We start from the raw sequence: 394,918 nt of genomic DNA, 5'->3' as shown, positions 1-394,918 counted from the left end.
GGCGCCCGCGGGTGCGGCGGCCGGCGGGTAGCCGTAGCCACCCGGGGCGCCGCCGGGCCGCCCGGCCGGGGCGGCGGGGGCGGGAGCCTGCCGGCCGCCGCCCTGCTGGTCGGTGGAGCCGGCGAGCGTACGGCTGCGCACGCGGTACAGGCCGGTGTCGAGGTCGTCGGCCTTCTCCAGGTTGACCTTGATCGGGCCCATGAAGGTGTAGCGCTGCTGCTTGGCGTAGTCGCGGACCATGCCGGCGAGCTCGTCGCCGAGCTGGCCGGAGTAGGGGCTCAGCCGCTCGTGGTCCGGCGCGCTCAGCTCCACGATGAAGTCGTTGGGGACGACCGTACGGTCGCGGTTCCAGATGGTCGCGTTGTTGTCGCACTCGCGCTGGAGCGCTCCCGCGATCTCCACGGGCTGGACCTCTGACTTGAACACCTTGGCGAAGGTGCCGTTGACCAGACCTTCGAGACGCTGCTCGAACTTCTTCAGGACTCCCATGGGGCACCTCCTCCGTCGCCTGCTTCGTCCTGCATCCCGCCGGGCGGGCACTGCTTCACCTGGTACTGCTTACTGATCGTATCCACGCGCCGGTAAATCGGCTGGTTCCCCCTGTCGGCCCGGTCGACGGGTGTCGACGCCCTCGAAGTTCCCTGCGGAGCTCTGCTTCGAACTCCTCAGGCCCATAGTCCTGCCATGGATCGTAGAGGCGGCCGCAAACCAGTGTCCCGCACCTGACTGTGGACCCCGACCGGCTCCTGGACAGATGCGCGGTACCGGTACGAGGTTGATACGTGAACAGGTACTCGTTGATACGGAACGGATGGCGTCGCGGGTTGGTTCGCTGTTGCCGGTGGGAGTTCGGTGGGAGTACCGACGGTGCTGGTGGGCGGCTGCGGGGCGGCTGTCCAGGGGTAAGGGATGTGAACCCACCCTGGCCGGCGTGCTAATGTTCTGCGTGTCGGAAGGCGCCGGACCGCAAGGACAGACGCCCGAGGACACACCCAATGCGCGGGTGGCGGAATAGGCAGACGCGCTGGATTCAGGTTCCAGTGCCCGCAAGGGCGTGGGGGTTCAACTCCCCCCTCGCGCACGCTGAGAAACCGACGAAACGGGTCTCTGCAGGTGACGGAAGTCACCGCAGGGGCCCGTTTCTCGTTTCCATGATCGTTGTGAGGCATCACACAACCTGGTCAGGGCATACGAGAGGCCCCGCCGCGTGAGCTATCTCACGGGTGGGGCCTGTCTCAGTCTGTGGTGCAGCGCCGGGTCGGAGTGATCTATGCCGCTGGTGCCAGGTGGCCTGTCGGGGTCCAGCTCCTCGGCTCTTTCTTCGGGCGGCGGTGGTGGGTGCGTCGACGGGGGCGCTCGCCGCCGAGCGACAGTGTGTCCAGCCATTTCTTGATCTTGCGGCGGTTCGCGTGGGCCAGCTGGAAGGCGAGCAGGATCGTTTGTGCCGCGATGCCGCGGATACGGCGGGACCCCGCGGATTCGATGCCCTCGGCGAGGGGGTTCTTGGCGTAGCCGTTGTAGCCCTCGACGCTGTTGCGGAGCCGGAAGTAGACCTTCTGCCATTCCGGGCTGCCGTAGTCCAGAGCCTGCCACTGCTTGGCGCCGGCTTCGGGGCTGACGGTGATCGTGTGCTGGCGGCAGACTTTGAGCGGGCCGGTGGGGCTGGGCTCTGGGTCGATGAGGGGCAGGTGGATGCCGCGACCCATGCTGTAGGGCTTGTTGGGGCACTGGGCCTTGCTTGCCGCGGCGGGGCACATCATCCGCTGGTAGCCGTCCGCGTCGGCGTTCTCTTTCGGCATGATGCGGTAGCCGCGGCGAGCGGCGATCAGCTTGATCCACGTCTCCCGGTCGATGCGGTCGGCGTGCAGGTCGATGGTGGCGTTGATGAGGGGCTCGGGCATGGAGGGGCAGTACCAGCGGCCTTCGACGAGGATTGCGCCGTGCGTTCCGGCCTGCTTGCCGAGCTGGTCCGCGCGGTAGTCGTAGACCGGCTTGTAGCCCATGGCTCGGACGGGGAGCTGCCACTCCTCGGGCTCGGAGTTGTTGTAGGCGCGGTCGCCGGCGAGGAAGCCGTGGAGTCGGAGACCGGCGCGTCGGGGTCCCTGTGGTCGCCTTCACGTACGTACCAGCCGGCATCCGGGTCCGTGGCGAGCTCCGGTCCGTTTGTGCGGCGGCCGCGGGAGAACGTTCGGACGGGTGTGGCGTCCACGCCCAGGGAGACTTCCGCCAGCTCTGTCAGCAGGCTGGACTTCTGCCAACTGAGTACGAGCCACGCTGGCGCCGATTCCATCCGCTGGTACCAACCGCACCGCAACGCGTCCGATGTGACCGCGAGCAGGTCCGCGGCGACGCGGACGTCCGCGACGCTGGTGCTGGCGGAGAGGTCGGTGCGGTTGGTGTGGCCGATGAAGACATCGCTGATGCCAGCCTAGTTACGTATCAGGCCGACTTGCTGTGCGGTGACGAAGACGTCGGACCCGTTGTCCATGCCGTTCGCGATGCGGTTGGCGATGGGGCGGAACCGGGAGGCCTCGGTGATGGCGATGATGTAGCGCAGCATGCCGCGCGCCTGGGCGGTGCGGTCGGTGCCGCGGATGCCGAGGTCCCTGAGGCTGTTCTCAAGGCTGAACTCGTTCAGGTTGACGGCGGTCAGCGACTGGTTAGCGACGCGGGCGAGGGCGTCGTAGCCCTCCTTGCCGAGGAACCAGTTGTCGTCGGCGTCCTCATGGTTGGGGACGTCGGAGGCGAGGTTCAGGGCGAAGTTGTGCGGGGTGTCGCTGGAGAAGAACCGCACGACGCAGAAGTCGCTGAGCCGTACGATCGCATGCACCGCGGGGGTGTGGTTGCCGCTGCTGATCACGATGTCGGCGAAACTCCGGCTCTCCGTGTTGCCGGTGATGGCGACGTTCACCTCGGCGTCGAAGTCAGGCATGACGCGGCCGTTGGCCGAGGTCTCGGCGAGGTTACGCAGCTGGTCGAGCATTGTCAGATAGGCGCCCGAGCCGCGGTTGATGTTCCAGCGGACCTGTGGGAAGTCGACGTGTTTTTTGCCGGCGACGGTCTCGGCGTTGATCGTCACATGGTCCGCCGCCGTCGAGGCGGATGTCTCGGTGTCCCTGGGCACCGTGAAGAACACCAGGATCCCGAGAAGGACGGACAAGGCGACCGCGATCAGGACGCTGGTGGGCATGGTGTGCTCCGGTTGTTCGACGTGCAGCGATGTCACGACCGACGCTCACAGCCGGGAGGTTGTTTGGCATGCCCCTTTTGCCGCCGCAGACAATTCCGGGGGATCGAATGCCACATTGCTTGTCCGGACGTAAGGCAGTGCGCGGGAACGACGGGTCGCGGAGCCCCGGCGTACGGCGGCTGCCCGGCAACCTGCTCGCCCCGCCCGCCTCTTCGCGCCGGGGGCTGAAGCCCTCGCCCGCGCGCTCGCCCCGCGCACGTTTCCCGGAGTGATGGCGGCGACGGCCAGGCCACGGCAGTGTGAAAAAGGCTGCAGGAGTCGTTCGTGCAGCAGCCGATGTCAGCGACCGGCGGAAGCGGCCATCCCCTGCGTCTTTGTCCAACTCGATGCCGGCTCGCCTTGTGGCGACTCGGGAGCCGCCGGCGCTGCAGTGGACCTCGGGGGCCGTATCGCCCTGCCGGCTCTGAGGCGCGCAGTCGGCCGAACATCCGGTGATCAGGGCCGCGGAGGCCGGCAGCCCTCCGGTGACTATGGCCCTGCGCTGCGGGTGCGGGGTACTGACCATGGTCGTTTGCTCTTCTCCGGGTGACTCAGGGTGCCGGGATCCGGCCTTGCTGCACCGACGCTCGCAACCGGAATGTTGTTTGGCACGTCCCTTTTGCCAGGTCGGCCAATCCTGTGGGCGGTTGCGGACTGGCCGGCGTCAGACGCTTCTGCCGCCTTGGCAATGAGGACTCCTGGTGGCATGGCTGGAGGGACAACTCGCGGGCCCTTGACGATCGACCCGTTGCTGCCCCGGTCCGCCCTCTTCACGGCATGGCGCAGACCGAGAAGTGGGAGGCGGTCAGGACCGCCAGCGCCACCGCCACGCTCAGTGGAAGCATCAATTGCCCCGGCCACTTTCGTGATCCACAGAGACGGTCAGGGACAGACCCGCCTGTACGGCCGGTCCGGAACGTAGGTGCGCCACTGCGCACGAGTCAGCTCGGCCTTCCCGGCACGGGCGCAGACAAGGGACACCGCTCGGTCCGGATCCACCACGTACCGCTGGAGCGGGACGTGCACGCCGCCCGCGTACAGCATGGTGCTGTCCGGGCTGAAGGCGAGCGTGTCGATGCTTCCACCCGGGGTGGGCAGAGAAGGACCGAGAGGTTGCTGGGTTGCGATGTCCCAGAGTTGGACGGTGCCCGAGTTGCCGCCCACGGCGAGCGTGCTGCCGTCCGGACTGAACGCGAGGGCCCTGATCGCTTCGGCTGAGTCGGAGGACGGATCGACGGGCGCCAGAAAGACGTTCCTCAGGATGCCCGCCCGGTGCCGGAGGTCGCCGTCCCAGATGGCCACCCGCCCTGTCCAGTCGCCCGCCGCGAGGCCGGAGCCGTCGGGAGCGAAGGCGATGGCTCCGATGCCGTCGTGCTGGACGAGGTCATGGGTGTGGGACCGGCCCGCTCGGACGACGCGGTTGTCGGTCACGAGGAGCCCGCCGTCCCGGCTGACGGCCAGATGATCGCCGCCCGGGCCGGGGAGGAGCGCCGTCCTCCGCTGCCGCGTGGTGTCCCATATCTCGTTGACGAAGCCGCCTTCGGTCGAATGTGCGGTGAGGAGCGAACGACCGCCCGGTCCCAGGGCGATCGCGTCCGTAGGCGTCGCGGACGCCGTCGCCACGTCCACAGTGGTCTTCACGTGTCCGGCGGCCACGTCCCACACCGTCAGACGCTGAGGCGTCGTGTCCCCGAGAGGGACGGAGACTCCGTACGCGAACGTGCCGCCGTCGGGGCTGAAGGACAGCAAAGGCTCGGTGACCTCTGCGGGGACCGTCGCTGTGCCGGTGCGGAAGGCGGGAAGTGACGGGGTCGGCAGGGTGCGCAGCAGACGGCCGTCGCGCGTGTTCCGCAGCTGGACGACGTAGCGTTCACCGATACGTTCGGCGGTGGCGAGCGTCCTGCCGTCGGGGCTGAGCCGGACCCCGGCGAGCGGACTCTTGCGCCAGGCGCGGGTGAGCGTCGTGGTGAGGTCGAGGGTGTGGACCGTGCCCCCTTCGAGGTATCGCAGCAGCGGCCGCGAGGAGTCCCAGGCGAGACCGGAGAGCGACTCGTTGTCCAAGGAGTGCCGGAAAACGGGGGCGCCGCGGTTGGGCATACGCCACGCTCTGATCTCCTGGCCGCCGCCGGTCGCCAGAAACGAGCCGTCCGCGCTCACGGCAGCGGTAACGACACCCGGGTGGACGACGTCGGCGAGCTTTCGTCCCGACGCGGGGTCCCATACACGCACCCGGTCCCCGGCGAGAGCGAGGAGCCGGCCGCCGGTGAGGCGGAGGAGGGTGCGGTCACCACCACAGAGGCCGCGAGCGCTCGTCCAGGCCCCGGGCCGGACGGTGCGCGCGGAGGTGTCCCAGACCTGCGGGGCCCGGCCGCGCGGGCAGACGGCCAGCAGCCCGTCGTCGGCCGCTGCGTCGGCGACGTCCTCGCCGGTCGACGGGGTCCGGAAGGTCAGATGGCCGTCGGCGACGGAGTACAGCCCAACCCGGTTGTCGTCCGGGCTCCTCACCAGGTAATTGCGGCCACTCGCCCCGAATCTCACGGTGTCCCTGAACGGCAGGGTACCCCCGATCCAGCGCCTCGTTCGGGTGTCCCACAGCCGCTGGGTCTGCTGGGCGGTCCGGATGACGAGCACCCGGCCGCCCGGACCCGCGCCGAGTATCGCCCCGTGCGGTACCGGCCCCGAGGCGATACGGCGGTGGGTGCCCACATCCCACGTCCGCCAGGTGTTGTCGCCGATGCTGAGCAGAGTGCGCCCGGAGCTGTCGAGGAGGCGCGTCGGTTCGTCACCGGGCGCCGGGTCGGTGAAGTTGCCCAGTTCGCGCTGGGCCAGCGCGCCCAGCAGGGCTCGGCGGGACTCCGGCAGCTCAGAGATGCGCCATGCGGCGACGCCGAGCAGCATCGCGGTGCGCGGGTCCGTGGTACGCAGCGCGTCGGCGACCGCGGCCACCCGGCGGGCCGCCGTGTCGGTGGTCTGCTTCTCGCTGTCCTGACGCAGTCGCACGGCGGTCAGGCCGACGACCAGGGCCACCGCCAGCACGGCGCAGAGCGAGGCCGTGAGCGTGCGGCTGCGGCGCCGGGCCCGGGTGGCGGCCCGCTCCTCCGTCGCTCGTTGCTCCGCCGCGGCGACCAGGAAGGCCGTCTCCTCGGACGTCAGGCCGTCGTAGCCGCGGTCGTCGCCCGCGAACAGTTCCTCGGCCCGCGCCAGGCGGGTGCCCCGGTAGAGCGTGCCCGGGTCGTGGTCGTGCTCCAGCCAGGTGCGGGCGGCGTCGGTCAGCTGCCGGTGGTGGCGCAGCCGCTCCCGGTCCGCCTCGATCCACTCGCGCAGCCGCGGCCAGCACGTGATGAGCGCCTCGTGGGCGAGCTGCACTCCGTCGTCGTCGGTGGTCAGCAGCCGGGCCCGGGCCAGCCGCCCGACGACCGCTCGCACTTCGGGGTCCTCCCACCCGGCCATCTCCTCCCAGCTCAGCGGGCGGCGCGTGTCGGCGTTGCCCTGGCCGGGCTCCACCATCCGCAGGAGCAGGTGCCGGGCAGCGTGCGCCTGCGCCGGTGAGAGTTCCGCGTACGCCTCCTCGGCGCTGGCCGCGATCGCGCCGCGTACCCCGCCGGCCGCTTCGTACGCGTCCAGCGTCAGCATCCGTCCCTTGCGCCGCCGCCACGTCTCCAACAGGGCATGGGAAAGCATCGGCAGTCCGCCGGGCTCGTCCAGCACGTCTTCGACGATCCGCGCGGTCAGGGTCCGCTCCACGATGAGCCCGGCCGCCTGCGCGGGACCGATCACCGCCTCGCGCAGCTCGTCGGCGGTCATGGACCTGACCAGAAGCCCGCTTCCGTGCAGCGCCTCCGCCAGTCGCGGGTGCTCGGCGCACCGCGCATAGAAGTCGGACCGTACGGCTATGAGCACGCGCAGTCGGCTTCCCGGGTCGCGCGCGGCGAGCAGAAGGTCGAGGAAGCGGTCCCGCTCGGCGCGCTCGCGGCAGAGGGTGAAGACCTCCTCGAACTGATCCACCACCACCCAGCTCTCCGGATCGTCGGCCTCCGGCGTCAGCAGATGTCCGTAGGTGGTCGCGGGCCGGGCTCCTGGTGTGAGGATCCGAAGGACCGCCGTACGCCCCTGCTCCGCGATCTTCTCCCGCAGCACGGGAATCAGACCGGCCCGCAGCAGGGAGGACTTGCCGCTGCCGGAAGCCCCGAACACCACGGCGAACGGGGACCCGCACCCCAGCTCGCTCAGCTCGTCGATCAGCCGGTCCCGGCCGAAGAACAGCTCACGGTCGTCCGGCTCGAAACGCGCGAGGCCACGGTAGGGCGGTGCGGCGTCGGCATCCTCCTGCCTCTCCTCCCCGGCCAGCGCCTCGGCCTCCGCCCACCGTGCCTCCCACGGAACGGGGTCGGCGCCGCATGCCTGGACGTACGCCTGGAGCACGGCCAACGACGGCAGTCGCTCGCCGCTCGCCGCCTTCGCCAGGGTCGTCACCGAGAAGCCGGCCTTCTTCGCCATGGCCCGGTACGACACGCCACCCGCCGAACGGCGCAGCTCCCGAAGATCGTGGGCGAGTCGCTGCACGGGACCGGCCGCCGGGTCTACCGGTAGTTCGGGACGGCCCATCGCGAAGCCTCTTTCGCACACGAGGGAAAAAGCTGATCAGCAGCACAAGGTACTTTTCGTCCCCCTCGGGCGAGAACCCTTTCCGACTGTGATGTCCGCCGGAGAGGCAACCAGGAGAAACAGAACCATGGCGGCCCCATCGGACGTCGTCACGACGGACCCCGTACGGAGCTCTCGTCACCGAAAGCAAACGATCCCGACGGCCGGCGGCTCCGTCTTCCAGGGTCCGTGGCCCGTGCACGTCCTCGACACGGTCGAGTGCTGTCGCTGGTCGCCGAGGGCCCGGAGATGAGCGGCAGCGGCCAGTACGGGTCGAGCCGGCTCAGCGCCTCAGGCATATCGGGGGCGATCTGGTCCGCCCGGTCCGGCCCCTGGCGGATCCCACGCCACCTCTGAATCCTTGAACCAGCCTCTGGCCAGAGGCGGCATCGTAATCACGGTGCCGCCTCTTCATTTTGTGTTGTTGCGTTCGACATGTTGCCCTTCGGTACGGCGTCCTCGGCGGCCGTGACCTGTGATGAAGCTCTTAGGTGACGGCGCGGGACTCAGCCGGCCGCGATGACCGTGGCAAGGGTCACGGCGGCGGGCAGCGCCTGGGCGAAGAGGATGCGGCGGTTGGCGGTGGCCGCGCCGTAGACGCCCGCGACGATGATGCAGGACAGGAAGAAGATCTGGACGCGGTAGCCGGTCGGGTCGTCGGCGATGAGGCCCCAGACCAGGCCTGCGGCCAGGAAGCCGTTGTAGAGGCCCTGGTTGGCCGCCAGCGCCGCGGTGGAACGGGCCATCTCGGCGTCGAAGCCGTGGAACCGGCGGCCCGGGGGGCGCTGCCACAGGAACATTTCCAGGACCAGGATGTAGGCGTGCAGCAGCGCCATGAGGGCGACGAGGACGACAGAGATCAGATGCATGCGGTGATTGTGCCGGTGAGGTGTCTGGGTCGATCGGTCGGTCTGTCTGTCGGTCTATCGGTCGGTCTGTCGGTCGGTCGTTCGGCTGAGTCGGCCGTCGCGAGGGTGGTGAACGGTGGCCGTTCGGCCGAGGTGGCCGCTGCGGCCTCGGCGCGAGATTGGAGCTCCCCTTCCCCAGGAGCCCACCGATGCCACCCGAGTCACTCTCCCTCGTCGCCGGAGTCAGGCCCGGCGGTACCACCCTCCGTGCCCCTGCCCCTGCCCCCGCCCCCGCACGGCAGACGCCCCTCCAAGGCGGCCGTAAGCCGTCCCGCAGGGCTCCCCGGGTGCGCCGGGACGTGCTGTTCTGGCTCGGATGCGCGGGCTTCGCGCTGTCGCTGGCCCTGGTCACGACCCTCACGCCGCACCGGATCTGGGGTGCCTGCGCCGCCGTCGGGTACGTAGTCGCGGCGGAGCTCGCCCGCCGGGCGCCGCGGCCCTGGAGTGGGCGCAGTGCGGTCGCCGCGTTGGTCGGATCCGTCGTGGTCCCACTGGCGCTCATGATCGTCGCGGGCGCCGCGCAGTCGGAGGTGGGCGTCGTCGAGCACTCGGGCGGCCAGCTGCTGCACTCCGGCAGCCCGTATCTGCCGCATCCGGCCGGCGTCGACGACTACAACCCCTACCTGCCAGGCATGGCGCTGTTCGGCATACCCCACGCGCTGTTCGGCAGCACGCCGCTCGCGGATGCCCGGGTGTGGTTCTGCACGGCGTTCCTGGCGAGCATGCTTCTCGCCGCTCGGCCCTCAACGCGCAACTCCCTTGGATTCGGCGAGGACTCGAGCGCGCGTGCCACCGTGCTCCTCCTCGCGGCCTTCCCGGCCGTAGCGCTGCCGCTGGCCGTCGGCGGGGTCGACCTCCCGGTGATCGGCCTGATGTGCCTGGGCCTGGCGCTCGCCGGCCGGGGCGGGAACGGTACGGCGGCCGGGCTGGCGATGGGTGCCGCGGCCGCGCTGAAGTGGACGGCTTGGCCGCTGTTGCCGGTGGGGCTGGTGCTGCTCGCGGTGGCGGCGGGGCGACGGGCGGCGGTACGGGCCGGTGTGGTCGCCGTGCTGGTGGCCGCGGTCGCGGTGGTGCCGGTGGCCCTGGCCGACCCGCATGCCTTCGTCGAGCACGTGGTGCTCTTCCCGCTCGGCGAGGGCGGGGTGCACTCCCCGGCGGCCAGTCCGCTGCCGGGGTACCTGCTGGCCACCTACGTCCCCGGCGGTTCCGTCCTCGCCATGGCAGCCCTCGCGGCCGCCGCCGTCGGCGTGGCGGTGTCGTTGGCGGTACGTCCGCCCCGGACCGTCGTCGCGGCGGCGGACCGGTTGGCGCTCGGGTTGGGGCTGGCGATGTGCCTGATCCCGGCGACGCGGTTCGGGTACCTGGTCTATCCGCTGGTCCTGGCCACCTGGTTCCGGCGCACGGAACTGGTGGCGGCTGCTCGACGGGTCGGGCGGTCGGGTCGGGGCGGGCGGTTGGTGGCGGCGGGTGCCGGGCGTGGGTGAGGGGCGGGGTGTGCGTCCCTGGGGAGTGCTGGAGCGCTGGGGCGCGCGTCCCGCCGGCGTACTCAAGCGATGTGCCGGTGCGGGGAGTCGGCCACGACACCCCGTGAGGCATCGTGGCCGACTCCGACTCCGACCGCGCCGCGCGGCGAACCGGAGCTGTGCCTGCCGCGGGCCATGGCTACGCCGCGAGCCGCTGTGCCAGCTGCTTCGCCTTCGTGGCGGCCTCCTCGAGGGCGCGCTCGCGGGAGGCCTCGAAGAGGGGGACCAGGTCGGCCATCTCCGGGTTGATCGGGGCCATCGTGAGCTCCGGGACGATGAAGTCGACCTCGGCGCCGAGGAAGTCGGCCAGGATCGCCGACAGGTAGTTCTGCACGTACTCGTAGCCCTCACGCGGCGTGCCCGGCCCATAGGCGCCGCCGCGGCTCGCGATGACGGTGATCGGGGTGCCCTTGGCCGACTGGGCCTCGCCCGCCGTACGGCCGAACAGGACCACGTTGTCCAGCCAGGCCTTCAGCGTCGACGGGATCGTCAGGTTGTACATCGGGGCGCCGATCAGTACCGCGTCCGCACGCTCCAGCTCCTCGATCAGCTGCACGCGCACGGCGAACGCCGCCGCCTGCTCGGGGGTGTGCGTGGCCGGATCGGAGAAGCCGGCGGTGTGGGCGTGGGCCGAGATGTGTGGCACGGGGTTCGTGGCGAGGTCTCGGTGGATCACCGTGCCCTCGGGGTGCTGTTCCTGCCAGGTGCGGCGGAACGCGTCGGTGACGGCGCGGGAGGCGGAGGCGTCGGTGGGGAAGACCGAGGAGTCGATGTGCAGGAGCGTTGCCATGGGGGTCTCCAGAGGGGACGGGGCGGGCGGGCGCGGGCGGGCGTGGGTGGGCGCAGATGGGTGCACCTGCCGAGGCCAGCGCTCGCCGCAGCTACTGAAAGTTCGTACTCGACTATGGATAACACAGTCACTTACTTTTTTTCACCCCCATACGGCAGGGCAGTACCCTGAGGGGCATGGCGGGTGAGCAGAGTCACGACGTAGCGGCGTGCAAACGGGTCGACGACGGCATCACCCGCGTCTTCCAACTGCTCGGCAAGCGCTGGACCGGGCCGATCGTGTCCGTCCTGATCACGGGGCCGGCGTACTTCGTAGCCCTGCGCCGGGCGATTCCCGGCATCAGCGAGCGCATGCTCTCCGACCGGCTCACCGAGCTGGCCGCCGCGGGACTCGTCGTGCGCGAGGTGTACGAGGGGCCGCCGCTGCGGGTCGTGTACCGGCTGACGGAGGCGGGCGCCGCGCTGGAGCCCGCGCTGACCGAACTGGGTGGGTGGGCGAAGAAGTATCTGGCGGACGGGGAGCAGCCCGAGGGCTGCTGAGGCCGATGGGCTGTTGAGGCCGTGGGCCGCTGATCCGGGTTTTCCACATCCGCGGAGTTGTCCACAGGGTGTGACGTGTTTCGGCCACCGGCTGTACCGTCGGCACGAGTTGATGTTCGTGCGGGAGCGGGAGCGGGAGCGGGGGAGGCGGTCGGTATGACCGAGGTCGGTGGCGAGGCCACGGCGGAGACGGCTGCGGCGGAGACCGCTGCGGTGGCGTCGGAGCCGACGTCGGCGGCGGAGTCGGGGTCGGAGTCGGCGTCGGAAGCCGTTGCGCGTCGGCTGCCCCGGGTGCGTGGCTTCGCGCAGTGGCCCGGCGGTGGGTTGCCCAAGGAGGAGGGCAAGGAGCTGCGCAGGCGGGTGCCGCGCGGTGAGCACGCGCTCTTCGACCTCGACGCCGCCCGCCCCGACGCCGTGGCGGCCGTCGAGGAGTCCAACCTCGGCCGGCTTCCCGAGCTCACCCCGATAAGGGTCGGCCGGATGGCGGCGACGCCCTTCGCGTTTCTGCGTGGCTCGGCCGGGCTCATGGCGTACGACCTCGCCCGCACTCCCATGACCCGGATCCGCGCCCAGATCTGCGGCGACGCGCACGCGGCGAACTTCGGTCTGTACGGCGACCCGCGCGGCGGCCTGGTCATCGATCTGAACGACTTCGACGAGACCCTGTTCGGCCCCTGGGAGTGGGACCTCAAGCGGCTCGCCGCCTCGCTGGTGCTCGCGGGCCGGGAGGCGGGCGCGGACGAGGACAAGTGCCGCAAGGCTGCCCACGACACGGTCGGTGCCTACCGGCGCACCATGCGACTGCTGGCCAAGCTCCCGGTGCTGGATGCGTGGAACGCGATCGCGGACGAGGAGCTCGTCTCCCACACCGACGCCCATGACCTGCTCGGCACGCTGGAGCGGGTCGCGGAGAAGGCGCGGGCCAACACCAGCGGGCGCTTCGCGGCGAAGTCGACGGAGCCGACCGAGGACGGCGGCCGCCGCTTCGTCGACGCCCCGCCGGTGCTGCGCCGCGTTCCGGACGCGGAGGCGGCGGCGGTGGCTGCGTCGCTGGAGAGCTGGGTCGCCACGCTCTCCGAGGACCGCCACCCCCTCGTGTCCCGTCACTCGGTGCACGACGTGGCGTTCCGCGTGGTGGGCACGGGCAGCGTGGGCACGCGCTCGTACGTCGTCCTCCTCCTGGACCACCGGGGCGAACCCCTGGTCCTCCAGGTGAAGGAGGCCCGCCCCTCGGCCCTGGTCCCGCACCTGGTGACGGCCGGCTTCGAGGCGCCCGAGGCGGAGCACGAGGGGCGGCGCGTGGTCCTCGGCCAGAAGCGCATGCAGGTGGTCAGCGACATCCTGCTGGGCTGGACGACCGTCGACGGACTCCCCTTCCAGGTACGCCAGTTCCGCAACCGCAAGGGCAGCGTCGACCCGGCCGCGCTGGCCGCCGACCAGATAGACGACTACGCCCGCATGACCGGCGCCCTCCTGGCCCGCGCCCACTCCCACAGCGCAGATCCCCGCCTGATCTCGGGCTACTGCGGCAAGAACGAGGAGCTGGACGAGGCGATCGCCACGTTCGCCGTCACCTACGCCGACCGCACGGAGGCGGACCACAGCGCGCTGGTGGCGGCGGTCCGGGCGGGGCGGATCGTGGCGGAGGTCGGGGTGTGACCTGGTGCGGATGCGTGGTCGGAGTGCCTGTGGCGGACGCGTCGGCGATGGGGGGCCGCGCCTCTCGACGCCGGTCGGTGTCCTTCAGCCCGTCTGGGGGTGCCCCCTCTGGGGGAGTTTGAGGACGAGGCCCGTTCAGGGCCGAAGCGGGGTCTGGGGCGGCAGCCCCAGCAGGCCCGCGGCAACGCCGGTGCTGTCCGGGCGGCGGTGCCCGGGGCTCGGCTCGGCTGACGCGGTCACGGCGTGGCCTACGCTGGTCGGGTGACGACGCCGGAAGCTGAGCAGTCCCAGGCCGAGCCCGCCGGTGCGGGGACGCGGGGCGGTGCCGAGGTGCCCGCCGGTGCAGCTGAGCAGGGTGGTGAGGCGCAGGTGACGGCCGAGGACGGTGCGGCGCGACCCGAGGAGCGGCTGGAGCGAGCCGTGCGGGCCGCCGAGCAGGCGCTGATCGAGTACGAGATCGCGGTGGAGACCTTCCGCGTCGAGGTGGAGAACTTCTCCCGCCTGCACCACCAGAAGCTCGGCCCCATGTACACCCGCCTCGACGAGCTGGACGCCCGGATCGCCGAGGTGACGGCCGCCCGCACCGGCGACCCCGAGGACATCCGCAAGGCCGACGAGGCACGCGCCCGGGTGATGCCGATGCCCGGCGTCGAGGAACTGTTCCACGGCTGGATGGACGGCGAGGGGCTGTTCCCGGAGGCCGCCGCGATGCTCACGGACCAGCCCGTTCGGCCGCCGGAGCGGGTGCGCCCCAGCGACGAGGCCCGCAAGCTCTACCGCGAGCTGGCCCGCAAGGCCCACCCCGATCTGGCCCAGGAAGAGGCCGAGCGGTCCCGGCGCGAGGAGTTCATCACCCGCGTCAACGCCGCATACGCCCGTGGCGACGAGGCGCTGCTGCGGGAGCTGGCCGAGGAATGGGCCGCGGGACCGGCGCCCAAGGAACAGGGCCCGACCCCCAGCGAGGAGCTCTACGCCCGCCTCGAATGGCTCGCCCAGCGCAAGGAGATGCTCACCCTGATCGCGAAGGAGCTGGAGGAGAGCGCGATCGGCGCGATGCTCCGCCTCGCCCCGGACGACCCGGACCGCCTCCTGGACGAGATCGCCGACCAGCTCCTGGCCCAGGTCGCGGCGAGGGAAGCGGAACTGGCGGCGCTGCTCGGGTAGGCGGGGCGCGCGGGACTGTCAGCGGGCGGCTGTGCGGCCGACCTGAAGCGGCGCGGGGAACTGCGCGACAAGCCACAACGGGCCCGCCCTCCCCAGAGGGCAGATCCGCCCTCCCCCTTGGGAGCCCCCGGAGGAGCCCCCGGCCGGCCGCCGCAGCGTCAGGTAGCGTCGGAGCCATGCATTTCGGATCTGGCGTACCCACGGTCGAGGTCACGGACCTCAAGGACGACGACTTCCTCCTGGACGTCCGCGAGGACGACGAGTGGCAGGCGGGGCACGCCGAAGGCGCCCTGCACATCCCCATCAGCGAGTTCGTGGCCCGCTACGGCGAGCTGACCGAGGCCGCCCCGCAGGACGGCCGCGTCCATGTGATCTGCCGCTCCGGTGGCCGCTCGGCGCAGGTCGCGATGTACCTCGTCCAGCAGGGCGTCGACGCGGTGAACGTCGACGGCGGCATGCAGGTGTGGGCCGCCGTGGGCCGCCCGGTCGTGACCGACGAGGGCCAGCCCGGCTACGTCCTCTGAGCCGCCCCGGCGCGTCGTAGCGGCAAGTCGCACCGGCAAGTCGTCCTGCTGGCCCGTCGGAGACACCTACACCCGTCAGGCCAGCGGATGCGCCGCCAGCAGATCCCCCAGCGCCTCCTCGTGCGCCGCCGCCGGGCCGAGCGCCAGCTCCAGGTGCTTGGCCCAGGCGTGGTACCGGTGCAGCGGATAGTCGACGTCCGCGCCGAAGCCCCCGTGCAGATGCTGGGCGGTCTGCACGATCCGCCGTACGCCCTCCGATGCCCAGATCTTGGCCACGGCCACGTCTCCGGAGGCGGGCAGCGCCCCCGACGCCCCTGAGGCGATCCGCCAGGCGGCCTGCCACAGCGCGGCTTCCATCGCGCGCAGGTCGATGTAGCGGTCGGCGGACTGCACGGCGACCGCCTGGAACGTGGCGATCGGATGCCCGAACTGCTCCCGCTTGCTCGCGTACTGCGAGGTCATCCCCAGCACCCGCTCACCCAGCCCGAGCGCCAGCGCACACGTCCCGGTGGCGAGCAGCTCCCGCAGCCACTCCCACGCCCCCTCGGCGTCGATGACGTCCCGCACCGCGAGCCGCACCGACTCCAGCCGCAGCTCCCCCAGCCGCTCCCCGCTGGTCGAGAACTGCTCGCCGAGTGAGACACCCTCCGCGTCGCGCGGCACCAGCGCGAGGACGGTCCGGTCGGCGGCCGTACGGGCCGGCACGACCACGAGATCGGCGTCGTACGCCCAAGGCACCGCGGTCTGCACCCCGTCCAGGACCCACCCCGAACCGTCCTGCCGAGCGGTCACCGCGAGCTCGGCCGGGTCGTGGCCGGTGCGGCCGTGCGCCGCGACCGTCAGCACCACCTCGCCGCGCCCGGCACGGGCGAGCAGCTCGGCCTTCAGCTCCGGGCCGCCGTACGCCTGGACCGCCGCCGTCGCCGCGCTGCTCTCCAGCAGCGGCACCCGGGCCAGTACCTTCGCCGACTCGCGCAGCACCAGGCACAGCGCGATGGCGTCGAGGCCCGCCCCGCCGTACTCCTCGGCGAGCAGCAGACTCAGCAGGTCCGCGTCCGCGAGGCGGCCCCACAGCGGGCGGTCGAAGTCGTCGGCGACGGCGCCCGGCGTGAGCGCGGGAGAGGGCACCGCGTCCGGCGCGACCCCGGCGAACACTCCGCGCGCCGCCTCGGCCGCCGCCTGCTGCTCCTCGGTGAAGGTGAAGTCCACGGTCCCTGCCCTTCCACACGCATCGACACATACGGCGATCTGACGGAGCGTCAAGATAGAACAGGTTCTAGAAGAAGGGAATGCTCCTCGTGGGGTCCCTCGTGAGGGTCTCGTGGGACCCCGGTCGTGAGGGTCTCGTAGACCCCGGTGCGATCGTGTAGGACCCCCGTAAGGTGTGGACGGCGGCGGCCCGACAGGGGCTGTGCCCGACGGGTGGGCCTGAGTACCGTTCCCGTGCGAGCGCTGAGGGAAGACGGACCGGAACCGGAATCGGGGAACGAAACGGCATGGCAGACGCGTACGACGCAGGCTCGGCCGCCCGGCACGGGCCGGAGGAGGAGCCGCAGGACGCCCCGGCCGTCATCGTGCCCGTCGTCGTGTCATCGCCCACCCCTGCCACCCCGGCCACCCCTCCCGCCTCGCCGTCCCCCGAACCCCGTACCGGCGTGGCCGCCCTCTCCCTGCGGTACCAGATCGGCGCCGCCCTCGCCCTCGCGGTCGTCGCGATCGCCGTCTGTGTCCACATAGGCATGGTCTTCCTGCACGTCGCGCCGCCGAACACGGTCACCAAGCAGCACGGCAAGGCCATCGACGACTGGATATACCCGGAGTTCGAGCAGAACTGGAAGCTGTTCGCCCCCAACCCGTTGCAGCAGAACATCGCGGTGCAGGTCCGGGCCCAGGTCGGCACGGCCGACGGCGGCACGCGTACCACCGGCTGGTACGACCTGTCGGCCCAGGACGGCCGGGCCATCGACGGCAATCTGCTGCCCAGCCACACCCAACAGAACGAGCTGCGCCGGGCCTGGGACTTCTTCGTCGCCACGCACGACGCCCAGAACCGTCCCGTGGGCCTGCGCGGCGCCCTGTCCGAGACGTATCTGCGGCGCATAGTGCAGCTGCGCCTCGACCGCGCGAACGCGGCCGGTGACGGCGGCGTCGTCGAACGCGTCCAGGTCCGCTCCCGCACCACCAATGTGCGCCCGCCGAAGTGGAGCGACGAGCAGGTCTCGGACAAGCCGACCTACCGCGTGCTGCCGTGGTGGTGGGTGCCGGAAGAGGGAGCCGGCAGCGCGGACGGGAACGATGCCGTCGGCGGGACCGCTGCCGCGGACGAGGCCGAGGGAGGTGCCCGGTGAACCGCTTCGCCCTCGCGATCTCCTCGGGCATCGCCCGCGTCACCGAGTCCGCCCTCGGCCCGTACCAGACGGCCGTGATCCGTATCGGCTTCACCGCGACCTGGCTGCTGTTCCTGCTGCGCGAGTTCCCCCACCGCCAGGAGCTGTACGGTCCCGACGGCCCCTGGGACCTCGATCTCGCCCAGCAGCTGATCGGGACGAACGGCTCGTTCACCGCTCTGATGTGGTCGGGCAGCCGGTTCTGGTTCGAGTCCGTGTACGCCCTCGCCGTCCTGACCAGCGTGCTGCTGCTGCTCGGCTGGCGCACCCGGACGATGTCCGTGCTGTTCATGGTCGGCGTGCTCTCGCTGCAGAACCGCTCCATCTTCATGGGCGACGGCGGCGACAACGTCCTGCACCTGATGTGCCTCTACCTCGTGTTCACGCGCTGTGGCCAGGTCTGGTCGCTGGACGAGCGCCGGGCGCGGCTCGCGCGCGAGGCACACGCGCGTGGCGAGCGGATCGGGCCCGACCGGGTCGGCCCGGCCCTGTGGAGCGTGCTCGGCTTCGTGCTGGTCGCGGTGACCGCGGCGGGCCGTCTCGACGGCGACCTGACCGTGCCGGTGATCCTGTGGGGCATCTGGCTGGGGCAGGCCGTGTGGTGGATCGTGGGCCGCCGGGCCCGGACCGCCCAGCCCCGCATCCTGCTCGACGTGGTCGGCAACATCGTGCACAACGGCGCCCTGCTGGTGATCATGGCCGAGGCGTGCCTGATCTACGCGACCGCCGGCTGGTACAAGATCCAGGGCTCCCGCTGGCAGGACGGCACCGCCGTCTACTACCCGCTGCACCTCGACTACTTCTCCCCCTGGCCCGCCCTCGCCGACGTGCTGTCGTCCAGCGGCACGATGGTGATGCTCATCACCTACGGCACGGTCGTGGTGCAGGTCGCCTTCCCGTTCACGCTGTTCAACCGGCGGGTCAAGAACGTCCTCCTCGCCGCGATGATCACCGAGCACGCCGTGATCGCGATCGTCCTCGGCCTGCCGTTCTTCTCGCTGGCGATGATCGCGGCGGACGCGGTCTTCCTGCCGACGTCGTTCCTGCGCCGCCTGGGCGAGTGGGCGGCACGCGCGCGTGGACGGCTGTCGCGTCTGGTCCGGCGCGACGACGACCCTGCGGCCCGCCCCGAGCCGCGCACCCCGGAGAACCCCGAGCACGCGCACGTAGGCTCACAGGCATGAGCGACCCCGACCCCGACCCCGAGCCCGCGACCGGCCCCGACGCCGCGCGCGCCTGGCACCGCCTCGCCGGCACCTGCGTCCTGCTCGACGGCTTCCACGCCCTCAAGCACGCCGTGCGCTTCGGCGCCGAGGTCCCGGTGGCGGTGGCCGTCGACCGGGAAGCCGCGCTCGCCCTCGCCGAGGAGCTGGCGCCGGACGTACGGGATGCCCTGGACGCGCTCCTGACCGAGGTCCCGGAGTCGACGTACACGTCCCTCGTGCCGCGCCCGCATCCGACCGCCGTGGCCGCCTTGGCCGTACGACCGCCCCGAGCCGCCAATCTCGAGAAGCTGGCGCACACCCCGCGCACCGCCCCGGTCGTGGTCCTCGACAACCCCCGCAACCTCGGCAACGCGGGCGCCGTGATCCGCCTGGCCGCCGGTTTCGGCGCGACCGGCGTGGTCACCACCGGCACCCTGGACCCCTGGCATCCGACGGTCGTACGCGGCGGGGCGGGCCTGCACTTCGCGACCGCGGTGGAGCGGCTGGGCGTGGCCGAGCTGCCACCCGGCCCGCTCTTCGCGCTGGACCCGGAGGGCGACGACATCCGGGGCACCAAGCTCCCGGACGACGCCGTCCTCGCCTTCGGCTCCGAGCGCAGTGGGTTGTCCGCAGAACTACGCGCGCGTGCCGACCATTTGGTGTCCTTGCCGATGCGCCCCCAGGTCTCCAGCTACAACCTCGCGACGAGCGTGGCGATGACGCTGTACCACTGGAGTCTCACCGGGGGCGCTTTGCGGGCTTAGGCCTCCCGACGCACCTCGACAACCCGGAACCGGTTGGCCACGAACGCCCCATCACACAGCGCGGAGTTGGCCGCGGGGTTACCGCCGGACCCGTGGAAGTCGGAGAACGCGGCCGTCTGATTGACGTACACCCCGCCCGTGAGGTTCAGCGACAGCTGGGCCGCCTCCTCCAGGCAGGCCTCCTGCACGGCCTGCTCCACCTCCGCGTCGGTGGTGTACGCACCGACGGTCATCGCACCCTTCTCACGCACGGTCCGCCGCAGCAACTCCACCGCGTCCGAGGCCGAGTCGACAGCGACGGCGAACGAAACCGGCCCGAAGCACTCGCTCATGTAGGCCGCCTCGTCGTCCGCGCCCTCCCAATATTTCCGCGCGCCGTCCAGCTTGACGATCACCGGCGTACGGACCACCGCGTCCGGGAACTCCGGGTTGGCGATCTCCCGGGAGGCGAGGGCGACTTCGCCCAGCCCCGCCGCGGCCTCCAGGCGGGCCTTCACGTCGGGGTTGACGATCGCGCCGAGCAGCGCGTTCGCGCGGGCGTCGTCGCCGAGGAGGCCGTCGACCGAGCGGGCGAGGTCGGCGACGACCTCGTCGAAGGTCCTGGGGCCCTCGTCGGTGCGGATGCCGTCGCGGGGGATGAGCAGGTTCTGCGGGGTGGTGCACATCTGGCCGCTGTACAGGGAGAGGGAGAAGGCCAGGTTGGACAGCATCCCCTTGTAGTTGTCGGTGGAGTCGACGAGCACCGTGTTGACGCCGGCCTTCTCCGTGTAGACCTGCGCCTGGCGGGCGTTGGCCTCCAGCCAGTCGCCGAACACGGTCGAGCCCGTGTAGTCGATGATCCGGATCTCGGGGCGGGTGGCCAGGGTCTTGGCGATGCCCTCGCCGGGCCGCTCGGCGGCCAGCGCGACCAGGTTCGCGTCGAAGCCGGCCTCGGCGAGCACCTGCCGCGCGACCTGCACGGTCAGCGCGAGCGGCAGCACCGCGCGCGGGTGGGGCTTCACGAGGACCGCGTTGCCGGTGGCCAGGGACGCGAACAGACCCGGGTAGCCGTTCCAGGTCGGGAAGGTGTTGCAGCCGATGACCATCGCGATGCCACGCGGGACCGGCGTGAACTGCTTGTTCAGGGCGAGCGGGTCGCGCTTGCCCTGCGGCTTGGTCCACTCCGCCGTGTCGGGCGTGCGGACCTGCTCGACGTACGCGTACGCCACCGCCTCCAGGCCGCGGTCCTGCGCGTGCGGTCCGCCCGCCTGGAAGGCCATCATGAAGGCCTGGCCGGAGGTGTGCATGACCGCGTGCGCGAACTCGTGCGTCCGGTCGCTGATCCGCTTGAGGATCTCCACGCAGACCACCGCGCGCATCTCCGCGCCCGCGTCCCGCCACTGACGCATGCCGGACCTCATGGCCGGCAGCAGCTCGTCGATGTTCGCGTGCGGGTACTCGACGCCCAGCTCGATGCCGTACGGGGAGACCTCGCCGCCCACCCAGTCGTCCGTGCCTGCCTGGCCGAGGTCGAGGCGGTTGCCCAGCAGTGCGTCGAAGGCTGCCTTGCCCGCCGCCGCGTCCAGGCTGCCGTTCTCGCCGTAGGCCTTGGGGTGCTCCGGGTGCGGGGACCAGTACGCGCGTGTGCGGATCGCCTCCAGCGCCTGGTCGAGGGTGGGCCGGTGCTTGGCGATCAGCTCGTGGGCGGTCAGTTCGGCGGCCATGCGGGACCAACTCCTCGTTTCCAGAGCTCTCCGTTGAGCTCATGACCTGGGCACAAACATGGGCAGGAACAGGCAGTCAGAGTTAGAGTAACCGAACGATCGGTCGGTTCAAGGGGGTCCGCCGCATCTGTGGAAAACCCCGTGCGGGAGGATCGCGCACATGACAGCACTCGACCTCAGCAGCCCCGTGGCCGTCGTCGGCACCGGCACCATGGGCCAGGGCATCGCCCAGGTCGCGTTGGTGGCGGGCCATCCCGTACGGCTGTACGACGCCGCTCCCGGGCGCGCCCAGGCCGCGGCCGACGCGATCGGTGCCCGCCTCGACCGGCTCGTCGCGAAGGACCGCCTCACCGGCGCCGACCGCGACGCGGCCCGAGACCGGCTGCTGCCCGCCGAGTCGCTCGCCGACCTCGCGGACTGCGCCCTGGTCGTCGAGGCCGTCCTGGAGCGCCTCGACGTCAAACAGGAGCTGTTCCGGGAGCTGGAGGGCATCGTCGACGAGGACTGCCTGCTCGCCACGAACACCTCGTCCCTGTCGGTGACGGCGATCGGTGGCGCCCTGCGCAATCCCGGGCGCTTCGTCGGCCTGCACTTCTTCAACCCCGCGCCGCTTCTGCCGCTCGTCGAGGTCGTCTCCGGGTTCGCCAGCGACGTCACGTCGGCCACGCGCGCGTACGAGACGGCACGGGCCTGGGGCAAGACGCCGGTCGCCTGCGCCGACACCCCCGGCTTCATCGTCAACCGGATCGCCCGGCCCTTCTACGCGGAGGCCTTCGCCGTCTACGAGGCACAAGGCGCGGACCCGGCCACCATCGACGCCGTTCTGCGCGAGTGCGGCGGCTTCAAGATGGGCGCGTTCGAGCTCACCGACCTCATCGGTCAGGACGTCAACGAGTCCGTCACGCACTCCGTGTGGCAGTCCTTCTTCCAGGACGTGCGCTTCACGCCCTCGCTCGCCCAGCGGCGCCTGGTCGAGTCCGGTCGGCTCGGCCGCAAGAGCGGGCGCGGCTGGTACGACTATGCCGACGAGGCCGGGGCCGCCGAGCGCGACGAGCCGCACACCGCGGAGCAGGCCCAGCAGCCCGCCCACGTCGTCGCCGAGGGCGACCTGGGCCCGGCCTCCGAGCTGCTCGCGTTGATCCGCGAGGCGGGCATCCCGGTGCGCGAGGAGGACGAGGACCACGGCACCCGCCTGGTGCTGCCGAGCGGCGGTCAGCTCGCGCTCGCCGACGGCCAGACGTCGGTGGAGTTCCGGGACGTCGTTTACTTCGACCTCGCCCTCGACTACCGCCGGGCCACCCGGATCGCCCTGTCCGCCTCCCAGGACACCTCGCCGCAGACCCTCGCCGAGGCCATCGGCCTCTTCCAGGCGCTCGGCAAGGACGTCAGCGTCATCGGCGACGTCCCCGGCATGATCGTCGCCCGCACGGTCGCCCGGATCGTCGACCTGGCGCACGACGCCGTCGCCAAGGGCGTGGCCACCGAGGAGGACATCGACACCGCGATGCGCCTGGGCGTCAACTACCCGCTCGGGCCCTTCGAGTGGAGCCGCAGGCTCGGCCGCAACTGGGCGTACGCCCTCCTGGACGACCTGCACCTGCGCGACCCCTCGGGGCGCTACGCGCCGTCCCTCGCGCTGTACCGGCACGCGTACGCGTCCGACAAGCGCGAGGGCAGCACCTCATGACCCGGGAGGGCGGCACCTCATGACCACGGCCAAGCGCGACACGTACACGCCGGAGACACTGCTCTCCGTCGCCGTGCAGGTCTTCAACGAGCGCGGCTACGACGGCACCTCCATGGAGCACCTCTCCAAGGCGGCCGGCATCTCCAAGTCGTCGATCTACCACCACGTCACGGGCAAGGAGGAGCTGCTGCGCCGCGCCGTCAGTCGGGCGCTCGACGGGCTCTTCGGGATCCTCGACGAGGAGCACGCGCGCGTGGGACACGCCGCCGACCGGCTGGAGTACGTCGTCCGGCGCATGGTCGAGGTGCTCATAGGCGACCTGCCCTATGTGACGCTGCTGCTGCGCGTGCGCGGCAACACCGACACCGAGCGGTGGGCCCTGGACCGGCGCCGCGACTTCGACCACCAGGTCGCAGAGCTGCTCAAGGCGGCCGCCGCCGACGGGGAGGTGCGCGCCGATGTGGAGGTGCGGCTGGCGACGCGGCTCGTCTTCGGGATGATCAACTCGATCGTGGAGTGGTACCGGCCGGACGGCCGCGGCATGAACGAGCGCGAGGTCGCCGACACGGTGGTGCGGCTGGTCTTCGGGGGGCTGCGGAAGGCGGGCTGACAGCACTTCCCCGACCTTCCTGTGGCAACCGCTCACGGCAGCGGTCTGAGTACGCGCGCGTTCCCGGGGTGAGTGCGTCGGCGGATGTCCCCGGGCGGATCCGGCTGGTGAGCTGTGCCGCATGACGCAGAACGACGTGCGGCCCCGCGACGCCGACCCGACGTGGTGGAAGGCGCCTCTCGTGGCCACGGTGCCCGGGCTGCCGCTCCTCGTGTGGGAATTCGTGTCGGGCGCTGAGGGCGCCCTCGGAGTCCTCGGGGGCGCCGTCTACTGGGCGGCCGGCCTGCTCGCGCTCGCCTGGGCGCTGCCGAACCGCCGGTCCGCGCGGACGCTGCGCGTGACGGCGGCCTGGGCCGGGCTCTTCTGCGCGATGTTTCCGGTGCTGTTCCTGGTGGCGATGGCCATGGTGTGGACCTCGGGCTGACGACAGGGGCGGACGGTCAGCCCTGCGGCTCCAGGTCTTCCTCCTCGAACACCAGCAGCGTGCGCGAGCTGAGCACCTCGGGGATCGCCTGGAGCCGGGTGAGGACCAGCTCGCGCAGCGCCCTGTTGTCGGAGGTGTGGACCAGCAGCAGTACATCGAAATCGCCCCCGACGAGGGCGATGTGAGAGGCACCGGGCAGCTGTCTGAGCTGCTCGCGCACCGTGCGCCAGGAGTTCTGGACGATCTTCAGGGTGATGTAGGCCGAAGTGCCCTGGCCTGCGCGTTCGTGGTTGACGCGGGCGCCGAAACCACGGATGACGCCGTCCTCGATGAGGCGGTTGATACGCGCGTAGGCGTTGGCGCGCGAGACATGGACCCGCTCGGCGACGGAGCGTATCGACGCGCGGCCGTCCGCCTGGAGCATCTGGAGGATGTCCTGATCGATGGCGTCGAGCGGGCGCGGGGGTGGCAGGGGGGTGCCGCTGTCCGGGCTCTCGGCCATTTGTTCAGGCGTCATGTCCCCCCACCTTCCTGCTGTGGACGTACTGCGTTCATTGGAGGCTGTGGAGAACCGTTTGTCCACAGCCTGAGGGCGCCTGTAGCCAAAATGTGCCGACGACCGAACAATCGGTAGGTGAGGCGCATCACAAGAGCTGCGCCTCCCCGTAGCCGCTCCCACGAGGAGGTGCCGTCATGACGGTCATGGAGCAGCGAGGCGCGTATCGGCCATCGCCGCCGCCCGCCTGGCAGCCCCGCATGGACCCCGCGCCGCTGCTGCCCGACGCGGAGCCGTACCGCGTCCTCGGCACAGAGGCCGCCGCGAAGGCCGATCCGGGCCTGCTGCGCCGGCTCTACGCCGAGCTGGTGCGGGGCCGTCGGTACAACGCGCAGGCGACCGCGCTCACGAAGCAGGGTCGCCTCGCCGTGTACCCGTCCACCACCGGCCAGGAGGCCTGCGAGGTCGCCGCCGCGCTGGCTCTTCAGGACCGCGACTGGCTGTTCCCCAGCTACCGCGACACCCTCGCCGCCGTGGCCCGCGGCCTGGACCCCGTCCAGGCGCTGACCCTGCTGCGCGGCGACTGGCACACCGGCTACGACCCGCGCGAGCACCGCGTGGCCCCCCTGTGCACCCCGCTCGCCACCCAGCTCCCGCACGCCGTCGGCCTCGCGCACGCCGCCCGCCTCAAGGGCGACGACGTGGTCGCGCTCGCCATGGTCGGCGACGGCGGCTCCAGCGAGGGCGACTTCCACGAGGCGCTGAACTTCGCCGCCGTATGGCAGGCGCCGGTAGTCTTCCTCGTCCAGAACAACGGCTTCGCGATCTCCGTCCCGCTCGCCAAGCAGACCGCGGCCCCGTCGCTGGCCCACAAGGCCGTCGGCTACGGCATGCCCGGCCGCCTGGTCGACGGCAACGACGCGGCCGCCGTGCACGAGGTGCTGAGCGACGCCGTACGGCACGCGCGCGCGGGCGGCGGTCCCACGCTGATCGAGGCGATCACCTACCGCATCGACGCCCACACCAACGCCGACGACGCGACCCGCTATCGCGGCGACTCCGAGGTGGAGACCTGGCGCGGGCACGACCCGATCGCGCTCCTGGAGCACGAGCTGACCGAGCGGGGCCTCCTCGACGAGGCCGGCAAGCAGGCCGCGCGGGACGCCGCCGAGGCGATGGCCGCCGACCTGCGCGAGCGCATGAACCAGGACCCGGTGCTCGACCCGATGGACCTGTTCGCCCACGTGTACGCCGAGCCCACCCCGCAACTGCGCGAACAGCAGGCCCAGCTGCGCGCCGAGCTCGACGCCGAGTCGGAAGGGTCGCACCGATGACCACCGTCGCCGTCAAGCCGGCCACCATGGCGCAGGCCCTCACACGCGCGATGCGCGACGCCATGGCCGAAGACCCCGCCGTGCACGTCATGGGCGAGGACGTCGGCACCCTCGGCGGTGTCTTCCGGGTCACCGACGGGCTCGCCAAGGAGTTCGGCGAGGACCGCTGCACGGACACCCCGCTGGCCGAGGCGGGAATTCTGGGCACGGCGGTGGGCATGGCCATGTACGGCCTGCGCCCCGTCGTGGAGATGCAGTTCGACGCGTTCGCCTACCCGGCGTTCGAGCAGCTGATCAGCCACGTCTCCCGGATGCGCAACCGCACGCGCGGCGCGATGCCGCTGCCGATCACCATCCGCGTCCCCTACGGCGGCGGCATCGGCGGCGTCGAGCACCACAGCGACTCCTCCGAGGCGTACTACATGGCGACTCCGGGGCTCCATGTCGTCACGCCCGCGACCGTCGCCGACGCCTACGGGCTGCTGCGCGCCGCCATCGCCTCCGACGACCCGGTCGTCTTCCTGGAACCCAAGCGCCTGTACTGGTCGAAGGACTCCTGGAACCCGGAGCATCCGACGGACGTTGAACCGATTGGCCGCGCGGTGGTGCGGCGCTCGGGCCGGAGCGCCACGCTCATCACGTACGGACCGTCCGTGCCCGTCTGCCTCGAAGCCGCCGAGGCGGCGCGGGAGGAGGGGTGGGACCTGGAAGTCGTCGACCTGCGCTCGCTGGTGCCGTTCGACGACGAGACGGTCTCCGCCTCGGTACGGCGGACCGGGCGAGCGGTCGTCGTGCACGAGTCGGGCGGGTTCGGCGGCCCGGGAGGGGAGATCGCGGCCCGGATCACGGAGCGCTGCTTCCACCACCTGGAGGCGCCGGTGCTGCGCGTGGCCGGGTTCGACATCCCCTACCCGCCGCCGATGCTGGAGCGTCACCACCTGCCCGGCGTGGACCGGATCCTGGACGCCGTGGGGCGTCTGCAGTGGGAGGCCGAGAGCTGATGGCACAGGTGCTCGAATTCAAGCTCCCCGACCTCGGGGAGGGGCTCACCGAGGCGGAGATCGTCCGCTGGCTGGTGGAGGTCGGTGACGTCGTCGCCGTCGACCAGCCGGTCGTCGAGGTCGAGACGGCCAAGGCGATGGTCGACATCCCCTGCCCCTACGCCGGCGTGGTCACGGCCCGCTTCGGCGAGGAGGGCACGGAGCTGCCCGTCGGGGCGCCGCTGCTGACCGTGGCGGTAGGGGCACCTGCCTCCGGTGGCGAGACCGAGGGCTCCGGGAACGTGCTGGTGGGATACGGCACCTCCGAGGCACCGGCACGGCGCAGGCGCGTACGGCCGGCCGCGCCGACGACACCGGCGGGGCAGCCGTCGGGCGTGGCGGCGAACGGTGCCGCCGCGCGCGAGGGCACGGCGACCGTCGAGCACGCCCCCACCCCGGGCGTCGCGCGCCCCGTCGGCACAGCGGCGGGGCACGGCCCCGTCAGCCACGGCCCCGTCGGCCACGGCCCTGACGTGGCAACGGCCGACGAGGAGGCCCGCAGTGAGGGCCCCGTACCCGTGATCTCCCCGCTCGTCCGCCGCCTCGCCCGCGAGCACGGCCTCGACCTGAGGGAGCTGCACGGCTCCGGACCGGACGGGCTGATTCTGCGGGCCGACGTGGAGTACGCGCTGCGGGCCGCCGAGGCGCACGGGCGGACGGCCCAGCCGCACCCGCGCGTGACGCCGACGACCCCGGCCCCCTCCGCCGAGGTCCCGCGCACGCAGGCCCCCGTCCGCTCCTCCGCCCCCCTCGGCGGCATCCGCACGCCCCTCAAGGGCATCCGCGGCGCCGTCGCCGACAAGCTCTCCCGCAGCCGGCGGGAGATCCCGGACGCGACCTGCTGGGTGGACGCCGACGCCACGGAGCTCATGCGGGCACGGACCGCGATGAACGCCACCGGTGGGCCGAAGATCTCCCTCCTCGCCCTGCTGGCCCGCATCTGCACCGCGGCCCTCGCCCGGTTCCCCGAGCTCAACTCCACGGTCGACATGGAGGCCAGGGAGATCGTCCAGCTCGACCATGTGCACCTCGGATTCGCCGCGCAGACCGAGCGGGGCCTCGTCGTCCCGGTCGTACGGGAAGCGCACGCGCGCGACGCCGAGTCGCTGACCGCGGAGTTCGCCCGGCTGACCGAGGCGGCCCGCACGGGCACCCTCACGCCCGCGGAACTCACCGGCGGCACCTTCACGTTGAACAACTACGGCGTGTTCGGCGTCGACGGCTCCACACCGATCCTCAACCACCCCGAGGCCGCGATGCTCGGCGTCGGCCGCATCATCCCCAAGCCCTGGGTGCACGAGGGCGAGCTGGCGGTGCGGCAGGTCGTGGAGCTCTCGCTCACCTTCGACCACCGGGTCTGCGACGGCGGCACGGCAGGGGGCTTCCTGCGGTATGTGGCGGACTGCGTGGAACAGCCGGCGGTGCTGCTGCGCACGCTGTGACGGAACACCCCGCGGGTCGGCTGCTTCCCCTGCGTTCCCTGTGATCGTGGAGGCACGCATACTCGGGGGGTGACCGCGTACGAACCGCCGGGCGCGCAAGGCGCCGCCGACGCCCCGCACGAGTCCGGGCAGGACGTCGCATACGACGTCGTCGTGCTCGCAGGCGGTGCCGCGCGGCGGCTCGGCGGCGCGGACAAGCCCGCAGTGCGCGTCGGCGGGCGGGCGCTGCTCGACCGGGTGCTCGCCGCCTGCGCCGACGCGCGGTCCACCGTCGTCGTCGCCGACCCCCGCCCGACCGCGCGGCCGGTCACCTGGGCGCGCGAGGACCCGCCCGGCGGCGGGCCGGTCGCCGCCCTCGACGCCGGGCTGCGACACACCACGGCGGAGCGGGTCGTCGTCCTCTCCGCCGACCTGCCGTTCCTCGACGACGGCACGGTACGGCGGCTGCTGGCCGCCCTGCACACCAGCGGCGCCGACGGCGCGCTGCTCACCGACGCCGACGGCCGCGACCAGCCGCTCGTCGCCGCGTACCGCGCGTCCGCGCTGCGCCGCGAACTGCAGGCGCTCGCCCGAGGGCACGACGGCCTCACCGGCCTCCCCCTGCGCCGGCTGACCGGCGCGCTCGGCCTCACCCGCGTCCCCGACCCCGTCGCGGCCTTCGACTGCGACACCTGGGACGACATCGCCACCGCCAGGGCACGCATCAGGGAGCATGGGCACGTGTTGGATGAATGGATTTCCGCAGTCAAGGACGAGCTCGGCATCGAGCTCGACGTCGACACCAAGGTCCTGCTCGATCTCGCCCGCGACGCCGCCCACGGCGTGGCGCGGCCCGCGGCCCCGCTGACCACGTTCCTCGTCGGGTACGCGGCAGCGCGGGCAAGGGGAGGCGAGGGAGGACCCGAAGCCGTCGCCGAGGCGTCCCGCAAGGCCGCCGCCCTCGCCCTGCGCTGGGCGGAAGAGGCCGCCGCCAAGTCCGACGCGGCCCCCGACGCCACGCCCGACAGCCGCCCGGACGCCGGATGACCGCCCGCGGCATTCAGGCGGACGAGGACGCCGAGGACCTCGACGTCGAGGAGGTGCTCGCCCTAGTGAAGGAACCCCACGGCCCCCACGCCCCCGGCGACCACGTGCCCGCACCCGGCCCGCACGCCCCGGGCTCCGACAAGCCGGACCGCCACCACAGGGCCACCCCCTGGCGTGAAGCCCGCGAGACCGCAGCCCGCGCCGCGCGTGCCATCGCCCGGTCCGCCGGCCGCGCTCCCGTCTCCGTCCCCCTCGACGCCGCCCTCGGCCTCACCCTGGCCGCCCCCCTCACCGCCCTCACCGACCTGCCCTCCTTCGACACCTCGGCGATGGACGGCTGGGCGGTCGCGGGCCCCGGCCCCTGGGACGTAAGGGACGAGGGGGTCCTGGCCGGGCATGCCGAGCCCGAGCCGCTCACCGACGGAGAGGCCGTCCGGATCGCGACCGGCGCCCGGATCCCGCCGGACACCACCGCCGTCCTGCGCAGCGAGCACGGCCGCACGGACGCCAAGGACCGCCTGCACGCCACCCGGGAGATCCAGCCCGGCCAGGACATCCGCCCACGCGGCCAGGAATGCCGTAACGGCGACCAACTGCTCGCCGTCGGCACCCTCGTGACCCCGGCCGTGCTCGGCCTGGCATCCGCCGCCGGATACGACACCCTCACCGCCGTCCCCCGCCCCCGCGTCGAAGTCCTCGTCCTCGGCGACGAGTTGCTCACCCAAGGGCTCCCGCACGACGGGCTGATCCGCGACGCCCTCGGCCCGATGCTGCCGCCCTGGCTGCGCGCACTCGGCGCCGAGGTCACCTCCGTGCGCCGGCTCGGCGATGACGCCAAGGCCCTGCACAAGGCCCTCACCCGCTCCGACGCCGACCTCATCGTCACCACCGGCGGCACCGCGGCCGGCCCCGTCGACCACGTCCACCCCACGCTGCAGCGCATCGGCGCCGAACTCCTGGTCAACGGCGTCAAGGTGCGGCCCGGCCACCCCATGCTGCTGGCCCGCACCAAGGAGAACCAGCACCTCGTCGGCCTGCCCGGCAATCCGCTCGCCGCCGTCTCCGGCCTGCTCACCCTCGCCGAACCCCTGCTGCGTACCCTCGCCGCCCACCCGGCCCCGGAGCCGTACACGCTGCCCCTGAAGGAGGCGGCGCACGGCCACCCGTACGACACCCGGCTCATCCCCGTCGTGCTGCGCGGCGACCACGCCGTGCCGTTGCACTACCACGGGCCGGCCATGCTGCGGGGCATGGCGGCGGCCGATGCCGTCGCCGTCGTACCACCGGGCGGGGTCCGCGCGGGTCAGGAGACCGAACTGCTCGACCTGCCCTGGGCGAGTGCCGGCATCGAGGTGTGTTTCACGTGAAACTTCCGGGCCAGGACGCGATCGCCCGTCGGGCGGACGAGAGGGCCGCGACCTATCGGGTGAAGCTTCCGAAGAAGATCGTGGAGCATCCGTTCCGCCAGGTCGCCAAGCGGGTCGTTCTGGCCCTGGCGCTGCTCGTGGCGACGGCCTTGATCGTCTACGCCGACCACGAGGGCTACAACGACAACTCCGACGGTTCCGTCGACCTCCTCGACGCCTTCTACTACGCGACCGTCAGCCTCTCCACCACCGGATACGGCGACATCACGCCCGTCAGTGACGTCGCCCGGCTCACCAACATCTTCGTCATCACACCCATGCGGGTGCTGTTCCTGATCATCCTGGTCGGCACCACGCTCGAGGTCCTCACGGAACGGACCCGGGAGGAATGGCGTCTGACCCGCTGGAGGTCCACCTTGCGCGACCACACCGTCGTCGTCGGCTTCGGAACGAAGGGGCGTTCGGCGATCCAGACCGTCTGCGCGACGGGACTGAGGAAAGACCAGGTCATCGTGGTCGACCCGAGTTCCAAGGTGATCGATGCGGCGGTCGCGGACGGGTACGCCGGGGTCACCGGGGACGCCACGCGCAGCGAGGTCCTGAAGCGGGCCGAGGTGCACAAGGCGCGGAAGATCATCATCGCGACCCAGCGCGACGACACCGCCGTCCTGGTGACGCTGACGGCCCGGCAGCTCAACCGCGGCGCGAAGATCGTCGCCGCGGTGCGCGAGGAGGAGAACGCGCCGCTGCTGAAGCAGTCCGGCGCCGACGCGGTCATCACCAGCGCCAGCGCGGCCGGCCGGCTGCTCGGCCTCTCCGTGCTCAGCCCCGCCGCCGGGATGGTCCTGGAGGACCTGATCCAGCAGGGCAGCGGGCTCGACATAGTCGAACGGCCGGTCATAAAGGCCGAGGTGGGCAAGAGCCCGCGGCAGACCGACGACCTGGTGGTGAGCGTCGTACGCGGGCACCGGGTGCTCGGATACGACGATCCGACCGTCGGCACACTGGAGTTGACGGACCGGCTCATCACCATCGTGCGGGCGACGCCGGGCAGCCAGGTCGCACCCGACGACCGGCGTCTGCCCCCGGAGATGAAACCCATCTGACCTCCCCGGGGATGAAGTCCGCCCGACGCCCCCCGGGGATGAAGTCCGTCTGGCGTCCCCGGGGATGAGATCCGTCTGGCGTCCCCCGAGACGAAGACCTTCTGACGCCCGGCCCGGCTACTTGCGGTTGTACAGCCGCATCGTGATCGGCCCGAACACCAGCACGGACAGACCCGCCCAGCCCAGCGACCAGGCGATCTCGTCGGCCGGCCAGTCGCCCGCCATCAACTCGCGGACGGCGGAGGACAGATGGGTGATCGGGCTGTTGTTCACGAACGCCTGGAGCCAGCCCGGCATGGTCTTCGGGTCGACGAAGATGTTCGACAGGAAGGTCAGCGGGAACAGCACCATCATGCTGACGCCCATCACCGACTTCTCGCTGCGCAGCAGCAGCCCGAACATCGTCCAGACCCACGAGAACGCGAACGAGAAGACGACCAGCAGGGCGACCCCGGTGACGACGCCGGCCACCCCGCCGTCCGGGCGGTAGCCGATGATCATGCCGACGGTGAGCATCACGACGGACGCGATCGTGTAGCGCAGGGCGTCGCCCAGCAGATAGCCCACCATCGTCGACGGCCGCCAGATGGGCAGCGAGCGGAATCGGTCGAAGACGCCCTTCTCGATGTCGGTGTTCACCGAGACGCCCGTGTACATCGTGATCATCACGACCGACATCACCAGGATGCCCGGCAGCAGGAACTGGATGTACTCCTTCGGGGACCCGGCAAGAGCGCCCCCGAACAGGTACGTGTACATCAGCACCATCATGATCGGGAACGCGGTGACGTCGAAGAGCTGCTCCGGCACGTGCTTGATCTTCAGGATCGCCCGCCAGCCGAAGGTCATCGAGGCCGACCAGGCGCTGGGCCGCGGCGGCCGCTCCCCGGAGACGAGCAGCGCGGCGAGCGACTCGGCGCTGACGGGGGCGAGTTCCTTGCTCTCGGTCTGCGTCGCGGTGCTCATGCCGCCACCTCGTCCTTGTCGTCCTTGCCGGCGTGGTCGCGGGCATCGTGGGCGTCGTGCGTGTCGTGTCCGGTGAGGGCGAGGAACACCTCGTCCAGGCTGGGCTGGCCCAGCGAGAAGTTGTCGACGGTGATGCCGGTGCGGGCCAGCTCGGCGAGCGCGCGGGCGGCCTTTTCCGCCGCGCCCTGTCCGTTGGCCGCCCCGGAGCCGACGCGCGCGGTCAGCGCCACGGGGTCGGACTCCAGTTGAACGTCCGCGTCCAGGGTCGTCCGCAGCACGCGCTCGGCCTCCGGCCGCTGTGTGGCCTCGCGCAGCCGCAGATGGACGGAACCGGCCCCCACGGACGCCTTCAGCTCGCCCTTCGTCCCCTCGGCGATGACCTTGCCGCGGTCGATGACGGCGATCCGGGACGCCAACTGGTCGGCCTCGTCGAGGTACTGAGTGGTCAGCAGCACGGTGGTGCCCTGGGCGACGACCGCGCGCACGATGTCCCACACCTGGTTGCGGCTGCGCGGATCGAGGCCGGTCGTCGGCTCGTCCAGGAAGAGCAGGTCGGGGGTGTTGAGGATGGACGCGGCGATGTCGATGCGGCGCCGCATGCCGCCGGAGTAGTTCTTGACCTGCTTGCCGGCCGCGTCCGTCAGCCCGAAGGCCTCCAGGAGCTGCGCGGCACGCTGCCGCGCGGCGGGCTTGCCGTGGCCGAGGAGCCGGCCCAGCAGGACCAGGTTCTCGGTGCCGGTGAGGTCCTCGTCCACGGAGGCGTACTGGCCGGTGAGACTCACCCGGCCGCGCACCTCGTCGGCCTCACGCACGACGTCGTGGCCGAAGACGTGGGCCTCGCCGCCGTCAGGTCGTAGGAGGGTGGCGAGCATCTTCACCGTGGTCGTCTTGCCGGCGCCGTTCGGGCCGAGGACGCCGTAGACCATGCCGGCCGGAACCGCGAGGTCCACGCCGTCGACGGCCCGTGTCTCACCGAACGTCTTCACCAGGCCCGCCGTCTCGATCGCGAGACCGGACGTCGTCTGCGTGCTCATGCTTCGGTCCTTCCGAGTGGTCCTTCCGCGTTCTCGGGCTGCGCGGTTCTTTGCCTGCGCGGTTCTCGGGCCGCGCGGTTCTTGGGCTGCGCATGGGGAGACTTTTACGGTCGCGCGAACTCATCGGTGGGGCCACAAAATTTTTCGACCGGACCCGCGCGAGGACCGAGGGACAGGGGTTCGAGGGCCGGGGCCCGAGGAGTAGCGTCCGTGGCATGCATGCGATCACGATTCCCGAACCTGGTGGGCCCGAGGCGCTGGTGTGGGACGAGGTCCCCGATCCCGTGCCCGGTGAGGGCGAGGTGCTGGTCGAGGTGGTGGCCGGGGCCGTCAACCGCGCCGACATCCTGCAACGCCAGGGCTTCTACAACCCCCCGCCCGGCGCCTCCCCCTACCCCGGCCTGGAGTGCTCCGGCCGGATCGCAGCGCTTGGCTCCGGCGTCTCCGGCTGGGCCGTCGGCGACGAGGTGTGCGCGCTGCTCTCCGGCGGCGGCTACGCCGAGAAGGTCGCCGTGCCGGCCGGCCAACTGCTGCCCGTACCCAAGGGTGTGAGCCTGACGCGGGCCGCCGCCCTGCCCGAGGTGGTATGCACGGTCTGGTCCAACGTCTTCATGATCGCCCACCTGCGCCCCGGCGAGACCCTGCTCGTGCACGGCGGCTCCAGCGGCATCGGCACCATGGCCATCCAGCTCGCCAAGGCCGTCGGCGCCAAGGTCGCCGTCACGGCGGGCACCCGGGAGAAGCTGGACCGGTGCGCCGAGCTGGGCGCCGACATCCTGATCAACTACCGCGAGCAGGACTTCGTCGACGAGGTCAAGCAGGCCACCGACGGCGCCGGAGCCGACGTCATCCTCGACAACATGGGCGCCAAGTACCTCGACCGCAACGTCCAGAGCCTCGCCGTCAACGGCCGCCTCGCCATCATCGGCATGCAGGGCGGCGTCAAGGGCGAGCTCAACATCGGTGCGCTGCTGGGCAAGCGCGGCGCCATCAGCGCGACCTCGCTGCGCGCCCGTCCGCTCGGCGAGAAGGCGGCGATCGTCGCGGCCGTACGCGAGCACGTGTGGCCCCTGCTGGACGCCGGCCATGTACGCCCGGTCGTCGACCGCGAGATCCCGATGAAGGACGCGGCCGAGGCCCACCGGGTGGTGGAGGACAGCGGGCACGTCGGGAAGGTGCTCCTCGTCGCGCCGTAGGGCTGTCGTCCGACGCGTGGAGGGCACGTCCTAGCCGCGCCGCAGCCGGAGACCGACGAAGGCGAGGCCCAGACCGAGCCCGATGAGCACCAGCCCGCTGCCGAGGGGCAGGATCTGCAGCATGGGTTCGGCGGAGCCCCCGGCCTGCGGGACGGGCTGCCGTACGGGCCGGTTCGACGGGGCGGAGGGGACCGTGGAAGCGTCCCGGGCGGAGTCACCGGCGCCGTCCGGGCTCTCGGCCACGCCCCCACCGTCGTCCTCACCTTCACCCTCACCCTCGTCCTCCGGCAACGCCGAGCCCTCGCCCTCCTCGTCGCCCACGCCACCGTCCGGCTCCTCCTCCGCGGCCTCCTCGTCCGCCGCTTCCTCGTCCTCCAACGGCCCCTTCTCCCGCCCCGGCCGCTGCCGCCCCTCACCAGCCCGGCTCCCGGCCCGGGAGGGCTTGTCGGAGGGGGCGGGAGGGGAGGCGGCGGGCGCGTGGGCGGGCGAGGTGGCCGACGCCCGGGATTCCCGGTACTCCCTGGACTTCTGGGACTCCCCGGACTCCCCCGACTTTCCCGACTCCCCGAGCTTCGTGGACGGAGCGGAGGGGCCGGAGGAGGCGGAGGGTGCCTCGGACGGAGCTTCAGCGGCGGAGGATGGCCGGGACTCGGTTGAGGAGCTGGAGGAAGGACCGGAGTCAGTCACAGGTTCGGAATCAGTCACAGGTGAGGAGGCGGAGGGGGACGCGGCCGCGCGGGGGGAGGCGGAGGACCCCGAACCCGTAGATCCGGTAGATCCGGAGGAATCCCCGGATGCGGCAGCACGAGGCGGACCCTCAAGGCCGTACGACACCCCACTCCCGCACAACCCCACGACCAGCCCCGCCACCAGCACGACCACCGTCCCCGCAGCCCGCAGCACCCGCAGGCCCCACAACGCCCCCGACCATGTACCCGGGACGCACCCGGCACCCGGGACGAACTCGGCGGCAGAAGTCGGCATCGGCCAGGGCAAGGCGCGCGGGCCGCCGAAAGCAGCACACGTCCGGCCCCGCCACCCCCGCGTCATCCCCAGCCATGAAGTCACGGAACAAGCCTCACAGCACCCCACGCACCCGGCATTTCGGACTCCGCCACCCGACCGAATCCGGCGCACAATCCGGTTATGTCGATACGACACGGGCTGCTGGCGCTCCTGGAACCCGGCCCCCGCTACGGCTCCCGGCTGCGCACCGAGTTCGAGGCGCGTACGGGCGGGACCTGGCCGCTGAACATCGGCCAGGTCTATACGACCCTCGGCGGCTGGAGCGGGACGGCATGGTCGTCCAGGACGGCGTGGACGAGGCGGGGCGGGTGCTGTACGCGCTGACGGAGGCGGGCCGCGCCGAGCTGCGGGCCTGGTTCGCGCGGCCCGTGCAGCGGGCGAGCCCGCCGCGCGACGAGCTGGCGATCAAGCTGGTGATGGCGGTCGCGGCGCCCGACGTCGACGTACGGGAGGTCGTGCAGGAGCAGCGCAGGCATGTGGCCCAGGCCCTGCACGACTGCGTACGGCGGCGGGCCGAGGCGCTGGCGCGGGCGCACGAGCACCCCGAGGAGATGGCCCGGCTGCTCGTCCTGGAGCAGCTCGTGTTCCACGCCGAGGCGGAGAGTCGCTGGCTCGACCTCTGCGAGGCCCGCCTGCTGCGGCTCACCCCGGCCGGGAGCGCGTCGGACTGAGCGCGTCGGACTGAGCGCGTCGGACTGAGCGCGTCGGACTGAGCTCATCGGGCTGACGGAAAGTCCCGCATCGTAAATGGTGGATCTCTCCCCACGGGGGGCACCACGATGATGAGCTGTACGGGTGCGAGAGAATGGCGGCATGGAGATGCCGAGGAACGAAAGGCCGTCCGAGAACCCCCAGATCCTGGTCGTGGGCCAGGACGGGATGGCGCTCACCGGCGGCAACGGAGACGAGGACTCCCGCGAGATCCCGGTGACGGAGCAGGTCGAGCAGCCGGCGAAGGTCATGCGGATCGGCAGCATGATCAAGCAGCTGCTCGAAGAGGTGCGCGTGGCTCCGCTGGACGAGGCGAGCCGGGTCCGGCTGAAGGAGATCCACGCCAGTTCCGTGAAGGAGCTGGAGGACGGCCTGGCCCCGGAGCTCGTCGAGGAGCTGGAGCGGCTCTCCCTGCCGTTCACGGACGAGGCGACCCCCAGCGACGCGGAACTGCGCATCGCGCAGGCCCAGCTGGTCGGCTGGCTGGAGGGCCTCTTCCACGGCATCCAGACCACGCTCTTCGCCCAGCAGATGGCCGCGCGGGCCCAGCTGGAGCAGATGCGCCGCGCCCTCCCGCCGGGAGTCGGCGGCCACGAGGACGGTGATCCGCGCCAGGGGGGCCGCTCGGGTGGGCCGTACCTGTAAGACCCGTTACCTGGGCTAAGACCCGTTATTCAGGCGCATGGACCAGACATCTACGCAAAGGGCCCGGCAGCAAGCGCTGCCGGGCCTTTCAGATCTGATCTGATCTGATCTGATCAGATCGTGGGTGTGGAGGTCACTCCGGATTGCCCGTGGAGACCGTGAACTTCATCGTCGGCGGGTTCTCCGGGTCGATGTCCGTGCCCGCCTCGGGGGACTGCTTCAGCACCGTGCCTTCGCCGTACGTGTTCTCGTTCTTGGAGATCGTTTCGTACGTCCAGTCGGCGGCCTTGAGGCACTCGACGACCGAAGGCCAGTACTGGTACGAGAAGTCCGGCATCCGCACCTGTTCGGGGTCGAGGTACGACTCCCGAGGCTCGGTGCACGTGGTCGTCTCGACCGTCCTCGAGCTGTCGCCCGCCCGGTATCCCGCGGCCTTCGTGGCCGGCGCCGACGTACTCGTGCCGCCCCCGCCCGAGTTGTTCTCGGTGCCGCCGCCGGGCAGCGTCAGTGCCGCGATCAGGCCGCCCACCGCGACGATGGACACGACGATCGAGCCGATGATCACCGCCCGGTTGTTCTTGCCGCCGCCCGAAGTGGCCTGCGGCTGGGGCGAGATGGTGTACGGCGGCGGCGTCGGGTGGCCCGGCTGCGGGGAGTACGCCGCCGGCGGCGGTGTCTGGAAGCCGGGCTGCTGCTGCGGGTAGCCGTACGACGGCGCGGGCGTCGCGGGCGGCGGAGTGCCGTACGGGTTCGGCGCCGGCGCCGGCTGGTACGGCGTCTGGACCGGGCCCCCGGGCGGCGGGGTCTGGCCGACCGGCGGGAACACCGAGGCGCCGACGCCCTGGCCGCTCTGCGTCTGCGCGCCCGGCACGATGCTCGGCGGGGCCGCCTGGAAGGACGCGGCCACGCGCAGGCATTCGTCGCGCATGGACTCGGCGCTCGGGAAGCGCTCGTTCGGGTTCTTCTTCAGGGCGCGGGCGACCAGCGCGTCCACGGCAGGCGGCAGGGCGCGGTTGATCGAGGACGGAGCGACTGGCTCCTCCTGCACATGCGCGTACGCGATCGCCAGCGGCGAGTCCGCCTCGAACGGCAGTCGTCCGGTGACGAGTTGGAACAGCATGATGCCGACCGAGTAGAGGTCGGAGCGGGCGTCCACACCACGGCCCAGCGCCTGCTCGGGCGAGAGGTACTGCGGTGTGCCGACCACCATGCCGGTCTGTGTCATCGACGTCACACCGGACTGCATGGCGCGCGCGATGCCGAAGTCCATGACCTTGACGACGCCGCGCTTGTTCATCATCACGTTGCCCGGCTTGATGTCCCGGTGGACCAGCCCCATCTCGTGGCTGATCTCCAGCGCCGCGAGCACGTCCGCGGTGATCTTCAGCGCCTTGTCGGCGGGCACCGCGCCGAACTGCCGTACGTCCTCGTCGAAGACCGAGCTGAGCGGCCTGCCCTCGATGTACTCCATGACGATGTACGGCGTCGTCATGCCGTCGACATCGTCCTCGCCGGTGTCGAAGACGGAGACGATGTTGGTGTGCGTGAGCTTGGCCACGGCCTGGGCCTCACGGCGGAACCGCTCGCGGAACGCCTGCTCGCGGCCGAGTTCGGTGTGCAGGGTCTTGACCGCTACCTGCCGGTCGAGCACGGCGTCGTAGGCGAGATGCACCGAGGCCATGCCGCCCTCGCCGAGCAAGTCGCGCAGCTGATAGCGGCCGCCGGCGAGCGCCCGCCCCGCGTACCGGCCCTGTGCGCCGTCCTGGCTCATGTGCTGCGTCCCCCGTAGCCTCTTAGGCGCCTGCGACTGCCGTGGATCGGACGATCCCGAGTGATCCGAGTGGTCCCGAGTGATCCACGTGCTGTTCCCGGCCAAGTCTGCCCCACGGCACTGACAGGTCAAGCGCGGTGCCCGTTCCGTGACCGTACGCGAAAGAAGCGTCGCGGAAGAGTTACCGGGGGCGTACGGGCGGTACACAGAATTTGCACGAGCGGACGGGATACCGGTTTGATGGCCGGTCCGTCTCCGTCCGGTTGGGGCGACCGTCTCGGACCGACGGCTTGCGCGGAGGCTGTAGCGTGGCCGACGGAGACCGTAACAACACCGCGCGCACCGCGGGCAGAAACGACGGCGAGGACCGATGGCACAGCAGCAGCGCGCTCAGGGCCCGTCCGACCCCGAGGCGGCTGGCGGCGGTATGTCAGACGCGCCGGAGATGTGGGGTAATGGCGGACTTGTCGGGGACGGCCGTTATCGGCTGACCCGCAGACTCGGCCGGGGCGGCATGGCCGAGGTCTTCGCGGCCGAGGACGTGCGCCTCGGACGCACCGTGGCGGTCAAACTGCTGCGCTCCGACCTCGCCGAGGACCCGGTGTCCAAGGCCCGCTTCACGCGCGAGGCCCAGTCGGTGGCCGGCCTCAACCACCACGCGATCGTCGCCGTGTACGACTCCGGCGAGGACTTCGTGGGCGGCCACAGCGTGCCGTACATCGTGATGGAGATCGTCGAGGGGCGCACGATCCGCGACCTGCTCCTCAACGCCGAGGCGCCCGGCCCCGAGCAGGCGCTGATCATCGTCTCCGGCGTCCTGGAGGCGCTCGCCTACTCGCACCAGCACGGCATCGTGCACCGCGACATCAAGCCCGCCAACGTCATCATCACCCACAACGGCGCCGTGAAGGTGATGGACTTCGGCATCGCCCGCGCCCTGCACGGCGCGCAGTCGACGATGACGCAGACCGGCATGGTCATGGGCACCCCGCAGTACCTGTCGCCCGAGCAGGCGCTCGGCAAGGCGGTCGACCACCGCTCCGACCTGTACGCGACGGGCTGCCTGCTCTACGAACTCCTCGCGCTCAGGCCCCCGTTCACCGGTGAGACCCCGCTGTCGGTGGTCTACCAGCACGTCCAGGACATCCCGACGCCCCCGTCCGAGGTCTCCGACGGGGCGCCGCCGGAGCTCGACGGCCTGGTCATGCGCTCGCTGGCCAAGGAGCCGGACGACCGGTTCCAGACGGCCGAGGAGATGCGCGGCCTCGTCCAGTACGGCCTGCAGATGCTGTACGACCAGGGCGGCCACACCGGCACCTGGAACACCGGCCCGGTGGCGATGCACGACGGCCGGCACACCCCGGCCGCGGGCTTCGCGAACACGACCGTCATGGGGCACCCCTCGGACTCCGGATCCGGTACGACGCAGATCCCGCAGCCGATCCTGCCCTCCGGGTACGGCGGCGGTGACGACGGCGGCTTCGAGGGACACGGCAACAAAGGCACCGGCCGCGGCAAGCTGTGGATCCTCGCCGTCCTCGCGGTGATCGCGATCGCGGCGGGCGTCGCGCTGGCCCTGAAGGGCACCGGCAACGGAGACGGTGGCAACGACACCACGCCGAAGCCGACCACGTCGCAGACGACGAAGGACGACCAGGCCAGCGAGACGCCGAGCGACGATCCGACCGAGGAGCCCACCGACACGGCCACGGACGACGGCACCGGCACGGGCACCGACCCGGACTACACGCAGTCGTACGAGCCCTCGTACACGCCCACCGAGGAGCCGACGGAGGAGCCGACCACGGCCGAGCCGACGGAGGAGCCGACCACCGCCGAGCCGACCGAGGAGCCGACGGAGGACCCCACGGAGGAGCCGTCGGATCCGCCGACGCTGCCGACACCGACGGACGGCGTCTGACCGGCCTCGCGGCCCCCTCTCACCGACAAAGCAGCTCCACGCGCGCGTGCGGCCCGGAAACGGGCTGCACGCGCGCGTGCCGTTTACGGGGTGGCCGTTCACAGGTACTGCCGAGTGGCCGGAATGCGCACCCTCGTGTCGGCCGTAGTAGCAGACACGCTTCGTGATCGGCGGGCGAAATATCCGGACTCTTCCGCCTTCGCGTATGTGTGCAGCGTCACGTGGGATGAGTGATCTCGCCCTCGGTTGCTCTTCCCGTGACCTGGGTCACCGATATAACGTGCCGTTGTTCCGGCCCCCTGCAAGGCTGTGACCAGGAGTTGTTCCGGACTTTCGCGATTTACTTGGAAATCCAAGCAAAATCGCAGGTCAGGAGGGGTTTCACAGAAATGTGGAGCACTGGGTAACGTGCCTATTGCAGGGCGCTCGCCGGGGCACCTGTCACGCCTGTTCCCGCACGAGCCGCACCCACCCTGTGCGTCCGTAGGGCTGCAGGTGAGCCGCACTGGCACCCGGCGAACCCGGGAGCCGGACCGACGGAGGAGCACACGTGACCGTGGAGAGCACTGCCGCGCCAAAGCCGCGACGCAGCGCCGGTACCAAGAGCACGGCCGGCAAGCGCACAACCGCAAGGAAATCGCCAGGCACCGACCCCGAACTCGTGCAGTTGCTGACGCCCGAGGGCAAGCGCGTCAAGAACGCCGAGTTCGACAAATACGTCGCCGGCATCACCCCCGATGAGCTCCGCGGCCTCTACCGCGACATGGTGCTCACCCGCCGCTTCGACGCCGAGGCCACTTCCCTGCAGCGCCAGGGCGAGCTGGGCCTGTGGGCGTCGCTGCTCGGCCAGGAGGCCGCCCAGATCGGCTCCGGCCGGGCCACCCGCGAGGACGACTACGTCTTCCCGACCTACCGCGAGCACGGCGTCGCCTGGTGCCGGGGGGTCGACCCGACCAACCTGCTCGGCATGTTCCGTGGCGTGAACAACGGCGGCTGGGACCCGAACAGCAACAACTTCCAGCTCTACACGATCGTCATCGGCTCCCAGACGCTGCACGCCACCGGCTACGCCATGGGCATCGCCAAGGACGGCGCCGACAGCGCGGTGATCGCGTACTTCGGCGACGGCGCCTCCAGCCAGGGCGATGTCGCGGAGTCCTTCACCTTCTCCGCGGTCTACAACGCCCCCGTGGTGTTCTTCTGCCAGAACAACCAGTGGGCGATCTCCGAGCCGACCGAGAAGCAGACCCGGGTGCCGCTCTACCAGCGTGCGCAGGGCTTCGGCTTCCCCGGCGTGCGCGTGGACGGCAACGACGTCCTGGCGTGCCTCGCCGTGACGAAGTGGGCGCTGGAGCGCGCCCGCAGCGGCGAGGGGCCGACACTGGTCGAGGCGTACACGTACCGCATGGGCGCCCACACCACCTCCGACGACCCCACCCGCTACCGCGGGGACGACGAGCGCCTGGCCTGGGAGGCGAAGGACCCGATCCTGCGCCTCCGCGCCTATCTCGAGGCTTCAAACCACGCGGACGAGGGATTTTTCGCGGAACTGGAGCGCGAGAGCGAGGCGTTGGGCAAACGAGTGCGTGAGGCGGTCCGCGCCATGCCGGACCCGGACCACTTCGCCATCTTCGAGAACGCGTACGCGGACGGGCATGCGCTCGTCGACGAGGAACGCGCCCAGTTCGCCGCCTACCAGGCGTCGTTCGCGGACGTAGAGGGGGTCTGATCATGGCAGCCGAAAAGATGGCTCTGGCCAAGGCGATCAACGAGTCGCTGCGCCGCGCCCTGGACTCCGACCCCAAGGTCCTGATCATGGGCGAGGACGTCGGCAAGCTCGGCGGCGTCTTCCGGGTCACGGACGGCCTTCAGAAGGACTTCGGCGAGAGCCGCGTCATCGACACCCCGCTGGCCGAGTCGGGCATCGTGGGCACGGCGATCGGTCTCGCCCTGCGCGGCTACCGCCCCGTGGTGGAGATCCAGTTCGACGGCTTCGTCTTCCCGGCGTACGACCAGATCGTCACGCAGCTGGCGAAGATGCACGCGCGCTCGCTGGGCAAGGTCAAGCTCCCTGTCGTCGTCCGCATCCCCTACGGCGGCGGCATCGGTGCGGTGGAGCACCACTCGGAGTCCCCGGAGGCGCTCTTCGCGCATGTGGCGGGTCTGAAGATCGTCAGCCCCTCCAACTCGTCGGACGCGTACTGGATGATGCAGCAGGCCATCCAGAGCGACGACCCGGTGATCTTCTTCGAGCCGAAGCGGCGCTACTGGGACAAGGGCGAGGTCAACACGGAGGCGATCCCGGGCCCGCTGCACAAGGCGCAGGTCGTCCGCGAGGGCACGGACCTCACCCTGGCCGCGTACGGCCCGATGGTGAAGCTCTGCCAGGAGGTCGCCGACGCGGCGGCCGAGGAGGGCCGGAACCTGGAGGTCCTGGACCTGCGCTCGGTCTCCCCGCTCGACTTCGACTCCATCCAGGCCTCCGTCGAGAAGACCCGCCGCCTGGTCGTGGTCCACGAGGCCCCGGTGTTCTTCGGCTCGGGCGCGGAGATCGCCGCCCGGATCACGGAGCGCTGCTTCTACCACCTGGAGGCCCCGGTGCTGCGCGTGGGCGGTTACCACGCCCCGTATCCGCCGGCGCGTCTGGAGGAGGAGTACCTGCCGAGCCTGGACCGGGTGCTCGACGCCGTCGACCGTGCCCTGGCGTACTGAGGAGAGGGGCATGACGACGATGACTGAAGCGTCCGTGCGCGAGTTCAAGATGCCCGACGTGGGCGAGGGACTCACCGAGGCCGAGATCCTCAAGTGGTACGTCCAGCCGGGCGACACGGTCACCGACGGTCAGGTGGTGTGCGAGGTCGAGACGGCCAAGGCGGCCGTCGAACTGCCGATCCCGTACGACGGGGTGGTCCGCGAGCTGCACTTCCCCGAGGGCACGACGGTGGACGTCGGTATGGCGATCATCGCGGTGGACGTGGCGGGCGGTACGGCCCCTGTCGCCGAGGCGCCGGCCCAGGCTCCGGCTCCCGCCGAGAAGGAGCCGGAGGAGGCCAAGCCGCAGGGCCGCCAGCCGGTGCTGGTCGGCTACGGCGTGGCCGCGTCCTCGACCAAGCGCCGCCCGCGCAAGGGGGCCGACGTCCCGCGCCAGGAGCCCTCGACGGCGGCGCAGGCCCTGCAGTCCGAGCTGAACGGCCACGGCCCCGCGGTGGCGGTGACGCCTCCCCGGCCGCTGGCGAAGCCGCCGGTGCGCAAGCTGGCGAAGGACCTGGGCGTCGACCTGGCCACGGTGACTCCCACCGGCCCCGACGGCATCATCACCCGCGAGGACGTCCACGCGGCGGTGGCCCCGCCGGCCCCGGCTCCCGAGCCGGTGTCCCAGCCCGCCCCGGCCGCCGCCCCGGTGGCCACGTCGGCGCCGGTGGCCACGTACGACGCGGTCCGCGAGACCCGTATCCCGGTGAAGGGCGTCCGCAAGGCGACGGCGGCGGCGATGGTCGGCTCGGCGTTCACGGCGCCGCATGTCACGGAGTTCGTGACGGTGGACGTGACGCGCACGATGAAGCTGGTCGAGGAGCTCAAGGCGGACAAGGAGTTCGCGGGCCTGCGCGTGAACCCCCTCCTGCTGATCTCCAAGGCCCTGCTGGTCGCGATCAAGCGAAACCCTGACGTGAACGCGTCCTGGGACGAGGCGGCCCAGGAGATCGTGCAGAAGCACTACGTCAACCTGGGCATCGCGGCGGCGACCCCGCGCGGCCTGATCGTCCCGAACATCAAGGACGCCCACACCAAGACGCTCCCGCAACTGGCCGGGGCGCTCGGTGAGTTGGTGTCAACGGCGAAGGAAGGCAAGACGTCCCCCGCCGCGATGCAGGGCGGCACCGTCACCATCACCAACGTCGGCGTCTTCGGCGTCGACACCGGCACCCCGATCCTCAACCCCGGTGAGTCCGCGATCCTCGCGGTCGGCGCGATCAAGCTCCAGCCGTGGGTCCACAAGGGCAAGGTGAAGCCGCGTCAGGTCACCACACTGGCGCTCAGCTTCGACCACCGGCTGGTGGACGGGGAGCTGGGCTCCAAGGTGCTGGCCGACGTGGCGGCGATCCTGGAGCAGCCGAAGCGGCTGATCACCTGGGCGTGAGCCACGGAAGGCACTGAAAGGGGGCGGCCACTGTCAAGTGGCCGCCCCCTCTCGTCGCACTCGCGCGTCAGCTGATCTTGGCGTAGCCGTAGTTGATGAGCTTCTTCACGTCCGTCGTGCGGCTGGCCTCATCGGGAGCGGTGAGGACGGCGCCGATCACCGACTCGCCGTTGAGCGTGGCGGCGAACACGAGGCAGTACTTGGCCTCGGTGCCGGAGCCGGTCTTCACGCCGAGCGTGCCGTTCCAGCCGAGCAGGAGGTTGGTGTTCTTCCACGTCGCCATCGTGCGGGTGGAGCCGGAGCTCGTGATCGTCTTCGCCGTGTAGTACTTGGTCTTCACGACGGTCTTGAACGTCGAGTTCTTCATCGCACTCCGGGCCACCTTCGTCAGGTCGCGCGGCGTCGAGTAGTTGGAGCCGTTGCTGATGCCGTCGAACGAATCGAAGTGCGTGTTCGTCATGCCCAGGCTCTTGGCCATGGTGTTCATCTTGCCGATGAACGACTTCACGCGCGCGTTGACCGTCGTGCCGGTGCCGAACTTGTCGGCCAGGGACATCGCGGCGTCGCAGCCCGACTTGAGCATCATCCCGTACAGCAGCTGACGGACGGTGACCTTGTCGCCGACGATCAGGTTCGCCGACGAGGCGCCCTTGGAAACGATGTAGTTGCTGACCTCCTTCTTTATCGTGACCTTGGCGTCCAGGTTCAGGTTCGACTGCGAGAGCACGACCTTGGCGGTCATGATCTTCGTGGTGGAGGCGGTGAGCCTCTTGGTGTCAGCGGCCTTGTTGAACAGGGTCGTGCCGGTGGCGCTGTTCATCAGGAACCCGCCCTTGGCGGTGATGGTGGGCGTCGTCACGGCCTGCGCGGGTGCCGCGGTGAGGGCTCCGGTGACGAGCATCGCGCCGGTCGTCACTGCGACGGCTGCGGCTCTGCGGACACGGAAGCCCTTGATGGCGGTTATCAACTGAAATACCCCGATTACGTCGAATGCCCCAGTATGCGGCCGAGTTGGAGGGAAGACAGGTGGGCCGCACATGTGTGACACGTAAGTAGCACAGAAGGTTGTGTGGCGGGTGTGGCGGGGCCCCGTGTCTGACTCCTGATCAGGTTTCCCGTCCGTATGCTGGACGAACGCCCTCATGCGTACGTGTTGTATCTATGCTGTGGGCATGCCCTCCGCCCCGCCCGCTCCCGTGAAGCAGCAGTCCATGAAGCAGCCCCCCGCCGCCGACCGTGTCTACACCCACGTCAAGCAGGGCGTCCTGGAGCGCCGCTACGAGGGCGGGACCCTCCTCACCGAGGGCGAGCTCGCCGAGGCCGTCGGAGTCTCGCGCACGCCGGTGCGGGAAGCGCTGCTGCGGCTGGAGGTCGAGGGGCTGATCAAGCTCTATCCGAAGAAGGGCGCACTGGTCCTGCCGGTCTCCGCACAGGAGATCAAGGACGTGGTGGAGACGCGGATGCTCGTCGAGGAGCACGCGGCGCGCAAAGCCGTACCCGCGCCGCCCGGGCTCATCGCTCGCCTGGAGGAACTGCTCGCCGAGCAGAAGGCCCAGGCCGCCGCCGGAGATCTCGCCGGGGCCGCCGTCACCGACCGGTGCTTCCACGCGGAGATCGTGCGCAGCGGCGGCAACGAGATCCTGTCGCGGCTGTACGACCAACTCCGCGACCGGCAACTGCGCATGGGCGTCGCCGTCCTGCACTCCCACCCCGACCGGATCGCCAAGACCCTCGTCGAGCACGAGGAGATCCTTCAGGCCCTGCGCTCCGGGGACGCCGAGGCCGCTGTCGGGCTGGTCCACCGGCACATCGGCTGGTTCTCGCATCTGGCGCGGGGGGAAGAGCGATGAGGTCCGTGCTGCCGGGTGATCCTCCGGGCGGCCGCCGCGCCGTCGCCGTCTGGGGCATAGGCGTCTCGGTCTACTTCGTCGCCGTCATCTTCCGTACGTCCCTCGGGGTCGCCGGCCTCGACGCGGCCGACCGCTTCGACGTGAACGCCTCGGCCCTGTCGACGTTCTCGATCCTGCAGCTGCTCGTCTACGCCGGCATGCAGATACCCGTCGGCCTGCTCGTCGACCGGCTCGGCACCAAGAAGGTGCTGACCATCGGCGTGGTGCTGTTCACGGCGGGCCAGCTGGGCTTCGCCTTCTCGCCGTCGTACGGCATGGCCCTCGCCTCGCGCGCGCTGCTGGGCTGCGGCGACGCGATGACGTTCATCAGTGTGCTGCGGCTCGGCGGCCGCTGGTTCCCCGCCCGCCGCGGGCCGCTGATCGCGCAGCTCGCGGGGCTCGCGGGCATGGCGGGCAACCTCGTCTCCACGCTGGTGCTGGCCCGGCTGCTGCACGGCGTGGGCTGGACGGCGGCGTTCGCGGGCAGCGCGGCGGCGGGTGTCGTCGTACTGGTCCTGCTGCTTCTGTTCCTGAAGGACCACCCCGAGGGACACGAGCCGGAGCCGTTGCCGCACCTGGGCGCGGCCTACGTACGCCGTCAGATCGCCGCGTCCTGGCGGGAGCCCGGCACGCGGCTGGGGCTGTGGGTGCACTTCACGACGCAGTTCCCGGCGATGGTGTTCCTGCTGCTGTGGGGGATGCCGTTCCTGGTGGAGGCGCAGGGGCTGTCCCGGGCGTCGGCCGGTGAACTGCTCACCCTGGTCGTCCTGTCGAACATGGTCGTGGGCCTGGTCTACGGCCAGATCGTCGCCCGGCACCACGAGGCGCGGCTGCCCCTGGCGCTCGGGACCGTCGGCGCGACGGCGGTGCTGTGGGCGACGACGCTGGCCTGGCCCGGTGAGACGGCGCCGATGTGGCTGCTGATCGTGCTGTGCGCGGTGCTCGGGGCGTGCGGGCCGGCCTCGATGCTCGGCTTCGACTTCGCGCGGCCGGCGAATCCGCCGGAGCGGCAGGGGACCGCGTCCGGCATCACCAACATGGGCGGTTTCGTCGCCTCGATGACGACGCTGTTCGCGATCGGCGTGCTGCTGGATGCCACGGGGGACGACTACGCCATCGCCTTCTCGGCGGTGTTCGTCCTCCAGGCGCTGGGGGTCAGCCAGATCCTGCGGCTGCGCAAGCGGGCGGCGCGCAGGGAGCGGGAACGGCTGGTCGCCAGCAGGGTGGAGACCGTGCACGTTCCCGCTTGAGCCGGTGAGCCCCTGAGCCGGTGAGCCCCTGTCAGCGCGTCAGACGGCCGGTACGAGCGTGAGGTAGGCGAGTCCCAGTACCCCGCGGTAGCTCATCCACTGGGCGCGATGGCGGTCGAGGTCTTCGCGGGTCTCGGCCGCGAGCGGGTGACCGGGGTTTTGGGCCAGCCATGTCTCCTTGTCCGCCTGGTACGCCGACTCGAACTCCTCCCACTCGTCGAGGTTCGCCGTCTCGGTCCACTCGGGGCGGAAACCGGCGGCGACCACGAGGTCGAGCAGGGTCGCGAGGTCGTAGTGGTCCGTCACCGCGGCCTCCGGCCACATCCCGGAGAGCTCGGCGGAGGTCGGGGTGCGCTGCCAGAAGCCCTCCCCGAGCAGGACCCGGCCGCCGTCGGTGACCAGGCGGCGTAGTTCGAGCAAGGCCTCGGTGGTGTGATCGGGCGTCCTGGCCGTACTCAGCGCCTGGCTCGCTCCGACGCACAGGACCAGGTCGGCGGGGCCGCGTGCGGTGCCGATGGCGGACTCCTCGATGAACTCGACCCTTTGCGCCAGGCCTCTGGCCTCGGCGTTGCGGCGGCCTCGGGCGAGGTCCTCGGCCTTGACGTCTATGCCGACGCCCGTCGCGTCGGGGGCTTCCGCCAGGACGCGCAGCATCAACTCGCCCCAGCCGCAGCCGATGTCGAGGACGGTGGTGGGGTTCGTCCGGGTGAGCCGCTGGACGAGGTTGTTCGCGCGCGTCTCCGACAGCGGGCCGTGGAAGGCCAGTCGGGTCAGGCGTGGCGGATGGCCGTTTGCGGTATCGGTGTCTGTCACGGCGGGACGTTAGCTGCGGGTGGGGAGTGGGCGACAGTGATTTTCGCTCCCGCCGCCCCTACTCGTCCCGTCCTTGAAGGGGCTCCGCCCCTTCGACCCCCGCAAGGGGGCTCCGCTCCCTGGACCCCTACCGCGTCACCGTGAAGTTCCGCAGGATCGCGGCCGTCAGGCCCGGATCGCCCTCCGCCTTCACCCGGTCCGCCGCCGCCTCGGGCGTGACACGGCCGCAGGCGAGGCGGACGTAGGTCTCCCAGTCGAGGGTGAGGGTGGCGGCGGGGCCCAGGGCGGGGGCCGTTTCGAGGGTGCCGCGGCCCTGGATGTCGACGCGGATCGTACGGAGGAACTCGATCGGGCCGTGGACGTCGAAGACGATCGCCGAGCTGCGGGGAGCCTCGGCCCGGGTGGCGACGATGTCGGGCAGCTTGGCGAGCAGCACGTCGCGGGCCACGTGCGCGCCGGGGGAGTCGAGGTTGCCGGGGCGGCCGAGGGCGGTGCGCAGGTCCTGCTCGTGCACCCATACGTCGAAGGCGTGGCCCCGCATGGACTCTTCGAGGGTGAGCTCCGCCCCGAGCGGGCCGCGCACCTTCGTGCCGGGGTCACGGGACTCGTTGCGCAGCTGGCGGTTGCGGCGGATGACCGTGTACTCCAGCTCGGACGTCATCTCCGGCGCCGTGTGGTGGCGGCGGACGTCGACCTGCATCTCCATGTAGCGCTGGTGGTCGTTCGTGACGTGGAAGAGGTCGCGCGGGAGCGTGTGGATGGGGCGCGGGTCGCCGAGCATCTCGCAGTCCAGGCCGATGACATGGGACACCACGTCGCGCACCGACCACCCGGGGCAGGGCGTACGCCGGTTCCACTCTCCCTCCACCAGCGGCGTCACCAGCTCGGATATCGCTTCGATGGAGTGGGTCCAGGCGTCGGCGTAGGGCTGGAGGGTGGGATGCAGACTCACGGAACGGGACCCCTCGGCGGTTGGAACGTCGGTACGCGGGCAGGTGCTGGCGGCGGTGCCAGTGGGCGGCGGCTGCTGTCGGCGGGTGTCTTGAAACGCTAAGTTACGCTGCTGTGAGGCACCCCGGCAGTGCTTTCGTGTGACGATCGTAGGCCTGTATGGAACGCTCGAACGCCAGGACGGTGGTAGTGTGCGCGCCTCTTTGCTCCAGATCGATGTCAATGAGGGCGAATCGGTCGAATCGCGTCGGGTGAGGGTTGCCTCGCTGGTACGGGAGCAGGCCGGGGCGGATCTGGTGGTCCTGCCCGAGCTGTGGACGACCGGAGCCTTCGCCTACGAGGAGTTCGGCAGTGAGGCCGAGCCGCTCGAAGGGCCGACGTACGAGGCGATGGCCAAGGCCGCGAGCGACGCGGGCGTGTGGCTGCACGCGGGCTCGATCCCGGAGCGAGACCCTGACGGGCCGCTCTACAACACCTCTCTCGTCTTCTCCCCCTCCGGTGATCTGGTCGCCGCGTACCGAAAGATCCATCGGTTCGGCTTCGACAAGGGCGAGGCCGTGCTGATGGGCGCGGGTGAGGAACTGGTGACGGTTCGTCTGCCCGAGACGACTCTTGGCGTGGCCACCTGCTACGACCTCCGTTTCCCCGAACTCTTCCGCGGCCTCGTCGACGCCGGCGCCGAGACCCTGGTCATTCCGGCGGGCTGGCCGGAGCGCCGCCGGGCGCACTGGACGCTGCTGGCTCAGGCGCGGGCGGTGGAGAACCAGGCGTTCGTGCTCGCCTGTGGAACGGCCGGGACGCATGCGGGAGTTCCACAGGCCGGTCACTCGATCGTGGTGGATCCGTGGGGCGAGGTGCTGGCGCAGGCCGGTGCGGGGGAGCAGGTCCTCACGGTGGAGTTCGACCCGGGGAAGGTCGCGGTGACGCGGGACCAGTTCCCGGCGCTGAAGGACCGGCTGCTGGGCTTGGCGGCGCCGCGTCGCTGACGGCTCGCCCCCTGAGCCTCAGTCGTCTCGGCCCCAGTCGTCTGGGTCGCGGTCGTCTCGGTCTCAGTCGTCGTCCCGCCGCTCCTTCTCCGCCAGGTGGATCACGCACACCGCCACCGCGATCAGCAGCGCCGGATCCGCGTCGTCCCGTACGACGTCCACGCCGTACGTCTCCCGCACATGCAGCCATCGGCGGGAGACGACGGCCAGCAGTTCGCCGTCGTACTCGATGGCGAACTCCCGGTCGTGGATCTTGCCGCTGACGTCGAGTTCGGTGCTGCCGTCCGCCAGGGACACCCGGTAGTGGTTGCGCAGCAGGGACAGCCGCTTGCGACGGATCGTCGCGAGCGGTCCGCCGTCCCGTTCGATCACCATGGTGTCGCGCAGGGCGAGCATCTTCTGGTGGATGTCGATGAGGACGCGCCCCTGGGTGTCCTTCAGCTCGAAGGTGTCCCGCAGCCGCATCGCCTTGCCGTCGACGAGGTACACCTTGTTGCCCCGGTCGTCCTCGATCCAGTAGTCGTCACCGAAGCCGAGGAGCCGGTCGCGTACGAGGAATCTCATGAGACGAGGGGTTCCCCGCCGCCCGGTCCGAAACGCCGCCTGTAGGCCGACGGGCTGAGCCCCGTCTCGCGCCGCACGCGCGCGCGTAGGTTCGCCGCCGTGCCGAGCCCGCTCCTCGCCGCGACCACGTCCAGCCGCTCCTCCCCCCGCTCGATCAGCCGGCAGGCGAGCGCCACCCGCTCCCCCGTCAGCCAGGCCAGCGGCGTCGTCCCCAGCTGCGCCCGGAAGCGGCGGTGCAGGGTGGCCGGCGACACCGCCGCCCGCGCCGCCAGGTCGGCCACCGTCAGCGGCTCGCCCAGCCGTTCCTGCGCCCATGCCAGCAGGGGCCCCAGCGACTCGTCCGGCACGTCCGGCACCGGCCGCTCCACGAACTGGCGCTGGCCGCCGTCGCGGTGGGCGGCGAAGACCAGCCGGCGGGAGACGTGGTTGGCGATCTCGGCTCCGTGGTCGCGTCGTACGACATGCAGGCCCAGGTCGAGCGCCGACGCGCTGCCGGAGGCGGTGAGGATGTCCCCGTCGTCGACGAACAGCACGTCCGGCTCCAGCCGGACCTTCGGGAACCGCACCCGGAACGACTCCGCCCACATCCAGTGGCAGGCCGCGCGCCGCCCGTCCAGGAGCCCGGCCTCCGCCATGGTGAACGCGCCCGAGCAGAAGCCGACGAGCCGGGCGCCACGCGTGTGTGCCCGTCGTACGGCGTCCAGCACGCGCGGCGAGCGCGGGGTGTCCGTGTCGGGCCGGTTCGGCACGATCAGCGTGTCCGCCTCGTCCGCCGCCTCCAGCCCCGCGACTCCGGTGAGCGTGAAGAAGCCGTCCCGCATCCGGGTGCGGGGCCCGGCGGCGCAAAGGGTGAAGTCGTAGAGCTCCCGGCCCAGCTCGGGTCGGCGCAGCCCGAAGACCTCGATGGCACAGCTCATCTCGAAGGGGTTCGAGTTCTCGTCCACGATCAGCACGACTTGGTGCGAGGATCCTTGCGGCATATGCGATTTCTAGCAGTTCCAGGGCGGCCCGGACAGCCCGCACGATGACGGACATGACAGAACCCATATCCCTGGACCGGGCCCTCGCCTCCTTCACCGAGCAGTGGAGCCCTCGCATCGTCACCACCGTCAACGACTACGACGTTCGCGTGGCCAAGGTCGACGGCGACCACGTCTGGCACGTCCACGACCACACCGACGAGTTCTTCCTGGTCCTCGACGGCGAACTGCACATCTCCCTGCGGGAACCGGCGGGCGAGCGCACGGTCGTGCTCCCCAGGGGCTCCGTCTTCACGGTCCCCCGCGGCACCGAACACAAGCCGTACGCCCCCGCCCCCGCCGCCATCCTCGTCCTCGAACCCACCGGCACCCTGACCGTCGGCGACCGCCACGACGAGGTGCCGGACCATGTGGACGCGACCACCGGACACGCACTGACCTGACTGTCAGTGCCCGGTGGCACCCTTGGGGCATGAACGACTCCGCACCCCGTCGCGTCCGCGTCCGCGCCCCCGAGCTGATCGGCAAGGGCGGCTGGCTGAACACGGGCGGCCGCCCGTACGGCCTCGCCGACCTGCGGGGACGCATCGTGATCCTGGACTTCTGGACGTTCTGCTGCATCAACTGCCTGCACGTCCTGGACGAGCTCAGGGAGCTGGAGGAGAAGCACCGGGACACCGTGGTGGTCATCGGGGTGCACTCGCCGAAGTTCGTGCACGAGGCCGAGCACCGGGCGGTCGTCGACGCCGTGGAGCGGTACGGCGTCGAGCATCCCGTCCTCGACGACCCCGAGCTCGCCACCTGGAAGCAGTACGCGGTGCGGGCCTGGCCGACCCTCGTGGTGATCGACCCGGAGGGCTACGTCGTCGCGCAGCACGCCGGTGAGGGCCATGTGCACGCCATCGAGCGCCTGGTGACGGAGCTGGAGGCCGAGCACGAGACGAAGGGCACCCTGCGCCGCGGTGACGGGCCGTATGTGGCGCCGGAGCCGGAGCCGACGGTGCTGCGTTTCCCGGGCAAGGCGCTGCGTCTGCCCTCCGGGAACTTCCTGGTCAGCGACACGACCCGGCATCAGTTGGTGGAGTTGGCCGAGGACGGGGAGACGGTCGTACGGCGGATCGGCCAGGGCAGCCGTGGTGCCACGGACGGCTACGCGGACCGAGCGCGGTTCCAGGAGCCGCAGGGGCTGGACCTCCTGCCGGACGGGAGCGTGGCGATCGCCGACACGGTGAACCACCTGATCCGGCGCTTCGACCCCGAGACGGGCCGGACCACGACCCTTGCGGGCACAGGCGGCCAGTGGATGCAGGGAGAGGCCACCTCGGGCCCTGGAAGGGACGTCAAACTCTCCTCACCTTGGGACGTGGCCTGGTGGAACAACCGGCTCTGGATCGCCATGGCCGGCGTCCACCAGCTGTGGGCGTACGACCCGGCCGGGGACACCGTCTCCGTCACCGCCGGCACCACCAACGAGGGCCTTGTCGACGGCCCCTCCACCGAGGCCTGGTTCGCCCAGCCGTCGGGCCTCGCCGTCTCCCTCGACGGGGACCGGCTGTGGCTGGCCGACTCCGAGACGAGCGCCCTGCGCTGGGTGGACCGGGACGGCACCGTCCACACCGCCGTAGGCACCGGCCTCTTCGACTTCGGTCACCGCGACGGCGCCGCCGAACAGGCCCTGTTGCAGCATCCGTTGGGCGTCACGGCGCTCCCCGACGGTTCGGTCGCCGTCAGCGACACCTACAACCACGCCCTGCGCCGCTACGACCCCGCGAGCGGCGAGGTCACCACCCTGGCCACGGACCTGCGGGAGCCGTCGGACGCGGTGCTCGTCGGGGACGACATCGTGGTCGTGGAGTCGGCCCGGCACCGGCTGACCCGGCTGCGCCTGCCGGAGGAGGCCGTACGCGTCGACGCGGTCGCCCACCGCACTCAGCGCGCCGCCACCGAAGTCGCCCCGGGCAAGCTCCAGTTGGACGTGATCTTCGAGGCGCCCGCGGGCCAGAAGCTGGACACACGGTACGGCCCCTCGACGCGCCTGCTGGTCTCGTCGACGCCGCCCGAGTTGCTGCTCTCCGGTGCGGGCGCGGACACCGATCTCGCCCGCACCCTGGAACTCAACCCGGCTGTCTCCGAGGGCGTTCTGCACGTCTCGGCGATGGCGGCGTCCTGCGACGACACTGCATCCAATAGCGGCTCCGCCGCGGGCGCCAACGAGTACCCCGCGTGCCATGTCCATCAGCAGGACTGGGGCGTGCCGGTCCGCCTCGCGGAGACCGGCACGCCCCGCCTGCCGCTGGTGCTTGCGGGGATGGACGCTCAGACGCCGTAACCGTCGCTGTAGCCGTCCCGCCTGTGGTGGTGGTGTCCGGTCTCGTCGACGACCGGTGTCGAAGGCGGCACCACCACGCGGCGACGCCTTGCGATGCTGCTGAACGTCGTGGTTCCGATCAGTCCGACGATCATCAGGATGATCCCGACGAGGTCGAGATTGACACCCTGCATGTCCCAGTCGGTCGCGAACGTGAGGATGGCTCCCACGGCGATGAGGATGATGCACCCGCCGAGGCCCATGAGTTGTCGCCTCCCTGTCCGGTGGTTCCGGTCGGAGGCGAGTACCCCGGTCACGCGCGACTACCCCTCCAGGAACGCCACCAACGAGTTCGCCAGCAGATGCGGGTCGTCCGCGCCGCACAACTCCCGCGAGCTGTGCATCGACAGGATCGCCACGCCGATGTCGACCGTCTTGATGCCGTGCCGGGCCGCGGTGATCGGGCCGATCGTGGTGCCGCAGGGCATGGAGTTGTTGGAGACGAAGGACTGGAAGGGGACGTCGGCCCTCTCGCAGGCGGCGGCCCACACCGCGCGGCCCGAACCGTCGGTCGCGTAGCGGTTGTTGACGTTGACCTTCAGGATCGGCCCGCCGTTGACGCGCGGGTGGTGCGTCGGGTCGTGCCGCTCCGCGTAGTTGGGGTGGACCGCGTGGCCCGTGTCGGAGGACAGACAGACGGTGCCCGCGAAGGCACGTGCCTTGTCCTCGTACGACCCTCCGCGTGCGAAGACCGAACGCTCCAGGACGCCGCCCAGCAGCGGCCCGTCGGCGCCGGTGTCGCTCTGCGAGCCGTTCTCCTCGTGGTCGAAGGCGGCCAGCACCGGGATGTACGGCAGTCCGCCGCCGGAAGCCGCGACCGCGGTCAGCGCCGCCGCGCCCGCGTGCACGGACAGCAGGTTGTCCATGCGCGGGCCCGCGACCAGCTCCTTGTCCCGGCCGAGGTAGGCCGGGGGCTCCACGGAGTGGACCATCAGGTCCCAGCCGGTGACCTCGCCGGCCGCCAGACCTGCCGTCTCCTCCAGGAAGGCGATCAGGTCGCCGTCGCGCACGTCATTGCCGAGGCCCCAGATGGGCTGCAGATGCCGCTGCTTGTCGAGCTTGAGCCCCTCCGCCGACACCGAACGGTCCAGGTGGATGGCGAGCTGGGGGACGCGCAGCAGCGGGCGGTCCACGTTCACCAGCCGCGTCGTGCCGTCCCGCAGGGTCAGCCGGCCCGCCAGGCCCAGGTCGCGGTCGAGCCAGGAGTTGAGCAGCGGTCCGCCGTAGATCTCCACGGCCACCTGCCGCCAGCCGTGCGCCCCGGTGTCCGGCAGCGGCTTCACACGGAGGTTGGGGGAGTCCGTGTGCGCGCCGACGATCCGGAACGGCGTGTGGGGCGCCGCGCCCTCCGGGACGTACCAGGCCACGATCGCGCCACCGCGCAGCACGTACTTTCCGCCGCTCGTCCCGTCCCAGGCGTCCGTCTCCGCGACCTGCCGGAAGCCGGCCTTTTCCAGCCGTTCCGCGGTGTTCGCCACGGCGTGGTACGGCGACGGGCTCGCCGCGAGGAAGGACATGAGGTCGTCGGTGTGGCCGCGGTCGAAGCGGGGGGGTTCGCTCATGGGGTTCACCTTAACGACGTACGAGGGCCCGCTCCCGGTGATGGGGAGCGGGCCCTCGTGAGGGCGATGTGGATTGTCCGTGAGTGAGTGGAACGAGTGGCCGGAACGAGCGGTTGGAACGCCGCCTCGTCCGGTTAGAACGCCGCCTCGTCCAGCTCCATCAGGTCCAGGTCGATGTTCTCGGCGAGCTTGCGCGCACCGGTGACGCCCGGCAGGACGTTGGCCGCGAAGAACTTCGCCGCCGCGATCTTGCCCGTGTAGAACGCCTTGTCCTTCGCGGAGGCCGTCTGAAGCTTCTCGGCGGCGACCGCGGCACCCTTGAGGAGCAGGTAGCCGACGACGACGTCACCGGAGGCCATCAGCAGGCGGGTGGTGTTCAGACCCACCTTGTAGATGTTCTTGACGTCCGACTCGGTGGCCGCGAGGTCGGTCAGCATCAGACCGACGATCGCCTCCAGCTCGACGGCCGCCTTCGCGAGGTGCTCGCGGGCGCCGGCCAGCTCCTCGCCGCCCTCACCGAGTGCCAGGAACTTCTTGATGTCCTCGGCGAGCGAGTTCAGCGCGGCGCCCTGGTTGCGGACGATCTTCCGGAAGAAGAAGTCCTGGCCCTGGATCGCGGTCGTGCCCTCGTACAGGGTGTCGATCTTGGCGTCGCGGATGTACTGCTCGATCGGGTACTCCTGCAGGAAGCCGGAGCCGCCGAAGGTCTGCAGCGACTGGGCGAGCTGTTCGTAGCCCTTCTCGGAGCCGTAGCCCTTGACGATCGGCAGGAGCAGGTCGTTGAGCGCGTGCTCGGCCTTGGCGTCCTCGCCGGCCGTCTCCTTGACCTGGATCGCGTCCTGGATCGAGGCCGTGTAGAGGACCAGCGCGCGCATGCCCTCCGCGTACGCCTTCTGCGTCATCAGCGAGCGGCGCACGTCAGGGTGGTGGGTGATGGTGACCTTGGGCGCGGTCTTGTCCATGAAGTTCGCGAGGTCCGGACCCTGGACGCGCTCCTTGGCGTACTCCAGCGCGTTCAGGTAGCCCGTCGACAGCGTGGAGATCGCCTTCGTGCCGACCATCATGCGGGCGAACTCGATGATGCGGAACATCTGGCGGATGCCGTCGTGCTTGTCGCCGATCAGCCAGCCCTTGGCGGGGTGCTGGTCGCCGAAGGTCATCTCGCAGGTGTTGGAGGCCTTCAGGCCCATCTTGTGCTCGACGTTCGTGGCGTAGACGCCGTTGCGCTCGCCCAGCTCGCCGGTCTCGAAGTCGAAGAGGTACTTCGGGACGAGGAAGAGCGACAGGCCCTTGGTGCCGGGGCCGTGGCCCTCGGGGCGGGCGAGCACGTAGTGAAGGATGTTCTCCTCCATGTCGTGCTCACCGGAGGTGATGAAGCGCTTCACGCCCTCGATGTGCCAGGAGCCGTCCTCCTGCTGGACCGCCTTGGTGCGACCGGCGCCGACGTCCGAGCCGGCGTCCGGCTCGGTCAGCACCATGGTGGAGCCCCAGGTCCGCTCGACGGCGATCTGGGCGATCTTCTTCTGGACGTCGTTGCCCTCGTCGTAGAGGATCCCGGCGAACGCCGGGCCGGAGGAGTACATCCACACGGCCGGGTTCGAGCCGAGGATCAGCTCCGCGTACGACCAGATCAGGGACGGCGGAGCCGTGGTGCCGCCGATCCCCTCGGGCAGGCCGAGGCGCCAGTACTCGGAGTCCATGAAGGCCTTGTAGCTCTTCTTGAAGGACGCCGGGACCGGCGCGGTGTTCGTCTCGGGGTCGAAGACCGGCGGGTTGCGGTCGGCGTCCGCGAAGGACTCCGCCAGCTCGTTCTCCGCGAGGCGGGTCAGCTCCTCGAGGATGCTCTTCGCGGTCTCGGTGTCCATCTCCTCGAACGGGCCGGTGCCGTACAGCTTGTCGCGCCCGAGTACTTCGAAGAGGTTGAACTCGATGTCGCGGAGATTCGACTTGTAGTGCCCCATGGCGACGGCTCCGTTAGAGAGATCGGCGAGGCACTGGGTGTGCATCCTCGCGCTAGTTCACGTACCAACAAGTAGCTACGATGATGCTACCCGCCAGTAATAAGACGCAACCCCGATCCGCAATCTGTGACAGGTCACACCGGAACCGTCAGCGTCGCCGTGTATCCCTCCGCCGCGCTCCCCTTCATGGCGGCCATCTGCTGGTCGTAGCCGTCGCTGAAAATGCCGTCCGTCTCCAGGGACAGCTCGCTCAGGTTCGTCACGCTCCGGCTGTAGCCGTCCGTGGCGTACACCGTGTCGCAGACGTCCTTCGGGAAGGCGAGCTGTGAGGTGTTGGTGATGGAGGTCGCCGCCGTGGCGTCGGCCAGGCTGCCGTAGACCTCGAAGTGGATGTGCGGCCAGCGGCCCGTGTAGCAGCCCGGGAAGATGCTCTTGAAGGTGACCCGGCCCTTGTCGTCGGTCTCCTGGACGCCGCGCAGATAGTTCTCGTCCGTGACGCCCTCGGAGTACAGGGAGTAGTCGCCCTCACGGTCGCAGTGCCAGAGGTAGACGGCGGCGCCCTTCTTCGGCGTCCCGCAGCCGGAGGCGGCGTCCACGACCGTGAGGGTGACGGTCAGGGGGACGCCCTCGGCGGTGCCGCCCGCGGAGTCACCGAAGCTGGAGGTGATGTCGCTGCGCACGACACCGCTCTCCTTCAGGACGTTCACGCCGTTCGAACCGTCGCCGGGGAAGGGGCCGGCGGTCTCGTCGGGGATGGTGGCGCACTCGGCGGACGAGGAGGCAGAGGAGGGCGCCGAGGACGACGTCGAGGTCTCCTCCTCGGAGGTGCAGCCCACCAGCGGAATCAGGCTCGCGCCCGCCATGAGCCGGATCATCCGGCGGCGGGCGAGGACGGGAAGGTCGTACGAGAGCCCTCGGTCGTGCTCGTGGACCTCGTCGTCGTGATGTCGGCTCATGGTCAGACGCTAATGAAGGGCAGCTGTCGGAAACCAGGCCAGTCGCTGTCGAGTCGCTGTCGGTTTGCCAGGGCCCCGTTCCGGCCTCCCGTTCCCCTCCTCCCGTACTGGTCCCCCGTACCGGCCCGCCGTCCCCGCGCTCTCGGTACGCTTGCGCCCATGTACGGCTACGACCAGAACGTCGGTGCACAGCAGGGGTACGCCCCGCCGCAGCAGCCCATGGCCGGCGGCGTCGGCGGGTACGGCCAGCAGCCACCGCTCTACCCCGAGCCGTCCCCGCCCTCGCTCGCGGACGCGGTGCGGGCCTTCACCACCGGGCAGATGTCCGCCGAGGACTTCCAGCAGGTCTTCGCCACGTCGAAGGTCTACTGCCCGCGCGGCGACAACCCCGGCTTCCTCGCCCTGCACAACACCCAGCAGCCGGTGATCCCGATGTTCACCTCGCTCAAGGAGCTGCGGCGGTACGCGGGCAAGGAGTCCAAGTACTTCGTCATCACCGGCGCCGAGGTGATCGACCTGCTGCCGACCGGCTACGGCTTCGTCCTGGACATGGAGGGCGAGCACCGGATGGTGTTCGACGCGAAGGCCGTGGAGCAGATGGTCGAGTTCGCGATGCGGCGGATGTATGGGTAGCGCCTAGCGGGGTGCCGGGACGGGTTGTGTGGCGGCTGCGGGTTCGTCGTGGCTGGTCGCGCGGTTCCCCGCGCCCCTGGGGCGTTCAGGATCCCGTTGCTTTGAGGCGCAGGGTCAGCCCATCGAGCACGATCTCCAAAGCCGCTGCGAACTTCGCGTCCCGCATGGCGGCCGGGTCCGTGGTGGCGGCCTCCTCCGTCTCGGCGTAGCCCTTCGCCAGGTGTTCGTGCTCCGCCACCGCCTGCTGGGCCGCGGGCAGCAGCCGTGCGATGAAGTCGGCCTCGGACTCCCCGGAGCGGGCGACCGTGCTGAGCCAGGCGGCCTCGGTGGTGCTCATGCCGATCACGTACGACAACACGGCGTCGATCGCGCCCGTGGGATCCGGGAATCCCGCGGCCGTGAACAGGGCCGCCAGGCGCTCCGAGTACGACATCAGGTTGGGGCCCAGATAGGCGAGGCCCGCCTGGCCGAGGACCGAACCCAGCCACGGGTGCCGTAGGGCCGTCGTACGGAAGGAGTGCGCGGCCTCGCTGACGGCCGCGCGCCAGTCGGGGCTGTCCGCCGGCGGTACGTGGATCTCGGCGGCGACCTCGTCGACGGCCAGCTCCATCAGCTCGTCCTTGGTGGCGACGTGCCGGTAGAGGGAGGCCGCGCCCGCGTTCAGGCGAGTGGCGAGCTTGCGCATGCTCAGCGCCTCGACGCCCTCCGCGTCCAGCATGACGATCGCCTCGCGCACGATCGTGGCGCGGTTGAGCGTGGGCTGGTCCTGCTCGCGCTGGGGGCGGGCCCAGACGGAGGGGATGGGGCTCGGCTTCGTCGTCTTGGCGGCCATCGAGGCTCCTTCGGGGGCTTCTGCGGGCGGGGCCGGGCTGCGCTGCGTAAGGCTGCCGCGGGTGCGTACATCGTTCGCATTCAGCGTACAGGAATCGATGGTTGCGAACACCGTTCCGTTGTGCGTACAGTGTTCGCAACGAAGGAACGGTGTTCACGAAGCCGGAGGGGAACTGTCATGGACGTCAAGGGAACTCGCGATCCACGCCGCTGGTGGATCCTGATCGTGCTCTGCCTGAGCACGCTGGTGCTGGTCGTCGACAGCATGGCGCTGACCGTCGCGGTGCCCGTGATGACCGAGGACATCGGGGCGAGCGCCCAGGACACCCAGTGGATCCTGGACTCCTACATCCTGGTCTTCGCCGGCCTCCTGCTCACCTCCGGCAGCCTGGGCGACCGGTTCGGGCGCCGGAAGGTGATGCTGATCGGGCTCCTGCTCTTCGGGGCGGCCTCGCTGGCCGCGACCTGGTGCACCAGCCCTGGCGAGGTGATCGCCGTGCGCGTCGCGATGGGTGTCGGCGGGGCGCTGATCATGCCCTCGACCCTGTCGATCCTGATCACCGTCTTCGACGAGGACGAGCGCGGCAAGGCGATGGCGGCCTGGAGCTCGGTGTCGATGCTCGGCCTGGTGGGCAGCCCGGTGCTGGGTGGTGTCCTGATCGACCACTTCTCCTGGCAGTCGATCTTCTTCATCAACGTCCCCATCGTGGCGCTCGCGATCGTCGCCGGTCTCACGCTGATGCCGGAGTCCAGGGCGCCCTGGCAGAAGGCCGACCCGCTGGGCGCGGTGCTCTCGGCGGTCGGGATGACGGCCCTGGTCTGGTGGATCATCGAGCTCCCGCAGCACGGTGCGCTGGGTGGCCGCTCCACGATCACCCTGGTGGTCGCGCTCGCCTCGCTGGCCGGGTTCGTGGTCTGGGAGAACGTCACCAAGTCCCCCATGGTCCCGCTGGTCCTGTTCAAGCACCGCAACTTCAGCGGCGGTTCGCTCTCCCTGGCCCTCGTCCAGATCGGCAACGGCGGTCTGCTGCTGGTCCTCACGCAGTACCTGCAGTTCGTGCTCGGCTACTCGCCGATCAAGGCCGGCCTCGCCTTCCTGCCGCTGGCGGTCACCGCCCTGCTCGGCAACGGCGTGGGCGTCAAGCTCGCCGCGAAGTACGGCAACCGGTGGGTGATCCTCGCGGGCATGCTGGTGATGGTGGCCTGCTTCACCCTGCTCGCCACGGTCTCGGCGGACTCCGGCTTCACGGTCCCGGCGGTGGCGCTCGGTCTCCTCGGCCTCGGCGCGGGTCTGGCGATGCCGGCCGCGGTCGGCGCGCTGATGGGCACCATCCCCGAGGACAAGGCGGGCGTCGGCTCGGCCCTGAACGACACCATCCAGCAGGCCGGCACCGCGCTGGGCATCGCGATCCTGGGCTCGCTGCTGTCGAGCGGCTTCGCGGACCGGATGCCCGAGGGGACGCCGGACGAGGCGAAGCACTCGATCGCCGGTGCGGTGGCCGGCGGCGACGCCGGTCTGGTCGCGGCGGCCCGCGAGGCCTTCACCGCCTCGATGTCCACCACCTTCACGGTCAGCGCGATCGGTGTCCTGGCGGCGGCGCTGCTGGCGACGCTGGTGATGCGGGACGACCGGCGCAAGCCGCAGGAGGCGGCCCGTACCGCCGAGGAGCAGCGCGAACTGGTCGTCTGACCCCCCTGTCCCGGCTCCACCTGAAACACTGAGCCGTTCCTGCAAGAACCGGGTCCTTGTGACGAAGGCCGGCGCCCTCCTCGGGTGTCGGCCTTCGGCCTGTACCCGGCGGGAATGGCTGCCGCGCTTTTCCCGTTAGGGGTGGCAGGAAGTTCAATGCTCAACTAAACTGGCCGCACAAGGAGGTACCGACATGCCTGCAGTGACCGTCGAGAACCCGCTGACGCTGCCGCGCGTCGCCGCGCCCGCGGAGGCAGTGGCCCGTCCCGTGCTCGCCGTCACGACCGCGCCGAGCGGTTTCGAGGGCGAGGGCTTCCCGGTGCGCCGTGCGTTCGCCGGGATCAACTACCGCCACCTGGACCCGTTCATCATGATGGACCAGATGGGCGAGGTGGACTACGCGCCGGGCGAGCCCAAGGGCACCCCCTGGCACCCGCACCGCGGCTTCGAGACCGTCACGTACATCATCGACGGGATCTTCGACCACCAGGACAGCAACGGCGGCGGTGGCACCATCACCAACGGCGACACGCAGTGGATGACCGCGGGCAGCGGTCTCCTCCACATCGAGGCTCCGCCGGAGTCCCTCGTCATGTCCGGCGGTCTCTTCCACGGCCTGCAGCTGTGGGTGAACCTCCCGGCCAAGGACAAGATGATGGCGCCGCGCTACCAGGACATCCGTGGCGGCAACGTCCAGCTGCTCACCACCCCCGACGGCGGCGCCCTGCTGCGCGTCATCGCCGGCGAACTGGACGGCCACCAGGGTCCCGGTATCACCCACACCCCGATCACGATGATCCACGCGACCCTCGCCCCGGGTGCGGAGATCACCCTGCCGTGGCGCGAGGACTTCAACGGCCTCGCGTACGTGCTCGCGGGCCGCGGCTCGGTGGGTGCGGAGCGCCGTCCCGTCCAGCTGGGTCAGACGGCGGTCTTCGGCAGCGGCGGCTCCCTGACCGTGCGCGCGGACGAGAAGCAGGACTCCCACACGCCGGACCTGGAGGTCGTCCTCCTGGGCGGACAGCCGATCCGCGAGCCGATGGCCCACTACGGCCCCTTCGTGATGAACACGCGGGAAGAACTCCAGCAGGCCTTCGAGGACTTCCAGAAGGGCAGGCTGGGGACGATCCCAGCCGTGCACGGGATGTCGGAGAGCGGCCCCGACCAGCTCTAGAGCGGCAACCGGTCATCTGTCTGCCCCTCCTGTCTCCTGCGGGACAGGAGGGGCAGAATGGGAAAAGAGTCCTCTTTCGGGACCCTCACGTGACTCCATCGCGTGGGAGGGCGACATGACTACGACCCCGACGAGACCGGCGCCACCGAGGGCGCACACCCCGGGCGTGAGGCCGCGAGGAATCTTCTGGCCGGGTGTCGCCGGGATCGCCTCCGGCGCCCTGATGCTCGTCGCCCTGGTGGTGACATACGGCAACAGCCCGGACTACGAGGGCAGGAACGGCCTGCGCGAGACGGTCGAGTTCTACCGGGACGCAGGCAACCGCGACCTGACCGAGGCCATGGCCCTGGTGATGCTGGCCGCGGGGCTGCTCTTCCTGTTCTTCCTGGCCGCCCTGGCCCGCGTCACCGCGAGCCGGTCGTCCCTGGTGCTCGTGGGCGGCATCCTGTTCGTCGCACTGACGATGATCGCGACGATCGCCGGTGCCATCTACGCCATCACGGCCAGCCACACGGAGGCGTTCGTGGTGACCCCGGGTACCGGAACGGTGGCCCTCCTGCTCCTGGACGTGTCCTACGCCGGGACCGTCGCGGCCATGGTCGGCGCGGCGGTGCTGCTGTTCGCCGTGTGGCGGGCATCCCGCACGACCGGTGCCGTACCGCAGTGGCTGGCCTGGTTCGGGTTCGTCATCGCGGTGCTGTGCCTGGCGGGGCCGTTCAGCGCGTGGCTGACGGTGCTGCTCATGGCGTTGTGGACGGTGCTCGCGGGAGTGGTGCTGGTGCTGCGGCCGCCGACGGAGGCGTAGTTCTGCGGCGATCAGTGTGTGTCGTTGGGTACGGTACGACGAGGCCCGAAGCCGCAACTTCGATTTGCGGCTTCGGGCCTGTCTCATGGCGCCTTCGCTACGGCGTTACGGCAGCACGTACACAGGCGCCCCGTCCGGAGCGCACCCGGCCTGGCGCATGCAGCCCCGCTTGAGCAGCATCCGCAGGCAGTCGTGGACGCGTTCGTGTGGCAGCCCGGTGCGGTTGGCGATCTCCGCCATGCGGTAGTGGGCACCACCGTTCAACAGGGCCGGGGCCAGGTAGGCGGCCACCGCGTGGACGTCCTCGGTGACGACGAGGTTCTTCGCCTTCCAGGTGGCGAGGAGTTCCTGCGGCGTCAACTTCGGGGCCGGGGCGGGGTGGTCGTCGTGACGGCGCCTCAGAGACTCGGCGATGTCCTTCAGGCTGCCGCTGATCTGCCGCAGCAGGTCATTGCGCTCCCCGGCGAAGGCCGCCAGCATCTCGTCCGCCTCAAGGTTGCGTTGTTCGAGCCGGACGATGGCGTCGGCGACCTGTTGGGGCATGACGTAGGCGGGGGCGCCGGTGGCAGGGGTTTGTGCCGGGGATGGTTCCAGACTGTACGAGCCATCGCGCTGGATGGTCTCGATGACCTCGGCGACCCAGTTCTTGAAGGGCGCGCACTCGGGCTTGGTGCAGCCGTTGACAAGCTGGATGAGCCCCCTGAGATTGACCATCTTCATCGACCTCTGGAGCTTGTGAGCTGCAAGTTTGCGCGAGGCGTCGGCTGTATCGACGCCTTGTGCAATCTCGCTGAGGCTCTTTTGCAAACTGCGGTCAACGTGCAGGCGCAGTGCGTCGCGGGTGTTTGAGTACCCCAGCCTGCCCGCCACGTCCGCCGCTGGAAACCAGTGCTCCCCATCCGGCGTCGTCAGCCTCCGCATCCGCGTTCCCGTGGCTGCGAACACGAAGTCGTTGATGTCGATCGCGTCCCGCTGATTCTTACTCTGCTCGTTCATCGAGCATCACCTCCGCCCCGGAAGCTAGGCACGCAGAGGGGTAACTCACGTCCATAGAAAGGATGTTCACCCGTTAGTGGACAGAAGCATCGATTCTGCGAAGCCCTCATCTGAGCGCGTCGCGGACGGGTCGGTCGGGACAGCGCGTCGGTGATCCTGCCTTCAACCGCGCGGCACTCTTCCCTGTTGGGACCCCCCGTGACCATGTCTCCAACTCCTGGCACATCAGGTGACGAGGCGTCATCCAAGTGGCCGCCCGCGCACGACAGCCCTGTTCGCCCGTGATCCGCTGGAAGCGTGCAGAACTCCACCCCGCTGCTCCCCGGCCCCGTCCGGCGGCTCGCCGCCTGGTGTGTCGTCGTGCTGTTGGTCGCCGGGGTCGTCTACGTCGGGATCCGGCTGGCCGTGGAGTTCCGTACCGCCGTCGTGCCCGTGCTGCTCGCGCTGCTCGGGACGGCGCTGCTCGGGCCGCTGCACCGGCGGCTGGTGCAGGCCAAGGTGAACCGGTCCGTCGCCGCCGGTCTCACCTGCGTGGCCGTCGTGGCCGTCGTCGGTGGGGCCGTGTACATCGTCGTCGCAGCGATCGTCGACACCGGCGACGAGATCCTCGCCTCGCTCAAGCAGGCGGCCCAGGACCTCGCCGAGCACTTCGGGGCCGCCGGGACCTCGCTGGACGACCTCGCCTCCAACGCCAAGGAGCTGCTCACCGACTTCGGGGGGACGGCCGCCTCCGGGGTCATCAGCGGGGTGAGTGTCGTCGCGGAGACCATCGCCATGGCGGTGCTCGCTCTGCTGCTGGTCTTCTTCTTCCTGCGGGACTCCGACCGGGCCGCCGGCGCTTTGCGGTCCGTCGTCCCGGGCGAGGCCGGGAAGGTCATGGAGGCCATGGCCCGGCGGGCGTTCCAGGGCGTGGAAGGGTTCATGCGGGGCACCACCTTCATCGCCCTCATCGACGCCCTCTGCATCACCGTCGGGCTGCTCGTCCTCGACGTCCCGGGCGCGGTCGGGCTCGGGGCGCTCGTCTTCGTCGGGGCCTACATCCCCTACCTGGGCGCCTTCCTCTCGGGGGCGGTCGCCGTGCTGGTCGCGCTCGCCGACCGGGGTTTCGTCATCGCGCTGTGGGTGCTGGCCGTCGTGCTCGCCGTGCAGGTCCTGGAAGGGCATGTGCTGACGCCCATGATCCAGAGCCGGACCGTGCAGATGCACCCGGCCGCCGTCATCGTGGCGATCACCGCGGGGGCGTCCGTGGCCGGAGTGCTCGGCATGCTGCTCGCCGTACCGCTGACCGCGGCCGCCTTCGGCGTCCTGCACGAACTGCAGGACCGTTACGCGAGCCCGGAGCCCCCCGAGCCGTCAGCGGGCCCCGAACCATCGGCGGGCCCCGAGCCATCGGCTCCCCCCGCACCATCGGCGCCCTCGGACTCGTAGAGCTCGAACCAGATGCTCTTGCCCTCGCCCCGGGGGTCCACTCCCCACGCCTGAGCCAGCAGTTCGATCAGCATCAGGCCCCGCCCGGACGACGCCAGTTCCCCGGGGCTGCGCTTGTGCGGCAGGTCGTCGCTGGTGTCCGTCACCTCGACGCGCATCCGGCGGTCCCCCGCCTCGCCGCGGACTTCGGCGAGGAGCAGCGCGTCGGCGTCGGTGTGGACGAGGACGTTCGTGAGCGTCTCGGACAGGAGCAGGACGGCCGAGTCCACCTGATCCTCGGACGCCCAGTCGTGCAGCAGCTCCCGCAGCTGCTGCCGGGCCACCGCCACTCGCTCCGGCTCCGCCTGGGCCACCGACATCATGGTGCGGCGGATCGTCGGCCGCACAGCGACCGGGGCGCCGCAGCCGCACCCGTCTCCCTCCCGGCACAGCAGCAGCACCGCTATGTCGTCCTCGCGCCGGTCGGCGAGCGGGCCGGTGGTGTGGTGGGAGGACGGGCCGTGCACGGCCTGGACGAGGGCGTCGGCGAGCGCCTCCAGGTCGCCGTCGTGCTCCTCGAGGATCGCGCGGATGCGCTTCCAGCCGGTCTCCAGGTCGTGGCCGCCGGTCTCGATCAGGCCGTCCGTGCAGATCAGCATGGTCTCGCCGGGTTCCAGGGTGATCCGGGTCGTCGGGTAGTCGGCGTCCGGGTCGATGCCGAGCGGCAGGCCGCCGGCCGTCGGGCGGGCTATCACCGTGCCGTCGGTCATCCGGATCGCCGGGTCGGGGTGTCCGGCGCGGGCGATGTCCAGCAGGCCGGTCGTGGGGTCGACCTCGACGTACAGGCAGGTCGCGAAGCGCAGCTCGGAGGGGTCCTCGTCGAGGGAGCCGAGGGAGCCGAACGTCATCCCGTGCAGGAAGCGGGAGGCGCGGGAGAGGACCGCGTCGGGGCGGTGGCCCTCGGCGGCGTAGGCACGCAGCGCGATGCGGAGCTGGCCCATCAGGCCCGCCGCCCGCACGTCATGGCCCTGGACGTCCCCGATGACCAGGGCGAAGCGGCCGTTGGGCAGCGGGATCATGTCGTACCAGTCGCCGCCGACCTGGAGCCCGCCGCCGGTCGGCACATAGCGGGCGGCGACGCTCATGCCCGGTATCTCGGGGCCCAACTGGGGCAGCATCGAGCGCTGGAGGCCGTCCGTCAGCTCCCGAGCGGACTCGGCGGCCTCGGCGCGCGAGAGGGCCTGGGCGAGCATGCGGGCCACCGTCGTCAGCACGGACCGCTCGTCGGGCGTGAACGCGACCGGATAGGTGAACGCCGCCATCCAGGCCCCCATCGTGCGGCCGGCCACGGTCAGCGGCAGGAACGCCCAGGACTGGCGGTTGAAGTGCGCGGCGAGCGGCCAGGTGACCGGGTAGCGCTCCTTGTACTTCTCGGGTGAGGAGAGGTAGACGGCACGGCCGGTGCGGACGACCTCGGCGGCCGGGTAGTCCGTGTCCAGGGCCATGTGTGTGAAGGGGCCCTCGTCGCCGGGCTGGTGGCCGTGGTGGCCGATGATCGTCAGGCGGTCGCCCGTGACGCCGAACACCGCGAGGCCGTCCGGTGAGAAGCCCGGCATCGACAGGCCGGCCGCGACCCGCAGCACCTCCGCAGTGGACCGCGCCTCGGCCAGCGCCCGGCCCGCGTCCAGCAGGAACGCCTCCCGTGAGCGCCGCCAGTCGCCGGTGACCGCCGTACGCCCGGCGGGGGTGCCCGGCGTCGGTTCGGTGACCTCCTGGAGGGAGCCGGTCACCTCGTACGACCGTTTCTCACGGTCGAAGGAGGCGTGGAAGCGGCTGCGGCCGACCCGGATGACCCGGCCCCGCTCGTCCATGATCCGCACCCGCGCCTCGCCGAGGGTGCCCTCGGCGACGGCGAGCTGGATCACTCCGCTGATCTCGTTCCAGTCGACCGGGTGCAGGCGGGAGCGCACCTGGGCCTGGCTGAGAGTGGCCTGTTCGGCGGGCAGCCCGAGCAGCCGTGCCGCCTCCGCGTCGACCGTGACCAGTCCCGTGGCGGTGTTCCAGTGCCACAGTCCGGTCGCGAGGGCGGCCAGAACCTCCCCCACGGCGGGCAGGGCCTCACCAGTGCGCATTGCCCCACTGTAAGAAGAGGTGATCGCACACTGCCACCGAAGCTGTACGGGGCATCTGGTCGGCATGGGGCCCGGAGCCCGCCAAATGGTGGGGAGCCGATCTTGGGGTCCCCGGTAGGCTTGGGGGAAGTTTCACGTGAAACACGCCCCCCGATCCGCGAAGACTGGATGAACGACGATGCATCGGTACAGGTCCCACACCTGCGGCGAGCTCCGCTCCTCTGACGTCGGCACCGACGTCCGGCTGAGTGGCTGGCTGCACAATCGGCGCGACCTGGGCGGCATCCTCTTCATCGATCTGCGCGACCACTACGGCATCACGCAGCTCGTCGCCCGCCCCGGCACGCCCGCGTACGAGGCCCTGGACAAGGTCTCCAAGGAGTCCACGGTCCGGGTCGACGGCAAGGTCGTCTCCCGTGGCGCCGAGAACATCAACCCCGAGCTGCCCACCGGCGAGATCGAGGTCGAGGTCGGCGAGGTCGAGCTGCTCGGCGCGGCCGCCCCGCTGCCGTTCACGATCAACACCGAGGACGGGGTGAACGAGGAGCGGCGCCTGGAGTACCGCTTCCTGGACCTGCGCCGCGAGCGCATGCACAAGAACATCCTGCTGCGCACGTCGGTGATCTCGGCGATCCGCCACAAGATGACGGCGCTGGGCTTCAACGAGATGGCGACGCCGATCCTGTCCGCGACCTCCCCCGAGGGCGCCCGCGACTTCGTCGTCCCCTCCCGTCTGAACCCGGGCAAGTTCTACGCCCTGCCGCAGGCCCCGCAGCAGTTCAAGCAGCTGCTGATGATCTCCGGCTTCGACCGCTACTTCCAGATCGCGCCCTGCTTCCGCGACGAGGACGCGCGCGCCGACCGCTCGCCGGGCGAGTTCTACCAGCTCGACGTCGAGATGAGCTTCGTCGAGCAGGAGGACGTCTTCCAGCCGATCGAGCAGCTCATGACCGAGCTCTTCGAGGAGTTCGGCAACGGCCGTCACGTCACGTCCCCCTTCCCGCGGATCCCGTTCCGTGAGGCGATGCTGAAGTACGGCTCCGACAAGCCGGACCTGCGCGCCCAGCTGGAGCTCGTCGACATCACCGACATCTTCGAGGGCTCGGAGTTCAAGGCGTTCGCCGGCAAGCACGTGCGCGCGCTGCCGGTGCCGGACGTCTCCGCCCAGCCCCGGAAGTTCTTCGACCAGCTCGGTGACTTCGCGGTCTCGCAGGGCGCCAAGGGCCTGGCCTGGGTCCGTGTGGCGGAGGACGGCTCGCTGACCGGTCCGATCGCGAAGTTCCTCACCGAGGACAACGTCGCCGAGCTGACCAAGCGGCTCCAGCTTGCCGCCGGTCACGCCGTGTTCTTCGGTGCGGGCGAGTTCGACGAGGTCTCGAAGATCATGGGCGCGGTGCGGGTCGAGGCCGCCAAGCGGGCCGGGCACTTCGAGGAGGGCGTCTTCCGGTTCTGCTGGATCGTCGACTTCCCGATGTACGAGAAGGACGAGGAGACCGGCGCGATCGACTTCTCGCACAACCCGTTCTCCATGCCGCAGGGCGGTCTTGAGGCCCTGGAGACCCAGGACCCGCTGGACATCCTGGGCTGGCAGTACGACATCGTCTGCAACGGCGTCGAGCTGTCCTCCGGCGCGATCCGGAACCACGAGCCGGAGATCATGCTGAAGGCCTTCGAGATCGCGGGCTACGACCGTGAGACCGTCGAGGAGAAGTTCGCCGGCATGCTGCGCGCGTTCCGCTTCGGCGCCCCGCCGCACGGCGGCATCGCCCCCGGCGTCGACCGCATCGTCATGCTGCTGGCCGACGAGCCGAACATCCGCGAGACCATCGCCTTCCCGCTCAACGGCAACGCCCAGGACCTGATGATGGGCGCGCCGACGGAGCTGGAGGAGGCGCGGCTGAAGGAGCTGCACCTGACGGTGCGCAAGCCGCAGCCGAAGTAGGTCTTTCAGGTCTTTGCAGCCGTAGGTGGCTCGGAACCGACACCGGTTCCGAGCCACTTTCGTTTACGGCGCTCATGCAGGGCTGTCACCCAGCTCTTGCCTAACCTCCTGACAGGCGCGGTCCCTAGCTTCCTTGCGCATGACGGGAAACCACACGGCCGAAGGGCCGAAACACAAGCGGGACCTCACGCGACGCAAGGTCGTCGTCGCCGGTGCGGGAGCCGCCGTCGCGGTGGGCGTGGGCGGCACGCTGGCGGCGGGCGCCTTCGCGGGTGAGTCCGCAGCGAAGGGCGGGTCCGCGACCGCGAGTGCCGGCGCGTCGAGCTCGGAGGTCTGCTACAAGCTGACCTCCGAGACGACCGAGGGCCCCTACTACATCGACGCGGACAAGCTCCGTAAGGACGTGACCGAGGACGAGGAGGGCATCCCGCTCACCCTCCGCCTCAAGGTGATCGACTCCGAGACGTGCAAGCCCATCAGGAACGCCGCGGTCGACATCTGGCACTGCAACGCGCTGGGCGTCTACTCGGGATACGAGGCCATGGGCAGCGGCGGTGGCGGTGGGGGCGGCACCCCGCCGTCCGGTGAGCCGACGGGCGAACCCCCGTCCGGGGAGCCCTCGGGCGAGCCGGGTGGCGGCGGTGGCGGCCACGAGGAGCCGACGGACGACGAGCGCTACCTGCGCGGCACCTGGAAGACGGACCGCAACGGCGTGGTGGAGTTCAGGACGATCTTCCCCGGCTGGTACCAGGGCCGCTGCGTCCACATCCACACCAAGGTGCATGTGAGCGGCACCTGGACGGACGCGGGGTACGAGGGCGGCAACACCTGTCACACCGGTCAGTTCTTCTTCGACGAGGAGTCCGTGCTGGCGTCCGCGGAGGTGGAGCCGTACTCCACCAACACCACCACCCGCACCACGCTCGACGAGGACACCATCTACCCGGACAACGGGACCGAGGGCGGCCTGCTGAAGCTGAAGTACAAGAAGAACGACATCGCCAAGGGCGTCGTCGCGACGATCACGATGGGCGTCGACCCCGAGGCCACCAACACCGGAACCTGACCGGCGGACGTACGAGGTGCGAGGCGGATGTGTGCACACACGTCCGCCCCGCATTCACATGTATGGACATCCGCTCAAGCCGTTGACCCTGAAGAGATGCCTCCGTAACGTTCCCCGGGCCCGCCTACGTGATCCAGGTTCATGTATGTGTACGACCTAGGAGAGACAACGATGTCGGAAGCCGCCCAGGCGTCGGTGATACCCGACGCCGAACGCCGCGCCGTCGGCAAGTTCCTGCGCCGGATGCTGCCGATCCTCGTCCTGATGCTGCTGGTCAACCAGATGGACCGGACGAACGTCGGCTTCGTCCAGGACGAACTCCGGGCCGACGTCGGCGTGAGCGCCACGGCCTACGGCCTCGGCGCGGGGCTGTTCTTCATCGGGTACGCCCTGTTCGAGGTGCCCAGCAACATGCTCCTCGAGCGCTTCGGCGCCCGGGTCTGGCTGACCCGCATCATGATCACCTGGGGCGCGGTGATCGTGGCGATGTGCTTCATCCACAGCGTGTGGATGTTCTACGCCCTGCGCTTCCTGCTCGGCGTCGCGGAGGCCGGCTTCTTCCCCGGTGTGCTGCTCTACTTCACCCAGTGGCTGCCCGACTCCAGCCGAGGCCGGGCGAGCGCGATCTTCCTGGGCGGCTCGGCCACGGCGTACATCGTGACCGGGCCCATCACGGGCGCGCTGCTGGAACTGCACGGCGCGGGCGGGATCGCCGGCTGGCGCTGGATGTTCGCGCTGGAGGGGGCCTTCTCGATCCTGGTCGGATTCATCGCCGGCTTCTTCCTCGTCTCCCGCATCCAGGACGCCCGTTGGCTCACCCAGGAGGAGAAGGACGCGCTCGGCGAGGCCGTCGCCCGGGACAAGGAGGCGCGCGACCGTGCCCCGAGGACGTCCCGGCTGAAGCTGATCCTGCACCCCCAGGTCGCCCTGCTGACCGCGGTGTTCTTCGCGATGGCCCTCACCGGGTACGCGATCACCTTCTGGCTGCCGAGCCTGGTCGACGACATCGGCGGGCTGTCGCCCTTCCAGGTGGGCCTGCTCACGGCCGTGCCGTGGATCTGCGCGGTGATCGCGATGTACACGATGGCCCACTTCACCGACCGCGCCCCGGACCGCCGCCCGTACCTGGCGATCGCCCTCGTCCTGTCGGCGGTCGGCACCTTCCTGGCCACCCTCGGCTCCCCGTGGTTCGGCCTCGCCGCGCTCACGCTGGCCGCGGTCGGGGGGAAGTGCGCGGCCACGCTGTTCTGGCCGATGGCCCAGTCGGGGCTCGATCTGAGGATCGCGGCGCCGGGGCTCGCCCTGGTCAACTCCATAGGGAACCTCGGCGGTTTCGTCTCGCCGACCCTCTTCGGCTATCTCCAGGACACCACCGGCAGCACCAACGGGGGCCTGTACACCCTCTCCGCGGCCTCCGTCCTCGCGGTGTGCGGCGTGGCGTTCATCCACCGGACGCGGACGGCCGCGCCGTCGCTCCCGGAGACGGCGACGACACGAGCGTGAACGCGGAAGGGGGGCGGCCCCGAAGGACCGCCCCCCTCCATCAAAGGCCCTGTCAGGTCAGGGACTTGTAGCCGCTCCATCCGCTCGCGATCTGCGCTCGCGAGCCGAACGACCCCTTCCCGTCCCCGCTGTTGCGCCACACGTTGCCGCTGGTGTCGCGGGAGACGAGGTCCGGGTTGCCGTCGTCGGTGATGTCGCCGACGCCGACGACGGCGTTGTAGTTGCCGCCCCAGTTCGCGAACAGCTTCACCCGGGCGGCGAAGGTGCCGTCGCCCTTGCCGTTGTAGCGCCACAGGGTGTTCGCGGTGTCCTGGGCGAGGAGGTCGGGCTTGCCGTCACCGGTGATGTCCCCGACGCCGACGATCTTCTTGTAGCCCTTCCAGTTGTCGTAGAGCTTCACACGGGCGGACAGCTTGCCGTCGCTCGTGCCCTTGTAGAGGTAGACCGCTCCGGTGGACGAGTTCCGCGCGACCAGGTCCGGCCGTCCGTCACCGCTGACGTCGCCCGGCGAGGTCAGCACGTTGTACTGCGTCCAGCCGCTGGTCGCGAGGGTCGTGTACGACGTCGACGGCTTGACCGCGGCATTGCAGCCCGGCTTGTACAGGCGCAGCGCGCCGCTGCTGTACCGCACGAGGACGTCGTTGCAGCGGTCGCCGCTCAGGTCGCCGAAGGGGACGGCCGTGACGGTGGTGGCCCAGCCGGTGCCGGTGTACTTGTCGCCGAACTTGCCGGTGCCGGTGCCGCTCTGGAAGGTCAGGCCGCCGGAGGAGTTCAGGGTGAGCAGGTCACCGCGGCCGTCCGGGCCGTCGGGGCTGACGAAGTCGCGGCGGACCGGCGCTCCGCGATGGAGGAAGGCCTCGCCGGTGGTGACCGTGTTCTCCGTGGCGGCGGCGAGGCCGGTCGCCTTCAGCGTCCACTTGAACCAGCCGTTGGGGAAGTAACTCCCGTCGGCCGTCTTGCCGTTCCAGGACACCGACACCCGGTCCGGGGTCGCGCCGCCGGTGAGCGTGCGGGTGGCCTTGCCGGTCGCGCCGCTCTGCACGGAGGTGAGGGTGAGCGACCAGGAGGTGACCGGGCGGGACAGCACCCAGTCGGCCTCGAAGGGCATGTTCGGGGCCACAGAGCTGCCGGCCGACGTCTCGAAGGCCGTCACGGCGGACGGGGCGATGCCGGTGGTCGTGACGTGGGTGCGCTCGTAGTCGTCGAACCAGGCGACCAGGCCGGTGTACTCGTCGACCGTCCAGCGGTAACGGCGGTCCGCCGTCAGGCCGTTGGCCGCCAGGTCGGAGGCGATCACCCGGGTGCTCCCGGTGGCCGCCTCGGTGAGGACCAGGGTGTGGGCGGCGTGGTCGTGGCGGACGGTGAAGCCGTCGCCGAGCAGCACGTCACCGGGGGCGACCGCCTTCGACGTACCGGCCTTGGTGTCGTACACACCGGCCGAGTCCGCCCCGCAGGCCCAGTACACCCAACGGCCCGCCGCCTGCAGTTCGCTCGGCACACAGGCCAGGCCCGGCACGGTCACCGTGGAGAGCGTCTTCGCCAGCGGGATGCTGTACGAGGTGAGCTTGCCGGCGGTGGTGGTGGCGCTCCAGAGGGTCGAGCCGTTCAGGGCGGCTGCGCGGACGGTCCGCTTCAGCTTCTCGCCCTGGCCGAACTCGCCCACGTACTGCGTCGGCGTGGTGCCGCCGGAGTTGTAGACGGCGTAGTCGTCGGAGACGTCCACGATCGCGCCGCCCTGGCCGCCGAAGTCCAGGTAGTGGCCGCCGATGGCCTTGAGCCGGTCGTCGCCGAGGCTCTCGCCCTCGTCGGTGCCGCCGTTCAGGTCCAGGTAGACGTCCTCGGCGGAGAGGTTGCCCCACAGCGCCGCACAGGTGGTCCCCGCGTACGGGCAGACCGGCCCGTACATCGAGCCGCTCTCCGTGGCGGCGGACGCCGTCAGCACGGCGGAGCCGTCGGTGGTGAGGGTGCGTACCGAGGTGGTGTCCGTGGTGGTACTGGCCGGGTCGTCCTCGGCGACGCGCAGGCTGCCGCGGCTGAGCGCGATGCCCGTCTTGGCGTTCTCCACCGCCGGGGCCTGCCGGACCTTCTCCAGCTTCAGCGTGCCGTCCTCGGCCTGGCGCACCCGCTGCACCCACCAGTCGTTGGCGTCGGTGCCGCCGGAGACCAGCGCGCTCTTGTCGCGGGCCGCCAGCGTGTACGCGCCGGCGCTCGCCAGCAGGGTCTGCTGCACCGAGGGATCGTTCACATTGACCGCGAGCAACTTGGAGCCGAGCGAGCTGGACGACAGCGGCAGCAGCAGCCAGTCGCCGACCAGGACCGGGTCGCCGTCGAGCGTGCCCGGGTGCGCGGGCAGGGCGACGACCTGCTCGGCGGCGGTGAGGTCGGTGCGGGACTTCAGATGCAGTACGGCGGTGTCGTCGTCGTACCAGCCGATGCGGTCCGCGTCCATCACATGGTGATCGGCGGCGGTGGCGCCCGTGAACGCCCCGGCATTCACGGCAGACTCGATGTCGATGTAGTCGATCTCGCCGCTGCGCGCCCAGAGCACGCCCTTGGAGTCCGCGGCGACGACCTCCCTGTCCTGGAGGTTCGTCCCCTCGCCGGTCACCTTGCGGACGCGCTTCGCACCGTCGACGAAGTCGATCAGGGCGTGGCCGGTGACGACCGTGTCTCCGGCCAGGCCCCGGTAGTAGCCGTCGGTGGTGGAGCCGTTCCAGCTCAGGCCCTTGGTCGTGCCCGTGGCCGGGTCCCAGAGGGTGACGGACGACGCGTACGTCATCGACGCCGGCCCCAGGGCGACCAGATCGCTGTCCGACCCGAACCAGGCGGTACGGCACTCGGCGTCGATGGAGCAGGCCGAGGACGGGACGTAGACGCTGCCGTCGAACCTCTTGACCGTGACCGTCTTACCCGTCGCGTAGTCCGTCCACAGCATCCCCGTCTTGCCGGTCTGCCGGTGCAGGAAGCCGGTGTCGCCCGCGACATACGGGCGGTCGGTGCGCGGCGTGGTGGTGCTGGGGTCGACCAGCGTGATCGCGGTGGTGTCGGCTTCGGCCGCTTCCGCGGAGCCGCCGCCCTCCGACAGGACGACGACGGACGCGGCCGCTACGGCGACCGCGAGTGAGGAGACGGCGGCGGCCAGCCCGCCCCGTCTCAGGGCGTGTCTGCCCACGTGAGGTTCCCTCCCCTACGAGGGCCCGTGCCCTCGCACAAGTGGCCGGATCTTATCAGGGGTCAGGCGTGCGCGGGGGCGGTGTTCACGCAGGTGAAGGGGGTCAGGACGGGAGGCTGCGAGGGGACTTGGCCGTGGCCGGAACCGGGGCGTCACTCGTCCGTCGGCGGACTGAGCGCCTCCTCCTCCAGCAGCCGCTCCGCGATGTCGTCCGCCCACGCACGAACCCACCGGCGGAATACCGGCACCGACTCCTCGTCGAGGCCCCGGGCGGTGAACTCCCGGTCGTCCAACAGCTCCGTCGCCTCCAGCCGGGACTGGAGGTCCGCCAGGCCCAGCTCGTCCCAGGCGTGGCGGCGGCCCCGCTCCTCCAGGTCGGGGTAGCTCCAGTGGCCCGCGGCCACATAGACGTCGACGACGTCGCGCGCGGCGCCGCGGTCGGTCAGGGCGCGGACCTTCGTGCCGATCAGGTCCTCCAGGGAGAGGGCCGGGCCGAGGCCGGTCATCACCGCGGGGCGCCAGAGGGTTTCCTTGAGCAGGTCGACCGTACGTTCCTCACCCGCGTCGGGGTCCGTGACGAGCAGGCGGGAGGCGAGCGGGTCGGTCTCCAGGGGGCGTACCTGCCAGCCCCGCTCCGTCAGGCCGTGACGGACCATCGCCGCGATCTGGTCCATGGGCTCGGGGTGCTCGGTCGCCACCTCCACCGATGCCGTACGCCGCGCGGTCAGGCCGTGTGCCTGGACAGCACTGTCGCCGGCCAGGACGAGCGGGTAGCGGGCGCCGACGGTGAGGACGTCGGTCACCAGGTCGTGGTGCGGAAGCGGCGGCATGGTGGCCCCGATTATCGCGTCCGTACCCGGATCAGCGCGGTGCCAACATGCCGCCGTACAGGTGTGGCTACTTGGCCACGAACTGCGTCAGGATCGCCTGCACCTCGTAGATGTCGACGCCCTTGGTGAACGTCTTCTCGATCGGCGTAGGCGTCCCCGAGACCCAGATCTTCAGCTCGGCGTCCAGATCGAAGGTGCCGGCGGTCTCGACCGCGAAGTGCGTGATGCTGCGGTAAGGGATGGAGTGGTACTCCACCTTCTTGCCGGTGATGCCCTGCTTGTCGACCAGGATGAGGCGGCGGTCGGTGAACAGGATGGTGTCGCGTATCAGCAGGTACGCGGCGTGCACCTGCTCCCCGTGGCCCAGCAGGCGGGCGAAGTCCTGCTGCGCCTGCCCCTGGTCGATGGTGTGCGCGTTCCCGAAGAGTGCCATGAATGGATCCCCCCACTTGATGGCCTTGCGTGATCTTCGCAATGTATAGCGCCTTGGGGGTGTCCAGGCATAGAGGCGTAAACGATCAGGTGTCGTACGAACCGTCCCAGGGCGCGCCGAAGCCCAGGTTGTCCGGATGGAGCTCGGCCCACGCCTCGTCCTCGTCCTCCCCCGTCACCAGGCCGAACAGCACGCCGTCGACGGTGAGTTGGAAGGGGCGGATCGCGATGTCCGTGTACGTACGGCGCGGGAGGCTGCGCAGCCGGGTCGCGAGGTGGGCCCGGGCGCGGGCGAGCACCGAGTCGGGGCCGTGCGGGGCGCGCTGCTGCTCGGCCCAGGTGCCCGCGCACCAGATCTCCGAGTCGCGGTACCTGCCCTCGGAGTCGAAGGTGTGCAGGACCGAGTAGAGGCGTTTGTGCTCTTCCCAGCCGGTGTCGAGGTCGAACCCCTTGGGGAAGGCGTAGATGACCGACCCCATGAACTGCCCGTCTGCGTAACAGCCGATCGCCTCGGTCCGGCCGTGCGGCTCATAGGCGATCGGGATGACCTCAGGGACTGCCATGGCGGAAACCATACGGTCGTGAAGGGGGACATGGTGGCGGTGGGGGGCGATCGATGCCAACCCAATGGGCAACATCCGCGTGATGTCCGCGACTTGACCACCATTCAGCCAAAAAATCCACGGCAACCTTTCCGATCTCCGCGACCACGAAGGAATCGGAAGCCCGCTCACGCGGGCCCGCTCGCCGGTGCGCGAGCCTCACCGAAGCACGTAAGGACTCAATTCGTGGCAGCCCCTTCCCACCGCCCCACCCACCGCCGTTCCCTCCGCAAGCGCCGCACCCTCGTCGTCACCGCCGCCGTCGCGGCGGCCGGCGTCGGTGCCGGTGTGCTCGTGCTGAACGCGAACGCGAACGCCGGCGCGGTCGACCTGTACCACCAGTCGCTGCCCGCGAAGGACGGCTGGGCGGCCTCGGGATCCGGTACGACGGGCGGCGCGAAGGCCGACTCCGCGCACACCTTCACCGTCAGCACCCGCGCGCAGCTCGTGAAGGCGCTGGGCTCGGTCTCCGACACCACGCCCCGGATCATCAAGGTCAAGGGCACCATCGACGCCAACACCTCCGACGCCGGCAAGAAGCTGACCTGCGCCGACTACGCCTCCGGCACCGGCTACTCGCTCTCCGCCTACCTCAGGGCCTACGACCCGGCGACCTACGGCAAGAAGGCGCCGTCCGGCACCCAGGAGAACGCCCGCAAGGCCGCCGCCGACAAGCAGAAGAAGAACATCGTCTTCCGGGTGCCCGCCAACACCACGATCGTGGGCGTCCCGGGCACCAACGCCGGCATCAGGGGCGGCAGCCTCCACGTGCAGAACGTCAAGAACGTCATCGTCCGCAACCTCACCTTCGCCGACACCCAGGACTGCTTCCCGCAGTGGGACCCCACCGACGGCTCGTCCGGTGAGTGGAACTCCAACTACGACTCCGTCACCCTGCGCGGGGTGACCAATGTGTGGGCGGACCACAACACCTTCACCGACGCGCCGACCTTCGACAGCTCCGAGAAGTCCTACTTCGGCCGCAAGTACCAGGTCCACGACGGCGCCCTCGACATCACCAACGGCTCCGACCTGGTGACCGTCGAGCGCAACCTGTTCAGCAACCACGACAAGACGATGCTGATCGGCAGCAGCGACACCGACAGCACCGGCAAGCTGCGCGTCACCATCCACCACAACGTGTGGAAGGGCATCGTGCAGCGGGCGCCGCTGGCCCGCATCGGCCAGATCCACCTCTACAACAACGTCTACGACACGACCGCGCTCAACGGCTACACGCCGAAGTACAGCATCGACTCCCGCGCCAAGGCCCAGGTCGTCGCCGAGCACAACGCCTGGAAGCTCCCGTCGGGCGCCAAGCCCGCCAAGCTCCTGAGCGGCGACGGCACCGGCTCGATCGCCGGCGGCGGCAACCTCGTCAACGGCACGGCGACCGACCTCGTGGCCGCGTACAACGCCGCGAGCTCGAAGAAGATCAAGACGACGGTGAACTGGAAGCCGGCGCTCACGGCAGGGCTGCAGACGTCCGCGAAGAACCTGGTCACGGAGCTGGCGACGACGACCGGGGCCGGGGCGCTGTACTGACGGCCGCGGATCTCCCCGGAGTGCCGTCACACTTTCGCGGCGGGCGGCGTCAGGGAGGCAGTGGACCCGCCGCGCGGCACCGGCCGCGCGGCTCCGACTGCACCTGACCAGGAGTTTCCATGCAGACCGCGTATGTCGTCGTGACCCTCGTCGCCGCCCTGATGGCAGGCTTCTCCGGCGCCGTCCTGCTCATGCGGGCCCAGTGGATCGTGCAGGCCCTCACCGACTACTCCGTGCCCCGGTCGTGGTGGACCTGGCTCGGCCTGGCGAAGGTCGCCGGGGCCGTGGGGCTGGTGGTCGGGCTGTTCGTGCCGGTGATCGGGGTGCTGGCGGGGGTGGGGCTGGTGCTGTACTTCCTCGGGGCCGCCGTGACCGTGGCGCGTGCCCGGTGGTACGCCCACATCCCGTTCCCGCTGGTCTACGCCGCCCCCGTGGTCGGGGCCCTGGCGCTTGCGTACGGAGGCTGAACGGCAGAGGCGAACGGGCCCGGAAACCAGCCGGTGAGGCAGGTTCCGGGCCCGTTCGCCCTGTCTCGTTCCGTTCCTACTCGCCGCCGAAGCGCTCCTTGTACGTCTCCAGGTCCTCGTCCGTGAGCTTCGCGAAGAGGACCGGCGGGACGGTGAAGGGGGTGCCGGCGGGGACGGAGGTCAGGGACTTCGCCTCGTCGGCGCCGACCCAGGTGGCGGTGTCGTCGCTCAGGGCGAAAGCCTCGCGCATCGTCTTCGCCGTCGCCGGGATGAACGGTTCCGAGACCACCGCGTACAGGTGGATCAGGTTCATCGCGGTGCGGAGGGTGAGGGCGGCGCCGTCCTTGTCGGTCTTGATCTCCAGCCAGGGGGCCTTCTCCTCCAGGTAGGAGTTGCCGGCCGACCACAGGGCGCGCAGCGCCGCCGCCGCCTTGCGGAACTGGAGGGCCTCCATGTGCCCCTCGTACTCGGCGAGCAGCTCGGCGATCTGCTCGCCCAGCTTCGCCTCCGCCTCGCCCGGCTCGCCGCCCGCGGGGACGTCGTCGCCGAAGCGCTTGCGGGAGAAGGACAGGACGCGGTTGACGAAGTTGCCGAGGGTGTCGGCGAGGTCCTTGTTGACCGTGGCGGTGAAGTGCTCCCAGGTGAAGGACGAGTCGTCCGACTCGGGCGCGTTGGCGATCAGGAAGTAGCGCCAGTAGTCGGCCGGGAGGATCTGCAGGGCCTGGTCGGTGAAGACACCGCGCTTCTGGGACGTGGAGAACTTTCCGCCGTAGTACGTCAGCCAGTTGAAGGCCTTGACGAAGTCGACCTTCTTCCACGGCTCGCGGATGCCGAGCTCGGTGGCCGGGAACATCACGGTGTGGAAGGGGACGTTGTCCTTCGCCATGAACTCGGTGTAGCGGACGGTGTCGTCCACGTCGTACCACCAGGACTTGTAGTCCCGGTTCTCCGGGTCCTGGTCCGACCACTCCTTCGTCGCGCCGATGTACTCGATCGGGGCGTCGAACCAGACGTAGAAGACCTTGCCCTCGGCCGCGAGCTCCGGCCAGGTGTCCGCCGGTACGGGGACGCCCCAGTCCAGGTCACGGGTGATGGCACGGTCGTGCAGGCCCTCGGTCAGCCACTTGTGGGCGATGGAGGAGGCCAGGTGCGGCCATACGCCGTCGTGGCGGGCCACCCACTCCATGACCTCGCGCTGCAGCTTGGACTGGAGGAGGAAGAGGTGCTTGGTCTCCCTCACCTCCAGGTCCGTGGAGCCCGAGATCGCGGACCGGGGGTTGATCAGGTCCGTCGGGTCGAGTACGCGGGTGCAGTTCTCGCACTGGTCGCCGCGGGCCTTGTCGTAGCCGCAGTGGGGGCAGGTGCCCTCGACGTAGCGGTCCGGGAGGAAGCGGCCGTCGGCCGGGGAGTACACCTGGCGGATGGCGCGCTCTTCGATGAAGCCGTTCTCGTTGAGCTTGCGGGCGAAGTGCTGGGTGATCTCGACGTTCTGCGGGCTGGAGCTGCGGCCGAAGTAGTCGAAGGCCAGCGCGAAGCCGTCGTAGACCGCCTTCTGGGCGTCGTGCGCCTGCGCGCAGAACTCGTCGACCGGCAGACCCTGCTCCTTGGCGGCCAGCTCGGCGGGGGTGCCGTGCTCGTCCGTCGCGCAGATGTAGAGGACGTCGTGGCCGCGCTGGCGGAGGTACCGGGAGTACACGTCCGCCGGGAGCATGGACCCCACCATGTTGCCCAGGTGCTTGATTCCGTTGATGTACGGAAGGGCGCTGGTGATGAGGTGTCGAGCCATCGGGGGCTGCTCCCAGGTCGGTGCTGTTGCTGGTTTTGCGAACCTTGAAATCGTAGCCGACATGGGTGGGCCGCCCGCTTCCCGTTTTACGGGGTGGGAAGGGGCGGCCGGGGGTGATCAGCGGTTACGGGCGCCAGTCGATCAGTACGCCGTCGTAGAGCTCCGCGTCCGTGAGCTCCAGGGGGGTCGGGCCCGCGTGGAAGAAGGCCGTGTTGTCGGTCTTCAGCTTGCGGAGGTAGTCGAAGGCCTTGTTGTCGTGGTCGCCGAACGCGACGAAGGAGAAGAACACCGAGGGGTGGGACTTCGCGGCGTCGGTGAGGGCTTGGGTGGCCGGGGTCTTGGCGTCGGGGGCGCCGTCGGTCTGGAAGACGACGAGGGCGGGGGAGCCGGGGGTGGCGTTCTTGTCGTAGTGGGCGAGGACGGCTTCGACGGCGGCGTGGTAGCTGGTACGGCCCATGCGGCCGAGGCCGGCGTGCGCGGTGTCGACGGCGTCCTCGGCGGAGGCGGGGGTGAGGTCGGTGGTGCCGTCGACCTCGGTGGAGAAGAAGACGACGTGGACGGAGGTGTTCGGGGCGTCGGGGTCCAGGTGCTCGGCGAGGGCGAGGGTCTGGTCGGCGAGGGCCTGGGCGGAGCCGTCCTTGTAGTACGGGCGCATGCTCGCGGAGCGGTCGAGGACGAGGTAGACCTTGGCGCGGGCGGTGGTGAGGCCGGCCTTGGCGAGGGCGAGGATTGCGGGCGCGGTGGCCTCGGCCTCGGCTTCGCCTTCGGCCGTGTTGTTCCCACCCGCACCACCCGTGCTGCTTTCGTCGTCGGCTGCGGGTGGCCCCTGTGGGGCGTCCTCGCCGTCGGCGGCCGCGGGTGCGTCGTGGGATTCGGCGGGGGCGGGTGCGTCGTCGGCCTCCGCGGGCTCCGGCTCCGTGACCTGCGCGGGAGCGGGCTCCTCGGCGACCGGCGTCTCCTCGACCTGCTCAGCCGCAGCGGGGGTTTCCTCGACGATGGGCTCCTCGGCCACCGGGGCCTGCGTAGCCGATTCCTCGGCGACGGGCTCCTCGGCAGCGGGGGTCTCCTCGACGACCGGGGTCCCCGCAGCCGGCTCCTCGACTACTGCCGGCTCTTCGGCGACCGCAGGCTCCTCAGTAACAGGCGCCTCCGTAACAGCCGGCTCCTCGGCGACCGGCTCCTCGACCACCGCGGGCTCCTCAGCAGCGGGGGTCTCCTCGGCGACCGGCTCCCCGGCAACCGCGGGCTCCTCAGCAACCGGCGTCTCCGCAGCCGTCGGCTCCTCGACCACCGAGGGCTCCTCGGCAGCCGGGGTCTCCTCGGCGACCGGCGCCTCCGCAGCCGCCGGCTCCTCGGCAACCGGCTCCTCGACCACCGAGAGCTCCTCGGCAGCCGGGGTTTCCTCGGCGACCGGCGTCTCCACGGCCGTCGGCTCCTCGACGACCGGCGTCTCCGCAGCCGTCGGCTCCTCCGTGACCGGTGTCTCCACCGGCTCTGCCGGCTTCGGGACCGTGATGTTGTCGAAAGCTGCCGAGACCAGCTCGTGTTCGTCGCCCTCCGGGTCCGATACCGGCGGTTCCGAGACGCGCGGTTCCGGGACCTGTGCCGTAGCCGTCGGCTGCGGTTCCGGGGACGGGGACGGGACCGTCGGCTGTGGCTCCGGCGAAGGAGTCGCACCCTCTGCTTCGGCGGTACGCGTCTTGCGTGACCGGCCGAATGCGTTCCGCAGGAGAGTGAGAATGCCCATGTGCGCAACCCTTCGCGTGAGTTGATGCCCGTAATCCCTGGCCAGGACGGACACGTAAGGTTAGCGGCCCCAGATGGCGATCTTGGGGAGGGGTAGACACAGGGCCCCCGGTACGTCAAGGGCTGCATCGAGCCGAGTCCGGTCCCGGCCCCAACTTGCGTACGGCTACCTCTGGTTCACCTGGCGTTCATGCTGTCGCCCTGCTCCCGCACAGACGTGCCCCTACCGTCCCCCACGCTGCACTAAAGGGGAAGCAAGGGGAGAACGAAAACACCATGCGCATACCGTTGCCGATCATCAGCACGAACAGTGACTCGCATCCCGGTGGCCGGGCCGCCCTGACTTGCCGGTTCCGGTGTGGTGACGCCTGTTTCCACGAGGTGCCCAATACCACCACGAACCCGTACGTCGGTGACGTCATCGCCGAGGCCGTCAGCCGCCGTACCACGCTGCGCGCCGCCGCCGTCGTCACCGCGGCCGCCGCCGTGGGCGCCACCACCACCGTCGCCGCGCCGAAGGCGGACGCCGCCGAGGCCGCTGCCGGGGACGCCGCCGCGGCCGAGCGGACCGGCGGTACCTTCTCCCGCGGTGCCCGCGGTCTGCGGTTCACGCCCGTCGCGCCGAACACCGCCGACACCGTGACCGTCGCGGACGGCTACGCGCAGAACATCGTCATCCGCTGGGGCGAGCCCATCCTGCGCGGCGCCCCCGCGTTCGACCCGGAGAACCAGACCGGCGACTCGCAGTCCCAGCAGTTCGGGTACAACAACGACTTCCTCGCCCTGCTCCCGCTGCCCGGCGAGCGCGGCCGGCAGGTACTCGTCGCCAACCACGAGTACACCGACGAAGTGCTCATGTTCCGTGGGTACGACGCCGCCAACCCGACCAAGCAGCAGGTCGAGGTCGCCTGGGCCGCGCACGGCCTCTCCGCCGTCGTCGTGGAGGGGGACCGCAAGAGCGGGAAGCTCACCGCCGTGCCGCGGCATCCGCTCAACCGGCGCGTCACCGCCACCAGCGAGTTCAAGGTCACCGGCCCCGCCGCGGGCTCCGACCTGCTGAAGACCTCCGCCGACCCGACCGGCACCAAGGTCCTCGGCACGCTGAACAACTGCTCCGGCGGCGTCACCCCGTGGGGCACCACGCTGCACGGCGAGGAGAACTTCAACCAGTACTTCGCCAACGCCACCCGTGCGACCGACAAGCGGTACGGGCTGGGGACGGGGGCGAGCGAGCGCAAGTGGGAGCGGTTCGACAAGCGGTTCGACGTGGCCCAGGAGCCCAACGAGCCGCACCGGTTCGGCTACGTCGTCGAGCTCGACCCGTACGACCCGTCCTCCAAGCCGCGCAAGCACACCGCGCTCGGCCGCTTCAAGCACGAGGGCGCGACCGTGCGGCTGACCGAGGACGGGCGGCCCGTCGTCTACTCCGGTGACGACGAGCGCTTCGACTACTTCTACAAGTTCATCGGCAGCAAGCGGATGAAGAAGGGGTCGTCCCGGGCCGTGCGGGAGCACAACCTCTCGCTGCTCGACGAGGGGACGCTCTACGTCGCCAAGCTCACCGGTGACTCCCCCGCCATCGAGATCGACGGCAGTGGCAAGCTGCCGGCCGACGGTGAGTTCGACGGCAGCGGTGAGTGGATCCCGCTGGCCACCGCCACCGCCGACGGTGCCGTCTCGCACGTCGAGGGGATGACCGCGGAAGAGGTGTTCGTCTTCACCCGCATCGCCGGTGACAAGGTCGGCGCGACGAAGATGGACCGGCCCGAGGACATCGAGCCGAACCCGTACTCCGGCAAGGTGTACGTCGCCCTCACCAACAACTCCAACCGCGGCAAGACCGGCTTCGCCGCCGCCGACGAGGCCAACCCGCGCAACTCCAACAAGCACGGCCAGGTCCTGGAGCTGACCGAGCGCTGGAACCGCGCCGACAGCAAGAAGTTCGCCTGGAAGCTGTTCCTCGTCGCGGGTGACCCGAACGACCCGGCAACCTACTTCGCCGGCTTCCCGAAGGACCAGGTCTCCCCGATCTCCTGCCCGGACAACGTCGCCTTCGACTCGTACGGCAACCTGTGGATCTCCACCGACGGCAACCAGCTCGGCTCGCACGACGGCCTCTTCGGCGTCGCTACGCGCGGTGACCGGCGCGGTGAGCTCAAGCAGTTCCTGACGATGCCGAAGGGCGCCGAGACCTGCGGCCCGGTCATCCAGGACCGCCGTGTGCTCGTCTCCGTGCAGCACCCGGGCGAGATCGACGGCGCGACGGCCGAGAAGCCGCTGAGCGCCTGGCCCGACGGTGAGGGAAAGATCAACCGCCCGGCGGTCGTGGCGGTCTGGCGCAAGGACGGCTGCGACATCGGCATCTGAGGCGCGTGATTGCCTACGCACCCATACGCATGCGGGCCGCCCTCCTCGCGAGAGCGGCCCGCCTGTGTGTGCGTAGAGCTCAGGGAGCGAGGCAGCTCACGCCCGGGGCCGCGGCCGGGTCCAGGAGCGCGGCGGGGTCGAGCAGGGCGGCCGGGTCGACGAGCCCGGTCACTGCGGCCGGGGTCTCGGCGAGGCAGGTGACGGTGCCCACCGGGTCCGGCACGGCGTTGGCGGCCGGGGCCATGGCTCCGGCGAGGGCGAGAGTGCCGAGCAGGACGGTGGCGGTACGACGCATGAAAATCCCCTTGTCGGGAGAGCGGCTGAGCAGATCGATCATTGCGCCTGCCGGCCCTCGGACTCGCCCTCCGTCACCTGCACGAGGATGACGTAACGATCCTCCGCAAGGCGCGGGGTTGACCCGACGGATGCCGCTCGCCGTCGCGTTCCAGCCACTCCCGGTACGCCGGTGCCTGCCGCGCCGCCTCCCAGTACGCCTCCTCCAGCGCGGGATAGACGCCGTCCAGGTCCGTCTCCGTACGGGCCGCGAGGAGCAGGCGTACGCCGAGCGGGTCGCCGTGCAGGCGCCGTACCGCCATGGTGGGGCTGTCGGCGTGGGTCGGCTGGCAGACGGCGACCACCTCGCCGGTGGCGACCAGGGCGTCCGCCGTGTAGTAGTCGCCGTGCAGGACATGGGGGTTGACGCCGGCCGCGCGGAACATCCGCTGCACGGCGTCCCACTCTCCGTCGACCGTCGGGTCGACCATCCAGCGGTCGTCGGCCAGGTCGGGGAGGGTGACCTCCGACTTCGCGGCGGCCGGGTGGTCGGTCGGCAGCGACACGAACTGCGGCTCGCGTTCCATCAACACGCGGAGGCGCAGTTCGGGGGGTATGCGCAGGGGAGAGCCCTCCACCTCGTGCACGAAAGCGACGTCCAGCTGGCCGTCGGCGACCATGCGGAGCAGGGCGTTCGGGGAGACGTTCATATGGAGGGTCGGGTCCTGGCCGTGGCCGCGCAGTCGGCGCAGCCAGCCCGCCAGGGCCTTGCTCGCCGTCGAGCCGACCCGCAGCTCCGGGCCGCCCATCGCGGCCGCCCTCGCCTCGGCGACCAGGGCACGCATATCGGCCACCAGCGGGCGGGCCCGGCTGAGGACCAGACGGCCGAGCGGGGTGGGGCGGCAGCCGGATCTCGCGCGCACGAACAGTGCGCCGCCCAGCTCCTGCTCGATCCGCCGCAGTTGTGTGCTGAGCGACGGCTGGGCGACGCCCAGCTGGCGGGCTGCCCGGTGCAGACTGCCGGTGTCGGCTATGGCGCACAGCGCGCGGAGGTGTCTCACCTCGAGGTCCATGCCCTCGGAGACTAAAGCGGAATCAAAGCTTTCACCAGCCGCACAAATCCCCCCTGAAGCTTGCTAATCGGGGCCCTGATAGGGCTGTGCTATCACCGGTTGCCATCATCACAGCCGCCGCACAGGCGCCGACACTCGCCTTGACGACTCACCCCCCACCTAGGAGTCATCGATGCGTATGTCCTTTTCCCTGTCCGCCCGTTCGGCGATGGCAGTCGGTCTCGGTGTCGCGGCCCTCGGCTTCGGCACGGTCGCTCCGGCGACGGCGGCCCCGGCCCCCGCGCAGGCAGGCTACGTCGCCAAGTCGGCCGACTCCGACGCCAGTCGGGCCTTCTTCCAGGCCGTCCTGAAGTCGGTCGCCGAGAAGCGTGCCGCGCACCCGAAGGCGGCGGCGGTCACCGTCACGTACGACGCGTCCGCGGCGCCCACGTTCAGCGCGCAGATAGCCCGCAGCACCGAGATATGGAACAGCTCGGTGTCCAACGTGAAGCTCCAGGAGGGCTCCAACGCCGACTTCACCTACCGCGAGGGCAACGACTCGCGCGGCTCGTACGCCTCGACCGACGGTCACGGCAACGGCTACATCTTCCTCGACTACCAGCAGAACAAGGAGTACGACTCGACTCGCGTGACCGCGCACGAGACGGGGCATGTCCTCGGGCTGCCGGACCACTACGAGGGGCCGTGCAGCGAGCTGATGTCGGGCGGCGGGCCCGGCACGTCCTGCACGAACGCGAACCCGGACGCGAATGAGCGGGCTCGTGTGGAGCAGTTGTGGGCCAACGGGCTCGCTGCCGCTATGGACAAGGCTCTGCACAAGGTCGCCCACTAGTTCCGCCAAGGACCACCCCCCACACCCGGCGCGGTCGCCCTCCTGCACAGGGCGGCTGCGCCGGCTTGTGTGCGCCCAGTAGCTCGGGTGGTCTGTCTTGGTGGGCGGGTGCGGGTTGTGTGTGGCTGGTCGCGCAGTTCCCCGCGCCCCCAAGCAGGTTGGCTGCCCCTCAGCCTTCTCCATGAGGTGACGCGATTGCTCTTGCCGCCGCCACCTCCTGGCGTAGGGGCTCCAGGACGCTGTCTGCCGGGCCCGTCAGATCTGTACGGACCTCGTACAGGGTCTCGGCCTCTCTCACCCCGGTCGCCAACTCCCTTAGTTGTAGTGCGACTTGGGATACTTCACCCGCCGACGGCCGAGTCGCCCCATACTTCACCAGTACCCGTGCCGCCGTCGTCGCGTCGACGATGCGTTCCACCGCCACGACCAGAGGCCACCAGGCCGCCGCCCGCCGGCCCGTCGGTGGGGGTTCGGTCAGGGCGCGTTGGAATTCTGTGCGGATGGCGGAGAGGTCGCGGTAGAGGCGGCGACGCATCCGGGCGCGGGCCGGCGGGTCGACGGCGTGTGGCCCGAAGGCGCCCTCCACATAGCGCGCCGTGTCCTCCACGGCGCCCGCGAGCCGGTCGCCGACCCGGGTGTGCCAGCTCTCCGGCCACAGCAGATACCCGGCGACGAGGGCGATCGCGCAGCCCATGAGGGAGTCGACGAGGCGGGGCAGCAGCAGTGCGGTGCCCTCGCGGTTCAGGACGTCCGACAGGAGCAGGATCACCGGGGTGATGGCGGCCGTCTGGTAGCCGTACCCGCGCGGGGTGAGCGCCGGGATCAGCGGCGCGAGCAGGAACAGCACCGGTACGTCCCACCATCCGCGCGGCACCTCCGCGAGCACCGCCGCCGCGATCACCAGCCCGGCGACCGTGCCGAGGGCGCGCAGCAGGGCGCGGGAGAAGACGGATCCGAAGTCGGGCTTGAGGACGAAGGTGATGGTCAGGGCGACCCAGTAGGAGCGGGGGACCGGGATGAGAGACACCAGCGCCTGGGCGATCCCGATGCACAGGGCGAGGCGCAGGCCGTAGCGCCAGGAGGCGGCGGAGAGCGTCACATCGCGCAGGGCGCGGGCGGCGCGGATGCCGAGCGCGGCCGGTCGGCCGAGGCGGTCGTCGACGCCGCGCGGGTCCACGTCCGGGCTGGTGACGACCTCGGCGGCGTGGCGCAGGGCGTGGTCGACGGCGCGGGCGGTCTCGGTGGTCGGGGTGGGGAGCTTCAGCCCTGTCGGGCCCGGGCGGCCGGTCTCGACGGCGGAGGCCAGATGCCGTACGGCAGCCGGGATGTCGGGCGGGAGCGGGGTGCCGCTGAGGTGGGCGGCGGGGGCGGCCTCCACGACCGGGGTGATGGCGTTCAGCTGGGCCAGCAGCCGGGTCAGTTCGGGGCTGCGGCCGTGATGGCGGGCGCGGTGGGCGAGGATGATGTCGTACGACTGGTTCAGGGACTGGGTGACGGCGTGCCGGGCGTCGTCGTACGCCGGTGTGCTGCCGCTGCCCCCGGCCGCCAACAGCTCGGCGACCGCCCGATAGGTGTTCGCGACCGCGGCCCGCTCCGGCACCCCCGACCTCAGTGGCCAGGCCAGCAGCGCGAGGACCAGCACCAGCAGCCCGCCGCCGGACATCAGCAGCGGCGCCAGCCACCACTCGCCCGGCATCGGAAGACCCGCGCCGACCACGCAGGTCAGCAGCAGCACCAGCCCCGCCGCGGAGGCGACCGCGCCGATCGTCGAGATCATCCCGGAGACCAGCGCGACGCCGGTGACCGCGGCGACGGCGACCCAGCCGTGGCCGTACACCAGGGCACCGACGGTGACGCCGACGGCGCCGGAGAGCTGGGGGATGGCGATGGTGGGGATGCGGACGCGGTAGGCGGCGGCGGTGTCGCTGATGACGCCGTTGAGGGCGCCCATGGAGGCGAGGGCGCCGTAGAAGGGGCGGTCGACCGCGAGGCCGATGGCCAGGGGGAGGGCCATCGCGACGGCGGCGCGGACCACGGCGGGCCAGTTGACGGGGGCCGGCTGGGCCCGCAGGTTCCGCACGAGCCAGTCGGGGGGTGTGAGGCCGATGGGCAGCTCGCGGGGCATGCGGCCCATTATGGGCACCCCGGTTCAGCTCATCGCCGCTGGTGGAGCGTGACGTCGGTGAGCAGTGCGCGGTGGTCGGTGTCCGCCAGGTCGAGGAAGCGGGCGGTGCGGGCGGAGAAGTCGGCGGAGAGCAGCACGTGGTCGATCTGCACGCCGAAGGCAGGTGTCGTGGGGGCCGGCCAGCTGGGTGTGCGGTCATGGCCGGCGAGCCGGGCGGCGTCGCGCAGCCCGGTGTCGAGGATGCGACGGAAGGCGGCGTGGTCCTGGGAGGCGTTGAAGTCCCCGGCGAGGATCAGGGGCGTCCTGCGGTCCGCGGCGTCCTCGGCCGCGAAGTCCCGCAGCTCACCGAGTTCCCGGCGCCACAGGTCGATACGGCCGGGCAGCGGCGGCACGGGGTGCGCGAGCTGGAGCCGCACGGCACGCCCCCGTACGTCGGCCACGGCGCCCGGCATGGCCATGAAGCCGTCGACGCCGTCGGCGGAGGCGGCGGAGTCGAGCGGGAAGCGGCTGAGCACGACCGAGCCCGCCGAACCGGCCGCGACCTGGGCCGCCCGGTGCGGATAGTCGGTGCCCAAGGCCTCCTTGAGCCTGGCGTCGCAGGTGTACTCGCACTCCTGGACGAACACGATGTCCGGCTTCTCCCGGCGCACGGTGGCGACGAGGGAGTCGGTCGCTTGCCCGAACTCGACGTTCGAGGTCAGCACCCGGAAGGAGACCAGCGCGGGCCCGCCCGGCTCACCGGTCTTCCCGTACGGCTCGATGAACCAGGCCAGCAGCCCGACCAGGGCGACGGCCCACACGACGCCGAACCACCAGCGCGAGAACAGCGCGAGCAGCAGTCCGAGTCCGGTGGGCACGAGCAGCCATGGCAGGAAGGCGAGGAGCTGTGGGACGGGGGTGATGCCGTCGGTGTCGGCGACCCGGCAGCCGACGACCACGCTCACGCCCAGGAACAGCAGGCCGGCCGACCAGGCACCGAACCGCCGCCCGGCCCGGCGTGCGGGCATGCCGTCCGGGGACGCCGTCCACTCGGCCGCCGCAGTCTCCAAGTCCCGGCCTTCCGCTCGTGGGTGGGATGCCCGAATCCTCCCTCAAAGACGGGGGTCATGGGGCGAAGGTTGCGTGGCGGCGGGAGGGGTCCCGGGGGGACGCGCCGATGATGGTGCGCCGGTCACCGAGTGGAACAGTCGAGCAAGGAGATCCCGAGATGACGCCCGTGCAGATCAACTGGCTGACCCTGGTCCTCGCCCCTCTCGCCGTCGTAGGGCTGCTGGTCGCCTTCACCGCCGCGCGGTCGGCGGCCAAGAGGGGCGAGCCCATGCCTGGTTGGGGGAAGGCCGTCCAGGGGGTGGCGATCGCTTTCGTGCTGCTCGTGGCCGTCATGAACATGGCTTCGAGTGGCGCATAGGGTCCTGGGTGGCGTACGGCTCACCCGTCGACGCGGGCCAGGAACGCCCCCAGCGCCTCGTTGAATTCCCCCGGCCGCTCCAGGTTCGGCATGTGTGCCGCCCCCTCGATCACCCGCAGCGTCGAGTCCGGGAGCGTCGCGTGCATCGCCTCCGCGTCCGACACCGGGGTGTAGGCGTCGTCCGCGCCCACGACGACCAGGGCCGGGACCGTGACCCGGGTCAGCAGGTCGCGGTAGTCGGGGCGTTCGGCGCGGCCGCGCAGGGCCGCCGCGGCGCCCTCCGGCGGTGTCGCCGTCATCATGCGGTGGACGTGGGCCTTGACCTCGGCGTCCGCGTACGGCGCGACCATCTTCTCCAGCACCTCGTCGGCGTATCCACGCATGCCCTCGCGCAGCAGTCGGTCCGCCATGGCGCCCCGTGCCTTCTTTCCCTCGGCCGTCTCCGCCGCGGGGAAGGTGTCCGCGAGGACCAGGCCCCGGATGCGGTCGGGGAAGCGGTCGTAGCACTCCATGACGATCTGGCCGCCCATCGACAGGCCCGCCAGCACGAAGGTCTCCACCTTCAGGTCGTCCAGCAGGGCCTCGATGTCCTGGGCGAAGTCGGACAGGAGTGTGCGGCCGGGGACGACCGGGGAGGCGCCGTAGCCGCGCAGGTCGGGTGCCACGACCCGGCGGGCGGTGGAGAACGCCTCGAGCTGCGGGGCCCACATCGTGTGGTCGAAGGGGTGGCCGTGGACGAGGACAAGGGGGACCGAGGTGCTATCGGTGTCTTTGTCCTCGTATGCGAGGAAAGGGCTCATGTGAACGACCCTAGATCGGCTCAACTCCTCGGTGCAATAAGATCTTTGCCCTCGGTGCAATATCAGGGGGAGAGTTCGTGGACGACTACCGGCGCCTCGCCGACCGCATAGCCGACGACATCACCGCCGGACGGCTGGAACCGGGCCAACGGCTGCCTCCGCAGCGGGTGTTCGCGCGGCGGCGCGGGATCGCCGGGTCCACGGCGGGGCGGGTGTACGCCGAACTCGTGCGGCGGGGACTGGTCGTCGGCGAGGTCGGCCGCGGCACCTTCGTGCGGGCCGCTCCGGCGGGGCCGGGTGGGCGGGCGCTCGTCGAGGCCGCGACCGCGGCGCCGGTCAACCTGGAGCTCAACTACCCTTCCGCGCCGGGCCAGTCGGAGCTCCTCGCCCCGGCCCTCGCGCCGCTCCTGCGCCCCGACGTCCTGACCGAGGCCCTGCGCCCGGCCGCCGCCACCGGCACACCCGCGGCCCGGGAGGCGACGGCCGCCCTCCTCGCCACCCCGGGCTGGCGCCCCGCCCCCGACCGGCTCCTCTTCACCGGCAACGCCCGCCAGGCCATCGCCGCCACCCTCGCCTCCCTCGTCCGGCCCGGCGGGCGCCTCGGTGTCGAGCCACTGACGTACCCCCTGGTCAAGGAGATCGCCGCCCGGCTCGGCATCACCCTGGTCCCGCTGGCGGCGGACGAGTGCGGGGTGCGGCCGGAATCCGTCGCCGCCGCGCACCGCAGTGCCCCGCTGTCTGCGCTCTACCTCCAGCCGACGCTGCACAATCCGACGTCCCTGACGACGAGCGGCGAACGGCTCCACCACCTCGCCGCCGCCGTCCGTGCCCTGGACATCCCCGTCGTCGAGGACCGCATCTGGTCCTTCCTCACCGACGACGACCCCTTCGCCGCCCACGCGCCCGACCTCACCCATGTCGTCGACGGCCTCTCCAAGCGCGTCGCCCCCGGGCTCACCGTCGGCTTCGTGGCCGTACCCGAGGCGCGCCTCGGGGCGGTGGCGGCGGCCGTGCGGTCCGGTGGGTGGAGTGCGGGGCGCTTCGCGGTGGAGGCGGCCGTGCGATGGATCGGGGACGGGACGGTGGAGCGGCTGGTCGCGGCGAAGCGGGCGGACGCGGCGCGCAGACAGCGGATCGTCGGCGAGGAACTGCGCGGATTCGCCGTACGGTCCGATCCGCGCGCCTATTTCGCCTGGTGGGAGCTGCCCGCCCCGTGGCGCGCGGACACCCTCACGGCCGCCGCGGCCGCGCACGGCATAGCGGTGACGCCGGGCCCGGCCTTCGTCGTCGACCTGAACCGTACCCCGGACGCCGTCAGACTCGGGCTCGCGTCGGCCGCGGAGCCTGATCTGCGGCGGGCGCTGCGGACGCTCGCCGGCGTCGTACGAGGAGCTCCGTGAGCCGGCAGGCGAGGGCCACGGTCAGGCCGAGGGCGACCAGCAGCCAGGACACCGTGCGCAGCGTCTGCGTCAGGGCGTCGTAGACCGCGCCCGCCGCCGGGCGGTGGGCCGCCTCGGACAGGTCGGCCAGCGTGAGCCGGCGGCCGATCGCCACCGCCAGGGCCAGGAAGGCGCCGCCGAGCGCCGTGCCCAGCGCGGTCGCCGTGACCGCGCGGCGGCGGCAGGCGGCGACCGCGATGCCGGTCGCGGCGAGCACGGCGGCCGAGACGGGCAGCCAGAAACCGGCGACTTCGAGCACCTCGTACCCCTTCCGGAGCCGGTCCAGTCGGTGGGCCGGGAGCACGGGGACCTCGGTGTGCTCGACCGGGATGCGGTGTGCCAACGAGACGTGGTCGTCGATGAGTTGGTGCTTGACCTGGGCGGTGATGGGGGCGATGTCGACCGTGACGGTGCGGTCGCGCCCGTCGTGAAGGGCGCTCAGGACGGCGTCGTGCAGGGCCCTGTTGCCCGCCTCCCACGCCGTGCGGAAGGCCTCGGTCCGGGTGAACGAGCGCACCGCGTCGTGCACGAAAGGGCGCACGGTGCGCAGCTCGGGCGACGCGGGAGACTCGGCCAGCCTGCGGTCGACCTCCTGTGTGATGCCGGCCCCGACGGTGTCCGCGACCGCGCCCTGCACGGCCGGATCAGCGGCGAGCGGCGCCATCGCGGTGACGTACCGGCCGGTGTCGGCCAGCCCGTACGCCACCCAGGCCGCCGGCACGCCGAACGGCAGGAGGAGGCACGACAGGGCGATCAGCGCTGCCGACAGGGCGTTCCGCAGACGGGTGAGCACGTCTTCAGGCAAGGGGCATCGGGGCGGCCGGGCCAGCGGTGTGCCTGCATCCGGCCGCACTATTGCGCTCTCCGGTGGAGCGTTCACCCGAACGGGTGTCTCATGGATCAGAGGAGCAAGGAGCGGAAGGACGCTCCTGGTTCCGTGGGTGGATGAAGGGGAACGGGTCGGCCCCGGCTCCAGTGGCAGCCGGGGCCGATCTGTGCGTACGTCAGCCGATACGGCGGCCCTGGGCGTCCTCGTGGGTGTAGTAGCGGTAGAACAGCACACCGAAGAAGACCGCGCCGATCACCAGCCCCATGAGCGCCGACCTGAGGACAGTCTTGTCGGTCTCGCTGTACAGGAACCCGAACGCGCTGCCCGCGAAGGAGGCCCACAGGATCGCGTGCACCTCGCGGATCGAGCGCTCCGCGACCCAGCGCACGGCGACGTACAGCACCATGAACGCGGCCGAGGTGACGAAGCCGAAGAGCAGGTTCCAGCCGGTGATCTCACCGCCGGAGCGCCGGTTCGCCGCGGCCCAGTAGCCGTAGACGAGCCCGAGGACGATCGGTACGGCGATGCTCGCGATGCGATGAGTACGTGCGCTGAAGACGTCGGGCAGGCCGCTCGTGCCGCTCGTGCGCGTCCTCGCAGTCCGCCCGCCGGGCGCGGGTGCCGCATGAGCCATGAGAGCACTCCTCTCTCCTCGCCCCCCGCCATCCAGGGCACACCTGAGGGCGGCCGTTCGGCAAGTCGGCGGTGGGATCCCGGGTACCCGGATGCGGCTCGCCGAACGCCGTGTTTCGCTGAAGCCCATGAGGGCCGTAAGCGACGGTGGAGCCGGCCCGCAGGGCGCGGCACGTCGGTCGCAGCTGCTGCGTGTGCGCGGCCGTAGCGTCGCCTGGGTGCCGCCGCTGCTGTTGCTCATCGGCATCGTGCTGGTCGATTTCAAGACCAGCAGCGACTTCAGGATCCTGTCCTGGATCGTGCTGGTGCCCGGTATCGCGGCCGCGATCTGCGGGGTGTGGTGGACGGCCGTGTTCGCGGTGCTTGCGCCCGCCACCTACGTCGTCGCGGACGCCGCCCTGCCGCACGAGTACCAGGCCGGGCTGCCCGACCTCGTCCTCGCCGGCATCGGTGGCGTCCTCGCCACGCTGGCCTGCGCGGTCCGGGTCCGCGGCGAGCAGCGCATGCTGCACATGCAGGACGTCGCGGAGACGATCCGCCGTACCGTGCTGCGTCCGCTGCCGGCGGGCTGGGGCGGCCTCGACCACGCGGCGGTGTATCTCGCGGCCGACAGCGAGGCCAGGGTCGGCGGCGACTTCTACGACATCCAGATCGGCCTGCACGGCACCCGCGTCATCGTCGGCGACGTACAGGGCAAGGGGCTCGGCGCGGTGGAGGCGGCGGCGGCGCTGCTCGGCACGTTTCGCGAGGCCGCGTACCACGAGCCGGACCTGACGACGGTCGCCGTGTGTCTGGAGCTGCGCATGCAGCGGCACATCAGGCTGCGCATGGCGCTCGGCAAGGAGGAGGGCGACCGGTTCGCCACCGCCGTCCTGCTCGGCTTCCCCGAGGAGCGGCGCGACGCCATGGACGCCGTCGTCCTCGGCCACGAGACCCCGCTCGTCGTCTGCCCCGACGGCGTACGGTCCCTGCCGCCCGGCCACGGCCTCCCCCTCGGCTACGGCGGACTCGTCCCCGCCGACGGTCCGCCCCCCGTGCTCCGGGTGCCCCTCGCGCCCGGCGAGACGCTGTTGCTGACCACGGACGGGGTGACCGAGGCCCGGGACGGCGAGGGCGCGTTCTATCCGCTCGCCGACGAGGTCGCCGCCGCCGTCGCCGCCGACCCGGGGCTCGCGCAGCCCGGGCGGCTGGTCGCGTTCGTGCGGGAGCGCACGCTGCTGCACTGCGGCGGACATCTGGACGACGACACGACGGTGTTCGCGGTACGGCGGGGGGCCGGGATGCGGGGGAATGGGGATGGAAATGGACGTTTGCGGTCCTGAGATCCCCTCTTTGCAGCCGCAGCGGTTACGGTGCTGCCGTACGTGATCGACGGGGGATGGGGAGGGACCGATGCCCGGAACCGTGCTGCTGTTGGCCGCCGCACCGGCGGGCAAGGGCTGTCTGGTGGACGCCGCCTCCGTGCTCCCCGTGCTCGCCGCGGTCCCGCCCACGGTGCTGTCCGGCACGGACACGGCGAACGTCGTGGAACTCGCCGACCCCCTGGAACCGCAGGCCGTCCTCACCCGCCTGCGCGCCGCCGCGGCCGCCCCCGCCCCGCTCACCGTCTTCGTCACCGGCCAGCTGCAACTGGACCGCCGCCAGCACCTGCCCCACCTCGCGCTGGCCCGGACGACCCCCGCGACGGTCCGTTACACCGGCTTCCCCTGGCACTGGTTCCGCGAGGAACTGCGCCTGCGCGCACCGGGCTCGACGACCCTGCTCCTCGACCTGCACGCCGACGCCGAGGCCTGGGAGTGGCTCCTTGCCAACCCCCTCGACTCGGGCCGCAACAGCACGGTGTACGGCCGTGTCGCGCCCCCGCCGAACCGGCGCACGGTGGCAGGGCCGGCCTACATGAAGGCCGTCGCCACCCTCCTGCGCAGCGGCCACCGCCCACCCCTCGACCAACTCCACCAGCAGGCCCTCTCCCGAATCGCCCCCGACTCCGGCCCAGGCACCGACATCATCCTGACCGCCCAGGGCCCAACCCAGTTCCCGACACCGACACCGACCCCGACGGCGGCTGCTGTGGGGGGTTCGGTGCCGGTGCCTGGGGCGGGTTCGGTGCCGGTGCCTGTGGGGGGTTCTGCGCGGGGTTCGGTGCCGGTGCCTGGGGCGGGTTCTGGGCAGGGTTCGGTGCCGGTCTCTGTGGGGGGTTCCGTGCCGGTGCCTGCGGCGGGTGCCGCGCAGAATCCCTCGCCGGTTGCTGGGCTGAGTCCTGTGCGGGGTTCCGCGGAGACTCCTGGGTCGGTTCCTGTGCAAGGTCCCGTACCGGGCCCTGCGTCGAGTGCCGCGCAGAACCTCCCGCCGATGCCAGTGCAGAATCCCCCGCAGGTCCCTGCCCACAGCCCGGCATCGGCTTCCGGGCCGAGCTCCACGGCGGCCTCAGCGTCGAGTGCCTTGCCGACTCCCGCGCCGAACCTCGCATCGACTTCTGCGCTGAGTTCAGCGCCGATTTCTGCGGCGGCTTCCGCGTCGAGTGCGGTGTCGGCTTCGGCGTCGGGTGCCGCGCATAACGTCTCGCCGGTCTCAGGGGAGAGTCTCCCGCAGATCTCTGTACCCAGCGCGGCCTCGGCTTCGGCGCCGAGCCCTGTGCCGGTTTCCGGGCCGAGTCCCGCGCCGACATCCGCGCTGAGCTCCGCATCAGCTTCCGCGCCGACCTCCACAGCGGCTCCGGCGTCGAGTCCCGTGCCGACTCCCGCGTCGAATACCGCGCAGAACCTCCAGCCGACCCCAGGGCACAGCCCCGCGCAGATCCCTGCCCACAGCCACGCATCGGCTTCCGAGCCGAATCCGGTGCCGTCTTCCGCGGCGGCTTCTGCGCCGGGCCCCGCATCGGCTTCCATGCCGAGCTCCGCCCCGGTTTCCGCACCGGCGTCGCCGGCGAGTGCCACGCAGAAGCTACCGCCGATCCCGCAGCACAGTCCCCCGCAGCTCCCTGCCCACAGCCCCGCATCCGCGTCCGTGCCGAGCCCCATGCCGGCTGCCGCGCCAGCCCCCATGTCGGCTTCCGCGTCCGTCCCCATGCCGGCTGCCGTGCCCACCCCCACGTTGGTGTTCGCGCCGAGCCCCGCTCACAGTCCCCTGCCGGGGGATCCGCATGCTGACATCGCTGCCGCTTTGGAGGCTGGGCGGGCTGGGGAGGCTGATGCGTTGGCTGCGCATCATGAGCAGGTTGCTGTGCGTAGTTATGGGCCGTACTCCGAGGAGGCCCTGCACTGGATCGAGGTGCGGGCGGATCTGGCGATGCTGGCGGGGGACTCGGTGCGCAGTTGCCGGACCTGGCTGACGGTTGCCTCGGCGAGGCTCTCCGCGGGGCAGGCACCGGACATGCCCGCGGTGGAGGCCGCGGTCGACAGGGCCCACCATCAGTGGGGGCAGATCCACGACACGGCACACGCGCGTGAACTGGGCTCTGCGCTCGCGGAGTTGAGGGGGCGGGTGCCGGGCCGCCGACGGGGTGCTCTGGAGAACGTCCATCGGCGGCTGCGGCAGCTGCAGGTCAGCGGGTGACGGTTCAGCGGGTGAAGGTGAAGTACTTCCAGCCGCCGTACGTCGTCGCGTTGACGTTGTCGCTCGACGTCGTGTCGATGTAGGACGAGCGGATCCGGAAGCGGACGCCCGTGGGCGGGGTGTCGTCCAGGAGGACGGAGTCCTTGCCGTAGCGGTCCAGGCCGAAGTACTGGGTCGTGTTCGTGTGCCAGGCCCCGCTGTAGAACTGCTGGATCTGGAACTGGTACTTGCGGCCCGGGTACATCGTCATCGTCGTGTTGAAGACCGGGTCCTTGGACTGGTGGAAGTAGTAGTACTTCGCGTTCCAGGCGGTGGCCGTCTTGTAGGCGCCGACCAGCGACGTGGAGATCGCCACCTTGGTGTAGACCGTGTTGGTCGTCGTCTTCGCCGCGTACCGCGTGTCGCCCGTGAACTTGGCGCTGACCTTGGTGTCGCGGGTGAGGTGGACCGTCGCCGTGAGGTTGCCGGCCGAGTCGACCGTGCCCTTCTTGACCAGCGTGTTGGGCTTGTCGGAGCCGTAGGGGTCGGCCCAGATCTCCACGGTGCGGTTCTTGTACGTGGTGCCGAGGTGCGCGGTGAAGGTGACGTCGCTGCCGTAGCCGTACACCTTGAGGTTGTTGTTCAGCGTCACCGTCGTCGCCGTCTTGGCGACGGTCACCGAACCGGAGGCCGTGGCACCCGCGTGGTCCGCGTCGCCCGCGTAGGTCACGGTGTAGCTCACCTTGCCGCCGGCCGGCGGGGTGTCAGTGAAGGAGTACGAGCCGTCCGCGGCGACGGTCGCCGTGCCGAGGGACTTGCCGCTCGGGGACTCGTCGTCGGTGCGGGTGACGGCGACCGTGGTGCCCGCAGGGAACGCGGCCGACGAGGTCAGCGTGCCGGTCACCGTCAGCGGCTGGGCGCGGGTCGCGGTGGCCGGTGCGGACACGGTGAGGGTGGACGACACCTTGGTGGGGTCGTCATAGACGTACAGCGTGTTGCTGCTGGAGACCGCGAACAGCTTGCTGCCGTCCGGCGCCCAGGCGAGCCCGCGCGCGGCGAGCTGGTCGGAGCCGAACGTGTACTCCTTCAGCGGCAGCGAGGTGCCCGGCTTGAACAGGTGGACGTCCGCCTCGTCCGTCGAGCTGGTGCCCGCCGCGACATCGCCGTTGGGAGCGATGTCGACCGCGTTCGGGTACGGGTTGGTGACGTACTTGCCGTCCTTGGACAGGTCCGTGAGCTTGTAGACCGCCTGGTAGTACGGGGCGCCGCTGGCCGTGACGACGTCCTTGCCGTCGGGCGTGACGGCCATGTCCATGAGGTTGCCGCCGCCCGTGGAACCCGGGTCGAAGGCGTACGCGGTCTGGCTGGGCGTGCCCGAGGAGACGTCGTACACCGCGAGGACGACCGGGCTCTGGCCGGGGGCGCCCGCGACCAGCGTGCCGGGCGCGCCGGCGGAGGCGTCCAGGATGGGGGCGGAGTACCAGGCGTTGGTGGGCGCCTGGTTCAGGGTGACGGCCGGGTCGGTGCCGCTGAGGTCCAGCGAGCCGATGTTGCCCTCGGCGGCGCCGCCGTAGCCGAACCAGATCTTGCCGCCGGTCTCCGCGAGGTACTGCGGGTCGGCGGTGCCGGTGGAGTAGCGGTGGGCCTCGGTCGCGGTCGCGGTGTCGATGGCCACGATCGCGTCGGCGTCGCCCACGGCGGCGTACACGGTGCCGGAGTCGGGAGACAGCTCCAGGCCGCGGACGCCGGGCAGCGAGCCGATGGTGCCGACGAGCGCGCCGGCGTAGTCGGTGACGACGACCTGGCCCGCGGTCGGGTCGCTGATGAAGACCCGCTGGTGGACCCCGTCGACGACGATGTCGCCGGTCGACTTCAGGGGCAGGGACGTGCTGGAGTCGGCGGCCGCCGACCCGGTGCCGGTCGCGACCAGGGCGACCGAGCTGAAGAGGACCGCGAGTGCCGTCGCGGTAATGGGAAGAGTGCGTCTGCGCACGGTTTTTCGAACCCCCCGGAACGAAAAAGAATCGAGGGCGGGCGCGGCAGGAGCAAAAGGCTGGGCACGCGTACCGCCGTGAGTGATCGAAGGCTAGGTCATGGCACTGACAGCCGGGTGAGGGGGTGCGTAAGAGGCCGGTGAGAACAAGGGGGTGCCCCCGGCGGGACAGGGGGGTGTCCCGCCGGGGGCGGCTCGGTAGGGGCGGTTGCCCCGAGGGGCGGGGCGGGACCTGCTGCTCGCCGCCGGACTGCTGGTCGGCCCCATGACGGCGGACGAGCTGCGGGAGACGGTCGTCAAGCCGGCGCAGGAGGCCGGGCTGCTGGTGGAGCGGGAGCTGACCGCGCGGATCGTGGAGGAGGTCCTCGACGAGCCCGGCGGACTGCCGATGCTCTCGCACGCCCTCCTCGACACATGGCGGCGCCGCAAGGGCCGGCTGCTCACCCTGGCCGCGTACGAGGCGGCGGGCGGCGTGCGCGGTGCCATCGCGGCGAGCGCCGAGGAGGCGTACGGGCAGCTGACCGCACCCCAGGCCGCCGCCGCCCGGCGCCTGCTGCTGCGGATGGTCGAGTCGCTGCTGACGCTCGGCGGCGACGAGCGAAGCGAGACGGGGGTCCCCCCGGCCGAAGGCTGGGGGAGGCTCGCCGCGGTGAACGGGAGCGGGGTGCGCGTCTGGGACGTCCGGTCGGGCGGGCAGCCGGCCGACCTCCACGACACGGGGGTGAAGTACGCCGCAGGCTGTGCGGCGATCGACCGACCTGATGGATCGACCGGCCTGACGGCCGACCGGGTGGATTGATTGACCTGATGGAATGGCTGGCCAATCAACTTCCGGCCCTGTGACGATCGACCTGGCACTGCCCCGGTCCGACCCCCCCTCGGCCGGGGCAGTGGCCCGACCGTTGCCGTGGGGCCGCCGTGTCTTGGTGGAACCTTTGCTGCCGGGTGGGCGTTGATCGGGTTGAGCGTGCACGATGGGGTCACGAGCGCTGACCTGGATGACCCGACGAATACCGAGGTGACGTCAAATGGCACTGTTCGACCGGCTCAAGGACCAGGCCAAGCAACTCCAGCAGCAGGTCCAGGGCGGCGGCCACGGCACGACTGGCGGCCACGGTGGTCACGGCAGCCACGGCGGCCCGGCGGCGGCCGGCGGCTCGAGGGGCGGTTCGAAGGCTCAGCTGGTGGGCCTGGTGAAGTCGCAGCTCGGCTCCTTGAAGACGGAGCTGAAGAGCGGCGCGTACCGGGACGCCAGCATGGCGATGTGTGCCCTGGTCGCGGCGGCGGATGGGCATGTGGACCCGTCCGAGCGGCAGCAGATGGAGTCGATGATCCTCAGCAACGACGTGCTGCAGAACTTCCCGCCGGACCAGCTGCGCCAGCGTTTCAACCGGCATGTGGACCAGCTCACCCGCAACTTCCCGCAGGGCAAGACCGAGGCCCTGCAGGAGATCGCCAAGGCCGCGAAGAAGCCCACCGAGGCCCGCGCGGTCATCCAGACCGGCATCGTCATCGCCGGTGCCGACGGCTACTTCTCCCAGGCGGAGCAGGCGATCCTCAGGGAGGCCTGCGCGGCCCTGGGCGTCTCTCCGGCGGAGTTCCAGCTCTGACGACGACGACCTGACAGCCGGGCCCGATGACCTCGCCGGGCCCGGCTTGTGCGTCTCCGCGTCTCTATGCCTGCGCGTCTGTGCGCCTGTGCGTCTCTCAGCCGCTCACCTGCTGCGAGATGACATGCTGAGCCGGTCGCTGGACAGGCCCCGGCTCTGGCTCCACCGCTCGCGCCGGGCCCGCGTTGCCCGCCAGGATCAACGTCGCCACGGCGACCACCGCCGCGGCGAAGCCTCGGGTGTAGCGCTCGGTGGTGCGGGTGGGTTCCTGCACGGCGACCTCGCAACAGCCATGGGTTAACCACGTTTAATACGCGGTTTAACCTAGGGGCTGCCGGACGCGAACGGCAAGAGGTGCAGGGGGAGTTGGGCGATGTCGGACCGTGACGACCCGGGAACCATCGGGCGAAGAGTGCAGCAGCTGCGGGCCGACCGCGGGCTGACGCAGCGGCAGTTGGCGGAGCCGGCGTACACCCCCGCGTACATCTCCACCCTGGAAGCGGGCCGCGTCCGCGCCTCCGACGACGCGTTACGGCACATCGCCGGCCGGCTCGGGGTCGCCTTCGAGGAACTCGCCACCGGACGCCCCGCGCACCTCGTCACGGACCTGCGCCTGCGGCTGACCGAGGCCCACCGCGCCCTCGCCACCGGCGACGCCGAGGCGGCGGCCCAGCAGTACACCGCACTGCTCGCGGAGGCGGAGGCACACGGGTTCGTCGAGGAGCGGGCGGCGGCCCTGCTCGGGCTCGGCGAGTGTGGCATCGACGTCGGTGAACTCGACTCCGCCCGACGCCACTTCGAACAGGCCGAACGGGCCCTCGCCGAAGCCGACGCCCCCCTGCCGGCCCGCGTCCCGGCCCTGCGCGGACGAGCGGTGTCCCACTACCTCGCCGGTGAACTGCGTTACGCCGTCTACCTGTTGGAGTCCACCCTCGACGAGCTCAACCGGGGCGGACTGCACGACCCCGACGCCCTCCTCCTGCTCTACGCCAGCGTCATCGGCCCCTACATGGACATGGGCGTCCACGCCCGCGCCGCCCAGGCCGCCGAGTACGCCCTCGCCCTCGCCCCGCAGGCGGCGGACCCGGCGCTGGTCGCGCGCATGCACCGGTCCGTGGCCCGCACGCTCCTCGCCGAGGGCCGCATCACGGAGGCCGACGCCTCCCTCGCCAAGGCCGCCGAGCTGTACCGGCAACTCCAGATCCGTACCGAACTCGCCAACTGCCACTGGATGCGCGGCTACGTCCACGCCCAGAACGGCGACCTGGAGAACGCCGAGGCGGCGCTGCGCGAGGCCCGCTCCATGCTCACCGCCCAGCGCGCCGCCCTCTACACCAGCCAGGTCGCCGTAGAACTCGCCGACGTACTGCACCGGAGCGGCAAGTCCGACGAGGCCGCCGCCCTCCTCCACGAGGTGCTCAGCGACCTCAGCCCCGAACGCGGCGCCCTGCACTCCGCCGCCGCCCACCGCCTCCTCGGCATCATCGCCGAGGACGCCCACGACACCGAGACCGCCGAGGAGCACTACGTCCGGGCACTGAGCCTGCTGGAGCGTGCGGGCGCGGCCGGCGACCTCGCCGACCTGTGCCGGCTGCTGGGTGACCTGCTGCGCCGCACGGGGCGGGTGGAGGCGGCCCTGGACGCGTACCGGACGGGGCTGGGGCACCGTACGGCCCCCGGCACGACCACGCTCGGACCGGCCCCCGCACAGCCGCCTCTGTGAGGAACCCAAGGCTGCGCACAGGTCGTACCGGTTAGCCTGCGCGGGGGCATTCGGACGGGCTCGGACAGGTGGGGACAGGCGCGTGGAGAACCAGCGGACGGTGGCCGACGGGCTGCGGATCGCCGTACGCGCACTCGTGTACGCCGTGCTCGGCGGCGCCGCGCTCATCGCCATCGCCACGGTCGTCTCGGTCCTGGGCCCGATGCTCGCCCTCGACCTCTACACCCCGCCCGTCGCCGCCTGGTGGACCGTCTTCACGGCGATCGCGGTGCAGGGCGTGCCGTTCCTGCTGCTCGGCACGGTCGTCTCGGCGGCGATCGGGGCCTTCGTACCGCAGAAGGTCTTCAGCCGGCTGCTGCCGCGCAACCAGGCGCTCGCCGTGCCCGTGGCCGGGGCGGCCGGTGTCGTCCTGCCGGGCTGCGAGTGCGCGTCCGTGCCCGTGGCCGGGAGCCTGATGCGACGCGGCGTCGCCCCCGCGGCCGCCCTCGCCTTCCTCCTCTCCGCCCCCGCCATCAACCCGGTCGTGCTCGTGGCCACGTCCGTCGCCTTCCCCGGTCAGCCGGAGATGGTCCTCGCCCGGCTCGTCGCCTCGCTGGCCACGGCCGTGGTGATGGGCTGGCTGTGGGCCCGGTTCGGCCGCGAGGAGTGGCTGCGGCCACCCGAACGGCACACCGACCCCACCGCCACCGGCCTGCGCGCCTTCACCGCCGGGCTCCAGCACGACTTCCTGCACGCGGGCGGCTTCCTGGTGCTGGGCGCGGCGGCCGCGGCGACCTTCAACATCGTCGTGCCCCGCTCGGTACTGGACCTCTTCACCGGCTCGCCCTGGCTGTCGGTGCTGCTCCTGGCGCTCCTCGCGGTCGTCCTGTGCGTGTGCAGCGAGGCGGACGCGTTCGTCGCCGCCTCCTTGAGCGGCTTCTCGCCGACCGCGCGGCTGGCGTTCATGGTCGTCGGGCCGATGGTGGACCTGAAGCTGATCGCCCTCCAGGCGGGCACGTTCGGGCGGTCCTTCGCCGTGCGGTTCTCGTCCGTGACATGGGTGGTGGCCGTGGTGAGCAGCGCTCTGGTGGGGTGGTGGGTGCTGTGAGGCGGTACGGGCCGGCGGTGCTGCTGCTCCTGACGGGGGCGGCGATCCTGCGCATCTCACTCTTCAGCGAGCTGTACCTGCGGTATGTGCAGGCGGGACTACGGCCGTACCTGGTCGTGTCCGGGTTCCTGCTGGTGCTGCTTGCGGTGGCCGCGGCGCTCGTCGGGCGACCGGAACAGGAACCGCACGCCGAGCAGGGCCAGCACACAGAGCACGGCGAACACACCGGCCGCGATCAGCAACGCGAGCACGGCGAGCACGACAAGTCCGGCGACGATTCCCACGCCCACGATCAGCACGGCGGCCACCATAGCCCCCGCGTCGCCTGGCTCCTCACCCTCCCCGCCCTCGCCCTCCTCCTCTTCCCGCCCCCCGCGCTCGGCTCCTACAGCGCCGAACGTGAGGCGGCGCAGCGGGCGGCGCAAGGGGTCGGGACCTTCCCGGCGCTGGCGGCCGGGAACCCGGTGGAGCTGACGCTGGCGGAGTTCGGTTCCCGAGCGATCTACGACAGCGGACGGTCGCTGGCGGGCCGCACGGTCCGGCTGACCGGGTTCGTCACCCGCGACGACGACGGCACCTGGTACGTCACCCGCCTTCTCGTCGCCTGCTGCGCCGCCGACGCCACCACCAGCAAGGTCGAGATCCGGGGCGTGGACGCTCCGCCCGTCGACGCCTGGGTCACCGTCACCGGCAGCTGGCACCCCAAGGGCGCGCTCGGCACGGACGAGGCGTGGCCGCCCGTCCTGGACGCGGCGTCGGTGCGGCGGACCGCGCAGCCTGCGAACCCGTACGAGAAGCGGTGAAGGCGGTCGTCGCGCGGCTGTCGGCGGGGTTTCGCGGGGCGTGCCACGGGTAGTCGGGCGGCGTCCGGGCGAGCGGTGGACCGACCACCCGAGGGCCCTGGACCAAGCAGGCCGCTCCCATGATGAGGAGGCTGCCGTGCGGCCCAAAGACGGTCATCGTGATGAGCGGGGACGAGAGCGGACTGGTGCCGCGGACGCGATCGCTGACGGCGTACGCGGTGCCGGACCCGGCGAGATCCCGGCTCGGCTGTGCGATGTCGCCGTCCAGCTGCTGCCCGTGACCGGCGCGAGCGTGTCGCTGCACAGCGACGGCATGCCCGTCCAGCTGGGCGCGAGCAGTGCGCAGGCCGCGTATGTGACCGAGATCCAGGCCACCTTGGGCGACGGCCCCTGCCAGTCCGCCGCACAGAGCGGTACCCCCGTGCTGGCCTGCGACCTGACGGCCGGGCGGGACGTCCTGCGCTGGCCGGTCTTCGCCCAGCAGGCCACGGCCGCCGGGGTGCGGGCGGTGTACTCGATGCCGCTCGGCAACGACACGGTGTGCGTGGGCACGCTCGACCTCTACCGGGACACCCCCGGCGACCTCACCGCCCGGGACATGCGGACGGCACGGCTGGTGGCGGGGATGATGACGGTGGCGCTGATGGCGCTGCCGCACGCGGAGGACGCGGGCGACCAGGACGGCGAACGGTGGCTGAGCGGCCTCGCCGCCGACCACGACCAGGTCTACCAGGCCACCGGCATGATCATGGCCCAGCTGGGCGTCGGCACGGACGAGGCACTGGCTCGGTTGCGGGCCCACGCGTTCGCGGACGGGAGTACGGCTCTGGACGTGGCTCGGGCCGTGATGGAACACCGGGTGCGGTTCGACCGGGAGTAGGCGGCCGTACCGGCCACCTAGGATCGTCGCCCATGGACATAGTGGGTCTCTTCTTCGTGCTGGCCGCGTTCGTGGGCGTCATCACCATCCAGAGCAGGATTTCCCAGACGGATCAGCGAGTTGCCCGGGTCGAGCGCAAACTCGACCTGATTCTCGACCACTTGGGGCTTGGCGCGGACGACCCGCGGATGGGTGAGGTCCTCGTGCTCCTGCGGAACGGCAAGAAGATCCAGGCGATCAAGGTCTATCGGGAGATCACCGGGGCGGGCTTGAAGGAGGCCAAGGACGCGGTCGAGCGCATGGCCTAGCGGAGCGGTTGGTGGAGGGGTTGGTGGAGGGTTCAGACCTCCACCCGGCCCCGTTTCCTGACCTCCGCCAGGCGGTGGGCGCCCAGTTCGACGGCGGCCAAGGTGGCGTCGCCCGGTACCTCGCCGAGCCCGCCGTTGGTCACGGTGATCGCGTCGTCGCCCACGCGGACCGCCGCGACGTGGAGGGTGAGCGTGGGCGCGCCCGCCTCCTCGTTCTCGTCCGCCTCCTCGGTCTCGTCCTCGGAGACGCCGCTGAGGACGATGTGGAGACCCCGCCGGGCGTCGCCGACCTCCGGCATCTCCGCCTCGCCGACCTCCACGGTCATCAGGCCGCCACCCGCGGTCCTCGCCATGAACTGCCCGCAGGTGCTCGGCAGGCTGCCGAGCCACTCCAACGTCCGGTCCACCTCCGCCGGGCGATGCGCGACGACCTGGTAGCGCAGCTGGGCCTCGTCGTACTCGTCGTCCAGCCCGGTCGACGCGCGCGTACGGGCGTCCGGTCCGAACAGCTCCTCCGCGTACAGGGCGTCGAGCAGCCGGCGGCACTCGGCCGACTCTGTGCTCGCCTTGAGCATGGCGTCCCGCCAGGTGGCGATGCCCCGGGTGGGGACCCAGGGTTCGCCGAGGTCGGCCTCCGTGATGAGGGCGGCCCGGGCCTGGGCTTCGGTGAGGGTCGGCGCGGCCGCGGGGGTCGGGGGGCCGGTGGCGGTGGCCGCGGGGGAGACCGCGGCGGGGACGCCCGAGACCGCCCTCTCCGGCCGGACGAGGGAGCAGGCGGAGGCGGTGGTCAGCAGGGTGGCCGCCGAGAGCGTCGAGGCGATGACGGCGCGGGACGGGGGACGGGGCATCGCGGGGCCTCCTTGGCTGGCCGGGGGCAGGCGGGCGCTCAAGATCGGTGCGTGTTCTTAAGGCACCACCCCGGGGGTACGATCACCAGCGCGCCGGGCCGTCCGGGTGACGGGGTCTGCTCAGCCTCAGCCGCCGTCGGCTCCCGGGCCGCGCGGGAGACCCGGTACGCCGCCACGCTGAGCGGCGCCGATGCTCCCCGCGCCGCCCCGTCAGTCGACCCCGACCAGTACGACGTGGCTCGCGCCGTGACCCAGGTACGCGTCTACCTTCCGTGTCGACTGGCTGCGCCTCGCGGGCGCTACCGTTCCGAGATACCGGGCTTGGCGCCCTTGCCCGAACCGACGTAGTCCACGAAGGTACGGAAGGCCTCCGGCGTGAGCGTGAGCGTGCCGTGGGCGGGGTTCTTGGAGTCGCGGACGGCGACGCAGGGGGTGAGGTCGGCGACCTCGACGCAGTCGCCGCCCGTGCTTCCGCTGTACGAGGACTTGCGCCAGGCAGCAGCGCCGAGCGGGGCGCACTCGACGCACTCGCCGCCGCTGGTGCCGCTGTAGCTGGACTTACGCCACGTCGCGGCCTTCAGCTGCTTGCTGTTGTCCATAGCGTTCCTCCATCACGCGGGCGATCAGGTCGGCCGAATCCTCCGGCGAGAGGGCGGCGGCCTGCAAGCGAGCGTAACCGACCGAACGTTCCCTGATTACTTGCGGGTTGGCGGTCATGTGCCCCTGGTCGTAGCTCTCGCAGTAGAAGACATCGGGGTGATCGTCGAAGCGCAGGAGGGTGAACGAGCCCATCATTCCGGTGTGCGCTCCCACGGAGTACGGCAGCACCTGGATGTGCACCGACTGGTTGTTCCGGAAGCTCAGCAAGTGGGCGAGTTGCTCGCGCATGACGCCCCGGTTGCCGACCATCCGGTACAGCACCGACTCGTCCAGGACCACCCACACCGCGGGCGGCTGTTCGCGCGCCAGGACGCGCTGCCGTTCCATGCGGGCGGCGACCATCTCCTCGACCCTGTCCGGGTGATCCACCCTCAGCAACGCTTTCGCGTACGCCCTTGTCTGCAGAAGGCCGTACACCAACTGGCACTGATACGTGGAGATGTAGGTCGCCTTCGCCTCCATGTCGGCGTACGGCTGGAACCACGTAGGCAACTGGCTCCGCAGAACCAACCCCACGAGCCTCGAAAAGTACCCGTCCGTCATCAGCGCCGCGTCCACGCGCTCGGCGAAATCCCGTGTCGGCACCTTCAGCGTCGTCTCGATCTGGCCGATCAGCGACCCTGAGCAGAACAGCACCGAGCCCAACTGCTTCAGCGTCAGCCCCGCCTCCTCCCGCTTCCTCCTCAGCTCGTAGCCGAAGTAGTCCAACGGAGAAGCCGTGGGATCGAGTTGGCGGATGTGAACCAAGGCGGGCACCCCAAGGTCGACGTTACGCGTCGTTGCGTCCGGTCTGTGGCTGAGCGTAACCAGATGACTTCACACTGGTGATGCGAACCGGAAAATCGCCGCGACATCCCCACCCACCCGCTGTTACGGTCGCCCCATGCAGCGCGCCAACCCGTCTCTCACGACGACGCCGGACCCCGTCCCGGCGCGCTGACACCTGAGCGAATCTTCAAGCCCCGGGGCGAGTGCCCCGGGGCTTTGTCGTGGGTGCTCGTCCGTTCATCTGGAGGAGTAGCCATGCACGACCACCGCCGCCTCGGCCGCGAACTCGACCTGTTCGACACCGACCCGCTGATGGGCGCGGGACTCCCGTACTGGCTGCCCGACGGGGCCGTCGTACGGCACACCCTGGAGGAGTACGTCCGGGAGGCCGAACGGGCGGCCGGGTACCGGCACGTGTACTCACCGGTCCTCGGCAAGCGGGAGCTGTACGAGATCTCCGGGCACTGGTCGCACTACAGCGACGACATGTTCCCGCCGATGAGGCTCGGCGCGGAGGAGATGGTGCTGCGGCCCAGCCTCTGCCCCCACCACGCGCTGATCTACCGCTCCCGCTCCCACAGCTACCGCGAACTCCCCCTCCGCATGGCCGAGTTGGGCGGCATGTACCGCTCGGAGCTGTCGGGGGTCCTGGGCGGTCTGACCCGCGTACGGTCGATCCAGCTCAACGACGCGCACATCTTCTGCACCCTGGAGCAGGCGGTGGACGAGGCCCGCGCCGCCCTCGAACTCATCGCCCGCGCTTACGCCGATCTGGGTATCCGGGCCACCCGCCACCGTCTTTCCCTCCCGGCCGAGGGCCAGGGCGAGGGCGAGGGCAGTGGCAAGTACGTCGCCGACCCCGGCCTCTGGCGGCGGGCCACCGCGCTGCTCCGCGAGGTCCTCGACGGCTCCGGCATCCCGTACGAGGCGGCCGAGGGCGAGGCGGCCTTCTACGGCCCCAAGATCGACGTACAGATCACCGACCCGGCCGGCCGCGAGGCGACCCTCTCCACCGTGCAGATCGACTTCCACCAGCCCGAACGCTTCGACCTGCACTACATCGGGCCCGACGGCGCCAAACACCGCCCGGTCATGGTCCACCGCAGCATCATCGGCAGCGTCGAACGAGCGGTCGCCCACCTCGTCGAGCAGCACGGCGGCGCCTTCCCGGCCTGGCTCGCCCCCGTGCAGCTGCTGATCCTGCCCGTGTCGGAGGCACAGACCCAGATGGGGGAGAAGCTGCTGAGCCAGGCCCGCCACCAGGGGCTGCGCGCCGAAATCGCCGGTCCTGAACACGGCACCCTGGGCGCCCGCATCCGCGCGGCACGCCTCGTGCCGTACCAGGCGGTCATCGGTGAGCGGGAGGCCGAGGCGGACGGCGATCTCCTGGCCGTCCGACTGCGGGGCGGGCGCAGGCCGGGCGCCGTACCCGCCGCGGAGCTGCTGGCGAGGATCGCCGCTCGCGTGGCGGCGCGCGGCCCCGAGCTGTGGGACGCCGTTTGACGTGGTGGTGGACGCCGCATGACGCCGCACGCACGCAACCGCACGACGACGCCATACGGCGACGCACTCCACCTGCATCACACCGTAAGGTCGCTCTCGTAAGCCCGCCACCGGACCCGTGAGAGGAGCCTCGCCGTGACGAACGCCGAAGGGCAGCCCATCCCGGTGATCATCGACTGCGACACCGGCGTCGACGACGCTCTGGCGCTGCTGTTCGCCGTACGCCATCCGGGGCTCGACCTGCGCGCGGTCACCTGCGTGGCGGGCAACACGGACGTGGACGGCGTCGTGCGCAACACCCTCACCGTCCTGGAGCAGGCCGGCGCCCCCGACATCCCGGTCGCCCGGGGCGCCGCACTCCCGCTGATCGAGCCCGCGCGCTCGGCGCGGCACGTGCACGGCGAGGACGGCATGGGCGACATCGGCCTGCCCGCCCCGACCCGCGCCCCGGCCGACGTGGACGCGGTGACCCTGCTGCGCCGCGAGATCCTGGCGTCCCCGCGCCCGGTCACCCTGATCCCCACCGCGCCCCTCACCAACATCGCCCTGCTCCTGCGCACGCACCCGGAGGTGACCCGCAACATCGAGCGGATCGTCTTCATGGGCGGCGCGGTGGCCACCGGGAACGCCACGCCGGTCGCGGAGTTCAACGTGTGGCACGACCCGGAGGCAGCCGCGATCGCGCTCACGGCCGGGGTGCCGATCACCATGTACGGCCTGGACGTCTTCCAGCGCGTCGTCGTCCCCGGGGCGGACGTACGACGCCTGCGGGCGAGCACGGAACCCGGCGCCCGGCTCGCCGGTGACCTGCTGTCCCACCGCCCGGCCACGCCGGACGTCGCCGCCGACTCCGAGGCCGGCGGCATCGGTGACGCGGGCGCGGTGTGCACGGTCGTGGACCCGGCGGGCATCACCACCCGCCTCCTGCCCGTCGAGGTCTCCCTCGCTCCCGGCCCCACGCGCGGCCAGACCATCGTCGACCGCCGCCCCCGCCCCGGCGAGTCCGAGATCCACACCGGCGTGCGCGAACAGGCTCTGGTGGACGTGGCGTTGGACGTGGACGTGGCCCGATTCGTGAAGCTCTATCTGACGACCGTGGAGGGATAGAGGGACAGGCAGCCTGCATTTGCGTGAACAGGACAGGCTGAACCGGCCCGGTTATTCTGGTGATGATGTCGCAGTCGCGGGTCGGAGGCGACGCCATATGCGCGTGAAAGCGAAGTGGGCAACCGCGTGCGCTTCCGCCGTTCTGATCGCTGTCAGCGGGACAACGGCGCACGCGGTACCGGCAGATGACTCGCCGGAAGAAATATTCGAGAAATCCGCTCCGGCGACGGTTCACCTGATCGTCACCACCGCCGGGGGCATGGCACAGGGCACCGGCTTCGTCTATGACGCCGACAAGGGACTCATCGTCACCAATGCCCATGTCGTGGACGGTGCGGCCGCGGTGAAGGTGGGCATCGACAACAAGGAGCCGGTCGCCGCCCAAGTCGTCGGTAGCGATCCCTGTCAGGACTTGGCCGTCGTCAAGCTCGTCGCCACACAAGGGGACCTGAAGGAGCTGGAGTTCGGCAACAGTGACGACGTCGAGACCACGGATGACGTCACGGCCATCGGCTATCCGAGTTCTTTCGAGAACCCTGACACCCAGAAGGCCATCTTCACCTCCGGCACGGTTCAGTCGCCGGACGTGGCCGCTGATCCGAGCCCGTCCTATCCTCACTACCCGGCCACCGTTCAGCATTCCGCCGCGATCAACCCCGGTAATTCCGGAGGGCCCTTGCTGAACGGCGACGGCAAAGTGGTGGGTGTGAACACCCTGGTGAATCCCGAGGCGCAGGGACAGTATTACTCGATCACCGGAGAGCACGCCCAGGCACAGATCCCGGGGCTGGCCGCGGGTGCCAGGAAGAACGATCCCGGATGGGCGGTCTACTCCGTGGACGACGAGTACCTGGCCGACTATTTCTCCGATCCGGAGGACCAGCGGACCGTCGAGGAGGTGCAGCAGCAGCTCTTCCAGGACGACGTGCAGGGACTGCTCATCGGGAGCACGACGACCAACTCTCCGGCGGAGAAAGCCAATCTGTTCTCCGGAGACGTGATCACTCACGTCAAGGGCGCACCGGTGAAGACGGTCAGCGACCTGTGTGACGTGCTGCAGTCGTCGGCACCCGGCGAGAAGCTCACGGTCGAGGGTATCTACGCCATCGGCGCCGAAGAGTCCGACGCGCAGTACGGAGACCCGTGGAAGACCGACCTGGTGCTGCCGAACAAATAGCACCGAGAGCACCAAGACGTGCGAACGCCCCGGAATTTCCGGGGCGTTCGTGTCAGGCAGGGGCGATCAGGAACGAGCCCCGCGACGCCGCTTCGACGCCACGACGAACGCCGCGCCGCCCGCCACCAGCACCACCGCGCCGATGGCGATCGGGCCGGTCGCGCTGCTGCCGCCCGTCTCGGCGAGGTCGCCGTCACCGCCGTTGGGCGAAGGCGCCGGGGCGGACGTCGACTCGGAGGGCTCCGGGGTCGGGGTCTCGGTCGACGGGGTCTCCGAGGCAGGCGTCGTCTCCTCCGCCGGGGTCGACGGCTCCTCGGTCGGCGGCTCCGACGGCTCGGCCGGCGGCGTGGTCGGCGGCTCCTCGGTGGCCGGCGGCTCGGTCGTGCAGTCCTTCGTGCCGCCGTTCCAGGCCGCGATCAGCTTGTCCTTGATGACCGGGCGGTCCGGGCCCTTGGGCAGGTCCCCGTGGACGAAGCCGTCGTTCGCGTCGAGCTTGCCGTCGAACTTCACCGCGCCCCGGTACAGGTCGATCTGCGCGAAGCAGCCCGCGTCCGGGACGGCGATGTCGAGGGTGTCGGTCTGGCCCGGCTTGACCGTGACCGTGTCGAAGTCGACGAAGACCTGCTCGCCGGAGGTGGCGAAGGTCGGGCCGTGGGCGAGGTAGGAGGCGAGCGAGGCGGTGCAGGTCGTGGCGTCGGCGGCGGCGCGGACCGTGATGTGGACCTTGCCGTCGTCGGTGACCTTCAGGTTCTGGTCGTCGACCTTGACCGAGTCGTAGAAGTTCGTGCCGTCGAGCGAGAACTGGCAGCGGTCGGTGGCCGTCTCCGTGCCGGCGCCGGTGCCGGGCTGGTAGCTGCCGCCGGTCTTCCAGCCGTCGCCGCCGCCGTGCGAACCGGTGGCCCAGGCGCCGGAGGCGGAGGCGACGCCGGCAGCGCAGAGAACGAGCGACGCGGCGCCCGTCCCCAGCAGGCGTCGCGCCATGACACGTCTCGCTATGGACATGCGTATCCCATCGTGGGGTGAGTGGTCGAAGAAGAATCACTGGGCTCATTGGTCACATGCGCAACAGTGTGAGCACATCGTCGGGTGACAGGAGAACGCTGTCAACCTGCGGGAACGCAATGCAAGTTCAAACTGCAATCACAATTCCATCACACGGGGAATGATCTACTCCGCACTGCGTGGTGTTCGCTTTTCCGGCCTAGTGGACAGAGTTCTCACTGTCGCCCGTACAACCCGCGAGGAGTCCGCGTGACCGTCCGCACCACCACGACCGACACCCCCGACCTCTCGTCCCGCAACCCCGACTGGTGGCGCCAGGCCGTCATCTACCAGGTCTACCCCCGCAGCTTCGCCGACGGCGACGGCGACGGGCTGGGCGATCTGAAAGGCATCACCCAGCGCCTGAACCACCTCGCCGCCCTCGGCGTCGACGCCCTGTGGCTCAGCCCCTTCTACCCCTCCGAGCTGGCCGACGGCGGCTACGACGTCGCCGACTACCGCGACGTCGACCCACGCCTGGGCACCCTCGACGACTTCGACGCCATGGCCGCCGAGGCCCACCGCCTCGGCCTGAAAGTCATCGTCGACCTGGTCCCCAACCACACCTCCCACCAGCACGTCTGGTTCCAGGAGGCCCTGCGCGCCGGCCCCGGCTCCCCCGCCCGCGACCGCTATGTCTTCCGCGACGGCCGCGGCCCGCACGGCGAACTCCCACCCACCGACTGGCAGTCCGTCTTCGGCGGCAGTGCCTGGCGCCGGGTCCCCGACGGCCAGTGGTACCTGCACCTGTTCACCCCCCAACAACCCGACCTGAACTGGGAGAGCGAGGAGGTCCGCGCCGACTTCCGCACCACCCTGCGCTTCTGGTCCGACCGCGGCGTCGACGGCTTCCGCGTCGACGTGGCCCACGCCCTCGCCAAGGACCTGAGCGAGCCGCTGCGCGACCTGGGCGCTCCGGAGCTGAGCAGCGAGGACGCACTCCCGCACTTCCCGCCCGGTAGCCACCCCTTCTACGACCGCGACGAGGTCCACGAGATCTACCGCGACTGGCGCAAGATCCTCGACGCCTACCGCCCGCCCCGCATGGCGGTCGCCGAGGCCTGGGTGAACCCGAGCGCCCGCCGCGCCCTGTACGCCCGCCCGGACGAACTGGGCCAGGCGTTCAACTTCGAGTATCTGCAGGCAAGTTGGGACGCCGAGGAGCTGAAGCGGGTCATCACCGACTCGCTCGCCACAGCCCGCGCGGCCGGCGCCTCGGCCACCTGGGTCCTCTCCAACCACGACGTCGTACGCCACGCCTCCCGGCTGATGCTCCCGCCCGGCACCGACGACAACGCCTGGCTCCTGTCCGGCGGCCACGCACCGGCCGTCGACGAGCCCGCCGGCCTGCGCCGCGCCCGCGCCGCGACCCTCCTCATGCTCGCGCTGCCCGGTTCGTCGTACGTCTACCAGGGCGAGGAACTCGGTCTGCCCGAGGTCGCCGACCTGCCCTCCGAGGTCCTCCAGGACCCGATCTGGGAACAGACGGGGCGCGTCCGCAAGGGCCGCGACGGCTGCCGGGTGCCGCTGCCGTGGACGACGACGGGACCGTCGTACGGCTTCGGCGCGGGCGGGTCCTGGCTGCCGCAGCCGGAGCGTTTCGCGCAGTACGCCGTCGAGGCCCAGGACGGCGTCGAGGGCTCCACCCTGGAGCTCTACCGCAAGGCCCTGCGCCTGCGCCGCAAGCTCCTGGAGGGGGAGGAGCTCCGGTGGGCGCCGGACAGCCCGCCCGGCGTCCTGCACTTCGCCCGCTCGGACGGCTGGCGCTGCGTGGCCAACCTCTCCGGTACGGCGGTCGAGTTGCCGCCGGGTGAGGTGCTGATCGGCAGCGGGCCGCTGGAGGGGCGGGTGCTGGGGCCGGACACGACGGTCTGGCTGGCGTAGGCCGGCAGTAGGCCCGTAGGCCCGTAGGCCCGCAGGCCCGTAGGTCATTTCAGGACGACCTGCGGTTCGCCCGCTGCCGGTGGTGGCGGGGTCAGGTCCTGGGCCGGGAGTTTCGGCGGGGTCGTCTCCTGGAACAGGACCTGGTCGAAGTCGACCAACCCCGTCTTCTCCATGACGGTGATGTGGTCGAGGACGGTGGTGTTGGCCTGGTCGGCCAGCTGCCGGACCAGGGAGTTCTCGGTCGTGGCCCGGATCTTGGCGATCGTGCTGAAGATCTGTCCGTGTGTGACCCGCAGGATGTTCGCCATGTCGCTGTCGAACTGCTTGCCCGTGTCCGCGCCGAGCGTCGCGACGAAGCCCTGCTGCTGCGGGCTGGGCCGGTTGGGCAGGGTGATGTTCAGCTGCGCGGCGATCCTGCGGCAGCCGGCGTCCAGTGCGGTGTGCCCGGCGACCAGGTGCCGACCGGCCGTCAGCACCGCCTTGGTCGTGCCCTTCCGCAGAGCCATCTTCCCCACCGGGTACTCCCACAGCCCGGCCGCCCGCACCTTGACGACGAAGTCCCGGTCGGCCTCCGTCAGCGGGCCCGCCGAGGTCTGGGCCACGACACGGGTCTGGGATCCGGCGACGGCACTGACGCCGAGCATCGAGGGATAGGCGAGGGCGACGAGGGTGAGGCTCAGAGCGCCGCCCACGAAGAGAGTTCCGGTTGCGTGCCGCGTCATGCGCACCGTGCTGCCTCCTGCCGGCCGGGGTCGTACGGAGGGAGGTACGGATCGGGTGACGTGCGGAACCTTTTGGCTTGGCATCGGCTCCGTAAAGCATCGGCTGCCTGTGCGGGCCCTTGCAGTCCCGTGCAGGACCGTGCAGGCCCGGCTGGCGGCACGCGCCGACACCGTCCGAGTGAGAGGCGCGGGTCGCTCGCGTGGCGAACCGGGCAGGGCCCGCCCGCTGCCCAAGGATCCGGACGCGTGGCACGCACCTTCGACGAACTGGTCGCCATGCAGCGGGCGGCGGACCAGGCACACAGCAGGGTGGAGGAGCTACGGGACCACTACGGGCCGCCCGCCCACACCCCGTGGACCGAGCTCCAGACCGACACGTACGAGACCGCCTGGCGAGCCTGGCGCGACCTCGCCCGTGACGTCCAGAGCGCAGTGACCGAGTACGCGAAGGAGCAGGGCGCCGCGCGCAACCAGGTCGAGGAGGACGTGAGGAGGGCCGTACGGCACCCGGAGCCGAAGCCGGAGCCGGGCGAGTGACGCGTCCCGACCTGCGGGTCGGCGCCCGGACGGGTGGTGCGCGCGGCTTCGTCGGCCCGTACGGCCGAACAGCGCGTGTCCCTGCGGGAACGGGCCGCGAGAATCGCAGGGGTGCCGCCGACGTGTGTGTGAGGAGCTCCGCCGACGATGAGCAGGTCCTGGAAGACGACGATCTTTGGGTTGCTCGCCGTAGCGGGCGCGACGGTCATGGCGGCGACGGCCGCAGTGGCCGGGACGGCAGGGACGGCTGGGACGGCCTACGGCCGTGAGGGGCCGACCGGATCGGTCGGCCGTGACCTGTGGGCGAGCGCGACCATCGAGCCCGGGCGCGAGGGCATCGTCGAGGTCGGGGGCTATGAGGGGGCGCCGCTGGGCGAGGGCTCGGTACTGACCCTGACGGCGCCGGCGCAGACGAGAGTGACGGGGACCCCGTTCGCCGCGGGCGGGTACCGCGGGGCCATCGCCTTGGGTGGGATCAGCGGGACGTACACGTTCGTGGGGGCGCCTGCGGCGGCTGGGTCGGCAGCCGATGAGTCGGTGGCAGATGACTCGGTGGCTCACGAGTCGGCATCGGCGGGCTGGAAGGGCCGTACGTTCCCCTTCGTCCTGTCGGTCCCCGCCAACGCCGAGCCCGGCACCCGGCTCCCTGACTGCGCCCTGGTCCTGCGGGACGCGAACGGCACCGTGCGGCAGAGGGGCAGCTGCACCGTGACGGTCGGGCTGCCCGCGCCGGTGCTGTCCCGCCCCCACTCGGGCGTACCGCTGGGTGCGCTGCCGAGGACGTCGGGGACGGCCTACCCGGGAGCCCAGGTCACGGTGCGCGACGCGCACGAGGAGGAGGTCTGCGCGACCACTGCCGCGCCCGCCGGCACATGGTCCTGCGTACCGTCCCGCGCCCTCCCGCCGGGTCCGGGCCGCCTCCAGGCGACGGCCACGTTCAACGGAGTCAGCGCGACGAGCGAGCAGATCGACATCGTCGTGACGGGGGCGGCGGACGCCCAGCCTTAGGCGCTGTCCGGCGGACCGTGCCCGGGTCCACCCGCATGGCGGCTTAGCTCCGTCACGGCAGAGGGAACGTTAATTCGGCCCACGAAGAAAGGTGAGATCGCATGGCGAAGAACACCGTCGTACGCCACAGCGGCGAGGGAAAGGCGTTCTGGATGCTGGACAGCCTCTACGAGGTCAAGGCGTCCGGCGAGGAGACCAATGGCGCGATGACCATCATGGAGATGACCATCCCGGAGGGGATGGGCCCCCCGCCCCACACCCATCCCGGAACCGAGACCATCTACGTGCTGGAAGGGACGCTGCGCCTGCACATCGGCGACGAGGTCTTCGACGGCGGCCCCGGATCCCTTTTCCACATCCCCGAGGGGACGTTGGAGCGGTTCGAGCCCACGAGCAAGGTGCGCCTCGTGGTCACCTACACGCCGGGCGGCCTGGACAAGTTCTTCGCCGAGGCCGGTGAACCGGCGCAGAGCCATGAGCTCCCCCCGAAGTCGGACTCCCCACCGGACATCGACCGCTTCATCGAAATCGCCGCGCGGCACGGCGTCGACATGAGGCCCATGCCCGGCAGTTGAGGACTGCCCGGGGAGCCTGGAAAGCTCGCACGCATGGTCTCGATATTGCAGAACGTGGCGATCGACTGTGCGGATGCCTACGAGCTGGCCCGGTTCTGGAGCAGGGTGACGGGCCGTCCGCTGCATCCGGAGGCCGGACCGGGTGACCGGGAGACTCAGGTGCTGCTGGCGGAGGGCCCTGTCCTGTACTTCAACCAGGTGCCCGAGGCCAAGACGATCAAGAACCGGATCCATCTGTGTCTGCGCCCCGAGACCTCGCGTGAGCAGGAGGTGGACCGGCTGCTGGGCCTCGGTGCCACCTTCGTCACCGATCGCCGCAATCCCGACGGCTCGGGCTGGGCGGTCCTCGCTGATCCCGAGGGCAACGAATTCTGCGTCCTGCGCAGCGAGTCCGACCGAGCCCGATGCGAAACGCCGGGCGCCGGTCAGTAGCGCAGGGCCCTGGCCACCTCCGCCTTCACCTCGCCGCTCAAGTCGCGCGTGCTGCGGGCCGTGCCCTTGCCCGTCTTGCCCGCCGGCACGTCCGACACGGTCACCGCGGCCGCGTCCAGCAGATTGCCGTCCTCGTCGCGGAAGTTGATCTGCGCGGTGAAGGACCTGGTCGAGTCGGTGGTGTTCTCCGCCGTGACCTCCACGGTCGTACGGCCGTCCGCGTCGGTCGTCGGATCGCCCAGGCTCACCGCGTCCTTGGCGTCGATGCCGCCCTTGATGTCGTCCAACTGGCGGCCCGCCTCCGCTGTCGCCGAGGCGAAGGCAGATGCCGCCTTGCTGGCCACCGAGGAGGGCGTGTCGTCGTCGCTGCAGGAGGTCAGGGTGAGGGTGGCGGCGACGGCGGCGGTCGTCGTGAGGATCGCGGTTGTCGTCCACCGCGTTCGGTGACCGGGCATGGCGCCTCCAGCGGGTCGGTTCCGGTCCGGTTCCTTCAGTGAAGATCCGTGCGTCGCCGTCCGCACTCCGGGGCCCCGGGCGTCACCCGATCGGCCCTTCCCCCGTGGTGGCCGCGGCTGGGCCCACGGATCGTCGTACCGACCGCATACGCGAGAAGTGGGGTACGGCAGCCATGAGCCAGCAGCAGCCGCAGTCGCCGTCGGCGTCGCCGTCGCAGTCCCATGCGACCGATGCAGCGCACAGTCCCGCTGGATCTGCTGGATCTGCTGGATCTGCTGGATCTGCTGGGCCCGCTGGTGGCCCTGCATCTCGGGCCACCTGGCCTTCGGCCGAGACCGGCCCCGGGCCCGCCCCCTCCGTCGCCCCCGGCTGGGTCACCGGCGGGCTCGTCTTCGCCGGGGTTCTGATGCTGGTGAACGGGCTGTTGGCCATCCTCCAGGGCATCTCCGCGATCGCCGAGGACGACGTCTACGGCCGTATCGGCGACTACGTCTTCGAGATCAACCTCACGGCGTGGGGCTGGATCCTGCTCGCCCTCGGCGTCGTGGTCGCCTGCGTCGGCTACGGCATCCTCAAGGGGGCCTGGTGGGCTCGGATCACCGGCATCTTCGTGGCGTCCCTCAGCATGGTGCTGCACTTCGTGTTCCTGCCGTACACGCCGGTGTGGTCGGTGATCATGGTGGGGGTCGACTTCTTCGTGATCCTGGCGCTCGCCGTGGCCCCGGACATGCCCCGCGCGGGCGCGAGCGCTAACGCTTCAGCGCGCGGTAACGTCTCAACAACTCGCTGATCCTGGTCGGGTCCTTGTGACCGTTGAGCTCGGCCAGCAGGTCGTCGGGGCACAGCTCGTAGAGGTCGCCCCAGAAACGGCGGCCGTGGTTGTCCCAGATGCGGTAACCGCCGGGGACGCCCCTGGCCACGTAGCGTCGTCTGCTCAATCCGCCCCCCTGTCCGGACCCGTGTCCGGACAGGGTGACATCGGGCGGCTGCTCTCGTCGTCCGTATTTTCCGGGCTCAGCCGTGCCCCAGTCCGCCCCCGCCGAAGGATCCGCTCTTTCCGGGTAGCCAGCGCCTGCGGTGCTGGTCCTCGCTGCGTTTGCTGCCCGCGTGGTGCAGCTCGTGCGGCAGGAGCCGTTCCCTGCCCTGCGCGTGCGGCACTTCGTCCGGCTCCCTGATCTCGCGCTCCTCATGGACCGCACCGGTGTCGGGAAGATGCGGCTGCTCGTCGGGCGTGGGCCGGGGCAGCTCGCGATCACGGACCCGCATGCCGAGCTGCACGGCCCAGATCAGCGCGCCGGCGATGAACAGGCCACCAACAAAGGCGGCGATCACGTTGAGTACTTCACTCGACGTGGCCGCTAGTACAAACGTCGCCGTACTCATGCCCCAATTATCACCGAAACGGGCGAATAAGCTCCTCCGCGGGACCGTCGAACCGCTTGTGCCCGCTTGTGCCCGCTTGTCGCTTGGGTCTACACGTGTTGCGCGGCATCCTCCGGCTCGCCCAGCTCCGTGAAGAGCGTCAGCTGCAGGGCGCCGGGTCCTTCGAGGCGGGAGTTGAGAGAGTTCCAGGGCGTGCGGGTGGGTTCCGCGAGGACCTCCGCTCCGGCTGCCGCCAGCTTGGCCGTCGTGGCCGTGGAGTCGTCCACCTGGAAGGCGACCCGGATGTGGCCCGCCACGCGGTGGCCGACCTCGACCTCGTCGATGAACTCGGCGTGGTTCGGGTCGGTCAGCTCCAGCGTGGCCCGGCCGGCGTCGAGGATGGTGACCCGGCCGTCGGGGGAGGAGAACGCGGCGCGCTCGGGCAGGCCGAGCACGTCCCGGTAGAAGCGCAACGCCTCGTCGTAGTCGGCCGCCGTGACCACCAGACGGAGCTCGCGTACGGGGGACTCGGCGGGGGATCCGTCGGCGGCCTGTTCGTCGGACACGTGCGGCTCCTGCATGTACGGCTCCTCCATGTACGGATCCTCTTCAACGGTCGTGACTCGTGAACCGGCACACTCGGCCCCTGATTCCCGGCCGGCACCGGCGCCTCGTCCGTTCGGCGGAGACGCCCGCCGACGGGATCCCGCGGGCCTGGCCCTTCGGCCGAAGCGGGGCCTGACGCCGTGGCGCGACAGTGGGGCCGGTTCCCCCTCTGCCTCAGGAGTACGCACATGACACAGCCGACCGGCGGCCGGCCCGGTACGACGGCCGGTGTGATCCGGGTCGTCATCGTCGACGACCAGGACATGGTGCGCTCCGGGTTCGCCGCGCTGCTCTCCGCGCAGAGCGACATCGACGTGGTCGGCGAGGCCCCCGACGGCGCGCTCGGCGTCGAGGTCGGCCGCCGTACGCATCCCGACGTGGTGCTGATGGACGTACGGATGCCCGGCATGGACGGGCTGGAGGCCGCACGGCACCTGCTCGACCCGCCGCCCGGTGTCACCCACCGCCCGAAGGTGCTGATGCTCACCACCTTCGACCTCGACGACCATGTGCACGAGGCGCTGGCCGCCGGTGTGAGCGGCTTCCTCCTCAAGGACGCCCCGGTCGCCGAACTCCTGCACGCCGTACGGGTGGTGGCGGCCGGCGACGCGCTGCTCGCCCCGTCGGTGACCCGCCGCCTCATCGAGGACTTCACCCGGCGCCGCCCCGCCCGCCGCAGGCAGACCCGCCTGAGGCTGAACGGCCTCACCCCGCGCGAGAGGGAGGTGCTGTACCTGGTCGCGCGGGGTCTGTCGAACACCGAGATCGCCGATGAACTGGTCGTGGCCGAGCAGACCGTCAAGACGCACATGACACACCTGCTGGCCAAGCTCGCCGCCCGCGACCGGGCCCAACTCGTCATCTTCGCCTACGAGTCGGGGCTGGTGAGCCCGGAGGACGGGGCCTGAGCCGGACTCCCCCGCGCGAGCTGCCGTAATACCCCAGTACGACATCGCAGTTGGCACCCCAGTGTGACGTATCCCCGCAAAGCACCCTTCTACCGTCCGCGCATGAATTCGCAACAGCCCCAGCAGCCCCAAAAGCCCCAACGACCCCAACGACCCCAACAGTCCCAACGGCCCCAGCAGATCGACCTCGACCACATCAGCGACCTCTACCGCACCTACGCCGACGACCTCGACCGCGTCCGCGAGAAGCAGCGCCGGCTGCTCGCGCCTCCGAAGCCGATGAAGGCCCAACTCGACGACATCGAGGCGGAGATCACCTACCTCCTGCTGCGCGAGAGCCGCCCCGAGACGGTCGTGGAGATCGGCACCTTCCACGGCTGGTCCACGACCTGGATACTCCAGGCCCTGCGGGACAACGGCACCGGCCACCTCCACTCGTACGACATCACGGACAACGTCGTACGGGGCGTTCCGGACCATCTCTCCACCGGCCGCTGGACCTTCACCCAGGGCGACGCCCGCGAGAACCTCGCGAAGATGCCCGACGCGGCCGACTTCCTCTTCATCGACGCGGCGCACTCCGCCCGCTTCGCCCGCTGGTACGTCCAGCACCTGTTCCCGCGCCTGACGCCCGGCATCCCGGTCTGCGTCCACGACGTCTTCCACGGGAGCCGGGCGCTGCCGTTCACGGAGGGCGCGGTGGTGCTGCGCCGGCTGCGCGAGCGCGGGACGCCGTACTTCACGGCGTCCCGCGCACATGCACCCGAGATCTACGACCGTCTGAGGGACGTCAAACGGTCCCTGTCTCTCGGCCTGTCCCTGCGGGACAGCCACGACAACCCCATGATCTTCTTCAACCTGCCTTGACCGCGGTCCGCGCGGACTCGCCCTCGGCGGCCGACCGGTCGGTGGTGGCGGCGGTGCGCTGCCTCGGGATGAGCGTGGCGAGCGCGAAGGCCAGCAGGGCCGCTCCCGCGCCGATGGCCATGACGACCTTGAAGCCGTTCTCCGAGGGCAGGGCGTAGCCGCCGAAGTCGGTGGTCATCTGGGCCAGGATGACGCCGGCGATGGCACTGGCGAACGAGGTGCCGAGCGAGCGCATCAGGGTGTTCAGGCTGTTGGCGGCGGCCGTCTCGGAGGGGTCGACGGCGCCCATGATCAGGGCGGGCAGGGCGCCGTAGGTGAAGCCGACGCCGGCGCCGATGATGCAGGAGACCAGGATCAGGTGCCAGACCTCGCTCATCAGCACGATGTTCAGGCCGTACCCGGCGGCCACGATCAGCGCGCCGATCATCAGGGTGACCTTGGGGCCCTTGGCCTTGGTGACGGCCGCGGAGGCGGCGGACATCGCCATCATCACCAGGCCCTGCGGGGCGAGGACCAGGCCGACGGTCAGCATGGACCTGCCGAGGCCGTAGCCGGTCTGCTCGGGCAGCTGCAGGAGCTGCGGCAGGACCAGGGACATGGCGAACATCGAGAAGCCGAGCGCCACCGAGGCGAGGTTGGTGAACAGCACCTGGGGCTTGGCGGTGGTGCGCAGGTCGACCAGCGGCTGGGCGGCCCGCAGCTGCCACCAGCCCCAGGCCAGCAGGATCACGACGGCGGCGGCACCCAGGCCGAGGGTGGTGCCGCTGGTCCAGCCCCAGTCGCCGCCCTTGGAGACGGCCAGCAGCAGCGAGACCAGTCCGGCCGACAGGCCGAGCGAGCCGACCAGGTCGAAGCGGCCGCCGGTGCGCACCTTGGACTCGGGCACGATCAGCAGGACCAGCAGGAAGGACAGGGCGCCCAGCGCGGCGGAGGTCCAGAACAGGATGTGCCAGTCCCAGTTGTCGGCGATGAACGCGGCGGCGGGCAGACCCAGCGCACCTCCCACCCCGAGTGAGGCGCTCATCAGCGCGGTCGACCCGGCCAGCCGCTCGGCCGGCAGCGCGTCGCGCATGATGCTGATGCCGAGCGGTACGACGGCGGCGGCGAGGCCCTGCAAGGTGCGGCCGACGATCATCGGGACGAGGGAGTCGGCGAGCGCGCACACCACCGAGCCGGTGACCAGCAGGACGATGCTGGTCAGCAGCATCCGCCGCTTGCCGATCATGTCGCCGAGCCGCCCGACGACCGGTGTGGCCACGGCGGCGGCGAGCAGCGTCGCGGTGACCGCCCAGGCGGTGTTGGACGCCGAGGCGTCCAGGAGCCTCGGCAGCTCCGGGACGATCGGGATGACCAGGGTCTGCATCAGCGAGACGACGATCCCGGCGAGGGCCAGCACCGCCACTACGGCGTTCGGCTTCGGCGGGGCGGACTTCCTCCCCGCGTCGGCGGGTCGGGCGATTGCGTGGGACATGACGGAGCCTCCATCAAAGGGTTGGCGGGAACGGCGGCGTGGGGCTGTGCTTGATGTGCGGCTCCTAGTCGAAGGTGACGACGACCTTCTCCGCCGCCCCCGGCGTCATGGCCAGCCCGAACGCCCGCTCCACGGCACCGAACGGCACCCGGTGACTGATCAGCTTCGCGAACCGCTCGTGATGCTCGGCGAGCTCCGCGGTGACCTCGAAGATCTCCGTGGGGTACCCCTGGGAGGCGATGAGCGTGAGCTCACTGCGGAGCATCCCGCCGAGATCGATGGCGTCGGACTTCTTCTGTACGGCGACCATGACCAACTTGGCGCCCCACTTGGCGGAGTCGACGGCGGCCTGGAACACGGCGGGCGCCCCGGCGGCGTCGATGTAGATGTCGGTGCCCGCGCGGGCCTGCCCGAGCGCGTTCGCGGCCTGGCCGTGCAGCTCGGTGAGCCGCTCGGTGACGTTCTCCTCCGCCGAGTTGACGACGGCGTCGGCGCCGACGGCCAGCGCGGTCTCCAGCCGCTCCGGGATGATGTCGACGACGACCACGTGCTCGACGCCGCGCAGCTTCAGCCAGATGGTGGCGCCCAGTCCGATGGGCCCGGCGCCGAAGACGACCACCTTGTCGGCCGGCTTCGCCTCGGAGCGGTTGACGCAGTGCCGGGCGACGGCCATCGGCTCATTGAGGGCGGCGACGTCGAAGGGCACGTGACCTGGGAAGACGGCCAGGTTTCTGCCGACCTCCGCCTCCTCGACCAGCAGGTACTCGCTCATGGCCCCGTGCGCGCCACCGCACCCGATGATCCCGGAGGGCACGCCCTGCGGGTTGACGACCACACGGTCGCCGACCTTCAGCCCGCTGACCTCGGCGCCGACCTCGACGATCTCGCCGGCGGGCTCGTGGCCGAGGGGGAGGGAGCGCATCGAGCCGTCGGCACCGAGGGGCGTGCCCCCGAGGTGCAGGAAGAACGTGTCGGTGCCGCAGATACCGCAGGCGCGGATCCGCACCAGGGCGTCCCGGGGGCCGGGGGCGGGGCGCTCGACGTCGACGACGTCGATCTCGTTCTTGGCGCCGGTCTGGACGGACTTCATCGTTGCCATGAGCTGGGTCTCTCTCGTGAGGTGCGGTGATCTGAGCTGCGGTGATCCGAGCTGCGGTGATCTGGGGCGCAGTGATCTGAGGCGCGGTGGTCGCGGGCGCAGTCGGTGTCACCGGGCCCGGCGGCGAATGGGGGGTTCGGTTCCGCCGCCGGGCCGGTGACCGCGCCGTCCCCGTCCCCACGGGTCCGGCGCGGCGGGGCCGTCCTCCGCTCAAGGCGGCCCCGGTCTGTGCCGTGCTTCGTTGCTTAACTTAGGCAAGCATGAATGAGTTACTTAAGTCAAGCAAGCATTTGCGGTACGGTGGAGGCATGGCCGCACCGTCATCCGAAGCCGCGTCGCCCGTCCCGACGGACATCGTGGAGATCGAGAAGTGCCTGACCCGCGTCGCGTACCTGGCGGGCCGGCCGAGACAGCACGAGTACCTGATGGCCATGGCCGGTCTGACCCTCGACCGGGCCGCCGTGGCGATCCTGCGCCGCCTCGCCGAGACCGAACCGATGCGGCCCGGCGTACTGGCGGGGCTGCTCGCCGTGGAGGCGTCCCATGTCACGCGCCAGGTGCAGCAGTTGGAGCGGGCCGGCTATGTGATCAGGGCCGCGGACCCGCACGACCGGCGCGCCCGGCGCATCGAACTCACCGACGCGGGCAGGGCCGCCGTGAACCGCTTCCGGGAGGCGAGCCGCGTCGGCATGCGTATGGCGCTGGCCGACTGGTCCGACGAGGACCTGCGGCGGTTGGCCGAGCTCTTCCACCGCCTGGTCGACGACTTCGTCACCCACGCCGAGGTTCCGGCCGACCTCGGCCCCACTGCCTGACAGGCCGTTCCGGCACGCAGCGCATCCCCACGGCCCCCACTCCCCCCCACGAAGGGCGTCGCCATGAACGCGAACCTCTCGAACCTCCTGGAGAAACCCTCGCCGCCACGCGGGGACGGAGAGCGGGTCCTGGTCGTCGCCGACGATCCGGGCGACAGTGAACTGCTCAGCACCACCCTGGAGTTGGCCGGCTACCGGGTCGGCACGGCGGGCACCGGCGCCGAGGGGATGAGCCGGCTCACGGAGCACTGCTTCGACCTGGCGGTGTGGGACGCCGTGCTCCTCTCCCACCTCGCGCATCTGCCCCAGGCCCCCCGCTCCCCCCGCGCCGCCTCACTCCCGCCCCACCCCCCGCTCCTCTTCCTCACCACCTGCGACTCGCTGCACCACCTCGTCCCCGAACTCGGCCCGGGCGAGAAGGACTACGTCACCAAGCCGCTCCGCATCGCGGAGGTCCTCGCCCGAGTCGACGTCCTACTGCGCCGCCGACGCCCCGAACGGCAGGCTGACCGGCCCCGCTACGGCGACCTCGTCCTGGACGACGCCACCTGCCGGGCCCGCCGCGGCTCACGCGCCCTCGACCTCACCCCCGCCGAATACCGTCTGCTGCGCCATCTGCTCGTCAACGCCGAGTGCGTGCTGTCGAAGGAGCAGATCGGACGGCATGTCTGGGGCGACTTCCGGGCCAACGAGGCGATCGAGAAGCTGGTCTCGCGGCTGCGCCGCAAGGTGGACCGCGATCCCGGCGAGCCGGCCCTGATCCATACGCACCGGGGGTTCGGGTACTGGCTCGGCGGCCCCGGCTGACATCACGGCCTGACTCCCCGCACCGCCCAGGCCCGCGGCCGAGGCGAGGGAGGCGACGTAGGCGGGGGCGGGGCCCTGGCCGGACAGGAAGGGAGTTCACAGGTCGGCGAAGTCGGCGAAACCGTGGGTACCTCGATCGGGGTCGTCGACACGTCGGTGAGCCCCGCGCCGGTCCACAGGGTGTGCAGGACTTGCTGGGGGCAGTCCGGGAAGCGCGGGGAGCCGGAAGCCGGAAGCCGGAAGCCGGAGACGGGGCCGTTGCCTGGCCGCCCGCGCCGGACTGCGGCGACCCGCACGATCTCGGGTTCAAGGCCCACACCCGCCTGACCCCGGCCGACCCCGCCGCGGACTGCGGGGCCCGCCCGGCCTGCGCCGCGATCCTGGACCGGGCCGGGCCGGAGGCGTCGTACCAGCGCCGGTTGGGCCTGCATTGAAACAGGCGTTGGGCGGCGGGCGGCGGCTGACCGGCCGCCGCCCGCCGGAGCGTCAGCTCCCGCTCTTGCCGAGCAGCTTGTTCATCTCCTCGATCTCGGCGGTCTGGGCGGTGACGACGTCGCCGGCCAGCTTCGTCGCGGGGCCGTACTGCCCCTTCGCCTTCTCGGTCGTGGCCATCTCCACCGCGCCCTCGTGGTGCTCGACCATCATGGTCAGGAACAGGGTGTCGAAGGCCTTGCCGGACGCCTTCGTCAGCTCGTCCATGTCCTTCTGGTCCATCATCCCGGCCATGTCGCCGGAGCCACCGGAGCCACCGGAGCCACCGGAGTGACCGCCGGAGTGGTCCATGCCGGGCATCGCCGACGGCACGTCCTCACCCCAGGCCTTCAGCCATCCCGACATGGTCCGGATCTCCGGGTCCTGGGCCTTCTGGATGCGCGAGGCCAGGTCCTTGACCGCGGCGGAGGAGGCCCGACCGGCGGCCATGTCCGCCATCTGCACGGCCTGCTGGTGGTGCGGGATCATGCCCTGCGCGAAGGAGACGTCCTGGTCGTTGTGGGCGCCGGCCGCGGCGTCGGCGGTGGCGCCGGCGCTCGCCGAGGGCGACGTGTGGCCGCCGGAGGCGGTGTCCGCGTGGTCGGTACCGCCGCACGCGGCGAGGACGAGAGCGGCGGTGACGGCCGTCGTGGCCAGGGCGGCGCGACGGATCAGGGTATGGGTGCTGGTCATGCTGAGAACTCCTGCGACGTACGTGAGGTGCTGCGCCCTCGGGGCGCGGCATGGGCATGGCTGAGTGCCGTACGCCCCAGCGTTGAGGGGGGACGGCTCGGCCTTGTCCTAGGTCCGCAGGATCTGCAGTTCGGCCAGTGAGGGAGGCGCGCGGCCGCCCTCGGGGGCGGCGGCCACGGAACGGCCGTCGAGGTCGCCCGCGACAGCGGTTCCGAACGGATCGGCCAACGGGGCCGGAAGCGCGGGACCCGCACCGACGGCACCGGAGGCGCAGGTCGGATCGGCGTGCTGGGCATGCCCGCCACCGGAATCGGCACTGTGACAGACGGATTCGTCGGTCATGGTTGCCGTGGCCTTCATGGCCGACGTGGCCGACATGTGGGCGCTCATGGAGGCGCTCAACGCGCGCGTATGCGGGTGATGCGGTGCGGGATGAGAGGAGACCGCGACCGCGTGGCCGGGCCCGAGCGCATGCATCCCGAACAATCCGGCGAGCAGCCCGAGCACCAGAAGCATGCGCCACGGCCCCGGCATCGGGAGCCGCAGCGCACGGTGCTGCTGTGCACGGGCTGTCACGCCCTCATGGTACGTATTCCGCCCGCGGCCGACTCACCCGCCGGTCACGGTGTGACCTGGGTCCCGCCGAAGGTCACGACGAGCCGTCCGTCCGAGGCGAAGGACCAGCCCAGGGCGCCGCTGTAGGACGAGCACCGGGAGCCGTTCGTGCCCGACCAGAACTGGTTCGAGCTGTCGGAGTCGCCGATGATCCGGTCGTTCGTGCCGCTGCCGCTGCGGCACGAGGTGTCGCCCCGGAACACGGACGTGCCGGCGTCGAAGTTGAAGTTGCGTTCGGTGTTGTCGATGCTCACATTGTTCGAGACGGTCATCGATCCCGGGTTGCTGTTGTAGGTGAACCCGTGCTTGCCGTTCTTGTAGGCGATGCTGCGCTTGACGACGTGGTTGACGGGGATGTCCTCGCCGCCGAGCTTGTAGCCGTTGCGGTCGCCGTTTCCGGCCTGGGAGCCGTCGCTGAGGGTGCCGTTGTTGTACGCGAGGGAGTCCTCGATGGTCACCGGGCCGATGGCGCCGGTGTCGGACTTGGTGTAGAGGTCCCAGCCGTCGTCGATGTTGTTGTGGGCCACGGCGTAGCGGAAGACGTTCCCGGTGCCGGTGGTGAGCTTCGCGGCGAAGCCGTCGGCGTCCTCGCCGTCGGAGTCGGCGTTGTCGTGCGACTCGGCGCTCAGGATGAGGTTGTTGGACGGCCACTGCTCCTTGGGGGTGGTGGAGGCGATCCGCCCGAGCTGCAGTCCCGTGTCACGGTTGAAGCGCGTCACCGTGCGCTCGATGACGTTGTTGCTGCCGCCGACGTAGATGCCGTTGTCCCCGGCCCGCTCGACGACGATGCCGTTGACGTGCCAGTACGACCCCATCACCTGCAGCCCGCGGTTGGACGAACTCTCGCTCTGCGCCGAGAAGTTCAGCACCGGCTTCTCGCCGGCATAGGCGGACAGCTTCGTCCGGGCACTGGACGTGCCGTTGTTGCCCGCCGGGATGGTGACCGTCGAGGAGTAGTTGTACGTCCCTCCCCGCACATAGATCGTGCCGCCCGCGGAGATACGGCTGATCGCCGAGGTGAGCGTGGTGGGCGCCGACTCGGTGCCGGCCGCGCCGTCGGTGCCGTTCGGCGCCACGTACAGGACGGGGCCCGTCGGCGCGGGGGTGCTGCCGCTGGTCTCGACGTCCAGGTAGTCGACGTTGGGCAGGCCGGCGGAGGTGGTCGGGTTGAGGCGGATGGTGTTGCTGCCGGCGTTGACGGGGACGGTGAACGTCTTCGTCGTCCAGGTCGTCCACGCGCCGGTGCCTTCGAAGGACGGTGTCTGCACGGTGGTCCCGTTGACGACCAGGGAGGCGGGGCGGGCGGTGGTGGTGCCGTTGGCGAAGCGGACGTTGAGCGTCGCCGTGCCTGCTGCGGGGGCGTTCACGGTGAACTGGGCATGGCCGCCGGTGGAGTTGGCGCCGTTGCAAAACCCGGTGCCGGAGTAGCCGGCCCAGTCGGAGTCGACGGTGCCGGTGCAGATCGCCGGGGAGCTCTCGGCCTCGTAGCGGGTGGTGGCGGCCTCGGCGGTGGTGCCGGTGAGCGCGACGAGGGTGGTGGCGAGGAGGGCGGTGGAGGCCAGGGCGGGGGTGATGCGTCTGACCGGGCTGGGGTGCGGGTGCATGGGGCTGAACCCTTTCTGTTTGGGGCAGACAGGGAAAGCGCTTTCTCTATGCTTTTCGGGACCGTAAGGGCCTGTCGCATACGCGTCAATAGATGTGTACGTGATTCAGGTTCATGACCATGAACGGCTGGAGTCTGACTTGGGGCCGACTGGGCCCGACCGGGCCTGACTGGGACCCGACTGGGCCGCTCGTACGACTTTGCCTTCTCTTTACAACCCGCTTCGCTGCCGCGTCGTCTCTCTGCTCGACCGTCACCCAGCCCGCCGCGTACGGCAGTACCGGCCGGTCCGACGAAAGAGAGAGCGACTCAATGCGCCGAACCGTCCTCAGCGCCATGGCACTTACCTGCACGGCCCTGCTGGCGGGCATCACGCCCGCGTTCGCCGACAGCACGTCCCCGACCTCGGTCCCCAGCCCGACGGCCACCGTCCCCTCGGCGACGGCCGTCCCGACGCCCAGCGCCGCCGAACCGACCACCGCGCCGAGCACCGAGCCGCCCCGGGAAGCGACCCCCGCCCCCTCGGCGCCGTCGGCCGAGCCGACCCGCGCGCCGGACGGCGGCCAGGTCTCCGTCGTACCGTCGGGGGCGCCCGACACCGGAGTCACGGCGCCGACTTCGGATTCCGGGACCGAACGGGGCGGGCTGATCGGCGGGGGAGCCGCCGCCGTACTCGTCGCCGGAGGCGCGACGGCCTTCGTGGTAAGGCGTCGGCGGACGAACGGCGCATGATGCCGCTGTCCAGGCGCGCGTTCGCCACGGCGGCGATGGCCTCGCTGCTGGTGGGCTGCGGTGGCCAGGGAGCGGAGGAGGGCGCGGACGCGGGCTCCCGGAGGAGGAGGGGTGCGCAGACGCCCGAGGAAGGCCCGCCTCCCTCACCATCCGCGAACTCGGCGCGCACGCTGGGCGGTTCGGCTCCGGTCCGCCTGCAGATCCCGGCGATCGACGTCGACACCCCGCTCATCCGGCTGGGGCTGGCGCCGGACGGCACCGTGCAGGTGCCGCCGATCACCGCCGACGACCGGGCGGGCTGGTACCGGCACTCACCGACGCCGGGTCAGGTCGGCCCGTCGGTCGTCCTCGGCCATGTCACGGTGGGCGCCTACGGGGACGGGGTGTTCCGTCACCTCGCCCGGCTGCACCGGGGCGACCGGATCGTGGCGCGCAGAGAGGACGGCACGACGGCGGAGTTCGCGGTCAGTACGGTACGGACGGTCGCCAAGGCGGACTTTCCGGCGGACGACGTCTACGGGGACGTAGACCGCCCGGAGCTGCGGCTGATCACGTGCGGAGGGCCGCGGGACGGGGACGAGTACCGCGACAACGTGATCGTCTTCGCGGAGTTGAGCGCTACGACGCGTTGAGCGCTACGCCGAGCTGAGCGCCACGCCCCTGTCCTGCTCGCCTGACCACCTCGCCCGATCACCCGCCAGAGACGACCATGGAGAGCGTTGAAACGGACCCGAGACGAGGCGGCGTCCGAGCTGTTCGCCGCCCTCTACCCGCGCCTCGCCGGCTGGTGCCGCCGTCTTGTCGACGACGACGAGACGGCCCACGAGATCGCCTCCGAGGCCTTCACCCGGCTCTGGGCCCGCTGGAGCCGGGTGGAGGAGCCGCGCGGTTTCCTCTACGTCACGGCGGCGAACCTGGTCCGGGACCACTGGCGCAAGCTGGAGCGCGAGCGGCGGGCGATGCGCCGGGTCACGACGGAGGCGGCGGTCAACTCCTGTGCGGAGCAGACGGAGCAGGCGGACCCGTCCGTACGCCTGCTGGTCCAGTCCCTCCCCGAACGCCTGCGCACCCCGATCCTCCTCCACTACTACGCTGACATGCCGATCCGGGAGGTGTCCGTGCTGACCGGGCGCAAGGAAGGAACCGTCAAGGCCGACCTGCACGCGGCCCGCGAACTGCTCCGCGTCCATCTGAGGAGAAGCCTTGACCACACGCTTTGACGACGACGCGGACGGCACGGAGTTGTCCCCCGACGACCCCCTCGCCGTGATCCTCCGCCCCTCCTCGGACTACCTCGCCCCACCCGCCGGCAGCTACCGGGCGATCCGTCGCAGGGCGTCCCGCCGACGACTGGTGCGTACGGCGATCGGGGCGGGTGTGACCTGCGCGGTTGCGGTGCTCGTCGCGCTGCCGCTCCAGCTGGGGACCTCGGAGGGCCCGACGTCCCCGGCACCCCCGCTCGCCCCTCCGCCCGCGAGCAACCGCACGACGCCGCCCGCCCCGTCGGCGATCCCGACCCCGTCGGCGTCGTCGCCCCGATCGGCATCACCGACGCCGACGGTGCCGTCCGAGTCCGCGACGTCCGAGCCCACCGCGAACCCCCGGACCGACGAGTCGCGTACGCCGAGCAGTCCGGCGGTCCCGACCAGTGCTCCGTCGACGACCCCGACGTTCCCACGTGCTCAGGAGGGTTGAGGCACGATGCTCACAGCGCGGTAGTCGTACCCGTCCTGTAGGAAGCCGGGGGCTTCCCATGTGAGGTCCACCTTCTGTCCGGGGGACAGTGTGCCGAACCCGTCCATCTCGATGGCGGAGAAGTGACCCCAGCAACCGCCGGGGGTTTCGGGGGAGTCGAGCACTCCCCACCCTTCCTCGTCGTGCCACTCCCGGACAGTCGCAGTCACCATGAACCAAACCTATGTCACGCGGCGCCGGCGACGGGGCGCGACCTTCATCCGGCGGTCAGTGCGCTGCGAACTGGAGCCGCGTCGGCTGCAGAGCATCCGGCCGGATCGCGAGGCCGTCGACCGTCAATGTCTCTCCGTAGATGTCGGTGATCCGGATCTCGCCGCCGCATCCACTCCCCTGCTCGGAGAGGAAGTAGTTGTACTCGGCGCGCGGCAGCCGACGCCAGCCGCTGCCGTCGCGGACCTCGAGTCGAGCCAGGGGGTTCCGGTGCCCCACCGCCTGGATGCCGCACCAGTAGCGGCTGGACCCCGTCTTGTAGCGGATGGAGATCGTGTCGGACGTGCTGGGGCTCAGCAGGCTCCACGTGATCGGGATCTGACCGGCAGAGGGGACGGCGAGCTTGGCGAAGGCCTGGGGGCTCAGGTCGAGTTGGCCGGGAGCGCAGGGGAGCGGGCATTCGTTGGTGATGCGGACCGTGACGGAGGCGCCGCTCGCCGCGCGGACGCGTACGTACGCCCCGCACGCCTTGGACGTCTCGTAGTCCGTGTGGTTCATCGCCGCGGTCATGACGTCGTCGGTCGGGCCGTAGAGACAGGCGCCGTTGCCGTTTCCGGTGTCGTAGAAGGTCGCGACTCCGTCGTAGGTGACGTTGGGGCGGATCCGGCCTGCCAACGGCGCGGAGGCCGAGGCCGGTTGGGGCGCGGTTCCGGCCGCGGCGCCGCCTTCCGGTGCTGTGGTTGCGGGGCGTGGCGAGGTGGTCCGGGCAGTCGATGCGGTGGGGGACGCCTTGGACGCGGACGGCTTGGACGGCTTCGGCTTCGGCTTCGGGCTCGTGCTCGGCGTCGTCCGTGGAGTCGTCGACCCACTGCCGGCTATGGGCGCGGTCGTGGCGTCGTGCGCCGTGGTCGCCCCTTCAGGGTGGAGGGCCATGAGCAGGGATGCGACGAGTGCGACGGCCGCCACCACTAGGGCGGGGACGAGGGCCGTGTGTCGCTTGCCCGGGGGCCGGCGGTGGGAAGGAGATGCCACGGGTGAGTCCTTACGCGGTTCGGCAGAAGCAGAGCACGTGAGTCGGGTGTGGGGCTCCCGGGCGGGAGCCTCCCATGCGTCAGTGGTCGCCGGGGCCGGAAAGGTTGCCGGTGGGTTCGGTGAGCTCGGTGGGTTCGGTTCGCCGCCTGCGGAAAATCGCTGGCGGCTCGAAGCGGGCAGCATTACGCTCGCCCGCGATGACGACTCATTCTGTTGCCAGATTGGGGGTCCCGTCCGCGCAAGGTGAGTGCTGATGAGCACTCAGATCGCGAACGGGGATTCCCGGCTTTCCGAGCTTTCCTTCTGGCCGCGCGTGCGCGAGTTCGCCGTGCCGGCCTCAATGATCGAGACCGCGACCGCCCGTCGGCTCGCCGGGGACTGGGCGGGGGCGTGTGCCGCCGCGGGGATCGATGTCGATCTCAATCTGCGTTCCGTGGCGCGTGATTACGGCCGGGACGTCGCCGCGAGAGTCCGGGCCGATCTTCGGCATCTCGCTCCCGACCTGTTGCGCTGGCACATGCCGAGGATCGCTCCCGACGGGCTGCTGCGCCCAGGGCTGACCCTCGCTCTGGCCCGGTACGACGGGGTGGGGCGGGGCGGTGGAAGGCCGCTGCAGCTCGTGGTGCGGACTCCGCCCGCTTGGGCGGATGCCGGTCAGCGGATCAGCCTTGCGTTGTGGGGCGGGCCCCGGGCCGGAGCAGCGGTAGGAGACGAGGACGCTTCCTGCCGGCATCCGCATCCCCGCCCGAACCGGCGGTTCCGTCTCGATCTGCACCGTCACTTGTGGGATGCCAGTCGGGCCGGTGAGCTGCGGGTCCGGTCCGGGGGGATCCATGGGTTCCAGGGGCTCCAGGGGTTCCGGGGGTTCCAGGGGTTCCAGGGGTTCCAGGGGGCCCGGGGGGCAACGTTCCCGAGCAGCCGTTGTGCCGTTGACCGGTGGGCGGACGAGGCGCGGATACTGCTGCGCGCCGAGGGGCGGTCCGAGGGTGCTGTGCTCGTGCGGTTGGGGGGACGGCATCGGCTGGTCCTGGAGTTGCTCGGGGATTCGGAACTGCGGATCTCGGCGACCACCAAGGGCCGTGCCTCCGCGCTGCCCGTGCTGCCCGACGCGGCGACCTGGGTGCTGCCCGACCTGGAGTTGCTCCGGAACGGTGCGATCGAGGCCGGTCGGCTGCATCCGCTGGTCGCCTCCGCCCTCGTACCGGATCATGCGCCGCCGTCTCGACCGGCTCGGCCGACTCGCCCCTCCCTGACTGAGGACCGGGCGGGGCAGCCACGTCTCGTCGAGTGCCGGGGTGACCGGCACCGAATCGGTCTGGTCGGCGGCGTACTGGCGCCGTTGGACCACGACCCGGCCGAGATCCGGCGGGAGGAACTGCTGGCCGCCCTCACCGGCACGCCGCTCCCCTGCCTCCAGGCCATCGACGAGGCGCACCGGCATCCGGCCTGTCTGCCCGACGTACGCGAACGCCTCTGCCACGGTGACACCGCCGGTGCGCTGGCCGTCGTCGAGGGGCTGCTGGGTCCGGACGCGGTGCTGCGTGACGGTGCGCTGCGGGACGAACTGGAGGCGGCTGCGCGGCAGCGGATCACGTACGGGCTGTTCAGGGCCGGGTTGGCCGGCCCCGGGCCGGGCCGTGTCCGCTTCGCCTACGACCTTTACGAGCGCGGCCGTTCCCGTGACCAACGCGCGCACCCTCGCCACGCGACCTCTCCCAGTCCCTGACATGAGCCGGGCGACCTCTTACTGACCCGCGACCTGCCGTGACCCGGGGACCGCCGTCCCCCACCGCATCCACGCACGCCCACAGCTCAGCCCCGCCCTACCCCATCCATCACGAACCCACAGGTGACCCCATATGCCCACATGCACCCAGAACCAGCCCGCCACCTCCCAACTCGACGTAGCCGCCGACCTGTTGACCCTTCTCCGCGACACCGACACCGAACCCCGCCCCGACACACAGCTGGAGGCCCTCACCCTGGCCGTCGCCGCCGACCTGCCCGTCCTGCTCTGGGGTGAGCCGGGGATCGGCAAGACCGCCGCCCTGACGCAGCTCGCCGCCGCCCTCGACCTCCCGCTGACCACGGTGATCGCGAGCGTGCATGAGCCGTCCGACTTCTCGGGGCTGCCCGTCGTCGGCGACGACCCCGCGGTACAGGGCGTTCCGATGGCCCCGCCGGACTGGGCCGTACGGCTGGTGAAGGCCGGGCGGGGGCTGCTGTTCCTGGACGAGTTGTCCACCGCGCCGCCGGCCGTGCAGGCCGCGCTGCTGCGGCTGGTGCTGGAGCGGCGGGTCGGGGCGTTGCGGCTGCCGCCGGGAGTGCGGATCGTGGCCGCCGCCAACCCGCGGGCCTCGGCGGCCGACGGCTGGGAGCTGAGCGCGCCGCTGGCCAACCGGTTCGTGCATCTGCAGTGGGCCCACGACCACGAGGTCGTCGTACGCGGACTCGGCGGGACCTGGCCACGGGCGACCCTGCCGCGGCTCGACCTGGAGAAGCTGCCGGAGGCGGTGGACTTCGCCCGGCGCGCGGTGGGCGGGCTGCTCTCCGGGCGGCCGGGTCTCGTGCACCGGTTGCCCAGCAGCGAGACGCGTCGGGGCGGGCCGTGGCCCTCCCCGCGGAGCTGGGAGATGACACAGTGTCTGATCGCCTTCGCGACCGCCGCCGGTTCCTCGCGGGACGTGCTCTCCCTGCTGGTCAGGGGCACGGTGGGGGACGGGCCGGGGCTGGAGCTGCTGGCGAGCGTGGACCGGATGGACCTGCCTGACCCCGAGGTGCTGCTCGCCGACCCTGCGAGTGCCGAGCTGCCCGAGCGGGGGGATCTGCGGCAGGCCGCGCTCGACGGGGTGGTGGAGGCGGTGCGGGCGCGCCCGGAGAGGTCCCGTTGGGATGCGGCGTGGGCGCTGCTGGTGCGGGCGGTGGAGACCGGGGCACCCGACCTGGTCGTCGTCCCCGCGTCCACGCTCGCCTCGCTGCGTCAGGAGGACTGGGACGTACCGCCGTCGATCGAGCAGCTCGCCGGAGTGGTCTCCCTGTCCCGGCGAGCCGACCACGCGGCGGCCCGGACCGCGGCGGTCACCGCGAAGGCGGGCCGATGAGCACGCCCAGGACGGCCGCCTCGGGGACGCCCCAAGCCCCTCAGCCCCAGCCGCGACGCACGCCCCGAACCCAGCCCCGACCCACCCCCCAACCTCAGCCCCAGCCCCAACCCCCACCCCCACCCCACCCCCTGAACCGCGACAAACTCTTCGCCGCCCGGCTGCACGCCGCCCGTGTCCGTCCCTACCTGGCCACCGCGCTCTTTGCGCTGCATGTGGTGGAGTCGCGGCGGGTGCCGACGATGGCTGTGGACCGGCACTGGCGTTGTTACGTCTCGCCGGTCTTCGTGGAGCGGACGCCGGTGGAGGAGTTGGCCGGGGTGTGGGTGCATGAGGTGTCTCATCTGCTGCGTGACCATCACGGGCGTGGCGACCGGGTGGCGCGTGAGCGCGGGCTGACCGGGCCGGGGGAGCGGCTGCGGATGAACATCGCCGCGGACTGCGAGATCAACGACGATGTGTACGGAGACGGGCTGGCCCGGCCCGAAGGTGCCGTAGTGCCGGCGAGCTTGATGCTGCCCGAGGGCGAGCTCATGGAGGACTATCTGCGCCAGTTCCGACTGGGCCCGCGGATGCAGGACCTGGCCTGGCTGGACTGCGGCAGCGGTGCCGACGGGCTGGAGCGGGAGTGGGATCTGGGGGCCGACGGCGCGCACGGACTCAGTGCGCAGGAACGGGACGCGGTCCGGTTCCGGGTGGCGCAGGGCATCACCGGGCGTCCGGGGCATGCCCCGGACGGGTGGCGGCGGTGGGCGGAGGAGGCCTTCCATCCGCCGCAGCCGTGGCGGGAGTTGCTGGGCGCGGCGGTCCGCTCGGCGGCCTCCGGGCCGGGTGCCGGCGAGGACTACACGTACGGCCGCCCCTCGCGCCGGTCGACCTCGGTGCCCGGCGCCGTTCTGCCGAGCCTGCGCCGCACGCCGCCCCGCGTCAGCGTCGTCATCGACACCTCCGGCTCGGTCAGCGACGCCGAACTCGGCAGTGCGCTGCTGGAGGTCGCCGCGATCTCCCGTGCCGTGGGCGGGCGACGCGACCTGGTCAGTGTGGTGCCGTGCGACGCGGAGGCCCAGGGCGTGCACCGGCTGTGCCGTGCCGAGGGGATTGCGCTGGTCGGGGGCGGGGGGACGGATCTGCGCGCGGGGTTCGCCAGGGCGCTGCGGGCGCGGCCCCGGCCCGATGTGATCGTGGCCCTGACGGACGGTCAGACGCCATGGCCGAGCACGCGACCGCCGTGCCGGACGGTGGTGGGGCTGTTCCCCCGGCGGCACGGTTTCCGGCCGTACGACGAGGACGACCCCGAGTACGTGCCGGACTCACCGCCCGCGTGGGCACGGGTGGTGGACATCGGGTAGGCCGCGTAGGTCTCGTGGGCCTCACTGACCCCGCTGCCTGCTGATCCGGACCTGAACCGGTCTGCGTAGTCTTGGTGTTGTCTCTGGCGGCAGCCACGGACGGGGGGGGGGAACACCAGTCACCCGAGTCACCGAGCGAATCCGAAGGATCAGCGAACGTGTCATTGAAGAACAGCCGCCCCAGGGTCGCCGCCCTGGCCCTCATGGTGGCGCTCGCCGGCTTCGCCGCGGCAGGACCGGCCGCGGCGGCCACACCCCAGACGCAGACCGCAACCCAGACGCAGACCACCACCGCGACGTCCACGGCCCCGACCAGCCAGACGCCCGCCATACCCACCGAGTTCGTCGACCTGCCCACGAGCACCCTCGTCGCCGACAACGCCGGGCACGAGGTCACGGTCACCTACCGCAACGAATCGTCGGCGGACCGGACGGTCGCCCCGCAGCTCCTGGTGGAGTCACCGGACGCCGGGCCGTTCCTGAACCCGACGGACCTCCGGGTCGAGCGGCGCACCGCCACCGGCTGCTGGGAGGCCGTGAACCTGGGCAGCCAGACCGGCACCCTGTTCACCGACCTCACCACCGCACAGCGCACGCTGCACGCGGGGGACACCCTCACCGAGGTCTACCGGGTCACCGCCCTCGACCCGGCGGCCGAGGGCACGGTCCACCCGAGGGTGGCACTCTTCGGCTGAGCCACCACCCGCACCCCGTCATGACACCGCCGGCCCCGAGGTCCTCACCTCGGGGCCGGCGGTGTCAGGGGCGGTGGGTGCCATCCCCACGGTGGACCTGACGCCCGGTCCGTACTGCGTTCTCAGTAGCCGGGATTGTCGGCAGCCGCACGACGACACGGCACCCCTGCACCGGACAGCCTGGGCAGACGTTCGAGTCCCAGATGTGGAGACCCCCTGCCGTGGCTACTTTCCTGTATCGAGTGGGCCGTCTGGCCTTCCGGCGGCGCTGGTACGTCGCCCTGGTCTGGGCGGCCGTCCTGGCCGCCGTCGGCCTGGGTGCCCTGAAGGCCCCGGGAGCCTCCGACGAGGAGTTCTCCATGCCGGGCATCGAGTCGCAGAAGGCGTTCGACCTGATGGAGGAGCGCTTCCCGGGTGCGACGGCCGACGGCGCGACCGCGCGGGTCGTCTTCGTCGCGCCGCGCGGTGAGAAGGTGACCGCCACCGAGCACAAGAAGGCCGTCGAGGAGGCCGTGGCCGAACTGGGCGACGGCACGCAGGTCGCGGGCGTCGCCGACCCGTTCCAGGCGAAGGCGGTCAGCAAGGACGGGACGACGGCGTACGCGACCGTCACCTACAAGGTCGCGGCCAACGACCTCACCGACGCCGGCAAGGCCCACCTGGAGCGGACGATCGACCAGGCCCGGGACGCGGGGCTGACCGTCGAGGCCGGCGGCAGCGCGATGGACGACGGAGGCGGTGCGGGCGGAACGGCCGAGGTCATCGGCATCGCGATCGCCGCGGTCGTACTCCTCGTCACCTTCGGTTCGCTGGCCGCCGCCGGGCTGCCCCTGCTGACCGCCGTCATCGGCGTCGGCGTCAGCATGGCCACGATCCTGACCCTGTCCAGCGCCCTCGGCCTGTCCACCACGACCGGCACCCTCGCCATGATGCTGGGCCTCGCGGTCGGCATCGACTACGCCCTGTTCGTCGTCTCGCGGTACCGGGAGGAGCGCGCCAAAGGCCGTACGCCGCAGGAGGCGGCCGGGCTCGCGACCGGTACGGCCGGTTCCGCGGTCGTCTTCGCCGGGCTCACCGTGGTCATCGCGCTGGCCGGGCTCTCCGTCGTCGGCATCCCCATGCTCACCAAGATGGGCCTGGCCGCGGCGGGCGCGGTCGTCGTCGCCGTACTGATCGCGCTGACGCTGGTCCCGGCGTTCCTCGGCTTCTGGCCGAACGCCGTGCTCTCGCGGCGGGCCCGCAAGAGCGGCCGTATCGAGGAGGGTGGCGAGAACAACGGCGGTACGCGCTGGGCCCGGTTCGTGCTGCGCCGTCCGCTGCCGGTGCTGCTCCTCGGCGTCGTGGGCCTCGGCGCGCTCGCGGTGCCGATGACGGAGCTTCAGCTGGGCATGCCCGGCGACGAGGCCAAGTCGACCTCCACCACCGAACGCCGGGCCTACGACGCGCTCGCCGAGGCCTTCGGGCCGGGCTTCAACGGGCCGTTGACCGTCGTCGTGGACGCCAAGGGCGACGCGGATCCGAAGGGTGCGGTCACCACCGTCTCCGAGGAGATCGGCGCCACGAAGGGGGTCGTGTCCGTCTCCCCGGCCCGCTTCAACGACGCCGGTGACACCGCGGTCTTCTCGGTCGTGCCGTCCACCGCGCCGACCGACGAGATGACGAAGGACCTGGTGACGGTCATCCGGGGCGAGCGTCCGGGGGTCGAGGCCGAGACCGGGGCGACCTTCGAGGTCACCGGCACCACCGCGCTGAACATCGACATCTCGGACAAGGTGCAGGCCGCGCTGGTCCCGTATCTGATCGTCGTGGTGGGCCTTGCGATCGTCCTGCTGCTGGTGGTCTTCCGGTCGCTGCTCGTTCCGCTGAAGGCGGCCCTCGGCTTCCTGCTGTCGGTGCTGGCCTCCCTCGGCGCGGTCGTCGTGGTCTTCCAGCAGGGGCACGGCGCCGAACTGCTGGGCGTGGAGCAGACCGGGCCGATCATGAGCCTGATGCCGATCTTCCTGGTGGGAATCGTCTTCGGGCTCGCCATGGACTACGAGGTGTTCCTCGTCTCGCGGATGCGGGAGGCGTACGTCCACGGCGAGTCGGCCCAGCAGGCGGTCACCTCCGGCTTCCGGCACAGTGCCCGCGTGGTGGTGGCCGCCGCCCTGATCATGATCGCGGTGTTCGCCGGGTTCATCGGGGAGAGCGACTCCATGATCAAGATGATCGGGTTCGGCCTCGCCGCGGCCGTCCTCCTCGACGCCTTCGTCGTACGGATGGCGATCGTGCCGGCCGTCCTCGCCCTGCTCGGCGACAAGGCCTGGTGGCTGCCGAAGTGGCTGGACCGGATCCTGCCCCGCGTCGACGTGGAGGGCGAGGCGCTCAGCCGCCGGTCCGAGACGGAGCCCGCAGCGGACGCCCCGGCCGACCTGGAACCGGCGCGCACCTGATCCGGCCGTCCCACCCCCCCCCACCAGGGCCGCCCGTGGCGAAGGACACGGGCGGCCCCTGGGGCGTTCCCACCCGACGTCGACCACCATGGACCCAGCCCCACCGACCGGAGAGCCCGATGCCCGAGAGCCCGATGAGCATCAGCCACGAGCGGCGCTATGCGGACCGACTCGAGGAATTCGCGGCACGCCGCCCCTTCCTCGTCGATCTGGCGCTGACCCTCGCGCTGATGGGGTGCGCGACCCTCGGCAGCGCGCTCACCCTGCCCAGCGCCGACCCGCCGGACCAGGACAAGACCGGCGTCGCCCTCATGGGCGTGGCCTGCCTCGCCCTGCTCAAGCACCGCACCCACCCGCGCACGACCGTCGCGGTCACCGCGGTCTGCACGGTGGTCGCGGTCGCGCAGGGCTACCTGCTCACCCCGTTGCTGCTGGCACCGATCATGGCGGCGCTCTACTGGCTGGCCGCGCTGACCGACCGGAGGACCACCCGCGCCTATGGCATCACCACCATGGTGGCCGTGATGCTCGCGGCCGTGTTCTCCGACTCCATGGACCACCTCTCGCTGCTGCTCAGGACGATCGGCCCGTTCTTCTGGCTGCTGCTGCCGCTCGCCGCCGGCAAGATGACGCAGTTGCGGCGCGCCTACCTGAGTTCGGTGCAGGCCCGCGCCGAACACGCCGAGCGCACCCGGGAGGAGGAGGCGCGCCTGCGCGTCACCGAGGAGCGCATGCGCATCGCCCGTGAGCTGCACGACGTCGTCGCCCACCACCTGGCCCTGGCCAACGCCCAGGCCGGCACGGCCGCGCACCTCGCGCTCGACAACCCGCCGCAGACCAAGAAGATCCTCACCGACCTGACCGGCACGACCTCGTCCGCGCTGCGCGAGCTGAAGGCGACGCTGGGGCTGCTGCGGCAGAACGACGACCCGGGCTCCGCCCCGCTGGAACCGGCGCCCGGTCTCGCCCGCCTGCCCGAACTGGTCTCGGCGTGCGAATCCGCGGGGCTCAAGATCACGGTCACCACCGAGGGGGAGCCGCAGTCCCTGTCACCGGGAGTCGACCTGACCGCGTTCCGGATCGTGCAGGAGGCGCTCACCAACGTCACCAAGCACGCCGCCGCGGAAGCCGCGCATGTACGGCTCGAGTACTCCGGCTCCCGCCTGATGATCACGGTGAGCAACGACGGGCCCGCGGGCCCCACGACCCCCGCAGCCTTCGAGGCCGCGCAGCGCCGGGGCTTCGGCGTCATGGGCATGCGCGAACGCGCCCGCTCCATCGGCGGCGACCTCTGCGCCGGTCACCGCCCCGAAGGCGGCTTCGAAGTCTCCACGGCACTCCCACTGCACCCGCATGCTCCGGACCATGAAGGAAACAGTCCCGGAGCCTGAGCCGGGGGGAGTGCCGTGGCCGTACGGGCTGCTTCGTGGCCGTCACCCGCAGGGAGTCGAGATCCGGGCTCGGTGTCGTCGAGCCTGCACCACGTGGCCGTCTTCGGCGGCAATGTTGCCAGCCGCGTCAAACAGATCGAAGACGACCGGCGAGCATTTCCAGCTACTCCTGTCCTGTGCGCGCATCGACCTCGACCGGGAAGTTGCGCTGCAAACTGCGTTGACTGCCGCCCGGGCCAGAGGTGACCTCCTGGCCGACCAGAAACAAATGCGTGACAGATTATTGACGTCCGTTTTTGGAGCGTCGGCCGGCCGAGCTGATGGGCGAGCGGGCGTGGTGGGGTCGGCTCGCGGTCGGCCGCCCGGACAGCCTCCGACCGATCTTGCGACGCCCGAGCGGGAGCAAATACTTGGCTAGCCACATGTTTGCTGTTACCTTGATTATGTGGCCAGCCACCTAAGTGGGTGGTGGCACGAGAGGAGTCGTCATGAAAGCCGTCCTGTTCGACCGTTTCGGAGGCACGGAAGTGCTGCGCGAGACGGACATCGAGGTCCCGCAGCCCGGCCCCGGGCAGATCCGCGTCCGCGTCAAGGCAGCCGGGCTGAACGCGCTGGACGGCAAGATCCGCTCCGGGGCGCTGGAGGCCGTGTTCCCCACGCAGCTCCCCTCCGTCCCCGGTGGCGAGCTCGCCGGCGTGGTGGACGCCCTGGGCGAGGGCGTGCGGGATGTGCAGGTGGGTGACGAGGTGCTGGGCTGGTCGGACACCGGCTCGTACGCCCAGTACGCACTGGCCACCACCGTGGCCCTCAAGCCCGCCGGCCTCGACTGGCAGCACGCGGCCGCGCTGCCGGTGGCGGGCGAGACGGCTGAGCGGGTCCTGAACCTGCTCGGCGTCGCCGCCGGGGAGACCGTGCTGATGCACGGCGCGGCCGGAGCGGTCGGAACCCTGGCGGTCCAGCTCGCCACGGCCCGCGGAGCGCGTGTCATCGGCACCGCCGGCCCCGCCAACCAGGAGTACCTCGCCTCGCTCGGCGCCACCGCGACCGTTTACGGCGAGGGCCTGGTCGAGCGGGTCCGGGCACTCGCCCCCGACGGCGTGGACGCGGTGTTCGACTTGGCCGGGAAGGGAGCCCTCGAGGACTCCATCACGCTGCGCGGCGGCACCGAGCGCATCGTCACCATCGCTGACTTCCGCGCGCACCAGCTCGGCATCACCTTCGCCAGCGGTGGCCAGGAACGCTCCGCTGCCCGCCTGGCCGCCCTGGCCCAGGACGCCGCGAACGGCAAGGTCGTCACCACCGTCACCGCCTACCCGCTCGCCGAGGCCGCCAAGGCCCAGCAGGTCAGCGACGCCGGGCATGTCCGGGGCAAGCTCGTCCTCACCCTCGACTGATCACGCCCGCCTCTCCTCCCGCCGCGCCCTCCCGCCTTCCCGATCACCACCTGTCATCACCGCACCGAAAGACCACTCATGCTGAACGCCCTGTGGACACCGACCACCGTCGGTGGCATCCCCCTCCCGCACCGCCTGGTCATGGCCCCCATGACCCGTGACCGCTCCACACCTGAAGGCGTACCGACCGAGCTGAACGCCGAGTACTACGCCCAGAGGGCCTCGCACGCGCTCATCATCACCGAGGGAACCCAGCCCTCCGCCGACGGCCAGGGCTACCTGCTCACCCCCGGCATCCACAATGACGAGCAGATCGCCGGGTGGCGCAAGGTCACCGACGCCGTGCACGCGGCCGGCGGCCGGATCGTCATCCAGCTGATGCACACCGGACGCATCTCCCACCCCGACAACACCCCCCACGGGCGCCGGCCGGTCGCCCCTTCGGCGATCCGGCCGCAGGGCGCGATGTTCACCGCGTCCGGGCCCCAGGAGATGCCGACACCCCGTGCTCTGTCGACGCAGGAGGTCGCGGCGACCGTCGACGACTTCCGCCGCGCCGCAGCGGCTGCCATCGCGGCAGGCGCCGACGGCGTGGAGATCCACGCCGCCAACGGCTACCTGGTACACCAGTTCCTGTCCGCCAACACCAACCAGCGCACCGACCGCTATGGCGGTTCCCTCGACAACCGCATCCGCTTCGCCGTCGAGGTCGCCGCTGCCGTGGCCGACGAGATCGGCGCCGACCGCACCGGCCTGCGCATCTCCCCCGGCAACCCCTACAACGACATCGCCGAGTCCGACACCGCCGAGCTGTATCCGGCGCTGCTGCGCGCCCTCAGCCCGCTCGGCCTCGCCTACCTCCACATCTTCCACGCGGGCGACGAGGATCTGCTGGGCACCCTGCGCGCGCTGTGGCCGACCACGCTGATCCTCAACCGGGCCGGCACCGACATCGCCGCCCGCGCCAAGGACGTCGACCACGGCACGGCCGACCTTGTCTCCGTCGGCGCCCTCGCGCTCGCCAACCCGGACCTGGTCGAGCGGCTACGCTCTGACGCGCCGCTGAACACCCCCGACCCGGCGACCTTCTACGGCGGCGGAGTGGCCGGCTACACCGACTACCCCACCTACACCGTCTGAGGAACCGCATCATGCCCGCCCCCACACCCCGCCCCCCCAGCACGGCCAGCGAGGGGCAGATGAGCTACGCGATCTTCCAGCTCGCCCGGGCTCACCGCGCCCGCGCCGCCGCCATGCTCCGCGAGATGGACCTGCATCCCGGGCAGGAACTGCTGCTGATGCAACTCCTCGACCGAGACGGCCAGACCCAGTCCGAGCTGCTCGAAAGCGTCGGCCTGGACCACTCCACCGTCTCCAAGTCCCTACGCCGCATGCAGGACGCCGGCCTGCTCATCCGCGAGCCGGCCGAACACGACCGGCGCGTCATGGTCGTTCACCTCACCGACAAGGGCCGTGCCATGCGCGAGCCCATCGCAGCCATGTGGCGGGCCCTGGAGGAGACCTCCGCGCAGAACCTGTCGGCGCAGCAGGCAGAGTCCTTCGTCCGCACCGCCTATGCCATCGCCGACGCGATCAACAGCCGCGCTGTGCCGCGGGAAGAGTCCGAGTAACTCCCCTCGGCCCGCGGGGCCTTGGCGTCAGGGGCAAGCGCGAGCTGTCCCGAGCCCTTCCCCGTCGCCGGCCGGCCGCACGGCGGCCCGCGCCGCGGATCCGCCCGCCCCGGCTGCCCCGCTGTCCGTCTGGCCCCTACCGACCGCACCACTACCTGGCACCTGGGCCCGGCCGCACGACGCGGCCCGACCTCGTCGCCCTCCCCGCATGGCTGTGAGCGGCACCCCCGGCAGCAGAAGGACGGTGCCGGGCGTCCCCTCCCGGCACCGTCCGGGGCCGTGCGCCGCTCAAGGCACGGCCCGCTCTGGGGTGGTGGCGCGTCAGGCGACGCCCGCGCGCTCCTCCTGCGGCTGCTCTGTCTCCTGCGCGTCCTCGTCGCGGTGGTGGTCGGTCTTGCGTCGGCCGGGCAGGACCGCGAGGACGATCAGCGTTCCGGCGGCCATGATGATCCCGCCGATCAGACTGGTGTGGGCGATGCTCTGGGCGAAGGCCTCGTGGACGGCGTCGACCAGGGCCTGTGCCTGCTGCGCCCCGCCGGCGGGGTTCTTCGCGACCTCCTCGGCGACCGCGAGTCCGCCGCCCACCGAGTCCTTGGCCGTCTCCAGCGCGGCGGCCGGGAGGTGGGCGCCGATCAGGTCGGTCAGCTCGTCCCGGTACGCCGTGCCGAGCAGGGAGCCCAGCAGCGCGATGCCGAGGGAGCCGCCCAGCTCCATCGAGGTGTCGTTGGCGCCGCCGCCGACGCCCAGCTCGGACTCCGGGAAGGAGCCCATGACGGTGTCGGTGGCCGGGGAGACGCTCAGGCCGATCGCGAAGCCCAGCATCATCATGGGGGCCAGGAAGTCGGTGTACGTCGAGCCCTTGTCGATCTGCGTGAGCAGGAAGACACCGGCGGTACCGATGACCATGCCGGTCACCACCATCGCCTTCACCCCGAGCTTCGGGGTCAGCTTCCCGGTGACCGCGGCGCCGAGGAAGACCGCTCCGGCCAGCGGCAGCAGCCGTACGCCGGTCTCCAGGGCGTCGTAGCCGAGGACGAACTGCAGGAACTGGGTGGAGTAGTAGATCGCGCCGAAGGTGCCGAAGAAGAAGAACAGCACCGCGATCATCGAGCCCGTGAAGGGGCGCAGCTTGAACTTGCGCACGTCCAGCATCGGGTGCGGGTGCCTCAGTTCCCAGGCCACGAAGGCCACGAGACCGACGCCCGCGACGACGGCCGCGGTGATCGGGCCGGTGCCCCAGCCGAAGTGCGGGCCCTCGATGGTCGCGTAGACCAGGGAGCCGATGGAGGCGATCGACAGCAGCCCGCCGACGTAGTCGATCCGGCCCATGCCCTGCGCCTTGGACGGCGGTACGAGGACGAGCGCGCCGACCACCGCGAGGGCCGCGATGGGCACGTTGATCAGGAAGGTCGAGCCCCAGGCGTGGTCCTCCAGCAGCCAGCCGGCGACCAGCGGACCGACGGCTATGGCGAGGCCTGAGGTGGCGCTCCAGGCGGTGATGGCCTTGACGCGCTCGGCCTTCGGGAAGGTCGCGACCAGCAGGGACAGGGTGGCCGGCATCACGACGGCGGCACCGACGCCCATGATCGCGCGGGCCGCGATGACGAGCTCGGTCTGGTCGACCAGGCTGCCCATCACCGACCCGCCCGCGAAGATCAGCAGGCCGGTGACGAGGGCGCCGCGGCGGCTGTACTTGTCGCCTATCGCGCCCAGGACGAGCATCAGCGCGGCGTACGGGACGGTGTAGCCGTCGATGACCCACTGCAGGTCGCTGCTGCTGAGGTCCAGATCCCGGGTCATGTCCGGCGCGGCCACGATCAGCGACGTGTTCGCCATGACGACGATCAGCAGGCTCAGGCAGAGCACGAGCAGCGCCCACCAACGCCGTGCGTACGGCCCGGTCATCTTCTCCACGGGTGTGTTGGCAAGGAAGGGCACGAGGACTCCCAGGGGGCAGGGGTACGAGTTATTTGCACATCGATGAGCAGACTAGTTTCTTGCCCGTCGATGTGCAAATATCGACGACGTGAGCAGCCAGACAGCCCCGACGCCCGGACGGCAGCGCCGCGCGACGCGTGCCACCCGCGCCCGCATCCTGGAAGCGGCCCGGCGGGAACTGGGCCGCAACCCCGACAGCAGCCTCGGGGACATCGCCGAGGCCGCCGGCGTGGCACGGCGCACCGTCTACACGCACTTCGCCGGCCGCGCGGCGCTGGTGGAGGGGCTCGCCGCGGAGGCCGCCGAGGCGGTGCGCCTCGCCGTCGCCGGCATGAGCAGCCCCGGTCCCGGCGCCGGTCCCGGTCCCGGTCCCGGTCCCGGTCCCGACCCCGCGAGTGCCCTGGCGCGGTTCGTTCTCACCCTCTGGCCGGTCGGCGACTGCTATCGCACGCTGATCGACCTGGCAGGCCGGGACCTCGGTCCCGCCCAGGTGCGCGAAGTCCTGGCCCCGGCCCGCGAGACGGTCGCCGGCATCCTCGCCGAGGGCCGGCGCCAGGGCGTCTTCCACACCGCCGTTCCGCCCGGCCCCCTCAGCAGCGCCATCGAGGCCCATCTGCTGGCACTGCTCGCCGCCGTCAACTCCGGGGTCTGGGCCGACGACGGCACCGGCGCCGCCACCGCCGCCCTGATCGCCACCGGAGTCGACCGCGACACCGCCGCCGCCACGGTCCGCCGTCTGCACGGCACCCGCCGACTCCACTCCCCCGACCGGACCCACCGACCCCACTGAAGGAGGGCCCCGCCCATGCACCAGTCCCAGTACGAGTCCCCGGGCCAGTCCCGGTACGAGCCCCAGTACGAGTTCCCGCACCACTCCCAGCACGGGTACGACGACGGCTCGCCGTACGAGCCCCGCCGGACCCGGCGACGACGTATGGCCGTCGCCGCCGCCCTGCTCGCGCTGGTCCTCCTACCCGTCGCGGTCGACCGGGCCGTCGCGGCCCGCATCGAGTCCCGTACGGCCAAGGCGTTCCAGGAGGGCATGGGCACACCGCTGCCGCCGGAGGTCCACGTCCGCGGCTTCCCCGTGCTGACCCAGGCGGCCTCCGGCCCTCTGCGTCGGGTGGACATCACCGCGCACGACATACCGGCCCGCGACACCACCCGCCCGCTGCCGGTGAGTGAACTCTCCCTGCGGCTGGACGGGTTGACGAAGTCCGACGACGACAGCGAGGCGCGGGCCCGCAGCGCGGAGGCGACCGCCTTCCTGTCGTACGAGGACGTGTCGAACGCCCTCGGCCTGGAGATCTCCCAGGGCGGTCGCACGGGTCAGGTGAGCGCGGTCGTCCTGCTGCCCCTCGGGAAAGACGTCACCGTGACGACGACCGTCTCGGCGGCCTCCGGCAACCGCATCGCGTTCAAGGACTTCCAGGTCACGGGCGGTGCGCTGCCCGGGGCGGGGGGCGCGCTGCTCGACAAGGTCTTCGAGCGGCCGATCCAGTTGCGGAACATCCCCGACGGCCTGCACCTGCGCTCGGTCACCACCACGGACGACGGCCTCACCGCCCGTTTCTCGGGCCGGTCGGTCACCTTCCGGCCCGACGGCGGGTCCGAGGGCGCGTGAAACCTGGCGTACTCGTACTGCTCGTACTGCTGCTCAGCCCAGTTCGGGCAACGGCCGCCGGGCCACCTCGTGGGCGTCGTCCGGCGGGACGCCCAGCATGCGCAGGACCATCTCGGCCAGGTTGGTGGCTGCCTCGTCGCCGTCCAGGTCGGGGCGGGCGAACCGCAGCTCCACCAGCGACAGCAGAGCACCGCCCAGCGCGGACAGGGCGATGACCGGCTCCACCGCGGTGAAGCGGGCGGAGGTGATGCCGGCCTGAAGGTCGCGCAGCGCCCGCACGGCCAGGCCGTTGTCCGAGTGGAGGTGGCCGAGGCCGCGGCGGCGCAGGACCTGCATGAGCTCCGGGCGGGAGTCGGCCATGCGAGCGCTGAGCCGGAAGCCGGCCGCGACGAGTTCGGCGGGGTCGTCGATCCCGGTGAGCCGCTCGTCGAAGGTCTGACCGAACTCTTCGAGGGCGTCCGCCACGGCTGCCTCGAACAGCTCTGTCTTGGACTCGAAGTGGTTGTAGAAGGAGCCGAAGCCGACGTCGGCGCGCTCGGCGATCGCCTGGATGCTGGCGCTGGTGTCCCCGGTCTCGGCGAGTATCTGCCGGGCCGCGCGGACGAGCGCCCGGCGGGTCTCGGCACGGCGCCGCTCGAACCGGTTGCTGGGCGGGGCTGACGTAGGCATGGGCCGAGTCTAGCCGCGGGGGCGAGATCAATCGCAGTTCTGATGCATCCATCATCTTACGGCCGTCGACCTATTGACGAGCCTTCTGTCAAACCTGATGATTTCCTCATCATGGCAATGTGCGCAAGGTCGCTCGGAGGAAACCGTGTCTGGAACACCCCTGGCTCAAGCCGCCGTCGCGACGCCCCACCAGGACCTGCACAGCGAGCAGGGCGCCCTGCGCGGCGAGCATCCCGGCCGCTCCCGGAACCCCGTGATCAAGGTTGCGGACCTGGCCTGGCTGGAGTTCGAGAAGCCGGACCTGGACCGGGCCGAGGTCTTCGCCCGTGACTTCGGCTTCCAGATCGCCGCGCGCACCGAGAGCGAGCTGTGGCTGCGCGGCACCTTCGCCGGCCCGCCCTGCATGGTGATCCGGCGCGGGCGTACGTCCCGTTTCATCGGCCCGGCGTTCCGCGCGGCCGACCGGGCCGACCTGGACCGGCTGGCACGGGCGACCGGGGCGGCCGTACGGGACGCGGATGTGCCCGGCGGCGGCAAGGTGGTCGACCTGCTCGACCCGTCCGGCTTCCCGGTGCGGGTCGTGCACTGCGCCGAACACCTCCCCGAACTGCCGGGACAGCGGCCGCTGCTCCTCAACTTCGGCACGGATCACCGCCGTACGAACGTCACGCAGCGGCCGCCGCGCGAGCCGTCCCGCATCCAGCGCCTGGGCCATGTCGTCCTGGAGACCCGGGTGTTCGCCCGCGCCCTTGACTGGTACCTGGACACCCTCGGGATGATCGTGTCCGACTTCCTGTTCCTGGACGGGCAGCGCGGTCGCGGTCCGACGATGGCGTTCATCCGCTGTGACCTGGGCAGCGTGCCGGCCGACCACCACACGCTGGCCATGCACCTGGGGCCGGGCACGGGCTATGTCCATTCCGCCTACCAGGTCACCGACCTGGACTCGATCGCCGCCGGCGGCGAGTACCTGAACGAGCGCGGCTACCGGCGCAGTTGGGGCATCGGCCGGCACATCCAGGGCAGCCAGCTCTTCGACTACTGGCGCGACCCCGACCACTTCATGCTGGAGCACTTCGCCGACGGCGACCTCTTCTCCTGCGACCTCGAGCCCGGCTGGGCGCCCATGTCGGCGAGCGGGCTGGCCCAGTGGGGCCCGCCGGTCACCCGGGACTTCCTCGGCGCGAGCCCGTCCCCCGCCAAGGTGCGTGAGGTCCTGACGGCCCTGCGCGGCGACAACGAACTCGACCCCGCCCGTCTGCTGGGCCTGATGAAAGCGATGAACTCATGAGCACCAACGTCCTGCGCACCGCCGACGCCTGGTGGGTCGTCCTCGGCGACCGCGCCGTCCCTGTCGACACCAAGGCCGTCACCACCGCCGAACTGCTCGCCGACCGGGCCGCCGTACGCGAGGCGGCTCTTTCCGGTGACGCGGGCACGCCCGTCGCCGACCTAGTGGCGCTCTCCCCGGTCACCACCCCCTGCCGGGTCGTCGCCCAGATGGTCAACTACCGCAGCCACGCCCGCGATTCGGGCTTCACCGGCGACATCCCGCCCGCCTTCTTCCGCAAGGCGTCCGGCTCGGTCAGCGGACCGGAGGAAGCCATCGTGCGGCCGTCACATGTGAAGTTCCTCGACTACGAGGTGGAGCTGGGCCTCGTCATGGGGGCTCCGCTGCCCATCGGCACCGTCGTCGAGGAGCGGGACCTGCCCTCGTACGTCGCCGGGCTGGTGATCACCAACGACGTCAGCGCCCGTGACGTACAGCTGACCAAGACGCAGTTCTACGAGGGCAAGTCGTACCCGACCTTCACACCGACCGGGCCGTACCTGGCGCTGCTGGAAGACGACGACTTCGCCCATCTCCTGGACCTGCGGCTGAAGTTGAGCGTGAACGGTGAGCTGCGTCAGGACCGCACCCTCGCCGACATGATCGTCCGCCCGGCGCAGGCCCTCACCCTGCTGGCCCGCTTCCAGACCCTCGACCCCGGTGACCTGCTGCTCACCGGCACCCCCGGCGGTACTGCCCTGAAGGCCCCGCCCAAGCCGGTGGAGAAGATCGGCGCGCTGCTGCCGCCCGCGGTGAAGTGGAAGGCGTTCTTCAAGACGCAGGCCAAGAACCCCCATTACCTGCACCACGGCGACGTCGTCACCGCCACCATCGCCACCCCGGACGGCCGGATCGATCTGGGCGAGCAGCGCACGACCGTGACCGACGCGCACTGAGACCCGAATCCCCGAAGTGAGCCGCACATGACAGTCGAGCACGACTCGGCAGACGTTCCCGTGGTGATCGTCGGCGCCGGCCCTGTGGGTGTGACCGCTGCCCTCCTGCTGGCCCGGCGTGGCGTGAGGACCGTCGTCCTCGAACGCCACCACGACGTCTACCCCCTGCCCCGCGCCGTCGCCACCGACGACGAGGTCCGCCGCATCCTCCAAGCCGCCGGAATCGCCGACGAGTTCGCCGCCGTCGCCCGCCCCGCGCGGGGGCTGCGGCTGCTGGACGCCCGGCACCGCGTGATCGCCGAGTTCCGGCGCTCGCCGCAGGGCCACCACGGCTTCCCGCAGACCAGCATGTTCGACCAGCCCGAGCTGGAGCGGCTGCTGCGCGGCGCGCTGGCCCGCCGACCGGAGTGCGAGCTGCGGGGCGGGGTGGAGGTGACCGCCGTGGAGCAGGACGCGGACGGTCCGGTCCGTGTGACCTACCGCGACGACGAGGGCGAACACGTACTGCTCGCGCAGGCCGTCCTCGGCTGCGACGGGGCGGGCAGCCTCACCCGCGACGCCATCGGGGCGGGATGGGAGGACCTGCGCTTCGAGGAGCGCTGGACCGTCATCGACGTCACGACGAAGGCCGCGGTCCGCTGCTGGGAAGGCGTCGACCAGGTCTGCGACCCGAACCGTCCGGCGACCTTCATGCGGATCGGCCAGGACCGCTACCGCTGGGAGTTCCGGCTGCGCGAGACGGAGGAACTCGACGACGAGCTGCTGCGCGAACTGGTCGCCCCCTGGGTGGACCTGTCCCGCCTCGGCCCCGGTGACGACTTCCACATCGTCCGGCAGGCCCAGTACACCTTCCGCGCCCGCATCGCCGACCGCTGGCGCCGGGGCCGGGTCTTCCTGCTCGGTGACGCCGCCCACCTCACCCCGCCGTTCGTCGGACAGGGCCTGTGCTCGGGTCTGCGGGACGCCTACAACCTGACCTGGAAGCTGGCCCGCGTGCTCCAACAGGGCGGAGACGAAGGCCTGTTGGACACCTACGAGCGGGAGCGCAAGCCGCACGCCCGCCATGTCATCCGGCTCGCCGTCGCCACCGGCTGGGCGATGACCGGCGGCCAGGACCGCGCGGCCGCCCTGCGCCGCACCGCCGTCGCAGCGGCCTGCCGTATCCCCGGGGTGACCAGCAGAGCCGGCCGCGACCTCAGCCGCCCGCTGCCCGTGGGTCCGCTGGTCCGCCGCAGTCGGCTCGGCGGCACCTACTGCCCGCAGCCCCGGGTGACGGCCCCGGACCGGCAGGTCGTCCGCCTCGACGACCTCCTCGGCGACTCCTTCGCCGTGCTGACCGCGATACCGCTGCCGCCCTCGCTGCACGCGCTCACCGACGGACTCGGCGCCCGCGTCGTCGACGTCCACGACACCGGCGACGACGGCGCCCTCGCCGCCTGGCTGCGCTCCGGCCGTGCGGACGCCGTCCTGCTGCGGCCCGACCGGGTCGTCCTGGACGTCGTCCCGGCGGGCGGCGGCGACTTCACGGGCACCGCCGCCTGGGCACCGCTGCTGTGCACCACCCGCCGGCCCGCCGAACCGACCGTATCCGCCCCCGTGTTGAGGAGACCCGCGCGATGACCACTCCGACCTCCCCGTACGCCGCCCCCTGCTGGACCCCGGACCCGCAGTCCGCCTCGCGCAGCCGGATCGCGGACTTCGCCCGCTGGGCCGCTCGACACCGGGGAGTGGCGGCGGAGGCCGACTACGCCGCCCTGCACCGCTGGTCGGTCACCGACCTGGAGGGCTTCTGGAGCGCGGTGTGGGAGTACTTCGACGTCGACGCGCAGACCCCGTACGAGAAGGTGCTGGCCGAGGAGACCATGCCGGGGGCCCGCTGGTTCACCGGCGCCACCCTCAACTACGCGCACCACGCCCTGCGCAACCTCACCGACGACGCCCCGGCGATCGTCGCCCTCGACGAGACCGGCTCCGGCTACGAAGTGACCGGCGGCCGGCTGCGCGCCGAGGTCGCCTCCGTCGCCGCGACGCTGCGCGAACTGGGCGTCGGGCAGGGTGACCGCGTCGTCGGCTATCTGCCCAACACGCCGCACGCCGTCGTCGCGTTCCTCGCGGCCGCCAGCCTGGGCGCCGTGTGGTCGGTGTGCGGGCAGGACTACGCGCCCAAGGCCGCCGCCGACCGGTTCGCCCAGCTCGAACCCACGGTCCTGGTCGCCGCCGACGGCTACCTCTTCAACGGCACCGCCCACGACCGCCGCGAGGCCGCCCTCGAACTGGCCCACGCGCTCCCGACGTTGAAGGCCACGGTGCTGGTGGATCACGTGGGACTGCCGGGGCCGGGGCTCTCGTCGACCTACCCGTCGCTGGTCCTCCCCTGGGAGGACGCGGCGACCCGCACCGAGGAACTCACCTGTACCCCCGTGCCGTTCGACCACCCCCTGTGGGTCGTCTTCTCCTCCGGCACCACCGGCCTGCCCAAAGGCATCGTGCACGGCCACGGCGGCGTCCTGCTGGAGCACCTCAAAACCCTCGGCCTCCAGTCCGACCTCGGCCCGGGCGACCGCCTCCTGTGGTACACCACCACCCACTGGATGATGTGGAACCTGGTCGTCTCCACCCTGCTGACCGGCGCCACGACCTGCACCTACGACGGCAGCCCGGCCCCGCTCACCCAGCCCGACATCCTCTGGGAGCTGGCGGCCCGGCACCGCGTCACCCTGTTCGGCTCCAGCCCCCAGTACCTGCTGGGCATGGCCAAGTTCGGCATCGACCCCTCGGTGCACGACCTGTCCTCGATCCGTGCGGTCGGCTGCACCGGCTCCGCCCTGCCCGCCTCCGCCTACCCCTGGGTCGGCGAGCACCTCGGCGCATACGTCCAGCTCGCCTCCATCAGCGGCGGCACCGACGTCGTCTCCGGCTTCGCCGGCGGCGCACCCACCGTCCCCGTCTGGGCGGGCGAACTGTCCGTGCCCTACCTGGGCGTGGCGCTGGCCGCGTACGACGATGAGGGCTTCCCGGTCGTCGACCAGGTGGGTGAGCTGGTCGTCACCCGGCCCATGCCGTCCATGCCGCTGTACTTCTGGAACGACCCCGACGGCAGCCGCTACCGCGACGCCTACTTCTCGACGTACCCGGGCGTGTGGCGGCACGGCGACTGGATCACGCTCACGGGGCACGGCTCGGTGATCGTGCACGGCCGTTCCGACAGCACGCTGAACCGCAACGGCGTACGGCTGGGCAGCGGCGACATCCACGACGTCGTCGAACGCCTCCCGGAGATCACGGAGGCCCTGGTCATCGGGGCGGAGGAGCCCGACGGCGGCTACTGGATGCCGCTGTTCGTGGTCCTCGCGGCCGGCGCCGAGCTGGACGACGCCCTGCGCGACCGCATCCGCGAGGCCATCCGCACCGGCGCCTCACCCCGCCACGTCCCCGACGAGATCATCGAGGTGCCGGCCGTCCCGCACACCCGCACCGGCAAGAAGCTCGAGGTCCCGGTCAAACGCCTGCTCCAGGGCGCCCCCATCGAGCAGGTCGTCAACCCCGCCGCCGTGGACGACCCCGGCCTGATCGACCACTACGCCCGCCTCGGTGCGGCTCGCCGCGCGCAACGCCGCTGACCGCCCGGCCGCGGGCGCGAACGGGAACTGCCAGGGGCGTACCGTCGGTGGTGTGGAGTTCACCGCGGACACCCTGGTGTCCCGTGCCGCCCATGAGCTCGGCCCCAGAGCGGACCAGCTGATCCACGACGTGGAGCGGTGCCTGCGGCGTGAGGTTCCCGAACTGTGGGACGACCCGGACCTCGCGCAGATGGCGTTGGACAACATCACCGAGCACGTCATGGCCGGCCTGCTCGGTCTCCAGCAGGGAATCGAGCCGAGCCTGATCGAACCGCCGCCCGCCGACGTGGAGCGCGCCCGTCGGCTGGCCCGGCGCGGAAAGCCCGTCAGCGATCTGCTGCGGGCCTTCCGCCTCGGGCAGGGGGTGATCCTCGAACGGATGATCGAGGAAATGCCCCGGCTCACCAGCGATGCCGCACTGGTCGGCGCGGCGGCCCGCAAGCTGATCGCGGCGGTGATCGAGTACGTGGACCGCACCTCGGAGCAGGCCGTCCTGGCCTTCCAGGAGGAACGGGACCGCAGGCTGCGCTGGCGGCTGTCCGTGGTGAACGAGGCGGGCATGCGCATCGGGACCACCCTGGACATCGCCCGCACCACCCAGGAGCTGGCGGACCTGGCCACCGAGCACTGCGCCGACCGGGTCACCGTCGACCTGCTCGACTCCGCGTTCCACGAGCCCGACACGGCGGCCGAGAGCCCGCTCGTGCTGCGCCGGATCGCCGAGCGCTCAGTGGGCGAGCAGGCCCCGCAACCGGCGATCGAGACGCAGCAGCTCCACACCTACCCGGCCGGCTCCCCACCGGAGCGCGCCCTCACCCTCGGGCAGCCTTCCCGGCACCGGGCCGACGCCGCCCGCTCCCCGGAGCACTCGCTGGTCGTACCGCTGCGCGCCCGTGGCGCCACCCTCGGCGTCGCGCAGTTCTTCCGGCACCGGGGCCGCGACCCCTTCGACGACGAGGATCTGCTCCTCGCCCAGGAGATCGCCGCCCGGGCGGCCGTGGCCGTGGACAACGCCCGCCGCTACACGCACGCCCGCGCCACCGCCCTGGCCCTGCAGCGCAGCCTGCTCCCGCAGAACACGCCGCAGCAGTCGGCCGTCGAGGTCGCCTGCCGCTATCTGCCCGCCGGCGCCGGGGCCGGGGTGGGCGGTGACTGGTACGACGTCATCCCGCTGTCCGGGGCCCGGGTCGCGCTGGTGGTGGGCGACGTGGTCGGGCACGGCATCCAGGCGGCCGCCACCATGGGCCGGCTGCGGACCGCCGTGCGCACACTGGCCGACATCGATCTGCCGCCCGACGAACTCCTCACCCACCTGGACGACGTCGTGCTGCGTCTGTCCGCCGACCCGGACAGCGACGCCGTCGGAGACACTGGCGCCACCTGTCTGTACGCCGTCTACGACCCCGTCAGCGGCCGCTGCTGCCTCGCCCGCGCCGGGCACGTACTGCCCACCGTGGTCACCCCGGACGGCTCCGTCGACGTCCTCGACCTGCCCCCCGGCCCACCGCTCGGGCTGGGCGGCCTGCCCTTCGAGGCGGCGGAGGTCGAGCTGCCCGGAGGCAGCCTGCTCGCCCTCTACACCGACGGTCTCCTGGAGTCCCACGACCACGACATCGACACGGGCCTGGGCCGACTGGGCCAGGCCCTGGCCCGGCCCGCCGCCTCCTTGGAGGCCACCTGCGACTCGGTGCTCCAGGCCCTGTTGCCGGCCCGCCCGGACGACGACGTCGCCCTGCTCCTGGCCCGCACCCACGCGCTCGGCGCACAGCAGGTCGCCACCTGGGACCTGGAGGCCGAGCCCGCAGCCGTCGCCCGGGCCCGGACGGACGTCTCCGAGCAGCTCGGCACCTGGGGCCTTCAGGACCTCGACTTCACCGCGGAGCTGGTGGTCAGCGAACTGGTCACCAATGCCATCCGCTACGGTCGCCCGCCGATCCGGCTGCGCCTCATCCACGACGGAACCCTGCTGTGCGAGGTCTCCGACGACAGCAACACCACCCCCCACCTGCGGCGCGCCCGCGTCTTCGACGAGGGCGGGCGGGGCCTGCTGCTGGTCGCCCAGCTCGCCGAGCGCTGGGGCACGCGCCACGCCCGGCACGGCAAGACGGTCTGGGCCGAGCTGACCGACGCCGCGGGATTTCCGGCGTGGGACGCGCTCGCCCGACCGGGATCCGCGTAACGCCGGCGGCTCACGCTCGCCCCTCCGCTCGGGCGGCCACGGCAGCGGCGCCGTCGGTCCGGGCCTCCAGCGCCCGCAGTACGGCCACCATGTCCTCGTGCCCGTGCCCCTGCGCCACGGTCTCGCCGAAGAGGGCGTGGCAGACGTCGAGGAGCGGGGAGGCCAGGTCCGCCTTGCGGGCGGCCTCGGCGATCAGCCGGTTGTTCTCCAGTACGTTCGTGGCGGCCGCCTGCACGGTGAAGTCGCGGGCCAGCAGCTTGGGCGCCTTCACGCGCGAGACGGCGCTGGCCATGGGACCCGCGTCCAGGACGTCCCGCAGCAGGCGTTGGTCGAGACCGTGCCGGTCGGCGAAGTGGAACGCCTCGGTCAGCCCGGTGACCATCGTGATCAGGAACAGGTTCACCGAGAACTTCATCAGCAGCGCGCCCGGGACCGTGCCGCAGTCGAACACCTCGTGGCACATGGGGGCGAGCAGGGGGCGTACGGCCGCCACGGCGTCATCGTCACCCGCCAGCATCCCCACCAGTCGGCCCTGCTCGGCGGGGACGCGGGAGCCGGAGACCGGGGCCTCGACGTATCTGCCGCCCGCGGCCCGGACGTCGTCCTGCAGGCTGCCCGAGTACTCGGCCGAGGTCGTGCCCATGTGGACGACGGTGTGCCCGGCGACGCGGGCGGTGAACTGCGGGGTGCCACGCCCGAGTACCGCGTCGAGGGCCGCCTCGTCGGCCAGCATCAGGATCACGGTCCCGGCCCGCTCGAAGACCTCGGCGGGGCCCGCCGCCACCTCGGCGCCGGCCGCGCGCAGGGGTTCGCACCTGGCCGGGGTGCGGTTCCAGACGACGAGCGGGGTGCCGGCACGGGCGAGGTTGAGGGCCATGGGCTGCCCCATGACCCCGAGGCCGACGAAACCGACGTACACGACGCACCGCCTTTCCCGCTCACTATGACAGCGGTCATAGTAGTCATGACAGCGGTCATAGTAGCCGCCACTATGACGGCGGTCATAGGGTGGCGTCGGGAGCACTCGCGACACGGTGGTGGAGGTCGGAAATGGCGCAGTCCGAACGAGGGCCGCGCGAGCGGATGGTCTTCAGCGCGGCCCAGCTCATCCGGCGCGAGGGGGTCGCCGCCACGGGGATGCGGGAGGTCGCCGCGCACGCCGGGGCGCCGCGCGGCTCGCTCCAGCACTACTTCCCGGGCGGCAAGGAACAGCTGGTGAACGAGGCGGTGGGCTGGGCGGGCCGGTACGCGGGCAACCGCGTCGCCCGCTTCCTCGCCGCGCTGGACGAGCCGACGCCCGGCGGGCTGTTCGCCGAGATGGTGCGTCAGTGGACCGACGAGTACGAGGCGGCCGGCTTCGCGGGCGGCTGCCCGGTGGCCGCCGCGACCGTGGACTGCGCCGAGTCCACCGAGTCCACGCGGGAGGCCGCGGCCGCCGCGTTCGCCACCTGGACGGGGCCGGTGGCCCGGGCCCTGACGGACATGGGCGTGCCGGGGGAGCGATCCGGCCCCCTGGCCACGCTCATGATCAGCGCACTGGAGGGGGCGATCCTCATCGCCCGGGCCGAACGGGACGTCCGCGCCCTGACCACGGTGGTCCGCGAACTCGTCCCCGTCCTGGACGCCGCGGCCGTCAAGGCCGACTGACCGTCAGAGGCCGAACTCCTGGGGGGACAGGTTGAGCACCGAGCACGCCTCGCGCAGGACCTGCTCCTCCGCCGGCGCGACATAGCCGTCCGCACCCGCGACGACGAACCCGGTCTGTACGACCGCCCTGGCCTCCGTCGGCTTCTTCGCGGCCTTGGCGATCTCCTGCAGCACCTCGGCCTTGCCCTGCTGGAAGTTGAACGCCAGCTGGTCGACGTGTTTGTTGAAGCGCTGCCGCAGCTGTTCGGACGGGAAGTTCTGCAGGACGTCGTTGTTCAGGATCAGCGACTCGACATGCTGCCGCTCGGCCGGGTCGACATGCCCGTCGGCCGCGGCGACCAGGGCGCACATGGCCATGCTGGCATCCCGGTAGGCACCGCTCTTCAGCTCCGTCTTCAGCGAAGTGAGCTGGGACTTGAGCGTGTTCACCAGCTGCGCCTTCGAGCCCCCGGAGGACCCCGAACCCGGCCGGCCGTGTCCACCGGCGGACGCGCCCCGCGCCCCCTGCGCCTGCTGCTGCAGACCCTTGGCCTGGTCCTTGATCCGATCCCACATAGCCATCCGTGCCACCTCGGCTTCAGCCCGTGTCGTTCCGGTCGCTCGCGTGAGTTCCTCGCGTCCTCCTGTCAACTCCCGCGAGCCCGCCGAAGTTCCAGCCGCCGATCATCGTTCGACGACGGGCGGCGGCTGGAGCCCGCCCTCCGGGCCGACGACGGAACTGTCGGACAGGTCCTGGCCGCCCCGGCGCTCGGGCCGCGGTGCCGTGCTCCGGCGTTGCACGAGCCGGGTCGGGACCAGCGTGGTGCCGTGGGCGGTGCCGTCCTGCCGCATCTTGCCGATGACGCCCTCGACGCAGAGGCGGCCCACCTCGGCGAAGTCCTGGTGGATGGTGGTGAGCGGGGGCAGGAAGGACGCGGACTCGGGGATGTCGTCGAAGCCGATGACGCTGACGTCGTCGGGCACCTTGCGGCCGCGTTCGTGCAGGGCGCGCAGCAGGCCCAGTGCCATCTGGTCGTTGGCGGCGAACACCGCCGTGCAGTCCTGCTGTTCGGCGAGCCGGAGGCCGGCCCGGTAGCCCGACTCCGCCGACCAGTCGCCGCGCACCAGCGGCGGCGGGACCGCGCCCGCCTCCGCGAGGGTGGAGCGCCAGGCGTTGGCGCGGCGCTGGGCGGCGAAGGAGTCCTCCGGCCCGGCCAGGTGCCACACCGTGTCATGGCCGAGGTCCAGCAGATGCCGTACGGCGTCGCGGGCGCCGCCCGCCTGGTCGGTGTCGACCACCGTGTAGCGGTCGCCGGCGTCCGAGTCGGCCACCACGACCTGGACGCCGGGCGGCAGCGAGACCGTCGCCGCGTCGAGCAGATGGATCTCCATGATGACGATGACCGCGTCCACGGCGAGTTCCCCGAGCCGGGAGAAGGCGCCGTTCACCTCGTCCTGGGTGGGGACGGCGACGGGCAGCAGTGTGACGGCGTAACCGTGCTGGGCGGCGGAGGTCGCGATCGCCTCCAGGGTGCGGATGTTGCCCATGGTGGAGAGGGAGAAGGTGATCACGCCGAGGGTGCGGAACTCACCGCGTCTGAGTGCCCGTGCGGCGCTGTTGGGCCGGTAGCCCAGCTCCCGCATGGCGGCGAGGACCTGTCGGCGGGTCTCCTCGTTCACGCCCGGGAAGCCGTTGGAGACGCGGGAGACCGTCTGGGAGGAGACGCCGGCGATCCGCGCGACGTCGGCCATGGAGGCGCCCTGGCGGGGGCGGGCGGCACGCTTTCTCGCGCCCACCGCTGTGCTGTCACCGTCCGCTGTGCCCACTTCGTCCCCTCGCTCCCCGGGCTGCGCAACTTTCGGCCCGGAACGACTCCTTGACCCCTGAGATTCGGACAGTGTAGACATCCCGCCAGCGCATGTTTACGTAAACATTACGAGCCAGAACCATACGAGAACGCACCGAATCGCACCGAACCGCACCTCTGCGGTCCCGAAGAGCTGGAGTACTCGAGATGGCACACCGCACCCGTAAGAGAAGCCTCCTGGGGATCGGCGTCACGGCCCTCGCGACCGGGACCGTACTGGCCGCAACCGCCCTGCCGGCCGCGCACGCGGACACGACCGCCACCGCCGCGGTCACCGTCCAGCCCGACCCCTCGTACAAGCACGAGAAGTTCGAGGGCTGGGGCACCAGCCTGGTCTGGTTCGCCAATGCCACCGGCGACTATCCGCCCGCGATACGCGAGAAGCTCGCCAAGCTGCTCTTCGGTGACGACGGCCTTGCGCTGAACATCGCCCGCTACAACATCGGCGGCGGCAACGCCCCGGACGTCAAGGACTACCTGCGCGCCGGCGGCGCGGTCGAGGGCTGGTGGAAGGCCCCGGCGGGCACCACCCGCGAGGACGTCGACTGGTGGGACGCCGACGACCCCGCCGACTGGAACAACAAGGCCGACAAGACTCAGCGCTGGTGGGTCGACCGCATCAAGAAGGACATCACCCACTGGGAGACGTTCAGCAACTCCCCGCCGTGGTTCATGACCGAGAGCGGCTACGTCTCCGGCAACTTCGACGCGGGCAAGGACCAGTTGAAGGCCGAGTCCGTGGACGACTTCGCCAAGTACCTGGTGGGCGCGACCGAACGCCTGGAGAAGGCGCACGGCATCAAGGTCGACACCCTGGACCCGTTCAACGAGCCGAACACCAACTACTGGGGCACCAAGCTCGGCGCGGACGGCGAGCCCGTCGGCGGCCGTCAGGAGGGCGCCCACATCGGCCCCGAGCTCCAGCAGAAGGTGATCCGCGCGCTGGCCCCGACCCTGGCGAAGTCCAAGTCCGACGCGGAGATCTCCGCGATGGACGAGACCAACCCCGGCACCTTCGCCACCAACTGGAACTCCTACCCCCAGGAGGTCCGTGACCTCGTCGGCCAGATGAACGTCCACACCTACGGCACCAGCCAGCGCACCACCGTGCGCGACCTGGCCAAGGCGGCCGACAAGCCGCTGTGGATGAGCGAGGTCGAGGGCGACTGGGGCGACGGCCAGAGCTTCACGGACATGCGGCCCGGCCTGGGCCTCGCCCAGCGCATCGTCGACGACCTGCGTGAACTGGAGCCCAAGGCCTGGGTGTTCTGGCAGCCCGTCGAGGACTACGACAACATGAAGCCGGGCGGCGAGTCCGCGAAGGGCGGCAACTGGGGCTCGATCCAGCTGTCGTTCAGCTGCACGTCGAAGGACACCCTGGAGTCCTGCCCGATCTACACGAACACCAAGTTCGACACGGCCCGGAACTTCACCCACTACATCAAGCCCGGCGACCGGCTGATCAAGACGAACGACACCTCCAGCACCGCGGCGGTCTCCCGCAAGGGCGACGCGGCGACCGTCGTCCACGTCAACAGCACCACCGAGGCCCGTGAGGTCACCCTCGACCTGTCGAAGTTCGGCCGTATCTCCTCCCGTGCCACCGTCACCCCGGTGGTGACCAGCGCCGACGGCAAGCTGGAGCGGCACAAGGCCGTCCCGGTCACCGGCAAGCAGGCCACGCTCACCGTCCCCGCCCAGTCCGTGACCTCGTTCCTCGTCAAGGGCGTGTCCGGCGTCGCGAAGGACGCGGCCGAACTGCGCGAGGGCCACACCTACCGGCTCACCGGCGCCCAGAGCGGCAAGGACCTCACCATCGCCGACAACGGCACCGGCCTGGTCATCAAGAGCGCCAACGCCTCCGAGCCGAGCGGTCAGCAGTGGCGCCTCGAGCAGATCAGCGGCATCGACAACCGCAAGCGGTACGCCTTCACCGAGGCGACCGCGGGCAAGCGCCTGGCGGTGCGCGATGGTGCGCTGGTGGCCGAGCCCGACGAGGGCACCCGCGACAGCGCCGCCCAGTGGATCATGTCGTCGACCGGGGACGGCACCTGGACCCTCGTCAACGCCGCCACCGGCCGCCTCGCGGACGTCGGGGGCCAGTCCACGAACGACGGTGCCTCCGTCGGCGTGTGGCTCGCGAACTCCGGCGCCAACCAGCGCTGGACGGTGACCGACGTGACGGGTGACGCCGCCGCGCAGACCGAGTAGCGCGTCAGCCCGTCAGCGACTCGTCGCGCGGGTCCGCCTGCGACGCCCCCGCCTGTCGCCGCCTCACCCCGGCGGCGGTGGCGGGGGCGTCACTGGTCCGAATAGCCGATGTCCCCGATGGTCCAGGCGCTCACGTCCTCCAGCGCGACGCGGTACATGCCTCCCGTGTCGGGGATGCCGAAGCTGCCCTGGAGGATCCGGGCGACGTGGAAGTGCAGGTGTGTGGGCCGGTCACCGTGCTCCGGCGGACGGTCGCCGCTGTCCTGGAGCGAGGTGAACGCTGAGGCGAACTGCCTCAGGTGCTCGGAGTCCCGCAGGACTTCGGCCACCCGCTCCTTCCACAGGGCTTCGGGGGCGAGCCGTCCTGTGATGACGGCTCCCGGAATCACCACGGTCAGGGACATCCGGCTGCTGTGCCTCGACTCCACCATCGCGGCGATCGCGACGAGCAGGTCGTCAGGGTGCGTCATGCCTAGGGAGCCTAGCCGGACGACGGGTGAAGCGGTGTGCCGGGAGCGGAGGCGTCACCAGCCGAGCGCACCTTCGTCAGCCTGCCTGGCCGGGGCGGAGGCGGCGGGAGGCGCGTCGTGGCAGGTGAAGCCGAGTCGGGTCAGGGCCCGGCGCATCTCACCCGCGGTGAAGTCGCGGCGGTTCTGCCGGGTGATCACTTCGCCGACCTGCATCACGGGGTAGACGCGGTGGTCGATGGTCACGGACACGCCGGTGACGGGTTCGGGCGTGATGCCGCTCATCGAGTGCTCGACCTCGCTCTTGATCAGGTCGAACGGGAAGTGGGCGATGACACAGCGCATGGATGCCTCCACGGAGTCGGGGGAGAAACACCGGGAAATATGAAAAGCCTGGCCTCTCGGCGGTGCAGCCGAGCCGTCAGTAATCCGGGAACTCCGGAAACTCCAGGAACTCCGGGAACGCGGCGAACCAGGGCAACGCGGTGAACTTGGGGAAAACAATGGGCTGGGGCCCGCACCCCAAGAGTGCGGGCCCCAGCCACATGGTTTGTGTCAGCGTCAGGCAGGAACGATGTTCTCGGCCTGCGGGCCCTTCTGGCCCTGCGTGACGTCGAAGGTAACCTTCTGGCCTTCCTGAAGCTCGCGGAAGCCGCTGGTGGCGATGTTCGAGTAGTGGGCGAACACGTCAGCGCCGCCGCCGTCCTGCTCGATGAAGCCGAAGCCCTTTTCCGCGTTGAACCACTTCACGGTGCCAGATGCCATATTGAATCTCCCTTGGGGGGCCATGCCGGAGTCCGCACTTTACGGACCCGAGTCGCCGCGATGATCACCCCTCCGGAAGCATCCGGAAAGCTCTGCAAAGAAACAAGTCTCTGGTAACCAAAACTGCAACCGGTATCACGTTAACACGGACCGGGCCCAAACCCCCACGTTTTTTCGGCCCCGTACAGGAATTCTTATCCCGCCGTGGTGGGTAATTCTGTATCGGCCGGACTAGATATCTGCGACGTGCTCGGCCAGCCTCCGACTCATTTCCCGGTTCCGGCGGAGGGCGTCGTCGAGCTGGTCCTCGAGCGAGATGATGCGGCAGGCGGCCTCGACGGGGGTGCCCTGGTCGACGAGTTCGCGGGCGCGGGCCGCGATGCGCAACTGGCGGCGGGAGTACCGGCGGTGGCCGCCTTCCGAACGCAGGGGCCTGATCAGCTCGGCCTCGCCGATGGCCCGGAGGAAGGCGGGGGTGGTGCCGAGGACGTCGGCGGCCCTCCCCATGGTGTAGGCGGGATAGTCGTCGTCGTCGAGGTTCCCGGCGGCAGGGGCGTTCTCAGGGGGCATGGCACCTTCGTTTCGGGGACGCGTGACAACCCTAGCGCCGGCGGGTAGGGACATGTGGTCCCGCCGCGACAGACTTTCTCTCGCCGCGCGGGTCGCGCCCCGAAGGGTCAGCGGACGGGACGCCGACGGACGCGCCGGGACGTCATCACCCCGAAGAAGGCCATGTCGGCCACGAAGAGCACGACACCGATGGCCAGCAGATAGCCCAGGCCGTCCGCCGCCGCACCGATGATTCCCAGGACCACGGCCACCAGCAGGAGCAGCAGAAACGTCACCATCGGCCCGACACCTCCTGGCGGTCAGCGACGCGCGAGTTGGCGTTCGCCGTGGGAACCCGGCTTGTAGGCGAGGCCGTAGTAGCGGAAGACCGTCTCCTCCTGCTCGGCGGGCAGTACGTCGTCCGTCCCGATCGAAGGCGCTTTGCGCACGGTCGCCTTGGTGTGGGTGACCTTGACATAGCCGGGCCCCAGGACCGCCTCGTCGAGCGGGACGAAGACCAGCCGCTGACGGGTGGGCAGCCCCGTACGTACCGTGGCCATGGCCGGTTCGTCCGTGGTCGTGTCGACGTAGACGGCTTCGAGGCTGCCGATCTTGTGACCCTTGGGGTCGACCACGTCCTGCTCGCGCCACTCCCGGACATCGGCCGCGCGGATCATGCCGGCCTCGTGTCTCGGCCGGCGAAGCGGCGGGCCGGCGCACTGCTCGGGCCGGGCAGTCTCGCGGGCGGGGGATCGGTACCGGGCACTGTGCTCACCTGCCTGTGCGATTCCGGCGGCGGCTCGCGGTCGGCGGACGGCTCGGAGCCGGCGGGGAGGCCGGGAGCAGATCTCCTGGCCTTCTCGTTCCACGCTACTCCTGCGACCGGCCGCCGGCCCGGCTCGCCGGTGTGGGTACGCGGGCGGTCCTGGCCCGGACTTGGGCGGGAGTACGGTGAAAGTGCCGAGGGCTCTTCGTGTGCCCGCTGCCGCGCGGTGCCGTTCTCGGCGAACCACGACGCCGGGCCGGGCCCGTCCGGACCCGGGGCAGGATCCGCCTCATGGCCTTGAACGTGCCCGACCGCAGAGGTCGGCAAGCGCCGTCGCCCCTGGAAGCGGAGCGCATCCGCGCGCTGTCCCGCCGACAGATCGAGGACCGGTACAAGGAACTCGGTGATCTGTACGCGGAGACCTCCGGGGGCGACCCGCGGGCGTGGAACCAGGCCCGCGCGCTGTTCCTGCACCGGCTCGCTGTCGAGGTACAGCGACCGGGGTTCGCGCTGCTGGTCGCCGAGCGGGGCGTGCTCCAGGGGCCGGCCGAGGTGGGTGGGACCGCCGGTGCGCAGGACCTGACTCACCGTTGGGAGGGCGTCGTACTGACGGGTTGCGCCTACGGCTTTCCGGTACCCGTGCAGGAGCCCTGGTGGCGAGGTCTGGACGGGTATCTGCCGCGGGATCTGCTCCGGCTCGCCGCCTGCGGGAGGCTCTTCGCGATCTCCGGGCTCATCGTCGACTCCCGGGTGCGCACCCACCACCCGGGCCGTGACTGGAACCTCGCCCGGCGCCTGCAGCGGCGGTTGCTCGCCGACCGCACCGCCGCACTGGCCGACCATCCGCCCGTGCTCGGCGTCACGCTGGTGGACCGCGCCGACACCGCGACCCTTCGGGCCCTACGGTCCTGGGGCTGGCGCCCGGTGCGGACCGACGGCCGGGCCACGCCCCTGGCGGCGCCGTGCCACGCCCTGGTCATCGGCCCGTGACGGCGCGAGCGGGCCTCGACGGACCTCTACCGGCAGGTCCTGGCGGCCGACATCCTCGTGCCGGCTGTCGCCGCGACTACGACAACCCCGAGCACCGGTAGCCGACCGCGCCGCCGCTCCAGGGCCCGCCGGACCCCGTTCGGGTCTCTCAGCGAGGTCGGTTACTGTGCAGGGCGAAGTGGCATGAAGGGGGCAGAGCAAGGCGGAGGGCAGGGCTGTGGCGGACGAGGGGCGGCTGGTCGCCGGGCGTTACCGGCTCGTCGAGCCCGTCGGCAGCGGCGGTATGGGCACCGTATGGCTGGCCGAGGACGAGGTGCTGGCACGCCGGGTCGCGCTCAAACGGCTCCACACGCAGCCGCATCTGTCCGACGGCGAGGTCGCCACGCTGTACGAGCGCACCCGCCGCGAGGCGCGCAGCGCCGCCCGGGTCGTCCACCCCAACGTGGTCGTCGTGCACGACGTCGTCGAGGACGAGGGCCGGCCCTGCATCGTCATGGAGTACGTCCCCGCGCCCACCCTCGGCGACGTCCTCAAGGGCGGGCACACCCTGCCGCCCGCGGAGGCCGCCCGCATCGGCCTCGGCATGATCGCCGCCGTCCGGGCCGCGCACGCCGCCGGCGTCCTGCACCGCGACATCAAGCCCGGCAACGTCCTGCTCGGCGCCGGCGGCCGGGTGGTCCTCACCGACTTCGGCATCGCGCAGACCGCCGGTGCCTCGACGCTCACGCAGACCGGGGAGATGGTCGGCTCCATCGACTTCATGGCCCCGGAGCGCATCCGCGGCCAGAAGCCCGGCCCCTCCTCCGACCTGTGGGCGCTGGGCGCGACGCTGTACCAGGCGGTCGAGGGCAGGCCGCCGTACCGCCGGGACACCGCCATGGAGACGGCGTACGCCATCGCCGTGGACCCGCCGGCGCCGATGCGGCAGGCCGGTCCGCTGGAACCGCTCATCGAGGTCCTGCTGTCGAAGAACCCCGAGGACCGGCCCACGGCGGAGCAGACCGAACGGGCCCTGCGGGCCACCTGGTCCGGCGGCTCGACGACCACGCAGTCGGCCGGGATCGCCCACGACACCCAGGACGGCCCCGCCGCCCACGCCGCTGCCCCGGACGCGGCACCGACGTCGTCGACGCGCCCGACCCCGCCCGCGCCGCCGGAGAAGGGCGGCCGGGGCGGCCGTAAGCGAGGGCGGCGCACTGTCGTGGCCGTCGCTGTCGTCGCGGCGGCGGTCGCCGCGGCCGGCACGCTGTTCGTGTCCTCGCAGGGCGACGGCGACGGGGCCGACAGCCCCAGGACCAGCAGCGCACCCACCCCGTCGACCGCCCCCTCGCCCGTCCCCGACGGCTACCGCCTGGTCCGCGACCAGCAGCTCGGCGTCTCCTTCCCCGTCCCGGACGGCTGGACGCGGAAGAAGGGTGCGGCCGACGAGGTCACCTACACCGACCCGACCGGCCTGGCCGGCATCACCATCGGCATGGTGGACCCGGCCGGCTCGCACCCCATCGAGCACTTCAAGGACATCGAGGCGAACACCAAGGCCAACTACCCCACGTACCGCAGGCTGCGCATGCAGAAGACCACCTTCAAGGACAAGCCGGCCGCGGTGTGGGAGTTCACCTTCCACGGCCGCGCCCGCGTCTTCCGCGCCATCGACCTCGGATACGGCACGGCGGGCGGCCGGGAGTACGACATCTACCTGTCGGCCCCGGACGCCGAATGGGGCACCTACCGCCCCGTGTTCGACCGCGTGCGCGACGGCTTCGCCGACTAGCTCAGGAGGGCGGCAGGCAGCTCAGGAGAACAGCAGCCGCCAGGTCAGCGGTCCGGGGTTGCCGTCGGCGTCGCCGCGCAGTTCCTTGCGGGACTTCTGGAAGTCGCGGACGTTCAGCCGGTCCGCCTCGCCCCAGTTCCTGCTCGGGCCGACCTTGTAGTGGTCGCCGAAGCCCCGCTTGACCAGCTGCTTTCCGAGCTGGAGGACGTACGCGTTCGAGGCCCCGGCCACGAAGTACTTGCGTCCCGGGAAGGCGGGGACCTTCGGCTTGGCGGGTGTGGTCGTCGCCGGGGTGTCGTCGTCCACGTCCAGCTCGGTCTTCGCGTACTTGATGATTCTGGCGAAGTCGATCGCGCCGGGGTCGCCGTGCACGTTCTCGGGCACGTGCATGTGCCCGCAGACGCCCTTGAAGTCCGTCCACTGCGCGCCCGTCAGCCGCTGGCCGCCGCTGCCGTACGACGTGGGGTACGCCGGCCACGACTTCGGCCCCGACAGCGGTACGCCGTGCTCCTCGTGCATCCAGGCCAGGAAGCGGGCGACGCCCTGGAGCGCCCAGTCGGGCGCGTCCGGCCAGTAGATGTGCGCCCGGTCCGCGGCCTTCCACTTCGCGTGGGTCTTCGGGTCGCAGGTGCCGACCAGCTCGACCTGGCACACGTTCATGGTGTTCGTCTCGACGCCGCCGCGCAGATTGACCAGCGCCCTGGAGGAGGTCTCTATGTCGAAGTGCTGGTACCACTTCAGCTTCTTGGCGGCGAAGTCGGGGACCGCGGTCAGGTTCGGTGCGGAGGAGCCGCCGCCGTAGCCGGGCAGGGTGGGGCCCTCGGTGGTGTGCAGGACGACGACGTTGACCTGCATCGGGTCGCCGCCGAAGTCGTCCTGGTACCAGTTGGCCCGGCTCGCGCCGGGGTATCTCTGGGGTCCCGTCTTGGTGCTCATCACAGACTCCTGAGGTGAGTGGGGTTCGAGGTGGGGGCCGCTGCCGGGGCCATGGGGCCCGCCGCGCGCAGATGCCGGTCCAGGCGGGCCGGATCGGCGTCGGCACCGTCGCGCCCGGCCAACTCGCGGGCGAGCGCGGCGTGCCGCAGCTGTCGGGAGGACGGCGTCTGGGTGCTCAGCACCACGTCGCGGGGCAGCTCGGGCAGCCGGTAGCGGCCGGTGCCGGCGGCTGCCGGGTCCGCGTCCCAGACCAGGATCCGGGCGGTCACGGCGGCGTCGATCAGCGGCAGCAACTGGTCCGGTGCCAGACCCTGGGCGGCGGCGAGCAGACCGACGTCCAGCCACTCGCCGTCGGCCGCGGCGTACGTGAGCATGGTCCGGGCCGCGTCGGGCAGCTCGACCAGTCGCGCATGGAGGATGTTGCGTACGGCGGCCGGTACCTGTGCCTGCGGCCCGGTGCGCCGGCCGGGCGGGAGCCTGAGCAGCTCGGCCAGGGCGAACGGCTGCCCCTCGGCACGCCGGTGCAGCGCCGCCGCCTCCTCGCCCGCGTCCTCTTCGCCCAAGCTCGCCTCGCCCGTGCCTTCTTCGCCCGTGCTCTCCGCGCCGTGCGCCGCGAGCAGTTCGGCCACGTCGTCGACGGTCAGCGGCTCCAGCGTCAGCCAGGTCGCGCCGAGCAGGGCCAGATCCGCGAGCAGGATGCTGGAGACGGGGGCGTCGGGGTTGCGCAGGGTGCACACGAAGACGACCGGGGCCTCCCGCAGCACCTGGGCGAGCCGCCTCAGCAAGCGGTGGAAACCCTGCGGCGCCCGGTCGAGATCGTCGACGACGACCAGCGTGGGTCCCTGCGTGAGTTCACGGACGACCGTGGCGAGCGGGTCCTTCTGCGCCACCTCGTCCTCGGCGGAGTCCTCGCCGTCCTGCCGCAGCGCGTCCAGGAGTTGGACGGTCGGGCAGGTCTGGGAGATCCCGCGGTTCCCGCTGAGCGCCTGACCGGCCCGGGTGCGGGCGACGGTGAACCCGGCCGCCGCGGCCCGGGCGGACAGCTCCTGAAGCAGCCGGGTCTTGCCGGACCCCTGCTCCCCGGCCACCACGGCCCACTGGGGGCGGCCCGCGGCCCCGGCCGACAGCAGGGCGGTCAGCTGCGCGGTCTCTTCGCCGCGCCCCACGAAGGGCACGACGGCGGTCGCGGCGGGTTCGGGGTACGGGTGCCCGGACACGGCGGTGAAGTCGAGGCCCGGGGTGAGGGACGGGCCGGGCGCAAACGCGGCGGCGCCGAGAACGACGGCGTCGTGCCGCAGGATCGCGGTGTGCAGGTCCCTCAAGTGGGGGCTGGGGTCCAGGCCGAGCTCCGTGGCCAGCGTGTCGCGGAACCGCTCGTACTGCCGCAGCGCCTCGACCGGACGACCCGCCGAGTACAGCGCACGCATCAGCAGCGCCCAGGACGTCTCACGGAGCGGGCCCTTGAGGATCAGGTCCTCGGCGACGTCGATCGCCGGTTCCGTCTCACCCTGCTGGATAAGGATCGTGGCCTGCAGTTCCCTGGCGTCGTGGAGGGCGGCGTCGAGCCTGGTGCGCTCGCGTATCGCGAAGGCGTGCTCGGCGGCCTCGGCCAGCGCCTCGCCGCGCCACAGCCCGAGCGCCGCGTCGACCGCCTGCCGCGCGGCGGGGAGCCGACCGTGCCTGAGGGCTTCGCGGGCCCTGCTCACGGACTCCTCGAAGAGGGTCGTGTCCCTTGCCTCGCGGGGCACCTTCAGGGCGTATCCGGCGGGGCTGCTGACCAGCATGGTGGACCGGCCCTGCCGTACCGGGTCGAGGACCGCCCGCAGTCGGCTGATGTGGGCGCGCACGGAGGACGCGGCCCCCGTCGGCCGGTCCGTCGGCCACAGGTCGCGGCACAGGGTGTGCTGGGAGACGGGCCGGCCGTCCTCGATCAGCAGTCGGACGAGCAGCAGCCGGCGCTGCCGGGGCCCCAGATCGAGTCCGGCGCCGTCCTTCAGCACTTCGACGGGGCCGAGCACGCCGAACCGCATCTCGTGTCCGTGAGGTGAGTTCACCGGTTGGGCCCTCCTGGGCGACGCTGGGTTGTACGAAGGGCCAGGCCGATCGGTCAAGCAGTCAACCAATGGTGCATTGCTCGGCTGTTGTCCGTGTGTTGTTCGCGCCGAACCATCTCCTGCTGTCTCGTTCGGCGCCCGCCGCAACTACTTTTGCACCGCAAAAGTAGTTGCTACGATGGGTGTACTTGCTCGCCAGGAAAACGAGGGGGACTCCGTCGTGTCTCAAGCCCAGAACCCCGCCGCGGACGCCGCCGCGGCCCTGCGGACCGCCGAGCGGGCCCGCGCTGCCGCCGCCCGGCCGCAGTCGGCGCCCGGATGGTTCCCGCCGCTTCAGGGGGTGCTCTTCGCAGGGTTCACGATCGGGATCTTCGGCTTCTCGGGGCCGGACGATCCCGCCGGCGGCCTGTGGGGGAGCGTCGGCGGCTGCCTGGCTGCCGTCGCCTACCTCGTCCTGCATCTGCTCGTGGTCCGGCGCTCCGGCGTCGTGCTGTGGCCGGAGCAGGACCGCAGGGCGCGACTGAAGGCCCAGCTGGTGCCGCTCGCCGTCTTCGCCGCCGGGTGGCTGGCCGCCGTCCCGGCGGGCCGGAGCGTGGGTGCCGTGGTCTCCGGGCTGCTGGGCGGAGCCGCGCTGGCCGTGATGACGGCGCGGTACGGCGCCGGCGCGGCGCGCGGCGATCGCGAAGAAGGTGCGTCCCGATGAGCGACAGAGGTCTGCCGGAGCTCGACGAGGTGATCCACCACCCCACCCGGCTGGCGCTGATGGCGTTTCTGTCGGGTTGCGCCGAGGCCGAGTTCGGGGCCGTGCGGGACTACTGCCAGGTGTCCGACGCCAGTGTCAGCCGGATCACCTCCGCGCTGGAAGTGGCCGGATATGTACAGGCGCGCAAAGGTTACATCGGCAAACGTCCGCGAACTTGGCTCGCTCTCACGCCCGCCGGACGCGAGGCCCTGAGTCGCCATCTGGCGGCGCTGCAGGACCTCGCCACCTCCGCCAGTCAGGCGGGAATGCGCAACTCCGCGCCCACCGACCTGGACTGAGCCGACACGGATCGGGATGTGCGCTTACGGGAATCGCGCGAAGTGCGCTTATGGGATTCGCCAGAGGTGCGCGCACGGGAATCACGATCGGCGCCCATCCGGTGTGCGAGGACCGCGGTCTGGACCCGGTTGGTCGTGCCGAGCTTGGTGTAGATGGCGCTGAGGTGGTCCTTGACGGTGGCGGGGCTGAGCAGCAGGGCGCGCCCGATCTCGGCGTTGGTCAGCCCCTCCGCCAGCAGGGACAGCACATCGAGCTCCCGGTCGGACAGGTCCGCCGCGCGGGAGGGGGCCTCCTTCTGCGGCCGGGCCTGGAGGTGGCCGACCACCGAGCGGGAGGCCGACGGGGCGAGCGCGCTGCTGCCGGAGGCCAGCAGCCGGACGGCGTTGACCAGGTCGTGCGGGACGGTGTCACGGAGCAGGAAGCCGGTCGCGCCGGCCAGCAGGGAGTCGACGACGAAGCGTTCGTCGGCGGCCGAGGTGAGGACCGCGACCTCGGGGGGCGCGGACTGGGCCCGCAGGGCCGTCAGGAGGGAGAGCGTGTCCTTCCTGCGTCGCTCGTCACTGAGCAGTACGACGTCGGGGTCGTGGGCGGTGGTGGTCTCCACTGCGTCGGCGTAGTCGCAGTCGGCCGGGACCCTTATGTCGTGGGCGTCCTCCAGGATCCTTTGCAGACCGGCACGGAACAGTACGTCATCACCGACAATGATCAAGCGGATCATGGTCTGTCTCCCCGTTGATGCTTGTGAACCGAAGGTCAGCCCGGCTCCATGACCCTTGATCCTGCTGGCGAGAAGCGGAACCCGTCAAATGCCTGTGCAAAGTTTGAGGTCGATCTGAGCTTCCCTCGAATGGCGGGTTCCGCCTGGCTGAACAAGGGATTTCGCCCCCTGGACGGAGGCTCGCGCACCCCCGAACGGCGGGGTCCGAAACCACCGGCCAGCGGATGTGAACGGCTGTCCGAGCGCGGCAGGATCGACGCTGCCGACGCCGCCGGACCGCCTGGTGTGACCGCCAGGCCGTCCGGCCGTCGTCGCCGTAGGACGCACTGCGAACGGGGGGAAGTTGAGTTCGGACCGCAGGAGTTACCAGCCGGTCTCGCTGGACCAGGCACCGCAGGTGAACGAGTTCCTGGACTCGTTGGGCCTGGGGAAGCTGACCGACAGCGAGGTGACCGCCTACCTCGGGCGCAACGACAACTGGGTGGGCACCACCTCCAGCGGCGTCGGGGTGTTCGTCAAGCGGGTGGTGGCGAGCCCCGAGGAGGCCGCGCGCCGCATCCGCCGCTCGGTCGCCCTGGACGCGGTGATCCGCCGTGCCCAGGCGCCCGAGCTGCGCACGCCCCGGCTGCTCGGGCACCACACGCCGCACCACCTGATGGCGCACGAGCTGCTGACCGGGGTGTCGACCGGCGCCGAGCTGGCCGCCGACAAGGACTTCGACGACGAACTCGCGCACCGCGCCGGGCGGTTGATCGGGCTCCTGCACGGTGCCCCGTACGGCGATGTCGAGCCCGCCCTGGACGACGCGCCGCCCGTCCTGCCCGACCTGTCCATGAACGAGGCGCTGCCGCTGCCCATGTTCATGTCCCTCACGTTCGCCGAGGTGAATCTGTGGGGCATCGTCCAGCAGGACGAGGTGCTCGTCGGCGCGCTGCGGGAGCTGCGCGAGCGCGAGCGGCACGTCGAACACCGCCCGACCCACTGCGATCTGCGTCTCGACCAGTTCCTGCGGGACGCGGACGGCGGCCTGTACCTGACGGACGGTGAGGAGTTCCGGCTGGCCGACCCCGCGCGTGACGTGGGCGCCTTCGCCGGTGAGTGGCTCTACCAGGCGGTCATCGGGATCACCGGCGTGGTCACGGACGACTCGGCTGACCAGGCCGCGCGAGACGGCATCCGCGCCGAGCCGACCCACGAGGACATCGTGGCCCGCGGCTCCCGCAACCTGGCCGAACTGCGCCCGCGCATCGAGGCGTTCTGGGCCGGCTACCGCGCCGTACGCGACGACGTCGACGAGGGCCTGGCCGCACGGGCCACCGCGGTCGCGGGCTGGCATCTGATCGACCGGGCGCTGGCGTCGGCGGCGAAGAACACCCGGCTGCTCGCGCTGACCCGGGCGGCGATGGGCATCGGAAGGACCGCGCTGGCGGACCCGGAGCGGTTCGTCACGGCGATGGGACTGGGGGAACAGGCATGACGGCGACCGCGACACAGCTGATCGGCGCTCACCTGGCGAGCGTGCTGGACGACGTGCACATCGCCGCGGACCTGAGCGAGGCCCGGGTCGGCGACCGGACCGTAGAGGTGACCGAACCCCGCGACCTGGCGAGCGGCCTGGCCATGCTGCTCTACGAGCAGATCCACTCCGGCCGCCCGGAGCACGACGGCCCGCGGCCGCGCACCCTGCGCGACGGGCGGCTGGAGGAGCTGCTCGCCGCCGCCACCCCGCACGAGACCACCACGGTCGTGGCCCGCAAGGTCGGCGAGAGCCCCGACGGCGAGCTGCTCGTGCTCCTCGTCGACGGGGTACGGGTCGCCGTACCGGCGTCCGCCCGCCTCACCGGCGACGAGCGGGAGCGCGGCGACGAGGTCGTCGTACGGCTCGGCGCCGTACGGCCCGCCCTGTCGCCCGGGTTCTTCCTCGCCGACGGCTCACGGGGCCGTCCGTCGGGCCGCCCGCTGCTGCGGGTCTACGTCCACATCGAGGGCGTCGACCACGCGCCCGCCGTGTGGGCCGCGGTACTCGGGCGGCTGGAGCAGGAGGGCGTGCCCTACCGGGCGAAGGTCAGCTCGTCGCCGCTGCTGTACCCGCGCCACGACGCCCTGGTCGTCTATCTGGCGCCCGGCACCTGGCACGCGGCCGGCGCGGTGGTGGCCGCCACCCGCGGGCTCGCCGGGGTCGGGATGCGGACCTCGCCGTTCACGCACCGGCTCGGCGCGGGCGTCGGTGCCGCGTGGGAGCCCGCCGACGACCGGCCCGGCCGGACCGGGATGAGCTTCGGGGAGCACCGGGCGCTGGCGGTCGCCGAGGGACTGGTCGCCCATGCCGAGGCGCCCGACGGGCGGGACCGTACGGCCTCCGTCGCCGAGGCGCTGACGGCCGCGAACATCGACCCGCTGTGCCCCGCCCGCAACATCGACTCGCCCGAACTCAGTGCCTTCACCCCGTATTCCGAACACGGAGGTGTATGACCCATGCCCAGACCTCCAGCGCTGCCGTTGCAGGACAAGGTCCGCATCGTGCTGTCGGTCCTGGCCAAGGAGAAGACCGTGGCCGAGGCGGCCCGCCAGGCGCAGGTCTCCGAGCAGTCCATCGCGAACTGGCGCAAGCAGTTCATCGAGGGCGGCAGCACCGGGCTCGCGGGCCCGCCCGCCGTACGGCCCACCGCCCACCAGGAGCACCTCACCGACGAGGTGCGCCGGCTCAAGGTCGCCCTCGGCGAGGCGTACGTCGAGCTCATGGCCTGGCGGAAGATCGGGGACTACCGCCGGGTCCCTTCACGGACCTCGAGGTGATCAGACGGGAATTGGGGATTTCCATCTCGAGGTTCTGCCTGATTCTGGAAATCCCCCGACGCACCTACACCCGATGGCTGAGTCAGCACAACGCAGTGGAAGGAAAGAACGATTCCGAAGTCCGGTGACGGGGCGAGCCCGGCGATATCCATCGAGAACCTCACCATGCGGTACGGGGAGAAAGAGGTCCTGAAGGGCGTCGACCTCACCGTCCGGCGCGGCGAGGTCCTGGCCCTGCTGGGGCCGAACGGTGCGGGCAAGACCACCACGATCGAGATCATGGAAGGCTTCCGCCGGCGCACCGGCGGAGACGTGAGCATCCTGGGGGAGGACCCGGACGGTGTTGACGAGGATTGGCGTGCCCGCGTGGGTATTGTCCTGCAGTCCTGGCGCGACCATCAGCGCTGGCGGGTCGGTGAACTGCTGGAGCACTTCGCCTCGTACTACCCCGCCCCCCGCGACCCGGCCGAGCTGCTGCGGGAGTTGGGACTCGCCGAACACGCGGGCCAGGTCTGCCAGAAGCTCTCGGGCGGCCAGCGCCGCAAGCTCGACGTAGCGCTCGGCATCGTCGGCAACCCCGAGCTGCTGTTCCTGGACGAGCCGACCACCGGGTTCGACCCGGTCGCCCGCCGAGAGTTCCACGAGATGGTGGAGCGGTTGCGCGACGGCGGCATGACGATGGTGCTCACCACGCACGACCTGCACGAGGCGGAGCGGCTCGCCGACCGGATCGCCGTCCTCGTCGACGGCCGCATCCACGCAAACGGCACCCCCGCCGAACTCGCCGACCGGGCGCTGGCCGAGGCACGGGTGGTCTGGGACCAGGACGGGGAGCGGCAGACCCAGCTCACCGACGACCCCTCCCGGCTGGTGTGGGAGCTGCACGAGAAGTTCCAGGGACCGATTCCCGGACTCCAGGTCCACCGGCCCACGCTGGAGGACATCTACGTACGCATGATCCGCGCGGGGGAGGCGGCCTGACATGTCCCGAGGACTGACCAAGGCGTTCACGGTCGGGCTGAGCCGCGGCGGGCTGGAACTGGCGCAGACGCTGCGCACCCCGCGCGAGGCCTTCTCCCTGCTGAGCACGCCGCTGATGTTCGTCGTCCTGAGCCTCGCGATCGAGAAGGACATCGCGGGCAGCGACGTACCGATGTCGCATCTGCTGATGGCGGGCGGCATCACCACCATGCTCGTGCAGACCGGCCTGATGACGCTCCCTCAGGTGCTGGCCACCGAGCGCGAGGACGGCACGCTGCTGCGGCTGAAGACCGTGCCCGGCGGCATCACCTCGTACCTGGTCGGCAAGACCGTGGTGGTGCTGGTCACCGCGCTCGGCGGCGCGCTGCTGACCCTGCTGGCCGGCGCCCTGTTCGCCGGCACGGACCTGCCCCGGGACGCCGCGCACTGGCTCACCCTGACCTGGGTGCTGCTGCTCGGCCTGGTCGCGGTGGTCCCGCTGGGGGCCGCGATCGGGGCGCTGCTGCCCAACCCGCGCGAGGCCCTGGGGTTCACGATGATCCCCATCTTCTTCCTGATGGGCTGCTCCGGCCTGTTCTTCCCGGTGACCACGCTGCCGGACGGCGCCCGCGCCGTCGTGGAGGTCTTCCCGGTGAAGTGGATCGCCCAGGGCGTGCGCTCCGCCCTGCTCCCGGACTCGGCGCTGGCCGCGGAGACCGGGCAGAGCTGGCAGCACGCCGAGATCCTGATGATCGTCGGCGCCTGGGCCGTCGTCGGATTCCTGTTGGCACCACGGCTGCTGCGGCGGATGACCCGTCGTGAGTCCGGCAGCCGTCTGAAGAAGGCCGAAGCCTGATGACCCGCACCGCGGACGACACCCGCGCCACGTCCCTGATCTTCCCCTCGCAGCCGGACACCCTCGCCTCGATCGTCGACTTCGGCCGCTTCGCCAGGAAGCAGCGGGCGCGGCGCCTGTGGATCGGCCAGTCCCTGCGCATCGAGTCCCACCTGGCCATGGCGGCGCTCGCCGCGCATGTGCCCGGGCTGCCGCTCGGGTCCAGCGTCGCGCTGACCCCGCTGATGCACCCGTACGAGGCGGCGGTCGAGGCGCGCAGCCTCAGCGCCCTGTCCGGCGCGACCTATGTCGCCGGATACGGGCCAGGCGCACCGGAGTTCCAGAAGGCGTTCCTCAAGGACCCCTACGACAAGCCGCTGCGGGCCGTCCACGAGTACGCCTCGCTGGTCCGGCGCCTGCTGGACGGCGAGATGGTCGACCACCGGGGCGAGCACTACGCCGTCACCTCCAGCCTGATCCCCATGCCCGCGCCGCCGGTCGAGGTCGGCCTCGGCGTGCTCCGCACCGGCATGGCCCGCACCGCGGGCCGGGTCGCCGATGTGGCGATCACCTGGCTGACGCCGCACTGGTACGTGGCCGAGCAGCTGCGTCCCGCGCTGGAGGAGGGCGCCGCCCAGGAGGGCCGCAAGACGCCGCGCGTGGCGGCCGTGGTCCACGCCGCCGTCACCCGCCCGGCCCGCAACCTGCGCCGCTGCGCGCACGCCGCGGCCGGGGTCCACCTGAGCACCGGCCACTACACCGACATGCTGCGCAAGGCCGGTATCGAGGCCGACCCGAAGACCCCGCGCAAGGGTGTGGACGCGCTGATCGACTCCGGCGTGTACGTCACCGGCTCGCCGGACGAAGTCGCCGCGGGGCTGCGGAAGTTCCGTGAGAGCGGGGTGGACGAGGTGATCCTCAACCTCTCCGGCGTGTACTTCACCGAGGGCGAGGCGGCGGCGCTGCGGGACCTGCGCGACATCCTGCACGCGGAGGACGGCGGTGAGTGAAGGTGAATGAACCGGCAACTGAGCCGGGGAGTGAACCGGTAGGCGAACCGGTGGCTGAACCTGTGGGTGAGCCGGTGGGGGAGCCGGTGGGTGATCCGACCGCCGCCGGGCTCCCCGCCTTCGGTGCGCGCCGCCTGCTGTACGTGGGCACGGGCGCGCTGAGCGCCGCGCACATGCCGTTCTGGCTGAACTGGCTGCGGCAGGGCTACCCGGACGTCGAGGTACGGCCGCTGATCACGCGCAGCGCGGAACGCTTCGTCAGCCGCGGCGCGCTGGCCCCGCTGGCGGGCCGCGAGGCCCTGCTCGACGCCTGGCCGGACGGCCCCGTCCACAGCGCCCCGCACGTCGAACTCGCCGAGTGGGCCGAGGCCGTGGTCGTACACCCGGCGAGCCTGAACTTCCTGGCCCGCCTGGCCCTTGGCCTCGCCGACACCCCGGTGATGCTGGCCCTGCAGTGCACCTCGGCCCCCGTGGTCCTGGCCCCGTCCCTCCCGCCGGGCGCGCTGCGGTCGGCGGCGTACCGACGCCACCGGGCCGCGCTGGAGGAACGCCCGAACGTCGCGGTGGTCCCGCCGACCCCCGGCCTGAGCAGCACGACGGGCCGCATGGACGCGGCCCTCGCGGCCCCGCTGCCGGAACTCCTGACAGCGGCGGAACGCCTGCGGACGAGGACGGACGACGAGGTGGCCCGGTGACCACGGCACACGGGGGCCACGCACCCACCGACCCGTCGAGGGAGCCCGGGGAGATCGTCGACGAGTTCGGGACCGGCTTCCTGCGCACCCGTGTCCGGCGGCATGGGCGTGGGTTCGTGTGGGAGCGGTCGGCCGGGGAGCTGCGGCGGGAGCCGTTCTCGGCCGTGTCCGACGAGGTGCGCGCCGCCGTGTCGGCGGTCGTACCCGAGTCGGCACCGGGTGTCGCGGGCGTCCTCCCCGTCCTGGGCGTTCCCCAGGACGGCGCCCGCCGCTACCCGGCCGGCGCGGCGCGGTCCGTCGGGCACCTGTTGCTCTCGGCGCTCGACGCACGGCAACGCGGGCTGCTGCACCACCTCCTGTACGAGGTGGGCCGTACGGTGCGCCGCGTGCACGAGGGCGTGCCCGTACGGCTGGCCACGGGACGGCCGCGCGGCGCCGCCCGACTGGCCTCCTGGCTGCGGACCACGCCGTCTCGTACGCCGTCACCCACGCCGTCTTCCGACGCCCCGCACGCACACCTGCCGAACCTCCACGCACTCGCAGCCAGGCGGCTCGGGCCGGACCGGCTCGCGCGTGTGCTCGGCTGGTGCGACGAGCTCGCCGTCGGCGGGGAGGGCGACGTCTTCCTGCTGGGCGGCGTGGGCAGCGGCGCCCTCGTGCCCGGGGCGGCGCCCGGCGCCGGGGTCCTGCTGGCCGGTGAGGAACTGGCCCGCGGCCCGGCCGCCTACGACGTGGGCTGGCTGCTCGGCGAACTGGCCGAGTTCCGGCTGGTCCACCTCACCCGGCCCGAGCACGCAGACCTCGCCGAGCACTGCGCCGAGTCCGCCCGCTCCTTCCTGCGCGGCTACGGGGACCACGGAACCGACCCGGTGGCGCTGGGCCGCGCCGCCGCCCTGCGGGTGTTCACCCACGCCCACGACTACGCCGCCTACGTCGGATGGACGGACGAGTTCCCGGCCTATCTCGACTGCATCGCCGAACTGATCGACACCGACGGCACCGCCGCGGTGCGCCCGACAACGCTGGAGACAGGATGACCCTGGGCAACGCCCACTACGACGAGAAGCTCGCGAGCGTCTACGACCAGATGTATCCGATCGAGTTCGACACCAACCTCGCGGTCGAGTTCCTCGCCGGACTCACCCCGCCGCAGGGCCGGATCCTCGAACTCGGCGTCGGCACCGGCCGTATCGCCCTCCCGCTGGCCGAGCGCGGCTACGAGGTCCACGGCATCGACGGCTCCGAGGCGATGCTCGCGAAGCTGAAGGAACGCGACGCCAAGGGCGCGGTCACCACGCGGCTCGGCGACTTCACCGAGACGGGCACCGGCGAGTCCTACGACCTCGTCACCCTGCTGCTCAACACCTTCTTCGTCGCCGTGACCAAGGAACAGCAGCTCGGCTGTCTGCGGCTGGCGCGCGAACAGCTCGCCCCCGGCGGCCGGTTCGTCCTGGAGGCGTTCGACCCCGCGCCGTACCACGGCCTGCAGAAGCCGGACTTCTCGATGCGCTACCTCAACGAGGGCGCCATCATGCTCGACACGCTCGCCGTCGACCGCTCCCGGCAGCTGATGATCGGCACACACACCATCGTCGACGGCGGACCGCCGGAGACCAAGCAGCACGTCCTGCGCTACGCGTTCCCGTTCGAGATCGACCTGCTCGCGGAGCTGGCCGGGCTGCGGCTCGTGGAGCGCTACGAGAGCTGGACCAGGCAGCCGTACACCGCGGCCAGCCTGCGCCATGTGTCCGTCTACGAGAGCGCGGACCGTACCGAAACCGCACAGGAGGAGGCCTGATGTTCGGCTGGCAGAAGCGGAAGCAGGAATTCAAGGAGCGTTACCCGTCGTACGACGATTTCCGTCGCGCGGTCGACGAGTCCCGTATCCGACGGGTGAAGCAGCAGGACGGTGACGTGAAGGCCATCAAGGTGCTCCGGGACGATTTCCCGGGCGCCCCGCTGGAGCTCGCCACCCGCTATGTGCGGGAACTCTGAGAGGCCCAATTTTCCGGAGTCCGTTGATGGGCAAGGAAACTTTTTACGGCCTTATTCCGTGCCCGGCATGCTAGAAATACGACAGGAATTGCGGAGCGCCGTAATTCCGAATCGTGAGTCCATGAAAACGGGAGGAAACTCGTGAACACCACCGAGAACCTGATCGCCGGTTACACCGCCTACACCTCCGCCCAGGAGATCGAGGCGACCCACGCGGAGGAGGCCCCGGGCGCCACCCCGTCCGTGCTGTCCTTCATCGCCACGTCCGGCTGGGCCTGCGGCGCCGGCATCGGCACCAGCATCGGTGTCACGGCGGCCAAGGGCTGCTGAAGCACGGGCTGCTGACGTCAAGCGGCATTCCGCGGCCCCCGGTGTCTGGCGCCAGACACCGGGGGCCGCGTCGCGTCCCGTCGAGCGAGAACAGGGCAAGCGGAGAGAAGGGAAACAGAGGGTGCGGACGGAGATCTTGGACAACGGGCTGCGGGTCCTGCTCGACCCACGGCCGAACTCCCCGGTGACCGGGATCGCCGTGCACTACGACGTGGGCTTCCGCTCCGAGCCCGAGGGCAGGACCGGGTTCGCCCACCTCTTCGAGCACCTGATGTTCCAGGGCAGCGAGAACGTCGCCCGCGGTGAGCACTTCCGCCATGTGCAGGCCTCCGGTGGCACGGCCAACGCCGCCACGCACCACGACCACACCGACTACCACCAGCTGGTCCCGCCGGGCGCCCTGGAGCGCGTGCTGTTCCTGGAGGCCGACCGCATGCGCGCCCTGCGGATCAGCGCGGAGAACCTGCGCACCCAGGTGGCCGTGGTCCAGGAGGAGATCCGCCTGCAGGTCACCAACCGCCCTTACGGCGGCTTCCCCTGGACGGTGCTCCCCGGAGTCCTGTACGACACGTTCCCCAACGCCCACAACGGCTACGGCGACCTGCGCGAACTGGAGCGGGCCACGGTGGCGGAGTGCGAGGCGTTCTTCGCGGCGCACTACACCCCGGCGAACGCGGTGCTCACCATCAGCGGTCCCGTCGACCCCCACCACGCCCTCACCCTCGTCCACCGCCACTTCGGCGACATCCCCGCCCACCCCGCCGCGCCCCGGCCCCGACTGACGGAGCCACCGCCGCGCGGCGAGCGCCGCGGGGAGCACCGGGACCCGCACGCGCCCCTGCCCGCGGTCGCCCTCGGGTACCGGATGCCCGACCCCGCCGCGGACCTCGGCGACTACCTGGCCCACATGGTCCTGGCCCGGCTGCTCGCCGGAGGGGACGACGCCCGGCTGCGGCGGCGCCTGGTCCACGACGGCACGGTCACGTCGGTGCGGGCGAGCTGCGGCTTCTTCGGCCCCCTGCAGGCCCGGGACCCCGACACTTTCCTCCTGGTCGCCCACCACCCGCCCACCACCGACCCCGAGGCGGTGCCGTCCGCCGTGGACGAGGAACTGGACCGCCTGGCAGCCACCGGCCCCGACCCCCGCGAGCTCGCCCACGCCACCGCCCGCGCCGCCACCGCGCTCTGCCGTTCCTACGACGACCCCCTGACCCGCACCCGCCACGCCGGCGCCTTCGCACTGCTCCACGACACCCCGCACCTGGTGACCGACCTGCCCACCCTGCTGCCCCAGGTCACCGCGGAGTCGGTGACCCACGCGGCCAAGGCACTGCGGACGGCGGGCCGCGCGGTCCTGACGCTGATTCCGGGAGGCGGGCCGTGACCTGGTGGCCTGCCTTCCTGCCCCCTGACTGCTGACGAGGACGCCCATGACCCCTGTGCCGACCGTGCGTGAGCTGCCCGCCCTGGAGGTGGGCCGGGCCTTCCCCCTGCCGCCGCTGGTGGACGCCGTATTGCCCAACGGGCTGCGCGTGGTCGCCGCTCGGGCGCCCTCCGTGCCCATGGTGGAGCTGCGGATGCGCGTCCCGTTGCCGGAGGCCGCCGAGGGGCCCGCCCTCGCCCAGGTCCTCGCCGACACGCTGTTCGCGGACGCGGAAGGCGCCGATGACCTGCTGGGACGGGCGGGCGCCACGCTCGGGGCCGGGGTGGACGGCGGTCAGCTGTCGGTGTCGGCCTCGATGACGGCTGCCGCCTTCCCCGAGGTACTGGACCTGGTGGCCGGGGCGCTGACCGGTGCGGCCCATCCCGACGCCGCGTGCGAGCACGCCGTACGCCGCCTGGCAGCACAGCTCGGCCCGCTGCGCGCCCAGCCGCGCGTCCTGGCCCAGGACGCACTGCGCCGCCACTGCTACGGCCCCGACGTCCCGCCCCTGCTCCCCGATGAGCAGACCCTGGCCGCCGTCACCGCCGACCGCGTACGACAACTGCACCACCAGGGCATGAGCCCCCGCGGCGCCCTCCTGGTCCTCGTAGGCGCCCTCGACCCCACGGCAGCGGTCAACCACGCCACCACCGCCCTGTCCACCTGGCCACCGACAGCCACCTGGCCCTGCGCGTCCGCCGGGTCCTCGGCGTCCGCTGGGTCTTTGGCGTCCGCTCAGCCCTCGGCGTCCGCCGGGTCGTTGGCGTCCGCTCAGGCCTCGGAGTCCCCCCAGCCCTCCGCGTCCGCTCAGCCCTCCGCGTCCGCCAAGCCCTCCGCGTCCGCCGGGTCCTCCGCATCCCCCCAGCCCCTGGCGTCCCCCCAGCCCTCCCCACACCCCCGGCTCCCGGACTCCGCCCCGCCCGCGTCCAGTCCCGGCATGGCAGCCCCGTCGGCACTCACGCCGACACCCCCGCCACCCCCACGCCGGATGCGGCCGGCCGGTGTCGCCGTCGTCGGTCGGCCCGGGGCCGTGCAGTCGCAGATCATGCTGGTCGCACCCGCGTTGCCGCGTGCCGACCCGGGCTTCGCGGCGCTCAGTCTCGCCAACTGTGTGCTGGGCGGGTTCTTCTCCTCCCGCCTGACGGTCGCCGTCCGCGAGGAGCGCGGGCTCGCCTACCGCATCGACGCGGTGCTGGACGAGCTGCTGGACGAGGAGCTCGTCTTCCTGGACGCCGACACCCGCACCGACGCCACCGAGGCGGCCGTACGCCAGATTCGCGCCGAGCTGCTGCGGCTGGCCGAGCAGCCGCCGTCGGCCGCCGAGACGGACGCGGCCCGCGAGTTCTTCACCGGCATGACGGCCCTGGGCGCCGCCTCCCAGGCAGGTCTCGCCGGCGCCCTCATGAACCTGCTGCAGTACGGGCTCTCCCCGGACTGGCTGCGCACGTTTCCGCAGCGGCTGGCCGAGGTAACCCTCGGGGAAGTGGCGCGGGCCGCCCAGGAGTTCTATGCTCCCTCCCGCTTTTCCGGTGTCATTGTCGGCGACCCCTCAGGGCTGGCCTCCCAAGATTTCGACCTCTTCGCCCGGCGCCAATAAATTGAATTTCCGGGCCGTCCGCCCAAAAGCACCAGGGAAAACCCCAGGCGCCGGAAAAGAAACGTATTCCTTGCCCCGCTTCCGAGGTGTTAGAAATCTTCTCACCAGATCGGAACTCCACCTGGAGGAATGAATGAACACCGCTGACCAGCTCATGGCCGGCTACGCCGTCTACACGACCTCCGACGAGATCGGCGCCGGCGCCGCTGCCGATGCTCCGGCCATCAGCCCGGTGAGCATCTTCAGCGCCGCCTCGTCCGTCGAGTGCGCCATCTTCTCCGCCGGTGTCGTCACCAGCGCGAGCGCGGGCGGCACGGTCGCCGGCAACTGCTGACACCCCTCTCCGGCTCCCGGAACGCCCTCGAGGCGTCCGGGAGCCGGCCCCGTTCCGGCCGCATGACGGACAGCCCGGAAGGACCCTGTGATGAGCAAGGACCCCGTGATGAGCGAGACCCCCGGCCCCACCCACCGACTGCGCATCGTCCCCGAACTGGTCCGCGGAAACCTTCCGCAGGTCCTGCTCTCCGTGCTGCTCGCGCTGGCCGCGACCGCCGCAACCCTCGGTGTGCCCCTGCTGGTCAAGGAACTCATCGAGGCCATCGCCCAGCGCGAGGGCGTCGCCCACCGGGTGGCCTTCATGGCGGCGCTGGCGGTGGGCAGCGCGCTGGCGTCCGCGGCATCGGCGTACCTGCTGGCGCGCCTCGGTGAGCGGTTCGTGCTGCGGCTGCGGGCCCGGGTGATGGAACACACCCTCCGTCTGCCGCTCCAGGTCGTGAAGGCGCAGGGCCCCGGCAACTTGGTCGCCCGGATCACCTCGGACGCCATGCTGCTGCGCTCGGTCATCGACGTCGGCGTGGTCCAGCTGCCCGTGGCCGTGGTGACCGCACTGGTGACCATCGGCGTCATGGCGTACCTGGACTGGGTGCTGGTGCTGCTCACCCTGGGCGCGTTCGTGGTCGCGGGCGCCGTCATCTGGCTGTTGCTGCGCCGGGTGCGCCAGGGCTACGAGTCCATCCAGATCGCCACCGGCGGGCTCGCCCAGCGCTTCACCACCACCCTGACGAACCTGACCACCATCAAGGCCTACCGGGCGGAGCGGCACACCACCGAGGCGCTCACCGAGGACGCGGCGCAGATCACCGGCAGGATGCTCGCCGCCGCCCGCCTGCAGTCCGCCGTGATCCCGGTGATGAGCCTCGGCCAGGAGATCGCGCTCGCCGGCATCGTCATCGTCGGCGGCGTGCGGATCACGCAGGGCGACCTGACGCTCGCCGACTTCGTCGCGTTCCTGCTCTATCTGCTCCAGCTCGTCACCCCCATCACCGTCGTCGTCACCGGCCTGAGCAGGCTCCAGACGGGCCTGGCCGCCAAGGGCCGCTTCGAGGAACTGCTGGCGATCCCGGTCGAGCCGGACTTCGCCGCCCGCGTCCCCGAGCCCGTCGACGACGGCAACGCGGTGGCCTTCGAGAGCGTGTCGTTCTCGTACGACGGCCCCCTCGACCCTCAGGGCCGGCCCGTGCTGAACGAGGTCACCTTCCGCGCCCCGCGCCGCGGCCTGACCGCCCTCGTCGGTCACTCCGGCGCCGGCAAGTCCACGGCCCTCGCCCTGATCGAACGGTTCGTCAGCCCGACGAGCGGCCGCGTCACCGTCCTCGGCCACGACGCCGCCGCCTGGCCGCTCGACGAACTGCGCAGGCGGGTGGCGTACGTCGACCAGACCTTCACCCTCGTCGAGGGCAGCGTCCGCGAGAACCTCCTGCTCGGCGCCGGCGCCGACCACCCCGTCGCCGACGACACGCTCTGGGCGGCGGTGGACGCCGTCGGCCTGACCGCGGACATCGCGGCGCTGCCGCACGGCCTCGACACCGTCCTCGGCCGTGAGGTCGACGTCTCCGGCGGCCAGCGCCAGCGCATCGCCCTGGCCCGTGCCCTGCTCAGCGACGCCGAGGTGATCCTGCTCGACGAGCCGACCTCCCAGCTCGACGGCATCAACGAACTGCGCCTGCGCGACCTCGTCGACACCCTGGCGCGCGACCGCGCGGTCCTGGTCGTAGCCCACCGTCTGTCGACCGTCCAGCACGCCGACCATGTGGTGGTGATGGACGGCGGCCGGGTGGCGGCAACCGGCTCGCACCCCGACCTGATGGACCGCAGCAGCCACTACCGGGACCTGGTCCGCAGCCAGCAGTGGCTGAACACCTCCGACGAGCGGGTGCCGGCCTAGGGTCCCCGGGGCCGATCGAGGGCCAGTGCCAGAGCGAGGGCACCCTCGACCGCGGCCGGGACACGAAATGGCGCAGGGCCGCACCCACTCGGGTGCGGCCCTGCGCGCGTTGCCGGTCTGGTGACCGCCTGGGGTCGGGTCAGGCCTTGGAGAGCGTGACCGCCGTCTCCTGCTGTCCGGTGTCGACCGTCACCGGGTAGTCCCGGTCATCCGCCTGAGCCCTGCTGCGCATCGTCGCGGTGCCGGGCTGGAACGAGGTGCCGGGTTCCAGGCTGGTGAGGCTGACGGACCAGGGGACGGGCGCGCCCGGGGTGCAGGCCACGGTCGTCTGGTAGGACGCGCCGGGCGTCGCCTTCCTCTGCACCTGGAAGACCTGGCCGGTGAGCGAGACGCTCGCAGGCTTGTTGCACGTCACGGTGCCGCCGACGGTGATCCGACCGTCCGGGACGTCCACCGTGCCGTCGGCGTCGACGTTCGCCTCCAGGGCGAGCTCAGCCGGCGGTTCCGGCATGACCGCGTGAACCGCACCGCGCAGCGGCACCGTCGATCCGTTGCAGTACTGCTCGAAGGTCGCATCGAGTGCGCGGACGTAGCCGTAGGGGCCGAAGGAAATGTGCTCGATGGTGAAGGAGCCGGAGCTGGTGTTGCACCACTTCTCGGTGCCGTTGTCGGTCCCGCTGAACGTGAGTTCCGGATCCTGGGGCTCGGCGTAGGGCCACTGCTTGGTCCCGGTGTACGTGGTGCCCTCGGTCAGCTTCTGACCGTCGGGGGCGGCGACGATGAGGCGCCAGAGCGTGCCCTCCTGCGCGTCGATCGCGACGGTGAGGCCGTTCTGGTCCGTGCTGCCCTGGACGTCGAACAGCTGGACCGCTCCAGCCGTGTACTCGTACGACTGACCACCTGAGATGGGCTCGCCCGCCTCACCGCCGAAGCTCAGCGTTCCCGACGCCGCGCTGTGCGCCTGGGCGGTGCCCACCAGCGGCGCGGCTGTGAGCGCAACCGCCATTGCCGCGACAACGCCCAAGGTCCGGGCCAGTATGCGTCTCGGCGTGGTACTTCTCGTCAAGGTCCCCCCAAGGGAGTGTTTTCAAGAAACTTCGGGGAGGCCGTCAGGCCCCACAGTAGAAGCGCTTGAGCTGCAACAAGCGTCACAGTGGCCTCAGTCGGCGGCGGGGCGCGTGAAGTCGACCTCCCTCGCCGTGAGGATCCGGGCGCCCATGTTGCGCTCCATCATTTCCAGGGCGGCGGATGCCAGATGGGGATGGATGGAGGCGACGGCGTCCCTCGGCACCGTCACCTCCAGGTGGCGGATGTGGGCGTCCAGCGCGGAATAGAGGACGCACTGCTCGGTGACCTGGCCGGTCAGCACCACTTGTCCGACGTCCAGTCGCCACAGGAGGTAGGCCAGGGGCGTCTCGTAGAAGACGGAATGGCGGGCCTTCACCACGAAGAGCGACTCGTCGTCGGGGCGTATCGGCTCGATCAGGTCGGCGTGCGGTCGGGCCAGCGCAGCGTTCACGAGTTCCCCGTGGTGGGAGCGCCACAGCCCGAAGTTGTCGTTCGCGTAGATCACCGGTGCGTCCGCCTTGCGGGCCCGGCCGATCAGCTCCGCCAGGACGGGCACGACGCGGCGGACGGACGGCACGAGCAACTCGGCGTCCTCGTGGTCGTAGGTGTTGATCATGTCGACCACGACGAGAGCGAGCCCCTTCGGGTCTGTACGCCGGTCCACGCCCTCCACCGTCCGTCCGGCTGCACTGGGAACGCGCTGGCGAGTACCCGGTGGCTCGACCGGCGTAACAACGGCGTGCCGCAGGCTGGCGTCAGCCCCGTCAGCTCTCCGCGACGACCCGTACGGTGTCCAGGCGCTGGTCGGCCGCGTCCGGCAGGAACATCCCCGCCTCGACCCCTGTGACCAGGTACTTCAGTACCGGCTCGGTCAGGCGTTCGCCGGGCAGGACCACGGGGATGCCGGGCGGGTAGGGCGTGATCATCTCGGCGGCGATCCTGCCGACGGCATCGGTCGCGGGGACCTTCGCGTGCGGCGCGAAATAGGCGTCCCGGGGCAGCAGGACCTGGTCCATCCGCAGCTCGGCCGGGGACGGGACGGTGACCTGAGGGGCGTCCCGCAGCTCGGCGGCATGGCCTGCCAGCTCGCGCAGGGCTGTGAGCAGCCGGGCCGTGGTCCCTTCGTCGTCGGCGTGGGTGAGCTGCGCGCTGATGCGCCGGTGGTCGAAGAGATGGGCGTCGATGTGATGGTGGGCCCGCAGCCAGTCGGCCGCCCGGTAGCCGCTGGTGCCGAGGTCGCTGATGTCCATGACGACCGGGAGCGGGTCGAAGTCGGCGGCGAGGCCAGGGCCGCAGAAGTCCTTCGCGTCGTTGACGTGGAAGCCGTCGATCGCCTCGATGGCCGTACGGGTGTGTGACGCCAACTCCAAGGCCTGACCGATGAGTTCGTGACCGTGCTCGACCATCTGCCGGCGCCAGGCGTCGATGCCGGCGTAGATCAGGACGTTCGGGCTGGTCGTGCCGAGGAGGTCGGCGCGTGAGGCCAGTTCGGCGGGGTCGACGAGGTCGCCCTGGAGATGGAACACCGAGCCCTGCTCCAGACCGCTGCCCATCTTGTGGATGCTGGTGACGCAGATGTCGGCGCCCGCGTCCATGGCCCACGCCGGCAGATCGTCGTGGAAGGGGAGGTGCGCTCCCCACGCCTCGTCCACGACGAGCGGCTTTCCGCGCCGATGACAGACCTCGGCGATGCCCTTGAGGTCGGCCGCGGCGCCGTACGGCGTGGGGCTGGTGACCAGGGCCCCGTCCGCGTCCGGATGCTCCGTGAACGCCTTGTCGTAGGCGGCCGTGGACGGGGGATGGGCGAGGTGCCGGGCGGCGTCCCACTGGGGCTCCACCCACACCGGCTCGACGCCGGACAGGATGAGCCCGGCCACCACCGACTTGTGCGCGTCCCGCCCGACGAGGAGCCGGTGGCCGGGGCGGGTCACCGCCAGCATCGCCGCCTTCACCGACAGGGAACTGCCGCACGTCGAGAAGAACGTATGGTCCGCGTGCACCGCGTCGGCCATGAGGTTCTCGGCCCGCGCCAGCACCCCGCCCCTGGTGAGCCGGTCGTCCAGGCCGCCGTTGGCCAGGACGTCGCCGAAGAAGACGGCATCGCCCAGCACGGCACGGGCGCGTGGATCCGCGCCGCGCGCGTGCTTGTGGCCCGGGGGCGTGAACCCCAACTCGTCGACGTCCTGGTACCGGGCGAGCGTTTCGAGGATCGGGGCCTCGGCGTGGTTCGCACCCATGGGGGGCGGGTGCCCCGCGGCAGGCACGGCATGCGGGTGCTTCGCACGATCCCAACGTCCTACGACGCGAGCGAGGTGCCCGTACATGCCAAACCCACAGCAGCCGGAACTGCGGCGCAGCACCGAGGGCGGCGCGGGCGTGCCCCCGGATCAGCGGTCCGAGCACCCGTGACCTGATCGCCGAGCACCCGTGATCCGGGATCCCGCGGCGCGTCGGGGCACCGAGACGCGTCAGGGCACCGACAAGCGCGTGGCCATGCGCCGTGGCCGCGTCCCCGACGCAGCCGTCGCTGCCGACCTGCTCGGACAGCCGTAGCTTCCACTTCGCGGTGTGCACCGGGAGCGGCACCCGTCCCCCACGTCGCACACGGCCGGCCGTGAAGCGGCCCCCGGTCTTTCACGTCGGGTTTCCCGGGTACCCGGCGCTTGGCACACCGCACGAAGAGCGGACCAGGAGGTACCTATGAGCACGGTCAAGGAAACGGTCGACGTGGAGGTCTCGCTCCGCAAGGCGTACGACCAGTGGACGCAGTTCGAGGACTTCCCGAACTTCATGGAAGGCGTCGAGGAGGTCACACAGCTCGACGACCGGCACAACCACTGGACCACCAGCATCGGCGGGATCCGGCGCGAGTTCGACACGGAGATCGTCGACCAGATGGCGGACGACCGGATCACCTGGCGTTCCGTCGGCGGTGACACCCAGCAGCGCGGCTCGGTCCGGTTCGAGCGCCTTGACGACACGCACACCCGGGTGGAGCTCACCATGGACGTCGAGCCCACCGGCGTCGCCGAGAAGGGCGCGGACGCCTTGGGCATGATCGACCGGCGTGTGAAGGGCGACCTGCGCCGTTTCAAGGACTACGTCGAGAGCGGCGCCGGCCCGGCCGGCGGCTGGCGCGGCCGCATCCGCCCGGGGGACCCGGACACCACCCTCTGACGCTCGGCACACACTCCGACGAAACCCCAGGTCATCGACCTGGGGTTTCCATGGGTTTCCATGTGGAGCTCGGGAAGCCGTTACTGCTTCCAGGCCCAGTGCAGGCGGTCCAGCCCGCTCTGGTTGTTCAACTGGAGGCTGAGGTTGATGCCCGTGCCCTGGAGGGTGGTGAGGGAGTAGGTGTCGCCGTTGCGCAGGCCGGGCCAGTAGACCGAGCCGAGTCCCAGTTCACGGACGGTGTCGGTGGCCGCCTGGATGTAGGCGATCTCGTGGGAGCCGTTGATCGGCCCGTTGTAGTCCAGGCCGGAGGTCATGGTGGCGCCGAACTCGTCCAGGATGGTGCGCGAGGCGCAGTCGCCGATACGCGCCTTGAAGTCCTGCTTCCACTGGTCGTAGCTGGTCCAGTCGGTGTGCCAGAAGCCGTAGTTGTGCAGGGCCAGCCGGGTGCCGTTCAGCCGGCTGTCGGCGCACACGGGCTTGACGTCCTCGCTGTACTTGACGCCGCCGATGAGGATCCGGTCGCGGGGCACCGAGCGGTGGGTCGTCACCCAGTTGGCGGCGATGTCGCGCCACTCCTGGGAGGTGTAGCCGAACGGCTCGTTCATCGGCTCGAAGTACACCTGGGAGTTGCGCCCGTAGGCGGAGGTGATCCGCGCCCACATCTGGTTCCAGGAGGCCTGGTTGTCGATCTTGCCGTCCTTGGCGTTGTCGGCCTCCCAGTAGCCCAGGATGACCTTGAACCCCTTGGCGGTGGCGGCGTCTATCGCTCCCCGGTAGGACTTCCAGAAGGGGCCGTTGACGGAGGTGGGGTTGACTGGCAGCCGGACGGTGTTGGCCCCCAGCTTGCCGAACCCGCCGATGATCGCCTTGGACTTGGCGTAGGTGGTGGCGTAACTGTCGGAGGTCGACAGCCCCGAGGGCACGACCGCGTCATCGGCGTAGTTGTCGCGCGGGTCGGCCCAGTTGACCCCGTGGAAGTCGCTGACGGGCGGTACCGCCGCGTAGGTGGATGAGGGGGAGGCGGATGCGGGGGAGGTGAGCGCTCCCCCGAATGCCGTGACGCAGGCCAGCAACGCACCGAGGCAAGCTGTCCGGCGATGGTTCTTTCGTGGCACGGCGTCGTCCCCTTCTGAGCAGTTGCGTTCGCGAAAACTCGCAGACACAGACCGGTGGCTCGATGGCTCCCGCAAAGTAGAAGATGATCCGAACAGAGGTCAACACATCTGCACACAAAGTTTCATTATGAATCTCGACCCGTCAGGGCGTCCCCTGGGTACTCGTCCGAGCGGTAGGGAGGGCGGACGTGCGGGACGGAGGACGTGCCCATGCCTGAACTGCCGGATGTCGAGGGGTTCCGGAAGGTGCTCCGGTCCTGCGCGAAGGGCAGGACCATCCAACGGGTCGACGTGCGCGACACCGGCGTACTGCACGGGGTGAGCACGAGGCGGCTGCGCGATGCGCTGGAAGGCCGCCGTTTCACCGAGCCGGAGCGGCGCGGCAAGTGGCTGCTCGCCCGCACCGGCGGCCCCACCCTCATGCTGCACTTCGGCATGACCGGCGCATTGGTCTGCGGTCATCCCGACGACGCGGCCGAGGCGCACGACCGCGTCCTGTTCACCGTGGCCCGTGACCGTCAGCTCCGCTACCGCGACCAGCGCAAGCTGCAGGGCCTCTGGCTGGCCGAGAACGAGTCGGAGGTCGTACGGCTGCTGCAGCGCCAGGGTCCCGACGCGATGGCGGTGGGCCGTAAGGAGTTCGAGGCCGCGCTCTGCGCACGCCGCGGCAGCGTCAAAACGGCCCTCATCGACCAGTCCGTCCTGGCCGGCCTCGGCAATCTGCTGGCCGACGAGATCCTGTGGCGGGCAGGACTGCGCCCCACGAGCCGGGCGAGCGATCTCACCGAGGCCGACTGCCGTCGCCTGTACACGAACATGCGCCGCACCCTGCGCTCCGCGGTCACCGCCGGCTGCGTCCCGCCCCGGGACACCTGGCTCACCGGTCACCGCGACGACCCCGTCCCCACCTGCCCGCGCTGTGGCCGGCCCTTGCGCCGGTCCCGTATGGCGGGCCGCGGCACGGTGTGGTGTCCGCGGTGCCAGTAGTGCCGTAGCACGGAAGTGCCGATAGTGCCGTAGCACGGAAGTGCCGAGCCGGTGGGTGCTTCTGCGGCCCGGTCAGCGTGGCACGCCGCCTCGGCGCAGGACCTTGTCCATGCCGACCGCGACGATGACGAGGGTCCCGGTCGCGACGTCCTGATAGAGGCTGTCGATACCCGCCTGGGTGAGACCGGAGCGGAGCACATTGACGATGAGCGCCCCGATCAGCGTGCCGACGACGCTTCCCCGGCCGCCGAAGAGGCTGGTCCCGCCGATGACGACGGCGGTGATGCTCTCCAGGTTCGCCGTCTGGTACGCGTTGGGGTCGGCGTTGGGGATGCGGCCGAGGGCCTGCCAGGCGGCGATGCCGTAGAGGAGTCCGGCGACGACGTAGACCGACAGGATCGTGCGCGGGACGTTGATGCCGGTCAGGCGGGCGGACTCGGGCGCGTTGCCGACGGCGTAGATGTGCCGGCCCCAGCCCGTCTTGGTGAGCACGTACCAGAAGAACGCGTACAGCCCGAGGAGCAGGAGCGTCCCCCAGGTGAGGAGTACGCCGCCGACGTGGAGGCCCTCTCCCCAGAAGGCGAGCAGGTCGCTGGTCACCGGATAGCTGCGGGAGTCGGAGTAGAGCCTGCTCGTGGCGTAGATGACGCTGAGCGCGCCGAGGGTGACGATGAAGGGGGGCAGGCCCAGCCGGGCCACGAGCACGCCGTTGACCAGCCCGAGGAGGGTCGCCACGAGCAGGCCGAGCAGCAGCGCCGCCGCGGGGCTGCCGCCCTCGAAGACGAGCTTGGCCATGACGATCGTGCCGAGCACCGCGATGGCCCCGTTCGCCAGGTCGATGCCCGCGGTGAGGATGATCAGGGACTGCCCCAGCGCCAGGGTGCCGATCACGATGGTCTGCTGCAGCACCAGGGAGAGGTTCTCCGGCGTCATGAACGTGTCCGTGGTGAGCCAGAAGACCAGTACGGCCACGGCCAGGGCGGCGAGCGGGCCGACCGTCGGCGTGCGCAGCGCGTAGCGCAGTGCCTCCCGTAGCGCCTCCCTCAGCGGGGCGCCCGGCTCCGGCTCGGCGGTGGGGCTGGGGGTACCGGGAGATCTCATGATCCGTTACTGGCCCCTTGCCCCCAGCAGCGCTGGAGTCCCCAGTCCGTGTCGTGGGACGCCAGTCCCCGCACCGGCTGGTCGGTGATGAGTTCCGTGCCCGTGTCCGTGAAGCCGGACGGCTCCTTCCCGCTCTCGGCGAACTCGGTGACCGCGGTCACGCCCCGGTCGGCCATCCGCACCGGGAACTGCATGACGGTGGCCGCGTACTTGCCGGCCTTGACGGCCCGTACGCCGTCGCATCCGCCGTCGATGGTGCCGATGGTCACCTGCCGGGTGAGGTCGCGTGCGGCGATGGCCGCGGAGGCGCCGTCGGCCACCGGTTCGTTGATGGTGTAGACCGAGTTCACGTCCGTCGAGCGCTGCAGCAGGTTCTCCGTCGCGGTCTGCGCGAGGTTGCGATCGCCGTTGGTGTTCGCCCGCCCGCGGATCGCCGGTGAGTCGTCCTCGATCCCGAAGCCCGCCAGGAACCCGTCGTGGCGCTGCCGGCTGACCGAGGAGCCCTCCGTGCCGTCCAGCATGATCAGCTCGGGGGCCCGGTCGGCGAGCACCGCCCTGACGTAGGCGCCCTGGAGACGTCCCGCCTTGAAGTTGTCGGTCGCGTACGTGGCGTCCACCGCGTCCGCCGGTTCCGTCGCGGTGTCCAGTGCGATCACCAGGATGCCTTGCCGACGGGCCTCCGCGATGGCGCCCAGGATCCCCGTCGTGTTCGACGGTGTGATCAGGATTCCCTGCACATCACGGGCGATGAGGCTCTCCACCGCGGCGACCTGGCCCTCGTTGTCGCCGTCGAACTTGCCGGCCAGGGCGATGAGCTCGGCGCCGCTCTTCCTCGCCGCGTCCTGGGCGGCCTTGCGCATGGTCACGAAGAACGGATTGGTCTCGGTCTTGGTCACCAGTCCGATCGTGACCTTCTGCGTCCCGCCACCCTCGTCGGAGTCCTGACCCCCGCCACAGGCGGCGGCGCCGAGCAGCAACGCGCCCACCAGCAGGAGCGTGGCCCCCTGCCGGGCGCGGACGGTGTGATGGCGCGCCATCGGTGACACCCTCCTCCGGCCCGGTCCAGCGTCTGGACGTCTCGGTGACCCACATATATGTCCAGAGTGACAATAAATAGTGCACTATGTCCCGTCGTCGATCGTCGGAGAAGTCGATCGACGGAGAAGGGGATCGACGGAGAAGGGGAGAAGGTGAGAGTCGCGTGACTGGGCCGCCCCTGCTGTCACTGCGTGGGATCTCCAAGCGATTCGGTGCCGTCCAAGCCCTCAAGGACGTCGACCTGCAGCTCCACAGAGGCGAGGTGGTCGCCCTTCTGGGCGACAACGGTGCCGGCAAGTCCACCCTCATCAGGGTCATCGCGGGTGTCGATCCCGCCGACAAGGGCGTCATCGAGTGGGAGGGCCAGGCCGTCCACATCAGGACCCCGCGGATCGCTCAGCGCCTAGGTATCGCGACCGTGTACCAGAACCTGGCGCTCTGCGACGACCTCGATGTCGCCGAGAACCTCTTCCTGGGACGGGAGCGGCGGTGCGCCGGTGTCCGGGGTCGCCTGTTCCGGTTGATGGACAACGGTGGCATGCGCGGGGAGGCGCGACGGCAGCTCGACGCGCTCGGCATCCGCGTTCCCGACGTACGTGCCCCGGTCGCCTCTCTGTCCGCGGGCCAGCGGCAGACGGTGGCGATCTCCCGCGCGCTTCTCGGCCGGCCCAAGGCCCTCCTCCTGGACGAGCCCACCGCAGCGCTGGGCGTCCAGCAGGCCGGCCATGTCCTCGACCTCGTCGACGAGGTCCGCGAACGGGGCATCGGCGTGATCCTCATCAGCCACAACCTGGGCGACGTCAAGGCCGTGGCGGACGAGGCGGCCGTGCTGCGACTGGGCCGCAACAACGGCTTCTTCCACGTCCCGACCACTCAGCAGGACAGGATCTTCTCCTCCATCGTCGGCGCCACGGGCAGCGACTGACCTGCGGCATCGGACAGATCAGCGCACCACGACAGGACTCTCAGCGGCCGTTCCCCTTGGCGGAGGAGCGGCGGCGGTCCCGGGCGGGTCGGCTGCGCCGTCCGCGGGCGGAGGAACCCGTGCCCGTGGGGCGGGCTTCGGTGACCGGCGGGGTGAGGACGACGGGCACGCCCGAAGGTGACTGGGCACCGGTGATCCGGCTCAGTTCGGCCTCGCCCGAGCGGACCCGGGTGGTCCGCGGGGTGATGCCGGCGTCAGCCATCAGACGGGTCATCTCGCGGCGCTGGTGCGGCAGGACCAGCGTGACGACGGTGCCCGACTCGCCGGCGCGGGCGGTACGGCCGCCGCGGTGCAGATAGTCCTTGTGGTCGCTGGGCGGGTCGACGTTGACGACGAGGTCGAGGTTGTCGACGTGGATCCCCCGGGCGGCGACGTTCGTGGCCACCAGCACCGTGACGTGCCCGTCCTTGAACTGGGCCAGCGTCCGGGTGCGTTGGGACTGGGACTTTCCGCCGTGCAGGGCCGAGGCCCGCACACCGACGGCCAGCAGCTTCTTGGCCAGCCGGTCGGCGGCGTGCTTGGTGTCCAGGAACATGATCACGCGTCCGTCGCGGGCGGCGATCTCCGTCGTGGTGGCGTGCTTGTCGTCGTCCTCCACGTGCAGCAGGTGATGCTCCATCGTGGTGACCGCGCCCGCGGACGGATCGACCGAGTGGACCACGGGATCGTGGAGGTAGTTGCGTACGAGACGGTCGACATTGCGGTCCAGCGTGGCCGAGAACAGCAGCCGCTGGCCGCCCGGCCGCACCTGGTCGAGCAGGGCGGTCACCTGCGGCATGAAGCCCATGTCGGTCATCTGGTCGGCTTCGTCCAGGACGGTGATGGCAACGCGGTCCAGGCGGCAGTCGCCCCGGTCCAGAAGGTCCTTGAGCCGGCCCGGTGTCGCGACGACGACCTCGGCCCCGGCGCGCAGCGCGCTCGCCTGCCGGCCGATCGACAGACCGCCGACCACCGTGGCGAGCCGCAGGCTCAGCGCGCGTGCGTAAGGGGTGAGGGCGTCGGTGACCTGCTGGGCCAGTTCCCGGGTGGGTACGAGGACGAGGGCCAGCGGCTGTCGGGGCTCGGCCCGCTGCCCGCTGGTACGGGCCAGCAGGGCGAGACCGAAGGCGAGCGTCTTGCCGGACCCCGTGCGTCCGCGGCCCAGGACGTCCCGTCCGGCCAGCGAGTTCGGCAGCGTCGCCGCCTGGATCGGGAACGGCACGGTCACGCCTTCGGCACCGAGCGCGGTCAGCAGCCGCTCGGGCAGGTCGAGGTCGGCGAACGCCTCGACGGCCGGCAGCGCCGGGGTGACCGTGACCGGCAGCGCGAACTCCCCGCCGGACGTGGTGGAACGACCTCCGTGGCCGCCGCGGCCGGCCTTGGCGGAACGACGAGCAGCGCCCTCGCCCCCCGCCGTCCGGGATCGGGAGCGGTCGCGCCCGGCAGCGCCGCCGGAAATCCCGTTCTTGCCGCTCTTACGGGAGTGGGCGGAGCTGTTGTTCCTGCGAGTTGTGCGGTCCATAAGGAACCTTCCTCGATGCGGCACGTATCGAGGAATTCCCGACGACAATGAAGAGCCGCCCCAGGATTCGCAAGAATTGAGCCGAAGAAAAGGTGAAACGAAGCCGATTCCACCGCCACAATGGAAAAGGCAATGTGCTGGGGCCCGCACCTCGAGAGTGCGGGCCCCAGTACGTCGAACGCGTCAGCGTCAGGCGGGAAGGATGATCAGGCGGGAACGATGTTCTCGGCCTGCGGACCCTTCTGGCCCTGCGTGACGTCGAAGGTCACCTTCTGGCCCTCCTGAAGCTCACGGAAGCCGGAGGTGGCGATGTTCGAGTAGTGGGCGAAAACGTCGGGGCCGCCGCCGTCCTGCTCGATGAAGCCAAAACCCTTTTCCGCGTTGAACCACTTCACGGTGCCAGATGCCATGTTGAATCTCCCTTAGGGGGCAGTGCCGGAGTCCGCACTTTACGGATCCGAGTCGCCGCAGTGATCACCCCTCCGGAAAGATCCGGAAATCCTCGGAAACAAAAAGAGTGCTCGTCGACGAAGGTCGGAAGAGCACTCGAGGTCTCTGGGAACCAAAACTGCAACGCGATTACGATAGCACGGGTCGGGGCGCAAGGCACACGTATTTCCGCATCCTACTCGAAGCCCCGTGTCTGCCGGGCGTTCAGCCGGGAATGTCGGGCGTGTACTCGTTCCGCCCCCACTCGGAGGAACCGAGCGGATGGTTGTACGCGGGCCGCCCCACGTTCCCGCTCGTCCGGAAGGGCTGGCCGTTGTCGTCGATGCGTACGGTGCCCCGCTGGTCACCGCTGGACCAGTCCAGCTCCAGGTACCAACTCACGTTGTGCGCCCGCGCGTCCGCGAAGATGTAGAAGGCCTCGGGGTCGGACTCACTCACCTTGTACTTGAAGTCGCGCTCACCGCCCTTGGGGTAGAGCGCGGGCCGCCCGGAATCCAGGTCCACCCCGTAGGCGGTCGTCTCCACGCCGCCCCCGCAGCCGACGCCCATCTCGAAGTCGTTCCAGGCGAGCGGCGCGCTCTTCTCCACCACCCGCACATGCAGTTCCTCCAGGACGACGGTGGCTTTCCCGGTGCCCTGCACGGTCAGCGCGAGCATCTGCTGCCCGGCGGCGACCCCGCCGAACGCGGTGACCCACCCGCGCGCGTCCGCCTCACTCGGCGGCGGAGGCACCCGCTCGGGCTCCCGGTCGATCAAGTAGTGCTGGCTGCACGGGGTTTCCCACTTGTACGGATTGACGTTGACGGTGGGCGCGGTGGCCCGGGCCTCGGAATCACCGCCGCCCTGTGCCGCCCCGGCACCACCGCTCCGGGAGGCGGACGCCGGAGCCGTGGGAGTGCCGCCGCGTGAGGCGGACGGCGAGGCCGACCTGCCCTTCGCGCCGGCCGACTCGGAGGCACCGGGGCTCTCGTCGACGGAATCGGCGGAACCGACGGACCGGGAGGCAGCCCCCGAGGACTGCTTCCCGCCCTGGTCGTCGTCCCCCTCGCCGGGCACGAGGTTCGCCACGAGCGCGGCCGACACGAGGACGGCGGCCACGGCGGCCCCGGCGAGAACGCCGGTACGCCGCCGCGACACGGGAGCCTCCGCCACGGGCCGCGGCTCACCCTCGGGACCGGCCTCGGCCGCCGCTGCTTCGCTGCCCGACGTCTCGGCCCCGGCCTCCGCCGCTGTCCGCGCCCCCGGTTCCTCCTGCCCAGAGGTCTCCGCAGGGGCCCCGCCCGTCTTCTGCCTCCGCCGGGCATCGGCGAGCACCCACCGCCGATGCAGTTCCACCAGTTCCTCGGGCGTCGCCTTGCACACCCGCGCGAACCGTTCCACGGGTGCGTAGTCCGTAGGTACGGCGTCCCCGTTGACGTACCGGTGAAGCGTGGACGTGCTCGTGTGCAGCCGCTTCCCGAGCACCCCGTAACTGAGCCCGGACCGCTCCTTCAACCGGCCCAGCAGCTCCGAGAACTCGTCCCCCGCCACCGTTCCTCCCCCTCCCACGTCCCGGCACCCCGTTCCAGGGGGAGGTCATTCCCCCAGGTCAGAGCTGTCGCAAGCGTTCCAGCGTCCCGGATGCCCCGGCAGTCGTGGCGGCTGGGACGGATCGCCGCACAAGCTTTGGCCATCCAAGCACGCCGCTCCCGGCCCGCCGCTTCCGGCACCCGGTCGAGCGGCCCGGCCAACACCCGTACCGCACAAGGGGGATCACATGTCCACACGCACCCACCGCACCCGCATGCTCGTCGCCGCCGCGCTCACGGCCGCCACGCTGACGTTGACGGCGTGCAACAGCGGAGAGGGCGTCCAGGACGAGGGGGCATCGGCAGGATCGGCGTCCACGGCCTCCACCACGCCGTCGCCCAAGGCGAGCGGGGGGACCTCCACCGGGACGGGCAAGACCGACTCGGCGGGCTCGACCTCCGAAGGCTCGACCGGCGGCGCGACCGGTTCGACCGGCACAACGGGCTCCACGGGTTCGTCGGGCTCGACGGGTTCCTCGGGCTCCACCGGCTCCACGGGCTCCACGGGCTCCAAGGACTCGGATCCCTCCAGGACCCCTTGCTCCCCCGCCTCCACCCGGACGACCGCCACGGAGGTCTCCCGCCCCCTGAACCACCTTCTCCTCACCGTCACCAACACCGGCTCGAAGAACTGCAACCTCACCGGCTATCCGGCGGTCCGGTTCGGTGAGGCCCAGTCCGTCCCGCCGGCCTTCGAGGACTCCAAGCCGCAGGCGGTGGTCACGCTGGCCCCCGGCGAGTCGGGCTATGCGAGCGTCCTTCTCTCGGCCGCCGACGGCAGTGGCTCGGGCGGCTCTACGGCCAAGTCCGTCGAGGTCTACTTCGACGAGAGCGCGAGTGCCGCCGCCCACCCGTCACTGCCCGCGAAGGGCGTGTACGTCGACGACTCGATCCGCGTCTCGTACTGGCAGTCGACCATGGCTGACGCCCTGGCCTGGTGATCACAGCGGGCAGCGAGAAGGCCCGGGTCGGATGACCTGGGCCTTGGCTGTGGAGCGAGTGAGGAGAAGGCAAGAAGGCGGCAGTCCGGCTCAGCGCACCGGGAAGCCGTAGGAGTAGCCCTGCTCCTTGAGCCGGGGAAGGATCCGGCGCAGGGCCTCGACGGTCTGCGAGCGGTCGCCGCCGGCGTCGTGGAAGAGGAGGGTCGGCCCGCCCGGCAGCTCCCGCTCGACGGTGGCGACGATGGCGTCCGTGCCCGGCCGCTCGAAGTCCTTGGTGTCCACGTTCCAGCCCAGCGGGCGCATGCCCCGGGAGGCAGCGAGCTTGCGGCTGTAGGGGGTGAAGGCCCCGCCCGGCGCCCGGTAGTACATCGGCCGTACGCCCCCGGACGCCTCGGTGATCATGCGTTCGGCGTCGAGTATCTGCTGCGACTGGTAGGCCCGGGACTTCTTGTCCATGGTGGTGTCGTGCGACACCGAGTGGTCGCACAGCCGATGCCCGGCCGCGACGACCTGCTTCACAAGCTCCGGGTGGGCCTGCGCCTGAGTCCCCACCATGCAGAACGTGGCCTTCACCCCGTACTCCCGCAGCACGTCGAGCACTTGAGGGGTCCAGACGGGGTCGGGGCCGTCGTCGATGGTGATGTTGACGCCGCGCGCTCCCTTGTCCGAGGCGTGCGCGATGGTGAGGTCCACCGCCTTGACGTCACTGCCCGGCGTGGCCGACGCGGCCGCCTTCGGCACGGACCCGCCCACGGCACCGGCCTGCGCGGTCCACACCGCGGCACCGGCGGCGAGCACCGTCACCCCGAGCGCAGCCCCGACCACCTTGCCGTACCAGCCCCGCCCGCCACCGTGCCGCGCCATGTCCGCCCCGCTCTCCCGCAGTTCCTCGCCGATCCCCGGTCGCCTCGCGACCACCTGGCAGGACGAGGGACGGCGGCCACGGGATGCGTCCGTTACCGATCACGGACAATCCCGGGGGAGATCGCGGACAACTCGGCCCGCCCAACGTCGCCACCACTGCCCGGCCCACCGTGGTCATCGCGAAACGCCGACCGCCTGGACCGGGTCCTCACCTCGGCCGCCGCTGACACCCTCCTCGGAGCCACCACCGCCCAGCAGTACGACAAGCGGTGACGCATGTTGGGGAAAGTGTCGGTAAATGTTGCGACCCCACCGCCGGGCGCAGCGGATCTGCGTGTAATGATCCCCGCCTTGTCGATCCGATAGTTGATCCGAGCAGAATCGGGCTTTCATGCCTTCGCACAGATGCCGCTTCCTTGCCGCTCCGGCAGCCCTCACAGCCCTCTCAGCCCTCACGGCTCTCACCTTCGTCCAGGCCGTCACCCCGGTCCCCGCAGCTGCCGCGGCTGTGACCGACGTGTCTGCCACGCTGGCCGCGCGCCCGACCTCCGTGCCGGCGGCGGACGAGATATCCGGTTCCGGTCAGGTGGTCGTCTGGAGTCAGAAGACGTCCGCCGACGCTCTGGCGCACGGCTGGCTCGCCGTCGCGGGAGGCACACCCCAGGATCTCGGCCGGCTTGCCGACACCAGCGAGACGTCGAACGTCGACGCGGTGTCCGTGCAGGACGGAGTGGTGGCCGTCGCCACCTCCACCAATCCGAACGGTGATCTCGCCGACCACGTCACCTTGCGCCACCTCGACTCCGGTGGACACCTCGGTGAACAGGACGACGTCCTTCCTGTCGCATACGACAGCTCAGGGGCCGCGGGGGACGAGCGCTATCGTGCCCAGGCCGGCGACGGCATCCTCGTCCAGCAGAGCTACTACGACGACAGTTCCGCGTATCGAGTGCGCCTGCTGCTGCGCACGCCCGGCAACGAGGACCGGACGCTGTTGTCCGGCGACGCGCAGTACGAGGTGCTCGCCTCGGACGCTCGTGGTGCCCTGGTGCTCCGGCGGACCGCGCCCGGCTGGGACCGCAAGATCGTGTACGTCGACTTCGCCACCGGCGCGACGGTCACCGTGGCGGAGCCCGCGACCGACGAGCTGCCGCAGGGCCTGGAGTTCACCCCCGCCCATGTCGGCGTCATCGACGGTGCGACCCTGACCGAGTGGCAGCGGTCGGCACCCGGGGACGGCCCGTCGACCGTCACCCTGCCGGTCAGCGGGGCGCACTGGATCAGCGATGACACGCTCGCCTGGTACCAGTGGAGCGCGGCGGACGGGGCGTCCGAGCTGTTCGCGATGGCCAGGGACGGATCCACGGCGGCGAAGGACCTCGGCGGGACGTTCACCGACCTTTCGGTCGGCGACGACGGCAAGATGCGCGTGACGCTCTACCGGCCCGACGTGGACGCCGCGATCCAGACCCTCACCGACGGCCGGGTGTCCACCGCCGCCGGCGACGCCACCACGATCCCCGCCGGTCCCGCCAGGCTGGACGCGCTGGCCCTGTCCGACGGCGCGCTCTACACGGCCGACGACTCCTCCCGCCGTCAGGGCGTCCTGCTCCGCTCGGACCTCTCGGCCGGCCCGGCCGGGGCCTCGGCGAGCACGCCGTCCCGGGTACTCGCCTACACCGGCGGCCTGGTGCACCAGACCCTGGCCGCCGCCGGGGACCGGGTCCTGGTCGAGCAGAGCAGCGCCGCCGAGCCGGGCCACTACCAGGTGTACGAGGACGGCAAGCTGGTCGGCACACCGCTGAACTACTCCGACGTGTCGATGGTGAACGTCGTGGACTTCGACGGTGAGCACGTCCTGGTGTCGGACAGGACGACCGCGGCCGACGGCACGCTTCTCCTCTACACCTTCGCGGACGGCCACAGCGCGAGGGTGCCTTCCGCCTCCGCGTTGGACGGCGGCGCCGTGTACTCCTCGGTACGGAACGGAACGACGGCCGCCTGGTCGATCCGGCGGACCGACCTGACCACCGGCACCGTCACCACCGCCGCCACGGTGAGCTGCCTGCCCGGCGGCCTCCAAGTGCGCGGCTCCCGGATCCTGTTGACCACCTGCGGGGCCGCGTCCACCACCGGCCTGCTGCTCAAGGCGGGGAGCTCGACCGGCACCACCGTGGACGCCTCCGTCCACACGCCGATCCTCGGCACGGACGTGATCTACACCTTCACCAAGTCCTCGGAGTCCTCGGGGGCCGTCACGCTGAACGCCCAGACGCTGAGCGGCACGGCAACCGCGGCCCAGCCGCTGTTCGCCCTCCCGGAGAAGGCCGATTCCGCCACCGCCGAGAGGTGGGCGGTCGACCGCGACGCGCCCTGGGCGGCCTGGATGGACGACGCCGGCGTCACCCACGTGACCTGGGCAGGCGTCCCCACGTCGGCCTCGGCCGCCACCGCCCCGACCGGCTTCAGCCCCAACGGCGACGGATCCGCCGACACCTGGACCCCCACCTGGACCTACAACCGGCCGGTGAGCTGGACGCTCACCCTCAAGTCCGGCACCACGCAGGTCCGTTCCCTCTCCGGTACGGCCTCCGGAGGCACCGTCAAGCCGGTGTGGAACGGGACGACGGGGGCGGGCACGGCAGCCGCCGAGGGCGCGTACACCTGGACACTGACCGTGCGCGACACGGTGACCGGCCGGGCGGCAGCCGACGTCAGCGGCAAGGTGACCCTGCGCCGGACGGTCCCCGCCGCCTCCGTCACCGCGCCGACCGTCGCGAGCAGCGCGGCGACGAGCGCGGCGGTGCCGGTCGCCTGGTCGGCCAAGACCGCCGGTGTGAAGTCGTACGACGTCGGCTGGCGGGTCGCCACCCGTGACAGCGCGGGCGTCTGGAAGCTGGGAGCGCTGCAGACCTGGCGCACCGGCACGACGGCCACCTCCGCGGTCTTCGGCAAGGCGGGCAGCCCCGTGAAGCCGGTTCCCGGACTGACCTACCGCTTCTACGTCCGCGCCCACGACGACGCCGGCCAGACCGGCCCCTGGAGCAGGGCGGCGACCACCGGCATCCCGCTCGACGACCGCGCGACGGCACTGCACTACACCGGCACCTGGAAGTCGGTGGCGGCATCCTCCGCCTGGTCCGGCACCGAGCGCACCTCCGCCACCAAGGGCGCGTACGTGTCCTTCTCGGCGGACGGCACCCAACTGCGCATCGTGGCAACGCGGAAGTCGAACGGCGGCCGCTTCGCGGTCCTGGTCGACGGAAAGACGGTCGGTACGGTCGACACCTACGCCGCGCAGACCGCCTACCGGCAAGTGGTGTTCACCCGCACGCTCGGCACCACGATCACGACCCACAAGGTGCAGCTGCGGGTCCTCGCCGGCAGCACCTCCACCCGATCGACCGTCCACCTCGACGCCATCATGATCACCCGCTGAGTGCACAAGGGGTCGGCCTGCCGGAGACCGCTGCTTCCGGCAGACCGACCCTACTCGCTCGCCTTGTAGTGGCCGACGCGGTTGCCCACGGCCTTCTTCACCTCGCCGCCGCTGCCCCGCCCGCCAGGCACCGACAGCCGGAGCAAGCTCGAACTTCACTCCGTCACAGGGCACCAGCAGCTCTCCGGCCTGGCGTCGGCCGAGGCATCCGGATCCTGCTCGACGACTTCCGAGTGCCCCGGCCGATCGGCCGGCCCAGGACCACACCGGACGTGATTCTGGCCGACAAGGCGTATTCGTCTCGGGCGATCCGCAGTCACCTGCGACGGCGCGGAATCCGGTCGGTGATCCCACAGCCGGCCGACCAGGCCGCGAACCGCAAGCGGCTCGGCCGGCGCGGCGGCCGTCTTTCATCTGGTCGGAAAGGTGATCAGAGGAAGGCGGCTAGTCCTGCGGTGCCAAGGTGCGCAGGACGTCGAACTCGTTGCCCTCGGGGTCAGCCATGACCACCCAGTTCCGGTCTGGGCCCTGGCCCACGTCCACCTTGACGGCGCCGAGACCGAGCAATCTGGTCACCTCGCCCTCGGTGCTGCCGTCGATCGGGCTGACGTCGAGGTGAAGCCGGTTCTTGACGGTCTTGCCCTCGGGCACACGGATGAACACCAGGGTGGGCGGCATCTGGCGGGCCCGGACATCCTCGACGGTCGGCACCCAAGAGCCGATCTCGACCTTGCCCTCGCTCCGGTCGATCACCTTGAAGTCCAGGACCTCGCACCAGAAGGCCGCGAGTCTCTCCGGATCACGGCAGTCAACGGTCAACTCGGTGAACCTGCTTGTCATGCTTCCCCCAGATAGTGCGGACGGGGCTCAGCGTAGGTCGCCCACCCGACAGATCCGAGAGCTTTTCGACCAGGGACATCAAACGGGCTTGATCCGTAGGAAACCGCTTAGGCGGCGCCGGCGTTGATGGTGACCGGGATGTTGTCGCGCGTGGCCTTGGAGTAGGGGCAGATCCGGTGGGCGGCGGCGCCGAGTTCCGTCGCGGTCTGCTGGTCGACGCCGCCGAGTTCGAGGTTGAGAACGGCGGCCAGGCCGAACTCGCCGTCGTCATCGTGGTTGAGGGTGATCTCGGCGGTGATGGTGGTGCTCGCCAGCCTGACCTTGCGTTCGGCGGCGGCGCGGCGCACGGCTCCCAGGAAACAGGCGGCCCAGCCGGCCGCCAACAGCTGCTCGGGGTTGGTGGCGTTGCCGGCGCCGCCGAACTCCTTCGGGATGGCCAGAGTCGTCTGCAGAAGTCCGTACTCGGACTGGACGCGGCCACAAGGAGTGCGGCAACCCGGAGTGCACCCGCACCTACATCGACCGCTCGCGGGGCATGCGCCGACAGTGGTGCGGGATGGAGTCCTGCGGCAACAAGATCAAGGCAGCCGCATACCGCGCCCGCAAGAAGACCGCGCCCGCGGCGGCCCGCTGACGCGCGCGGTGCCGGTCACGGTCACGGCGGTGCCCCGCCAGTCCCGCACCGGCCCCCTCCCCGCCCTCCCGTTCGCCCCGCCGTGCGCAAATACTCGATCCCGGTGTCGAGCGCTGCGTTGAGGTGGGACGAGTCGCCCGTGGACATCATGATGGTCACGCCTCCCTGGATGCCCCGCCAACAGCGCGGCAGACGCCTGCAGTCGGGTGAGTGGTCGCTTATATCCGCACTGGACTGGCGCGCGCTTCGCCACCTGCGGTCGGCTCAGCTCGTCTTACGCTCCTGTGAGCCATCCGTGCCGTACAGCTGTGCCGAGGCGTCCACATGGGCCAGCCTCCGCAGCGCGTTGAACACCGCCTCACCCAGTACGGTCCCGACCACCACGGCCTCCATCATGCCCTCGACCGCCACCCGCCGGTCCACGTAACGGAGGTCGGCCTCGGCGACCTGCTCGGCTGCGTCGGCGTAGTCGTCGAGCACCTCGACGAACGCCCCGTGGCCCAGCCGGTCCATGGCGGCAAGGGCCTTGGACAGGTCGGTGGCGGCGGGGTTCGACTCGTTCGTCCGCCAGCCGCGCCGGGAGATGAGGTCGGCGACGACTGCCCGGGCGGCCGCCGACTCGGCGTCGTCGTGCTCGACACCCCCGTTGCTGAGATGGTCCGCGGCTGCGCCGAGCACTTTGTGCAGCGGACGCTCCGGGTCGTCGAGGGCCGCCAGTACATCCGCGATTTCGGCGACCTTCATGCCGCCCACATCGAGCAGGGCTCGGATCAGCTGCAGCCGACGCTCGTGCGCCTCGCCGTACGTCGCCTGGTTCGGGCTGGTCAGCTCGCCCGGAGGCAGCAGGCCCTCACGGACGTAGTACTTGATCGTCGGCACCGACACTCCGGTGTTGCGGCTCAACTCTCCGATGCGCACAGCCGGTTCACTCCTCGACCTTCGTCCTGAGGCCGGGCCGGCCCTTGCCGACCCGTCTCCCATCATAGATAGTTGGGCTATCGGATAGCGGATAGTGCCGCTATCCGCTTCTGGGGGTAGTCATGTCTTCCTCAGGTCCGTATTCCTCACGTCCGTCTTCCTGGCCTGCTCCGTTACGGCCGCCGTCGGCGCCGTGGCGGTCATGGCATCGGCCGCTGGTGGTGTTCGCGGCGGCGATGGTGTTGACGGCGGTCGTATCCGCGGTGGGACTCGTCATCGACGACCGTGTCCTGGCGGGTGCGCCGATCTGGTTCAAGCCGTTCAAGTTCTCGGTCTCGTTCGTGGCGTACTGCCTCTCCCTGGCCTGGATGCTGTCGCTTCTCCCCAGCGGACGACGCGTGGGCTGGTGGGCGGGGACGGTCGTCGCGCTGGCGAGCCTTGTCGAGATGTTGATCATCACAGGGCAGGTGGTGCGCGGGAAACGCAGCCACTTCAACCACGAGACACCCTTCGACGAGGCGCTGTTCAACGCCATGGCCGTCTCAGTCGTCATCCTGTGGCTCGGCACACTCGCCGTCGCCGTGCTGCTGCTCCGCGCCCGAATCGCCGACCGGGCATCCGCCTGGGCGATGCGCTCCGGCATCGTTCTGGCACTGGCCGGGGCCGGCGTCGGTTTCCTGATGACCCAACCCGCGCCGGGGCAGCGGCGTGGCGTCTCCAAGGTGGTCGGCGCGCACAGCGTGGGCGTGCCGGACGGCGGTCCGTCGATGCCGCTGACCGGCTGGTCGACGACGGGAGGCGATCTACGGATCCCGCACTTCGTCGGTATGCACGCGCTGCAACTCCTGCCGCTGCTGGTCATGTTGCTGACCGCCCTCGGGCCACGCTTCGCTCGCCTTACCGACGACCGCATACGGCTGCGCCTGGTGCTGCTCGCCTCGGCAACGTACGCCGCCGCCTTTGCACTGACTCTCTGGCAGGCGCTGCGGGGCCAGCCGCTGATCCACCCGGACGGCGCGACGCTGGGAGTGGCCGGACTGATCCTGGCGGCCGGTGCTGTCGGGACGTACGGATCCCTGAGGGCTCCGACCCCCTTTCCACTCACAGCAGATGACGCGGAAGGCGCGGAAGGCGCGGAAGCGGCGGAAGACGCGGAAGACGCCCCCACCCCGAAGGGCCTCGTGGCATGACCGGATTCCTCTTCGAGCTCTCCTTCTGGCTCGCGGCACCCGTATGGCTACTCATGATCTTCGCGCCGGCGTGGGGTCCGACTGTCCGTATCGCCGGGTCACCGTGGACCGTGGTGCCTGTCCTGCTCGTCTATCTCGCACTGGCGATCCCGGTGTTCCCCGAGCTGTGGACCGCGGTCCGTAGCCCGGATCTCGACACCTTCCGCGATCTGACGGCCCTCGCGGACGGCGCGGGGGCCGTCTGGGCACAGGTCATCGCTTGGGATCTACTGATCGGACAGTGGATGTACCGGGAGGCCAGACGCCTGGGGATCTCCGCCCTGCTGATGGGGCCGCTGCTGGTCCTCACGATCCTGCTGTCACCGTTCGGACTGCTGGTGTTCCTGGGGCTGCGCGCGGCAAGGTCACGGCGTACGACCCGCGCAGACCTCGCGGCTACCGGGGCCGGCGGCGCCACGTAATCGGCGCTCGGGATGCGTGGGCGCCGACCGCAACAAGGCGCAGCGAGGCTCACCCGGGTGGTTCGGTCCCTGCTGCGTTCGACGGCGTCGGTACGACGCCGGGCAGCGGGGCCATCACCCAGCTCTCGTCCTCCCAGACGACTGTTTCGGTGACGCGGACGGGTTCGTCCTCGGCACGTGCGGTGCCGACCAGGTCAACCTTCCACACGCCCTCGAACTCCGAGGCCCGGCTCCATCGGACATCCCAGTCCTGTCCGCCGTACGCCTTGATCCGGGCGCGGGCGTCCGTGTTCCCAGCTGCTCACCAGCGTCCTCGCCCTGCGCGACGAAACGGACATCGAACAGCTCGGCAACGAACGCCCCGGGGGCTGGCCTTCCTGCGCCACCTGGTCGACACAGCCCGCCGCAAATGACGGTGCCGCCGTCCACGACGCCCAAGCCCTTGGACCGGACACGGACCTCGTCGCCCGGACCTTCCGACACGACGACGTTCGTCGTGTGATGAGCACGCGCATGCCCGTCGGCGCTCAGGACGGAGACGACCGGGTCGAAGCCGGAAGGCGCTTCCGTCCCATACGGCGTCTTCGGAAAGAACTTCACCGAGGCCGCAAGATTCGGCGACCGGCCCCTGACACGACCGGGGGCGTCACCCGCAGCCCGTCCGGCTCAGCGGACCAGGCGGCCGCTTCTTCCTCCCCACCCCTGCGTCATATCGATGCCTCACTCCCGTGCCGCAATCCGGGACCGGCGTTACGAAAAGAACCCTCCGTGCCTTCTGGCCATCTCACAGAGGGGCACATCGCCCGGGAGAACCGTGCGATGCGACCAGGGGCAAAAGGGGAGAAACCGTGTCGTCCATCAGTCAGCGGATGCACCTGGTGCTGCTCGCCGCCTGGACAGTCCTGTGGTTCGCCGTGGTCCAGCCGCACGGGGGCTTCTCCTGGCACTACCTGCGTACGGGTGGGGAGTTGCTCTACGCGGGTTCGGGCAGGGCGGACGGCGGTCTGAACCTGTACGCCCACCACCCGGAGTTGCAGATGGGCCCCGTCAGTTTCCTGGCGGCGGGCCTGTTCAACCCCTTCTCCGAGGCCCTCGGGCAGTTCCTGGCCGCCGCCGCGATGTCCCTGCTCGGCCTGATCATCCTGGTGGTGGCCGGACGCAGCGCCGCCCGGTACTTCCTGGGCACCGGCACCAACCATCAGCGGCTGCGGCAGCGGGTCCTGATCGCGGGCCTGGCCTTCATCCCGATGTGGATCGAGGTCGCCGTCCGCTTCGGTCACCTCGACGACGTACTGGCACTCTTCTTCACCACCCTGGCCGTACGTGCCCTCACCCGCGGCAACGCCGCTGCGACGGGCATCTTCCTGGCCCTGGCCATGGACTCCAAACCGACCGCGCTGGCCTTCCTGCCGTTGCTGCTCGCACTGCCGAGAAAGCAGTGGCTGCGCGCGGGGCTGTGGTGCGCGGGTCTGGTCGCGCTCGTCTGGCTGCCGTTCCTCCTCAGTGCCCCGCATTCGTTCGCCGCGGCCGAATTCACCATCCCCAACCAGCCCGCGTCCGCCCTGCGCTGGCTCGGCGTCGACGATCCGCGAACCCCTCCCTGGGACCGGCCCGCACAGGCCGCGGTAGGGCTGGCGCTGGGTTGCGTCGCGGTCCGGCGAGGGCGCTGGCCCGCAGTCGTCCTGCTCGGCGCCAACGCCCGGATCGCCCTGGACCCCAGCGTCTACACGTACTACACCGCCTCAGTCTTGCTGGGCACCCTGCTGTGGGATGTGATCGGGCAGCGGCGCCTGGTGCCGTGGTGGAGCTGGATCGGACTGATCACCCTGTACGGCACGGTCTTCGTCGTTCCCCATGACCCGACCCGCGGCCTGATCCGCCTGGGCTTCGTCGGCGTCTCCACCGCATACGTGCTGTTCTGTCCGGTCCGAGATCGGCGCCGCCGACACCCTCTGTCCCGCAGCGAGCGGGTGAGAAGCGAGCCGGCCCCGGATACGGCGAAGCGCACCACACTCGGCGCGCCGGAAAGATCGCGTCCCTGACGTGTCAGGGCAGACGGCGGGGTCCGGCATGTCGGTCGGCGGCTCGGGCGGGTCGGCCGGTTCACCGCCGTTTCAGTGCTTGCGTGACCGTCTGCGCACCTGGTCGTTCCAGGTGACGGGCCCGTGCACGGTGACCAGGACGACGGGACGACGACGAGCATGAGGCTATCGCGCGGACGCCGTCGAGCCCGTGCAGGTAGAGCGAAGGGCGGGCGGGGGCGAGCTCGCGGGCGGCCGGGCGCCTCATCACGAGGGTCCTGCCGTCCCGCACGCGGGTCCTGGTGTTCAGCACGATGGTCTCGGTGTCGTTCACCGCTGTCCACCTCCGGCTTCGGACCGGGCGGGCAGCGGTCGGTCCGCGCTCACCGTGCCGCTGATGGTCAACCGCGCAGGTGTACGGCCCGCCTCTGTTGGTTCTCGGCCGGCGCGCGGAACCTGCTCGGTTGTGTCTCGGCTTCGCAACGGGCGACGACGAGACGGCACCCCGGCAGTCACCTGACCGCCGGACGGTCCTGGACGGGTTTCACGCCGTCGCGGCTACCGCCGCCCGCCATGGCCTGGGCCGAGCCGGCCACTTGCCGTACCGGAAACTCGTCTCTTTCCATGCTGGAAACTGTTCGCTACTCTTTCCGACATGGAAACTCACGGGGTACGAGTGACGCCGGAGCAGGCCCATGCCGCTCTGGCCGACACCGAGCACATCCGGGCCTCCGCCGCGGCGCTGTCGGCCACACCATGGCCGAACTGGTTCTTCCTCACGCTCACGCTCTACATCGCCGCGCTTCCGATCACCTACGGAGGCGTCATGGCCGACTCGGACTGGCTGCTGCCGCGCACCGCCTGGACGGCCATCATGCTGACGAGCACCGCGGTGTACGTGGCGCTCTTCGCCGTCGCGGCGAAGGCGTGGCGCAACAGGACCGGGGTGGCGCTGAGGCTGGACGTGCTGCCGAAGCGGGCGACCGTGCCGCTCGCGGTCGGCCTGCCCGTGCTGCTGGTGGGGGCGGCGCTCGCTTTCCGCGTCACGGGACGGCCGGTGTGGCTGATCGCGGCCTCACTGATCGGTGCCGCCGTGTCCGTCGGCTTCCACCTCGCCTTCGTCCGCCTGCACCGGAAGACCCAGTGAGCGCCGAGATCCACGACCGGCTGGAGGGTTTCGACACCACCATCCACGCCCCGAACCGGCTGCGCATCTGCGCCCTTCTGGAGGCTGCGGGCGAGGCGGAGTTCGGCCTGGTCCAAAAGCAACTCGACCTCTCCGCCTCCGTGCTGAGCAAGCACGTCACCGTGCTGATGGACGCCGGCTACGTCGAGCAGCGCAAGGCCGTCCGCGACACCCGGCAGCGGGTGTGGCTCCGGCTGAGCCGACGAGGCCGGGATGCATATCAGGGGCACCTTGAGGCGCTGCGGGCGATAGTGGGGCCGTCGGATCCGGGTCTGTGATCACGATCTGAGCCGGCGTCCTAGTTGCCGGGTACGGCCACCCAGCCGTACCCGAAGTAGTCCGCGGGGCTGCTGCCGTCGACTGCCTGAAAGGAGCGGGTATAGGGGTTGTCGTACCGCATCCGACGCGGGTTCTTCTCGTCCGTCAGCAGGCGGTGCTCCTGGTCCATGAGCTCTTGTGAGCAGGTCCGGTCGGTGGTCCGGGTGGGCCGGTACATCGTGAGGACGTCGCCGTCGAAGACGGCTCTGCCGGTGAAGTCGTTGCAGCCGGCCTTGCCGGTGACCGTGCCGTCCCGGTGGAAGACGTAGTACACGTCCTTGCCGCCGACGACCGGCACGATGGTGTCGCCCGAGACGAGATGGTCCAGCCGCCATCGGGAGCCGAAGAGCCCCTTGGGCCGCATCAGTTTCACCGCGATGTAGTCGCCCCGCTGGTTCTTCAGGTCCATCGTCAGGTCGTCGACGCGCCGGTTGATGGTGAGCGGCCCGCTGAAGAGCTTGCGCAGCTTCCCCTCGAAGGCGCGATACGACTTCGGGCACCGCCCGGCCGAGGGAGCCCCGTCGGTCTTCTCACCCACGGTGAGCGCTGTCTCGGTGACGGTGGTAGCCGCCTTGAACGGGGTGCATCCGTAGTTGCCCTCGGTCGTGTCGTCGTAGCCGAACTCGACCCAGGCGGCGGCACGGGGCGGCGCGGTGGTCGCCCGCCCTCCGACGGTGACCCACTGCACGTACCACCGCGCCCCCACCACCAGCCCTCCCGTCCCGCCGGGACCCCTCGAGGTGGGTGGGGCACTTGCCCCTCCCGTGTCCGTCGACGTGCTGCAGGCGGTGATGAGGAACATGGCGGCGAGCAGGGCTCCGACGATGGCTCTGGTACGGGACCCACGCTTGACGTTTACCGGCATGATGTCTCAGACGGACAAGGCGCGCGTCGGGTTGCGGAGGCACTTCTCGACCCCGTGCTGACAGTTCCTTTCAGCCGACCTGATCCAAACGACAGACCCTGGGCCGGGCGTCCCTGACAGATGTCAGGTCCCCGGGGCCGCCCCCGTGCCCTTCACTGAGGTCGGCACATGTAAACCGCAACCTCTCGGGGGCACGAGAATGATCCGCAGTAAGAAGATGTTCGCCGCAGGTCTGGCCACCACCGTCTCGGCGGTGGCCCTGTCCGTCGGCGCCATGGCCGCCCCGGCGTCGGCCGCGGGCTCGGTCGACTGCCGTGGCGCGGTCCACGGTGTCGACACGGACCGGGGCATCGCCAGCTGCACGAACAACAGCGACCGCACCATCCGGTTCCGCGCCGAGGTCGTCTGCGGCCGGGCCCCCGACGTCTCCGGTGACTGGGTGACCCTGAACCCGGGCCAGTGGGGCCAGTCCTCCGCCACCTGTGCCTGGTACAGCACGGGTGTCGGCAGCGTCGGCTGGACCATCGCGTAGTACCCGGTCGAACGGGGGAAGGAGCGGCGGCCGATGCTCTCGGAGTACGGCCGCCGTCCCACGGGCTTAGTACTCCAGTGGCTGGTGTGCCGTCAGTCGGCGGGAATGTAAGGGCACATGAGCTCGGCGCAGGCGGCTCATCGACCCTTGCGCCAGTGCTCGAAGCGCGGCTCGGGCGTGAACTCCATGCTGTACGAGGGGAGTTCCTGGGCGAGCAGTCTGCGCAGGAACTCGACCATGCCGCAGGGGACGACCTCGCAGGTCTGCGAGCCATGACGGGCGAAGAGCAGGACGGGCCACTTGTCGGGGTCCGGATCGCTGGTCAGCCAGCACAGCATGTCGGCGTGGGAGGTGTAACCCCAGGCGAGGATGTGCTCCGGGTCCAGGTCGAGCCCCTCTTGGTCGGCGCCCTCCTCCTCCCAGGTCAGACGGGCGTTCCCCGTCTCGTCCTCGAAGTCGTCAGGGGAGTGCTCGTAGGCCCCGGTGGGAAACGGCCCGAGGATTCCGAGCTCGCCGATCTCCTCCTCCGAGCCGATCCCGCCGACGCCGTACACGGCCATGAAGTCCATGTAGTCCCGGGGGAACCCGGTCCCCCACCGCGCCTCGGCCGCCTTCCAGTCGATGTCCTCGCCCGCGCCGGGAGGCGGAGGCAGCAGCTGCCGCAGCGCGGTCATCCCGGTTGGCTCTTCCATGCCGGTCCCTCCCTTCGGTCGGGTCTGCGCGAGTCTAATTGGAGTACTGGTCGGGTCCTCCAGGCTTGAAGTCGTATGCGCAGGCTGGGAGTTCGACGCCTTGACGGTGGGCCAACGGTACGAACGGCACGGGGCGGATCGTCCATGTCACGCGGATCCGGTCTTGGGTGATCGATACGGCGCAGGGCTCCGACCGTAGGAGGGCTCGCCGCGTCTCGACGCGCCCCTCGTGCCTTCAGTCGCACCCAGGCGACCCGCTCCGGTGCTCCAGCAGCTGGAGTGAGAAGTCGAGTGCGCGGTCGGCCCGTTCCCGGTCCCCGGACACCAGGAGATCGAGCTGAAGCCCCCGTACCTGGGCGAGCAGGAGGGTGGCCAGGGCGGAGGCTTCCTCGGGGGGCCGTCCGTCCTGCGTGAGCCGGTCGGTGAGGATGTCGAGCCAGCCGCTGATGATCGACTGAGCCAGGTCCCGGTCGCCTTCGGGCTTCCAGCCGTGTCGGCCTACCAGCTCGAACAGCAGGAGGAACTGCCTCTGCTCGTGCGGCTCGCACAGTCGCTGCCATACGGCCTTGACCAGCTCGGCCGTGGAGCGCGCCCCGCGGTACTCAGGAGCGCTCCAGCAGTTTGATCGCACTGGGCAGGTTGCCCGACGCGGTGGTGGTGACGGAGCAGGCGACGTCCTGCCTGATGCCCTGGAAGCGCAGGGCGTCCTCGGGTTCCCGCCACTGGTGATCTTCGCGGGCGTCAAGACGGCCGTCGACCGCGGAGGCGCCGCCGCCCGCTGCCGGGAGGCTGACCCGCGGGGCACGACCTGCTGTCCCAGGCGGGCGCTCAGGGGCGATCGGGCGTCGCGCGTGTTCGAGCCGACCGGCACGCGCCCACGTGATCAGCTGTCACCGGGAAGGGAGCGGTCGGGCGCTTTGTGCTCGGCACGGCTCCGGTACTCGGCGTTGATGCGCTGAGCTTCCTCGAGCTGGTCCTCAAGGATGACGATGCGGCATGCAGCCTCGATCGGGGTGCCCCTGTCGACGAGCTCGCGGGCGCGCGCCGCGATCCGTAGCTGGTAGCGGGAGTACCGGCGGTGTCCGCCCTCCGAGCGAAGCGGAGTGATCAGACGGGCCTCACCGATGGCTCGGAGGAAAGCCGGGGTGGTTCCGAGCATCTCGGCGGCCCGCCCCATGGTGTATGCGGGGTAGTCGTCGTCGTCCAGACGATCACTGAGGGGGATATCTGCTGTCATGTCACCTCGTTGCGCAACGCGTCGAGGGGCCCTGGTGCCGTACGGCACCAGGGCCCCGAAGGAAATTCAACACCATCTGTCGGCCCTATTGCTGTGCCGACCGTCTGTTTCCGCTACCAGCCCTGCAGAAGGGGGGGTGCGGGGATCGCGGCTGCGTGACCGGGGACCACCTTCCAATCCGGGGTCTTGCGGTACCCGGCCGAGTGCTTCCCGGGCCGGGCGATCCTGATGGCGTCTGCGTCCTCCGTCCTTCCTCTGAACCAACTGCTTGGTGAACTGGTACTGCGGTACTGCTGTCGGCGGCCCCTCGACCTGCGGGCCGCCCAGTGCGGCCCTCAGCCCCGTCACCGCTCTACGAACACTTGGCTTCGGGACTCCAGAGCCGCACTGGCCTGCGAACTTCATGTACTGCAACCCGCCAGTTCGTGTCTGCCGGGTTTCGCTTGACCGGTGTCAACGAGAAAAAGGCTAACCGTGCCAGAGCTCAATGTCTACTCCGGCAAGAGTAGATTTCAGCTCTTTGGGGGAACAGTTAGCCTGTGACCTGCAACAACGGGTGACGCAGGCCGTTGTGGCAGGCGGTCCAGTCGCGGAGAACGGACGCCGAGACGGCCGTGAGGGCCCTGCCGACACATGTCGGCAGGGCCCTCACGGGGATCCTGATGGCGGTTTGCCGCCCGGCCTCATACGTCCATGGAGGCGGCGCCGAGCAGTGCCGACGCGGTCTGGAGCGGAGTCGGGACACACACGGGCGCGGCGTCGGGGTGGGCATGGCAGGTGAAGCCGAGGCGGGTCATGGCCCGGATGACTTCGCCGCCGGTGAAGTCGCGGCGGTCCTGTCGGGTGATGACCTGGCCTACCTGCTTGACGGGGTAGCGGCGGCGGCCGATGGTCACGGACTCACCCGTGACGATCTCGGGCGTGACGCCCTTCATCGAGGCCAGCACTCCGCTCTTGGTCAGGTCGAACGGGTATCGGGCGATGACACAGCGCATGAGCCCTCACAGAGAGATGGAGACGGGCTGAGGGAAGGAGAACGAACTGATCGGGGCGGGGCGGGGCGGATCAGCGGGAGAGAACGAGGACGCCCGGGGCCCGGCCGTGTTCCCCGACGGCGACGGGCCGAGGGGCGGGCGAGGTGAACGGTCCGTCGAGGACGTCCCGTAGACGGAGCCGGTCCGTGTACGTGGAACTGCGGCGGTGAACGGCGAGTTCGGCCCTGGTGATCGAGCCCGTGCACTCGTCGTCCCCGTCGCACAGGAGGAGGTACTCGACACCGGCACTGGCCATGACGGCCAGGGCGACCTCGACGGTCATGTCGTCCCGGACCCGGGGCCCGGCCGCGTCCATGTCGTCGACTGCACTCCGGGGGAAGGAAACCGTTCGTTGCCGCCGTGTCTGTACCGGTGTCAAAGCTGTCTCCTCGGGATGGGTGAGCTTCTGATCGATGCCTCTAGGCAGCCGGGTCGAAGGCGGGCCGCTGCGTCCTGCGCCGCCCCGCTCGTCCGGTGGCGCCCCCCTGGGCGGGGCGGGCGCGGCGGCCTCGGGGCGAGGAAGCCGCGGACGACCCGGCGCGGCGGGGGCGTTCCGCGGCGGGGGCGGTGATGACGACGGGAATTCCGGAAGGGGCCTGGGCCCCGGTGATGCGGCTCAGTTCCTCCTCACCCGAACGGACCGGGGTGATCCGGGGGGTGATGGCGGCCGAAGCCATCAGTCGGCTCATGCCGCGGCGCTGGCCGGGGGTGACGAGGGTGACCACGCTGCCGGACTCGCCGGCGCGGGCGGTGCGGCCGCCGCGGTGCAGGTAGTCCTTGTGGTCGGTGGGCGGATCGACGTTGACGACCAGGTCGAGATTGTCGACGTGGATGCCGCGGGCGGCGACGTTCGTCGCCACCAGTACCGTCACATGCCCGGTCTTGAACTGGGCGAGGGTCCGGGTGCGCTGGGGCTGGGACTTGCCGCCGTGCAGGGCCGCGGCGCGGACGCCGCTGTTCAGCAGGTGCTTGGTGAGCTTGTCCACGGCGTGCTTGGTGTCCAGGAACATGATCACCCGGCCGTCTCGTGCCGCGATCTCGGTGGTCGTCCGGTGCTTGTCCGCCTCGTGCACGTGGAGTACGTGGTGCTCCATCGTGGTGACCGCTCCCGCGGAGGGGTCGACGGAGTGGACCACCGGGTCGGTCAGGTAGCGGCGGACGAGCAGGTCGACGTTGCGGTCCAGGGTGGCGGAGAAGAGCATCCGCTGTCCTTCGGGCCGGACCTGATCGAGCAGGGCGGTGACCTGCGGCATGAAGCCCATGTCGGCCATCTGGTCGGCCTCGTCGAGGACGGTGATGGCGACGTCGTCCAGCCGGCAGTCGCCACGGCCGATGAGGTCCTTGAGCCGACCCGGCGTCGCGACGACGACCTCTGCCCCGGCCCGCAGCGCCCCGGCCTGCCTGCCGATGGACATCCCGCCGACCACGGTCGCCAGCCGCAGCCGCACGGAGCGGGCGTACGGGGTGAGCGCGTCGGTCACCTGCTGGGCCAGCTCGCGGGTGGGGACGAGGACCAAGGCAAGCGGCTGCCGTGATTCCGCGCGCCGGCCCGCTGTACGGGCCAGCATCGCAAGACCGAAAGCGAGGGTCTTGCCCGACCCGGTACGGCCGCGGCCGAGCACGTCACGTCCGGCGAGGGAGTTCGGCAGGGTCGCGCCCTGGATGGGGAACGGTACGGTCACGCCCTCGTGCCCGAGCGCGGCCAGCAACGGCGCCGGCAGGGCGAGGTCGGCGAACGACTCGACGGCGGGCAGTGCGGGCGTGAGCGTCTTCGGCAGCGCGAACTCGCCCTGGCGTGCGGCCGGCCGACGTTCGTAGCCGTTGGAACGCCGCGGCGCTCCCGAGCGCTGGGCGGCAGACCCCCGGGAGCGGTCGGAGGTGCGGGTTGTGCGGGTCGTGAGTGCGGTGCGTGCGCGGTTCAAGCGGAACCTTTCCTCGATGTGAGCACGTGGGCACGTAGCAAGGAGATTCCGCAGCAAAATGAACGGCGCAGAGAATCGCGAGAACGGGCCGGAGATGATGGGCGCCGATTCGGATCGACGGGGGAATGCGTCACCGTTCGGTGATGCGGTGAGGCCTTCCCGTCATGCGCCCTGAAATGCAGCGAGCTGGGGCCCGCACCCCAAGGTGCGGGCCCCAGCTGCGAAGTATGCGTTGCTGCCGGTGTCAGGCAGGAACGATGTTCTCGGCCGTCGGGCCCTTCTGGCCCTGCCCGATGTCGAACGACACCTTCTGGCCTTCCTGCAGCTCGCGGAAGCCCTGGGTGGCGATGTTCGAGTAGTGGGCGAAGACGTCGGCGCCGCCGCCGTCCTGCTCGATGAAGCCGAAGCCCTTTTCCGCGTTGAACCACTTCACGGTGCCAGTAGCCATGTCATTTCTCCTTCGGAGACGATGTGCGGAATTCGCCCTGTGCGGATTCCGCGTCGCCGTGCTGATTAACCCGTCGGAAAATGAACCTTCTGGCAACCACACCTGCAACTGAGATCGACATTAGCATGCCGCGATCGACCCTGCGCGGGAAAATAATTCCGCCAGGGTCGGTGATCGAGGAATACTCGCTGTGTGCCGCACCTATTTCTCACCTCACGGATACAGATATTGATCCGCGCGGATGCAGTGTTCCTGCCGAGCGCTTCCGGCCACAGCGCCATGACCTCCGTCGATGAGCCATGCGCCGCTGCCATCGTCATCAGCGGATGGGGCAACGGGCACCCCGCCGAGACCCCACTACCGCGATGAAGGTCACATCGGCCAGATGGGTACGACGCCGACGGCAGCACTGACCGCGGGTGGCGCGCAGGCGATGCCGGCGAGAGACGGTATGCAACCGCTCTCAGCCGGCGCGTGCGGCGGTCCAGGTGATGTGCGGGGGCTCGACGCGTCCGCACAGGGGCCCGCCCTGCGCGTCGGTCAGGCCGAGTCGTCCGACCAGCAGCCCGTCGCGTGCGGCGGCGGCGAGTACGTCGGCGGAGATGACGTCGAGCATGAGCTTGGCGCGGCGGAACATCGTGAAGGTGCCCGACTCGTCGACCGTGCCCCACGACAGGTAGATGAACCGTCGGCCCAGACGGTCCTGCACGTAGGGCCCTTTGACCTCGGTGCCGGTCGGCGAGGAACTCGTGGTGCACTCCAGGGTCCATGTCGCCGACGGTGCGTCGCCGGGCTGTGGCTCCAGGAGTTCGGCCGGACGGTCGCGGCGTTGCACGGCGATGTGGATGTTCCCGTAGGCGGGCACTTTGCCGTCGACGGAGGCGGGGCGGGTGAGCCCGGGCAGGTCGACGGCGTCGATGCGGATGCGCATGGCGACCATCATCCCGTCATCGTCCGCGCAGAGGTCAGCCGGTCGGCCCGGGTCCTGGGCACCACGGGCTACGCGGCCTGAACTCTGCATCGTCGACGGTGACTTGCATACGCGTCACAGCCGGCGAACGCCGGCCCTGCGGATGTACTGGCTCTGTCACGCGACAGCCATCACCGCGACGTAACGCCCTGATGGTCTGTGCGGCCCTGGTCGTCGGTGCCCTCACCCTCACGGCCTGTGGTGGCAGCGCAACAGCGGACGCCTCCAGCCGGCAGTCGAAGGCGCAACTGGCCCGGACCGCCGACTCGGTCACCACGGCCAACAACTACGCCGGCATCGTGGCCCGCGACACCGGGGCGAACCTGACGGACGTCACCTGCAGCGGTGCCACGACGGCGAACATCCTCACCACCAACCAGGGTTCGCAGCCGCCGCAGATCAACGCCGTGAACAGCGGGACCGACCTGGTCACGATCACCATCGGCGGCAACGACGTCAACTACCTGGGGAGCATGGTCACGTACTCCTGCCAGAACAGCGGCGGCCCGAACTGCGGCACCGTGGACCAGGCCGCGATCAACACCGCCCTCGGTGTGGTGGGCCGGCGGATCGAGAACGTCGTGAACGCCGTGAGCTACTCCACCCTCCTGCCCGACACCGGTGGTTGCGCCGGTGTACCGCTCACCGCCGACCAGCGAGTCTTCGAGCGCACCGTCGCCCAACGCCTGGCGCAGGCGACCATCACCGCGGCGAACGACACCGGGGCGACCCTGGTCCGCCTCGCCACCGCCAGCCACGGTCACGACGCCTGCGCGGCCGCCCCGTGGGTGGAGAAGTACAAGCCGGCCTCGGGACGGACCGCATACCACCCGAACGAGGCCGGCATGAAGGCCGCGGCCTCCTTGGTGAAGTCCGCGCTGGGGTGAAGCCCGGGTCGCCGGGTACCGAAACTACAAGATCCCGCCGGCTGAGCAGCGCTACCGCGACAACACCGGCGACACGAGCGTCAGCATCGGTCGCGCGGCAGGCTGAGGGCTCTCTACGTGATCTTGCGTTGAAGACAAGAGTGACAAAAAGCAAACCCCAGGCCGCTGACCTGGGGTTTCAAATGGAGCGGGTGACGAGAATCGAACTCGCGCTCTCAGCTTGGGAAGCTGATGTTCTACCATTAAACTACACCCGCGTAAGACGCCCGTTCCGTGATCATCCGGAGCCGGTGTCCGATCGCCTGGTCACTGTACCTCATCACCGGCCCCCGGCGCTGAAGCCGTGGGGCCTGAGTGCGTTTCAGGGGGCGGGATGTGGCTGCGGGGGACGGGAGTTGGGGCGTACGGTGGAGGGGTGGGAGAGGGTCCGGGCGGGGGCGGAGTGCCGCCTGGAGGGCCGTCCCTTTGATCCCGTAATGTGGCCTCTCGTCGTCAGGCAGGTAGCAGCCGACGCGGCTCTTGGGGAAGGGACTCTAGGACTTGATGGAGCGCACCGTCGTCCGTTGTGCCGATGGGCACGTGTTCAGCACCACATCGTTCCCGATGCAGCAGGCCGAGCGACTCGGCCCGGGCCGGCTCCTCCGGTGTCCCCGGTGCGCCCGGCTCCGCAGTGTGGTGCCGGTGACGCTGGAGAAGCGGTAGCGACAAGCGGGAGCGACAGCGGTAGCAGGAGCAGGTGCCGCAGCAGCAGTAAGAGCAGTGCAGTGCCCGGGCGCGCGGGCGGTCACGATTGTGGCCGTTCCGCGCGCCTTGCGTATCCTCGGGGCGTGCTTCTCTCAGACAAGGACATCCGGGCCGAGATCGATGCCGGGCGGGTACGGATCGATCCCTACGACGATTCCATGGTGCAGCCGTCGAGCATCGATGTGCGGCTGGACCGTTTCTTCCGGGTGTTCGAGAACCACCGGTACCCGCACATCGACCCCTCCGTCGAGCAGGCGGATCTCACCCGGCTCGTGGAGCCCGAGGGTGATGAGCCGTTCATCCTGCATCCCGGGGAGTTCGTGCTCGCCAGTACGTATGAGGTGATCACCCTCCCCGACGACCTTGCCTCCAGGCTCGAGGGGAAGTCCTCGCTCGGGCGGCTCGGGCTGGTCACCCACTCCACCGCCGGGTTCATCGACCCGGGGTTCAGCGGGCACGTCACCCTTGAGCTGTCCAACCTCGCCACGCTCCCCATCAAGCTCTGGCCCGGCATGAAGATCGGGCAGCTGTGCATGTTCCGGCTCAGCTCGCCCGCCGAGTTCCCGTACGGGAGCGAGCGGTACGGGTCCCGGTACCAGGGGCAGCGCGGGCCGACCGCCTCCCGGTCCTTCCAGAACTTCCATCGGACTCAGGTGTGAGTGACGGTATGAGCGACGCAGCGAGCGTGCGGGAGAATCTGACCTACGAGCGGTTCGGTGTCGCCGTCCGCGAGCTCGCGCAGACCATCGCCGACGACGGATACGAGCCGGACATCGTGCTCAGCATCGCCCGGGGCGGGGTCTTCGTCGCCGGCGGTCTCGCCTACGCCCTCGACTGCAAGAACCTCCACCTCGTGAACGTCGAGTTCTATACGGGCGTGGGGACGACCCTCGACATGCCCGTCATGCTCGCTCCCGTCCCCAACGCGATCGACTTCACCGCCAAGAAGGTGCTGATCGCCGACGACGTCGCCGACACCGGCAAGACGCTGAAGCTCGTGCACGACTTCTGCCTCGACCATGTCGCCGAGGTGCGGTCCGCCGTGATCTATGAGAAGTCCCACTCCCTCGTGAAGTGCGAGTACGTGTGGAAGCGCACCGATGAGTGGATCAACTTCCCGTGGAGTGTGCTGCCTCCCGTGCAGAAGCCCGGAGAGGCGCTCAGGGAGAACAGGGAAGCCCTCTGACCTGCCCTCTGGTCTGAGGGAAGCCCTCTGACCTGCCCTCTGGCCTGCACGCGGGGCGTGGTCAGTGGTGTCGGCGGGCGTTGAGCCGGGCCGCCTGGCGGGTCAGGTGGTTGCGTTCGGCGAGGGTGGGTGCCTTGTGGGCCGCCTCGGCGTACAGGCGGGCCGCCGTCGTCAGGTCGCCGTCGCGCTCGTGGAGGTACGCCGCCACCGCCGCGTGCCGGGGCAGTGAGGCGTCCAGCTCCGCGAGTGCCGCCAGGCCGGCGCGGGGTCCGTCGGCCTCACCGACGGCTACCGCGCGGTTGAGTCGGACGACCGGGCTGTCGGTCAGGCGCGCGAGTTCGTCGTACCACTCGACGATCTGCACCCAGTCGGTCTCCTCGGCGGCGGGCGCGTCCGCGTGGAGGGCGGCGATGGCGGCCTGGGCCTGGAACTCGCCGAGCCGGTCGCGGGCGAGGGCCGACTGGAGGATCTCGATGCCCTCGGCGATCAACCCCGTGTCCCAGCGGCCGCGGTCCTGTTCGGCGAGCGGCACCAGGCTGCCGTCCGGCGCGGTCCGGGCGGCGCGTCGGGCGTGGTGCAGCAGCATGAGGGCGAGCAGCCCCGCCACCTCGGGGTGGTCGATCGCCGCCGCCAGCTGCCGGGTGAGCCGGATGGCCTCGGCGGCGAGGTCGACGTCGCCGGAGTAGCCCTCGTTGAAGACCAGGTAGAGGACGCGCAGCACGGTGGCCACGTCGCCGGGCTGGTCGAACCGCACGCCGGAGACGGTCCGCTTCGCCCGGCTGATGCGCTGCGCCATGGTCGCCTCGGGCACCAGGTAGGCCTGGGCGATCTGGCGGGTGGTCAGTCCGCCGACGGCACGCAGGGTGAGCGCGACGGCGGACGACGGTGTCAGCGAGGGATGCGCGCAGAGGAAGTACAGCTGGAGCGTGTCGTCGACGGCGGGGGCGGGTCCGGGCGCCGGCTCCTCGTCGACGACGTCCTCGCGGCGACGGCGCGCGGTGTCCGCCCGGGCCTGGTCGAGGAACTTGCGCCAGGCCACCGTGACCAGCCAGCCCTTCGCGTCGCGCGGCGGGTCGGCCGGCCAGACGCGGACCGCCTCCACCAGCGCGTCCTGCACGGCGTCCTCGGCCGCCGCGAAGTCTGCTCCGCGGCGGACGAGGACGGCGAGCACGCTCGGCGTGAGGCTCCTCAGCAGGGCCTCGTTCATCAATGGCACTCGGTGATGTTGGGCGTCGCCGTCAGGAACGGGCGCACCTCCAGCCACTCGTGGATCGGCTTGCCGCCCGCCCCCGGGGCCGCCGACAACTCCCCGGCCAGCTCGACGGCGCGCTCGTAGCTGTCGACGTCGATCACCATCCAGCCGGCGATGAGGTCCTTGGTCTCGGCGAACGGGCCGTCGGTGACCGGCGGGCGCCCCTCACCGTCGTACCGGACCCACGCCCCCTCGGGGGCCAGCGCCTGACCGTCGACGAACTCGCCGGTCTTCTCCAGCCGGGCCGCGAAGTCGTTCATGTACTGCACGTGCGCCGAGATCTCCTCGGGCGACCACTGGTCCATCGGCACGTTGTTGACCGGAGCCGGAGCGCCACGGTAGTGCTTGAGCAGCAGGTACTTGGCCATCGTGTTCTCCTCGGTACTGGTGCGACCCATCTTGGCCGCCTTCACCCCGGGGACGGAGCCAGGCGCGGGTTCTCGACATCGCGGTCCGAGATTTTTTGAAGAATCCGAGATTTTTTGAAGCAAAGGCCCCCGGCGCGGACGCCGGGGGCCCCTTATGTACGTCGGCGGGTCCTAGAACGTGCCCAGCTTCACGATCGACAGCAGCGCGACCAGCTGGATCGCGCTCGCGCCCAGCGCCTTCGGCCAGGGCAGGTCGTGGGACTTGGAGACCATCAGGGTCAGCAGGGCGCCTGCCGCCACCCACGTCGCCCAGCCCAGGACCTGGACGAACGTCGCGTCGCCGCCGGCGAACATTGCGAAGACCAGGCGGGGCGCGTCGGTCAGGGACATGATCAGCATGGAGAGGCCGACCGTGGGCTGCCAGGCGCCGTCGCCGCCCAGCTGGCGGGCCAGGGTGTGGGTGACCACGCCCAGCACGAAGGACGACAGCACCATCGCCACGGCTGTCGTCAGGACGATCGGGACCGCGTTCGACAGGGTCGCGTTGATCGCGTCGTTCCGCGCGCCGTCGAAGCCGAAGACCGCCAGCAGGCCGTACAGGAAGGTCACGACGAGGGCGGGGCCCCACATCGTGTAGTCCCGCATCTGCAGGAACGTCTGGCCGGGGGAGAGGACGATGCCGCGCAGCAGCTGCTTCCAGTGCAGGCGAGGGCCGACCGGGGCGGCCGGGGCCGCGCCCGCCTGGTAGGTCTCGCCCTGGCTGTAGGGGTCATCGCCGACCGAGAACGCCTGGGTGTGGCCCGGGTTGTTCGCCGCGTACGGGTCCGGGGCGCCGCCCTGGCCGTGCGGGTAGCCGCCGTCGCCGAAGTACTCCGGCTCGCCGTGACCACCCTGACCGCCGTGGCCTGAGGCGCCGTAACCGCCGTGGCCCCCACCGGCGTTCGCCTGCGGCCAACCTCCTGCGCCGCCGCCCGAGCCGCCGTACGGCTGCTGCGACGGCGGGGGATAGCCGTACGACGGTCCCTGGGGCGCCTGCTGCCCGTACGGAGGTTGTTGGGGGCGCGTTTGCGGGGTGCCGTTGTTCCGGCTGCCCCGTCCGATCCTGAATCCAGCCACGTCTTCGAACGTACCTGGTCCCGGAGAATCGCGTGCCGGGCCCTGCGGTCAGGGCCCGGCTTTGCGGCCGAGCTGTGACATCCCCTAAGGGAGGCAAGTGGGGCTCTCCCTAAGGGATCCCTAAGGGAGGCAAGTAGGGGCTCCGACGTCCCTAGCGGAGCATCACCTGCCCCAGCCTCAGGTAGCCGGACGTCGGCAGGCCCGTCGAGCCGGGGCCGAAGCTGATCGCCCTGTTGGTGGTCACGCCCGAGGCCGAGCCGCGCAGGCTGTAGAGGGCGCCCGCCGGGTGGTTCTCGCCGTCGGCGCCGACGGACAGGTCCGCCTTGCGGTCGCCGTTGAGGTCGGACAGGCGTACCGACGCGCCGAAGCGGTCGGCGGACTCGGCGGTGCCGGGGACACCGGCCGTGTTCTGGGTGAAGGACTGGGCGCCGGTGGCGGTCAGGCCGGTGGCCGAGCCGCGCAGGACGGTGACGCTGCCGGCGATCTTGGCGGTGCCGAGGGTCTCGTGGATCGTGCCGACGGCCACGTCCCCGTAGCCGTCGCCGTTGATGTCGGCGATGGACAGGGCGTTGCCGAACCAGTCGCCTTCCTCGTCCGAGCCCGGGACGCCGGGGCTGTCCTGGGTGATCGTGGTCTGTGCTCGGGTGCGGACGCCGTCCGCGCTGCCGAGGTAGGCGTTGACGGAGCCGCCGACGCTGGTCACGCCGTTGTCGCCGTACGTCGACGTGACCACGTCGGCGTAACCGTCGCCGTTCAGGTCGCCGACGGCCGCCAGCTCGTCGGCGCCGTTCCTCAGGAACGTCTGGCGGGTGAGGCCGGAGGCGGAGCCCAGGTAGACGAAGGTGCCGTCGTCGTACGTCTCCGCCTGGCTGCCGCTGACGACCAGGTCGGCGGTGCCGTCGCCGTTCACGTCACCGGCGGCGAGGCTCTGGGCGCCGTAGATGCTGCTGCCGGGGTACAGGTCGGTGGCGAGCTCGTAGCGGGACGCGGCGCCGGAGGCCTTGGTGAAGCCGCCCCGGTGGATCCAGATGTCGCTGCCGGTGCTGCCGATCGCGAGGTCGGCCCGGCCGTCCCCGCTGAAGTCGCCGACGGCGAGGGACATGCCGTACTCGTCGTGGGCCGAGGGGGCGGGGTCGGGGACGGTCTGGCCGCCGGAGAGGCCGCTCCTGCTGCCCCAGACGATCACTACGGCGCCGGCGTAGGCGTTCTCGCCGTTGCTGCCGATCACGAGGTCGGCGTACCCGTCCCGGTTCAGGTCACCGGACGTGAGGGACGTGCCGAACCGGTCGTCCTTCTCGGCGGTGCCGGGGATGCCGGCCGTGTTCTGGGTGATGACCGTGCGACGGGAGGCGCTGATGCCGTTCGCGGAGCCGTAGTTGACGACGACGGCGCCCGCGTCGGTCTTGCCGCCGACCGGGGTGTACGGCGCGGCGGTGGCGAGGTCGCGGTAGCCGTCGCCGTTGAAGTCGTCGGCGTACTTGGCGGGGGCCGCGGTCGCCGGTACGGCGGTGAGCAGCGGGCCGGCCGTCAGCGCGGCGGCGACGGTGGCCGTGGCGAGCGCGAGGGAGGGCAGGCGTTTGCGGCGGTGGTGCTGGAGCATGTGGGGTTCTCCTGCGGTCGGGTCCAGTGAGGTCGGGTGGTCGAAGGGTGGGGCGGTGATCGAAGGGTGGGCGGTGGTCAGCCCGCCAGTACGTCGCCGAAGTACGCGTCGCCCGTCGGGCCGCCCACCGTGGTGGCGCCGAAGGTCCTGGCGCCGGTGGCGGTGATGCCGGAGGTGGTGGACTTGAGGAGCCAGACGGCGCCGTCGCCGGTGTTCTCGTTCGCGGCGCTCGCGACGAGCTCGGCGCGGCCGTTGCCGTCGACGTCCGTGAGGTGGACGGCGCTGCCGAAGTTGTCCAGCCGCTCGGCGGTGCCGGGGACGCCCGAGCTGTCCTGGCTGAAGACCTTGGCGCCGCTGCCCGTCAGACCGGACGCCGAACCGCGCAGGACCGCGAACGAGCCCGCCTTGTAGACCGAGCCGACGGCCTCGTTCTCGATGCCGACCGCGATGTCCGCGTACCCGTCGCCGTTGGTGTCGCCCGCCGCGAGGCTCCAGCCGAAGCCGTCGCCCTTCTCGGCGGCGCCCGGGACACCCGTGGTGTCCTGGGTGATCCTGACCGGGGTGCGGGTGGACAGGCCCGAGTCGGAGCCGTACGTCACCGTGACCGCGCCGCCGAGGCCGCCGTCGGGCTCGGCCGCCGACTTCTCCATGAAGTTGCCGGTGACGATGTCGCCGTAGCCGTCCTTGTTCACGTCGGCGATCACCGCGTCGTAGCCGCCCGCGAGCTCGCTGCGCAGGTGCAGACCGTCCGCCCCGCCGATGAACAGGGCGCTGCGGGTGCGGTAGTAGCCGGAGTCGGTGTCCTCCTGGCCCATGATGAGGAGGTCGGTGGCGCCGTCGCCGTTGACCCTGCCCGCGACGATCTTGTCGACGCCCATGCCCGCCTCGGCGGACGCACCGATGGACTCGGCGTAACTGGCCGCGCCGGTACGGGAGATGGGGCCGTGGAAGATGTTCAGGTCCGGGTAGGCGATGTTCGCGGCCGCCAGGTCGGTGTCCCCGTCGCCGTCGAAGTCGCCGGTGGCGATGGACCAGCCGAGCTCGTTGCGGTTCTCGGGGAGGGGCGAGGAGATGTCGGTGGCGGTCTTCAGGCCGGTGGAGCCGCCCCAGATCACCGTCAGCACTCCGGAGTCGCCGGTCGAGCCGATCTGCTCGGCGTGCACGCCCACGATCAGGTCGGTGTAGCCGTCGGCGTCCAGGTCGCCGGTGGTCAGACGGTCGCCGAAGTAGTCGTACGACTCCGGGACGCCCGGGATGCCGTCGGTGGCCTGGCTGATGATCTGCCGCTTGCTCGTGTCGAGGCCGCTCGCGGTGCCGTAGACGACGGCGACGTAACCGGCGCCCGTCTTGCCGCCGACCTTGGCGATGGGGGCGGCGATGGCGACGTCGCGGTAGCCGTCGCCGTTGAAGTCGCCGGACAGGCCCGAGGGGGCGGCGGAGGCAGTGGCGGCCGGGAGGGCGGTGAGCAGGCCGGTGGTGAGGGCGGCGGCGAGGAGGAGGGTGCGCTTGCGCAAGGTGGGTGCTCCTGGGAAGGGGTCGGCGGACGGGGGCCGGGCCCGCGGGGACGAACGGGCCCGGCCGGTCGAGCCGTACGACCGAGCCGTACGGCGTCTTGGTCCGCTCAGTCCGCGAAGTTGGCGCCGAAGTAGGGCGTGCCCGTCGTCGAGACGCCCGAGGTGCTCGGGGCGATGGAACGGGAGCCGGTCGTGGTGATCTTCGAGCCGTCGGAGGGCAGGTAGGTGACCGCGCCGTTGCCCGCGTTCTCGGCGGAGCCCGCGACCAGGTCGGCCCTGCCGTCGCCGGTGACGTCGTCGAGCTTGAGGTCGATGCCGAACATGTCGTCGTCCTCGTCGTTGCCGGGGACGCCCGCGGTGCTCTGCGCGAAGGACTGCGCACCCGAGGCGGTGTTCAGGCCGCTCGCGCTGCCGTACAGGACGGTGACGGCGCCGGTGTTCGCGGCGCTGCCGATGTTCTCGCCGGCGACGCCGATGGCGAGGTCGAGGTAGTTGTCGCCGTTGATGTCGCCGAGGTCGAGCTCGTAGCCGAACCAGTCGTTGGTCTCGGAGGCGCCGGGGACGTTGCCGGTGTCCTGGGTGACGCCGGTGACCGAGCCGGGGCCGTCCACCGTGCCGTACGTCACCCAGACCTTGCCGCCCTTGGCGGAGTCCGGGATGGAGGTGCCGTCGCTGGTGGTGGCGTTCCACTGGGCGCCGCTGACGATGTCGCCGTAGCCGTCGCCGTTGATGTCGCCGATCGCGGTGATCACGCCGGGCTTGAGGGCCTTGGCACCCGAGGTGCTCAGGCCGCTCGCCGTGCCGGGGATGTAGTAGTTGCGGTTCCAGCCGTAGTCGGTCTCGGTCTCGAAGCCGTCGACCACGAGGTCGGTGCGGGAGTCTCCGTTGACGTCACCGGCGGTGAGGTTGAGCGGGCCGTTCGCGGGGCTGCCGCCCTGGATCGGGGGCTTGACGGTGGAGCGGCCGAGGAGCGCGGTGCCGGAGGAGTTGAAGCCGCCCCTGAAGACGTGGATGGTGGCGGAGGAGTTGCCGACGGCCAGGTCGGCCTTGCCGTCGCCGTCGAAGTCGCCGGCGGCGAGGTTCTTGCCCCAGCGGTCGTGCGAGGAGGGGGCCGGGTCGGCGATCGTGACGCCCTTGCCGGTGATGCCGGAGGCGGAGCCCCACAGGATGGCCAGGCCACCGCCGTCGACGTCGCTGCCGACGTCCTCGCCCGCCGCGCCCACGGCGATGTCGTCGTAGCCGTCGCCGTTGAAGTCGGCGTAGGCGGTGTCGTAGCCGAAGTGGTCCCCGGCCTCGGCGGAACCGGGGGAGCCGGTGGTGTTCTGACTGATCGTGTGACGCTTGGCGGACGAGACGCCGGTGGCGGTGCCGTACAGGACGACGAGCTGGCCCGCCTCCTTCTTGCCGCTCACATAGGCGCCGTCCGCGGAGAAGGCCACGTCGCCGATGCCGTCGCCGTTGAAGTCGGCGTGCGGGACGGCGGTGGAGTCGGCGGCGGTCGCGGACGTGGCGGTCGCGAACGTGAGCAGACCGCCCGTCAGCGCGGCCGCGGTGGCCGTGGCGAGGGCGAGTACTGCCGGGCGGCGCAGGTGTTGCTTGTGCATGCGGGTTCTCCTGCTGCATGCGGGGGATGCCTGGCGGGGCATCCGCAGTCGGTGGGGTGCGGCCGCGTGTGTTCTCCGGGAGTTTTCCTCGGGTTCATGGCGCGGCCGGCGATCAGGAGACCGGTGATGGGGCGTAAGGGTTGTACGTGAGTTCGGTTAATTTTTGAGGCGACTGTGGCCGGAGGGGCCGGTCGGCCGGGCTCTGTTATCGAACGGGCTGCGGAACGAGGCGGCCCGAACCGGTCCTGCTGGGGCTTGCGGGGCTTGCCGTTCATGGGCGACTCAAGCGGGGGTGACGCGGGGGTGGGTGGGGACTTCGGGGGTTTGAGGGGCTTCAGGGCTTCCGGGACTTCAGGGGCTTTGGGGCTGCGGGGGCTTCAGCGGGCGAGTCCCTGGTCGAGCTTGGCGCCGAGTTCGCACCATACGTACTTGCCGTGGCCGTGGCCGCCTCGGGTGCCGTCGCCGTTGATCTGGAACCAGCCCCAGTCGTCGGCGTAGGCGTTCACGAGGTGGAGGCCGCGGCCGTCTTCGTCCTCGTCGTCGGGTGGGGGCGTGGTCGGTGGGGTGGGGTCGGTGTCCCAGGCGCCGAGGCGGAGGGAACGGCCGGAGCGGCGGAGCTTCAGGGCGGCGGGGCCGGTGGTGTGTCTGATGGCGTTGCCGAGGAGCTCGGAGGCGAGGAGCTGGGCGGGTTCGATGAGGGTGGGGAGGTGGTGGGTGGTGAGGATGTCGGTGAGCGTGCGGCGGGAGATGGCTACGGCTCGGGGGTCGTGGGGGATGTAGAGGGTGTATTCCCAGGTGGGGGGCATGGGGGCTCCTGGTGTGTGGGGTGGGGGAGGCGGTGGCTTCGTCGACCGCGCGGTTGAGCCGAGGGCAGGGCGCGGTGATGCACTTCCGCTCCGGGGAGTGGTTGGTACGTCACTGACGGTAGGGGTGGTGTATCACCCCGGTCAAGCTGAACTGGGATACTCGTACTTCCAACTCCCAGGGAGGAAAGGCGACATGCCGGCCAGAAGCATCGTTACCAAGCGCCAGCAGCGACTGGGAGCGGAGCTGCGCAAGCTCCGGGAGCGGGCGGGGCTGACCGCCCGGGAAGCTGCCCAAGCGGCGGGCATCGCGGAGAGCAAGATCTCCATGACGGAGGCGGGGCGCGTGGGGGTCAGTGCTGAGCGACTGCGGCATCTGGCTGGCCAATACGCCTGTGATGACGCCGAATTCGTCGAGGCTCTGGTGGCCATGGCGAGCGAGCGAGGGCGTGGCTGGTGGGAGGAGTACCGGGAGGCGGTGCCTGCCGGGTACATGAACGTGGCCGAGCTGGAGCACCATGCCGCCGAATTCAGGACGTACCAGACCGTGCACATCCCGGGACTGCTGCAGACCGAGGACCAGATGCGGGGCACCTTCGCCTCGTCGGTGCCGTCGCTCTCCGAGGAGCAGCGCGAAGCACGGGTACGTTTTCGGCTGCGCCGCCAGGAAGTCCTGGGCAAGCTCCCCTACGAAGCCGTGATCCATGAAGCGGCGCTACGAATCCGGGCTGCTGACAGTAAGGTCGCCCGGGGTCAGTTGCTGCACATCCTGGAGCGGTCGGAGCTGCCTCAAGTCACTGTGCGGGTCGTGCCGTTCGATGTGGACGGCGTCGCGGGGATCAGCACCACCCCGGTGGTGTACGCGAACGGCCCCGTCCCGCAGCTGGACACCGTCCTGGTGGACACCGCGCACGGCGGGGCCTATCTGGATGCGGAAGCCCAGCTCAATCGCTACCGGGCGGTCCTCGGCACGATCGAGGAGGTGGCCTTGGGAGTCGTAGAGTCAAGGGACTTCATCCACCGCCTTGCTCAGCAGACGTGAAAGGCCTCGACATGACGCAGGACGCCTGGCAGAAGTCCTCCTTCTCCGGAGGGGGCGACTCCGATGACTGCGTCGAACTCGCCGCGCGCCAGGGCACCGTTCTCCTCCGGGAGAGCGACGATCCGGGGGCCGTGCTCGAAGCCTCCCGTCCCCAACTCGCTGCCCTCATACGCCACCTGAGCACTGCGTGACAGTTCTCAGGCGAGGCCGTCAAGGAACTCCGAGAGCGCGGAGTTCAGGGCTTCAGGCTGTTCCAGGTGCAGGTCATGGGCGGTGCCAGGCATGCTCATGGACTCGGTGTCGGGGCGCTGCCGGAGCATCTCGTCGACTTCCCGCGCGGGGATGAAGCTGCGCTCACTCTCGCGATCGTCAGGCGTAGGGCACCCGTAATGATCACCAAGCCCGCGCCCGCACCGCTACCTGCCCCTCGCGCCAAAGACTCGTACAACCACGGGACTTGAAGCCGCCTGGTTTCAGCGTGCGAACGTTTCTGCCCGCGAATTTTGCGAGAAGTATTGACGTCATTCATGGGATGTCTAGCATTCTCCCGGTCGATACTTCGACCCCTGTTCGACACGACGAACGTAGGCCGCACCACACCACCTCCGGACAGCCTCTGACGGGGCAAACCGGAGTCGCTTGCTCAAGGATGACGAGGTCCTTATGCGCAGACGTAGTTTCAGCCGCCGACACCCGTCCGGGGTGCTCGTCGCCGCGGTTGCGGCCCTGGTCGCGTTGGCGGCGCTGCTCGTCGCCAGCCCGGCTCAGGCGGCCGCCACCAGCGACGTGCGCAGTGCCGCTTCCGGCCGGTGTCTCGATGTGGCGGGCTTCAGCCAGACCGACGGCGCAAACGTGCATATCTGGGACTGCCACGGCGGAGCCAACCAGCAGTGGACGTTGACGGACAGCAACCAGTTGACCGTGTACGGCAACAAGTGCCTGGATGTTCCCGGCCATGCCACCACATCCGGTACCCGGGTGCAGATCTACACCTGCAACGGCGGTACGAACCAGCAGTGGCGGGTGAACTCCGACGGCACGATCGTCGGCGTCCAGTCCGGGCTGTGCCTGGACGTCTCGGGCGGCGGTACGGTCAACGGCACGGCGGTGCAGCTCTGGTCGTGCAACGGCGGCAACAACCAGAAGTGGGCCGGCCTGTCCGGGACGGGCAACGCCTGTGCTCTTCCGTCGACGTACCGGTGGACCTCGACGGGTCCGCTGGCGCAGCCGGCGAACGGGCAGCTCGCGCTGAAGGACTTCACCACCGTGACGTACAACGGCAGGCACCTGGTCTACGGGACCACCTCCAACGGAGAGACGTGGGGCTCGTTGGGGTTCAGTCCCTTCACGAACTGGTCGGACATGGCGTCGGCCACCCAGACCGGGATGAGCCAGATCGCGGTGGCGCCCAAACTGTTCTACCTCTCAACCAAGAACATCTGGGTGCTGGTCTCAAATGGGTGGGGTACCAACTGGACCTTCACCTACCGCACGTCCAGCGACCCCACCAACCCCAACGGCTGGTCCGCCCCGCAGGCACTGTTCACCGGTAGCTTCCCCTCCGGCGAGGGTGGCGTCCCGATCGACCCGACCATGATCGCCGACGATCAGAACATGTACCTGTTCTTCGCCGGTGACAACGGCAAGATCTACCGGTCGACCATGCCGCTCGGGAACTTCCCGGCCAGCTTCGGCTCCTCGTACACGACGGTCATGAGCGACACCGAGGACAGGCTGTTCGAGGCGCCGGAGGTCTACAAGGTCCAGGGCCAGAACCAGTACCTCATGATCGTTGAGGCGAAGGGTGCGAACGGGCGTTACTTCCGCTCGTTCACCGCCTCCAGCCTGAACGGTGCGTGGACCGCCCAGGCCGGCAGCGAGAGCAGCCCCTTCGCAGGCAAGGCCAACAGCGGTGCCACCTGGACCAACGACGTCAGCCACGGTGACCTGGTCCGCAACAACCCCGACCAGACCATGACCATCGATCCCTGCAACCTGCAGTTCCTCTACCAGGGCCACTCCACCACATCGACGAGCCCTGACTACCTGAAAGTGCCGTACCGGCCGGCCCTGCTCACCCTGCAGCGCTGACCCGCCTGATCCACGGTGATCGCGATGGGGTGCGGTCCGCCGACGCGTAGTCGAGCTGTCTACGGCGTGGACAACTCCACCTGCTGACCGATACTCACCGCCTTGAGGGACCCCAGCCGCGCGTCGGCTGGGGTCCCTCTCTTTCGTGGACTTCTCTTGAGTTCTGCGTCCTGTCCATCACTCAGGACCGCACCCGCGTCACATGGACGATCCGGCCGGCGCTCCTCGGGCCGCTCGCCCACCGCCAGGGCATCGAACTCCCAGCCTGCGCATACGCCTTCAAGCCTGACGCACCCGGCTACCCGCCCTAGCGGCCTCGCCGTACGACAGCCTCAGTCTTCGCGACCCAGTCGAGGTACCAGTCAGCGAATCCGACCTGTCCGAGGGGACTGAACCGTCCGTCCCCAGGACGCTCGTCGAGCCACACTTGCCCGCGCTGTGGGCCAGACACGACCAGCCAGTGGAAATAGCCGCACCCTTCGTGGCTGAGGCACACCGCGCCGGACAAGAACCCGTCGGACAGCTTCTCGTACTCCCCCAGCCAGCCGCGATACGCCGCGTCGAAGGCTGCCTCGCCCTCGAAGTCGGGCTCGACGGGCTCCTTGCGCTCGTGCTCGGCCTGAGCACGCACACTGTCTTCCACATCCGGGAAGGGGAAGCGCAGTCGCTCGTGGACGGTGCCGCCGCCGGGGTCACTCCACAGCCACCCGGCATCTGTGCGGGACAGGGTCGTGAGTCCGTAGAAGGGTCCGGCACCGCCGGCGCCGACTTCGAGGAGGAAGGCCCGGTAGGCCGCAGGCAGCGAGACACCCCACTGAGCCTCTGCTTCGACGACACTCGCCTCTGACAGCGGATCAGCAAGCCGGAAGTGGTGCCCCGTTCCCCCGTACCTGTCCCACGCGCCGAAGGTCTCCCGCGCCTTGTCAGCACGGGCCAAAGTCTCCACCCGCTCACGGACGCCGCCCCAGATCATCGCCCCCATGAACCGAAGCGTAGGCCGACGGATCTACGCCGGACACATTCCGCTCTGTCGATGCGGGCCCCGCCCGCGAACACCGTCCCGTCCGTGTAGAGGCCGGTCAGGAGGTCGCGTAGGACACGGTCTTAGCCTGTCGAGCGGTTCCTCGTGCCCTAGGCCTTGAAGCGGGCCGCGACTTGGCAGTGGTGCGGGACAGGGTGCACCGCGATTTCCGATCTGGTCGAAGATGTGCGGCCGCCCCCGGACCAAGCCCTGCGGTGCATGTAATGGATGACCAAGAGACCCCATTTTGGACCGCACCTTGCGATTGGATTGATCGCCCGAGGCGAGCTGATGCGGCTTCATCAGCCAGCGACACGAGGCGTAACAACTACAGCTCACCAGATCGGCGTATCGCCTCACACTGCTCCGGCGTGCTGCAAGTCCGGGCCATTATGCGGTGATTAGGGTGAGGTGAGGAGCGTCGCTAATAGGCACGGACGGAGAATCGAACGACTTGTCACCGGAGTCGAGCGGAGAGCCGGAACGCGCAGCACAGCCGGATGGCGCACCGGGTGCCCCCGATGATGCAGCCCATGCGCCCCCGAAAAGCCAGCCGGATCGTAGAAGCCAGCCAGTAGCGCATCCTGTCACGCCCACGGACACGCGCATGTTGCGCATCCAGATGGCCACGGTGCTCGCCACACTCCTGCCCGGCATCGCCGCACTCTTTGCGCTGATCTTCACGTTCACTTCAGTGAACCAGACACGCGAGGAACTCCGGATCACCGAGCAGGGGCAGATTACCGACCGCTACACCGCGGCAGTCACCAACCTCGGAGCGGACTCCATCGACCAGCGCATTGGCGGAGCTTTCGCCCTCCAGCGCATCATGAAGGACTCGCCACGCGACCGGCCCAGCATCGTCCGGATCCTGTGCGCCTTCGTGCGTGTGCACGCGCCGACCCGCAGGCCCCTCAATGCGTCCAGTGGCGAGATCGCTGTGATCCCGCCCTATCCAGCCGCCGACGTCTCTGCCGCTCTCGAAGTGCTGCGCAGCCGGACCATTCGCCGTGGCGATGCACTGGGCGTCGAACTCAGTAATGCCGCGATCCGCGGCGCGTACCTGTACGGAGCCCGCTTGGAGGGGGCATTTCTGAACCTGGCGGACCTCAGAGGCGCAGACCTGAATCGCGCCTGGCTGCGGTTCGCCTACCTGCGGGAGGCCGACCTGCGCGGGGCGTATCTCCGCGGTGCGCGGATGGAGGGAGTGCACCTGCGCGGAGCCGATCTGCGAGGCGCTGACCTACGCGGGGCGCACTTCTACCACGCCGGATTCAATGCGACCAACCTGCGGGGAGCCGATATCCGAGGCACTGATCTGCGAGGGACCTTCACACTCACGACCGAGCAGGTCGTATCGGCAGTGCCGGACTCCAAGACGCTGTTGCCCACGGATATCGCCGAAGATCCCCGAGTGCGAGCGCGCATCGCAGAGGTAGAGGCCGAGGGTGATCCAGCATCACGTCCATGACCGCGTGATAGCGCTACCCGACCACGCTCAACTCCACCAGCACGGCCCCGGCCCTCCCTGCACGCGCCGATCAGACGCTCACAACCAAGCCGAGGCAAGCGGTCTCAAGCATCAGGTGAAGCCACAGCGTCAAGCATCAACCGAGACAAGACAAGGCCCTATATCGGGCGACGGTGTAGGCCTCCGGGCCGGTAAGTCGAGTGGCCCCCGACTCGCTGATGATCTCGACGATGTCGAAACCGGCCAGGGCGGCGTACAACTCCAGTTCGCGCGGTCCGAGGACCCGCCGCCGGATCACGTCACGGGCCTCCTCGCCCGAATCGAAGACCCAGTGCCGGCGCATGGTGTTGATCTGCGTTCGCAGGTCCCACTCGTAGTGGATGGTTACGGTGGCGGTCCCCAGGTGCGTCTCGACACGCGCCTGCTGCGGGGCCGAATGCTCAATCGCAGCCACGGGAGAACACAGGACGAGCAAAGATTCCGGACGAGCGTGCGCGGCGAAGGTCCGGAACGCTGACTGGATGTCTTGGTTGTCGTGTACGTAGGCGAGCGAGTTGCCCAGGCAGACGAGAACCTCGGCCGTGCGTCCGAGGCGGACGGTGCGCATGTCGCCGATCCGGACGTCGAGTCGGGGTCGAACCCGATGCACGTAGTGCACCAAACCGGGCTGGAGATCCACGCCGACGCAGTCGAAGTGCTGTGCCAGTTGCGCCAAATCCCGGCCCGTACCGCATCCGAAGTCCAACAGGGTGCGGGCCTCCGGGCAGTGCCGGTCGATGAGCGATCGGCAGACGGTCACGGTGTCGCTGTCGGCCTGCACGCTGTCGTATAGCGCGGGGTTTCGGTAGAAGAGATTCGACGCTTGCAGGTGTTCCGCTTCCACGATGTCCAGGCTGCTCATACAAGGCTCCGCAGGCCGACTTCCAGGGCGAGTGTGTCGCACAACAGGTCGGGCACCACGGGGGCACGTTCGGCGTGGTCGCGGGCCCGGGCCAGGGCGTCGGGGTCAACGTAGCCCAGGTCGACCAGTAGTGAGTCGCGCAGCATGTCGTCCAGGAGCGGAAGTCCGTAGGTGCGCAGGCCCGACTCCATGACCGCGAGGAAGTTCTCCGGTTCGGCCGGGGCCGCGACGGACTCGGGCAGACCGGCCCGCTGGAGACGGTCGCGGAACATTTTCTTGCCGCGCTTGTGCTCGTGTGGCAGCTGCTCCATGAAGCGGATCAGCCGCGGGTGGACCAGTGGGGCGACGGGCCAGATGCCGAGCCGTAGGTAGGCCGGATTGTGCAGGCCGAAGGCCATGAGGGTGGGGACGGGGAGAACGGGGATCGGGGCGACGTTCTCGTTCACCTGGGCCAGTGCCTCCGTCGCCATCGGCCCGAGCCACGGCACGTGGTCAGCAGGGGGCAGTTCGGCGTTCGTACGGGAGTGGTGGGCGTTGACCTCGTCCCCGCCACCGCCCGTGAAGATCACCGCGCAACCTCGGGCGGCCACTTGTGCGCGCATGACATCGAACGCCTCCTGATAGAACGCCCCAGCGGGGTCATGAGGCAGGCCGCGATCTCGCACCCCACCAGGCACGAAGGGGGGATACTGCATTGCCGGAACAGCGGTGTCCCGCAGGCCGAGGTGATCCACCAGAGCACGGCGCCGGTCGCGCTGGAGCCGGCCGATCCTGCCACCCATGAGCAACCCGAAGGCGTGCACGGCAGCGAAGTCGGCTGCCGCCGCCGACAGCGCCACGTTGCCGGAGTCAGCGCCACCGGAGACCTCAACTCCGACGCATTTCGCCGTCGGACGCCACTCCGCCATCACCCCGGTCAGTAATGCCTCGAATGCCGCTGTGGGGTCCATGCCGGCCCGCAGCCTGCGGGGATGCAGCACGTGCTCAGCAGGCTCGGGATAGGCGATCGCCAGCCCGGTCCTGGTGAACACAGCCGTCGCGCGTTCTGTGAGCCTGTACACCCCGTCGAACAGGGTGTCCGCGGTGTAGCGGTGCTGACGGCTGAGAGTGCGCGCAACAGCACGGGCATTGAGCCTGTCGGGACGCAAGTAGGCACGTAGATCTGCCAAGTCCCAGGAGCCGTACAGGCCTTCGTCCACCTGAATGAGGTACAGCGGTGCGGTCCCGAACACGCCGGCCGAGACCTGGACCTCATCCGGACGCACGAGCAACGACGTGTAGTCCGCCTCCCCGCGCTTGTCCTCCCTCACCAGCGCACTCATGGTGTGCCCTCGGCCAGGCACGACTTCGGTGTACAGGGCAGCGGCGCGCGCGGGCCGGATCCAGCTCTTTCCACACGCCCAACGGTCCGTAGCCCAGCGCCAATTGCTACTCCTGGTGTCCGACAGGTGTAGGCGAAACGAGAGCACGCTGACGCTCCTCTCACATGGGGCGGCGGAGCAGGCGTCAGGGCCAACTCCGCCGCACTCACGGCAGATCAGCTGCAGTGGTCGCCGTTGTTGTCGCCACCGCCCGGCATCTTGTCGAGCAGTGCAGCGTCCATGCTGGGGACGCCGGTGATCAGGTCGCCAATGAAAAGTTCGTCGATGTTCATGGCTGTGCCCTCCTCATAGGGAGTAGGTGGACGAACTCCGCGAGCTGCGGAGCCCTGGGCCCGTCTCGGCTTCCGGCGAACGTCGGAAGCCGAGACGGGGGCTCATTGGTGGTACCGCTGCCGCGGCGGCAGTACGGCTACCTCGTGCGGTCGGCCAAGCGCGATGGGGTCGGTCAGGCGCTCCGGAGGGGCGTATGGCTAGATCGGTGAGGGGATCGTCAGCCGTCGGCTACGTCCCTCTTCTGCATCTCGCGGTAGACGTCAGCGAAGCGCCTGGTCAAAAGGCCGACTTCGCGCATGTACTGGTAGGCGCTGAAATGCGGGGACTCCGCCGACGGCCGGCGCGCCAGATCGAGGATCCGGTACCCCTCCTGGAACAGCGCTCGGACAGCGGGATCCTTGTCGAAGCCGAGGTCCTCGGCCATCAGCGCCCGCAGGTGGTCGACCAGGTTTCGGGTCGTCGCATCGATCAGCGAGCGATCTGGCATCGCCAGCCCGATGGCGAGCGCCGTGTCCAGGCTCTCGTCGATCGCCTCCAGGACGATCGGAAGTTCCGCAGTCTCGGGCGCCGTGGTGGCGATCTGCGTACTCATTGCCCGTGCTCCTCCATCGATGCCGACCGCTGTCGTGGCTGACAACGTCTAGAAAACCGCCCTGTGTTGGCCCAGGCCACGGCATCGATGCGGCACTCCTGGGACACTTCTGGGACAGATGGGCGCCGCCGCGGTAGACACGGGTCGAAACGTGGAAAGGGGGCGACATGGGGCTTGCGGAACGGCGCAGGGCGCTGGGCTACAGTCAGGAAGGGCTCGCGCACGCCCTAGGCGTGGACCGACGTACTGTCGGGCGCTGGGAAACCCGCGAAACCGCGCCGCAGCCGCCACTCCGACCACGGCTGGCCGAGCTGCTGCAGATCGACCTTGACGAACTCGACGCCCTGATGGGACAGCCACAAGCAGCCAGGCAGGGGTCGACAGGGTCGCCGCCTTGCGACCACCTCGGCTCAGGGGACCTCGACGACATGATCCGACGCCAGTTTCTGCGAGCCATAGCCGTCACCAGCGCCCTGGTGGCCGTATCTGCGGACGAGAGCGCCGCACTTGTGGATGGAGCCCGACGGGGGATGCCCGACGACTTCCTGCGCATGAACGGACACCTCTGGCAGGTCTACCAACTTGCCCGCGCCAAGGGCTCCGTGTACCCGATCGTCCGCGATCAGCTCAGTGCGCTCAACGACACCCTCGACGGCAAACCGGAGAGTGAGACCCGAGGCCTGTGCAGCGCGGCCGGTGATCTGTTCCAACTCGCAGGGGAGCTGGCCTTCGACGGCAACCGCTACACCGATGCAGCCGCCTCGTACACCCTGGCCGCCTCTGCCAGCAAGGAGGCCAAGTCCTACGACCTGTGGGCATGCGCCCTGGTCAGGCACGCATACGTCGACTTGTACGATCGTCGCTACGTGGACGCCATCGGCACCCTCTCGGCTGCCGAGAAGGTGGCGCGGCGCGGGGACAGCTCCCTGTCCACCCGCCACTGGGTGGCCTCCGTCCAAGCCGAGGCATACGCCGGCCTGGGAAACCTCGCCGCCTGCGAGCGTGCCCTCGACGAGGCGGAGAAGGTCACAGACCTGAGCGGCCTGGCCCACAACGGTGGCTGGCTGCGCTTCGACGGCTCCCGCCTCGCGGAGGAACGCGGCGCTCGCTACCTCCAACTCGGCCGCCTCGACCTAGCCGAGAAGGCCCTTACCAGCGCCTTGAACCAGGACGTCTTCGCCTCCGGTCAATCCTTCCGGCGTCGCGGTGCGGTCCTGACCGACCTCGCATCCATCGGCGCCCAGCGCCACGACCCGGACCAGGCACTCACCTACGGCCGCGAGGCCCTCCAACTCGCCAGGGCAACGTCCTCCGGCTACATCGCCCGTAAACTCCAGAGGCTACGTACCGACCTCGGCCCCCTCGCCCACGATGCCCGTGTGGTCGAACTGGGCGCCGAGATCGACGCACTGTGCACGACGTGACGAGAGGGGAAGGCATGTCGCAGCTCGAGGGCGCACGACTGTTCCGCGAGGCTTGGATCACCGGCGTACGCAAGCACTTCCCTGGCGAACCCAAGCCCGGCTACGTCACCCCTTGGGAAGACACCCCGGACTGGGAGCGGCAGGCCGCCGGCGCCGTCTACGACCAGGTGCGACAGTTCCTCGACCTCAGCGACCGCCACGCCGCCCGCCTCAACCGCGAGCAGAAGAGCCGCTTCGTCGCCACCTGCTGGACCGCCCAGATGTACAAGCACTTCGAGGACCCCAAGCCCGGCTACGTCGCCGACTGGCCCGACCTGCCCGACTGGCAGAAGGAGACCGACGCCGACATCTTCGAGGCCATCGAAGACGCTACGAAGTAGCCGCGTGCGCAGGACGGATCACCCTTGAGGCTCAAGCCTCGCCACCTGCTACGCGTGCCGCCTGTCGCCGACGGCGATGGCCAGGCTCTGGGCTACGGAACGACGTCAAGCAGGCCAGTGTCGTGCTTCCGCGGCTGTCCAGGACAGAACCGTCAAGCAACAAGTGACGTCAATGCGTCAAGCATCAACCGAGACACGACAAAGCCCCACGACTCAGACTGAGTTACAACTTTCTCTACTGGTTCAAGGCGGGCTCGCTCCGCTCCCCGCGCGCGGCCCGGCCCCGGCCTGCATCCTGTCTCCGCCCCGCTCCAGCCCGGCTGGCGCCCGTGCCGCGCTCAGAACGATCAGCCACCGGATGCCAGAGAAGAGGTATTTCGTGGCTGGGGCCGTCGGCTCCATGGCTTTAGGCAGCCACTTTGGCGCGAGCCTCGAAGATCATGGCCCCAACGTCGTGCTTTGCCGGGCAGGTCCACACAGTGCCCGACGCGCCGGATGCTCACGAGGCCGTGATCACTCGCGCTAAGGCAGCTCCAGCACAAAGCCGTTCCATCGACCTGTACATCGAAAGCTGGCGTATCATATGAATACAGAAGAAAGTAATAATAGCCTCAAACCATTCTTCTAGTCACGCTGAGTGCGTCACTCCTGCATACTCCGTGCATGCGCTTCGACCTCTACAATCTCGACCCGAGTGAATTCGAAAATCTGACCCAGGCGCTCACAATTGCCAATGTCGGACCCTTCGTCACTTTGTTTGGCCCAGGACCAGACGGAGGCCGAGAAGCCACATTTGGGAACCCTGGCTCTATCGAGGGTGCGACCACAAATGACTGGCAGGGGCTTGGCGTCCTGCAAGCCAAATATAAGGAGATGCAAGCAAGCCCGCGCGAAGAAGCCACCTGGCTGATCTCAGAGATCCGCAAAGAATTCAAGCGGTGGCGGGAATCGACGAAGCGTACCGAGAAACCAAAATTCATTCTCTTCGCTACTAATGTTACATTGTCTCCTGTTCCGCGAACTGGAGGTGTAGACCGAGTCGCGAAGGTAATGAACGAGGAGTGCCAGCGGCTTAATATTGAAGGATGGGCAGTTTGGCACGCCGAAAACATTAATAGGTTTCTTGAGATTCATGATGGAATTAGAACTTCGTACTCGGCTTGGATCCTGCCCGGCGACATCTTGACTCAACTCTACAAGGAGTTGCACGGCGACCGAACAGCCGTCCCTAATGCCATGCGGTCCTTCTTGGCGCGGGAATTAGTCAAAGACCGCTACGCAAACCTAGACCAGGCTGGCGCTGCCGATGATCGAACCATTCCCCTGGCCAGTGTCTTCGTTGATCTCCCCATCGGCATGCGCCACAAAAATGGGCAAGAGTACGAGGCTGGCTGCCTACAGACGCTGATCTCTGTGTGCGACGTGAAGCACTCTTCCGAAGAATTTGACACACTAGAGGAAAGAAGAGACTTCGCCGCAAGTAATCGCATGGTCCTCGTAGGCGGTCCGGGTCAAGGTAAGAGCACAGTTAGCCAGTTCATCTGCCAGCTCTATCGAGCATTGCTCGTCAAAGATACTGGAGCTATGCGGAATGCGGATGTGCGCTCCACAGTCACGCAAGTCACTGAGCAGGCAAAAAAGGAGAACCTGGCTCCAAAAGCGCGACGCTGGCCTATCAAAATCCCTCTGACTAGACTGGCGGATCAGCTTGCCAAGGGAAAGTGTAAAAACCTCCTTGATTACATTGGTCAAAGGGTCGGCGAATCTTGCAGTGTAGACGTGACGCCGGCGGATGTTAAGGAATGGCTTTCTAGTTTTCCATGGCTCATCATCCTCGATGGGTTGGATGAGGTTCCCGGCTCCAGCAACAGGACACAGGTGCTTGAGCAGATCAACAATTTTCTAATTGATGCTGATGAGTGCAACGCTGACTTGGTGCTCGTGGCGACGACTCGTCCGCAAGGCTATACGGATGAGTTCTCGCCCAAGCACTTCACACACTATGCGCTCAATCCGCTGACCACATCAAATGCGCTGTCGTACGGACTAAAACTGGCGCACGCTCGGTACGGTGCATCAGCGGACCGTGTACCTATTCTCATGTCTCGATTGGAGCAAGCAGCAGCCGAGCCATCTACAGCTCACCTTATGACAACGCCCTTGCAGGTTACGATCATGGCAGTTCTGTTGGACAGGGTAGGAAAAGCACCGAAGGACCGCTATACACTATTCGCCGATTATTATCGCGTAATTTACGAGCGCGAGTTGGAGAAGGAGGGAAACGCGAGCAATTTGCTTCGCGACCATGCTGGCGACATCAATTTCATCCATGCAGACGTAGGGCTGCTGCTGCAGACCCGAAGCGAACGTTCTGGAGAGACAGAATCTCGCCTTACACTCGACGAGCTGAACGTCATCATCAAAGAGAGATTGGCGGAAGAAGGGCATGCAGGTGATAGGCTTTCAAACCTAACCGACGCGATTAGCACTGCGGCCACCGACAGACTGGTCTTCTTGGTCCCTTCACGGGGTGGAGAAGTCAGCTTCGAAATTCGATCTCTGCAGGAGTTCTGGGCAGCTGATGCACTAATGAACTGCGGTGAAGAGCATATTGCGGCCCGGCTTCGAGAAATGTCGGTCAGTTCGCACTGGCGTAACGTCCTGCTATTCGCCCTTGGAAATATCTTCGCCCACCGGCGAACCTTGCGCGACAACGTCATCTTCCTCGTATCTGAACTAAACACCATCTCTGAGTCATTCGGCGCTCTGCAACGTCGAGCCCTTACTGGATCTCGCCTAGCCGTCGAAATTCTGAACGACGGTATGGTCCGAGCTCCGCGCTATGAGAGGACTCTGGTTGAGCAGGCTCTCAAACTCTTGACCCTTCCTGTCTCTCAACATGTAAGGCTTCTTGCCGCCTCAATCAGTGAGCAAGGCATGGAGATCGTCCGAGAGTTCCTGGCCACCGAGATACACGAAAACAGGATTCCCGAGCGCGCCGTACTCGATTTTCTCGGCACTAGAGCATCTCTCGGTGACGAGTGGGCGCGGGAAAAGCTTGAGTTGATCTACGTCGGCGCGTCGCCGGAAGTGCAGCTTAAGGTATTCGAGGCTGGTGTCTCTCTGGATAATTGGGCCATCATCAATCTTGCCTCTCGGTGCATGGAATACCCCGAGAACACGGTATCTGCAGCCCTCAGTGGAGGCGGTCTCAGCAATTGGCGATATGTTAGTCCGCAAGCGAAGCCGTTTCCTTCCGCGCCGTGGGCTTTCTCAGTTCTTCAATTCTTTTCCCGCAAAGATGCAGAACCTGTTTCTCTCCACCTTGCTGGCCGAGTGCGCCTAAGTGTCATCCCAGTGGATTATCGTGCGGACGCGCTTAATGAAGCGATCGCAGACGGATTCCCGGAAAGTCACTGGCTGCATCATGTTTACATGTTCGGAATGCACCCGAGCAGTGAGTCTTTGGGGGCAGTCGTTAGAGCCATTGCTCCGTATAAAGAACATTTTACGGTCAATGCGGCTACATATTTCCCTTGGATCATCTGGTACGCCTTGCAATTTTGCTCGGATGTCGGAGATGCAAGCCAGGCCAGCGACCTGATTTCAGCTGGAGCGTTGGGTGATGTTAGCGACTGGCGCGCCCTCGAAAGATCATGGAAAGCTGAGCAACTAGCCATTCTGGGCAATGGGTTCGAGGACTGGCGGGTTGAACGAAAGCCGTTCCTCCCCGTGGCTGCCGCCACGCTTACATCAATCGGGATCCGTAGGGGCGCCATGCAGACGCTTGCGCCAAAGATCAGTGAGCTGGCCAACCTCGTTGCCAATATTCCAGACTTGCTTGCGCGTCGCAAACTAGCAAGGTTCTTTATGGCCGCAATGGCGCACCCTATCTATGAGGAGTCAGAACATTTCCCGCTCACGCCGCAGCAAGTGAGGGAGCTTTACAGGGATGTAGAATCAAGACGTCATTTCGCCAGCCTGAATTGGATTCGGAGTGCTCCGCTGGACGACGAATGGCTTACGGTCATTGATGAGATCGCGCGCGCCTACATGATGGGACGTGTCTGGTGCCCAGATGCGCCTGATGTATTGGCAGAAAAGTGGGCTTCCGATTTTGCACGTTGGCCTGGGTTGGGCTCTCTGGTTATCTGCGATCCTTCTCGTGAAAAACCTGAACCCCTCAAGCGGCGCATAAATCTTGAATGGGAGATGATTCGCCTTCTAGGTTCAGCGGACTCGCGCCATAAGCGTGCGATGGCCATTGCGCGGTCTTTCTCTCGATGTGCTGAAACAGTGGAGGAGGCAGAGGAGATCCTCTCTCATTTGATCGAAGCTATCAATCTTCGAGAAATCGAATATGGGGAGGTCATCCGACAGATCGCGCTAGACCACCTTCCCCCTAGTCAGACACTTTTGCTGGGACTCATGGACGCATGCGCAGATTCGCTGATGCCCTATGAAAAGGAAGCGTCTTACGAGCGCATCATTGCAGTGCAATCAAGTGCCCTCACGCATATCTCGTTCGAATCGATGCGGCCCTGTTGATCGACCTCATCACTCAGAAGTGCTCTGACCGTCGGTGTCACGGTGCTGCAGCGCGGAGTGCGATCGCTTCAGAGAGCAGGCGGGGCGGTCGGCGACGTATCGTCACCACCGCCCAGTAGCCGTTCGAGCTGCTCCCGCTCAATACGCGCTCATCCCGACTGGGATCTTGCTGTTGCAGCAACGAAGTACAGCAACCCCAACGACCGTCATCGTCCGACATCAGACCTCACAGCCGTCCCCACAACCTGTATGGCCTTCAACGACCGATCTCTGTAGAGCTACGGATCAGTAGGTCGCGTTGTGGGGTAGCCCGGGATCCGGGCCGTCCCTGGGCCGTCCGAGGCGCCAATGACGACCAACGACGGCAGGCCGCAGGAAGCTGACCCAGGCTCCCACCTGCTAAAACCCAGCTCTTCAAGATCGGTAGTGAGGCCCAGGGCAAGAAGAAGCAGTTTTCGTGATCACGCCCCCGACCTGCGCTCATGGCGTGGATCGGGGGCATCCTCACGGCCCGGGCCCGCTGTGGGCCCTCAGTCGGTCGATTGGGTCGTGATCAGCGCTTGAGGAAGTCCCGGTCCGGCTGTTCCCTCGCTTCTGCTTGTGCTCCCGAATTCGTCTCGCGCGTAAGGAAGTTGGACGGAAGACGGTAATCCTGCCAACCCAAGGAGAAGTCAGGGTTAAGGGATGGGTCGGGTCGGCAATAGTGCACAACCCCCCACACGCCCCCTCTGTCTGATGCGGGTGAAGTCACCACTCAATTCATCAAGCGTGGGGGAAACCACACCATGCGCATACGCGCCACTGTCGCCGCTGCCACCGCCGCCGCCCTCGGCGCCGCCCTGGCCGTCACCACTCTCGCCGTTCCGGCCGCCGGGGCCGAGCGCGACGACGCACCCACACAGATCAGGGACATCGAGGTCAACCAGAACCGCGACTCCACCGTTGTCGTCGAGGCCGCACGGAAGATCAAGTTCCCGATCTCCGCGATGGTCCACGACCCGTCGGGCATCCAGAGTGTGTCGTTCGAGCTGCAGCACGGAGCGACCGAGGCGGAAGTCGACGGGCGCATCGCGCCGGTCGGGTCCAGCAACTGTGTGAAGGTCGATGAGTACTGGTCCAAGTGCGAGGCCTTCATGATCGCCGACCCGTACACGAACGTCCGCAGCAACGCCCTCGCAGGCGCCTGGGGCATAAACTTCGTGGCCGTCGACGGCGAGGGCAACGTCACCCGCGAGGACTACATGCCCCTGGCACGCATCAAGCGCAAGACGCACCTCTCGCTGGCCAACGCCACCCCGGAGCCGGTGAAGAAGGGCAAGGACCTCACGGTCAAGGCCCGGATGATCGTCGCCAGCTGGGAGAAGCACAAGGACGTGCCCCTCATCGGGCACCAGGTGCTGCTCCAGTTCCGCAAGGGCACGAGCGGCGCCTTCACCACGCTGAAGAAGGTCAAGACCGACCGGAACGGCTGGGCCACGACCACTGTGAAGGCGACGGTGGATGGCCAGTACCGCTACGACTTCGCGGGTACGTCCCTCACCCAAGCCCGGTCCGGCCTGCCCGACTTCGTCGATGTGAAGTAAGTGAGTCCGGACCGGTGAAGCAGTAGCCGGCGGGCCCCCGGTCCCCGGGTCCCGGGCCCCGGGGACCGAGACTTCCAGAAGCGCCCTCGTGTCGAGCCGCGAGGGCGCTCCGGCGTCGGGAGAGCGGATGGTCAGCCAGTCCCGGGGCGCGGCACGGGCTTCCCAGGCTCTGGGCTCTACGCCGCGGGTTGGTAGGTCACGGTCGCGCCGGGGCACGGTTCCGCGAGCTGGGTGAGCGCTTCGAGTTCGGCGGCATCGGCGGTTAGTCCCCAGCGGAGCTTGTGGCTACCGTGCCAGGAACTCCGAGCTGGAGAACCTGACCGACGGTTCCGCCGCCACCAGCCCCTTCTTCGACCCCGGGTACACGGCCACCGTGTCCTTCGTCTCGCCGACGAACGTCCGTACCACCAGGTCCGCCCGCCCGTCCCCGTCGTAGTCGCCGACCGTCACCACCCGCGTGGTGCCCCGCGCGGGCGGCTGCACGGTCACCATGCCCGCCGCCGCGATTCCTGTCGTACGGCCTCGGAAGACCCGCAACTGCGAGCCGCTGGAGACGAGTTCGCTCAGGCCGTCGCCGTCGAAGTCGGCGGCGTCGAGGACGGAGCCGGGGACTGCGAGGGTTCCGCGGGCGGCCGTTGCCGGGAGGTCGTAGCGCAGGGATGTTCCGTTCATCGTGCCGATCGCCGCGTCGAGGGCGGTCTTGCCCTTGCCGAAGGCTCCGAGGGCTGTGTCGATGCCGGTGGGGAGGACGACTCCGGTGCGGGTGGGGCCGGTCGGGCCGCCGAGGACCACTGCTGATTTGCCCCTGCCCTGTGCCGTACGGACCACCAGGTCGTCGTATCCGTCGTTGTCGACGTCGGCTGCCGGGCCTGTGGGGGCGTTGCCGGGCGCCGGGATGGGGGCGGCTGCGGCTCGGGGCTTGCCCTTGCGGGTGAACGGGCCGCGCAGGAAGGTCAGTTGGACGTCCGAGGCGTGCACGACCAGGTCCTGCGCGCCGTCGCCGTCGAAGTCGCCGCACACCGGCTGGTCGGGCCAGTCGTTGCCGGCGCGGGCGGAGGCGGGGACGGTGAGTTTGACCGCCTTGCCGGTGAGGCCGTTCGGGGAGCCGTAGAGGAGCTGCAACGGCACGGGGGGCCGGCCCTGGCCGTCGTAGGGCGGGTCGGTGGAGATGACGAGGTCCGTGAAGCCGTCCCCGTCCAGGTCGCAGGTCGCTTCGGCGTCGAAGACGGCGGGGAGCTGGCCCTTCGTCGGGGCCGCATGGCGCTGAGGGCTGAGCAACTGCCGTGCGCCTGGGGTGAGTCCGCGGTCGCTGCTGTAGACGATGCCGATGCCCGGGTCGTCGGCGTGGGCCTGGGACTTGACCAGGTCGTTGAGGACGAGATCGCGGTGGCCGTCGCCGTTGAAGTCGTCGGGGGTCTTGCTGCCCTTGCCGTGGGGGACGGGCAGTTGGGCGGGGGCGTCGGCTATGTGGACGGGGGTGTGCGGGGCCGGCTCGGCCTTGTCGCTGTGCTGGGTGGGGCCGCAGGCGGCTGAGGCGAGGAGGGCGAGGGCGCCGAGGGTGCCGGTCATGGCCGCCGTACACTTCCCGCTTCTTCGCGTACGCACCGCTCACCTCGTCAGCACCAGAGTCAACAACTGGGTAATCATGCACGCGTTCGAGAGGGGGCGACAGTCCCTGGGCGGCCGCGATTACCGGGAACATTCCGGCAGACCACCTCGTTGACCTCAGGTCCGCCCCGCCGCTGCCCCAGCCCCCGCCCCAACCGCGAACCGAGGAGCCCTGTGACCGACAGCTCGTCCAACGCCACCACGACCTCGCTCCCGCCGCTCACCACCCAGGCAGAGCGCCTGATCGAGCTCGGGGTGCACGAGCTCGCGGGGATACCCGCCGACCAGCTCCGCACCTTCGCTGAAGGCGCCGGCAGCGGAGGCGGCGACGCGCTGCTCGCCGTCCACCCGGACCGCGCCCCCGCCTCCGCCCTCGCACCGCTGCTCCGTCACGACGGCAAGCCCGGCTTCGTCGTCGTCGACATGCCCGACGTCGACCGTTTCGCCCCCGACGCCGTCGACGTGCCCGACGCTCCCCTCTACGTCGTCACCGGCGTCGACCGCGGTGACCGCATGGCCAACTGGAGTCCGGAAGAGGCGCTGCCCGCCCTCACCAAGGAGGACCGCACCCCGCTGCTCCTCACCGAAGGCATCCACTGGGTGCTCCAGCAGCCGGCCATCCTCGAGCGCAACCGCTGCTTCATGACCATCGGCTCCCGGCTGCGCAAGGCGAACGGCACCCTGGACGCCCGTACCCCGGCGATCTGGATCAGCAACGGCACGGGGCGCGACGGCCGGGAGCGGCGCAACGCCCCGAAGGTCGGCTGGTGCTGGTGGGGCAACCGCCACACATGGCTGGGCTTCGCCTCCGCTACGGGGCGCAAGCCTGCCTACGGCGGCCCGGGCCGGGACACCCTGTCGGGCGGCCCGGGCACGGACGTCATCCGCCAGGACTGACACCTCACGGCACCGACGGGGACGCCTCACCGGGCCGGCCCACGCCAATCGGCCGACGCATGAACACGTCCACCGCATCCTCCGTCTCGACCGTGAACCCGTGCCGTTCGTACAGCCGTTGGGCCGCACTGCCCTGCAGCACGTTCAACCGGACGAGGACACCACGGCGGTCGCACCGCTCCAGCAGTTCGCGCAGCACGCCCGAGCCGATGCCGCTGCCCTGAAGCTGCGGGGCCAGATAGAAGTGCTCCAGCCAGTGGGCGTCCTCGTCCGGTCGCAGCGCCACGCAGCCGGCGAAGGCGCCGCCCACTTCGATCACCCAGGTGTGGGCCGGGTCGAAGCCGTCCCGCAGCCGCTGCCGCACCCGCTGCTCGTCGTACCGCCCGAGCCGTTCCAGATCCGCCCGCAGCACCACGGCACGCAACTCGGCCACCGCCTCCACGTCCGACACCGATGCCTGCCGTATCGCCCAGTCCGCCATGATCACCACGCTAGCGCGCACGCGAGGGTCCCCGAAGCGGACTGCCGGATATCAATAACACCGCATCACACATATTCTGAATTTCACCGTACGGGCCCAGTCGTTGGATATTCCAGATAATCACCGTTGACGGATATTCCCCCGAATGCCAGATGTCCTGCACGGCGTGGCGCTCGTTGATGTGGGCGTGACTTGGCGGGAAACACATGTAGATGAGGATCATCCGTTCCGCTTGCGGCAGGCAGTTGATCTGACCGCTGCGGAAGGCATCACGCACTGCTCTGATCTGCTCGATGACTTTCTCAGAACCATCAGCCGTATGGAGAGTGAATATCTTCGTGCCGCGATGGAGGGGGAGAAGTTCTAAAAATGAGAACCGACTACGAAGCGGTCGACGAACAGCCTCATTACACGCAACAGCTCGACATGCAGAACCTCTGGCACGTCCCTGATTCGGCGGTCTCGTCGTCGGGCGGCTGGGATCTGGATGAAGAGCTGGCCCAGATGCTGAACACCACGCAGGGCCTGACGGTGCCAGGGCTGTCGGGGCTGTCCGGGCTCCCGGGGCAGGGCCTGGATCCTGCTCCCGCTCCGGCTCCCGCCGCACCCTCGCCGGACAGTGACCGGCCGCTGCCCCGCCCGGTCCATCGACGGCGGCCTCAGCCCAGCGCTCACGTCCTCCCCAAGAACCCGAAGATCATCACTGTCGCGGTCCTGGTCACACTCATCACCCTGTGTGCGGGCACGATGCTCACCTGGTCAATTTCGTATTCATACGATCAGCTGCGCTCCATCGCGCTGCTCGTGGTCTCGCCGAAGCTGGCCCATTGGTGGCCGCTGACGGTGTACGGTCCGTGGCTGCTGGCGGGGCTGTCCATTCTGCGAGCAGCCGTTCAGCGCCGAACCGCCCGCCGGTCCTGGGCTGTCATGCTCGTCTCCTCGGGCACGGCGGTGGCTCTGTGCATCGGCCAGTCACCGCATTCTCTGCTCGCGATGGTGGTCGTCGGAATTCCGCCGATCACCGCCCTGGTCTGCTTTCGCGAGCTCGTCGGCCAGTTCTCGTCGCGGCCCGGCCCCCGGCACGCCGCTGACACGGTGAACGGGCCCAAGCAACCGCGGTCGTAGCCGGGCGGGGGTCAGGACTGGTACGGCTGCTGCGGCTGCCCGTACTGCTGCTGACCGCCGTAACCGCCGCCGGCGGCGGACTGCGTCTGGAGCTGCTCCGCCTGCTCCTTGGTCACCTTCTGCTCGGCGCCGCAGAAGGTGCACTGCGTCGCGTATTTCGTCGAGATCGGGAACAGCGGCACGAAGAACAGCGTGAACTTCGTGACGCGCTTCCTGAGCGTGTGTGCGGAGGGGTTCCCGCAGTGGCCGCACACCAGCGTGAGTATCGCCAGCTGGTAGAGGTAGCCCTTGGTACCGAAGATGATCACGCCTTGGGTCCTTCCTGATCAGTTCTGCCGTACAGTGCCCGGCGTCGCGGCAATGGGGGTTGCCGTTCCGGGGAGGGCACATGCGCACTGCGCTGGTGTGGATCGTACGGCTCTGCGCGCTCGTGGGGTGGATCGCTGCGGCCGTAGCGTGCTGGTGGCTGCTCGGGGCCGCCGCGATGGCACGGCCCTGGCGCGAGCCGTTCGTGTGGGGTGCCGTCGCCGTGGGGTGTGCGGTGGTGCGGGTGGCCGCGCTGTGGGTGCTGCGGGGTGAGCCCGCGGACGACGGGTTCATGGACGACTTCTGGGTCAAGCTTCGCACCGGCGCCCTCTGGGTGCTCGTGGCGTTCTCCGCCGCCGTGTTCGCCGTCGCCCTGCTGACCTCCTCCAACGCGGGCGAGAAGCTCGACGCGCTACGCGACGCGGGCGCCGAGGTGAGCACCGCGACGGTCGTGGAACGGCAGTCGACCCGCAAGGAGCTGAACGACGAGGGTGGCGTGAAGGGGTACGCCTCCCGGCTCGTGGTCTCGGTGCCCGGCGGTGCCGAACGGCTCACCGTGCGCGGCGCGTTCACCTACGAGCAGCCCGGCAAGGGCACCGAACTCGACGTCCTGTGGGCCCGGTCCGACCCCGGCCTCGGCGGTTACGCCAATGAGAGCAAGGACCTGCCTACGATCGCCGCGAACCGCTGGAAGGCCTTCCAGGACGACGAGATGGGCCTGGGCTCGCTGATCGCCTTCATCGTCGTCGGGCTGATCGGCGCGGTCATGGCCCTGGTGTTCTCCCTCGTGCCCGACGCCGACGACCTCCAGGAGGTGGCCTGGGCGGCGCCGTTCCAGACGGTACGCACCGCGCTCGCCGTGCTGGTGTTCTGGGGCTGGAGTCCCCTGCTGCTCGGAAGCCAGCCGAGCCTTGTGCAGATGCTCCTCGCCGTCGGCAGCTGCTGCCTCGTCCTGCTGGGGTACGTCCTCACGTCGCTGCGCGGCTTCGGCTGACGCGGCTTCGGCTGACGTACGACGGCGCCCCCTGCCCTCGTACAACAGGGCAGGGGGCGCCGAACAGGGCCGAACAGGGCCGGACAAAGCGGCCGTGGCGGTTACTTCACCGGCTCGGGCTCCGGCTCACTCTCCGTCTGTGCCGTGTCCTCGGGGTCCACCGGCGTCTTGACCGACTCCAGCAGCAGCTGGGCGACGTCGACGACCTGGATGGACTCCTTGGCCTTGCCTTCGTTCTTCTTGCCGTTCACGGAGTCCGTGAGCATGACCAGGCAGAACGGGCAGGCGGTGGAGACGATGTCCGGGTTGGTCGAGAGGGCCTCGTCGACGCGCTCGTTGTTGATGCGCTTGCCGATCCGCTCCTCCATCCACATCCGCGCACCACCGGCGCCACAGCAGAAGCCGCGCTCCTTGTGGCGGTGCATCTCCTCGTTGCGGATGCCCGGGACGCTGGCGATGATCTCGCGCGGAGGCGTGTAGATCTTGTTGTGGCGGCCCAGGTAGCAGGGGTCGTGGTACGTGATGATGCCCTCGACCGGGGTGACCGGGACCAGCTTGCCCTCGTCCACCAGGTGCTGGAGCAGCTGGGTGTGGTGGATGACTTCGTAGTCGCCGCCGATCTGCGGGTACTCGTTGCCGATCGTGTTCAGGCAGTGCGGGCAGGTCGCGACGATCTTCTTCGCCGACTTCGGCTTCTTCGACTCGGGCGTGACGTTGCCCTCGTCGTCCATCTCCTCGCCGAACGCCATGTTCAGCGCGGCGACGTTCTCCATGCCGAGCTCCTGGAACAGGGGCTCGTTGCCGAGGCGGCGGGCGGAGTCACCGGTGCACTTCTCGTCGCCGCCCATGATCGCGAACTTGACGCCCGCCATGTGCAGCAGCTCGGCGAAGGCCTTGGTGGTCTTCTTCGCCCGGTCCTCCAGGGCGCCGGCGCAGCCGACCCAGTACAGGTACTCGACCTCGGTGAGGTCCTCGATGTCCTTGCCGACGACCGGCACCTCGAAGTCGACTTCCTTCAGCCACTCCAGGCGCTGCTTCTTCGCCAGGCCCCAGGGGTTGCCCTTCTTCTCCAGGTTCTTGAGCATCGTGCCCGCCTCGGACGGGAACGCGGACTCGATCATCACCTGGTAGCGGCGCATGTCGACGATGTGGTCGATGTGCTCGATGTCGACGGGGCACTGCTCGACGCAGGCGCCGCAGGTGGTGCAGGACCACAGGACGTCCGGGTCGATGACGCCGTTCTCTTCGGCGGTGCCGATCAGCGGGCGCTCGGCCTCCGCGAGGGCGGCCGCGGGGACGTCCTTGAGCTGCTCCTCGGATGCCTTCTCCTCGCCCTCCATCGTCTTGCCGCCGCCGGCCAGCAGGTACGGCGCCTTGGCGTGCGCGTGGTCGCGCAGCGACATGATCAGGAGCTTGGGGGAGAGCGGCTTGCCCGTGTTCCAGGCGGGGCACTGCGACTGGCAGCGACCGCACTCGGTGCAGGTGGAGAAGTCCAGCAGGCCCTTCCAGGAGAACTGCTCGACCTGGGAGACACCGAAGACGTCGTCCTCGCCGGGGTCGGTGAAGTCGATCGGCTTGCCGCCGGAGGTCATGGGCTGCAGGGCGCCGAGGGCCGTCTCACCCGTCGCGTTGCGCTTGAACCAGATGTTCGGGAAGCCCAGGAAGCGGTGCCAGGCCACGCCCATGTTGGTGTTGAGCGAGACCACGATCATCCAGATGAACGAGGTGCTGATCTTCACCATCGCGGTGAAGTAGACCAGGGTCTGGAGAGTGGAGACGCTCAGGCCCTTGAAGGCCAGGACCAGCGGGTACGAGGCGAAGTACGCGGCCTCGTAGTGCTCCACGTGGTGGATCGCGCCCTCAAGGCCGCGCAGCACGTAGATCGCGAGGCCGATGGTGAGGATGACGTACTCGACGAAGTACGCCTGACCGGCCTTGGAGCCGGCGAAGCGGGACTTGCGGCCGGCCCGGGACGGCAGGCTCAGCAGGCGGATGACCATCAGGACGGCGATGCCCAGGATCGTCATCACGCCGATGAACTCGATGTACAGCTCGAACGGCAGGAACCCGCCGATGATCGGCAGCGTCCAGTCGGCCTGGAAGAGCTGGCCGAACGCCTGCGCCAGGGTCGGCGGCAGCGTCAGGAAGCCGACGGCCACGAACCAGTGGGCGAAGCCGACGATGCCCCACCTGTTCATGCGGGTGTGGCCGAGGAACTCCCGCACCAGGGTCACACTGCGCTGGTAGGGGTTGTCGGTCCGGGTACCGGCGGGCACCGGCTGGCCGAGCTTGAAGTACCGGACGAACTGGCCGATGGCGCGTGCGAGCAGCGCAACGCCGACCACGGTCAGCACCAGCGACACGATGATCGCGGCGAGTTGCATTTCGGGGCTCCTCGGGCCTGCGAGGGGTGGTTCGAGGGGGTCCTCGACATTACTGAGCGGACATTACTAAGCGGTAACTTAATCAGTCCGTCTGAGACTACCCGCATCCTCTGTCGCACTGTAGCCAGGTGCGGAGTGATGTGAGTCGCTGAGGGTTGCCTTAAGAACCGATCGTGTTATTCATCCCGAAATGGTATATACGGCACTAACCTAGCCCCGTGCTTTACGGGATCGCAGCCGCCACCACCTCTCTTCTCCTCGCCGCCTTCCTCGCGGCGCTGCTCCGGCTGCCCGCTCTGCGCCTCGGCATCGTCGACCGTCGGCGCCAGCGGCCGCTGCCGTTGCTCGGTGGGGCCGGCGTCGTGCTCGTGACCTGCCTGGTCGTCGCCGCGGGGGAGTGGACGGGCTTCGCCCCGCTGGGTCCCGAGATCGAGCGGCTGCTGATGGCCGCGGGCGCCGTCGCCGTGCTCGGGCTGGTCGCCGACGTACGGCGGGTGAAGGCGCGGTTCCTGGTGGGCGGTACGGCCGTGGCGGCGGCCTGCGTGGTGCCGTACGGCGAGACGGGCTTCCTGCTCGGGGTGCCGGCCGTCGGCTGGATCGTCCTCGTCGCCGTCGGCTTCAAGGCGCTGGACCATGCGGACGGGCTGGCCGGCACCGTCGGGGTCGTCACCGCCTTCGGTGTCGGGCTGCTGGCGGCGGCCGAGGTGATGGACGAACTGGCCGTGCTGCTGAGCGTGCTGGCCGCCGCCCTGACCGGATTCCTCATGCACAACTGGCATCCCGCGCGGATCGGGCTCGGGGCGTGCGGGTCCCTGTTCGTCGGATTCGTGCTGGCGTCGACGGCCGTGATGACCCGTACCGGGCACGAGGTGGCCTCGAGCGTGGGTGTGCTCTACGCGCTCACCGCGCTCGCCACCGCCGATGTCCTCCTGGTGGTGCTGTCCCGCCGGCTGGCCGGGCGGCCGTTGCTGCGGGGCGGACCCGACCATCTCGCTCATCGTCTGCGCCGGGTCGGCCTCACTCCGCCGGCCGCGACCGTCTTGCTGGGTGGGGCCGCCTTTTCCGGGGTGCTCGTCGGTGTTCTCGTGCATATGGGATGGATCGCCGAGTCGGCGGTGTTCTGGGTGGGGGCGGGTGCCCTCGTCGCCGTGTTGGCGCTCTTGTTGATCAAGCCCTATGCGCCTCGGCGTCAACCCTCATTCCCCGTAGGGGGTTCCCCTCGGCCGCCCGCCCAGGCGACATCTACGCAGGTCAGAGCCCAGTTGCGTGTAAGGAACGGATAAGAGTTGAGTGGGGTCGACTCAGCTCTGTTGACCGGGCGGGGGCCGTCATGCACACTTGAGTCCGTTCCACTCAAGTCAGCTGGAGGAATCAACCATGGCACGTGCGGTCGGCATCGACCTGGGCACGACTAACTCCGTCGTCAGCGTTCTTGAAGGCGGCGAGCCCACCGTCATCACCAACGCAGAGGGCGCCAGGACCACGCCTTCCGTCGTCGCCTTCGCCAAGAACGGTGAGGTGCTCGTCGGCGAGGTCGCCAAGCGTCAGGCGGTCACCAACGTGGACCGGACCATCCGGTCCGTGAAGCGCCACATGGGCACCGACTGGAAGATGGAGCTCGACGGGAAGCCCTTCAACCCGCAGCAGATCTCCGCCTTCATCCTCCAGAAGCTGAAGCGGGACGCCGAGTCCTACCTGGGCGAGAAGGTGACCGACGCGGTCATCACCGTCCCGGCGTACTTCAACGACTCCGAGCGTCAGGCGACGAAGGAGGCCGGCGAGATCGCCGGTCTGAACGTCCTGCGCATCGTCAACGAGCCCACCGCGGCAGCGCTCGCGTACGGCCTCGACAAGGACGACCAGACGATCCTCGTCTTCGACCTCGGTGGCGGCACCTTCGACGTGTCCCTGCTGGAGATCGGCGACGGCGTCGTCGAGGTGAAGGCCACCAACGGTGACAACCACCTCGGTGGTGACGACTGGGACCAGCGCGTCGTCGACTACCTGGTGCAGCAGTTCAAGTCCGGTCACGGCGTGGACCTCGCCAAGGACAAGATGGCCCTCCAGCGCCTCCGCGAGGCCGCCGAGAAGGCCAAGATCGAGCTGTCGAGCTCCACCGAGACCTCGATCAACCTGCCGTACATCACCGCCTCCGCCGAGGGCCCGCTGCACCTGGACGAGAAGCTCACCCGGGCTCAGTTCCAGCAGCTGACGGCCGACCTGCTGGAGCGCTGCAAGACCCCGTTCTTCAACGTCATGAAGGACGCCGGCGTCTCCATCAACGAGATCGACCACGTCGTCCTCGTCGGTGGCTCCACCCGTATGCCCGCCGTCGCCGAGCTCGTGCGCGAGCTGACCGGCGGCAAGGACGCCAACAAGGGTGTGAACCCGGACGAGGTCGTCGCCATCGGCGCCTCGCTCCAGGCCGGTGTCCTCAAGGGTGAGGTCAAGGACGTCCTGCTCCTCGACGTGACCCCGCTGTCCCTCGGTATCGAGACCAAGGGCGGCATCATGACCAAGCTCATCGAGCGCAACACGACTATCCCGACCAAGCGGTCCGAGATCTTCACCACCGCCGAGGACAACCAGCCCTCCGTGCAGATCCAGGTCTACCAGGGCGAGCGCGAGATCGCGGCGTACAACAAGAAGCTCGGGATGTTCGAGCTGACCGGTCTGCCGCCGGCGCCGCGTGGCGTCCCGCAGATCGAGGTGTCCTTCGACATCGACGCCAACGGCATCATGCACGTCACGGCCAAGGACCTCGGCACGGGCAAGGAGCAGAAGATGACCGTCACCGGCGGCTCCTCGCTGCCGAAGGACGAGGTCGACCGGATGCGCCAGGAGGCCGAGCAGTACGCGGACGAGGACCACCGTCGTCGCGAGGCCGCCGAGACCCGCAACCAGGGCGAGCAGCTCGTCTACCAGACGGAGAAGTTCCTCAAGGACAACGAGGACAAGGTCCCCGGCGAGGTCAAGACCGAGGTCGAGGCCGCCGTCGAGGAGCTGAAGACCGCGCTCAAGGGCGAGGACACCGCCGAGATCCGCACGGCCACCGAGAAGGTCGCCGCGGTCTCGCAGAAGGTCGGCCAGGCCATGTACGCCGACGCCCAGGGCGCGCAGGCCGCCGGCGGTCCGGAGGGCGCCACCCAGGGTGGTGCCGGTGCCAAGACCGCTGACGACGACGTCGTGGACGCCGAGATCGTGGACGACGAGCGCAAGGACGGTGCCGCGTGACGGAGGAGACCCCGGGCTTCGACGAGAAGCCTGACGTCCCCTCCGGCGCCACCTCTGAAGACGCCGAGTCGGCGGCCGCTTCCCAGGAGGGGGCGGCCCCGGCCGGGGACGCATCAGCACAGATCGCCGGTCTGACGGCCCAGCTGGACCAGGTGCGCAAGGCGCTCGAAGAGCGCACCGCGGACCTCCAGCGGCTCCAGGCCGAGTTCCAGAACTACCGCCGCCGCGTCGAGCGCGACCGGATCACGGTCAAGGAGATCGCCATCGCGAACCTCCTGACCGAGCTCCTGCCCGTGCTCGACGACATCGGCCGCGCGCGGGAACACGGCGAACTCGTCGGCGGATTCAAGTCCGTCGGGGAGTCGCTGGAGACCGTCGCGGCGAAGATGGGTCTGCAGCAGTTCGGCAAGGAGGGCGAGCCCTTCGACCCGACGATCCACGAGGCCCTGATGCACAGTTACGCGCCGGACGTCACCGAGACGACCTGCGTGGCGATCCTGCAGCCCGGGTATCGCATCGGCGAGCGCACCATCCGCCCCGCGCGGGTGGCCGTCGCCGAGCCCCAGCCGGGCGCGCAGACGGTCAAGGCCGACGAGGCGACCGAGGCGGCCGACGACAAGGAGAGCGGTGGCCCGGACGAGGGCTGACGTTGAACCGAGGAGAGAGGAGGGGCGTCGAGGATGAGCACCAAGGACTTCATCGAGAAGGACTTCTACAAGGTCCTCGGCGTCCCCAAGGACGCCACCGAGGCCGAGATCAAGAAGGCGTACCGCAAGCTCGCTCGCGAGTACCACCCGGACGCCAACAAGGGCAACGCCAAGGCTGAGGAGCGCTTCAAGGAGATCTCCGAGGCGAACGACATCCTCGGCGACCCCAAGAAGCGCAAGGAGTACGACGAGGCACGCGCCCTCTTCGGCAACGGCGGCTTCCGTCCGGGGCCGGGCGGCGCGGGCGGCTCCTTCAACTTCGACCTGGGCGACCTCTTCGGAGGCGGCGCCCAGGGCGGCCAAGGGGGAGCCGGCGGCTTCGGCGGCGGACTCGGTGACGTCTTCGGGGGCCTGTTCAATCGCGGCGGCACGGGCACGACCCGGACCCAGCCCAGGCGCGGCCAGGACATCGACACCGAGGTCAGCCTCAGCTTCACCGAGGCGATCGAGGGGGCGACGGTCCCGCTGCGCATGTCCTCGCAGTCGCCGTGCAAGGCGTGTGCGGGCACCGGCGACAAGAACGGCACGCCGCGTGTGTGCCCGACCTGTGTCGGTACCGGCCAGGTGGCCCGGGGCTCCGGTGGCGGCTTCTCCCTCACCGACCCCTGCCCGGACTGCAAGGGACGCGGCCTGATGGCCGAGCATCCCTGTCTGGAGTGCAAGGGCAGCGGCCGGGCGAAGTCGTCCAGGACCATGCAGGTCCGCATCCCCGCCGGGGTGTCGGACGGTCAGCGCATCCGCCTGCGCGGCAAGGGTGCACCTGGTGAGCGCGGCGGCCCGGCCGGCGATCTGTATGTCACCGTGCACGTCGAGGCGCACCCGGTGTTCGGCCGCAAGGACGACAACCTCACGGTGACCGTCCCCGTGACCTTCACGGAAGCGGCCCTCGGCGGCGAGGTCAGGGTCCCCACCCTGGGCGGACCACCGGTCACCCTGAAACTGCCGCCCGGCACGCCCAACGGCCGCACCATGCGGGCGCGGGGCAAGGGCGCGGTCCGCAAGGACGGCACCCGCGGCGACCTCCTGGTCACCGTCGAGGTGAGTGTTCCGACGGACCTGACGGGGAAGGCTCGTGACGCACTCGAGGCGTATCGCGAGGCGACCGCGGGCGAGGACCCGCGGGCGGAGCTGTTCCAGGCCGCGAAGGGAGCATGATCGAGATGGACGGCCGTCGACGCAATCCGTATGAACTGACCGAGGAGACCCCGGTCTACGTCATCTCGGTGGCGGCCCAGCTCTCCGGCCTGCACCCGCAGACGCTGCGCCAGTACGACCGCCTGGGCCTGGTGTCCCCGGACCGCACCGCCGGCCGGGGCCGCCGCTACTCGGCCCGTGACATCGAACTGCTGCGCACCGTCCAGCAGTTGTCGCAGGACGAGGGCATCAACCTGGCCGGCATCAAGCGCATCATCGAACTGGAGAACCAGGTCGCCGCGCTCCAGTCCCGGGTGGCCGAGCTGACGGCCGCCGTGGAAGGGGCCGCGGCGGCGATGCAGCAGCGCGAGGCGGCGGTGCACGCGTCGTACCGCCGGGATCTGGTGCCGTACCAGGAGGTCCAGCAGACCAGCGCGCTGGTGGTGTGGCGGCCGAAGCGGCAGCAGTCGTCGGACTGACGGCACGTCAAATGCCTTGAGGGGCCCGGAGGTTCATTCCTCCGGGCCCCTCGGCTGTTGGTTTGCTGCCCCTTATGGCTCCAGGATCACGTGGTCGGTGCCGGGCAGGGACTGTGTGCCGTCGGCGAAGTGGGCGGTCACCCGGTAGAAGTGGGTGGTGCCCTTCGGCGCGGTGGTGTCGTAGTACCAGCGGTCGGAGGTGGTCGTCAGCAGCTCGTACTGCTTGCTGACCGGGTTCCAGCGGTGGACGTCGTAGCCGGTCGCGGAGTCGAGCTCGTTCCAGGAGAGGTGGACGCGGGCGTCCTCCAGGTCCCACTTGGTCGCCGTCACGGTGAGCGGTGAGCCCTCCGGGGTGGCGACGGTCGGGGTCAGGTCCAGCTCGTTCACGACGACCGCGATCGCGTTGCCGGTCGACCTGAAACTGGAGTTGCCCGCCTGGTCCCGGGCGTCCACGAAGTAGCAGAGCTCGTCGCCGTCGGGGAGCGTGACGTCGCGGTAGGAGCTGGTGGCGTGGGAGAGGTACGCCCACTCCGAGCCGGAGCACACCTGTTCGTCACCCGGGTCGCCGAGCAGCCGGCCCCGGTAGACCACGTACCGGTGCATGTCCTCCTCGGTGTTGTCGGCCCAGTCCAGCTCGATGCCGTACTCCGTCGCCGTGGCCGTCAGGCCCGTGACGGCGGCCGGGGCCTTGTCCGAGGTGAGCGTGGTGATGGTCGCGGTGTTGGACAGACGGGAGAGGTTGGGCCACTGCACGGCCTGTACCGCGTAGTGGTAGGTCGTGCCCTCCTCGGCGGAGAAGTCGCCGCAGCTGTAGCGGCGGGACCCGTCGGAGAGGGTGGTGAAGGTGGTCGTACAGGTCACCGACTGGGCCGTCGACGTGCTCACGGGCAGTGTCGTCGAGCGGTAGACACGGAACTCGCTGTACGGGGCGTCCTCCGGCTTCATCGTCCACTGCAGGGTCGCGCTGCCGATGCCCGCGGTCGCCGTGAGCTCGCGGGGTGTGGCCAGTGGGCGGGTCACCGTCTGGAGGTCGGTGAACGGCGATACATGGCCCGAGCCGTCCACCGCCGCCACCCGGTACTTGACGGGCTCGCCCCGCGCGAGCGTGTCGTCGGTGAGGCTCAGGGTGTACTTGAGGTCCCAGGACTTGGTGACGGCGCCGTAGAAGTCGGTTCGCTGCACGCGGTAGATCACCCCGCCGTGCACCCCCGACCAGCTCAGTTCGGCACCGGTGTCGGTCGCGGACGCGGTGAGGTCGGGCGTCTGCAGCACGATGCTGGTGACCAGCGCGTCGGCGGTGCCGGTGGACTCGTTGCCGGCCTTGTCGTAAGCGCGGATCTCGTAGTAGTAGTCGGCGCCGGTCGCGGGCGGCGTGTTGGTGAGGGTCGTCGCCGTGGTCGTCCCCACCTTGGTCCAGCTGGTGCTGCCGCGCAGACGCCGGTAGACGCGGTAGCCGGCGAGGTCCATCTCCTGGTTCTTCGTCCAGCTCAGCTTCGTCTCGTTGGTCGCCGTGTTGTACGACACCAGCGGGTCCAGCGGCGTCAGCGGCTTGACCTTGTCGACGGTGGCCGAGGTGCGCGGGGCGTACGTGAACTTGACGTTGGCGGAGCCGGTCCAGTTGACGTAGTCGATCCGCAGGGTGTGCTTGCCCTTGGGGACGGTGAGATTGACGGTCTTGGTCACCGTCGACGAGACGTTTTTCCAGATGTCGATCTTGCGGACGCCGTCGAGGTAGACGCGGATGCCGTCCTGCGCGGCGGCGGTGAACGCGAAGGGACCGCCGGAGCCGAAGTCCCGTGTCACGGTCCAGCGGACGCCGAAGTTGTTCGTCGGCAGACCGGTGGCCGGGGCGCCCGCGCCCCAGCTCTCGCTGATCGCGCTGTCGCAGTCCGTCTTCTTCGGGGTGCCGGAGAAGGTGGTGTTCGCGAAGAACTGCCGCTTGTAGACCGGTGAGTTGCAGGTCGTGGCGGCGGAGGCGGGCGCGGCGACCGCGGTGAGCAGGCCACCTGCGGTGGCGAGCACGACTGCGGCGGCTGTGGGTGCGGCGGCTTTCATCGGGTTCACGCTCCGCTCGGCAGGGACACGCTGGAGTCCACGTTGCTGAAGGTCTCGGAGCCGTCGGCCGCGACGACCGAGAGCATGTAATAGACCGTAGTGCCCCTGGGGATGGTGGTGTCGGTGTAGTTGGTGGCGGTCGGCGCCAGCGGTACGTCCGTCACCTTGACGTAGGTGCTCGTCGCGCGGTCCCACCGGTACACGTTGATGCCGGCGGCCTCCGTGGCCACCGAGTCGGCGCAGTCGATGTACATGCCGCCGTGGTCGCCGAGGGTCGTGTAGGTGGTCACGGAGCAGGGCGCGGTGTCCTCGGGGACGTTCGTCGGCCTGAGGTCGAGCTCGGTGACGGTGACCTTGGAGACGGGCCCACTCCAGTCATCGATGTCCGCCTCGTCCTGGTACGTAAGGGAGTTGCCGTACTTGTCGACGGCCACGACGATGTACGTCCGCGTCTCGCCGTCCGCCACGGACGGGCCCACGACGAACTCGGAGGTGCCCGCGGGGACCGTGCCGAGGTAGTCCGGCTCGCAGCACGACAGGTCCTCGTAGACCCAGTACTTCTCCAGGTCCGCCGCCGTGCTGTCGTCCCAGTCCAGCTTGACGCCGTACTCCAGGGGCTCGGCGGTCAGGTTCGCCACCGGCGGGGGCGGGATCTCGTCGCCGGGCCGGGTGACGGTCATCTCCGCGGAACCCGTGGACCAGCGCCCGGCGGTGTTCTTCCGGGTCATCACGTAGCGGTACGTGGCGCCCTGGTCGCCGTCGTAGTCCGTGCAGCTGCGGACCGTGTTGCCGGCGGCGTCCGTGCTGGTCTTGCGGCTGCGGCAGTCGGTGAGGTTGTCGTAGGTCAGGGCCACCGGCGAGGTCTTGGAGCGGTAGACCTCGTAGTCGGCGGTGTCACCGCCGGCCGGCTCGGTCCAGGTGAACACCGCGCCCCAACTCGGCACCGTCGCCGTCACGTTCTGCGGCGGGGTGATGGTCCGGGTGCTGCGCACGACGTTGGAGGCCGCCGCATTGCCGACCGCGTCGATCGCGCTGACCTTGTAGTCGTAGGCGCGGCCGTACGTGGCCGAGGTGTCCGTGTAGGTCGTGGTCGTGATGTCGGCGACCTCGGTGTACGTGGTCGTCGAGTCGGTCTTGCGGAAGACCCGGTAGGAGACCGCGTCGGCGGAGGCCGTCCAGGAGAGGTTGTTGGAGGCCTCGACGCCCTCGGCGGTCAGGACCGGCGCGGCGGGCGCGGTGCGGTCGGGTGTCTCGACGGGGCCCGCGTCGGCGGTGCCGGTGGACTCGTTGCCGGCCTTGTCGTAGGCGCGGACCTCGTAGTAGTACGACTTCCCCGTCGCCGGCGTGCTGTCGTGGACGGTCGTGCCGGTGGTCGTGGCCACCAGGGTCCAGGTGCTCGTGCCCTGCACGCGCCGGTAGGCGCGATAGCCGGCGAGGTCCATCTCCTTGTTCTTCACCCAGGCGAGCATGGTGACCGGCAGGTTCTCCGCGTCGGTGTAGGAGTCCCAGGACAGGCCGGCCGGGGCGAGGGGCTTGACCTTGTCGACGGTGGCGGAGGTGCGCGGCGTGTAGGCGAACTTGACCTTGGCGCTGCCGGTCCAGTTGACGTAGTCGACGCGCAGGGTGTGCTTGCCGGCGGGGATGGTGACGTTGACGGTCTTGGAGACGGTCGTGGAGGTGTTCTTCCACAGGTCGATCTTGCGGGTGCCGTCGAGGTAGACGCGGATGCCGTCCAGCCCGGAGGCGGCGAGGGAGAACGGCCCGCCGGAGCCGAAGTCCCGGGTCACGCTCCAGCGCACACCGAAGTTGTCGCGGGGCAGACCGGTGGCGGGGGCCCCGCTCCAGCTCTGGTCGATGGCGTTGTCGCAGTCGGTCTTCTTCGGCGTACCGGAGAAGGTGGTGTTCGCGAAGAACTGCCGCTTGAAGACGGGCGAGGTGCAGGTCGTCGCGGCGGCGGAGGGTGCGGTGGCCGTGGTGAGCAGGCCGGCCGCGGTGGCGAGCACGACAGCGGCGGCGGCCGCGGGGGTCGTGCGTCTGGCTGGGTTCATGGATTCCTCGGACGTGATCGTCGTAGGCCGGGGAAGGCTGGTGACGATCACGACTCGTGGAGCGGGCCATGGGTTGTACGGACTTGCCTGTGAATTTTTGACTATCGGCTAGGAGGTGGTGCTCTCCGGAGCGCTCACCGGCTCCGTGACGGTGACGTACGAGAAGTCCTCACCGCTGGTGAAGCGGGAGTTACCCGCCCGGTCCACGGCGACCACGGCCCACCGCGACGTCTCGCCCTGCGGCTCGTAGAGCTCCACGGCATGGAACACCGTCGGCTCGACGTCCCAGACCTGGTACTGCTCGCCCCACTTCTCGTACTGCCAGACGCCGTCGACCTGGACGGCGCGATAGATGTCGTAGCGGTCGACGTCGTCCTCGGGGCTGCGCTCCCACCGCAGCTCGACGTCGCTGCCGTTCACGACGCCGCTCAGTCCGGTGACGGCGGCTGGGGCGAGCCCCGTGGCGGGCGCGGTGCCGGTGACCGATGCCGACGGGGCGGACTCCTGGTCCTGGGTGTCCACGGCGGTCACCGTGTACGTGTACGCCCTGCTCTGCCGGACGCCGGTGTCGGTGTAGGAGGTTCGCGTGCGGCCGACCTCGTCGATGAGTCGGCCGTTCCGGTAGATCCGGTAGGACGACAGGTCGTGCGTGATCGGCGTGGCGGGTGCCTTCCAGCTGAGCGCGATGCCGCTGCCCGCCTGCGCGGCGGCCGTCAGACCGGTGGGTGCGGAGGGCGCCCAGTCGCCGCGCTCGAGGAAGAGGGGCGCCGATCTGGCCGACTTGTTGCCGGCGGCGTCCAGCGCGGTGATCCAGTAGCTGTACATCAGCCGGTCCTGGACCTTGGTGTCCAGCCACGAGGTGGCCGTCACCCTTGCCACCTGCACGACGGGGTTGTCGCCGCCGTCGTCCTCCCAGCGCCGGTGCACGAGGTACTCCGTCGCCCCGGGCACCGCCTTCCAGGACACCGAGACACCCGGCTGACCGTCCGTCACCGCGGTCCCGGAGGGAACCGCGGGCGGGGTCCTGTCCGGCGTCGTGACCGGACGGTCGGCGCCGCCGGACGACTCGTTGCCCGCCTTGTCGTAGGCGCGGATCTCGTAGTAGTACGTCTCGCCCGTCGCCTGCGGGGTGTCGGTGTACGAGGCCGCCGACGTGGTGGCCAGCTTCTTCCAGCTGTCGCTGCCCTTGAGGCGGCGGTAGACGCGGTAACCCGCGAGGTCCATCTCCTTGTTCTTCGCCCAGGTCAGCTTCGCCTTGCCGGTCGTGGCGTCGTACGACGCCGAAGTCCCGGTCGGGGGCAAGGGCTTGACCTTGTCGACGGTCGCCGAAGTCCTCGGTGCGTACCCGAACTTGACGTTCGCCGACCCGGACCGGTTGACGTGGTCGACGCGGAGGGTGTGCTTGCCGGAGGGGACGGTGACGTTGACGGTCTTGGACACCGTGGCGGACACGTTCTTCCACAGGTCGATCTTGCGCGCGCCGTCGAGGTAGACCCGGATGCCGTCCTGGGCGGCGGCGGTGAAGGCGAAGGGGCCGCCGGAGCCGAAGTCCCGGGTCACGGTCCAGCGCACACCGAAGTTGTCCTTCGGCAGACCGGAGGCCGGGACGCCGGTGCCCCAGTTCTCGCTGATCGCGCTGTCGCAGTCGGTCTTCTTCGGGGTGCCCGAAAAGGAAGTATTCGCGAAGAACTGCCGCTTGAAGACGGGTGAGGCGCAGGTCACGGCGGCGGACGCGGGCGGTGGCGTGAGCAGGGTGCCCGCGGCGGCGAGCACGACCGTCGTCGCGGCTGCGGCGGTCGTGCGTCTGGCTGGGTTCATTCGATCCCCTGGTCGAGTGCGGAACGGCAGTCGGGAGGCCGTCGTGATCACGACTCGCGGGGAATGGAGTTGGTTGTACGGATCTTGGTCGGGTGTTCGGTCAACGTTCGATGGAGGGGGCGTAAAGGGCGTTTGGAGGGATTCCTCCATGTCTTTACATGGACTGCGGAGCGTTGCGTTGCGCACTCGTTAAGTAGTTCCGCTTGACGCTGAGGGTTGCCGACGCGTTGTCTTTTCAGACATCTGGGCGCAATGGCGCGCCCGTGTCCCGAAGGCACCAGAAGTGAGCTCCTCTATGCGTCCCATGCGCCCCCTGCGCCGTACCGCCACAGCCGTGGCCGCCGCGTCGACGATGACCCTTTCGCTGGCCGCGTGCGGGGCACTGGGCGTCACCGGGGACAGCAGTGAGGCGAGCCCGACCAAGGGCAACGACATCACCGTGGGGCTGCTCCTGCCGGAGACGGCGAACACGCGCTACGACAAGTTCGACTACCCCATCATCCGGAACAAGGTCCAGGAGCTCACGGACAAGCAGGGCAAGGTCGTCTACCTGAACGCGGACGCGGACGCCAAGAAGCAGGCGAGCCAGCTGCAGAAGATGATCGACGACCAGGTCGACGTGATCCTGCTGGACGCCGTCGACTCGCACGCCATCGCCGACGGCGTGCAGAAGGCCAAGGACGCCGGGATCCCGGTCATCGCCTACGACCGCCTGGCCGAGGGACCGATCGACGCCTACGTCTCCTTCGACAACGAACTGGTCGGCGAGGTCCAGGGCCGCACCCTCCTGGAGGCCATGGACGGCGGCTCGGGCGTCGATTCGTCCGACAAGATCGTCATGATGAACGGCTCGCCCACCGACCCCAACGCCAAGCAGTTCAAGGCGGGCGCCCTCTCCGAGCTCAACGGCTCGGTGGACATCGCCAAGTCCTACGACACCAAGGACTGGAAGCCGGAGAACGCCCAGGCCAACATGGCCCAGGCGATCAAGTCCATCGGCCTGAACAACATCAAGGGCGTCTACTCCGCCAACGACGGCATGGCCGCCGGTGTCATCAAGGCCCTGCAGGCCGCGGGCGTGACCAAGCTGCCGCCGATCACCGGGCAGGACGCCGAACTGGACGGCGTCCAGCGGATCGTGAGCGGCGAGCAGTACATGAGCGTGTACAAGTCGTACCCGCAGGAGGCGGAGAGCGCCGCGGAGATGGCCGTGGCCAAGGTCCAGGGCCACGACATCCAGTTCGACTCCCTCACCCAGGACCAGGTCGACAGCCCGACCGACCAGGACATCCGGGCCCTGCTGGTCCCCGTGGTCGCCCTGACCCAGGACAACATCAAGGAGACCGTCATCGCCGACGGGATCTACCAGCTGTCCGAGATCTGCACGGCCACGTACAAGGCGGACTGCGCGTCCATCGGACTGAAGTAACGGCGACGCGCCCGCGCACCCGTACAACCAACCCAGCTCCTCGAGAGTCGTGATCAGGACAGCCCACGGACGGGCTGTCCTGATCACGACCTGAGGACCGAATGACCCCAGCCCGACGTACGACCGCAGCGGCCGCGACCGCAGTCGTACTCGCCACCGCGGGCGGCCTGCTCACCGCCGTCGCCACGCCCGCCTCCGCCGCCACGACCTGCAACTCACCGGTCTTCAAGCGGCAGTTCTTCGCGAACACCACCTTCTCCGGTACGCCGAAGAAGACCGACTGCGACGACGCGATCGACCAGAGCTGGAGCGGGGCCCCGGCCACCGGTCTGCCGCGCGACAACTTCGGTGTGCGCTGGAGCGTGACCCGGGACTTCGGCTCCGGCGGGCCGTTCTCCCTCGCCGCCTCCGGGCTGGACGGCATCCGGGTGTACCTCGACGGCAGCCGCAAGATCGACCTGTGGAAGAACGTTTCCTCCACGGTGTCCAAGACCGTCAACGTCACCGTCCCGTCCGGCAAGCACACCCTGCGTGTCGACTACGTCAACTGGACCGGCAGCGCCAAGGTCAAGTTCGCCTACACGCCCCGGACCTCCGCGACCGTCGACAAGGTCAAGCCGCTCACGCCGACCGGGACTTCGGTGGCGTACGACGCGACGACCGGCAAGGCGAAGCTGACCTGGGCGAAGAACAAGGAGATGGACCTCGCGGGTTACCGCGTCTACCGCCGCCTCAAGGGCGCCGCCTTCCCCGGCACGCCCCTCGCGACGACCACCTCCACCTCCACCACCTACACCGACGCCACCCTCCCGGTCACCGGCGACACCTACTACTACGAGATCCGCGCCTACGACAAAGCCGGCAACGTCTCGACCGGTACCGCGGACCAGGCCGTGACCACCGCCGACCGGACGGCGCCGGACAAGGCCACGGGGCTGGCGGCGCTGGGGACCACGGCAGGCAACTCGGTGACGTGGCAGGCCCCTTCGGCGAAGGACGTCGATCACTACGAGGTGTGGGGCGCGCCGGTAGGGGAGACGGATCCGGACGGTCCGCAGCCTGTCTGGGGTAAGTCGTGGACGGATACCACGGCCGCCCCGGGGACGGCGTACACCTACAAGGTGCAGGCCGTCGACGCCGCCGGGAATCTCGCTCCCGTCTCCGATCCGGTGACGGTCACCCGACCGGTGGCATCCGACGTCCCCGCCCCGACCACGGCGCAGGGCACGCCCGCCGACGCGCACACCCGGCTCACCTGGACCCCGTCCGGGGGCGACGTCACCGGCTTCCGCGTCTATCGGCGTACCGAGGCCGTCGGCGGCTGGGTGCTCGCCGGGAGCACCGGTGCGTCGCAGACGTCGTACGACGACACCTCCGCCCCGCAGGGCAAGGCGTACTACTACGTCGTCGCCGTCGACGGCGCGGGCGCCGAGTCGGTGCCGTCCGGCCAGGTCACCGTCGACCGGCTCACCCCGGCCACCGCGAGCGGGCCGGCGGCACCGCAGCTGACGCTGGTCGCCTCGGGCGGCACACGGTGGCCCGTCCAGATCACGGCCAAGCCCGGTGCCGGGGACGAGGGGCGCGTGCTGAAGGGGTACTCCTGGGAGATCGACGGTGCCTGCGGGTCCAGCGGTACGCGGCTGAGCACGACGGGCGGCATCGAGTGGACCCCGACGTACAACGGCCCGTGCATGGCGACCGTGTACGCCGTGGACGCCTATGGGCGGGTCGGTGAGCAGGGCTCCTCGCTGGAGTTCATGGTCGGCCGCTGACACGCGAGCTGACACGTGAACGGCCGGGAGTCAGGCCGCAACACCCGCAACCCTCTCCCGGCCGCCACCTGCCCCGGACCGTTCACGCCACCCGCGTGAACTCCACCGTCACCTCCGGCGGCCCGCCGGGCACACCGCGGTAGATGCCCTTGTGCGGGGTGACGTCGTCGTAGTCGCGGCCGCGGCCGACGACGACATGGGACTCGTCGGCCCGCGTCCGGTTGGTGGGGTCGTAGCCGCACCAGTCGCCCGCCCAGTACTCGATCCAGGCATGGCTCTGCCCGGCGACCGGCCGGTGCAGCTCCGCCTCCCGCTCGGGGTGGAGGTATCCGGAGACGTAGCGGGCGGGCAGGCCTACTCCCCGCAGCAGCGCGATCGTGAGGTGGGTGATGTCCTGGCAGACGCCCGCGCACTGCTCCCAGGCCTCGGCGGCGGAGGTGTTCACGCTCGTGGTGCCGGGGAGGTACGCCACCCGGTCGGCGACCAGCAGCGACACCGCGATCGCCGTCTCGTGCGGATCGAGACCGGCCGCCGCTTCCCGCGCCTTCTCGACGAGCGGGGCGGGCACGGTCGTACGGGGGGTAGGGCCGGCGAACTCCAGCAGGCGGGAGGAGGCCACCTCCTCCGCCAGCACCCGCCATGTGGGCGCCTCGGGGAGCGGGCCCGGCGGGTGGGTCTCCACCAGGCTGGAGGCCGTGATGGTGAGGTCGGCGTGCGGGTCCATCAGGTCGAAGCCGGTGACCTGGGTGCCCCAGTAGTCCCAGTACGCCCAGGTGGTGGCCGCCGGGCTGACGGTGACCCGGGCGTCCAGCGTGGTCTGGCCGGGCAGCGTCAGCGGGGTCATCCGGACCTCGTTGTGCGAGGACGCGGCCGGCTGGGCGTACGAGACGCGGGTGGTGTGCTTGATACGGAGACGGCGAGTTACCTGGGCGGTCATCTCACGCTCCTTCCTGGGCCCACTCGACGGGCCCCTGGTACGGGAAGAACCGATCGGCCACCGCGTCCATCGAGGCCATGCAGGCCTGCTGCAAGTCCTTCAGCAGCAGGGGCAGTTGGTCTTCCAGCGCGTGTGTGTCCAGGTATTCGAGGCGGGTGCGCATCCGCCCGATGGGGCGGCGCGCCGGGTCCTGGCGGGGGCGGCCCAGCGCCGTGAGGCACTCCTCCGCCGTGGTCAGCGCGTGCAGTGCGGAGCGCGGGAAGTCGCGGTCCAGCAGAAGGAATTCGGCCACCCGTGGCGTGTCCCCGAAGCCGCCGTACACGCGCGCGTACGCCTCGTCCGCGCCGGACGCGCTCAGCAGAGTCGGCCAGTCCGGCGCGTGCGCGGCGTCCAGCACCCGCACCGACAGCAGCCGTACGGTCATGTCCACCCGCTCAAGGCTGCGCCCGAGGACCACGAAGCGCCAACTGTCGTCCCGGCTCATGGTGGAGTCGGCGAGCCCGAAGAACAACGCCGCGCGTCTGCGCACCAGCTCCAGATACGCGTACGGGCCGGTCCGCCGGGCCGCCAGCCGCTGGTCGGCGAGGGCGTGCCAGGTGGAGTTGAGGCACTCCCACATCTCCGACGACACCGCCTCGCGGGCACTGCGCGCGTTCAGCCGGGCGGCCCCGAGGGCGCCCTCGATGGATCCCGTGGAGCGGGCGTCGAAGGCCAGCTGGTCGAGGACCTGCTGCATGTCCACCGGCTGACCACCGGCGTCCATACCGAGGATCGCGTACAACGACCGGCACGCCACGTCCTCGTCGCGCCAGGGGTCCTCCAGCATGCGGTGCAGATAGGCGTCGAGGATGCGGCCCGTGGCGTCGGCGCGCTCGACATACCGTCCGGTCCACGTCAGGGCCTCGGCGATACGGGAGAGGATCACGTCGTTCACTGCTGCTGCGCCCCTTCCTGTACGACGGTGGGGATGCCGTCGGGTCCGAGCTGCCGCGGCGCGACAGCGAGCGGATCGCCGGCGCTCAGGGGCACGGGCGACTCCGCCGGGCCCTCGGCCAGCACCCAGGTGTCCTTGGAGCCGCCGCCCTGGCTGGAGTTGACGATGAGGTTGCCCTCCTGGAGGGCGACTCGTGTGAGGCCGCCGGGCAGCACCCAGACATCGTTGCCGTCGTTGACGGCGAAGGGCCGCAGATCGATGTGGCGCGGTGCCATGCGCTCGCCCGCGAGGGTCGGGGAGGTGGACAGGGCGACGGGCCGCTGGGCGATGAAGCCGCGCGGGTCGGCGATGACGGCTTTGCGAGTGCGTTCGATGGTCTCGCGGTCGGCCTTGGGTCCGATGACGATGCCCTGACCGCCGGCGCCGTCGACGGGCTTGACGACGAGCTGCTCGATCTGGTCGAGGACGACGTCCAACTGCCCCGGCTCGTCGGGACGGTAGGACTCGACGTTCGGGAGGATCGGCTCCTGGCCGAGGTAGTACCGGATGAGGTCGGGGACGTAGGTGTAGAGGAGCTTGTCGTCGGCGATGCCGTTGCCCACGGCGTTCGCGAGTGTGACGTTGCCCGCCATGGCGGCGCCCATGATGCCCGGGCAGCCGATCACCGAGTCGGGGCGGAAGTGGAGGGGATCGAGGAAGTCGTCGTCGAGCCGCCGGTATACGACGTGGACGGGCACCTCGCCGCGCGTCGTGCGCATCCACACACGGTTGTTGCGGCACACCAGGTCGTGCCCCTCGACGAGCTGCACACCCATCAGCCGGGCGAGCAGGGCGTGCTCGAAGTAGGCGGCGTTGCTGGGGCCCGGGGTGAGGACGACGACGCGCGGATCGTCGGTCCCGTCGGGCGCGGCGGCGCGCAGGGCGGCGAGGAGCCGCTGGGTGTACCCGTCGACGGGCAGCACATGCTGCTCGGCGAAGAGAGAGGGGAAGATCCGGGTCATCGCTCGCCGGTTCTCGATGACGTACGAAACCCCGCTGGGCACGCGCACATTGTCTTCCAGCACCCGGAAGTCCCCGGCCTCGTCCCGTACGAGGTCGATCCCGGCGACATGAATGCGAACCCCGCCCGGTGGCTCGACCCCATGGGCCGATCTGTGGAAGTGGGGGGAGTTGAGCAGCAGCCGCCAGGGCACGACACCGTCCTCGAAGGCGCGGGCGGGCCCGTAGGCGTCGGCGAGGTAGGCCTCCAGCGCTCTGACCCGCTGGCTCACCCCGCGTTGTATGAGATCCCACTCGAGCGCGTCGAGGATCCTGGGCACGAGGTCCAGCGGCCAGGGCCGCTCCTCGCCCGCGAAGGCGTACGTCACGCCCCGGTCGGTGAACGCCCGGGCCATCTGGTCGGCCCTGAAGCGCAGTTCACTCGGCTCGATCGGCTGAAGTGCAGCCAGCACCGGCTCATAGGCGGTCCTGACCTCACCCGGCCGCTCAAACATCTCGTCCCACGCGTCGGCCAACGCGTACGCGTCAAATATGTCCGCCATGGCCTGACGGTAAGTGGGGTGTGTAACGGCGTGATCACTGCGGGATTTCCGGGAGGTGGCACGCGGAAGCGTGGCCTCCGGTGGTCGAGGTGGTCGGTTCACCCGGTCGTGTGCGGGATTTGCGACGCACACGGCAAAGGCTGGGGACCGCACCATCAGCTTGTTGCAACTCGACGGGCGGAGGCCCGGAAACAGCGGGACATACCGGTGGATTACGGCGGCTGTCCCGGCGTGAGCCGTGTTGCGGAGCACGGCCCGTCCGCGCATAGTTGCGCTGCGGAAGCGCGAGCGAACCCGTAGGCCCGAAGGGCTGAGCACGGTGGGCCTGTCGACCAGGGCCACGCCCGGCCCGGTTTGTCCCGGCAGAGGTCGACACCGCGCTCCGGAGGTGAGCGAGGCGGCGAAAGAGGCAAGAACCGGGGGTGGATGGGCGATGGCCGGGCACGGGGCGGAGGAGCATCCACACGGTGCCGACCGACTGTGCGAGGCCGGGGATCGCGTGTATTCCCGGGCCGTACGACGCGGCCGTGTGGCGCGCCGGGAGGCGGAGGCGGTGCCCTGCCTGCTGGAACTGGCGCTGCTGCACCCCGACCCCGACGACATGGACTGGCTGGTGCCGACCTCCCCGCAGGAGGTCATGACACGGCTGCTGCGCGGGGTGTACGACGAGGTCAGCGCGAGCCAGCGGCGGGTGGGCTCGGCGGTGGCGGCGTTCGAGTGGTACGCCGGACTCGGCCCCCGTCCGTCGCAGGCGTCCGGCGCGGAGGGCACGGCGATCCGGGTGCTCGACGGTGCCTCCCGCATCCAGGGGGCCCTGGACGCGGCGACGGAGGCGTGCACGTCGGAGGTGCTGACGGTGCAGCCGGGCGGCATCCGTCCCGAGCACGAGCTGACGGAGGGCCTGCACCGGGCGATGGCGCTGCGGGGGCGGGGCGTGCGGATGCGCGACCTGTACACGCACGTGGCCCGGCACGGTCAGGGCCTGCTCAACTACCTTGAACTGATGGGCGATTCGGTCGAGGCCCGCACGCTGGACGAGGTGATCGACCGGCTGATCCTCTTCGACCGTACGGTGGCCTTCATCCCGGCGAACGCGGACCGCACGCTGGCGCTGGAGCTGCGGCACCCGGCGCTCGTCCACTACCTGGTGACGGTGTTCGAGCGCCTGTGGCGCCTGGCGATCCCCCTCACGGCACCCCTCCCCGACACCGGCATCGAGGGCATCTCCCACCGAGAGCAGTCCATCGCCGCGCTGCTCGCCGAGGGCCATCAGGACGCGGTGATCGCGGAGCGGCTGGGGATAAGCGTCCGTACGTGCCGGGCGCACATCGCGCGGTTGTCGGAGACGCTGGGGGCGGCGAGCCGTACGCAGCTCGGGGTGCGCATAGCGCAGGTGGGGTTGGACCGGCCGCGGGCGTCGTCGTCCGAGGCGGCGGTGATCAGCGTTGCCGGGGTGCCGGGGATGCCTCGGGTTCCTGGGGTTCCGGGGGTTCCTGGTCCAGGATCCCCGACTGGCCGATGAGATAGCCGAGTTGGGCCCGGCTCTCGCTGCCCGGCGTCGCCGCGAGTTCGGCGATGTGGACGCGGGCGGTGCGGACGTTCATGCCGAGGCGGTCGCCTATGACGGCGTCGGTGTGGCCTTCGACCAGGAGGCTCGCGATGGCGCGCCGGCGGGGGGTGATGCCGTTCAGGGTGGGCGGCTGGACGGCCTCTGGGTGCATAAGGGTGGCCAGGCGCCACAGGCGGCCGAAGGCCTTGGCGAACGGGCGACCACGGCGGGGGTGTGGCGCTGGGTGTGCTGATAGAGGGTGCGGATGCGGCCGCCGCGGTCGAGCAGGGACTGATCCCGGTCGAGGGAGGCGGGCGGCGGGATCGTGGCCGTTGTGGGGCTGACGAGGCGGATGGCCGATGGGTCTGCCGTTGCCGTACGTTGCCCGGCGATCCCCCGTGAGCGGTTCGAAGGTCTCGGCCGGCCGCTCCCCGCGTCGTCGCTCGTCCGCGATGCGCTCATCCGAAGTCGATCAGACACGGGGCGCCACCGGCTTCGCGGACGCTCACACGCCGCTCGCGCAGGGCCTGGGCACAAAGCCTCAGACCTGCCTCACACAACTCGTCCGCTTCGTGGCTGTGCGCCTCTGCGGTCACACGCGGCCCTCTCCTTGGGACTCAGTGCTCCTGTTCCAGGATTCCGGACTGCGCTATGAGGTAGCCGAGTTGGGCACGACTGCCGCTGCCCAGGGTCGCGGCGAGCTTGGCTATGTGGGCGCGGCACGTCCGGACGTTCATCCCGAGGCGCCGGGCGATGGCCTCGTCGACGTGTCCCTCGACGAGGAGCTTCGCGATGGAGTGCTGAATGTCCGTGATGCCGTCTGCGGCCGCCTCGTACGGGGCGCCGGCGCTCAACGGGACGGATCGCACCCACATGAACTCGAAGACCTTGATCAGGTACCGAACGAGGCCGGGGTGGCGTAGCTCCAGAGCCACCTGCTGGTCGTCGCGGGTGGGGATGAAGGCGACGGCCTCGTCGCAGACTATGAGGCGCTCCACAACTTCGTCGATCGTCCGGTACTCCGCCTTGCCTTTCGAGAGCTGGGCCACGTACGCCAGCTTCTCGGGGCTGTACCGGGCGGTGTGCTGATAGAGCGTCCGGATGCGCACACCGCGTTCGATCAGCGGCTTGTCCCGTTCCAGCCCTTGGAGCAGGCTGCGCTCCGAGTAGCGGTCGTCGCTGGGTTGGACCGTGAGCACATCGGTCTGGCACTGGGCCGTGGCCAGGTTGAGTGCCGCGTTGATCCGGGCGCTGCCCTCCAGCACGGTGATCGAGTGATCGGCCTCGCCGGCGTGCGCGAGAGCCAAGAACGGCTCGAAGACGTCAGTGAGTTTGATGGACAACCGCCGGCGATCCGCGATGTCGCGCTCTATGGGATGGAGTCGCTCGGCCAGGGCGACGGACGGGGGAACCGGGCGCAACCAGTTCGCGTCGTCGGGGTCGGGGTGGAGGAGGGCGAACTCCAGCAGGCAGGGAGCCGACTCCACGTCCACGCGAGCGATACGCCCGGTGCGCAGGGCATGCGCATATAGTCGGCCACCCTCGTCACACAGTTCGGTCTCCGCATGGGGATGCGTCGCCTTAGTCGGATTTGCCACGAAATCTCCACCCCCCAGGGTCCTGAACATGCAGGAACATGATGCACCGATTGTGTGGCCAGCACGTGCCTGAATGAGCCATCGTCTTATCCGACGGGGGAAGAGGAGACTTTCAAGTGAGGACGAAGCCGACTATGCGCAAGAGAATGCTTCGCTCGGTACTTGTCGCCGCCTTCTCCGTCGTCGTGACCTTCGGAGCGCTGAGCGGGCAGTCCGACGCGGAGAGTGTCGTCAGCGCTGACACTCACTGGCCGAGCACCGCCGTGAGTTCCAGCAGCGCGGATGTGTCGGTGACCTCCGCGGACGGTGACTCGGGGGAGCGGATGTGACCACTCCACCCGACGACCGCTCCTTCCGCCGCGAAATGGCCACCGCCTACCGCTCCGGCTGGCACTTCATCGACCTGGTCACCGCGATCCCCCACCCCGGTGACTCGTTGATGGTGACCGTTTTCGGCGAGCCGGTGGTCGTCACGCGGGACGAGGACGAGGACGTGCGGGCTTACCGGTGTCTGCGGCGGCCTCGGGGGGCGCCGCAGCCTGTGCGGTGTGCCATCCGGTACGGAATGATCTTCGTCAATCTTGATCAGCGCGACCACCGCCTGGTGGAGCCGGAAGCCCCGGCCCAAACGACCATCGCAGCCACCCCCCGCAGTGCCTGACGCGATTCCCCCGTCGTAACAGATCGCTCAGGTGCTTCCCCCCGCAGCGGCGTCACCGTGACCTGAACACGGTGACGCCGCTGCAGTTTTCCGGGGACATTTCCCCGTATCCGCCTGTTCCGGCGGTGGCTGAAACCGGGCGCCCGGTATCCGGCCAACCCGGCGCCCCGATCACCCTCGGGTCACCCTCGCCCCATCGCCCGCCGCAGCTCGATCTCGATGACCACCCGGTCGGGATTCGGCGCCGGCGTCCGCCCGTACCGCTGCGCGTACCGCCGCTCCGCCTCCGCGACCCGCTCGGGCTCGCTGCGGACGTGCGCCGTCCCCTCCAGCGTCGCCCACCGCCGCCCGTCCACCTGGCACACGGCGACCTGCGCCCCCTCCGGGCCGGCGGTCAGGACGTGGCCCACCTTCGCGCTCGACTTGTTCGTGATCACCCGAGCAAGTCGCGCCTCGGGGTCGTATGTGACGCCGACGGGTACGACATGCGGGCTGCCGTCCGGGCGCAGGGTCGTCAGGGTGCACAGGTGCCTCTCCTGCCAGAAGGTGAGGTACGGCGCGTCCGGCGCGCCCGGATCCTGGGGGTATGCGGCCATGGTCCGGAAACCTAGCTGCCGCAAGCCTCCCGGGGCCACCTTGAGCGGAATAGACTCAACTTTGTGTACGCTGACTCGGTCAGTACTGGGAGACGCTGACGCCAGGAGGAGAACGGACACGTGGACGCCGAGCTGACCAACCGGAGCCGAGACGCGATCAACGCGGCAAGCAACCGCGCCCTGACCGAGGGACACGCGGACCTCACCCCCGCGCACCTGCTCCTCGCTCTGCTCCAGGGGCAGGACAACGAGAACATCATCGACCTGCTGGCGGCCGTCGACGCCGACCAGGCCTCCGTGCGCGCCGGCGCCGACAAGGTGCTGGCCGCGCTGCCCAGCGTGACCGGGTCCACCGTCGCGCCGCCGCAGCCCAACCGTGAGCTGCTCGCCGTGATCGCGGACGCCCAGGCGCGGGCCAAGGACCTCGGGGACGAGTACCTCTCCACCGAGCACCTGCTCATCGGCATCGCCGCCAAGGGCGGCCAGGCGGGTGAGGTGCTCGCCCAGCAGGGCGCCACCGCGAAGAAGCTGCTGGACGCCTTCCAGAAGGCGCGCGGCGGCCGCCGGGTGACCAGCGCCGACCCCGAGGGGCAGTACAAGGCGCTGGAGAAGTTCGGCACCGACTTCACGGCCGCCGCGCGGGAAGGGAAGCTTGATCCCGTCATCGGGCGGGATCAGGAGATCCGGCGCGTGGTGCAGGTGCTGTCCCGCCGGACCAAGAACAACCCCGTTCTCATCGGTGAGCCCGGTGTCGGCAAGACCGCCGTCGTCGAAGGGCTCGCCCAGCGGATCGTCAAGGGGGACGTGCCCGAGTCCCTCAAGGACAAGCGGCTCGTCGCGCTCGACATCAGTGCCATGGTCGCCGGGGCCAAGTACCGCGGTGAGTTCGAGGAGCGGCTGAAGACCGTGCTCGCGGAGATCAAGGGCTCCGACGGGCAGATCATCACCTTCATCGACGAGCTGCACACCGTGGTCGGGGCGGGCGCCGGCGGCGACTCCGCCATGGACGCCGGGAACATGCTCAAGCCCATGCTCGCCCGCGGTGAGCTGCGCATGGTCGGTGCCACCACCCTCGACGAGTACCGCGAGCGGATCGAGAAGGACCCCGCGCTGGAGCGGCGCTTCCAGCAGGTGCTGGTCGCCGAGCCCACGGTGGAGGACACCATCGCGATTCTCCGCGGGCTCAAGGGGCGCTACGAGGCCCACCACAAGGTGCAGATCGCGGACAGCGCGCTGGTCGCGGCCGCGACCCTCTCCGACCGGTACATCACCTCCCGGTTCCTCCCGGACAAGGCCATCGACCTCGTCGACGAGGCGGCCTCCCGGCTCCGTATGGAGATCGACTCCTCCCCGGTCGAGATCGACGAACTCCAGCGTGCCGTCGACCGGTTGAAGATGGAGGAGCTCGCGCTGGAGAAGGAGACCGACCCGGCCTCCCGTGAGCGCCTGGAGAGGCTGCGCCGCGATCTCGCCGACAAGGAGGAGGAACTGCGGGGGCTGACCGCCCGTTGGGAGAAGGAGAAGCAGTCCCTCAACCGCGTCGGCGAGCTGAAGGAACGGCTCGACGAGGCGCGCGGGCAGGCCGAACGCGCCCAGCGCGACGGCGACTTCGACACCGCCAGCAAGCTGCTCTACGGCGAGATCCCGGCCCTGGAGCGGGACCTGGAGGCCGCCTCGCAGGCCGAGGAGGAGGCCGCCAAGAGCACGATGGTCAAGGAGGAGGTCGGCTCGGACGACATCGCCGACACGGTCGCCGCCTGGACCGGCATCCCCGCGGGCCGCCTCCTGGAGGGCGAGACCCAGAAACTCCTGCGCATGGAGGAGGAGCTGGGCAAGCGGCTCATCGGCCAGACCGAGGCCGTACGGGCCGTGTCCGACGCCGTACGGCGCACCCGAGCCGGCATCGCCGACCCCGACCGCCCGACCGGCTCCTTCCTCTTCCTCGGCCCGACCGGCGTCGGCAAGACCGAACTCGCCAAGGCCCTCGCCGACTTCCTCTTCGACGACGAGCGGGCGATGGTCCGCATCGACATGTCGGAGTACGGCGAGAAGCACACCGTGGCCCGGCTGGTCGGCGCGCCCCCCGGGTACGTCGGCTACGAGGAGGGCGGCCAGCTGACGGAGGCGGTGCGCAGGCGGCCGTACAGCGTCGTGCTGCTCGACGAGGTGGAGAAGGCGCACCCCGAGGTCTTCGACATCCTGCTGCAGGTGCTGGACGACGGGCGGCTGACGGACGGTCAGGGCCGTACGGTCGACTTCCGCAACGCGATCCTGGTGCTGACGTCGAACCTGGGCAGTCAGTTCCTGGTCGACCCCATCACCAGCGAGGCGGAGAAGAAGGAGCAGGTGCTGGAGCTGGTCCGGTCCTCCTTCAAGCCGGAGTTCCTCAACCGCCTGGACGACCTCGTCGTCTTCTCGGCCCTGGCGAAGGACGAGCTGGCGCGGATCGCGCAGCTCCAGATCGACCGCCTCGCGAAGCGGCTGGCCGACCGGCGACTGTCGCTGGAGGTCACCCCCGGGGCCCTGGCCTGGCTCGCCGACGAAGGCAACGACCCGGCCTACGGTGCCCGCCCCCTGCGTCGCCTCATCCAGACCGCCATCGGCGACCGCCTGGCCAAGGAGATCCTCTCCGGCGAGGTCAAGGACGGCGACACGGTCCGGGTGGACGCCTTCGAATCAGAGGGAGCGTCGCGAAGCGACTCGGTTGAGGGTGGTGGTGGGCGACGGGCGGGCGGGCTGATCGTGGGGCCGGTGACCGGAAAGACGCTGTGATCCGGCACGTAACCGTGATCGCGGGTACCCGGTAGGTCCGGGTACCCGTCAGGAGTGACCGGATCGAGTCAGCCGAGGGCGGACAGCCCCGGCGGGGCTTGCCACCCCCCTCCCCGGATGGGGGAGGATGGCGGAATCCGTACGAAGGGAAATACACGGTGAGCATCGACCCGTCCTCGATTCCGAACTTCGGGGGTCAGCAGCAGCCGCAGCCCGGCCCGCCGCCCGGCCCCGTTGTCCCGGATCAGGACCTCGTGAAGCAGCTCCTGGACCAGATGGAGCTGAAGTACGTCGTCGACGACGAGGGTGACCTCGCGGCGCCGTGGGAGCAGTTCCGTACGTACTTCATGTTCCGTGGCGAGGGCGACCAGCAGGTCTTCTCGGTGCGGACGTTCTACGACCGGCCCCACAAGATCGACGAGAAGCCCCTGCTTCTGGAGTCGATCGACGACTGGAACCGCCGGACCCTGTGGCCCAAGGTCTACAGCCACACGCACGACGACGGCACCGTCCGCCTCATCGGCGAGGCGCAGATGCTGATCGGCACGGGTGTGGCCCTGGAGCACTTCGTCTCGTCGACGGTCAGCTGGGTGCGGGCCGCCATCGAGTTCGACAAGTGGCTCGTCGAGCAGCTCGGCCTGGAGCAGGAGATCAACGAGGCGGAGAAGCCCGAGGAAGACGACGAGTAAGTCGTAAGTCGGCGAGAAGAGCCGCGACAGCAGGCGTGGCCCACGGCGGCGTATCGGCGATCGACCGGATACGCGCCGCGGGCAAGGGAGAGCCCGGCCAGGGCACCGGCCAGCACGGCCGCGTGCCCGCAGCCGGGCTCTCGCCGTCCGTGCCGCGGTGGTCGCCACCCGCACTCGTCCACAGGCTGTGGGTAACCGCCGCCGACGAGGAGGGGCTCAGCCCGCCAGGGACTTGAGCCGCCGCACCGCCTCCTCCAGCACCTCCGTCTGCTTGCAGAAGGCGAACCGTACGAACGGCGCCCCCGCCTCCCGGTGGTCGTAGAAGACCGCGTTGGGGATGGCCACCACCCCGGCCCGCTCCGGCAGCGCGCGGCAGAAGGCGAAGCCGTCGCTCTCGCCGAGCGGCCGGATGTCGGTGGTGATGAAGTAGGTGCCCGCCGGCTGGAAGACCTCGAACCCCGCCTCCGTCAGCCCCGCCGCCAGCAGATCCCGCTTGGCCAGCATGCCCTCGCGGAAGGCCGCGAAGTAGCTGTCGGGCAGCGCGAGTGCCTCGGCGACCGCGTACTGGAACGGCCCCGACGAGACGTACGTGAGGAACTGCTTCGCCGACCGCACGGCTGTGACCAGCCCGGACGGCGCGGTCACCCAGCCGACCTTCCAGCCGGTGAAGGAGAACGTCTTGCCCGCCGACCCGATGGTCACCGTCCGCTCCCGCATGCCCGGGAACGTGGCGAGCGGCAGGTGCTCGGCGTCGTCGAAGACCAGGTGCTCGTACACCTCGTCGGTCACCACGAGCAGATCCCGCTCCACCGCCAGCTCGGCGATCGCGGCCAGCTCCTCGCGGGTGAGGACCGTGCCGGTGGGGTTGTGCGGGGTGTTGACGAGCAGTAGCCGGGTGCGGTCGGTGACGGCGGCGCGCAGCTCGTCGAGGTCGAGCCGGAAGCGCCGAGGCGCGACTGCGTCGCGTGGTCCCTCGTCCGGGCGCAGGGTGACCGGCACGCGCGTGCCGCCCGCCATGGCGATGCAGGCCGCGTAGGAGTCGTAGTACGGCTCGAAGGCGATCACCTCGTCGCCGGGCTCCAGCAGCGCGAGCAGCGTGGCCGCGATGGCCTCGGTGGCACCGGCCGTGACCAGGACCTCCGTGTCCGGGTCGTACGACAGCCCGTAGCGCCGCTCCTGGTGGGCGGCGACGGCGTGGCGCAGCTCGGGGACGCCGGGACCCGGCGGGTACTGGTTGCCGCGCCCGTCCCGCAGGGCCCGCACGGCCGCCTCGCGGACCTCCTCGGGGCCGTCGGTGTCGGGGAAGCCCTGACCCAGGTTGATGGACCCGGTGCGCAGGGCCAGTGCGGACATCTCGGCGAAGATCGTCGTCCCGAACTCGGCGAGCCGGCGGTTGAGCAGGGGGCGGGAGGTGGAGGTCATGCACGTCATCCTGCGCCCAAGCTCTGGAGTTCCTCAACTCTGCTTTGGGTCGTGAGACGCCCGGGCATCTGACTCCCACGCACCGAGCGGGAGGCGCCCACGGGGGGACGCCTCGGTCCGCCTCGGGGGAACGGAAGGAGGCTGACGCCGTGGTCACAGTTTTCATCGGGGCGCTGGTCGCAGTGTTGTTCGTGGTGATCGTCGTGGCCGTCGCGCGCAGCGGCGGACGCCCGGCCGCCCACCGCACACACGGTCGCAGGGGGCGCTCGCACGACAGCGGAAGCGCCGGCGGCAGCTGGTGGGCCGGCGGGGGAAGCAGCGGTTCTGGGGGTTCGTCCTGCGGGAGCAGCTCCTCCTGCGGGGGCGGCTCGTCATGCGGAGGCGGGTCGTCCTGCGGTGGAGGGGGCGGGGGCGGATGTGGTGGCGGAGGCAGCTGACACGGGGCAGCTGAGCTCCCCGAGGGGGAACCGCATCCGAAAAGGAGCGGGGCCGGTGCCTGGGACCGGCCCCGCTTTGCTGCTTTCCGCACGGCTTTCGGCGAGGTCAGGGTGCGCCCCGGCGCACGCCGGAGTTGAACAGTTGAGCTGATAAGCCCTCTGAGGGATGGAAACCCTACGAACTTGGGTAAAAACGCTGTGGCGGCGCCACCGTTCATGATTCAGTGAAATTCACCAACGCAGCCCCTCGGACATCCCGCGGACACCCCTTCTGACCGGCCGACTGGGCTGACCGGGCCGTCCTCCCGGTGTCGGCCGGGGTGCGCGCCGGAGACCGACACTCCCCCTTTTTCTTTGCGTGCTAGCGGAGCCGACCCATGCTCACGACCCTGAACACCGCCTACACCGACACGCGCGCGGCCGACCTCGCCTGGGCCCTGGGGCGGGAGCCGCTGCCCGCACTGGCCACCCTCGACCTCGAACTGACCGGCACAAAGCTTGAGTTGAGACTGCTCGGCGCGTCCCACCAGGTACTCCTGCAGGAGGAGCGGGGCATCTGCTCGGAGACGGTGGCGTGCATGCCGGGCAGCAGCACGCCGCTTCCGCTCGGGGTGGCCAAGCGGGTGGGCGACTGGGAGTACGAGTTCGCGGCCCGGGTGGAGATCCTGTCACCGGGTCAGTTCGCGGGCCGGGCACAGGAGTTGCTGGCACTGGTGGCCGACCACCCGCACGGCCTCGCCGGCGTGTTCCCCGGCAGCCCGCACGCCTTCACCGCGCTGCTGGCCCAGCACCACGAGGGCCAGATGCACTGGCGGACATGGCACGCGTATCCGCAGGACGGGCAGTTGGTGGCCACGCGCACGCGGGTGGGGGTGCGGGTGGTCACGGGTACGCCTCGGCGCCGGTCAGGATCGTTCAGCCAGTCCGGCGCCTGAGGGCGAAACGCAAACGTCCCCTGCCTCAACAACACACGTGTGGGTGACCCAGCGTGCCGCAGGCGTAACGTACCGTCGGCAACGTGATCGAACCGCACGCCCCCGCCCCACCCGGCACGGCGCCGCCCCGGGGCGGCTGCGCGCGGCTTCCGGTCCGGCCCGGCACAGGACGGTTCCTGGTCCTCGCGGGCGTCTTCGTCTGCGCCGCCTGCGGACTCGTGTACGAACTCGAACTCGTCGCCCTCGCCTCGTACTTGATCGGCGACTCGGTCACCCAGGCCTCCGTCGTCCTGTCCGTCATGGTCTTCGCGATGGGCATCGGCTCCCTCGTCGCCAAGCGCCTGCGCCCGCTCGCCGCGGCCGGCTTCGGGGCCGTCGAGGCCGTACTCGCCCTCGTCGGAGGCTGCAGCGCGCTCGCCCTGTACGCCGTCTTCGCCTGGACCGGCGACTGGGGCGGTATGTGGGCCCACGGCCCCCGCTGTCTCCTCGTCGCCTTCTCCCTCACCATCGGCCTGCTGATCGGCGCCGAAGTGCCGCTGCTGATGGAGCTGATCCAGCGCATCCGGCGCCAGGACGCGGGCGGCGCGGTGGCCGACCTGTTCGCCGCGGACTACGTCGGCGCCCTCGTCGGGGGCCTCGCCTTCCCCTTCCTTCTCCTGCCCCTGCTGGGCCAGTTGACCGCGACCTTGATCACCGGCGCCGTCAACGCCGTCGCGGGCGGTGCGCTGGTCCTCGGCCTGTTCCGGGGGGACCTGACCCGCCGCGCCCGCTGGCTGCTGGTGATCGCCAACGTCACGGTGCTCGGCGTCCTCGCCGCGGCCGCCGTACTCGTCGACGACTTCGAACGGGCGGCACGGCACGCGGTGTACGGGCGGGACGTACGTGTGGCGCTCCAGACGGACGTCCAGGAGGTCGTCATCACCGGCGGCACGCACGGCCGCCCCCTCGACCTCTTCCTCGACGGCCGCCTGAGGGTCAGTGGCCGCGACGAACGCCGCTACCACGAGGCGCTGGTCCACCCCGCGATGAGCGGCGAGCACACGCGCGTACTGATCCTCGGCGGCGGGGACGGGCTCGCGGCGCGCGAGGTGCTGCGCTACCCCGGGGTGCACCGCGTCGACGTCGTCGAGGTCGACGCCCAGGTGGTGCGGCTGGCGCGCCGCGACCCGCCGCTGTCCAAGCTCAACAGCCATGCCTACGACGACACCCGCGTCCACGTCATGACGGGCGACGCCTTCCGCCGGCTGCGGGCGGCGCCGCCGGCCACGTACGACGTCGTCATCTCGGATCTGCCCGATCCCGGCATCACGGCCAGCACCAAGCTGTACTCACAGGAGTTCTACGGCCTCGCGCGCCGCGCCCTCACCCCGCGCGGACGCCTCGCGGTGCATGCCGGGCCGGTCTCCTCCCGCCCCCGCCTGTTCTGGACGGTCGACACCACACTCCGCGCGGCGGGCCTGCGCACGGCCCCGTACTGCGTCAGGGGCCGCGACTCCGGCTTCGCCCCGGGCCCCGACCGCTCGGCGGCACCGACGCGGGCACCGCACGACTGGGGGTTCATCCTGGCGGGGCGGGGGGAGCGGCCGGCGCTGCGGCTCGGGGCGGGGGAGGGGGCGCCGCGGTTGGGGACGTTGACGCAGGAGGGGCTGGCGGCGGACGCGGGGGTGGCGGAGGGGACTCGGGTCGGGGGGTTGGGGGTGTCGACGTTGGTGCATCCGCGGTACTGAGGGAGAGGGGGGCGGGGCGGGGGTGGAGGCGGGGCGCGGAGAGTACGCCCGGTGGGCCGGTGTCCGGTGAGAATCCGCGGATGTGCGGGTGCGGTTCGCGCCATGCTGGGTAGGCTCGCTCACCATGGAGCATGAGGTGTTCGTTCCGGTTGCGGCCGAGCGGCTCAGGGAGGTGCTGGCCGATCCCGTACGGGTTGCCCGGGCGGTCCCCGGGCTCCAGCAGGACGCCGGGGCCGAGCCTGTCGCCGGGCGGCTGAAAGTGCGCGTCGGTGGTCACACCATCACCTACCGGGGTGCTGTGCGGGTGACCGAGCGCGAGGACGGTTCGTACGCCGTGGAGGGCGATGCGACCGAGGCGCGGGGCAGCGGTTCCGTGAAGCTGGCGTTGACGGTGCGGGTCCGGGAGGCCGACGGGGGCGCCGCCGTGACGTTCGAGGGGACTGCTACGGCGGACGGGCGGGTCTCGGAGTTCTCGGCGGAGGCGGTCGGGTCGGCTGTGGGTCGGTTGCTCAGTCGGTTCGGGGAGCAGCTTGGCGTGGTGGCGGGGGAGACGCCGGCGGCGGTGGGGGAGGAAGGGGCGGGGGGCGTCGGGGACGCCGGGGATGCCGGAGACGTCGGGGAAACCCTGGAGACCTTGGCTCCCGGGGAGTTCGAGACGCGGGTCACCAGTGACTTCGAGACGACGCCGGATGCGGATGATGCTGCGACGCCGACGCCGACGCCGGGGCCGACGCCGGTCGGTCCAGGGGCGGACGAGTCCGAGGGGGGTGAGGATGCCGAGGGTGTCTCGGAGGCACAGGACGGTGATGCCGGGGGCGGGGAGCCTGCTGTTGCTGAGGCGGCTCATGCTCGGCGGACGATGATCGGGCGTAGTGCGGAGGAAGTGGACCATGCGCCGCCGCGGGGGCGGTATGCGCCGGTTCCGGCGCCGCAGACCGTTGCGCCCAGTTCTGCGCTGCGGTGGGCGGCTCCGGCGGCGGCGGTGGTGGTGGCGTCGGCGATCGTGGTGGGGCGGATGCTTCGGCGGCGGCGCTGAGGGTTTTCGCCCCCGCCGCCCCTACCCTTCCCGTCCTCCAGGGGCTGCCGCCCCTTCGACCCCGCTCCTGGGGGCCTGCGGCCCCCAGACCCCCGCTTCGGCCCTGAAGGGGCCTCGTCCTCAAACGCCGGACGGGCTGGATTGCCTGGGCCGGCGTCCAGAAGCGCAGCCCCGGACGGGCTGAAATGCCGGGCCGGAGTCGAGAGGTGAAGGCGGGTGGGTGGGTGGGGGATCGGGATGGCGGAGCTCGTCCTCGGACGCCGGACGGGCTGAAATGCCTGGCTCTTCAGGTCCCCTTGATCGCCCCAGTAGGGTCGTCCCGTGAGTAACGAACACATCACGCTGACCGCGGGTGACGCGGAGGTGGACGTGCTGCCGGGGAACGGTGGGCGGGTCGGGGGGCTGCGCGTCGGGGGGATCGAGTTGTTGCGGCAGGGGGAGCGGTTCGGGTGTTTCCCGATGGTTCCCTGGTGCGGGCGGATCCGGGACGGGCGGTTCCTGGACGGGGCCGTGGTGCGGCAGATGCCGCTCAACGCGCCGCCGAACGCCATCCACGGCACCGCGCGGGACGGCGCCTGGAGCGTTGCCCGGGTCGCTGACGGCGAGGCCGTCATCACGTACGACCTGGTCGAGCCGTGGCCCTACCCCGGCCGCGTCACCCAGGTCGTCGCGCTCACCCCGGACAGCCTCAGCCTCACCATGTCCGTCGAGACGTACGAGACGTCCTTCCCGGCGCAGATCGGCTGGCACCCCTGGTTCAACCGGAACCTCGGCGGCGACGGCGCCCAGGACGTCCGGCTCGACTTCAGCCCGGCCTGGCAGGAGGAGCGGGGTGGGGATCATCTGCCGACCGGGAATCGGATCGAGCCGAAGCCCGGGCCCTGGGACGACTGCTTCGGTATGCCTGGTGGGGTCGATGTCACGCTCACCTGGCCGGGGCAGCTGGAGCTGAAGGTGGCCAGCCGGGAGGAGTGGGTCGTCGTGTACGACGAGCAGGATGCCGCCGTGTGTGTCGAGCCGCAGACCGGGCCGCCCAACGGGCTCAACAGCCTGCCTCGGCTGGTCACGCCCCTGGAGCCGCTCGAAGCCACCACCGTCTGGAGCTGGCGGCGCCTCTAAGCTGGGCGGCATGACTGACGTACGTGCCGAGCTGTTGCAGCAGATCAAGGACAAGGCCGTGGTGCACGGCAAGGTGACCCTGTCGTCGGGGCTGGAGGCTGATTACTACGTCGATCTTCGGCGTATCACCCTCGACGGGGAGGCGGCCCCGCTCGTCGGGCAGGTGCTGCTCGATCTGACCGCGGAGCTGGAGTTCGACGCGGTGGGCGGGCTCACCATGGGCGCCGACCCCGTCGCCGCCGCGATGCTGCACGCCGCCGCGGCGCGCGGCCGGCGCCTCGACGCCTTCGTGGTGCGCAAGGCCGCCAAGGCGCACGGGCTCCAGCGGCGGGTCGAGGGGCCGGACATCGCGGGGCGGCGGGTTCTCGTCGTCGAGGACACCTCCACCACCGGCGGTTCGCCGCTCGCCGCCGTCGAGGCCGTGCGTGAGGCGGGGGCCGAGGTCGTCGCCGTCGCGACCATCGTCGACCGGGCCACCGGCGCCGCCGAGAAGATCCAGGCGGGTGCGGGGGTGCCGTACCTGTTCGCCTACTCCAAGGACGAACTCGGGCTCGACTGAGCGAGGTCCCGACGGGCGTCCATCTCGGCTGATGGCAGGCGCTCGGACCATCCCGGTTCGTCTGGAAAGATGGGGCCGACGACGACGTCGCAACCCCCCAAGGTCTAGGTCAGGGCCGTAAGAAGAACGCCGTACGCAGTTACGTACGCAGTACGTCAACCCGCACACTCCAAGGAGCGGACAGATGCCCATCGCAACCCCCGAGGTCTACAACGAGATGCTCGACCGGGCGAAGGCAGGCAAGTTCGCCTACCCGGCCATCAACGTGACCTCGTCCCAGACCCTGCACGCGGCCCTGCGCGGTTTCGCGGAGGCGGAGAGCGACGGCATCATCCAGATCTCGACGGGTGGCGCCGAGTTCCTGGGCGGTCAGCACAGCAAGGACATGGTCACCGGCGCCGTCGCCCTGGCCGAGTTCGCGCACATCGTCGCCAAGAAGTACGACATCACCGTCGCCCTGCACACGGACCACTGCCCGAAGGACAAGCTCGACGGGTACGTACGGCCGTTGCTCGCCGTGTCCGAGGAGCGCGTCGCGCGCGGCGAGAACCCGCTGTTCCAGTCGCACATGTGGGACGGCTCGGCCGAGACCCTCGCCGACAACCTGTCCATCGCGCAGGAGCTGCTGGAGCGCGCCCGCGCCGCGAAGATCATCCTCGAGGTCGAGATCACCCCGACCGGTGGCGAGGAGGACGGCGTCTCGCACGAGATCAACGACTCGCTGTACACGACCGTCGACGACGCGATCCGGACCGTCGAGGCCCTCGGGCTCGGTGAGAAGGGGCGCTACCTGCTCGCCGCCTCCTTCGGCAACGTCCACGGCGTGTACAAGCCGGGCAACGTCGTGCTCCGCCCCGAGCTGCTCAAGGAGCTCAACGAGGGCGTCGCCGCCAAGTACGGCAAGGCGTCCCCGTTCGACTTCGTCTTCCACGGCGGCTCCGGCTCCTCCGCCGAGGAGATCGCGACCGCGCTGGAGAACGGCGTCGTCAAGATGAACATCGACACCGACACGCAGTACGCCTTCACGCGTCCGGTGGCGGCCCACATGTTCCAGAACTACGACGGTGTCCTCAAGGTCGACGGCGAGGTCGGCAACAAGAAGACCTACGACCCGCGCACCTGGGGCAAGCTCGCCGAGGCCAGCATGGCCGCGCGGGTGACGGAGGCCTGCTCGAACCTGCGCTCGACGGGTACGAAGATCAAGTAGTAGATCAAGTAGTTCTCCGGGTCTCTCTCGGGACCTCTCGGGAACTTCCGAGCCCGGCGCCTGTCTACGGCGCCGGGCTCGCTGTATACCTGGGGGCATGCCCGACGTCCGGATGGCCTCACCGCAGGGCAAGTGGATCCTGCTCACCACCGTCCTCGGCTCCAGCATGGCCCTGCTGGACTCGACCGTCGTCAACGTCGCCCTCCCGCGCATCGGCCGCGATCTCGACGCCGACCTCGCGGCGCTCCAGTGGACCGTCAACGCGTACATGCTGACGCTGGCCGGGCTGATCCTGCTCGGCGGGTCGCTGGGGGACCGGTACGGGCGCCGCAAGGTCTTCGTCGTGGGGGTCGTGTGGTTCGCGGTGGCCTCGCTGCTGTGCGGGATCGCCCCGAACGCCGGGGTGCTCATCGCCGCCCGCGCGTTGCAGGGGATCGGCGGGGCTCTCCTCACGCCGGGCTCGCTCGCGCTCATCCAGGCGTCCTTCCATCCCGACGACCGGGGGCGGGCCGTGGGCCTGTGGTCGGGGTTCGGGGGCGTAGGCGCGGCGGTCGGGCCGTTCCTGGGCGGGTGGCTGGTCGACGGGCCGGGCTGGCGGTGGGTGTTCCTGCTCAATGTGCCGCTGGCCCTGCTGTGTGTGCCGGTGGCCCTGCGGCATGTCCCCGAGTCCGGGGACGGCCGTAAGCACGGCCGCTTCGACGTGCTCGGCGCGGCCCTCGGCGCCCTGTCCCTCGCCCTGGTGACGTACGCGCTGATCGAGGCCCGTGAGGGCTCGGTGGTCGTCGTCGTGTGCGCGGTCGCCGGTGTGGCCGCCGGCATCGCCTTCGTGTTCGTCGAGAAGCGGCGCGCCGACCCGATGATGCCGCTCGACATCTTCGCGTCCCGCCAGTTCACCGCGGTCAACATCGTCACCCTGTGCGTGTACGCGGCCCTCGGCGGCTACTTCTTCCTCGCCGCGCTCCAGCTCCAGGTCGTCTCCGGCTACTCGGCCCTCGGCGCCGGTACGGCACTGCTCCCGACCACCGTCCTGATGCTGCTGCTCTCCGCCCGCTCCGGCGCCCTGGCCGACCGGATCGGCCCGCGCATCCCCCTCACCGTCGGGCCCCTTCTCTGCGCGGCCGGCATGCTGCTGATGCTGCGCGTCGGACCGGACGCCTCCTACGTCTCCGATGTCCTACCGGCCGTCCTCGTCCTCGGCTTCGGCCTGGTCACCCTGGTCGCCCCACTGACCGCCACCGTCCTCGCCTCCGTGGACGTCGCGCGGGCCGGCCTGGCCAGCGGCATCAACAACGCGGCGGCCCGCGCGGCCGGCCTCGTCGCCGTGGCCGCGCTGCCCCTGCTGACCGGGATGGGCCAGGAGGCGTACCGCTCACCGGCCGCCTTCGACGACGCGTTCGGCCAGGCGATGGTCCTGTGCGCGGGCCTGCTCGCGGCCGGCGCGGTGATCGCCTTCGCGACCGTACGCCGCCTGCCCCCGGACTGCACCCACCCCGAGTGCCGCACACACGGCGGCATCACGGCGCCACCACTGGAGGGCCGGCCGGTGCGGGGGCGGGTGCCCGAGGGCGGGGGCTCCTAGGCCGGGTGCGCGACGGGAGGCTTCTCGCCCCCGCCGCCCTTACCCGTCTGTGGATGCACGGACCGGCGCGGCGTCCCAGATGATCGGGGGCTGTTCGGCACACGGCCGCCGGAGGTTGCCGACGTAGGCATCCCGGTGGGGTGGCGCGCGGGCGGGTGGCGGTGGGACCTGGGCCCGTGGTCGCGGCCTCCGATGCCTCAGACTGGAACCCATGACGATTCACGAGAACCTCCTCGGGGGCCCGCCCCCGACCCACCTCCCCGACGACCCCGAGCCGCGTGAGCTGCTGGCCGGCGGTACCGCGCCCGCGGACGTCGCCGCGAAGTACCCGACGTCCTCGCTGGCCTGGGCACAGCTGGCCGACGACGCGTTCGAGCGGGGCAGCGTCGTGGAGTCGTACGCCTATGCCCGTACGGGCTACCACCGCGGCCTGGACTCCCTGCGCCGCAACGGCTGGAAGGGCCACGGCCCCGTTCCCTGGGAGCACGAGCCGAACCGCGGCTTCCTGCGCGCCCTGCATGCCCTCGCCCGCGCCGCCGGCTCGATCGGCGAGCAGGAGGAGTACGAGCGCTGCACGCAGTTCCTGAAGGACTCCTCGCCGACGGCGGCCCAGACCCTGGGTTAGTCGGCGTAGGGGAAACAGCTCCACCTCCCCCCTCGGGCCCGCCTGTGTGATCAGGCGGGCCTTGCCTTTTCGGCGGACCATCGAAGAAGATGCCCGGCGGGGACCGGGGCCCCCGTGTCGATAACGGCAGGGGCGGACCGCTACCCGGAGTTACAACAGGAGACAGTGATGTCCCACGAGGCTCACGAGGCTGAAGAGCCGTCGACTCCGCATCTCGACTTCGCAGGCACGACGCCGTACGAGGACTACGTACAGGCGGATGTCCTCACCCACCTCCAGCACACCCTCTCCGACGACCCCGGAGAGATGGTCTTCCTGGTCACGACCCAGGTGATGGAGTTGTGGTTCACGGTCATCGTCCACGAGTGGGAGACCGCGGCGAACGCCCTGCGCGGGGACCGGGTGCCGGTGGCGATCGACGCGCTCAAGCGTTCCGTACGGGAGCTGGAGGCCCTGAACGCCTCCTGGAAGCCGCTCGGCCAGCTCACGCCGGCCCAGTTCAACGCGTACCGCAGCGCCCTCGGCGAGGGCTCCGGCTTCCAGTCGGCGATGTACCGGCGCATGGAGTTCCTGCTCGCCGAGAAGTCCGCGTCCATGCTGGTCCCGCACCGCGGCGCCCCGCGCGTCCACGCGGAACTGGAGAAGGCGCTGCACGAGCCGAGCCTGTACGACGAGGTGCTGCGCTTCCTCGCCCGGCGCGGCTGCGCGATCCCGGAGAGCGTGCTGACGCGCGACGTGTCGCAGCGGTACGAGCCGTCGGAGGCCGTGGAGGCCGTCTGGACCGGCATCTACTCCGGTGACCAGAACTCCGACCTCGCCCGCCTCGGCGAGGCCCTGACCGACGTCGCGGAGCTGGTGTGGCGCTGGCGCAACGACCACCTGGTCGCCACCCGGCGCGCGATGGGCGCCAAGACCGGTACCGGCGGTTCGGCCGGCGTGGCCTGGCTGGAGAAGCGGGCGCAGAAGAACGTGTTCCCGGAGCTGTGGACGGCGAGGTCTCATGTCTGAGCTCGCAGCCAAGGCGGGGGCGCTGGACGCGGCCGACGAACTGGCCGGTGTCCGCAAGCGGTTCGTACTCGATACGGTGTCCGATCATGCGGCTGACGCCGCGGGCGTCTACCTCGACGGCAACTCACTGGGCGCCCTGCCCGCGAACGTGCCGGAGCGGGTCGAGGACGTCGTACGGCGGCAGTGGGGCGAGCTGCGGATCCGCTCCTGGGACGAGAGCGGCTGGTGGACCGCGCCCGAGCGGATCGGCGACCGGATCGCTCCGCTGGTCGGTGCGGCGCCCGGCCAGATCGTGGTCGGCGACTCGACAAGTGTCAATGTTTTCAAGGCACTTGTGGCCGCAGTTCGGATGGTCGGGGACGACCGCGACGAGATCCTCGTCGACGCGACCACCTTCCCCACCGACGGGTACATAGCCGAGTCGGCGGCCCGGATGACCGGCCGTACGCTGCGGCCGGTGACGCCGGGGGAGGTGCCGGGGGCCCTTGGCGACCGTACGGCCGCCGTGCTGCTGAACCACGTCGACTACCGCACGGGACGGCTGTACGACCTGCCGTCCCTGACCGCCGCCGTGCACGCGGCGGGCGCGATCGCCGTGTGGGACCTGTGCCACAGCGCGGGCGCGCTGCCGGTCGGGCTCGACGAGCACGGCGTGGACCTGGCCGTCGGCTGCACCTACAAGTACCTGAACGGCGGTCCGGGTTCACCGGCATACCTGTATGTGCGCAGTGACCTTCAGGACCGCTTCGACTCCCCGCTCCCCGGCTGGAACTCGCACGCCGAGCCCTTCGGCATGCGCAGCGACTTCGAGCCGGCCTCCGGCGCCCTGCGCGGCCGCGTCGGCACGCCCGACATCCTCTCCATGCTCGCCCTGGAGGCGGCCCTGGAGGTCTGGGACGGTGTGTCGATCGAGGCGGTGCGCGCCAAGTCCCTCGCGCTGACGGACTTCTTCCTGGAGTGCGTCGCGGCGTATGTGGGGGAGGGGCGCGTGGAGTCGGTCACTCCGGCGGTCCACGCGGAGCGCGGCAGCCAGGTGGCGCTGCGCTGCGAGGACGCCGGGGACGTGATGAAGGCGCTCATCGAGCGGGGCGTGGTCGGCGACTTCCGCCACCCGGACGTGCTGCGCTTCGGCTTCACGCCGCTGTACGTCGGGTTCGCGGACGTGGAGCGGGCGGCACGCGTGCTGGCGGAGGTGCTGCGCTGACCCCGGTCCCCTCCCGGTGACGCAGTCCCCGGGTCACTTCCCGGTGACGTACACCCCCGCCACGGCAGCCGCATGCGCGGCCCGCGCGGCGCGCTCCGCGGCGGGGGCGTCGGGGATCACCCCGGTCGTCAGCAACTGGTAGTACAAGGGCGCCGACACCGCCCGTACGACCGCCTCCGCATCCGTCCCGGCGGGCAACTCCCCGCCGGTCACGCCCCGTTCGACGCACGGCGCCCACTCCGCGACCCTCGCCTCGTAGAACCGCCGCAGTGCCTGCGCCGTACGTTCGTCGCAGGTCGCCGCGGCGATGACGGCACGGAACAGGGCGCCTTGGCGGGGGTCCGCCAACGTCCGCTGCACCAGCGCCGCGTTGGCGCGGAGGTCCCCCAGCACCGACCCGGTCTCCTCGCGCGGCAGCGACTGTTCGGCCATGTCGGCGAGCAGGTCGGCCACCAGCGCCGTCACCGAGCCCCACCGCCGGTACACCGTCGTCTTGCCCACCTCCGCGCGCCGGGCGACATCCGCGAGGTCGAGGCCGTCGAAACCCTCCTCCGCGAGCACATCTCCGGCCGCCCGCAGAACGGCCGCACGGACACGCGCGGTACGCCCTCCGGGACGTACGGTGCCGGGTTCGGCGGACATATCGGCCTCCTTGGTGCACGTACGAGGTGCGGTGCGATCCGTGAGGCCAGCGTAACGAAACGACAGAACCGTTTAGTCCTCACCGAGCGTGACATCCGTGTGTTGGCGCATGTCACCAGCCTGATACCGTCCCCGCCAACGGCCGACTTCCCCTGGTCCGCCACCCCCCACGCGCACCCCGACGCGCACCCCCGCTTTCGCCCAAATCCGTTTCGCCGCTGAGAGGTTGGAGCATGCCGGACGACGTCGCAGCAGCCCGGGCCGCCGCCGAAGAGGAGTCGGCCTTCTCGCACCCGCCCGTCGACCCCGACGCCATCGCCTCGTACGGCGACCACCCCGACCAGGTGATCGACTTCTACGCGCCGCGCGGCGAGGCCGGCCCGGGCGGCCTGGCCCCGCTGGTCGTCGTACTGCACGGCGGGGCGTGGCGGGCTCCTTACGACCGGCGGCATGTCACGCCGTTCGCGGACTTCATGGCTCGGCGGGGGTTCGCCGTGGCCAATGTGGAGTATCGGCGGGGGGCGGAGGGTGTGGTGAGCGCGGAGGGTGCGCAGGGCGCAGGCGGCGCGGCGGATTCGAGTGCGGGCGGCAGCCCGGTCGCCGGACGCTGGCCGGACACGTTCGACGATGTGGCCGCAGCGCTGGATGCGCTGCCCGCGCTCGTACGGGAGATCCTCCCGCAGGCCGACCCGCGCCGCACCGTCCTCACCGGCCACTCGGCCGGCGGTCACCTGGCCCTGTGGGCCGCGGCCCGCCATGTCCTCCCCGCGGACGCCCCCTGGCGCACCGCTCGTCCCGCGCCCCTGCGGGGTGTGGTCGCCCTGGCCCCGATCGCCGACTTCACGGTCGCCGACAAGCTGGACGTCTGTGGGGGCGCCGCGCGGCAACTCCTGGGCGGGGGAGTGGAGTTCGCCGAGCGCCAGCCTTACGCCGACCCCGCGCTGCTGCTCCCGACCGGCATCGCCACGACGCTCGTCCAGGGCCGCGCGGACGTCGTCGTCCCGCAGGCGGTCGCCGAGTCGTACGCGGATGCGGCGGCGAAGGCGGGAGAGGTGGTCGGCCTTACGCTGCTGGAGGACGTCGGCCACTTTCCGCTGATCGATCCGGCGGCGGACGCGTGCGCGGTGGTGGTGGAGGAGATCGCGCAGCTGGCGTGGTGAGACGTTTCGTCCCGACCCTTTGATACCCGTAATACCTGAGAGCTACGTCGCAGGTGAGCTCCCTGGCGGGACGCGGACGACGTAGCCGGATCCGTAACTTCCCCTCCAGACAAGCCCGATGGCCGGGCGGACGGGAAGGGAAGACGACCATGGGGCGTACCACGGGGGCAGCCGGGGCGAGCGAGCCGGAGAAGAAGACCCGGCGCACTCACCGATGGCGCCGAGCTCTGCTCGCCACCCTGATCGCCGGTGCCGTGGTCGTCCCGCTGTCCGGCGCCGTACGCCCTGAGATCGCCGCCCCGGCCCCGGCTGCCCTCGCACGGGTGACGGCGGCGACCCTGGACGAGGCGTACGCGGCCAACCGTGCCAACGCCGCCGAGGCGTCCCGCATGGCCGCGACCCACGGCAACCGCGAACGGGCCGCCGCGGACCGCGCGATGGCCGACCCGTCCCGCCACTTCCTCTCTTTCGACGGCCGCGGTGCCGGCCTCGCGTCGGAGGTCTTCGGCGACCTGGCCCATGCCGACCGCATCGCGGTCCTGGTGCCGGGCTCCGACACATCCATCGACACCTACGACCGTTTCCGCGACGCCGCCCGGGCCGTGCACGACCGCCTTACCCGACAGGCCCCGCACGGCACCCGCACGGCGGTGGTGGCCTGGCTCGGCTACGAAACCCCGGCCACGGTCAGCACCACGGTCACGACGGCGGACCGCGCCGAGGAAGCGGCCCCGAAACTGAGGGAGTTCATACGGCAGCTGCGCGCCCTCACGGACGGCACGTCGAACACCGACGGCAGGTCGAACGGGTCGGCGGGCAGCAAGCCGCGCATCTCCCTCCTGTGCCACTCCTACGGCTCGGTGGTCTGCGGCCGTGCCGCCTCCCATCTGGACGTGGACGACATCGCCCTGGTCGGCAGCCCCGGCACCGGCGCGGACACCGCGGCGGCCCTGCACACGCCGGCCCGCGTCTGGGCGGCCCGTGGCAGTGACGACTGGGTGGCGGAGGTGCCGCACATCAGGCTCGACCTGCTCGGCACGGTCGTCGGCTTCGGCACCGACCCGATCTCCCCGTCCTTCGGCGCCCGGGTCTTCGCTGCGGGCGACGGCGGCCACAGCGACTACTTCAGGCCGGGCTCGACCTCCCTGGCGAACCTGACCCGCATCGTCCTGGGCGAGACCTCGGAGGTAACTCATGACTAGGTCCGTGTCCGAGCCCCGTGCCGAAGGGCGCCTGCGCGGCGCCTGGACGGGCGTGCTCCGGGGTGCCGCCCGTGTCGACGACGTCACCCCCGCCGAGCGGGACCGGGCCGTCGACGCCCTGCGGGCCTTCGCCGTCGTCGGCGTCGTCCTCGGCAACTGGCTGGTGACGGCCCTGGTGGCGGACGGCCAAGGCGGCTTGCGCACCGCGAGCCCGCTCCACTTCATGCCCTGGCTGGCCCCGATCTCCTGGGTCTTCCAGACTTTCGCCGTGCTCTTCCTGGTTGGCGGGCACGTGGCAACTCGCAGCTACGCCTCGGCCCGAGCACGCGGCACGACGTACGGACAGTGGCTGCAGCCCCGTTTGTCCCGCCTGTTCAAACCGGTGGCGGCGGTCCTCACCCTGTGGACGGTGACCTCGGTCCTGCTGCTCATCTCGGGCACGGACATGGACACCGTCCACACCCTGCTCGAACTGGCCCTGTCCCCCCTGTGTTTCCTCCTGGTCCTCGCCGCGCTGACGGCGGCAACGCCCCTACTCCTGACGCTCAACCCACTCTGGCCCCTCGCGGTCGTCCTCCATGTGGACCTTCTCCGTTTCGGCCTGGGCGGCCCGTCCTGGCTCGGCTGGGTGAACGTGGCGGCCGGCTGGCTGGTGCCGTACACCCTGGGCGCGGCCTGGACCCGGGGCGAGCTGGAGCGCCGCCGCGCGGGCTGGATCCTGTTGACGGGCGGTGCGGCGGCGACGGCCGCACTGGTCGCCTGGGCGGGCTACCCGGCGTCCCTGGTCGGCGTTCTGGGCGCCGGAATCTCCCACCTCGCCCCACCCACGCTGGCCGCCGTCACCTTCGGGCTGGCACAGTGCGGGCTGGCCCTGCTCCTGCGCGGGCCGTTGCGCCGTGCGATGCGTCGCCCCCTGGCCTGGGCGGCGGTGGCCCTGCTCAACCTCTCCGTGATCACGATCTTTCTCTGGCACCAGACGGCCCTGGTGGCGACCACGGCCACGGGCCTGACGGCGGGCCGGATGCCCGGCCTGCACACCCTCCCCGACCACCTCGTCCGGGTGGCGGCCCGCCTGGCCTGGCTCCCCCTGTTCACCCTGGCCCTGGCCCTGTGCTGGACGACGTTCCGCGGCTGTGAACAGGGCCCTCGCCGCCCGACCGGCCGCCGGTCCAGGGTCGTCCGGTCCCACCCGGCGGCTCGCGGCAGTGAAGCGAAGGAACACCACCATGCCTAGGGTTGGTCGTGTGACGGAGACGGGGATCCAGCACTCGTTCGCGAGCCGGGTGCGGCGCTGGCTGCGCGTGCTGCGCGACGACCTGTGGACCCTCAGGACGGACCCGCTGCCGCCCTCCGCGTGGGCGCGCCGGCTGCCGCACGGCGTGCTGTCCCTGGTCGCGTTCGGCGTCACCTTCGGCGCTGTGGCTCAACTGCAGGGCAACGGCGGGGCGGGCGCCCAGGTCGCCTTCCTGATCGGGCTCGCCCAGGGGGGCGCGGTGGTCCTCGCGCTGTGGCGGCCCGTGCCCGGGTGGTGGCTGTCGACGGCAGCCATGGTGGCGGGTGCCGTCGAGGTGCGTCGCCACCTGCTGGCCGGTGGCGCGCACGACTTCGTCTGGCCCTGGACCGCTGCCGGGATCATCGGTCAGATGGCCGTGATGCTGCTGCTCGCCCTGCGGGTACGCGCTCGGGTCTCCCTTGAGACGCTGGCGCTGACCGCGCTCGTCACCTACGTCATCGAGGGGTTGTGGGGGGCGCGCGACTACCAGCCCACCGGAGTCCTCGCGATCATCCTGTTCGCGGTCGTCGTGGTGCTCGGCATGGCGCTGCGTGGTCGCAGGGAAGCCCGTGCCGAACTCGGCCGGCAGGCCACGATCACCGCCGAGGAGCGGGCCCGGCGCACCCTGCTGGAGGAGCGCACCAACATCGCCCGCGAGCTGCACGACGTGGTCGCCCATCACATGTCGGTGATCTCCATCCAGGCCCAAGTGGCCCCGCATCTGGTGGAGAACCCCTCCGAGGAGCTGAAGGAGAACCTCGCCGGTATCCGGCAGAACGCCCTGGACGCGCTCACCGAACTGCGCCACGTGCTCGGCGTCCTGCGCTCCGAGAACCGCGAAGACCCCTACGGCCTCGGCCAACCCGGCACCGGAGCCGCCCCCGACGCCCCCCAGCCCATGCTCGACCGGCTCGACGCCCTCATCGAGAACACCCGTGCCGCCGGACTGGACGTCGTCACCGACATCAGGGGCGAGGCAACGCCGTACCCCACCGGCGTGGAGCTGTCCGCGTACCGGATCATCCAGGAGGCGCTCAGCAACGCCCTGCGGCACGCACCGGGCTCGGCAGTGCGGGTCGAGATCGCCCACGACTTCCACGGCCTGCACCTGGGCGTCGTCAACTCCCGCCCGCAGCAACCCTCCCCCAAGCCGGGCCCCCCGCCGCCTTCCCCGGGCGCGGGACACGGCCTGCTCGGCATGCGCGAGCGCGCGGCGATGCTCGGTGGCCACCTCACCGCGGCCCCTACCCAGCACGGCGGTTTCGCCGTCTCGGCCTTCCTCCCGCGGGGCGACACCCCGCCGACCGCCCACCCCTGACAGGAGAACCGACCCCCATGACGAGCAGCCCGATCCGCGTAGTCATCGCCGACGACCAGCAGATGGTCCGGCAGGGATTCACCGTGCTGCTCAACACCAAGCCCGACATCGACGTGATCGGCCAGGCGGTCGACGGTCTGGACGCGGTCGCGAAGGTCGCCGAACTCACCCCCGACGTCGTCCTGATGGACATCCGCATGCCCGAACTCGGCGGCATCGAGGCCACCCGCCGCATCACCGCCGAGTCACCGCAGATCAAGGTGCTGGTGCTGACCACCTTCGACCTCGACGAGTACGTGTACGAGGCGCTGCGTGCGGGAGCCTCGGGCTTCCTCCTCAAGGACGCCTCCGTCGACCAGCTGGCCGAGGCGGTACGGGTGGTGGCGGCCGGCGACGCGCTGCTCGCGCCCGGCATCACCCGCCGCCTGATCGCCGAGTTCTCCCGCCTGGACAAGCGGCCCCGTGCACCGCTCAAGCAACGCGTCGGCGACCTGACCGAACGGGAGACGGAGGTCCTCGCCCTGATCGCCCAGGGCCTGTCGAACGCGGAGATCGCCGAACGCCTCGTCGTGGCCGAGCAGACCGTGAAGACCCATGTGGGCCGGATCCTGGTGAAGCTGGGGCTGCGGGACCGGACGCAGGCGGCGGTATTCGCCTACGAGTCGGGACTGGTACGGCCCGCCGGGTATTGAAGGGTATTGAAGGCGGGCCCCGGCGGGGGCCGCCCCGGACGCTGCCAGGGCCCGACCAGCGGGGATACCCGTAGTACCTGAGATGGAGCTGCGGGAACCCCTCTCCATGGGGACGACCGCGACCGGGCCCTGCGCCTACCGTTCTGTATGTGACCGAGACGACTCAGATGCCGACCCCGCCGGGGGACGCGGCCAAGCAGCGCAGCCCGGAGCTCCGGCTGGCCGCGGGCGCCCTGCACGGGCTGCGGCAGGACCTGTTCCACGACGCCTTCGCCTACCGCCCGCTCCCGCGGATGAGTGTCGACGGCCCGCTGACCCGCCGGCTGCCGGGCCGCCTGCGGGAGTACGCGACCTGGACACCGCACGCCGTGCTCGCCGCGGCTGCCCTGTTCACGCTGCTCCTGGCCACCGTCGACAACGACCGCGCGGCCGTGCTGCTCGGCCCGCTCTCCGTGATCCCGATCCTGCTGACCATGATCCGGCCGATCGGGGCGTTCTGGCTGTCCATGGCGGCCACCCCGGTCAGCCAGGTCTTCGGCAGCACCTACAGCGGCTACCCCTGGCTGCCCGCCAGCTTCGCCTGCCATCTGACCGTGCTGACGGTCGTGGCCATACGCACCAGGCCGCGCACGGCCGGGTACATGTGGGTCGTCACGGCGGCGTACGGCTTCGTGGCGGCCGTGCTGTTCGGCCCCGGTTACTACTACGGCGACGACACCGCTCCCATGCTGGTCTTCTCCGCGCTGATCCTGCTCGTCGTCGCCGTCTGGCACACCCGCAAGGAGGCCCGGCAGGAGGTGACCGCGCAGCAGACGGTGACCGCGCACGAGCGCTCCCGGCGCACCCTGCTGGAAGAGCGCACGAACATCGCCCGCGAGCTGCACGACGTGGTCGCCCACCACATGTCGGTCGTCGCCATCCAGGCCGAGGCCGCCCCCTACCGGGTGGAGAACCCGCCGCCGGAGCTGGAGCGGGCCTTCGCCACCATCCGGGAGAACGCGGTGGCGGCCCTGACCGAACTGCGCCGCGTGCTGGGCGTCGTGCGCGCCGAGGACTACGAAGCGCCGGACGCCCCGCAGCCCACGCTCGCCGACCTGGACGCGCTGCTGGCCAATGTGCGGGACACGGGCCTGGACGTCGCCAAAACGGTGACGGGAGCGGTGCGGGCACTCCCGCAGGGCGTCGAGCTGTCGGCGTACCGCATCGTGCAGGAGGCGCTGAGCAACAGCCTGCGCCACGCGCCCGGCGCGAGCGCCCGCGTCGAGATCGGCTACGTCCTCGGCGGCCTTGGCCTGCGCATAATCAACGGCCCCCCGCCCGCGCCGGCACTGGTCAAGCCCTCGCCCGGCGCCGGGCACGGCATCACCGGCATGCGGGAGCGCGTCACCATGCTGAACGGTGAGATGACGGCGGTCCCCACGGACGAAGGGGGCTACGAAGTGACGGTGTTCCTGCCGGTCACCACGACGACAGAGGACGACTCATGACCATCCGCGTGCTGATCGCGGACGACCAGATGATGGTGCGCGAAGGCTTCTCGGTCCTGCTGAACGCGATGCCGGACATCGAGGTCGTCGGCGAGGCGGTCAACGGACGGGAGGCGGTGGACCGGGTCCGCGACCTCTCCCCCGACGTCGTGCTGATGGACATCCGCATGCCGGAGCTGAACGGCATCGAGGCGACCCGGGAGATCGTCGCGGCGAACGGTGCCGCCAAGGTGCTGGTGCTCACCACCTTCGACCTCGACGAGTACGTGTACCAGGCGCTGCGCGCGGGAGCCTCGGGCTTCCTGCTGAAGGACGCCTCCGCACGCCAACTCGCCGACGGTGTAAGGGTGGTGGCGGCCGGTGAGGCCCTCCTCGCCCCCTCCGTCACCCGGCGGCTGATCACGGAGTTCTCGAAGCTGTCCGACTCCCCGCGTCTGATGTCCTCCGCCCACGCGGCGTACGGGGATCTGACCGAGCGGGAGACGGAGGTGCTGGTGCTGATCGCCCAGGGCCTGTCGAACGCGGAGATCGCCGAGCGGCTGGTGGTCGCCGAGTCGACGATCAAGACCCACGTCAGCCGGATCCTGGTGAAGCTGGGACTGCGGGACCGTACGCAGGCGGCGGTGTTCGCGTACGAGGCGCGGTTGGTGACGCCGGGCTGAGCCCAAACCCCCCGGTGTGGCACCCGCTGGGCCGACACCCCTGGTCAGGGAGGGGGAGGCCGGGCTAACGTCCGGACATGGCAGCTCCTTCCGCCCTCGCTTTCGACCCGTGGGATCCGGCGTTCCTGGCCGACCCGTACCCCGCCTACGCCGAACTGCGGTCCCGGGGCCGGGTGCACTACTTCGAGCGCACGAACCAGTGGCTGGTGGCACACCACGCGGACGTCTCGGCGCTGCTCCGCGACCGCCGCCTCGGCCGGACCTACCAGCACCGGTTCACGCATGAGGACTTCGGGCGGACGGCGCCGCCGCCGGAGCACGAGCCGTTCCATGTCCTCAACGACCACGGGATGCTCGACCTGGAGCCGCCGGACCACACCCGGATCCGTCGGCTGGTGTCGAAGGCGTTCACGCCGCGCACGGTGGAGCAGCTGAAGCCGTATGTGCGTGAGCTGGCCGGTGACCTGGTGTCGGCGCTGGTCGACAGGGGCGGCGGCGACCTGCTGACGGACGTGGCGGAGCCGTTGCCCGTCGCGGTGATCGCCGAGATGCTGGGCATCCCGGAGTCGGACCGGGCGCAGCTGCGGCCCTGGTCGGCGGACATCTGCGGGATGTACGAGCTGAACCCGTCCGAGGAGACGGCGGCCAAGGCGGTCCGTGCGTCGGTCGAGTTCTCGGAGTACCTCCTGGAGCTCATCGCGGCCCGCCGCAAGGAACCGGGCGACGACCTGATCTCGGGCCTGATCGCGGCGTACGACGAGGGCGACCGCCTGACCGAGCAGGAGATGATCTCGACGGCGGTCCTCCTGCTGAACGCCGGCCACGAGGCCACGGTGAACGCCACGGTCAACGGTTGGTGGGCCCTGTTCCGCAACCCCGACCAGCTGGCGGCCCTGCGCGCCGACCACTCCCTGATCCCCTCGGCGATCGAGGAGCTGATGCGCTACGACACGCCGCTCCAGCTGTTCGAACGCTGGGTTCTGGACGAGATCGAGATCGACGGCACGACGATTCCCCGGGGTGCGGAGATCGCAATGCTCTTCGGCTCCGCGAACCACGACCCCGAGGTGTTCCAGGACCCCGGCCGCCTGGAACTCACCCGCAAGGACAACCCACACATCTCCTTCAGCGCCGGCATCCACTACTGCATCGGCGCACCGCTGGCCCGCATCGAGCTCGCGGCGTCGATGGCCGCACTGCTGGAGCAGGCCCCGACCCTGGGCCCGACGGCGGAGCCGCAGCGCAAGCCGAACTTCGTGATCCGGGGTCTGGAAGGGCTGCAGGTCGAGCTGACGTAGGGCCCTTTGCCCACCCGCCCACCCGTCTCGGTTGGCCAGGAGGCTGAGCTCGAAAAAGACCCTGAGGGCTCCGCCCCCAGACCCCCGGACCTTTGCCCACCCGCCCACCCGACTCGGTCCGCCAAGAGGCTGGACTCGAAAGACCCTGGGACCCGCCCTCCTGCGCCCCCGCTTCTCAACGCCGGCCCAGGCATTCCAGCCCGCCCGGCGCCTGAGGACGAGGCCGTCACCATCCCAAGCCCCTACCCATCCACTGGGGGCTTCACCTCTCGACGCCGGCCCAGGTATTTCAGCCCGTCCGGCGTTTGAGGACGAGGTCCGTTCAGGGCCGAAGCGGGGGTCTGGGGGCCGCAGGTCCCCAGGGACGGGAAGGGTAGGGGCGGCGGGGGCGGGACTCACCCGGCGGCAACCACCCCGCCGCTCACGTCGTCACGTCCCGCCGCCGCAACCCCGCCAGACCCCCGCCGGTCAATGCCACCGCCAACCCGAGCAGCACCAGCACCGGCCCCCACTCCATCCCCCCACCCGGCAACTTCGGCAGATGCCCGAACGGCGACAGATCCAGCACCGCCTGCGGAACATCGAGCGCAGGCCCCACCCACCCGATCAACAGCACCGCCCCGGCCACACCCCACGCCCCCGTCGCCACCCGCGGCAGGACACCGTAGAGCAGAACCGCCAGCCCGCCCACGACCCACACCGCCGGAAGCTGCACCAGGCAGGCCCCCAGGATCGGGCCGATCTCCTCGCCGTAGCCGACCGCGAAGCCCAGCCCCGCGAGCAGCATGATCAGGGCGGACCCGGTGAAGGCGATGACCAGGTGCCCGGCGGCCCAGCGCAGTCGGCCGACGGCGTTCGCCAGCACCGGTTCCGCCCGCATCGAGGTCTCCTCGCCGTGCAGCCGCAAGACCGAACCCACGACATACAGCGCGGCGATCAGGCCGAGCATGCCGATCATCGACGCCAGGAACGCATCCGTGATGCCGGACTGGCCGCCCATGCGCTGGAAGATCTCGCGGGCGTTGTCGTTGTCGCCGACCAGGTCGGCCACCCCGTCGGTCAGGCCGCCGTAGACGACCCCGGCGAGGAAGAAGCCGACGCTCCAGCCGAGCACGCTGCCGCGCTGCAGCCGCCAGGCCAGCGCGCCCGCCGTGCCGAGGCGGCCGAACGCCGGCCCGGGCCGGGCGGGCAGGAAGCTCATGCCGACGTCCCGCCGCCCGGCGAGTTCGTACGCCACCACGCCCTGCACCACGGCCGCCCCCACGAACAGCAGCAGTACCCACCACCGCTCGCCCGCGAAGGGCCGCAGGTTCTCCAGCCAGCCGAGCGGCGACACCCACGTCAGCACCGACGAGCCGTCGTCCGACGCCGAGTCGCCCGCCGCGCGCAGCACGAACCCGGCGCCCAGCAGCCCCGCCGTCAGCCCCCGCGCCAGCCGGGCGCTCTCCGTGAACTGGGCGACGATCGCCGCCAGCGTGGCGAAGACCATGCCGACCCCGGCGAGACCGAGCCCGAGGGCCACCGCGCCGAAGACGCCGTGCCGCGCGAGTCCGACCGTCACCAGCAGGGCCAGTACGGCGTTCGCGACCGCCGCCGTCAGCAGTGCCGCCGTCAGGGAGGCCCTGCGGCCCACCATGCCGGACGCCACCAGCTCGTGGCGGCCGCTCTCCTCCTCGTCCCGGGTGTGCCGTACGACGAGGAGCAGGCTCAGCACGGCCGCGAGCGCGCCCGCGTACACGCCGACGCGCCAGGCCGTCAGGGCGCCGATCGAGTCGTCGAAGGCCGGGCCGATCAGCGCGCGGAAGGAGGCGTTGGCCGCCGTGTTCCGCACCAGGTCGGCGCGTTCGGCCGGGGTGGCGTACAGGTTCTCCAGCGTGTTCGGCATGGTGAGGATCATCAGCGCGTTCACCGCCACCCAGACCGGGATCATCACCCGGTCGCGGCGCAGGGCGAAGCGCAACAGGGTTGCCGTACCGGCCAGTTGGCGGGTACTGCCGGATCGTAGGGCGAAGTCCGTGGCCGTGGCGGTCATCGGGTCACCTCGGGGGCTTCGACGTCGTCCTGGTAGTGCCGCAGGAACAGCTCCTCCAGCGTCGGCGGTGTCGACGTCAGCGACCGCACACCGGACTCGCTCAACGACCGCAGTACGGCGTCGAGTTTGTCGGTGTCGACCTGGAGCCGGACGCGGCGCCCCTGGCCCCTCTCCATCGGCTGAACGGCGAGGTCGTGGACGCCCGGGAGGCGGGACAACCCGTTGGGTGGGCCCGCGAGTTCGGCCGTGACGCTCGTGCGCGTGAGGTGGCGCAGGTCGGCGAGCGAACCGCTTTCGACCGTACGGCCCTTGCGGATGATGCTGACCCGGTCGCAGAGTTCCTCGACCTCGCTGAGGATGTGCGAGGAGAGCAGGATCGTACGGCCGCGCTCGCGCTGCTCCTCGACACAGCGCTGGAAGACCTCCTCCATCAGCGGGTCCAGGCCCGAGGTCGGCTCGTCGAGGATCAGCAGGTCGACGTCCGAGGCGAACGCGGCGACGAGGGCGACCTTCTGGCGGTTGCCCTTGGAGTAGGTGCGGCCCTTTTTCGTCGGGTCCAGCTCGAACCGTTCGATCAGTTCGGCACGGCGTCGGGTGTCCAGGCTGCCGCGGAGCCGACCGTAGAGGTCGATGACCTCACCGCCGGACAGGTTCCGCCACAGGGTCACGTCCCCCGGCACGTAGGCGATGCGGCGGTGCACCTCCACCGCGTCCGTCCAGGGGTCGCGGCCGAGCACCCGCGCGGCGCCCGCGTCGGCGCGCAGCAGGCCGAGCAGGACGCGGATGGTGGTGGACTTGCCGGCGCCGTTGGGGCCGAGGAAGCCGTGGACCTCGCCGGGCTCGACGTGCAGGTCGAGGCCGTCGAGCGCGTGTGTCCTGCCGAACGACTTGTGCAGTCCGGAAACCTCGAGGGCGAGGTGTGCCTTCGTCATGCTTCAGAACGTACGCTTCTTTCAGAAATTTGTGAAGTTAAGGAAAGGTGTAAAGGCCCGATAGGATGGGCGCATGACGGAATCAGTCGGGGACGGCCGGGACGCGGAGTCCGTGTCGAAGTTCGTGGAGTCCTTCGCGGCCCAGCTCGTCGAGGCCGGAATGCAGCGCATGGCCGCCCGGGTCTTCGCCGCGCTGCTCGCCTCCGACAAGGGCGTGCTGACCTCCGCCGAACTGAGCGAACAGCTGCAGATCAGCCCCGCCGCGGTCTCCGGCGCGGTGCGCTATCTGGCCCAGACGCACATGGTGTCGCGCGAGCGGGAGCCCGGCTCGCGCCGCGAACGCTACCGGGTGCACGGCGACCAGTGGTACGAGGCGCTGACCAACCGCGAGGCCGTCCTCAAGCGGTGGGAGGCGGCTCTGCGCGAGGGCGTCAACAGCCTCGGCGGGGACACCCCGGCTGGGCGCCGTCTGGCCGAGACGCTGGCCTTCTTCGAGTTCGTCGAGGGCGAGGTCGCGGCCATGATGGAGCGCTGGCGGGTGCATCGGGAGCGGACCTTCGGGCAGGGCTGACCTCCGAGTTCGACCCAGAAGACGAGGCCTGACCGGTCACCCCACTGCCGGCACCGTAAGCCCCCAAGCCCCCTCCCGAACCTCCCACGTCCGTGTCCGCACCGGCCCCGACACCGCCGCATCCGCCCGGTACCGGAAGTGCGCCCCCGACACGGTCACCGTCCGACCCTCGGCGCGCAGCGGCGAGGCCTCCGCCCCGACCGAAGCCGGCCGTACCTCCACCTCGGCCACACCCGCGGCCCCCGGCGCCACCGACACCGCTTCCACCGGCTGATCGAGGTCCACCAGCGTCGTTCCGTCGACCTCGACGCGCAGTCGCGACGGCCCGGATTCGCCGGGGAGCGTGCCTCGCGTCGGCACCAGCGTCCGTACGAGCGACTGGCACGTCCGCAGCCAAGGGCGCCCCGCACCCGGCCCCACCGCGGTCGCCCCGTTCGCCCCCGCCGACGGCTCGGCGTCCCGTATCGGCGGGATCCGCAGCGCGCCCAGCACCACGCCGTCGCTGTCGTCCACGAGGAGGTCGAGTCGCCGCTCCACTCCCTCCAGCACCGCCCGGGCCGCCGCCACCGCCCCCGTCGGCACCCCGAGGGATCCGGCCAGCGACAGCGCGGCCCCGACCGGCACCACCGACAGCACGCATTCGGCCAGCTGCCGCTGCCGGTGCAGCAGTGACACGGCCCGCATCAGCGCCCGGTCGTCGCCGACGACCACGGGCCGTCGCGACCCGCGCCGAGCCAGGGCGCGGGCGAATTCCTCCGGCCCCTGAGGCAGACACACTTTCGTCGCCGCACCCGCGCTGAGCACGTCTTTCGCGATCCTGACGGATTCCCCGTCCGTCCTCAGGGCGACCGGATCGATCACCACCAGCAGCTGATCGGACATCGCGAAAGTCGCCACCTCGGCCATGCCTCGCTTCCTCGGGTAGCATCTTTGTGCAAGAGCCCCTTGCGCTATTGCGCCAGGGGCTTCGTCTATTCCGGGGCCATCCGGTCCGACGGTTCACGGCCAACGACGGTCGCGACCTGTCGTGGTGTACACGGTCAAGACCCTCCGTGTACACCCCTGACCTTGGACATGCCCCGCCCGGAAGGGGTGTACGCGCGTGCCCGCACTTGTGCTGCTCGGTGCTCAGTGGGGTGACGAAGGCAAGGGAAAGGCGACGGACCTGCTAGGCGGATCCGTCGACTACGTGGTGCGCTACCAGGGCGGCAACAACGCCGGCCACACGGTAGTCGTGGGTGATCAGAAGTACGCCCTCCACCTGCTCCCTTCCGGAATCCTGTCCCCGGGGTGCACCCCGGTCATTGGCAACGGCGTCGTCGTCGACCCGTCGGTCCTGTTCTCCGAGCTGAACGGGCTGAACGAGCGCGGCGTCGACACGTCCAAGCTCCTGATCAGCGGTAACGCTCACATCATCACGCCCTACAACGTGACGGTGGACAAGGTGACGGAACGCTTCCTCGGGAAGCGGAAGATCGGGACGACCGGCCGCGGCATCGGCCCGACCTACGCGGACAAGATCAACCGCGTCGGCATCAGGGTCCAGGACCTCTACGACGAGTCGATCCTGACCCAGAAGGTCGAGGCGGCCCTCGACGCCAAGAACCAGATCCTCACCAAGCTCTACAACCGGCGTGCGATCGCCGTCGACCAGGTGGTCGAGGAGCTGCTGGGCTACGCCGACAAGCTCCAGCCGTACGTCGCCGACACGGTCCTGGTGCTCAACCAGGCCCTGGAGCAGGACAAGGTGGTCCTCTTCGAGGGCGGCCAGGGCACGCTCCTCGACATCGATCACGGCACGTACCCCTTCGTCACCTCCTCCAACCCGACCGCGGGCGGTGCCTGCACCGGCGCCGGAGTCGGCCCGACGAAGATCAGCCGGGTCATCGGCATCCTGAAGGCGTACACCACCCGCGTCGGCTCGGGTCCCTTCCCGACCGAGCTCTTCGACGAGGACGGCGAGGCGCTGCGCCGCATCGGTGGCGAGCGGGGTGTCACCACCGGCCGTGACCGCCGCTGCGGCTGGTTCGACGCCGTGATCGCCCGCTACGCGACCCGCGTGAACGGCCTGACCGACTTCTTCCTCACCAAGCTGGACGTCCTGACCGGCTGGGAGCAGATCCCGGTCTGTGTGGCGTACGAGATCGACGGCAAGCGCGTCGAGGAGCTCCCGTACTCCCAGAGCGACTTCCACCACGCGAAGCCGGTCTACGAGATGCTGCCGGGCTGGAGCGAGGACATCAGCAAGGCCAAGTCCTTCTCCGACCTGCCGAAGAACGCCCAGGCGTACGTCAAGGCGCTGGAGGAGATGTCCGGGGCGCCGATCTCCGCGATCGGTGTGGGACCGGGCCGGGACGAGACGATCGAGATCAACTCGTTCCTGTAGGACACGGCGTACGTGATGCGCCCCGGCGGTCGGTCGACCGCCGGGGCGTTTCGCTGTGTTGGTGGGGAACGGGGGGACACCCGGCTTCGATGCCCGGCTCTCCGCAGCCGCCTACTTCACCCGCCTGCCCAACCGCCGCCTCGTCGTGCTCGGCGGCTCAGATCGCGGCGGCGCACCCGCGTGCCTGTACGCCGGTGCGCGGGGCGCCCGCCAGCGACGTGGCCCGGCGGCTGATCGACACGCAGCGGGTGCTGCGCGGAGCCGGCGCAGAAGGTCAACAGATCTGTGGAACGGGCCAGGGAGCTCGCCGAGGTGCTGGCGGAACGGGCCCGGCAGGACCCGGCCTTCGCCAGGGCCCTCGAAACCTGGCGCCACCGGGCCGAGGCGTGGGATCAGGCGCGGACCGGCGCGGGCGACGTGCACAACGAGATCTCCGGGGGGACGTTCCAGGGGCCCGTCGTCCAGGCACGGGACATCAACGGGCCCCTCACGTTCGGCGGCCAGCGGTCCACCCGATGGAGCTGTGAACGGGCGAAGCGCGCGCAGCGCCCCTAGCGTGCGGTGGTAGGGGGCGATCAGAAGAGAAGGTGAGTGTCATGCGCGTGCTGCTCCAGGCCCATCTCGACACCGAGAGGACGAACGAAGTCCTCCGCAGCGGCAAGATGCCCCAGCTGATGAAGGAGATCATGGAGGCCTTCAAGCCGGAGGCCTCCTACTTCGGCCCCGACAACGGGGTCCGCACGATGTTCATGGTCTTCGACATGCAGGACACCTCCCAGATGCCGCCGCTCACCGAGCAGCTCTTCCAGACATTCGGCGCCAAGGTGGACTACACGCCCGTGATGAACCTCGAGGACCTGCAGAAGGGGATGTCCCAGCTGAAGTAGGCCGGCCGATGCAAGCAGGTCAGCTGAACACGATCATCGAACCCTGCGCCAGGCTCCGCGTCGCCGCCGCGTGCAGCCCCAGCCACACATGCCGTTCACGGGCGAAGGGGCTCGGATCGTACGGGGCGGGAACCGCCGGCTCCTCCAGGGCCGTGGGCGCGAGCGGGGGCTGGGGGGCCGTCGGAGGGTTGGCCGGGTCGATGCCGATGACCGGGGCCACGAACTCCAGCTCCCGCAGCAGCGACTGCGAGGAGCCCAAGGGGCCGCCGCCCGCGAGGAGTTCTTCGTTGGAGAGCGGGTTCGGGAAGTCGACGGGGACGTACGCGCCCGCGTGGTCGTAGTGCCAGACCAGGTGCGACTGCTGGGCCGTCGTCTCGAACATCTCCAAGAGCTGCTCGTAGTCGCCGCCCAGTTCGTCGACCGGGGTCACCGGCAGCTGACAGACCTGGAGCAGATACGCGCGGCGCAGGAAGTGCAGCGCGTCGTAGTCGAACCCGGCCACCGGGGCGACGTCGCCGGACAGGCCCGGCATGTACTGGTACACCGGCACCGGTGGCAGCCCGGCCTCGGCGAGCACCTTGTTGTATTGCGCGAGTTCCTCGGCGAAGGGGTTGTCGGGGGTGTGGCACAACACGTCGACAAGCGGTACCAGCCACAGGTCACAGGCCAAAAGAGGGCTCCTCACACAGCGGTCGCACGGCGTGGCTAAGGCGTAGCACAGTGGTCAGGGAAGGGTAAACGGTGCCGCTCGGCGGCGGACCCCTCATGCGGGTTCCTCATGCGGGTTCCTCATGCAAGTCCCCGCTCGTGCAGATCCCATACCCACACTCCGTCGACCCACCTACCCGGGCCGCCCACCAGCTTCGCCACGGTCTCCCGCAGCGCCCCGTCGTTCGGCTGCGGCGCCAGCACCAGTACGCCCGCCCGCCAGTACGCCAGATCCACCCGGGCCTGCTCCCGCCAGGACTCGTTGACCGGCGGAACCTGGCCCGAGTTGCGGACATCACGCAGCAGGTTGGAGGTGAAGCGGGGCTCGGCGCCGTAGATGCCGACGCGTTCGTCGCCGTAGGGCCCGTTGAAGTAGCCGCCCGCTAGCTTGAAGCCGAGGCCGGCCTCGGTCTGCCAGTGCAGCGCCTCCGCGTCGCCGGGGTCGGGCAGCGGCACCGGCACGAGAGACTCGCCTTCGCGGACGTACGACTTCCAGGCCCCGTTCGCGATGAAGGCGGGCACGTCGACGCGGTCGACCGCCTTCAACGGGGCCGGAATGAGCGGGAGCAGGGCGAGGCCGACACCCAGCAGGCCGACGTACCGCGTGCTCAGGGGGCGGGCTGCCAGGCGCCGGTCGACGGCGAGTGCGAGCAGCATGCCGAGCGCGGGAGCGCAGATCATCGCGACGCGGCTCTCGATGACGGCCTCGAACAGCGGCTTGTCGGCGAGAAGTTTCCAGGGACCGGGGACGGTGAGGTCCGTCAGCGGGATGCGGAACTCCCGCCCCAGGGACAGGAACGCGGCGGCCACCGCCGTGAACGCCAGCGCCTTGACCAGGGCCTGCTCCCACAGCCGTACGAGGATCGCGAAGGCGAGGAGGATCAGCGGCCAGCCGTAGAAGGCGTTCTGTTCGGTGGTGTTGAAGGCCAGGGCGTTCGCCGTGTCCGCGTCGCCCGCGAGCCAGGACCGCTCGGCGAAGGAGAGCAGGGCGAGAGGGCTGTTGAACGAGCGGGGATTGTGCTCGATGTCCGTGTAGCTCTGCGGTCCGGCGAACTGCCAGACGAGCGGATACACGACCAGGGGAAGGCAGACGGAGGCGCCGATGAGCACGCCCCTGACCAACGGGCGCCAGGACTCCCGTGCCGCATCCCGGCGTACGGCGGCGTAGGCGGCGGCGAAGAGCAGCATGCCCAGCGCCGCCAGCAACAACGGCTCCTCGCCGAAGAAGACTTGATACGCCGCCATCAGGCCCAGCACCACCCCGTCCCGTACGACCCGGGTGCCCGCGCACAGACGCAGAGCGCGGTCGATGATCAGCGGGATCATGAAGAGGACCACGAAGTTCGGGTGCGCGTGGGCGTGGCTGACCATGGGCGGGGCGAACGCGGCCAGGGACGCGCCGAGGAAGGCCGCGATCCGGCCTCGTACGACGTACTTGACGATCAGCCGGTACCAGGCGGCCGCGGTGGCGGCGAGGCCCAGCGTCATCACCAGGCTGAGGGCGACCGCGGGGCCGGCGAGCAGGGTCAGCGGTGTGAGGGGGACGGAGAGGCCGAGCATGACCGTGTTGGCCATGAGGTTCACGCCGTCGGGGAAGCCCTGGAGGTCGGAGAAGAGGGGGTTGCGGAAGTGGGCGACGTTGTCGGCCGTGACCGCGAAGAACCACTCCCACTGGTTCTGGTCGCGCAGGGAGTCGGGGAGATAGCGGTGGGCCGGGTCGAAGAAGCGGCCGGAGTAGAGGGCCACCGACATGAGGAGGAAGAGGAAGGGGGCGAAGAGATCGGCGGGGCGGAGGGAGTGGAGGGATCGGAGGGAGTGGAGGGATCGGAGGGAGTGGAGAGAGCGGAGGGAGCTCAGGGAGCGCAGGGTGATGCGGGTTATCTCGGCGAGGGCGCGGGCGTAGTCGAGGGGGGCGACCTTCGAGCCGGGCTGGTGGGACCAGCGGACCGGGACCTCGGCGACGGGCAGGCCGGCGCGGTGCAGGTGCCGTAACACCTCGACGTCTATGCCCCAGCCGTTGACGCGGGAGGCGGCGTAGGCCTCGCGGGCGCGGTCGCCGTCGTAGAGCTTGAAGCCGCACTGGGTGTCGCGGATGCCGGGGAGGGTCGTGCGGCGGATGAGTAAGTTCCCTGCGCGGCCGAGGAGTTCGCGAAGCCGGTGCTGGCGGGCGCCGATCGTGGCGCCGGGGACCGAACGGGAGCCGATCGCCGCGGAGTTGCCCTCGGTGAGCGCTTTGTCGAGCCGCTCCAGTTCGTCGATCGGCGTCGCGAGATCGGCGTCCGTGACGAGGACACGACGGCCGAGGGATGTGGCGACGCCCAGGCGGAGGGCGTGGCCCTTGCCGCGGTTGCGGGGGATGGTGACCAGGCGGATACGGGGGTCCTGGCGGGCGGTGACGAGATCGCCGGTGCCGTCGGTGGAACCGTCGTCGGCGACGACGATCTCCCACTCGGGCCAGCGGGCGTCGTGGGCGGCCAGGTGGTGGGTGATGGCGTCGAGGGTAGGGGTGAGGCGGTGTTGTTCGTTGTAGGCGGGGATGACGACGGAGAGGTCGGGGGAGGGGGTGGGGGCTTCGGTGGTGGGGGTGAGTTCGGGAGAGTCCGGGAGGGCGGGGGCGTTCCGGGAGTCGGGGGCCTCCGGTAGCTCCCGCTCGTGGGTCATCCGGACGCCAGCCGCTCGATCAGGGCGAGGGAGTCCGCGTCGTGGGCGGCGATGATCGCGCGGGCCGTCGGCAGGTCGCGGCGCATCAGGGCGTCGACCAGGTCGGTGTGCCGGGACCACAGGTGGCCGCGCAGATCGTCCAGGCGGCGCAGATGCTGGACCGCGCAGACCCAGGACTGCACGCGCAGCCGGTGCAGGAAGTCGGCGAGGTAGGGGTTGCCGAAGAGGGCGCCGAGCTCGCGCCAGAAGCGCAGGTCGTAGCCGATGAGCACGGTGAGGTCGCCGGCGGTGGCGGCGCGCTGCGCCTCCTCGGCACGGCGGCGTACGCCGACCACGGCGGCGTGGACGCGGGGGTCCTCGGGGTCCCGGTGGCGGGCGGTGTCGCTGGCCAGGACCTGGAACATGCCGGTGGTGACCAGGCCGCGGGCCTCGATGATGCCGCGGTAGTCCTCGACGGAGTACTCGTGGACGCGGAAGCCGCGGTGCTGGTCGGCCTCGAGGAGGCCCTGCGCCGAGAGGTCGACGAGTGCCTCGCGTACCGGGGTCGCGGATACTCCGTACTGCTCGGCGATCTCCTTGACGGTGAACTCCCGGCCTGCCTGCAGCCGCCCGGCCAGCACCTCGTCGCGCAGCGCGTCCGCGATCTGCTGCCGCAGGGTGCTGCGGGTCACGGAGCCGTTGCTGCCGGTGCCGGGCATGGTCAGGGCGTCTCCCGTCGTCGCGATGAGGTGGCGTGCACGTATATGTCTACGAGCACGCCACCTTACGCGTTCGGGTGCCGGGGGGTGTTTCTGCGGGGGAGGGCGCTTTTCTCGCCCCCGCCGCCCCTACCCTTCCCGTCCTTGTAGGGGCTGCCGCCCCTTCGACCCCGCCCCTGGGGGCCTGCGGCCCCCAGACCCCCGCTTCGGCCCTGAAGGGGCCTCGTCCTCAAACTCCCCCAGAGGGGGCACCCCCAGACGGGCTGGAATGCCTGGGCCGGCGTTGAGAAGCGAGGCTCCTAGGGCGCGTATCGAGTCGTGATCAATTTGCGGGACCTGGATCAAGGACCTCACCAGGACCACTCGATGATCACGACTCGATATGCCCCTGGGTGACGCGCTGAGGTGCCGGACGCCAAGGGCGGACAGGAGTTGAGTCAACGGTCAACCAGCCGTGGACGCGGGGCCTCACCCGTGGATTCCGCGTCGGTGTCGTCGGTGCCGACCGGGCCGCGGGGAAGCATCCAGTCCAGCCACTTCGGCAGCCACCAGTTGGTCCGGCCGAGGAGTGTCATGGTCGCCGGTACCAGCACCATGCGTACGACCGTGGCGTCGATGAAGATCGCGGTGGCCAGGCCGAGCCCGAACATTTTGGTGGAGGGGTCCTCGGCGACGGCGAAGGACAGGAAGACCGCCACCATGATGAGGGCGGCCGAGGTGATGATCCGGGCGGTGCGCGAGACGCCCTCAACGATCGCCGTGCCGTTGTCGCCGGTGCGCAGGTACTCCTCGCGTACGCGGGAGAGGAGGAACACCTCGTAGTCCATCGACAGGCCGAACAGGATGGCGAAGAGGAACATCGGGATGAACGACACGATCGGAACCGTCGCTTCCAGCCCGATGAGTGCGCCTCCCCAGCCCCACTGGAAGACCGCGACCATGATGCCGTAGGCCGCGCCGATGCTCAGCAGATTCAGCAGTACCGCCTTGAGCGGTACGAGTATCGAGCGGAAGACCAGCATCAGCAGCAGGAACGACATCGCCAGCACGGCGGCGACGAACACCGGCAGGCGTTGGCTGGTGCGTTGGCCCACATCGGACAGGCTCGCGGCGGCGCCGCCGACGTGGGCCCTGGCCGGGCCGTGCCCGATCGCCGTGGGCAGCACGTCGGTGCGCAGCCGGGCGATGGTGTCGGCCGTGGCCTTGTCCTGAGGGCTGGTGGTCGGGAACACCACGAGGGTCGCGATGCCGGTGGCCCGATCGATGTGCGTCGGCGCGACGGATGCGATGCCCGGATCCGCTGCGACCGCCCCGACGAGTCGGTCCAGCACTCCCGGATCACCGGTGGGGTCCGCGGCGATGACGAGGGGACCGTTGGTGCCCGGGCCGAACCCCTCGGCGACGAGGTCGTAGGCCCGGCGCTCGGTACGGCTGTGGGGCAGTGAGCCGTCGTCGGGCAGGCCGACGCGCAGGCCGAGCACGGGCAGCGTCGCGGTCAGCAGCAGCCCCGCCGCGCCGACCGCGTACGGCACCGGGTGCCGGCTGACGTGCCCGATCCAGCGACGCCACCCGGCGGCGGGAGCGGCGCCTGCCGCCGGGTCCCGCCGCCGTGCGAGTCGGCCCAGCTTCCCGGTCTGCAGAGCCCGGCCGATCCGGCCGGCCCGGCCCAGCCGCGGGCCCGCCGCGCCGAGGAAGGCCGGCAGCAGCGTCACCGACGCGAGCACCATCGTCAGGACGACGATCGAGACGGCAACCCCGCCCACCGTCATGAACGGCACGTTCGCGACCGCCAGGCCGAGGATCGACACGACGACGGTGCCGCCGGCGAAGACCACCGGCCGCCCCGCCGTTGCCACCGCTCGTCCGGCCGCCGCCTGCGGATCGAGCCCGCACGCGAGGTATTCCCGGTGCCTGGCGAGCACGAACAGCGCGTAGTCGATGCCCACTCCGAGCCCGACCATGCTGCCCAGGACCGGTGCGAAGGTGGGGACCTCTGTCACCCCCGCCAGTACCGTCATCGTGGCGACCCCGACGGTCAGCCCGAAGACCGCCATGCCGATCGGCAGCGCGGCGGCGACGAGCGAACCGAACGCCAGGAACAGGATCGCGGCCGCGGCGAGGAGGCCGATCAGCTCGCTCGCGCCGCCGTCGGGGTCGGAGAAGGCGTAGAAGAGGTTCCCGCCCATCTCGATGCGCAGGGGCAGTTCGGCGCGCAGCCGGTCGCCGAGATCGACGAGGGCGTCGAGGTCTTCGGCCGACAGCCGGCTCTGGTCGGGGTACTGCACCCGGACGACCGCGATCCGCCCGTCGGCCGAGACGAGGCCGCCGCGCACGGCGGTGTCCCCGCCCGCGTCGAGCGCCCCCGCCGGGTCGCTCGTGCCGAGCACGTGCGGCAGCCGCTTCACCTCGGCCCGCAGCCGCGTGAGAGCGGTGCGCGCGCCGTCGTCGTCGAAGAACGTCGCACCGTCGTCGAGGGGGGTGACGACCACTTGGGCGGTCATCCCCTCCTGGCCGGTGCCGGCCCGCTCGATCAGTTCCGCGGCCCGCTGGGAGTCCAGTCCCGGAGCGGTCATCGAATCCGCATTCCGCCCGCCGAAGGCGACGGCGGCGAGGACGGCGAGCGTGGCGGCGATCAGCCATGCCGCGATCACCCGCCAGGGATGGCGGGCGGCGCTTGCGCCCAGGCGCAACAGGGCTTTCGAGAGCATCGGGTCCTCCAACCACCTCGTCGGCCGTCCTTGTACGGCCGACGATGCCGAGGCTCGTCGCCACGCCGCTCCGCGGCATCGGCCCGCGGGCCGCGGATCCGTCGGCCCCGGGGCGGAGTGACGACCCGTCCTTTCGGCCGATGCGCGGCACGCCGCGGTCCCTAGGCTGAGAACCGTGCTCCGAGACGACCTGCGAACCCTGTGGACCGAACCCCGGCCGCCCGACGCGCCCGCCCGGGTGCGGCGGGACTGGGCGCTGCTCGCCGCGGGCCTTGCCGGTGTGGCGCTGGAGGCCACCCTGCGCGAGAACGTCGTGTGGCGGCCGGTGGCGGTGGTGTTCGCCGTATGGCTGTGCCTGCTGCCCCTGTGGCGCCGGACCCGCCCGCTGGCGATGGTGACGCTGGCGTTCGGCTCGGTGATCCTGCTTCAGGTGGCCTGGCTCGTCGCCGGACCGCGCGAGCCCGTCGGCCTGTACACCGGCGCGGTCGTGCTCGTGCTGGTGTACGCGCTGGCCCGGTGGGGATCGGGACGCGAGATCGTGCTGGGCGGCGCGGTGATCCTCGCGGCCGGCGCGCTGTGTTCCGTCACGGACGAGACCCCGGTCGTCGAAAATGTCGTGGGCTTCGTCTTCCTGCTGCTGCCCGGCGTGGTCGGGGCTGCCGTGCGGTTCCGGGTGACCGCTCGCGAGCGGCAGTTGGAGCAGGTGCGCTCCCGCGAGCGCGAGCAGCTCGCCCGGGAACTGCACGACACGGTGGCCCACCACGTGTCGGCCATGGTGATCATCGCCCAGGCGGGCCGGGTGCTCGCGGGCACCGACCCGTCCGCCGCCGTCGAGGCGCTGGAGGGGGTCGAGGAGGAAGGAGCGCGCACGCTGGAGGAAATGCGCGCCATGGTCGCCGCGCTGCGCGACCGCGGGGTCGGCGCCGAGCTGGCGCCCCCTGCCGGAGTCGCGGATCTGGAGCGCCTGGTGCGCACCCCGGGTGGTCGCCTCAAGGTCGACCTGGGGCTCGACGGCGAACTGGACGCGCTGCCCCCGGCCGTGGACGCGGCCGTCTACCGGATCGTGCAGGAGTCGGTGACCAACGCGCTGCGCCATGCGGTCGACGCGACCGAACTCGTCGTTCGGGTCGCCGCGGAACGGCACACGGTACGGGTGAGCGTGCGCGACAACGGCCGGCGCACCGGCCGGGGTCGCGACGGATACGGACTTGCCGGCCTGCGCGAGCGCGCGACCCTGCTCGGCGGCACACTACGAGTCGGCCCGGGTACCGACCGGGGCTGGCATGTCGAAGCCGAACTGCCGAGAGCGAGGAGCGAGAGCGGTGTCCATTCGCGTCCTCGTCGCTGACGACCAGACGATCATCCGCACCGGGTTGCGGATCATGCTGAACGCCCAGCCCGGCATCGAGGTGGTCGGCGAGGCCGCCGACGGACAGGAAGCGGTACGTCTGGCCCGCGAACTGCGCCCCGACGTCTGCCTGTTCGACATCCGCATGCCCGTGATCGACGGGCTCGAGGCCACCCGGTTGGTCGCCGGCCCGGGCGTCGCCGACCCGCTGGCCGTGGTCGTCATCACCACTTTCGACCTCGACGAGTACGTCTACGGCGCGCTGCGTGCCGGCGCCCGCGGATTCCTCCTCAAGGACACGGGACCAGACCTTCTGGCCCAGGCCGTACGGTCGGCGTCCGGCGGTGAGGCGCTCATTGCGCCCAGCGTCACCGTCCGTCTGCTCCAGGCATTCGCGGACCTGCCCGCCGGCCGGCCCGTGGCCCAGCCGGTCTCCCCCGTCACCGCCCGCGAGGAGCAGGTGCTCCTCGCCGTCGCTCGCGGGCTGACCAACACCGAGATCGCCGATGCACTGCACATCAGCCTCAGCACGGTGAAGACGCATCTGGCCAGCCTGATGGCCAAACTCGGCGCCCGCAATCGGGTCGAGATCGCGATGTGGGCCTACGAAACGCGCCGTATCCTCCCCGGAACCTGAGCCGGGTGCCGGGCCATGTCCCATGAGTCCCCGCCCGGACATCAGTGCACCGGTCGGCTCACGTCGGCTCCACGTGCCTCACCCGCCCCAGAGCGTGACGTACCAGGAGGCCGGAACTGGGACGGTGAGACACCCGATACGACAAGACTCCCGACAGCTACCTCGCCAGTCTCCACCTGCACGCCTCGATACGCGCCCTAGACGCGCTGGATGAAGCCGGCCGGCGCTGGGAAGCGGAGATGCTGAAGGGGGGATCCCCAGGGTCTTTTCGAGTCCAGCCTCCTGGCCGACCGAGACGGGTGGGCGGGTGGGCAAAGGTCCGGGGGCACAGGGGGCGGCGCCCCTTCGTCCGCTCCCCCCTACTCCGTGTACTCGTCCGCCACCGCCAGCGCAGCGTCCAGCGCTGACAGGCCCTCCTTCAGCTCGGCCGCGCTCACGTTGCACGGCGGTACGACATGGGTGCGGTTCATGTTCACGAACGGCCAGATCCCCGCGGCCTTCGCGGCGGAGCCGAACGCTGTCATGGGGGCGTTCGCCTCGCCGACCGCGTTGTACGGCACCAGCGGCTCGCGGGTCTCCCGGTTCTTCACCAGCTCGAGCGCCCAGAACATGCCGACACCGCGCACCTCGCCGACGCAGGGGTGCCGCTCGGCCAGCTCGCGCAGCCCCGGCCCGACCACCTCGGCGCCCAGCCGGGCCGCGTTCTCGACGACGCCCTCCTCGGCCATGACGTTGATCGTCGCGACGGCGGCCGCGCAGGCCAGGGGGTGACCGGAGTACGTGAGACCACCGGGGTACGGGCGCTTCGCGAAGGTCTCGGCGATGGCCCCGGAGATGGCGACACCGCCCAGCGGCACGTAACCGGAGTTCACGCCCTTCGCGAAGGTCATCAGGTCCGGGGTCACGTCGAACAGATCCGCCGCGAACCACTCACCGGTCCGCCCGAACCCCGCCATGACCTCGTCCAGGACGAAGACGATCCCGTACTTGTCGCAGATCTCCCGCACACCCGCCAGATAGCCGGCCGGCGGCACCATGATTCCGGCGGTCCCGGGGATCGTCTCCAGGATGATCGCGGCGACGGTCGACGGCCCCTCGAAGGCGATCGTCGTCTCCAGGTGCTCCAGCGCCCGAGCGCACTCCTGCTCCTCGGTCTCGGCGTAGAAGCGGGAGCGGTACAGGAAGGGCGCCCAGAAGTGCACGACACCGGCCGCGGCGCTGTCGGAGGCCCAGCGGCGCGGGTCGCCGGTGAGGTTCACGGCCTGCTGGGTGCCACCGTGGTACGAGCGGTACGCCGACAGCACCTTCGCGCGGCCCGTGTGCAGCCGCGCCATTCGCACGGCGTGCTCCACGGCGTCCGCGCCGGCGTTGGTGAAGAAGATCTTGTCCAGGTCACCCGGCGTCCGCTCGGCGATCAGCCGCGCCGCCTCCGAACGCGCCTCGACGGCGAAGGCGGGCGCGAAGGTGGTCAGGTGTGCGGCCTGCTCCTGTATCGCGGCGACGACCTTCGGGTGCTGGTAGCCGATGTTGGTGAAGACGAGCCCGCTGGTGAAGTCGAGGTAACGCCTGCCGTCGTAGTCCCAGAAGTACGACCCCTCCGCGCCGGCGACGGCGAGCGGGTCGATGAGCTCCTGCGCGGACCAGGAGTGAAAGACATGCGCACGGTCCGCGGCCTTCACGGCGGCGCCGATCTCGGGATTTGGCTGAGGGGTCATGTGGCGAGCGTAGGAGTCGGCGGTGGGGGCGAGGTATCGGCGTCATGTCTGTCGTCGGGGGGTTTCTGCGACAACCTGTCGACACGGCTCCCTCCATTGACAGGAGGCTGTCTAAATGACAGCATGTTGTCATCTTGGTCGAGGCTATCAACGAGGCTCCATCAACGAAGCCTTCAACCAGGCCTTTGGTCAGGCCTTCAGGAGGAGCGATGAGCAGCAACAGCAACAGCACCAACCGCAAGCCCGTCCATCTCGCCGTCTACGACACCCTCGCCGACTGGGAGCCCGGCCACGCCACCGCGCAGCTGGCCCGCGCCGGGTACGAGATCCGCACCGTCGGCCCGACCCGCGAGCCCGTCAGGAGCGTCGGCGGCCTGCGTATCCAGCCCGACCTGGCTCTGGACGACGTACGGCCGTCCGACGCCTCCCTGCTGATCCTCCCGGGCGCCGATCTGTGGGACGCGGGCGACGACCTCGCCCCCTTCGCCCGGAAGGCGCGGGAGTTCCTCGATGCCGGCGTGCCCGTCGCCGCGATCTGCGGGGCCACCGCCGGACTGGCCCGCGAGGGACTGCTCGACGACCGGGACCACACCAGCGCGGTCTCCTTCTACCTGGCCGCGACCGGGTACGTCGGCGGCGAGCGGTACGTCGAGGCCGACGCCGTCACCGACGACGGGCTCGTCACCGCCGGACCCACCGAACCCGTCGCCTTCGCCCGGGAGATCCTGCGGCTGCTGAAGGTGTACGACGACGAGGCCGTCGACGCCTGGTACCGCCTGTTCCACGACTCCGACGCCGAGGCGTACGCCGTACTCGAGAAGGCCGGCGTTCTGTGAGCCGGGAGCGGCAGGATCTCCTCAGTCGCGGCGCACTCGGTGTCTTCCGGCTCAACGGCCAGTTCCTCGCGGTCGCCGAGGAGCTGGCCAAGCCCTCCGGGCTGACGGCGGCCTGGTGGCAGGTACTGGGGGCGGTGCTCGGCGAGCCCCTCCCCGTGTCCGGCATCGCCCGCGTCATGGGCATCACCAGACAGAGCGTGCAGCGCATCGCCGATCTGCTGGTGGACAAGGGCCTCGCCGAGTACCGGCCCAACCCGGCCCACCGCCGCGCCAAGCTCCTCGCACCGACGGACGAGGGGCGGGCGGCGATCTCGCTGATCAACCCCGGCCACGCGGCCTTCGCGGACCGGCTGGCGGAGGCCTTCGGGGAGGCGGAACTCGCCGATGCCGTACGGGTTCTGGAACGGTTGTCGAAGGTGCTCGACCAGATCGCCGTTCCTGTTACGGAACCGTAGACGCAGCCCCGCTCACCTCCCCAAATGCCGCACTATCGTGGGGCCGTTGCGTAGGCGGGGGTTTGCGTAGGCGGGGTTGGGGGCGTGCGATGGAGAAGCTGGGGTCGGGTGATCCGCAGCAGATCGGGGCTTATCGGCTGCTGGCGCGGCTGGGCGCGGGCGGCATGGGGGACGTGTATCTCGCCCGGTCGGACCGCGGCCGTACCGTCGCCGTCAAACTCGTACGGCGGGAGCTGGCCGCGCAGGAGGAGTTCCGGGCCCGGTTCCGGCAGGAGGTGCAGGCCGCGCGGCAGGTCGGCGGATTCTGGACCGCGCCGGTGCTCGACGCGGACACCGAGGCCGACGTGCCCTGGGTCGCCACCGGGTATGTCGCCGGGCCCAGCCTCCAGCAGGTCGTCGGGCGCGACCACGGGGCGTTGCCCGAGCGGTCGGTACGGATCCTGGCGGCAGGCCTGGCGCATGCGCTCAAGGACATCCATGCCGCGGGGATAGTGCACCGGGATCTGAAACCGTCCAATGTCCTGGTCACCATCGACGGGCCCCGCGTCATCGACTTCGGGATCGCCCGCGCGCTGGAGACGGTGGGCGAGAGCGGGCTCACGCGCACCGGCGCGCTCATCGGGTCGCCGGGGTTCATGGCGCCCGAGCAGGTGCGCGGGGACCGGATCACGCCCGCTTGCGACGTGTTCTGCCTGGGCTCGGTGCTCTCGTACGCCGCGACCGGCATGCTGCCCTTCGGATCCGTCGACAGCGGCGCGCACGCCGTGATGTTCCGGATCGCCCAGGAGGAGCCCGACCTGGAGGGGGTGCCCGAGGGCATCGCCGAGCTGGTGCGGGAGTGCTTGCGCAAGGACCCCGGCGCCCGGCCGACGCTGAACCGGATCCTGGAGCGTACGGGAGCCGAGGACACCGTCTCCGGCGGGCGGTCCCGGGATCCGTGGCTGCCGGGTGCGCTGGTGGCGCAGCTGGGGCGGCATGCGGTGCGGTTGCTGGATGCGGAGGATCCGGTGGGGCCGGTGGGGCTTACTGGGCCTGGGGGTTCGGCGGGCGGTCCGGTGGATTCGGGTGGTCCTGCGCAGGTGCGTTCGCCCGAGGTGGGTCAGGAGGTGGGCTCGGCGGAGCTGGGCTCCGGTGTACCGGGCTCCGGGGAGCCGACTCCCGCGGCCTCCCCCGAGCACGCCCCGGCCGCCGGGGTGACGCCGCCGGACCAACTCCCCACCGTGGCCGCGACGCAGAGCGGTCAGACCGCACCGCCGGCACCGGCCACCCCGGCCCACCCGGGCCACGGCACCCCACAGCAGCACCCACAACAGCATCCGCAGCCCTCGCAGCAACCCGGGTACGGCTATCCGCCGCCAGGTCCGAATCCGCCGTACGGCACCACCCCCTCCCACGGTGCCACCCCCACGTACGGCCCGAACCCTCCGTACACCTCGAACCCGCCGTACGGCCCGACCCCGCCCTACGGTCCGAACTCGCCGTACGCCCCCACCCCGCCGTACGACCCGCCCCTGCCCTACCTCCCCACCGCCCCACCCGAAGGCCCCCGCCGAAGCGGCCGTTCCACGGCGGCGCTCGTCGTCGTCGCGCTGGTCGTGGCGCTCGCCGCCGGTGGCTCGGTGTACGCCCTCATGAACGGCGGCGGTGACGACGGGGCCGGAGGCGATCCGACCGGCACCCCGACCGCCACGACCGCCACCACCGAGCCGCCCACCGGCGATCCGACCACCCCGTCCGCTTCGCCGTCCCCTTCCTCGTCCCCGGCGGACGGTGTGATCCCGGCGGACTACCTGGGCACCTGGACGGCCTCGATCGACAACGGCGGCGGCGAGAACACCCGTCGGCTGACCATCCGGCAGGGCGAGGTGGGCGACACGGTCCTGACCCTGGTCGCCGACGGCCCGGCCGGCACCGGCACCTATCACTGCGAGTTCGAGGCCGAGCTGGCCGAAGTGCCCGGCGAGAGCGGCCCGTTGGCGATGGGCCCGTCCACCGTGACGGCCGGCGAGCCGGCCACCGCCTGCTCGCCGGGCGACGCCACCGAGGTGACGGTGCTGTCGGACGGCAGGCTGGAGCGGGTGAACGCGAACAGCGGGGAGAAGCTGACGTACACCAGGCAGTAACCCCAAGTATCCGTACGCATCATGCCGTTGAGGTCGTGCGAGCCTACGGTGACCACGGTGGAGTGGCTGAACGCAGAGAATCTCGTGGCTGTCGGCACCGCGGTCCTCGGTGTCGTCGCGTCCGGTGTCATGGTCTGGTACGAGCGCCGGGTGCCGCGCCGCAAGCGCATCGGCTACCGCGTGCAGATGGACAACCCCATCGGCGACGACGTGCGGCTGGGCCGGGCCAACGTCCGCCTCGGCCTCTTCGACGAGGTCCCCGTCATGTCCGATGCCACCCTCGTCCTGCTGCGCATCGAGAACGACGGCTCCCAGAGCATCGCCGACAACGACTACACCGGCCGTGAACTGCACGGCCTGACCGCGGTGTTCACCGACCGCACCGTCCGCGGGGTCTCGGTCACCCAGCCGCCCGAGACCGACCACCTGATGGAGCACTTCACGCCCGCGGCCGGCTTCGGCTACGAGGACAACACGCTGCGCATCCCGCGCGTCCCGCTCAACCGGGGCGACCACTTCAAGCTGCTGGTGCTGCTGTCGGGCGGCGACGTGGGCGGCCCGATACGGCTGCGCGGCGGCATCCGGGACGGCGAGGTGCACCCCAACCGCAGCGCCACGCCCGACGACAAGCCGCCGCTGTTCAGTCGCGCCGCCCGGATGATCACCATCATGCTCACCGCCAGCGTGGTGACGCTGGCGGCGATCGTCGTGGCCCAGGACGAGCACCGCCCGCCGATCGGCTGCGCGAGCGGCACACTGACGCTCACCGGCTCGACGGCCTTCGCGCCGGTGCTGCGGGAGGTGGCGAAGAAGTACGAGGAGGAGTGCGCGGACGGCGGCGACGGGGCCGTCATCGAGGTCGACGCGCACGGATCGACGTCGGGTGTACGGGAGTTGGCGGCGGTCGGCGCGAAGTCGGCGAAGGGCTCGCCGCCGGTGGTGGCCCTGTCGGACGGCCCCAAGCCGAGCGGGCTGCCCCAGCTGCGGGAGAACCGGGTGGCGGTGTCGGTCTTCGCGCTCGTGGTCAACGACGAGGTGAGCCTGACGAACCTGGCCTCGGGCGACGTACGACGGCTGTACCGGGGCGAGATCACGAACTGGCGCGAGCTGGGCGGGCCGAACCTGCCGGTGCACCTGGTCAGCCGGGACGCCAACTCGGGGACGAGACAGGTGTTTCAGCGCCGGGTGCTGGGGCGCGGCGAGATCGCGAACTCGTCCGTCGACTGCGTGCACAAGGACGACGCGACCGCGCCGGTCATACGCTGCGAACTCGACTCGACGGAACAGGTGCTGTCGACGGTCGCCGACCTCCCCGGCGCGATCGGCTACAGCGAGCTCAACGCGGCCACGGGCGCCAAGGGGCTGCACCTGCTGAAGCTCGACGGCAACACGCCGTCGGTCGACGCCATCGAGCACGGCGACAGCGCCTATCCGTACCGCGAGATCGAGTACGCCTACACCTACGGCCAGCCGCCCGCCGACTCCCTGGCGTCGAGCTTCCTGACGTACCTGTCCCGGGGCAACGGCCAGGACGTGATCCGTACGCACGGCCATCTGCCGTGCTGGACACCGGAAGGGCTGAAGCTCTGCGGGGAGCGTTGAGCACGGCCTCGGCTCTCACCGCGTCGGGTCGGCCATCACCCCCTCACTCCGTCGGGGCGCGGGTGTGGCGGTCGTGCGCAGGGACCGTACGGACGGGGACAGCAGGGCCGCCGCGGAGGCCAGGAGCACCAGGGACGCGCAGCCGGCCAGGGCGTGGCTGATGCCGACCGCGGCGGCGATCGGGCCGGCGACCAGCAGTCCGAGGGGCGCGAAGGCCAGTGAGCCGAAGAGGTCGCAGGAGCTGACCCGGGACAGGACCGCCTCGGGGATCTCCCGCTGGACCGTGGTCACCCACAGCACCGCGAACACGTCCGCCGCGACACCGGCGCCGAACATGGCCACGGCCACCAGCCGGACCGGCGCCCCGACGCCGAGCAGGCCCATGGGCAGGGCGGCGGGGAAGGTGGCCAGCACGGCCACCAGCACCGGCCGGCCGACCCGCACCCGAGTGGCGAGCCCGGCCCCGGCGATGGTGCCCAGCGCCTGCGCGGCCACGACGACCGACCACGACCGTGCCCCGCCCAGCCGCTCCTCCGCCATGAGGGGGCCGAGGACGCCGACGTAGGCGTTGAGCGACGCGACCACGACCGTGTACTGGGCGACGACGACCCACAGCCACTGCCGGGCGGTGAACTCCCGCCAGCCCTCCCGCAGATCGGCCCACCCCGACGACGTCCTGGACGGGCGCGCCCTGATCCGCAGTCGCGTGGTCAGCAGCGCGCTGACCACGAAGGAAGCGGCGTTGAGCGCGAGGGCCCAGCCGGCGCCGACGAGTGCCACCGTCACCCCCGACAGGGCCAGGCCCAGCAGCAGCGCGCTGTTGGTGCCCATCCGCAGCCACCCGTTGGCTTGCTGCAGCCGGTCGGCGGGCACCACCAACGGCACGATGCCGTCCATCGCCGGGGCGAACAGTGCGGTGGCCGTGCCGGCGACGACGGCCAGCGCACACAGCGCCACCAGCGGCGCGTGGCCGCTCAGTACCAGCGCGGCCAGTCCGGCGTACGCCCCCGCGCCCACGACGTCCGCCACCACCATCACGCGCGAGCGCGACATCCGGTCCGCGATGACCCCGCCGACCAGGATGAACGCCAGCTGCGGCAGCGCCTGGCAGGCCAGCACCAGCGACAGCCGGCCCGGGCCCGCCCCGGGCAGCGCGAGCACCGCGAAGCCGAGCGCGACGCGCGCGAAGCCGTTGCCCAGCATCGAGACGAAGCGCGCGGCGACGAGCACCACGAACCGGCTCTCGCGCCACAGCGGCGGCGCGGCGGCCGTCAGCCGGACAGCGCGTCCTGCAGCGGTGGGTGGGCGTGCCGGGTACCGGCGGCCCAGGTCGACCGGAACAGGCAGACCTCGACGGTGTGGCCCTCCTGGACGGGCGCCACCGACCACGCCACCCAGCTGGGGCAGATCAGCACGTTTCCGGGCTTGGGCTCCAAGTGGTGGTGGCGGCCCCAGGGGAGCCCCGGCAGGAAGACATTGGCGGCGCCGGCCCGCGGGTCGTGGAGGCTGATCCGCCCGGACTCGGGGTGCCGTGCCGTACCGGTCGCCGAGACGACGACGATGGCCTGGAGCGTTCCCTGCCCGTAGCGCAGCCCGCAGTGGTAGCCGGCCTCCCACCGCTCGGTGCGCGCGCTCCACGGGCCGTCGGGTTCCCGGGCGCCGGCGCCGACCAGGGCCTGCGCGACCTCGGTGAGGGCCTCGCCGAACGCCGCCACGCGATGCGCCCGGACCTCGGGGTCGGCGCTGGTCAGATCGGTCAGGGCGGCCTGGTCCTCGGGGGCCAGGGCGCCGGTCCAGACGGGGGTCTCCCACAGGGAGGTGACGGGGAAGGTCATGGTCCTCACCGTTCGAAGCCGATGTTGAAGGCGATGCAGATCCGCTCGCTGCCGCCCAGGTACGGGGTCACCCAGTGCTGCAGCCAACTGGGGAAGGCGATGAGCGTGCCGGTCCGCGGGGTGAAGGGCAGCAGCGGCGACCGGTGGGGCTCGGCGGCGCCGGCCGCGGGGCGCGGGTCGACGAGCTCGATGTTTCCGGTGCCCTGCGCCATGTCCTCGGTGTGCACGTAGTACACGCCCGACCAGGCCGAGTCATGATGCGAGTGGATCTTGTGGTGGCCCCGGTCGTGGTAGATGACCGCCCATGCCTCGGCGATCATCTGCGCGGGCTCTCCGGCGGCCGTCACACCGGCGCCGACGTGGTGGTTCATGGACTCGCCCACGTCGAGGACCCAGCCGCGCAGCGGGTCGACCAGGGGGTGGTCCCAGCGCAGCACGTCCGACGTCGTCTTGGTCGCGTCGACGATGCCGACGGTGGTGCCCGCCTTGGAGTGCTCCCGTTCGAGGAGCAGTTCGCGCAGCGCGGCGTTGTATCCGTCGGGGCTGCGCACCTGGTGGACGAGGAACGGCGTGCCCCATCGGGTCGACATCTCTCCCTTGAGTTTCACGCGGCAACAGCCTCCTGAAGCAGTCGGTCGGCCAACGCCTGTCCGTCGTCGGTCAGGCAGACACGTGCCTCGTCCATGAGGGCCAGGCACCCGTCGAGGTAGGACGCCAGGTCGGCGAGACGCTGGGTGCGCTGTTCCTCGGGGACGTCCATCCGCTGCCACAGCCGGCGGACGTTGACGACGACATGGGCCGCGCCGAGGATCTCGTCCGGTTCGCGCTCGCTGGTGCCCGAGGGGAGCGTCAACGTGTGGTCACAGCCGCGGTGTTGCAGCGTCTTGATCTCCTCCACGAGGTAGAGCCAGTTGTGGGAGACCTCGTGCAGTACCTGCTCGGCGAGCTCGGCGGGGGAGGCGAAGGCGTCGTCCCCGAGGAGCACGTGCTGCGGCCAGGCGTAGCAGCTGGCCCCGATGGCGCGACCGCCGTCCCGAAGCTGCAGGAAACGTATCGGCAACCGCACCAGCGGCGCCCAGGCCGGTACCGCGGCCGCGATCGTGGCCAGGGCCCCGTCGACCGCGGTGAGCCGCTCGGGTGACAGCGGGCCGGCGGGCATGTCCAGGTGCATGTCCAGACGGCGGATGTCCAGGGCGGTGAGCGGGGTGAGGACCTCGCGCAGCTCGTCCGGGCCGGGGGTGGACTCGCCGCCCGAGCGCCGGCTCGCCCGGACGCAGGCGACCGCGGTCAGGAGACGGCCAGGTGTGAAGGGCTCGTCGAGGAAGGGGAATCCACCGAATTCCCGCTGGATGAAGGACGCGGCTGACGCCATGGTTCCTCCTGGAGGAAGGTTGCCAGGTCACGGCTCTTGATGCGGTACTGCGCGGGTGGCGGCAGCGCGGCCCGCAAGGTGTCGGCGGCGGCGGAACCGAGCATGCGGCGGGCGAGGGCGATCACCTCCGCGAGGGAACGGTCGCCGAACCAGCGGCGGGCCAGCTCGGCCAGCAACTCCGCCTGCCGCTCCGGGGACAACAGACCCTCGCCGGTCCAGTGCGCCAGCAGCGCACGCAGGTCGACCAGGGCCTCGGTGACGGGCCGGTAGCGCGGCGCGGGCCCGTGCAGTACGGCCACCTCGTCGTCCGGTGCCATGGTGTCGCTCAGGTGCCGGAAGACCTGCCCGTAGCCGATCACGCCGAGGGTGTGGAGTTCCGCGGCGCGGATGGCCCCCATCGAGCCGAGCCCCCAGACCCGCCAGCCCGCGTCGACGGCCTCCAGCAGCTCTCCGTGGCCGACGGCCAGGACGTCTCCGAACCGGCCGTCGACCAGGGCGATGTCCTGGGGCGCGGCGGGGTGTCCGCGCAGCAGCGCGCGGACCGACCCGCGCTCCGCGGGCGGGTGCACCGTGACGTGCGCGGCGTGGGACAGCCGGTCGTGCAGGCCGTATCCGGTGGGCCCGACCATGACGTGCAGGCGGGCGGGGCAGCTCGGGTTCGGGCCCGGGCCGGCGTTCACGCGGCCCCCGCCAGGGTGCGTTCGACTCGCCGCAGCTGCCCCAGCCGGGTTCCCACCCGCTGCGTGGCGTTGGTGAAGTGCTCCGCGGTCGGGACCGTCACGCGCACGATGCGGAACGGCAGGGCGAGTTCGGCGTACCGGTACACGGCGACGGAGGAGAACCCGGCGGCGCGGCAGCACCGGACCAGATGCTCCAGCAGGATCTCGGGCGGCGCCGGATCCAGTCCGGGGATGTCGCCGAAGCGTACGGTGCGCCGGTCGTCGGCGTAGCGGCCGACCAGTTCGTCGCGGTAGCTGTCCATGGCCTGCGCCGGGGCGTCGCGGAACAGGCCGAAGGTGTCCTCCAGGTCCTCCCGGGCGCCCTGGATGTAGGTGAGCCGGCTCTGGGCGGCCTCGGTGATCGCCCGGCTGGCGGCGATGGCCGGGACGGGGTGGGCGCCGTAACCGCCGTTGCAGAACAGCGGGGTGGGGAAGTCCGGGTCCTCGATGAGGCAGGCGAAGTAGGAGACGCCGAGGGCCGACGGGACCCAGCGCAGCCAGGTCCGCAGGCCCGCGGCCCGGATCCGCTCGGTCAGCTCGCCGAGACCGGGCGGGAGGCTCTCGGGCAGGACGAGGAAGGAGGCGTCGTCGACGATCTGGAAGGAGGAGATGTCCCGCTCCAGTACCTCGCACAGGCCGTGCACGGTGGCCTCCGTGCAGGTGTTCCCGGAGGCGAGCCCCGTGGTGGTGGAGCCGAAATAGCCGGTCGTCAGCTCCGCCGGGCAGGGGATGAACACCAGCTCCGCGGGGACCGGGACGGGGCAGTCGCGCACGATGTCGTGGGCGACGACCCACGGCAGCGGCCGGTCGGGATCGAGCCGGGCGCTGATGTGCGGGCAGTAACTGCCCAGCGTGGGGCCCCCGTCACGGACCACCTGCCGCGCGCTCATCCACTCGACGTCGGCCGTCTCGGCCGCCCGCTCGGCCACCCCCTGCTCGATGCTCTCCATGAGCGCACCGATGTGGGCCTCGGCGGGGCGGCGCCCCTTTCCCGCGGACACCCGCAGGATGCCGGCCCGCGGTCGGGTGGCGGAGCTGACGGGGATGCCGATCCGGTCCATCCGGGTGACGTCCGTGACCCGGGTGACACCCAGACGCCGCGCGACCGCCCAGGCGGTGGCGGCGACCTCTTCCGCGGACCGGGTCCGGATGCTGCCGCTCAGCACATGCATCGCCGCTCACCTCCCCGCGCCGGACACCGTGGCCCGGGGCCGCGCCGCGCCGGTCCCCGCCGTGCTCCAGGCCGGCAGCTGGATGTGCGGCTTCAGGGCGACCCGCCGGAACATGCCGCTCTCCCGTGGCGGCCCCGCATCCAGGCCCCGTACTAGATAGGCCGTGCCGGAGCGCCGGCCGGTCTGCAGGCAGGGAAAGGGGTAGTCGGCCTCGGGGTCGCCGACGAACAACTCGTCGTGCTCCGGCAGCACCTGCGCGACGAGCCCGGCGTCCAGGCGAATACCGTCGTATTCGTCGAACGAGAATCGGGGATGGCCGATGTCGAAATCGTCGATCGCCACGATTCCGGTCCCGATCAAAGTCATTTCCTCACGAATGGGCCAGTGCTCGTACCAGTGCGCGTCGAGATAGACGAGCGGCCGGCTGAGCCCTTTCAGCAGCTGCGGCATCAGTTCGTCGGAACTCCCCGTGAGAACGCGTACGCCGGTGTGTCCGGCCAGGCGTCGACGGGTGAACGACGCGTACTCCTCCGACACATCGCAGGTGCGTATCGGGACGTCGGGATACTGCCGTGCCAGGTAAGTGGTGGTGTCGCCCAGGAAGCATCCCGTCTCCACGATTCCGTCGCATCCGTAGGACGTCATCAGGAAATCGATTTGCAGGGCGGTAGTGATGTCGAACCCGAAAGGGCCGCCTCCGTCACTGAGCCGGAAGCTTCCGGCCCGCTCGACCGTGTAGAAGTTGGCCAGAAGCTCTCGGGCGGCGCTCTGTGCTGTCGGCGGGCTGGACTTCCGGTCGTCTCGGGACATGGGGCTCCGGCTTTCGGGGCGGTTTGTCAGCGGGTCGGACGGCGCACTCCGGGAACGCTACCCAGGGCTCTCGGCCGCCAGAAGTGTGCCTTGGCAAATGGCCCGAACTGAATGTTGCGGCGGCATGAAGCCGGTAAAAACCCGGGAGCTACAACGGGCTCATTGCCACTAAAAACGGGCAGAACGGAACCGGCTCCAAGGCCGCTAAGCAGACAACTTCCCGAGGCGTAATTTTCAACCACCATCGATGTGGGCGATGGTGGTTGGCGGCCGTGTTCTACGGCCGGGGCCGACTACCTGGAAGCCCTGAGATCATTTCCATCAGCTCGTATACGGAGGACACACAATGTCCGAATCGCAACCGAAGCTGACCCGATTCACCACCTCCGAGGAACGGGAGAACATCGTAGGGATCGACCTCGACCCCGTCGACGTCGACCACTACATGGACATCGTCAAGAAGGGCCTGGTCGAGGCGGCGGCCGCCGCCGACGCCGCCGTCCAGGACAACTTCGGCCTGCGCGCCGAGGTCAGCATCCGGCTCAGCAGGCCGGTGGCAGACGGCGACGACATCAAGGAGGTCGTCGGCCGCCACACCGCCACCGGGCGTCTGAAGGCGCGCAAGGTCTACATAGACCCGGAGCAGGCGCCCAAGGTCGACTGAGCACATCCATCAGGTGCGGGGCCTGCTCGGCGCGGGTCCCGCATCACCCGTGTGCCCGCACCCACGGCCGATCACCCGCGACGGCCCGCCGGCCATGGCAGCCTCATGACGCACGAAGCCTCATGACGCACGACAGCCTCATGACTCATGACAGCCCTACCACCCACGACAGCCCCACCAACGGCCCGACGGAAATGGACAGATGACCCACGCGACGCCTCCCCGCTGGAACCTCGACACCGTCTTCCCCTCCGCCGGCGCCGCGTCACCCGATGAAGCGCTGCACAGCCTGCGTGCCCAACTGGACTTACTGGAAAGCCACTTCACCACCCTGCAGATCGTCCCGGGACCGCCCCTCGAGGCGACCCCGAAGCAGGTCGCCGTATTCGACGAGGCGCTCACCCTGGTCAGCCGGGCGGCCGAGGACCACCGCATCCTCTCCCTCTACTGGGCCGGACGCTGCTGGGCCGACGCCGCCGACGCGGAGGCGGCGACACAGGCGGCCGCCGTTCGCCAGGCCTGCTCCACGCTGCCCGCCCTGCAGTCACGTCTGCAGCAGTGGGTGACCCGCCTGGACCGCGAGCAACTCCTCGAAGCCAGCCCGATCGCCGCCGCGCACCGCTACTGGCTCGACCGTGCCGACGCCGTGGCGCGGCACCAACTCCCGCCGGAACAGGAGCGGTTGCTCTCCCAGCTGCGCCCCAGCGGCATGCAGGCGTGGCAGAACCTCCAGCGCGACCTGACCAGCAACCTCACCGGGCAGCTGAACGGCGAGACGGTACCGATCGCCACCCTGCGCGGCGAACTCGGCCACCCGGACGCGCAGCGCCGGCACACGGCGTACGAAGCCGTCCAACGGGCGTGGCGGTCGATCGAGTCCCCGGCCGCGGCCTGTCTGAACGCCGTCCGGGGCGAGACCCTGACCCTCGCGGCCCACCGCGGCTGGGCCGACCCACTGGACCTCTCCCTCCACGCCAACGGCATCGACGCGCGCATCCTGGACGTACTGCACGAGGCGGTCCGGTCGGCACTTCCGGCCCTGCACCGCTTCCCGCGAGCCAAGGCCGCGCTGTTCGGGGTCAAGGACCTGCCCTACCCGGACATCGCCGCGCCCCTCCCCGAGGAGCCGCAGGTCGGCTGGGACGCGGCAGTGGAGATGACGCTGCGCGCGGCCGGCGCGTTCAGCGACGACTTCGCCGCGCTCGTCCGCCGGGCCGCCGACCGCGCCTGGATCGACGCCGAGCCGCGCCCCGGGAAGCGGCAGACCGCGCTGAGCATGCCCATGCGCGACGGCGAGAGCCGGCTGCTCGTCAACTTCGACGGCAGCATGGACAGCGTCCTGAGCCTGGCGCACGAACTCGGCCACGCCTACCACTACCACCTGCTGCGCGACACGGAGGAACTCCAGCGCATCCCGCCCCTGGCGCTCGCCGAGACCGCCAGCCTCGTCTCCGAGACGCTGCTGCTGGAGCACGGCGTCACCGACCCGACCCCCGCGCAGCACCTGGCACTCATGAACGCCGACCTCATCGGGCACTTCCAGGTCGTCGTCGACACCTACAGCCGCTTCCTCTTCGAACGCGAGTACCTCCGGCGCCGCGAGGACGGTCCCCTTTCGGCCACAGTCATCTCCGGCCTCCTCCACGAGGCCCAGTGCGAGGCGTACGGCGACAGCGTGGACACCGCCACGCTCGACCGGTACGCCTGGATCGCCAAGCCGCACTATTACGGCGAAACGCCCTTCACCAACTGGCCTTATTACTTCGGGCTGTTCCTCGGTCTCGGCATCCGGGAGGCCACCGACGGTAGTCTCCAGCCGGACGCCCTGCGGTACCTCCTCGCCAACTCCGGACGCCAGGCTCCCGAGGTACTCGCCCAGCGGTGCGGCATCGACCTCCACTCCGGGGAGTTCTGGATGGCGTCGGCCGCCGGCCTGGCGCGTCGGGTGGAGACGTTCTGCCGGGCCGCCGACGCCTATGCGCGTGACGCGGGGCGGACGTCCGCCCCGTCGGATCGCCCGGCCGCAGCCCGAGGAGAGAACGCCGTTGTCCCGCAGTCATGAGGATTCAGGCAGCACGACCGGCCTCAAGGCCCCCCGCCCGACGCCACTGACCGCCGAACCGGCCTTCCTCTACTTCCTCGTCGCGCGCACCGTGTCCGTCTTCGGCAACGGCCTGTCGCGCGTCGCCCTCGCCTTCGGTGTGCTCAGCCTGCCCGGCAGCACACCGGGACAGCTGTCCCTCGTGCTCGCCTGCCAGGCCGTTCCACAGGTGTGCTTCATCCTGGTCGGCGGGGTCGTGGCGGATCGCGTCCGCCGCTCACGGCTGATCCTCGCGGCCGAGTACACGGCGGGGGTCGCCTTCACGCTGCTCGCGTTCCTGATCACCACCGAAAACAGCTCTCTCACCCTGCTCTGCCTCCTGGCCGCGGTGGCCGGAACCGCCTCGGCGCTGCTGTACCCGGCCATGGACGGGCTCGTCCCGCAACTCGTGCCGGAGAACGCCCTGCAGCGGGCCAACGCGGTGCTGCGCACCGGGAACAACACCGCGAACCTGGTGGGACTCGCGGCCGCGGGCGCCGTCGTCGGACTGTTCGGCGCCGGCTGGGCGCTCGCCCTGAACGCCCTGACCTTCTTCGTCAGCGGCCTGCTCATGCACAAGGTCCCCGTCCCGCCGCGCCCACGGCGGGCGACCTCCGGCTGGCAGGATCTGCGGGAAGGGCAGCGCGAGTTCTTCTCCCGCCAGTGGCTGTGGGTCCTCACCGCTCAGTACGCGCTGGTGATGGCTGCCGTCAACGCCACGGTGGGTGTGCTGGGCCCGCTGAGTTTCCAGTCCTCCGGCGGCGCGCAGACCTGGTCCGCGGTCGTCGCGGCCCAGGCGGTGGGCAGCATCGCCGGCGCGGCCATGGGCGCCAGGGTCCGCCCCCGCCGCCCGCTCCTCATCGCCTCGCTCGCCGCACTTCCCGCGGCCCTGCCCATGGCACTCCTCGCCGCCGACGCGCCGTCCTGGCTCACCATCGCCGCGATGTTCCTCACCGGCATGAGCATCAGCGTCTACGGCGTCCTGTGGAGCACCGCCCTCCAGCAGAAGATCCCCGAGGAGTCCCTCTCCCGAGTCAGCTCCTACGACTGGTTCGGCTCTCTGTCCCTGGCCTCCCTGGGCCTCCTGGCCGCCGGCCCGGCCGCCGAGGCCACCAGCCTGCCCATCGCCCTCACGACCTGCGCCCTGTCGGTACTCCTGGCCACGGCAGCAGGCCTCACATCCCCCCAAGTCCGAACCCTCCCCCCAGGCCGAACCAACTAACACCACCCACTCCCCAGCTCCGCCCCAGCCAATTCCAGCCGGTCCGGGCCTGCGCTCCTGAACGCCGACCCGTACATTTCAGCCCGCCCCGGCCTGCGCTTCTGGACGCCGGCCCAGGCATTCCAGCCCGCCCGGCCTTGGCGGACGAGCACGGCCATCCCGATCCCCCACCCACCCGCTGGGGGCTTCACCTCTCGACGCCGACCCGGCATTTCATCCCGCCCGGGGCTGCGCGTCTGGACGCCGGCCCAGGTATTTCAGCCCGTCCGGCGTTTGAGGACGAGGCCCGCTCAGGGCCGAAGCGGGGGTCTGGGGGCCGCAGGCCCCCAGGAGCGGGGTCGAAGGGGCGGCAGCCCCTTCAAGGACGGGAAGGGTAGGGGCGGCGGGGGCGAAAACCCTTCAGCGAGGCTCAGGCGGCCGCTGCCGAGGCATGTTCGGCCGCGCCCCATTCCCCGGCGGCACAGCAAGCCGCCCCTGCCCCGCCCCCACATCCTGCCGCCCCCCACCGGCCACAGCAGACTGAATCCCCATCGGCGCCGACCCCGTCCGGAACTCCACCATCCAGTCCGCCGTCTCCGCCCGCACCAGCTCCGTCACGTCCTCCGAGAACCTCCGCAGCACCCCCAGACACCGCTCCGCCGCCTCACTGGCCGTCCCCTCGGCCGGCCCCAGAACCTCCCGCACACTCTCCGTCGCCCAGTCGAACTGCAACACCTGAAGCCGCCGCTGCACCGCCTGAGCCGTGGCGACGTCCCTTATCCACCCGGACGTCACCCCGAAGAACCGATCGACCGCCACACACGCCACCGCCAGCAGCAACGCCAGATACCCCCACGGCGCCACCCCGCCCGCGACCCCCGTCAGATCCAGCAGCGGCAACGCGGCCCCCACCACCGCCCCCACCACGGCCCCACCCCGCAACGCCCGAGCCCCCCGCCGCTTCCACACCCGATCCGCGAGATACCACGCGGCCGTGTCCAGCGCCCCCCGCTCCACCCACCGGTACAACTCGTGCAACCGCACCGCCGGCTCCCCCCAGTCCCCGAGCGGAAACGCCCGCCCCCTCAGATCGCCCGGCCGGATCCCGGCCGCCCCTTCGCCGCCCCCGCCGCCCCGCCCGTACTGAGGCGACCTCTCGGGCTGCATCTCCGGCTGACCCACCCGGCACTCCCTACTGATCACGGTGCGTGACACCACGTACGACCCGGGTACGCCCCCCACGCCGCACGGAACGCCACGCAGCACCTGAGGCTGACGCGCCGAACCCTTCCTAGCGTCCAATGGATGGCGAAGAGATGCCTTTCGCCTCTTTTCCGCCCGGAAGAGGGTCTTGATCAGGTATCGGACTCCAGTTCCTCTCACTCGAATCACTCGAAAGAGTGCTGGGGCGACGGCTGCGCCGACCACGTAGGCTCGTGCTGAACGGGAAAGCCGAGCGGAAACCCCGTGCAGAAGGCGGAAACCCCGTACAGAGACGCGTACACACGCAAGGAGCTGATCGTGATCCCCGGTGGTGGCCAGCCCAACATGCAGCAGCTGCTCCAGCAGGCCCAGAAGATGCAGCAGGACCTGGCGAGGGCGCAGGAGGAACTGGCTCAGACGGAGGTCGAGGGCCAGGCCGGCGGCGGCCTGGTGAAGGCCACCGTGACGGGCGCCGGCGAGCTCCGCGCGCTGAAGATCGACCCGAAGGCGGTGGACCCGGAAGACACCGAGACCCTCGCCGACCTGGTCATCGCGGCCGTACAGGCGGCCAATGAGAACGCCCAGAATCTCCAGCAGCAGAAGCTCGGCCCGCTCGCCCAGGGCCTGGGCGGCGGCAGCGGCATCCCGGGCCTGCCGTTCTGACGTTGCAGACGTTTCAGGTGTTCCCCGGCGTGCCTTTCTAAGACGGGCCGCCGCCAACTACCGTACGTACCGTAAGGAACCCCCAGGAAGGACGGCAGTCCGTTGTACGAAGGCGTGGTCCAGGACCTCATCGACGAGTTGGGGCGGTTGCCCGGCGTCGGTCCCAAGAGCGCGCAGCGGATCGCCTTCCACATCCTGCAGGCGGAACCGACGGACGTACGGCGCCTCGCCCAGGCCCTGCTGGAGGTCAAGGCGAAGGTCCGCTTCTGCGCGACGTGCGGGAATGTCGCGCAGGAGGAGCTGTGCAACATCTGCCGGGACACGCGCCGTGACCCGGCAGTGATCTGCGTGGTCGAGGAGCCGAAGGACGTCGTGGCGATCGAGCGGACCCGAGAGTTCCGCGGCCGCTACCACGTCCTCGGCGGCGCGATCAGCCCGATCGAGGGTGTCGGACCGGACGACCTGCGTATACGAGAACTTCTCGCGAGGTTGGCCGACGGGACGGTCACGGAACTGATCCTGGCCACCGATCCGAATCTCGAGGGCGAGGCCACGGCCACGTACCTCGCGCGCATGATCAAGCCCATGGGCCTGAAGGTCACCCGCCTGGCCAGCGGCCTCCCGGTGGGTGGCGACCTGGAATACGCGGACGAGGTCACCCTCGGCCGCGCCTTCGAGGGGAGACGACTCCTAGATGTCTGACGCCACGCTGCACGCGACCGAGCCGAACCCGGACGACTTCGCGGTCCAGATCTCGGACCAGATCGAGAGCTTCCTGGTCGCCGTCACCGAGGTCGCGAAGGGCGACGAGCCGGGCTCGACCGTGCCCTTCCTCCTCCTGGAGGTCTCCCAACTCCTCCTGGCCGGCGGCCGCCTGGGAGCCCACGAGGACATCGTCCCCGAGGAGCGCTACGAGCCCGACCTGGGCCCGGAGCCGGACGTCGACGAACTCCGCGAGAACCTCGCCCGCCTGCTCGACCCGGTCGACGTCTACTCGGAGGTCTTCGACCCCTACGAGCCCCGCAAGGCCCCGGTCCCGGCCCGTATCTCCGACGACCTGGCGGACGTCATCACCGACCTCCGCCACGGCATGGCCCACTACCGCGCCGGCCGCACCACGGAGGCCCTGTGGTGGTGGCAGTTCTCCTACTTCTCCAACTGGGGCACGACGGCGTCCGCCACTCTGCGCGCCCTGCACTCGGTCCTGGCCCACGTCCGCCTGAACCAGCCCCTGGAGGAGCTGGACGGCCTGGACACGGACCAGGGGATGATGGGCGACGAGACCCTCGAATTCGAGGCCGGCAAGGTGATGGAGCAGGAGATCGGGGAGCCGCTGGGGATCCGGCAGGCGAAGTAGTCGCTTCGTCCGGTGTGACGCGGGTTACAGGAAATGGCTTCTGAAGTGGCGTAATGCATCGGCCCCTCGGGCGGTCTCACAGGCGCACAGGTACAACGGCCACACCCGGCCGGTGCGCCCCACCCCCCGAATCGGAGCCCCACCATGCACGTCACCCTGGAGCAGCCCACCGGCGCCCATCTGATCACCGCCACCGACCAGGACATCGCGATACCCGCCACCCTCCGCTACACCTCCGCGGACCCGCTGGCGGTGCACATCGACTTCCCGCCTCATGTCACCCTCGACGGCGAGGTCACGACCTGGACGTTCGCCCGCGTGCTGCTGGGCGAGGGCCTGCGTGCGCCCGCCGGCCCCGGCAGTGTGCGTCTGCGGCCGTGCGGGTCGTCCCACACCTACGTGGAGTTCCACTCACCGGTGGGCACGGCCGTGCTCCGCTTCGCCACGTCGGACCTGTACCGGTTCCTGGCCCGCACGTACACCGTGATCGCGCCGGGCGAGGAGACGGTGGGGGCGGAGCTGGACCAGGGTCTGGTGGCGCTGTTCGGGGGGCGGGTGTAGCGGGTGGTTGTGGAAGTGGTGTCCGGCACCACCTTTCCCGGCCGAGCTCGGCCATGATGGTCGTATGGCGAGTCGGTCAAGTGCGTTGGTATGGACGGGGATCGGGCTCTGCGTCGCCGGGGCCGTGGGGCTGGTCGTGGGGGGCCTGCTGGACGTCGACGCCGCGGATCCGTGGGCGAGCGTGGCGGGGGGAGCGGCGGGGCTGATCGGGCTGGCGGTGACGTTGTACGCCCTCCTGGTGCCGGCGTCCACGGCTGCCGCCGTCACCGCGAGTGGCACGCGTTCGGTCGCCGCGGGCGGCAGCATCGGGTCCGTGGCGACGGGGGACGGGGCGTCCGCCGCGCCGTCAGCGACGCCGTCGCCCGTCTCAGCTCCGAGGCCGGTGACGAACGGTCCCGTCGCCGCCTCCGGGGAGCGGTCCGTCGCGGCCGGGGGTGGCATCGGTTCGGTGTCGACGGGGGACGCGTGAGCGGGTCCGCGGAGGCGTCCGGGGACCGTTCGATCGCCGCGGCCGGGTCCATCCGGCAGGCGCTCACCGGGGACGGCGCGATCGCGTACTACACGGAGAGGTCCCTGACGCTGCCGCCGGAGGCACTCGAACTGCCGCCGCAGGCGCCGCCGCACATGGTCAACCTGCCCGAGCGGACCGGCCTGTTCATCGGTCGGCAGCCCGAACTCGCGCGGCTGGACGAGGCGTTCGAGGACGCGGGCGGGGTGGTCGTGCAGGCGGTGCACGGCCTGGGCGGCATCGGGAAGTCGACGCTGGCGGCGAAGTGGGCGGCGGGGCGGACGGGGTCGTACAACCCGGTGTGGTGGATCACCGCCGAGACGCCGGACGACCTCGAGGCGGGCCTGGCCGACCTGGCGGTCGCCCTCCAGCCCGCCCTGCGGGACGTGCTGTCGCGCAAAGCGCGGAGCGAACGGGCGGTGCGGTGGCTCGCGGAGCACGAGGGCTGGCTGCTGGTCCTGGACAACGTCTCCAACCCGGCGGACGTACGGCCGTTGCTGGGGCGGACGACGGGCGGACGTTTCCTGATCACGACCCGGCGGGCCTCGGGCTGGCAGGGCATCGCCGAGCCGCTCTCGCTCGATGTACTGGAACTGCCGCAGGCGGTCGAGCTGTTCGAGCAGATCCACGGCGGGGCGGCCGAAGGCATCGAGGAGTTGTGCGTCGAGCTGGGATGCCTGCCGCTGGCGGTCGAACAGGCTGCGGCGTACTGCGTGGAGGCGCGCATCACCCCTCGCGCCTATCAGGACCTGCTCGGGCGCTACCCCGAGCGGGTCCTCGCGAGCACGGCCGAGGGCGGGGACGGTGAGCAGACGATCGCCCGGGTGTGGCGGGTGACCATGGACCGGCTGGCGGACACGCCGGCCGCGGCGCGCATCCTGCGGGTCATCGCCTGGTGGGCGCCGGACGGGATTCCGCGCGCGTACGTCGAGTCCCTGGGCGACGAGCCGGACATCACGGAGGCGCTGCGCCGGCTGGCCGCGCACAGCATGATCAGCCTGCGCGAGGACGGGACCATCTCGGTGCATCGTTTGGTGCAGGCGGTGTCGCGGGCGGGGGAGGGCCGTGCCGAGGGGCGCGAGGAAGCCATCCGGGTGTTGCTCGATCTCGCGCCGCAGTCCTTGGGCAGCCACGCCTGGGCCGCCCAGGCGGAGTCGCTCATCGAGCACCACGGAGGGGACGAGAAGCTGCCTCCGGACTTCACCATCCTGATCATCAGCGCTGCCATGACCCGTGGTGCGCCGTTCGACCCGGCCATTCGCTTGGCCGCATCCGCGGCGGCCAAGTCCGAAGGGAGCATACGGCAGCGGCGCGCCACCGATCTGATACGTGGCCAGTTCGTCGCTCTCTACGAGTGGGTTCACGGCGACCGCCGGCGTGCGGTGACACAATCGAGGATGAACGTGTCCATGTCCAGGCGCGTGTTCGGGCGCGACGCCCCACAGACGATCGACGAACGTACCGAACTGGCCATCAGGCAGGCGCAAATCGGGCTCCGCCACGCCGGAATGTCACTGGCCAAGAAGAACGCCCGCCGGGCCGAGCGTGTTCTTGGCCGCGATGCTCCGGAGACGCTCCGCGCCAAGGGAGCGATGACGGAGGCATGGCGACTGATGGCCCAGTCGGCTCCTCAGCAGTATGCAGGGCGAGCGGCCACCGAGATCGAGCAACTGCTGGCCGATGCGGTCCGCTCCGGCGGCGAGTCCAGCGGGCCGGCCCTGCAACACCTGTGGGCACTCGTCGATGTCCGGGAGGCGGCGGGAAACCTCGTGGGGGCTCTCCGGGCGGCCGAGGAGTGCGTGGAGAAGCACCCGGTACCGCCCGAAGGGGCCGACGTGCTCGGACTGCAGGCCCGTCACCGGGTCGTCCTGCTGCACTGGAAAGCGGGAGAACTCCAGCGGGCCCGGGAGCTGGCCGCTCCCCTTCTTGCCGAGCTGGAAGAGGCCTTCGCCGACGGTGACAAACTCGGCGGCCGGCTCCGCGACGCCCTCACCCCCATCCTCACCCCGGCCGACGACACCTGAGCCGGCATGAGGAGAAGGGGCCGAGCCCCTCGAGGAGTTCGCGTACCGGTCACAGGCCCCACAGGCCCTTCGCCGCCGCAGTGACTCCGCCCGCCAAGGCCAGCGTCAGGACCAGCAGGCGGGCCCGCCGTTCGGGCAACCGCCCCGCGAGCCACCTGCCGATCACCCCGCCGACGGCCATGGCCGCGACCACCGAGACCCACTGCATCCCGCTCAGCCGCGGCACGCCGTTCGACGCCACGGAGAACGCGTTCACGATCACGCCGTAGAACATCGCGTTCGGCACGAACTCCCGTACCGTCCAGCCCGCGTTGACGGCGTACAACGAGATCGGCGGCCCGCCGACCCCCGCCGCGGAGTTCATGAACCCGCCCACCGCCCCGGCAGCGACCGCCCCCTTCATGCCGCGCAGGGCGGGGACCCGGGCGCCTCGCAGCACCAGCAGCACAGCCCCGGTCACGAGCCCGCCCATGACCAACAGCAGCACGGATTCAGGGAGTTGACGGGTCATCCACGTCCCCGCCGGCACCGTGCACGCCGCCGCCGCGCACAGCGGCACCATCGCCGCCGGCCGCACCTGCCGCCACCCGCCCGCCAGCCCCAGGGCGCAGATCGCCCCGGCCGCGCAGTTGGCCAGCACGACCCCCTCGGCCGGGCCGAGCACCAGCACGAGCGCGGGTACGGCGACCAGGGCGAAGCCCATCCCCGTGAGCCACTGGACGCAGGAGCCGAGCAGCACGATGGCGGCCAGGAGGGCCTCGCCCGTCCATCCGCTCGTCATCGCTCGGCGTCCCCCTACGCGCAGTCGGTGGTGTAGCCCGCTACACCACCCCTTCGGGAGACCACTCCCTCGTCGCTGACCTCGGAAAACGCGATCGTTGATCTCGCCAGGTCAACGGCCGCCGCAGCGGCCCCGCCCCCGAAGGAAACCATCATGAAGGCCCTGCTCTCCTCCCGCCCCGTCCTGTGGTTCCTGTTCCTCTTCAACGCCGTCGTCGCCGCGGCCGCGCCCTTTGCCGTGGACGGTGCCCAGGGGATCGCGACCAGCGTCGGCATGGGCGTAGTCTCCCTCGGGGCCGGTTCCGCCCTGATGCGCCGACGGAATGCGAACGTGGCGTCAGCACAAAATGCGAACGTGGCGTAATCGGCAAGTCACCCGGCGTGAATTGGGCACGTGCTGTCCCGGCCCTGTATCTGCCTTGTACGGGCCCTAACCGGTGCCAGGCGAATCTGGAGTCACCTCCACCGCAGAGAACACAGAAAGCGGAGGGAGACCCACCAGACCGCACAGCACTGGGAGTTCGCGATGACCCGTCGTTCCATAAGCAAGCGCGTAGCCGCCGTCACCGCAGCCGCCCTCGTCGCCGTCGGTACCTTTGCCGCAGGTGGTGCCGTCGCCGGACCGGAGAAGGCGGCGAAGCCCACCAAGAAGCAGGTGGCCGCCCTGTTCGACGAGTGGAACGCGGCGCTGAAGACCCAGGACCCGGAGAAGGTCGCCGACCTCTACTGGGACGACGCGGTCCTGCTGCCCACCCTTTCCAACCAGGTCCGTGCCGACCGCGAGAGCCGCATCGACTACTTCGAGCACTTCCTGGCGAACAAGCCGGTCGGCACGAAGATCGAGACGCACATCAACGTCCTCGACTCCAACTCGGTGCTGGACGCGGGTCTCTACGAGTTCGCGCTCACCGACCACGACACGGGCAAGAAGAGCATCGCCAAGGCCCGCTACACCTACGAGTGGGAGAAGCGGGACGGCGAGTGGAAGATCGTCAACCACCACTCCTCGTTGATGCCCGAAGGCTGATCCCCACGGACAGCCCGCCCCCGGGAGCGTCGCCCAGGGCCACCGTCCCGCCGTCGTCGGTCACCAGCTGTTTGACGACGGCGAGGCCGAGGCCTGAGCCGGAGCGCCCGGTCAGGCCCTGGCCACGCCAGAAGCGGTCGAAGGCGCGGGACTTCTCCGCGTCCGACATGCCGGGGCCCTCGTCGTCCACCGACAGGATCACCTCGTCGCCCCTCGGCTCCACCCGGACCGTGATCGTGCCGCCGTCCGGTGACACCTCCAGGGCGTTCGAAAGCACGTTGTCCAGCACCTGGTCCAGATGACCGGGGCTGGTCAGCACAAGCAGCCGGCCGTCGGCACTCCCCCTGAGCGCGATGGTGACTCCGCGCTCGTCGGCGGCCGGCCTCCATACCGTCAGCCGTTCGTCCACGATGTCCCTGAGGGGCAGCGGCTCCGCGGCCGTGACCTTCGCCTCTGCCCGGGCGAGGACCAGCAGGCCGTTGACGAGCCGGCTCATCCGGACGACCTCGGCGGTCGCCTGCTCCACGTCCTCCCGTACGAACTCGTCGTCCACCCCGTCCGCGATGTTGTCCAGGGACAGGCGCAGCGCCGTGAGGGGAGTACGGAGTTGGTGCGAGGCGTCGGCCACGAAGATCCGCTGCGAGGCGACCAGCGTGTCCAGGCGTTCCGCGCCCTGGTTCAGGGTGCGGGCCAGGGTCTGGGTCTCCGGCGGGCCCGTCACCGGGGAGCGCGCGGTCAGATCGCCGTCGCTGAACTTGCTGGCCATGTCGTTGAGCTGGCGCAGCGGGGCGGTGATCCGGCGGGCGGCGAACGCGCCGATCGCGGCCGCGGCACCCAGGACGGCGACGGCCAGCCCGGCCCGGAATCCCCAGATGGTCCACAGCCGGTTGGTGAGTTCCTTGGTCGAGTACTCGATCCGTACGGCGCCCACCACCGGGCCCGTGCCCGCTCCCTGCGCCGTGGACTGGCGAGCGGGAACCGTCACCACCAGGTGCCGGCCCCAGATGAAGTCGGAGCCCCAGTCGACCGTCTCGCGCTGCTTCTGCTGCAGGACGTCGGTCAGGTCGGGGTCCGGGGCGGGCTCGGGCAGGTCCGGCCTGCAGGCCCAGGAGGTGTCGGAGACGGCCACCTGGACCTCTCCCGGAGTCTCGTCGTCGTAGGCCTTGGCCATCTCGGTCAGGGCCTGGCAGGAGGCGGGGTTGCCGTTGCCCAGCAGCAGGCCCATGGTCTTCGCCTCGCGCAGGACCGACTCCCGGGTGTCGTCGCGCAGTTGCTTGGTCAGCGTGAAGGCCACCGGCACCGTGAACAGGGCGATGGCGATCGCGACGAGCAGGATGTAACTGCGGATGAGCTGGCGGTTCATGAGGCGTCACTGCCTCCGGCGATCTCCAACCGGAAGCCGACCCCCCGCACCGCCTCGATCGTGATCGCCCCTGCCAACTTCCGCCGCAGCGCCGCCACATGCACGTCCAGGGTCTTCGTCGGGCCGAACCAGTTCGCGTCCCAGACCGCCTCCATGATCTGCTCGCGCGACATCAACGCCCCGGGCTCCTCGGTGAGAAAGGCCAGCAGGTCGTACTCCTTGGGCGCGAGGGCGACCTCCTCGCCGTCCAGGCGGACGCGGGCCGCCTTGCGGTCGATGGTCAGGCGGGTGCCGTAACGGTCCGGGCCGGCCTCGGCGGCCGTGGCGGGAGTGCGCGGCTGCATACGGCGCATGACCGCTCGTATCCGCGCGATGACCTCGCGGACCCCGAACGGCTTGGACACGTAGTCGTCCGCGCCGAGCTCCAGCCCGACCACCCGGTCCGTCTCGTCGCTGCGCGCGCTGATCACGATGATCGGCACGTCACCGCGCTCACGCAGCGCCTTGCAGACGTCGAGCCCGTCGGTGTCGGGCAGGCCGAGATCGAGGAGCACGACGTCGTAGGGGTCGTCGTGGCTCAGCGCCGCGGCACCCGTGCTGACCCATGCCACCTCGAAGCCGTAACGCAGGAGCCCTCGCCGGAGCGACTCGGCGACCGGCTCGTCGTCTTCCACCAGCAGTACGCGCACAGGCGAACCATAGTGGTTGAACTTTAAAGACGACCGGTCGCCGAGCCCGTGAACAGGCGATAAGCGGGTGAAAGGGCTGTTATGCGGCCGCTACCACATGATCGGCAGCCGCTCCGGGATCCGCTTCATGAACCCGGTCCGCCACACCAGCTGCTCGATCGGCACCGCGAGCCGCAGCCCGGGCATCCGCTCCAGCAACGTCTCCAGGGCGATCTCCGCGTGTCTGCGGCCGAGGGCGGTGGCGGGGCAGTAGTGGCGGCCGCCGCCGAAGGAGAGGTGGGCGGTGCTGTTCTCGCGGGTGAGGTCGACGGCGTACGGGTCGGGGAAGGCGGCCGCGTCGAAGTTCGCGCCCTCGACCAGGACGAGGATCAGCTCACCCGCCTTGACCTGGACATCTCCGAGGAGCACGTCCTGCGTCGCCAGCCTCGGCAGCCCGTCGCCGATGGACAGGTTGATGCGCAGCAGCTCGTCGACGGCGGCCGGGACCAGGGTGCGGTCGGCGAGGAGGCGGGCGTGCAGCTCGGGATGCTGGATCAGCGACACCAGCGCCATGGTCAGGAAGCCGGCGGTGGAGATGACACCGGCGCCGAACATCGTCACCCCGACCGTCGCGAGCATCTCGTCGGTGAGGTGGTCGTAGTCGGGGTCGGCGCGCAGGGCGGCGAGCTCGGCCATCAGGCCGGTGGTCGCCGGGTCGTCGAGCCGCTCGGTCATGTACGCGATGTCCCGGTCCCAGTTCAGCCGCGCCCCCGCGACCGGGCAGGCCGAGTTCATGAACGCGATGTCCAGACTCCGCATCAGCCTCGGCGCGTCCTCCTGCGGAATGCCGAGGATGCGGCAGTGCATGCCCGCCGAGTACGGGTCGGCGAAGCCGCCGCGCAGGTCCGCCGGAGCGCCCTCGCGGATCAGCTCGTCGACGAGCTCGGCGGCGTAGGAGCGCATCCACTCCGCGAGGCCGGGGCTCTTCGGGTTCAGCGCCTTCAGTACGGCCTTGCGCAGGCCGGCCCCGGTGATGTTCCCCATGTTGTTGACGACCTCGGGCGGGATCGTCAGCGCGTACTGGCGGGGCACGCCCGGCGCCGAGGTGTCCTTCAGGCTGAAGCGCGGGTCTTCGAGCACCTGCTTGCACAGCTCGTACGACGACACGAGCCAGGCCTCGTCACCGGCGATGGTGCGCACGCGGCGCACCGGGCTGCCGGCGCGCAACGCCTCCACCTCGGCGGGGATCTGGTCGCCGCGCCAGGAGAAGGGGAAGTCGATGGGGGCTTCAGTGGCTTCAGTGAGCATCGGTGGTCCTGTCTGCCGGCGTCACGATGGCGTGCCCCTGGTTGCGGGAGGCGCGCAGGCCCGCACCGCGGGAGTAGAGGAGCTCGGCCATCGGCAGGAGCTGGTGGTAGCAGTTGAGGGAGGAGGGGACGCCGAGGATGGCGGGCGTGTCCAGAAAGAGGGGCGCCTCGGCGCAGACGTAGGCCAGGCAGACCTCGCGTTGCGCTTCGGTCACGCGGCCCTCTTTGCCGGCCAGGAAGGTGTCGACGAGCTTCTCGCAGGTCGTGCGGAACTCGTCGTCGGTGGCGAGGCGGGCCTGGAGGCGGTCGTGGATCTCGCGGTACGCCGTGTTGCCGCGGAAGTCCGACATGGCGTGGGCGTGCAGGCGCGTGCCGCCGGGGTCGACGGCTTCGACTGCGCCGAGAACCTTGGCGCGCACGCCGCGCAGGTTCTTCACCGCCTTGCGGCGCGCGTCGTCGGGCGGATAGCCGGACGCCGCGTACATCTCGGCCACGTACAGGTCCGTGTAGACGAAGTCCACGCGCTCGAAGAGGGCGAGGCCCCAGTGGGCGAGGTCGTGGACGCGGCGGGCGGAGAAGTAGCTGTTGCCGGGGGAGACGCCGATGACGGCGTGGTCGCCCGCGATGCGGATGACCTCGCAGTGCGGCGTGAAGGGCTGGATCTTGAAGAGGCCGGCCGGGGAATCCGTATCGGCTCGAGTGACGTGCTGGATCTCTGAATCGGTCACAGTCGTCAAAGGAAGAGATTCCTTCGCGTCGCGAGTCCCGATGGAGCCTTGTGCTCCTGGTGTGGCGACGACGACGCGAAGTTAGCGTTCGACTACGGAGAGCGTCAATGGCAGTGATCGCGACCTGCGGTCCTTCCCGCGGCGTCGAGCAGGTGAGCGTCCGCGGCGACCCGAGTGACCTGCACCACTAACCCGGTTGCCCCACCTGCCGCTGGGCAGACACCACCCCGGAGCGCCGAGTCTCACCATCTGGGAACCCCAAGGTCGAATTCGGACGCTCGTTAGACTGAGCCGACACACACGGACTGAGCGAGGAGCGCACGTGGGCCTTGTCGTGCAGAAGTACGGAGGCTCCTCCGTAGCCGATGCCGAGGGCATCAAGCGCGTCGCCAAGCGGATCGTGGAAGCCAAGAAGAACGGCCACCAGGTGGTCGCCGTGGTTTCCGCGATGGGCGACACGACGGACGAGCTGATCGATCTCGCCGAGCAGGTATCCCCGATGCCTGCCGGGCGTGAACTCGACATGCTGCTGACCGCCGGAGAGCGGATCTCCATGGCACTGCTGGCCATGGCGATCAAAAACCTGGGCCACTCCGCCCAGAGCTTCACCGGCAGCCAGGCAGGCGTCATCACCGACTCGGTCCACAACAAAGCCCGGATCATCGATGTCACGCCGGGCCGGATCCGCACCTCGGTGGACGAGGGCAACATCGCCATCGTGGCCGGGTTCCAGGGCGTCAGCCAGGACTCGAAGGACATCACCACCCTGGGGCGCGGCGGGTCGGACACGACCGCCGTGGCGCTGGCCGCCGCCCTCGACGCCGAGGTGTGCGAGATCTACACCGACGTCGACGGCGTGTTCACCGCCGACCCGCGTGTGGTGAAGAAGGCGAAGAAGATCGACTGGATCTCCTTCGAGGACATGCTGGAGCTGGCTGCGTCCGGCTCGAAGGTGCTGCTCCACCGCTGTGTGGAGTACGCCCGCCGCTACAACATCCCGATCCACGTCCGGTCCAGCTTCAGCGGACTGCAGGGCACGTGGGTCAGCAGCGAGCCGATCGATCAAGGGGACAAGCAGGTGGAGCAGGCCATCATCTCCGGTGTCGCGCACGACACCTCCGAGGCCAAGGTCACCGTCGTCGGTGTGCCGGACAAGCCGGGCGAGGCCGCCGCGATCTTCCGGACGATCTCGAACGCCGAGATCAACATCGACATGATCGTGCAGAACGTGTCCGCGGCCTCCACGGGCCTGACGGACATCTCCTTCACGCTCCCCAAGGCCGAGGGCCGCAAGGCCATCGACGCCCTGGAGAAGAACAAGAGCGGCATCGGCTTCGACTCGCTGCGCTACGACGACCAGATCGGCAAGATCTCGCTGGTCGGCGCGGGCATGAAGACGAACCCCGGCGTCACCGCCGACTTCTTCACCGCGCTGTCCGACGCCGGCGTGAACATCGAGCTGATCTCGACCTCCGAGATCCGTATCTCGGTCGTCACCCGCGCCGACGACGTCAACGAGGCCGTCCGCGCCGTGCACAGCGCCTTCGGTCTCGACTCCGACAGCGACGAGGCTGTCGTGTACGGAGGCACCGGACGCTGATGGCGGGGATGGAGTCCCGCCGCCCGACGCTCGCGGTCGTGGGAGCGACCGGAGCCGTCGGCACGGTCATGCTCCAGATCCTCTCCCAGCGCGCCGACGTCTGGGGTGAGATCCGTCTCGTCGCCTCGCCGCGCTCGGCCGGCCGCAAGCTGGCCGTGCGCGGCGAGGAGGTCGAGGTGGTGGCGCTCACCGAGGAGGCCTTCGCCGGGGTCGACGTCGCGATGTTCGACGTCCCCGACGAGGTGGCCGCCCGATGGGCGCCGATCGCCGCAGCCAAGGGCGCGGTGGTGGTGGACAATTCGGGCGCCTTCCGGATGGACCCGGATGTGCCCCTGGTCGTTCCCGAGGTCAACCCGCATGCCGTACGGATGCGGCCGCGCGGCATCGTCGCCAACCCCAACTGCACCACCCTCTCCATGATCGTGGCGCTGGGCGCGCTGCACGCCGAGTTCGGGTTGCGCGGGCTGGTGGTCTCCTCGTACCAGGCGGTGAGCGGGGCCGGGCGCGCCGGTGTGGAGACGCTCCGGCAGCAGCTGTCCCTCGTCGCCGGTACGGATCTGGGGAACAGCCCCGGTGACGTACGGCGGGCCATCGGCGAGAACACCGGGCCGTTCCCGGAGCCGGTCGCGCTGAACGTCGTGCCGTGGGCCGGGTCCTTGCGTGAGGACGGCTGGTCGTCGGAGGAGATGAAGGTGCGGGACGAATCCCGCAAGATCCTCGGGCTGCCGAAGCTGCCGGTCGCGGTGACCTGTGTGCGGGTGCCGGTGCTGACCGGGCACTCGCTGACCCTGCACGCCCGCTTCGAGGGCGAGGTCACGGTCGCCAAGGCGCGCGAGATCCTGGCCACCGCACCCGGGGTCGTGCTCTACGACGACCCGGAGGCCGGCGAGTTCCCGACGCCCGCCGACGTGGTGGGCACGGACCCGACCTGGGTCGGGCGGGTGCGGCGCGCGCTCGACGATCCGACGGCGCTCGAACTCTTCGTCTGCGGCGACAATCTGCGCAAGGGCGCGGCCCTCAACACCGCGCAGATCGCCGAGCTCGTGGCGGCGGAGTTTTCGTGAGACCGGCCGTGGTGCCGGAAAACTCCTGGGCGTTGGTTGAATCGTTTGTAGGATCTATGTGAGAAGTGTGAGCCGATCGATGGTCCGGACCACTTGAACCGGGCCCCGGCGGCAGCCGAAGATTTTTCTCCCCGCCCTGCAACCGCTTGCAGGGCGGGGAGCGTCTTTGCGGTCGCCCTTATGGGCGTGGAGACGCGTTTTTTCTGGCGTGGGGACGCCAAGAGCCGGGCGTGGGGACGCTCGGCCATTTTGGACATAAGGGAAGAGCGGGTAGGCATGTGGGCGTTTGACGCACGGTCAGCTGTGCTGCCTGGCACGAGAGGGGCGGCTGCCGGGACTGACGCAAAAGTGACGTCCGGCACGTACAACCCTCCAGGGGGGACGCGTGTCCAACAGGCGTGGCAGAGGTACTCGACTTCAGTGCGGCGACCCGCGGTACGGCCCTACGGCCGCCCCGCCGGCCCGTCCGACCCCGCATGTCCGGCACGCCCGGCGGCATGCCGGTGATCGCGCCCATGCCCGCAGCGCGGCCCGCCCGCATTCCCAGTCAGCGCGACGGCTCCGAGCACGCCGAGAACACCGCGGCGGCCGGTACGACCGTCGACCACCTCACCGAGACCTACCGGGCGCACTACCGCTCGCTGCTGGGCCTCGCGGCTCTTCTCCTCGACGACACCGCCTCCTGCGAGGACGTCGTCCAGGAGGCGTTCATCCGCGTCCACTCCGCGCGCAAGCGCGTGCGTGACCCGGAGAAGACACTGGCCTATCTGCGCCAGACCGTCGTCAACCTGTCCCGCTCCGCCCTGCGCCGCCGCATACTCGGCCTCAAGTTGCTGTCCAAGCCGATGCCCGACATGGCGAGCGCGGAGGAGGGAGCGTACGACCAGCTCGAGCGCGACTCCCTCATCAAGGCGATGAAGGGCCTGCAGCGCCGACAGCGCGAGGTGCTGGTCCTGCGTTACTTCGCGGACATGACCGAGGCGCAGGTCGCCGAGACGCTCGGCATCTCGCTGGGCTCGGTGAAGGCGTACGGCTCGCGCGGCATCGCGGCGCTGCGGGTGGCCATGGAGGCGCCGGCATGAGCGAGGACCATGAGGGGCGGCGTCATCTGCACGTCCCCCACGAGCCGTACGACTGGCGTGAGCCGACAGGGCGGCCGGACAAGCAACAGCCGAAGCAATCGCACGCTGGGAACGGAACTGTGAACCACGGCCCCGACGACCAGGGCCCCGAGGGGTTCGACTCGGACGAGCTGGCACTGCGCCGCATGCTCCATCACGCGGTCGAGGAGATCGAGCCGCGCGACGGCACGCTGGACCATCTGCGGCGGGCGGTGCCCGCGCGGCGGGCGCGCAAGCGGCAGGCCCTCGTCGGCGTGGCGGCCGCGGCGCTCTTCGTCGGCACCGCCGTCCCGGCCCTGGTGCACGTCTCCAACTCCACCGGCTCCGACGTCAACCCGTCCGTCGCCGGGCACGGTGAGCAGGCGCAGGGCGGATCCGGTCAGGGCAAGGAGACCGAGGGCGGCGAGAGCACGTCCGGCGGCTCCTCGGGCAAGACCGAGGACCAGGGCAAGGGGAGCGAGAAGGACGAGGACAAGGGCACCGGCAAGAGTCCGGGTGCCGGTTCCGGAAGCTCCACCGACCCGTTGGCGACCAGCCCGGCCGGCACAGCCGCGTGCACCGCGGACCAGCTGGGCACGTCCGGCGGGACCACGAACGTCCCCGAGACGTCCGGCGCGGTCTACGGCACCTTCACCTTCAGCAACGTCTCCACCGTCGACTGCACGGTGAGCAGCCCGGGCTCGATGTTCCTTGCCGCGGGTGGAGCGGCGGACGGCACGAAGATCACCGACATCCGGCATGTCGCCGGTGACGCGGCGGCCGGTCTGCCCGACCCGTCCCAGGAGCTCACCTCCCTCGTCCTCAAGCCGGGCGACTCCTACCAGGTGAAGTTCGCCTGGGTCCCCTCGGAGGCCTGCCCCACGACGACCGACCCCAGTGGCGGTACCAACGGCGGCAACGACCCCTCACCCACCCCGACCCCCACCCAGGACACCTCCGGCACGACGGAGGGCACGTCCACGGGAGGCGACACCGGTACCTCCACGCAGCTGATGACGGAGGACACCACGGCCGAGGGAAGCGTCACGATCACCAACACGCCGGAGGCGGGAGCGCCGGCGGCCTCGGTGACGGTGTCCAACGCGTGCGCGGGGATCGTGTACTGGACGGGTGTGCTGGCGGGGGCGTAGGGCGTAGGCGGGGAACCGTCCCCGCTAGGCGTTCGCCTTCTCCTGCGTCGGACCCTCGCTCGACTCCCCGGCCGGGTCCTTCTCGGCCGGGTCCCTCTGGCCCCCGTCGGGCTCTTGGTCCGGCACCAGGCCCAGCTCCGCGTCCCGTACGGACTCCACCTCGCGGCGGAGCAGGCGGAACCACATGAAGACCACGAAGCCCGCGAAGACGAACCACTCGCCGGTGTAGCCGAGGTTCTGGAACGCCTTCAGGTCGAGGCCGGTGTCGTTGGCGGCGGCCACCGGCACGGGCTTCATGCCGGAGTCGGCCTTGTCGAGGGTGACCCAGGCGTCGTAGACGTCGTACGGCACCAGGTTCACCAGCGACGCCGCGCTGATCGCCCCCGTCTGACCGGACGGCAGGCCACCCTGCGCGGGCACGCCGTTCTCGCCGGGCACCTCGGACGCCTGGAGCGAGCCGGTGACCGTGACCTCGCCGGTGGGTGCGGCGGGGGCCTCGGCACGGTCGGCGTCGCCGGGCAGCCAGCCCCGCACGACCGGCAGGGCCTTGTCCTCGTCGGTGTGCAGCAGCGTCAGGACGTAGTAGCCCTGCTTGCCGTCCAGCTCCCGGTCGGGGACCAGCAGCTGCTTGCCGTACCGGCCGCTCGCGGTGACCTTCTTGCCCACCGTCGCCTTGTCCACGGGCAGCAGCTCGGCGAGTGGACGGGCCGCCTCCTGCTTGTTCTCCGCGGCCTGCTCACCGGCGCTGCGATGGTCCGCGACCCGCGCCTCGAACCGGCTCAGCTGCCACGACCCCATGAACACGCAGAAGGGGATGGCAAGCAGCACGAAGACGTTGATTCCCCACCAACGGGGCGTCAGCAGAAACCGGTACACACCCTCAACGGTACGGGGCTCCCGCGGAGGGCTCGGCCGCGGGGTCCGGTCCCGTCTCAGTACCGCTCGACGAGGTGTTCCCGGCCGGCTGGAGGTTCGTAAGGCTCCGGCCAGAAGTCTGTGACGGTGGATATTCGGCCGTCCTCGTCCCCCGTGAAGAAGGAGATGCCGTACATCTCCTCCAGCCCCACCGTGAAGTGGAGCCAGGTCACGACCTGCCCAGGCTCGGCGACGACCCGCTCGATCCGCAGGCGCCAGTCACCCGGATACTCCCGGTTGAACTGCACATACCGCTCCCGCCCACTGATCCGCTCCCGCGTCTGGGGCAGTGTGTAGACGACGTCCTCGGCCAGCGTGTCGGCGAACGCGTCCCACTCCCGGGCCGCGGCGGTGGCCCAGAACCTCTCGACTGTCTTCCGCAGATCCGTCATGCCGAGGAGTCTGCATCCCGCCACTGACAATCGGCCCTGAACTGGGAAAACGTCAGTTCCGGGTGGCTTTCAGCGAGTACATCAGCGGAATCTGCGGCCGCCCCGCCGGGAAGCGGTAGTAGCCGTCCCGTGCCTCGAAGGACTCGAACCGGCGGAACAGCGAGACGTCGTGCTCGTGCAGGAACTCGATGCGCAGTCCGGCCGCCGCGAGGGCGGTCACGACCTCGCCGATCGGGTGCTGCCACTCGACGCTGCGGTTGTTGACCGTGTCGGTGCTGTCGGACCCGTAGGTGCCGGGGAGGTCGTACACCTGGGCGTCGCGGTCGAAGTAGTCGCGGACGATGCGGGAGCCCGTCTCGTCGTCGAGGACGTCGGTGAGCGGGTGGAACTCGGCGAGGTAGAGGAACCCGCCCGGCGCGACGAGCGAGGCCGCCGTCTCGGCCCAGCGGCGGATGTCGGGCAGCCAGCACAGGGCGCCCCCGCCGGTGTAGACGATGTCGTACGCGGGGTCCGGCACCGCCTCCGCCGCGTCGTACACGTCGGCCGCGACGAAGGCCGCCCGGTCCTGACCGAGCCCGAGGTCGGCGGCGAGCGAGCGGGCCACGTCCACCGCGGGTTCGGAGAAGTCGAGGCCCACGACGCGGGCGGCGCCGTGCCGGGCCCAGGACAGGGTGTCGAGGCCCATGTGGCACTGCAGGTGCAGCAGCGACCTGCCGGTGACGTCCCCCACCTCCGCCCGCTCGAAGTCGCGCAGGGCGTCGGCGCCGGCGCGGAACCCGTCGAGGTCGTAGAAGGAGCCGGCCGCGTGCAGCGGGACGCGCTCGTCCCAGAGCGCGCGGTTGGCTTCATTCCAGTCTGTGGGTATGGCGGAGTGCATGGTCGCGAAGTTATCCACAGGCTGGGGACCTCGCCAGCGAATTGTCGGCCGGGCCAGGCACTATGGGGCAATGACTGAGAGCCACGGGTCCGATTCGCGGGATCACCACAAGCAGGACAAGGACATGCCGGACTGGGAGAAGCGCTTCCGAGCGCCTCGGGTGTCGCTGCCCGACTGGGCGGAGGACGCCCCGGACCGCTCCTTGTTCGTGTCGAACGCCACAGGGACGTACGAGCTGTACGCCTGGGACCGGTCGACGGGCGAGCAGCGCCAGGTGACCGACCGGCCGAACGGCACGACGGACGGCGTGCTCACCCCGGACGGCGCGTGGATCTGGTGGTTCGACGACAAGGACGGTGACGAGTTCGGCGTCTGGCGCCGCCAGCGGTTCGACGGCGGCGAGGACGAGCTCGCGGCGCCGGGCCTGGACCCGTCGTACCCGGCGGGCCTCGCCCTGGGCCGGGACGGCCGTACGGCGATCGTGGGCCGCTCGACGGACGAGGACGGTACGACGATCCATCTGGCCCGCACCGGCGAGCCCCCGCTGGAGATCTACCGCCACCGCGAGTCCGCGGGCGTCGGCGACCTCTCGTACGACGGCAAGCTGATCGCCATCGAGCACACCGAGCACGGCGACGCGATGCACTCGGCGCTGCGCGTGGTGCGTCCCGACGGCACGGCGGTCGCGGAACTCGACGACACCAAGGGCGGCTCGGAGGAACTGGGCCTGGAGGTCCTGGGCTTCGCCCCGGTGGAGGGCGACGGGCGCCTGCTCATCGGCCACCAGAGGCGCGGCCGCTGGGAGCCGCTGGTGTGGGACGTGACGACGGGGGAGGAGACGGACCTCGCGCTGGAGCTGCCCGGTGACGTGAGCGCCGAGTGGTATCCCGACGGCACCGGTCTGCTGATCGCGCACAGCTTCGAGGCCCGCAGCGAACTGTTCCGCTACGACCTGGCCCGGCGTGAGCTGGTGCGGATCCCGACCCCGGCGGGCTCGGTGTCGGGGGCGTCGGCCCGTCCGGACGGCAGCGTGGAGTACCTGTGGTCGTCGGCGGCCGAGCCGTCGGCGGTGCGGTCGACGACGGGGCACGTGGTGCTGGACCCGCCCGGCATGAAGTCCCCCGGCTCGGTGCCGGTCCAGGACGTGTGGGTGGAGGGCCCGGGCGGCCGCATCCACGCTCTCGTCCAGCGGCCTGAGGGCGCCGAGGGCCCGCTCCCGACGGTCTTCGACATCCACGGCGGCCCGACCTGGCACGACAGCGACTCGTTCGCGGCGGGCCCGGCGGCCTGGGTGGACCACGGGTACGCGGTCGTGCGGGTCAACTACCGCGGCTCGACGGGCTACGGGCGCGCCTGGACGGACGCGCTCAAGCACCGGGTCGGGCTGATCGAGCTGGAGGACATCGCGGCGGTCCGGGAATGGGCGGTGACATCCGGCCTGGCCGACCCCGCCCGTCTGATCCTCACCGGCGGTTCGTGGGGCGGCTACCTCACCCTCCTCGGCCTCGGCACCCAGCCGGACGCGTGGACCCTGGGCATCGCCGCGGTCCCGGTCGCCGACTACGTCACGGCGTACCACGACGAGATGGAGTCACTGAAGGCCCTGGACCGCACACTGCTGGGCGGCACACCCGAGGAGGTGCCGGAGCGCTTCGAGGCGTCGTCACCACTGACGTACGTCGACCAGGTCAAGGCACCGGTCTACATCTCGGCGGGCGTGAACGACCCCCGCTGCCCGATCCGACAGATCGACAACTATGTGAAGCGCCTTCAGTCCCGGGAGGCAGTCCACGAGGTGTACCGCTACGACGCGGGGCACGGCTCGCTGGTGGTGGACGAGCGGATCAAGCAGGTACAGCTGGAACTGGACTTCGCAGAGCGCCACTTGGGGGCGCCACACCAGCCGTAGCCCCCAATCAGCCAGCTGGGGGCTGTGCCTCGAGGCGCTGACGGTCACTTCCACTGCGCTGCGCTTCAGGACGCCGGTCCGTGCATTTCAGCCCGTCCGGCGTTTGAGGACGAGCAGGGCCGTCCCGATCCCCCACCCACCCGCTGGGGGCTCTGCCTCACTGCGGCGGCGGTCACTTCCCGGCGCCGGCCAGCATCATCCAGCCCGTCCGGCGTTTGAGGACGAGGCCCGTTCAGGGCCGATGGGGGTCCAGGGGGCGGAGCCCCCTGGCGGGGTCGAAGGGGCGGAGCCCCTTCAAGGACGGGAAGGGTAGGGGCGGCGGGGGCGCTGCAACCATCAGCGGCCCCGCCCCGGGCCCCCGGCCTAAGCCTCCGCCCGCTCCCGCGACCGCCGCCCCAACAGTTCCGCCAACCCCCGCCGGGTGGCGGCCAGTACCACCCGATCCTCCTTCTGGAGAACGTAGTTGTCGGGCAGGTCCCACACCCACCCCGACGTACCACCCGCCCGCCCGTCCTCGTACGCCTCCTCCACCGCCGGTTCCTCCCGGCGATCGTCGCGCCGCTCGTCCCGCCCGCTCCGATCCACCGCCAGCACCCGCCACGCACCCGCCCGAAAGGCCTGACCGACGGTCTTGTCCTCCAGTTGCGCATGCCCGGCCACATCCACCGCCGCGAACAGGAGCACCCGCCGCTCGACCGGAATGGCGCCCAGGATCTGGCGCCCCATCATCGCCCCGGCGAACGCGGGCGCGGCCAGATGCGTCACGCTCCGGCTGCGCGTGGACGCGTAGGGGTGCGCGGCACGCAGGGTGCGGTAGACGGCGGTGGCGAAGTCGTCGTCGTACAGGCGCAGGACCACGCGAAGGTCGGGGCGGACGGAGCGGGCGTACAGGGCGGCTTCGAGGTTCGTCGTGTCGGCGCTGGTCACCGCCAGGAGCGCATGCGCCCGGTGGATCTTCGCCGCCTCCAGGACGCCCTCCTGAGTGACGTCCCCGAGCACCACCGGCACCCGCAGCCGCCGCGCCGTCGCCAGCCCGCGCGCCTCGGGGTCGGCCTCGACGCACACCACGGGGATGTGCAGTTCCCGCAGCCGCGTCAGCACCCGGGTGCCGATCTTGCCCAGTCCGAGCAGCACCACATGCCCGCCCAGTCCGCGCGGCGGTTTGCGCAGGGCGGACGCGGAGCGGAACGTGCCCAGGGCCTCCAGTACCGCCGCCAGCAGCACCGGAAGCAGCAGCAGACCCATCAGCCCGGACAGGAGCTGGAGGATCTGGCGGGCCAGGCCCTGGTGGAGGGCGGGTTCGTTGATGGCGAAGAGGTCGAGGAGGGTCATGTAAGTGGCGTAGAGCGGGTGTTCCCCGGTCACCACCGTCAGGGCCACGGCCAGTGCCGCGACACACCCCACCAGCCCGGCCAGCGACCACCGCAACCGCCGCGAGAACAGCGACGCGAACGCCGGTACGACGCCTGCCCCTCCGCGACTCGAGGCCATCGACGGGCCGGCGAACGACACCTGCTCCAGGACGACCCTCCCACGCCCCCTGGCCCGCTGCACCGTCGCCGCGTCCGGCAGCAGCAGCGGCCCTTGCTCGCCACTGCCGTCCGAACCGCCCGAACCATGCGAACCATGCGAACCGTCCGAACCAGCCGCTGCGGCCGGTTCGTTGCCGTTCGTGGACAGCAGGGCCAGCGTGGCCAGCCCGGCAGGGGGCATCTGACCGGGCCGCAGCGGCGGGCGTTCCACCGCACGCAGCAGCAGGCCGTCCGTCTGTACGACCTTGGTGGTGCCGGCGACGGCGGAGGCGGCCAGCGCGGGGGCGGCCGTATCGGCGTCGGACAGGACCGTCGTGGAGGGGTCCAGACCGGCGTCGTCCGTGCCCGTCGCCAATGTGGCCGCCTGGTCGAGGAGTTCCTCGATGTGCTGGCCCAACCGGCGGTTGTACAGGCGCAGCACGAGCCGGAGGCGGGGGTTGAGACGGCGGGCGGTGAGGGCGGCGCGGATGTTGGTCTCGTCGTCGTCATAGACGAGGGCGAGCGCGGCGGCCCGTTCCACGCCCACCTCGGCGAACGCCTCCTCGGTGGCCTCGGCGGCCTCCACCACCCGTACGCTCCCGGCCGGTTCGCTGCCACCGACGGCCCCGCCGCCGGCCCGGTTGACGGCCGCGTTCACCACCCGGTCGAGCAGCGCCGCCGACGCGGCCCGGGCCCGGCCCACGACCGGCGGCCGTACCGTGCGCTCGGAGGGCGGCACGACGAGCGTGACCTGTTCGCCGTACACCCCGCGCAACTCGGCGGCAAGCCGGTGCGCGAGCCCGTCGTCGCCGCACACCACCATGTGCGCGGCCGTGTCACTCCCTAAGCCCTGATTCGGAACGCTCGCCACAAGGGGAAAGACTGCCTCACTGGGACGGGTGGTTCCACAGGCGCCCCCCTCGGAACCTGAACGCCCGCGCCCGGCCGTCCGTATGAGAGGGGAGGGAAATCAGCGCCCTTCCGCACCACCGGAGGTACCTCGCCCGTGGCGATCACCAAGACCGTCCCGCAGCGGACCGACGACCGCAGCGATCCGGCGAGTTCGGTGGAGGCGGAGGGCAGGCACCTCAACTCCCCCCTCCTCCTCACCATGCTCATGCTCGTGCTGGTGCTGCTGCAGAGCCCGATCCGCCGCGCCCTCGCCGCACCGGTGATGCAGAGCTGGACGACGGTGTTCGTCGCGGTGATGGTCCAGGCGCTGCCGTTCCTGGTGCTGGGCGTGCTGCTCTCGGCGGCGATCGCGGTGTTCGTGCCGCCGTCCTTCTTCGCCCGCGCGCTGCCGAGCCGCCCCGCCCTTGCCGTCCCGGTCGCCTCAGCGGCGGGCGCGGTGCTGCCCGGCTGCGAGTGCGCGTCCGTGCCGGTGGCCGGAGCGCTGGTGCGGCGCGGAGTCACTCCGGCCGCGGCGCTGGCGTTCCTGCTGTCCGCCCCCGCGATCAACCCGATCGTGCTCACGGCGACGGCCGTAGCCTTCCCCGGCGATCCGGAGATGGTCCTCGCCCGCCTGGTCGCCAGCCTGCTGGTGGCCTGTGCGATGGGCTGGCTGTGGCTGCGCCTCGGCCGTACCGACTGGCTGAAGCCGCCGTCCCATCCGTCCCACGACGGCCAGAGCAGGGGCGAGGCCTTCTGGGGCTCCGTCCGGCACGACGTGATGCATGCGGGCGGCTTCCTCGTGGTCGGCGCGATGGCGGCGGCGACCCTGAAGGCGGTGGCCCCGGAGAGCTGGCTGCGCACGGCGGCCGAGAACCCGGTGCTGGCGGTCCTCGCCCTCGCGATCCTCGCCGTGGTGCTGTCGATCTGCTCGGAGGCGGACGCGTTCGTGGCGGCGTCGCTGTCGCAGTTCTCGCTCACGGCCCGCCTCACCTTCCTCGTCGTGGGCCCGATGATCGACCTGAAGCTTTTCGCGATGCAGGCGGGCACCTTCGGCCGCGCCTTCGCCCTGCGCTTCGCACCGGCCACGTTCGCGCTGGCCGTGCTCGTGTCGGTGCTCACGGGGGCGGTGATCCTGTGAACCGCCAGGCCCAGGCCGCCGTCCTGTTCCTGCTGGGTGCGTCCCTGCTGCACGCGGCCACGACCGACCTCTATCTGCGGTACGTCAAGCAGGGCCTGCGCCCGCTGGTGCTGGTGTCCGGCGCGGTGCTGATCGCGGCGGCGGTGGCGACGGTCTGGTACGAGCGACAGCGGACGCGGGCACAGAAGCAGCGCGAGGCCGATCAGGACGTGCGGCACGACGCCGACCAGGACAGCGGCAGGGACGCCCACACTCACGCTGGTGCTGACGCCCACGCCCACACCCACCGCGAACCCCGAGTCTCCTGGCTCCTCGTCCTCCCCCTCTTCGCCCTGATCCTGGTGGCCCCGCCCGCCCTCGGCTCCTACAGCGCGACCCGCACCGGTACGGCCCTCCAGGAACCCCTCGCCTATCCGTCCCTCCCCGCCGCCGACCCCCTGCGCCTCAGCGTGGTCGACTACGCGGGCCGCGCCGTCTACGACCACGGCCGTACCCTCCACGACCGCCGCGTCCAGCTCACCGGATTCCTGGCCCTGGACCGCGACGGCACCCCCTACCTCGTCCGCATGGCCCTCAACTGCTGCGCCGCCGACGCCCAACCGGTCAAGGTCGCCCTCACCGGCCGCATCCCCCCGGTCCTCCAGCCGGACACCTGGCTCCAGATCACCGGCACCTACACCCCGCGCCGCGCCAAGGACCCGGTCAACGGCGGCCCGATCCCGTTCATCGAGGTCACGGAGGCGAAACCGGTGGCGGAGCCGACGGACCCGTACGACGAGAGCTGGAACAACTGAGCCCTTCGGGGCCAGATCGCCGTGCGCGAGGGCGCGGATCAGCGTTCCGCGTCGGACCTTCGCGCACCCTCCCCGTTTCGCCGCCGACCGGATGGCCCCTTGCCGTCGCCGGGGAGTCCCCCTACTGTGAACCACAAATCTGATGGACCGTCAGATTAGGATGTGGACCGTCGGATTCGGATTCCGCGGTCCGCCGGCAGGCACGAGGGGGCCAGACGTGGCGACCGCCCACCGCAGTACCACCGACAGCAGCACCAAGGATCTGCCCAAGGTCATCAGCGTGGACGATCATGTGATCGAGCCCGCGCACCTCTTCGAGACCTGGCTCCCGGCCAAGTACCGGGACCGGGGCCCGAAGCCCCTCACCGCCGGTATCGGCGAACTCGAGTACATCGGCGGGAAGTACCGGTTCACCACGGACCCGGACGGTCAGATCACCGACTGGTGGGAGTACGAGGGCGACCTCTTCCCGTACAAGCGCATCATCGCGGCCGTCGGCTTCTCCCGGGACGAGATGACGCTGGACGGCATCACCCGCGAGCAGATGCGGCGCGGCTGCTGGGACCCCAAGGCCCGGCTGGCGGACATGGACATCAACCATGTCGAGGCCTCGCTCTGCTTCCCCACCTTCCCGCGCTTTTGCGGCCAGACCTTCGCCGAGGCCAAGGACAAGGAGGTCGGGCTGGCCTGTGTGCGCGCCTACAACGACTGGATGGTCGAGGAGTGGTGCGGCGACAGCGGTGGCCGGCTGATCCCGCTGTGCCTGATCCCGCTGTGGGACATCGACCTCGCCGTCGCGGAGATCCACCGGAACGCGGCACGCGGGGTGCGGGCGGTGACGTTCAGCGAGATCCCGACGTATCTGGGGCTGCCCTCCATCCACTCCGGCTACTGGGACCCGTTCTTCCGGGCCTGCGAGGAGACCGGCACGGTCGTCAACATGCACATCGGGTCCTCCTCCCAGATGCCGGCCGCCTCCCCGGACGCCCCGCCCGCGGTCCAGGCGTCCCTGTCCTTCAACAACGCCATGGCGTCGATGATGGACTTCCTCTTCTCCGGGGTCCTGGTGAAGTTCCCGCGGCTCAAACTCGCCTACAGCGAGGGCCAGATGGGCTGGATCCCGTACGCCCTGGAGCGCGCGGACGACGTCTGGGAGGAGCACCGGGCCTGGGGCGGCGTGAAGGACCTGATCCCGGAGCCGCCGTCGACGTACTACTACCGCCAGATCTTCTGCTGCTTCTTCCGGGACAAGCACGGCATCGAGGCGATCGAGACGGTCGGCGTCGACAACGCGACCTTCGAGACGGACTATCCGCACGTCGACTCGACGTGGCCGGAGACGAAGCGGGTGGCCGCGGAGCATGTGGGCGGGCTCTCCGACGAGGTGGCGTACAAGCTGCTGCGCGGAAACGCGATCCGGATGCTCGACCTGTCCTTCGATCAGTGATTAAGAGGGCTCGGCAGCTGGGCAGTCCAGTCGTGTAACCCCGAACACGGTTCACGACGGGAGCGCCGATGAAGGTCTCGATCGACCCGAACCTCTGTTACGGCTCCGCCGAGTGCGTGCACAGGGCTCCGTCGGTCTTCGACTTCGTGGACGAGTACGGCGTCGTACGGCCGGGCCGGGAGGACACCGGCGACGACCCGCAGGTACGGGAGGCAGCCGAGAGGTGCCCGTCCCAGGCCATCTCCCTCACGGGTAGCAGCGGTCACCGGGTAGCAGCGGTCGCCGAGTAGCGGCGGTCAGCGGTCCGACGGACAGCGCCACCCGAACGAGCCCAGCGCCCGCGCCCTGGCCTCCGCCACGGCCATGCGGGCCTGCCGTTCAGTCGGGTCCAGGTGGGCCGACTGGCCGGTCGCCTGGCCCTCCCACTTGCGGTAGAGGAGACCCACCTCCGCCGAGAACCAGCCCCGGCTCACGGAGTTGAGCGCGAGCAGCAGGCCCGTGTCCTCGGATGCGGGGAGCGCCATCCAGCCGCCGAGGGCGAGCAGGAGGTCCCGGCGTACGCACAGGGTCGCCGGGTGGACCTGGGCGCGGAAGTCGTTCGCCTTCCAGAAGTCGAGTACGGCGCCCCGCTCGATCGGCCCGTCGTCGGGGTCGCCGGGGAATCCGGCCGTCGTGCCGTCCGGCAGGAGGTCCAGGACCCGGGAGGTCGTCCAGCCGAGGTCGCGGTCGGCTTCGAGGACCGCCAGGTCACGGGCGAGGACACCCGGGGTGAGCTGGTCGTCGGCGTCCAGGATCTTCACGTACTCGCCCTCGGCGTGCGCGAGCGCGATGGTGCGCGCCACGCCGGGCCCCCCGGGCCGGCCCTGGCGGAAGGTCACGCGCGCGTCGTCGGGGACGTACGGGAGGACCTCGTCGGTCTGCCCGTCCTCCTGGATCACCCAGTGCCACTCCCAGCCGGCCGGCAACTCCTGTGCGCGCAGCGACTTGTGGGCATCCGGCAGGAACGCCGCCGAAGGGCCGTGAACAGCGGTGACGATGATGACGCGCCGGGTCGGTGTCACGGCCGCACTCACCACCTTTCCAGGAGAGTGGTGAAGCGCAGTTCCGCACGGTCGCCGGGCAGTGTGACCTCGGAGATCTCCACGACGCGGTCGGTGATGTCGTACGAGGTCTTGCGCAGCAGGATCACCGGCGCCCCCGGCGGCAGGTCCAGCTCCCACGCCTGACCAGGCGTCGGCGGCCGCGCGGTGACCCGCTCCTCGATGCGGCTCAACTCGATGCCGACCGTGTGGAGCTGGTTCTGCGTGCCGCCCGGCCAGGGCTCGTTGGAGTCGTCCAGGAGATCGGGATTCGCGGCGATCATGGCGCGGACCAGGTAGGACGTCACGAGGCTGAACGGGGCGTGCTCGGTCGAGCACCGGGTCCGGTAGGTGCGCTCCAGGAGCGGGGTCCCCTCCGGCACGCCGAACGCGTTCGCCAGTTCCGGGGGCGCGGCGACCTCCCGGTACCGCGCATGGAAGACGAGGTCGCGCACCTCGAGACCGGTCTCGTGCTCCGTGGCCCCGGTCGCGGCCCGGGTGGCGAGCGGGCGGCGCGCCCGGTCCTTCTCCCACTGGTGCCGGTGGTTGTCGCGGAGCATCGGCGTGCGCGGGTGTCGCAGGTCGTCCGTGATCACTTCGTACGCCTTTGGCACAGGATCAGCGTACGACTCCTCAAGCGGCCTCGCCGGGCCGGGCGACCGGGCCGCGGACATGCGAAGGCCCGACCGCTGGCGACGGGGGATGCACCAGCGATCGGGCTGAGGCCAACAGTAACAAGGTCGTCTGCTTCGCGGGAGCCGCCCGATCGGCTGCGGCCCGGGGTTGTGATCGGGATCACGGAAACCGCTGTCCGCCGAACCCCTGTCATGCCACTTGCGTCTCCGCCCCGTCACTGAGCGCACGCTTCTACTTCTCTGCTTCCGCGCACGGCGGCTCGTACGACAGCCGAGGCAGATACTCGTGCCACTTCTCCCGCGTCAGTACGCCCTGCGTGGTCGAGCAGACGCGGCGGATCGCCTGGTCCACGTCCAGGTTCCACAGCCGGACGGTGTCGGTGCCGCTGGAGACGCCGAGCATGTGGCTCGTCGGGCTGAACGACAGGAAGTTGCCGGTCTTGGCGTTCGGGCTCATCGCCTGGCCGACGGCAGAGGCGTCGGACGGGGAGGAGACGTTCCACAGCCGGACCGTGTTGTCGTTGCCGCCGCTGGCCAGGTAGTGCCCGCCCGCGCTGAACGTCAGTGAGACGACCGCTTCGGTGTGACCGGTGAGGGGGTCGCCGTGCGGGGTCGCCTCGCGCGGGTCGGCGACGTCCCAGAGCCGTACGGTGTCGTCGTCGCTGCCGCTGGCCAGCGTATGGCCGTCCGGGCTGTAGGCGAGCGCGTTGACGGGGCCGGTGTGACCGGTGAGCGGCGCGCCGAGCGCGGTGGGACGGCGGGGGTCGGTCACCTTCCACAGCCGGATGGTGGCGTCCGCGCTGCCGCTGGCCAGGGTGCGGCCGTCCCGGCTGAAGGCGAGGGAGTTGATGTAGCCGGTGTGCCCGGTGATGGGCGGGCCGAGCGGCACGACATGGGCGGGGTCGCTGACGTTCCACAACCGGATCGTGCGGTCGTCCCAGGCGGTGGCCAGCGTCCGCCCGTCCGGGCTGTACGCCAGCGCGTCGGGGCCCATGAACCGGGTGCGCAGGAAGAGGGGGGAGTCGTAGGGGGCCGGGTGGGCCGGGTCGCCGACGTTCCACAGGCGCACGCTCTGCTCGCCCGTCGTCACCGCGAGCGTCCGGCCGTCGGGTGAGAACACCTGGGAGCGCTGGCCGGTGTCCCCGGGCAGGAACGGCTTGCTCAGCGCCGCCGGCCGGGCGGGATCCCGTACGTCCCACAGCCGGATCCCTCCGTCGCGCGCGGCCGTGGCGAGCACCTTGCCGTCCGGGCGGAACGCCCCGTTGCCGCCGACCATGTCCGACGTGGGGATCGACCACAGCCGCACCTTGCTGTCGCCGCTGCCGGTGGCGAGGGTGCGGCCGTCCGGGCTGAACCCGAGCGCGTACATCTCCCCGCTGGCGCCCGCGAGGGGCTCGCCGACCTGCGAGGGATACGCCGGGTCGCTCACGTTCCACAAGCTCGCCGTGCTGTCGGCGCTGGCGGCGGCGAGCATGTTGCCGCGGGGGTTGAAGGCCACCGACCAGATGGGGCCGGTGTGGCCGGTGAGTGGTGCTCCCCGCTGGGTGCCGTGCCGTGGGTCGGAGACGTCCCAGAGCCGGACGGTGTCGTCGGCGCTGCCGCTCGCGAGGGTGCGGCCGTCGGGGCTGAAGGCGACGGAGTGGACGAGGCCGGTGTGCCCGGTCAGCGTGGAAAGCGCCTTCGGCCGGTCCGGTTCGGCCACGTCCCACAGCCGGATGGTCTTGTCGTCGCCACCGGCGGCCAGCGTCCGTCCGTCCGGGCTGAACGCCACGGACCGCACGGCCGCGTCGGCACCGGTCAGCGTGGCGAGCGCCTTGGGCCGCTTCGGATCGGCCACGTCCCACAACCGCACGGTGCGGTCCTCGCTGACGGAGGCGAGGGTGCGGCCGTCCGGGCTGAAGGCGACCAGATAGATCGTGCCCTCGTGCCCGGTCAGGGGCGCGCCGAGCGCACGCGGCCGACTCGGGTGCCGTACGTCCCACAGCCGGACCGTGCCGTCGTCGGCGGCGCTGGCCAGGGTGTGGCCGTCGGGGCTGAAGACCGCGCTGCTCACCCAGCTCTTGTGCCCGGTCAGCGGCTTGCCCAGGGGCTCGGGCCGCGCCCGGTCGGCGACGTCCCACAGCCGTACGGTCCGGTCGTAGCTGGCGGTGGCCAGGAGCCGTCCGTTCGGGCTGAAGGTGGTGAGGTAGACGGCGCCGGTGTGACCGCGCAGGGGTGTGGCCAGCGGGGCGTTCACGATCGAGATCAGCCGGCTGTTGGGGTCCTCGTCGTCCGGGCGCAGGCGGTGGGCCACCAGGTCGAGCTGGGCGGACAGCGACGGGTCCGAGTACTGGAAGCGGTCGGCCTCGGCGAGCACCTGCGCGAACACGGCCTCGTCCCGCTGCTGCCAGGCGACCACCGCCGCACCGATGGCCAGCATCGCCAGCGCGACCAGCGCCGCGACCGCGCTCCGCATGATCCAGACCATGCGCCTGCGCAGCCGGACCGCGGCGGCCAGGAACTCCACCGCGCTCCGGGTCAGAAAGGTGTCCCCGGCCGACCGCGCCCAGCTGCGGGCCTGCCCCAGCCGGGAGCCCCGGTAGAGCAGCGACGAGTCACGCCCGGACTCCTCCCAGGCCCGGCCGTCCTCCTCCAGCCGCTGGCGCAGCAGATTGCCCTGCCGGTCCTCGTCGATCCAGTCCCGCAGCCGCGGCCAGGCGTGGAGCAGCGCCTCGTGTGTGATCTCCACGGTCTCCGCGTCCAGCGTCACCAGCCGGGCCTGCACCAGCGCCTCGAGCGACTCCTCCGTCTTGCCCGGATCCGTCGACTCCGCCGCCAGCTGCCGCCGGGTGCCCCGCCGCCGGGTCGCCTGCGTGTCCTCGCTCAGCCGCACCAGCCTGAGCAGCAGCAGCCGCGCGGCCGTACGTGCCGCCGGATCGAGCCCGGACCAGGCGCGCTCGGCCGTGGCGGCGACGGCCCCCTGGATCCCCCCGGCCGCCCGGTACCCGGCCAGCGTCAGCCGCCCCGCCTTCCGCCGCTGCCATGTCGCGAGCAGCGCGTGCGACAGCAACGGCAACACCCCGGCGTGATGCGTCCCACGCGGCCCGTCCGCACTCACCTCCCGCACGATCAGCTCCGCCAGCCCCGGCTCCAACTCCAGCCCCACAGCCTTGGCCGGCCCGGTCACCGCCTCCCGCAACTCCGCCGTGGTCAGCGGCCCGAGCACCATGTGCCGGTGCTGCAGCGCATCGGCCAGCTCCGGGTGCCCCAGGCACTGCTCGTAGAAGTCGGCGCGTATACCGAGGACGACGAGCACGGGAGCCGGCCCGCCGGGTTCGACGGGCGTGCAGGCGGCGTGCAGGAGCTGGACGAAGGTACGGCGGTCTGCTTCGTCGGGGCAGAGGGTGAACGTCTCTTCGAACTGGTCGACGATGAGGACAGGAGGGACAGGAGGGACCGGAGTGTTGGAGGAGGAGGCTTCACGCCGGACCCAGGCGAGGACGGCGTCACGTGCGGACTGCACGAAGTCCGTGCCGAGTTCCTGCGCGCCGGTTTCCTCCGCCTCCTCGGGGCGGCCCGGCCCCGCCACGTCGGAAGAGACGACGTCCGAGAGTTCCGGAATACGGCGGGTCAGCTCGGCCAGCGGATCTGCGCCCGGTACGAGCTGCACCACCGCGCTCGACCGGCCGCTCTCACCGCTCAGCGCACCGTTCTGCAGGGCGGGCACCAGGCCCGCGTTCAGCAGCGAGGACTTACCGGCGCCCGAGGCGCCGACGAGCATGACGAGGCCGCCGGTCTTCTGGGCCGCGCGCAGCTGGGCGACCAGGGAATCGGTACTCCGCTGCCGGCCGAAGAACCACCCGGCGTCCTGCTGCCGGTAGGAGGCCAGCCCCCGGTACGGACACACCCCACCGGCAACCGCGGAGGCCTCGACCGGAGTCTGCTCCTCCTCTTCCCCGGCGGTCGCACGCTCCCACAGCCGCTGCCACTGGCCCTGGTCGTACAGCCCGGCGGACACGGGCACCGGACGCGCACGCCGGGCCTGGGGGATCAGGACATGCAGTACGGCTTGGAGGGCGGCGAACTGGGCAGGCACGTTCTTGGCGCGGCGCCAGTCGCTGATCCGCTGGGCGGACACCCGTACGGGCCGCCCCCGCTCGTCGACCCGCTGAAGTCGCACGACCGCCTCGGCCACGCTCTTGAGCGGCGGATTGCCGGCCTCCTTGTAGAGCAGCGCGAGCCGTTCCGCGAAGGCTGTGCGCGCCCCCGCATCGGAACTCAAGGCCTCCACTCCTGTTACCTCCGCCGCACCTGGACATCCGGACCGGAAAACTCACTTTATACGGCTGACCTGCGGTAAAGGCGGGATCCGGAGACCGGACGCTCCTCGCCGGCACCCTCGACTGGCAGGATCACGACGCAAGTGCGCATCCCGCGCGCGTCGCTCAGGCAGGCCACCAGCCCAGAGCTCGGAGAGACCACTCATGGCGCCGCACGTTCTCGGCCACCTTCGGCAGGATCCACTTCCGTCGGATCTCCTCCCGCAGGACCGACGGACACCTCGCGCCAACCTCATCCTGTTCGATCCGCACTGACCCGCCGCCCACCGGCACGGCAGGTTCCGCGGATCGACACCACCCCCGCCGTCCGGCACCGGTCCCCACGAGGGGAGGGACCGGTGCCGGACGTCGTGGTTTCCGCGACACCCGAGGAGCGTCGTCGCGCCGGCCGCGCAGCACCGCGTGGCCGAGGGACAGCAGGACCGACTCCGGCGCGCTGACGTCGGCCCAACGGCACACATTGAGGGCAGTCCCGCTTTCAACCAATTGCGCTCCAGGATGCGCCGATGATCATCGGCGGGCGTCAAGCGGCAAATTTTTCTCCAGGAGACTGGAAGGTCGCTAAAGAAAAGTGGTATGTGGACCGGCGCGGCACGGCCAATGCCGGACGCTCTGCCATTCATGGTCGACTTTCGGCTCAATTGGGATGGATCACCGGTCGGACTCCCCTTGACATGATCGAACGTCAGTAGGCATCCTCGAATTGTTGATAGCCGCAAGGGTGTTCATCCGGTGGCTGTCGGGGACGGGCCAGTGCTTGATATCCGGGGGGAGTTTCTTGGGCGTCTTGAGCGAATGACGGGGGCGCGGCGAGGCTCTGCCGCGATGTCCAGACGTTGAAATCTGTAGAACTTCTCCCCGTGAGTTTCCACCTCTTTGGGCTTGCTTCCGCCGCGGTCGGCCGCTTCTGCCGGCAGCGGCTCATCGCCCTGCCGTAATCGCCTGACCAGCAACGATGGCGCGTTCGAGGCGAAGGGGGCTGCCTCGGCGTGGGCGAAGTCGGAGGCAGTGACCAGACCTCAAGGCGCCAGAACGATTGAGGTTAACGGCGACCAAATACTTTGACAGTCCAAGTCATTAGTGCCGAAACGGACAGAAGGCTAGCTTTCTCAATACCGCACGAGTCGTAAAGCGGATGGACGCCTTCCGCATCGACGATCCGAGGGCAGTTCGGAGGCGAACGAGCGCATGATGGAAATTGGCCAATTACTTGCTGGCGGGGAAAGCACTTACCTGAACCCGCTGACGTACTCGCCGCGCCTGGTCAAGGCGCTCCCGCCGGTGGAAGTGTCTGGCCGAATTCTGAAGGCGTACGGGATGTTCGCGGACCCGGAACGCTCCGCCGACCTCCCGGCGCCCGAGTGGCTGCGGGAGCAGGCCGCCACGGTGCTGAGCGAACACCCACAAGGCGGAGACCACCCCGTCGGCTTCCTGATCCTGCATTACGGAGACGAAGGCGACTACCTGCTGGTGAGCCAGTGGTACGACGCCAACATGCTCAAGCACTGGGTGCGCGGCACGACGGTCGACGCCGAGGGGAACACCACGGTCGCACCCCTCGCCCAGCGTGACCTGATCGCCTGCGTCTGGGAGCTCGAGGTCATCAATTTCGAGCGCGACGCCTGGGTCAACACCGTGCTGGCGCAAGGCCGGCTCGACCAGGCCTCGCTCGACGCGTACCTGGCCACGACCTTCTCGGGGTGGGTATGAGCCGCGACATCAAGGTGCAGCCGATCGAGCCTGGCCACCTGGACGCGCTGCTGGCGCTGTGCCGCGAGCACGCGGCGTACGAGAAGGCGGACTTCCGGGAGAACGGCCAGGTCGAGCGCTGGCGTACGGCGCTGTTCTCGGAGCAGCCGGCGCTGTACGGCTGGATCGCGACGGACGACGGGGAGCCCTGCGGCTTCATGACCGTCACCATCGACTTCGCCACCTGGGGCGCCGAACCCTTCGTCTACATGGACTGCCTCTACCTCCAGGAGCCGTACCGGGGGATGGGGCTCGGCCGCACGTTCTTCGAGCGGCTGCGGGAGTTCGCCGTCGCCCACGGCTGCGGCTGGGCCGAGTGGCAGACCCCTCCGCACAACGAGCTCGGCATCGGCTTCTACCGGCGCATGGGCGCCGGGGCCAAACCCAAGGTCCGCTTCTTCTACGACGTTGAAGGGAATGGCGTCTCGTGACGGAGACCTCTGTGCCGGTGGCGTTGACGACACCGCTGCCTCCGTGGTCGCTCGACCCCGCCGACCGGGCCTTCCCGGCGCCGGCGCTCGGCGACATCGTCCAAGCGGCCGCGAGCAACTGGCCGGACCGCCCGGCGCTCCACGACGGACGGACCGGCCTCACCTTCGCCGAACTGGAGCGGCAGGCCCGAGCGCTCGCGGCCTGGCTGAGGGAGCAGGGCGTCGGCCGCGGGGACCGGGTCGCGATCCTGGCCGAGAAGTGCGCGATCATGCCCGTCCTGGCCATCGGGATCTGGAAGTGCGGCGCCGTCTACGTCCCGCTCGACGCCGCGCAGCCGGTCCCCCGCCTGCGCAGCCTGCTCGGGCGCCTGCGGCCGAGCGTCGTGATCGCGCTGGACGACCGGGAGCCCGCGGTCGCCGACGTCAGCTGGGTGGACCGTACGCGGCTCGACGCGATCCTGTCGTGGCCGGCCCCGGAACAGCCCACCGTGGCGCATCGGCCCGACGACACGGCGTACATCATCTTCACGTCGGGGTCGACGGGAGAGCCGAAGGGCGTCGAGATCACCGTCGCCAACCTGGTCGCGTACTTCGGGAACCACAACGAGGTGCTCCGGTTCAACCCTGACTCACGGGTCTTCAGCCTGTCCCCGTTCCACTTCGACGTATCGATCGAGGACACGCTGCTGCCCCTGTCGCTGGGCGCGTTCGTCCACCAGTTCCGGGGCGTCCATGCCGGAGCGATCATGCGGGCGATCATCAAGCGCGAGCGGATCACGCATCTGATCGCGGTGTCCACGCTCCTGACCATGATCACGGAGGACGGGCGCCACGTCACCAGGGAGAACTTCCCCGCCCTGGAGATGGTGATGACGGGCGCGGAGGTCTGCGACCCCGGTGTCATCAACGTCTGGAAGAACGGCCTCCCCGAGGTCCGCGTCATCAACGTCTACGGGCCGACCGAGGCGACGATCGTCTGCGTCGCCCATGAGATCGAACGGGTCGACCCGGAGCGGGTGAGTTCGTACCCGATCGGCCGGCCCCTGCGCGGTGTGGCGGCGCGGATCGTGGAGGACGAGGCCGAGATCCACGAGCACGGCCGGATCGGCGAGCTGTGGATCGGCGGCGAGCAGGTGATGCGCGGCTACTTCGACCAGCCGGAGGAGACCGCCCGCCGGGTGGTCGAGGTGGACGGCGTCCGCTACTACCGCACCGGCGACATGTGCAGCTATGACGAGGACGGCAACATCGTCTTCCGCGGACGCAACGACGACGAGGTGAAGCTGGCCGGCCGGCGGATCCACCTGGGTGAGATCCGACAGCTCGTGCTGGGCTCCCCGGGCGTCGAGCGGGCGGCCGTCGCGCTGGTCGCGCGGGGCGGCCACGACGTGATCGCCCTCGTGGTGATGGCGCCGGACCGGGCGGTGGTGGCGGACGTCGAGAAGCAGATGGCGGACCTGCTGCCCGCGTACATGCGCCCGGCCATCGTCGCCTGGTCACCCGAGCTCACCGTGTCCTCGACCGGCAAGACGGACGAGAAGCTGCTGATGCGACGGCTCGCCGAGGCGGCTCGGGAGTCGAGTGCGTCCCACTTCGCGTTCACCCCCGCGGGCGACGTCGAGCCCGTCGACGGGGACGGCGATGTCTGAAGTGGAAGTGCGGGCGCTGAACGTGGAGTTCGGCCGCCTGGCCGCCGCACGCAAGATCATGGCGGTCAGGTCGTCCACCGGCTCGCTCGCGGACGACCGGGTGAACGCCGAGCGCTGGATCTCGCGCTTCGGAAGCGTGGACGAGCCCGACGACGGCACGTCGCTCGACGCGGGTGCGGACTCGGTGATCATCCGGCCGGCGCAGGAGGACGCGGCCGCCCCGTATGTCCTCTACATCCATGGCGGCGGGATGGTCTACTACTCGACGGCCGTCTTCCGGCCATTCCTGCGGGACTTGGCGAACACCCTGCACGCACCCGTGGAGGCGTTCGAGTATCCGAAGGCGCCGGAACACACCGTCGAGGAGGCGGTGGAGCGGCTGGGGAGCCACATCGCGGCACGGTGCCGCGAGTTGGGGGACCGACCGCTCGTCCTCGCCGGTGACAGCGTCGGCGGACTGCTCTCGCTCTACCTCAGCTTGCGCGTCCTGCCCGGGGTCTTCTCGCGCATCGTGCTGATCTACCCGGTACTCGACCTCGGGACGGAGCGCGAGTCCTACCGGACGTTCGGCGAGGGCTACTTCCTCGACAGCGGCGCCATGCGGCTCTTCAAGTCGCTACTGAAACCTTTCTTCTCGGAACGCGCCTTCGATCCGTTCGCCCTGTCGGAGAGCGATCTGGCCCGGCTGCCGGCCTGCTCGATCGTGACGGCCGGCTGCGACGTGCTCCGTGACGAAGGACTCGCCTGGCGGGAGCACCTGGCCGATCGGTCGGTCACCCTGCGGCATCAGCATTTCCCGGATCTCCCGCACGACTTCTGCCTGTATGCCGGAAAGCTGGATTCAGCCAGGAGTGCCGTGGCCGAAATCGCCAGGACCGCCTTTCAGGGTTGACGGCCAATATTACGGTTCTATAACATCGGCAAGAGGAATTCGAACGGAAAGGCAGGATTGAGAAAGAGTGGTAGTCAAAGCTGAAGCGATGGCATTACCTCCATGGTCGATCGATCCTGCCGACGAGAAAAATCCCGCCCCCGCTCTCGGTGATCTGCTGGTGGCTCCGGCTCTTAAATGGCCGGATCGCGTCGCGATCAACGACGGAGATGTCAGCTATACCTTCGCCCAGCTCGAGCAGGGCGCCCAGACGGTCGCGGCCCGGCTGACCGAGCAGGGGGTCGGCGCGGGGGATCGCGTGGTGGTCCTGACCGAAAAACGCGCGGTCATGGCGATACTCGCCATCGCCATCTGGAAGTGCGGGGCCGTCTACGTCCCACTCGACGCCGCTGAGCCGGCGGCCCGGCTGCGAGGACTGCTCACGCGTCTGCAGCCGAAGGCCGTGATCGCGCTGGACGACCGGGACCCGATCGCTCCCGTCGACTGCCGACTGGACAGGGAACAACTGGCCAAAATCCTCTCCGGGCCGGCGGCGACCCATTCCACCGTGGCCCATGGACCCGAGCAGGCCGCATACATTATTTTCGCGTCCGGTCCGACTGGTGAGCCGCAAGGGGTGGAGAACAGCGCCGCCGGCCTCATCGCCTATTTCGGCAACCACAACCAGGTGCTCCGGTTCACGTCGGAATCCCGCGTGCTGAGCCTGTCGCCATTCAATGTGGATGTCTCGATCGAGGACACGCTGCTCCCCTTGTCGCTGGGAGCCTTCGTCCATCAATTCCGCAGCCTTCCCGCCGGTGCCGTCATGCGCGCCGTGATCGGCCGTGAGCGCATCACGCATCTGATCGCGGTCTCGATGCTCTTGGCCATGATCACCGGGGACGGGCGTCAGATCACCCGGGCCAAGCTGCCCAGCCTGGAAACGGTGATGACGGGTGCTCAGGTCTGCGACCCCGCCGTCATGAACATATGGAAGCAGCAACTGCCGCAGACCCGTGTCGTCCACGCCTTCGGCCCACCCGAGGCCACGATCTTCTCCCTGACCTACGAGGTCGAGCACGCGGATGCGGAGCGCGCGACCGCGTATCCCATCGGCCGGCCTCTGCGCGGCATGGACGCGAAGATCATGAAGGACGGGGCCGAACTCCATCAGCCCGGCGTGCCGGGGGAGCTCTGGGTCGGCGGCGACCAGGTCATGCGCGGCTACTTCGACCACCCCGAGGAAAACGCGCGTGTCGTCATCGATCTGGAGGGGACGCCCTACTTCCGGACCGGGGACATATGCAGCTACGCCGAGGACGGCAACATCGTGTTCCACCGTCACGGCGACGAGGAGATCACGTGGTTGGCGGGCCGCCGTACCCACCTCAGTGAGATCCGTCGGGCCGCCCTGAGCTGTTCCGGCGTCGACCGGGCGGTCGTAGCCGTGGTCCGGCGCAACCAACGCGACGCGGTCGCTGTCGTTGTCGCTGCGGAGGAACGACAGGCGGTGGCCGACGTGGAGGCGCACCTGCGCAGCGTGCTGCCCGACTACATGCGTCCGACCCTGATGGCCTGGTCGCCTGCTGAATCAGCCCCATCGACCGCGAAGACCGATGAACGACAACTGATCGAGCGGCTCACCACAGCAGCTCAGCAGTCGAACTCCAACTATTTCGCACTGTCGGCCGATGGCGCCGTCGAGCCTATGGAAAAGGTATAGCCATGTCTGTAGCGGTGAAGGAAAAGGTCGCCGAATACCTGGAGACGGCGACGGGCAAGCCCGTGGACCTCGACCCACTGCCCGACGACACGCCACTCAACACCCTTGGCCTGGACTCCCTTTTGACCATCAGCGTCCTGGTCACGCTCCTGGAGGACTGCGGCGTCGACCTGGGAGAGCACGCGGACTCGCTGGTCACCCCGAGCACCCTCGGCGATCTGTATGCCATAGCCGGCCGGTTCATGGGAGACGACGACTCGACCCCGGGCGACAGCGAGATGTCCCGTGAACAGCGGTCCCAGTTGGACTACTACCAGGAAAAGCTGGCCTACGAGACCGACGCCGCGGATCTGAAGACGGCCCTCGAAGAAGGCCAGGACGTGGTCGTTGTCGACGGCCGCAGCAGCGAGGCCTATGAGAGGGAGCACATCCCCGGCGCGATCAGCATTCCTCACCGCTCGATCTCTCAGGATTCGCTGGCCGGTCTCTCCAAGACACCGCTGTACGTCGCCTACTGCGACGGCATCGGCTGCAACGCCTCCACCAAGACGGCGATCAAGCTGGCCACCGCGGGCTTCCGGGTCAAGGAGCTGATGGGCGGTCTCGACTGGTGGAAGCGGGACGGCTACGCCACCGAAGGGACGGCGGCTCAATGCGAGGCCCACGCCCAGGTCGACTGCGGGTGTGCCGGCTAGGCAGCAGGGAGACAGTCAGCGCGAGCAGAGAGATGGTAGTCAACCTGTGAGTACTCCGAACTTCGACGAGTCGACGTTGGATGTCGCGGTGGTGGGCGGAAGCATCGCCGGCTGTGCCACGGCAATCCGCTTCAGCCAGATGGGATATCGGGTCGCCGTCTTCGACAAGAAGGCGATGAACGACCAGTCCCACAAACGGCTCTGCACCCACTTCATCCAGCCGCACGCGGTGCCGCTCCTGGCCGACCTCGGGCTTGCGCACCTTTACGAGCCTGCCTGGTCCGTGCCCACCAAGGCCGTCTTCGTCACGCCCGGCGGTCTGGTCGAGGGACCCGGCGGCTATGTCCCCGGGCCGCCGAATTCGTACGCGCTCAATCTCGAACGGCGCGTGCTCGACCCCGCACTCCGAACGGCCGCGCAGAAGCAGGGCGTTCAGTACATCGACTCCACCGCGGTGGAGAGCATCGAGGAAGACGAATCCGGCTGGATCCTCAACACCCGCGGTGAGACCGGATCCCACCCCTTCCGGGCCCGTCTGGTGGTGGCCGCGGACGGGCGTCGTTCGCGGCTGGCCAAGGAGCTCGGCAACGCGACCGAAGAACATCCGAACGAACGCGCGGCCCTTTTCGGTTACTTCTCGGGGATCAAGACCCGAGAGGACAACCGCTCGATCTTCATCATGAACGACCGGGACCTGGCCTGCGTCTATCCGCTCGTCGAGGGCAGGACCCAGCTCGTCCTCTTCGCGGAGAAGTCGCGGGTCGAGGGTTGGCAGGGAGCGGACGGCCGGCTCCAGCAGTTCATGGACTACTTCGATGCCCTGCCGGACGCGCCCTCGATGGCCGACGCGGTCCCGGAGACGGGCCTGCTGGGCTACAGCGACTATCCGAGCCAGGTTCGTCAGCCGGTGGTGGGCTCGGTCCCGTTCGTCGGAGACGCGGCCCTGTCCGTGGATGCCATGAGTGGCGTCGGTTGTGGATTCGCGTTGGTGTCGGCCGATCTGCTGGCTCGCTCATTCGCTGACCGATCGCTGGCCAAGGCCGATCTCACAGACGGACTGGCCGAATACCGGCAGCGGTTCGAAGAGGTCCTCCTCCCGCATGTCGAGACCATATGCGGGGATTCCCTCGTCGAGAAGAACGAGGCGTCCCGGCAGCGGATGTTCCAGGTCATCAGCGGCAATGAGGAACTGAGCCAGAAGTATCTGGCCCTCAGTGGCCGCATGCTGATGCCGAACGAATTCCAAAGAGACCTCGTTCGTGCGCTGATGTCCAGAGGTGCGGCTGGTCTCAAACGCTAGCCCGTCCCATGTGCCGCGAGAGTCAAGAAACAGTGATATGCGTATGAAACAAGCTCCGTCACTTCTCATCGGGGTGCTGTGCGGCGTCAGCGCCAACCTGATCTGGGGTCTGGCATTTCTGATGCCGGTGCTGCTCCCCGACGCGGACGCTGTCACACTCGCGCTGGGGCGGTACCTCGTCTTCGGACTGGTATCGCTCAGCATCGTGATCTTCACGCGCGGCGCCGGGATGCGCGGCCTTGATCGGCGAATATGGTTCACGGGCCTGGCGTTCGCCTTCGCCGGCCACGTGGGCTACTACTTCTTCCTGGTGCAGGGGATCAGGCACACAGGGGCGCCCATCACCACCGTGATCATCGGAACGCTCCCCGTGACCGTTGCGGTGACGGGCAACTGGGTCCGCAAGGAGTTTCCGTTCTCGCGGCTGCTGATTCCCCTCGGATTCATCACGGTCGGTCTGGTCCTGGTCAATCTCATGGAGGTCGACTGGGACACGGCCCTCAGCGGTCACGACGGAACGACGTGGGCGATCGGCCTCGCGTCGGCGCTGACGGCGCTGTGCCTGTGGACGTGGTACGCGGTGTCCAACGCCGCCTTCCTCAGAAGGCACCCGGAGATCCAGCCGTCCACCTGGTCCACGCTCATGGGCGTGTGCAACCTGGCGCTTTCCCTGCTCGCCCTGCCGATCGCCGCCATGTCCGGCGGAGTGCACATCGGCGGAGCGGACTCGTTCGTCCCGCTGCTCATCGGCAGTGTGGTTCTCGGGTTCCTCGTCTCATGGGTCGGAACAGTGCTCTGGAACCGTTCCTCGGGATTGGTGCCGATTTCCATCGCGGGGCAGCTCGTCGTCATCCAGGTGATTTCCGGACTGATCTATGTCTTTACGTGGGACGGCCGTATGCCACCGCCGTTGGAGCTGGCCGGAATCGCACTGCTCATCGGTGGCGTTCTGTTGGCCCTCCGCCGTACCCGCACAACACCGCCGGCCACCGAAGCCAAACTCACCGAAAAGGCCGAGGTGAGTTCATGAACGGTACACACAAGGGGAGGACAGAGACTGATGTCGCGCGTCGCGTTCACTACTTTCGCGATCCTGAAGAAGCCGTACGGGAATCCTGAAGTCCAGGAGTTCGACGACCTGACGCCGCCCACGTTCGAAGAGGCGGAAGGCAGCCCGGGATTCATCGCCCGGGCGAAGGAAGACCCCGGCCAGAGTCACATAACCAACTTCGAGCGGGACTGGGGGGAGTGGGGCAAGTTCGACGTACCGCGCTTCTACACGGGCGGCCGGACCAACGAGACCGACAGCCGTGCCTCCACTCTGTCGCTGTGGAGCGATCTGGAGTCCGTGTTCTCCTTCGTCTACTCAGGACTGCATCGCAGCACTCTGCGCAGGCGGCACGAGTGGTTCCTCAAGCCCGAGTGGCCCACCTACGCGGTGTGGTGGGTCTCCGATGACACCATCCCCACCTGGTCGGACGCCTGTTACCGGCTGGAGCACCTGCACGACAACGGTGCGACTCCCGTCTCGTTCACCCTCCGCCAGCCTTTCGCCCCCGACGGCACTCCGACTCAGCTGCGCGGCATGGCCGAGCGACGAGGGGCCGACGCCTGACCGTCCTCGGGGGCCGCGCCCGTAAGACGCTCCGCTTGCCTCACGACATGACGTACGCGCAGACCGAGTTCGCGCCGAGTCCATGTCGCGCTTCGCCACAAGAGCCTGCCTCGAAGACCGCACGGCTCGTCCCGACCGCCTGAACAGGCCGTCCGTGCGGGCCGGCAGTCCTCACCGCCGGCGCGCTCAGCCACCTCATCCACTTCACACCACCCGGGGATTTTCTGTGATCACGCGTGCCTTCGACAGGTCGGCGATGAGCTGGTCCTATGAGATGCACCTTCAACCCATGCTGTCCGCAACCGACATCGAGGGGCTGCCGTTCGGGTCCGTCTTCGGCAGTGTCCCCGCGCACACCGTCTCGAAGCGGCACGCCCACCAGGACGGCGAGATGTTCATCGTCCTGGCCGGCAAGGCCGTCGTGGTGCTCGGCGACGAGGAGCGTGAGCTGGAACCCGGCGGGGTCGTCTACCTCTCGCCCTTCGGCTACCACGAGATCCGCAACGAGTCCGACGAGGCGTTCGACATCGTCTCGATCTACTGGGAGCACATACCGAGCGCCGTCAAGGCCCTCGAAGAAGCCCCTCCGCGCGGCGCGCTCGCCGAGCGCACGCTGGTCTTCTGCCCCCCGCCCACGCCCAACGGCGGACTGCACCTGGGCCACCTCGCGGGCCCGTACGTCCGGGCCGACATGCTGGTGCGCGCGCTGCGCAGCATGGGCCGCGACGCCCGGTACGTGACCGGCACCGATGACCACCAGTCGTATGTCGCCACCGCCGCGCGACTGCGCGGTACGGACCCGGCCGACGTGGCCACGGCCGAGGGCGACGCCATCCTGGCGACCCTGCGCGCGGCGGGCGTCGGCTGCGACCGGCTCACCCGTCCCACCGGGGACCCCGAACACGCCGACCGGATGCGGGAGTTGTTCGCCCGGGTGGCGTCCTCGGCCGCCGTCACGGAGGAGAAGCGGGAGACGGCGTACTGCCCGACGTGCGACCTGTCGCTGCACCAGGCGTTCGCCCGCGGGGCCTGCGCGCACTGCGGCGCGGCCAGCGACGGGGAGATCTGCGAGGCCTGCGGCCGGCCCAACGAAGCCCGGGAGCTCACCGGCCTGCAGTGCCGGATCTGCGGCACCGCGGCCGTCACCCGCCCGGAGCAGGCGCTGTGGCTGGACCTCAACGCCTACGCCGACCAGCTGCGGGACTACCTGCGCAGCGCCTACACCTCGCCCGACCTGCAGACCCTGGTGGAGCGGCTGCTCGACGAGGGGCTGCCCCCGTACCGGCTCGCCCGAACCACCGAGTGGGGCGTCGCCGTCGGGGACGGCCAGGCCATCGACGCCTGGACGGACCTCGCGCTGACCTTCCTGGACGCGGCCCGGGCCGAGTCCGAGCAGGGTGGCCCGGCGAAGATCACGCTCTTCCTCGGCTACGACAACAGCTTCTACTACGCGGTGCTCCTGCCGATCCTGGCCTTCGCGGCCGACCTCACCGAGCACCTGCCCGCCGCGTTCGTCACCAACCAGTTCCTGCACCTGGAGGACGCGAAGTTCTCCACCAGCCGGGGCCACGCGGTCTGGGCCGACGACGCGCTCGCCGCGGCGGGACCGGACGCCGTACGCCTGGCCCTGCTGCGCAACGCCCCCGAAGGACGCGTCACGCGCATCACCCAGGAGCGCGCCGGCCAGCTGGCGCAGGACCCGCTGTACGTCGACGCTCAGGACTGGCTGGGCGGCTTCGCGGCCCTGACCGAGCAGTCCGGCGGCCAGGTGCCGGGCACCGGTGCCTGGACGGACGCGCACCGCGAGTTCTACCGCTACCTCAACCTGACCACCCAGCAGCTCGACGGTCTGCTGCTCCCGGAGTCCTTCAGCGCGCGTGGATACGTCCGCCTGCTGGAGTCCTTCGTGGCACGCTGCGCCGAGTTCCGGGCGACGGAGGAGGGGCTGCGCCGGGTCCCGTCACTGGCGGAGGAGGCGCGCACGAGCCTGGCCCTGGAGTACCTGGCGGCCAAGGTGTTCGCCGCGCTGGCCTGGCCGGTCGTCCCTGAGCTGTCCCAGCGGGTCTGGGACTGGCTGGGCCTGCCCGCACAGCCGGTTCGCGAGGCCGACTGGTCCTTCCTGCCGTCCGGCACGCGGTACGTGTCGGCCGCGCCCGACCTCGGGGCGGCGGCCGCCCCTGCCGCGGACGGGCGATCGTGAGCCAGGTCGGCACGACAGCGTCCCCTCCTGGCGGGGACCTGCCCGCCCGTGCGGACGTCGTGGTGGTGGGCGCCGGGATCACCGGCGCCTCCATCGCGCACCACCTCGCCCGCCGGGGTGTGTCCGTCGTCGTGGTCGAGCAGTCGCCGCAGTCGGCCGCCGGGGCCACCGGCGCCTCCGGCGGCATGGTGCGCGCCTACGACCTCGACCCCGCGATCGTGGAACTGGCGCTGTCGAGCCTGGCCACGTACCGGGACCCCGGGTGCTGGGCGTCGGGGCGGGCTGCGCTGCACGCCGTCGGCGCCGTGACCGTGGCCGACCCCGCCCAGGGGGGTGCCCTCCGGGAGGCCGCAGGGCAGATCAACGGCGCGCTGGGTGCCTCGGCGCACGTGGTGGCCGGGCGGGAGGAGGCGGCGGGGATACGCCTGCTCGGCGGCGTCGCCCTCGTCGAGCCGGAGGCGGGCTGGGTGGCACCGGCGGAGGTCACCGCGGACTGGCTGACGCAGGCACGCGCCGACGGTGCCGTCGTCCACCACGGGGTCCGCGTGCTCGAAGTGCAGGCACGTGGCGGGCGCCCGGCGGTGCGCACGGACGCGGGCGTGATCAGCGCGGGGGCCGTGGTCGCGGCGGTCGGGCCCTGGGCGGCCGACCCGGTGCCCGGGCTGCGGCCGGCTTCGCCGGTGCGATCGCGCTCGGTCCAGGTGAGCATCGTCGAGCGCCGCCCTCCCGCGCCGCCCCACGCGACCTTCATCGACCTGCGCACCGGGCTGTACGCCAAGCCGGTCGGCCCGGACCGGACGCTGATCGGCATGCCCCACCTCGTGTGGGACTCCCCCTTCGACGCGCAGCCGGACACCGCGCACGCCGAGGCCACCCGTTCCGCACTCACCGCCCACTTCCCGTGGCTCACGACAGCGGCGCCGCTCAGCACGATCCGCGCCGCGGACGCCTACGGCTCACCCGGCGGCGGGCCGGCGTCCGGGCTGCTGGAGGACACCGGCGTACCGCACGTGTGGTCGGTGCGGGCCTGGAACGGCGGCGGCGTCAAGACGGCACCGGAGGCCGGCCGCCGCATCGCGGACGCGTGCATGGCCGACGCCTTCTCCGACGCCGTCTGACAGCCGCCCGCCCGGCGGCACCGACACCCGCAATCGACCCCCTCCGACACAGCAACGAGGTGCCCCATGCCGGACGCAGCCGCTCCACCGCTCCTCGTCGAGCGCGTGGACGCGTCCAATTTCGAGGCGACCCTGCCGCTCATCGCCGAGTACCAGAAGTTCTACGGCCGAGAGCCCGATGACTCCGTGAACCGACGGTTCTTCGGCGAGCTGCTGGGAGACAACCCGCACGGACTCCAACTGGCCGCCCGTCAGGGGCCGCACGTGATCGGCTTCGCCACCCTCTACTGGGTGCGCGTCTCCACCAGAGCCGCCACCGCGGCCCTCCTCAACGACCTGTACGTCCGTCCCGAACACCGGGGCGGCAGGGAAGCCGGCGTCGGAACGGCGCTGCTGCAGGCGGCCGCACGCGAGGCCGGCGACCGGGGCTTCTCCCAACTCACCTGGGAGACCGCGCCCGACAACCGCTCGGCGCAGGCACTGTACGACCGCTTCCTGCTCAGGGCCGCGCAGCCCGGGGGGCCCTCGACCTGGATCCACTACTCATATCCGCTTTCCGCCAAGGGGGAACAATGACTCGCTGCCACGATGTGCTGGGCATAGGTTTCGGTCCGGCCAACCTCGCTCTGGCCATCGCACTCGAGGAAGAGGGCCACGACCTCGACGTGCACTTCCTGGAATCCAGGCCGGGCCCGTCCTGGCAGAGCGCCATGATGCTCGACGGGTCGGACATCCAGAACCACCCCGTGCGCGACCTCGTGTCGCTGCGCAATCCGCGCAGCCGCTACAGCTTCATCAACTACCTCTTCGAGAACGGGCGCCTGCTCGAGCACCTCAACGTCCCGATGGAGTTCCCGCTGCGCAAGGACTATGCGCGGTACGTCACCTGGGCCGCGGGCCACTTCAGCCGACTGGTCGACTACGGCGTGCAGGTCACCGGCGTCGCCGTCGACGTCGATGCCGAGGGCCGTCGGATCTACACCGTCACCACCTCCACCGGAGACACCCACCAGGCGCGCGCTCTGGTGATCGGCACCGGACGTGCCCCCTTCATCCCGGAACCGTTCGACGAGGTGGACTCCCCGCGCGTCTTCCACCTGACGCGCTACCTGCCGGCTCTGCAGCAGCTGGAAGAGCTGGGCGTGGCCGGTGAGGGCGAGAAGTCGCCGCGCGCCGTGACGGTCATCGGGGGCAGCCAGAGCGCCGTCGAACTCACGCTCGACCTCGCGCGGCGCTTCCCCCGCGCCAAGGTGACCACCCTCGTACGCTCGCTGACGCTCCGTCAGAAGGACACCAGCCCGTTCAGCGAGGAGGGGTACTTCCCCGACTTCACCGACTACTACTACCGGGCCTCCCGTGAGCGCAAGGACGACATCGACACGTTCATGCGCCTGACGAACTACTCGTCGGCCGACGGCGATGTGCTGCGCGAGCTGTACCGGCTCATCTACGAGCAGCGCCTGGACGGCGACCAGAAGGTGTTCGTCAGCGGCAGCCGCCAGGTGCGTGAGATCAAGGTGCTGGAGGACGGCGTCCACCTCGGAGTCGAGGAGCTGAACACCGGGGAGTCCGAGGAGCACCAGGCCGACTTCGTCGTCCTGGCCACCGGATTCCGCGATCTCGGCCCGGCTGCCCACCAGGAGCGCGTGCCCGCTCTCATGCGTGGCATCGCCGACGACTTCAGCTTCGACAGCCACGGCTACCTGGCCGTCGGCCCGGACTACGAAGTGCAGCCGCTGGGCGCCGACACGCCCGCGCTCTTCCTCAACGGCCTGTGCGAGTCCAGCCATGGAATCGGTGACGCCGGTTCGTTCAGCCTGCTGTCGCTCAGGGCCAAGGTCATCGCAGAGAGCCTCCGGAAGCGTCTTCCGTAATGGAGCCGGCAGCCACCTCTGTCCCCGGCGCGGCGATCGAGCCGCGCCGACCGGGAGCGGATACGGGCGAGGCGACGGCGAATGCGGGCGAGGCGACGGGGGCGCGAAGGCCGGAGCTGCAGATCGCCGCACACGTCTCCAGCGGTGTTCTGGGAGCCGGGATGCTGGTCATGCCGCCCGTCGTCGCGGCCTTGGCGGGCGGTGACAGCCTCCTCGTCTGGTCGGCCCACATCCTGCTCGGTGGATCGATCAGCCTCATGCTGGCCATGTTGGTCCGCGCGAGGGTGCGCTCGGCCTCGTTGGCGGGTGCCGTCGGGGCCCTGCTGGGCTCGTGGGCGCAACGGGCGGTGGACGGCGTCTTCGCCGTCGCCTTCACTGCCGGGCAGGCGGCCATCGCATGGTTCGCCGCGACCTGTCTGTTGACGGCCGCCGACGGTTCTCCGCCAGGTCCGGGGACGGACGGTCTCCTTCTCGCCCTCGGCATACTCGTGGTGGCCGTGCTCGCGGCGCTCAGTCCGCTGTCGCTTCCGGCCGCCGTGCTCCGGCTGCGTCCCTGGGCCACCGGGGCGGTGGCGCTGGCCTGCTTCGCCTGGGGCTGGCCCGCCGCACCCGCGGCGGGTTCGCACACGCCGCTGGCACCGTCGGGACTCTCTCCCGACGGCGCCCAATGGCTGGCCCTCGCGGCGCTGTTCTTCGCCGGTGTCGGATGGGAATCAGTCACCGCCGTAGTCCCCTCCGCCGCGGCCGGGCCGAGGCGCACCGCCACGGGCGTGGCCCTGGGAGCGGCCGCAGTGGCCGTCGTCTACCTGGGCCTGGCCACGGTCCACCGCCTGGCCGCCGAGGCACCCGCAGCCCAGCACTCGCTCTCCACGCCACTGCGCTGGGCGTTCGCCATCGCGACGGCCGCCGTGCTGACCTCGTACTGCTTCACCAACGTGCGCACCGCCGCCCGAATCGCCACCCGGCTGCGCCCCGGCGACCCGGGTCCCTCCGAACGAGGCCCCGCCAAGGCCGTCATCGCGGCCGTCGGCATCGCCTGCTGCGCCTTCGCCTGTGCGGGCGCGGCCGGGGACGGTGCCGTCCCCCTCCTGCTGCTGGGGCCGGCCGCGGCCGCACTGCTCGGCTACGGCCTGGCAGCCGCAGCGGCCGTACGCCGCGGCGGTCCGCTCCTACGGAGCGCCGGAGCCACGGTACTGCTCGTGCTCGTCGGCATCGCGGTCCTCGCCGTGCCTTACCTGCTCGGTGGATGAGCGATGGCCAAGCCCTTTCCGCCCACGCGGTGTACGCCCAGCAGACCGCCGCTCTCCCCCTCTCCCCCTCCATCTCCGAGGAGACCTCATGATCGCCCCCACAATCGAATCTGAAGTCCGCAGCTACTGCAGGAACTGGCCCGTGGTGTTCGACCAGGGGCGCGGCAGCCGCATGTTCGATCGCGACGGCCGCGTCTATCTGGACTTCTTCGCCGGCGCCAGCGCCCTGAACTACGGCCACAACCACCCCGTCCTCAAACGGGCGCTGCTCGATTACCTCGAGCAGGACGGTGTCACCCACAGCCTGGACATGCTGACCGCCGCCAAGGAGGACTTCCTCACGGAGTTCGGGACGCGGGTGCTCGGCCCTCGCGGACTGGACTACCGGGTACAGTTCCCCGGCCCCACCGGGACCAACAGCGTGGAGGCCGCGCTCAAGCTCGCCCGCAAGGTGACCGGGCGTCAGACGATCGTCGCCTTCACCGGTGCCTTCCACGGCATGTCGCTGGGTTCACTGGCCGTCACGGGAAACGCGAGCAAGCGCGCCGGGGCCGGCGTTGCGCTGGGACACACCTTGCGCATCCCCTACGACGGGTTCTCCGGAGGCGAGGTGTCCGGGCTGAAGCTGCTGGACAGCATGCTTGCCGACAGCAGCAGCGGCGTGGATCTCCCCGCAGCCGTCATCGTGGAGACCGTGCAGGGTGAGGGCGGCGTCAACCCGGCCGGCTGGACCTGGCTCGCCGACCTCGCGGAGCTGTGCAGCCGCCGAGGCATCCTCCTGATCGTCGACGACATCCAGATGGGCTGCGGCCGCACGGGGCCCTTCTTCAGCTTCGAGGCCGCCGGGATCACCCCGGACATCGTCTGCCTGTCCAAGTCCCTCAGCGGATACGGCCTGCCGATGTCCCTCACGCTCTTCCGCACCGAGTTGGACGTATGGCAACCGGGCGAGCACAACGGCACGTTCCGCGGCAACAACCCGGCATTCGTGACGGCAGCCGCCGCCCTGCGGGAGTTCTGGGCGGACAGCACCCTGGAGAAGCGGACCGAGGAACGGGGCCTGCTGTTCGAGCAGAGGCTGAACGACCTCGCCGATCAGCACGCGGCGCACATAACGGCGTCGCGCGGCCGCGGCCTGGTGTGGGGCCTGGCCTTCCGCGAGCCCGACATGGCCCGGCAGGTCGCTGACGCGGCCTTCGCCCGCGGTCTCCTGGTCGAGACGTCGGGCTCCTACGACGAGGTGGTGAAGCTCATGCCGGCCCTGACCTCCACGGACGAGGAACTGACCGAGGGCCTCGGCATCCTGCAGGACTCGGTGACATCAACCGTGGGCGCCTGACCCACACCCAGAGCCGCGGCGGGGCTACCACCGGACCCCCGCCGCGCCCCTCCCCATGCCCAGCTGGGGCCGGCTCCGACGATGGCGAAGCCGGGCACGGCGATCCTTTCGTGAGGACGAGGCACGGAAACCGGATAGGGCAATCCGATTGATAGGCTGACTGGTATGAACCCTCCCTCCGAGCACCGTGACGCCCCGGCCGACCAGCGGTTGCGCAGTGACGCCGAGCGCAATCGGGAGCGGATCATCGCTGCCGCGCGCACGGTGTTCGCGCGTGACGGCCTGGGCGCCTCGATGGCCTCCGTGGCCCGTCAGGCGGGGGTCGGGATCGCCACCATGTTCCGCCGCTTCCCCACCAAGGAGGAGCTGGTCGAAGCCGTGTTCTGCGACCGCATGGACGCCTACGTCGATGCGGTCGCCGTCGCTCTGGACGACCCCGACCCCTGGCACGGCTTCACCGTCTACATCGAGGCGGCCTGCGCGATGCAGGCCGCCGACTACGGCTTCGCGGACGTCCTGACCACGACCTTCCCGACCGCCAAAGCCCTGGAGAAGCGCCGGAACGAGGCGTACGAGGGCATGGTGGAACTCATCAGCCGGGCCAAGGCCACAGGTCGCCTGCGGGAGGACTTCGAGTCCTCGGACCTGGTACTGCTCCACATGGCCAACGCCGGCGTCATCAACGCCACCAGCGACGCCGCCCCCGACTCCTGGCGACGCGTCGTCGCCCTGTTCCTCCAGTCCTTCGAGGCCCCGGCCCGCGGCCCCCTGCCCGCCTCACCCGAACACGACGCCCTCTACAAGGCCATGCTCCGCACCACCCCGACGGACCCCGGTGCACCGGAGCCGAACAAGAGCGACTGACGTCGCTGGACGACACCCTCACCGCCCTCCGCGCCGACGGCAGCCACCAGACCGGGCTCCCTCCCCAGCGTCACCACCCGGTGAGCAGCAGATGGTTGAGAAGCAGCGCGAGTACCGCCTGAGCGGCCAGCCAGGCGCGGGGTCGGGTGAGGAGGGCGCAGGCCGGCAGCAGCCACACCGCGAAGGGGAGCCAGATGCGTTCGGTCTCGGCCTTGCTCATGCCGGACAGGTCGGCGGCCAGGAGGGCGAGGAGGGCCGCGGACACGAGAAGGGCGAGGCGGACGTGCCCGTGGGGTTCGGTGCGCCGCCGGAGCAGCACGGCACCCGTCCGCCGCAGCCCCGGTGCTGTCGCCAGGCCCGTGATCAGGACCGCGCAGGCGAGGTTCGCCCACACCCAGTAGCCGTACGGGCGGATGCCGCCCACGCCCTGGTAGTAGCGCGTGACCAGAAGCCGGTACGCCTCCCACCAGTCGAACCCGGCGAGGGTGAATGCCGTCGGGACGACGGCCAGACCGGCGAGCAGCGCCGCGAGCAGCATGGGCCGCTCCCGGACGTGCCGTCGGCCGAGCAGCAGCACCGCCGCGCCGATGAGAGCGACGAGGGTGAGGCCGTACGAGAGGTAGCAGGTGAGCCCGAAGAGGAGTCCGGCTGCTGCCGCCCACCACCAGGACCGACCGGTGACCGCGAGTGCCAGCAGCGCCACGGCCCACGCCGCGACCGCCGCGAAGTACGCGTCGGCCGAGGTGCCCATCCACACCGCGGCCGGGGCCAGGACCAGGAAGGGCGCCGCTCGTCGCGCGAGGTTCTCACCGGCCAGTGCCCGTACCGCGACCAGCACGGCCACGCATGCCGTGGCGCCGACGGCGATGCACCACACCCCGGCCCAGCCGCCGCCCCGCAGGCCGATCCGGTCGAGGAGGACGAAGGTGAGCGTCGCCGCCGGGGGGTGCCCGGCGACATGGGCAGGCCAGTTGTCGGGGGACTCCAGAAGGATGTGGTGGGTGAAGTCCCGCAGGGTGGCCGGGATGTCGTCGAAGCGGTCGATGACCTGGAGGTACTCGTGTGGGGTGGTGAGCCGGCCCGCGATGCCCCGCTGCCGGCCGTCGATCAGGGCGAGGGAGGCGATCCAGGCCGTTGCCGTCGCCCAGGCCGTCGCGAGCAGGACCCGCCAGGGCAGCCGGGCGGCGAGGACGGGGCCGTATGCCACCACGGCCGCCGCCACGAGGAGGGCGGCCGGGGTGCCGGGACCGACGTGTGGGGCCCAAGTGGCCAGCAGCGGTGGCCAGTTGACGAACAGCGTGTGGTGGGAGTGCTGGATGTGCCGTCCGACCAGTACGGCCGCCGTGACGAGGAGGGCGGCGGCCAGGGCGGCGTACAGATCGCGGAGGAGGGGGCGGGTCACATCCGCACGCTAGGCCGGGCGCCGGGTTGAAGTACCTCCGTCCGGGCCAGACGTCAGCGTTTCGTCATGGGTCGCGGAGCCGTTCCGGGGGTGTGTCGCACCTACGGTCGAGCCATGACACGGTCTCCTTCCTCGCCGGGCTTCTGGCGCAGCCCCCTGCGCGGCCCGCGGCTGACCTCGGTGCTGGGTGTCGTCCTGCTCGGCGGGATCACGGTGCTGTTCGTGACGGGGCTGGTGTCCTACGCCGCCTACAACCCGAACCTGTCGCCGGTGAACGACAAGACCCCGGACAAGGGGATCCTCGGCTTCTACCTGTTCTCCTGGCCCACCGACCCGCACTGGCTGTACCGGCTGAACCAGGGTGTTCACGTCACGCTCGGCGTCACCCTGATCCCGGTGCTGCTGGCCAAGCTGTGGTCGGTGATCCCGAGGCTGTTCGCGCTGCCGCCGGCCCGCTCGCTCGCGCACGCCCTGGAGCGGATCTCGCTGCTGTTGCTGGTAGGCGGCGCGCTGTTCGAGTTCGTGACCGGCGTGCTCAACATCCAGCTGGACTACATCTTCCCGGGGTCCTTCTACACCCTGCACTTCTACGGGGCGTGGGTGTTCTTCGCCGCGTTCATCGTCCACGTCGTACTGAAGACGCCCATGGCACTGCGCAATCTGCGGCACCTGCGGGAGGAGAAGGACGACCTGGTCTCCCCGCGCCCGGATCCGCCGACCGTCTCCCGGCGTGGTGCCCTGTGGTTCGTCGGGGGCGGCTCGCTGCTGCTGTTCGCGACCACGGTCGGGCAGAGCTTCGACGGACTGCTGCGGCGCACCGCCCTGCTGGCCCCGCACGGCGGAGCCGATCCGGGCAGTGGCCCGAACGGCTTCCAGATCAACAAGACGGCCCGGTACGCAGGAATCGACGCGGCGGAGACGACCGAGGACGCCTGGCACCTCGTCGTGACCGGACGCACCGGTACCGTCCGCCTGAGCCGCGCCCAGCTGGCCCGACTTCCCCTGCACAGCGCGGCGTTGCCCATCGCCTGCGTCGAGGGCTGGTCGACGTCCGACCAGTGGTGGCTCGGCGTGCGGCTGCGCGACCTCGCCGCGCTCGTCGGGTACGACGACGATCCGCCGGACGTGCTCGTCGAGTCCCTCCAGCGACGCGGCGCCTTCCGCCGTGCCGCCCTGCGGGCCAACCAGGTCGCCGACCCGCGCTCCCTGCTCGCCCTGTACGTCAACGGCGAGGACCTGTCCCCCGACCACGGCTTCCCGGCACGGATCATCGTGCCCGCGGCGCCCGGCGTGCTGAACACCAAGTGGGTGGCCCGTATGACCTTCGGAGACCTCTGATGCCCCGACTGATGCGCCGACCGCCGATCCCTGTCGGAAGTCCGTTCCAACTTCTGCTGCTCGCCGCCTCGTTCGCACTCGCCGGCTACGCGGGGGTGCGCCTCCTCGCCGACGACTGGTTCGCGGTGGCGGTGTGGTTCGTGGGGGCGGCGCTGCTGCACGACCTCGTCCTGCTGCCGCTGTACGCGGTGGCGGACCGGTCCGTCGTACGGGGGCTCGGCGCGGCAGGACGACGGGAGTGGGCGATGTACGTCCGGGTCCCGGCAGCGTTGTCCGGTCTGCTCCTGCTGGTGTGGTTCCCGCTGATCAGCGGGATGGTGGAGCGGCGTTACCGCCTGGGCACCGGACTGTCTCCGGAGGGCTTCCTGGCCCGCTGGCTGCTGATCACTGCCGTGCTCTTCGGCGCCTCGGCGCTACTGCTGGCGCTGCGGCTGCGCAGGGCGACGAAGCAGCGCCCGCCGGCCGTCCACTGACCGACAGCCCTCCACCCCACCCTGCGTGCATGACGCAGCAGGGCCGGGGTGCCGAGCCGCGCCCAGGGGAACGCGCCGTCCGATGCACAGCCGTGGGTGACGTCGACGACCTGCACCTCGACACGCTCGTCGATGTCCACCGGCGCGGTCTCGGCGATCAACAGGCCGCCGGGGGAGAGGAGTTCGGCCACCCGGTCCAGCAGGGCGACCGGATCGCCGCCGATGCCGACGTTGCCGTCCATGAGCAGGACGGTGCCCCAGCGGCCCTCGCCGGGCAGGGAGTCGAACACCGAGCGTCGCAGTGCCTGGCCCCCGAGCCGTACGGCGTGGTGGACGGCGGTCTCGCTGACGTCGATGCCGAGGACGGTCCGGCCGCGCGCGGCGAGTTCCGCGACGAGCCGCCCGGGTCCGCAGCCGACGTCGAGCACGGCGCCCTCGCACCGGGCCAGTACGTCGAGGTCGACCGGGTCGGCGTGCGCGCACCAGCGTTCGACGTCGAGCGGCAGCAGCCAGCCGTCGGCGCGCCGCAGGAACAGCGGGCCACGACCGGCGCGCAGGGCGGTGGCGTACGGGTCGGCGACGGCCCAGGCGGCAGGCGTCGTGGTCATGGGCGCGTCACCGCCCGGCACCGGGCCAGCCGTGCCGCGAACTTCCCGCGCGGGGCGAGCGCGGCGACGGCGTGGGCGTCTGCGGCCGTGTCGACGTCCCGCAGGCGGGGCAGGTCCCGCACGCGCAGCCCCGCGCGCACGAGCCGCTCCCGTTGTACGGCGCCGGTGACCGGCGTCGACATGGGCACGCCCCGGAGCAGGGCGGGGTCGGGCTCGGCCAGCCCGAGGGCCCAGAAGCCGCCGTCCTCGGCCGGACCGAAGTACGCGTCGCAGTCCGCGAAGTCGAAGGTGAGCAGCTGAGGCGTCACCTGCGGGG

The 394,918-nt window shown here is 70.5% G+C and carries 355 protein-coding genes, 2 tRNA genes and 11 pseudogenes (1 of these 368 only partly in view); 214 read left to right on the top strand and 154 right to left on the bottom strand.

Translation table 11 applies throughout. The features are described from left to right. Nucleotides 1-489: DUF3662 domain-containing protein (locus EHO50_RS28285; RefSeq protein WP_128434008.1), on the bottom strand; the 489-nt coding region annotated here is incomplete at its 3' end. 508 nt (nt 490-997) lie between these two features. Between EHO50_RS28285 and EHO50_RS28280 the strand changes: the two genes are divergently transcribed. After that, nucleotides 998-1,081: transfer RNA gene (locus EHO50_RS28280), tRNA-Leu, on the top strand. A 187-nt stretch (nt 1,082-1,268) separates the two neighbouring features. On the opposite strand, the gene EHO50_RS28275 is transcribed toward EHO50_RS28280, so the two are convergent. The 5 genes and pseudogenes from EHO50_RS28275 to EHO50_RS28255 all read right to left on the bottom strand — a co-directional run bounded on the left by EHO50_RS28275 (nt 1,269) and on the right by EHO50_RS28255 (nt 8,742). After that, nucleotides 1,269-2,003, bottom strand: a complete 735-nt coding sequence (locus EHO50_RS28275; protein ID WP_246101490.1) for a hypothetical protein — start codon at nt 2,001-2,003, stop codon at nt 1,269-1,271. Nucleotides 2,004-2,428: 425 nt separating this feature from the next. Then, the gene (locus EHO50_RS28270; RefSeq protein ID WP_128434007.1) at nt 2,429-3,190 is read right to left on the bottom strand and encodes a ribosome-inactivating family protein; all 762 of its coding nucleotides are present in this window, start codon (nt 3,188-3,190) and stop codon (nt 2,429-2,431) included. Nucleotides 3,191-4,111: 921 nt separating this feature from the next. Next, nucleotides 4,112-7,834: an nSTAND1 domain-containing NTPase gene (locus tag EHO50_RS28265; RefSeq protein WP_128434006.1), complete on the bottom strand. Its 3,723-nt coding sequence runs from the start codon at nt 7,832-7,834 to the stop codon at nt 4,112-4,114. Nucleotides 7,835-8,051: 217 nt separating this feature from the next. Further along, nucleotides 8,052-8,169: pseudogene (locus EHO50_RS45260) on the bottom strand (lactate utilization protein C); the annotation flags it as partial. Between the two features lie 210 nt (nt 8,170-8,379). Then, entirely contained in the window at nt 8,380-8,742 is a 363-nt protein-coding gene (locus tag EHO50_RS28255) for a DUF1304 domain-containing protein (protein WP_128434005.1), read from the bottom strand. Nucleotides 8,743-8,930: 188 nt separating this feature from the next. Here EHO50_RS28255 and EHO50_RS28250 point away from each other — a divergent pair, with 188 nt between their 5' ends. Beyond that, the gene (locus tag EHO50_RS28250) at nt 8,931-10,265 is read left to right on the top strand and encodes a glycosyltransferase 87 family protein (RefSeq protein WP_128434004.1); all 1,335 of its coding nucleotides are present in this window, start codon (nt 8,931-8,933) and stop codon (nt 10,263-10,265) included. A 178-nt stretch (nt 10,266-10,443) separates the two neighbouring features. Here EHO50_RS28250 and EHO50_RS28245 read toward each other — a convergent pair whose 3' ends face one another. Further along, on the bottom strand, nt 10,444-11,094 hold the full coding sequence (locus EHO50_RS28245) for an FMN-dependent NADH-azoreductase (RefSeq protein WP_128434003.1): 651 nt from the start codon (nt 11,092-11,094) through the stop codon (nt 10,444-10,446). A 176-nt stretch (nt 11,095-11,270) separates the two neighbouring features. Between EHO50_RS28245 and EHO50_RS28240 the strand changes: the two genes are divergently transcribed. The 4 genes from EHO50_RS28240 (at nt 11,271) to EHO50_RS28225 (ending at nt 14,980) form a co-directional block, all read left to right on the top strand. Next, nucleotides 11,271-11,633, top strand: coding sequence for a winged helix-turn-helix transcriptional regulator (locus EHO50_RS28240; protein WP_128434002.1), 363 nt, complete (start codon nt 11,271-11,273; stop codon nt 11,631-11,633). A 156-nt stretch (nt 11,634-11,789) separates the two neighbouring features. Continuing rightward, on the top strand, nt 11,790-13,292 hold the full coding sequence (locus EHO50_RS28235) for a DUF2252 domain-containing protein (RefSeq protein WP_128434001.1): 1,503 nt from the start codon (nt 11,790-11,792) through the stop codon (nt 13,290-13,292). A gap of 261 nt (nt 13,293-13,553) precedes the next feature. Continuing rightward, a complete protein-coding gene (locus EHO50_RS28230; protein WP_128434000.1) occupies nt 13,554-14,456 on the top strand; it encodes a hypothetical protein in 903 nt (300 codons plus the stop codon). A gap of 176 nt (nt 14,457-14,632) precedes the next feature. Continuing rightward, on the top strand, nt 14,633-14,980 hold the full coding sequence (locus tag EHO50_RS28225; RefSeq protein WP_128433999.1) for a rhodanese-like domain-containing protein: 348 nt from the start codon (nt 14,633-14,635) through the stop codon (nt 14,978-14,980). A gap of 75 nt (nt 14,981-15,055) precedes the next feature. On the opposite strand, the gene EHO50_RS28220 is transcribed toward EHO50_RS28225, so the two are convergent. Next, nucleotides 15,056-16,189 (bottom strand): acyl-CoA dehydrogenase family protein, encoded by a 1,134-nt coding sequence (locus EHO50_RS28220; protein WP_128433998.1) that lies wholly within the window; start codon nt 16,187-16,189, stop codon nt 15,056-15,058. 287 nt (nt 16,190-16,476) lie between these two features. Between EHO50_RS28220 and EHO50_RS28215 the strand changes: the two genes are divergently transcribed. The 3 genes from EHO50_RS28215 to EHO50_RS28205 are packed head-to-tail and all read left to right on the top strand — an operon-like array spanning nt 16,477 to nt 19,336. After that, the gene (locus tag EHO50_RS28215) at nt 16,477-17,328 is read left to right on the top strand and encodes a DUF5819 family protein (RefSeq protein WP_246101488.1); all 852 of its coding nucleotides are present in this window, start codon (nt 16,477-16,479) and stop codon (nt 17,326-17,328) included. After that, entirely contained in the window at nt 17,325-18,551 is a 1,227-nt protein-coding gene (locus tag EHO50_RS28210; RefSeq protein WP_128433997.1) for an HTTM domain-containing protein, read from the top strand. Before EHO50_RS28215 ends, EHO50_RS28210 begins: the two co-directional genes overlap by 4 nt. Further along, nucleotides 18,548-19,336: a TrmH family RNA methyltransferase gene (locus tag EHO50_RS28205; RefSeq protein ID WP_128433996.1), complete on the top strand. Its 789-nt coding sequence runs from the start codon at nt 18,548-18,550 to the stop codon at nt 19,334-19,336. The genes EHO50_RS28210 and EHO50_RS28205 overlap by 4 nt, the downstream gene beginning before the upstream one ends. Here the strand turns inward: EHO50_RS28205 and paaN are convergent. Next, nucleotides 19,333-21,039 (bottom strand): phenylacetic acid degradation protein PaaN, encoded by a 1,707-nt coding sequence (gene paaN / locus EHO50_RS28200; RefSeq protein WP_128433995.1) that lies wholly within the window; start codon nt 21,037-21,039, stop codon nt 19,333-19,335. The two genes, EHO50_RS28205 and paaN, sit on opposite strands and share 4 nt — an antisense overlap. Before the next feature lie 160 nt (nt 21,040-21,199). Here paaN and EHO50_RS28195 point away from each other — a divergent pair, with 160 nt between their 5' ends. The 3 genes from EHO50_RS28195 to EHO50_RS28185 all read left to right on the top strand — a co-directional run bounded on the left by EHO50_RS28195 (nt 21,200) and on the right by EHO50_RS28185 (nt 23,760). Beyond that, nucleotides 21,200-22,726, top strand: coding sequence for a 3-hydroxyacyl-CoA dehydrogenase (locus tag EHO50_RS28195; protein WP_128433994.1), 1,527 nt, complete (start codon nt 21,200-21,202; stop codon nt 22,724-22,726). 19 nt (nt 22,727-22,745) lie between these two features. Next, nucleotides 22,746-23,336 carry a TetR/AcrR family transcriptional regulator gene (locus EHO50_RS28190; protein ID WP_128433993.1) on the top strand — a complete coding sequence of 197 codons (591 nt, stop codon included), beginning with the start codon at nt 22,746-22,748 and terminating at the stop codon, nt 23,334-23,336. A 121-nt stretch (nt 23,337-23,457) separates the two neighbouring features. After that, nucleotides 23,458-23,760 (top strand): hypothetical protein, encoded by a 303-nt coding sequence (locus tag EHO50_RS28185; protein ID WP_128433992.1) that lies wholly within the window; start codon nt 23,458-23,460, stop codon nt 23,758-23,760. 16 nt (nt 23,761-23,776) lie between these two features. Here EHO50_RS28185 and EHO50_RS28180 read toward each other — a convergent pair whose 3' ends face one another. Continuing rightward, entirely contained in the window at nt 23,777-24,262 is a 486-nt protein-coding gene (locus EHO50_RS28180) for an Lrp/AsnC family transcriptional regulator (protein WP_062713087.1), read from the bottom strand. Nucleotides 24,263-24,453: 191 nt separating this feature from the next. Between EHO50_RS28180 and pdhA (EHO50_RS28175) the strand changes: the two genes are divergently transcribed. The 6 genes from pdhA (EHO50_RS28175) (at nt 24,454) to EHO50_RS28150 (ending at nt 31,571) form a co-directional block, all read left to right on the top strand. Beyond that, complete coding sequence (pdhA, locus tag EHO50_RS28175) at nt 24,454-25,590, top strand: pyruvate dehydrogenase (acetyl-transferring) E1 component subunit alpha (RefSeq protein WP_128433991.1); 1,137 nt, start codon at nt 24,454-24,456, stop codon at nt 25,588-25,590. Then, nucleotides 25,587-26,591 carry an alpha-ketoacid dehydrogenase subunit beta gene (locus EHO50_RS28170; protein ID WP_128433990.1) on the top strand — a complete coding sequence of 335 codons (1,005 nt, stop codon included), beginning with the start codon at nt 25,587-25,589 and terminating at the stop codon, nt 26,589-26,591. The genes pdhA (EHO50_RS28175) and EHO50_RS28170 overlap by 4 nt, the downstream gene beginning before the upstream one ends. Beyond that, nucleotides 26,591-28,072: a dihydrolipoamide acetyltransferase family protein gene (locus EHO50_RS45685; protein WP_128433989.1), complete on the top strand. Its 1,482-nt coding sequence runs from the start codon at nt 26,591-26,593 to the stop codon at nt 28,070-28,072. Before EHO50_RS28170 ends, EHO50_RS45685 begins: the two co-directional genes overlap by 1 nt. Before the next feature lie 69 nt (nt 28,073-28,141). Further along, complete coding sequence (locus EHO50_RS28160; RefSeq protein WP_128433988.1) at nt 28,142-29,098, top strand: NTP transferase domain-containing protein; 957 nt, start codon at nt 28,142-28,144, stop codon at nt 29,096-29,098. Continuing rightward, on the top strand, nt 29,095-30,465 hold the full coding sequence (locus tag EHO50_RS28155; RefSeq protein ID WP_128433987.1) for a molybdopterin molybdotransferase MoeA: 1,371 nt from the start codon (nt 29,095-29,097) through the stop codon (nt 30,463-30,465). Before EHO50_RS28160 ends, EHO50_RS28155 begins: the two co-directional genes overlap by 4 nt. Then, a complete protein-coding gene (locus tag EHO50_RS28150) occupies nt 30,462-31,571 on the top strand; it encodes a potassium channel family protein (protein WP_128433986.1) in 1,110 nt (369 codons plus the stop codon). The genes EHO50_RS28155 and EHO50_RS28150 overlap by 4 nt, the downstream gene beginning before the upstream one ends. A gap of 117 nt (nt 31,572-31,688) precedes the next feature. Here EHO50_RS28150 and EHO50_RS28145 read toward each other — a convergent pair whose 3' ends face one another. Both EHO50_RS28145 and EHO50_RS28140 read right to left on the bottom strand, forming a co-directional pair. Beyond that, the gene (locus EHO50_RS28145; RefSeq protein WP_128433985.1) at nt 31,689-32,537 is read right to left on the bottom strand and encodes an ABC transporter permease; all 849 of its coding nucleotides are present in this window, start codon (nt 32,535-32,537) and stop codon (nt 31,689-31,691) included. Continuing rightward, nucleotides 32,534-33,571 (bottom strand): ATP-binding cassette domain-containing protein, encoded by a 1,038-nt coding sequence (locus tag EHO50_RS28140; protein WP_128433984.1) that lies wholly within the window; start codon nt 33,569-33,571, stop codon nt 32,534-32,536. Before EHO50_RS28140 ends, EHO50_RS28145 begins: the two co-directional genes overlap by 4 nt. A 215-nt stretch (nt 33,572-33,786) precedes the next feature. Between EHO50_RS28140 and EHO50_RS28135 the strand changes: the two genes are divergently transcribed. Beyond that, entirely contained in the window at nt 33,787-34,767 is a 981-nt protein-coding gene (locus EHO50_RS28135; protein ID WP_128433983.1) for an NAD(P)H-quinone oxidoreductase, read from the top strand. Between the two features lie 30 nt (nt 34,768-34,797). Here EHO50_RS28135 and EHO50_RS28130 read toward each other — a convergent pair whose 3' ends face one another. Next, nucleotides 34,798-35,145: a hypothetical protein gene (locus EHO50_RS28130; protein ID WP_128433982.1), complete on the bottom strand. Its 348-nt coding sequence runs from the start codon at nt 35,143-35,145 to the stop codon at nt 34,798-34,800. 768 nt (nt 35,146-35,913) lie between these two features. Between EHO50_RS28130 and EHO50_RS28125 the strand changes: the two are divergent. Together EHO50_RS28125 and EHO50_RS28120 are read left to right on the top strand one after the other, a co-directional pair. Continuing rightward, nucleotides 35,914-36,464, top strand: a pseudogene (locus EHO50_RS28125) (PadR family transcriptional regulator). Nucleotides 36,465-36,606: 142 nt separating this feature from the next. Beyond that, nucleotides 36,607-37,149 carry a bacterial proteasome activator family protein gene (locus EHO50_RS28120; RefSeq protein ID WP_128433981.1) on the top strand — a complete coding sequence of 181 codons (543 nt, stop codon included), beginning with the start codon at nt 36,607-36,609 and terminating at the stop codon, nt 37,147-37,149. Nucleotides 37,150-37,282: 133 nt separating this feature from the next. Here EHO50_RS28120 and EHO50_RS28115 read toward each other — a convergent pair whose 3' ends face one another. After that, nucleotides 37,283-38,920 carry a protein kinase domain-containing protein gene (locus tag EHO50_RS28115; protein ID WP_128433980.1) on the bottom strand — a complete coding sequence of 546 codons (1,638 nt, stop codon included), beginning with the start codon at nt 38,918-38,920 and terminating at the stop codon, nt 37,283-37,285. Nucleotides 38,921-39,290: 370 nt separating this feature from the next. On the opposite strand from EHO50_RS28115, the gene EHO50_RS28110 reads away from it, so the two are divergent. The 4 genes from EHO50_RS28110 to EHO50_RS28095 all read left to right on the top strand — a co-directional run bounded on the left by EHO50_RS28110 (nt 39,291) and on the right by EHO50_RS28095 (nt 44,979). Beyond that, complete coding sequence (locus EHO50_RS28110; RefSeq protein ID WP_128433979.1) at nt 39,291-40,841, top strand: protein kinase domain-containing protein; 1,551 nt, start codon at nt 39,291-39,293, stop codon at nt 40,839-40,841. A 550-nt stretch (nt 40,842-41,391) separates the two neighbouring features. Continuing rightward, nucleotides 41,392-42,570 (top strand): pyruvate dehydrogenase (acetyl-transferring) E1 component subunit alpha, encoded by a 1,179-nt coding sequence (pdhA, locus tag EHO50_RS28105; protein WP_128433978.1) that lies wholly within the window; start codon nt 41,392-41,394, stop codon nt 42,568-42,570. Between the two features lie 2 nt (nt 42,571-42,572). Beyond that, entirely contained in the window at nt 42,573-43,553 is a 981-nt protein-coding gene (locus EHO50_RS28100) for an alpha-ketoacid dehydrogenase subunit beta (protein WP_128433977.1), read from the top strand. Between the two features lie 10 nt (nt 43,554-43,563). Then, a complete protein-coding gene (locus tag EHO50_RS28095; RefSeq protein WP_128433976.1) occupies nt 43,564-44,979 on the top strand; it encodes a dihydrolipoamide acetyltransferase family protein in 1,416 nt (471 codons plus the stop codon). A gap of 67 nt (nt 44,980-45,046) precedes the next feature. Here the strand turns inward: EHO50_RS28095 and EHO50_RS28090 are convergent, their stop codons facing one another. Continuing rightward, on the bottom strand, nt 45,047-45,946 hold the full coding sequence (locus tag EHO50_RS28090; protein WP_128433975.1) for a D-alanyl-D-alanine carboxypeptidase family protein: 900 nt from the start codon (nt 45,944-45,946) through the stop codon (nt 45,047-45,049). 205 nt (nt 45,947-46,151) lie between these two features. On the opposite strand from EHO50_RS28090, the gene EHO50_RS28085 reads away from it, so the two are divergent. Together EHO50_RS28085 and EHO50_RS28080 are read left to right on the top strand one after the other, a co-directional pair. Then, nucleotides 46,152-46,829 carry a GntR family transcriptional regulator gene (locus EHO50_RS28085; RefSeq protein ID WP_128433974.1) on the top strand — a complete coding sequence of 226 codons (678 nt, stop codon included), beginning with the start codon at nt 46,152-46,154 and terminating at the stop codon, nt 46,827-46,829. Beyond that, nucleotides 46,826-48,118, top strand: a complete 1,293-nt coding sequence (locus EHO50_RS28080) for an MFS transporter (protein WP_128433973.1) — start codon at nt 46,826-46,828, stop codon at nt 48,116-48,118. Before EHO50_RS28085 ends, EHO50_RS28080 begins: the two co-directional genes overlap by 4 nt. A 39-nt stretch (nt 48,119-48,157) precedes the next feature. Here the strand turns inward: EHO50_RS28080 and EHO50_RS28075 are convergent, their stop codons facing one another. Beyond that, on the bottom strand, nt 48,158-48,931 hold the full coding sequence (locus EHO50_RS28075; RefSeq protein WP_128433972.1) for an SAM-dependent methyltransferase: 774 nt from the start codon (nt 48,929-48,931) through the stop codon (nt 48,158-48,160). 127 nt (nt 48,932-49,058) lie between these two features. Further along, nucleotides 49,059-49,883, bottom strand: coding sequence for a maleylpyruvate isomerase family mycothiol-dependent enzyme (locus EHO50_RS28070; RefSeq protein ID WP_128433971.1), 825 nt, complete (start codon nt 49,881-49,883; stop codon nt 49,059-49,061). A gap of 190 nt (nt 49,884-50,073) precedes the next feature. Between EHO50_RS28070 and EHO50_RS28065 the strand changes: the two genes are divergently transcribed. Further along, entirely contained in the window at nt 50,074-50,868 is a 795-nt protein-coding gene (locus tag EHO50_RS28065; RefSeq protein WP_128433970.1) for a carbon-nitrogen family hydrolase, read from the top strand. Nucleotides 50,869-50,931: 63 nt separating this feature from the next. On the opposite strand, the gene EHO50_RS28060 is transcribed toward EHO50_RS28065, so the two are convergent. Beyond that, a complete protein-coding gene (locus EHO50_RS28060) occupies nt 50,932-51,432 on the bottom strand; it encodes an LURP-one-related/scramblase family protein (RefSeq protein ID WP_128433969.1) in 501 nt (166 codons plus the stop codon). Continuing rightward, nucleotides 51,429-52,412, bottom strand: a complete 984-nt coding sequence (locus EHO50_RS28055; protein ID WP_128433968.1) for a GlxA family transcriptional regulator — start codon at nt 52,410-52,412, stop codon at nt 51,429-51,431. Before EHO50_RS28055 ends, EHO50_RS28060 begins: the two co-directional genes overlap by 4 nt. Before the next feature lie 53 nt (nt 52,413-52,465). Here EHO50_RS28055 and EHO50_RS28050 point away from each other — a divergent pair, with 53 nt between their 5' ends. Beyond that, nucleotides 52,466-52,855, top strand: a complete 390-nt coding sequence (locus tag EHO50_RS28050) for a cupin domain-containing protein (RefSeq protein ID WP_128433967.1) — start codon at nt 52,466-52,468, stop codon at nt 52,853-52,855. Between the two features lie 29 nt (nt 52,856-52,884). Beyond that, on the top strand, nt 52,885-54,741 hold the full coding sequence (locus EHO50_RS28045; protein ID WP_128433966.1) for an NHL domain-containing thioredoxin family protein: 1,857 nt from the start codon (nt 52,885-52,887) through the stop codon (nt 54,739-54,741). Here the strand turns inward: EHO50_RS28045 and EHO50_RS28040 are convergent. The 4 genes from EHO50_RS28040 to EHO50_RS28025 form a co-directional block, all read right to left on the bottom strand. Next, nucleotides 54,729-54,983, bottom strand: a complete 255-nt coding sequence (locus EHO50_RS28040; RefSeq protein ID WP_128433965.1) for a DUF6458 family protein — start codon at nt 54,981-54,983, stop codon at nt 54,729-54,731. The genes EHO50_RS28045 and EHO50_RS28040 overlap by 13 nt on opposite strands. Nucleotides 54,984-55,043: 60 nt before the next feature. Further along, nucleotides 55,044-56,342 (bottom strand): M18 family aminopeptidase, encoded by a 1,299-nt coding sequence (locus tag EHO50_RS28035; RefSeq protein ID WP_128433964.1) that lies wholly within the window; start codon nt 56,340-56,342, stop codon nt 55,044-55,046. A gap of 134 nt (nt 56,343-56,476) precedes the next feature. Further along, nucleotides 56,477-58,303 carry an acyl-CoA dehydrogenase gene (locus tag EHO50_RS28030; RefSeq protein WP_128433963.1) on the bottom strand — a complete coding sequence of 609 codons (1,827 nt, stop codon included), beginning with the start codon at nt 58,301-58,303 and terminating at the stop codon, nt 56,477-56,479. A 134-nt stretch (nt 58,304-58,437) separates the two neighbouring features. After that, complete coding sequence (locus tag EHO50_RS28025; protein WP_128433962.1) at nt 58,438-59,259, bottom strand: intradiol ring-cleavage dioxygenase; 822 nt, start codon at nt 59,257-59,259, stop codon at nt 58,438-58,440. Between the two features lie 159 nt (nt 59,260-59,418). On the opposite strand from EHO50_RS28025, the gene EHO50_RS28020 reads away from it, so the two are divergent. Further along, nucleotides 59,419-59,892 carry an SseB family protein gene (locus EHO50_RS28020; protein WP_031483212.1) on the top strand — a complete coding sequence of 158 codons (474 nt, stop codon included), beginning with the start codon at nt 59,419-59,421 and terminating at the stop codon, nt 59,890-59,892. 85 nt (nt 59,893-59,977) lie between these two features. Here EHO50_RS28020 and EHO50_RS28015 read toward each other — a convergent pair whose 3' ends face one another. Then, a complete protein-coding gene (locus EHO50_RS28015; protein ID WP_128433961.1) occupies nt 59,978-60,724 on the bottom strand; it encodes a TetR/AcrR family transcriptional regulator C-terminal domain-containing protein in 747 nt (248 codons plus the stop codon). 177 nt (nt 60,725-60,901) lie between these two features. Between EHO50_RS28015 and EHO50_RS28010 the strand changes: the two genes are divergently transcribed. The 3 genes from EHO50_RS28010 (at nt 60,902) to EHO50_RS28000 (ending at nt 64,392) form a co-directional block, all read left to right on the top strand. Then, nucleotides 60,902-62,413, top strand: coding sequence for an MFS transporter (locus EHO50_RS28010; RefSeq protein WP_128433960.1), 1,512 nt, complete (start codon nt 60,902-60,904; stop codon nt 62,411-62,413). Nucleotides 62,414-62,606: 193 nt separating this feature from the next. After that, nucleotides 62,607-63,587 carry a pirin family protein gene (locus tag EHO50_RS28005; RefSeq protein ID WP_128433959.1) on the top strand — a complete coding sequence of 327 codons (981 nt, stop codon included), beginning with the start codon at nt 62,607-62,609 and terminating at the stop codon, nt 63,585-63,587. Between the two features lie 166 nt (nt 63,588-63,753). After that, on the top strand, nt 63,754-64,392 hold the full coding sequence (locus tag EHO50_RS28000; RefSeq protein WP_128433958.1) for a hypothetical protein: 639 nt from the start codon (nt 63,754-63,756) through the stop codon (nt 64,390-64,392). A gap of 105 nt (nt 64,393-64,497) precedes the next feature. Here the strand turns inward: EHO50_RS28000 and EHO50_RS27995 are convergent, their stop codons facing one another. Further along, nucleotides 64,498-65,388: a BRO-N domain-containing protein gene (locus EHO50_RS27995; RefSeq protein ID WP_128433957.1), complete on the bottom strand. Its 891-nt coding sequence runs from the start codon at nt 65,386-65,388 to the stop codon at nt 64,498-64,500. Nucleotides 65,389-65,685: 297 nt separating this feature from the next. Between EHO50_RS27995 and EHO50_RS27990 the strand changes: the two genes are divergently transcribed. Next, a complete protein-coding gene (locus tag EHO50_RS27990; RefSeq protein ID WP_128433956.1) occupies nt 65,686-66,816 on the top strand; it encodes an AI-2E family transporter in 1,131 nt (376 codons plus the stop codon). Here EHO50_RS27990 and EHO50_RS27985 read toward each other — a convergent pair. Continuing rightward, nucleotides 66,714-68,927 (bottom strand): SpoIIE family protein phosphatase, encoded by a 2,214-nt coding sequence (locus EHO50_RS27985; protein WP_128433955.1) that lies wholly within the window; start codon nt 68,925-68,927, stop codon nt 66,714-66,716. The two genes, EHO50_RS27990 and EHO50_RS27985, sit on opposite strands and share 103 nt — an antisense overlap. Before the next feature lie 178 nt (nt 68,928-69,105). On the opposite strand from EHO50_RS27985, the gene aspS reads away from it, so the two are divergent. From aspS to EHO50_RS27970, 3 genes are all read left to right on the top strand, one after another. Beyond that, on the top strand, nt 69,106-70,869 hold the full coding sequence (gene aspS, locus EHO50_RS27980) for an aspartate--tRNA ligase (protein WP_128433954.1): 1,764 nt from the start codon (nt 69,106-69,108) through the stop codon (nt 70,867-70,869). Nucleotides 70,870-71,008: 139 nt separating this feature from the next. Beyond that, nucleotides 71,009-71,935 carry an intradiol ring-cleavage dioxygenase gene (locus tag EHO50_RS27975; protein WP_128433953.1) on the top strand — a complete coding sequence of 309 codons (927 nt, stop codon included), beginning with the start codon at nt 71,009-71,011 and terminating at the stop codon, nt 71,933-71,935. 171 nt (nt 71,936-72,106) lie between these two features. Next, a complete protein-coding gene (locus EHO50_RS27970; protein ID WP_128433952.1) occupies nt 72,107-73,438 on the top strand; it encodes an MFS transporter in 1,332 nt (443 codons plus the stop codon). A gap of 52 nt (nt 73,439-73,490) precedes the next feature. On the opposite strand, the gene EHO50_RS27965 is transcribed toward EHO50_RS27970, so the two are convergent. The 4 genes from EHO50_RS27965 to EHO50_RS27950 all read right to left on the bottom strand — a co-directional run bounded on the left by EHO50_RS27965 (nt 73,491) and on the right by EHO50_RS27950 (nt 78,435). Continuing rightward, on the bottom strand, nt 73,491-76,610 hold the full coding sequence (locus EHO50_RS27965) for an FG-GAP repeat domain-containing protein (protein WP_128433951.1): 3,120 nt from the start codon (nt 76,608-76,610) through the stop codon (nt 73,491-73,493). A gap of 152 nt (nt 76,611-76,762) precedes the next feature. Next, nucleotides 76,763-77,440, bottom strand: a complete 678-nt coding sequence (locus tag EHO50_RS27960; protein WP_128433950.1) for a nucleotidyl transferase AbiEii/AbiGii toxin family protein — start codon at nt 77,438-77,440, stop codon at nt 76,763-76,765. Between the two features lie 67 nt (nt 77,441-77,507). Further along, entirely contained in the window at nt 77,508-77,873 is a 366-nt protein-coding gene (locus EHO50_RS27955; protein ID WP_128433949.1) for a PH domain-containing protein, read from the bottom strand. A gap of 85 nt (nt 77,874-77,958) precedes the next feature. Continuing rightward, on the bottom strand, nt 77,959-78,435 hold the full coding sequence (locus EHO50_RS27950; RefSeq protein ID WP_128433948.1) for a hypothetical protein: 477 nt from the start codon (nt 78,433-78,435) through the stop codon (nt 77,959-77,961). 225 nt (nt 78,436-78,660) lie between these two features. Between EHO50_RS27950 and EHO50_RS27945 the strand changes: the two genes are divergently transcribed. Together EHO50_RS27945 and EHO50_RS27940 are read left to right on the top strand one after the other, a co-directional pair. After that, nucleotides 78,661-80,019 (top strand): pectate lyase family protein, encoded by a 1,359-nt coding sequence (locus EHO50_RS27945; protein ID WP_128433947.1) that lies wholly within the window; start codon nt 78,661-78,663, stop codon nt 80,017-80,019. Between the two features lie 119 nt (nt 80,020-80,138). Next, on the top strand, nt 80,139-80,486 hold the full coding sequence (locus tag EHO50_RS27940; RefSeq protein WP_128433946.1) for a DoxX family protein: 348 nt from the start codon (nt 80,139-80,141) through the stop codon (nt 80,484-80,486). Nucleotides 80,487-80,562: 76 nt separating this feature from the next. On the opposite strand, the gene metG is transcribed toward EHO50_RS27940, so the two are convergent. Both metG and EHO50_RS27930 read right to left on the bottom strand, forming a co-directional pair. Further along, nucleotides 80,563-82,272, bottom strand: coding sequence for a methionine--tRNA ligase (gene metG / locus EHO50_RS27935; RefSeq protein ID WP_128433945.1), 1,710 nt, complete (start codon nt 82,270-82,272; stop codon nt 80,563-80,565). 124 nt (nt 82,273-82,396) lie between these two features. Next, on the bottom strand, nt 82,397-84,019 hold the full coding sequence (locus tag EHO50_RS27930) for a VWA domain-containing protein (RefSeq protein ID WP_128433944.1): 1,623 nt from the start codon (nt 84,017-84,019) through the stop codon (nt 82,397-82,399). Between the two features lie 275 nt (nt 84,020-84,294). On the opposite strand from EHO50_RS27930, the gene EHO50_RS27925 reads away from it, so the two are divergent. Continuing rightward, a complete protein-coding gene (locus tag EHO50_RS27925; RefSeq protein ID WP_128433943.1) occupies nt 84,295-86,385 on the top strand; it encodes a PhoX family protein in 2,091 nt (696 codons plus the stop codon). Nucleotides 86,386-86,464: 79 nt separating this feature from the next. On the opposite strand, the gene EHO50_RS27920 is transcribed toward EHO50_RS27925, so the two are convergent. Both EHO50_RS27920 and EHO50_RS27915 read right to left on the bottom strand, forming a co-directional pair. Beyond that, nucleotides 86,465-86,680, bottom strand: coding sequence for a hypothetical protein (locus EHO50_RS27920; RefSeq protein WP_128433942.1), 216 nt, complete (start codon nt 86,678-86,680; stop codon nt 86,465-86,467). Between the two features lie 73 nt (nt 86,681-86,753). Further along, a complete protein-coding gene (locus tag EHO50_RS27915) occupies nt 86,754-87,731 on the bottom strand; it encodes a LysR family transcriptional regulator (protein ID WP_128433941.1) in 978 nt (325 codons plus the stop codon). Nucleotides 87,732-87,903: 172 nt separating this feature from the next. Between EHO50_RS27915 and snpA the strand changes: the two genes are divergently transcribed. Then, complete coding sequence (gene snpA / locus EHO50_RS27910) at nt 87,904-88,563, top strand: snapalysin (RefSeq protein WP_128433940.1); 660 nt, start codon at nt 87,904-87,906, stop codon at nt 88,561-88,563. Nucleotides 88,564-88,732: 169 nt separating this feature from the next. Here the strand turns inward: snpA and EHO50_RS27905 are convergent, their stop codons facing one another. Both EHO50_RS27905 and EHO50_RS27900 read right to left on the bottom strand, forming a co-directional pair. Beyond that, the gene (locus EHO50_RS27905) at nt 88,733-90,688 is read right to left on the bottom strand and encodes an FUSC family protein (RefSeq protein ID WP_128433939.1); all 1,956 of its coding nucleotides are present in this window, start codon (nt 90,686-90,688) and stop codon (nt 88,733-88,735) included. Nucleotides 90,689-90,717: 29 nt separating this feature from the next. Further along, nucleotides 90,718-91,737 carry an endonuclease/exonuclease/phosphatase family protein gene (locus tag EHO50_RS27900; protein ID WP_164904962.1) on the bottom strand — a complete coding sequence of 340 codons (1,020 nt, stop codon included), beginning with the start codon at nt 91,735-91,737 and terminating at the stop codon, nt 90,718-90,720. Between the two features lie 158 nt (nt 91,738-91,895). Here EHO50_RS27900 and EHO50_RS27895 point away from each other — a divergent pair, with 158 nt between their 5' ends. Further along, the gene (locus EHO50_RS27895) at nt 91,896-92,096 is read left to right on the top strand and encodes a hypothetical protein (RefSeq protein WP_128433938.1); all 201 of its coding nucleotides are present in this window, start codon (nt 91,896-91,898) and stop codon (nt 92,094-92,096) included. A 20-nt stretch (nt 92,097-92,116) separates the two neighbouring features. On the opposite strand, the gene EHO50_RS27890 is transcribed toward EHO50_RS27895, so the two are convergent. Continuing rightward, nucleotides 92,117-92,896: an alpha/beta fold hydrolase gene (locus EHO50_RS27890; protein WP_128433937.1), complete on the bottom strand. Its 780-nt coding sequence runs from the start codon at nt 92,894-92,896 to the stop codon at nt 92,117-92,119. A gap of 77 nt (nt 92,897-92,973) precedes the next feature. On the opposite strand from EHO50_RS27890, the gene EHO50_RS27885 reads away from it, so the two are divergent. After that, complete coding sequence (locus tag EHO50_RS27885; RefSeq protein ID WP_128433936.1) at nt 92,974-94,296, top strand: aminotransferase-like domain-containing protein; 1,323 nt, start codon at nt 92,974-92,976, stop codon at nt 94,294-94,296. Here EHO50_RS27885 and EHO50_RS27880 read toward each other — a convergent pair. Together EHO50_RS27880 and EHO50_RS27875 are read right to left on the bottom strand one after the other, a co-directional pair. Continuing rightward, complete coding sequence (locus EHO50_RS27880; RefSeq protein WP_128433935.1) at nt 94,211-95,128, bottom strand: hypothetical protein; 918 nt, start codon at nt 95,126-95,128, stop codon at nt 94,211-94,213. The two genes, EHO50_RS27885 and EHO50_RS27880, sit on opposite strands and share 86 nt — an antisense overlap. 211 nt (nt 95,129-95,339) lie before the next feature. Continuing rightward, on the bottom strand, nt 95,340-95,798 hold the full coding sequence (locus EHO50_RS27875; RefSeq protein ID WP_128433934.1) for a hypothetical protein: 459 nt from the start codon (nt 95,796-95,798) through the stop codon (nt 95,340-95,342). A gap of 127 nt (nt 95,799-95,925) precedes the next feature. Between EHO50_RS27875 and EHO50_RS27870 the strand changes: the two genes are divergently transcribed. From EHO50_RS27870 to EHO50_RS27860, 3 genes and pseudogenes are all read left to right on the top strand, one after another. After that, nucleotides 95,926-97,119: a PP2C family protein-serine/threonine phosphatase gene (locus EHO50_RS27870; protein WP_128433933.1), complete on the top strand. Its 1,194-nt coding sequence runs from the start codon at nt 95,926-95,928 to the stop codon at nt 97,117-97,119. A gap of 70 nt (nt 97,120-97,189) precedes the next feature. Continuing rightward, nucleotides 97,190-97,825, top strand: a pseudogene (locus EHO50_RS45240) (hypothetical protein); the annotation flags it as partial. A 1,095-nt stretch (nt 97,826-98,920) separates the two neighbouring features. Then, nucleotides 98,921-99,352, top strand: a pseudogene (locus EHO50_RS27860) (hypothetical protein); the annotation flags it as partial. A gap of 4 nt (nt 99,353-99,356) precedes the next feature. Here the strand turns inward: EHO50_RS27860 and EHO50_RS27855 are convergent. Beyond that, nucleotides 99,357-101,324 carry an Ig-like domain repeat protein gene (locus tag EHO50_RS27855; RefSeq protein ID WP_128433932.1) on the bottom strand — a complete coding sequence of 656 codons (1,968 nt, stop codon included), beginning with the start codon at nt 101,322-101,324 and terminating at the stop codon, nt 99,357-99,359. 229 nt (nt 101,325-101,553) lie between these two features. On the opposite strand from EHO50_RS27855, the pseudogene EHO50_RS46115 reads away from it, so the two are divergent. Together EHO50_RS46115 and EHO50_RS27845 are read left to right on the top strand one after the other, a co-directional pair. Further along, nucleotides 101,554-101,892 (top strand): annotated as a pseudogene (locus EHO50_RS46115) (nSTAND1 domain-containing NTPase); the annotation flags it as partial. Between the two features lie 460 nt (nt 101,893-102,352). Next, on the top strand, nt 102,353-102,934 hold the full coding sequence (locus EHO50_RS27845) for a tellurite resistance TerB family protein (RefSeq protein WP_128433931.1): 582 nt from the start codon (nt 102,353-102,355) through the stop codon (nt 102,932-102,934). Between the two features lie 97 nt (nt 102,935-103,031). Here the strand turns inward: EHO50_RS27845 and EHO50_RS44170 are convergent, their stop codons facing one another. Then, a complete protein-coding gene (locus EHO50_RS44170; RefSeq protein ID WP_164904961.1) occupies nt 103,032-103,208 on the bottom strand; it encodes a hypothetical protein in 177 nt (58 codons plus the stop codon). Nucleotides 103,209-103,307: 99 nt separating this feature from the next. On the opposite strand from EHO50_RS44170, the gene EHO50_RS27840 reads away from it, so the two are divergent. The 5 genes from EHO50_RS27840 to EHO50_RS27820 all read left to right on the top strand — a co-directional run bounded on the left by EHO50_RS27840 (nt 103,308) and on the right by EHO50_RS27820 (nt 107,735). Next, on the top strand, nt 103,308-104,657 hold the full coding sequence (locus EHO50_RS27840) for a helix-turn-helix domain-containing protein (protein WP_128433930.1): 1,350 nt from the start codon (nt 103,308-103,310) through the stop codon (nt 104,655-104,657). Between the two features lie 82 nt (nt 104,658-104,739). Further along, nucleotides 104,740-105,744, top strand: a complete 1,005-nt coding sequence (locus EHO50_RS27835) for a permease (RefSeq protein WP_128433929.1) — start codon at nt 104,740-104,742, stop codon at nt 105,742-105,744. Then, a complete protein-coding gene (locus EHO50_RS27830; RefSeq protein ID WP_128434058.1) occupies nt 105,741-106,547 on the top strand; it encodes a TIGR03943 family putative permease subunit in 807 nt (268 codons plus the stop codon). Before EHO50_RS27835 ends, EHO50_RS27830 begins: the two co-directional genes overlap by 4 nt. 136 nt (nt 106,548-106,683) lie before the next feature. Continuing rightward, the gene (locus EHO50_RS27825) at nt 106,684-107,427 is read left to right on the top strand and encodes a GAF and ANTAR domain-containing protein (protein WP_128433928.1); all 744 of its coding nucleotides are present in this window, start codon (nt 106,684-106,686) and stop codon (nt 107,425-107,427) included. 32 nt (nt 107,428-107,459) lie between these two features. Then, nucleotides 107,460-107,735: a ribosomal protein L7/L12 gene (locus EHO50_RS27820; protein WP_128433927.1), complete on the top strand. Its 276-nt coding sequence runs from the start codon at nt 107,460-107,462 to the stop codon at nt 107,733-107,735. 32 nt (nt 107,736-107,767) lie between these two features. On the opposite strand, the gene EHO50_RS27815 is transcribed toward EHO50_RS27820, so the two are convergent. The 3 genes from EHO50_RS27815 to EHO50_RS27805 all read right to left on the bottom strand — a co-directional run bounded on the left by EHO50_RS27815 (nt 107,768) and on the right by EHO50_RS27805 (nt 109,990). Then, on the bottom strand, nt 107,768-108,583 hold the full coding sequence (locus EHO50_RS27815) for a hypothetical protein (RefSeq protein ID WP_128433926.1): 816 nt from the start codon (nt 108,581-108,583) through the stop codon (nt 107,768-107,770). 299 nt (nt 108,584-108,882) lie between these two features. After that, a complete protein-coding gene (locus tag EHO50_RS27810; protein WP_128433925.1) occupies nt 108,883-109,182 on the bottom strand; it encodes a DUF397 domain-containing protein in 300 nt (99 codons plus the stop codon). Then, on the bottom strand, nt 109,142-109,990 hold the full coding sequence (locus EHO50_RS27805; RefSeq protein ID WP_128434057.1) for a helix-turn-helix domain-containing protein: 849 nt from the start codon (nt 109,988-109,990) through the stop codon (nt 109,142-109,144). The genes EHO50_RS27810 and EHO50_RS27805 overlap by 41 nt, the downstream gene beginning before the upstream one ends. 276 nt (nt 109,991-110,266) lie before the next feature. Here EHO50_RS27805 and thrS point away from each other — a divergent pair, with 276 nt between their 5' ends. The 3 genes from thrS to EHO50_RS27790 all read left to right on the top strand — a co-directional run bounded on the left by thrS (nt 110,267) and on the right by EHO50_RS27790 (nt 113,798). Further along, nucleotides 110,267-111,514, top strand: a complete 1,248-nt coding sequence (gene thrS, locus EHO50_RS27800) for a threonine--tRNA ligase (protein ID WP_128433924.1) — start codon at nt 110,267-110,269, stop codon at nt 111,512-111,514. Nucleotides 111,515-111,649: 135 nt separating this feature from the next. Further along, on the top strand, nt 111,650-112,621 hold the full coding sequence (locus tag EHO50_RS27795) for a nucleoside hydrolase (protein WP_128433923.1): 972 nt from the start codon (nt 111,650-111,652) through the stop codon (nt 112,619-112,621). Between the two features lie 97 nt (nt 112,622-112,718). Next, nucleotides 112,719-113,798, top strand: coding sequence for a S1C family serine protease (locus tag EHO50_RS27790; protein ID WP_128433922.1), 1,080 nt, complete (start codon nt 112,719-112,721; stop codon nt 113,796-113,798). 66 nt (nt 113,799-113,864) lie between these two features. Here EHO50_RS27790 and EHO50_RS27785 read toward each other — a convergent pair whose 3' ends face one another. Further along, nucleotides 113,865-114,800, bottom strand: coding sequence for an LAETG motif-containing sortase-dependent surface protein (locus EHO50_RS27785; RefSeq protein ID WP_128433921.1), 936 nt, complete (start codon nt 114,798-114,800; stop codon nt 113,865-113,867). A gap of 249 nt (nt 114,801-115,049) precedes the next feature. Here EHO50_RS27785 and EHO50_RS27780 point away from each other — a divergent pair, with 249 nt between their 5' ends. Then, complete coding sequence (locus tag EHO50_RS27780) at nt 115,050-116,723, top strand: glycoside hydrolase family 13 protein (protein WP_128433920.1); 1,674 nt, start codon at nt 115,050-115,052, stop codon at nt 116,721-116,723. A gap of 44 nt (nt 116,724-116,767) precedes the next feature. Here EHO50_RS27780 and EHO50_RS27775 read toward each other — a convergent pair whose 3' ends face one another. Next, nucleotides 116,768-117,415, bottom strand: coding sequence for a DUF4142 domain-containing protein (locus EHO50_RS27775; RefSeq protein WP_128434056.1), 648 nt, complete (start codon nt 117,413-117,415; stop codon nt 116,768-116,770). A gap of 276 nt (nt 117,416-117,691) precedes the next feature. On the opposite strand from EHO50_RS27775, the gene EHO50_RS27770 reads away from it, so the two are divergent. From EHO50_RS27770 to EHO50_RS27755, 4 genes are all read left to right on the top strand, one after another. After that, nucleotides 117,692-117,982, top strand: a complete 291-nt coding sequence (locus EHO50_RS27770) for a hypothetical protein (protein WP_128433919.1) — start codon at nt 117,692-117,694, stop codon at nt 117,980-117,982. Nucleotides 117,983-118,129: 147 nt separating this feature from the next. Continuing rightward, nucleotides 118,130-118,990, top strand: coding sequence for a carboxypeptidase regulatory-like domain-containing protein (locus EHO50_RS27765; RefSeq protein ID WP_128433918.1), 861 nt, complete (start codon nt 118,130-118,132; stop codon nt 118,988-118,990). Between the two features lie 101 nt (nt 118,991-119,091). Further along, nucleotides 119,092-119,565 (top strand): cupin domain-containing protein, encoded by a 474-nt coding sequence (locus EHO50_RS27760; protein WP_128433917.1) that lies wholly within the window; start codon nt 119,092-119,094, stop codon nt 119,563-119,565. Between the two features lie 33 nt (nt 119,566-119,598). Beyond that, nucleotides 119,599-119,997 carry a VOC family protein gene (locus tag EHO50_RS27755; protein WP_128433916.1) on the top strand — a complete coding sequence of 133 codons (399 nt, stop codon included), beginning with the start codon at nt 119,599-119,601 and terminating at the stop codon, nt 119,995-119,997. On the opposite strand, the gene EHO50_RS27750 is transcribed toward EHO50_RS27755, so the two are convergent. Next, the gene (locus EHO50_RS27750; RefSeq protein WP_128433915.1) at nt 119,991-120,452 is read right to left on the bottom strand and encodes an FxLYD domain-containing protein; all 462 of its coding nucleotides are present in this window, start codon (nt 120,450-120,452) and stop codon (nt 119,991-119,993) included. The two genes, EHO50_RS27755 and EHO50_RS27750, sit on opposite strands and share 7 nt — an antisense overlap. A 173-nt stretch (nt 120,453-120,625) precedes the next feature. Between EHO50_RS27750 and EHO50_RS27745 the strand changes: the two genes are divergently transcribed. Continuing rightward, nucleotides 120,626-121,243, top strand: coding sequence for a DUF7144 family membrane protein (locus EHO50_RS27745; RefSeq protein WP_128433914.1), 618 nt, complete (start codon nt 120,626-120,628; stop codon nt 121,241-121,243). On the opposite strand, the gene EHO50_RS27740 is transcribed toward EHO50_RS27745, so the two are convergent. The 3 genes from EHO50_RS27740 to EHO50_RS27730 all read right to left on the bottom strand — a co-directional run bounded on the left by EHO50_RS27740 (nt 121,203) and on the right by EHO50_RS27730 (nt 122,396). Continuing rightward, entirely contained in the window at nt 121,203-121,391 is a 189-nt protein-coding gene (locus EHO50_RS27740; protein WP_164904960.1) for a hypothetical protein, read from the bottom strand. The genes EHO50_RS27745 and EHO50_RS27740 overlap by 41 nt on opposite strands. A 76-nt stretch (nt 121,392-121,467) precedes the next feature. Next, complete coding sequence (locus EHO50_RS27735; protein ID WP_128433913.1) at nt 121,468-121,836, bottom strand: DUF6479 family protein; 369 nt, start codon at nt 121,834-121,836, stop codon at nt 121,468-121,470. An 89-nt stretch (nt 121,837-121,925) separates the two neighbouring features. Then, on the bottom strand, nt 121,926-122,396 hold the full coding sequence (locus tag EHO50_RS27730) for a VOC family protein (protein WP_128434054.1): 471 nt from the start codon (nt 122,394-122,396) through the stop codon (nt 121,926-121,928). A 213-nt stretch (nt 122,397-122,609) separates the two neighbouring features. Here EHO50_RS27730 and EHO50_RS27725 point away from each other — a divergent pair, with 213 nt between their 5' ends. Together EHO50_RS27725 and EHO50_RS27720 are read left to right on the top strand one after the other, a co-directional pair. Further along, nucleotides 122,610-123,329 carry a response regulator gene (locus tag EHO50_RS27725; protein ID WP_128433912.1) on the top strand — a complete coding sequence of 240 codons (720 nt, stop codon included), beginning with the start codon at nt 122,610-122,612 and terminating at the stop codon, nt 123,327-123,329. A 102-nt stretch (nt 123,330-123,431) separates the two neighbouring features. Then, entirely contained in the window at nt 123,432-124,196 is a 765-nt protein-coding gene (locus EHO50_RS27720; RefSeq protein ID WP_128433911.1) for a class I SAM-dependent methyltransferase, read from the top strand. On the opposite strand, the gene EHO50_RS27715 is transcribed toward EHO50_RS27720, so the two are convergent. Together EHO50_RS27715 and EHO50_RS27710 are read right to left on the bottom strand one after the other, a co-directional pair. Further along, nucleotides 124,183-125,667: an MFS transporter gene (locus EHO50_RS27715; protein WP_128433910.1), complete on the bottom strand. Its 1,485-nt coding sequence runs from the start codon at nt 125,665-125,667 to the stop codon at nt 124,183-124,185. The genes EHO50_RS27720 and EHO50_RS27715 overlap by 14 nt on opposite strands. 64 nt (nt 125,668-125,731) lie before the next feature. Beyond that, complete coding sequence (locus EHO50_RS27710) at nt 125,732-126,766, bottom strand: zinc-dependent alcohol dehydrogenase (RefSeq protein WP_128433909.1); 1,035 nt, start codon at nt 126,764-126,766, stop codon at nt 125,732-125,734. Nucleotides 126,767-127,074: 308 nt separating this feature from the next. On the opposite strand from EHO50_RS27710, the gene EHO50_RS27705 reads away from it, so the two are divergent. From EHO50_RS27705 to EHO50_RS44165, 3 genes are all read left to right on the top strand, one after another. After that, entirely contained in the window at nt 127,075-127,581 is a 507-nt protein-coding gene (locus EHO50_RS27705; protein WP_128433908.1) for a MarR family winged helix-turn-helix transcriptional regulator, read from the top strand. 63 nt (nt 127,582-127,644) lie between these two features. Then, nucleotides 127,645-128,388, top strand: coding sequence for a response regulator transcription factor (locus EHO50_RS27700; RefSeq protein WP_128433907.1), 744 nt, complete (start codon nt 127,645-127,647; stop codon nt 128,386-128,388). 191 nt (nt 128,389-128,579) lie between these two features. Beyond that, on the top strand, nt 128,580-128,822 hold the full coding sequence (locus EHO50_RS44165; protein ID WP_164904959.1) for a hypothetical protein: 243 nt from the start codon (nt 128,580-128,582) through the stop codon (nt 128,820-128,822). Nucleotides 128,823-128,874: 52 nt separating this feature from the next. Here EHO50_RS44165 and EHO50_RS27690 read toward each other — a convergent pair whose 3' ends face one another. From EHO50_RS27690 to EHO50_RS27680, 3 genes are all read right to left on the bottom strand, one after another. Next, a complete protein-coding gene (locus tag EHO50_RS27690) occupies nt 128,875-129,552 on the bottom strand; it encodes a DUF305 domain-containing protein (RefSeq protein WP_128433906.1) in 678 nt (225 codons plus the stop codon). Between the two features lie 108 nt (nt 129,553-129,660). Next, complete coding sequence (locus EHO50_RS27685) at nt 129,661-130,128, bottom strand: DUF6153 family protein (protein ID WP_246101484.1); 468 nt, start codon at nt 130,126-130,128, stop codon at nt 129,661-129,663. A gap of 44 nt (nt 130,129-130,172) precedes the next feature. After that, complete coding sequence (locus EHO50_RS27680; protein ID WP_128433905.1) at nt 130,173-131,771, bottom strand: CBM35 domain-containing protein; 1,599 nt, start codon at nt 131,769-131,771, stop codon at nt 130,173-130,175. Nucleotides 131,772-132,082: 311 nt separating this feature from the next. Between EHO50_RS27680 and EHO50_RS27675 the strand changes: the two genes are divergently transcribed. From EHO50_RS27675 to EHO50_RS27660, 4 genes are all read left to right on the top strand, one after another. Next, complete coding sequence (locus EHO50_RS27675) at nt 132,083-132,502, top strand: Tat pathway signal sequence domain protein (protein WP_128433904.1); 420 nt, start codon at nt 132,083-132,085, stop codon at nt 132,500-132,502. Continuing rightward, nucleotides 132,499-133,134, top strand: coding sequence for a class F sortase (locus EHO50_RS27670; protein WP_128433903.1), 636 nt, complete (start codon nt 132,499-132,501; stop codon nt 133,132-133,134). Before EHO50_RS27675 ends, EHO50_RS27670 begins: the two co-directional genes overlap by 4 nt. A gap of 87 nt (nt 133,135-133,221) precedes the next feature. Beyond that, nucleotides 133,222-133,722, top strand: a complete 501-nt coding sequence (locus EHO50_RS27665) for an RNA polymerase sigma factor (RefSeq protein ID WP_128433902.1) — start codon at nt 133,222-133,224, stop codon at nt 133,720-133,722. Then, a complete protein-coding gene (locus EHO50_RS27660) occupies nt 133,706-134,197 on the top strand; it encodes a hypothetical protein (protein ID WP_128433901.1) in 492 nt (163 codons plus the stop codon). Before EHO50_RS27665 ends, EHO50_RS27660 begins: the two co-directional genes overlap by 17 nt. Here the strand turns inward: EHO50_RS27660 and EHO50_RS27655 are convergent. Next, complete coding sequence (locus tag EHO50_RS27655; protein ID WP_128433900.1) at nt 134,185-134,409, bottom strand: cold-shock protein; 225 nt, start codon at nt 134,407-134,409, stop codon at nt 134,185-134,187. The genes EHO50_RS27660 and EHO50_RS27655 overlap by 13 nt on opposite strands. 55 nt (nt 134,410-134,464) lie before the next feature. After that, entirely contained in the window at nt 134,465-135,439 is a 975-nt protein-coding gene (locus EHO50_RS27650; RefSeq protein ID WP_128433899.1) for an expansin EXLX1 family cellulose-binding protein, read from the bottom strand. 253 nt (nt 135,440-135,692) lie between these two features. Here EHO50_RS27650 and EHO50_RS27645 point away from each other — a divergent pair, with 253 nt between their 5' ends. The 9 genes from EHO50_RS27645 (at nt 135,693) to EHO50_RS27605 (ending at nt 147,432) form a co-directional block, all read left to right on the top strand. Continuing rightward, nucleotides 135,693-137,165, top strand: a complete 1,473-nt coding sequence (locus tag EHO50_RS27645) for a hypothetical protein (protein WP_128433898.1) — start codon at nt 135,693-135,695, stop codon at nt 137,163-137,165. A gap of 133 nt (nt 137,166-137,298) precedes the next feature. Beyond that, nucleotides 137,299-138,540, top strand: coding sequence for an AAA family ATPase (locus tag EHO50_RS27640; protein WP_128433897.1), 1,242 nt, complete (start codon nt 137,299-137,301; stop codon nt 138,538-138,540). Continuing rightward, nucleotides 138,537-139,889 (top strand): vWA domain-containing protein, encoded by a 1,353-nt coding sequence (locus tag EHO50_RS27635; protein ID WP_128433896.1) that lies wholly within the window; start codon nt 138,537-138,539, stop codon nt 139,887-139,889. The genes EHO50_RS27640 and EHO50_RS27635 overlap by 4 nt, the downstream gene beginning before the upstream one ends. Before the next feature lie 158 nt (nt 139,890-140,047). Then, on the top strand, nt 140,048-140,584 hold the full coding sequence (locus EHO50_RS27630; RefSeq protein WP_128433895.1) for a hypothetical protein: 537 nt from the start codon (nt 140,048-140,050) through the stop codon (nt 140,582-140,584). Nucleotides 140,585-140,805: 221 nt separating this feature from the next. Beyond that, entirely contained in the window at nt 140,806-143,016 is a 2,211-nt protein-coding gene (locus EHO50_RS27625) for an MMPL family transporter (protein ID WP_164904958.1), read from the top strand. Nucleotides 143,017-143,150: 134 nt separating this feature from the next. Continuing rightward, nucleotides 143,151-144,407, top strand: a complete 1,257-nt coding sequence (locus tag EHO50_RS27620; protein WP_128434052.1) for a sensor histidine kinase — start codon at nt 143,151-143,153, stop codon at nt 144,405-144,407. A gap of 488 nt (nt 144,408-144,895) precedes the next feature. Beyond that, nucleotides 144,896-145,801 (top strand): NADP-dependent oxidoreductase, encoded by a 906-nt coding sequence (locus EHO50_RS27615; protein WP_128433893.1) that lies wholly within the window; start codon nt 144,896-144,898, stop codon nt 145,799-145,801. A gap of 78 nt (nt 145,802-145,879) precedes the next feature. Next, on the top strand, nt 145,880-146,941 hold the full coding sequence (locus EHO50_RS27610) for an alkene reductase (protein ID WP_128433892.1): 1,062 nt from the start codon (nt 145,880-145,882) through the stop codon (nt 146,939-146,941). Nucleotides 146,942-146,952: 11 nt separating this feature from the next. Continuing rightward, on the top strand, nt 146,953-147,432 hold the full coding sequence (locus tag EHO50_RS27605) for a MarR family winged helix-turn-helix transcriptional regulator (protein WP_128433891.1): 480 nt from the start codon (nt 146,953-146,955) through the stop codon (nt 147,430-147,432). A 321-nt stretch (nt 147,433-147,753) separates the two neighbouring features. Here the strand turns inward: EHO50_RS27605 and EHO50_RS27600 are convergent, their stop codons facing one another. Next, nucleotides 147,754-149,370: an MFS transporter gene (locus tag EHO50_RS27600; protein ID WP_128433890.1), complete on the bottom strand. Its 1,617-nt coding sequence runs from the start codon at nt 149,368-149,370 to the stop codon at nt 147,754-147,756. 88 nt (nt 149,371-149,458) lie between these two features. Between EHO50_RS27600 and EHO50_RS45680 the strand changes: the two genes are divergently transcribed. Together EHO50_RS45680 and EHO50_RS27590 are read left to right on the top strand one after the other, a co-directional pair. Next, nucleotides 149,459-150,160, top strand: coding sequence for a TetR/AcrR family transcriptional regulator (locus EHO50_RS45680; RefSeq protein WP_128433889.1), 702 nt, complete (start codon nt 149,459-149,461; stop codon nt 150,158-150,160). Nucleotides 150,161-150,304: 144 nt separating this feature from the next. Continuing rightward, nucleotides 150,305-150,994 (top strand): LmeA family phospholipid-binding protein, encoded by a 690-nt coding sequence (locus tag EHO50_RS27590; RefSeq protein WP_246101482.1) that lies wholly within the window; start codon nt 150,305-150,307, stop codon nt 150,992-150,994. A gap of 33 nt (nt 150,995-151,027) precedes the next feature. Here the strand turns inward: EHO50_RS27590 and EHO50_RS27585 are convergent, their stop codons facing one another. Beyond that, nucleotides 151,028-151,663, bottom strand: a complete 636-nt coding sequence (locus tag EHO50_RS27585; RefSeq protein WP_128433887.1) for a TetR/AcrR family transcriptional regulator — start codon at nt 151,661-151,663, stop codon at nt 151,028-151,030. A gap of 97 nt (nt 151,664-151,760) precedes the next feature. Between EHO50_RS27585 and EHO50_RS27580 the strand changes: the two genes are divergently transcribed. Genes EHO50_RS27580 through EHO50_RS27560 form a run of 5 tightly spaced genes read left to right on the top strand, consistent with a single transcriptional unit; the run spans nt 151,761 to nt 159,688 of the window. Then, nucleotides 151,761-152,954, top strand: coding sequence for a VOC family protein (locus tag EHO50_RS27580; RefSeq protein ID WP_425472268.1), 1,194 nt, complete (start codon nt 151,761-151,763; stop codon nt 152,952-152,954). Further along, nucleotides 152,951-153,889, top strand: a complete 939-nt coding sequence (locus EHO50_RS27575) for a fumarylacetoacetate hydrolase family protein (protein ID WP_128433885.1) — start codon at nt 152,951-152,953, stop codon at nt 153,887-153,889. The genes EHO50_RS27580 and EHO50_RS27575 overlap by 4 nt, the downstream gene beginning before the upstream one ends. Before the next feature lie 27 nt (nt 153,890-153,916). After that, nucleotides 153,917-155,509, top strand: coding sequence for a bifunctional 3-(3-hydroxy-phenyl)propionate/3-hydroxycinnamic acid hydroxylase MhpA (mhpA, locus tag EHO50_RS27570; protein WP_128433884.1), 1,593 nt, complete (start codon nt 153,917-153,919; stop codon nt 155,507-155,509). After that, nucleotides 155,506-157,509, top strand: coding sequence for an acetoacetate--CoA ligase (locus tag EHO50_RS27565; protein ID WP_128433883.1), 2,004 nt, complete (start codon nt 155,506-155,508; stop codon nt 157,507-157,509). Before mhpA ends, EHO50_RS27565 begins: the two co-directional genes overlap by 4 nt. A 52-nt stretch (nt 157,510-157,561) precedes the next feature. Beyond that, on the top strand, nt 157,562-159,688 hold the full coding sequence (locus EHO50_RS27560; protein ID WP_128433882.1) for an ATP-binding SpoIIE family protein phosphatase: 2,127 nt from the start codon (nt 157,562-157,564) through the stop codon (nt 159,686-159,688). A 10-nt stretch (nt 159,689-159,698) separates the two neighbouring features. On the opposite strand, the gene EHO50_RS27555 is transcribed toward EHO50_RS27560, so the two are convergent. Continuing rightward, complete coding sequence (locus EHO50_RS27555) at nt 159,699-160,607, bottom strand: NAD(P)-dependent oxidoreductase (RefSeq protein WP_128433881.1); 909 nt, start codon at nt 160,605-160,607, stop codon at nt 159,699-159,701. 131 nt (nt 160,608-160,738) lie between these two features. Between EHO50_RS27555 and EHO50_RS27550 the strand changes: the two genes are divergently transcribed. After that, nucleotides 160,739-161,335: a TetR/AcrR family transcriptional regulator gene (locus EHO50_RS27550; protein ID WP_128433880.1), complete on the top strand. Its 597-nt coding sequence runs from the start codon at nt 160,739-160,741 to the stop codon at nt 161,333-161,335. 3 nt (nt 161,336-161,338) lie between these two features. Here EHO50_RS27550 and EHO50_RS27545 read toward each other — a convergent pair whose 3' ends face one another. Continuing rightward, entirely contained in the window at nt 161,339-161,896 is a 558-nt protein-coding gene (locus EHO50_RS27545; RefSeq protein WP_128433879.1) for a tellurite resistance TerB family protein, read from the bottom strand. A 102-nt stretch (nt 161,897-161,998) separates the two neighbouring features. Continuing rightward, nucleotides 161,999-163,066, bottom strand: a complete 1,068-nt coding sequence (locus EHO50_RS27540; protein ID WP_128434051.1) for a LacI family DNA-binding transcriptional regulator — start codon at nt 163,064-163,066, stop codon at nt 161,999-162,001. 263 nt (nt 163,067-163,329) lie between these two features. Between EHO50_RS27540 and EHO50_RS27535 the strand changes: the two genes are divergently transcribed. Then, nucleotides 163,330-165,393, top strand: a complete 2,064-nt coding sequence (locus tag EHO50_RS27535; protein WP_128433878.1) for a glycoside hydrolase — start codon at nt 163,330-163,332, stop codon at nt 165,391-165,393. An 89-nt stretch (nt 165,394-165,482) separates the two neighbouring features. On the opposite strand, the gene EHO50_RS27530 is transcribed toward EHO50_RS27535, so the two are convergent. The 6 genes from EHO50_RS27530 to EHO50_RS27510 all read right to left on the bottom strand — a co-directional run bounded on the left by EHO50_RS27530 (nt 165,483) and on the right by EHO50_RS27510 (nt 167,851). Beyond that, nucleotides 165,483-165,863, bottom strand: coding sequence for a hypothetical protein (locus tag EHO50_RS27530; protein ID WP_128433877.1), 381 nt, complete (start codon nt 165,861-165,863; stop codon nt 165,483-165,485). Nucleotides 165,864-165,917: 54 nt separating this feature from the next. Continuing rightward, complete coding sequence (locus EHO50_RS27525) at nt 165,918-166,205, bottom strand: SCO5918 family protein (RefSeq protein WP_128433876.1); 288 nt, start codon at nt 166,203-166,205, stop codon at nt 165,918-165,920. Nucleotides 166,206-166,421: 216 nt separating this feature from the next. Beyond that, nucleotides 166,422-166,625, bottom strand: a complete 204-nt coding sequence (locus EHO50_RS27520; protein WP_007383480.1) for a cold-shock protein — start codon at nt 166,623-166,625, stop codon at nt 166,422-166,424. 231 nt (nt 166,626-166,856) lie between these two features. Next, nucleotides 166,857-167,195, bottom strand: a complete 339-nt coding sequence (locus tag EHO50_RS27515; RefSeq protein WP_128433875.1) for a helix-turn-helix domain-containing protein — start codon at nt 167,193-167,195, stop codon at nt 166,857-166,859. 107 nt (nt 167,196-167,302) lie between these two features. Then, the gene (locus EHO50_RS44160; RefSeq protein ID WP_164904957.1) at nt 167,303-167,473 is read right to left on the bottom strand and encodes a hypothetical protein; all 171 of its coding nucleotides are present in this window, start codon (nt 167,471-167,473) and stop codon (nt 167,303-167,305) included. Between the two features lie 21 nt (nt 167,474-167,494). After that, a complete protein-coding gene (locus EHO50_RS27510) occupies nt 167,495-167,851 on the bottom strand; it encodes a PRC-barrel domain-containing protein (protein ID WP_128433874.1) in 357 nt (118 codons plus the stop codon). A gap of 380 nt (nt 167,852-168,231) precedes the next feature. Here EHO50_RS27510 and EHO50_RS27505 point away from each other — a divergent pair, with 380 nt between their 5' ends. Continuing rightward, nucleotides 168,232-168,930 (top strand): hypothetical protein, encoded by a 699-nt coding sequence (locus EHO50_RS27505; RefSeq protein ID WP_128433873.1) that lies wholly within the window; start codon nt 168,232-168,234, stop codon nt 168,928-168,930. Between the two features lie 217 nt (nt 168,931-169,147). Then, a complete protein-coding gene (locus EHO50_RS27500; RefSeq protein ID WP_128433872.1) occupies nt 169,148-170,701 on the top strand; it encodes a serine/threonine-protein kinase in 1,554 nt (517 codons plus the stop codon). A gap of 21 nt (nt 170,702-170,722) precedes the next feature. Here EHO50_RS27500 and EHO50_RS27495 read toward each other — a convergent pair whose 3' ends face one another. Together EHO50_RS27495 and EHO50_RS27490 are read right to left on the bottom strand one after the other, a co-directional pair. After that, nucleotides 170,723-171,637: a peptidoglycan-binding protein gene (locus tag EHO50_RS27495; RefSeq protein ID WP_128433871.1), complete on the bottom strand. Its 915-nt coding sequence runs from the start codon at nt 171,635-171,637 to the stop codon at nt 170,723-170,725. Further along, nucleotides 171,637-173,691 carry an ATP-binding protein gene (locus EHO50_RS27490; RefSeq protein WP_246101480.1) on the bottom strand — a complete coding sequence of 685 codons (2,055 nt, stop codon included), beginning with the start codon at nt 173,689-173,691 and terminating at the stop codon, nt 171,637-171,639. The genes EHO50_RS27495 and EHO50_RS27490 overlap by 1 nt, the downstream gene beginning before the upstream one ends. Nucleotides 173,692-173,911: 220 nt before the next feature. On the opposite strand from EHO50_RS27490, the gene EHO50_RS27485 reads away from it, so the two are divergent. Both EHO50_RS27485 and EHO50_RS27480 read left to right on the top strand, forming a co-directional pair. Beyond that, nucleotides 173,912-174,394, top strand: a complete 483-nt coding sequence (locus tag EHO50_RS27485; protein WP_128433870.1) for a hypothetical protein — start codon at nt 173,912-173,914, stop codon at nt 174,392-174,394. Then, on the top strand, nt 174,391-174,732 hold the full coding sequence (locus EHO50_RS27480) for a transcriptional regulator (RefSeq protein WP_128433869.1): 342 nt from the start codon (nt 174,391-174,393) through the stop codon (nt 174,730-174,732). The genes EHO50_RS27485 and EHO50_RS27480 overlap by 4 nt, the downstream gene beginning before the upstream one ends. Here the strand turns inward: EHO50_RS27480 and EHO50_RS27475 are convergent. Next, nucleotides 174,690-175,451 carry a LuxR C-terminal-related transcriptional regulator gene (locus EHO50_RS27475; protein ID WP_128433868.1) on the bottom strand — a complete coding sequence of 254 codons (762 nt, stop codon included), beginning with the start codon at nt 175,449-175,451 and terminating at the stop codon, nt 174,690-174,692. The two genes, EHO50_RS27480 and EHO50_RS27475, sit on opposite strands and share 43 nt — an antisense overlap. Nucleotides 175,452-175,794: 343 nt before the next feature. On the opposite strand from EHO50_RS27475, the gene lxmK reads away from it, so the two are divergent. The 15 genes from lxmK (at nt 175,795) to EHO50_RS27395 (ending at nt 189,316) form a co-directional block, all read left to right on the top strand. Next, a complete protein-coding gene (lxmK, locus tag EHO50_RS27470) occupies nt 175,795-176,928 on the top strand; it encodes a class V lanthionine synthetase subunit LxmK (RefSeq protein ID WP_128433867.1) in 1,134 nt (377 codons plus the stop codon). Continuing rightward, nucleotides 176,925-177,923, top strand: a complete 999-nt coding sequence (locus EHO50_RS27465) for a T3SS effector HopA1 family protein (RefSeq protein ID WP_128433866.1) — start codon at nt 176,925-176,927, stop codon at nt 177,921-177,923. Before lxmK ends, EHO50_RS27465 begins: the two co-directional genes overlap by 4 nt. A 3-nt stretch (nt 177,924-177,926) precedes the next feature. After that, on the top strand, nt 177,927-178,247 hold the full coding sequence (locus EHO50_RS27460; protein ID WP_128433865.1) for a transposase: 321 nt from the start codon (nt 177,927-177,929) through the stop codon (nt 178,245-178,247). Nucleotides 178,248-178,412: 165 nt separating this feature from the next. Further along, on the top strand, nt 178,413-179,228 hold the full coding sequence (locus tag EHO50_RS27455) for an ABC transporter ATP-binding protein (protein ID WP_128433864.1): 816 nt from the start codon (nt 178,413-178,415) through the stop codon (nt 179,226-179,228). 1 nt (nt 179,229) lies between these two features. Next, nucleotides 179,230-180,063 carry an ABC transporter permease gene (locus tag EHO50_RS27450; protein WP_181449702.1) on the top strand — a complete coding sequence of 278 codons (834 nt, stop codon included), beginning with the start codon at nt 179,230-179,232 and terminating at the stop codon, nt 180,061-180,063. Continuing rightward, entirely contained in the window at nt 180,063-181,052 is a 990-nt protein-coding gene (locus tag EHO50_RS27445; protein WP_128433863.1) for an LLM class flavin-dependent oxidoreductase, read from the top strand. Before EHO50_RS27450 ends, EHO50_RS27445 begins: the two co-directional genes overlap by 1 nt. Before the next feature lie 50 nt (nt 181,053-181,102). Beyond that, a complete protein-coding gene (locus tag EHO50_RS27435; protein ID WP_281288256.1) occupies nt 181,103-181,747 on the top strand; it encodes a flavoprotein in 645 nt (214 codons plus the stop codon). Beyond that, on the top strand, nt 181,744-182,784 hold the full coding sequence (locus EHO50_RS27430; protein ID WP_128433861.1) for a hypothetical protein: 1,041 nt from the start codon (nt 181,744-181,746) through the stop codon (nt 182,782-182,784). The genes EHO50_RS27435 and EHO50_RS27430 overlap by 4 nt, the downstream gene beginning before the upstream one ends. Next, on the top strand, nt 182,781-183,545 hold the full coding sequence (locus EHO50_RS27425) for a class I SAM-dependent methyltransferase (protein WP_128433860.1): 765 nt from the start codon (nt 182,781-182,783) through the stop codon (nt 183,543-183,545). The genes EHO50_RS27430 and EHO50_RS27425 overlap by 4 nt, the downstream gene beginning before the upstream one ends. After that, nucleotides 183,545-183,742: a hypothetical protein gene (locus tag EHO50_RS27420; RefSeq protein ID WP_128433859.1), complete on the top strand. Its 198-nt coding sequence runs from the start codon at nt 183,545-183,547 to the stop codon at nt 183,740-183,742. The genes EHO50_RS27425 and EHO50_RS27420 overlap by 1 nt, the downstream gene beginning before the upstream one ends. Before the next feature lie 141 nt (nt 183,743-183,883). Continuing rightward, nucleotides 183,884-184,072, top strand: a complete 189-nt coding sequence (locus EHO50_RS27415) for an LxmA leader domain family RiPP (RefSeq protein ID WP_128433858.1) — start codon at nt 183,884-183,886, stop codon at nt 184,070-184,072. 121 nt (nt 184,073-184,193) lie between these two features. After that, the gene (locus EHO50_RS27410; protein ID WP_128433857.1) at nt 184,194-185,456 is read left to right on the top strand and encodes a M16 family metallopeptidase; all 1,263 of its coding nucleotides are present in this window, start codon (nt 184,194-184,196) and stop codon (nt 185,454-185,456) included. Between the two features lie 46 nt (nt 185,457-185,502). After that, on the top strand, nt 185,503-187,092 hold the full coding sequence (locus tag EHO50_RS27405) for a M16 family metallopeptidase (RefSeq protein WP_128433856.1): 1,590 nt from the start codon (nt 185,503-185,505) through the stop codon (nt 187,090-187,092). Nucleotides 187,093-187,225: 133 nt separating this feature from the next. After that, nucleotides 187,226-187,426: an LxmA leader domain family RiPP gene (locus tag EHO50_RS27400; protein ID WP_128433855.1), complete on the top strand. Its 201-nt coding sequence runs from the start codon at nt 187,226-187,228 to the stop codon at nt 187,424-187,426. A gap of 90 nt (nt 187,427-187,516) precedes the next feature. Then, nucleotides 187,517-189,316 (top strand): ABC transporter ATP-binding protein, encoded by a 1,800-nt coding sequence (locus EHO50_RS27395; protein ID WP_246101478.1) that lies wholly within the window; start codon nt 187,517-187,519, stop codon nt 189,314-189,316. Nucleotides 189,317-189,455: 139 nt separating this feature from the next. On the opposite strand, the gene EHO50_RS27390 is transcribed toward EHO50_RS27395, so the two are convergent. The 3 genes from EHO50_RS27390 to EHO50_RS27380 all read right to left on the bottom strand — a co-directional run bounded on the left by EHO50_RS27390 (nt 189,456) and on the right by EHO50_RS27380 (nt 192,621). Next, nucleotides 189,456-190,322, bottom strand: a complete 867-nt coding sequence (locus EHO50_RS27390) for a hypothetical protein (protein WP_128433854.1) — start codon at nt 190,320-190,322, stop codon at nt 189,456-189,458. A gap of 153 nt (nt 190,323-190,475) precedes the next feature. Further along, entirely contained in the window at nt 190,476-191,048 is a 573-nt protein-coding gene (locus EHO50_RS27385) for a cysteine hydrolase family protein (RefSeq protein ID WP_128433853.1), read from the bottom strand. A gap of 100 nt (nt 191,049-191,148) precedes the next feature. Further along, nucleotides 191,149-192,621 (bottom strand): aminotransferase class I/II-fold pyridoxal phosphate-dependent enzyme, encoded by a 1,473-nt coding sequence (locus EHO50_RS27380; protein WP_128433852.1) that lies wholly within the window; start codon nt 192,619-192,621, stop codon nt 191,149-191,151. Nucleotides 192,622-193,084: 463 nt separating this feature from the next. On the opposite strand from EHO50_RS27380, the gene EHO50_RS27375 reads away from it, so the two are divergent. Beyond that, nucleotides 193,085-193,561 (top strand): SRPBCC family protein, encoded by a 477-nt coding sequence (locus tag EHO50_RS27375; RefSeq protein WP_128433851.1) that lies wholly within the window; start codon nt 193,085-193,087, stop codon nt 193,559-193,561. Between the two features lie 80 nt (nt 193,562-193,641). Here the strand turns inward: EHO50_RS27375 and EHO50_RS27370 are convergent, their stop codons facing one another. Continuing rightward, complete coding sequence (locus EHO50_RS27370) at nt 193,642-194,676, bottom strand: glycoside hydrolase family 5 protein (protein ID WP_128433850.1); 1,035 nt, start codon at nt 194,674-194,676, stop codon at nt 193,642-193,644. A gap of 210 nt (nt 194,677-194,886) precedes the next feature. Between EHO50_RS27370 and EHO50_RS27365 the strand changes: the two genes are divergently transcribed. Then, a complete protein-coding gene (locus tag EHO50_RS27365) occupies nt 194,887-195,663 on the top strand; it encodes an Fpg/Nei family DNA glycosylase (protein WP_128433849.1) in 777 nt (258 codons plus the stop codon). Between the two features lie 72 nt (nt 195,664-195,735). On the opposite strand, the gene EHO50_RS27360 is transcribed toward EHO50_RS27365, so the two are convergent. After that, nucleotides 195,736-196,764: an ABC transporter permease gene (locus EHO50_RS27360; RefSeq protein ID WP_181449701.1), complete on the bottom strand. Its 1,029-nt coding sequence runs from the start codon at nt 196,762-196,764 to the stop codon at nt 195,736-195,738. Then, nucleotides 196,761-197,801: a substrate-binding domain-containing protein gene (locus EHO50_RS27355; RefSeq protein ID WP_164904956.1), complete on the bottom strand. Its 1,041-nt coding sequence runs from the start codon at nt 197,799-197,801 to the stop codon at nt 196,761-196,763. Before EHO50_RS27355 ends, EHO50_RS27360 begins: the two co-directional genes overlap by 4 nt. Nucleotides 197,802-197,965: 164 nt before the next feature. Here EHO50_RS27355 and EHO50_RS27350 point away from each other — a divergent pair, with 164 nt between their 5' ends. Then, the gene (locus tag EHO50_RS27350) at nt 197,966-198,727 is read left to right on the top strand and encodes an ATP-binding cassette domain-containing protein (protein ID WP_128433848.1); all 762 of its coding nucleotides are present in this window, start codon (nt 197,966-197,968) and stop codon (nt 198,725-198,727) included. A gap of 40 nt (nt 198,728-198,767) precedes the next feature. Here EHO50_RS27350 and EHO50_RS27345 read toward each other — a convergent pair whose 3' ends face one another. From EHO50_RS27345 to EHO50_RS27335, 3 genes are all read right to left on the bottom strand, one after another. Beyond that, nucleotides 198,768-200,288, bottom strand: a complete 1,521-nt coding sequence (locus EHO50_RS27345; RefSeq protein ID WP_128433847.1) for a DEAD/DEAH box helicase — start codon at nt 200,286-200,288, stop codon at nt 198,768-198,770. A 206-nt stretch (nt 200,289-200,494) separates the two neighbouring features. Beyond that, the gene (locus EHO50_RS27340; protein WP_109379033.1) at nt 200,495-200,698 is read right to left on the bottom strand and encodes a cold-shock protein; all 204 of its coding nucleotides are present in this window, start codon (nt 200,696-200,698) and stop codon (nt 200,495-200,497) included. Nucleotides 200,699-200,942: 244 nt separating this feature from the next. After that, nucleotides 200,943-202,268, bottom strand: coding sequence for a helix-turn-helix domain-containing protein (locus tag EHO50_RS27335; RefSeq protein ID WP_128433846.1), 1,326 nt, complete (start codon nt 202,266-202,268; stop codon nt 200,943-200,945). A gap of 226 nt (nt 202,269-202,494) precedes the next feature. Between EHO50_RS27335 and EHO50_RS27330 the strand changes: the two genes are divergently transcribed. Beyond that, nucleotides 202,495-203,247 carry a DUF4232 domain-containing protein gene (locus tag EHO50_RS27330; RefSeq protein ID WP_128433845.1) on the top strand — a complete coding sequence of 251 codons (753 nt, stop codon included), beginning with the start codon at nt 202,495-202,497 and terminating at the stop codon, nt 203,245-203,247. A 90-nt stretch (nt 203,248-203,337) separates the two neighbouring features. Here EHO50_RS27330 and EHO50_RS27325 read toward each other — a convergent pair whose 3' ends face one another. Then, nucleotides 203,338-204,111: a polysaccharide deacetylase family protein gene (locus EHO50_RS27325; RefSeq protein WP_128434045.1), complete on the bottom strand. Its 774-nt coding sequence runs from the start codon at nt 204,109-204,111 to the stop codon at nt 203,338-203,340. 391 nt (nt 204,112-204,502) lie between these two features. On the opposite strand from EHO50_RS27325, the gene EHO50_RS27320 reads away from it, so the two are divergent. Both EHO50_RS27320 and EHO50_RS27315 read left to right on the top strand, forming a co-directional pair. Next, the gene (locus EHO50_RS27320; protein ID WP_128433844.1) at nt 204,503-207,550 is read left to right on the top strand and encodes a hypothetical protein; all 3,048 of its coding nucleotides are present in this window, start codon (nt 204,503-204,505) and stop codon (nt 207,548-207,550) included. A gap of 239 nt (nt 207,551-207,789) precedes the next feature. Continuing rightward, nucleotides 207,790-207,957: pseudogene (locus EHO50_RS27315) on the top strand (IS5/IS1182 family transposase); the annotation flags it as partial. 37 nt (nt 207,958-207,994) lie between these two features. Here the strand turns inward: EHO50_RS27315 and EHO50_RS27310 are convergent. Both EHO50_RS27310 and EHO50_RS27305 read right to left on the bottom strand, forming a co-directional pair. Next, nucleotides 207,995-208,390, bottom strand: a complete 396-nt coding sequence (locus EHO50_RS27310; protein WP_128433843.1) for a VOC family protein — start codon at nt 208,388-208,390, stop codon at nt 207,995-207,997. A 107-nt stretch (nt 208,391-208,497) separates the two neighbouring features. After that, nucleotides 208,498-208,869, bottom strand: a pseudogene (locus tag EHO50_RS27305) (Ohr family peroxiredoxin); the annotation flags it as partial. Between the two features lie 2 nt (nt 208,870-208,871). On the opposite strand from EHO50_RS27305, the pseudogene EHO50_RS27300 reads away from it, so the two are divergent. Next, nucleotides 208,872-209,024 (top strand): annotated as a pseudogene (locus EHO50_RS27300) (CGNR zinc finger domain-containing protein); the annotation flags it as partial. Nucleotides 209,025-209,045: 21 nt separating this feature from the next. Here the strand turns inward: EHO50_RS27300 and EHO50_RS45225 are convergent. Next, nucleotides 209,046-209,198: pseudogene (locus EHO50_RS45225) on the bottom strand (TetR/AcrR family transcriptional regulator); the annotation flags it as partial. A 90-nt stretch (nt 209,199-209,288) separates the two neighbouring features. Then, the gene (locus tag EHO50_RS27290) at nt 209,289-209,942 is read right to left on the bottom strand and encodes a MerR family transcriptional regulator (protein ID WP_128433841.1); all 654 of its coding nucleotides are present in this window, start codon (nt 209,940-209,942) and stop codon (nt 209,289-209,291) included. Nucleotides 209,943-210,178: 236 nt separating this feature from the next. Here EHO50_RS27290 and EHO50_RS27285 point away from each other — a divergent pair, with 236 nt between their 5' ends. Together EHO50_RS27285 and EHO50_RS27280 are read left to right on the top strand one after the other, a co-directional pair. Beyond that, nucleotides 210,179-211,132, top strand: coding sequence for a hypothetical protein (locus tag EHO50_RS27285; RefSeq protein WP_246101500.1), 954 nt, complete (start codon nt 210,179-210,181; stop codon nt 211,130-211,132). Continuing rightward, nucleotides 211,129-211,593, top strand: coding sequence for an ABA4-like family protein (locus EHO50_RS27280; protein WP_128433840.1), 465 nt, complete (start codon nt 211,129-211,131; stop codon nt 211,591-211,593). The genes EHO50_RS27285 and EHO50_RS27280 overlap by 4 nt, the downstream gene beginning before the upstream one ends. Before the next feature lie 49 nt (nt 211,594-211,642). On the opposite strand, the gene EHO50_RS44155 is transcribed toward EHO50_RS27280, so the two are convergent. Then, nucleotides 211,643-211,801 carry a hypothetical protein gene (locus EHO50_RS44155; protein ID WP_164904955.1) on the bottom strand — a complete coding sequence of 53 codons (159 nt, stop codon included), beginning with the start codon at nt 211,799-211,801 and terminating at the stop codon, nt 211,643-211,645. A 661-nt stretch (nt 211,802-212,462) separates the two neighbouring features. Between EHO50_RS44155 and EHO50_RS27270 the strand changes: the two genes are divergently transcribed. The 3 genes from EHO50_RS27270 to EHO50_RS27260 all read left to right on the top strand — a co-directional run bounded on the left by EHO50_RS27270 (nt 212,463) and on the right by EHO50_RS27260 (nt 215,078). Beyond that, nucleotides 212,463-213,635 (top strand): hypothetical protein, encoded by a 1,173-nt coding sequence (locus EHO50_RS27270; RefSeq protein ID WP_246101499.1) that lies wholly within the window; start codon nt 212,463-212,465, stop codon nt 213,633-213,635. Nucleotides 213,636-214,269: 634 nt separating this feature from the next. Next, complete coding sequence (locus EHO50_RS27265) at nt 214,270-214,761, top strand: hypothetical protein (RefSeq protein ID WP_128433839.1); 492 nt, start codon at nt 214,270-214,272, stop codon at nt 214,759-214,761. Beyond that, nucleotides 214,758-215,078 (top strand): transcriptional regulator, encoded by a 321-nt coding sequence (locus EHO50_RS27260; protein WP_128433838.1) that lies wholly within the window; start codon nt 214,758-214,760, stop codon nt 215,076-215,078. The genes EHO50_RS27265 and EHO50_RS27260 overlap by 4 nt, the downstream gene beginning before the upstream one ends. A 20-nt stretch (nt 215,079-215,098) precedes the next feature. On the opposite strand, the gene EHO50_RS27255 is transcribed toward EHO50_RS27260, so the two are convergent. Continuing rightward, complete coding sequence (locus EHO50_RS27255; protein ID WP_164904954.1) at nt 215,099-215,827, bottom strand: META domain-containing protein; 729 nt, start codon at nt 215,825-215,827, stop codon at nt 215,099-215,101. A 355-nt stretch (nt 215,828-216,182) separates the two neighbouring features. Between EHO50_RS27255 and EHO50_RS27250 the strand changes: the two genes are divergently transcribed. Next, nucleotides 216,183-216,515 carry a hypothetical protein gene (locus EHO50_RS27250; protein WP_128433836.1) on the top strand — a complete coding sequence of 111 codons (333 nt, stop codon included), beginning with the start codon at nt 216,183-216,185 and terminating at the stop codon, nt 216,513-216,515. 137 nt (nt 216,516-216,652) lie between these two features. Here EHO50_RS27250 and EHO50_RS27245 read toward each other — a convergent pair whose 3' ends face one another. The 9 genes and pseudogenes from EHO50_RS27245 to EHO50_RS27205 all read right to left on the bottom strand — a co-directional run bounded on the left by EHO50_RS27245 (nt 216,653) and on the right by EHO50_RS27205 (nt 222,779). Then, entirely contained in the window at nt 216,653-217,207 is a 555-nt protein-coding gene (locus tag EHO50_RS27245; protein WP_128433835.1) for an SMI1/KNR4 family protein, read from the bottom strand. Nucleotides 217,208-217,241: 34 nt separating this feature from the next. After that, a pseudogene (locus EHO50_RS45220) lies at nt 217,242-217,439 on the bottom strand (hypothetical protein); the annotation flags it as partial. Between the two features lie 3 nt (nt 217,440-217,442). After that, entirely contained in the window at nt 217,443-217,838 is a 396-nt protein-coding gene (locus tag EHO50_RS27235; RefSeq protein ID WP_128433834.1) for a hypothetical protein, read from the bottom strand. Nucleotides 217,839-218,090: 252 nt separating this feature from the next. Then, nucleotides 218,091-218,444: a MerR family transcriptional regulator gene (locus EHO50_RS27230; RefSeq protein WP_128433833.1), complete on the bottom strand. Its 354-nt coding sequence runs from the start codon at nt 218,442-218,444 to the stop codon at nt 218,091-218,093. A gap of 683 nt (nt 218,445-219,127) precedes the next feature. After that, nucleotides 219,128-219,439, bottom strand: coding sequence for an SCO5918 family protein (locus EHO50_RS27225; RefSeq protein ID WP_128433832.1), 312 nt, complete (start codon nt 219,437-219,439; stop codon nt 219,128-219,130). Between the two features lie 70 nt (nt 219,440-219,509). Continuing rightward, complete coding sequence (locus tag EHO50_RS27220; RefSeq protein WP_128433831.1) at nt 219,510-219,794, bottom strand: CBS domain-containing protein; 285 nt, start codon at nt 219,792-219,794, stop codon at nt 219,510-219,512. 103 nt (nt 219,795-219,897) lie between these two features. Continuing rightward, nucleotides 219,898-221,400, bottom strand: a complete 1,503-nt coding sequence (locus tag EHO50_RS27215; RefSeq protein WP_128433830.1) for a DEAD/DEAH box helicase — start codon at nt 221,398-221,400, stop codon at nt 219,898-219,900. A gap of 244 nt (nt 221,401-221,644) precedes the next feature. Beyond that, a complete protein-coding gene (locus tag EHO50_RS27210; protein ID WP_093912074.1) occupies nt 221,645-221,848 on the bottom strand; it encodes a cold-shock protein in 204 nt (67 codons plus the stop codon). Nucleotides 221,849-222,311: 463 nt separating this feature from the next. Continuing rightward, nucleotides 222,312-222,779, bottom strand: a complete 468-nt coding sequence (locus EHO50_RS27205) for a DUF5990 family protein (protein WP_246101476.1) — start codon at nt 222,777-222,779, stop codon at nt 222,312-222,314. A 191-nt stretch (nt 222,780-222,970) separates the two neighbouring features. Between EHO50_RS27205 and EHO50_RS27200 the strand changes: the two genes are divergently transcribed. Next, entirely contained in the window at nt 222,971-223,705 is a 735-nt protein-coding gene (locus EHO50_RS27200; protein ID WP_128433828.1) for an SGNH/GDSL hydrolase family protein, read from the top strand. A 183-nt stretch (nt 223,706-223,888) separates the two neighbouring features. Here EHO50_RS27200 and EHO50_RS27195 read toward each other — a convergent pair. Further along, nucleotides 223,889-223,962: transfer RNA gene (locus EHO50_RS27195), tRNA-Gly, on the bottom strand. 570 nt (nt 223,963-224,532) lie between these two features. On the opposite strand from EHO50_RS27195, the gene dcd reads away from it, so the two are divergent. Further along, complete coding sequence (gene dcd / locus EHO50_RS27190; RefSeq protein ID WP_128433827.1) at nt 224,533-225,108, top strand: dCTP deaminase; 576 nt, start codon at nt 224,533-224,535, stop codon at nt 225,106-225,108. 8 nt (nt 225,109-225,116) lie between these two features. After that, nucleotides 225,117-225,635 (top strand): phosphoribosyltransferase, encoded by a 519-nt coding sequence (locus EHO50_RS27185; protein ID WP_128433826.1) that lies wholly within the window; start codon nt 225,117-225,119, stop codon nt 225,633-225,635. 61 nt (nt 225,636-225,696) lie between these two features. Here EHO50_RS27185 and EHO50_RS27180 read toward each other — a convergent pair whose 3' ends face one another. The 7 genes from EHO50_RS27180 to EHO50_RS27150 form a co-directional block, all read right to left on the bottom strand. Next, on the bottom strand, nt 225,697-226,842 hold the full coding sequence (locus tag EHO50_RS27180; RefSeq protein WP_128434044.1) for an RNA polymerase sigma factor: 1,146 nt from the start codon (nt 226,840-226,842) through the stop codon (nt 225,697-225,699). After that, entirely contained in the window at nt 226,842-227,255 is a 414-nt protein-coding gene (locus EHO50_RS27175) for a YciI family protein (RefSeq protein ID WP_128434043.1), read from the bottom strand. Before EHO50_RS27175 ends, EHO50_RS27180 begins: the two co-directional genes overlap by 1 nt. Before the next feature lie 171 nt (nt 227,256-227,426). Continuing rightward, nucleotides 227,427-228,371 (bottom strand): Yip1 family protein, encoded by a 945-nt coding sequence (locus EHO50_RS27170; protein ID WP_128433825.1) that lies wholly within the window; start codon nt 228,369-228,371, stop codon nt 227,427-227,429. A 151-nt stretch (nt 228,372-228,522) separates the two neighbouring features. Then, nucleotides 228,523-229,971 (bottom strand): FG-GAP repeat domain-containing protein, encoded by a 1,449-nt coding sequence (locus tag EHO50_RS27165; RefSeq protein WP_128433824.1) that lies wholly within the window; start codon nt 229,969-229,971, stop codon nt 228,523-228,525. Between the two features lie 77 nt (nt 229,972-230,048). Next, entirely contained in the window at nt 230,049-231,485 is a 1,437-nt protein-coding gene (locus EHO50_RS27160) for an FG-GAP-like repeat-containing protein (RefSeq protein WP_164904952.1), read from the bottom strand. Nucleotides 231,486-231,592: 107 nt separating this feature from the next. After that, nucleotides 231,593-233,089, bottom strand: coding sequence for a VCBS repeat-containing protein (locus tag EHO50_RS27155; RefSeq protein ID WP_128433822.1), 1,497 nt, complete (start codon nt 233,087-233,089; stop codon nt 231,593-231,595). Nucleotides 233,090-233,466: 377 nt separating this feature from the next. Next, on the bottom strand, nt 233,467-233,895 hold the full coding sequence (locus EHO50_RS27150) for an ATP-binding protein (protein WP_128433821.1): 429 nt from the start codon (nt 233,893-233,895) through the stop codon (nt 233,467-233,469). Between the two features lie 193 nt (nt 233,896-234,088). Here EHO50_RS27150 and EHO50_RS27145 point away from each other — a divergent pair, with 193 nt between their 5' ends. From EHO50_RS27145 to EHO50_RS27135, 3 genes are all read left to right on the top strand, one after another. Further along, nucleotides 234,089-234,934: a helix-turn-helix domain-containing protein gene (locus EHO50_RS27145; protein WP_128433820.1), complete on the top strand. Its 846-nt coding sequence runs from the start codon at nt 234,089-234,091 to the stop codon at nt 234,932-234,934. Nucleotides 234,935-234,945: 11 nt separating this feature from the next. Next, nucleotides 234,946-235,125, top strand: coding sequence for a DUF397 domain-containing protein (locus EHO50_RS27140; protein ID WP_128433819.1), 180 nt, complete (start codon nt 234,946-234,948; stop codon nt 235,123-235,125). Nucleotides 235,126-235,597: 472 nt separating this feature from the next. After that, on the top strand, nt 235,598-237,025 hold the full coding sequence (locus tag EHO50_RS27135; protein ID WP_128433818.1) for a non-reducing end alpha-L-arabinofuranosidase family hydrolase: 1,428 nt from the start codon (nt 235,598-235,600) through the stop codon (nt 237,023-237,025). 307 nt (nt 237,026-237,332) lie between these two features. Here the strand turns inward: EHO50_RS27135 and EHO50_RS27130 are convergent, their stop codons facing one another. Beyond that, entirely contained in the window at nt 237,333-238,007 is a 675-nt protein-coding gene (locus EHO50_RS27130) for an SMI1/KNR4 family protein (protein WP_128433817.1), read from the bottom strand. Nucleotides 238,008-238,653: 646 nt separating this feature from the next. Between EHO50_RS27130 and EHO50_RS27125 the strand changes: the two genes are divergently transcribed. Next, entirely contained in the window at nt 238,654-239,517 is an 864-nt protein-coding gene (locus EHO50_RS27125; RefSeq protein WP_128433816.1) for a pentapeptide repeat-containing protein, read from the top strand. A gap of 136 nt (nt 239,518-239,653) precedes the next feature. On the opposite strand, the gene EHO50_RS27120 is transcribed toward EHO50_RS27125, so the two are convergent. The 3 genes from EHO50_RS27120 to EHO50_RS27110 all read right to left on the bottom strand — a co-directional run bounded on the left by EHO50_RS27120 (nt 239,654) and on the right by EHO50_RS27110 (nt 242,665). After that, the gene (locus tag EHO50_RS27120; RefSeq protein WP_128433815.1) at nt 239,654-240,418 is read right to left on the bottom strand and encodes a class I SAM-dependent methyltransferase; all 765 of its coding nucleotides are present in this window, start codon (nt 240,416-240,418) and stop codon (nt 239,654-239,656) included. Continuing rightward, nucleotides 240,415-241,740 carry an asparagine synthetase B family protein gene (locus tag EHO50_RS27115; protein WP_246101474.1) on the bottom strand — a complete coding sequence of 442 codons (1,326 nt, stop codon included), beginning with the start codon at nt 241,738-241,740 and terminating at the stop codon, nt 240,415-240,417. Before EHO50_RS27115 ends, EHO50_RS27120 begins: the two co-directional genes overlap by 4 nt. A gap of 550 nt (nt 241,741-242,290) precedes the next feature. Next, on the bottom strand, nt 242,291-242,665 hold the full coding sequence (locus EHO50_RS27110; protein WP_128433813.1) for a hypothetical protein: 375 nt from the start codon (nt 242,663-242,665) through the stop codon (nt 242,291-242,293). A gap of 167 nt (nt 242,666-242,832) precedes the next feature. Between EHO50_RS27110 and EHO50_RS27105 the strand changes: the two genes are divergently transcribed. The 4 genes from EHO50_RS27105 to EHO50_RS27090 all read left to right on the top strand — a co-directional run bounded on the left by EHO50_RS27105 (nt 242,833) and on the right by EHO50_RS27090 (nt 250,600). Further along, the gene (locus EHO50_RS27105; protein WP_128433812.1) at nt 242,833-244,089 is read left to right on the top strand and encodes a helix-turn-helix transcriptional regulator; all 1,257 of its coding nucleotides are present in this window, start codon (nt 242,833-242,835) and stop codon (nt 244,087-244,089) included. A gap of 14 nt (nt 244,090-244,103) precedes the next feature. Continuing rightward, nucleotides 244,104-244,469, top strand: coding sequence for a hypothetical protein (locus tag EHO50_RS27100; protein WP_128433811.1), 366 nt, complete (start codon nt 244,104-244,106; stop codon nt 244,467-244,469). 663 nt (nt 244,470-245,132) lie between these two features. Then, nucleotides 245,133-249,017 (top strand): NACHT domain-containing protein, encoded by a 3,885-nt coding sequence (locus tag EHO50_RS27095; protein WP_128433810.1) that lies wholly within the window; start codon nt 245,133-245,135, stop codon nt 249,015-249,017. A 785-nt stretch (nt 249,018-249,802) separates the two neighbouring features. After that, nucleotides 249,803-250,600: a hypothetical protein gene (locus EHO50_RS27090; protein ID WP_128433809.1), complete on the top strand. Its 798-nt coding sequence runs from the start codon at nt 249,803-249,805 to the stop codon at nt 250,598-250,600. Between the two features lie 285 nt (nt 250,601-250,885). Here the strand turns inward: EHO50_RS27090 and EHO50_RS27080 are convergent, their stop codons facing one another. Beyond that, nucleotides 250,886-252,169: an FG-GAP repeat domain-containing protein gene (locus tag EHO50_RS27080; RefSeq protein WP_128433808.1), complete on the bottom strand. Its 1,284-nt coding sequence runs from the start codon at nt 252,167-252,169 to the stop codon at nt 250,886-250,888. Between the two features lie 213 nt (nt 252,170-252,382). On the opposite strand from EHO50_RS27080, the gene EHO50_RS27075 reads away from it, so the two are divergent. Then, a complete protein-coding gene (locus EHO50_RS27075) occupies nt 252,383-253,105 on the top strand; it encodes a DUF5701 family protein (protein ID WP_220096466.1) in 723 nt (240 codons plus the stop codon). Between the two features lie 4 nt (nt 253,106-253,109). On the opposite strand, the gene EHO50_RS27070 is transcribed toward EHO50_RS27075, so the two are convergent. Further along, complete coding sequence (locus EHO50_RS27070; protein ID WP_128433807.1) at nt 253,110-253,586, bottom strand: GNAT family N-acetyltransferase; 477 nt, start codon at nt 253,584-253,586, stop codon at nt 253,110-253,112. A 145-nt stretch (nt 253,587-253,731) separates the two neighbouring features. Between EHO50_RS27070 and EHO50_RS27065 the strand changes: the two genes are divergently transcribed. Together EHO50_RS27065 and EHO50_RS27060 are read left to right on the top strand one after the other, a co-directional pair. Beyond that, complete coding sequence (locus EHO50_RS27065) at nt 253,732-253,953, top strand: hypothetical protein (RefSeq protein ID WP_128433806.1); 222 nt, start codon at nt 253,732-253,734, stop codon at nt 253,951-253,953. A gap of 2 nt (nt 253,954-253,955) precedes the next feature. Beyond that, nucleotides 253,956-254,711 (top strand): DUF2637 domain-containing protein, encoded by a 756-nt coding sequence (locus tag EHO50_RS27060; RefSeq protein WP_246101472.1) that lies wholly within the window; start codon nt 253,956-253,958, stop codon nt 254,709-254,711. An 11-nt stretch (nt 254,712-254,722) separates the two neighbouring features. On the opposite strand, the gene EHO50_RS27055 is transcribed toward EHO50_RS27060, so the two are convergent. Then, on the bottom strand, nt 254,723-255,019 hold the full coding sequence (locus EHO50_RS27055; RefSeq protein WP_128433805.1) for a zinc-ribbon domain-containing protein: 297 nt from the start codon (nt 255,017-255,019) through the stop codon (nt 254,723-254,725). A gap of 80 nt (nt 255,020-255,099) precedes the next feature. Between EHO50_RS27055 and EHO50_RS27050 the strand changes: the two genes are divergently transcribed. Further along, a complete protein-coding gene (locus EHO50_RS27050; RefSeq protein ID WP_128433804.1) occupies nt 255,100-256,011 on the top strand; it encodes a hypothetical protein in 912 nt (303 codons plus the stop codon). 101 nt (nt 256,012-256,112) lie between these two features. On the opposite strand, the gene EHO50_RS27045 is transcribed toward EHO50_RS27050, so the two are convergent. Next, a complete protein-coding gene (locus EHO50_RS27045) occupies nt 256,113-258,395 on the bottom strand; it encodes a heterodisulfide reductase-related iron-sulfur binding cluster (protein ID WP_128433803.1) in 2,283 nt (760 codons plus the stop codon). Between the two features lie 218 nt (nt 258,396-258,613). On the opposite strand from EHO50_RS27045, the gene EHO50_RS27040 reads away from it, so the two are divergent. From EHO50_RS27040 to EHO50_RS27020, 5 genes are all read left to right on the top strand, one after another. Next, complete coding sequence (locus tag EHO50_RS27040) at nt 258,614-259,678, top strand: MraY family glycosyltransferase (RefSeq protein WP_128433802.1); 1,065 nt, start codon at nt 258,614-258,616, stop codon at nt 259,676-259,678. Between the two features lie 94 nt (nt 259,679-259,772). Further along, on the top strand, nt 259,773-261,629 hold the full coding sequence (dnaK, locus tag EHO50_RS27035) for a molecular chaperone DnaK (protein WP_128433801.1): 1,857 nt from the start codon (nt 259,773-259,775) through the stop codon (nt 261,627-261,629). Further along, nucleotides 261,626-262,276 carry a nucleotide exchange factor GrpE gene (grpE, locus tag EHO50_RS27030; RefSeq protein ID WP_128433800.1) on the top strand — a complete coding sequence of 217 codons (651 nt, stop codon included), beginning with the start codon at nt 261,626-261,628 and terminating at the stop codon, nt 262,274-262,276. Before dnaK ends, grpE begins: the two co-directional genes overlap by 4 nt. Before the next feature lie 33 nt (nt 262,277-262,309). Next, nucleotides 262,310-263,491 (top strand): molecular chaperone DnaJ, encoded by a 1,182-nt coding sequence (gene dnaJ, locus EHO50_RS27025; RefSeq protein WP_128433799.1) that lies wholly within the window; start codon nt 262,310-262,312, stop codon nt 263,489-263,491. A gap of 5 nt (nt 263,492-263,496) precedes the next feature. After that, nucleotides 263,497-263,949, top strand: a complete 453-nt coding sequence (locus EHO50_RS27020; protein WP_128434041.1) for a heat shock protein transcriptional repressor HspR — start codon at nt 263,497-263,499, stop codon at nt 263,947-263,949. A gap of 72 nt (nt 263,950-264,021) precedes the next feature. Here EHO50_RS27020 and EHO50_RS27015 read toward each other — a convergent pair whose 3' ends face one another. From EHO50_RS27015 to EHO50_RS27005, 3 genes are all read right to left on the bottom strand, one after another. Further along, nucleotides 264,022-266,004, bottom strand: coding sequence for a PA14 domain-containing protein (locus EHO50_RS27015; RefSeq protein ID WP_128433798.1), 1,983 nt, complete (start codon nt 266,002-266,004; stop codon nt 264,022-264,024). Nucleotides 266,005-266,009: 5 nt separating this feature from the next. Further along, nucleotides 266,010-268,052, bottom strand: coding sequence for a PA14 domain-containing protein (locus tag EHO50_RS27010; protein ID WP_128433797.1), 2,043 nt, complete (start codon nt 268,050-268,052; stop codon nt 266,010-266,012). A gap of 108 nt (nt 268,053-268,160) precedes the next feature. Continuing rightward, a complete protein-coding gene (locus EHO50_RS27005; protein WP_128433796.1) occupies nt 268,161-269,870 on the bottom strand; it encodes a fibronectin type III domain-containing protein in 1,710 nt (569 codons plus the stop codon). Between the two features lie 304 nt (nt 269,871-270,174). On the opposite strand from EHO50_RS27005, the gene EHO50_RS27000 reads away from it, so the two are divergent. Then, nucleotides 270,175-271,299 carry a sugar ABC transporter substrate-binding protein gene (locus EHO50_RS27000; protein ID WP_425472275.1) on the top strand — a complete coding sequence of 375 codons (1,125 nt, stop codon included), beginning with the start codon at nt 270,175-270,177 and terminating at the stop codon, nt 271,297-271,299. Nucleotides 271,300-271,400: 101 nt separating this feature from the next. Then, nucleotides 271,401-273,071 (top strand): PA14 domain-containing protein, encoded by a 1,671-nt coding sequence (locus EHO50_RS26995; protein WP_128433795.1) that lies wholly within the window; start codon nt 271,401-271,403, stop codon nt 273,069-273,071. A gap of 82 nt (nt 273,072-273,153) precedes the next feature. On the opposite strand, the gene EHO50_RS26990 is transcribed toward EHO50_RS26995, so the two are convergent. Genes EHO50_RS26990 through EHO50_RS26980 form a run of 3 tightly spaced genes read right to left on the bottom strand, consistent with a single transcriptional unit; the run spans nt 273,154 to nt 276,483 of the window. Then, nucleotides 273,154-274,008, bottom strand: coding sequence for a transglutaminase family protein (locus tag EHO50_RS26990; RefSeq protein WP_128433794.1), 855 nt, complete (start codon nt 274,006-274,008; stop codon nt 273,154-273,156). A 1-nt stretch (nt 274,009) separates the two neighbouring features. Further along, nucleotides 274,010-274,942: an alpha-E domain-containing protein gene (locus tag EHO50_RS26985; RefSeq protein WP_128433793.1), complete on the bottom strand. Its 933-nt coding sequence runs from the start codon at nt 274,940-274,942 to the stop codon at nt 274,010-274,012. Next, the gene (locus EHO50_RS26980; RefSeq protein ID WP_128433792.1) at nt 274,939-276,483 is read right to left on the bottom strand and encodes a circularly permuted type 2 ATP-grasp protein; all 1,545 of its coding nucleotides are present in this window, start codon (nt 276,481-276,483) and stop codon (nt 274,939-274,941) included. The genes EHO50_RS26985 and EHO50_RS26980 overlap by 4 nt, the downstream gene beginning before the upstream one ends. 433 nt (nt 276,484-276,916) lie before the next feature. Here EHO50_RS26980 and EHO50_RS26975 point away from each other — a divergent pair, with 433 nt between their 5' ends. After that, nucleotides 276,917-278,005 (top strand): helix-turn-helix transcriptional regulator, encoded by a 1,089-nt coding sequence (locus EHO50_RS26975; RefSeq protein ID WP_128433791.1) that lies wholly within the window; start codon nt 276,917-276,919, stop codon nt 278,003-278,005. Here the strand turns inward: EHO50_RS26975 and EHO50_RS26970 are convergent. After that, nucleotides 277,923-278,628, bottom strand: a pseudogene (locus EHO50_RS26970) (helix-turn-helix transcriptional regulator). The gene EHO50_RS26975 and the pseudogene EHO50_RS26970 sit on opposite strands and share 83 nt — an antisense overlap. Nucleotides 278,629-278,649: 21 nt before the next feature. Then, a complete protein-coding gene (locus EHO50_RS26965; protein ID WP_128433790.1) occupies nt 278,650-279,660 on the bottom strand; it encodes a helix-turn-helix domain-containing protein in 1,011 nt (336 codons plus the stop codon). Nucleotides 279,661-279,764: 104 nt separating this feature from the next. Here EHO50_RS26965 and EHO50_RS26960 point away from each other — a divergent pair, with 104 nt between their 5' ends. Then, nucleotides 279,765-279,959: a hypothetical protein gene (locus EHO50_RS26960; protein WP_246101470.1), complete on the top strand. Its 195-nt coding sequence runs from the start codon at nt 279,765-279,767 to the stop codon at nt 279,957-279,959. Continuing rightward, entirely contained in the window at nt 279,956-280,291 is a 336-nt protein-coding gene (locus tag EHO50_RS26955) for a Rieske (2Fe-2S) protein (RefSeq protein WP_128433789.1), read from the top strand. The genes EHO50_RS26960 and EHO50_RS26955 overlap by 4 nt, the downstream gene beginning before the upstream one ends. 182 nt (nt 280,292-280,473) lie before the next feature. Here EHO50_RS26955 and EHO50_RS26950 read toward each other — a convergent pair whose 3' ends face one another. Continuing rightward, entirely contained in the window at nt 280,474-280,887 is a 414-nt protein-coding gene (locus EHO50_RS26950) for a pyridoxamine 5'-phosphate oxidase family protein (protein ID WP_128433788.1), read from the bottom strand. Between the two features lie 120 nt (nt 280,888-281,007). Between EHO50_RS26950 and clpB the strand changes: the two genes are divergently transcribed. Together clpB and EHO50_RS26940 are read left to right on the top strand one after the other, a co-directional pair. After that, nucleotides 281,008-283,659: an ATP-dependent chaperone ClpB gene (clpB, locus tag EHO50_RS26945; protein ID WP_246101468.1), complete on the top strand. Its 2,652-nt coding sequence runs from the start codon at nt 281,008-281,010 to the stop codon at nt 283,657-283,659. A 158-nt stretch (nt 283,660-283,817) separates the two neighbouring features. Further along, on the top strand, nt 283,818-284,348 hold the full coding sequence (locus tag EHO50_RS26940; protein ID WP_128433787.1) for a YbjN domain-containing protein: 531 nt from the start codon (nt 283,818-283,820) through the stop codon (nt 284,346-284,348). Between the two features lie 216 nt (nt 284,349-284,564). Here the strand turns inward: EHO50_RS26940 and EHO50_RS26935 are convergent, their stop codons facing one another. After that, a complete protein-coding gene (locus tag EHO50_RS26935; RefSeq protein WP_128433786.1) occupies nt 284,565-285,779 on the bottom strand; it encodes a pyridoxal phosphate-dependent aminotransferase in 1,215 nt (404 codons plus the stop codon). 805 nt (nt 285,780-286,584) lie between these two features. Here EHO50_RS26935 and EHO50_RS26925 point away from each other — a divergent pair. From EHO50_RS26925 to kynU, 10 genes are all read left to right on the top strand, one after another. After that, nucleotides 286,585-287,142 (top strand): DUF2617 family protein, encoded by a 558-nt coding sequence (locus EHO50_RS26925; RefSeq protein ID WP_128433784.1) that lies wholly within the window; start codon nt 286,585-286,587, stop codon nt 287,140-287,142. Between the two features lie 83 nt (nt 287,143-287,225). Then, the gene (locus tag EHO50_RS26920; RefSeq protein WP_128433783.1) at nt 287,226-288,869 is read left to right on the top strand and encodes a polyamine aminopropyltransferase; all 1,644 of its coding nucleotides are present in this window, start codon (nt 287,226-287,228) and stop codon (nt 288,867-288,869) included. Nucleotides 288,870-288,993: 124 nt separating this feature from the next. Beyond that, a complete protein-coding gene (locus EHO50_RS26915; protein WP_128433782.1) occupies nt 288,994-289,905 on the top strand; it encodes an SRPBCC family protein in 912 nt (303 codons plus the stop codon). Nucleotides 289,906-290,226: 321 nt separating this feature from the next. After that, nucleotides 290,227-291,024: an aldose epimerase family protein gene (locus tag EHO50_RS26910; RefSeq protein ID WP_128433781.1), complete on the top strand. Its 798-nt coding sequence runs from the start codon at nt 290,227-290,229 to the stop codon at nt 291,022-291,024. A 10-nt stretch (nt 291,025-291,034) separates the two neighbouring features. Continuing rightward, entirely contained in the window at nt 291,035-291,583 is a 549-nt protein-coding gene (gene pyrE, locus EHO50_RS26905) for an orotate phosphoribosyltransferase (RefSeq protein WP_128433780.1), read from the top strand. Nucleotides 291,584-291,767: 184 nt separating this feature from the next. After that, nucleotides 291,768-292,790, top strand: coding sequence for a class II fructose-bisphosphate aldolase (gene fbaA, locus EHO50_RS26900; RefSeq protein ID WP_128433779.1), 1,023 nt, complete (start codon nt 291,768-291,770; stop codon nt 292,788-292,790). A 97-nt stretch (nt 292,791-292,887) separates the two neighbouring features. Continuing rightward, entirely contained in the window at nt 292,888-294,369 is a 1,482-nt protein-coding gene (locus EHO50_RS26895) for an MFS transporter (protein WP_128433778.1), read from the top strand. A 211-nt stretch (nt 294,370-294,580) separates the two neighbouring features. Then, nucleotides 294,581-294,994 (top strand): DUF3151 domain-containing protein, encoded by a 414-nt coding sequence (locus EHO50_RS26890; RefSeq protein ID WP_128433777.1) that lies wholly within the window; start codon nt 294,581-294,583, stop codon nt 294,992-294,994. Nucleotides 294,995-295,162: 168 nt separating this feature from the next. After that, nucleotides 295,163-296,002, top strand: coding sequence for a tryptophan 2,3-dioxygenase family protein (locus EHO50_RS26885; RefSeq protein WP_128433776.1), 840 nt, complete (start codon nt 295,163-295,165; stop codon nt 296,000-296,002). Further along, nucleotides 295,995-297,206, top strand: coding sequence for a kynureninase (gene kynU / locus EHO50_RS26880; protein WP_128433775.1), 1,212 nt, complete (start codon nt 295,995-295,997; stop codon nt 297,204-297,206). Before EHO50_RS26885 ends, kynU begins: the two co-directional genes overlap by 8 nt. A gap of 33 nt (nt 297,207-297,239) precedes the next feature. On the opposite strand, the gene EHO50_RS26875 is transcribed toward kynU, so the two are convergent. Then, complete coding sequence (locus EHO50_RS26875; protein ID WP_128433774.1) at nt 297,240-297,848, bottom strand: TetR/AcrR family transcriptional regulator; 609 nt, start codon at nt 297,846-297,848, stop codon at nt 297,240-297,242. A gap of 233 nt (nt 297,849-298,081) precedes the next feature. Here EHO50_RS26875 and EHO50_RS26870 point away from each other — a divergent pair, with 233 nt between their 5' ends. The 8 genes from EHO50_RS26870 (at nt 298,082) to EHO50_RS26835 (ending at nt 306,940) form a co-directional block, all read left to right on the top strand. Further along, nucleotides 298,082-299,008 (top strand): alpha/beta hydrolase, encoded by a 927-nt coding sequence (locus EHO50_RS26870; RefSeq protein ID WP_128433773.1) that lies wholly within the window; start codon nt 298,082-298,084, stop codon nt 299,006-299,008. 149 nt (nt 299,009-299,157) lie between these two features. Beyond that, nucleotides 299,158-300,210: an alpha/beta hydrolase gene (locus EHO50_RS26865; protein ID WP_128433772.1), complete on the top strand. Its 1,053-nt coding sequence runs from the start codon at nt 299,158-299,160 to the stop codon at nt 300,208-300,210. After that, nucleotides 300,203-301,444 (top strand): acyltransferase family protein, encoded by a 1,242-nt coding sequence (locus tag EHO50_RS26860; RefSeq protein WP_128433771.1) that lies wholly within the window; start codon nt 300,203-300,205, stop codon nt 301,442-301,444. The genes EHO50_RS26865 and EHO50_RS26860 overlap by 8 nt, the downstream gene beginning before the upstream one ends. Then, nucleotides 301,437-302,801: a sensor histidine kinase gene (locus EHO50_RS26855; RefSeq protein WP_128433770.1), complete on the top strand. Its 1,365-nt coding sequence runs from the start codon at nt 301,437-301,439 to the stop codon at nt 302,799-302,801. Before EHO50_RS26860 ends, EHO50_RS26855 begins: the two co-directional genes overlap by 8 nt. Before the next feature lie 17 nt (nt 302,802-302,818). Next, nucleotides 302,819-303,493 carry a response regulator gene (locus EHO50_RS26850; RefSeq protein ID WP_128433769.1) on the top strand — a complete coding sequence of 225 codons (675 nt, stop codon included), beginning with the start codon at nt 302,819-302,821 and terminating at the stop codon, nt 303,491-303,493. A 149-nt stretch (nt 303,494-303,642) separates the two neighbouring features. Further along, nucleotides 303,643-304,980, top strand: a complete 1,338-nt coding sequence (locus tag EHO50_RS26845; RefSeq protein ID WP_425472265.1) for a sensor histidine kinase — start codon at nt 303,643-303,645, stop codon at nt 304,978-304,980. Further along, nucleotides 304,977-305,642 carry a response regulator gene (locus EHO50_RS26840; RefSeq protein WP_128433768.1) on the top strand — a complete coding sequence of 222 codons (666 nt, stop codon included), beginning with the start codon at nt 304,977-304,979 and terminating at the stop codon, nt 305,640-305,642. Before EHO50_RS26845 ends, EHO50_RS26840 begins: the two co-directional genes overlap by 4 nt. A gap of 77 nt (nt 305,643-305,719) precedes the next feature. Then, nucleotides 305,720-306,940: a cytochrome P450 gene (locus tag EHO50_RS26835; RefSeq protein ID WP_128433767.1), complete on the top strand. Its 1,221-nt coding sequence runs from the start codon at nt 305,720-305,722 to the stop codon at nt 306,938-306,940. A gap of 421 nt (nt 306,941-307,361) precedes the next feature. On the opposite strand, the gene EHO50_RS26830 is transcribed toward EHO50_RS26835, so the two are convergent. Both EHO50_RS26830 and EHO50_RS26825 read right to left on the bottom strand, forming a co-directional pair. Further along, nucleotides 307,362-308,972, bottom strand: a complete 1,611-nt coding sequence (locus tag EHO50_RS26830; RefSeq protein ID WP_128433766.1) for an ABC transporter permease — start codon at nt 308,970-308,972, stop codon at nt 307,362-307,364. Further along, the gene (locus EHO50_RS26825) at nt 308,969-309,904 is read right to left on the bottom strand and encodes an ABC transporter ATP-binding protein (RefSeq protein ID WP_128433765.1); all 936 of its coding nucleotides are present in this window, start codon (nt 309,902-309,904) and stop codon (nt 308,969-308,971) included. The genes EHO50_RS26830 and EHO50_RS26825 overlap by 4 nt, the downstream gene beginning before the upstream one ends. A gap of 73 nt (nt 309,905-309,977) precedes the next feature. Between EHO50_RS26825 and EHO50_RS26820 the strand changes: the two genes are divergently transcribed. Further along, nucleotides 309,978-310,475: a GbsR/MarR family transcriptional regulator gene (locus EHO50_RS26820; RefSeq protein ID WP_128433764.1), complete on the top strand. Its 498-nt coding sequence runs from the start codon at nt 309,978-309,980 to the stop codon at nt 310,473-310,475. A gap of 36 nt (nt 310,476-310,511) precedes the next feature. Here the strand turns inward: EHO50_RS26820 and EHO50_RS26815 are convergent, their stop codons facing one another. Further along, the gene (locus EHO50_RS26815) at nt 310,512-311,381 is read right to left on the bottom strand and encodes a diacylglycerol kinase catalytic domain-containing protein (protein ID WP_128433763.1); all 870 of its coding nucleotides are present in this window, start codon (nt 311,379-311,381) and stop codon (nt 310,512-310,514) included. Between the two features lie 196 nt (nt 311,382-311,577). Between EHO50_RS26815 and EHO50_RS26810 the strand changes: the two genes are divergently transcribed. From EHO50_RS26810 to EHO50_RS26800, 3 genes are all read left to right on the top strand, one after another. Beyond that, entirely contained in the window at nt 311,578-312,861 is a 1,284-nt protein-coding gene (locus EHO50_RS26810; protein ID WP_128433762.1) for an adenylosuccinate synthase, read from the top strand. 285 nt (nt 312,862-313,146) lie between these two features. Further along, complete coding sequence (locus EHO50_RS26805) at nt 313,147-313,416, top strand: hypothetical protein (protein ID WP_246101466.1); 270 nt, start codon at nt 313,147-313,149, stop codon at nt 313,414-313,416. A gap of 41 nt (nt 313,417-313,457) precedes the next feature. Continuing rightward, a complete protein-coding gene (locus EHO50_RS26800; protein WP_128433761.1) occupies nt 313,458-313,748 on the top strand; it encodes a DUF3303 family protein in 291 nt (96 codons plus the stop codon). Nucleotides 313,749-313,767: 19 nt separating this feature from the next. On the opposite strand, the gene EHO50_RS26795 is transcribed toward EHO50_RS26800, so the two are convergent. The 4 genes from EHO50_RS26795 to EHO50_RS26775 all read right to left on the bottom strand — a co-directional run bounded on the left by EHO50_RS26795 (nt 313,768) and on the right by EHO50_RS26775 (nt 320,523). After that, entirely contained in the window at nt 313,768-314,418 is a 651-nt protein-coding gene (locus EHO50_RS26795) for a phospholipase D-like domain-containing protein (protein ID WP_128433760.1), read from the bottom strand. A 119-nt stretch (nt 314,419-314,537) separates the two neighbouring features. Then, nucleotides 314,538-317,117 (bottom strand): dolichyl-phosphate beta-glucosyltransferase, encoded by a 2,580-nt coding sequence (locus EHO50_RS26790; protein ID WP_128433759.1) that lies wholly within the window; start codon nt 317,115-317,117, stop codon nt 314,538-314,540. Further along, a complete protein-coding gene (locus tag EHO50_RS26785) occupies nt 317,114-317,815 on the bottom strand; it encodes a GntR family transcriptional regulator (protein ID WP_128433758.1) in 702 nt (233 codons plus the stop codon). The genes EHO50_RS26790 and EHO50_RS26785 overlap by 4 nt, the downstream gene beginning before the upstream one ends. Before the next feature lie 437 nt (nt 317,816-318,252). Next, a complete protein-coding gene (locus tag EHO50_RS26775) occupies nt 318,253-320,523 on the bottom strand; it encodes an MMPL family transporter (RefSeq protein WP_128433756.1) in 2,271 nt (756 codons plus the stop codon). Nucleotides 320,524-320,698: 175 nt separating this feature from the next. On the opposite strand from EHO50_RS26775, the gene EHO50_RS26770 reads away from it, so the two are divergent. Together EHO50_RS26770 and EHO50_RS26765 are read left to right on the top strand one after the other, a co-directional pair. Continuing rightward, nucleotides 320,699-321,871, top strand: coding sequence for a sensor histidine kinase (locus EHO50_RS26770; protein ID WP_128433755.1), 1,173 nt, complete (start codon nt 320,699-320,701; stop codon nt 321,869-321,871). Continuing rightward, the gene (locus tag EHO50_RS26765; RefSeq protein WP_093878371.1) at nt 321,846-322,508 is read left to right on the top strand and encodes a response regulator; all 663 of its coding nucleotides are present in this window, start codon (nt 321,846-321,848) and stop codon (nt 322,506-322,508) included. The genes EHO50_RS26770 and EHO50_RS26765 overlap by 26 nt, the downstream gene beginning before the upstream one ends. 359 nt (nt 322,509-322,867) lie before the next feature. Here the strand turns inward: EHO50_RS26765 and EHO50_RS26760 are convergent, their stop codons facing one another. Further along, nucleotides 322,868-324,223, bottom strand: coding sequence for an aspartate aminotransferase family protein (locus EHO50_RS26760; RefSeq protein WP_128433754.1), 1,356 nt, complete (start codon nt 324,221-324,223; stop codon nt 322,868-322,870). A gap of 209 nt (nt 324,224-324,432) precedes the next feature. Between EHO50_RS26760 and EHO50_RS26755 the strand changes: the two genes are divergently transcribed. The 4 genes from EHO50_RS26755 to EHO50_RS26740 all read left to right on the top strand — a co-directional run bounded on the left by EHO50_RS26755 (nt 324,433) and on the right by EHO50_RS26740 (nt 329,239). Beyond that, a complete protein-coding gene (locus EHO50_RS26755) occupies nt 324,433-325,059 on the top strand; it encodes a type 1 glutamine amidotransferase family protein (RefSeq protein WP_128433753.1) in 627 nt (208 codons plus the stop codon). Then, the gene (locus tag EHO50_RS26750; RefSeq protein WP_128433752.1) at nt 325,056-325,514 is read left to right on the top strand and encodes a MarR family winged helix-turn-helix transcriptional regulator; all 459 of its coding nucleotides are present in this window, start codon (nt 325,056-325,058) and stop codon (nt 325,512-325,514) included. Before EHO50_RS26755 ends, EHO50_RS26750 begins: the two co-directional genes overlap by 4 nt. Nucleotides 325,515-325,603: 89 nt before the next feature. Beyond that, nucleotides 325,604-327,637 carry a serine/threonine-protein kinase gene (locus EHO50_RS26745; RefSeq protein WP_128433751.1) on the top strand — a complete coding sequence of 678 codons (2,034 nt, stop codon included), beginning with the start codon at nt 325,604-325,606 and terminating at the stop codon, nt 327,635-327,637. Between the two features lie 57 nt (nt 327,638-327,694). Next, nucleotides 327,695-329,239 carry a substrate-binding domain-containing protein gene (locus EHO50_RS26740; protein ID WP_128433750.1) on the top strand — a complete coding sequence of 515 codons (1,545 nt, stop codon included), beginning with the start codon at nt 327,695-327,697 and terminating at the stop codon, nt 329,237-329,239. 15 nt (nt 329,240-329,254) lie between these two features. On the opposite strand, the gene EHO50_RS26735 is transcribed toward EHO50_RS26740, so the two are convergent. From EHO50_RS26735 to EHO50_RS26705, 7 genes are read right to left on the bottom strand one after another with little or no spacing between them, the layout of a single operon-like run. Then, nucleotides 329,255-330,628: an MFS transporter gene (locus EHO50_RS26735; protein ID WP_281288253.1), complete on the bottom strand. Its 1,374-nt coding sequence runs from the start codon at nt 330,626-330,628 to the stop codon at nt 329,255-329,257. Next, nucleotides 330,511-331,074, bottom strand: coding sequence for a hypothetical protein (locus tag EHO50_RS26730; protein WP_128433749.1), 564 nt, complete (start codon nt 331,072-331,074; stop codon nt 330,511-330,513). The genes EHO50_RS26735 and EHO50_RS26730 overlap by 118 nt, the downstream gene beginning before the upstream one ends. Nucleotides 331,075-331,079: 5 nt before the next feature. Further along, nucleotides 331,080-331,682: a TIGR02466 family protein gene (locus EHO50_RS26725; protein ID WP_220096465.1), complete on the bottom strand. Its 603-nt coding sequence runs from the start codon at nt 331,680-331,682 to the stop codon at nt 331,080-331,082. Then, a complete protein-coding gene (locus tag EHO50_RS26720; protein ID WP_128433748.1) occupies nt 331,679-332,446 on the bottom strand; it encodes an aKG-HExxH-type peptide beta-hydroxylase in 768 nt (255 codons plus the stop codon). The genes EHO50_RS26725 and EHO50_RS26720 overlap by 4 nt, the downstream gene beginning before the upstream one ends. Beyond that, nucleotides 332,362-333,126 (bottom strand): TfuA-like protein, encoded by a 765-nt coding sequence (locus EHO50_RS26715; protein WP_128433747.1) that lies wholly within the window; start codon nt 333,124-333,126, stop codon nt 332,362-332,364. The genes EHO50_RS26720 and EHO50_RS26715 overlap by 85 nt, the downstream gene beginning before the upstream one ends. Further along, nucleotides 333,123-334,337, bottom strand: coding sequence for a YcaO-like family protein (locus EHO50_RS26710; RefSeq protein ID WP_128433746.1), 1,215 nt, complete (start codon nt 334,335-334,337; stop codon nt 333,123-333,125). Before EHO50_RS26710 ends, EHO50_RS26715 begins: the two co-directional genes overlap by 4 nt. Before the next feature lie 6 nt (nt 334,338-334,343). Further along, entirely contained in the window at nt 334,344-335,147 is an 804-nt protein-coding gene (locus tag EHO50_RS26705) for an O-methyltransferase (protein ID WP_128433745.1), read from the bottom strand. Nucleotides 335,148-335,493: 346 nt separating this feature from the next. Here EHO50_RS26705 and EHO50_RS26700 point away from each other — a divergent pair, with 346 nt between their 5' ends. The 3 genes from EHO50_RS26700 (at nt 335,494) to EHO50_RS26690 (ending at nt 339,113) form a co-directional block, all read left to right on the top strand. Further along, nucleotides 335,494-335,811 carry a hypothetical protein gene (locus EHO50_RS26700; protein ID WP_128433744.1) on the top strand — a complete coding sequence of 106 codons (318 nt, stop codon included), beginning with the start codon at nt 335,494-335,496 and terminating at the stop codon, nt 335,809-335,811. 202 nt (nt 335,812-336,013) lie between these two features. Next, a complete protein-coding gene (locus EHO50_RS26695) occupies nt 336,014-337,873 on the top strand; it encodes a M3 family metallopeptidase (protein WP_128433743.1) in 1,860 nt (619 codons plus the stop codon). Continuing rightward, nucleotides 337,857-339,113, top strand: a complete 1,257-nt coding sequence (locus tag EHO50_RS26690; protein WP_220096464.1) for an MFS transporter — start codon at nt 337,857-337,859, stop codon at nt 339,111-339,113. The genes EHO50_RS26695 and EHO50_RS26690 overlap by 17 nt, the downstream gene beginning before the upstream one ends. Before the next feature lie 399 nt (nt 339,114-339,512). Here the strand turns inward: EHO50_RS26690 and EHO50_RS26685 are convergent, their stop codons facing one another. Further along, on the bottom strand, nt 339,513-340,274 hold the full coding sequence (locus EHO50_RS26685) for an SLATT domain-containing protein (protein ID WP_128433741.1): 762 nt from the start codon (nt 340,272-340,274) through the stop codon (nt 339,513-339,515). Nucleotides 340,275-340,613: 339 nt separating this feature from the next. Here EHO50_RS26685 and EHO50_RS26680 point away from each other — a divergent pair, with 339 nt between their 5' ends. From EHO50_RS26680 to EHO50_RS26655, 6 genes are all read left to right on the top strand, one after another. Further along, the gene (locus tag EHO50_RS26680; protein ID WP_128434035.1) at nt 340,614-340,958 is read left to right on the top strand and encodes a YbaB/EbfC family nucleoid-associated protein; all 345 of its coding nucleotides are present in this window, start codon (nt 340,614-340,616) and stop codon (nt 340,956-340,958) included. 102 nt (nt 340,959-341,060) lie between these two features. Further along, the gene (gene recR, locus EHO50_RS26675) at nt 341,061-341,660 is read left to right on the top strand and encodes a recombination mediator RecR (RefSeq protein WP_128433740.1); all 600 of its coding nucleotides are present in this window, start codon (nt 341,061-341,063) and stop codon (nt 341,658-341,660) included. Continuing rightward, a complete protein-coding gene (locus EHO50_RS26670) occupies nt 341,653-342,315 on the top strand; it encodes a DUF5063 domain-containing protein (protein WP_128433739.1) in 663 nt (220 codons plus the stop codon). Before recR ends, EHO50_RS26670 begins: the two co-directional genes overlap by 8 nt. Nucleotides 342,316-342,459: 144 nt before the next feature. Next, entirely contained in the window at nt 342,460-342,876 is a 417-nt protein-coding gene (locus EHO50_RS26665) for an SsgA family sporulation/cell division regulator (RefSeq protein WP_128433738.1), read from the top strand. 64 nt (nt 342,877-342,940) lie between these two features. Further along, a complete protein-coding gene (locus EHO50_RS26660) occupies nt 342,941-343,345 on the top strand; it encodes a hypothetical protein (protein WP_128433737.1) in 405 nt (134 codons plus the stop codon). After that, complete coding sequence (locus EHO50_RS26655) at nt 343,342-345,408, top strand: NB-ARC domain-containing protein (RefSeq protein WP_128433736.1); 2,067 nt, start codon at nt 343,342-343,344, stop codon at nt 345,406-345,408. The genes EHO50_RS26660 and EHO50_RS26655 overlap by 4 nt, the downstream gene beginning before the upstream one ends. Before the next feature lie 49 nt (nt 345,409-345,457). Here EHO50_RS26655 and EHO50_RS26650 read toward each other — a convergent pair whose 3' ends face one another. Further along, nucleotides 345,458-346,189, bottom strand: a complete 732-nt coding sequence (locus tag EHO50_RS26650; protein WP_128433735.1) for a sulfite exporter TauE/SafE family protein — start codon at nt 346,187-346,189, stop codon at nt 345,458-345,460. A 153-nt stretch (nt 346,190-346,342) separates the two neighbouring features. Between EHO50_RS26650 and EHO50_RS26645 the strand changes: the two genes are divergently transcribed. Both EHO50_RS26645 and EHO50_RS26640 read left to right on the top strand, forming a co-directional pair. Continuing rightward, on the top strand, nt 346,343-346,552 hold the full coding sequence (locus EHO50_RS26645) for a hypothetical protein (RefSeq protein WP_128433734.1): 210 nt from the start codon (nt 346,343-346,345) through the stop codon (nt 346,550-346,552). A 162-nt stretch (nt 346,553-346,714) separates the two neighbouring features. Further along, a complete protein-coding gene (locus EHO50_RS26640; RefSeq protein ID WP_128433733.1) occupies nt 346,715-347,215 on the top strand; it encodes an SgcJ/EcaC family oxidoreductase in 501 nt (166 codons plus the stop codon). Here the strand turns inward: EHO50_RS26640 and EHO50_RS26635 are convergent. The 4 genes from EHO50_RS26635 to EHO50_RS26620 all read right to left on the bottom strand — a co-directional run bounded on the left by EHO50_RS26635 (nt 347,181) and on the right by EHO50_RS26620 (nt 351,281). Further along, nucleotides 347,181-348,578, bottom strand: coding sequence for a sensor histidine kinase (locus tag EHO50_RS26635; protein WP_128433732.1), 1,398 nt, complete (start codon nt 348,576-348,578; stop codon nt 347,181-347,183). The genes EHO50_RS26640 and EHO50_RS26635 overlap by 35 nt on opposite strands. After that, nucleotides 348,575-349,267, bottom strand: a complete 693-nt coding sequence (locus tag EHO50_RS26630) for a response regulator transcription factor (RefSeq protein WP_128433731.1) — start codon at nt 349,265-349,267, stop codon at nt 348,575-348,577. Before EHO50_RS26630 ends, EHO50_RS26635 begins: the two co-directional genes overlap by 4 nt. A 90-nt stretch (nt 349,268-349,357) precedes the next feature. After that, nucleotides 349,358-350,554, bottom strand: a complete 1,197-nt coding sequence (locus tag EHO50_RS26625; protein WP_128433730.1) for a cytochrome P450 — start codon at nt 350,552-350,554, stop codon at nt 349,358-349,360. Beyond that, nucleotides 350,544-351,281 carry a cyclodityrosine synthase gene (locus EHO50_RS26620; protein WP_128434034.1) on the bottom strand — a complete coding sequence of 246 codons (738 nt, stop codon included), beginning with the start codon at nt 351,279-351,281 and terminating at the stop codon, nt 350,544-350,546. The genes EHO50_RS26625 and EHO50_RS26620 overlap by 11 nt, the downstream gene beginning before the upstream one ends. 322 nt (nt 351,282-351,603) lie before the next feature. Here EHO50_RS26620 and EHO50_RS26615 point away from each other — a divergent pair, with 322 nt between their 5' ends. From EHO50_RS26615 to EHO50_RS26600, 4 genes are all read left to right on the top strand, one after another. Then, on the top strand, nt 351,604-352,881 hold the full coding sequence (locus tag EHO50_RS26615) for an aspartate kinase (RefSeq protein ID WP_128433729.1): 1,278 nt from the start codon (nt 351,604-351,606) through the stop codon (nt 352,879-352,881). Further along, on the top strand, nt 352,881-353,945 hold the full coding sequence (locus EHO50_RS26610) for an aspartate-semialdehyde dehydrogenase (RefSeq protein ID WP_128433728.1): 1,065 nt from the start codon (nt 352,881-352,883) through the stop codon (nt 353,943-353,945). Before EHO50_RS26615 ends, EHO50_RS26610 begins: the two co-directional genes overlap by 1 nt. Nucleotides 353,946-354,343: 398 nt before the next feature. Then, complete coding sequence (locus EHO50_RS26605; protein ID WP_167517977.1) at nt 354,344-355,027, top strand: SigE family RNA polymerase sigma factor; 684 nt, start codon at nt 354,344-354,346, stop codon at nt 355,025-355,027. Nucleotides 355,028-355,146: 119 nt separating this feature from the next. Next, nucleotides 355,147-356,196: a hypothetical protein gene (locus EHO50_RS26600; RefSeq protein WP_128434033.1), complete on the top strand. Its 1,050-nt coding sequence runs from the start codon at nt 355,147-355,149 to the stop codon at nt 356,194-356,196. A gap of 24 nt (nt 356,197-356,220) precedes the next feature. On the opposite strand, the gene EHO50_RS26595 is transcribed toward EHO50_RS26600, so the two are convergent. Genes EHO50_RS26595 through EHO50_RS26585 form a run of 3 tightly spaced genes read right to left on the bottom strand, consistent with a single transcriptional unit; the run spans nt 356,221 to nt 358,380 of the window. Further along, nucleotides 356,221-357,072, bottom strand: a complete 852-nt coding sequence (locus EHO50_RS26595; protein ID WP_128433727.1) for an SURF1 family protein — start codon at nt 357,070-357,072, stop codon at nt 356,221-356,223. A 56-nt stretch (nt 357,073-357,128) separates the two neighbouring features. Next, entirely contained in the window at nt 357,129-357,503 is a 375-nt protein-coding gene (locus tag EHO50_RS26590; RefSeq protein WP_128433726.1) for a nuclear transport factor 2 family protein, read from the bottom strand. A gap of 52 nt (nt 357,504-357,555) precedes the next feature. Continuing rightward, nucleotides 357,556-358,380, bottom strand: a complete 825-nt coding sequence (locus EHO50_RS26585) for a class I SAM-dependent methyltransferase (protein WP_128433725.1) — start codon at nt 358,378-358,380, stop codon at nt 357,556-357,558. A 70-nt stretch (nt 358,381-358,450) separates the two neighbouring features. Between EHO50_RS26585 and EHO50_RS26580 the strand changes: the two genes are divergently transcribed. After that, nucleotides 358,451-360,289 (top strand): S9 family peptidase, encoded by a 1,839-nt coding sequence (locus tag EHO50_RS26580; protein ID WP_128433724.1) that lies wholly within the window; start codon nt 358,451-358,453, stop codon nt 360,287-360,289. Between the two features lie 363 nt (nt 360,290-360,652). On the opposite strand, the gene EHO50_RS26570 is transcribed toward EHO50_RS26580, so the two are convergent. After that, complete coding sequence (locus EHO50_RS26570; protein WP_128433722.1) at nt 360,653-362,623, bottom strand: NAD-binding protein; 1,971 nt, start codon at nt 362,621-362,623, stop codon at nt 360,653-360,655. Between the two features lie 183 nt (nt 362,624-362,806). Between EHO50_RS26570 and EHO50_RS26565 the strand changes: the two genes are divergently transcribed. The 4 genes from EHO50_RS26565 to EHO50_RS26550 all read left to right on the top strand — a co-directional run bounded on the left by EHO50_RS26565 (nt 362,807) and on the right by EHO50_RS26550 (nt 366,360). Continuing rightward, complete coding sequence (locus EHO50_RS26565; protein WP_128433721.1) at nt 362,807-363,829, top strand: permease; 1,023 nt, start codon at nt 362,807-362,809, stop codon at nt 363,827-363,829. Beyond that, a complete protein-coding gene (locus EHO50_RS26560) occupies nt 363,826-364,623 on the top strand; it encodes a TIGR03943 family putative permease subunit (RefSeq protein WP_128433720.1) in 798 nt (265 codons plus the stop codon). The genes EHO50_RS26565 and EHO50_RS26560 overlap by 4 nt, the downstream gene beginning before the upstream one ends. 217 nt (nt 364,624-364,840) lie before the next feature. Next, nucleotides 364,841-366,070: an amidohydrolase family protein gene (locus EHO50_RS26555; RefSeq protein WP_128433719.1), complete on the top strand. Its 1,230-nt coding sequence runs from the start codon at nt 364,841-364,843 to the stop codon at nt 366,068-366,070. 68 nt (nt 366,071-366,138) lie between these two features. Beyond that, nucleotides 366,139-366,360 carry a ferredoxin gene (locus tag EHO50_RS26550; protein ID WP_128433718.1) on the top strand — a complete coding sequence of 74 codons (222 nt, stop codon included), beginning with the start codon at nt 366,139-366,141 and terminating at the stop codon, nt 366,358-366,360. A gap of 6 nt (nt 366,361-366,366) precedes the next feature. Here EHO50_RS26550 and EHO50_RS26545 read toward each other — a convergent pair whose 3' ends face one another. From EHO50_RS26545 to EHO50_RS26535, 3 genes are all read right to left on the bottom strand, one after another. Continuing rightward, entirely contained in the window at nt 366,367-367,143 is a 777-nt protein-coding gene (locus EHO50_RS26545; protein ID WP_128433717.1) for a glycosyltransferase family 2 protein, read from the bottom strand. After that, complete coding sequence (locus EHO50_RS26540; protein WP_246101498.1) at nt 367,140-367,709, bottom strand: UTRA domain-containing protein; 570 nt, start codon at nt 367,707-367,709, stop codon at nt 367,140-367,142. The genes EHO50_RS26545 and EHO50_RS26540 overlap by 4 nt, the downstream gene beginning before the upstream one ends. Before the next feature lie 307 nt (nt 367,710-368,016). Beyond that, nucleotides 368,017-372,054, bottom strand: coding sequence for a WD40 repeat domain-containing protein (locus tag EHO50_RS26535; protein WP_128433715.1), 4,038 nt, complete (start codon nt 372,052-372,054; stop codon nt 368,017-368,019). 1,237 nt (nt 372,055-373,291) lie between these two features. Between EHO50_RS26535 and EHO50_RS26530 the strand changes: the two genes are divergently transcribed. The 16 genes from EHO50_RS26530 (at nt 373,292) to EHO50_RS26455 (ending at nt 390,781) form a co-directional block, all read left to right on the top strand. After that, nucleotides 373,292-373,813, top strand: a complete 522-nt coding sequence (locus EHO50_RS26530) for a hypothetical protein (RefSeq protein WP_246101462.1) — start codon at nt 373,292-373,294, stop codon at nt 373,811-373,813. Next, the gene (locus tag EHO50_RS26525) at nt 373,810-374,283 is read left to right on the top strand and encodes a GNAT family N-acetyltransferase (RefSeq protein ID WP_128433714.1); all 474 of its coding nucleotides are present in this window, start codon (nt 373,810-373,812) and stop codon (nt 374,281-374,283) included. The genes EHO50_RS26530 and EHO50_RS26525 overlap by 4 nt, the downstream gene beginning before the upstream one ends. Then, nucleotides 374,280-375,932, top strand: coding sequence for an amino acid adenylation domain-containing protein (locus tag EHO50_RS26520; protein WP_128433713.1), 1,653 nt, complete (start codon nt 374,280-374,282; stop codon nt 375,930-375,932). Before EHO50_RS26525 ends, EHO50_RS26520 begins: the two co-directional genes overlap by 4 nt. Next, complete coding sequence (locus EHO50_RS26515) at nt 375,925-376,824, top strand: alpha/beta hydrolase fold domain-containing protein (protein ID WP_246101461.1); 900 nt, start codon at nt 375,925-375,927, stop codon at nt 376,822-376,824. The genes EHO50_RS26520 and EHO50_RS26515 overlap by 8 nt, the downstream gene beginning before the upstream one ends. 88 nt (nt 376,825-376,912) lie before the next feature. Then, on the top strand, nt 376,913-378,526 hold the full coding sequence (locus EHO50_RS26510; protein ID WP_128433712.1) for an AMP-binding protein: 1,614 nt from the start codon (nt 376,913-376,915) through the stop codon (nt 378,524-378,526). 2 nt (nt 378,527-378,528) lie between these two features. Then, on the top strand, nt 378,529-379,221 hold the full coding sequence (locus EHO50_RS26505) for a rhodanese-like domain-containing protein (RefSeq protein ID WP_128433711.1): 693 nt from the start codon (nt 378,529-378,531) through the stop codon (nt 379,219-379,221). A 76-nt stretch (nt 379,222-379,297) separates the two neighbouring features. Next, on the top strand, nt 379,298-380,521 hold the full coding sequence (locus EHO50_RS26500) for an NAD(P)/FAD-dependent oxidoreductase (RefSeq protein WP_246101460.1): 1,224 nt from the start codon (nt 379,298-379,300) through the stop codon (nt 380,519-380,521). After that, nucleotides 380,499-381,551: a DMT family transporter gene (locus EHO50_RS26495; protein WP_128433710.1), complete on the top strand. Its 1,053-nt coding sequence runs from the start codon at nt 380,499-380,501 to the stop codon at nt 381,549-381,551. Before EHO50_RS26500 ends, EHO50_RS26495 begins: the two co-directional genes overlap by 23 nt. 30 nt (nt 381,552-381,581) lie before the next feature. After that, nucleotides 381,582-382,136: a DUF3291 domain-containing protein gene (locus EHO50_RS26490; protein WP_128433709.1), complete on the top strand. Its 555-nt coding sequence runs from the start codon at nt 381,582-381,584 to the stop codon at nt 382,134-382,136. Nucleotides 382,137-382,425: 289 nt separating this feature from the next. Continuing rightward, entirely contained in the window at nt 382,426-384,336 is a 1,911-nt protein-coding gene (locus EHO50_RS26485; RefSeq protein WP_246101459.1) for a class I tRNA ligase family protein, read from the top strand. After that, a complete protein-coding gene (locus EHO50_RS26480; protein WP_246101458.1) occupies nt 384,333-385,454 on the top strand; it encodes an NAD(P)/FAD-dependent oxidoreductase in 1,122 nt (373 codons plus the stop codon). The genes EHO50_RS26485 and EHO50_RS26480 overlap by 4 nt, the downstream gene beginning before the upstream one ends. 66 nt (nt 385,455-385,520) lie before the next feature. Then, the gene (locus EHO50_RS26475; protein ID WP_128433707.1) at nt 385,521-386,030 is read left to right on the top strand and encodes a GNAT family N-acetyltransferase; all 510 of its coding nucleotides are present in this window, start codon (nt 385,521-385,523) and stop codon (nt 386,028-386,030) included. Next, a complete protein-coding gene (locus EHO50_RS26470) occupies nt 386,027-387,328 on the top strand; it encodes a lysine N(6)-hydroxylase/L-ornithine N(5)-oxygenase family protein (protein WP_128433706.1) in 1,302 nt (433 codons plus the stop codon). Before EHO50_RS26475 ends, EHO50_RS26470 begins: the two co-directional genes overlap by 4 nt. Next, entirely contained in the window at nt 387,328-388,578 is a 1,251-nt protein-coding gene (locus EHO50_RS26465) for an APC family permease (protein WP_246101456.1), read from the top strand. Before EHO50_RS26470 ends, EHO50_RS26465 begins: the two co-directional genes overlap by 1 nt. An 88-nt stretch (nt 388,579-388,666) precedes the next feature. Beyond that, nucleotides 388,667-389,917, top strand: a complete 1,251-nt coding sequence (gene ectB / locus EHO50_RS26460; protein ID WP_128433705.1) for a diaminobutyrate--2-oxoglutarate transaminase — start codon at nt 388,667-388,669, stop codon at nt 389,915-389,917. Between the two features lie 165 nt (nt 389,918-390,082). Next, nucleotides 390,083-390,781, top strand: a complete 699-nt coding sequence (locus EHO50_RS26455; RefSeq protein ID WP_128433704.1) for a TetR/AcrR family transcriptional regulator — start codon at nt 390,083-390,085, stop codon at nt 390,779-390,781. 70 nt (nt 390,782-390,851) lie between these two features. On the opposite strand, the gene EHO50_RS26450 is transcribed toward EHO50_RS26455, so the two are convergent. Further along, on the bottom strand, nt 390,852-392,183 hold the full coding sequence (locus tag EHO50_RS26450; RefSeq protein WP_128433703.1) for a glycosyltransferase family 39 protein: 1,332 nt from the start codon (nt 392,181-392,183) through the stop codon (nt 390,852-390,854). Nucleotides 392,184-392,297: 114 nt separating this feature from the next. Here EHO50_RS26450 and EHO50_RS26445 point away from each other — a divergent pair, with 114 nt between their 5' ends. After that, nucleotides 392,298-393,521, top strand: a complete 1,224-nt coding sequence (locus tag EHO50_RS26445) for a molybdopterin-dependent oxidoreductase (RefSeq protein WP_164904951.1) — start codon at nt 392,298-392,300, stop codon at nt 393,519-393,521. A 328-nt stretch (nt 393,522-393,849) separates the two neighbouring features. On the opposite strand, the gene EHO50_RS26435 is transcribed toward EHO50_RS26445, so the two are convergent. Beyond that, nucleotides 393,850-394,602 carry a class I SAM-dependent methyltransferase gene (locus EHO50_RS26435; RefSeq protein ID WP_128433701.1) on the bottom strand — a complete coding sequence of 251 codons (753 nt, stop codon included), beginning with the start codon at nt 394,600-394,602 and terminating at the stop codon, nt 393,850-393,852. Then, nucleotides 394,599-394,918: the 3' portion of a TIGR04282 family arsenosugar biosynthesis glycosyltransferase gene (locus EHO50_RS26430; RefSeq protein ID WP_128433700.1), read on the bottom strand. It continues 298 nt past the right edge of the window; only the last 320 of its 618 coding nucleotides appear in the window; the start codon falls outside the window, past its right edge — the gene reads right to left on this strand; the stop codon is at nt 394,599-394,601. The genes EHO50_RS26435 and EHO50_RS26430 overlap by 4 nt, the downstream gene beginning before the upstream one ends.

The organism is Streptomyces cyaneus (genome assembly GCF_004028635.1).
GTDB lineage: Bacteria > Actinomycetota > Actinomycetes > Streptomycetales > Streptomycetaceae > Streptomyces > Streptomyces cyaneus.
This window is presented reverse-complemented; position numbering and strand designations above follow the sequence as displayed.

Coding starts and splice junctions, on each gene's coding strand:
- EHO50_RS28275 (WP_246101490.1), bottom strand. CDS start 2,003: ATGGGCTACAAGCCGGTCTACGACTACCGCGCGGACCAGCTCGGCAAG.
- EHO50_RS28270 (WP_128434007.1), bottom strand. CDS start 3,190: ATGCCCACCAGCGTCCTGATCGCGGTCGCCTTGTCCGTCCTTCTCGGG.
- EHO50_RS28265 (WP_128434006.1), bottom strand. CDS start 7,834: ATGGGCCGTCCCGAACTACCGGTAGACCCGGCGGCCGGTCCCGTGCAG.
- EHO50_RS28255 (WP_128434005.1), bottom strand. CDS start 8,742: ATGCATCTGATCTCTGTCGTCCTCGTCGCCCTCATGGCGCTGCTGCAC.
- EHO50_RS28250 (WP_128434004.1), top strand. CDS start 8,931: ATGCCACCCGAGTCACTCTCCCTCGTCGCCGGAGTCAGGCCCGGCGGT.
- EHO50_RS28245 (WP_128434003.1), bottom strand. CDS start 11,094: ATGGCAACGCTCCTGCACATCGACTCCTCGGTCTTCCCCACCGACGCC.
- EHO50_RS28240 (WP_128434002.1), top strand. CDS start 11,271: ATGGCGGGTGAGCAGAGTCACGACGTAGCGGCGTGCAAACGGGTCGAC.
- EHO50_RS28235 (WP_128434001.1), top strand. CDS start 11,790: ATGACCGAGGTCGGTGGCGAGGCCACGGCGGAGACGGCTGCGGCGGAG.
- EHO50_RS28225 (WP_128433999.1), top strand. CDS start 14,633: ATGCATTTCGGATCTGGCGTACCCACGGTCGAGGTCACGGACCTCAAG.
- EHO50_RS28215 (WP_246101488.1), top strand. CDS start 16,477: ATGGCAGACGCGTACGACGCAGGCTCGGCCGCCCGGCACGGGCCGGAG.
- EHO50_RS28205 (WP_128433996.1), top strand. CDS start 18,548: ATGAGCGACCCCGACCCCGACCCCGAGCCCGCGACCGGCCCCGACGCC.
- paaN (WP_128433995.1), bottom strand. CDS start 21,039: ATGGCCGCCGAACTGACCGCCCACGAGCTGATCGCCAAGCACCGGCCC.
- EHO50_RS28195 (WP_128433994.1), top strand. CDS start 21,200: ATGACAGCACTCGACCTCAGCAGCCCCGTGGCCGTCGTCGGCACCGGC.
- EHO50_RS28190 (WP_128433993.1), top strand. CDS start 22,746: ATGACCACGGCCAAGCGCGACACGTACACGCCGGAGACACTGCTCTCC.
- EHO50_RS28185 (WP_128433992.1), top strand. CDS start 23,458: ATGACGCAGAACGACGTGCGGCCCCGCGACGCCGACCCGACGTGGTGG.
- EHO50_RS28180 (WP_062713087.1), bottom strand. CDS start 24,262: ATGGCCGAGAGCCCGGACAGCGGCACCCCCCTGCCACCCCCGCGCCCG.
- pdhA (WP_128433991.1), top strand. CDS start 24,454: ATGACGGTCATGGAGCAGCGAGGCGCGTATCGGCCATCGCCGCCGCCC.
- EHO50_RS28170 (WP_128433990.1), top strand. CDS start 25,587: ATGACCACCGTCGCCGTCAAGCCGGCCACCATGGCGCAGGCCCTCACA.
- EHO50_RS45685 (WP_128433989.1), top strand. CDS start 26,591: ATGGCACAGGTGCTCGAATTCAAGCTCCCCGACCTCGGGGAGGGGCTC.
- EHO50_RS28155 (WP_128433987.1), top strand. CDS start 29,095: ATGACCGCCCGCGGCATTCAGGCGGACGAGGACGCCGAGGACCTCGAC.
- EHO50_RS28145 (WP_128433985.1), bottom strand. CDS start 32,537: ATGAGCACCGCGACGCAGACCGAGAGCAAGGAACTCGCCCCCGTCAGC.
- EHO50_RS28140 (WP_128433984.1), bottom strand. CDS start 33,571: ATGAGCACGCAGACGACGTCCGGTCTCGCGATCGAGACGGCGGGCCTG.
- EHO50_RS28135 (WP_128433983.1), top strand. CDS start 33,787: ATGCATGCGATCACGATTCCCGAACCTGGTGGGCCCGAGGCGCTGGTG.
- EHO50_RS28120 (WP_128433981.1), top strand. CDS start 36,607: ATGGAGATGCCGAGGAACGAAAGGCCGTCCGAGAACCCCCAGATCCTG.
- EHO50_RS28115 (WP_128433980.1), bottom strand. CDS start 38,920: ATGAGCCAGGACGGCGCACAGGGCCGGTACGCGGGGCGGGCGCTCGCC.
- EHO50_RS28110 (WP_128433979.1), top strand. CDS start 39,291: ATGGCACAGCAGCAGCGCGCTCAGGGCCCGTCCGACCCCGAGGCGGCT.
- EHO50_RS28100 (WP_128433977.1), top strand. CDS start 42,573: ATGGCAGCCGAAAAGATGGCTCTGGCCAAGGCGATCAACGAGTCGCTG.
- EHO50_RS28095 (WP_128433976.1), top strand. CDS start 43,564: ATGACGACGATGACTGAAGCGTCCGTGCGCGAGTTCAAGATGCCCGAC.
- EHO50_RS28085 (WP_128433974.1), top strand. CDS start 46,152: ATGCCCTCCGCCCCGCCCGCTCCCGTGAAGCAGCAGTCCATGAAGCAG.
- EHO50_RS28080 (WP_128433973.1), top strand. CDS start 46,826: ATGAGGTCCGTGCTGCCGGGTGATCCTCCGGGCGGCCGCCGCGCCGTC.
- EHO50_RS28060 (WP_128433969.1), bottom strand. CDS start 51,432: ATGAGATTCCTCGTACGCGACCGGCTCCTCGGCTTCGGTGACGACTAC.
- EHO50_RS28055 (WP_128433968.1), bottom strand. CDS start 52,412: ATGCCGCAAGGATCCTCGCACCAAGTCGTGCTGATCGTGGACGAGAAC.
- EHO50_RS28050 (WP_128433967.1), top strand. CDS start 52,466: ATGACAGAACCCATATCCCTGGACCGGGCCCTCGCCTCCTTCACCGAG.
- EHO50_RS28045 (WP_128433966.1), top strand. CDS start 52,885: ATGAACGACTCCGCACCCCGTCGCGTCCGCGTCCGCGCCCCCGAGCTG.
- EHO50_RS28040 (WP_128433965.1), bottom strand. CDS start 54,983: ATGGGCCTCGGCGGGTGCATCATCCTCATCGCCGTGGGAGCCATCCTC.
- EHO50_RS28035 (WP_128433964.1), bottom strand. CDS start 56,342: ATGAGCGAACCCCCCCGCTTCGACCGCGGCCACACCGACGACCTCATG.
- EHO50_RS28030 (WP_128433963.1), bottom strand. CDS start 58,303: ATGGGGCACTACAAGTCGAATCTCCGCGACATCGAGTTCAACCTCTTC.
- EHO50_RS28025 (WP_128433962.1), bottom strand. CDS start 59,259: ATGAGCCGACATCACGACGACGAGGTCCACGAGCACGACCGAGGGCTC.
- EHO50_RS28020 (WP_031483212.1), top strand. CDS start 59,419: ATGTACGGCTACGACCAGAACGTCGGTGCACAGCAGGGGTACGCCCCG.
- EHO50_RS28015 (WP_128433961.1), bottom strand. CDS start 60,724: ATGGCCGCCAAGACGACGAAGCCGAGCCCCATCCCCTCCGTCTGGGCC.
- EHO50_RS28010 (WP_128433960.1), top strand. CDS start 60,902: ATGGACGTCAAGGGAACTCGCGATCCACGCCGCTGGTGGATCCTGATC.
- EHO50_RS28005 (WP_128433959.1), top strand. CDS start 62,607: ATGCCTGCAGTGACCGTCGAGAACCCGCTGACGCTGCCGCGCGTCGCC.
- EHO50_RS27995 (WP_128433957.1), bottom strand. CDS start 65,388: ATGAACGAGCAGAGTAAGAATCAGCGGGACGCGATCGACATCAACGAC.
- EHO50_RS27985 (WP_128433955.1), bottom strand. CDS start 68,927: ATGCGCACTGGTGAGGCCCTGCCCGCCGTGGGGGAGGTTCTGGCCGCC.
- aspS (WP_128433954.1), top strand. CDS start 69,106: ATGCATCGGTACAGGTCCCACACCTGCGGCGAGCTCCGCTCCTCTGAC.
- EHO50_RS27975 (WP_128433953.1), top strand. CDS start 71,009: ATGACGGGAAACCACACGGCCGAAGGGCCGAAACACAAGCGGGACCTC.
- EHO50_RS27970 (WP_128433952.1), top strand. CDS start 72,107: ATGTCGGAAGCCGCCCAGGCGTCGGTGATACCCGACGCCGAACGCCGC.
- EHO50_RS27960 (WP_128433950.1), bottom strand. CDS start 77,440: ATGCCGCCGCTTCCGCACCACGACCTGGTGACCGACGTCCTCACCGTC.
- EHO50_RS27955 (WP_128433949.1), bottom strand. CDS start 77,873: ATGGCACTCTTCGGGAACGCGCACACCATCGACCAGGGGCAGGCGCAG.
- EHO50_RS27950 (WP_128433948.1), bottom strand. CDS start 78,435: ATGGCAGTCCCTGAGGTCATCCCGATCGCCTATGAGCCGCACGGCCGG.
- EHO50_RS27940 (WP_128433946.1), top strand. CDS start 80,139: ATGCAGACCGCGTATGTCGTCGTGACCCTCGTCGCCGCCCTGATGGCA.
- metG (WP_128433945.1), bottom strand. CDS start 82,272: ATGGCTCGACACCTCATCACCAGCGCCCTTCCGTACATCAACGGAATC.
- EHO50_RS27930 (WP_128433944.1), bottom strand. CDS start 84,019: ATGGGCATTCTCACTCTCCTGCGGAACGCATTCGGCCGGTCACGCAAG.
- EHO50_RS27925 (WP_128433943.1), top strand. CDS start 84,295: ATGCGCATACCGTTGCCGATCATCAGCACGAACAGTGACTCGCATCCC.
- EHO50_RS27920 (WP_128433942.1), bottom strand. CDS start 86,680: ATGCGTCGTACCGCCACCGTCCTGCTCGGCACTCTCGCCCTCGCCGGA.
- EHO50_RS27915 (WP_128433941.1), bottom strand. CDS start 87,731: ATGGACCTCGAGGTGAGACACCTCCGCGCGCTGTGCGCCATAGCCGAC.
- snpA (WP_128433940.1), top strand. CDS start 87,904: ATGCGTATGTCCTTTTCCCTGTCCGCCCGTTCGGCGATGGCAGTCGGT.
- EHO50_RS27905 (WP_128433939.1), bottom strand. CDS start 90,688: ATGCCCCGCGAGCTGCCCATCGGCCTCACACCCCCCGACTGGCTCGTG.
- EHO50_RS27895 (WP_128433938.1), top strand. CDS start 91,896: ATGACGCCCGTGCAGATCAACTGGCTGACCCTGGTCCTCGCCCCTCTC.
- EHO50_RS27890 (WP_128433937.1), bottom strand. CDS start 92,896: ATGAGCCCTTTCCTCGCATACGAGGACAAAGACACCGATAGCACCTCG.
- EHO50_RS27875 (WP_128433934.1), bottom strand. CDS start 95,798: ATGGCTCATGCGGCACCCGCGCCCGGCGGGCGGACTGCGAGGACGCGC.
- EHO50_RS27870 (WP_128433933.1), top strand. CDS start 95,926: ATGAGGGCCGTAAGCGACGGTGGAGCCGGCCCGCAGGGCGCGGCACGT.
- EHO50_RS27845 (WP_128433931.1), top strand. CDS start 102,353: ATGGCACTGTTCGACCGGCTCAAGGACCAGGCCAAGCAACTCCAGCAG.
- EHO50_RS27840 (WP_128433930.1), top strand. CDS start 103,308: ATGTCGGACCGTGACGACCCGGGAACCATCGGGCGAAGAGTGCAGCAG.
- EHO50_RS27820 (WP_128433927.1), top strand. CDS start 107,460: ATGGACATAGTGGGTCTCTTCTTCGTGCTGGCCGCGTTCGTGGGCGTC.
- EHO50_RS27815 (WP_128433926.1), bottom strand. CDS start 108,583: ATGCCCCGTCCCCCGTCCCGCGCCGTCATCGCCTCGACGCTCTCGGCG.
- EHO50_RS27810 (WP_128433925.1), bottom strand. CDS start 109,182: ATGGACAACAGCAAGCAGCTGAAGGCCGCGACGTGGCGTAAGTCCAGC.
- thrS (WP_128433924.1), top strand. CDS start 110,267: ATGCACGACCACCGCCGCCTCGGCCGCGAACTCGACCTGTTCGACACC.
- EHO50_RS27790 (WP_128433922.1), top strand. CDS start 112,719: ATGCGCGTGAAAGCGAAGTGGGCAACCGCGTGCGCTTCCGCCGTTCTG.
- EHO50_RS27785 (WP_128433921.1), bottom strand. CDS start 114,800: ATGTCCATAGCGAGACGTGTCATGGCGCGACGCCTGCTGGGGACGGGC.
- EHO50_RS27765 (WP_128433918.1), top strand. CDS start 118,130: ATGAGCAGGTCCTGGAAGACGACGATCTTTGGGTTGCTCGCCGTAGCG.
- EHO50_RS27760 (WP_128433917.1), top strand. CDS start 119,092: ATGGCGAAGAACACCGTCGTACGCCACAGCGGCGAGGGAAAGGCGTTC.
- EHO50_RS27755 (WP_128433916.1), top strand. CDS start 119,599: ATGGTCTCGATATTGCAGAACGTGGCGATCGACTGTGCGGATGCCTAC.
- EHO50_RS27750 (WP_128433915.1), bottom strand. CDS start 120,452: ATGCCCGGTCACCGAACGCGGTGGACGACAACCGCGATCCTCACGACG.
- EHO50_RS27745 (WP_128433914.1), top strand. CDS start 120,626: ATGAGCCAGCAGCAGCCGCAGTCGCCGTCGGCGTCGCCGTCGCAGTCC.
- EHO50_RS27735 (WP_128433913.1), bottom strand. CDS start 121,836: ATGAGTACGGCGACGTTTGTACTAGCGGCCACGTCGAGTGAAGTACTC.
- EHO50_RS27730 (WP_128434054.1), bottom strand. CDS start 122,396: ATGCAGGAGCCGCACGTGTCCGACGAACAGGCCGCCGACGGATCCCCC.
- EHO50_RS27725 (WP_128433912.1), top strand. CDS start 122,610: ATGACACAGCCGACCGGCGGCCGGCCCGGTACGACGGCCGGTGTGATC.
- EHO50_RS27720 (WP_128433911.1), top strand. CDS start 123,432: ATGAATTCGCAACAGCCCCAGCAGCCCCAAAAGCCCCAACGACCCCAA.
- EHO50_RS27715 (WP_128433910.1), bottom strand. CDS start 125,667: ATGTCCCACGCAATCGCCCGACCCGCCGACGCGGGGAGGAAGTCCGCC.
- EHO50_RS27710 (WP_128433909.1), bottom strand. CDS start 126,766: ATGGCAACGATGAAGTCCGTCCAGACCGGCGCCAAGAACGAGATCGAC.
- EHO50_RS27705 (WP_128433908.1), top strand. CDS start 127,075: ATGGCCGCACCGTCATCCGAAGCCGCGTCGCCCGTCCCGACGGACATC.
- EHO50_RS27700 (WP_128433907.1), top strand. CDS start 127,645: ATGAACGCGAACCTCTCGAACCTCCTGGAGAAACCCTCGCCGCCACGC.
- EHO50_RS27690 (WP_128433906.1), bottom strand. CDS start 129,552: ATGACCAGCACCCATACCCTGATCCGTCGCGCCGCCCTGGCCACGACG.
- EHO50_RS27680 (WP_128433905.1), bottom strand. CDS start 131,771: ATGCACCCGCACCCCAGCCCGGTCAGACGCATCACCCCCGCCCTGGCC.
- EHO50_RS27675 (WP_128433904.1), top strand. CDS start 132,083: ATGCGCCGAACCGTCCTCAGCGCCATGGCACTTACCTGCACGGCCCTG.
- EHO50_RS27670 (WP_128433903.1), top strand. CDS start 132,499: ATGATGCCGCTGTCCAGGCGCGCGTTCGCCACGGCGGCGATGGCCTCG.
- EHO50_RS27655 (WP_128433900.1), bottom strand. CDS start 134,409: ATGGTGACTGCGACTGTCCGGGAGTGGCACGACGAGGAAGGGTGGGGA.
- EHO50_RS27645 (WP_128433898.1), top strand. CDS start 135,693: ATGAGCACTCAGATCGCGAACGGGGATTCCCGGCTTTCCGAGCTTTCC.
- EHO50_RS27640 (WP_128433897.1), top strand. CDS start 137,299: ATGCCCACATGCACCCAGAACCAGCCCGCCACCTCCCAACTCGACGTA.
- EHO50_RS27635 (WP_128433896.1), top strand. CDS start 138,537: ATGAGCACGCCCAGGACGGCCGCCTCGGGGACGCCCCAAGCCCCTCAG.
- EHO50_RS27620 (WP_128434052.1), top strand. CDS start 143,151: ATGAGCATCAGCCACGAGCGGCGCTATGCGGACCGACTCGAGGAATTC.
- EHO50_RS27615 (WP_128433893.1), top strand. CDS start 144,896: ATGAAAGCCGTCCTGTTCGACCGTTTCGGAGGCACGGAAGTGCTGCGC.
- EHO50_RS27610 (WP_128433892.1), top strand. CDS start 145,880: ATGCTGAACGCCCTGTGGACACCGACCACCGTCGGTGGCATCCCCCTC.
- EHO50_RS27605 (WP_128433891.1), top strand. CDS start 146,953: ATGCCCGCCCCCACACCCCGCCCCCCCAGCACGGCCAGCGAGGGGCAG.
- EHO50_RS27590 (WP_246101482.1), top strand. CDS start 150,305: ATGGCCGTCGCCGCCGCCCTGCTCGCGCTGGTCCTCCTACCCGTCGCG.
- EHO50_RS27585 (WP_128433887.1), bottom strand. CDS start 151,663: ATGCCTACGTCAGCCCCGCCCAGCAACCGGTTCGAGCGGCGCCGTGCC.
- EHO50_RS27580 (WP_425472268.1), top strand. CDS start 151,761: ATGATTTCCTCATCATGGCAATGTGCGCAAGGTCGCTCGGAGGAAACC.
- EHO50_RS27575 (WP_128433885.1), top strand. CDS start 152,951: ATGAGCACCAACGTCCTGCGCACCGCCGACGCCTGGTGGGTCGTCCTC.
- mhpA (WP_128433884.1), top strand. CDS start 153,917: ATGACAGTCGAGCACGACTCGGCAGACGTTCCCGTGGTGATCGTCGGC.
- EHO50_RS27565 (WP_128433883.1), top strand. CDS start 155,506: ATGACCACTCCGACCTCCCCGTACGCCGCCCCCTGCTGGACCCCGGAC.
- EHO50_RS27550 (WP_128433880.1), top strand. CDS start 160,739: ATGGCGCAGTCCGAACGAGGGCCGCGCGAGCGGATGGTCTTCAGCGCG.
- EHO50_RS27545 (WP_128433879.1), bottom strand. CDS start 161,896: ATGGCTATGTGGGATCGGATCAAGGACCAGGCCAAGGGTCTGCAGCAG.
- EHO50_RS27540 (WP_128434051.1), bottom strand. CDS start 163,066: ATGGCCGACGTCGCGCGGATCGCCGGCGTCTCCTCCCAGACGGTCTCC.
- EHO50_RS27535 (WP_128433878.1), top strand. CDS start 163,330: ATGGCACACCGCACCCGTAAGAGAAGCCTCCTGGGGATCGGCGTCACG.
- EHO50_RS27530 (WP_128433877.1), bottom strand. CDS start 165,863: ATGACGCACCCTGACGACCTGCTCGTCGCGATCGCCGCGATGGTGGAG.
- EHO50_RS27525 (WP_128433876.1), bottom strand. CDS start 166,205: ATGCGCTGTGTCATCGCCCACTTCCCGTTCGACCTGATCAAGAGCGAG.
- EHO50_RS27520 (WP_007383480.1), bottom strand. CDS start 166,625: ATGGCATCTGGCACCGTGAAGTGGTTCAACGCGGAAAAGGGCTTCGGC.
- EHO50_RS27515 (WP_128433875.1), bottom strand. CDS start 167,195: ATGCCCCCTGAGAACGCCCCTGCCGCCGGGAACCTCGACGACGACGAC.
- EHO50_RS44160 (WP_164904957.1), bottom strand. CDS start 167,473: ATGGTGACGTTTCTGCTGCTCCTGCTGGTGGCCGTGGTCCTGGGAATC.
- EHO50_RS27510 (WP_128433874.1), bottom strand. CDS start 167,851: ATGATCCGCGCGGCCGATGTCCGGGAGTGGCGCGAGCAGGACGTGGTC.
- EHO50_RS27505 (WP_128433873.1), top strand. CDS start 168,232: ATGGCCTTGAACGTGCCCGACCGCAGAGGTCGGCAAGCGCCGTCGCCC.
- EHO50_RS27495 (WP_128433871.1), bottom strand. CDS start 171,637: ATGAGCACCAAGACGGGACCCCAGAGATACCCCGGCGCGAGCCGGGCC.
- EHO50_RS27480 (WP_128433869.1), top strand. CDS start 174,391: ATGAGCGACAGAGGTCTGCCGGAGCTCGACGAGGTGATCCACCACCCC.
- EHO50_RS27475 (WP_128433868.1), bottom strand. CDS start 175,451: ATGATCCGCTTGATCATTGTCGGTGATGACGTACTGTTCCGTGCCGGT.
- EHO50_RS27465 (WP_128433866.1), top strand. CDS start 176,925: ATGACGGCGACCGCGACACAGCTGATCGGCGCTCACCTGGCGAGCGTG.
- EHO50_RS27460 (WP_128433865.1), top strand. CDS start 177,927: ATGCCCAGACCTCCAGCGCTGCCGTTGCAGGACAAGGTCCGCATCGTG.
- EHO50_RS27455 (WP_128433864.1), top strand. CDS start 178,413: ATGCGGTACGGGGAGAAAGAGGTCCTGAAGGGCGTCGACCTCACCGTC.
- EHO50_RS27450 (WP_181449702.1), top strand. CDS start 179,230: ATGTCCCGAGGACTGACCAAGGCGTTCACGGTCGGGCTGAGCCGCGGC.
- EHO50_RS27445 (WP_128433863.1), top strand. CDS start 180,063: ATGACCCGCACCGCGGACGACACCCGCGCCACGTCCCTGATCTTCCCC.
- EHO50_RS27425 (WP_128433860.1), top strand. CDS start 182,781: ATGACCCTGGGCAACGCCCACTACGACGAGAAGCTCGCGAGCGTCTAC.
- EHO50_RS27420 (WP_128433859.1), top strand. CDS start 183,545: ATGTTCGGCTGGCAGAAGCGGAAGCAGGAATTCAAGGAGCGTTACCCG.
- EHO50_RS27405 (WP_128433856.1), top strand. CDS start 185,503: ATGACCCCTGTGCCGACCGTGCGTGAGCTGCCCGCCCTGGAGGTGGGC.
- EHO50_RS27400 (WP_128433855.1), top strand. CDS start 187,226: ATGAACACCGCTGACCAGCTCATGGCCGGCTACGCCGTCTACACGACC.
- EHO50_RS27395 (WP_246101478.1), top strand. CDS start 187,517: ATGAGCAAGGACCCCGTGATGAGCGAGACCCCCGGCCCCACCCACCGA.
- EHO50_RS27390 (WP_128433854.1), bottom strand. CDS start 190,322: ATGGCGGTTGCGCTCACAGCCGCGCCGCTGGTGGGCACCGCCCAGGCG.
- EHO50_RS27380 (WP_128433852.1), bottom strand. CDS start 192,621: ATGGGTGCGAACCACGCCGAGGCCCCGATCCTCGAAACGCTCGCCCGG.
- EHO50_RS27375 (WP_128433851.1), top strand. CDS start 193,085: ATGAGCACGGTCAAGGAAACGGTCGACGTGGAGGTCTCGCTCCGCAAG.
- EHO50_RS27365 (WP_128433849.1), top strand. CDS start 194,887: ATGCCTGAACTGCCGGATGTCGAGGGGTTCCGGAAGGTGCTCCGGTCC.
- EHO50_RS27360 (WP_181449701.1), bottom strand. CDS start 196,764: ATGAGATCTCCCGGTACCCCCAGCCCCACCGCCGAGCCGGAGCCGGGC.
- EHO50_RS27355 (WP_164904956.1), bottom strand. CDS start 197,801: ATGGCGCGCCATCACACCGTCCGCGCCCGGCAGGGGGCCACGCTCCTG.
- EHO50_RS27345 (WP_128433847.1), bottom strand. CDS start 200,288: ATGGACCGCACAACTCGCAGGAACAACAGCTCCGCCCACTCCCGTAAG.
- EHO50_RS27340 (WP_109379033.1), bottom strand. CDS start 200,698: ATGGCATCTGGCACCGTGAAGTGGTTCAACGCGGAAAAGGGTTTTGGC.
- EHO50_RS27330 (WP_128433845.1), top strand. CDS start 202,495: ATGTCCACACGCACCCACCGCACCCGCATGCTCGTCGCCGCCGCGCTC.
- EHO50_RS27325 (WP_128434045.1), bottom strand. CDS start 204,111: ATGGCGCGGCACGGTGGCGGGCGGGGCTGGTACGGCAAGGTGGTCGGG.
- EHO50_RS27320 (WP_128433844.1), top strand. CDS start 204,503: ATGCCTTCGCACAGATGCCGCTTCCTTGCCGCTCCGGCAGCCCTCACA.
- EHO50_RS27310 (WP_128433843.1), bottom strand. CDS start 208,390: ATGACAAGCAGGTTCACCGAGTTGACCGTTGACTGCCGTGATCCGGAG.
- EHO50_RS27285 (WP_246101500.1), top strand. CDS start 210,179: ATGGTGTTGACGGCGGTCGTATCCGCGGTGGGACTCGTCATCGACGAC.
- EHO50_RS27280 (WP_128433840.1), top strand. CDS start 211,129: ATGACCGGATTCCTCTTCGAGCTCTCCTTCTGGCTCGCGGCACCCGTA.
- EHO50_RS27270 (WP_246101499.1), top strand. CDS start 212,463: ATGCACCTGGTGCTGCTCGCCGCCTGGACAGTCCTGTGGTTCGCCGTG.
- EHO50_RS27265 (WP_128433839.1), top strand. CDS start 214,270: ATGGAAACTCACGGGGTACGAGTGACGCCGGAGCAGGCCCATGCCGCT.
- EHO50_RS27250 (WP_128433836.1), top strand. CDS start 216,183: ATGATCCGCAGTAAGAAGATGTTCGCCGCAGGTCTGGCCACCACCGTC.
- EHO50_RS27245 (WP_128433835.1), bottom strand. CDS start 217,207: ATGGAAGAGCCAACCGGGATGACCGCGCTGCGGCAGCTGCTGCCTCCG.
- EHO50_RS27230 (WP_128433833.1), bottom strand. CDS start 218,444: ATGACAGCAGATATCCCCCTCAGTGATCGTCTGGACGACGACGACTAC.
- EHO50_RS27225 (WP_128433832.1), bottom strand. CDS start 219,439: ATGCGCTGTGTCATCGCCCGATACCCGTTCGACCTGACCAAGAGCGGA.
- EHO50_RS27220 (WP_128433831.1), bottom strand. CDS start 219,794: ATGGACGCGGCCGGGCCCCGGGTCCGGGACGACATGACCGTCGAGGTC.
- EHO50_RS27210 (WP_093912074.1), bottom strand. CDS start 221,848: ATGGCTACTGGCACCGTGAAGTGGTTCAACGCGGAAAAGGGCTTCGGC.
- EHO50_RS27205 (WP_246101476.1), bottom strand. CDS start 222,779: ATGCGCATCCGCATCGACGCCGTCGACCTGCCCGGGCTCACCCGCCCC.
- EHO50_RS27200 (WP_128433828.1), top strand. CDS start 222,971: ATGGTCTGTGCGGCCCTGGTCGTCGGTGCCCTCACCCTCACGGCCTGT.
- EHO50_RS27185 (WP_128433826.1), top strand. CDS start 225,117: ATGAGCGACGCAGCGAGCGTGCGGGAGAATCTGACCTACGAGCGGTTC.
- EHO50_RS27180 (WP_128434044.1), bottom strand. CDS start 226,842: ATGAACGAGGCCCTGCTGAGGAGCCTCACGCCGAGCGTGCTCGCCGTC.
- EHO50_RS27175 (WP_128434043.1), bottom strand. CDS start 227,255: ATGGCCAAGTACCTGCTGCTCAAGCACTACCGTGGCGCTCCGGCTCCG.
- EHO50_RS27165 (WP_128433824.1), bottom strand. CDS start 229,971: ATGCTCCAGCACCACCGCCGCAAACGCCTGCCCTCCCTCGCGCTCGCC.
- EHO50_RS27155 (WP_128433822.1), bottom strand. CDS start 233,089: ATGCACAAGCAACACCTGCGCCGCCCGGCAGTACTCGCCCTCGCCACG.
- EHO50_RS27150 (WP_128433821.1), bottom strand. CDS start 233,895: ATGCCCCCCACCTGGGAATACACCCTCTACATCCCCCACGACCCCCGA.
- EHO50_RS27145 (WP_128433820.1), top strand. CDS start 234,089: ATGCCGGCCAGAAGCATCGTTACCAAGCGCCAGCAGCGACTGGGAGCG.
- EHO50_RS27140 (WP_128433819.1), top strand. CDS start 234,946: ATGACGCAGGACGCCTGGCAGAAGTCCTCCTTCTCCGGAGGGGGCGAC.
- EHO50_RS27135 (WP_128433818.1), top strand. CDS start 235,598: ATGCGCAGACGTAGTTTCAGCCGCCGACACCCGTCCGGGGTGCTCGTC.
- EHO50_RS27130 (WP_128433817.1), bottom strand. CDS start 238,007: ATGGGGGCGATGATCTGGGGCGGCGTCCGTGAGCGGGTGGAGACTTTG.
- EHO50_RS27125 (WP_128433816.1), top strand. CDS start 238,654: ATGTTGCGCATCCAGATGGCCACGGTGCTCGCCACACTCCTGCCCGGC.
- EHO50_RS27120 (WP_128433815.1), bottom strand. CDS start 240,418: ATGAGCAGCCTGGACATCGTGGAAGCGGAACACCTGCAAGCGTCGAAT.
- EHO50_RS27115 (WP_246101474.1), bottom strand. CDS start 241,740: ATGAGTGCGCTGGTGAGGGAGGACAAGCGCGGGGAGGCGGACTACACG.
- EHO50_RS27110 (WP_128433813.1), bottom strand. CDS start 242,665: ATGAGTACGCAGATCGCCACCACGGCGCCCGAGACTGCGGAACTTCCG.
- EHO50_RS27105 (WP_128433812.1), top strand. CDS start 242,833: ATGGGGCTTGCGGAACGGCGCAGGGCGCTGGGCTACAGTCAGGAAGGG.
- EHO50_RS27100 (WP_128433811.1), top strand. CDS start 244,104: ATGTCGCAGCTCGAGGGCGCACGACTGTTCCGCGAGGCTTGGATCACC.
- EHO50_RS27095 (WP_128433810.1), top strand. CDS start 245,133: ATGCGCTTCGACCTCTACAATCTCGACCCGAGTGAATTCGAAAATCTG.
- EHO50_RS27090 (WP_128433809.1), top strand. CDS start 249,803: ATGCGCATACGCGCCACTGTCGCCGCTGCCACCGCCGCCGCCCTCGGC.
- EHO50_RS27080 (WP_128433808.1), bottom strand. CDS start 252,169: ATGACCGGCACCCTCGGCGCCCTCGCCCTCCTCGCCTCAGCCGCCTGC.
- EHO50_RS27070 (WP_128433807.1), bottom strand. CDS start 253,586: ATGGCGGACTGGGCGATACGGCAGGCATCGGTGTCGGACGTGGAGGCG.
- EHO50_RS27065 (WP_128433806.1), top strand. CDS start 253,732: ATGCCAGATGTCCTGCACGGCGTGGCGCTCGTTGATGTGGGCGTGACT.
- EHO50_RS27060 (WP_246101472.1), top strand. CDS start 253,956: ATGAGAACCGACTACGAAGCGGTCGACGAACAGCCTCATTACACGCAA.
- EHO50_RS27050 (WP_128433804.1), top strand. CDS start 255,100: ATGCGCACTGCGCTGGTGTGGATCGTACGGCTCTGCGCGCTCGTGGGG.
- EHO50_RS27045 (WP_128433803.1), bottom strand. CDS start 258,395: ATGCAACTCGCCGCGATCATCGTGTCGCTGGTGCTGACCGTGGTCGGC.
- dnaK (WP_128433801.1), top strand. CDS start 259,773: ATGGCACGTGCGGTCGGCATCGACCTGGGCACGACTAACTCCGTCGTC.
- dnaJ (WP_128433799.1), top strand. CDS start 262,310: ATGAGCACCAAGGACTTCATCGAGAAGGACTTCTACAAGGTCCTCGGC.
- EHO50_RS27020 (WP_128434041.1), top strand. CDS start 263,497: ATGGACGGCCGTCGACGCAATCCGTATGAACTGACCGAGGAGACCCCG.
- EHO50_RS27015 (WP_128433798.1), bottom strand. CDS start 266,004: ATGAAAGCCGCCGCACCCACAGCCGCCGCAGTCGTGCTCGCCACCGCA.
- EHO50_RS27010 (WP_128433797.1), bottom strand. CDS start 268,052: ATGAACCCAGCCAGACGCACGACCCCCGCGGCCGCCGCCGCTGTCGTG.
- EHO50_RS27005 (WP_128433796.1), bottom strand. CDS start 269,870: ATGAACCCAGCCAGACGCACGACCGCCGCAGCCGCGACGACGGTCGTG.
- EHO50_RS27000 (WP_425472275.1), top strand. CDS start 270,175: ATGCGCCCCCTGCGCCGTACCGCCACAGCCGTGGCCGCCGCGTCGACG.
- EHO50_RS26995 (WP_128433795.1), top strand. CDS start 271,401: ATGACCCCAGCCCGACGTACGACCGCAGCGGCCGCGACCGCAGTCGTA.
- EHO50_RS26990 (WP_128433794.1), bottom strand. CDS start 274,008: ATGACCGCCCAGGTAACTCGCCGTCTCCGTATCAAGCACACCACCCGC.
- EHO50_RS26980 (WP_128433792.1), bottom strand. CDS start 276,483: ATGGCGGACATATTTGACGCGTACGCGTTGGCCGACGCGTGGGACGAG.
- EHO50_RS26975 (WP_128433791.1), top strand. CDS start 276,917: ATGGCCGGGCACGGGGCGGAGGAGCATCCACACGGTGCCGACCGACTG.
- EHO50_RS26965 (WP_128433790.1), bottom strand. CDS start 279,660: ATGTTCAGGACCCTGGGGGGTGGAGATTTCGTGGCAAATCCGACTAAG.
- EHO50_RS26960 (WP_246101470.1), top strand. CDS start 279,765: ATGCGCAAGAGAATGCTTCGCTCGGTACTTGTCGCCGCCTTCTCCGTC.
- EHO50_RS26950 (WP_128433788.1), bottom strand. CDS start 280,887: ATGGCCGCATACCCCCAGGATCCGGGCGCGCCGGACGCGCCGTACCTC.
- EHO50_RS26935 (WP_128433786.1), bottom strand. CDS start 285,779: ATGACGTGCATGACCTCCACCTCCCGCCCCCTGCTCAACCGCCGGCTC.
- EHO50_RS26925 (WP_128433784.1), top strand. CDS start 286,585: ATGCTCACGACCCTGAACACCGCCTACACCGACACGCGCGCGGCCGAC.
- EHO50_RS26915 (WP_128433782.1), top strand. CDS start 288,994: ATGGAGCATGAGGTGTTCGTTCCGGTTGCGGCCGAGCGGCTCAGGGAG.
- pyrE (WP_128433780.1), top strand. CDS start 291,035: ATGACTGACGTACGTGCCGAGCTGTTGCAGCAGATCAAGGACAAGGCC.
- fbaA (WP_128433779.1), top strand. CDS start 291,768: ATGCCCATCGCAACCCCCGAGGTCTACAACGAGATGCTCGACCGGGCG.
- EHO50_RS26895 (WP_128433778.1), top strand. CDS start 292,888: ATGCCCGACGTCCGGATGGCCTCACCGCAGGGCAAGTGGATCCTGCTC.
- EHO50_RS26890 (WP_128433777.1), top strand. CDS start 294,581: ATGACGATTCACGAGAACCTCCTCGGGGGCCCGCCCCCGACCCACCTC.
- EHO50_RS26885 (WP_128433776.1), top strand. CDS start 295,163: ATGTCCCACGAGGCTCACGAGGCTGAAGAGCCGTCGACTCCGCATCTC.
- kynU (WP_128433775.1), top strand. CDS start 295,995: ATGTCTGAGCTCGCAGCCAAGGCGGGGGCGCTGGACGCGGCCGACGAA.
- EHO50_RS26875 (WP_128433774.1), bottom strand. CDS start 297,848: ATGTCCGCCGAACCCGGCACCGTACGTCCCGGAGGGCGTACCGCGCGT.
- EHO50_RS26870 (WP_128433773.1), top strand. CDS start 298,082: ATGCCGGACGACGTCGCAGCAGCCCGGGCCGCCGCCGAAGAGGAGTCG.
- EHO50_RS26865 (WP_128433772.1), top strand. CDS start 299,158: ATGGGGCGTACCACGGGGGCAGCCGGGGCGAGCGAGCCGGAGAAGAAG.
- EHO50_RS26860 (WP_128433771.1), top strand. CDS start 300,203: ATGACTAGGTCCGTGTCCGAGCCCCGTGCCGAAGGGCGCCTGCGCGGC.
- EHO50_RS26855 (WP_128433770.1), top strand. CDS start 301,437: ATGCCTAGGGTTGGTCGTGTGACGGAGACGGGGATCCAGCACTCGTTC.
- EHO50_RS26850 (WP_128433769.1), top strand. CDS start 302,819: ATGACGAGCAGCCCGATCCGCGTAGTCATCGCCGACGACCAGCAGATG.
- EHO50_RS26840 (WP_128433768.1), top strand. CDS start 304,977: ATGACCATCCGCGTGCTGATCGCGGACGACCAGATGATGGTGCGCGAA.
- EHO50_RS26835 (WP_128433767.1), top strand. CDS start 305,720: ATGGCAGCTCCTTCCGCCCTCGCTTTCGACCCGTGGGATCCGGCGTTC.
- EHO50_RS26830 (WP_128433766.1), bottom strand. CDS start 308,972: ATGACCGCCACGGCCACGGACTTCGCCCTACGATCCGGCAGTACCCGC.
- EHO50_RS26825 (WP_128433765.1), bottom strand. CDS start 309,904: ATGACGAAGGCACACCTCGCCCTCGAGGTTTCCGGACTGCACAAGTCG.
- EHO50_RS26820 (WP_128433764.1), top strand. CDS start 309,978: ATGACGGAATCAGTCGGGGACGGCCGGGACGCGGAGTCCGTGTCGAAG.
- EHO50_RS26815 (WP_128433763.1), bottom strand. CDS start 311,381: ATGGCCGAGGTGGCGACTTTCGCGATGTCCGATCAGCTGCTGGTGGTG.
- EHO50_RS26800 (WP_128433761.1), top strand. CDS start 313,458: ATGCGCGTGCTGCTCCAGGCCCATCTCGACACCGAGAGGACGAACGAA.
- EHO50_RS26790 (WP_128433759.1), bottom strand. CDS start 317,117: ATGACCCACGAGCGGGAGCTACCGGAGGCCCCCGACTCCCGGAACGCC.
- EHO50_RS26785 (WP_128433758.1), bottom strand. CDS start 317,815: ATGCCCGGCACCGGCAGCAACGGCTCCGTGACCCGCAGCACCCTGCGG.
- EHO50_RS26775 (WP_128433756.1), bottom strand. CDS start 320,523: ATGCTCTCGAAAGCCCTGTTGCGCCTGGGCGCAAGCGCCGCCCGCCAT.
- EHO50_RS26760 (WP_128433754.1), bottom strand. CDS start 324,223: ATGACCCCTCAGCCAAATCCCGAGATCGGCGCCGCCGTGAAGGCCGCG.
- EHO50_RS26755 (WP_128433753.1), top strand. CDS start 324,433: ATGAGCAGCAACAGCAACAGCACCAACCGCAAGCCCGTCCATCTCGCC.
- EHO50_RS26745 (WP_128433751.1), top strand. CDS start 325,604: ATGGAGAAGCTGGGGTCGGGTGATCCGCAGCAGATCGGGGCTTATCGG.
- EHO50_RS26730 (WP_128433749.1), bottom strand. CDS start 331,074: ATGACCTTCCCCGTCACCTCCCTGTGGGAGACCCCCGTCTGGACCGGC.
- EHO50_RS26720 (WP_128433748.1), bottom strand. CDS start 332,446: ATGGCGTCAGCCGCGTCCTTCATCCAGCGGGAATTCGGTGGATTCCCC.
- EHO50_RS26710 (WP_128433746.1), bottom strand. CDS start 334,337: ATGCATGTGCTGAGCGGCAGCATCCGGACCCGGTCCGCGGAAGAGGTC.
- EHO50_RS26705 (WP_128433745.1), bottom strand. CDS start 335,147: ATGTCCCGAGACGACCGGAAGTCCAGCCCGCCGACAGCACAGAGCGCC.
- EHO50_RS26700 (WP_128433744.1), top strand. CDS start 335,494: ATGTCCGAATCGCAACCGAAGCTGACCCGATTCACCACCTCCGAGGAA.
- EHO50_RS26695 (WP_128433743.1), top strand. CDS start 336,014: ATGACCCACGCGACGCCTCCCCGCTGGAACCTCGACACCGTCTTCCCC.
- EHO50_RS26670 (WP_128433739.1), top strand. CDS start 341,653: ATGTCTGACGCCACGCTGCACGCGACCGAGCCGAACCCGGACGACTTC.
- EHO50_RS26665 (WP_128433738.1), top strand. CDS start 342,460: ATGCACGTCACCCTGGAGCAGCCCACCGGCGCCCATCTGATCACCGCC.
- EHO50_RS26660 (WP_128433737.1), top strand. CDS start 342,941: ATGGCGAGTCGGTCAAGTGCGTTGGTATGGACGGGGATCGGGCTCTGC.
- EHO50_RS26650 (WP_128433735.1), bottom strand. CDS start 346,189: ATGACGAGCGGATGGACGGGCGAGGCCCTCCTGGCCGCCATCGTGCTG.
- EHO50_RS26645 (WP_128433734.1), top strand. CDS start 346,343: ATGAAGGCCCTGCTCTCCTCCCGCCCCGTCCTGTGGTTCCTGTTCCTC.
- EHO50_RS26640 (WP_128433733.1), top strand. CDS start 346,715: ATGACCCGTCGTTCCATAAGCAAGCGCGTAGCCGCCGTCACCGCAGCC.
- EHO50_RS26635 (WP_128433732.1), bottom strand. CDS start 348,578: ATGAACCGCCAGCTCATCCGCAGTTACATCCTGCTCGTCGCGATCGCC.
- EHO50_RS26625 (WP_128433730.1), bottom strand. CDS start 350,554: ATGCTCACTGAAGCCACTGAAGCCCCCATCGACTTCCCCTTCTCCTGG.
- EHO50_RS26610 (WP_128433728.1), top strand. CDS start 352,881: ATGGCGGGGATGGAGTCCCGCCGCCCGACGCTCGCGGTCGTGGGAGCG.
- EHO50_RS26590 (WP_128433726.1), bottom strand. CDS start 357,503: ATGACGGATCTGCGGAAGACAGTCGAGAGGTTCTGGGCCACCGCCGCG.
- EHO50_RS26585 (WP_128433725.1), bottom strand. CDS start 358,380: ATGCACTCCGCCATACCCACAGACTGGAATGAAGCCAACCGCGCGCTC.
- EHO50_RS26580 (WP_128433724.1), top strand. CDS start 358,451: ATGACTGAGAGCCACGGGTCCGATTCGCGGGATCACCACAAGCAGGAC.
- EHO50_RS26570 (WP_128433722.1), bottom strand. CDS start 362,623: ATGGTGGTGTGCGGCGACGACGGGCTCGCGCACCGGCTTGCCGCCGAG.
- EHO50_RS26550 (WP_128433718.1), top strand. CDS start 366,139: ATGAAGGTCTCGATCGACCCGAACCTCTGTTACGGCTCCGCCGAGTGC.
- EHO50_RS26540 (WP_246101498.1), bottom strand. CDS start 367,709: ATGCTCCGCGACAACCACCGGCACCAGTGGGAGAAGGACCGGGCGCGC.
- EHO50_RS26530 (WP_246101462.1), top strand. CDS start 373,292: ATGATGGAAATTGGCCAATTACTTGCTGGCGGGGAAAGCACTTACCTG.
- EHO50_RS26525 (WP_128433714.1), top strand. CDS start 373,810: ATGAGCCGCGACATCAAGGTGCAGCCGATCGAGCCTGGCCACCTGGAC.
- EHO50_RS26515 (WP_246101461.1), top strand. CDS start 375,925: ATGTCTGAAGTGGAAGTGCGGGCGCTGAACGTGGAGTTCGGCCGCCTG.
- EHO50_RS26510 (WP_128433712.1), top strand. CDS start 376,913: ATGGCATTACCTCCATGGTCGATCGATCCTGCCGACGAGAAAAATCCC.
- EHO50_RS26505 (WP_128433711.1), top strand. CDS start 378,529: ATGTCTGTAGCGGTGAAGGAAAAGGTCGCCGAATACCTGGAGACGGCG.
- EHO50_RS26490 (WP_128433709.1), top strand. CDS start 381,582: ATGTCGCGCGTCGCGTTCACTACTTTCGCGATCCTGAAGAAGCCGTAC.
- EHO50_RS26485 (WP_246101459.1), top strand. CDS start 382,426: ATGCTGTCCGCAACCGACATCGAGGGGCTGCCGTTCGGGTCCGTCTTC.
- EHO50_RS26475 (WP_128433707.1), top strand. CDS start 385,521: ATGCCGGACGCAGCCGCTCCACCGCTCCTCGTCGAGCGCGTGGACGCG.
- EHO50_RS26470 (WP_128433706.1), top strand. CDS start 386,027: ATGACTCGCTGCCACGATGTGCTGGGCATAGGTTTCGGTCCGGCCAAC.
- EHO50_RS26465 (WP_246101456.1), top strand. CDS start 387,328: ATGGAGCCGGCAGCCACCTCTGTCCCCGGCGCGGCGATCGAGCCGCGC.
- ectB (WP_128433705.1), top strand. CDS start 388,667: ATGATCGCCCCCACAATCGAATCTGAAGTCCGCAGCTACTGCAGGAAC.
- EHO50_RS26455 (WP_128433704.1), top strand. CDS start 390,083: ATGAACCCTCCCTCCGAGCACCGTGACGCCCCGGCCGACCAGCGGTTG.
- EHO50_RS26445 (WP_164904951.1), top strand. CDS start 392,298: ATGACACGGTCTCCTTCCTCGCCGGGCTTCTGGCGCAGCCCCCTGCGC.
- EHO50_RS26435 (WP_128433701.1), bottom strand. CDS start 394,602: ATGACCACGACGCCTGCCGCCTGGGCCGTCGCCGACCCGTACGCCACC.